Here is a 461,373-nt window from a genome sequence, read left to right as displayed (position 1 = left end):
TCGCAGCCACGGCCAATCGGGAAGGAGAAAGAATGACTGATACCAAGACCACACCCGGCAAGGTCGAAAAGAGCGAAGCCGAATGGCGTCGCGAACTGACCCCGATGCAGTATGCCGTACTGCGCGAAAAGGCGACGGAGCGACCGTTCACCGGCGAGTACGAACATGACCATACGCCGGGCACCTTCGTCTGCGCCGGCTGCGGTCAGACGCTATTCGAGTCCGACGCCAAGTTCGATTCCGGCTGCGGCTGGCCGAGCTTCACGCAGCCCTCACGAGAAAGTCATATCGACGAAGAACGCGATGTGACACACGGCATGATCCGCACGGAAGTGCTGTGCTCCAAGTGCAATGGTCATCTCGGACATGTGTTCGATGACGGCCCCGGACCCACGGGATTGCGATACTGCATCAACTCTGCGGCCTTGAAACTTCAGCCTAAATAAATACGTATCCTGTATCGAACTGTTTCAGTGCCCCGTGCGACTCATCGAAGTCTCGCGGGGCATTTCTGTCCAATACTTGTCCGTAAGCGGCTTCGCCTATTGCCTGTTACGTGAACATGCCTCAGCGGCATGCACGTTTGCGAAGAAGAATAAGAAAGTACCAAGATGTCTACCCGTTCAAACCGTTTGTTGCTCGGCATTGCCCTTGCGGGTCTCATTCTCGAAAGCTTGGTGTCCCACCCCGCACTGGCGACCGACAAGGTGTCGCTGTTCAAGGTGATCACGGCCAAGGACGAGATCATCATCGGCATTAACGATGATCAGCTCTCCACTTTCGAAGCCAAGAACGCTGGCGGTGTCGCCAAGCATCTGGTCCAGAAGGGTACGCTGACGGCCTGGCAGTACGCCGTGCGCAAGGCCGAGGCCGGGGCGCTGGAGCAGGCGCCTTTGCGGCAGGTGGGGCTTATGTCGACTGAGGCACTGCGGGTCGAGCCCTATACCACCCCCCTGAAAATCGTGCCGCTGCCGGACGTGACCGGACAATAGGCAAATATTGCGCCGCGCGCGCCGCTGCCCATGCCTTAAGCGCGCGCTAAGCTCTTTAAATCACAAAGCTATTACGGCAATACCGTCTGCGCACGGCGATTCATCATGCTGTATCGCAGGTGTCGCAATCGGCCAAAACGTGCTTATATTGGGGTCTGTCCTGAAATGATGTTCCGCGCGCCGCCGGATCGGCTGCATTGCGAATGAAGCGTCGTTTCGTTGCGTATTCAGATGAGGTCCCCGACCATGGCAGCTTTCAGCTACAACACCGCAGCCGAACTCTTCCCCGCCGCGATCCGCAAGAAAAAGCGTGCCGGTTTCGCCTATCGTCGTTTCGATACGGCCGCCGCCGCCGTCCAGTTCGCGATCGAGGAGCTGCCGGCTGACTCGCTGAACGGCGCCTATCTGCAGGTCGAGGAAGCGCGTTTCGACCAGAGCGGCATTCGCTCGCTCTATGAGAGCCAGGACTTCCCGCTCGAGCGCCGCGTGCGCGCCGAAGAGCCGGCGACCGACGACGCCGACGCTGCTTGAGCTTTACGAATTGAGACGATCGCAGCCCGGACTCTGAACTAGAGTCTGGGCTGTTTTTCGAGCCACTTGCGCAGCATTCTGACGTTGCGGACATTGGCCCGGAACATCACGTCGAACGCATCGCCGATAAACGGCACGATGCCGACAGCACCGTCCACCGCGACATTGCCCAGCATCCGCGCCGTGAGATGCCACGGCGCACCGAGCGCCCGCGCCTCACGCACCACCCATAGCGAGATCGCCGTGGTGATGATGTCGCCCACGATCGGAATCAAGCCGATCAGGCCATCGATGCCGTAGCGGATCTTCGTGCCCGGCACGATGAAGGCGACGTCGAGCAGTTTCGCCAGCGCATCCAGCCGCGCCAGCCGTTGCTCGCGCGTGAGATTGGCAAACGGATTGGCGCCCGCGCCGAAGTCGAACCGAAAGCCCTGCACATCCGGCCGAAGTTGCTCGGGCCGAACCTCAAAACCATCCTGATCGATGATCGGACCATGCGCGGACGCCGGTTTGCGCGGGCGGCCGGCGTCGTAAGTGGTTGATTGACCTGTGCTCATCATGGCCATGACATGGGGGACACGCGCCAACTCTGCAAGCGGCATCGCGTCACGCCTCATCGGGCGATCCACCGCGATCCCCATATTTGCTGCGCAGAAATTCTCCAACCACCGGTTGAATTGCAGGGAGCCCGCTATATTCTGGCCCCGCCGGGAACGGGTGGGGATGAGCGATGCGACGACCCTTGGGTGACGTGTGCCTCGATATTGCAAGCTTCGCCCGGGAGCGGAAGCACGAATTTCTCTCCTACATCCTGCGGCTCGCGGCAGCAGAGGCCTACCAGACCACGGCCGAGGACGACGCGTTCGAGATGCCGATGCCGCGCCGGCTCGCCGCCCGTGAACTGATCGCCGGTTTCTGGGACTGGGACATCAGCAACGACCGCAACTATCTTGATGCCGGGGCTGCCCGCTTCTTCAATGTCGATCCCGAAACGGCCGCGCGCGGTCTGCCGAACATGGCCTATCTCGCGGCGGTCCATCCTGATGACGTTGATCGGGTGCACGCGGCGGTCGCAGCCGCGATGCGATCAGGCGGCATCTTTGAGTGCGAGTGTCGGTTGATCAAGAACGACCGGATCAGCTGGGTTCTCGCGCGCGGCAGTTGCACGCTGGACGGACATGGCCGCCCCGTCCGCCTGCCCGGCGCGATCATCGACATCACCCACGACAAGACGATGAACTGAGGCGATCAGGCCAGCTTGCGGGCGCGGTCGATGGCTTCGTCCATGTTGAGAGCCGGCACCATCGACGGCGCTTCGAGATCGCACAGGGCGAAGCGGTTCTTGCCGTCGTTCTTGGCGGCATAGAGCGCCTGGTCCGCAGCCGCGATCAGTCGCTCCGGATATTGCCCGACCTGCGGCTGCCACTGCGCAACGCCGATGGATGCCGCGACTGAAATCTCGCCCGGCGCGCAGGCCGCCGCATCGGCACGGCACACATCCAGAATGCGGCGCGCGATGTTTGCCGCTTCATGCAGCGTCGTCGCCGGCAGGATGATGCTGAACTCGTCGCCGCCGGAACGCGCGAGCAGGTCGCCGGGGCGGAGCTTGCTCTGGGTCATCAGCGTGAAGTGACGCAGGCAGTCGTCGCCGGCGGCATGGCCGTGGCCGTCATTGATTTCCTTGAAGCCGTCGAGATCGATCGCCAGCAGCGCGAACGGCTTTTGCGTGCGGCGCGCCAGCGCGCATTCCTCGGTGAGACGCTGCACCAGGTGACGACGATTGGCGACACCGGTGAGATCGTCGACCAGTGCGAGTTCGGCGACTTCGCCGCGCAGCCGGTCGATGGCCATCAGGAGGAATCCGAAATTCCACGACATCGCCAGGAACACCAGCACCAGCACCATCATGGCCTGGAGATTGTTGAAATCGGCAAAGGTCATATTGCCGCCGATATTCGCCAGCGCCGCGGCCGAGCGCACGGCATGCGCAGCAACGAGCGTGATGGCGAGCCAGCCGGCGAGACGGGCGCCGGCATTGCCGCCGCCATCCTTGCGCGACCACAACAGCGGCACGGTCATGGCAACGGTGATCGACTGGCCAGCGGAATAGATCAGCACGCGCATCGTCATGTTGTCGTGCCACAGCGTGAACAGCAGCAGGCCGGCCAGGCTGGCGGCGATGATGACGGCTTGCGCGCGCCAGCCCGCCGGGCGGCCGTAAAACTGATTCATGCCGATGGCGGCGAGGCTGGTGGCCAGCAGCAGCAGGCCGTTGCCCAGCACGATGGCGATCAGCGGATCGACGCCGACGCCGCGCAGCACCGAGATGCTGTTGCCGAGCGCCGCGGCGAACGCGGCGGCTGTCCAGTAACGTGCGGCGTGCAGATTGGGATAGCTGGTGGCCACATAGGCCCAGACCACGCCGAGGGCCAAAAAGTTGACGGTGAACACCGTGAACAGCGTGCCGACGTTCAACATCGGCGGCATCCGCCACGTTGTGCGTCGCGCTTCTGCGCGCTGCTGTCGATCCCCGCCATCACTCTCACCACTCGTTCCCAGCAGGTGGTAAAATGCGTCGGCGACGCTTAACGGAATCTGACTCGCGGCGGATAATCCCCAGTGTGGTTTTGAAAGAGTGAAAGGGAATGAGTTAATCCGACTTTCACCATCGGGGTTCCCAAAGTTCGCCCGGCGGCCGCGCGGCTTAACAAAAGTTTAAAAGCGCGCGCCCTCGCCCTATCGTCCCCTCGCCCTATCGTCCCCTCGCCTATCGGCCAGCCGCGAGACGGTCGGCGAAATAGCCGATGGTCTTGCGATAGATCGTGGCCCTGTTCCATTCGCGCATCGCCTCGAAATTCGCCGTGCCCTCGCCATAAGGCTGGCCGCCTTTGAAGCCCGCGGTCTTCAAGAGGTTCGCGGTCGAGGCCAGCACGTCCGGCACCGAATGGCGCAGATCCACATGGCCGTTGCCGTCGAAATCGACGCCGTATTTGATGTAGCTCGACGGCAGGAATTGCGTCTGGCCGAGCTCGCCGGCATAGGCGCCGATCAGGTCCCGCTGCGGCAGGTCGCCGCGCTGCAGGATCTTCAGCGCCGCGATCAGCTCGCCCTGAAACAGCTCGGTGCGGCGGCAATCATGCGCCATGGTGGAGAGCGTGCGGATCACCGGCATCTTGCCGATATCGCCCTTGCCGAAATCCGACTCGAGGCCCCAGATCGCCACCACGATTTCAGGCGGCACGCCGAAGCGTTGCTCGATGCGCGACAGCAGCGAGGCGTGACGCTGCATCATCTGCAGGCCCATGGAGATGCGGCCCTGGCCGACGCGGGTCGAGACATATTGCTCGAAACTCTTGTTGAAGGTGCCGCGCTGGCGGCGATCGAACGACAGCACCGCGGGGTCCTGCGTCACGCCGGCAAAGGCCTGCGAGATCACGCCCTGCGACACGCCGGCGGCGGACGCCTCCTGCGACATGGCCGCGATGAAACCCTGGAAGTCGCCGCCGCATTTGGCGGCCTGCGAGGATGTGGCCGTCAGCGCAACCGAGACGAAGGACACAGCGGCAATGGCAATGGCGGTGATACGATTGGTCATGAAAAACCTGTTGGGTTGGCGATACCGGAGTGTGGCATGACCGGTGTGTCCGAACAACGGCGCGCCTTGTTCTCGTCATTCCGGGGCGCGCGCGACGCCGAAGGCGGCAAGCGTGAACCCGGAATCCCGACATGGCCTAGCGCTATCTGAGCCTCCCATGTCGGGATTCCGGGCTCGCGTCCGGCAAGCGCCGGCCGCGCCCCGGAATGACGTGCGTGGGATCTTCAGACATGCGTCATCACCCCCATTGTTTGCGGCGCGGGGGGCGCCGTCGTCGCTTGCATTCCCGCCCCCTGTGAGAGGGCGTGCGGAACGCCGGGTGCCCGTTGCACCCTTGGACCTGATGCGAATGCGGTCTTCCGCAATTGTGAGTGCATCAGGACTTTCGGAGGCGCCGAGCGATTGCCCGGCGTTCCGCCTGCGGTGTTTTTTCGGTTGCTTGCACATCTGCCATGGCGAACGGTCCCATCACCAAAATTAATGTCCCAGGGCGGAGGGACAGGGTAGCCGCAAAGCACTTGGCCGAACGCGTTTCGATTTGGTCGTCCGTCACACTGTCCAGGGATCTTTCCATCCGAAGGTCGGCCGTCTCCTTGCCAGTGGCAGTGCTGGCGCAGATCCGTCCTGCCCGAAGACAGACGTCACCCATGAACCGCGTAACGCCGCATCTCCGGCGTCCACCGCATCCCACCCCGCGAACGTGACGATCGCGATCGCCCCTCTCGGTGGGGCAGGACGGAGGGGATAATAATCCTTATTCCTGAAACGTCAAGAACAAATCATGAACTTTCGGTCGCGGGCTGGGCGGCGCGTCCCGCCGGTAACCAATGCCCGCTTTTGCCCACAGATGCATGCACGCTTTGCGCGCTAAGGCTTTGACTTCGCCTGCGCCATCCCCCACTTAACCGCCATGGCCAAGAAACCCGGTACCAATCCCAAAGGCGAATTCGCCTTCTTCAACGTCTTCTATGAAGACGGCTCGCAGCGCTCCAACCGCCGCGTCCCCTCCGAATTGTTGGGCGGACTCGACGGCGATGAGCCGGCCAAGGCCGCCATCGCCGAACAGGACCGCGAGATCGCCGAAAAGTCCGGCCGCCCGGCGCTGGAGATCAAGAGCGTCGAGCGCGTGGGCGCGAAGAAGAAGTAATTAGCTTCGCTGCATCTGAATTTGGAATGGCCGGGCTTGTCCCGGCCATTTGCGTTTAGGCAACAGCGCGACTCGGCACGAGACCAAGCGAACCAGGAAAGCGAATTGGTTGTCGCTACCACTGCAACTTATGTGTGTTCATTTTGCTGTGCTAACATTTATCCACCTGCGACCGAAACTATCGCGCAATTCGCCCCTCAAGAAACACGTTTCCGGATTCAGGACATGAACCGCAAAAAAGGCATTGCTGACTTTGTACGAATGCCGGCCACTGTTGAGATGCCATTGTCAGAAATAAGGTCCGAGAATCCGAATCCGACGGACCATAGATTTGTCGAGCTTTATACGAGGTACCTGACTGGGAAACTTGTAAGTGTGCACACACGGATAGATATTGGGACGATCACTCCAGGCTTTTTCCAAATCAAGGATGATGGCACTTATGAGCACGTCGGAAGAGCGTACGAAGATAAAGCTCTTGACGTTGTCACAAATGACATCAGGCGAGGTTTTCGACCGCCTCTTTTCCTATATAAAAATTTCGTGGGACCTGAAAAGAACAAGCTGCTTTCTTCTGATGATCTCGCCTCGTTTTACGCTTACTCCCGACTGGGCATTCGCCGCGTTCCGGTGGTTATCCTCGGAAATCACCCGGAATGCCTCCAAGAGTCCGGCATCGCAACACGCGGCATTCCGAAAACTCTGAGTAGCAAATTCGAGTCTTTAGTCACACATAAGCACTCTCACTACATATCAATTTGCGGCGATTACGAAGAGCTAACAAAACAAGCTCCAACTGACATTCTAGAAAAGCTATCCAAATATATTGAGCGAACAAAAGAGGCGACAACCTCTTTTCACTTACCCAGCATTCACTCGCCAATTCACTATCACCACACCCTATTCTCGGCGCTATGTAGTTTGCAGCAGATTTTGTTTGCAACGAAAATCCTCTTGGAAAATGATCTTGCCTACCAAATCCGCCCACTCGCGCGATCAGCTTATGACCTTTTCCTAAATTTCTACATTGACTGGCTCTACCCTGAGAAAATGGGCGCGCTATTACAAGCATTGGCGATACTGAGCCGCACTAATAAATCAAGCGCCGAACACAAATCTTTGGATCAAGCAGTTCGAAAAACGTTTGGAAGCCTAGTCGACACCCTTACGAACCAATCTGAAAAAGGAAGAATATCGCCTTTAGGAGTCCGAATACATCGAGGTATCTACTCTGATCTATCACCCGCCGTTCATCAGGACTTTGGTGTAACTCAAGACTTTGGAAGCTCACTTGAGTCTGGCCACATAGAATCGATGGCTACTAACGAACTTTACTCGACCCTTCAAGTTCTAGACATCGTGGTGAGCGCCACGGCTTTGAGGATCGCTGATGACGTCGGCCTTCAGCTTACTAACTAGCAGTTGGTCAAGCGACAATACTGAATCCGACCTTCAACCGATCCCAGCTATTCGATGGGTGAGCACAATAAACGTGAGATTGACCGCCTTTAATACGCTCCGCAATCGCATCGGTCATCTCAATGGAAATCGGCGCGGTTTCATAAGGAAGCTCGCAATAGACAGAGTGGACTAGATGTACACCAGCGACCGCGGAAGTCCGAATTCCTTCGAGCCGATAATGGCAAAGTTGGTAAGCACTATTTTAAATGCGTACGAAGTCGTAAAAAAGTTCACCCCGAATGAAAAATGTTGACGATCGAGGACCAGTAGGCGTGAGTTTGCATAGCACAGGATAGCCCATCAACCTTTAAGGGCGATGAGGGTTTTCAGCCGGTTGGTGACCGCAGCTTGCAGGGAGGCCAGACCTTCTTTGCTATCCTCGTAAAGCTGATAGCGACGGTGCCGCAAATCGAAGGGCACATGGTCTTCCTTTTGAACGATCGGAATAACAGTACGGCCCAAGGTGTGAGCGATACCAGCCTCGTAAAAGACGTTCGGGTTTTTCCCCGTGAAATCGCATATGACGTAGGTCGAGCGATACAGCAGCGAGAAAATATCGTCGATGATAGCGTCTTCTTGCCAGATGTTATCGACCCGTTCGAGAGTAATTCCGGCGTCCTTGCACGCTTGCTGGAGTGCGACGTGAACGTCCTTAAACTCCTTACCGAACGGCATCATCACTGATGCGAGCTTTGGGTCAGGATGGCCCGCTGGAATACGGAAAACTTCCGGCTTGATTTGAATAGCAGGGGGCCGTTCTTCGTTTGCCGCCTCGGCTGTGCGCCCTTTTTCCGTCTGCCTCTTCTCGACGATCTTCGCCGCTATCAAAACGGACAATAAGTTTACGTCTTTCACCGCGAAATGTGTCCGATAGATTTCGAGGCGCCCAAAATCTAAATCCCAGCTAAGCTCGGTCAACTTTTCGACTGGGACCGTGGGAAAATCCGGCTGCATCTCATAATGAATGCGGACGGTGCCCTGAAGCTGTTCGACTTTGGTGATCCAGCCGACTTGCGCCGGAGACGTGCTACCTTGCTCGTAGGCGAATAGCGTCGGGTTCTCAGTAAGGGCTTGTAGGTTGCCCTTGTATTTATCCTGAAGGGTGTTGGTGGTGTATTCGTGCGCGACCCTGCTGGCCTCGTAGTCATGAAAGCCTCGCGGCTTCTTCCAAGCGTTTTCATCGGCGGAGATGGCAAGGTTGTACATGAGTTTACCAATGGCAAGGAATCAAAACTACCGGGTCTTTCGGCGATGCTGCAATACGAAAGGCAAGCATACGACGGATTACGGCTTCAGCTAGTCCAACCTACACCCCTCACCCGGCCCCGCCCGCTATCTGCCTGTTCGTCATCACCTGCGCCGCGATGATGATCCACGGGATCACCAGCTCCGGCACGAGATAGGTGATCCACAATGCATGCGGTTCGGGCAGGCCGACCTTCGAGATCGACAGCACGCGGCCGAGGCCGCCGACAAACACCGTCGCCGCCATCAGGAAGACCAGCGTGTTGTGCTCGCGAATGGTCGATGCCGCCCACAGGCCCATGACGCCCGACATCAGATAGATGCCGCCCATGAAGCGATGCACGTTGTCGAGCCGCGGCGCGGTCTCGGGCTGGCCCATATACATCTGCAGCGAGCCGCCGAAGATGGCGATGGCGCCGACCAGAAAGAGACAGACCTGGGCAACGCGCTGGCTGAGCAGCATCGGCGCGAGCGACGTCATGGCAATGTCCTCGGGTGAAAATGTGCTTCAAGACAATTGATCGGGCAACGCCAGACGCTAGCGCGGGAACGGATACAATCAAAGGGTGTGTCGGAGTTATCAACGTAGGCCGCGTCGTATGCGGCGCCCCTCTCCCGCTCCCGCGCACAGCGAGCTGTGCCAATCGGGGTGAGGGACGGGGCACAAGTCCGGAGATGCGGACATTCTCCCGGTTCGAGACAGTGCGACCCGAAAGGCGGTGATTGCGGCTGCGCTGGTGACGGCCCCTCACCCGACCGGCTTCGCCGGTCGACCTCTCCCCGCATTGCGGGGAGAGGTTAAGAGCGCGGACGATAAAAAAGGCGGACCTTGCGGTCCGCTTGTTTATTCGGTCACCCCCTCGTCGCGGAGAAGTATCTCAGGCCCCGCGTCACGCCAGCCTGAGCGTGAGCTGCTGCTCGCGGCCGGCGTGGCGCTGGACGAAGTCGTCGAGCGACGAGGTGACGTCCTCGTAATTCCGGTCGGCGCGGCGGCGGATCTCGCGGGCGACGTCTTCCGACACGTCGTCGGCCCAGCGCTCCGCAGTGTTGAAGGCGATCACGCGCTGTGGATCGTTGTACTGGCCGGACATCAGATCGGCGATGACGGTTTCGAGATCGGTCGCCGCGACATCGGCCTCGCGCCAGGCGCAGCCGGCGCGGTCGAAACAATCCAGCACGAGATAGACGGTCTGCTCACCGGCATCCGGCACCAGCGACGGGGTCCAGGCGCGTGTCATCCCGCCCTCCTGCCCTTGGTCACCCCTTTGGCCACCGGCCGCGCCGCCTTCTTCGCCGGCGCGGGCTCCTTCTTGCCGGTGATCGGCAGCAGCATTTCCTTCTGGCCGGTGGCGCGCTTCGGCGCCTTCTTCGCCTTTGGCTTCGGCGCGGCGCCGCCGCCCTTGAGGCTCTGCTGCAGGGCGGTCATCAGATCGACCACATTGGTGCCGGGCCGCGCCTTGCCATGCGGCTTGACGGCGACACCGCTGCGCTTCTGGTTGACGAGATCGACCAGCGCGGACTCGTAGCGATCCTCGAATTTGCCGGGCTCGAATTCCGCGGCCTTCTGCTCCACGATATGCCGCGCCAGATCGAGCATGTCCTTGGTGACCTTGACGTCCTGAATGTCGTCGAAATACTCCGCCTCGTCGCGCACCTCATAGGGATAGCGCAGCAGCGTGCCCATCAGCCCGTTCTTCAGCGGCTCCAGCGCGATGATGTGCTCGCGATTGGTGAGCACGAGCCGGCCGATGGCCACCTTGCCCATGTCGCGGATGGTCTCGCGGATCACCGCATAGGCGTCATGGCCGATCTTGCCGTCGGGCACGAGGTAATAGGGACGGATGGCGTAGCGCGGGTCGATATCGGCCTTCGGCACGAATTCGTCGATCTCGATGGTCCGGGTGGAGTCCAGCGCAATGTTGTCGAGTTCGTCTTTCGACACCTCGACATAGGTATCGGTATCGACCTTGAAGCCCTTCATGATGTCGTCCGCCGCCACCTCCTCGCCGGTATCCGCGTCGACCTTCAGATATTTGATGCGATGGCCGGTGTTGCGGTTGATCTGGTTGAAGCTGATCTTCTCGGAATCCGACGTGGCGGGATATAGCGCGACCGGACAGCTCACGAGGGACAGGCGCAAGAAGCCCTTCCAATTGGCACGCGGGGCCATGGCAAATACTCCAACTCACACGACGCGACACAATCCCGACTCAAGCGGGACCTGCCCGATTTGTTCCCGGCGCCGGAACCAGTTCGGCAGGCCGACCTTCGCGATCGACAGCACGCGGCCGAGGCCGCCGACGCGCACCGCAGGCGCGCGCCCATCTCGATCAAGAGCCGACGAAGGAGCTGTCACTCACCAGATCCAGGCCGCGACTACAGCGCCCGTGTAAAGAACGCGACGATGTCGCGATCGAAGCGCTCATGAAATGCAGCGCGGTCGAACCCCGGTCTGCTGGTGCAGATCGCCGGCACGCGTGTTGCCAGTTGCGCGGAGCATGGCGTCAAAAAATCGTAGTGCCCGGCATTCGCCACGACATGCGCCTCGGGCGACGTCGGCAAAGCGAGGCGGACGGCCTCCGCATAATAGGGATGTGGCAGGACCTGGTCGTCCTCGGCCCGCCAAAGCTGGACCGGCTGACGGACCGCCGCCAGGCCCTTGCGACCGAAGGCAAAACCAAGGGCGGGCGCCGCGGAGACGACCGCCTTGATGCGCGGATCGTGGGCCCAGACGATAGCGGCATCCAGCGGAAGCGGGTGCCGTTCGACGATCTGGCAATCTTCGAAAGCGGGATGCGCCCTGCAGTGATCCCCGAGAGTCCGCAGGTCCGGCTCGCCACCGGCCACCGCGAGCACCGTGAAACCGCCAGCCGAGAAGCCGAACGCGCCGACGCGCGTCGCATCGATACGCCCATGGTCACCCCATGCGTCCAGCATATAATCAGTGACCAGCTTGAATTGGCGCGGCCGTTCCCAGATGGCGGTGGGGTTGCTCGAGTCGCGCCAGCTATCGCCGTTATGCGTGAGGGCGGCGACGACGAAACCTGCATTGGCCAGGGCCATGGCGGTGTCGAGATGCCCGGCATAGGAGCCCCCGTGACCATGGGATATGACCACCAGCGGCAGGCGGTCACCCGCGAGTGCCGCATCGCGGGCAACCATCTGTTGATCGGACTCAATCGCCTGCAGCTTCGGCGCAGCGCCGGTGGGATACCAAACGCCGACCTCGATGGGTGGCCCTTGTGGATCGCTGATGCTGAAATGCTGGAAGCCGACCGCGGCGTCGGCCTGGCTGGCGGCGGCGATAGCGATGAATGCGACGAAAACCTGTGCGATAATGCTGCGCATGGAACCTCCTGCGGATCGGGATGACACGCGAGTTCTGCAAGCGGCGCCAACCTGCGCCAGCCGTTGTTCGCCAATGGGCGAACGGGTTCGCCGGTGGGCGAACCGCTGCGATGAGACGTCATGAGCAACGCTTGGCAACGTGATTTTCTGCGGGATTGGGCCATCGACCTGGCGATCGCGACCGTCTGCGCCATCTTCCTCGGCGTGATCGGACCATTCGGCAGCTATCTGAATGGACCGGCATGGCAGCGCGTGGCGTTTCAGCTTGCCTGCTTCTGGTCGGGAATCCTGCTGTATGGGTCGCTGATCCGCGTGGTGCTGCGATTCCAGTTGAGGCCGTGGATGACGTGGACGGCGATCGTCCTCGGCGCCGCCATCCTGACCGTCCCATTTCAGATCTGGACCGCGTGGATCGGCGTATCGATATGGCCATTCCTGAGAAGGCTCGGCCCGCTCGACTGGTATGTGCAAGGACTGATCACCGCCTTGCCTGTCGTGCTCGGCTTCACCCTGTTGCTTCAGGCGCGACGACACAAGCGGCACCAGGCCAAGGAAGCCGACGACGCGCCGCCAACGGCTTTCGGCCTGCTCGGTGCGCCGCCCTTCGCGGTGCTTTGCCTGCAGATGGAAGATCACTACGTCCGCGTCCACCATATCGCCGGCCACTCCCGGTTGGTGCTGGCAACGTTCAATCAGGCCATGACGGCTCTCGGCACCGCTGACGGCCTGCAGGTGCACCGGTCATGGTGGGTCGCGCGGAAGGCCGTTGTGCGCGTCGTGACCGAGGGCCGCAATCTGCGCCTGCAACTCGTCAACGGGATCACCGCCCCTGTCTCCCGCTCGGCCGTGGCCATGGTGCGCGAGGCCGGCTGGCTCACGACAGAGACCGCGCCGGACAACCGCGGCGCCGAACCAGCGCGCGCAGGACCGATTGGCGACACGTAGTCCGCCATCCGCTCCGCGGCGGGTGACACGCGCGACACAAAGCCTCTTGACGAAAAGAACAAATCATGAACATATTTGCAGCCACGTACCCCGGCAACGAGCGCGTGAAAGCACGGCACGCACACACGAAAATGCCCGGCGCGAGGCCGGGCATCATCAGAAGGATCGAGTGATCGACAGCGACCGTTAGTTATCCAGGAAGCTTCGCAGCTTCCGCGACCGCGACGGGTGCTTGAGCTTGCGCAGCGCCTTGGCTTCGATCTGGCGAATACGTTCGCGGGTCACCGAGAACTGCTGGCCGACTTCTTCCAGCGTGTGGTCGGTGTTCATGCCGATGCCGAAGCGCATGCGCAGCACGCGCTCTTCGCGAGGCGTCAGCGAGGCCAGCACGCGCGTGGTGGTTTCGCGCAGGTTGGACTGGATCGCCGCATCGATCGGCAGGATCGCGTTCTTGTCCTCGATGAAATCGCCGAGATGCGAGTCTTCCTCGTCACCCACGGGGGTTTCGAGCGACAGCGGCTCCTTGGCGATCTTGAGAACTTTTCGAACTTTCTCCAGCGGCATGCCGAGCTTTTCGGCGAGCTCTTCCGGGGTCGGCTCGCGGCCGATCTCGTTCAGCATCTGACGCGAGGTGCGCACGATCTTGTTGATCGTCTCGATCATGTGCACGGGAATGCGGATGGTGCGGGCCTGGTCGGCGATCGAACGCGTGATCGCCTGCCGGATCCACCAGGTCGCATAGGTCGAGAACTTGTAGCCGCGGCGATATTCGAATTTGTCGACGGCCTTCATCAGGCCGATATTGCCTTCCTGGATCAGATCCAGGAACTGCAGGCCGCGGTTGGTATACTTCTTGGCGATCGAGATCACGAGACGGAGGTTGGCTTCCACCATCTCCTTCTTGGCCTGGCGGGCTTCGCGCTCGCCCTTCTGCACGCCGTGCACGATCTTGCGGAATTCGCCGATCTCAAGACCCGTGAGGGCCGCGAGCTGCTGGATTTCGCCGCGCAGTTCCTTGATGCGGTCCTTCTCAATGGCGACGAAGTTCTTCCAGCCCTTGGCCGAGAGTTTCGAGACGCGGTTGAGCCAGCGCGGATCGAGCTCCGAGCCCTGATAGTTGCGCAGGAAGTCCTCGCGCGCGACGCCGTGGCTGTCGCCAAGGCGCAGCAGGCGGCCTTCGAACGACACGAGGCGCTTGTTGATATCGTAGAGCTGCTCGACGAGTGAATCGATACGCGCCTGGTTGAGGCGCAGCGACTTCACCTCGACGATGATCTCGTCCTTGAGCTTCTTGTACTTGCGCTCCTGCGACGGCGACAGCGAGGGGCCCTGCGAGGCGCTCTCGAGCTGGTTCGCGATGTCCTGTTCCTGCAGCTTGCGCAGCTTCTTGTAAGAGTCGGCAATCTTGTCGAAGGTCTCGACCACCTTCGGCTTCAGCTCGGCCTCGATGGCGGCGAGCGACATCTGGTTCTCGAACTCGTCGTCGTCCATGTCGCCGTCGGCAGCGCCTTCCGACGTGCTTTCGCCGGCGGGAGCTGCAGCAGGTGCCGAACGCGGCGGCGCCGGACGGAACGGCGTGGCGGACGGCGGGGCCGCAGGCGGCGCAGCCACGGCTTCGGCGCCTTCGGCCACAGCTTCGCCATCGCCCGTGGGCGGGGCGATCAGCGCCGGGTTCATGTTGTTCTTGGCGTCGGGGCCAGCGTAAGTCGCTTCGAGATCGATGATGTCGCGGAGGAAGATCTTTCCTTCGTTGAGTTCATCGCGCCAGATGATGATGGCCTGGAAGGTCAGCGGGCTCTCGCAGAGGCCTGCGATCATCGCCTCGCGGCCGGCCTCGATGCGCTTCGCAATGGCGATTTCGCCTTCGCGTGACAGCAGCTCGACGGTGCCCATCTCGCGCAGATACATGCGAACGGGATCGTCGGTGCGCTCGCCGGGCTCCGACTTCTTGACTTCGGTGACGGCCTTCTGCGTGACTTCGACGAGTTCGTTGTCGGTATCGTCGTCCTCGTCCTTGCTCTCTTCCTCGCCGTCGCTGTCTTCGTTTTCGGAAACGTTGATGCCCATGTCGGAGAGCATCGACATGATGTCTTCGATCTGTTCAGGAGAGGTGGTATCGGATGGCAAGACGTCGTTGAGCTGATCGAAGGTCACGAAGCCGCGCTTCTTGGCCTGCTTGATCATCTTCTTGACGGCAGCGTCGGACAGGTCGAGCAAAGGTGACGGCGCGTCTGCGGAGTCCTTCTCCGGCGTGTCAGCTGCCTTGTCGTCTTTTTCCTTGTCCTTGGTCTGCAGCGTCTTTGCCTTGGTGGCCATTCAATGCTCCTGAAACGCGCTCACGCCGGGGGCGTCACCGCCCCGCTATCAATCCAGGGGGCGCAGGCGCCCCGATCCAATCATCGTCACCGCTTGACGCACAAAGGGCGGCGCATATCCATCGCCACCCCCGACGTCGTCTTCGCGGTTTTCACTACTTAAGCCCAGACCCTTAACGTGGAGAGCCTTAAGCCCGGATTAACCCTGTTTTTGCAGCCAAACCATGGGTTTGGCGAGTCTTTTCGCGGTTTGCCCGGGCACCATCCGCAGCAAAGTTGTCTTACGAACTGCGCTGGAACCGCCCCGAGGATTCTCCGAACCCCTCGATCAGCGCCTCGATCCCGTCGACCTCAGCCAACCGGGCCTTCACATCGCGCAACCAGCCGTAGTTCGTTTCGCTCGCTTCTGCGCCCAGAGCAAGCTCCGCGTCTTTAAGCTCCCTAAGTAATGAGTGCCACTGGCGATGCAAGGCAACGAGCTGCGTCCAGGTGGAAAGAACATCCTCGCGGGCCGCACCAGGCCGCGCCGCCCACACCGCCTGGGTGGTAACTGCCTGCTCAACATGCTGTAATTGCTCTGAATATCCGGCTTTAACCAGATCTGAACGCATTTGTTCACTTTGCTCGGCCTCATCGCCGTGATGATGCTCATGGGCAAAGGCCGCGATGATCCCGGCGCGCAACCGGTGCATCTCGGGATGGGCGAGTTCCAACGCCGCCACCTCCTCCAGCCGGTCATGCAGCAGCCAGGGATGGTTGATCAGCGACTGCACGATCAGCGCCTCGCGCCTCGAAATGGCGCTGCGCTGGCCGCGCATGATCGACGACGTCGCAAGCTGTGGACTGACCACCTGATAGGGCCCGCGCTGGATGGTCTGGGGCCCGGCATTGGCCCCGCCCCGCCCGCCGCCACTGATTCGCCCGGCTGGACCGGGGGTAAACGGACGCGGACTGCGCGCAAAACCGCCGCCTCCGCCACCCTGCTGAAAGCCACCGCGGCCGCCGTTGTTGCCGCCATAGTTTCGCGGGCCGGTGCCGAAGGCGCGCTGCAGCCGCTCGGTCATGTCCTGGCGGTAGTATTTCTTCACGACATCGTCGCGGATGCCGTTCGACAATTCGTTGATGCGCGCCTCCAGCGCCGCACGGCGCTCCGGCGTCGCGAATGTGCCGCCGGCGATCTCCCGCGCCCAGATCAGATCCGACAGCGTGCCCGCCGCCGCCATCACGTCCTCGATCGCCGCGCGGCCGCCGGAGCGCGCGAGGTCGTCGGGGTCCTGCCCCTCGGGCAGCAGCGCAAAGCGCAAACTCTTGCCGGGCTTGAGATGCGGCAGCGCCAGCTCCGCCGCGCGCCATGCCGCTTTCTGCCCGGCCTTGTCGCCGTCGAAACACAGGATGGGCTCGTCGGCCATCCGCCACAGCAATTGCAACTGGTTCTCGGTCAGCGCCGTGCCGAGCGGCGCGACCGCGCCGGGAAAGCCGACCCCCACCATGGCGATGACGTCGACATAGCCTTCGACTACGACGAGCGGCGCGCCGTCATGCGCGGCCTTCCGCGCCATCGGCAGGTTGTAGAGATTGTCGCCCTTGTGAAACAGCGGGGTTTCCGGCGAGTTCAGATATTTTGCCGGCGCATCCTTCTTCAGCGCGCGGCCACCAAAGGCGATGATGCGTCCGCGCACGTCCGAAATCGGAAACATCACGCGGTCGCGGAAGCGATCATAGGGCACCGGGATGTCTTCGCCGCCGATCAGCAATCCGGCCTCGACCATGTCGGGCACGGGCACGCCGGCGGCGCCGAGATATTCCTTCAGCGCGAACCGATCTTCGGATGCGAAGCCCATGCGGAACTGGAGCTGCACCGCGGGCGTGATACCGCGATCGGCGAGATAGCCGCGCGCGCGGGCGCCCTCGCGCCCCACCAGCGTGTCGGCGAAGAATTTTGCGGCGAGATCCATCACGTCATACAGCGTCTTGCGGCGCTGCTCATGCCGCGCCGCATCCGGCGTCGCCGCCGGCAGCGCCACGCCGGCCATCTGCGCCAGCCGCTCGACCGCCTCGACGAAACTGGCGCCGTCGGTCTCCATCACGAAATTGATGATGTCGCCGTGCTTGCCCGACGAGAAATCGTGGTAAAATCCCTTCTCGTCATTGACGAAAAACGACGGCGACTTCTCCTGCTGGAACGGCGACAGGCCCTTCCACTCCCGCCCTGCCTTCTTCAACTTGACGCGCTTGCTCACGACTTCCGAAACCGGAAGCCGGGCGCGCAGATCGTCGAGGAATTGGGGCGTGAAGCGCATGGGGCCGTTATCGTGCGATCGGGTTAGGTAAGTGTTGCGGGCTCGGATGTGAGCCTTTTGGGCTTAGCCCATGAGCCTTGGCCCAGCCGACCATGGATATAGGTTTTCCGGGAGCAGATTTGAACCTGCGGTTCTTGCGCCCGCTATTCACAGGCGAAAATAAAGCTCGTCATTCCGGGGCGCACGCGCAACTTCGCGCGGGCGAACCCGGAATCCCGGTGTGTTCATCGCGACTGGACACCGGGAAGCGAGCGACGATGAACATCTCGGGATAATTGGAATGGCTGAGGTTCGCGTGCGGCTGTCGCCGCGCGCGCCCCGGAATGACGAGTTTGTGTCAATTTGCTTGAACTCGCACCGGTTCCACGATCACATATCCCATGTTCACGACATTCCGCGGCGGAAATACCGGTGCATGGCAGGTGATCTCGATCTCGCCCGTCAAGGGCGAGGCGCTGAAACCCGTTGCGGCGCTGTCCATCACCCATGCCGATGCCATCTCACTGCCGCTGCTGCCCTCGCAGACATCATGGCGTCTCGCCGGCGTAGCCAGTCATGTCCGCTATGTCGAACGTACCGAGAAGATCGCACTGGTCGCCGCGCAGGCCGGGCTCGGCCGCGCCGAGGCAACCCATGGCGCACTGATCCCCATCAGGAAGAACGCAGCCTGGTGGGACATGACCCAGAACGAGCGGCGCCGGATTTTCGAGGACAAATCCCGCCACATTGCCGACAGCCTGAAATACCTACCCGCCATCGCGCGGCAGCTCTACCATTCCCGCGATCTCGGCGAGCCCTTCGATTTCCTCACCTGGTTCGAATATGCGCCGGAGCACGCGCAGGAATTCGAGGATCTCGTCGGCGGCCTGCGCGAGACGGAAGAGTGGAGCTATGTGGAACGCGAGGTCGATGTGCGGGTGGTGCGATGAAATACCTCAAAGTGAAGTGGGAGCACTCCTTCGAGGATCAGCCGGTATTGCTCTATAGCGAACTCGATCACGAGTTGCGGGAAATTCGCAAGGTCGAGTATTACGCCGACGGGCGCATGGACTTTGCCGATCGAGAGGGAAGCTCTGGTCACACACGTCTCAGTGTCGAGCCGTTGCCTTCGCTCGAAGCGATCGCTGCTCAGGCCGAATTCGAGCCGATGATTATTCCTGCCGCAGAGTTCGAGACCGTGTGGGCGCAGGCGAAGGTAACATAGGCAAAGCGCATCAAAACGCGCCTGATCGCCTCCATCTTTGGCAACAAACATCCAACCTGCATGGCTCCCATTCAAGACGCCGCACTTCTGGCATGGCATCACATGCGCCATATCTCTCCCACCGCCCCGCCCGCCTGAAAGCCTCCATGTCCTCATCGTCCGAACATCTCGCCCGCGACTCCGGTCCCGGCGGCTGGCTGATTTTTTCCTTTGCCGTCGCCTGCGGCGTCACCGTCGCCAATATCTATTACGCGCAGCCGCTGGTGGGGCCGATCAGCGAGAGCTTCGGCCTCGACCTGTCATCGGCCGGCATCATGCTCACCATGGTGATGTTCGGCTATGTGCTGGGCCTGCTGTTCCTGGTGCCGCTCGGCGATCTCGTCGAGAACAAACGGCTGATCCTGATCACACTGGGCAGCCTGATCGTGAGCTTGCTGATCGCCGCAGCCGCCCCCACTGCAGCGATCTTCATCGCCTCGACCTTGCTGCTGGGTATCGCCGCCGTGGGCACACAGATGATCCTGCCGGTCGTGGCGCATCTGGCGCCCGAGCAACGGCGCGGGCAGATCGTCGGCACCGTGATGAGCGGGCTACTGTTCGGCATCCTGCTGTCGCGGCCACTGGCCACCATGGTGGCCGGTTCGTTCGGCTGGCGCGCGGTGTTCGTGATGTCCGCGGCGCTGATGTGCGGCGTATTCGCACTGATGGTGATCGCGCTGCCACGCCGGCAACCGAAGCATGAACTGACCTATGCGACGCTGATCCACTCGCTGTGGGACCTGATGCTGACCACGCGGGTGCTGCAGCAGCGCTCGGCCTATCAATGCCTGCTCTATGGATCCTTCAGCCTGTTCTGGACGGCGATGCCGCTGGTGCTGGAGCAGCCGCCATTTTCGTTCGGCCATATCGCCATGTCGGCCTTCCTGCTGTCCGGCGCAGGCGGCGCACTGGTGGCGCCGCTTGCGGGACGCCTCGCCGATAGCGGCCGCGGCGATCTCGTCACCGTCACGGCCATGCTGCTGGTGCTGGTGAGCTTTGTGCTGACCTGGATCGGCGGCCACACCGGCGGCGCGACTGCCGTGACGCTGTTCGTGATCGCGGGCATCCTGATCGATGCCGGCACGCAGGGTAATGTCGTTGCCGGACAACGCGCGATCTATGCCCTCGCCGGCCATATCCGCAGCCGGCTCAACGCGCTGTTTCTCGCTTGCGCGTTTTTCGGCGGCGCGATCGGTTCGGGCTTCAGCGGATTTGCAGTGGCATCAGGCGGCACGTCGATGATCGCACTGATCGGCATCGGTGCATCGCTGATTGCGCTGGCTTTGTTCGGGCTGGAAGTGGCGAGCCGGAAGAAGGTTGCCTAAGGCGCCAGGAAGCGGCCCGACATGATGCGCGTCGTCTCATCGACTGGCTTGTTGTAGATATAGGTCCAGGCTTCGCTCACGCTGCCATCGGCGAGCGTCACAGCGATCCGTTCACGCAGATACAGCGCCGGCTGCGGATGATCCGGGCCGACGCTCTCATAGTCATCGAGCGCCGCCATCAACTCGTTCGGCTTGCGCAGCCGGAACAGCTCGCCGAACACGATGTCCCCGGGATCGTCGGAGTGCAGCAGGCCGGGATAATGCGCGATCATATAGAGCCTGCCACGGCACGAGGCCTCGCCGAGGAAATCCGCGCCGGACGAGAGCAGCTTCGACATCGGATGATCGAAACCGCGCATCAATGTGCCGTAGACGAAAACGCGATCGGGCATGACGGGAGCTAGACTTTCTCGGCCAGCGCCGCGGCGACATCGTCGCCCGCGGACACCACATTGATACTCACATCCATGCCGAGAAATGCATCGGCCGAGCCCATATAGGTGCCGTGCAGCGGCACCGCCTGGCGCGGATCGCGCGCCACCGCGACGCGAATGAGATCCTTGCTGCCGATGATGCCATTGGTCGGGTCGAATTCGATCCAGCCTGCGGCCGGCAGATAGACCTGCACCCAGGCATGGGTCGAGCCACCGCCCACATAATTGTGCTCGCGGTCGCCATGGATGAACAGATAGCCCGACACGAAACGCGCGGCGATACCGAGCCGGCGCAGCGCCTCGATCATGAACAGCGCGAAATCGCGGCAGGTGCCGGATTTGGTCTGCAGCGTATCGAGCGGATGCTGGGTGCCGTGCTCGTAGCGCTTGCGATAGGCGAACTGCTTGCGGATGCCGAGCGTCATGCCGGTCAGAATATTGACGCTCGGCGTGCGGCCCTGCGGATCGAGAAATCCGCGCGCCCATGCGGCGAGTTCGCCATCGGGATCGCCATATTGCGGCCGGATGAATTCCTGCAGATCGGGCAGCTCCTCGGCGTCATAGAGGAACGGATAGAAATAGGCCTTGTCATCAGCGGTCAGCGCGAACTCATCCGATGGCAGATGTTCGATGGTTGCGGTGGAGACGAAGGTGAGTTTGCGCGCGTGCTCATCGAAAGTGGCGATAGCTACCGAATTGCCGAACACGTCATGGATCCAGCGCAGCGACGCCGGCTCGGGCGTGATCTCGAGCTTGCCATTGAGCATGCGCAGATCATGGCCATCGCGCGGCCGCAGCATGATCCGGTGTTCGCCGAATGCGACGGGATGCGCATAGCGATATTCGGTCTTGTGATGAATCGTGAGCAAGGGCATCAATGGTTCGTTCATGCGTGATTTGTCCCGTGTAATTTATACGGAAGCCTGCAGAATCACAGGCCGGGATGCCGCATCGTTAGGCAATATCGGGAAAAAGCCTTGGACAGAATTTTGGACAGAGCCTTGGATAGCAATCAAGACACATCCCTACGTCTCGGCCCCCAGGAGGTTCCGCCCGTTCTGGAACTCAATACCGCCGGACACTCTCCTTTTCTGCTGACCTGCGATCACTACGGCCGGCTGATTCCCGAGATGCTCGGCGATCTCGGCCTGCCAGAAAGCGAGCTCGTCCGCCACATCGCCTGGGATGTCGGCATCGCCGGCGTGGCCGAGCAGATGGCTCGGGCGCTCGATGCGCATCTCGTGGCCCAGCGCTATTCGCGGCTCGTCATCGACTGCAACCGCCCGCCGGACGCCGTGAGCGCGATTCCGCTGATCAGCGAGGCGACCACCGTGCCCGGCAATGACGGTCTCACGTCCGATGCGAAGGCGCGCCGGCGCGAGCTGATCTTCGATCCGTATCACCGGCGCATCGACGAGGTGATCGATGCAAGGCTGGCAAAGGGCCAGCCGACAGTGCTGGTGTCGCTGCACAGTTTCACGCCTATCTATGCCGGCATTCCCCGCCCCTGGCATATCGGCACGCTCTATCAGCACGACAGCAAACTGCCACCGTTGCTGCTGCAGCTGTTGCGCGCCGAAGCCGATCTGGTAGCGGGCGACAACGAACCCTATGCGGTGTCCGATGCCACCGACTACACAATTCCCGTGCATGGCGAGAAGCGCGGACTGATGAATACGGGCATCGAGATCCGGCAGGATCTGATCACCGACCCAAGCGGCCAGACCGAGTGGGCGGAGCGGCTGACGCGCATTTTTACGGAGATCGAGGCGACGCTGATCACGCCGCGCGCGTCGCATCTGTAGCCTTTGATGCCGGCGTAGCTGCCAATGCGCCTGCGCGGCGTGAGGTGCCTAGCCGTGCGTCCCGATGAAATAAGCCACCACCACAAATCCCGCCGCAACCGCCCACAGGAAATACGCCGCGCGGCCACCAGGGCTCAGCGTCGAGTCAGACGGATTGTCCGGATTGACGAAGACCTTCACCGCGTCACCGTTCTTGTAGTCCATCCCGAACAGCCGCAACTGCCATTGCGGCGGGTTCGGGTTGCTCGTGCTCAAGCTGCCGGCGGATCCGATATAGGCGACGTGCTTGAAGCGATAGTTGTATTGCACGTTCCGGGTCTGCATCACCGGCCCACTACGACCGGTGTCGCTGTCACGGCTCACATAGGTCTCGGGCGCGCCCAGTTTGACGATGCCGGGCACCACCGGCCACTTCTTGGCCAGAGATCCCTGCCGGTGTAGCGCCAGGCCGAACAAGGCAACGAGGAAGCCGAACCCGCAGAGCGCCGTCACAATCGGCGATCGCTTCGGATCGGCAAGATGCTCTGCGATGAATTCGTTGATGCGGACGCCGCCAAAGATGCCGCCGACCACGATCGCCAGCACGATGACGGCGGCGATGCCCAGGCAGCCGCCAATGCCCTTCGGCATCTCGCGATCGAGCACGGCGTCGCGCGGGTGTCGCGGATTGTAATACACCATCACCGCGGTGCCGACCGGATAGCGCGCGATTGTCTCGGCGACTTCAAAATTGCCGCGGTCCTCGCCGATACTGACGCGGTTGTTGGTGAGCTTCTGTCCGCTAACGGTGTATTCGTAGACGATATTCGCAAAGTTGCGCTGCTCGGTGCGCTTGCGCTCCTCGCGGGTGTCGTCGAGCACCTTGACGTCGCGCACTTCGGACGTCGAGACGATCACCTTGCCGAAGGTGGACGGCCAGTCGCTGGCAGCGCGGACCTGCAGATATTTAGTGCCGGCGGCGACCAGGATCAGGCCAAACGGCGCCAGCAGCATGGCATAGACGAACCAGGGAATGTCGGGCACGGCGAAACCTCATGGCACGGCGCGGCGCGCCCCGAAGTTTGACGTGACGATGCGGCGAAAGGTTCAGCGCGACAAAAGATTCACCGCGCTCGGGTCAGCGCCAGCCAGACCCCGCCGCCGATCATGAAGCCGCCGGAGATCCGCGACAGCAACCGCGTCCGCCGTGCCGAGAAGAATTGTCGCGCACGGCCCGCGGCCACCGCATAGACGATATCGGTGAGCGCGGCCGTCACCATGAAAGTCGCACCAAGGATTCCGACCTGCAGGATGTGGTTCTTCTCCATATCAACGAATTGCGGAATGAAGGCGCCGAAGAACACCAGCACTTTCGGATTGCTGAGCAGCACCATCATGCCCTGCAGGAAGAAGCCGCCACGCGGCGGCGCCGGCGGCGTATCCGCATCGATACCCTCGACCGGCGCGCGGACCATCTTGATGCCGAGCCACACCAGATAGGCGGCGCCGGCAAAGCGTACCCAGTCGAACCAGTAGCCCATGGTGGCCATCAGCGTCGCCAGCCCAAGCGCGACGATGCCGATGACCACGGCAAGCCCTGCTTGCGTGCCTGCGATGCTGATCATCGCCGCGCGCGTGCCGTAGCGCAGCCCATTGGCGATCACCAGCGTGACGTTCGGCCCGGGGAGCAGCGCCAGCGCAATGCAGGCGACGACGAAAGCGAGATAGACTTGCAGCGACATCGGCACGCTCCTATTCCGATTTTATCTACGTCATGGCCGGGCTTGTCCCGGCCATCCACGCCCTTATTGCAGGCCAAGACGTGGATGCCCGGCACAAGGCCGGGCATGACGACGGTGTGTTGTCTTAACACTAGCACTCGTATTGCTCGCAGCAAAACACACTTGCCCGGCAGGGCGCCATCTGGTTGCCTGTCACTGCACGCATGGAGCAACGGCCATGATCGATATCAACAGGTTCCGGCCCGCGATCGTCTACACGATCTATATCGCCGCCACGCCCGAAAAAGTGTGGCAGGCGCTGACCTCCGCGGAGTTCAGCCGGCAGTATTTCTCCGGCTTCGCGGTCGAGCTCGAACAGAAGATCGGCGGCGCGTTCAAGGTGCTCGCGCCGGATGGATCGCTGCATGTTTCGGGCGAGGTGATAGAACACGATCCGCCGCGCAAACTGACGATCACATGGGACGTGAACTGGCCCGGACTTGTCGAAGCGCTCGGCTCGACACTCGTCACCTATGATCTCGCGCCATCAGGCGAGACGGTGAAGCTGACCATGACGCAGGCGCATGACCGCGAACTCAGCGACGACATACTGTCCGGCGGACGCGCAGGCTGGCCGGCGATCCTGTCGAGCCTGAAGAGTTTGCTGGAAACGGGCGAGGTCCCCGCAATCCAGATGGAGCCGCCGCTGAAGTTGCTGGCAGCGCTGAAGGAGATGGGGATCAAGGTGCCTGGGATGTGAGCGGCAAGGCGATGGCCGTGCGCTCCCTCTCCCCGCATTTGCGGGGAGAGGGGTGGGGTGAGGGGCTGGGGTACGTCGCCCTCACGAAGCTTCACTCTCGGGTCGGTGAGATTCGAGAGTGGCGTGGTTGGTACGAACTGTGTGCCCTGCCCCTCACCCGCCGCGAAGACGCGGCGACCTCTCCCCGCGAAGGGCGGGGAGAGGTTAAGAGCTACCCCAGCGCCCGCAATTCCCGCCTGAGCACCTTGCCCGTCGCCGTCATCGGCAGCGACTCCGCGAACTGCACATGGCGCGGATATTCATGCGCCGCGAGTTGCGATTTGACGAAATCCTGCAGCTCGCGCGCCAGCTTGTCACTCGGTTCAAAGCCCGGACGCAGCACGATCCACGCTTTCACTGCCTCGGTGCGGATCGGGTCGGGAATGCCGACCACCGCCGACAGTGCGACCGCGGGATGCTTCAGCAGCGTGTGCTCGATCTCCGACGGGCCGATGCGATAGCCGGCTGATGTGATCACGTCGTCCTCGCGTGACACATACCAGAAGTAACCATCATCATCCTGGATGCCCAGATCGCCGGTCAGCAGAAATTCGCCGGCGAATTTCTTCGCGGTGCCTTCGGGGTTCTGCCAATAGCCGAGCATGGTGCAGGGATTGGGCTGTCTGATACCAACAATGCCGCGCTCGCCGCGCGGCAGTTCTTCGCCCTGCTCATTGACGATACGCACATCGAAGCCCGGCGTCGGCTTACCCATGGAGCCCGGCCGGATCGAAAACAGATCGGCATTGTTGCCAACCACGAGATTGCATTCGGTCTGGCCGTAGATCTCATGCGCGTCGATGCCGAATGTATTGCGCACCCAGTCGAGCAATTCCGAACCGAGCGACTCGCCGCCGGTGAGCATGCTGCGCAGCTTCACGCCATCATGTTTGACGTTTGCCTGCCGCATCAGCTTCAGCGCCGTCGGCGGCAGGAACACATTGCGTATCTTGTGGTCGGCCATCAGCTGCATCGCGGCGTCAGGTTCGAATTTCCTGGCGCGATAGCCGACGATCGGCACGCCGTGATACCAGGCAGGAAACAATGCATCGAACAGCCCGCCGATCCACGCCCAGTCGGCCGGCGTCCAGTAGACGTCGCCGGGCTTGGGGAAGAAACCGTGCACCATCTCCACATTGGGCAGATGGCCAAGCAGCACGCGATGCGCATGCAGCGCGCCCTTGGGATTTCCCGTCGTGCCCGAGGTGTAGATGATGATCGCGGGATCGTCGCAGGACGTATCGACCGTGGTGAAGTCTTCGGACGCCGCCTCGATCGCCGACCAGAACGGTTTGGCGCCGGCATGCGGCGCACTGTCCGTGACATAGATATCTTGTAAATGAGGCAGCCGCTCGCGGATTTTCGACAACTTGTCCCAGCCCCCCGCGTCGGTGACGATGGCCTTGGCTCCGGAATTGGCAAGGCGGAATTCCAGCGCGTCCTCGCCGAACAGCGTGAACAGCGGCACCGACACCAGCCCGGACCGGAACGCCGCGAGATGCGCCACCGGCAATTCCACCGATTGGGACAAAAACACCGCAATGCGGTCGCCGCGCTGCAGGCCGTCCGCCTTCAGCACATTGGCGAAGCTGCGCGAGAAAGCCTGCATCTCGTCGAAGGAGAAACGATGCGTGCCGCGGTCCTCGTCTACATAGATCAGCGCCAGCCGCCCGCTACCGTCGGCATGACGGTCGCAGGCCACCGTCGCGATATTGAATCGCTCCGGCACGTCCCAGCGGAAATTGCGGGCGAGCGTCTCATAATCCGTGGTTTCGACCAGCATCGGCACTCCCTGCCCTCATGGAGAGGAGCGCGCTCTTGCGCGCGTCTCGAACCATGATTGTTTTGCACATCCTTCGAGACGCGGTCGAAGAGACCGCTCCTCAGGATGAGGGATCGCTTGTGGATCCATTATGAAGTTCAAGGCAAAAGAACTCTAAACGATAGCCGCCGTCCGCCAAAGTGCCTTGAAATTCCCGGCCCGGCATGGTCTCAAGCACCCTATTCGGAACCCGGCGCTATCGGCGCCTTCGCAAGCTCAATCCGGCAGAAATTCCCCATGGCACGCAGGTTTTCGGCCGCCTACCAGTCGGAGCCAGTATCCAGCCTGGCGCTGTGGGCGCGGCGCCTCGCGGTTTTCGCCGCCATTGCCGCCATCACCTCGATCATCATCGTTCGCTTCGGGTTCCTCGAAGTGAAACCGGCGCTGATGACCTTCTTCGGGGCGTTGGGCTTTGCCGGCCTGTCGATCCTGGTGGCCCTCGCCGGCTTTGCCGCGATCTGGCAGAACGGCTCGCGCGGCATGAGCGTGATCATGGTGGCGCTGATGCTCGACGTCGTGATCCTGGCGTATCCCGGCTACCTTGCGTACCAGTATCGCAAGCTGCCGAAGATCCACGACATCACCACCGACCCCGTCGACCCGCCGCGCTTCGAGGCGCTGGCGCGGCTGCGGACCGGCAACGGCACCAATTCAGCGGTCTATTCCGGCCTCTACTCCGCGGAGCAGCAGCGCACGGCCTATCCGGATATCGAGCCGGTGGAGCTGGAGGTGCCTGTACAACGCGCCTATGACGTGACGCGCGCCTTGGTCGAAAAGCGCAAGTGGATCGTCATCGACGAGCGTCCGCCGCAGCCCCCGCGCCGCATTGGCCGCATCGAGGCGGTGGCGCGCACCCCTATCATGGGTTTTCGCGAGGACGTCTCGATCCGGTTCACACCCGACGGCGAAGGCTCACGCGTCGATATCCGCTCGTCGTCGCGCTATTTCGAAGGCGACCTCGGCAGCAACGCCGCGCGCATCACCAAGCTGATCGACGACATCAACACCGCTGTCGACAGCGCGCCGGCGCCCAAGAAGGCCGCGACGCCGGCGAAGGCTGCGGCAAAGGGCGCGAAGAAATAGGCCGCTGCCCTCCTCAACGAGAATTCACCCCCGCGCACGTTTCTCCACATTCGCGATCCGCTCTGGCACACCGAACTCCTGCCGGCAGACATCAGCGAGAACCGCGATCCCTTCGCGGATTTCGTCATGCGTGGGGCTGGCAAAGCAGATGCGAATGTGGCTGTGCGCATAGGCCTTGTCGACAGACCACTCCGGGCCGGGATTTATCGACACGCCGGCCTTGAGCGCGGCCTGATAGAGCTTCATCGCATCGACATTGGCGGGCAGTTTCACCCACAGGAAGATGCCGCCTTTGGGTTCGTCGAATTCCGCCGCCGTGCCGAACTGTTCGTTGAGCGCATCCATCAGCGTCTCCAGCTTGGCGCGCAACCCGCGTGTTGCCTTCAGCACATGATTAGCGAAATGCGGCACGCAATATTCGGCGAGGACCATCTGCTCCAGGGCGCCGGAGCCGGCATCGGTCTTCAGCGCCAGCATGCGTGACATGATCTCCCAGGGCGCGACGATGTAGCCGACACGGAGAGCAGGCGCGATCGACTTGGAGAACGAGCCGATATGGATCACGCTGCCGGTCTTATCCATCGCGTGAATCGCCGGCGGACGCTCGCCGTTCCAGATCAGGTCGGCATAGCAATCGTCCTCAAAGATGGGGACGCCATATCTGGCCGACAGCGCCAGCAGCTCACGGCGACGGCTTTCCGGCATGATGGTGGCGGTCGGGTTCTGCACGGTCGGGATCGTATAGATATATTTCGGCCGGATGCCCTTCGCCTTCAGATCTTCCAACGCCGTGGCCAGCGCGTCCATCCGCATGCCGTCGTCATCTAAGGGGATACCGACGATATTGACGCCGAGACGGGTGAGCCGGTTGATGGAGCCTTGATAGCAATCGCGCTCGATGATGACGGTGTCGCCCTTGGCCAGCAGGCTGTGATTGACGAGGTCGAGCGCCTGCAGCGAACCGGAGACGACCAGGATGTCATCAGCCGTACAATCGATGCTTGCGTCGCGCTTCAGCTTGCCGGCGATGAAATCCCGCAGCGGCAGATAGCCCTGCGGACCGCTCGCCAGACCGTAGGTTGCCAGCATGTGTCCCTCGCGCAGCATGACGGCATTGGCGGCGGCAGTCAGACCCTCCACCGGCACCTGGTCCATATCGTTGTTCCCGCCGACGAAGCTGTATTTGGCGAGACCGGTCCATTTTGCCGCAGCCGCGGGCAGGCCCGGAGGCAGCAATGGCGCGTAGTCGAACCGTGCAGTGGTCATGAACGTCGTCTCCCTGAAGCTTTTTATGATGAAGGCTGCCTCGTTGGACCGCCCCCCGCGTGTATCGCGCGCCGAATGCCGGATATTACCCCTTTGCCCTCACGCGGCGCACCATTAGAGTGCCGCCGAAATGTAAGGCTTTTCCGGCAGGGGCATGCACGACTTAATCCGCGATATCACGCTGTGTATCCTGTTTGCGTGGGGCATCGGGCTTATTGCGCATTTCACCCGTCAGCCGTTGATTCTTGCTTATTTGATTGCCGGCTTCATCATTGGGCCATTCGGCATCGGCTGGGTCAAGTCGGACGAATCCATCAGCACGATCTCCGAACTCGGCCTGATCTTCATGCTGTTCATGATCGGTCTCGAGATCGATCTGAAGAAGATCATCCGCGCCGGCAAGGTCATCCTGTTCGCCGCGGGCGGCCAGTTGATCGCAGGCTGCGTGCTCGGCGCCGCCTTCTTCATGGCGCTCGGGCTCAAGCTCGGCGGCGGCGGGTTCGACGCGCTGTATCTCAGCGTCGCCTGTGCGCTCTCCTCCACGGTGGTCATCGTCAAGGTGCTCTACGAGAAGCGCGAGCTCGACACCCTGCCCGGCCGCATCACGCTCGGCATCCTGGTGCTGCAGGACATTTTCGCGATCCTGTTTCTGGCCGTGCAGCCGAGCCTCGCCGATCTGCAGGTCAGCGTTGTCGCGCTGTCGATCGCCCGCGTCGGCGTGCTGGTCGCCACCGCGCTGATCCTGAGCCGCTATGTGCTGCCGGCGCTGTTCCACCAGATCGCGCGGCGGCCGGAGCTGGTGCTGCTGGGTGCGCTGGCCTGGTGCTTCCTGATCGGCGAAATCGCCGAACGGCTGCATCTGTCGCGCGAGATGGGATCGCTGGTGGCCGGCGTATCGCTATCGACCTTCCCCTACGCGCTGGACGTCACTGCCAAGGTGACGACGCTGCGGGATTTCTTCATCACGCTGTTCTTCGTCGCCGTCGGCATGACGATCCCGATCCCGAACGGCGCCACTATCGGCCTTGCACTGATCATCGCCGTGTTCACCGTGATCAGCCGTATGCTCACGACCTTCACGCCGCTGTATCTGATGAAGCAGGGCCTGCGCGCCAGCCTGCTGCCGGCGCTCAATCTGGCGCAGATCAGCGAATTCTCGCTGGTGGTGCTGCAAACGGGAATTGCCGCCGGCCATATCACAACGCAGACCTCCAGCGCGGCGTCCTTTGCCTTCGTGATCCTGGCGGTCCTCTCCACCTTCGCGATGATGCGCAGCGACCAGATCACGCGCCTCTTGATCGGCCCGATGAAGCGCATCGGGCTGCGCGACCTCGATCACGGCCAGGGCCGCGAGGGCGATCATGCCGAGGGCCATGGCGACGCTCGCCGCATCGTCATTCTCGGCTTCTTCCGCACAGCCTCTGCCCTGCTCGCCGAGATCGAGCGCCAGAACACGTCGCTGCTCGACCAGATCAGCGTCGTCGACTTCAATCCGAACGTCTTCCGCACTTTGGTCGGGCGCGGCCAGCACGTGATCTATGGCGACATCAGCAATGTCGACACGCTGGTCCATGCCGGCGTCGGCAAGGCCGAGATCATCATTCTCAGCGTGCCGGACTCGCTCCTGAAGGGCGCGAATAACGAGAAGCTGGTCCGCCATGTCCGCTCGATCAACCCGAACGCCAAGATCATCTCGACGGCGGACGTGCTCGGCGACGTGAGCGATATTTACGCGGCCGGCGCCGACTACGTCACCGTGCCCCGGCTCAGCGACGCCCATGCGCTGTATGAGGTGATCGAGGCCGCCGATCAGGGCCTGCTCGACGCCAAACGCGCCGAAATGGACGCGCAACTGGCGGAGCGAAGGGAAGTGCTGCCCTAACCTCCCCCCGCTTGCGGGGAGAGGTCGCCGCGTCTTCGCGGCGGGTGAGGGGGACTTTCCATCCACTCATCAGTTCGTGGAACGTCCCCCTCATCCGACCCGATCATGCTTCGCAAGCGGGGAGAAGGCAAACTCCCCATTCCGCACTGCGAACCCGCATACCGCCCCCCATTTCCGCGGGTTGCACCGCCCCCCGCTCTGCGCCATATGGACTTCACACAGAGCAAGAGTGCATCCGAGGCGAATTTTATGGCCGACCCGATTTCAGACGTTCTGCAAGCCTTTGCCGCCGGCGAAATGGTCGTGGTGACCGACGATGACGACCGCGAGGGCGAAGGCGACCTCATCGTCGCCGCGTCGTTCTGTACCGCCGAAAAGATGGCCTTCATCATTCGGCACACCTCCGGCATCGTCTGCGCGCCGATCACCACCGAGGATGCGCGCCGGTTGCGGCTCGATCCGATGGTCGTCAACAACGATAGCAACCACACCACCGCCTTTACCGTCTCCATCGACTACAAGCCCGATGGCGGTACCGGTATTTCAGCCGATGAGCGCGCCTCCTGCTGCCGCGCACTGGCCAATCCGAATGCCGGCGCCAATGACTTCGCCCGTCCCGGTCATATCTTCCCGCTGATCGCTAGGGAGGGCGGCGTGCTGATGCGCTCCGGCCATACCGAAGCCGCCGTCGATCTCTGCAAGCTGGCCAATCTCGCGCCCGTCGGCGTCATCAGCGAATTGATGAACGACGATGGTTCGGTGATGAAGGGCCAGCAGGTCGTCGACTTCGCAGCCAAGCACAAGCTCAAGCATGTCACGATCGCTGACATGATCGCCTATCGTCAGGCCCGCGAGAAGCTGATCGAGCGCGTCTCGACCTTCACCACCGACAGTCCGATCGGCCCGCTGCACGGCTATTCCTATCGCTCGCCGTTCGATCCGATCCACCACGTCGCCTTCGTCTATGGCAGCGTCGGCGACGGCAAGAATGTGCTGACGCGCTTCCACAAGCCGAACATCGTCCGCGACGTATTCTTCGGGCCGGCGAAGATGCAGACCGTGCTGGAACGCTTCAAGAAGAACGGCAGCGGCGTGCTGGTCTATCTGCGCGACGGCGCCGCGGGTGTGCCCGTCGAGCCGCTCGATGCGCCGAAGTCGGCGGAAGCCGACCGCAACCGGCAGTGGCGTGAAATCGGCGTCGGCGCGCAGATCCTGCGCGATCTCGGCGTCACCTCGATCCGCCACCTGACCTCGTCGACCCATGACTACAAGGGCCTGTCGGGTTTCGGTATCGAGATCGCCTGCAACGAACAGCTTGAAGGCTAAAGGTCGAAGACCTAAAATGCTGCATTCCACATGGGCCAGAGCCGCTTCCGGCAGCAATGGCCTTTGTGAGACGTAGATGCGCAGGCAAGGAAACCAAAAAGCCTGCGCCAAATCAGCCACGATATGAAAGGGATTTCGATGAGCGTTGCCCCCAAGGGTAAGGACAAGCCTGCTGCGAATTTTCAGTGGGACGATGCATTCCTGCTCGATAGCCAGCTCACCGAAGACGAGCGCATGATCCGCGACACCGCGCGCGCTTACGCCCAGGACAAGCTGCTGCCGCGCGTCAACGACGCTTATCTCAATGAGCATACCGACCGCGAAATCTTCAACGAGATGGGCGAGCTCGGCCTGATCGGCATCACGCTGCCGGAAGACTATGGCTGCGCCAATGCCAGCTATGTCGCGTACGGCCTCGTGGCCCGCGAAATCGAGCGCGTCGACTCGGGCTACCGCTCGATGAACTCGGTGCAGTCGTCGCTGGTGATGTATCCGATCTACGCTTACGGCGACGAGAACCAGCGCAAGAAGTACCTGCCCAAGCTCGCCACCGGCGAGTGGGTCGGCTGCTTCGGCCTGACCGAGCCCGATGCCGGCTCCGATCCCGGCGGCATGAAGACCCGCGCCGAAAAGGTGTCGGACGGCTACAAGCTCTCCGGCTCCAAGATGTGGATCTCGAATGCGCCGATCGCCGACGTGTTCGTGGTCTGGGCGAAGTCCGCCGCGCATGACAACCAGATCCGCGGCTTCATCCTCGAGAAGGGCATGAAGGGTCTCACGGCGCCGAAGATTGGCGGCAAGCTCTCGCTGCGCGCTTCGATCACCGGCGAAATCGTCATGGACGGCGTGATCGTGCCGGAAGAGAATCTGCTGCCCAACGTGTCGGGCCTGAAGGGTCCGTTCGGCTGCCTCAACCGCGCCCGCTACGGCATCTCCTGGGGCGTGCTCGGCGCCGCCGAGGACTGCATGGCCCGCGCCCGCCAGTACACGCTGGACCGCAAGCAGTTCAACCGCCCGCTCGCGGCCACCCAATTGGTGCAGAAGAAGCTTGCCGACATGCTGACCGAAATCTCGCTCGGCCTGCAGGGCTCGCTCCGCGTCGGCCGCCTGATGGACGAAGGCAATTTCCATCCGGACATGATCTCGGTGGTCAAGCGCAACAATTGCGGCAAGTCGCTGGATATCGCCCGCATGGCCCGCGACATGCACGGCGGCAACGGCATCCAGGCCGAATACCATGTGATGCGCCATGCGCAGAACCTGGAGACCGTGAACACCTATGAAGGCACCCACGACGTGCACGCGCTGATCCTCGGCCGCGCCATCACGGGCATCCAGGCCTTCGGTTAAGCCGCTCGCGCTTTAAATCAACCGCTTCGAAATGCCCGGCCTCGCGCCGGGCATTTTTTATTTGGCCATACTTCCGTCATTCCGGGGCGTGGCCGGCTCTTGCCGGACGCGAACCTGGAATCCCGGAGTGTTTGGCTACGGAGACTCCCATGTCGAGATTCCGGGCTCGGTCCCGCCCCGGAATGACAGAGGGTTGACGCCCGCTCTATCATGTATCATCATAAGTTACATGAGACGAGACAACCGCCTCTCGGCCACGCTGCATGCGCTGCTGCACATGGCCGAGCAGAACCGCCCGATGACCTCCGCCGAACTGGCCATGTGCATGACCACCAATGCAGTGGTCGTCCGCCGCACCATGGCGGGACTGCGCGAAGCGGGCCTCGTGCGTTCCGAAAAGGGCCATGGCGGCGGCTGGGAGATCGCGCGCGACCTCGCAACCGTGACGCTGAAGGACATCTATGACGCGCTGGGCAAGCCCAGCCTGATGGCCATGGGTATTCATCTGGAAAGCCCGACCTGCCTCGTCGAGCAGGCCGTCAATCACTCGCTCACATCGGCCTTCGCGGAAGCGGAAGCCGTGCTGATCGGCCGCCTTGCGGATGTCACGCTGGCGCAGCTCGCCGCGGATTTTCACGCGCGGGCGGAGGATCATCGCAGCAAAATTCAGAGCAAGATTTCAAGGAAGACAAAATGAGTTTCGATGCCATTGTCATCGGCGGCAGCTATGCCGGCCTCTCCGCAGCGCTGCAATTGGCGCGTGCGCGCCGCACGGTCCTGGTGATGGATTCCGGCCAGCGCCGTAATCGCTTCGCTGAACACTCGCATGGCTTTCTCGGCCAAGATGGCCGCGCGCCCGGCGCAATCGCAGCAGACGCCCGCGCGCAATTGATGAAATATCCCACTGTCGAATGGGTCGATGCGAAAGCCTCGACGGGTGAAGGCAAAGCTGACAATTTCACGATCAACGCCGAGAGCGGCGCGCGCTATCAAGCCAGGCGTATCATTCTCGCCGCCGGCGTCGTCGATGCACTGCCGGATGTCCCCGGCCTCGCCGAGCGCTGGGGCAAGCACGTGTTTCACTGCCCGTATTGCCACGGCTACGAACTCGACCAGGGCCGTATCGGCGTGCTGGCGTCATCGGAGATGTCGATGCATCACGCCTTGATGCTGCCGGACTGGGGATCGACGACGCTGTTCCTCAATGGCGCGTTCACGCCGGACGCGGACCAGCTCATGCAACTGATGCAGCGCGGTGTCACCGTCGAGCGTGAACCGATCAGACAATTGTCAGGCGCATCCATCGATGTCGAACTCACGGATGGCCGCATCATTCCGCTCGATGGCATGTTCACGCTAACGCGCACCAGTCCGGCGTCGCCGCTCGGCGCACAGCTTGGCTGTGCCCTGGAAGAAGGGCCGATGGGACCGTTCCTGCAGACCGACATGTTCAAGGAAACCACGGTGCCCGGCGTGTTCGCCTGCGGTGACATGGCGCGCGCGACGGGCTCCGTGGCGCTTGCGGTGGGCGATGGCGCGATGGCCGGGGTCGGCGCGCATCGGTCGCTGATGTTCGGGACAGGGCACGCGTAGCTTCCAGATCTGTGCTTCCAGAGTTCGTCATGCCCGGGCTCGTTCCGGGCATCCACGCCTCGACGGCGCATACGGCAGGACGTGGATGGCCGGGACAAGCCCGGCCATGACGGTGTTTAAGCATGCATGGCAGGCGCGTCTCCGCGCTGTTTGATTTCCCTGATCATGTTGCTAGTCATCACAGGCCAAGAACACCCCGGGAAGGACCGACCATGAGCGACAAGGATAACGGCGCCAACGACGACGTTCCGTTCAATCGCGATTATCCGCTCAAGCCCGGCGTCGTCGACCAAGTCCGCCCCGGCGTGCGCCGGGTTCTCTGCAACAACCCCTCGCCTTTCACCTTTACCGGCACCAACAGCTATATCGTCGGCACCGGGAAGGTCGCGATCATCGATCCCGGCCCGGCCAATGATGCGCATCTGCAGGCGCTGCTCGATGCCGTGAAGGGCGAGACCGTGACGCATATTTTCGTCACCCATACCCATAGCGACCATTCGCCGAATACTGCGGCACTCAAGGCCGCCACATCAGCCACGGTCTATGCCGAAGGCCCGCACCGCGCCTCGCGGCCGCGCTTCGAGAGCGAGAAACATTCGCCGGAATCCGGCGCCGACCGCGACTTCAAGCCGGACGTGCTGGTGGCCGATGGCGACCTGATCGAAGGCGACGGCTGGGCGCTGGAAGGCGTGGCGACGCCGGGCCACACCGCCAACCACATGGCCTTCGCCTGGCGCGAGAAGAAGTATCTCTTTGTCGCCGATCACGTCATGGGCTGGTCGACCTCCATCGTGGCGCCGCCCGATGGCTCGATGATCGACTACATGGCCTCATTGGACAAACTCGCGGCGCGCGATGAGGACCTGTATTTCTCCGGCCACGGCCCCGATATTCCCGATGCGCAGCGCTATGTCCGCTTTCTCATTCGCCACCGCCGCGCCCGCGAAGCCTCTATCCTGCATCGCCTTGGCAAGGGCGAAGCGGATATCCCGACCATCGTGCGCGCGATCTATATCGGCCTCGACCCGCGCCTGACGGGTGCCGCCGGCTATTCCGTGCTGGCGCATCTGGAAGATCTCGTCGCCCGCGGCCTGGTGCTGACAGACGGCGATCCGGTCATCGGCGGAAGCTATCGGATGGCTGCTTAACCTCTCCCCGCATTGCGGGGAGAGGGAGCGAGAGGCCGGTGCGTCGGCTCGAAGTGAGACAGTCCTTACGGCAGGTTCACGATCTCGACCCAGTTCGGATTCTTGCCCACGGGTGTTTCACCCAGCTTGGTCAGGCTGCCCGTTGCCTTATCGATGGAGTAGGTCGTCATGCTGTTCGACAATTGCCCGACCGCCAGTAGATAGCGACCTGATGGATCGATGTTGAATCCGCGCGGCTGCTTTTCCGTGGCCGTGGAGCCAAGCGATGTCAGCGCGCCGGTTTTGGGATCGACACGAAACGCGGCGATCGTGTTGCTGGTGCGCTCCGACGCATAGAGAAACTTGCCGTCCGGCGTCAGATGGATATCCGCCGCCCAGGGCTTGCCGTCGAATCCCTTCGGCAAGGCAGAGGCGACCTGCGTTTCCTTCTTCAATGTGCCGGTGGCAGCGTCCCACGGAAACACATAGATCGCGGCATCGAGTTCGTTGAGCAGATAGACGAACTTCTTGTCCGGCGAGAACACCAGATGGCGCGGGCCACCTTTGGCCTTCACACTCACGGTCGGCGGATCGTTCGGCGTCAGCTTTCCGGCCTTGGCATCGAATTTCTGCTGATAGATCACATCGCCGCCGAGGCTCGTATGCAGCACATAGCGATTGGTGGGATCGACGATGATGCAGTGCGCGTTCGGTTCGGTGGCGACGACCTGCTGTGCCGGCGCGATCACGCCATTCGGCCCGATCGCATTCACCGTCACCTTGTTGCCGCCATAGGACGCGCTGAGCAGAAATCGCCCGGTGCGATCGACGGCGATATAGGCCATGGAATCGGCCAGCGGGCCGGGGCCGACCAGTTTCAGTTTTCCAGTTTTGGCATCGATATCGAAGGTCACCGCCGTGTAGGGCTCGTTGCGGAGGCCGGCATAGAGCCGGTGCTTCTCGGGACTGATGGCCAGCGGCAGCGAGCCGCCCGGCTTCGCCGGTCCCGGCACCGCGACGGTGTCGATCGCAGCGAGACTGCCATTCGCCTTCAGTTCGAGAATGCTGATGTTCTGGCTGTCGGCATTGCCGACATAGACATAGGTGGCGGCACTGGCCGATGACATGATGAGCCCTGTTGCTAACGGGAGCGAGACGATCGCCAGCAGCGCCTTCAAACCGGCGCTGGCACGCGTGAACGGCCAACGGCACGAAACGGAACGAACCCGTGCGAGCATCAACACCTCCCTGCCTCTTTTCATTGGGAGGGATGATGCTACCGCCTTCTGGAATAGGCAAGCTGCGCTGCGGCAAAGTCAGAACCGCGAGATCAGAACCGGCCGGCCACCGTCACCCGCAAGGCCAGCGGTTCGACCGGATGCAGCACGCGGTCCATGATGCCGGTCTGGCACACGGCAGCAGGCGCCGTCGGTGCGCCGCCGCCCGCCGGGAAACACATGGCGAATAGCGAATCCGTCTTCAACAGCGAACCATAGGCATAGGTGATCTGGTCAGACTTGCTGTCGAGAATGTTGAACGCGTCGAGCTGGATCCGCCAGCCATTATCGAAGCGGTAACCAACCTGGCCGTTCAGCAAACCCGTGGCTGGCGAGATGAAGGCAGCGTCCTCCGTCAGCGGACGCGGACCGAAATAGCGATAGCGCAAGGCGCCAAACCACCCAGTGGCCTCGCCAAGCCTGATGCCAGCCGAGGCGATCATGTTAGGCGCTCCGGGAATGAAATTACCGGGTGCATTCCCGATCTGCGAGGCCGGATAGCCATCCAGCTCCGCATAGGCCGCCACCTGATCGGCATTGCCTCCGCGAAAGCGCGCGCGCGTCATTGCGAGGTCGGCTTCAAGGCTCAGCCATGACGTGGGCTTGTAGTCGTTGGTCCATTCGAAGCCGACGCGGCGGCTGGGACGACTGGCTTCAGTATCGCCGGCGTCACCGACGAACAGGATTTCGGAGGCCGAATCCAGCATGAAGAGCGCGATCGAGCTGGTCAGACCCGACACAAGTTTGGTGCGCAATCCGATCTCCGCGCCCTTTGTCTTCACCAGGAACGGCGAGCTATCGACCGGCGAACCGTCGCTCGGCGCTTCCCTGATGGTGACGCCGCGCGCATCATTGCTGTGGAACCCCTCGCCGGCATTGAGGAACAGCTCGGTCTTCGCAAAAGGACCAATCACCAGACCTGCCTTGGGGCTGCCAATGGTCGCCGTGGCGCTGCCGGAGTTCACCGGATTGAAGAACGAATTGACCGTCGTGTCGTAATAGTCGCCGCGCCAGCCGATATTCGTGCGCAGCCAGTCGGTCCAGAATGTGGTGTTCTGCACGAACAGGCCGACGCTACCCTCCTTCACGCCATCGCTGCGCGTGGTGGAGAGATATTGCCGCTTGATGGTGTTGCCGAGGCTGACATTGATATCGTCGTAGCGGCTCTGGATGCCGACTTCGGTTTCGTTGCGGAAGCCCGCGATATTGTACTTGAATGTATGCGAGGCGTTGATGCCGCCGAGCACGCGGTCGTCATATTGGTGAAACTGATCGCCATTGACCGGATCGCTCAGGACAAACGTGAAGTTGTTCCACAGATTGAGCTTGCTCTTGACGACGTAGAAATCGAGTTTGGTTGCGCTGTCGAGATCGGTTTGCCGGAGACGGCCGGACAGCGAGAAACGCTCCGAATTGCCACCATCGCTGGGATCGAGCGCGCCATAGCGGCCGATCGCGCCGGAAGTGATCGCCCGCAGCGGCACCTGATCGGTGGAATTCCACTTGTTGCCATAGGCCATGCCGGTCAGCGACAAACCGTTGTCGGCCGTCCCCTGGCTGTAGCGGATCACGCCATTCAGCTTCTGGAGCTTGTCGGGATTGTCCCACGGGCCATTATAGATATTGGCCTCGGCGGCCACCAGCAGCGTGCCTTCGCCGACTTTGCCCGACGTCACGCCAAAGGCCCGATTGTAACCGAAACTTCCTGATGTGATCGACGCCATGGTGCGCGCGACGCTGTCGATCAGACTGACATGGATCGCACCCACGGACGAGAAGTCGCCTTCATCGGCGAAATACGGTCCCTTGCGGACGTTGACTGAATTGATCAGCTCGGGGATCAGAAAATTTGTATCGGCATAGCCCTGGCCGTGACCATGGGTGCGCATGTTCACCGGCATGCCGTCGATGGAGATGGCGAGATCGGTGCCGTGATCCAGATTCACGCCGCGCAGGAAATACTGGTTGGCTTTGCCCTCGCCGGAATGCTGAGTGACGATCAGGCCTGGCGCGACTTCGAGCGCTTCGGCCGGGCGCGACAACGGCCGCGCATTGACCTCGGCGCCGCTGATATTCTTCTCACTGGCGGAGGCGACCGGCGCCTGCGCTGCACGGGCGCCGGGCGTGACACTCATGCCGCCGGCCCCCAACGTCGGTGCGGCAACATGGCGTGCCTCCGGGCGGCCTGCCTCATTCCCGCTGCGCGGTACACGTGGTTTGGCCGCAGGCCGCGGCGGCGCCTCGACTTCGACCGGCGACAGCACTATCGCCGGCTGCGCAGCCGACGGCGTGACGGCTGCGAGCGAAGCCAGGGCGATTCCGGCCGATGAAAAGAGAGAGCGATGCATCGGTCAGTCGGCCGGGCTATGCTGGGTTCAACCGGAACACACTGACATGCCAAGTATGACAAAGTCAAAGATTCGTCATACTTTTTGAGAGGACCGATGCAGCGCATTACGATCACGCTCGACGACGACCTGATGGAAGAGCTGGACGCGATGATCGCCGAACACGGCTATCAGAACCGCTCCGAAGCGATCCGCGATTTCGCCCGCGCCGGCATGCAGCAGGTGGCGCAGGAGAAGGGCAAGACCGGCGAATGCGTCGCCGCGCTGGTCTATGTCTATGATCACGCCCAGCGCGATCTGTCACGCCGTCTGGTCGACACCTATCATCATCACCACGATCTCTCGCTGGCGACGCTGCATGTCCATCTCGACGGCGACAACTGCATGGAAGTCACCGCGCTGCGCGGCTCCGGCAGCGAAGTACAGCATTTCGCCGATCACATCATTGCGGAGCGCGGCGTGAAATATGGGCGGGTGGTGATGATGCCGACGGGGAAGAAGGCGGAGGGGAAGAAGAAGGGGCACAGTCACGGGTGATGTGGAGTTGCGCGACAAGCTGCGGGAATCCCTCCCCCTTGCGGGGAGGGTCGGCCGAGCGAGGCGATGCGCAAGCATCGACGAAGTGGAGGCCGGGGTGGGGGTAGCCCCACACTCAGGCCGGAGTTTGTGGCACCCCCACCCGACCGCGCTACGCGCGGCCACCCTCCCCGCAAGGGGGAGGGAGAAGCCAGATCAATCCCAATCCGGCGCGAAACCCGGATTGACCAGCCGCTGCGCCTTCGGCAGTGCTGCGATCGCCTTGCGGTCGTCGTCGTCCAGCGTGACCTTCAGCGCATCGAGATTGGCCTGCTGACTTTCCTTGCGCGACGCCTTGGGGATCGCCGCGACGCCATCCTGATCGAGCAGCCATTTCAATGCGACCTGCGCCGCCGACACGCCGTGTTTGGCAGCGATGGTCTTCATCACATCGTTGTCGGCCAGCCGACCCTGACCGAGCGGGCAATAGGCCACCAGCGGGATCGACTTCGACCGCAGATAGGTCACCAGCTTCGTCTGGTCGAGCAGCGCATGATATTCGACCTGATTGCAGGCGACCGGCGCGCCGATCTCCTCCACCGCCTGCTTCATCAGCTTGACCGGGAAATTCGCGACGCCGATGGCGCGAACGCGGCCCTCATCCTTCAGCTTCAGCAACGTCTCGAAGATCGCCGGGAGATTCATGCCCTTCGAGGGCCAGTGCACCAGATAGAGATCGATGACATCGAGACCGAGTTTCTTCATGCTGGTGTCGAAGGCGCGCCTGATGGCATCCGGCGCGAGATTCTCGTGCCAGACCTTGGTGGTGACATGCAGATCTTTCCGCGCGATACCCGAAGCCTTGATGCCGGCGCCGACTTCCGCCTCGTTGCCATACATTTCGGCGGTGTCGATGTGGCGATAACCGAGGCCGATGGCGCTTTCCACGCCGGCGACGCAGCCGTCGCCCGTGAGCTTGAACGTGCCCAGGCCGAGCTTCGGCACCTTGATGCCCTGGGTATTCAGATTGTCCATGTCACTTCCTCAAGCATGTCAATTCTTCAATATGGCGAAATCGTCCGAGACGACGGCGCCTGAAGTGTTTGATACGGTGCCAGCCTGCAACGATAAACTCAAATCACCGGGAGAGTTTCAGCACCATGGAAAAGGCATTACGCGGATGGCTCGACTCCCACGGCCTGCTGGCCATCACTGCGGCCGTGCTCGGGGTCATCAGCCTGCTGGCCATGATCCTGGTGGTGGGCGGCTTCTGGCTGGCGCGCTAAACGGCATCATCTCACGATGTCGCTGATGGGCTTCTGAATGTCGCGCCTGGACTGGTGCCGCTTCCCGAAATACGCGACACTCCGGGCCTGATCGCCACCCGGATTCTCCATGCGCTATTCGCTGACGTCGCTGCTCAGGCAAACCCTCACCGGCCACCGAGGCTGGACGCCGCAATGGCGCGATGCTGCGCCGAAACCCGAATACGACATCGTCATTGTCGGCGGCGGCGGGCATGGGCTGGCGACGGCCTATTATCTGGCGAAGGAGTACGGCCTCACAAATATCGCCGTGCTGGAGAAGAGCTGGATCGGGTCAGGCAATATCGGCCGCAACACCACCATTATCCGGTCCAACTATCTGCTCTCGGAAAACATCTCGCTCTATGAGTTGTCGCTGAAGCTGTGGGAAGGCCTCGAGCAGGACTTCAACTACAACGCCATGGTCAGCCAGCGCGGCGTACTGAACCTCTATCACTCCGACGGCCAGCGCGACGCCTATGCCCGGCGCGGCAACATGATGCGGCTGAACGGCGCCGACAGCGAGTTGCTGGACCGCGAGGGCGTGCGCAAACTCTATCCGTTCCTGAATTTCGACAATGCACGCTTCCCGATCCAGGGCGGCTTGTTGCAGAAGCGCGGCGGCACCGTGCGCCATGATGCCGTCGCCTGGGGCTACGCCCGCGGCGCCAGCGACCGCGGCGTCGATGTGATCCAGAATTGCGAAGTGACAGGGATCGACATCGTCGACGGTCGCGCGGTGGGCGTGCAGACCTCGCGCGGCGCAATCAAGGCCAAGAAGATCGGCATTGCCGTCGCCGGCTCGTCGTCGCGCGTCGCGGCGATGGCCGGGATGCGGCTGCCGATCGAGAGCCATGTGCTGCAGGCCTTCGTCTCCGAAGGGCTGAAGCCTGTCATCCCCGGCGTCATCACCTTCGGCGCCGGACATTTCTATATCAGCCAGTCCGACAAGGGCGGGCTGGTGTTCGGCGGCGATATCGACGGCTACAACTCCTATGCCCAGCGCGGCAACCTGCCCGTGGTCGAAGATGTCTGCGAAGGCGGCATGGCGCTGATGCCGGCGATCGGCCGTGCGCGGATGCTGCGCAACTGGGGTGGCCTCGTCGACATGTCGATGGACGGTTCGCCGATCATCGACCGCACCCACGTCAAAGGGCTCTATCTCAATGCCGGCTGGTGCTATGGCGGCTTCAAGGCGACGCCCGGCTCGGGCTTCGTCTTCGCGCATCTGCTGGCGAAAGACGAGCCGCATCCCGCCGCCAATCGTCTGCTGCTGGGTCGCTTCCGTAGCGGCCACATCGTCGACGAAAAGGGCCAGGGCGCCCAACCGAATCTGCACTGAGGCCCCATGCGCATCCCCTGCCCTTATTGCGGATCCCGTGACGCGTCGGAATTTTCCTATTCCGGAGACGCCACGCTGACGCGGCCCGCGCCCGACAATGCCGATGCGATGTTCGACTATGTCTATCTGCGTGACAATCCAGTCGGCGTTCACAGGGAATATTGGTATCACGCCGCCGGCTGCCATGCCTGGCTGACGGTGACACGCAACGTCTCGACGCATGAGGTGATCGACGCCGTGCTGGCCCATGATGAGGCTGCATCATGAGCATCTCGCGTCGTCTCGCATCCGGTGGTCTGATCGACCGGTCCAAGCCGGTCAGCTTCAGTTTCGACGGCAAGACCTATGGCGGCTATGCCGGCGATACGCTGGCCTCAGCGCTGCTGGCCAATGACACGATGCTGGTCGGCCGTTCGTTCAAATATCACCGGCCACGTGGCATCTTTTCGGCCGGGCCGGAAGAACCGAATGCGCTGGTGACGCTGCGCTCGGGCGCGCGCGCCGAGCCGAACACCAAGGCCACCACGGTCGAGCTGTTCGACGGGCTGGACGCGTCGAGCCAGAATTGCTGGCCGTCGCCGCATTTCGATCTGCGCGCCGTGCATCAGCTCGCCGGCCCGCTGCTGAATGCCGGCTTCTACTACAAGACTTTCATGTGGCCGGCGGCGTTCTGGGAGAAATTCTACGAGCCCGCCATCCGTGCCTCGGCAGGCCTCGGCGCGCTCAGCGGTCTCGACGATCCCGATACATATGAAAAATCGCATGCCTTCTGCGATCTGCTGGTGATCGGCGCCGGCCCGGCGGGCTTTGCCGCAGCGCTCGCCGCCGGACGCGCCGGCGCGCGCGTGATCGTGGCAGAGGAAGACTTTGTGCTCGGCGGTCGGCTGCTCAGCGACACCGCGCAGATCGATGGCGTCACAGCAGCCTCATGGGCGGCGCTGGCGGAGGCCGAACTCGGCACCCTGCCGAATGTCCGCATCCTCCAGCGCACCGCCGTGTTCGGTGCCTATGACGGCGAATATGGCGCCATCGAGCGCGTCAGCGATCACCTGCCGGTGCCGCCGCCATTCATGCCGCGGCAGCGGCTGTGGAAGATCGTCGCCAAACAGTGCGTGCTCGCCGCTGGCGCGCAGGAACGACCGCTTGTATTTCCCGGCAATGACAGGCCCGGCATCTTGCTGGCGTCGGCATTGCGGACTTATGCCAACCGCTTCGGCGTGGTGCCGGGCCAACGCGTTGCGATCTTCACGTCATCGGACGATGGCTGGCGCAGTGCGTTCGAACTGCAGAAGGCCGGTGCTGAAATCGCGGTTGTGGTCGATGCACGGACAGACGTTTCGCCTGAGGTGCGCAAACTCGCAGGCAACGCACCTCAATTCCTCGGCGCGCATGTCTCGGACACATCGGGCTATCGCCGGCTGACGACGATCGAGATCACCGACAGTGCGGGCAAGACCCGCAGCGTGGCTGTGGACACGCTTGGCGTTTCCGGCGGCTGGTCGCCGAGCATCGGCATCGCCACGCATCTGGGCGGCAAGGGCAAGTGGTCGGAGGAGAAATCCGCATTTCTCTGCAGCGACACGCCACCGGGCATGCAAATCGCGGGAGCCGCAGCGGCGCAATGGACGCTGACGCGGGCATTGGAGAGCGGTGCACTGGCCGGCGCGAAGGCGGCCTCGTATGTCGGCCTCGGCCTGCAGACGCAGAAGCCCATCACCGCCAGCGACGAGGCATCCGGCACCAATCCGGTCTGGCTGTTCGCGGGATCGCGCCGCAAGGCCTTCGTCGATCTGCAGAACGATGTCACCGCGACCGATATTGCTCTCGCTGCGCAGGAGGGCTTCCGCTCGGTCGAGCAGCTCAAGCGCTACACGACTTTGGGCATGGCGACGGATCAAGGCAAGACGTCCAATATCAACGGGCTCGCGATCCTCGCCGGCGAAATCAGGAAGACCATTGCCGAGACCGGCGCCACGCGGGCGCGCCCACCGCATGTGCCGGTTGCCATCGGCGCCTTTGCGGGCCTGCACAGTGGCAAGCATTTCAAGCCGACGCGGCTGACGGCGAGCCACGCCGCCTCCGCCGCGTTGAACGCCACCTTCGTCGAAGCCGGCCAATGGATGCGCGCGCAATGGTTCAATGCGCCAAGCGAGAATGACTGGCTGCAGAGCGTCACCCGCGAGGTGAAGGCTGTGCGTTCCAGCGTCGGCATCTGCGATGTCTCGACCCTCGGCAAGATCGCGCTGTGCGGCTCCGATGTCGGCACGTTCCTCGACCACGTCTACATCAACACCTTCTCGACGCTGCCCGTCGGCAAGGTGCGCTACGGCGTGATGCTGCGCGAGGACGGTTTCGTGATGGACGACGGCACCACCGCGCGGCTCTCCGCCGATCACTATGTGATGACCACCACGACCGTGAATGCCGGCAAGGTGATGCAGCATCTCGAATACTGCCATCAGGTGCTATGGCCCGAACTCGACGTGCAAATGGTCTCAGTCACCGAGCAATGGGCACAGTATGCGGTCGCGGGGCCGAAGTCGCGCGAGCTGCTACAGGCCCTGCTTGGCGATGCCTGCGATGTCTCCAACGAGGCCTTCCCGTATCTGGCCTGTGCTGAATTCCATGTCGGCAATTTCCCGCTCCGACTGTTCCGCGTCTCGTTCTCCGGCGAACTCGCTTACGAGATTGCGGCTCCGGCGGGCTATGGCGAGGCGCTGTTCAATGCGCTGATGCGGGCCGGCAAGGCACTCGGCGTTACGCCCTATGGCACCGAGGCGCTCTCGGTGATGCGCATCGAAAAGGGCCATGTCGCCGGTTCCGAACTCAACGGCCAGACCGTGGCGCGTGATCTCGGGCTTGGACGCATGATGTCGGTGAAGAAGGACTATATCGGCCGCACCATGGCGGCGCGCGAGGCGCTGATCGATCCGGATCGGCCGACGCTGATCGGCCTGCGGCCGGTCGATCGCAGCCAGCGCTTGCGCAACGGCGCGCTGCTGTTCGCGCGCGGCGTCACGCCTGCGCCGGACAACAATGCCGGCTTCATCACCTCGACAGCCTTCAGCCCAAGCGCCAATCACTGGATCGGGCTCGGCCTGTTGGCGCGGGGGCCGGAGCGGCATGGCGAGATCATCCGTGCCTGGGACCCGGTCCGGTCAGGTGACTATGAGCTCGAAGTCGTCGATCCCGTCTTCGTCGATACAGAAGGAGCGCGGCTGCGTGCTTGATCTCGCTCATATCTCGGCCTTCGCTAAGTTGCGCTCCATCGGCGATGGCCGCGGCGTCATCGCACGGGAACGTCGCGGCATCGCCATTGCTACCGTCATGGCCCGCAAGGGCCAGAGTGCCGCGCTCGCTGCTGCCGTGAAGGAACAGTTCGATATCAACCTGCCACTGGGACCCCACGGCTCCGGCAGCGACGCGACATCGTTTCTCGGCACCGGTCCCAGCCGCTGGCTGGTGACTCACGATGCGGGCACATCGCGTTTCGTCGATAGCCTTGCGCAGCAGCTTGAAGGCCTCGCCTCTGTGGTCGATCAGTCTGACGGTGTGGGCTTGCTACGGCTGTCCGGCCCGGCCCTGCTCGATGTGCTGGCCAAGGGCGTCGCCATCGATCTCAGCGCAACGGCGTTTCCAGCCGGCAGCGTTGCGGTCACGCAGGTCGCGCATATGGGCGTGACGCTGTGGAAGGTCGACGAGGCGCCAACGATTCACATCGCCGCTGCGCGCAGCATGGCTGGGAGTTTCCTGCATTGGCTGGAAGCGTCGGCGGCAGTGAGAGGACTGGTGGCGGAGTAGTCGCTTTCTTAACCTCGCCCCGCTTGCGGGGAGAGGTCGGAGCCGAGCGGCTAGCGAGGCTTCGGGTGAGGGGGAGCTAGTGTTCTACTCGCTAGCTCCCCCTCACCCGTCGCGACAAGCTTCGCTTGTCACGCCACCCTCTCCCCGCTTAGCGAAGCTTCGCTTCGCCGGGCGGGGCGAGGGAAGCAAGCCGCTCCGTCCAACTAATATCCCCGTCCGCGATCCACCGAATCCTTCGGCTGCACACCGGCCTGCACGGCTTCTGCCGTGGCAAGGATGGTGTCACCAATGGCGGTCATGGTGACCTCGCAGGCGTCATGCGGCGTCAGCACGATCTGCGGATGCGACCAGAACGGATGGTCCTTGGGCAGCGGTTCGGTGTGGAAGACATCGAGCGTCGCGCCGGAGAGCTGCCCGCTGGCGAGCGCATCGAGAATATCCTGCTCAACGGAGTGCTCGCCGCGACCGACCTGAATGAGATAGCTACCGCGCGGTATCCTGGCGAACAGCTCCGCATTGAGAATGCCGCGGGTTTCCTCGGTGAGCGGCAACAGATTGACCAGCACCTCCGAGCCCGCGAGCATGGCATCGAGCCCGTCGCTGCCGTGGAAGCCGGTCACACCCGGCGTCGTCGGCTTGGCCGAACGGCTCCACACCCGGACGGGAAAGCCCAGCATCGCCAGATCGGACGCGACGCGCGCACCGATAGCGCCGTAGCCGAGAATGCCGATCGGAACCTCGGACGGGCGGCGTCCGCCGCCGAGGCGCTTCCACACGTGATCGCGCTGGTTCTGCAGATACGTCCCGAACTGGCGCTGGTGATAGATCACGTTCCAGATCACGAAGCCCGACATCATCTGCGCCTGTGCCGGCTCGACCACGCGCACCACGTCGATGCCATCGCGCAGGCTCGGACAGTTCAGGATGCTGTCGGCGCCGGCGCCGATAGAACACGCTGCCTTCAGGTTCGGATAGTGATCGAACCCGTCGGCATGCGGATGCCAGCTCACCGCCATGTCGATTTTAGCGGGATCGGTGCCGTCGAGATGGTCGACAAAATTCACCTTGCCGCCGAGCCGGGCGATTTCGTTGGTCAGGTATTTGCGCAGGTTGATGGTCCTGCTCAGGAAAACGCAAGTCACGGGAGACGTCGGCATAAGGTCAGGCGGCCTGGGATGGCGAACTCTGGCCGGGGACGGCGCCGAGCAATTCGCGGGTGTAGGGATGTTCCGGCGCCGCAAACAATTGCGCCGTCGGCTTCAGCTCGACGATCACGCCGCGCTGCATTACGGCGATGCGGTCGCAGATCTGCGCAGCCACACGAAGGTCATGGGTGATGAAGAGCATCGACAGACCAAGGCGGGCCTTGAGGTCTTCCAGCAGCTTCAGCACCTGCGCCTGCACCGAGACGTCGAGCGCGGAGACGGCTTCGTCGGCGACGATGATCTCCGGATCCATCGCAAGCGCGCGGGCGATGCCGAGACGCTGGCGCTGGCCACCGGAAAATTCGTGCGGATAGCGGTCGAGCGAACCGGCATCGAGGCCGACCATGCCAAGCAGATCACGCGCACGCTGCATCGCGACTTTGGGATCGGTGCCGCGAGCGATCGGGCCATCGGTGATGATCTGGCCGACCCGACGGCGCGGATTGAGCGAGGCGAACGGGTCCTGAAAGATCATCTGGATGCGATGGCGCTGCGCGCGCAGCGCCTTGCCTTCGAGGGCCGTGAGATCGATATCCCCGATGCGCACGGTCCCCCGGTCGGCCTCGATCAGACGCATCACCAGACGCGCCACTGACGATTTGCCCGAACCGGACTCGCCGACCAGGCCGACGGTCTCACCCTGCATGATCGAGAACGTGACTTCGTTCGCAGCCTGCACGCGGCGATCCGGCTTGAACCAGCCGCCCGAGGTCACATAGGTCTTGTCGAGGCCGATGACCTCGACAGCCTTCGCATTTTCATCCAGCGACGCGCGCACCGGCGGGTGCATCGACGGCACAGCAGCGAGAAGCGCCTTGGTGTAATCGTGCTGCGGATTCCTGAAGACAGCGTCGATCGAGCCCTCTTCCACGATCTTGCCATGGCGCAACACCACGACGCGGTCGGCGATATCGGCGACGACGCCGAAATCGTGGGTGATGAACATCACGGCCATGTTGCGGCTGCGCTGCAGATTGCGGATCAGCTTGAGGATCTGCGCCTGCGTGGTGACGTCGAGCGCAGTGGTCGGCTCGTCGGCGACGAGCACCGACGGCTCAAGCGCAAGCGCCATGGCAATCATCGCGCGCTGGCGCTGGCCGCCGGAGAGCTGGTGCGGATAGGCGCGGATGATACGCTCTGGATCGGGCAGACCGACTTCCTTGGCGAGGCTGAGGGCCTTGGCGCGGCGCTCCTTCGGCGTCAAAAGATTATGCGCCTCGAACATTTCCATCATCTGCTCGCCAATCCGCATCAGAGGATTGAGCGCGGTCATCGGCTCCTGGAACACCATGGCAATGCCGCGGCCGCGCACTTCGCGCCAGCCGCTCTCGTCGAGCTTCAGGAGATTCCGGCCCTCGAACAGAACTTCGCCGGTCTCGGTCTTCACCGTATCCGGCAACAGTCCCATCAGCGCATGCGCGCACATGGACTTGCCGGAACCGGATTCGCCGACGACGCAGACGATCTCGCCGGGAATGAGATCGATGGACACGCCATCGACCGCATAGGGACGTTCGGCGCTCTTCGGCAGAGCAATCTTCAGGTTCTTGATGGAAACGGCGGGGGCTTTGGACAGCACTTGGGTCATCAGCGGCTATCCTTCGCCAGGCGCGGATTGAGCGCGTCGTTGAGGCCTTCGCCGATCAGGTTCATGCCGAGCACCGAAATCAGGATGGCGACCCCGGGGAAGACTGTGATCCACCAGGCCTGCCGGATCACCGTCCGGCCAGCACCGACCATGTAGCCCCAGGACATCAGGTTGGGATCGCCAAGGCCGAGGAACGACAGCGAGGACTCCAGCAGGATCGCATTGGCGACCATCAGCGACGCCAGCACGATCACCGGTGACAGCGCATTCGGCAGGATCTCGCGCGAGATGATCCAGGTATTACTCTGGCCGGTCACGATGGCGGCCTGGACATATTCGCGGGTACGCAGCGACAGCACCTCACCGCGCACCAGACGCGCCACCGGCGGCCACGAGACGATGGCGATGGAACCGACGATGGAATAGATCGACGGCTGCAGGATCGCCACCAGCACAATGGCCAGCGGGAAGCTGGGAATGGTCTGGAAGAACTCGGTGAAGCGCATCAGGGCGTCGTCGACCTTGCCGCCGAAATAACCGGCGATGGCGCCGAGCGGCACGCCGATCGTCAGCGCCACGGTGGTCGAAACGAGACCGACCAGCAGCGACACGCGAGCGCCATAGATCAGGCCGGCAAACACGTCGCGGCCCAGCGCATCGGTGCCGAGGGTCACCATGGGATTGGTGAAGGGCGGCAGGAACGGCCGCTGCACCATCCGCCAGGGCGAGGTCGGGAAGATCATTTGCCCGAACAGCGCGACGAAAATCGCAAGCGTGATGATGACCAGACCGATAACGCCGCCGGGATTGCGCAGCATCAATTTCCAGAACTTCTTCATGATGCAAACTCGATGCGTGGATCGACCAGCCGATAGACGAGGTCGGTGACGAGGTTGAAGATCAGGACCATCGCCGAGCAGACCACGAAGACGCCGAGCAGAAGGTTATAATCGCGTTGCAAGAGCGCCTCATAGAGCAACCTGCCAATGCCGGGCCATGCAAACACCGTCTCGGTGAGCACGGCACCGCCGACCAACGTACCGGAATGGACGCCGGCCAGCGTCACCACCGGCAGCAGCGCGTTGCGCAGCACGTGGCGGCGCTGGATGATGTTGTCGCGCAGGCCCTTGGCGCGGGCCGTCTTGACGAAATCGAGTCGCTTGACCTCAAGCATCGAGGCGCGCGTCATGCGCGTATAGGTCGCCATGAAGAACAGGCCGATGGTCATGGCCGGCATCACCAGATGCAGAGCCACGTCTTTCACATGTGCCCATCCGGTAAAGTTTCCACCGACGGTCTCGTAGCCGAAGCTCGGCAGCCAGCCGAGATAGACCGAGAACAGCAGGATCGACATCAGCGCGACCCAGAAGATCGGCGTGGCATAGAACAGCAGCGCGGAGACAGTGATGGCGGTGTCCGCCCATGTCCCCGCAAATCTCGCGGCCAGCGTACCGAATGTGATGCCCAGTAACAGCGATATGCCGAACGCCGTCAGCGTCAGCAGCAGCGTCGCCGGCAGACGCTCGGCGATCAGCTTCGCGACCGGCATCTGCTGGCGGAACGAGAAACCGAGGTCGAGGGTGACGACACCCTTCACGTAAATGAACAGCTGCTCCGGCAGCGGTTTGTCCAGTGAGAACTTTTCGCGCAGCTGCTGGACGAATTGCTCATCGCTGGCGCCGGCCTCACCGGCCATCACCGCTGCGGGATCGCCGGGCGCAAGGCGGATCAGGAAGAAGTTCATCACGATGATCGCAAGCAGGACGAACACGCCCTTCACGATCCTCTGGGCAACGAATGACAGCATCAGAGGTCCATCGCATTCAGGTCAGAGTACACAAAGAAAACCCGTGACGATCACAGAGATCGTCACGGGCATCAGGCTGAAAGCTTACTTGTCGATCCAGGCGTCGCGGAAGCCGTCATTGACGCCGATACCGGTGGTGATCAGGTTCTTGATCTTGCAGTTCGTGATGGTCGGGAACTGCAGTTCAAGCTGCCAGGCAACAGGCACATCCTCGACGAGAATCTTCTGGACCTTCTCGTAGATTTCCTTGCGCTTCGAATCCGGCGTGGCGACGGCGCCCTCTTCGAACAGCTTGTCGACCTCAGGATTGGAATAGCCCTCAAGGTTGTTGAACAGCTGGCCCTTCTGGATCGCGCTCGTCACGTAGTTACGGCCAACGCCGAGCGCCGGATCGCCGTACTGATAGAGATAGGTGAAGGAGATATCGTAATCCCACTCCATGTTCTTCTGGTTCGAACCAGGCACGTCGGTGGCGATGGTCTCGATATTCATGCCGACGTCGACGAGATTCTGCTTCACAGCTTCACCCCAGCGCGACCAGGTCTCGCCATAGGGCAGCGGCATCAGGCGGATCTTCTCGCCCTTGTAGCCGGCTTCCTTCAGCAGCGCCTTGGCCTTAGCCGGATCGTAGGGGTATTTCGGCACGTTGTCGGTGTAGAACTTGATCGCCGACGACGATGGGCCGGTGGCCACCTTGCCGAGACCGTTCCAGATCACGTCCTTGGCGAATTCGCGGTCCACCGCATACATGATCGCCTGACGAACCTTCTTGTTGGCGAGCACGGGGGTGCGGTTGTTGAGCCACATCCAGGCCATTGGCGAGAAGAACTCCCAGCCGTCGCCGGTGACGCAGGTATTCGGCAGCTTGCTGACGCGCGGCACGTCGAAGTTCTCGATCGAACCGCCGGGCAGCACATCGACCTTACCGGTCTCGTAGGCCACCGAACGCGCAGCGGCGTCCGGAATGATCTGCCAGTAGATGCCGTCGATATAGGGCTTGCCCTGGACGTGGTAGTTGGGGTTCTTCACCAGCTGGATGAACGAGCCCTTCTTCCATTCTTTGAACATGAACGGGCCGGTACCGATCGGCGTGTTGTTCGCCGGATTGGTCTTGACGTCGGAGCCTTCATAGATGTGCTTCGGGATGATCGGCATCGAGCCGACTTCGAAGATGCCGATGAAGGGGCCAAAGGGCTGCTTCAGCGTGAAGACGACGGTGTAATCGTCGGGCGCTTCGACCTTGTCGAGCTGCACGAGGTTGTTGCGCGCGCGGGCATGGGTGACCTTGAGCGTCTCGATGGAGAACAGCACGTCTGCAGCGGTGAACGGCTTGCCGTCGTGCCAGGTCACGCCCTGCTTGAGCTTGAACGTGTAGGTCTTGGCATCCGGGCTGATGGTCCAGCTCTCGGCGAGACCGGGCTGCGGCTCCAGTGTTTTGCTGTAGCGCAGCAGGCCTTCATAGATATTGCCCGAGACCATCTGGGTCGGGCCGTTCTGGACGAGTGCCAGCATCAGGCCCGGCGGCTCTGGCTGGATCACCGCATTGATGGTGCCGCCCATCTTCGGCTCCTGCGCGAGCGCCATTGTACTCACGGTGCTCAGTGCCAAAGCCAATACAAATTTCTTCAACATATCTTTCCCCTTAGTGCCGGTTGGCACGTAACCCAGATCAGTTGACGATGTGTAGCGGAAGTCGGATCAATTCTTGTAATCGGCGTCCGTGCGATCGAGCATGCGCTTGAACGCTTCCCACTCGCTGTCCGGCTTGCCGCCTTCGGTGCCATGCACCTTGTCGTAACCGCGGTCATACTGGCCGGCGGTGTGTGCGGCAATGGCGTGGGACGGGCGAATGACTTCTGCGCCGGTTGAAAGAATCGCGAGCTGCGCGCGGCAGGAGCGCTCCATGTTGAACATCAGCTTGAAGGCCTCACCAACCGAGCGGCCGCAGGTGAGCAGGCCGTGGTTGCGCAGGATGAGAACCATCTTGTCACCGAGATCGGCGACCAGGCGTTCGCGCTCGGACAGGTCCAGCGCGATGCCTTCGAAATCATGATAGGCGATGCGGTCGGTGAACTGCATCGACCACTGGTTCAGCGGCTGCAGACCGTCCTTGAGGCACGACACGGCGACACCGGCAACGGTATGCGTGTGCAGCACGCACTGCGCGTCGTGGCGAGCGGCGTGAACGGCGCTGTGAATGGTGAAGCCGGCCGGATTGATACCGAGGCCGAGCGGATCGTCGACAACTTTACCGTCGACGTCGACGGTGACGAGGTTCCCGGCCGTCACTTCCTCGAAGCGCATGCCATAGGGATTGATCAGGAAGCGGTCCTGGGTGCCGGGGACGCGCACCGAAATATGCGTGTAAATGCTGTCATCGAGGCCGAGGCGATGGATCAGGCGATAGGCCGCAGCAAGATCGATACGGACCTGCTTGGCGGCATCGAGGGTCGGCGTAAGGTTTGCATGCATATTCACAGGCGCGGTTCCCGGCTTTTTTTTAAGGTGCGGGCAGGAAACACAATCGCATGGCAGCTCGCAAGATTAAACTGTCGACAATCGACGATTAATTCTTGTACAGGGGAAGAAACGGGTCCCCGCATGCGTTTGATGTCTCCTCCAGTTGGTCTGACTGCCCTCGCCGACACCGATCTTGTCGGGCAGGTCGCACGCATCCTGACCCAGGCCATCATCAAGGGGCAGCTGCTGCCTGGCGCCAAAGTCGTCGAAGCCGGCATCGCCCGCGAACTCGGCGTCAGCCGCGCTCCTGTCCGTGAAGCTGCACGGCTGCTCGAGCAACAGGGCCTGCTGGTCTCGCATCCGCGCCGCGGCTTCTTCGTCCGCAAGCTTGAAGCAACGGATATCGACGAGGTCTACGACCTGCGCATCTGCGTCGAATGTCACGCCGGCGTGCTCGCCTCGAAGAACATGACGCCTGCCAATCGCGACATGCTGCGCCGGCAGATCGACGTCATGCATGAGACCGCCGGCATCGATGATCATGCCCGGCAGATCGAGGAAGACTACAAATTTCACCGCATGATCTGCGAAATCGCCGGCAGCAAACGCCTGTTGCGATTGTTCGATGACCTCGCTTCGGAACTGCGGATGACGATCGGCCTGATCGGCCGGCTCTATGACGATCCGCACCGTATTGCGCAGACCCATGAAGCGCTGCTCGAAGTCCTCGAACAGGGGCATCCCGATATCATCACCGCGCGGATCGACTATCACATCGGCGCTGCATGGCGCGAAGTCGGCAAGCTCGTCCGCGAACTTCCCTCCTCAACGAATGGAGCCGCCACGTGAAGGCAGTGTATTCCGACAAGCACAAGAGCCATGATCCGCAGTTCTTTCTTGTACGCGGTCAGGTCCGTAAAACCACCGAGCAGCCGGAGCGCGCCGAGCGCCTGCTGAAGGGCCTCGCCGACGGCAAGCACACGATCGTCGCGCCGACCGAATTCGGCCAGGGCCCACGCGCCCGCGTGCACTCGCCGGAATATCTGCGCTTCCTCGAAGGCGCCTGGGAGGAATGGATCAAGCTGCCGGACTACGGCCCGGAGATGATCGCCAATATCCACCCGAACCGCGTGGCGGGCAGCTATCCCACCCACATCACCGGCAAGCTCGGCTGGCACACCGCCGATACCGCAGCACCGATCGGTCCTGGCACATGGCTTGGTGCCTGCGCCTCCACCGACGTCGCCGTCACCGCGGCGCAGATGGTGATAGACGGCGAGGACGCCGTCTATGCCCTGTGCCGCCCGCCCGGCCACCACGCCTATCGCGACATGGCCGGCGGCTTCTGCTTCATGAACAATTCGGCCATCGCTGCCGAGCATCTGCGCACCAAGCATGAGCGCGTCGCGATCCTCGATGTCGACGTGCATCACGGCAACGGCACACAGGGCATCTTCTATGCGCGTCCAGACGTGCTGACGGTGTCGATCCATGCCGATCCCGTCGGTTACTACCCCTTCGTCTGGGGCTATGCCCATGAGAAGGGCGAAGGCAACGGTCTCGGCACCAATCTCAATATTCCGCTCGCGCTTGGCACCGGCGATGACGGTTTCATCGACGCGCTTGCTGTCGCCGAGAAAACCATCAAGTCATTCGCGCCGACGGCTCTGGTTCTCGCTCTCGGCCTCGACGCGTCCGAGCACGATCCGCTGGCCGCGCTCAAGGTCACCACCCCGGGCTTCAAGCGCATCGGCGAAGCCGTTGCACGCATGGGCCTGCCCACGGTGCTCGTTCAGGAAGGCGGATATCTCTCCGACATCCTCGGCGCCAACCTCACCTCGACCCTCGCCGGTTTCGAAGCCGCGCGGTGATTGGACTTATCGAGTGAACACCAGCACGCCGCGCTCTCTTAACCTCTCCCCGCTCTGCGCGGGGAGAGGTCGCCGCGTCTTCGCGGCGGGTGAGGGGCGTGGCACGGCGCTCATCGCACGTACTGCACTTGCGGATCGTAAGAGCCCCTCACCCCACCCCTCTCCCCGCAAGAGCGGGGCGAGGGAGCCTACAGCGCCCGGCGCAGCAGCCTGCTCCGTCCACTGATCCACACCCAACAACATCCAAAAAACTGAAGGACAAACTCGCATGCCAACCAATGCAGAAATCTTTGCACGCCGCGAAGCCGCTGTGCCCCGCGGCATCGGCCATTCCACTCCGATCTCGGCGCAGCGCGCGCTGAATGCGGAAGTCTGGGACGTCGAAGGCAAGCGCTATGTCGACTTCGCCGGCGGCATCGCCGTGCTCAACACCGGCCACTGCCACCCGACCATCATGGCCGCCGTGCGTGCGCAGATGGAGAACTTCACCCACACCTGCTTCCAGGTGCTGCTGTATGAATCCTACGTGACCCTCGCCGAGCGCCTGAACAAGCTGGCGCCGATCGACGGCGCCACCAAGACCGCATTCTTCACCACCGGCGCCGAAGCGACCGAGAACGCCATCAAGATGGCCCGCGCCGCCACCGGCCGCGCCGGTGTGATCGCCTTCACCGGCGGCTTCCATGGCCGCACCCACATGACCATGACCATGACCGGCAAGGTGTTCCCGTACAAGAAGGGCTTTGGCGGCGCCATGCCGGAAGTCTGGCACGTGCCGTTCCCGGCCGCGCCGCTCGACGTCACCGTTGAGGAATCGCTCAAGTATCTCAGCTTCCTGTTCAAGGCCGACATTGATCCGGCCCGCGTCGCCGCGATCATCATCGAGCCGGTGCAGGGCGAAGGCGGCTTCCACCAGGCGCCGCCGGAGCTGATGCGCGCGCTGCGCAAGATCTGCGACGAGAATGGCATCGTCTTCATCGCCGACGAAGTGCAGACCGGTTACGGCCGCACCGGCAAGATGTTCGCGATGGAACATTACGACGTGAAGCCCGACCTCATCACCGTGGCGAAGAGCCTCGCCGGCGGCTTCCCGCTGTCGGGCGTGATCGGCAAGGCCAAGATCATGGACGCAGCCGATCCGGGCGGCCTCGGCGGCACCTATGCCGGCAACCCGCTGGCGATTGCCGCAGCGATGGCCGTGCTCGACGTGTTCGAGAAAGAGAAGCTGGTGGAGCGCGCCAACAACATCGGCGAGCGCATCACCACGCGCCTGAAGAAGATGCAGCAGCGAAACGACCTCGTGCCGATCGCCAGCATCCGCAATGTCGGCGCCATGATCGCCTTCGACATCGTCAAGGAGCGCGGCTCTGATACGCCGGACGCCGAAGTGACCAAGAAGGTGACGCAGAAGGCCACCGAGGAAGGCCTGATCCTGCTGTCCTGCGGCGTTAACTTCAACACCATCCGCGTGCTCGTTCCGCTGACCGCCCAGGACGAAATCCTCGACGAAGGCATGGACAAGCTCGAACGCGCGCTGACTGCCTGAGCCCTCTCACAAGAAAAGGAAAAACAACATGGCTCTCGATCCCGCCCTCCGCGACAAGATCATCGCTGCCGTTGACAAGGGCTTCGATGCCCAGGTGAAGTTCACCCAGGACATGGTGCGCCACGTCTCGACCCGCGGCAACGAACATACGATGCAGGACTTCATGTTCCGCGCCATGAAGGCGCGCGGCTACAAGATGGAGCGCTTCGAGATGGACCGCGCAGCGCTTGGGCACCATCCCGGCGCCGGCGCCTGGGACGACCTGCATTCGACCGCGCCAATCGTGGTCGGCACGCATTATCCGCGCGAGGAGAAAGGCCGCTCGCTGATCATGCAGGGCCATGTGGACGTGGTGCCGGAAGGCCCGCACGACATGTGGACCACGCCGCCCTATGACCCCGTTATCCAGGGCGACTGGATGCAGGGCCGCGGCGCCGGCGACATGAAGGCCGGCTGCGCCTCCAATATCTTCGCGCTCGATGCACTCAAGAGCCTCGGCCTGCAGCCGGCGGCGACGGTCTACCTGCAGTCTGTCGTGGAAGAAGAATCCACCGGCGACGGCGCGCTGATGACACATCTGCGCGGCTACAAGGCCGACGCCGTTGTCGTGTCGGAGCCGTCGCATGAGACGATCACGCGCGCCAATATCGGCGTGGTCTGGTTCCAGGTCGAAGTCCGCGGCGTGCCGGTGCATGTGCAGCGCATGGGCACCGGGGCCAACGCCATCGACGGCGCCTATCGGATCATCGGCGAATTGCGCAAGCTGGAAGCCAAGTGGAATGCGACCAAGGACCAGCACGAGCACTTCAAGAACATCGAGAAGCCGGTCAACCTGAACATCGGCAAGATCGCCGGCGGCGACTGGGCGTCATCGGTCCCGGCCTGGTGCAAGGTGGACTTCCGCATCTCGTTGCTGCCCGGCAAGACAGCCGAAGCTGCGAAGAAGGAGATCACCGACTGCGTCGCCGCCTTCGCACATCAGGATCCGTTCCTGTCGAACATCCCGCCGACCGTGACCTTCAACGGCTTCCAGGCCGAAGGCTACGAACTCAAGCCGGGATCTGATGCAGAAGCCACGCTGGCCGCGGCGCATGAAGCGGTGTTCGGCCAGAAGCCGAAGCCGGAAATCTCGCTCGCCTATCTCGACAGCCGCGTCTACGCACTGTTCGACAATGTGCCGACGCTGAACTACGGCTGCATCTCGCGCGGCGTCCACGGCTTCGACGAAGGCGTCAACCTGCCGTCATTGAAGAAGACGACGACCGCGCTGGCGTTGTTCATCGCCGAATGGTGCGGCGTGGAAGAGATCAAGACGTAATCAATCAGGCTTTGGCCTGAAGATGGAGGCGGCGGAGCAATCCGCCGCCTTTTCATTTCTGCCAACTGCAGATGCCGCCTGTGCGGCACGGCCAGACCTGCACCCGCGTGTCCGCCGCATTGGAATCCAGCGGATTGCCGCGGCGAGCGACCTTCTTCTGCGCAGCAGCGCGCTGCGCCACCCGCTTCGCAGACTGCGCGCGCACAAGACGCGGTGCTGCCTTCGCCGGGTCGGCCTTCACATTCGCCTTCGCATCGGCCTTGGCCTGGATCTGCACCTGCTCGAATGACGCGGGCGGACCCAGCAGTTTCGGCGACAGCACAGCCTTCTGCAGGTCGAGCAGCAGGTATTCGCCGGGCTTGTAGGTGTCAGCCTGTGCCGCACCAAAGCCGGCCAGCAGAGCAATACTCGCCGAGGCCGCTATCAGATGTCTCAAACGCATTTACGCCTCCTGAGGCCGGTTCCCGGCTTCTGGACTGACAATGTCTCTAAGCTAAGCACGGATAACGTTGAATCTAGCCCCGAGTTTCCCCGGAAAGTGCCTGCGGCGCAGGCATTTCTGGCGGTAAGACTAACCGTCCATGGCGCACCCGCCGATTGATCCAGCGCAATGCGACTCCGCGCTGCTGCGCCGACCCTCCGCTCAATCACTTCAGCAGCGGAGACCGCCATGACATCCGTCCAGCCCTATCCCGTTGTCAGCAATCTCATCGAACGCATTGGCGACTGGTTGATCCAGCGCCGCCAGCTCAATGAACTCGGTGCGCTCGACAGCGGCGAGTTCAAACGCATGGCCCATGAGCTTGGCCTTGCGCCAAGCGATCTCGATACGATCGTGCGCAGAGGCGTGAACGGTGCGGAGGAATTGCCGCAGATGCTCCGCGCGCTCGGTTTTGACGAGGCCGCCATTGCCAAGATCCGGCCGCCTGACATGATGGAAATGCGCCACGCCTGCGCCAGTTGCGCACACAAGCGGGCCTGCGGCGCCGACCTCGCAGCCAAGACGGCGGCCGCGAACTACGAGAACTATTGCGCCAATGCCAACGACATCACGCTGCTGGCCCGGGCTGCGGAGTAGATTATTCTCCAACTTTACTAAAAATGCTCGAAAAGCCGGCCAGGTAAGCCTAATCGGTTAGGTTAAGATTTGGTTTAAGTTGCGACAAAACCCGGCTGGGATAGCGTCGATCGCGTCGCGCAGTGGGGTGCGGAAGTCGCTTTCCAACCCCGAATTTCAATGCACGGCACGGGACCGCCGTTATTACCTGCGTCGGCGGTCCCACCCCTTGGCCGACAATCCTGACCACCCAAACACGCAGCCGTTACCCGTCACGCGACCTGCGTCATGCTGTGGCTGCGTGCGTCCGATCACGTGCAGAGCATCGGTGGCACCTGGATATCAGCGAACACCTCCAGCAAATTCCCGTCGGGATCGCGAAAGAACAGCGTGCGATGTCCAAAGACCTGATCGGTCGGCGGTGACACGAGGCTGATACCTTTTCGCACTAATTCCTCGGCACACGCATCGACCTCCGCCACGGAAACCTTGAAGGCGAGCTGAAGTGCTGCACTGCCAACCGGGATCGGATGATCCGACGCGGTGCGGCTTGGTATCGCCAGAGCTAACGTGTTGCCGCCGATGCGAAATTCTATCCAGCCGGACAACAGCACGCGCTGCAGCGAAAAGCCGAGCACCGTCTCGTAGAAGTGCCGCATCGCGTCCATGTCGCGGACGAAGATGACCGTGTAGTCGATGGCGCTAATGGCTTGAAAGGCTGACTTGGTGCCTGCGCCCTGTTCATCCATTCCGGCCTCTCCATGTTCATCCCGCGAGATGATCCATCAGCGTCAAGCCTCGCACAGCCGGCTGCGCGCCTACAACTGCAAGGCACATTGCGCCTGCGCGTCATCGCAACGCAACAGAAGTACACGTTGTGAATGCTCGCAATTTAATCCGCGACACAGTGTTGCTGCGCGCAATCTTCCTTGACTTGCTCTCGCCGCACTTGGCAGTCTGTGATCACACAAAAAAGCATCGGGCAACGACCCAGATGCCTCTAGGGAGAGACACCATGGACTCATTTCTGAGGCCGCTTGCGGCTGCGAGTATGATTGTTGCTGGCGCCCTTGCTTCCGCTGCTCCAGCATCTGCCCAGCAAGCGCCGATCAAGATCGGCATTCCGACGTCGGTCCAGTTGCAGGTCGGCCGCGATACGCAGAACGCCGCCAAGCTGGCCATCGAAGAGATCAACGCAAAGGGCGGATTGCTCGGCCGCAAGCTCGAAATGGTTGTCGCCGACGAGACCGAGAATCCCGAACAGGGCATCGCTGCAATCAAGAAGCTCACCGCCGATGACAAGGTCAACGTGCTGATCGGCGGCTATACGTCAGGTGTGACGCTGGCTCAATTGCCGCATATTTCCAACGCCAAGACGATCTATATCGGCGTTGGCGCGGCCTCCCCGGCCATCACCGCAAAGGTGAAAACAGACTATGAGAACTACAAATATATCTTCCGCGCCTTCCCCATCAACGCGGCGCATCAGGCGCGCGCGCTGGTCGACTTCATCAACGGCAAGCTGAAAGGCGAGATGGGCCTGAAGAAGATTGCCATCGTCGGCGAGAACGCGAAATGGGTGCAGGATCTCGTGCCGATCCTTAAAAAGGGCGCCACCGACGGCGGCACCGACGTGACGCTGGCCGAATTCTTCGACACCTCGACTTCTGATTTCTCGCCGCTGTTCGCCAAGGTGAAGAATTCAGGCGCGCAGTATCTGATCGTCGTGCTCTCGCATGCCTCGTCGGACATCTTCGTCAAGCAGTGGCATGACGCGCAGGTGCCGATCCCGATCGGCGGCATCGACGTGAAGAGCCAGGACGCCGACTTCTTCACCCGCGTCAGCGGCAAGGCCAATGCCGAAACCGTCGGCATGTTCGCCATTCGCGCGCCGCTTACGCCAAAGACCATTCCGTTCTGGGATGAATTCGTGAAGCGCTTCGGCACCGCGCCTGTCTATACCGGCATCGGTGCTTACGACTCGGTCTACGTCTATGCAGACGCCGTCAAGCGCGCCAACTCCATCGAACCGGATGCGGTCATCAAGGAGCTTGAAAAGACCGATCATGTCGGCATCGCCGGCAAGCTGGTGTTCGACGAAGTACATGACGTGAAGACCGGCCCGGGACTGCAGAACCTGCTGTTCGTGCAGTGGCAGAAGGACGGCGCCCGCGTTGTGGTCTGGCCGAAGGAAGCCGCAACCGGCCCGATGATCGCGCCGCCCTGGATGAGCAACTAAAGCGTCGGACCAAGCCGTCCCCTAACGGCCGTCATTGCGAGCCAGAGGAGGCCGTCCTTCGCGGCCTCCTCTGAGCGAAGCAATCCAGAAGCCACAAGCGAGAACTGGATTGCTTCGTCGCCAAGTGGCTCCTCGCAATGACGAGGAGTTGTCCGGTCTTCAACAGCGGGTTCTCATGCTTCAGATTCTGATCTACGGCGCGGTCTCCAGCGCCATCTATGCGATGCTGGCCGTTGGTTTCACCCTGATCTTCGGCGTCGCCCGCATCCTCAATCTCGCCCATGGCTCGTTCTACGCACTCGGCGCCTATGCGGCCTATGTCCTCACCTCGCTGCTCGGCGTTCCGCTCTTCATCGCAGCCCCGCTGGCGGTATTGATCGTCGCGGGCTTCGGCGTGGTGATGGAGCGCTTTCTGGTGCGCCCGCTGCGCTCGTCGCAGCTCGCGGTGCTGATGATTACCCTCGCCGTTTCGCTCGCGGTGGAACAGGCGCTGTTTATCACCTTCGGCTCCGAATATCGCAACGTCCCCTCATTTGTCGCTGACAAGCTCTCGATCGGCGGGGTCGATATCTCCGGCCAGCGCCTGCTCGCCCTTGTCGCCGGTGTCCTCGTGCTGCTCGGCCTCTGGCTGTTCATCCAGCGCACCCGGCTCGGCGCCGCCATCCTCGCGGTATCGCAGGATCCGGAAGCCGCGCAATATATGGGCATCCCGACCAACCGCATTTTCTCCATCGTGATGGCGATTTCCGCCGGCACCGCGGCGCTCGCTGGCGTGCTGGTGTCGCCGTTCCTCACGGTACAGCCGACCATGGGCCTGCTGCCGATGGTGAAGGCCTTTGCCATCGTCATCGTCGGCGGGCTTGGCTCGATCCCCGGCAGCATCATCGCGTCGCTGATCCTCGGCTATTCCGAGACCATCGTTGCCTATCTGATTTCGACGTCATGGACGGAGCTGGTGTCGCTGGTCGCGGTCGTCGTCACGCTGATGATACGTCCGTCGGGACTCCTCGGGCGACGGGCGGCATTCTGATATGAAACGCATCGCCCCCATCGACATCGCAGGCGGCATCCTCGTCGTCGCCTTTCTCGCGCTGCTGCCGATGTTCGCCGCCAGCAACTACCTCACCGGCGTGCTCACTGTCTGCGTGATCTACGGCATCTGGGCCTCGAGCTGGGACTTCATGTCCGGCCTCACCGGGCGCGAGAACTTCGGCCATTCCCTGTTCATCGGCGCCGGCGCCTATACCGCCGGCTTCCTGTCTTCGATCTGGTCGACAAACCCGTGGGTCAGCCTGCCGCTCGGCGTGGTGATCGCCATCGCCTTCAGCCTGCTGGTCGGCTTCCCGACGCTGCGGCTGCGCGGACCTTACTTCGCATTGGCAATGCTGTCGGCCTCGGCGATCCTGCAGCGGCTGTGTCTGATTTTCTGGGAATATACCGGCGGCGAGGAAGGCATCTACGGCCTCGATCCCTTGATGAAGAATCCGCTGCATTACTACTGGTTCGTGCTGGCGATTCTCGTAGCCGCAGTGATCACGCTAACGTTGCTGGCGCAGTCGCATTGGGGCCTGCTGCTGCGCGCGATCCGCGGCGACGAGGCGACCTGTCAGGCTGCCGGCATCAATGTCACGTTCTACAAGATCGTGTCGCTGATGATCTCGGCCGGCTTCGCCGGGCTCGGCGGCGCGCTCTATGCGCATTACCAGCTGCAGGTATCGCCGCCGCTGTTCTCGGTGGTCGTGTCGATCACGGTGATCATCATGGTCTATGTCGGCGGCATCGGCTCGATCTATGGCGCCGCCATCGCCGCGATCCTGCTGACGTTGCTCACCGAGATGCTGCGCGGCTTCGGCGAATACCGGCTGTGGATCTATACGCTGACTTTGATGCTGATCCTGTTCTTCCTGCCCAATGGACTGATCGCGCCGCTCTGGCGCCGGCTGACGGAGCGCCTGCGATGACCGACCTGCTCGAAGTCAACGGCGTGACCAAACGCTTCGGCGGCCTCACCGCCGTGAAGAATGCGAGTTTTACGCTGAAGAAAGGCGAGTTCACCGGCATTCTCGGCCCCAACGGCGCCGGCAAGACCACACTGTTCAACATCCTCACCGGCTTCATGCAGCCGACAACCGGCACCATTCACTTCAACGGCGAACTGGTGCGCGAGCTTGCCCCCTACAAGGTGGTCAATCGCGGCATGGCGCGCACCTTCCAGCTCACCCGGCCTTTCGTCGGCATGAACCTGCTGGAGAACGTGCTGGTCGCCTGCATGTCGCCCCGCGCCAGCGAAGACAAGGACAAGGAAGCGCGCGCCAGCTATCTGCTCGCCCAGGTCGGCCTCGGCGGACGCGACAAGGAGCCAGTCGAAACGCTGCCTTACGGCGACCTCCGGCGATTGGAGATAGCCCGCGCACTGGCGACGCGACCGGACCTGCTGCTGCTGGACGAGCCCTTCGCAGGTTTGGGGAGCAGCGAGATCGAACAACTGGCGCAACTGATCCGCAGGCTGCATCGCGAGGAGAACCTCACTATTTTGCTGATCGAGCACAAGCTGCGCGAGTTCATGGCATTGGTATCGCGCGTGATCGCGATGAATTTCGGCGAGATCATCGCCGTCGGCCCACCGGAAGAAATCGTGAAGAACGAGAAGGTGATCGAAGCCTATATCGGCAAGACGGAGGAAGCCCATGCCTCTGCTTGAAGTCGCCGATCTCAAGGTCAGTTATGGCAAGGCGCTGGCCATCGAATCCGTCTCGATCAGGGTCGAGAAGGGCGAACTCATCGGCGTGCTCGGCCCCAACGGCGCCGGCAAGACCACGCTGTTGAAAGCGATCTCGCGCTCGATCGCATCGCAAGGCACGCTGAATTTCAAGGATGCGTCCTTGCATCCGATCGAGCCATACAATGTCGTCGCCAAGGGCATCTGCCACTGTCCGGAGGGCCGAAAACTGTTCTCGGAATTGTCGGTGCTGAAGAACCTGCAGCTCGGCGCTTACCTGCGCAAGAACAATGCCGACGTCGAGAAGGACCTGGAGCGCGTCTTCACGCTATTCCCGGTGCTGCGCGAACGGCAATGGCAGCAGTCCAGCACATTGTCCGGCGGCGAACAGCAGATGGTGGCCATCGGCCGCGCGCTGATGGGCAGGCCGGAGCTACTGCTTCTGGATGAGCCGTCCGTCGGCATCGCGCCGCGGCTGAAGGGGCTGATTTTCGACTCGATCCAGCAAATCCGGAGAGACGGCACCGCGATCCTGATCGTCGAACAGGACGCGACATCGACGCTGCGGATTGCGGATCGGGTCTATGTGCTGGAACATGGGCGGACGATCCGCGAGGGGACGTCGGCGGAGATCGCTGGCGACAAGTATATCCAGCAGATTTATCTGGGGGTGTGACGTTCACGTGCCGCCACCTTCTTACCTCGCCCCGCTTGCGGGGAGAGGTCGGAGCCGAGCGCCAGCGAGGCTTCGGGTGAGGGGGAGCCAGCGAGTAAAACACCGGCTCCCCCTCACCCGACTTCCACGCGCTTTGCGCGTTACAGTCGACCTCTCCCCGCAAGCGGGGAGAGGTAAAGACAGCAACGCCTACGCCTTCCGCGTATACAGATGAAACCCGCCATAAATGCCCGAACGATCCGCGGCCAGACCTTCGGCACTGCGTGCCTCATCGCGCTGCCACGTCTCACGCAGCGATGCATGTTCCGGATCGTCCAGCGGCGACTCGGCGCCGGCGGTGCGGAAGATGACCCGGATGCCGTCCTTGCCGGCGCGGTCGATCGCGTCCCACAGCGCACGGATTTCATCCGGCGCCATCCAGTCCTGCGAATCCAAGAGCACAACCGCGTCGATCTGGCGGGCCGGAAGGCTCTCCAGGAACACGCGCAGATTGGCATGCACCGGCGTGACCAGAGCGGCGCGGCTGGCGGTGTCCGCGTAACGGCTCTGCTGCAGATAGAGCGGCAAGCACTTGTCACCGGGGCCGACATAGCTGCGGCTCAGCGCCTGCCAGGCAAAATAGTTGTTGGCGTTCGGATGCACGTCGATCAGAGCGAGCAGACGCTGATGCAGCACTTCGTTGAGCGGCTGGTTGCCGCCCAGCAGCGTGCGCTGCTGCGGCGGGATGCCGAGGCTGAACAACAGCGCCGGCGTCTTCGTCATCATACGAGCGAGCCGCGAATGAAACAGCCAGTGCAGTCGTTCCAGCGCGCGCTTGCGCGCCGGGGACTGCTTGTCCTCGTGCAACAACGCCTTGAGATCGATGCGGGCGAGCTTCGCCAGCGTATGCGCGAAGCCGATGAAGCGGCCGAGCGCGCCATGACGATAGAAGCCGTCACTGAAGTAACCGTAGCGCGGGCGGCCCTGGATATCGCGCTCGTCCCAATAGCCGCGCGCTTCGGCATCGAGCAGCGGCCGCAGCCGCTCGCGATAGAGGCCCACATTGGTATCAGATGCGCCTTCGCCGAAGAATTTCCAGAAGTCCTGATAGTTCGGCAGCGCGCGCAGGCCGGCGAGCTTCAGCTTCAGCAGCGACAGATGCGCCTCGTTGAGATCGACTGCGTAGACATGCTCGGGCTTCGCCGACAGATAGGACAGCGCGTTGCAGCCGCCGCTGGAGATAGTGACAATCGTCGAACCGGGCGCCAGTTTCAGCGCCGCCATGTCCGCCTCGGGATCTTCCCAGATCTGGGTATAGACCAGCCGGCGGAACCAGAAGGCGAACAGCCTGTCCCAGATCGTCGTTTCCTCGCGACCACGGCTATTGCGAACGGCGTCGGCGATCAGATGCGTATTCATCGGCTTCTTGGACCCTTCGAATCGACAATCTGAAATTTTTATCAAGCGCAGACTGCGGTTTTGCGACAGTCATTCTAAATTTCGCCCGCTTTCCGCGACGAAACCACTGTCACACCGCTGTCGTGTTGCGATGAAATGGATCACTCATCCGGATGCGATGAGGTGCGCCATGACGATTGTCTCCGAATACGAAGACGGCGGTCAGCCCGCATGGTCGAACGAAGCTACCCATCGCATGAACCGGATGTATCGCTGGCAGCGCTTCATCTATGACGCGACGCGCCGGTACTATCTGCTCGGCCGCGACCAGCTCATTGCAAATTTGGCGCCTGCACCGGGCGCGACGGTGCTGGAGATCGGCTGCGGTACCGGCCGCAATCTCGTTCAGGCTGCCCGGAAATATCCACAAGCGGTATTCTACGGCATCGATATTTCGACCGAGATGCTGACCACAGCGATTGCCTCGATCGCCCGCAACGACCTTACGGATACCGTCCGCGTCGCCCATGGCGATGCAACGAATTTCGACCCGGCACGCATCTTCGCTGTTCCCTCATTCGATCACGTCATGATTTCCTACAGCCTCTCGATGATCCCGAGCTGGCAGGATGTGCTCGATCACGCCGTCTCGCAGCTCAAGCCCGGCGGGCAACTGCACATCGTCGATTTCGGTCATCAGGAGCGGTTGCCAAAGATCGCGAGCAAGCTGCTGTTGCGCTGGCTGACGCTGTTCGACGTGACGCCGCGCCGCGAGCTTCTCGATGTGCTGAAGGCGCTCGCCGAGCGTCATCACGCCAATCTCGATTTCAATCGCCCGTTCCGCGGCTATGCGCAATCGGCGTTGCTGACGTTGCCGAAGTAACTCAGCCGAGCTTGCGCCTGTTCACATTCCGATAGGCTTCAACGGCGCCGAACAGCGTCAGCGACAGCACGAACGGGATCAGGTGATAGAACAGCCGGAACAGCAGCAGCACAGCCAGCAGCTGTTCGGTATGTTCGCCGCCAAGCCCGACAAGGATCGTGGCGTCGAAGACTCCGATGCCCGCCGGTGCGTGGCTGGCGAATCCCAACAGCGTGGCGGCGATGAAGACGACGATCACCTGCGCAACGCCGACATCCATCGTCTCCGGGATCAGCACATACATCGCCAGCGCCGCCGCCCCGAGATCGACGAGCCCGATGCCGATCTGGAAGAACACGTTGCGCCCGCTCGGCACTGGCACCGACCAGTTGCGACCGCCAAGCGTGCGGATACCGTTCCACGTCCAGGCGACATAAGCGACGATGCCGACGAGAATTGCCATCGCTATGAAGCGGTTGATCTCGGGCGAGAGCTGATCGATCCGGCTGATGGCACCGGGTTCATGCAGAGTGCTGAGCGCCAGTGCGGTGAGATTGCCGAGCCAGAAGGTGAGCCCGGTGAGGAAGCAGATGCGGGCGACGCCGGCGGGGCCGATGCCGTGCGGTGCATAAATCCGGTAGCGTACCGCCGATGACACCAGCAGCACGGCGCCGGTTCCGTGCGAAATGGGGTAGCTGGTGAAATTGGCCAGCGCTGCAATCCTGAAGGGAATGTCCCGCCGCCCGATCATCTGCAGGGCCAGCCAGTCATACAACGTCAGGCTGCCATAGGAGATCGCCACCAGCACCAGCGAGAGCGCGATGCTGCCTGGCGGTACCATGTGCATGGCAGACAGCACGTGGGCGAAATCCACGCCCTTGAGCGCCTTGGACAGCGCCATAAACGCAATCGTAGCAATTGCTATGCTAAGGAGCGCGCCAAGCCACCTCCAGCTGAGGCGCGTACGCATCAGCTGCATGATATTTTTCAATGCGGGTGGCACATTGTTCTACTTTTCATTAGGTCTGAGCACGCCGTGATTCGCGCATGTGTTCGCGCGTTCTGTTGCACGTCCATGTGACAGCTGCGCAAAAGCAGCGTTTTGGCGTCATCCAACAATCCGGTGATTTCCAGATTTCGCCCCCGCGATGTCGCATCAAGGTCATGCGGGTTCCGTAAGCCATGCGCATTGAATGCACTGATTCATCCAAGCAGGACACCATGTCGACCGAGACCGAATATCAGCTCACCGAAAACCAGTGGGACACATTGCGGATGCTTCGCCCCGCGATCCTGCCACCGGCCAAGCTGAACCGTTACGTGCTCGATCAGCTGGTTGCGATGGGACTGGTTGCGCTATCGGACACTCACCCGGCGCTCACGCCGATGGGCCGCGCCGTGGTTCTGCGCGGCTGTCCGCGACTGTGGGATCTGGCAGCCTGAGCCGAGGCATGCCGTTTTACGGCGCGTCCGCTCGCTGAAGCAGGAACGCGAGCGCGTCCTCGCAGCGATCTTCGACCTTGAAGCTGAGAAACTCGTCAGCGCGCGTGCGGCCAAGATTGACCGCGGCGATGGGAATCTCCGCCCGCATAGCTGCCTGAACGAAGCGAAACCCGGAATAGACCATCAAAGACGAACCGGCGATCAGCATGGCGTCGGCTTTCTGCAGATGACCAAGCGCGGCATCGACGAAGTCGCGCGGCACGTTCTCGCCGAAGAACACGACATCCGGCTTGAGGATGCCGCCGCAGATCTCGCAGGCCGGCACGACAAAGGACGCGAAATCGACGCCCTCCAGATCGGCATCGCCATCGGGCGCAACGGCCGCATCGAGGTCCAGCCAACCTGCGTTCAAGCGACCCATCTCGTGCTGAAACTCGTCGCGCTGGATCCGGCGTTCACATCCCATGCAGCGCACGAGATCAAGCCGGCCGTGAAGGTCGATGACATCCTTGCTGCCAGCGGCCTGATGCAACCGGTCGACATTCTGCGTGAGCAGCACCTCGCATTTACCGATCTGTTCGAGCCGCGCCAGCGCATGATGCGCATCGTTCGGCCGCGCCTGACCGAACCGACGCCAGCCGATGAGGCTACGCGCCCAATAACGCTGCCGCGTCAGTTCCTCGCCCATGAAGGCCTGAAAGGTCACAGGCTGCGTCCGCTTCCAGTTGCCGTCAGTGTCGCGATAGTCGGGAATGCCTGAATTGGTGCTGCAGCCAGCGCCGGTCAGGACAAACAGGCGTTGATGGCGATCGACGAAGTCGCGAAGGACATTGGGTGGGGTCATAGAGGAACGATTATCTCTCGGCTGGAAACAATGCCAGCCGCGCGCGGACGCGGCATATCCAGCCGGATATATGGGGGCAAATTTCTGAAATTCCACTGCGCTCGATCCCGAGTGCTTATTCGATCAACCGGTCGCACGCTGAAGAACCTTCTGAGATCGATCTTCGATCCCCCACGGAGAAGACCGCATCACGGCCCTCGTTTCAGTTCGCTCACGCTGTTGCTGGGTATCTCGGCGAAGGTCGCAGCGGCAACTGGCAGTGCACACCCGCGCAACGATGACTGTTACGTCTTCCCGGCCCTGATCATCAGACCGGGCGCCTTGCTGTCTCTCAGCCGCAGCCGGTCGATATCGATCGGCTGGCACTCTATCTTGCGATGAACGCCGAGAATCTCGCGCGCCACTGGATCCAGTCGGGCGCTGACCGCGTGGTATTCCTCGCACAGACAGGCCTGCACCCCGGCGGCCGCTGCCATCACGCTCTGCTGGGTCACACGCGTGGTACGGCCATCAACGACGACCGGTTCGCCCGCGACGAGGACCGCGTCGATGGCGCGCGGCGTACCGGCATATACCAATTGGCGGACCGCACTGTTCAGCGGTACGAAAGAGGGATCATCGAGACTGATGAGCACGAGATCAGCCTTCGCGCCCGGCCTGATCGCTCCAAGATCGGCCTCGCATCCGAGCGCCTTGGCGCCACCTGTCGTCGCAGCTCGAAACGCGGCCCGTGCGGCGCCAGCTTCGCCGGCTTCCCCTTGCAGCGCCCAATACAGAGCGAACGCCTTCATCGATTCAAAGATATTCTGGGAGTCGCTGCCGCTGCAGTTGTCGCATCCAAGTGCGACGTTCACCCCGGCCTCGGCATAACGCCGGATCGGTGCGATGCCATTCAGCAATTTCAAATTACTGACGGGGTTGAACGCGAGATTTACACCTGCCGCGCCCAACTGCACGATCTCATGATCGGAAATCCACACGCCGTGCGCAATGGTCAGGCGATCGCTAAGCAGACCCAGACGATCGAGAAAAGACACCAGTGAGCGATGATCTCCTTGATATGCGAGGCGGGCGAGCAATGCCTGCGAGCGCGTCTCGTAGAGATGTGTAAACACGCGCAGAGCCCGGTTCGCGGCCATTTGCGCCGTCCATTGCAACAACTGCTCCGAGCAGCGCTGTGGTGCGGATGGCGCGAGCGCCCAGCTCACACGTTCGGGTCGCGGCGCATCCAGCAGCGAAGCGACGAAATGTTGCATCGGACGGGGATCGAGGCTTCCGCCAAGCTCCCGAAGCGCATCAGCAGAGAGTTCTTCACGCCAGAACGGTACCGTATCAGCCGCAGCCTTGTCGCCAAGCTGAAGCGCCAAGACGGCGCGAATGCCCGACTCCTGATAAGCGGACAGCACCGCGTTCATGTGGCGCTGATCCGGCCCCACGATGGACACCATGTCCTGCACGGTGGTCACGCCGCAGCGCAGATTCTCCACGGCGCCAAGCAACGTCCTGACACGGACCTCTTCGTCGCTGCGACGGGGATAGTTCGACGGAAAGCTGTAGAGCCCCCAGACCTCAAGCGGCATCTGCTCGAACATCCCGCGCAGCAGGACATCATGGGAATGGTAATGCGCATTGATGAAGCCAGGCGTCACCAACTTGCCGCGCGCGTCGATGACACGGGCATCCTCGCCTGCATCGAGCTTCCCCTCGGGACCGATCGCCGCAATTCGCCCATCGATGATCAGAACGTCGGCGACGGGAGGCCGGTCGAGTTCGCCATCCGGATCGAGTATCCGGCCACCTGTAATGAGGGTTCTCTGCACCTGGCTCATACAGACTGCCCGTGCGGGCTGCGCAAGAATGCCGCGTGCAGTTCGCCCTTCATCGACACGTCGTCGAGACAGCGGCCATCGCCGGCGGCGAAGCGCCGCGTCGCGCCCCGCGGCATGGAGCGGCTGATCTCATGCTGAACGTGATGTCGGGAGAGCGTGGTCATGATCTCATGCCGAGCGCTGGCCGGCGTCCAACTCGTGCATCTGATAATGCGCCGCGATTGCCGCGCCATTCGCGATCCACAGATCGGGACAGGATTTCGCGTAAGTCAGAAACTCGCGCAGCAGGCGCAGCCGCATCGGCCGGCCGCTGCATTGCGGATGCAGCACGGTGGTGACCATGGCGCCCCAGTCGCGAATCTCGTCTAGTTCGTCCTTCCAGATCGACAGCACATGTTCCTTGGGAAAGATCGAGCGCGGGCTGAAGCGATTCGACAGCCCGTGCATCCAGTCGTCATAACTTGCCGTCACCGGCAGTTCGATCGTGCCCGCCTGGCCATTGGCGAGGCGGTGGCGATATGGCCGGACATCGTCGCGGAACGACGAGCTGTAGATGAAACCACGTTGCGTCAGCGCCACGCGCAGCGCTTCGGAAAATTCGCCGACCGGCGCGCGGTATCCCTTCGGTATCACGCCGAGACGGCGCTTCAGGGCGTCGAGACCCCGTTCCAGCTCCTCCTCGACGGGGTCGCCCGGCTCCACGACCAGATGATGATAGCCATGATAGCCGATCTCGTGGCCGGCCTTCAGGATCGATTCCGCCATCGCCGGATGCGCGTCCACGGTCCAGCCGGTCACGAAGAACGTCGCCTTCAGATCGAGCTGGTCGAGCAGTTGCAGCAGCTTCGGCACGCCGACGCGCGCTTCGTAACCGCCATAGCTCAAGGTCACCAGGCGCTGCGCATGCGCGGCATCCTTGCCCGTCCAGGCGCTTTCCGCGTCAACGTCGAAGGCCAGGAACATGGCGGACGTATAGGACTTCGGCCACGGAAATTCAGGTGCCGGCGCGGCGCTGTTGGCGGGAACCAGGGGAATACTGTTGAGCGCTTTACTGTCCTGCATCGGTCATCACCTTTTTCAGGTCGTCGTTTCCCAGCATCATCGGATCACTGCCGAGAGAAAGAGTTGCGTTCGCGCTTCACGCGGCGCGCCGAGGACTTCGGCCGCCGTTCCGGCTTCCACGATCACGCCCCGATCCATGTAGACCACCTTGTCGGCGACCTCGCGCGCAAATCCGAACTCGTGCGTCACCACCATCATGGTCATGCCGCTGCGCGCGAGCTCCTTCATGACCGCGAGTACCTCTCCGACCAGTTCCGGGTCCAGCGCGCTGGTTGGCTCGTCGAACAGCATCAGCATCGGCTTCATCGCCAGCGCGCGCGCAATCGCTACGCGCTGCTGCTGGCCACCGGACAGTTGCGAGGGATAGGACCCGGCCTTTTCCGCCAGCCCGACACGGCGCAGCAATTCCATCGCCTCGGCCATGACCTCCGCGGCATTGCGCGACTGCACCTGCGTCGGCCCCTCGATGATATTCTCAAGCGCTGTCTTGTGCGGGAACAGGTTGAAGCGCTGGAACACCATGCCGGTTTTCAGCCGCTGCTTCGCAATTTGCTTCTCATTCAGGCGATGCAGTCGCCTGCCCTCCTCGCGTACGCCGAGCAGTTCGCCATCGAGCCAGATGGCGCCGCTGTCGATCTCCGTAAGCTGGTTGACACAGCGCAGCAGCGTCGTCTTGCCCGAGCCGGACGCGCCGACCAGACACATCACTTCGCCGGCATGCACATCCAGCGAGACCTGCTTCAGCGCCTGAAAGTCGCCAAAGGTCTTGCTGACCGAGCGGATCGCAACGAGGGGTCTGTTCATCGCAGCGTCTGTACTGAACCGCGGGCGAAGCGCTTCTCGATCAACATCTGTAGCGGAGTTAGAATCGACACCACCAGCAGGTACCAGAGCCCGGCCACGATCAGGAGTTCGATGACGCGCGAATTGGCGTAATAGATATTTTCGGCGTTATGAAGCACTTCCGGATACTGGATCACGCTGGCCAGCGATGTTGCCTTGACCATGCCGATGAACTCGTTGCTGAGCGGTGGCGTCACGACGCGCATCGCCTGCGGAAAGATGATCCGGCGCAGCGCCTGCAGCCGGCTCATGCCGATCGCCTGCGCGGCCTCATATTGCCCTGTATCCACCGACAGAATCCCGGCGCGCATGACCTCGGAGGTGTAGGCGCCCTGATTGATGCCGAGGCCAAGCAGCGCCGACAGGAACGGCGTCATGACGTCGACCGCCCGCGCCGACCAAAGACCGGGAATGCCGATAGTCGGAAACACCAGCGCGATGTTGAACCAGAGCAGCAACTGCAAGATCAAAGGCGTGCCACGGAACAGCCAGGTGTAGCCGGCTGCCACCGTCTTCAGCACCGGATTGGACGACAGCCGCATGATGGCGATGACGACCCCGAGCACGATACCGAGCGACATCGCAAGCACCGCCATGATCATGGTGTTGGCGATGCCCTGCAAAATTACCGGTACGGTCAGGAAGCGGCCGACATAGGACCACTCAATCTGACCGTTGGCGAAAGCACGGCCGATGGCCGCCAGCAGCAAAAGGATCGCGGCCGCAGTGATCCAGCGTTGCCAGTGCAGCTGCCGCGCGCTCGGCATCCCCGACAGATCGGGGAAATCGCCAGCAAGTCGTTCCGCTGCGTTCATTGCGCGGCCGCGTTGATCATAGGCTTTTCGATCGCGTTGCCCGGGATTCCCCATTTGGTGAGGATGGTCTTGTAGATGCCGTCGGTGATCATCGCACCCAGCGCCTCGAACACGGCGTCGCGCAGCACGGTGTCTTCCTTGCGGAACATGATGCCCTGATAACCGCTGCCGATCGGCTCGCCAACGACGCGGTATTTGCCCGGCTCCTGCTGCTGGGCGTAAGGCAGTGTCTCGCTGCCCTGCACCGCAGCATCGATGCGGCCCTGCTTCAGCTGATTGCGGACATCGACCGCATTCTCGCCGGGGGTGAACTGCACCGCGGGCTTGCCGGCGGTCTCGCAATTGGCCTTGCTCCAGCGCTCGATGTCCTGGGGATAGATCGTGCTGCGGGTAGTTCCGACCTTCTTGCCGCAGAGGTCGATGGCGGCCTGAACGGGGCTCTCAGCCAGAAGGAAGAATTGCGGGCCGGTCTTCAGATAATCAACGAAGTCGGCGGTCTCGCGGCGCGACAGCCGATCCGAAATGCCACTGATGACGAAATCGGCGCGCTTGGTCTGCAGCGCCGGGATGATCTCGGCGAATTTGGTCTCACTCCAGACCACCTTGAGTCCGAGCCGCTTGCCGATCTCAGTGCCGAGATCGATGTCCAGCCCGACAAGTTCATTGGTGGCGGGATCGCGATATTCCATCGGCGCGTAAGTCGAGCTGACAGTCAGCTTCAACTCGCCGGCCTTCTTGATCGCCTCCGGCAACTCCGCCCCCTGCACACCGGTGGCGGCCAGAAGTACGCCGACGACAGCGGCGATCGAGGTAGACCTCATGTCAGTTCCTTGGTTGGCAATTCCGATAGTGGTTCAACGTCGATTGTCGCGAAGAGGCAGGCAGGCTCGTGAGGTCAATCTGATATTCCGTAAGCGCCCACGGCCCGTACTCACAGATGCAATCGTCGTGCCGCACGCTGCGCACCGATCAGACGACCGGCGACGGCCAGATGCGCTTGTAGGTGGTCAGCATCTCTTCACCGACGCTGAAGGTCGGCGCCTCGGGCTCATTCTCCGACCCCAGCGGCTTCACCACGGCGTCGACATCCGGCGTCATGAAGAACGGGATCGAAAAGCGCGGCGCACCGCTGCCGCGGTTGGCGACACGATGATTGGTCGAGGAAAACCTGCCCTTGGTCCAGAACTGCAGCGTGTTGCCGATATTGATGATGTAAGAGCCCTTTAACGGAGGCGCCGCGATCCAGTCGCCGCTCTTGTTCTGCACTTCCAGGCCGCCGGTCTGGTCCTGCGAGAGGATGGTGATGACGCCGGTGTCGCAATGCGCGCGTGCCAACAGCTCGACGGTCGGATCTTCGATCTGCGCATAGCGCAGCAACCGCAACTGCGACACGTCATGGGCATAGTATTTCGTGAACTTGTCGGTGGGTTCGCCGAGACCCTCCGCGAGCAATTCGAGCAGCGTGGTCCCCACCTGGTAGGTCCGCACATAATATGAGTAGACGATGTCGCGGAAACCGTCCGGCCCGGACGGCCACAGGTTTGGACCTCGCAGCGGCAAGTTGGCTTTGACATCAGGGTGACTTTCGTCGAGTTCCGCCGCGCAATGAAACGCTTCCAGATTATTGCCCTTGAAGCTCGGGTCGGTGTCGCCCTTCTCGCGAAGGCCGAGATAGCCACGATAGTGACGCGACTTGGAGATGTGAATCTTGCGCTTCTCGGCATCCGGCAGGTCGAAGAATTGCCGGCTCATGTCGAACACGCCGTCCAGGATATCGTCGCCGATGCCGTGGCCGACGATGTACATGAACCCGACCTGCTCGGCTACCGCGACCACCTCGCGGGCCAGAGCCGCCCGCTTGGACGGATCATTTGCACCTGAGATATCGACGATCGGAATTTCATCGAAAGCCGCGAGGTTGCTCTGGATCGGCTGGCCTAGCATTGATGTCTCCTGTCGCAGCTTGCAGGTTCGAATGACGTCTCGACCGGGATTTACTGGATCGGCGACCGGCCTGACGACGAGCCTGCCCGCAATCCCCCATTTCGACGCGATCAAAATTGTTGGGCCACAGATCAAAAGTCAACAAAAATATCAAAATTGAGACAGTCCGCCGAACACGTCAACGAACCGCTTTCGCACTGCATAGGTTCGCGGCAAATACCTCACGAAATGACGCGAATAACGCCACCATCTGCATAACGAATAGATTCGACTGGAAATCCGCGCTGTCTCAAAATTTATCCGCCGCGACTGCCGACTCGCACAGCTAGGCCAGCGTGCGCTTCATCAGCTTTCGCAACAGCATTGCGCCAGCTGCCCCCCGGACGGACCCGTTCCATAATTTCTTGAACATCGCTTCATGCAAGTGGACGGCCTCCGCAGCGGCCGTGACAATGGCAACGCCCGTCAGGATATTCGGCAATTCGCCCAGACGATACGGACTGACCGACACCAGCGAGCCCTCGCTGCGTCGAAATATCTGGAATGTCTGACTTGGCATGACGCACTCGACCAGGCCGATCTGGATTCCAACCGGCTCCTGTTCCATCAACTGCGCGATCCGTTCCACTTCGACCGCAGCAGCCAGCCGCCGCTTCTTCTGCACGGCGGCAGGAAGATCCAGGCGTCCCACCAGTCCAAGACGCAGAAACCGTTCGATCTCCAATACGCCGATGATGCTGGCCACATTCGGTTGCTTCTGACGTAGTAGCGATTTCCGTTCCGACAGAATTCGGATCACATCGTCAATCTGTCGCTTGAGATCGGCCTTCGCTCCGTTCGCCGGCAGCGTCTCGATGAGCATCTGGCGCAGATGATCGTTGTAGTCTTCGGATGCCAGAATGAACGAGATCGGCTCATAGTGCGCCAATACGCGCTCCGAGGTCAGCTCGATCTGGCGCATGCGCTCGAAGAAACTAACAGCGTTGCTGTGATATTCGACGCCCGCGTCCAGCAGCGAAGCCAGTGAGACGCCGAGCAATTCGGAAATCCGCTCCAGTATCTCAAGCTTGATCAATCCGCCTTTTTCCAGCCGGTAGACCGCCGCTCTGGAAATTCCGAGTTGGGCCGCCATCTCCTCCGTGGAGAGGCCCCTCCCGATGCGATATGCCCGCAGTCTTTCGGCAATTTGCTCGTATTGCACAGCCATAAATAAAGATGCCCATGAGAGCGACGCGGGAACGACACCAGTGCCGGATTCGAACCACTCGACAATATCGCCTATGACTAAGCGCGATGATCACTTGCGACAAGCGCTACATGTCCCCCGATGTCTTGGAGACTGGAGTCCCCGGCGCAGTATTACCGAGGCTGATACGGCGTTTTTGCGTGCCCTCGGTGCAGGAACATCTAACCAGCTGCAGCCGCGGAGAAATTCCTGCCGGCGTTGAGCGCCCCCCAACAAGAAGTGGAATCTGCAGGTGCCTAACCGGGTAAAGCCCGATTACGTGAAGGACGGGTAAAATGCAGCTGCGTGCAAAACGGCCTTTCAAGAACCTCCAATCGCACACTAAGCCTCTGAAATCATGACTGAAGTGGCAGACATCGAACCTGTGCACCGCGTCCCGTACGCAGAGCACCTTCGTCGAACTATTGATACCCTGGCTTCCCTATGGCGACGAAATCTGAGCGGACGATCCGATCAAAATGGTCGCGGCCGCGCGCCAACTTGGAGGAAGCGCGCGACCGTGGCGCCGCGAGAGCTACGACAGCCTCGTGGCGGACTACTTGCGGCAACCACTATCGTGTTTCGCGGGCGAAGCCGGCTTCGCTACCCAATGATCGCTTTGACCTCCAGATATTCTTCAAAGCCGAAAACCCCGAACTCGCGCCTATTGCCGGACTGTTTGTATCCTCCGAACGGAAGGCTGCGGTCGAATGCAGCGCCGTTGAGGTAAACACGTCCTGCGCGGATGCGGTTGGCGACGGTAGGCGCCTTCCGATAATCGTGGCGCCGATCCGACAAAATGAGGCGCGAGTAGACTCGACAATCAACACCGCATCAGCCGCGCGCAGCACCAGATTGAATCCGTCATACTGGCAATATCTATGTCGGCGGCTAACACGCGCGGTCGCTTGCCAAAACGAAATCAATGGATGCTCCGCTTGGCCCAACCATAGGCAACCATTGCATCGTGAAGTGCATTCCTAGCGTCAACAGTGCTGACCGGATCTTCGCTCGCAGCAGCTAGCCTGCTGACGACGTCAACCCATTGAGGGGACGCGCGGGTTTCAGCTCCAACGTAGCGCTGAATCCATCTCAGCGCTGAAACCACCGACAACAGCTTCCGATCACCAGTCGGAGTCTGACCAGGCGCATCAGCGGTCAAAGTGATCGGCGCGAAGATGATCTGCACCGTTACCCCGTCGTTTGATGGATGAAGTTCCAATCCGGTGTGGCGCAAAGTACAACGTATCCGCAAAGTCACGAAATTCAATTTGGAAACAGGGGCTCGTAGGACCGTGCCGATGCCCATGAACCAATATGCGAACGAGAACTCAACCGGCTGCTCGTCATCGGACTGTTCAACGTTCCATTACATCTGCACGCCTCGATCGGCCGGTTCAAGATCGCGACAAAAGTCGATGCCAGTTACTAGGTCCAACTCCATGCTTCGGCAGGTGGTTCCTGTCCGCCTTGCGCCATGAGCCAACCCTGGCGATGACTAGGCACGCGCAGCCTCAAACATGAATTTACTTGTCGAGCTTGAACACCATCTGTGTCGGGCGCACGAACCGCAATGCGATGAGAAGCAGCGTCATGACCATCACCATGTAGATCACGGCCATGGCATCGATGGAATAGACGGGGCGAACACCACCGGCAAACATATTGTAGAATAACGCGACGACGAGCGTCTGCGATCCACCGCCGCCGAGGAGAAATGCGAGCTCGAAATTCGATATCGTATTGACCAGCACAAGGACGCCGGCGGTCAGTATTCCCGGTACCATCAGGGGAAACAGAATCCGCCTGAAAATCTGAGCCCGGCTTGCGCCAAGCATTGACCCGCTCCATTCCAGATTGACGCTGATCTGCTCGAAAAATGGCATCAACACGAAGACGGCCAACGGGACCATCGGCACCAGGACCGCCAGAATCACGCCGACGACGGATCCCCCGACCCCGTATCGGTAAAGAGTAGTCGCCAGCGGAATCCCGTAAGTCATTTGTGGGATTACCAGCGGCAGAAAATACAGCAGCAGAATGACCGATTTGAATCGGAAATTTCGTCGCGCAAGAATGTAAGCGGCCGGAAATCCAATGGCCAATGCAAGGAAGACGACAACGACTACGATTAGCAGCGTGACACCTAACACCTGCCCCAGATCGAAATTCTTCCACGCATAAGCGAACCAGTCCGTCGTATAGGCCGGCGGCAGCAGGCCGCCGAACCAACGCTTGGCAAACGAGCTCACGACAACATGCGACACGATCCCAAGCATGTTGAGGATGAAACCCACAATGAACAGATAGAGCGAGAGCTTCCACATTCTGCTTCGCATTGTGCGGCCCTATCTCTTTCCGACGCCCATGGTCGCTGCCGGCGACAACCGGCGACGGAACAGGATGATGACCAGCAGCGCTGCCAGCTGACACAGGCCCATAACCACCGCGATCGCGGAAGCAGCCGACATGTCATATTGTTCGAAGGCCTTCTGATAGGCCGCAATAGAGATCGTGCGCGTGGTACCCGCCGGCTGCCCGAGCATGATGGCGGACGGAAAGACCGCGAAGCTCATGACGAACACCAGTGCGAATGCGATGGCAAGACCGGGCGCGATGAGCGGCAACATCACGCGTCGGAAGACAATCGAAGGTGTCGCACCAAGCATCCGCGCCGAGCGTTCAAGGCTGGGATCGATGCCGGATATGTATCCCAGCAGCATCAGGAAGCAGAACGGAAACTGCTGCATGAACAACGCCAGCATAACGCCAGCGTAGTTATGGGTCAGAATGAACGGCTCTTTGATAAGCCCTAATCCGAGAAGGACCTGATTGAACCAACCCTGCGAACCATAGAAACCCAAGATACCTTCCGACAGCAGGATCACGCCAAGCGAAATAGGCATGATCAAGATCGTCGTCACGGTCCGTTCCATGAAAATGCCCCGGCGCATGCCGTAAGCCAGCCAAAGAGCGAGCAGAAGGACAACGATCGTAGTGGGAATCGCCAGACTGAAGGTGATCCAGATCGTACCATACTGATAGGGATCGCTGAAGAACGTGAGATAGTTCGTGAGGCTGAAGCCGCCAACCTTTTGCGGCTGAAGGCTGAGATAGACACCATACAGAAACGGATAGACGAACATGCAGAGAACGTAGAGCAAGGACGGCAGCAAACAGAAGAATGCCAGCGCATCGAATTCGCTCTTCTCATCGTTGGCTACGGCGCGCATTATTTTCTCGCCTATTCCGCAGGAAGCAAGACGACCTTGTCGATCGGAAACTGAAGGCCAATCGTGTCGGCGGTTCGTATCGCCTCGGCGGTGCGTAACCAGACTCGCGTGTTGTCATTGATGCGTATGGCGGCTTCCTGTTCCCGACCGAGATACTCGACCACTTCGACACGGCCACTAACATCTTCGGCACCGGAAACCACCTCACCGCCCGCCCGGATATCGTCCGGACGTATCGCCATCACCATGTCGGTATCCGCTCGCACATCGGCCCCTGCCCGCGCCCGAATGCGAATTCCGTCGCCGACGCCTTCGGCGATCCCATTGGACACTGACGCGATCCTGACCTTGAAGAAATTCCGGAAGCCCATGAAATCCGCCACGAAGACATTCTTGGGCCGGTCGTGAATTTCCTGTGGGGTACCCGACTGCATCAGGACGCCATTGCGCAACACCACAATCCTGTCCGACAGCGACAGTGCTTCGGCCTGGTCGTGAGTCACGTAGATCGACGTCAACCCCAGCGCAGCATGTATCTGCTTGATCTCCGCCCGCATCTCGACTCTCAGCTTGGCATCGAGATTTGATAGCGGCTCGTCGAACAGCATCAGGCGCGGATGCAACACGAGGGCCCGCGCAATCGCAACGCGCTGCTGCTGGCCACCGGAGAGCTGGCCCGGATAGCGCTCCTCATAACCGGTCAATTGGACCAGTTTGAGCATCGCATCGGTGCGCTTCTTGATCTCCTCCTTGGACAATGGCTTCAAGGTGAGCCCGAACGAGACGTTGTCGAAGACCGTCATGTGAGGAAACAGCGCGTAATTCTGGAACACCATTCCGAACGCACGCTTCTCGGGCGGCAGATGATCGACCCGCGCCCCATTGAGCCTGATCTCACCCTCGGTCGCTGCAATCAGGCCAGCGACGATCGACAAAGCCGTCGACTTTCCGCATCCGCTCGGTCCCAGGAAGGTGACGAACTCGCCCTTTCGGATATCGAGCTCGAGGTTGTCCAGCACGGTCTTGTTGCCATAGCGCTTGGTGATTCCAAGCTTCAGCGAGTCCAACCTATCTCCCGGCCCGTTCATGTCGTCCCGTTTCTGAGTAAGAAGCAACAAGGTCACCGGCGGGCCCGCACATACGGACCCGCACGCTCATCGAATGGATTACTTCTTGACCTGGTTTGCGCCCACTTCCCGGTCCCAACGATCCATCGCGTAGCTCAATTCCTTCACGCCGAGCGGCGGGGATACTTTCCATTTGGTGCCGACCTCGTCGTATTCGGGCCGCCAGAACTCCTTCACCAGTTCCTGAATCTCCTTGGGTGCCTTTTCCATGGTGGCCGCGGTGATCGTCGGCCCAATGAAGCCCGGCCAGGAAAGCACCTGCTGCTCTGGACGGCGCATGAACTTCATGAGATCGAGAATGACGTCGACCTGTTCTTTCGGCACGCCTGTGGGGATGCACCAGTAATGTCCGTCGACCACGAAGGTCGTGTTCTGAAGAATGGTGATCTTGGAGTCCGGCGGGATGACGCTCTGGGCACGGGGCTTCATGTCCCATTCCATGATGCCGGCGATGATCCAGCGTTGCCCCTGGGCGAATTCCTTCAACGTGATCGCGGTGCCCGTCGGATAGTATTCGACGTATTGCCCAAGCTCCTTCAGATAGGCCCAGGTCTTGTCCCACCCCTTGTCGGGATCAAGTGGCTTTGAGTCATTTAGAATGTGCGCCATGCCCAGCACGATCGACCGGCCCGGTCCGCTATTCGCCGGCCGCGCATACATCAGCCGACCCGGATTTGCCTTTGCCCAGGCCAGCAATTCTTCGGCGGTTTTCGGCGGGTTGGGCACCTTGCTGGGATTGTAGACGAACACCGGCCCGCCGGCGTTGCCCACCGACGGCACCATGTAGTCGCGGCCCTCGTCGTACAGCGCCTTGCCGGCAGGCGTCATCTCATCGCGCGGAAACTGTTTCTCGAAGTCAGGGATCTTGATCAGCTGGTTGTTGGCAGCGAGAAACGCGCCACCGTCCTGTCCGGTCAGCACAAGGTTGATGTCCAGCCGTCCGGCATCCTGCTGAGCTTTGATCTTGGCCGGCAGCTCCGGCGCCGGCGCGCGCTGAATCCTGATCTCCTTGATCTTGTCGGGATTGGCCTTTTTGTAGTTCTCGATGATGACCTGGGTAGATGCGAGATCGCCACCAGTATCGATGATCGAGAGAACGATCGGCTCGGCGGCCCTCAGGGGCTCGCCTGCGACAGCCGTCACGGCGAGGACGGCGCCGGCAAACGGGCGCAATAATGCATTCGGACAGATCCGCATTTCCGATTCCTCCCTGGCATATGCACCCGCGTCGCGCGCGGTTGTCATTTATTTGTAAACATAGCATCGACGAGTTAGGCGACATCTGTCAAGCATTGGGGGATCGCAATCGGCCGATCATGAGCAGGACTTGCTGATGTCGCGATGTCGCACCTTGCCCGTCTTGCTCGTTCGCATATCAATCTGTGACGTCATAGCCGACCCCAAGAGCCGACAAGTCGGCGCCTTGAGAAGGTCGGCCATCGGGAGAGACGCATGCCAATTGGAGTCGGCCTGATTGGGCTGGGAATGGCGGTGAAGCCGCATATTCTTTCGTTGCTTGAATTGCAGACCCAGGGACGGATCACAATCGTCGGCGGGTTTGCGCCGTCAGCGGACCGTCGGTCAGCGTTTTCACAGCAGTGGGGCGTTCCGGTTTTCGATAGCCAAGAGGATTTGCTGTCGCGCTCCGATCTCGATCTCGTCCTGATACTGACGCCCCCTGGAACGCATCTGGCGACCGTGCAGGCTGCAACCGCAGCAGGGAAGCACATTCTGGTCGAGAAGCCCGTCGAGATATCGGTTGCCAGGGGTGAGGAACTCGCGGCCGTCACGGAGGCTGCCGGCGTGCGGTGCGGCGTGTGCCTGCAACATCGCTTTCGTCCCGCAGCACGACGCCTGAAGGCGGTGCTGGATCAGGGAGATCTGGGCGATATCCTGTCGGCGAGTGCATCGATCCGCTGGTGGCGTGATGACGCCTATTTCTGTCAACCGGGCCGCGGCATGAAGGCTCGCGATGGCGGCGGCGTATTGCTCACACAGGCCATCCATACTCTCGATCTGCTTCTGCATTTCGTGGGACCGCACAAGGACGTCGCCGGTTTTGCATCGACCTCACCGCTCCGAACGATCGATACTGAAGACGTGACCGCGGCCGCGGTCCGTTTCCAAAGCGGTGCCATCGGCGTGCTCGATGCCACCAGTGTTGCGCGGCCCGGCTATCCGGAGCGTATCGAAATCGCGGGCACGCGCGGTTCGGCCTATCTCGAGACTTTTCAATTGGTCATCCATCGTCACGAAGGTCCGCCAGAGACCGTCGGGACTGCGCAATCCGGCGGCGGAGGTGCCGATCCAATGGCATTTGATCACGGGCCACATCGGGGCGTGATCACCGAGATGCTGGATGCGATCGAACAACGACGCGAGCCATCCAATGGCGTGCGCTCCGCCCTTCACGTGCAGCGGCTGATCGAAGCCTGGCTGTCAGACGCCGCCGCCCACGCTTGACCGACGCCCTCACGGCCGCTCGCGCCTCAGCAGTTTGGCCAGCGCTGCAATCCCGGATTGTCAGCGGCAGTGCACCGACTTGTCAAAAAGATGTAATGTTGCCAAAGACTGGAGCATGTTCGGAGCAAGGACGGGGTGAACATGGGCTCAACGGTCAAACGGGACGACATTTCGGAGCGCCTGGCTGTGACGGGAAAGCTTAGCGACCGCGTCTACGATCATGTCCTCAGCCAGATCACGGTCGGAATCTACCCGGTCAATTCGCGGCTCCCTCCTGAGACACGCCTGGCAGATCAGCTTGGCGTTTCGCGCCCGGTCGTCCGTGAAGCGCTGATGCGGCTGCGCGATGACGGCGTCGTCGCATCGCGGCAGGGCGCCGGTTCGTTCGTGATGCGACGTCCCGCGGCAGACGTTTACAACTACGCTCCCGTGGGAAGCATTGCTGATATACAGCGCTGTTTCGTATTTCGCATCGGCATCGAAGGAGAAGCCGCTGCGCTTGCCGCGCGCGATCATGACCCGGAAGGCCTGCGGCGGATCCTCGACGCAATCGCAGCACTTGATCAAGTGATCGCAGATGCCGCGCTCGGCGTAGAGGAAGACATTGCGTTCCACCGTTCGGTCGCAGAGGCCACAGGCAATCGCTTCTTCGCCGCGACTCTCGCCGCGATCCAGTCTCAGGTGAGCGTGGGTATCACGCTCAATCGAAACCTTTCCTTGATCCAGCCTCGCGATCGACTTCTGCGTGGGCAAGAGGAGCACCGGGCCGTGCTCGATGCGATCGCCTCCAGAGATGAAGCCGGAGCTCGCGAAGCTATGCGGTCGCATATCGAGAATGCCCGCAAGCGCGTTTTTGAGGGCGGATAGCGGCGCGCAGCAGCGGCTCGCGTGCCCGGTGGTTGCACTCAGATGAAAATCAGGAGATTCTTGACAGATGGCGACGCCGCAAAATGACGCTAAGTCATTGAAATCATGGTCGGAGTGGCAGGATTCGAACCTGCGACCCCTGCGTCCCGAACGCAGTGCTCTACCGGGCTGAGCCACACTCCGACTAAGAGCGCGGCTTATAGCCTTGGGTTTCGCATCCTGCAAGAACCCCGGTAAAGAAGCCTGACCAATTTTGAAGACAAGGATCTGCCCTGCATGGCCGTAGGCCTGACGACCCGGATGAGCCCCGCCGATGCCACCCATATTGCGGAGGCAGCGGGCTGCTTGCGCGCGGGCGGGCTGCTGGCGTTCCCGACAGAGACGGTCTATGGGCTCGGCGCCGATGCGGCCAATCCGCGGGCCGTGGCGGGGATCTATGAAGCCAAGGGCCGGCCGTCCTTCAATCCCCTGATCGCCCATGTGGCCGATCTCGCCGCCGCCCGGCGCATTGCCCGATTCGATGCGCGCGCGCTGGCGCTTGCCGAGGCGTTCTGGCCGGGGCCGCTGACTCTGGTGCTGCCCAAAGCGGTGGACTGCCCGGTGGCCGATCTGGCCACCGCCGGCCTCGACACCATTGCCATTCGTGTGCCGGCGCATCCCGTGGCCCACGCGCTCCTGCAGGCCTTTGGCGGTGCCGTGGTGGCTCCATCGGCCAATATCTCCGGGCATGTCTCGCCGACCACCGCAGCCCATGTGCTGAGCGATCTGGATGGCCGGATCGACATGATTCTCGATGGCGGGCCGGTTGAAGTGGGCGTTGAATCCACCATCGTCGGTTGTTTCGACACGCCGATGCTGCTCCGCCCCGGTGGCCTGCCGCGCGAGGCGATCGAACGGGTGTTGGGCCAGCCGCTGGCGAGCCCACCGGACGAACCCGCGAGCGATACCAACCAGCCGCTGGCGCCGGGCATGCTGGCCTCGCATTACGCGCCGCGGACACGGGTGCGGCTGCTGGCCGAGGCCGTGAATCCCGGCGAGGCCCTACTGGCCTTCGGATCGGCCCCGCTGCCGGGCATCGAGGCGGCCGCCGCTGTCCTGAATTTGTCCGAACAGGGCGATCTCGGGGAAGCCGCCACCAATCTTTTCGGCTATCTTCGCGCGCTCGACGCCGCTGCGATAGCTTCGGGCGCGAGCGGCATCGCGGTGATGCCGGTGCCGAACCACGGGCTCGGCGAAGCCATCAATGACCGGCTGCGCCGCGCGGCCGTGTAACGCGAACACGAGACCAAGAAACGCGCCAAGAAAATATCCAAGGGAATAGTTATGAATATCGTCCAGCCGAAGCCGCCCACGCTTTCTCCCGAAACCATCGCGCGCTTCCGGGCCATCGTCGGCGACAAATACGCCATCACCGATCAGGCCGACGTGCACCAATACGTCACCGAGGATCGCAACCTGTTTTTCGGCACCTCGCCGCTGGTGCTGCGCCCGGGCTCGACCGCCGAAGTCGCCGCCATCTGCAAGCTCGCCACCGAGACGCGCACCGCGCTGGTGCCGCAAGGCGGCAATACTGGGCTCGTCGGCGGCCAGACGCCTTATGGCGGCGAGGTCGTGCTGTCGATGCGCCGGATGGACAGAGTGCGCGATCTGGACACCTCATCCAACACCATGACGGTGGAAGCCGGCCTCGTGCTGCAGGTCGCGCAGCAGCGCGCCGCCGAAGCCGACCGGCTGTTTCCGCTGTCACTGGGCTCCGAAGGTAGCTGCACCATCGGCGGCAATCTCTCCAGCAATGCCGGCGGCACCACCGCCCTCGCCTATGGCGTCGCGCGCGAAATGGCCCTCGGCCTCGAAGTCGTGCTGGCCGACGGCCGCATTCTCAATGGCCTGTCCAAGCTGAAGAAGGACAATACCGGCTACGATCTGCGCAATATCTTTATCGGCGCCGAAGGCTCGCTCGGCATCATCACCGCGGCGACGCTGAAGCTGTTTCCGAAGCCGCGCGCGGTCGAGACCGCCTTTGTCGGCCTGAAATCGCCGGACGATGCGCTGAAGCTGCTCGGCATCTCGCGTTCTGAGGCCGCCGGCAGTCTCACGAGCTTCGAACTGATCGCCGATATCGCGGTGGATTTCAGCGTCCGCCATGGTATCGGCATTCGCGACCCGCTCTCCAGCAAACACGCCTGGTATGTCTTGATGGAATTGTCGTCGGGACGCGACGATGCCCGCGCGACATTGGAGGCGATCCTCGAACGCGGCTTTGAAGACGGCATCGTGGATGACGCCGTGATCGCCGAGAATATCGCCCACCGTCAGGCGTTCTGGAAACTGCGCGAGGAAATCTCGCCGGCGCAGAAGCCGGAAGGCGGATCGATCAAGCACGATATCTCGGTGCCGGTTGCTTCCGTGCCCGCCTTCATCGCCGAAGCCAATGCTGCCGTCGTGAAGCTGATGCCCGGCGCACGTCCGGTGCCGTTCGGCCATCTCGGCGACGGCAACATCCACTACAATGTCACGCAGCCCAAGGAGACGCTCGGCGACAGCGACGGCCGCGAGAAATTCCTGGCGCGCTGGCACGACGTCAACGAAGTCGTCTTCGACGTCGTACTGCGCATGGGCGGTTCGATCTCCGCCGAACACGGCATCGGCCAGATGAAGGCGGCCGAGCTGCCCTCGGTGAAGGACCCCGTCGCCATCGAGCTGATGCGCAGCCTGAAGGCGATGCTGGATCCGCTGAACATCCTCAATCCCGGCAAGGTGCTGCTGCCGGTGCAACATTGAAAGTTGCCCGGCTCGTCGACACCGACATTCAAGCGGTCGTCCAGCTCTGGCTGCGCTGCGGACTGGTGCGGCCCTGGAACGATCCGGAGGCCGATATCAGGCTGGCGCGCGCAGGCACCAATGCCGACGTCCTGGTCGGTCGCAAGGGAAGGACCATCGTCGCCTCCGTGTTGGTCGGCCATGATGGCCATCGCGGCTGGGTCTATTACGTCTCGGTCGATCCCGACCACCAGCGCCAGGATTTCGGCCGCGGCATCATGAGTGCAGCCGAAGACTGGCTGCGCGAGCGCGGTATCGAGAAGATGCAGCTCATGGTGCGCTCGGATAACACCAAGGTGCAGGCGTTCTACGAGTCGCTCGGCTACGGCGAACAGAAGCGCGTGATCTATGCCAAGTGGCTCGATGGCCGGCCGCTGACGCCGTGAGCTAGAATAACGAGCCCTGCCCGTCGTCCTCGCTCGCCACAACCTTGCGCGGCGCCCTCGTTGGCTTCACCTGCTCTACAGCGGCCTCTTCCGCCGAGATCGGCAGGATCAGTTGCGCATCGTCATTGGCCACCTTGTTGACGGCCATCGCCACCGGATGCCAGGCGAAGGTGCCGTCTGCGGGCGCAGCGAGCATCGTCATCACGTCGGATGCACTATCCGAACTGCAATCGAGCCACTGACCGAAATGATCGGGTGCGATCGTCACCGGTACGCGATGGTGCAGTACCGACATGCCCGTGCTGGCTTCTGCAGTAATGATCGCAACCGTGTCGACTTCTTCGCCGTTCGGTCCCATCCAGGTCTCGGCCAGGCCCGCAAAGCCCATCGGCCCGCCTGCGCTTGGGTGGATAAAATACGGCTGTTTGCGTTCACCGCGATTTTGCCATTCGTAATAACCATCAGCCGGAATCAGACAGCGGCGGCGGCGAATCGCGTTTTTGAAGGCCGGCTTTTCTTGCACCGTGTCGGCACGTGCATTAATCAGAAGCGTAAACTTCCGCGGGTCCTTGACCCAGGGGGGCAAAAGGCCCCATCGCATTAGACGGAAATGCCGGGATCCGTTTTCAACGATGACAACAGGAACCGGCTGCGTCGGCGCAATATTGTACCTCGCAGGAAAATTCGGTTGCTCGATATAACTGAATACCTGCCGTAACGCTTCCGGCGCTGATGTAATGACAAACCGCCCGCACATTCTCGATCCGCAATCCTGCCTCTTCAGGCGGTTTTAACCCAAAACACCAACAGTGCGACATATGACCCTGACGGCCATACAACCGGCGCAGCATGACCATCGCGATCTGGCCAGTGCCGGTGCCGGCCCGGTCGCGTCCGCTGCCGAGCTGATGGCCGCCAATATCAATCCACGCACGGGTCTGGCGACCGACTATCTCAATCACTTCAATGAAGCCATCATGTTGCTCGAGCTGATCCCGGACATGCCGGACTGCTATGAGCTGTTCCTGGAATGGCAGCCGCTCAGCTATGCCGAGCACTTCATCAAATCCAACTTCAAGGCACGCGATCTCGCCATCGCATCCTATGAGGCTGCACGCCCGGCCATCCGTGCAGAATTCGATGCGCTGGTCGCGAACATGACGCAAATCCTGACAACTGTCGGCGAAGCCATGCGCACCGTGCAGCAGGACCGGACCCGCGCCATGCTGGCCGAACAGGCTGCCGGCTGGGTCAAGCCCATGGTCGGAACGGCCGGCGGCATTATCAACGGCCGCGATCAGGAATCCGACATCGATAGCATTATGGCGCAATGACCTCGTGACCGACACGCCTCCTACCCATCCGCAGCTCGCTACCAGCGCCGCCATCTTCCGGGATGGCAAGGTACTGCTGGTCCGCCGCGCCCGCTCGCCGGGCAAGGGCTTCTATTCGCTCCCCGGCGGACGCGTGGAATTCGGCGAATCCCTCGCCGTCGCGCTCGCCCGCGAGGTGATGGAAGAAACCGGACTGACCATCGACATTGTCGGCCTGTCCGGCTTTCGCGAAGTGCTGCCGAACGACAAGGTGGCCGGGCACTACCTAATCATGTCCTTTGCCGCGCGCTGGGTGGCTGGCGAGCCCGAGCTGAATGACGAACTTGACGATTTCCAGTGGGTCGCGCCGGACGATCTCGGCGCCTTCAAAACCACCGATGGCCTCGGTCCGATCCTCGCCATGGCGGAAGATCTGGTCGGACCATAGATAGCTCCTTGCCGCACCAGAAGCGTTGCCTTGCTTCAGGCGCCTTGAAAAGGCATATCAGCCGGGTTCCGGGACCATTCATGTTGAAGCATCTGCTCATTATTCTGACGGTCGTGACGTTTTGCGCAGGCCCTGCACGGGCGCAGGACGCGGCCGCGCCGTTCGACAATGACCTGCAGCGGATGTCAGAAATTCTCGGCGCGCTGCATTACCTGCGCGGCATCTGCGGCAATAACGAAGGCAACAAGTGGCGCAACGAGATGCAGGCGCTGGTCGATGCCGAAACGCCGTCCGGCGAGCGCCGCGCCCGCATGATCGCCGGCTTCAACCGTGGCTATAACGGCTTCCAGCAGACCTACCGGACCTGTACGCCTGCTGCCAGTATCGCGATCCGCCGCTATATCGACGAAGGCTCGCGGATCTCGCGCGACCTCACCGCAAGGTATGCGAACTAGATGAAATCACCTGCGATCGACACGGTCTTCTTCGACCTCGACGGGACGCTGACCGATCCCAAGATCGGCATCACGGGCTCGATCCAATATGCGCTCGGCAAGCTCGGGCTTCCCGTCCCGACACAGGACGAACTGACCTGGTGCATCGGCCCGCCGCTGCGTGCCAGCTTCGTGGCACTGCTTGGCGGCGAGAAAGATGCCGATCGCGGCGTTGAGCTCTATCGCGAACGCTTCGGCACGATCGGCCTGTTCGAGAACACGCTTTATGATGGCGTCATCGCGACGCTCGATACGTTGCACGCAACAGGCCGCCGGCTGTTTGTCGCCACCAGCAAGCCACACGTGTTCGCCGATCGCATCGTCGATCACTTCGGCCTGCGCAAGTATTTCACGCGTGTGTTCGGCTCGGAACTCGACGGCACCCGCGTCGACAAGAGCGATCTGCTGCGCTACGCGCTCGATGAAACCTCGACCGATCCCGCACGTGCGATCATGATCGGCGACCGCAAGCACGATATCATCGGCGCCGCGAATAACGGCATTCCGGCGATCGGCGTGCTCTATGGCTATGGCGGCCGCGAGGAGCTGACGAGCGCTGGGGCGCGCCATCTGGTGGCTTCGCCTGCGGAGATCCCGGGGTTTATCGACTGAGCTATCAACGTCATTGCGAGCGAAGCGAAGCAATCCAGTCTTCGCTTGTGACCTCTGGATTGCCACGTCGCTTCGCTCCTCGCAATGACGGCGGAAAGGGCGGCGTGTCGAAACTAGTTCAATGCTTCCCCGCGCCCATATAGCCGAACAGGAACCCCGCGACCTTGCGCTTCTGGATTTCCTCGCTGCCTTCGGTGATGCGGTAGCGGCGGTGATGGCGATAGATGTGCTCGAACGGCTTGTGGCGTGAATAACCCATGCCACCATGCACCTGCATCGCGCGGTCGGCGGATTCACAGCACAGCCGGTTGGCCCAGTAGTTACACATGGACACCTTGTCCGACAGCGTATGCTCGACCTGGGCCTGGGTAAGCTGGTCCATCTCCCACGCGGTCTTGCGGATCAGGAGCCGCAACATCTCCGCCTGCGTAGCAAGCTCGACCAGCGGAAACTGGATACCCTGATTGCGCGCCAGTTCCTCGCCGAACGGTTTGCGCTCGCGCGCATATTTCACACTCTCATTGATGCAATAGACCGCGGCGCCGAGCGAACTCGCTGCCTGACGGATGCGGTTCTCATGCACGAAGCACTGCGCCAGCGACAGACCACGACCGATCTCGCCGAACAGCGCATCATCCGGCACGAATACATCGGTGAAGGACACGCGCGGATGGTCCGTGGGCATGTTGAAGGTCCACATATACTCTTCGATCTTTACGCCTGCGGCCTTGGCCGGCACCAGGAAACAGGTGATGCCGCGCGCATCGCCGTCGTCCCCCGACGTGCGCGCGAATAGCGCGCAATGCGTGGCCACATGCATGCCCGTGGTCCACATCTTCTCGCCGTTGATGACCCAGCCCTTAACGCCATCACGCGTCGCCTCGACGGCCGTCGTCTCCATATGCGTGGCATCAGAACCATGCTCGGGTTCGGTGAGGCCGAAGGTGATGCGATATTTTCCGGTGATTGATCCTTCGATCATTTCCTTCTGGTCATCGCGACCATAGCGATCCAGCATCGTCACCAGCGGCAGATTGCCGACAATGGAATGTTCGTTCTGCAGATCGTTGTGCAGGCCGAGGCCTTTGGCGGCGAAATGTTCGCGGATGACAGCCATCCAGAGATTGCTGCCATCTTTGCCGCCATAGCGCTTCGGGATTGCAAAGCGCAGATGGCCGGCGCCGTCGGCGAGATTCTTCGCCTGACGCAGCAACTGCTCCCATTCATGTCGCGGCAGCCCGCCATTGTCGAAATCGGTGCGCGCCCATTCGCGGCGATGATCGAAGAAGCGGATATTGTCATCCCGCTCTTCGAGCGGCTTGATCTCGCGCAGGATGAATGAATCGAGTTCAGCGAGATAGGCGACCAGGTCGGCCGGCAGGGAAAAATCCAAGGCGCTCTCCCGATTGTTTTCCGAGCTTTGTTGCTCTTGTTAATCGAGCGATTAAGATGGCATCGTCCGATCAAGTCAAGCGCGGCAAGTCAAGTACGCTTTGGCGTCATAAATTCTGCGTAACGAAAAACAAAAGGGAGGCCGCGATGGCTCTGCAATTCTCAACCGTGACCCGCAAGGGACCGATCACCATCGTGACGCTGTCGCGTCCGGAAGTTTACAACGCACTGCACACCGATGCACATAACGAGCTGCACGAGGTGTTCAACGACTTCGCCAGTGATCCCGACCAATGGGTTGCGATCGTCACCGGCGCCGGCGACAAAGCGTTCTGCGCTGGTAATGACCTCAAATGGCAGGCCGCCGGCGGCAAGCGCGGCTGGAACACGTCGGGCTTCGCTGGCCTCACCGCGCGCTTCGATTGTGACAAGCCGATCATCGCTGCGGTGAACGGCGTCGCCATGGGCGGAGGCTTCGAGATCGCGCTGGCCTGCGACCTGATCATCGCTGCGGAAAATGCGACCTTTGCCCTGCCCGAGCCCCGCGTCGGCCTTGCCGCGCTCGCCGGCGGCCTGCAGCGGCTGCCGCGCCAGATCGGCATGAAGCGCGCGATGGGGATGATCCTTACCGCGCGCCATGTGAAGCCGCAGGAAGGTTATGAGCTTGGCTTCGTCAATGAAGTGGTGCCGCAGGGCGAGGCCCTGAACGCCGCGCTGCGCTGGGCCGAAACGATCTGCCAGAACTCACCGATGTCCATCCGCGCCTCCAAGCAGGCGATCCAGAAGGGCATGGCGGTGTCGCTGGAACAGGCCATCACCGAGCAGCGCGAATATCCCGCCGTGAAAGCGATGGCGGCGTCGGAGGATTATGTGGAAGGGCCGAAGGCGTTTTCGGAGAAGCGCAAGCCGAACTGGAAGGGGAAGTAGCGCCGCGGCGCTTACTTCGGTTCCAGCTCGCGTTTGTACGCCGCGTAATTCGGCTGATCGACGGCGAGCTTCGCCAGTGACGTCTGCCACAGATGCTCTTTCACACCGGGCGTCGTGAGATCGATGTCGCCTTGCGCGATGCGGTCGGCAAGATCCTGGTTCAACCCGTCGAGCGTGCCATGCACGCCGAGCAGCATCGTCAATCCATGCAGCTCGGCGGCATCGCTGTCGCCGGCAAGCGTGAGCTGCCGGGTCACCAGATCGAGCGCGTTGATCGCGACACGCAGCTTGAACGCGGCATGACCTGAGATTTGAGGTGCAATGTCGTTGCGGAGAAAATCCGCGACGGCCTTCACCAGTTCGTCGGGTCTCGGTTCGTCCTGCATGTCTTCACCTTGTTTTTGCGCATGATCTGATCCGAAAACCGGTCGCCACTTTTCGGGATCATGCGCGCGGCGCCAATAGCCGTAACAGATCGATCTCCGTCTCCGACGAGCGCCGTCCGATCATCGCGCGCTCCATCGAATGATCCGGGCCGAGACGAAACCGCTGCATCATGCCGACGCACATCACGCCCCAACGTAGCGTACCCATCACTTCCCAGAATTTCACGCGTGCCACATCGACGGCGATGCCGCTGGCCGCTTCGTAGCCAGTGAACAATTCTTCATAGGTACCAAAACCGCCGACCGGCTTGTCGATCGCTCCGAAGCGCCAGGAATTGACGCAGATCCAGCCGAGATCCTCCATGGGATCGCCGAGATGCGCCAGCTCCCAATCCAGCACCGCGCGGATGCCGTCAGGATCGATCATCAGATTGCCATGCCGGAAATCGCCATGCACCAAAGTGACGCGCTCTGACGGGCCGGGATCGTTGTCGCGGAGCCAGCGCAAAGCCAGCTGGAACACCGGGCGCGGCCAGCCAAAACCGTCGATCTCCCGCTGTAATTCAGCGATTTCTGCTGCGGCAGTCATGCGGCGCAGTTGCGGCAGGCTTGCTGCAGACAGCCCGTGAATGCCGGCAAGAATCTCGCCGCATTGCCGCGCGAGCTTTGGCCGCGCGTCGGCGAATTCATCGTCACGCAAGATCTTGCGCGGGATGGTTTCGCCAGCGACTCGCTGCATGATGAAGCCGGTGCCGAGATCGTCATCGGGTTTGAGCACATGCAGCACCTTCGGCGACGGCACGCCGGCATCATGCGCGAGTTGCATGAGTACCGCTTCCGCATCGAGACCCGCGGCACGGCCGGGCGCAGCGCCATAACCCGACGGTGCGCGGCGCAGGATGGCGCCGATGGCACCATCGGGATGCGTGATATCGAACGACCACGTCTCCTGACTGGCGCCGCCAGACAGCCGTATTGCGGATGTCACGCCCGCCGCACCGGGACACCACGCCGCCGCACTGCGCGCCAAAAGCTCCGCGACGGACGCCGTGCTCAAGGCTTACTGGCCCGTGAACTTGGCCGGACGTTTTTCCAGGAACGCCGCCACGCCTTCCTTGAAGTCCGGTGAAGCGCCGGCGGCGCGCTGCGATTTGACTTCGAGATTGATCTGGTCCTCGAAGGAATTCTCCGGGCTTTCCCAGTAGAGCTTGCGGATCAGCGACAGTGCGATGGTCGGGCCGTTGGCGAGTTCATGGGCGAGCTTCATGGCTTCATCCATCAGCGCCGCATCGTCATAGACGCGGTTGACGAGGCCCCATTCCAGCGCCTTCTCGGCCGGCAGCTTTTCGCCAAGCAATGACAGTTCGACCGAACGTGCCTTGCCGATCAGGCGGGGCAAGATCCAGGTCGAGCCGCAATCCGGCACCAGGCCGATACGGCGGAACGCCTGCAGGAAATAGGACGAGCGTGCACACAAAATGAGATCGCCCATCAGCGCGAAGCTCATGCCCGCGCCGGCTGCCGGGCCGTTCACTGCGGTGACGATCGGGCAATGCAGATTCTGCAGCCGGCGCAGGAACGGATGGAAGGCGGTCTCCAGCGTGGCGCCGGCGTTGCTGCGCGCCTTTGTGAGCTGATTGTTGCGCCCCTGAAGATTGGCGCCCGTGCAGAAGGCACGGCCGGCACCGGTGAGGACCACGCAGCGCACGTCGGCCTTGCGATCATCGATCTCGTCCAGCGCCTCGCTGAGGCCGCCGAGCATGTCGACCGACACCGCGTTCATCACCTCCTGATGATCGAGCTTCAGGATGGCGACATTGCCGTCGAAATCGAGCGTGACGTGTTTGAACTGCATGGTTTCCTCACGAGATGATCCGCGTGTTTATTCCGCGGTGTGGAAGCTTTGTCTGGGCATGATCTGATCCGAAAACCGGCATCCACTTTTCGGGATCATGCGATTGTATGTCAGGCGGCATATTTGATTTTTCGGACGCGCTTGTCCATGCTTCCTGGGGAACACCAGCCCACCGACGGACGCACGGCATAACGCGCGCCAAACATGGAAACGCTGACATGGCAACGTCTACACAGATATTCGACCTCAGCGGCCGCGTGGCCGTCATCACCGGCGGCAATGGCGGTATCGGCCTCGGCATCGCACAGGCACTGGCCACCGCCGGTTGCAGCGTCTCGATCTGGGGCCGCAACGCCGAGAAGAACAAGGCCGCGGCTGCCACCATGGCGGACTGCACCGGCAAGGTCGATACGCTGGTCTGCGACGTGACCGACACCGCCTCGGTGAAGGCGGCGATGGATGCCACGCTCAAGACATTCGGCCGTGTCGATGGCTGCTTCGCCAATGCCGGCATCGGCGGCGGCGGCCGGCACAATTTCATTGACCGCACCGAAGAGCAGTGGCGCACCATGTTCGCGACCAATCTGGACGGTGTCTTCCATGCCTTCCAGGTGGCCGCACGGCATATGACCGAACGCGCGGAGGCTGGCGACAAATTCGGCCGCCTGGTTGCGACATCGAGTCTTGCCTCGATCTTCGGCACCGCGCGCAACGAGCACTATGCCGCGACCAAAGCGGCGATCAATGCGCTGGTGCGCGCGCTGGCCGTCGAACTGGCCCGTCAGGGCGTGACAGCCAATGCGATCCTGCCCGGCTGGATCAAGAGCGACATGACCGCCGGGATCATGGGCAACGAGAAATTCGTCGCCAATGTCATGCCGCGTATTCCGGTGCGCCGTTTCGGCGAGCCCTCGGATTTCGGCGGCATCGCGGTTTATCTGATGAGCAAGGCATCGTCGTATCACACCGCAGATACGTTCGTGATCGACGGCGGCTATACGGCGTTTTGATTTCTTTCTTCCCCTCTCCCCTTGCGGGAGAGGGGTGCTGGACTCGGAGCTTGCGGCTGCCCCTCTCCCGTCTCGAACGCGCTTTGCGCGTTCGATCCACCCTCTCCCGCGGCGCGCAGCTTCGCTGCGCTGGGGGAGAGGGCAAGAAAGTCGCCGTTTGCTACGACGCCACCGCCTCCTTTGGCCGCGCGCCCACCGTCATCGCGAATCCCTCATAGTCCTTTGTTGCGACATCATTGCAGATCTGCCGGTAGACACCGACGCCGCCGATATAGGGCATGAATATCTGCGGCTTGCCGGGAATATTCGCGCCCATGTACCAGGAATTGGCTTGCGGATAGAGCGTGCCGGCCGCCACCTCATTGACATGCGCGACCCACTTGTCCTCCGCGGAACGCGTTGCCTCGATCACCTCGGCGCCACGGTCACGCATGTAAGCGATGCAGTCGGTGATCCAGTCGACATGCTGCTCGATGGACACGATCATGTTTGACAGCACCGAGGGTGAGCCGGGACCGGTGACGATAAAGAGGTTCGGGAAGCCGGCGCTCATCAAGCCGAGATAGGTTCGCGGGCCTTCCGCCCATTTGTCATTCAGCGTCTGGCCGCTGCGGCCGCGAATGTCGATCTTGGCGACCGAGCCGGTCATCGCGTCGAAACCGGTGGCAAGCACCAGCGCGTCGACCTCGTAATCCTTGCCGCCGGTGCGCACGGCATTCGGCAGAATCTGCTCGATCGGATGGGCCTTGATATCGACCAGCGTCACATTAGAACGATTGAAGGTCGCATAGTAATCTGTGTCGACGCAGATACGCTTTGAACCAACCGGATGATCGGTAGGCTGCAGCAGCCTTGCCGTTTCGGGATCGCTGACGATCTCCGAAATTCTCTCGCGGATAAAATCGGCGGCGGTATCGTTGGCGCGCTGATCCAGGACCAGGTTATTGTAGACGCCCATGAAGGTAAGTCCGCCCGATGTCCATCGCGCATGATACTTCTCACGCCTTTCATGCTCCGGGTCGTCGAGCGCGCCGCGATCCGGAATCGGCTGCACGATGCCGTTCTTGAAATCCTCGCGCGCCTGCCTGCGAATCTCCGGATAGTTGTCGCGAAACGATTTGCGCTCATCATCGGTGAGCGGCGCATTGCGCGCCGGCACGCTGAAATTCGCGGTGCGCTGGAACACAGTGAGCTGGCTCGCCTGTTCGGCGATCAGCGGGATCGACTGGATCGCCGACGAGCCGGTGCCGATAACGCCGACGCGCAGGCCGGTGAAATCGACTGTCTCATGCGGCCAGTTGCCGGTGTGATAGACCTTGCCCTTGAAGTCCTTCATGCCCCTGAATTCGGGCGTACGGGCGTTCGACAGGCAACCCGTCGCGAGCACGACATGCTGCGCGGTGGTGGCCTGACCATCGGAAGTCGTTACCGTCCATCGATTGGCGCGCTCATCGAAGACCGCGGATTTCACCGTCGTGTTGAACTGGATGTCCTTCCGCAGATCGTAGCGATCGGCGACATGGCCGGCATAGCGCAGGATTTCCGGTTGCGGCGCATAGCGCTCGCTCCAGTTCCATTCCTGCTGCAATTTGTCATCGAACGAAAACGAATACTGCATACTCTCGACATCGCAGCGCGCGCCGGGATAGCGGTTCCAGTACCATGTGCCGCCGACATCGCCGCCCTGTTCGAAGACTTTCACATGGAGACCGAGGCCGCGCAGCTTGTGCAGCAGATAAAGCCCCGCGAACCCGGCACCGACGACCACGACATCGATACGCGCGTTTTGATGTGAGACAGATTGCGGCTGTGCAGCGGCCATGCGTTCACTCCCGTAGTTTTTGCTTTGCTTGTTACACGCAGCATTTCCCGCATAACGCGAAAGCGCAAGCAGGAAATCGGGCAGCGTTGCCGCGGTATTTTGCCAGGCGGAATGCCGCTCGTCCGCTTGGCATCGCCCTTCCCCATACGCTAGCGTTCATCACGAACTCGCCACATGAAGCGGGTCACAAGAGATTCAGGGAGACACGCCGATGAAGTCGCCGATCTGCGAGATGCTGGGCATCGCGTTTCCGCTACTCGCTTTCAGCCATTGCCGCGACGTGGTTGCCGCCGTCAGCCGCGCCGGCGGCTTCGGTGTGCTCGGCGCCACCGCGCATTCGCCGGAAACGCTGGAGCAGGAACTGAGGTGGATCGACGATCACGTCGACGGCAAGCCCTACGGCATCGACGTGCTGATCCCGGAGAACATCTCCACCGCAGGCGAGAAGGATGTCACCTGGAAGTCGCTGGAGCGCCGCATCACGCCGGAACATCGCGCTTTCACCAGGAGCCTGCTGAAGAAATACGGCGTCGATCTCAAGATCACCGAAGTCTCCTCCGATCAGCCGCAGCCATTCGATGGCGAGACTGCACTGCGGCTGCTCGACGTCTCCTTCAACCATCCGATCCGGCTGATCGCCAATGCACTCGGCGTGCCGCCGAAGGCGATGATCGAGATGGGCAAGGCGCATGGCGTGCCGGTGGCGGCACTGGTCGGCGCCAAGGAACATGCGATCCGCCAGGTTGCGGCCGGCGTCGATATTCTCGTGGCGCAGGGCACCGAGGCCGGCGGCCATTGCGGCGAGGTCTCGACCATGGTGCTGGTACCGGAGGTGATCAAGGCCATCAAGCCGATGCGCGAGGTCCCGGTGCTCGCCGCCGGCGGCATCATGACCGGGCGGCAGATGGCCGGCTGTATGGCGATGGGCGCGGCAGGCGTCTGGACCGGTTCGGTGTGGCTCGCGACCACGGAATCCGAAACCTCCGAAATCTTTCGCGAGAAGATGATTGCCGCCTCGTCGCGCGATGCGATCCGCTCCAGGGGCCGTACCGGCAAGCCCGCGCGGCAGTTGCGCTCGGTCTGGACCGATGCCTGGGATCGCGGCGAAGACAGCCCCGGCGCGCTGCCGATGCCACTGCAGAGCCTGATCAGCCGCGACGCTTTCGCCTCCATCGATCGGTCAGCCGCAGCCGGCAATGCGCAGGCACGGGATCTGGTCAGCTATTTCGTGGGCCAAGGCGTCGGCCTGATTGACAGCGTCAAGTCGGCAGGCGCAGTTGTGCAGGAATTCAAGGAGGACTTTGCCGAAGCGGCGGAGCACCTCGCCATGCTGGTTTCCGAATAGAGGCAAGAGCAAGAACAATGGCAGTGTCGAACCAAGCTGAAGAGCGCATCCCCGTTATCGTCGGCGTCGGCGAATTCTCCGATCATCCGAAGGAACTCACGGAGGGTCTCGAGCCGCTCGCGCTGATGATTGAGGCGTTGAAGCGCGCGGAACAGGATTCAGGCGGCAAGCTGCTTGGCGATATCGACTCGCTCGACATCGTGAACTTCCTGAGCTGGCGCTACACGGCTCCGGAGAAGCAGCTCAGCGAGAAGCTCGGCATCGCGCCGAAGCACGCCTATTACGGCCCGGTCGGCGGCGAGAGCCCGATCCGCTACATTCATGAAGCAGCCAAGCGTATCGCGCGCGGCGAATCGCAGGTCGCGGCGATCACGGGCGCGGAATCGCAGGGCACCGCGACCAAGGCTGAACGCGCCAAGGTGGATCTGCCCTGGACGCCATTCGCCAAGGATGCGCCGGAGCCGCTGCGCGGTGCCAACTATCAGAAGCCGATGGCGACCAAGCTCGGCGTGGCCAAACCGGTCACGGTCTATCCGTTCTATGAAGCCGCCTCCGCTGCACATTGGGGCCAGACGCCGCGGGAGGCGCATCGAGAGTCTGGAGAATTGTGGTCGCGCTATGCAGGTGTCGCGGCGACCAATCCGGAAGCGTGGAACAAGAAGGCCTTCACGCCCGACGAGATCACAACGCCGACGCCTGACAATCGGCTGATCGCCTGGCCCTATACCAAGCTGATGGTCGCCAATCCGATGGTGAACCAGTCGGCCGCCATCCTCGTCACCAGCCTTGCCAAGGCGCGCGCTGCCGGCGTGCCCGAGGATCGCATCGTGCATATCTGGGGCGGCGCTTCGGCCGAGGAGCCGCGCGACTATCTCGACCGCGACCAGTATGTGGAGAGCCACGCGCAGAATGCCGTGCTGAAAGTCGCGATGGATCTGGTCGGCGGCTCTGGTAAGAATTTCGGCGCCATCGAGCTCTATAGCTGCTTCCCCTGCGTGCCGAAGATGGCCCGCCGCACATTGGGATTGGGTGCCGACGTGCAACCGACGGTGACCGGTGGTCTGACATTCTTCGGCGCGCCACTCAACGACTACATGGCGCATGCCGCCTGCGCGATGGTGCGCAAAATCCGCGCCGGCACCAGGACGGGACTGCTCTATGCACAAGGCGGCTTCGTCACCAAGCACCACGCATTGGTGGTGTCGAAGGACGCGCCGAAACAGCCGCTCGCGCAGGATACCAATGTGCAGGCGGACGCCGACCGTAACCGCAAGCCCATTCCGACATATGTCACCGAGGCCTCGGGCAACGGCACTGTCGAAAGCTTCACGGTGATCTACGGCCGCGGTGGCGAGATCGAACACGGCGTGGTGATCCTGCGCACTGCTGCCAATGAACGCGCGCTGGCGCGTGTGCCGGTGCAGGACCAGGCGACGCTGGCGTTTCTGATGGATCAGGACAAGACGCCGGTGGGAGCGTCGGGGCCGATCAGCACGGCGGATGATGGCGTGCTGGAGTGGCGAAAGGCGCAGTAAAGCGAGATGACCAAATTCATTCCAAAGGATGCAAACTTCGAGGCCCGTGTGCAGGCGAGCTTCGCCCGCCAAACGGCGATGGCGACACTGGGTATCGAAGTTGCGCGTCAGGCCGCCGGCGAAGTCGAACTCAAAATGCCGTACAACACCGCCTTTACGCAGCAGCACGGGTTCATTCATGCCGGCATCATCACAACAGCGCTGGATACAGCCTGCGGGTATGCCGCCTTCTCGCTGATGCCCGACAATGCCGCAGTACTTACCGTCGAATTCAAGACCAATTTTCTGGCCCCGGCCCGCGGCGAGCATTTCCTGTTTCGGGCCCACGTTCTCAAGCCCGGCAGAACCATAACGGTTTGCGAGGGCCAGGCCTTTGCGGTGGAGCGAGGCGAGGAGAAACTGATCGCAACAATGAGCTGCACCTTGATGGCGCTGTTCGATCGCGAAGGCATCACGCACTAGACGATCGTAAACGCAGGGGTCACTTTGTCGGGCATATGGGCCCGGCATAGCGCGGCGTCAACGCCCTACCCCTTCACTTCCTTCTTGTCCGTCTCCGCCGTCGGCTTACCGCTCTTCGGCGCGCTGCCGCCTGTAATGCGGACCTTGTCGCCGTCGTTGAGGCCGTCCGGCGGGGCAATAACGATGCGGTCGTCCGCGGTGATGCCGGACGCGAGCTCGATGTCGCGGCCGAGATCCCTGGCAATAGTCACGGTCTTGAACAGGATCTTGTCGTCCGGGCCAACGGTCGCGACGCGCAGGCCACTCTTGTTGAAGATCAGCGCCGAGGCCGGCACATGCAGCGGCGCGGAATCACGCGCGAGGCTCATCTTCACATTGGCATAGCCACCCGGCAGCAATTCGCCATTGGGGTTGTCGAGCACGAGCTGCATGCGCGTGGTGCCCGACGCCACATCGACCGATTGCGACGAGGCCTCCACCGTGGCCGGGAACGTCTTGTTCGGATGATCGGGCACGCTGATGATCGCCTTGGCACCTAACCTGATCGCCGGCACATAGCTCTGCGGCACGTCAACATAAACGCGCAGCTTCTTGATATCAGATACCACGAACATCGCGGCGCCGGTTCCGGTGCCACCCGAGATCAGCGCGCCGACGTCGGTGTTGCGCTGGGTGACGACGCCGTCGAACGGCGCGGTGATCTTCTTGTAACCGGCCAGCGCTTCCAGCCGCTCAACATTGGCCTGACCGGAATTCACGGCGGCGCGTTTGTTGTTGAGGTCGGCGGTGCGTTCGTCGATTTCCTGCGCCGAGACGAAGTTCGACGCCACCAGCGTCTTGCGGCGGTTCAGCGTTGCTTCCGACAGTTTGGCGCTGGACTGCTGGCTGACAAGGTCAGCACGGGCCTGCAGCAACTGCTGATCGAGGTCCGGGGCTTCGATCTCGGCGATCACCTGGCCGGATTTGACCTGTGCACCGATATCGGCGCTCCAGCTCTTCAGATAGCCCGAGACGCGGGCAAAAATCGGCGCGCGGTAATAGGCTTCGAGCCGGCCGGGCAGATCGAGCGACGCGTTGAGGACGCGGGCATCCGGGGGAGCCACAGCGACGGTCGGGATCGCCTGATCGTCGGTCCAGGCCTTTAAATCGCTCTCGGTCTTGGCGCGGGCCATGATGCCGGTGACGACGATGGCGCCTGCGGCGCACAGGCCAATCACTCCGACCAGGCCGAGCTTGCGGCGCGATACCGGGGGGGTCTGCTCAGTGGGCATGCAAAGTCTCCGAGGTGGCCGCGTCCGGCGCAGGCTGCTGTTTCTTGTGAACCATGCTGAAAACCACCGGCACGAACATCAACGTGGCGATGGTAGCAAAAATCAGGCCGCCGATGACAGCGCGGCCAAGTGGCGCATTCTGCTCGCCGCCTTCGCCCAGCCCCAGCGCCATCGGCGCCATGCCGATGATCATGGCCAGGGCCGTCATCAACACCGGGCGGAAGCGGACGAAACCGGCTTCAGACGCAGCCTTGATGGGATCGCCGAGGATCGCGTAGCGCTCGCGGGCAAAGGAAATCACCAGCACAGAATTGGCTGTTGCGACGCCCATACACATGATGGCGCCGGTCAATGCCGGAACCGACAGCGTCGTCTGCGTCGTGAACAGCATCCAGACGATGCCGGCCAATGCCGCCGGCAGCGCGGTGATGATCACGAACGGATCGGACCAGGACTGGAAGTTCACGACGATCAAGAGATAGATCAAAACGATGGCGCCGAGCAGACCGAACAGCAGGCCGGCAAAGGCGCTGTTCATGGTCTGCACCTGACCGAGCAGCGCCACATTGCTGCCCTTCGGCACATCCGCCTTGGTTTCTTCCAACACCTTGTAGATGTCGTTGGACACGGAACCGAGATCGCGCCCCTGCGTGGTGGCATAGATCTGCACCATCGACTGGATGTCATATTGCGACACCACGGCATTCGAGGTCGAGCGATTGATGCTGGCAATGCCGCCGAGCATCGGGGAGTTGTTGCTGGCATTCACGGCCGTGATCGGCAGCGTCTCCAGCGCACCCAGCGAATCCAGTTTGTATTGCGGCGTCTGCATCACGATGGAATAGGACACGCCGTTATCAGGACTGAGATAATAGGTCGGCGCGACTTGCGACGAACCTGCGAGGTTGACCACGAGGCTGTTGGTGACATCGCGCTCGGTCAGGCCGACATATTGCGCACGGGTGCGGTCGACATCGATGTTGAAGCCGGGATTGTTCGGCGACTGCTGGAGCCGTGCATCGGCAATGCCGGGAATGCGACGGATCTTGCCGAGCAGCTTGTTGGCATATTCGAAGTTCGCCGCGAGATTCGCACCGCGGATCTGCAGGTCGATCGGGGCCGGAGCGCCGAAGTTCAGGATCTGGCTGACGATGTCGGCGGGCAGGAAGGCAAAGCTGACGCCCGGGAACTGCCGCGGCAGTTGCTCGCGCAATAGCCGCACATATTCCTCGGTCGGCCTGTGGCCTTCCTTCAGCTTGATCTGGAAGTCACCATCCTGCGGGCCGATCACGCCGGTGTTGTTATAGGTGAGATTGATGCCGGAGACGGGCATGCCGATATTGTCGGTCATGGTCTCGATCTGATCCGGCGGAATGATCTTGCGCACCGCCTTGGTGATATCGGCGAACTGGTTGGCAGTTTCCTCGATACGGGTGCCCACCTGGGCGCGGACATGCATCAGGATGGCACCGCCATCGACCGACGGGAAGAAGTTGCGGCCAAGGAACGGCACCAGCAGAAACGACACGCCGACGACGCCGAGGAAGCCAATCACAAAAACGGGGCGCCGCGCCAGCGCCATGTCCAGCAGGCCGTGATAGCCGCCGCGGATCCGCTCGAAGCCGGCTTCGAAGCCCCGCTGGAAACGCACCAGCGGATTGCGGGTCGGCGGCTTCTCGCCCTCATGATGGACATGCGGCTGCAGTAGATATTTGGCCATGGTCGGCACCAGCGTGCGCGACAGCAGGAACGACCAGACCATCGCGAACATCACCGCTTCGGCCATCGGCACGAACAGGAAGCGCGCAATGCCGTTGAGGAAGAACATCGGCACGAAGACGATACAGATACAGAGAAGCGATACGAAAGCCGGCGTCACAATCTGCGCCGCACCATCCATGATCGAGGTCTCGACGTCCTTGCCCTGCTCCAGATGGTAATTGATGTTCTCGATGGTCACCGTGGCGTCGTCGACGAGGATGCCGACTGCGAGCGCCAAACCGCCCAGCGTCATGATGTTCAGCGTTTCGCCGATCATCGACAGCATAATGATGGCGCCGAGCACCGCGAGCGGGATCGACACCGCGATGATGACGGTGGAACGCCAACTGCCGAGGAACAACAGGATCATCACCGACGTCAGCAAGGCCGCGATGACGCCTTCCACGGCCACGCCCTCGATGGCGCCGCGCACGAAGCCTGACTGGTCGCCAATATAGCTGATCTTCAACGCGTCCGGCAGCGCCGCGCGATAGTCGATCACCTTCTGCTTGATGCCGGAGATGATATCGAGCGTGGAAACCGAGCCCGCCTTCAGCACCTGCATCAGCACCGAACGATTGCCATCCACATGCACGATATTGGTCTGCGGCGGATTGCCGTCGCGCACGGTGGCGACGTCATCCACATAGACCATGGCGCCGTTGACGCTCTTGATCGGCAGCCGGCCGAGTTCTTCGATCTTCAGCGGCGAATTGTTGAGGTTGATCGTGTATTCGAACTCGCCGATCTTCTGCGTGCCGACCGGCGTGATCAGGTTCTGCGCCGCCAATGCATTGGCGACGTCCTGACCCGAGAGACCACGCGCCTGTAGCGCGCCCGGATTGAGATCGATCTGAATCTGACGCTGTTTGCCGCCAAACGGATACGGGATCGCGGCACCTGGCACGGTGACCAACGGCGTGCGGAGCTGGTTGATGCCGATATCGGCGAGGTTCTGTTCGGTAAGACCGTCACCCGACAATGCGACGTTGATGATCGGCACCGTCGAGGCCGAATAGTTCAGGATCAGCGGGGGCGTGGCGCCGGGCGGCAACTGCTTGATCAGCGTCTGCGAGATCGCGGTGACCTGCGCATTGGCGGTGCGGATGTCGACATTGGGCTGGAAGAAGATCTTGATGATGCCGAAGCCGGCATAGGAATTCGCCGTGATGTGCTCGATGTCATTGACCGTGGTGGTCAGTGCGCGCTGGAACGGCGTGGTGATACGGCCGGACATCTGGTCCGGCGGGAGGCCGGTATATTGCCAGACCACGCCGATGACGGGGATGCGAATATCAGGGAAAATATCGGTCGGCGTGCGAAGCGCGGCCAGCGGCCCGACAATCAGCAACAGCAGGGCCAGCACCACAAAGGTGTAAGGCCGGGTCAGGGCGATGCGCACCAACGAGATCATGAACGGGCAGTCCTCGATATATTGACGAGAGGGGCACTGCGGGAACCCGCCTGCCCACGATCGAATTCACCTGTTTAGAGAGATCATCCGCATCCGATTAGTGAGCCGGGCCGGCATAAGCCTATCGGCTCGGTTCATGAATGAACGGGCAATCCTCTTTGCATGAAGGGCTGCGAACGAGCGGTTTCCCGGCCTGTCCACGCCAGCAGATTTACCCGACCTGCGACAAAATAGCTAACGCGCGAAGCCTCACGGCAATTCACTTCAGCGGTATTGTTAATTGTTTCCGGGCCGCCGTGGCGTCCGCACAACAGTTTTAGGCTTAAATAGACGCGGCTGCGGCTCGCGACACCCAAGGTGTCATGGGCCGGTCAAGATGAACTATCTGTAATGCGCGCGGCGCAAGCAGCGCCCTGCCTATTCGGGCAGCCTGTCGCCCCGGGATTGGGCGACATCCATCAGGTCATCAGGCCAAGCGCATCTTCAAAAAAAGCCGGTCCACCGAAATTACCGGACTTCAGCGCCAGCAACATCTGGCGCTCCGCCGCACCGACCGCGCGCAACACCGGCACACCGGCGGCGATTTCGGCACCGACCAGAAAACCCGGAATGTCCAGCCGATCCACAACAGCGCCGGATGTTTCGCCGCCAGCCACGACGAGCCGTTGTACGCCGGCGCGGACGAGACCTTCAGCGAGATCGGCCATCGCCTGCTCGATGGCATGCCCCGCGGCATCGCGGCCATGGCGCTTTTGCAGCGCCGTCACCTGATCCGGCGTCGAACTGCTGGCGATCAGAATCGGGCCTTTGCCGAGCCGCTCCTTCGCCCAGCCGAGCGCGCGCTGAACTTCCGCGCCGCCGGCAATCACCTGTTCGGGATCGAGATGCAACACCGGCATCACCAGTTCGGCGCGTGCGATCTGCTGCAGCGTCGCCTGCGAACAACTCCCAGCCAGACAGGCTGCAGCGCCACCCACAGGCGTATCTTTGATCGAGGTGGCCGCATTCGCCTTGACGCGGCCGGACGCGACCAGTGCGCGCGCGAGACCAAGCCCCATGCCGGATGCACCGACCGAGACGCGATGACCCAGGGCAACCGCACCGATGGTTTCCAGATCGCTGGCAAACACGGCGTCGATGATCGCTGCGCCAAAACCATTCTCCGACAGTCCATCGAGATGCGTCCGCACCACGTCGGCACCGCAGGCGACAACTCCGAGATCGACCAGCCCGATATTTGTAGCGCTCTGCCGCGCCAGCACACGGACGAGATTGGAGTCGTGCATCGGATTGAGCGGGTGATCCTTCAGCGGGCTCTCGTTCAGCGGCACGGAGCCAACGAACAGATTGCCCTGATAGACCGTGCGGCCGGTCTCGGGGAATGCCGGCGTCACCAGCACGATATTGTCACCGGAATCGAGCCGCAACGCGTCCATCACAGGGCCGATATTGCCGGCGTCGGTGGAGTCGAATGTCGAACAGATCTTGAACAGCACATGATCCGCGCCGCGGCTGCGCATCCATTTTTCGGCGGCGCGCGATTTCTCGACCGCCCTGCTGGCCGCGATCGAGCGACTCTTCAGCGATACTACAACGGCATCGACGTCCGGCAGCTGCAGATCATCAGCAGGAATGCCGATGGTCTGCACCGTGCGCAGACCGCAGCGGGTCAGCGTGTTGGCCAGGTCGGACGCACCCGTGTAGTCGTCAGCGATGCAGCCCAGTGCCAGCGTCATGCTTTCACTCCGGCATAGGGCTTGAACCAGCCAAGTCCTGCGACCGTGTCGCCGGCCGGGCGATATTCGCAACCGACATAATTGTCGTAGCCGATCCGGTCGAGTTCATCGAACAGGAAAGGATAGTTCAGTTCCTCGCCGGACGGCTCGTTGCGCGATGGCACGCTCGCGATCTGGATATGCCCGATCCACGGCAGCATCTCGCGCAGCCGCATGGTGACGTCACCGTGCATGATCTGGCAGTGATAGATATCGAACTGCAGCCCGAGATTCGGAATCTTCATGTCGGCGATGATGTCGCGCGCGAACATGAAGTCGTTGAGAAAATAGCCGGGCACGTCGCGCGGGTTGATCGGCTCAATCACCACGTCGACGCCATGTTCGCCGAGAAAATTCGCGGCCCATTCAACGGATTTGCGGAAGGCCGCGACGGCCTTCGGATCCTTGCGATCGGCGAGACCCGCCATCATGTGCAGGCGGCGGACATTGGTGGCCAGGGCATAAGGCAGTGCCGTGTGAATGCTCTGCCGGAGCTCATCGAACTTGTCGGGACGTGCGGCAAAACCCTTTTCGCCGGCATTCCAATCGCCCGGTGGCAGATTGAACAGCACCTGCTTGAGCCCGTTGCGTTCCAGTCGTTCGGCGATCGCTTCCGGCGGATGCTCGTAGGGGAACAGGAACTCCACCGCAGTAAAGCCTGCCTTGGCCGCGGCATCGAAGCGATCGAGGAATGCGTGTTCGTTGAACATCATGCTGAGATTGGCGGCGAAGCGGGGCATCGATCGTCCTCGTGTTCTTAATTCGGCTCGCCCGGCAGCTTGGTGCCGGTGACCTTGGCATACATCCGCGCCACCGACGCATCGTCATCGCGGCCCATGCCGGAGGCCGAGGTCATCAGAAACATCTGCAGTGCCGCAGCGGAGACCGGCACGGGGAATTTCGCCGTACGCGCCATGTCCTGGATGATGCCAAGATCCTTGACGAAGATATCGACCGCGCTGCGCGGCGTGTAATCGCCATCGAGCACATGCGGCATGCGGTTCTCGAACATCCAGGAGTTGCCGGCGGAGGCGGTGATCACCTCGTAGACCTTGCGGATATCGAGACCCTGCTTGGCGGCAAACGCGATGGCTTCCGAGGCGGCGGCGATATGTATGCCTGCGAGGAGCTGGTTGATCATCTTGAAAGCGGCGCCCTGCCCGGCGGCATCGCCGAGTTCGTAGAGCTTGGCGGCCATCGCATCGAGCGCCGGCCGCGCCTTGGCAAAGGCAGCCTCGCTGCCGGATGCAAGAATGGTGAGTTCGCCCTGCGCCGCACGCTGTGCACCGCCGGAGATCGGGGCATCGAGGTAATGTCGGCCGGTGGCTTCGAGATCCCCGGCGAGGCGGCGGGCGACATCGGGATCCATCGTCGCGGACGATACGAATACCGCACCTTTCGGCAGCGTTTCGGCAACGCCGTCCGTCCCGAACAGGATGGTCTCCGTCTGCGCGGCATTGACGACGACACTGATGACGATATCCGCGCCCTGCGCGGCACCGGCCGGGGTATCAGCGCCCTGCCCTCCGTCGGCCACGAAGCGCTTCACCGCATCCGCCGAGACGTCGCAGCCAGTCACCGTGAAGCCGGCCTTCTTGAGCGACAGGGCCATGCCATAACCCATCGACCCCAGACCAATAACGGCGACGCGTGGTTTCTCAGATGCAGGTGACATGCGGCAATTCCCTAGGGGTCCTCGATGGCCAGCTTGAGGCGGCCTTGCCTCTCGGTAACACGGCTTGGCCATCATGCCAAAGCGTGGGAAAAAGCATCACGAGGAAATGCCTAGAAAAGACCGAGGACATCCGGTGACTGACACAAAGCTCCGTGAAGAGATCTGCCGGCTCGGCCGCTCGCTGTTCGACCGTGGGCTGACGCCGGGCTCATCGGGCAATATCAGTGTGCGCTGCGATGATGGCGGCTGGCTCGTGAGCCCGACCAATGCGTCACTGGGCTCACTCGATCCGGCCCGGCTATCGCGCCTCGACAGCAACGGCCGCCTCATGTCTGGCGATGCGCCGACCAAAGAGGTTCCGCTGCATACGGCGCTGTATGAGACCCGCAGCGCCGCCCGCGCCGTGGTGCATCTGCATTCGACCCATTCGGTCGCGGTCTCGATGCTGCCGGAGATCGACCCACGCGCGGTGCTGCCGCCGATGACGCCCTATTACCTGATGAAATGCGGCGCGACGGCCCTGGTGCCGTATTATCGGCCGGGCGATCCGGCGGTCGCCGATGCCATCAAGGGCCTCGCCGGCAAATATTCATCGGTGCTGCTGGCCAATCACGGCCCGGTGGTGTCCGGCGACACGCTGGAAGCAGCGGTCTATGCTATCGAGGAACTCGAAGAAACCGCGAAACTCTATCTGCTGCTGCGCGGGCTCAACCCTCGGTACCTGACGCCGGCGCAAGTGAAGGACCTGGTGGCGACGTTTGGGCTGGTTCTGCCGGATCATGATGGACATGGGCACTAGTCGCCCACGTCCCGCGACAACTTACAGCCCCAGATACGCCTTGCGCACATCCGGATTGGTCGCGATCTCCGACGCCTTGCCCTGCATCTGGACGCGGCCGGTCTGCAGGATATAGGCGCGGTCGGCGATCTCCAGCACTTCGGCCATGCGCTGCTCGACGATCAGCACAGTCATGCCCGCGTCGCGGATCTTGATGACCGCCTGAAAGATCTCGTCCACCAGCTTCGGCATGATGCCCTGCGACGGCTCGTCGAGCATCAACAGGCGCGGACGGGTCATCAGTGCGCGGCTGATGGCCAGCATCTGCTGCTCGCCGCCGGACAGGGTTTCGGCGCGTTGCTCGAGACGTTCGGAAAGGCGCGGGAACAGGTCGAACACCAGCTTCAACGGCTCGTCGCGATCGGGCTTGCCGCGATACATGTAGCTGCCGAGGCGGAGGTTGTCTTCCACCGACAACCGCGGAAACAGCCGGCGGTTCTCCGGCACATAGGCGATGCCGCGCGCGGTGATGAGATGCTGCGGCACGCCGTTGATCTGCTCGCCATCGAAGGTGACGGTGCCCGAACGCGGACGCTCGGCGCCGGCGATGGTCTTGATCAGCGTGGACTTGCCGGCACCATTGGAGCCGCAGACGGCGACGATCTCGCCCTTGGCGACGTCGATGGTGACGTCCGAAATGGCGACCAGCCCCTGATAGGCGGTGGTGGCCTCACGCACCGACAGCATGGCGATCCCCGAGATATGCACTGATGACTTCAGGATGCCGCACGACATCCGCGGGTTTGCCCTCGACAAGCTTCTTGCCGAGATTGAGCACGATGGCACGGTCGACCAGCGGCATGACGATTTCCATGACGTGTTCAACCATCAGCACGGTGACGCCGGTCTCGCGGACCTTGCGGACCAGGGCCACGCCCGACTGCGCCTCGAGCGGCGTCAGGCCGGTGAGACATTCGTCGAGCATCAGGAGCTTCGGTTCGGTGGCCAGCGCACGCGCCACTTCGAGGCGGCGCTTCTCCGACGGAATGAGATCCCTAGCAAGCTTGTCGGCGCGCGGGGCAAGACCGCAGAACTCGAGCACCTCATGTGCCTTGCGCCGCGCATCGCGCATCTTTTCGTTGCGGATCAGCGCGCCGACGATGACGTTGTCGATCACGGTCATGGTCTCGAAGCTCTTCACCACCTGGAAGGTGCGCGCGATACCGCGCTGGCAGCGTTCCGCCGCCGGCATCTGCGTGACGTTCTCGCCGTTGAACCAGATCGTGCCCTGCGTCGGCGGCAGCACGCCGGCGATCAGGTTGAACAGTGTCGACTTGCCGGCGCCGTTAGGCCCGATCAGGCCGACGATTTCGCCAGCGCCGACGGAGATCGAGACGTCGCTATTGGCGATCAGGCCGCCGAAGCGCTGCCAGACGCCACGGGTTTCGAGAAGAGGTGTCGTCATTGCGGCACTCCTTTCGAAGCCGGACGTCGCGAGAACAGGCCGATCAAACCATCGGGCCGCGCCAGCGAGATCACGACGATCACTGCGCCATAGAGGATGAGATCGACGCCGCGGCCGGAGCCGCCGATGAAGGAGCGTGTCAGTTCGGTCATCGGGATCAGGATGACCGCGCCGAGCACGGGTCCCCATAGCGTACCGATACCGCCCAGCACCGCCGGCAGTGCCATCAGCAGCGAGAACTGGAAGGTCATGACGCTTTCGGGGTCGATATAGGAAACGAACTGGGCGTAGAACGCACCGCCGATCGCGGTGAGGAAGGCCGAGACGGCGGCCGCGCCCATCTTGGAATTGAACACCACGACGCCGAGGCTTTCGGCCGCATCGGGATTATCCTTCACCGCGCGCCACCAGAAGCCCCATTTGGAGTCTTCCAGCCACCAGGTGATGAACCAGGCGACGCAGCAGAACACGAGGGCGAAGTAGTAGAAGGGCAGCTTGCTACGCGTGAACTGGAACTTGGCCCAGCTATCGCCGCGGACCGGGATGTCGATGCCGAGCGCCGCACCGGCATAGTCCCAGTTGTGGAACAGCAGGAAGCCAATTTCGGCGATGACGATGGTGGCGATGACGAAATAATGGCCGCGCAGGCGGAAGGTCGGATAGCCCAAGGCGAGCGCGATCAGCGCGGAGATGATACCACCGCCGAGCATGCCGAACCACGGCAGCACGCCGAATTTGGTGAACAGCAGCGCCGTCGTATAGGCGCCGAGGCCGAAATAGAGCGCATGCCCGAGCGAAATCTGGCCGCAATAGCCGCCGAGGATATTCCAGGCCTGCGACAGCGCCGCATACATCAGAGTCAGCACCATGATGTTCTGGACATAGACGTCCTTGACGAAGAACGGCACGCAGGCGGCGATGGCCGCAAGCGCGGCGGCGAGGATGAGGTCGCGGCGGCGACGTTGGGTGAAGCTGTCCATCAGATCGATCCGAACAGGCCGCGCGGCCGGACAAAGACGACGAGAAGATAGACGGCATAGATGCCGACCGATTTGAGCGACGGCGGCAGGATCATCGCCGTGGTCGCCTCGACCAGACCGACGATGATGCCGCCCGCGAACGCGCCGAACACGCTGCCAAAGCCGCCGAGCGCCACGGTGACGTAAGCGATCAGCGCAAAGGACGCGCCAACGTCGGGATAGATGTAGAAGAAGATCGCCATCACGCCGCCGGCGAGACCGATCAGCGCCGAGCCAAGGCCCCAGCCGAGGGCGAACACCTTGTTCTTGTCGATGCCGACCAGCGCCACGGCACCGGCATCCTCACGGGTCGCTTCGAGCGCGCGACCGAAGTCGGTCTTCTTCATGAAGAAGTAGAGCGCGCCGAAGGCAGCAATGGAAATCAGCGCGCCGACCAGCTGTGGCACCGGCAGAAATACGCCGAAGATCGAGATCGTCTTGCCGCCGAGCATCGAGGCCGGGATGCTGCGATAATCCGGGGTGAAGAAGAACTGCGCGAGGCCGCGCATCAGAATGGCGAGGCCGAAGGTTGCGAAGATCTGCACCATGCCGATATTGGCCTTGGCCCGCATCGCGAAGCGTATGATCACGAGATAGATCACCGCGCCGAACACGAACATGCCGGCCGCCACCAGCGGGATCGACAGCAGTGGGTCGACCGCCCAGAACATGAACAGGAAGAAGGTGAGATACATCGCCAACATCAGGAATTCGCCATGGGCGAAGTTGGTGACGTCCATCAGCCCGAAGATCAGCGCGAGGCCGACCGCGAGCAGGCCGTAGAGCAGCCCCATCAGCAATCCGCTGGCAAGGCTCTGGATGATGGTCGCGGCGGTCACGAAGTAATCCTCTCTGTCTGTCGTCCCCGCGAAAGCGGGGACCCATAACCACCGACATCACAACTGGGCGATGCCGGTCAGACCAGGTGTAAACCAATCCTTCGGAGGATATGGATCCCCGCTTTCGCGGTGATGACACCGGAGTGTGTGGTGACGTCGTCGAGTCCGACGACGACGCCACATGCGTTTAGAGAACGCGCCTTACGGCATCGGCCAGATCGCATCCGCCACGGCGGCCTGCGGCGGGAAGATGGTAACGAACTTGCCACCATTATACTGCAGCAGTACCGGATCGGCGTTGTTGTTCTGGCCCAACTCGTCGAACTTGACCTTGGCCCACGGCATGATTGTGCTTTCGCCCGGCATGTCGGTGGCGACCAGCGCTTCGCGGATTTTCTCACCATCGGTGGACTTGGCACGATTTATGGCGTCGGCCATCACGATCAGGCCCATGAACTGGCGCGAGGAGTAGTCGTTGAAGTCCTTGCCGGACTTCTCCTTGAACATGTCGTTGATCTTGCCGACCATCGGACGCTTGGCGGCGAGATCGAGCGAGAAAGAACCGCGCGAGATCACGCCCGGAATCTTGTCACCGACCGCGTCATACAGCGCCTTCTCGGAGAAGCCGGCGTCCTGTGCGACGATGTTCTTGGCCTTGTAGCCGAGTTCGCCCATGGTCTTGATGAGCAGGATGCCATCAGTGGTGTAGCTCGACGGCATCAGCACGTCGGCATTGGCAGCTTTGAGCTGCTGCACTTCGGCAGTGAGCGACGGCGAATTGGCGCGATACTTGATGTCCGCGACGATCTTGTAACCGCGGTCGGCAGCGAGCTTGAGCTGCGCATTCGCCGAGTCCGTACCGAAAATCGTATCTTCATGGAACAGCGCCAGCGTCTCGATCTTCTGCCCCTTTTTCTTCAGCGCATCGAAGAAATCGAACATCGCCGTCGAGAACATTTCGTCATGCGGAGCGGCGCGGAAGTAATATTTCAAACCGCGGCGATGCAAGCTTGGCGACGAGTTGTCGGCCGACAGGAACGGGATCTGGTAGCGCTCGCAGATCTGGCTGACGGTGACGGCTACGGCGCTCTGGTAGGTGCCGACGATGGCCGAGACCTTTTCCTGGGTGATGAGGCGTTCGGCTTCAGCGCGGCCCTTCTGCGGATCGGCCTGGTGATCGGCAAATACGAGACGCACCTTGGCGCCGCCGAGACCGGGGAAGCCTTCACCCTTCGCCATCGGCAACGCGAAATCGTAATCCTTGTTGATGATATCGGCAGCCGTTTCGAAAGCCTTCTGCGCATCGACACCGATTTGCGCGCTGGCGCCAGACAGCGGATAAATCACGCCGATCACGACTTCCTTGACCTGCGCGCGCGCAGGCTTGGCGAGAGGCAGCAGCGCGGCGGAAGCGGCGCCTCCAAGCAATACGTTTCGGCGAGAAATCGTCATGTCTTTGTCCTTTGTGACCGGCGGCTATCGATGAAACTAATCAAGGTTACGGTAAAGCTCGAAAGATCGGCAAGCTGCTTCTTATAAAACAGCCAAATGCTTATTCTTCAGGTCCGTGACGAGCATGACACCCGGCGCATGCGTAATCGCGAACGCCACGCGCGCTGCAGCAATGACGGCTTGCGGCGTCACGCCACAGGCCCAGAACACCGGGATTTCATCGTCGTTGATGTGCACCGCATCGCCGTAATCAGGCTTATTGATATCCTTGATGCCGATCGACTGCGGCAGACCGAGATGTACCGGCGCACCATGCACTGCGGGAAAACGCGAGGTGATCTGGACGGCGCGGATAGCATCAGCCGGCTTCAGCGGCCGCATCGACACCACCATCGGCCCGGCGAACGGGCCTGCGGATTTACAGGCGATGTTGGTGCGATACATCGGCACCAGCACATCCTGCTCGATATGACGGATCGGCAGATCGTCGGCCATCATGGCTTCCTCGAACGAATACGAACATCCGATGACGAAAGACACGAGATCGTCGCGCCAGTACTTCGTCACCTCGTAAGGGCGATCAATCGCCTCGCCATCCTTCCAGACGACATATTGCGGAATGTCAGTCCGGATATCGAGATCAAGACCGAGCGCGGGAATGCTTGGATTGCCGACATCCGACATGCCGATGATCGGGCACGGCTTCGGATTGAGCTGGCAGAAGCGATGAAAGGCTGCGGCCTGGGCTTCCGGCAAAATCACGAGATTGCCCTGGACATAACCCGGGGCTACTCCGGCGGTGCTGCCATATTTGCCCGCGCGATATTCGCGGCGAGCAACCGCGCTGGGCAAATCCGAGGATCGATCGTCGCTTTGCTGCGCTGCCGAAGAAATAGCCATCTTAGTGTCCTGCCTAATTCTGCCTCGACACGCACTGAAACTCAGGGCTAGTATAATGTCTAATCGTTGTTTTTAATCGACATCCATAAATCCTACTTATCGATAGCCGGATCGCATCCATGGCGGACTTCAAGGCGCTGGAGACTTTTCTCTGGGTGGTCAATCTCGGCAGCTTCCGCGGCGCGGCCCAGAAGCTCAACACGACCCAGCCGGCAATCTCCCAGCGTATCGCGCAACTGGAACAAGAGATGGGCGTGCGGCTTCTGCAGCGTGACCGCCGTATGGCCTCGCCGACGACGGCCGGACGGCAGATGCTGGTCTATGCCGAAAAGCTGATCGGCCTGCGCTCAGAGATGATGGCGGCGGTTGGCGATCGCTCGGCAATGCGCGGCGTGCTGCGGCTCGGCGTCGCCGAGACCATCGTCCACACTTTGCTGACGCGGCTGATCAAGCACGTCAACATCTCGTATCCGAACCTGTCCCTCGAAATCGAGGTTGATATCACGCCGAACCTGAATGCGCGGCTGCAGGCACAGGAGATCGATCTCGCTTTCGTGCTCGGGCCGCTTTCGACATCCAACATTCGCAACCGTGTGCTGTGCGACTACCCCGTCGGCTTTCTCGCCAGCCCTTCGCTCGGGCTCGGCAATGATCTGCTCTCGATCCATGACCTCGCGAAATTTCCCATCATCACCTTCTCGCGCAAGACCCGGCCCTACGAGATCGCGCGCTCGCTGTTCAACCGGCCCGACCTGCCACCGATCCGGCTGCACGCCAGCGCGTCGCTGTCTACCGTAATGCACATGGCGATTGAGGGCTTAGGCATAGCACTGATCCCGACAGCCATCATCGAGAACGAACTCGCGGACGGACGCCTACAATTGCTCAATACCAACCTGCAGCTCCAGCCGCTGACATTTTCGGCAAGCTGGCTCGCGTCACCCGACACGGCCGCGATCGAACTCGTCGCAGGCATTGCTGCGCAACTGGCGCAGAACAGCCCATTGGTTGACGAGCCGGCATCGCCGGGTCATTGAAAAGCAGGCCTCTTCAACACAAACTTCTCGGGACAGACCGCATGACCAAGCTTGGCGACAACCTCAAAATCGATTCCGCGCGGCTCTGGGACACCATCAACGAGACAGCGAAATTCGGCGGCACCCCAAAAGGCGGTGTGCGACGCCTGACGCTCGGGCCCGAAGACAAACTGGTCCGCAACTGGTTTCGCAAGGCCTGTGAAGACGCCGGCCTGGAGGTGCATGTCGATGCCCTCGGCTCGATGTTCGCGCTGCGTAAGGGCCGCGACATGTCGAAGGCCCCGATCGGCGTCGGCTCGCATCTCGATACCCAGCCGACCGGTGGCAAGTTCGACGGCATTCTCGGCGTGCTCGGCGCGCTCGAAGTCGTCCGCACGCTGAACGATGCCGGCATCGAAACCGAGATGCCGATCTGCATCGCCAACTGGACCAATGAAGAAGGCTCACGCTTTGCGCCGGCGATGATGGCCTCCGCCGCCTATGTCGGCGACTTCACCACCGACGACATTCTGTCGCGCAAGGACATTGCAGGTGTCACCGTTGGCGAAGCGCTCGACGAGATTGGTTATCGCGGCGACGTTGCGGTCGGCACGCAGAAATTCTCGGGCTTCGTCGAACTGCATATCGAGCAGGGCCCGATCCTGGAGGCCGAAAGCAAGACCATCGGCGTAGTCGATTCCGGCCAGGGTGTGCTGTGGTTCGACGGCAAGATCACCGGCTTCGAGAGCCATGCCGGCTCGACCCCGATGCCGCTGCGCAAGGATGCGCTGGCGACATTGTCGGAGATCGTGCTCGCCACCGAGCGTGTGGTCAGCAATATCGGCGCGCTCGGCACCATCGGCGAAGCCGTGATCGCAAATCCGTCACGCAATGTGATCCCCGGCGAGATCGCCTTCACCATGGATCTGCGCAGCGCCGACGCCGGCAAGCTGGACGCCATCGAGAAGGGCGTCCGCGACGCCATCAAGGAGATCGCTGCGCATCGCAAGGTCGACGTCGCCTTCGACAAGGTCTGGCACAAGCCGCCGACGCACTTCAACAAGGACTTCGTCAATGCGGTCGAGACCGCTGCGACCTCGCTCGGCTACTCGCATCGCCGTATCACCTCTGGCGCCGGCCACGACGCCTGCAACCTCAACAACATCATGCCGACAGCGATGGTGTTCATTCCGAGCAAGGATGGTATCAGCCACAACGAGCTCGAAAGCTCGACGCAGGAAGATTGCGCCGCCGGCGCCAATGTATTGATGCATACGGTGCTGGCGCTTGCCGGCGTCGCATCGAAGTAACGAAGACAGACAGGGGATAGTGATGCGGGGTGTATTCGTCGATGCCAGCGAAGAGCTGGCGAAGATTCTGGAACGGCTGACGCAGCCGGGCGACATCGCAATCAAGATCAATCGGGATGAGGACATCAAGTCGGCCGATTTGCCTGAGGTGCTGGACGGCGCCGAGATCGCCATCGTCGATCACACCTATCTGCCGACCGATGTGGCCAAGCAGTGCGCCGGCCTGAAGCATGTGGTGTTTCTCGGCACCGGTGCGCGCAGCTATATGCATATCGAGGAGCTCGCCGAGCTGGGGATCGAAGTCCACCTGATCCGCGGCTATGGCGATACGGCCGTTGCCGAATGCGCCATCGCGCATATGTGGGCTGCTGCGCGCGGCCTTGCCCAGCAAGACCGTGAAATGCGGGCCGGCAACTGGCTGCGCGATGAAGGCATGGAGCTGACTGGCAAAACGGTTGGTCTGATCGGCTTCGGCGGCATCGCTGCGGAAGTCGCGCGTATTGCGCTCGGTTCGGGCATGAAGGTGATTGCCTGGAACCGGTCGCCGAAGACCCATCCCGGTGTCGAGTTCACTGACATGGAAACCGTGCTGTCGCAGAGCGACGTCGTGTCAATTCATCTTCTGCTGAACGACGAAACCCGCGGCATGATCACCCGCGAACGTATCGGCCAGATGAAAAAGAGAGCCGTTCTCGTCAACACAGCGCGCGGAGCCGTGGTCGATGAAGCGGCGATGATCGATGCGCTCCGGTCCGGTCATCTGCGCCATGCCGGCCTCGACGTGTTCGACATCGAGCCGCTGCCGGCTGGCCATGTGCTGACAACACTGCCAAACGTGACGCTATCGGCGCATTCGGCTTTCCGCACGCCGGAAGCGAGCGTGAATTTGATCGCGGCGGCGTGGAAGCATTGCCGGCGGATCGCCGCCTAACCTTCGAGCTATCCTGAAACGAAAATGCCCGGCATGAAGCCGGGCATTTTTTGCGCATCAGTAGCAGGAGATTACTCGATCATCTCAGCGACGGCCTTGCCGCAAGCGCCGGTATCGGCCTGACCGCCGAGATCGCGCGTCCGCAGTGTACGCTCTTCGAGTGTGCGTTCGATAGCCTTGACGATGGAATCCGCAGCAGCCTTCTCGCCGAGATGCTCCAGCATCATCGCGCCGGACCAGATCATACCGATCGGATTCGCGATGCCCTGCCCGGCAATATCCGGCGCCGAGCCATGCACCGGCTCGAACACCGACGGGAAATCGCCGGTCGGATTGATGTTGCCGGATGGCGCGATGCCGATGGTGCCAGTGCAGGCCGGGCCCAAATCGGACAGGATGTCGCCAAACAAGTTGGATGCAACCACGACGTCGAACCAGTCCGGATGCATCACGAAATTCGCGGTGAGAATGTCGATGTGATACTGGTCCCACTTCACCTCGGGATAGTTGGCGCCCATCGCTTTCACGCGCTCGTCCCAATAGGGCATCGTGATCGCGATGCCGTTGGACTTGGTCGCCGAGGTCAGGTGCTTCTTCGGCCGCGACTGGGCGAGATCGAACGCAAATTTCAGGATGCGGTCGACACCGGTGCGGGTCATCACCGTCTGCTGGGTAACGAATTCACGATCGGTGTCCGGGAACATGCGACCGCCGACGGAGGAGTATTCACCCTCGGTATTCTCGCGCACCACCCAGAAGTCGATGTCCCCGGGCTTGCGGCCGACCAGCGGACAGGGCACGCCGGGCATCAGGCGCACCGGGCGCAGATTGACGTATTGGTCGAATTCGCGCCGGAACTTGATCAGCGAGCCCCACAACGAAATGTGATCCGGAATCTTTGCCGGCAGGCCGACGGCGCCGAAATAGATCGCATCGTGCTTGCCGATCTGCGCCTTCCAGTCGTCCGGCATCATCTGGCCATGCTTCTCGTAATAGTCATAGGACGAGAAGTCGTAATGATCGAAATGCACCTTCACGCGATGCTTTTTCGCTGCCGCTTCAAGGACACGCAAGCCTTCCGGCATCACTTCCTTGCCGATGCCGTCGCCGGGGATGACCGCGATCCGATATTCTTTTTGTGCGCTCACGTGGGGTTCCTTCGCCAGTAATTCTGCCTGCAGATGTGGACCAAAGCCGGCCTGCGATCAACGCTGCACTGCAATGTTGACCGGTTTTGCCGCAGGGGCCTAACTCTGTCGCAGACAATCCCTTCTGCAATCCAGAGGCATTCCATGGATCTTCATTTGCGCGGCAAGCGCGTCCTGATCACGGGCGCATCCAAGGGTATCGGCGCGGCGGCCGCGGAAGCGTTTGCCGAAGAAGGCTGCGATCTCCGCCTCGCGGCCCGCAATGTGGAGCAGATGCAAGCGCTGGCGGACCGGCTGCGATCCAACCACCAGATCGACGTCGCCGTGCATGGCGTCGATCTGCGCAAGCCGGACGATCTGGCCGAGCTGGCGGTCGCAACTGGCGATATCGACATCCTCGTCAACAATGCCGGCGATATTCCCGGCGGATCGCTCGACAGGATCGACGAGCCGACCTGGCGCCATGCCTGGGACCTCAAAGTGTTCGGCTTCATCAATCTGACGCGCCTCGTCTATGCGCAGATGAAGGCGCGCGGTCATGGCGTGATCGTCAACGACATCGGCGCTGCCGGCGAGAAGTTCGACGCCAATTACATCTGCGGCAGCGCCGGCAATGCCGCGTTGATGGCGTTCACGCGGGCGCTGGGCGGCAAGAGCCTGAAGGACAATATCCGCGTCGTCGGCATCAACCCGGGCCCGGTGGAGACCGAGCGCCACATCACGCTGATGAAGACCCGCGCCAAGGCGCAGTTCGGGGACGAGAACCGTTTCCGGGAATTGCAGCAGGGCTTGCCGCTCGGCCGCGCTGCGAAACCGCGCGAGATCGCCGACATGATGACGTTTCTGGCGTCAGATCGCGCGGGCTATACGACCGGCGTGATCTACACGGTGGATGGCGGCTATAGCGCTGGATGGGGCAGTTAGCGCCACGGGTGGCGCGCTAGCTCAGCGCGCCGGCATGCACCCACCACAGCGGGTGGGCGAGTTGAATGGCACCGGCCGCGCGCTGCGCATCGGTGTCGTTGCCGAACAGCGCAAAACAGGTCGCGCCCGAACCCGACATGCGAGCCAGGCGAACGCCTTCGGCACCGCGTAAGGCCGACAGCACGGTGTCAATCGCGGGCTCGACCTTCAGCGCAGGCGCTTCGAGATCGTTGGTTCCGGCATTGAGCGCATCGATCCAGGCATCGAGTGAGCCGCCTTCATTCGGCCAGGTGGCCCGTTTCAACACGTCCTTGACCCCGACACGCAGCTCGCCATTCTTCAGACCGAGCTCCTTGAACACATCCTTGGTCGCTACCGGCACGCGCGGATTGACCATCACGCAGGGTAAACGCGGAATGCTGAGCGGCAGCAGGTTTTCGCCCACACCCGTCATCACGCAGGCGTGCGACGGCACGCAAACCGGCACATCGGCGCCGGTCAGGCGCGCCACTTCGAGCACGCGGGGATCGTCCATTTCGAGATTGTTGGCGCGCACCAGGAGGCGGAGCGCTGCGGCAGCATCCGCCGACCCGCCGCCAATGCCGGCGGCAACCGGCAAGTGCTTGTCGAGTGCAAAGCGCCCGAATGTAAGATCCTCAACCCGCTCGCCGAGCAAGCGCGCGGCCTTGATAACGAGATTATCGGCGGTGTCGCCACATTCCTGCGCGCGCGGACCGGTGGCCGTGAGCGACAGATCGCCGCCAGCTTCCAGCGTCAATCTGTCGGCGCAATCGGCAAAGGCCACGACGCTTTCGAGATCATGATAGCCGTCAACTCGACGGCCGATGACGCGCAGGGTCAGATTGACCTTGGCGCGCGCATCTTCTTCGAGAACCGGGCTCGTTGAACCGGTCGTGCCCCCAACCATGGAATTAGCCGCCTTTGCCGTCTTCTTTTTTCTTGTCGTTGGATGCGGCCGAAGACGAAGGTTCGTCCGACAGACCGTTTTCCATCTTGGCTTCGATCTTCGGAATCTCTTCGGCTTCAGGCTTCAGGTCCTTGGCGTGCTGCCACTGGAACTTGGCTTCCAGCTTGCGACCGACGCGCCAATAGGCATCGCCGAGATGGTCGTTGATGGTCGGATCTTCCGGCTTCAGGTCGATGGCGCGCTCGAGCTGTTTCACAGCGTCGTCGAAATTACCGATGCGGTAATAGGCCCAGCCGAGCGAGTCGACGATGTAGCCATCGTCCGGACGCTGGTCGACGGCGCGCTTGATCATCTTCATGGCGTCGTCGAGGTTGATGCCCTGATCGATCCAGGAATAGCCGAGATAGTTCAGCACGTGCGGCTGCTCGGGCTGCAATTCGAGAGCCTTGCGCATATCGACTTCAGCCTTGGCCCACTGCTTCGAACGCTCAAGGCAGATGCCGCGGAAGTAGAAATACACCCAGTTCGGCTTGTCCTGGTTGGCGGCGATGACATCGATGCCCTTGGTGTAGGTTTCGGAGCAGTCCGCAAACTTCTTGCGCCCGCGTTCGATATTGCCGAGCGCCATGATGGCTTCGAGATCCCGGGGATCGTCGGCGACAACACCCTTGAGAATCTTGATGCCTTCATCGCTGCGATCAGCCGCATCGAGATCGGTGGCCTGCTGGATCTGCGCATTGCGCTTCAGCGCCGAATTGGCGGGCACGCGCTCATAGACCTTGATGGCCATCTGCGGCTTCTTCACCGACTCATAGAGGTCGGCGAGCGACAGCAGCGCCAGCGAGTGGTCCGGCTTGAGATAAAGCGAGAGCTGCAGATAGACCAGCGCGAGGTCTTCACCGCCGCGGCGGGTCAGCGATGCGCCAATGCCATAAAGTGCTTCAGCAGCGCCGGCCTGCGGGCTGTCGACCAGCGGCGCCAGCTTCTTGCCGGCCTTGGTCTCGCGGATGCCTTCCAGCACTAGGGGATGACGGGCGAGCTTCTTGTTGAAAGTCTCGTAGATGCCGAGCGCTGCGGCATCGTCCTTGTTACGCGACGTCCAGCGGCCATAGGCATCGACCACGCGCAGCGCGGAATCGTCGAGCTTGTAGGCGCGCTCGAAACGGGCGCCCGCATCCTTCTGCTTGTTGGCAAGATCAAGGATCAGGCCAGCATGCAGATCCTTGAAGATCGGATACCATTCCGGACCGGCCAGCTTGTCGATATTGGCAATCGCTGTCTTGCTCTCACCGGCGCCGTAGCCGGCCCAGGCCGACAGCAGCGTCGCAACGAGGTCGGTGATCGGGCCGCGGACCGACTGGTTGATATTGGTCTGCGCGGCAGCGTATTTCTTCAGCTTGAGATCGCGCACACCCACAACGAGACGGGCGACGCGGTTCGACTTGTCGATGGTCAGGATGCGATCGGCGAGCTTGACGGCCTCTTCGATATCGCCGTCAGCGAGCGAGGAGATGAACGCGCGATCGAGCAGCTCGTTGTTCTTCGGATCGGTGCGCAGAGCAGAGCGGTAAAACGCCGCAGCCGAGGTGGCGTCGCGCTCGACGCTGGCGTGGCGGGCGGCTAGATAGCTGCCGGCGGTGGTGAGCGACTTCAGGTCACGGGAGGTGGGAAACTGGGCAGCCGAGCTATCGCCGGTATGATCCGGGGTTTGCGCCAGCAGCTGACCGGGCATCGCGAGAACGGCGACCGTGGCGGCAGCGAGCGTCAAACGATTGAAACGGATGGACAACATAGGGTTCGCCTAGCTCCAGGATTTACGGGCAGGATATCGAGCAAAATGCGAGCAAGACTGCAAGACAGGCTCGGATGCGCAGCCGACCCGGCAATAGTGCGCATGCCAACAATGCCGCGTTTGGCGGTCAATCGCAAGGATTGGAGGCGCGATCGCACCAGTGGCACCTTGAAGCCTGTCAGCAATTGGGCCGCCGGATTGCGCCACTGCCCCTGAGAACGCTCGCACTGTGGCGTTATCGTGACATCCGGCCGGTGTAGCGGCCCGCCTACGGGCGCCGCCGCTCACACAATCGTAATCAGCGAACCGGTTACATCGCCTCGTAGTTCGGGCCGCCGCCACCTTCCGGCGGAACCCAGGTGATGTTCCCGTTGGGATCCTTCACGTCGCAGGTTTTGCAGTGGACGCAATTCTGCGCATTGATCTGGAATCGCGCACCGCTCGACTCTTCCACCCACTCATAGACGCCTGCCGGGCAATAGCGATTCGATGGACCGGCAAAGACGTCGTGCTCCGATGACTTTTGCAGCGCCATGTCGGCAACCTTGAGATGGATCGGCTGGTCTTCTTCGTGATTGGTATTCGACAGAAACACCGAAGACAGACGATCGAAGGTGATTTTGCCGTCCGGCTTCGGATAGACGATCGGCTGATACTGCTTGGCGGGCTTGAGCGCCTTGCGGTCAGGCTTCTCATGCTTCTGAGTGCCGAACAGCGAGAAGCCGAGCGTGTTGCACCACATGTCGAAGCCACCGAGCGCGTTGCCGAGGAGGGTCCCGAACTTGGACCACAGCGGCTTGGCGTTGCGGACCGGATAGAGATCCTTGCCGATCGAGGACGACCGCCAGCCGGCCTCGTATTCCATCAACTCGTCATTGGCGCGACCTGCAGCCAGCGCAGCGGAGACGTGCTCGGCAGCCTGCATGCCTGATGCCATGGCGTTGTGAACGCCCTTGATGCGCGGCACGTTGACAAAGCCTGCGGCGCAGCCGATCAGCGCCCCGCCTGGGAAGACCAGCTTCGGCACAGACTGATAGCCGCCCTCGGTGATCGCACGGGAACCGTAGGCTAGGCGCTTGCCGCCTTCGAAGGTGTCGCGGATCAGCGGATGGGTCTTGAAGCGCTGGAATTCCTCGAACGGATAGAGATAGGGATTTTCGTAGTTCAGGTGCAGCACGAAGCCGACCGCGACGAGGTTATCATCGTAGTGATACAGGAACGTGCCACCGCCCACGTCATTGTCGAGCGGCCAGCCGAACGAGTGCTTTACCGTGCCCTTTTTGTGCTTGGCCGGATCGATCTGCCAGACTTCCTTGATGCCGATGCCGAACTTGCCGGGCTCGCAATCCTTGTCGAGGGCGAATTTGGCGATGATCTGCTTGGTCAGCGAGCCACGTGCGCCTTCAGCGAACAGCGTGTATTTGCCGAGCAGTTCCATGCCGCGGGTGAAGGAGTCCTTCGGCTTGCCGTCGCGGCCGATGCCCATGTCGCCGGTGGCGATGCCGCGCACGGCGCCATTGTCGTCATACAGCGTCTCCGCAGCCGCAAAGCCGGGATAGATTTCGACGCCGAGAGCTTCCGCCTTCGCACCCAGCCAGCGGCACACCATGCCGAGCGAGGTGATGTAGCAGTGATGATTGTTCATCAACGGCGGCATCAGGAAGTTCGGCAGCTTGAAACCGCCGGTCTTGGTCATGAAATAGAACTGGTCGTCCTTGACCTGGGTCTTGAGCGGGCAGTCTGCATCTTCGCGCCAATCCGGGATCAGCTTGTTGAGATTGACGGGATCGATTACCGCGCCGGACAGGATGTGCGCACCGACCTCGGAACCCTTTTCCACCACGACGATGGACAGGTCCGCATTGAGCTGTTTCAGCCGGATCGCGGCCGACAGACCGGAGGGCCCGGCACCGACGATGACTACGTCGAATTCCATGGACTCGCGCGGCGGAAGTTCTTCAGTGCTCATAATCTCGTCTCAGACCCGTTTCCAACCCGTTCAGAACGCTTCTAAGGGCTGTTGTTTCCGATTTTTGACGGAAGAACAACCACCTAAATGCACAGGGGGCGTTTCGCTGGGCGGCGATCCGGCCTAGATTGCTGGCATGCCTGTGACCCCCCTCTCATGACGCCTGAACCCCACCCCAGCGTTGCGCAACTGCTCGCCTTTTATCTGGAGGCTGGGGTCGATTGCGCATTGATGGATGAGCCGGTGAACCGGCTGTCGGACGACCTCCCGCCGCCTGCCCGGGAGCTGTCCGACAGCGCGCCGAAGCGACCACCGCTCAATGGCATGCCGCCGCCCCCAGCACGCCCACCCGCCCGTGTCGAGGTCGCCCCAGACATTGCCATCGCTGCCGCCCGGGACGCCGCACGCACCGCGCCCTCGCTTGAGGTGCTGCGTGGCATGCTGGATACATTCGACGGCTGCGCCCTGAAATCGACTGCGACCCAACTGGTGTTTGCCGATGGCAATCCGCAGGCGCGGATCATGTTCGTCGGCGAGGCACCCGGCCGCGACGAGGACATCGAAGGCCTGCCCTTTGTCGGCCGCTCCGGCAAATTGCTCGACCTGATGATGAGCGCGATCGGGCTGAAGCGCACCGACGTCTATATCGCCAATGTGATTCCGTGGCGGCCGCCGGGCAACCGCACGCCGACGCCGCAGGAGACACAGATCTGCCTGCCGTTCATCCAGCGCCAGATCGAGCTGGTGAATCCGGACATTCTCGTCACGCTCGGCAACCCATCGACGCAGACGCTGCTGCAGACCCGCGACGGCATCATGAAGTCCAGGGGACGCTGGGTCGACTACGACACCGGGACGCGCAAGATCAAAGCACTGGCGACGTTCCACCCCGCCTATCTGCTACGCTCGCCATCCTACAAGCGGATGACCTGGATGGATCTGCGCGCGATCGCAAAGGCGCTGGAAGCACCGTCGGGCAGGACGAGCTAGGGCGCCTTCGGTCGCACGATCGCCCAGCCGATCCGCAGCAAGGGTTGCCGGCCATTCACCAGACGCTCGAAGGCGCGGGGGACTTCCGGCACGAGGTTGGGGAAGCGCTGCGTAATGTCTGCTGGCGGTGTACCAACTGTATCCGCTGCGCGCCACACCACGACGCCGCCGGTCTCGGCGAACTTCGCTGGCGTGATCCATGGCGTGCGCGAAGGCGCCGCATCGTTCAGCAGATGCGGCCGTGACGCGCTCATGCCGATCAATGCTGCGAGTTGCGCATCGCCGGCCACCGCCGGCAATGGCTTATTGGTCCGGCGCTCGAAGCTCTCGCCGAAGAAACGCCCGATCTCGCGTGCAGGCAGCGCCGTCACATCTTCGGGGCCGTCGACCCAAGGCAGAATCACAAGACTGGCGAAGGCTGCGAGGGCCGGAGCGATGATGGCGAAGGCCCAGACCTTGCGCAGCACGCGCTGGCGCCGCAGCGCGATCAGATCGCCCGACACCACGACGACGGCCAGACCCGACATGACCAGAGCAATGCCGGCGCCGCCGACAACACGATCGAGGCCGTAAAGCGCGGCGAACAGGCTGCCGAGCAATCCCGGCGCGAGTGCAAAGAAAAACACATAGCCCCGCGCCAGCGGATCGACCGGCGGGCGGAAGATAATCGGAGCTTCCTCGGTTTTTGGAACGATGCGGCCCCAGTTCATCACCGTCAGCACGATCACGCCGGTAATTGACGCAAGCAGCCAGGCCATCATCACGCCCCACTGCCGCGCCTGGCCGGCGATATCGGTCAGTTGCGGCGGTACCGGCACAATCGACGCACCGGCCCGGATCACCCACATGGCCCATGGCAATGTCAGCACCGCGATGACCAGCAAGGCATAAAGCGGGTCGAACGACGTCAGGTTACTGCGGCCACGCGAGGTCGCGAGACCGAAGACGAGCGGCAGCGGCAACAACCACATGGCCTGAGGCGTGGTCAGCAGCAGCAGTCCGGCCTCGATCGACAGTGCGAACCAGGCATTGCGACGCCCCTGCCCGATCGCCAGCCAGGCATGCAGCAGGAACATCGCCCAGAGCGGACGCGCCAGGATCAGCGGGCCGAATTCGATGCCGGGCGTGCTAAAGGCCGTAACCGTCATGGTGAGCAGCACGGCGATGACAGCCTGCGGGCCGCCGACGATGGCACTGCCCAGCTGATAGACCGCGCGGAAGGTGAGGACGGCGCAGATCTGCGCCAGCAGATAGACACCGAAAACATGATTGCCGGCGGCCCGAAAGGCGATGTCCGCCAGCCAGAACGCCAGCGGCGGTCCCATATGGGTACCGACTTGATATTCCCGGCCATAGGCCAACACGGTGGCGAGATCGCCCGGCGGCCCGCGATACAGCAGCAGGGGGACGACGAGCCAGATCGCGGCCTGACACAGCACGACGATCCAGAACACCAGCCGTGGCCGGGCGCGGATCAGTTCGACGATCAGGGAGGTGAAACGCATTGAACGTCTGAACCGGCCAGCAGGGAATGAAGCGTGCTCAGGTGATACGGCGCAGAGCCGGGAGAGGCAACCGCCTGAGCGCTCAGGCGGATATCTCGATATCGATGGTGGTGTGGACTTCGATCAGACCCGCCGCACGGATGCCAGTCTGATGACGCGCACGCGCCGCAGCAACCGGCGCGAACAGGCTGCGATGATGAATGCTGGGCCCTAATTCATTCAGCGCGGCCATATGCTGCGGCACGCCATAGCCCTTATGGACCTCGAAACCGTAGCCCGGGCAATCCTCGGCCAGCCGGCACATCAGCCGGTCGCGCGACACCTTGGCGATGATCGAGGCTGCTGCGATGGAGAGCACCAACGCGTCGCCGCCAATGACGGCCTCGCAATCGGCCGTCGTATCGATCTTGTCGCGGCCGTCGACAAACACATGTTTCGGCGCGTCCGGGAGCGACGCGACCGCACGCGCCAGCGCCCAGAGCGACGCCCGCAGAATATTGTCGCGGTCGATCCGGGTGGGTGATGCGTAGGCGACGGCAAAGGACGACGTAGCGCAGATTTCCTCGAACAGCGCCTCGCGCTTGCTCTCTGTCAGCTTCTTGGAATCGTCGAGGCCTTTTGGAATGTTGCTCGGGTCCAACACAACCGCGGCGGCAACCACCGGTCCTGCCAGCGGACCACGCCCGGCCTCGTCGCAACCAGCCACCGGCCAGATGCCTCTCTCCAGCAGCGCGAATTCGCGCGTAAAGCATGGCGCGACAACGATCTTGCTCTTGCGCGACTTGGCGGGGGGCTTCTTTTTCGCATCTCGAATCATCCGGCGATCCTGCTGAAGCAGGCCAACACGCGCAACCGGGAACTCGGGATCGTGCCCGCTATTCAGATTGCCGCTTTAATCGTCCAGATGCACCCGCCGGTCGTCACCGACCTCGATCCCCGGTGCCGTCACCACGTCCCAAGCGTGCCCGTCCGGGTCCGCAAAGTAGCCGGAATAGCCACCGTAATCGGTCTTTCGCGCTGGCTTCAAAAGCGATCCACCACAATCGACAGCGAAAGCGAGGACCGCATCGACCTCGCCTTCGGAGCGGCAATTCCACGCCAGCGTGCTGCCGCGAAACGCCTGCGGCCTTGGATGGTCAGGCAATGTCGCGTCCTGCGCCAGTTGATCCCATGGAAACAGCGCGAGGACGCTGGCGCCGGTGTCAAAAAAGGCGATGGCCTCGCCAGAGGCACGGGCCTTTCGCGTAAAGCCCAGCGCTTCGTAGAACGCAATGCTCCTGCGCATATCCGCCACGCCCAGCGTGATTACCGTCATGCGCGCGATCGGCGCCGGTGGTTTCGTCATCGTCATGCGTGTCACTCCTGTACTCACTCTATAGATCGAAAAGAGGGACGTTGGCAGGCTCTGGTTTCCTGCCAACGTCCCCTCTCCACCACTCCGTACGCTGCGAGACCTGCGGAGTTAGAACAGATTCAGTTGCTGACCGGCACCGGCCGGCTTCTCGAAATGATCGAGGGTGAGTTTCGAACGACGCTTGTTGAGGCCAAGCTTCGTGCAGGCGATCTCGAAGCGGCGACCGATCATCCAGGCCATGGGTCCGGTGCCCTTCATGCGCGTGCCCCATTGCGAGTCGTAATCGCGGCCACCGCGCATTTCGCGGATCAGCGTGAAAACATGCCGATAGCGATCCGGATAATTCGCGATCAGCCACTCGCGAAACAGATCGCGTACTTCCATCGGCAGCCGCAACAAAACGTAACTGGCTTCCTTGACGCCGGCATGCGCGGCGGCATCGAGAATCCGTTCGATCTCGCTGTCATTCAGCGCAGGGATCACGGGCGCCACCATCACCGTGGTCGGAATGCCGGCCTCGGATAGCTGCCGCAAAGCTTCCAGCCGCTTCGACGGCGTCGACGCGCGCGGCTCCATGGTGCGCGCGAGCTTCGGATCGAGCGACGTCACCGACAACGCCACTTTGACCAGATTGCGCTTCGCCATCCGCGCCAGGATATCGATATCGCGCGTCACCAAAGCCGACTTGGTGACGATGCCGACGGGATGACCGGTCTTCTCCAGCACTTCGAGAATGCCGCGCATCACCTGACGCTCGCGCTCGATCGGCTGATACGGATCGGTATTGGTACCGATCGCGATCATCTTCGGCTCGTACTCGGCGGCGGCCAGCTCCTTCTCAAGCAGCGCCGGCGCATCGGGCTTCACGAACAGTTTGGATTCGAAATCGAGCCCGGGCGAGAGACCGAGATAGGCGTGGGTCGGCCGCGCGAAACAATAGATGCAGCCATGCTCGCAGCCGCGATAGGGATTGATCGAACGGTCGAAGCCGATATCCGGCGATTCATTGCGCGTGATGACCTTGCGCGCGGTGTCCGTCGCAACAGTCGTCTTGAACGGCGGCAATTCATCGAGGCTCTGCCAGCCGTCATCAAAGGCGACCCGGGCCTCGGCCTCGTAGCGCCCGCTGTCGTTGGACTGGGCACCGCGGCCGCGTCGCCGCTGCTGGTCGATCGCCACCGCGATCTCGGGAAAAGGGGAAAGCGCACCCGCCGGCTTATCGGAGGGCGCCGGGACCGGCGGGTGCTTGAGGGCAGCGATCTGGCGACTCATGAAGCCACGATAGCGCACAAACGGAACAAATCAAGAACATAAATAGGGTGGCACACGGCCGGGGCACTGTGCATTCTCCCGCCGCCTTGCAGGGGCGGCCGAAAGTCGAACCGCCCCGAAATTGCAGCAGCCGCCGGTGCCGCATAGACTATGACGAAACGATAACGCGGCCACCCCGTTGTTGAGAGGTATTATCCGACACCCATGCTGAGCGTGATCATCCCCACCGAAGGCGTCGAACAGCCCGCTGTTGCCACACTGGCAGCGCTGGTGCCGGGCGCTGCTGCCGGTGTGATCCGCGAAGTGCTGCTGGTCGATCGCGCTGGCACCGATGTCATCGAACGTGTCGCCGATGTCGCGGGCTGCGGCTTCCTGACCTCGCAGGGATCGCGCGCCGCGGCGATGGCCGCCGGCGCCAAGCAGGCGCGCTCGCCCTGGCTAATGTTTCTCCATGCCGGCGCCGTGCTCGATGCCGGCTGGATCGAGGAGACCCAGCAATTCATCCAGCGCGTCTCGACCAGCAACCGCCCCCGCGCGGGCATTTTCCGCTATGCGCGCTCGCCCTATGACGAGACCAATTTTCGCGATGGCCTGAAGCACCTGGTCCGGATGATCACGGGACCCAAGGCCGATCAGGGCCTGCTGATCGCCCGCGAACACTATGATCGTCTCGGCGGCTACGCGCCCGATGCCCGGCGCTCGGAAGCGCGGTTGCTGCGCCAGCTCGGCCGCTCCTCACGCACATTGCTGCGCAGCCGGATCATCGTCGCCTGATCATGGCCGCCCAAGCCCCCGATGCCGTTCAGCCTGCAGTGCTACGCGATCTCCAGCCTGGCGATATCGACTGGGTCATCCGCAGTCACGGCGAGCTCTATGCGGCCGAATACGGGTTCGATGCATCCTTTAAGGCGCTGGTAGCCGACATCGCTGCAGAATTCGTCGCATCATGCGATGCCACGCGCGAACGCTGCTGGATCGCCGAGATGGATGGCGCACCCGTCGGCTCGCTGTTTCTCGTGAAAGAATCCAACGACGTCGCCAAATTTCGGCTCTTGCTGATCGATCCCAAGGCGCGCGGACAAAAGCTCGGCCAGCGCATGGTGACGGAATCCATCGCCTTTGCGCGGCAATGCGGTTATCGCAGGATCACGCTGTGGACCCAGAGCAATCTCGGCGCAGCGCGAAAAATCTATCAGGATGCCGGCTTCGCGCTGGTCGCCACCGAGCCGCATCGCAGTTTCGGTCAGGATTTGATCGGCGAGACCTGGGAGCTCGTGCTCTAGACCGACGCGCCCTTCGCTTTCGGACGTCGCAGATGCTCATCGAGCCGCGGCATGATCTCCACGAAATTGCAGGGCTTTGTGCGGTAATCCAGTTGCGCGGCAAGGATGCCGTCCCAGCCATCGCGGCAGGCGCCGGGCGAACCCGGCAGGCAGAAGATAAATGTCGCGCCGGCGGTGCCAGCAGTCGCGCGGCTCTGGATCGTCGAGGTACCGATCTTGGCGTGGCTCAGCATGTGAAACGCAATCGAGAAACCATCCATCCGCTTCTCGAACAGAGGCTCGATGGCTTCCGGCGTGACATCGCGGCCGGTGAACCCCGTGCCGCCGGTCGTCATGATCGCGTCGACACCAGGATCGGCGATCCATGCACGCACGATCGTCCGGATCGCCTCGACATCGTCCGTGACGATCTCTCGCTTCGCCAGCATGTGACCGGCCGATGTCAGCCGATCCGCCAGCGTCGCGCCGGACTTGTCGTCGTCAAGCGAGCGCGTATCGGAGATCGTCAGTACCGCGATGTTGAGCGGCACGAAGGCCTTGGTCGCATCAGGCTCCATCGTCGTTACAGTCTATCCGTCGCGAATGTATTGCAGGCCTGCACGGTGCCTTGCTGATAGCCGGTCATGAACCAGCGCTTGCGCTGTTCGGCAGAACCGTGCGTGAACGAGTCCGGCACGACGCGGCCCTGTGCCTGACGTTGCAACGTATCGTCGCCGATGGCGGACGCGGTCTGCAGCGCAGCATCGATGTCACCGGCTTCGAGGAAACCGGGGCGCTTCTTCGATTCGCGATTGACCCAGACGCCCGACAGACAATCGGCCTGCAACTCGACGCGGACCTGCAGCAGATTGGCCTCAGCCTTGCTGCCGGCCTGCTGCTGCAGCCGTGTCACGCGCGGAATGATCCCGAGCAGGTTCTGAATGTGATGGCCGGCTTCATGCGCAATGATATATGCCGCGGTAAATTTGCAGGCATTGCCCGAGCAACCGCGGAATTTGGTTTCGACCTGACGGAAGAAGCCGGTGTCGAGATAGATCTTCTTGTCGGGCGGACAGTAGAACGGCCCCATCGCCGACTGCGCATTGCCGCAGCGCCCGCCATTGGTGGCATTACGAAAAAGCACGATCTGCGGCCCGATATATTTCTGCCCGCTCTCCTTGAAGATTTCGTCCCAGCGATCGTCGATCTCGCCGAGCACGCCAGAGATCATGCTGCCCATCTCGTCAGTGGGTGCGCCTGATTTCGTCGGCGTCGAGCGACGGTCGGTCTGATAGGTCGGCGCCTGCTGGCCGCCGGTGAGAATTTCTGCACCGCCGATAAGAATGCGCGGATCGATGCCGAATGCCCAGCCAACGAGGCCAAGCACAATCACCGTGCCGATGCCGAGACCACCGCCACCGCCACCGCCAGGAATTCCGAAACCACCGCCACCTCCGCCGCCGTATCCCCCGCCGCTATCGTCACGACGGTCGTCGATATTGTCGCTGCGACGGAAGTCATCGTAACGCATGAGGTAATTCCTTCATTTCAAGTCGCAGCATTTTAGACCGGTTTGACGCGATCCGAACACCATAACGCAATTGCAGCGTAAAATTTCCATTCCATTAAGCATTAACCTGCCCGGCAAAACTTGCCTAGTTCGAACTCGTTACCAATTAAGTCGATTTTTACTTTGCCCGGTCAATGTCTGCCCGTCGGTTGTTTAGTCCCGCGTCGCCGACAGCGTCGCCTGAGTCAGAGTAATTGAGTCATGGTTGTTTCGCGTCGCGGGGCGTCTGCAAGGGCGCCCCGCTCTCACTTCGAAACCTCTCCGAGCAGCAGCATCGTCATTGGTGATTGCGTCGCAGAGATGTCAAAACTCCCGGCAGGGTCGGTCGATCTGGTGTTCGCAGATCCGCCGTACAATCTGCAGCTGAAGGGCGACCTCAAGCGCCCCGATGAATCCCATGTCGATGCGGTGAATAATGACTGGGACAAGTTCTCGTCATTCGCCGCATATGACGACTTCACGCGCGCGTGGCTCCTGGCCGCACGCCGTATCATGAAGCCGTCGGCGACCTTGTGGGTCATTGGCTCCTACCACAACATTTTCCGCGTCGGCGCGATCATGCAGGACCTCGGCTTCTGGGTCCTGAACGATATCGTGTGGCGCAAATCCAACCCGATGCCGAATTTCCGCGGCCGTCGTTTCACCAATGCGCATGAGACCATGATCTGGGCTGCGCGCGATGAAAACGCCAAGGGCTATACGTTCAATTACGAAGCTCTCAAGGCCGCCAATGAAGACGTGCAGGCGCGTTCCGACTGGCTGATCCCGCTCTGCACCGGTGACGAACGCCTGAAGGGCTCGGACGGCAAGAAGGTTCATCCGACTCAGAAGCCGGAAGGTCTGCTGGCCCGCGTGCTGCTGTCCTCGTCGAAACCCGGCGATCTCGTCATCGATCCGTTCAACGGCACCGGTACCACCGGCGCCGTCGCCAAGCGCCTCGGCCGCAATTACATCGGCTTCGAACGCGATCGCGACTACGCCGCCGCCGCCGAAGCACGCATCGCCGCGATCGAACCCCTGCCCGAGGCAACACTTGCACCGTTTATGACCGCCCGCAGCGCGCCCCGCGTGGCATTCTCCGAACTGGTTGAGCGGGGCATGATCTCGCCCGGTACCAAGCTGGTCGATCTCAAGAAGCGTCATGGCGCATTGGTGCGCGCCGACGGCGCCATCATGTTCGGCGACAAGGTCGGCTCGATCCATCGCATGGGCGCGATGGCCCAGGGCTCGGCCTCCTGCAACGGTTGGACGTTCTGGCACGTCGAGACCAAGAAGGGCCTGCGCCTGATCGACGAACTCCGCGCTGAAATCCGCAGCGAGATGGGCGCGGTCTAAAGTCCCCGCCCATGCCACCGGCCGGACGCATGCGCCCGACCTTCGTCAAAACATCGCTTGCACTCCCCCTGAATTCCAAGCACGAGACAACGGTCCGCATCAGCGGCCCGCCTCGTGCTTTGACCTACAAAATCCAGGGAGATTTGAGATGCTGAAGTTTTACTTCAACGGGTCGCCAAACCCGACCAAGGTTGCGCTGTTTCTGGAAGAAGCCGGCCTGGCCTATGAGCCGATCGCCATCGACACCCGCACAGGCGCGCAGTTCCATCAGGACTTCCTGAAGGTCAATCCGAACGGCAAGGTGCCGGCGATCGACGACGATGGCGTCAAGGTGTTCGACAGCAACGCCATCCTGCTCTACCTCGCCGAGAAGACCGGCAAATTCCTGCCCGCCAACACCCCGGCCAATCGCGGCGAGATGCTGTCCTGGCTGATGTTCGTCGCCACCGGCGTCGGTCCGTTTTTCGGCCAGGCCGTGCACTTCAAGCATTTCGCGCCGGAGAAGATCGACTACGCGCATAACCGCTATCAGTTCGAGGCAAAACGCCATCTCGGCGTGCTCAATGAACGCCTGGCCGGACGGCAATATATGGTCGGCGACAGCTACACGATCGTCGACATGGATGTCTGGGGCTGGGTGCGGATGACCAACTTCATTCTCGGCGACGAGGGCTTTGCCCAATTCCCCAACGTAAAGCGCCTGCATGACGAGATCTCGGCACGCCCGGCCGCAGCGAAGGCTGTCGCCCTGAAGGACACATTCAAGTTCAAGGCCGAGATGGACGACGAAGCCCGCGCCGCCATGTTCAAACATCTCGCCACCAGCGCAGCCTGATCACGAGCCATCGAACGAATGCCGGGCGCAGCACTGCGCCCGGCATCTTTGTGTCAGGCAGGAACGCGCGCCATCTCCTCCGGGAAAGGACCCAACACCCGCTCCACAAGCGCAGTGTCGCAATATTCCTTGATCATGGTGATCTTGCCGTTCTCGACACGCCACACCATGCAATAATCGTTGTCGTAACGATCGCCGGTCTTGGTGACATTGTCGCCCTTGGCCTCGACCACCACCAGATTGCCTTCCGCAATGAAATTGGACGCGACCGTGCGCGGCCGGATGTCAAATAGCGACCGGAAATGCCCCATGAGGCCGTTGAGGATCGCATCCTTCCCCTTGAAGGTGCGCCCCCAGGAATACTGACCGACCACGATCCAGCATGCATCATCGGCGAGATGATCGGCGAAGGTCGTGCCGCTGCGGTTGGCTGAATCGCTATAGACCTGCTGAATAAGCTTCTTGTTGTCTGCCGTGCTCATTGTTCTGCTCCATCGCTTGAACCATGACGCAGTATGGGTTGGACAATCCCCATTCTTCCAATCGATAGTCTGTATGATATATATTCGACCTATGAATTTAGCCGCGCTCGATCTCAATCTGCTGGTCGCGCTCGATGCATTGCTGCGCGAGAGCAATGTCGGCCGCGCCGCGATGCGGATTGGCCTGTCGCAGCCGGCGACCAGTCATGCATTGCGCCGGCTGCGCGACATTCTCGGCGATCCGCTGCTGGTGCGTGTCGGCGCCCGCATGGAGCTGACGCCGCGCGCACAGGCTCTGCGCGGTCCACTTGCCCAGACACTGGAGCAAGTCCGCGGACTGTTCATCCCGGATGTCTTCGATGCCCGCCAAAGCGACCGGCACTTTCGGCTGATGATGCCGGATCTGGCTGTCGAACTGCTGATGCCACCATTGATGAAGAAGCTCGACAGCGTCGCGCCGGGCGTCCAGATCAACGTCGTGCCATGGCGCGGCCCGGCGATCATGACGGCGGAATTCGCCCGCAGCCTCGACATGGTGATCAGCATCGGCAATGCTTTCAACGGCTTCCATCGCCAGTTGCTCTATGTCGATTCCGATGCCCTCGCCGTCCGCAGGGGTCATCCGGCGGCATCGCGCCTGAAAACGACCGACGGGTTTCTCAAAGCCCGTCATATCGCCGTGGTGCTCCGCGGCCAGAGCGAAGATCTGATCGACGACTGGCTGCGCAGCAAGAAACTGGAGCGGCAGATCGCCCTCGTCGTGCCGAGCTATATCGAGGCGCTGCACGTTGTGGCGCGCACCGATCTCGTGGCCTTTGTGCCGCGACGCCTGATCGCCGCATTGGCTCAGCCGCTATCGCTCACAATCATTGCCCCACCGCTCGATCCCGGCATCGACGAACAATTCATGTTCACGCCGACACGCGCGCAATTCGATTCCGGATCGATCTGGCTCCGCAAGATCATGCTTGAGACCGGCCGCGAACTCGACCCGCCGAAGCGCCGCACGGCCTGACGCAGCGCGCCTCGGTCAATTTTGCCGGCAAAGCTTGCCGGCAGGCAACGCCTGATAGCAACTACAAATACCTAACCGCTTATGATTTCTGAATATTTCTGATGGCCTGATTTTTGCGTAGTGGGTCGCAAATATCTCACAGCAAGAGAAATTCAGATGTCGAACTCCATTATCTCCAGCATGCAGTCCTTCAAGCTTCCGACCAGACTGCAGCCATCCGACAAGGCCGAGAGCGGCCTCGGCAATGCAACAGCGATAGCAAAATCGCCGGAAGAGAAATTCCTCGACTACGCGAAAAAGACGCCAGCAGAAAAAATGCGCGATGCGCTGCTGTCGAGCATCGGCGTAACGGAAGAAGAATTGAACAACATGTCGCCGGAGCAACGCCGGGAGGTCGAGCAGAAGATTGCCGACAAGATCAAGGAAGCCGTGAACAAGAAGACCGAGAATGGCGGCAGCGCCAGTGGTTTCTTTACGGATATCAGCGCCTAGCAGTCGCGCGCTTCACCGCCAAAGAAATTGGCGCCGCAGCGGCGCCAATTCCGGATCAATCGAAATAAGCGGACGCGATCAGCGCGCGGCGGCCTGGCGTACCAGATTTTGCCGGGCCTCGCCGAGATAGCCGCGGATTTCCTTGGTCAGCAATCCCGACTGCGACGACAGATCGCCCGATGCCACCATGGTCGATGTGGCGAGTTGTTCGGTGTCCTTGGCCGTCGTTGCCAGCGACTGGATGTTGGTCGAGATCTCACGCACGACAGCGAAGGCCTCGTCGATATTGCGCGCGATATCGGCCGTTGCCGCCGACTGCGCTTCGGAGGCGCTCGCGACCTTGCCGGTGATCTCGTTCACTTCCGCGATCACGGTGCCGATCTCGGTGATCGACGAGGAGACCTTGTCGGTCGCCGACTGAACCTGGCCGATTTCCTTTTCGATCTCGGCGGTGAAGTTGGCGGTCTGGGTCGCCAGCGCCTTCACTTCATGCGCCACCACGGCGAAACCGCGACCGGCATCGCCTGCGCGGGCCGCTTCGATCGTTGCGTTCAGCGCCAGCAGATTGGTCTGGCTGGCGATCACGTTGATCGAGGTCACGACTTCACTGATGCGCACGGCGACAGCGCGAAGCACGTCGACATTGCTGGCTGCATCGGCGACACGTTCGACCGCGCGGCCGGCAATCGCCGCCGAGCGATTGACGTCGGCGCCCACTTCGCTGGCGCTGGACGACAGCCGCGCTGTGGCCGAAGCCACTGACTGCATGTTGGCGGACGCCTGTTCGGATGCCGCCGCCACCGATGTGACGCGGGTCAATGTCGAGGATGCGCCCGTCCGCAGATTGCCTGCGGTGCTGCTCATCTCGACCGCGCCGCTGTCGAGTGCGGATACGATGCCACCCACTGTAGATTCGAGCTGGCTGGTCTGGCGCTCGAAATTCCTGATGCGGTCGGCAATATTGTCGGTCGCCGCATTCATCGCTTTCGCACCGTGCAGCAGGCCGCCATGCAATCCGCCCGGCAGAATGCGCCGGTAATATTTGTTGTCGTTGAGCGCCGCCATCGCCGCGGTGGATTCACGCACGAAGGCGTCACAGCCATCGATCATGTCATTGACGCTATGCAGCAACTCGCCGGTCACGCCGCGCACCGGGATGCCAAGGATACGGGCCTCGAAATCACCCTGCGCGATGCGCTGACAGGCGATACGTGCCTTCTCGATCAGCCGCGCCGTCTTGCCCATCAGGACAAGCGCGGCAACAGCCGCCGCGATCGCAACAGCCTGGCAGACCATGGCTGCAACCGGGAGACCGAAGAACTGAAGCACCAGAGCAAGCGCAGAGCCGGCAATGACGACGAGCGTGCTAAGCTGCGCTCTTGAGAGAAAACATAAGTTCGTCATAGCTGACTTTCTGGGATGCAACGAAATCGGTAAGGGCCTTGTAGCCGGCGGCGAGGGATTCCTTGCCGTTCACGTGTCGCTTCTCGATTGCCAGCACATCGGCATATACAGGCGCGATCGTCTTCTTGATGAGATCCGGCGGCGGGACACGGCGGTTGGAATGATAGCCGGCGATCTTGCCATCGAGGCCATAGGACGGCGTGACATGGGCGAAGACCCAGTAGTGATCGCCATTGCTCGCCATGTTTTTCACAAAGGCGAAAATCTCGCGGCGTTCCTCGACCGTGTCCCAGAGCAGCTTGAAGACACTGCGCGGCATATCGGGATGACGGATCAGGTTGTGCGGCTGGCCGAGCAACTCGGCTTCGGTATAACCGGCCATCTTGCAGAACAGACGGTTCACATAGGTCATGCGCCCCTTGAGATCCGTCTTTGATACGATGAGCTCCGACGCCGGAAAGAAAGTCTCGCGGCCGCTCGGCTTAATCTGGTTGGACATCATTGACCTGTCGGTGACCGATTCACCCAAAAAGTAGTGCCACCGGTATTAGGGAACGCGGCTGAATTTTGCGTTAAGGTTCCGTCCACCATGAATTCGCTGCCGGCGGACGATCCGGACGCGTTTTTCCGTCGCGATCGTCCCAGTTGCCGCGATCGCCTTTCCCGTGCCATGACCTCGATCAAATCGAGGGGGAGGCAACAAAAATGACCGTTCTCATTGCAGGCGGCGGAATTGGCGGACTGACGCTTGCGCTCAGCCTGCATCAGATCGGCGTGCCATGCCGCGTGTTCGAAAGCGTGCCGGCGCTCAGGCCGCTCGGCGTCGGCATCAATGTGCTGCCGCATGCGGTGCGCGAGCTGATCGAGCTCGGCCTGCACGACCAGCTCGACGCATCGGGCGTGCGCACCCGCGAACTCGCCTTCTTCTCCAAACACGGCAAGCCGATCTGGAGCGAACCGCGCGGCATCGAGGCCGGCTACAAATGGCCGCAGTTCTCGATCCACCGCGGCAGGCTGCAGCAGATCCTGCTCGACACCGCCATCGAACGCCTCGGCGCCGAGAACATCCTCACCAGCCATCATTTGACCGGCTGGACGGAAACGCCGGAGGGCATTCGCGCCGACTTCATCGACAAGGCCACCGGCAAATCCGCCGGCAGCTATGACGGCACGCTGTTGATCGCCGCCGATGGCATCCATTCGGCCATCCGGCAGAAGCTCTATCCGCAGGAAGGCGCGCCGCTCTGGAACGGCCGCATTCTGTGGCGCGGTATCACCAAGGGCGATGCGTTCCTGACTGGCCGCACCATGATCATGGCCGGCCACGAGATCCTGAAATTCGTCTGCTACCCGATCTCGCAGGAGCCGGATGCCAACGGAAAGTACGACATCAACTGGGTGGCCGAACGGCACATGCCGCCGACCTATGAGTGGCGCCGTGAGGATTACAACCGCGCGGCACGGCTCGACGAGTTTCTGCCGTGGTTCAAGGACTGGAGATTCGACTGGCTCGACGTGCCAGGCCTGATTAGCAACTGCCCGCACGCCTATGAATATCCGCTGGTCGATCGCGATCCAGTCGACCGCTGGACCTTCGGCCGCGTCACGCTGATGGGCGACGCTGCGCATCCGATGTATCCGATCGGCTCCAACGGCGCATCGCAGGCCATCCTCGATGCGCGCGTACTGACGCGGGAGATTCTTGCGCTTGGTGAAGTGCCGGCCGCGCTCAAAGCCTATGAGGCCGAACGACGTCCCGCAACCACCGACCTCGTGATGCTGAACCGTCGCAACGGACCGGAACAGGTGATGCAGATCGTCGAGGAGCGTGCGCCTGAGGGCTTCAACGTCGTCACCGACGTGCTGTCGCAGCAGGAACTCGAAGACATCGCCGCCAACTACAAGCGCGTCGCCGGTTTTCAGGTTGAAGGGCTCAACGCGAAGCCGCCGATCGTGACGCTGCCGCAATCGTCGCAACTTTCCAGCGCGGGCTGATACAGTTCGCGCTACTGTCGCGGATTCAAGCGTCTGGATTCAAACTTCAATCCAGCCCGTGCGCGATGACCTTGCGCATGACGTTCGGCAAGGCTTCGTCATCCAATGTTGCGATCGGGACCCAGCGCATGCCCTCCGGGGGGCGGGTGCGGGGCGGCACATGCGCCGTATAGACGGCGAGCTCCAGCGGGAAGTGTGTGAAGATATGGGTGACCGCGCCGGTTTTGCGATGCCATGCCGTGAGATTTTTTAAGGTCGGCGCCTGTTTCAGGGCATCCTTGTCATCGTGACCGGCCAGCCACTCCGATGACGGCACTTCGGTCATGTTTCCGAGCAAGCCCTTTTCCGGACGGGTACGCACCAGCAGTTCGTTGCCCCGCGTGACCACGAACGCCGCGCCGCGCCGCAGCGTGCCGGCCTTCTTCGGCGCCTTTCGCGGAAACGTCTCCTGATCGCCGCGGGTCTTGGCCGCGCAATCGTCGTTGATCGGGCACAGCGCGCAGGCCGGCTTCTTGGGCGTGCAGATGGTGGAGCCGAGATCCATCAGAGCCTGGGCACTGTCGCCCGCCCGCGAGGGACCGAGCAGCGTCGCGGCCAGCGCCACGATCACGGGCTTGGATTTCGGCAGCGGTTCTTCCACCGCATAGAGCCGCGATGTCACGCGCTCGATATTGCCATCCACTGGCATGCATTGGCGGCCGAAGGCAATCGCGGCAATGGCCGACGCCGTATAGGGCCCGATGCCCGGCAACGCGCGCAGGCCGTCCTCGGTATCCGGGAAGGCCCCGCCGTAGTCGCGCAGCACGGTGACGGCGCAGGCATGCAGATTGCGCGCGCGGGAGTAATAGCCAAGCCCGGCCCACATCCGCAGCACATCGTCCTGCGAGGCGCTGCCGAGATCGCTCACGGTGGGCCAGCGCGCCAGGAACTTGGCGAAATACGGCCCGACCGCCTGAACCGTGGTCTGCTGCAGCATGATTTCCGACAGCCAGACCCGGTAGGGATCGATGCCCTCGCCGGGCAATGGCCGCCACGGCAATCTGCGGCGATGCTTGTCATACCAGGCGAGCAATTGGGCCGGACGCTTTGCGGCGGCGCTTTCCCCGCTATCCTGCGTAGGAGGTTTCTTTCGTCTGGCGGCGGCGGCTGATAGACTCATGCCGACATGTATCCAAAAGCCTCGTTCATGAACAAGCCCGGCCCGATCTCCGCCAAGCCGCTCTCCGTCCTGCTCGGCGGGGTGTTTGCCGATGCCTATGCCAAACAGGGCTTTGCTTCGCGCGAGCTGGTGACACGCTGGGCGGAAATCGCCGGCCAGCAGGTGGCGAATTTTTCGGAGCCGTTGAAGATCCAGTGGCCGCGCCCTGTGGAAGGCCAGCCGCAGGAGCCGGCGACATTGATCCTGCGCGTCGAGGGGCCGATGGCGCTGGAGATCCAGCATTCGTCGGATGCGATCCTGCAGCGGGTGAACCGCTTTTTCGGCTGGAACGCAGTCGGCAAGATCGCGCTGCGCCAGGCGCCGCTGTCACGGCCGCAGCCTCGCCGCACCGTGAAGCCGCCAGACGCCAAAGCCATCGCCCAGGTCGCGGAAACGCTGCCCGAGGTCGAGGACGACGCCTTGCGCGAGGCGCTGGCAAGGCTCGGCGCCTCGATCAAGCGAAGTTGAGGCTTTCCAGCCCGCCCGGAACCGGCGCGTGCTTGCCACATTTGTGGTTTCAAGTTAGCGAAGCGAACCTTGTCCCGGCGTCCGCCGCCGCTTTGGAGCATTCCTTTGATCATCACGCGCCGTGACTTCACCGCCGCCCTTGCCCTGACCGGCGCCGTAGCAGCCATCGGCCTGTCGCCGCTGCAGCTGATCTCCGAGGCTTTCGCGCAGAACGCCGTCGACGTCGCCAAGCCGGTGTCGCTGCCCGACATGGCGCTCGGCCCGAAGGATGCCGCCGTCACCGTCACCGAATATGCCTCGATGACCTGCCCGCATTGCGCGGCCTTCACCGAGCAGGTGTTTCCGAAGATCAAGGAAGCCTTTATCGACACCAACAAGATCCGCTTCGTGTTCCGCGAATTCCCGCTCGACATCAAGGCCGCCGCCGGCTCGATGCTGGCGCGCTGCATCGCCAAGGAAGACTCGGGCAAGTACTTCGCCGTCATCGACATGCTGTTCAAGCAGCAGAACGACTGGGTGATGAAGGACACTGCCGCGACCCTGACCCGCATCGGCAAGCAGGCCGGCCTCAGCCAGCAGGCCGTGGAAGAATGCCTGAAGGACCAGGCGCTGCTCGACAAGATCGCCGCTGACCAGAAATACGCCAATGAAGTGCTGAAGGTGAACTCGACACCGACCTTCTTCATCAATGGCGAAATGCTGAAGGGCGAGCAGTCGTTCGAGGAATTCTCCAAGAAGATCACCCCGCTGCTGAAGAGCTGAGGTTTTCTTGTCCCTCCCCCGTTTTCGCGCGGGGAGGGATTCCTGAACGCCCGAGCCCTTTCATGACCCCGACCTTCCTCAACTACGCCGCCCTCGGCTGCGCCATCGTGCTGGAGACCATCGGCACGGCGCTGCTGGCGCAGTCGCAGCAGTTCACGAAGCTCTGGCCGACGTTCGGCATGGCCGTCTGCTACATCCTGTCGCTCTATTTCCTGTCGCACGCGCTGAAGGTGATGCCGGTCGGGATCGCCTATGCGATCTGGAGCGGGCTCGGCATCGTGCTGATTTCGGCGGTGAGCTATTTCGCGTTCCGGCAGGCGCTCGATCTCGCCGCCATCATCGGCATCGGCTTCATCCTGACCGGCGTGGTCATCGTCAACGCATTCTCGGCCAGCGCATCGCATTAGCGCGCTGCCGCGCCATCGTGTTCTCTGATTCTTCGCTTCAAACAGCCAAGCTCCCGCAGTCTCGCGGCGCTTACGCGTCCGAGGTGTGAGCAGTCCCCCTCCTGAAACATGAGGGGCGGCGGCGCGCCATCAGGCGCAAAGGGTGGTGTGTGTCGCGATCCGCTCCACCGGAACGCCGGCAAGCTGCAACCGCGCAACGCCTTGAGGGCGCGCCACCGCGACGTCTTTTTAGCTGAGGGACCGTTCTTCCGGGTAAAGGGCAGAGCTCCGCACTCCGCTGATCCCGACGATTTCTCGCCGTTCACCAATACCACGTCCAGCCAGCATGAGTGGCAGAGCCCCGTAGTGGGCCCGGACGGTGACCCCAAGCCTCCCGAGTGTGCGGGGTACGTCACCCCACACCCGCAGGCGCCGCATCCTGTCCCACCTCAAGACGCCTCATGAAGCGCCCCTCGCGAACCGGATAAGATTTGATTATAATCTTATAGGAAAACTGTCAAGTGCCCGCCAGGCATTTTTTCGATGCCGGATGCAACTGAAGCCGCGCTCATGCGTTCACGTAGTTCACCCAAAAGAATAGTACAGTTCCCCTCGTCCAACCCGATGAGACTTGCCCCATGCCGACACGCGCCAGCCACCTGCCGCATTATGTCGAGCGCACCGCGCTTCAGAAACTGCGCGATACGCCGGGCCTGCTTGCGCCGCATTTGATGCCTGCCGGGCCGAAGACCCTGTCCAAGATGGTCGAAAAGACCTGGATCGCGCTCCCGGCCGGCTCGCTGGTGCGTTATTGCATCACGCCCGAAGGCGAAGCCGCGCTGAAGGCCAAAATCCCGATGCCGCGCAACGCACAGACTCCGCCCGCTGACACCCTGCGATAGCAGCCCTGCGCTAGCAGACCGGCGACAGCCGCGCCACGCGCCTCCCGGATCTTAACGGATGACGCGCCCCCCGGATTAACCCTGATTCCAGGTGTAAACGCGCATTAAGGAACGCTTAAGCGCCATCTCCGCATTCTCATCCCATTGGCGTGAGGGGCGTATCATGTTTGAAAATTTCATCTGCGAGATCATCGGCCTGGCATTTCTCGGCCTCTGCATCGCCGTGCTCGGCGCGCCGCAGCAGCGTCGTCCGGATGGATATGCGCGGGACGTGTAACGACCGCATACCCGAGCCCTGCCTGAAGAACTGCGCTGAACTCTAACTCATAAATTACGCACTCGAGTACGCTGACTGAGTCGTCGGTGGCCGTCTACGTGCGGCCTCCAAGCCTCGTTCCGCAATTGTACGCCAAACCGTGCCCGACAAATCACTGCCGATTCATTTGCCTGCAATCAAAGGTTGCTGAATAATGCATCAAAGGGCAGGATTCGCAGACATGACTAAAAGATGGCTTGGCGTCATCGTTTCAGGTGATCGCGTCACGATGGTAGACGCCGAAGTACCGGAGAGCGGGCAAATCACGATTTTGATGGATCGTCACATCCGCCTTCAACAAGGTGACAAAGCTGATGCGTACCATGTCATGCATCAGACCCTGCGCAACTACGTGAAGGAAAACAAAATCGATCAATCGGTCGTAAAGGGAAGTGCAGTCAGCCGACAAGGCGGAGGGAAACTAGCTAATTTGCATTCAGCAGAATTGCGAGGGATTGCAATTTGTGCACTTCGAGAAGGCGGTGCACCTGTCGTTATCGAAACGAAGGCGCACATCAGTAAGACATTCGGAGAGCGTAAGACGGACGACTATCTCGACGACGACGATTTTTGGAAAGATAATACTACGGGCAAAGACTTACGCGGCGGCAGCAGAGAAGCTGCACTCTTATTGCTAGCTGTGCGCAAAGATGACTGATTTTAGTTCCGCCCTAAAAAAGGGTACAGAAATCAGCTCCGGCTTCTTCGGTAAAGTGTTCAACGCGGTTGATCCGGTCCACGGCGACGTGGCCGTAAAAGTCCTTCATCAACACATTGGCGAGGCCGACGACGATTGGGCACTCCGCAAAGAAACGCTGCTGAACGAAGCTCAAAGCTTATCGCAAGCAGACCATCCAAATGTGGTGCGCGTCCACCATCTCGTAAAACACGCATCTGACGACACACTTCACTTAGTTATGGAGCTCTGCAACGGATCACTACTTGATGCGTTTAAGACTGGTCCAATGCAGTTGTCTGCCGTTAGAAGGGCCGCCACAGAAACGGCGCTAGGCCTTGATGCTTTGCACGCTCGTGGAATGATCCACCGCGACATCAAACCCGGAAATCTCTTGGTAAGCAAAAACGGAGTGATCAAAATCGGTGATTTTGGACTTGTGACTGACGATCTAATTCTCGGGTACGGATCGAGTGTCGGCTACATTGACCATTTTGCTCCAGAGATTTTTACGGGCGGGGGGACTAGCGTCAAATCGGATATTTGGGCGCTAGGCATGACCCTTTATAGACTACTTCACGGCCGTTATTGGTACTCGCAGCTTCCCGACCCCCGCGAAGAAATAAAGAAGGGGGGTTACGCATCGAAGCTTCCTTGGTTGCCTCATATTCCGGATAGCTGGAGACGTCTCATTCGTAGAGCGATGCACGACGATAAAACTCAGCGCTATCAGAATGCACTACAGTTCTTGGATGCGCTTTCCAACGTTGTCTGCGAACCCGAATGGCGCTGCGAATTGAAGCCCGGCAAAATTATTTGGACAAGATCGACAGAAACGAGAAACTTCCTCGTTGAATGGACAGAGCATTCATCGAGAAAACACGAATGGTCCGCCAACAGCTTCCCAAGAAAGAAGGGCAACAAGCGTGCAATAGGTGCCGCGATCTCTAGTAAGGAGGATTGCGTTCGAGCATTGAATAAATTCTTTGCTTCCTAGGAAATGGAGCGTCTTCTTCGCTTCCATGCGTCAGGAATAATGTATTTGCCAGTAACGTCGCCGGGAGAAAAAGCCCTCAAGCGATGCTTTTGTGTCGCAATGAGTCTACGATCGTCGCTGCACTCGCCGCAGTAACTGATGCTAGCTGAAACCCCCTGCTCAGGACGCCACGATCTTCCGCAGTGGCGACATTTCGGTAGCTTGAACATCGCAGCCATCCAATGAGAAGATTTTCTTAAAGAACATACCAAGAACATCTGATTCGGTCAATTGCTGCGTAATTTTGTGGTTGATCGATTAATAAAATCGCCTCGCGGCGTCTTAAATCTGAAACGTACCCTCGCAAACCCTTCTCGGAGGGCTCCGTTCCACGGCTTTCTGGTGCCGGTTTCATCTTGGTCTGAGCTGACGAGAACCGCAGATCCTCCCACCAGAGAGTTCTGATTGAAGAGATCAGAGAAAGCAGACGACTGCTTTTTGCGTTGCTGTCGCAGCGTGCAGCTGCCTTCATCCCTTTAAAACAAGCTCTTTTTCTCACCCTCCCCCACCTATCCCCCGCAAAACCCTTGGGAAAAGCGGGGTTCCGCGGTTGCGCCGCTGCCCTCGTCTCGCCATTGTCCGGGCCAATGAGAGCCGCGACCAGCGAGTCTCCGTCCGCGCGGCAGCTGCATTTATGCTATTGTTCGTGCTGGGGGATTCGCGCTCTGCCGGGGCTTTTTGAATAAAGTGGCCTGTCGGCTAACCAGAGTACCGTATCCATGAAACTCACGCGCCTGCGCCTGCACGGATTCAAGTCGTTCGTCGAACCGACCGACTTCATGATCGAGCCCGGTCTGACCGGCGTTGTCGGCCCGAACGGCTGCGGCAAGTCCAATCTGGTGGAAGCGCTGCGCTGGGCGATGGGCGAAACCTCGCACAAGTCGCTGCGCGCCGCCGACATGGACGCGGTGATCTTCGCCGGCTCCGGCAATCGCGCCTCGCGCAACCATGCCGAAGTGGTGATGACGATCGACAATACCGATCGCACAGCGCCGGCCATGGTCAATGACGCCGAAATTCTCGAAATCTCCCGCCGCATCGAGCGCGAAGCCGGGTCGCAATACCGCATCAACGGCCGCGACGTGCGCGCCCGCGACGTGCAGATCCTGTTTGCGGACGCTGCCACCGGCGCGCGTTCGCCCGCCCTCGTCCACCAGGGCAAGATCGGCGAAATCATTCAGGCGAAGCCCGAGCAGCGCCGCCGCGTGCTGGAAGACGCCGCCGGCGTCGCCGGCCTGCATGCGCGCCGCCACGAGGCCGAGCTGCGCCTGAAGGCCGCTGAAACCAACCTCACCCGCGTCGAGGACGTGATCGGCCAGCTCTCCGGCCAGATGGAAGGCCTGAAGAAGCAGGCCCGCCAGGCGATCCGCTACCGCGAAGTCGCCGGCAAGGTGCGCAAGGCCGAGGCCATGCTGTTCCACCTGCGCTGGCTGCAGGCGCATCAGGACAATGCCGAAGCGGCAACGCTGCACGACCAGTATGTCCGCGATCTCGCCGAACGTACGCGTGAGCAGGGCGAAGCCGCGCGTATCCAGGCGATCCGCGCCAGTGAATTGCCCGCGCTGCGCGAGGCGGAAGCCGCCGCTGCCGCCGGTCTGCAGCGCCTGACCAATGCTCGCGACATGCTCGACCGCGAGGAAGAGCGCGCCAAGGAGCGCGCCGCCGAGCTCGACCGTCGCCTGACGCAGTTCGAGAGCGACGTCGCGCGCGAGATGAAGCAGTCGGAAGACGCCGAATTCGCGCTGCTCCGTCTCGACGAAGAAGACGCGATGCTCAAGGAAGAGATCATGCAGCGCGTCGAGCTGCGTGGCGGCGTCGATGACCGCGTCTCCGAGGCCGAGGCTGTGCTGGCCGCCGCCGAGCGCACCTTCACCGAACTCACCACCGCCCATGCGGACATGACCGCCAAGCGCAACCAGCTGCAGTCCAACGTGCGCAGCCAGGCCGATCGCCTCGCGCGTCTCGGCCAGGAAATCGCCAGCGTCGAGGCCGAGATCGAGGCGCTGACGGCGCAAACGTCAGGCTTCGGCGACCTGGATGAGCTTGCAGCCCTGATGGAGACCTCGCAGGAAATCCTGCTGCAGGCCGAAGGCAGCGTGGCCGACAACGAGGCCGCCCATATCGCGGCCCGGCAGACGCTGGAAGCCTCGCGCGCGCCGCTGAACGACGCCGACCGCAAGGTGCAGCGGCTCGAGACCGAAGCCCGCACGATTTCGAAGATCCTGAACGGCGAAACCAAGAATCTGTGGCCGCCGATCATCGACGGCGTCAGCGTCACCAAGGGCTATGAAAAGGCGCTCGGTGCCGTGCTGGGCGACGATCTCGACGCGCCGGTCGATCCCTCGGCGCCGATGCGCTGGACCAATGCCGGCGATCACGCCAACGATCCCGCGCTGCCGGCGGGCGTCGAGTCGCTGGCGTCGCATGTCAATGCGCCGGCCGAACTCGCCCGCCGCCTGAAACAGATCGGCGTCGTCTCCAAGGATCAGGGCGCAGCGCTGGTCTCGCAGTTACAGACCGGCCAGCGGCTGGTGTCGCTGGAAGGCGACGTCTGGCGCTGGGACGGTTTCGTCGCCGGCGCGCATGCACCGACCGGCGCCGCCCGTCGTCTCGCCGAGCGCGCACGTCTCACCGAGATCGAAGCCGATCTGGAAAACGCCAAGATCGACGCCATTGCCAAGCGCGAAGCGCTGGAAAGCGCCGAGCAGGCGCTGAAGGCTGCGGCCTCGGCCGAAGGCGCATCGCGCGATGCCCTGCGCAATGCCCGCCGCGACGTCGACCAGGCCCGCGAGCGCCATGCCAATGCCGAACGCGAGATCAACCGTCATGCGGCGCGCCGCGCGACGCTGACCGAAGCGCGGTCGCGCCTCTCCAACGATCGCATGGAAGCGGAAGCGGCGCATGAGAGCGCGCATGCCGCGCTGGAATATCTGCCGGAGAGCTCCGACGCCGAAGCGCAGCTCGCGACCGTGCGCGGCGAGATCGAAGGCCATCGCCGCGGTGCCGCCCAGGTGCGCGCCGAAGCGCAGGCGCTGGCCCGCGAGGCTGAGCTGGCCGACCGCCGCCTGCAGGCGATCATCGCCGAGCGCACCGACTGGGCGAACCGCAAGACCTCCGCCGCCTCGCAGATCGAGACGGTTGCTGCGCGCGTGGCCGAAGTGACCCGCGAACGCGCCGAACTCGAAGACGCCCCGGCGCTCTATCTGCAGAAGCGCCGCGCGCTGATCTCGGAAGTCGAGAGCGCCGAACAAGCCCGTCAGCTCGCCGCCAACGCGCTGGCCTCGGCCGAGAACGCCATGCGCGAGACCGACCGCGATGCCCGCGGCTCGCTGGAAGCCCTCTCCGCCGCCCGCGAAGCCTGCGCCCGCACCGAGGAGCGCATGGAAAGCGGCAAGCGCCGCTTAGAGGATATCGAGCGCGAAATCCGCGACATGCTCGAAGTCGAGCCGGAAGGCGTCGCGGCGCTGGCCGAAGTCCGCCAGGACGACACGCTGCCGCCGTTGGCCGACATCGAAGCCGATCTGGAAAAGCTGCGCCGCGACCGCGAGCGTCTCGGCGCCGTCAACCTGCGCGCCGAGGAAGAGCTCAACGAGGTCGAAGGCACGCATAACGGCCTCGCCACTGAGCGCGACGACCTCGTCGAAGCCATCAAGAAGCTGCGCACCGGCATCCAGAGCCTGAACAAGGAAGCCCGCGAACGGTTGATGACCTCGTTCGACATCGTCAACGGCCACTTCAAGCGCATGTTCGTCGAACTGTTCGGCGGCGGCGAAGCCGAGCTGAAGCTGATCGAGAGTGACGATCCGCTCGAAGCCGGTCTCGAAATCGTCGCCAAGCCGCCCGGCAAGAAGCCGCAGACCCTGTCGCTGCTGTCAGGTGGTGAGCAGGCGCTGACCGCGCTGGCGCTGATCTTCGCGGTGTTCCTCACCAACCCGTCGCCGATCTGCGTGCTGGACGAAGTCGACGCGCCGCTCGACGACCACAACGTGGAACGCTTCTGCAGCCTGCTGCATGAAATGTGCGCCTCGACCGAAACGCGCTTCATCACCATCACGCACAACCCGATCACCATGGCGCGCATGCACCGCCTGTACGGCGTCACCATGGCAGAGCGCGGCGTGTCGCAGCTGGTCTCGGTGGATCTCGAAAACGCGGTGAAGATCCTCGATCAGGAAGTGGCGTAACTCCTCCTTGCCCTCCCCTGCGCGAAGCGAAGCTTCGCCAGGTGGGGGAGGGCAAGACAAACAAAGCTCGCCTCCCCTACGCGTCGATGCGCACCGCGACGCCACGCGCCTTTAACGCGGCGATCAAAGCCGGATCGCGGATGCCGGTTTCCGGGAATGTCAGCTTCTTCAGCGCAGGGAGCTCGAGCAGACGCCCGGGATTGTCGCACACCGACGGCAGTTGCAACGTTTCGAGCTTGCCGAGACCGACGAGATCCGCCGCATCCAGCCGCTCGATCATCGCGATGCAGGTGAGCTGCCGCAGGTTCTGGCACAGGCCGATCCCGGCCGTACTGGAAATGTCGAACTCTTCGCTCTCGCCGTCCCAGAAATAATAGCAATAGGGATAGATCTCGCTGCCGCCATCGAAGGTAATGGCCTCGACCTTCGCCAGGTCCGCCTCGGTCAGGGGATAGCGCACCAGATAATCGTAGGCATCGCTGATCAGATCGTAACCGTCCTCCTCGAGATCGACCGCGCGTTTCAGCACGAACGCGGCGAGATCCCCGGGCTCGGCCAGATCGAGCGCGCCGCTCTCCAGCAATGACGACATCACGGCGAGTTTGAAGTTGGGAGCGCCGGACGCACCGGCGGCCACCGGATACGCCATCGGCTGCTTGTCCGGATAGACGGCCGCTGGATTGCGCAACGAGATCGCGTAAAGCTCCTGCCAGCGAAACTCCAGCGCAAGCTTCGTCGCATGCGAGACGTCGGCGACAAAATACATGGAATCGTAGACCGGCGCGCGATGCGACAGCGCGAGCTGCGGCAGCGCCGCCAGGGCGTCCGCGACCGGCATACCGATCCGCAGACCGAGAACACCTGGCGCGGCGGGGAACGGCTCGCGATAACGAATAGCGCCGATCCGTCCCGCTGTATCGATCTGCGCTTCAAAGCCGTGCTGCTTCGACAAGGCGGTGACACGGCCCTGCTGATGCGGCGCAGGTTCGCACCAGCGCGCACCAAGCGCGCGGCTGAGATCTTCGCGCGCGTCGCCGGGCCGAAGCGCCGCAAGTGCGGTGAAATTGACCGGGTGATCCATCGTCGATATTCCTGTCTTGGCGTCACCGACGCCATCTGGTGAGAAGGCCTGTTGGTGTCGCAGCCGCGGCCTCGGGTTCAATACGAAGGTCGCGGCGCACCGCGACAACATGACGGACCACCGATGTCACCCGACCTCCCGGCCGAACTCACCGCCGCCCTCAACGCCCGCCTGCACGGCTTCTCGCGCAATGACGCCGCGGAGCGCTCCGACGCAATCTCGCAGACCTATCGCTCGGGCGGCGGCTCCACGACCATCCGCAACGAGAGTGACGCGCTGGCCTATGCGCTCGCCCGCATGCCCGCGACCTATGCGGCGGTCATCGCCAGTCTCAATGCGCTGCAGGAGACACGACCGGACTTCGCACCGACCACGCTGCTCGATTGCGGCGCCGGGCCGGGAACAGCGACATGGGCCTGCGCGGAGACATTTCCGTCGCTCAATGCATTCACGCTGCTCGATGCCAATCCCGCTCTGCGCACGCTGGCGCTCGGTTTGGCGCAGGACAGCCACCGCATCCCCGCGATGAACTACACGCTCGGCGACGCTGCCGCGACAATCGCCAATGCCCCATCCGCCGATCTCGTCATTGCGAGCTATGTCATTAATGAGCTCAACGATGCCGCACGGACAAAACTCGTCGCGGCGATGTGGACGAAGACCAGTGATACGCTTATTATCGTCGAGCCGGGCACACCGTCGGGCACTCAACGCATTCTCGATGCGCGTGCACAGCTCATCAAGAACGGCGCGCATGTGATCGCGCCCTGCCCACATGACGATGCATGTCCGCTGGTGAAGCCGGACTGGTGCCACTTCAGCCAGCGGCTGCAGCGCTCCCGTGTGCATAAACAACTCAAATCTGCAGAACTTCCCTATGAGGATGAGAAATTTATTTACGTCGCGCTGTCGCGTACGCCTGTCACACAGCGGCCGTCGCGCGTGCTCGCGCAGCCGCTCACCACCAAGATCGCGATCACAGCAAAACTCTGCACAAATGCAGGCGTTATCGCCGCAAACGCACCACGCCGCGACAAGGCGAAGTATGCAAAGTTCCGCAAGCTCGACTGGGGCGATGCGGTTTTCGATTCACCGACATCATCCGCGGAATAATTCTCTACGGCGGGCGTTTGTTCTCCTGACGCGACTGCGTCGCAATTCATCAGGAGTAACGCTGCAATGACCAAATCATTCGCCGCTCTCGCGGCTCTGACTCTCATGCTCGCCTCAAGCGCCGCCTCGGCGCAGATGCTGAAGACCGCCGACACCGCCAAGGGAAAGACCTTCGTCGATGCCAAGGGCATGACGCTCTACACCTTCGACAAGGACGCCGGTGGCAAGTCAGCCTGCAACGGCCCCTGCGCCGAAAACTGGCCACCGCTGTTCGCGGTGGACGATGCCAAGCCGAGTGCCGACATGACCATCGTCGTGCGCGACGACGGCAAGAAGATGTGGGCCTATAAAGGCAAGCCGCTCTACACCTTCAAGAAGGACACGGCCGCCGGCGACACCAATGGCGACGGCTTCCTGAACGGCGCCTGGCATATGGCGAAGCCGTAAAGCCTTCCCCTCTCCCCAAGCGGAGCGAAGCTCCGCGCAGTGGGAGAGGGTGCCTGAGCGCAGCGAAGGCGGGAGAGGGCTTTTGCAAAGCAAGCAAGAGCCCCCTCTCCCGTCTCGAACCGCTTCGCGGTTCGATCCACCCTCTCCCGCCAACGCAGCTTCGCTGCGTCGTGGGAGAGGGGGAAGGAAGCATCGCTCTTGATTGAGCCCGCTCTCAGAACGAATGCCGGATGCGGCCCATCACCTGATGCGCGACGGCGTCATTGCTGCCGACGATCGCATCATAGTTCACTGACAGTACCGTGAGCGGTGCCAGTCTGCCGGACAGGCCGGCACCGATCACGCCGCGATCGCGCAGTGCGCTGCCCGTCGCGGTGATGAACGAGCCCGGCAGTGTCGTATCGGCGAAGCTTGCATTGATGCCGCGCACGCCGTCGCTGAATTCATGTAGCCAGGCCAGCCGCAATTCCGGCGTCAGCACGCCGCCACTCAGCGCGTAGTCATAGGCGAAGCGAGCGCCGACGCTGGAGCGCAGCGATTCCGAACTGTCAGCGCCGACGACCAGTGCCGCAGCGCCACCGCGCTCGGCAAAGCCATCGGTCATCACCCGCGTGTATTGCAGGCCGATCTCCGGGGTGACGACCCAGCCGCTGACGCGCAGGTCGGTGCCCACCGTGCCGCGAATCGCATAGTGATCGCCGCTGAACGCCGCGGTGTTCGTCGTGCCGACCGCCACGCGTGTGGTGTCGTAATCGCTGAAGCCATAGAGGCCCATGGCGGTCGCGAACCAGCCCGGAGCCTGATAGGTGCCATAGCCGCCGATCGTGCCGGTCGAAATCCTGGTGTGGCTGCCGACATTGTCGATATCGCCGCGGGTCAGCGCGTAGCCACCGAACACGCCGGCGACGATGCTGTCCGTGATGCGCCGGTCGTAGCCGGCGAGCACGTTGACCGTGTTCGACTTGAAGCCCGGCGCGTCAGTGCGTGCGCCTTCGCGGGCGAAGCTCGCGCCCGACGTGATGAACAGGCCCTGTTCCGCAGCGACAGCAACCGGGCGCAAACCCGGCAGAGCCTTGGTCACCGGCGCATAGGCCATCGCGTCGGCGGCACTAACGCCCCAGCCGGCATCCGCCAGCGCTGAACTTGCGCTGCCGGGGAATGCAGTCACCGCGGCCAGCGCACGATCCGCACTGAAATTCTTGTCGAACATGCCGCCGTCGAACATCGCCAGCGCATTGCCGACACCGGACATGTCGGTGCCGAGACCGCCGAGGCGGTTCTGCGTCAGGTGTTGGCCGACCAGCGAGGTCGTCTGGAATGCGTCGTTCATGGTCATGCGGCCGAGGCCCTGATAGGCCGCGGGCGTGAGCTGCGCCAGCGCCGCGCCGACATCTGCCGAGCTGGCAACGCTGTCGAGCAGATTGACCACCGCACTGCTGGTGGCGGTGGCCGGCAGATTATCGAACAGCGAGGCGACGCCCAACGAGCCCGCGCTGGCAAAGGACGCGAACGAAGACGACGTTCCGGTGATCACCTCGAACGACGTATAGAGCGTACCGCCGATATTCACGGTCTGACCGGCCTGCAGCGCGGCGCGCTTGGCGTCGGTGAGGCCCGCCTTGTTGTAGTTCAGCGTATCCGTACCGACGCCGCCATCGACGAGGCCGACAATGCGCGAGCCCTTCATGATGTTGACGGTGTCGTTGCCGCCTTCCATGTTCACGGCGCGGCCGGTGTTTCCGATGATGGTGCCGTAATTGGTCAGCACGTCGGCGCCTTCGCCCATCTGGATCGCGGAGCCGTCGCCGCGGATGAAGCGGGCGGAGCCAGTGCCGGTATAGGTGACGCCGTTGAGGGTGCCGACGGAATTGGGATCTGCCACGCCCGTATTCATCAACACGATCGCGTTCGGATCGGGGATCGCACCGTTGCCGATGATCGTGCCGTGATTGACGATCACGTCGTTATTGATGGCGGGAGTCGCCGTGCTCTTGTTTTCGAGACGGATCGCGTAGCCATTCTGGCCAATAATGGTGCCGCTCTCGTAGTTGATAATCGTGGTCGCTGCGACGCCGCTGCGATCCACATTCGTGTCCTTATTGACGACGATCGCGGTATTTGCACCGCTTATGGTGCCGTAATTGGTGATCGTACCGCCGCCGATGGAAATGCCTTCGCTGGCGTTGGCGCGGCCGCCACTATCGAAACCGCCGGCGCCGGTGCCTTCGATGATGCCGTAGTTAAGGATCTTACCCTCATTGTCGATATCGACGCCGTCACCATCGCCGTTGATCTGCGCCACACCGTCCGAGTTGAAGATGCTCCCGACGCCAGCATAGGCACCTGTGATGCGGCCGTAATTGTTGACGGTGCCGTCGCCATCGGAACCGACGCCCGAGCCGTTGCGGCCGAGGATCGTGCCACCGGCCGCGTTGTTGACCGTGACGTTATTGTCCGCAGTGATGCCGTGGCGCGCGCCGGAAATCAGACCACCGGCCTGATTGTTGACGACAACACCGAGATTGCCACCGGTGTCGATGCCATCCGACGTGCCGTTGGCTCCGCCGGATGTGTTCGCGCCGAAGCTGCGGATGATACCGAAATTATTGATCACCGCGTTGGCGCCGGGCCGGACCGCATCGTCGGTCATCGCCTCGATCACGCCGGTCGCACGGTTGATGATGGTCATCGATGCCGCGCCTGTCATGCCGCGGAAATCGAGCGCCTGCCCGAGCGCAGCATAGCCGGTACCGCCGGCCTGGATCAGCCCGGCGTTGTCGATCACGATCGTGCCAGATGTCATCGCCAGATTGAACCGGAACACGTCGTTCTGGATCGATCGCACGATGGCGCCAATATTGTTGAGGAAGGTGAAGGTCCGGCCCGCCGTTGCGCCGGTGGCGTCGATGACGCGCCCCGTGCTGGTGTTTTCGATCACGCCGGAATTGGTAACGACGACGCCAGTCGATGCGCCGTTCCACCCGATGGTCGCCGTGCCGCTGGTGGATCGCAGCGTACCGGAGGCATCGACCGTTCCGGTCTGCGTACCGCTAAGTGTCTTCGTCGTGGTATCCGTGGTGCCGGCTGGCACCGTGAATGTCTGCGCCTCCGCTGCCATCGGCGCGAACAGCGCCGCCACAACAACGCCCATCGCAAGCCGGCTCGCGCCGTTACGCCATTCCAACATCACAGTTCATTCCCCAGCCCAAAGGTTAGGATTTCATTAGGTTTTGCGCATGACGGCTGGATGACGAATGGCGCACCGGCGCTAACCCGCAGGCATTGAGCGCAAAAGTCTCGAAGACCGATGCAATGATGCAACGTTGCAATACTTCCGGCTTGCACGCATGCCATGCAGGTTCTGCGGCGACCTCTTCGCGTTGCCCTTGAACGTATTTCATCCCCGCTGCGACCAATCCGTGCCGCGACATGCCTGCGGCCCCTGCTCTGTGGCCGCATGATCGGCTAGGCTTTGGGTTTGATGGTTTCTTTTGGGGGTTCTTACATGTCGACCGGCTGGATCGTTCTTGGCGTCATTGTTGTCCTGATCTTCCTGGCATTTGCTGCCTATAACCGGCTGGTGGCGCTGAGCCAGCGGGTCAACCAGTCCTTTGCCGATATCGACGTGCAGCTCAAGCAGCGCCACGACCTGATCCCGAACCTGATCGAGACCGTGAAGGGCTATGCGGCGCATGAGCGCGGCACCCTCGACGACGTCATCAAGGCGCGCAATTCGGCGATGAATGCACAAGGCCCGGCGCAGGTCGGCGCCGCGGAAAACCAGCTCTCCGGCGCGCTCGGCCGGCTGATCGCATTGTCCGAGGCCTATCCGGACCTCAAGGCCAATGCGAACTTCCAGCAGCTGCAGACCGAGCTCTCGGACATCGAGAACAAGATCGCCGCGTCGCGCCGGTTCTTCAACAATGCCGTGTCCGAATACAACACCGGCATCCAGCAGATGCCCGCGGCTCTGTTCGCCGGCACCTTCGGCTTCCACCCGAAGGAGTTCTTCGATCTCGGCGAGACCCGCAAGGAGGTCGAAGCCGTGCCGCAGGTCAAGTTCTGATCGCAGCCTGAACCGAGCAGCGCATCATGGCCGCCTATGGTCTCTATACGCATATCGCCTCGAACAAGACGCGTTCGATGCTGCTGCTCGCAGGGCTGTTCCTGCTGATCTACGTCATGGTGTTCGCCGGCGCCCTGATCGGCGAGGTGGCCGTTAACAGCAACGGCTCGGTTGCGTATTATATCAACGCGGCAACGCGCGACCTGATCAAGGCGCTTCCCTTCGCCACCATCGGCGCGGTGTTGTGGATCGTCATCGCCTATTTCGGTCATCAAAAGATGATCGACAGCATCACCGGCAGCGAAAGCGTGACGCGGCAGGAGCAGCCGCGGCTCTATAACCTCCTTGAAAACCTCTGCATCTCGCGCGGCATTCCGATGCCGAAGCTGAAGGTGATGGACTCTGATGCGCTGAACGCCTTCGCCACCGGCCTCAACCCGCGGCAATATTCCGTCACGGTCACGACGGGCCTCCTGCGCGCGCTCAACGATGACGAGATGGAAGCAGTGCTCGGCCACGAGCTGACGCATATCCGCAACGGCGACGTGCAGCTGATGGTGGTCGCCGTGATTATCGCCGGCGTGGTCGGCTTTGCGGCTGAACTGTTCTTCCGGATATTCATCAATTCCGGTTTCCGCTTCGGCGGCAGCCGATCGTCGCGATCGTCTTCCTCGTCTGACAGCGACAGCAAAGGCTCCGGCGGCGGTGCAATCATTGTCATTATCATCGCCGTGGCACTGATCGCGCTGGCCTGGGCGCTGTCGCTGGTGGTGCGCTTTGCGCTGTCGCGCTCGCGCGAACTACTGGCCGATGCGGGGTCGGTGGAACTGACCAAGAATCCGGATGCCATGATCTCGGCACTGCGCAAGATCGAGAATCGCGGCGAACTGCCCGGCGCGACTTCGGCCGTCATGGAGATGTGCATCGACAATCCCCGCGAGGGTTTTGCCGACCTGTTCGCCACACATCCGTCAGTGGATTCGCGGGTGGCTGCATTGGTGAAATTCGCCGGCGGACACGATCCCGGCCGGATGGCACTGCCATCCGATACGGACGCGCCTGAAGAGGCCGACGACACGCCGCCGCTGCCGCCGCGCTCCGGCCCATGGAAGGGCGACACGACGCCCACAGGCAGCGCAAGGGACCCGCTACGGGGACCCTGGGGTCGCCACGCCTGACGTCTGTCTTAGTTGGTGGATTTGCGCAGTTCGAGCGCTTCGGTCTTTTCCGGCTCCGGCGTCTTGGCAATTTCCTTGGCCGGCTCGGACTTGATCGATCCGACGGCGTCGATCTTGCTGCTCTCGACGCGCGGGGTCGAGACGCGGGTCACGGTGTTGTCGGCGCCAGCGGAAGCATCGGCCGAACGGGTGGTGGACGGCGCGCGCAGCGAACGCGGGGCCGACAGCGAACGCGCCATCAGCATCTGGCCGCGGCCGCCCTGGTGGCGGAAATCGCAATAGGCGAAGCCCATACCGGAAACCGAGCCACGGAAGCTGCGCTCGTCATTCTTGTTGAGATTGAAGCACGGCTCGAACGGGATGCCCTTGATCGAGGCGCAAATGGCTTCGCCGCGGACCTGCAGTGTATTGCCCGGCAGGCGCATGTTGCGCGCCGGACCCGAGCCCGAGAACTGGACAGCGCCCGCCGCACCGCCATCGTCGAACACGCGGCCTGCGCCGCGGGTGCCGTCGAAACAGGTAAAGGCAAAGACCTTGCCGGCGACAAACTTGCGGGCCTCTTCGGCCGTCATCGACCCAGCCAGCGCGGGGGTCGCCACCGTGGCGGCAAGCACCGCTCCCAACACATAACGCGCAACCATAGGATACTCCGAACAACCGAGCGCGGATGACCGCCTGATGTCTTTACCCGCTGCTTACCATACCAACCGTGGCAACAATGGAGCAGGTTGGTTGGTAAAGTCTGAACGTCGTTAGCCGATCTTTACCACGATTCGCCCGCGGACCTGCCCGGCCAGCACTTTGGCGCCGGCTTCAATCACCTGGTCCAGCGGAATTTCCTGAGTAATTTCAGAGAGTTTTGTGTGATCCAGATCCGTTGCCAGCCGTGCCCAAGCCTGCTGCCGCAGCTCGATCGGGCACATGACAGAATCGATGCCGAGAAGACACACGCCGCGTAAAATGAAGGGTGCAACCGAAGATGGCAGGTCCATGCCGGCTGCGAGACCGCAGGCGGCGATAGCGCCGCGATACTTGGTCATCGACAGGAGATTCGCCAGGGTGGTCGAACCGACGCTGTCGATGCCGCCCGCCCAGCGCTCCTTGGCCAGCGGTTTGGCCGGGCCTGAGAGCTCGTTGCGGTCGATGATCTCGCTGGCGCCGAGGCCCTTGAGATAACCCTCCTCCGAGGTCCGGCCGGTCGAGGCAATGACCTGGTAGCCGAGCTTCGACAGCACGGCGATCGCCACCGAGCCGACGCCGCCAGCGGCCCCCGTCACGACGATCGGCCCATCGGCCGGCTTCAGCCCGTGATTCTCCAGCGCCAGCACGCTGAGCATTGCGGTGTAACCGGCCGTGCCGACCGCCATGGCGTCGCGAGTGGTCATGCCGTCCGGCAGCCGCACCAGCCAGTCGCCTTTCACGCGGGTCTTTTCGGCATAGGCGCCGAGATGGGTCTCGCCCATGCCCCAGCCATTGCCGATCACCTTGTCGCCGGGCTTCCAGTTCGGATTCTCCGAGGATTCCACCGTGCCTGCGAAATCGATGCCGGCGATCATCGGAAAGCGGCGTACCACCGGCGCCTTGCCGGTGACGGCGAGGCCGTCCTTGTAATTCACGGTGGACCATTCGACCCGCACGGTGACGTCGCCGTCCATCAATTCGGATTCGTCGAACTGCGTCAGCGCAACCGTGGTGCCTTTGTCAGCCTTGTCGATGCGGACAGCCTTGAACGTTCCCAACACGCGTCTCCCGAATTTTGCTTATGATTTCTGCTGCCGAATTATGCCGTGCCGTGGCGGGAAACGCCACCCGCACCAGCCGGTCAGGAGCCTTGCAGCCCTGCCCGGCCGTACGGCATAACGCGGTGTTGCGGCGATCAGGCGGCCAGTTGCCGGGTCGCCGCGATATTGGCGATGGTCGCTGCACAGGCCGTCGCCGCCTCGGTGCCCTTCACGACGAAATGCTCGCGGAAGAAGCGCAAGTGCTCGGCGTGCTCGTGGAAATGCTGCGGCGTCAGCACCGCCGAGATCACCGGCACATCGCTGTCGAGCTGCACCCGCATCAAGCCGTTGATCACGGCCTCAGAGACGAATTCATGGCGATAGATGCCACCGTCCACAATGAGACCGGTTGCGACGATCGCGACATAGCGCCCGGTGCGCGCCAGCAATTTGGCCTGCAACGGAATTTCGAAAGCGCCGGGCACTTCGAAGACATCGATCTGGCTGTCCGGCACGCCGCGCCGCGCGAGTTCGGCGACAAAACCGACACGGCATTGATCGACGATATCTTTGTGCCAGCACGACTGGATGAAGGCGATCCGCCCGGTCGATGGTGCAAGATTTACGGAAGTGGAAGTTTTGAAGTTCATCACAGGCTGATTCATGGATGCTCTCGCGGTTTGAGACCAGAATCAGGACGTACGGTCACACGCCGAGCATCCGCCAAGGCGGACTCCCTGCGCATACCCGTTCTCTTTCATCCGGACTATGACCGTCGGCTCCGGCATCGCACCGGATCTGCTGACCCTGACGGGATGACCCGTCAGGCGCTCGCGGGCTCCCGAGCTTGCGCCCGATTACCGCCGGTGGGGATTTTCACCCCGCCCTGAGAACGAAGGCCGCACCGACTGGGACGGCCAAGATCAATTTTTATCGCTGGAGATCAGCGAGTCAACAACAGGCTCATGCCGGCTGTGCAATCGGACGCTTCACCGGCTCTTCCACGATCGGCAGGTTGATCAGCGCCGACAGCACGCCGAACAGCACCGATAGCCACCACACCGGCGTGTAGGAGCCGAACTTGTCGAACACGACACCGCCCAGCCACGCGCCGAGGAAGCCACCGACCTGATGGCTGAAGAAGGCAAAGCCATACAGCGTTGCCAGCCAGCGCGTGCCGAACATCAGCGACACCAGGCTCGATGTCGGTGGCACGGTGGAGAGCCAGGCAAGCCCGCTGATGGCGCCGAACACCAGCGCCGAGGTGGTGGTCAGCGGCAGCATGATGAAGGCCACCGTCGCCAGCGCGCGGGTGAAGTAGATGAAGGAGAGGATGTAGCGCTTCGGCAGCTTGCCCTGCACATAACCGACCGTCAGCGAGCCGATGATGTTGAACAGGCCGATGATGGCAATCACCCAGCCGCCCACAGCCGCCGGCAAGCCGCGATCGACCAGATAGGCCGGCAGATGCATGGTGATGAAAGCGAGCTGGAAGCCGCAGGTGAAGAAGCCCAGCACCAGCAGCACATAGGAGCGATGGCCGAAGGCTTCCGTGAGTGCGCTCTTGAACGACTGCTTCTGCGCCACCGGGGCGTCGGCGGGCGCGGCACTCGCGGTCGGCGTCGCCAACGCGAGCGACAACGGGATCACCAGCAACATCAGCACCGCGAACACGGTGAGCGTCGCCTGCCACCCGGTGTTGTCGATCATCGCCACTGTGAAAGGCGCAAAGATGAACTGGCCGAACGAGCCTGCGGCGGTGCCGGCGCCGAGCGCGATGCCGCGCCATTCCGGCGGCACCAGTTTGCCGAAGGCGGACAGCACCAGATTGAACGAGCAACCCGACAGGCCAAAACCGATCAGCAGTCCAGCGCTGATATTCAGCTCGAGCGGTGTCGAGGAATAGCGCATCATCAGCAAACCAGCCGCATAGAGGAAGGCGCCGATGCAGATCACGCGCACGCTGCCGAACTTGTCGGCGACGGCGCCGGCGAAAGGCTGGCCGATGCCCCAGAGCAGGTTTTGCACGGCGAAGGCGAGCGCGAAAACGTCACGACCCCAGCCGAACTCCTGGCTGAAAGGCTGCATGAAGAAGCCGACGCTGGAACGCGGCCCGAAGGTCAGCATGCCGATCAGCGATCCGCAGATGATGATCACCAGCGGGGTACGCCAGCCAAAACCAGATGCCGGGCGCGTCGCGCCGTCAATTGCCGCCATGTCGTTTCCCCGGATCAAATTCGGATTGAAAATTCACCCGGCCCAAGAGCGCAAGCCCGGTCCGGATTGGACGGAAGATTAATGCATTCGCATGGAAATCCCAATGGCGATGATGGGGATTTCGGGAGATGCATTGCTGGGATGCAGGGCCACGCAGACGTCATCACAGCCCAGGGCGGGACAACATTCTGCGAAATCCGGAATGGAAAGAGCGATGCCGGGCATGGCATCGCTCTTGGCAGGCTCGGAGGTAAAGTCGTGGCTGCTACGGCTTGATTTCGGAGAGCTTGGCGGAGATTTCCGCCGTCTGCGCCGCCGTGCCCCAGCTTGGCGCTTCGCTGCCGTCGCCCCAGTTACGTGGGCGATAGAAGGAGTGCACGCCGGTCTTGTACATCTTCTTCATCTCGCGGACCCAGGACGGGTGCACCCAATAGGCATGGTAATGCGTGGACTTCGCGACTTCCGGCAGCCAGATCCGGCCGTCCAGCGTCGCCTTCGCGATCTTGCGGGCGCGCTCCCACATATCCGGCTCTTTCACGACATCCGGAATGCCGTCGCAGGCGAAGGTGAATTGGCAGGCCAGGCGGCGATGTTTGTTCTGATAGACGACGCCGCAGACGGTTGTCGGATAGAAGCCGGAGAACACGCGGTTCATCACCACCTGCGCCACCGCCATCTGGCCGCGTACCGCTTCGCCGCGGGCCTCGAAATAGATGGCTTCCGTCAGACATTTTTCCTGCTTGCCGCGGGTCTGCTCGGTAAGGCCCATACGTTCGGCCGGCGTCTTCGCACGCTGATTGGCGCTGTTGACTTCGCCCTTGCCGGCAACGCTTTCGCCGCCGTCGGTCGGGTTGATCGCGGCATTCGGCACCACCGCCGTAGCCTTCATGTCAGGATCAAGCGTCGTGCCTGGCATTACGATGGTCGGCTCTTCGCCGGGCTGCCAGCGTTCCATTGTCTCGACCGACGCACCAAGCGACGAACTTCCGAAAAACAGGCTCGCGGTCTTCACAGAGAAGCCGTCCTTGGCCGGCGCCGGCTCAACGGGGATCACCGCTGCATCGGTCTTGGCGTCCTCGGTGGGCTGCACGGGATGCGATGTGTCGTATTGAGCGAGCGGCGGGGCACGCAGCGCTTCATCGAGTTCGGGATCGAGCGGGGCATGCTGCGCGGATGGCAGTGCATCGACGGTCTTCGCGCCCATCACCGATCTGTTGTCGTCGAATGAATCCTGTCTGGCCGGCTCATCAGGCGCTACGGTCTCCGGCGCGCGGATGGCGAGGCGATCGCCCTTCAGCGAGCGATCCACTTTCGGAAAATCGGCGGCTTCATAGCGGCGGGGCGGCTGCGCCAGCGGATTGCGGGTCAGTGCACCGGTGATGTCCGTCAGCGCTCCGCTAGCGGCGATGCCGGAATTGTCGAGGCTGGCGAGCTGCAAAGTCGGATTGCGCGAGCCCGTGCCCATCGGGCGGCCGAACGAGAATGTCGCAACCTGGATGGAGGAGACGGCGGGCGCGAACACGCGCTTCTGCCAGCGTTCGGTCACGCCCGGCTGGCGAGCCAGCAGCGAGGCGATGTCCTGATAGCCAGATTCTGTCGGGGCCAATGCGAAAACGCAGAGACCGAAGCCGAAGAACGCGCCACGCGCGCCCTTCGGCCGGTTACGCAGTACTAACATCGATACGCTCACGCAACGCTTACACCAGCATCGCCCTGCACGGCACTAATCTGCACATCCGTACATTTCGATCTATTTCGTTAGTACGGAATCAAAGTTGCCGCGGAGTTAATCGGCGATGCAACGACGCCACACGCAAGCTGTACGAGCGCAGCGCAAAATCATTCGAAAGCCTTGGTAAACCGCGGCTCCACAAAAGTAGTAAACATCGCGTTGACAAAGATGATGAAGAGAAATTCGCGGATGCGTGAAAATGTTTGCGAGTTCCATTCCGACGCACGAACAAACACGACATGAGGCACGCAATAAAAATGGCCGGGGAACTCCCCGGCCATTTTTCAGATCACGAGATCAGCGAAGCACTTACGCCTGGCTGGAAATTTCCTTGCCGAGCGCAGCCTGTGCGGCAGCGAGACGCGCGATCGGCACGCGATAGGGCGAGCACGATACGTAGTCGAGGCCGATCTCATGGCAGAAGGCTACCGATGCCGGATCACCGCCGTGCTCACCGCAGATACCAACCTTGATATCGGGTCGAGTTTTGCGGCCACGCGCGACGCCGATCTTCACCAGCTCGCCGACGCCGCTGCGGTCGACCGTGATGAACGGATCGACGGGCAGAATGCCCTTGGCGATATAAGTACCGAGGAAGCTCGCGGCGTCGTCACGGCTGATGCCGAAGGTCGTCTGCGTGAGATCGTTGGTACCGAACGAGAAGAATTCGGCGGTCTCGGCAATCTCGCCGGCCAGCAGACAGGCACGCGGCAGTTCGATCATGGTACCGACCGAATAGTTCAGCTTGCCGCCGGTCTCCTTCATCACCGACACCGCAGTGGCATCGATGCGCGCCTTGATGAGATCGAACTCCATCTTGGTGACGATCAGCGGCACCATGACTTCGAGGCCGACCTGTTCGCCAGTGCGCTTGCCTGCTTCGATCGCGGCTTCGAACAGCGCGCGCGCCTGCATCTCGGCGATTTCCGGATAGGCGATCGCAATGCGTACGCCGCGGAAGCCGAGCATCGGATTGAACTCGGCGAGATCACGCGCACGGTCCGCAAGCTTGCGCGGATCGGTGCCCATGACACGCGCCACTTCCTCGACTTCACCCTGGGTGTGCGGCAGGAATTCGTGCAGCGGCGGATCGAGCAGACGGATCGTGACGGGCAGGCCCTTCATGATCTCGAACAGCTCGACGAAGTCGGCGCGTTGCATCGGCAGCAGCTTGGCGAGCGCGGCGCGGCGGGCCTGCTCGTCTTCGGCGAGGATCATCTCGCGCACGGTGCGGATGCGGGTCTCTTCGAAGAACATGTGCTCGGTGCGGCACAGGCCGATGCCTTCAGCGCCGTACTTGATGGCGGTGCGGGCATCTTCCGGCGTGTCGCCATTGACGCGGACCTTGAGCTTGCGGACCTTGTCGGCCCAGCCCATCAGCGTTGCGAATTCGCCCGACAATTCCGGCTCGATCATCGGCATGCGGCCGGACAGCACATGGCCAACCGAACCGTCGATGGTGATGACGTCGCCAGCCTTGAACACACGACCGCCGATCGACATGGTGCCGCGGCCGTAGTCGACGCGGACGGTGCCGCAGCCGGAGACGCAAGGCTTGCCCATGCCGCGCGCGACCACCGCAGCATGCGAGGTCATGCCGCCGCGGGTGGTGAGGATGCCTTCAGCGGCGTGCATGCCGTGAATGTCTTCCGGCGAGGTTTCGACGCGAACAAGAATAACCTTCTTGCCGTCGGCCTGCAGCTTGGCGGCTTCGTCCGACGAGAACACGATCTCGCCCGATGCGGCGCCCGGCGATGCCGGAAGGCCGGTGGCGATGACATCGCGATTGGCCGATGGATCGATGGTCGGATGCAGGAGCTGATCCAGCGAGGCCGGATCGATGCGCGATACGGCGTCCTTCTGCGAGATCACGCCTTCATTGGCGAGTTCGACCGCGATGCGGATCGACGCCTTGGCAGTACGCTTGCCGTTGCGGGTCTGCAGCATCCAGAGCCGGCCCTGCTCGACCGTGAACTCCATGTCCTGCATGTCGCGGTAGTGCTTCTCGAGCTGGGTGTAGATGCGCGTCAATTCCTTGAACGCCTCCGGCATCGCCGCTTCCATCGACGCCTTGTCCGAACCGCTCTCGATCCGCGCGTCTTCGGTGATGTCCTGCGGCGTACGGATGCCCGCCACCACGTCCTCGCCCTGCGCGTTGATCAGGAACTCGCCATACAGCTTGCTCTCGCCGGTCGACGGGTTGCGCGTGAACGCAACGCCGGTGGCCGAGGTCTCGCCCATATTGCCGAACACCATGGCCTGCACGCTGACGGCGGTGCCCCACGACTCCGGGATATCGTGCAGGCGGCGATAGGTCACCGCGCGGGTATTCATCCAGGATGAGAACACGGCGCCGACGGCGCCCCAGAGCTGCTCGTGCGGATCCTGCGGGAAGTCCTTCCCCGTTTCGCGCGCGACGGCTTCCTTGTACTGGCCGACAAGCTTGACCCAGTCGTCACCATCGAGATCGGTGTCGAGTGTGTAGCCCTTGTTGTCCTTGTAGGTGTCGAGAATGTCTTCGAAGTGATGATGCTCGAAGCCGAGCACCACGTCGGAATACATGGTGATGAAGCGGCGATAGCTGTCATAGGCGAAACGCTTGTCGCCCGACAGTTCGGCCAGCGCTTCCACGGTGGTGTCATTGAGACCGAGATTGAGGACCGTATCCATCATGCCCGGCATCGAGGCGCGGGCGCCGGAGCGCACCGAAACCAGCAGCGGGTTTTTCTCGTCGCCGAAGCCCTTGCCGGTGATCTTGCCGACAGCCTCGAGCGCCTTCTCCACCTGCGACTGCAATTCCTTCGGATAGGATTTGCCGTTCGCGTAGAAATAGGTGCAGACCGAGGTCGGAATGGTGAAGCCGGGAGGCACCGGCAGGCCCAGATTGGCCATTTCGGCGAGGTTCGCGCCCTTGCCGCCGAGCAGGTCGCGCAGGCCAGCCTTGCCCTCGGCCTTGCCGCCGCCGAACGAATAAACCCACTTGCCAGCCTTGATGACGTCAGTCACCGGCTTGCTGGTGGCCTTCTTGACGGCCTTGGTCGCCGAAGTCTTGGCTGTAGAAGATTTGGCTACAACCGCCTTCTTGGATGCGGGAGCCTTTGCAACAGGCTTCGGAGCAACCTTTGCTTTCACAGCCGTTTTGGCCTTCGCCGCGGATTTTGCTGCAGGTTTTGCAGCTGACTTCTTAAGCGCCTTGCGGGCCACCGAAGCTACTTTGGGCGCAGCCTTGGACAACTTTGACTTCGCAGGGGCTTTCTTGGACTTCGAGGCGGTTTTGGCCATGGTTCTCAATCAATCCGCGAGAGGAAACGACAGGGAAATGTGCCGCGTTACACCACGTTTCAGGGACGTGGCGCAAGCAGCCCGGAGGTACCGCTGTAGGTAACGGCCGTGTCGAAATTTAGCCGATTTTCAACATCCTGAAGACGCCGAGTCCGGCCAGTCCGACGAAGATCAGATAGATCGCCACCACCAGATTGAGAAACCGCGGCATGATCAAAATCAGAACGCCAGCGATAAGCGCGACAATCGGCTGGATGTGAGCTGCCGTGATGACCATGGGGTGTCTCCGTGAGGGAATCGATTCGGGTGCGATGCGCCGCGGGGATTTAGCAGCATAAAGACGCCCTGCCCATCAATGGGTTCCCGCATACCTGCATGCAGTGCATCAAAAACCAGCAATTGCGCGTGGAAAATTCCGGAACGATCGCTGGCGGCATGCATTGGCCGACGGTGAATAAACCAAACCAGGCTGGATGGCACAGACCGGCGCGGCAAGCCGGACATCGTTCACGAAGGAGACGATCATGCGAAACAAACTTATTGCAGCAGCGGCCCTTGTCGGCGCGCTCGGCGCACCGCTGGCGGTGCAGGCTCAGGGCGTCACCGTCGGTGTATCCGGGGGCGATCGCGTCATCGTCGACAACAACGATCCCGATGGCATCACCGTGCAGGAGCGTCCGGCATTCCGTGAATATGTAGTGCGCGAACGCGTGCCGACCTTCACCGTGCCCGATCGCATCGTCGTCGGCACCACGCTGCCTGAAGCCGGCGTGACCTATTACGACGTGCCGCAGACGGTTGCGACGACGCCGTATCGCTACACGGTGGTGAATGGTCAGACGGTGCTGGTGGAGCCGCGCTCACGCCGCATCGTGCAGGTCGTCGACTAGCACGTCACGTTGAAAGAAGATTCGTTCGGGCGCCGCGAATGGCGACCGGGCGAAGAAGCCCCGCCCCGGTCATCCCCCACCGGGCGGGGCTTTTTTTGTTTGCGCATGACGCCACAAGCTCCGCCTCATGGTGAGGAGCGCGACTTCGCGCGTCTCGAACCATGAATGGGTGAGCGCCGGCGTTTGCAGCCATCCTTCGAGACGCGGCGAAGATGCCGCTCCTCAGGATGAGGACGGAGTGTTGCAGCACCTTCCTGTATCGACGCTTATCCGCTCTTCAGCAGCGACAGGATGTGATTGGTCGACTTGTAGCTCGCCACTGCATTGTCGCGGAAACTCGGCGTCCAGTTGGAGGCGGTCCGCTCCTCATCGCTCATCGCCGAATAGGTATTGAGAATGCCGAGGCTGAACTGGCTGGGATCGCCGCTCTTCTGGCTTGCCTGCAACGCCTCGAGAATGCTGGTGCGATTACGTGAATCGAGCACCTGCTTGGCGGCGAAACTCTCTTCCTTCGAGAACAGACCATCCTGATTGAGGGAGATCGCTGACAGCGAACGGTTGTCGACGGCGGAGAAATCCGCGAGCTGGCCGGTCTTGCGGCGGCTGTCATAAACGAGTTCGCCCTTGCCCGCCTCTTTCGCCGCCTTGGCCTGCGCATCCAGCGCCGCACGCACGCTCTTCGCAACGGTGGCGATGTCCTGCACGGGCGTCGTTGTATCGGGCTGCGCGAGATAGGCTGCTACGGGATCGTTGGCGATGCCTGATGGCGCCTTGGTCGGTGTCTGCTCGGTCGCCTGAATGCCCTTCAGCACGGCCTCGCGCTGCGCGGACCAGGCCGCCGAGGCTTTCTCTTCGCTGCCCGCGGCATCGAGATAATCCAGCGCCGCCTTGTAGATGCCGCTGAAATCGCCGGTCAGCTTGGCCGTCCCCGCGGCAGGCGCGAGCGCCCCATTGAAGCGATTGCCCAGTTCGGCCTGGGCGACCTTCTGCTCGTCGGCGGTGAAGGTGCCGCCATTGTTGGTGGCCATGGCGTAGAGCGAACGGCGATCCAGCGTCGAGAGATCGATGGTCAGCTTGCCGTCCTTGTCCAGCGGCCCCGTCGCTTTCGCGGCCACATATTGGGCCGCCAGCTTCGCCCTGAGATCCGTGACGACGGTCGCGATATCCTTGTCGGAGCCGGAGCTCGCCAGCTTCGCCCGCGCCGCCTCCGACAGCGTCAGATTGGTCGCCGCATCAGACGAAGACGATGCGCTCTCATTACTGTTGAGCGCATTGGCCAGCGACGGCTGGGCAGTGGCGGCGGCGCGCGCATAGGCGGAGCCGTAATTGGCATAGGGATTGAGGCCGGTATTGACCGAAGTCATGGGCGATCCTTGGGCAGTCCTGCCCGCGCTGGGAAGCGACGGTTAAGAAACCGTTACGGAACCGGACCATTTCAAGGGATGGTTAATGTAAGGTAAATGTTTCGGGAGATTGCTGGAAAATATCGCGTCAGCCGACGACTGCCGCGCCCTCGGTTCAATCTCCGTCATGCCCGGCCTCGTGCCGGGTATCCACGCCTCGGCGACAGAGAAAGACGTGGATGGCCGGGTCAAGCCCGGCCATGACGTGGGGAGAGGCCCGTGTGTAAGCCTTAGTCCTGGATCTTCGAGAAATCCGCCACCGCACGCGTCGCCGCACGGATCTCGTTCAGCAGCTTCAGACGATTTTCGCGGACCGCCGCGTCGTCGTCATTGACCTTCACCTTGTCGAAGAACGCATCCACCGCCGGCCGCAGCTTCGCCATAGCGGTCATCGCGCCGGCGAAGTCTTCCTTGGCCACGGCATCGCTCGCTTCCGGACCGACTTCGGCAATCGCTCTGGCCAATGCCTTTTCTTCATCGAGCTTGAACAACGCAGCATCCGGCGCGCCGTCGAACTTGCGCTTGTCCTTCTTCTCCTCGATCGCGAGAATGTTGTTGGCGCGCTTGGTGCCGGCCAGCAGGTTCTTGCCATCGTCGCTGTCGAGAAACTTGCCGAGCGCTTCGACGCGGCGGACCACCATCAGAAGATCGTCCTGACCGCCGAGCGCGAACACCGCATCCACGAGATCGTGACGCGCACCTTGGTCACGGAGCTGGCCTTTGAGGCGGTCGGCGAAGAAGGCGAGCAGGTCGGCCGGTTTGCTCTCGTCATAGCCGGTCATCGTCGATGCATGAGACAACGCGACAGACTTCAGCTTGAGGCGCAGATTGTTTTCGATGATCAGACGGATCACACCGAGCGCCGCACGACGCAATGCGAACGGGTCCTTCGATCCCGTCGGCTTTTCGTCGATCGCCCAGAAACCCACCAGCGTATCGAATTTGTCGGCCAGCGCCACGGCGACACTGACAAGATCACTCGGCACGCGATCGGTCGGTCCCTGCGGCTTGTAGTGATCCTCGGAAGCGGCAGCGACAGCGGCGTCTTCGCCTTGCGCCAGCGCGTAATACTTGCCCATCAGGCCCTGCAACTCTGGAAACTCGCCGACCACTTCGGTGAGCAGATCGGTCTTTGCGAGTTGCGCCGCGCGCTTGGTCTTCGTGGCATCGGCGCCGACCAGCGGGGCGATCTCGGCAGCGAGCTTTTCAATGCGCGCGATACGCGCGGCCTGTGTGCCGAGCTTCTCGTGAAACACAATCTGCTCGAACTTCGGCAGTCGCGATTCCAGCTTCGTCTTCAGGTCCGTCTCGTAGAAGAACTTCGCATCCGACAGGCGCGCGCGGATGACGCGCTCGTTGCCGGCGATGATCGCGGTGCCACCGTCACTGGCTTCGATATTGGCTGTTATGACGAACTTGTTGGTCAGCTTGCCCGTCTTGGGATCCCGGACCACAAAACATTTCTGATTGGCGCGAATGGTGGCGCGGATCACCTCGTCCGGGATCGACAGGAAGTCCTTGTCGAACGAGCCCATCAGCACGACCGGCCATTCGACCAGGCCCGCGACTTCGTCGAGCAGCGCGGGATCTTCGACCAGCTCAAAGCCCTGCGCGAACGTCAGCTGCCGCGCATCGGCCAGAATGATCTCCTTGCGACGCTCGGGATCGAGCACGACCTTGGCGGCCTGCAGCTTCGACACGTAGTCGTCGAAACGGCGCACCTGGATGGCATCGGGCGCGAGGAAGCGATGGCCGTAGGTGGTCTGACCGACGCTGACGCCGCTGAGGTCGAACTGCACCACTTCCGGTTCTTCGGTCTCGATTCCGAAGGTCGCGACGATGGAATGCAGCGGACGCACCCAGGTCAGCGCGCTGGATTTCGCGGAAGCCGCACCCCAGCGCATCTGCTTCGGCCACGGGAAGGTGCGGATGATAATCGGGAGGATCTCGGCCAGCACATCGACCGTCGGCTTGCCCGGCTTCTCGGTGAGCGCGATGTAGAAATCGCCCTTCGGATCGCGCTGGATCTTGGCCTCATCCAACGAGGCAAGGCCGGTCGCTTTCAGAAAACCCTGGATCGCAGCTTCGGCACCGCCGACGCGTGGTCCCTTGCGTTCCTGCTTGAGGTCGGATTGGCGCGCGGGAATGCCATGCACCGTGAGCGTCAGACGACGCGGCGTCGCGAAGGCCTTGGCGCCTTCATAGACGAGACCTTCGGCAACCAGTCGGTCGGTCACCATGCGGCGCAGGTCTTCCGCCGCCTTGGCCTGCATGCGAGCGGGGATTTCTTCGGAGAACAATTCGAGGAGCAAATCAGGCATCAGGCAGCACTTCCGGCTTCGGTATGCACCCACGCTTCGCCGCAGGCCTTGGCCAACTCGCGGACGCGCATGATGTAGCTCTGGCGTTCTGTGACCGAGATCACGCCGCGCGCATCGAGCAGATTGAAAACATGGCTGGCCTTGATGCACTGGTCATAGGCCGGCAGCGCCATCAGATGTTCTTCGCGCTTGTCGCCCTTCCAGCCGGCGTCGAGATACTTTTTGCAGGCGGCTTCGGCCATCTTGAACTGCTCGAACAGCATCACGGTGTCGGCATGTTCGAAATTGTGCCGGGAATATTCCTGCTCGGCCTGCAGGAAGACGTCGCCATAGGTCACCTTGTCGGCGCCGTCGCGGCCGTTGAAGTTGAGATCGTAGACGCGGTCGACGCCCTGCACATACATCGCGAGGCGTTCGAGACCGTAAGTGAGTTCGCCCGCCACCGGCGCGCATTCGACGCCCGCGACCTGCTGGAAGTAAGTGAACTGGCTGACTTCCATGCCATCGCACCAGCATTCCCAGCCGAGACCCCAGGCACCCAGTGTCGGGCTCTCCCAGTCGTCCTCGACGAAGCGCACGTCATGCAAGGCGGTGTCGATACCGATGGCCTTGAGGGACTGGAGATACAGATCCTGCAGGTTCGCCGGCGACGGCTTCATGATCACCTGGAACTGATAATAATGCTGCAGCCGGTTCGGGTTCTCACCGTAACGGCCATCCTTCGGCCGGCGCGACGGCTGCACATAGGCGGCCTTCCAGGGCTTCGGCCCCAGCGCGCGCAAGGTCGTCGCGGGATGGAAGGTGCCGGCGCCCATTTCCATGTCGTAGGGCTGCAGGATCACGCAGCCCTGCTCGGCCCAAAACCGCTGCAGAGCGAGAATGAAGCCCTGGAACGAACGTTCCGGGCGCATGTGCGGAGGCAGGGAGTCCATGGTGGTTTCTGGGCCGTTTTTCCGGGGATTCGCCAAGGGGATCAAGGCGGATCAAAGCGCGCGGACCGTATCGGCGCGGCCTTGCGGAATCAAGGCAATGCGGCCCGATTTGGCGGTAACCGACGGGTAACCGCGCCGGCACATCGCCTGATCAGCAGGGTTAGTCGTTAAGTCCGGCGCACTATCCTGAATGGCATCGGTGGGAACGAACCCGGTCGTCGGGACTTGCCCCATTGAACGGTCCGGCAACGACGGTTGCACGGACCGGAGACCTCCAAGTCTTAAGTTGTCCAAATGTCCAGGGCCGAGGGACCTCCAAGCCTGAAAGCCCAACTTTGTCGCCGGTCTCGAGGACGTGCCCCGTCCTCAGGCCGGCGCAAATGTTTTGGGGGCCTGTTTGCGGCTCCTAGCCCGGCCGATACGCGCCCGTGACGGGATCGCGGCGCAGGGTTGGGACTTCCGTGGTCCCGCTGCGTTCGGCCACCCGCGCCTGGCGGGCTTCTTCCAGTTCATGATTGATCCGCTTGGCGGTTCTGTAGGCCCAGCGGACAACGGCTGCGCTCCCGAGCGCGCCTGCAAGTGCGACCAGCGGCGGCATCTGTCGATTCCTGTCGTTCATCTCAAGCCCCCTGCAATAGTCTCGCGCAACCGCCGGATTCCTGCAATTAGCTTTTAAGCCACCAAATGCCGCGCAATACCGTCCTGCTAAAAGCCGTATTTGGACCACAGCGCGCGAGTCTCCAGCGCCGAGATCAGCTGCTCCGGTAATCCCGAAAATCCGTCGAGCGAGAGCTGCGAGCCCGCGCCGGATTTGCGGCCGAGCAGACCCGACAACATGCCGGATGGCTGCGCGATCACCGGCATCTGCACCTTGTCGCCATAGCGCGCACGCAGCACCGAGCGCAGATCGCCGATGGCATCGCTGAGGCCGAGCGCGATGGATTTTTCACCGGCCCAGTATTCTCCGGAGAACAGCACATCCTCGGCGCCCTTCAGCCGGGCACCGCGGCTCTCCTTCACGAGATTGATGAAGATGGCGTGGATTTCGCGCTGAAGCGATTTCAGCCGCGCCACATCATCGGCATCTTCCGGCAGGAACGGATCGAGCATCGCCTTGTGCTCACCCGCCGTATAGAGACGCCGCTCGACACCGATCTTCTTGATCAATTCCTGAAAACCGAAGGTGCCGCCGACCACACCGATCGAGCCGACGATCGACGACGGATCGACAAAGATTTCATCGCCCGCACAGGCGATCATGTAACCGCCGGATGCGGCGACATCCTCGACGAACACGAACACCGGTAGTTTCTTCTCCGCCGCGAGCTGGCGGATGCGCAGATAGATCTGCCGCGACTGCACCGGCGAGCCGCCCGGCGAATTGATCACCAGCGCAACAGCCTTCGCATTCTTGATCGCAAATGCCTTGTCCAGCAGCCTTGCCACGCCTGCGAGCGACAATCCCGGACGCAGCGGCGTGACGGCGCCGATCGTGCCGGACAGACGCACCACCGGCACGACTGCAGATGCGCGACGGAAACGCGCAGGCAGCAGCCTTGTGATCGCCGTTTTTAAATTGGATTCGCTCATTCAAATTTCCTCGACATTAACCAACTCTTATCACGCTGCTGTCATTGAACCGAGAGACGCTTTCAGCGTTTGAAAACCATAACAGGCCTTTACGCCGCAGCGGGAGAAGACATGAAAATCTATCTGCTCATGCTGATCATCGGTACGCTGCTTACGGCGATCCACTTCACGTCGGCGCCGCAGAAACGTTCCGAAACAGCTCCTCAATAAACAACACGCTGACTGCGGCATCGCCTAGAGCGATGCCCGAAGCGACGACCACGGCAGAACCGCCTGCCCGGCCAGCACGCGCTGGATATGGAGATCAGGCGCGCCATCCGCATCCCGCAGCGAGATGCCGGGCTCAATTGCCGCAGGCGCGCGGCCACCCTTCACAGCACGCACCAACACCCTGATCGCCGGCGCCTCCGCATCGCCATGCACCGGCATGATGGCGACGCTGCCGAAGCCGCGACCCAGCGCCGCCAGCACACCGGCCAATCCGTCCGCCCGCCAGATCAATGTCAGCACGCCGCCGGATTTCAGCACGCGGCGCGCCGCGTGAATCCATGTCTGCAGCGTGTCCTCCGTCGCGACATGGGCGATCTCGCGCGATTTGTTCGGCGAGGCGCGATGGCGCGCGGGATCGTTGAAGGGCGGATTCATCAGTACCGCGTCGGCGCTGTCTTGCGGCAGACCTGCGGCAGCGAACAGCTCCGCGCTCGCGGCGATATCGAGCGTCACGACATCCGCCGCAATACAGTTTGCCGCAGCGTTTTCCCTCGCCAGTTCAGCCAGTTGCGGGTCGATCTCAACCAGTGTCAGGGATAGGCCGGGCACCCGCTTGGCGAGTGCCAGACCGGCCGTCCCCACGCCCGATCCGAAATCGACGACCTTGTGACCGGCTTGCGCCGAGGTTGCAGCAGCCAGCAGGATCGCGTCATGGCCGGCGCGATGGCCGGATTTCGGCTGCCGCAGCCGCAATTGGCCACCCAGGAAGCCGTCCTCCGTGGTCACGATCGCGTCAGCCATAGGCTTAATCCTGCACCCGCAGCTCGTGGGCCAGCCCGGCATCCGTCAGCACACGGCGCGCCTGCAGGTCATCGTCCTCATGCACCAGGATCCGGCGCGGAATGATGCCCAGCGATCCCTCGATCACGCTCATATTCTGGTCCAGCACCAGATGGTGGATATTCGCGCCGTCGAGCAGCGCGCCCACCGCCGAGACCAGCACCACATCGTTCGTCCGCATGATTTCGCGCAATTGGAGGTCGCTCCCTGCCAGTAACCGGGTGTGTATCTATGGGGAAGTCAAGGTTCCGATGCCCTTGCCGCGCCGCTGCGCAGTTTCTATTGTGCGGCCCGATATCGGTCGACGGCAATTCAGCAGATGGGGACACCTGTTTTCAACGTGAATTCGCCCTATTTGAATATAAGCGCTGCCAGTGCCTGCCTTTTTCATGGCCCGACGAAGCGCCCTTGTAATTCGGAGAGCCCAGCGTGGCGGTGATTGTTCCCTTCGAGAGTCACGCGACAGCGTCGATCGACCAGTTGGTCAGCCTTGTCGCCTCTGACATGGAGCGCGTCAATGCGACGATCCTGTCGCGGACCGGCTCGGAAGTCACCATGATCCCCGAGGTCGCCAACCACCTGATCTCGTCGGGCGGCAAGCGGCTGCGCCCGATGCTGACGCTCGCGATGGCCAATCTCACCGGCTACGCCGGCGACGGCCATATCAAGCTCGCGGCCTCCGTCGAATTCATGCACACAGCGACGCTGTTGCATGACGACGTGGTCGACCAGAGCGAACTGCGCCGTGGCAAACTGTCCGCGCGTATGCTGTGGGGCAACGAAGCCAGCGTTCTCGTCGGCGACTTCCTGCTCGGCCAGGCCTTCCGCATGATGGTTGAAGTCGGCTCGCTGCGCGCGCTCGATATTCTTTCCTCGGCAGCCGCCACCATTGCGGAGGGCGAAGTGATGCAGCTCGCCGCCGCCAAGAACACCGCCACCACCGAAGACGAATATCTCGCCGTCATCCGCGGCAAGACGGCCGAACTGTTTGCCGCCGCCTGCGAAGTCGGCCCGGTGATCGCCAACCGCCCGAAGGCCGAACAGACCGCGTGCCGTTCGGTCGGCATGAATCTCGGCATCGCCTTCCAGCTCATCGATGACGTGCTCGATTACGGCGGCAAGGCTGCCAAGCTCGGCAAGAATGTCGGCGACGATTTCCGTGAGGGCAAGATCACCCTGCCCGTGGTGCTCGCCTTCCGCCGCGGCAACGACGCCGAGCGCGAATTCTGGATCAAGGCGCTGGAGCGCGGCGAGATCGGCGAAGGCGACCTCGATCACGCCATCGGCCTGATGACCAAGCACCGCGCGCTGGAAGACACGATCAACCGCGCCCAGCATTACGGCGCCATGGCCGTCGATGCGCTGGCGCTGTTTCCGTCGTCACCGATGAAGACCGCACTGGAGCAGGTCGTGGCGTTCTGTCTGGCACGGACGCACTAAGGCCAGACCTCACTGCACCGCGATGACCACCTTGCCCTTCGCGCGGCCGGTCTCGACATAGGCCAGTGCATCCCCGGTGTTCTCGAACGGGAACACCTTATCGACGACCGGCCGGATCACGCCGGCTTCGATCAGGGACGTAATCTCGCTCAACTGCTGCCCCTGCGCGCGCATAAACAGGAATGAATAGCGTACACCGAGGCCCTTAGTCTTTTTTCGGACCCCTCGGCTCAGCAGGCGCATGACCAGTTTCAGGAACAGGTTCAGACCGGATTCCTTGGCGAAAGCCGGATCGGGCGGACCGGAAATGGAAATGAGCTGGCCGCCCGGCTTGAGCACACCCAGAGATTTATCGAGCGTCTTTGGATCCTGACTATTCAGCACAAGATCGTAGCCCGAGAGGACCTTCTCGAAGTCCTGCGTGTTGTAGTCGATGACCACATCCGCCCCGAGACTTTTGACCAGTTCGGCATTCTTTACACTGGTTGTCGTCGCAACTGTAGCGCCGAGATGCTTGGCGAGCTGGATTGCAAAAGTCCCGACACCACCGGAGCCGGCCTGAATGAAGACCTTCTGGCCGGGCTTCACCTTGCCCACTTCGACCAGCGCCTGCCACGCCGTTAGCCCCACCAGCGGGATGGATGCCGCTTCCGTCATGCTGAGATTTTTCGGCTTCAGCGCCACGTCAGCTTCATTGATGGCGATGAATTCGGCGAATGTACCGACCCGATGATCGCGCGGCCGCGCATAGACTTCGTCGCCCACCTTGAACCGGCTGGCCCTGGATCCTGTCCTGACAACCGTTCCGGCGACGTCGTGACCCAGGATAAAAGGCGGACGATAGGGAAGAATAAGCTTGAACTCTCCATCCCGGAGCTTGGAATCCAGCAGGTTCACAGCTGTGGCGTGAACCCGGACCAGAACATCAGTGTCCTGCACTTCCGGTTCGGGCACGTTGGCCAGGCGCAGAGCGCCCTTCTTTTTGTACTTATCAACGACGAATGCCTTCATGGGCTTTCTCCAATCTCAAGTTAGCAGCGGCGCCAATCGCTCAGGAAGGAAAGAGCCTTCGGCACGAAATCAGCGTGGTACTGGAATATCCCGCCATGCCCGGCGTCTTCGTAGATCACCAGTTGCGCTCCGGGGATGCGTTCGGCCAAGTCGGTGCTGTTCACAGTCGGGACCATGATATCGTTGTCGCCATTCGCGATCAGGACGGGGATCTTGATACGGCCGAGATCCTGAGGCGCCTGTCGGCCCCAGGCTTTGATTGCCTTGAGTTGCCGCAGGAAGGCGCCAGGAGTGGGGCCCTTGTCCCTGTCCGCCTTGCGTTCCTTCAACCGCTTCAGAAAGGCCTTCGCGGCCTGGCGACCATTGGCCGTAGATGTGAAAAACAGATACAATTTCGGGTCGCGTAGCGTCAGCAGACCCTTGATCATGAGCGGCCAGGACACCGCTCCGACCTTATCGATACCTTTGCCGCCCGCAGGACCGGTGCCAGTCAGGATGAGCTTTCGCACAAGACCGGGAGCCTTGAGCGCAACATCCTGCGCCACAAATCCGCCGAGGGAAAAACCGAGCAGATCGACCTTCTCGAAACCCAGCGCCCGGATCAGCGCAATCGCGTCGCGCGCCATTTCGTCGATAGTCACAGGTGCTGTTCCGCCCGACGCACCGATGCCGCGATAGTTGGTCGCGATCACGCGGTGTTTGCTGGCGAGGCCGTCAACGATCCGCGGGTCGAAATTGTCCAGCACCGCTCCCCAATGATTGAGGAGAACGAGCGGCACGCCGCCCCGGGGGCCTAGATCTCGATAGGCGAAGGCAGTTCCTCCGACGTTGATGGAGAGATTGGGCGCCTCAACGTAGCGCACACCAGATCCGACGTTGCCAGGAGCACTCGTCATTGTTTGCTCCATTGCCGCAGCACCTGTGCTGTCGCCAACCCGACACGGCTGCGCTCTCCTGTACTCATCGCTTCTGCCTTCATTTTATCGTGGAACATCCTTGGAGACGGTGTTACTATCGAATTAATAGTAAGTCACTACTAAAAAGATATCGACATGAAGAATCTTTCGGACCAGCCGTGCCTGATTGCCCGAAGCCTTGCGGTAGTGGGGGACGCATGGAGCATGCTGATCATGCGCGACGCCCATGCGGGGCTGACCCGCTTCGATGATTTCCGCAAAGGCCTCGGTATCGCGCCAACGATGCTGACGGGGCGTCTTTCAGCCCTGACCGACGAAGGGCTGCTGGAGAAACGTCGCTATTCCGAGCGTCCGCCACGGGACGAATATGTGCTGACGGAAGCTGGCCGCGACTTTCTGCCGGTGCTGTTTGCGATCGGCGCGTGGGGACGCAAGCATCGCGGCGGGGGCGAGGTCACCCGGTTCTTCGACGCCGAGACCGGAACGGAGATCGATCCCGTTACCATCGACCGCGAGACCGGCGCTCCGGTCGGAACACGTCCCATTCGCGTCGCCGCAATCGAATGAGCGGCGCGGCATTCCGGCGCCATGGCCGTCAATGCGCTCGCGCTGTTTCCGTCGCCGATGAAGACCCCGCTGGAGCAGGTCGTCGCTTTCTGTTTGGCGCGTACGCACTAGAAAATCGTGACGCTCCCGATCACGCGACGGCGCGTGCTTTCTCCCGCGCCGATTCGATGTCGCGCACCGGCGGTGCACCGAACATGCGACCATATTCCCGGGTGAATTGCGGCACGCTCTCATAACCGACGGCGAAGGCCGCAGTGCTGGCACTCGCGCCTTCCCACAGCATCAGCCGCCGCGCCTCGATCAGGCGCAACTGCTTCTGGAACTGCAGCGGCGTGAGTGAGGTCACCGTGCGAAAATGCTGGTGGAATGACGACGGGCTCATGCCCGCAACATCTGCAAGACGCTCGACTAGCACCGGCCGTGCGAAATCGGCGCGCAACACCGCGACCGCGCGCGCGACACGCTGCGCGTGGCTGTCCGGCCAGCCAAGCCGTCGGATCGCCGGCCCGTGGCGACCGGCCAGCAGCCAGTAATGCATCTCCCGCACCAGCTGAGCGCGCAGCACCGGCAATGACGCCGGACGATCGAGCAAGCGCATCAGCCGCAACGCCGCGTCCGCAACTTCGGCATCGGTGGGCTCGACCCGGACACGCGCGAGATCGGCGCTTGGCTCCGCTTTCATCTCGACAACCAGTTCGGCGATCACGGCCAGATCAAGTTCGAACACCAGCGAGAGATAGGGCGCGGCAATGCTCGCCCGTGTGATTTGACTGACGATCGGAACATCGGCCGTGATGATCAGCGAATCCCCGGCGGCGAAGACAAAACTCTCCGTGCCCATGGTGACATGCTTGGTGCCCTGCACGACGAGGCAGACGAGCGGCTGGAAGATCGCGTGAACAATGTCGCTGGGCGTGGTCGCGCGCACGGCAGCAAGGCCGAGGATCGGCGTGGTCGCGATGCCGGCACTATCAGCATGGGTCTCTGTGTAACGGCGAACGGCATTGAGAAGCGTGGTCATGAGGCTCAGCCTACATCATCGTAAATGCGCCAGCACATGATTTTGGAGGATTAGGCAAGGAACGTCGAGCTTCGGGCAACTAGCCCTGGTTCGTCGGGGCGATATCGGAATGGTCACACCACAGGAGCTGACCATGACCAAGATTACCCTCGTTACCGGCGCCAGCCGCGGTCTCGGCCGCAATACCGCTCTCAACATCGCCCGTTACGGCGGCGATGTCGTCCTCACCTATCAAAGCCGCAGCGAAGACGCACAGGCTGTCGTCTCCGAAATCCAGCGCATGGGCCGCAAGGCGGTGGCGCTGCAACTCGACACCGGCAAGATTGCCGGCTTCGCCGACTTTGCTGGTCGTCTGCGAACAGCACTGCGCGAAACCTGGTCGCGCGAAACGTTCGACCATCTCGTGAACAATGCCGGACACGGGGATTATGCACTGATCGCCGATACCACCGAGGCGCAGTTCGATGGGCTGGTGAATGTCCATTTCAAAGGCGTGTTCTTCCTGACGCAGACACTGCTGCCACTGATCGCGGACGGCGGTCGCATCGTGAACCTGTCGTCCGGACTGACCCGCATGTGCCTCCCGGGCTACGCCGCTTATGCCGCCATGAAAGGCGCCGTCGAGGTGATGACCATGTATATGGCGAAGGAACTGGGCAGCCGCCGGATCACCGTGAACACGGTCGCGCCCGGCGCAATCGAAACCGATTTCGGCGGCGGTGCCGTGCGTGACAATCCAGACATCAACAAGACGATCGCCGGCATGACCGCCCTTGGCCGCGTCGGCCTGCCCGACGATATCGGACCGATGATCGCGAGCCTGCTGTCGGAGGATAATCGCTGGGTGAACGCACAGCGGATCGAGGTATCGGGCGGACAGGGGCTGTAGACAAAACAATCCCGGCGCTGACGAGCGGCGCCGGGATGCGTCTCACATATTCAAATTGCTGGTCTGATTCTAGATCCGCGCGACCAATTCCTTGATCAGCGTCGTGATCCGCCCCGTCGGCGATTCCAGTTCTTTCATGATCGAGAAGTGATCTGCGCCCGGGATCTCCTCATAGCTCACCGGCAGACCGTGCTTTGCCCGGTGCACGGCGAGGTCCGCGGTCTGCTGGCGTAGGATCGGCAATTCGCCGCCGCCGACCACCAGCGCGAGAGGCTTGTTCGGGCCGCCATCCTGCAGCAGCGGCGACTGGCGCTTCGACATCGCTTCGTCGAGCTTGAGCTTCTCGTTGAGATAGGACGCGCGGATCGGCTCGAGATCGTAGATGCCGGAAATGGCGACACCGCCCTTCACCTTCGGATGCGACAATGTCGTCGAGGTGAGATGACCGCCGGCGGACCAGCCGGACACCACGATGCGGTTCGGATCGCCGCCGAGCGCCGGAAGCTTCTCAACCAGCGCATCGACGCCGGCATGCATCTCGGCCACGATCTCCTCCAGCGTCGCGTCCGGCGCCAGCGTGTAACCAATCGCAGCGACGTTGATACCGTGGGCGATGGGACCTGCAGCGAAGCAGGTGAAGAAGTCCTTCGAGCGCATCTGCCAGTAGCCGCCATGGATCAGCAGCAGTGTCGGCCCGCCGTCGGCGGCCTTGATGAAATCGAACCTGTTGCGCTCGCGTGGACCGTAGGCAACGTCGAGATGCGCAGGGTACTTCGCCTTCATCGCGTCAGAGCGCTGGCCCCATCCGGCGGCGATGTCGGCGCTGCCCGCAACGGCGGTCGAGTTGTTCAGACCGGCATCGAGCTGCTCGCGCGTCATCGCGCGCCAGTTGGAATCGCCGAAAGGCTTACTCATGGTTGCATCCCTGCATTGTGTGAGGCGACTTGGGTTAAGGAGATTTGGCCTGCGAGTCCCATTTATCCAGAAAATGGTCTACACGGCTACGTCGGGATCGACATCCCAAGCATACGAATTGCTCTGCATCCGAAATTGGAGACGTGCGTGGCCTCTCAGCAAGATCTCATCAAAGCAACGGCCTGCGCCGTGGTCGATCAACTCAATGCCGGAACGGTAACGCCGCTCGACCTGCTGGACGCGCTGGAAGCCCGCATCAAGGACGTCGATGGCCAGGTCAACGCGCTGCCGATCCTGTGTTTCGATCGCGCCCGCGATCACGCGAAGGAATTGATGAAGAAGCCACTCGGCGAACGCGGCATCCTTGCCGGCCTGCCGGTGCCGATCAAGGATCTCACCGCCGTCGCCGGCGTGCGCACCACACAGGGATCGCCGATCTACAAGGACGTTGTGCCAACCAAGTCCAACGTGCTGGTCGAACGCCTCGAAGAAAACGGCGGCGTGATCTATGCGAAATCCAACACGCCTGAATTCGGCGCGGGCGCCAATACGTTCAACGAAGTGTTCGGCGCGACGCTGAATCCGTGGGACCTGTCGAAGTCGGCCGCCGGCTCGTCCGGCGGCGCCGCGGCAGCACTTGCCAGCGGCACGGCGTGGATTGCCCATGGCTCCGACATGGGTGGCTCGTTGCGTAATCCCGCCAGCTTCTGCGGCATCGTCGGCCTGCGTCCGAGCGTTGGTCGCGTGGCCTCCACACCTTCCGTGGCCCTCGCCCGGATGGTGAGCGTGCAGGGCCCGATGGCCCGCACCGTGGAAGACCTCGCGCTGATGCTCGACGCCATGAGCGGCGAACATCCTGCCGATCTGATCTCGCTGCCGAAACTGCCGACCTCGTTCCGCTCCGCCGTGCGCGCCGGCACCGAGCCGAAGCGGATCGCCTATTCGCCGGATCTCGGCATCACCCCGGTCGATCCCGAAGTGGTCGCCATCACCCGCAAGGCAGCGATGGCATTCGCCGACGCCGGCGTGATCGTCGAGGAAGCACATCCCGACCTGCGCGAAGCCCACGAATGCTTCCACGTGCTGCGCGCCTATGACTTCGCGATCTCGAAGCTCCAGCTGCTCCGCGACAAGCGCGATCAGCTGAAGCCGGAAGTAATCTGGAATATCGAGCAAGGCCTAAAGCTCACGGTCGATGACCTGGCGAAGGCGGAAGCGCAGCGTGTCACGCTGGCGGCGCGCGCCTACGAGTTCTTCCAGACCTACGACCTGCTGCTATGCCCGGCGACCATCACGCCGCCGTTCCCCATCGAGCAGCGCTATCTCGCCGAATGCAACGGCACCAAATTCGATAACTACGTGCAGTGGCTCGGCATCGTCTATGCGATCACCCTGACCTGCTGCCCGGCGCTGTCGATGCCTTGCGGCTTCACCTCAAAGGGTCTGCCGGTCGGTCTGCAGGTCGTCGGCCCGCCGCGCGGCGAAGCCTCACTGCTCGCCGGCGCACGCGTGCTGGAAGATATTTTGGGCCTGCGCGACTCCACGCCGATCGATCCGCGCCCGGCGAAGTAACGAAACTCCGCCCTCATACTCGCTCGTCCTGGCTGGCCCTGTGCCGGCCAGGACGAAGCCTTTGGGCAGGGCCGCCCGGAGTACCGCTACCCTTCATAGACTTTTGTCTAAGCCACATTGTCGCATGTCGAGGCTAGTCATGTGCGGCCGCAGCCGGGATGCGGGCATCGCCTGACAGAACGATCCTGCCAGCAGCAATGCATTCCGCGGCATTGGCTTTTCGTGCCGAGCGTGGCAACGGGACATTTCATTTCACGGAATACGAGGGTTCTACGTGGCAGATTCATTCGCACCGCCGGCGGACGGCAAACTCCATTTCGACGACGCCAAGAAACGCATCAAGGCGATCTTCATCGGCTCGATGGGCAATCTCGTCGAATGGTACGACTTCTACGCCTACACCGCCTTCGCCCTGTATTTCGCGCCGGCCTTCTTCCCGAACTCCGACCCCGTCGTTCAGCAGCTCAATGCGGCCGTGCTGTTTGCCGCCACCTTCCTGATGCGGCCACTCGGCGGCTGGCTGTTCGGCTATCTCGCCGACACCTATGGCCGTCGTATATCGCTGACGATCTCGGTCCTGTGCATGTGCTTCGGCTCGCTGATCATCGCCTGCACGCCTACCTATGCCACCATCGGCATCGCGGCACCGATCCTGCTTGCGCTCGCCCGCATCATCGAAGGCCTCAGCCTCGGCGGCGAATACGGCGCCAGCGCCACCTATCTCTCGGAAGTTGCCGATCCCAAGCATCGCGGTTTCTATTCGAGCTTCCAGTACGTCACCCTGATCGGCGGCCAGCTGACCGCGATCATCGTTCTCCTGCTGCTGCAGAAGGTATTCCTCACCGAGCAGGAGCTAAAGGACTGGGGCTGGCGCATTCCGTTCGTGATCGGCGCAGGCCTTGCGGTCTTCACCGCCGTGATGCGTCGCGACATGCACGAGACTGACCAGTTCGTTGAAGCGAAGAAGCAGGCCAAGCCAATGGGTTCGCTGCGCGCGCTGATGGCCTATCCGCGCGAATTGCTGCTGGTTGTCGGCCTCACCGCCGGCGGCACCGCAGCGTTCTATACCTTCACCACCTACATGCAGACCTTCGTCAAGCTCTCGGTCGGCCTCACCGCGGACCAGACCACCACGGTGATCTTCGGCACGCTGATATTCGCCTGCCTGCTGCAGCCGATCTATGGCGCGATCTCCGACCGCATCGGCCGCAAGCCGCTGCTGATTTTCTTCGGCGTTGCTGGCACGCTGGCGACTGTTCCGATCCTGACAGCGTTGCAGGCCACCAAGTCGCCATTCATGGCGTTCCTGCTGATCTGCGGCGCCTGGGTGTTCGTGGCCGGCTATACCTCGATCAACGCGGTGGTGAAGGCCGAACTGTTCCCGACCAATATCCGTGCGCTGGGCGTCGGCGTGCCCTATGCGCTGACGGTGTCAATCTTCGGCGGTACGGCGCCTGCGATCGCGCTGTACTTCAAGCAGATCGGTCATGAACAGTGGTTCTACTATTATCTGTCGGGCATGATCTTCCTGTCGCTGCTGATTTACGCCACCATGCGCGACACCAAGCACAAGTCGGCGATGCACCGTCACGAGTGACGGTCAACGTCTAGCCAAGGAGCGTCAGCCATGATCGAGGATCACACCCCGCCGGAATCCAAGCTGACGCAGACCAAACAGCGCTGGGCGCGCGAAGGCCGGTTTCTCACCGGCAAGATTGCGCGCCCGGACGACCAGCGGCTCCCGCCCGGCCAGCATCTGACCCAGGATTGGCCGGTACTGGATCTGGGCATCACGCCAAACATCCCTCGCGAGCGCTGGCGGCTCGATGTCTACGGCGCCGTCGAGACGCCGCTGTTCTGGGATTTCGGCCAGTTCAGCGCGCAGCCGCAATCGACCTTCATCTCAGACATCCATTGCGTCACCACCTGGTCGCGTTACGACAACCAGTGGGAAGGTCTTTCGACCCGTGCGCTGCTGGATGCGTGCCAGCCGAAGCCCGAGGCGCGCTTTGTGGTGCTGGAATCCCATGACGGCTACACCACCAACCTGTCGCTGGAAGATTTCGCTGCCGAAGACGCACTGCTGGCGCATTCGTGGCAGGGCTCCCCGATCGAGCGCGATCATGGCGGCCCGGTGCGGGTGATCGTGCCGCATCTATATTTTTGGAAGAGCGCCAAGTGGCTGCAGCGCATCCAGTTCGTCGGCGACGACAAGCCCGGCTATTGGGAAGTCCGCGGTTATCACAACCGCGGCGATCCGTGGCAGGAGCAGCGATATTCGGACGATTGATAGAGACGCGTTGATGGAATTCTATTTCAGCACTTCGCAAACGCTGCGATGGTCCTGACGTATCAGTCCCTCGGTGCGGCAAGAGACTTTTGCCCACCAGCCATCGAGCGACTCGCGATCGCAATGCAGCTTCACGCTCATGCCATCGGCAAATGCAATCCATTCGGCAAAGCGATGCGACGGCACGGCGATCACCACGGGGATATCGCTAGAGAGCGCGCGCTCGATCAGATAAGCGAGCCCCTTGCCCTCGCGCTCCTGCTTGCCGAACCGGTTGATGATGACGAGATCGGCGCCCTCGTCGATGGCGTCGGCGACCTGCGTGCCGGCATCGAGCAATTGTCCGACATCGAGCTTGCAGCCCTTGGCGCCGGGACCGAGATCCTGAAACAAGCGCACGTGCGCACCGGTGTGCAGCATGACCGCAGTCAGCTTCGGCACGTCGAATTCGCGATGCCCGAGTTGCACCAATCCGACGGCGCGAACGCCCTGCTTGCTCAAATCCGCCGCGAAGGTGTGCAACACTGCGTCGGGATCCTGATCCTTGTCATAGACAAGTGCAGCCAGATCGCATTGGGCGTCGAACATTGCGAAGTTCCAGTTTAAACCACGGCGCGCCACGAGCGACCAAGGCGGATCAATCCTATTCCAGAATAGAGCCATTCGAAAGCGCGATCGGGCTGACCGTCACGATATATTTATCCGGATACAACGGTGATACCGCCGGCTGGATCGGTTAGAACCTGCGCTTCTTGCCGATATCGCCCTTCAGCGCCAGCAGCTCCTTGCGCGCGGCGGTGGCCGCAGCGCTTTCGATGCCACGATAGCGCTTGATGAGCGTCAAGCCGAATGGCGTGAGGAGAGCTCCGCCCCCATTCTTACCACCCGTCTGGCGCTCGACGGCAGGCTGCCCGCAAATCCGATTGAGTTCATCGACCAGATCCCAGGCGCGCTTGTAGGACATCGCCATGGCGCGGCCAGCAGCCGAAATCGAACCGGTGGCATGAATATGTTCGAGAAGCTGAATCTTGCCCGGTCCGATCCGTCCCTCGGGATCGAGGTCGATGCGGATACTGAGGGCTGGCGCGGGCGGGCTGGCTGGCTTGGACATCGCCGAAGTCTACGTCCCCAAACGCAACCTTGCCAGTCCAACAATCAAGGAACGTTTCAGTGTTGGCGGCATTCGGGGCAAACCACTTCGCCCCTGGTCACATGCGCGATGCCGCGGCAAACCCACCGCCTAGCCATCGCATGTAGCGGCCGCCGTGCCAGCTGATAAATGAAATACACGTCGAGCATGATGAAATCGAATCCGTTTGTTCCAGCATAGATAAGGCGGCGCTCTGCAATCAGAACGCCGCCTTTCTCTTGTCAGCCATCTCTTTTTAGTTAGCCACGCAGCTTAGCCGTGAAGTTTCTTGGCCGTCTCGGCGATGACCTTGCCCTGATAACGGGCACCGGCCAGTTCGTTGGCCGAAGGCTGGCGGCTGCCGTCGCCACCGGTCAGGGTGGTGGCACCATAGGGCGAGCCGCCGGTGACTTCATCGAGCTTCATCTGGCCCTGGAAGCCGTAATTGAGGCCGACGATGGTCATGCCGAAATGCAGCAGGTTGGTGATGATCGAGAACAGCGTGGTTTCCTGGCCACCGTGCTGGGTCGCGGTCGCGGTGAAGGCACCGCCGACCTTGCCATGCAGCGCGCCCTTCATCCACAGGCCACCGGCCTGATCGAGGAAGTTGGCCATCTGCGAGGACATGCGGCCGAAGCGGGTGCCGGTGCCGACGATGATCGCGTCGTAATTGGCGAGATCGTCGATGATCGCGATCGGGGCAGCCTGGTCCATCTTGTAGTAGGACGCCTTGGCGACCTCGGCAGGCACCAGTTCAGGCACGCGCTTGATATCGACAGTGGCGCCGGCTTCGCGGGCGCCTTCGGCAACGGCATTGGCCATCGCTTCGATATGGCCGTAAGCGGAATAATACAGAACGAGTACTTTGGTCATGGTCAGTCTCCGTTGGATTGGGATGAATAGGTCGGGTTGATGATTGGTGGGCGCCGTCAGGCCGCGTCCACCAGAACGAGTTCGGAATCTTCCAGCGCGGTGATCGTGACGTTGGCTTCATCACGGATGGCGACGCCGTCGCGGGCATTGACGCGAATGCCATTGATCTCAATCGCGCCGGCTGCCGGCACGAGGTAGCCATTGCGCGAGCTACCCAGCGGATATTGCGCGGTCTCACCGGCCTTCAGCGTCGTTGCCAGCACGCGGGCGTCAGCCCGGATAGGCAGTGCCCCGGCGTCGTCCTTGAAGCCGCTGGCAATGGTGACGAACTGGCCGGAGCGATCGGCCTTCGGGAACGGCTTGGCGCCCCAGCAAGGCTGGCCGCCCGTTTGTGTGGGCTCGATCCAGATCTGGAAGATCCGCGTGGTCGATGCCTCCAGATTGTATTCGGAGTGCCGGATGCCCGAGCCCGCACTCATCACCTGAACGTCGCCGGCCTCGGTGCGGCCCGTGTTGCCCAGACTGTCCTGATGCGTGATCGCGCCCTCGCGGACATAGGTGATGATTTCCATGTTGGAATGCGGATGCGCGGGGAAGCCGGTGTTCGGCGCGATCTCGTCGTCGTTCCAGACACGCAAGCTGCCGTGGCCCATATTCTCGGGGTCGTAGTGGCTGCCGAATGAGAAGTGATGCTTAGCCTTGAGCCAGCCGTGGTCGGCACCGCCGAGTTTGTCGAAAGGTCTGAGGTCGATCATGACGAAATCTCCGTCGTTTGATGCATTTGCATCCTGGGCATCTGGATATGCCCGCGCAGATGGCGCATAAATAGAAATGATGGAAACTCATCGTTTCGGATTTTGAGATGCCAAAACTTCCCGACTTCGAGGCGCTGGCGATTTTCGCCAAGGTGGTCGAACTGCGGTCCTTTGCGGCGGCGGCGACCGAGCTGACCCTGTCCAAGGCCACCGTCTCCAAGGCGGTCGGTCGGCTCGAGGATCGCTTGGGCGCACGGCTGTTCAACCGGACCTCACGGCGGCTGGCGCTGACCGACTCCGGCAAGACGCTGGCGGTGAAGGCCGCGCAATTGCTGGCGGACGGCGAAGCGCTCGAGAACGAGGCGCTGGCGCAGTCGGCGACACCGCGCGGGCTGGTACGGCTGGCCGTGCCGATGACCTACGGCACCAATACGGTGGCGCATCTGCTGCCGGAGTTCCTCGCCAAATATCCGGAAGTCTCCATCGACCTCAGCCTCAGCGACGCCACCGTCGATCTGATCGGCGAAGGTTTCGATGCTGCAATCCGCATCGCCACGCTGCCGGACTCATCGCTGATCGCGCGGCGGCTCTGCCCGGTGAAGCGCCACATCGTGGCGGCACCGTCCTATTTTGCGAAATACGGCCGGCCGACGCACCCCATGCATCTCGCCGACCACAAATGCTTTGGCTACACCTATCTCTCGACCCCCGGCGTCTGGCACTTCACCAATGCGGCCGGCGAACAGGCCAGCGTTCGGCCGGCGGGGCCGCTCCGCGTCAACAATGGCGAGGCGCTGCTGCCTGCGCTGATCGCCGGATTGGGGATCAGCGACTTGCCGGATTTCATCGTCGGTGATGCATTGGCGAGCGGCGCGCTGGAAGCCGTGTTGCAGGACTGGTCGCAATCGTCGAGCGGTGTCTACCTCGTCACGCCACCGGGCGGTCCCCGCCCTGCCCGTGTCGAAGTGCTGCTGGAATTTCTTGCTGACAAACTCGCTGCCACCGGCAAGCGCGCACGCAAGACATCAGGCTAGCTCGCCTTCATCATCAGCCCATAGATGCCGAAATACTGGTCGCGCATATTGGCGATATCGAATTCGGTGACGAAATCCTTCGCCGTCCTTGCGATCTTCGCAGCAAGCTCAGGCTGCGCCGCAAGCGCCGCGATCTTGTCGGCGAGATCCTCGGCGGATCCGACCTTGAATTTGATACCGTTCGAGCCATCCACCAGCAGTTCGGCCGGGCCATCGACATCCGCGGCGATGACAGGCAGGCCGACCGCCATGGCTTCGAGCAGCACCAGTCCGAAACCTTCGAAACGCGATGGCAGGACGAAGATATCGGCCTCGTCCAGCGGACGGCACACATCGGTGCGCCCACACAGAAAGCGAATACGATCGGCGACATTTTCGGCGATCGCCTGTGCCTTCAAACTCAGGAGGGTCGACTCGTCGCCCGCTGGCGGGCTGCCGACAAAATCGCAGCGAATGTCGAGCCCGCGTGCCGCGCAGAGACTGACCGCCTTGATCAGGATGTCCTGCCCCTTCTGCTTGGGATAGATGCGGGCGACATTGATCAGCCGCAGCGGCGAGCCGAAGCGACGTTGCCGCGCCACTCTATCGAATGTCGCGAGCGGGATGCCGTTATGCACCTTGAACAGGCGCTTCAGTTTGACAGCTTCACATTCACGCTCGACCGCAGCAGAGATCGCGATGTTCCAATCGACGAACCGCTGATGCAGCCGAAGCTTCACGCGGTCCCACCCGTTGACGAGGCCGGTATTGTGAATCGTGTAGCCGACGCTCATCGGACGATACAGTTTACTCAACATGGCGAAGTGCTTGGCGCCGCTGTCATGCGCATGGATGATACGAATATCGTGACGGCGGATGATGTTGAGTAAACTTAGAATGACACGTGGATTGCGGTTCCCGGGTGGACGCTTGAGGAAGTAGACCGGATGACCTGTCGCTGAGAGCTCGGCAGCAAGGTCGGGATGGAAAAAGTCGTTGATGACAACGAAAACCTGCGGAATGTCCTCTCCCGGCGTGCAACTGGCAGCGAAATTGATCAGCAGTCGCTCGGACCCGCCCACGGTCAGCGACGAAATCAATTGAAGCACACAACCCACTTTGAAATGCTCCCGGCCCGAATGCCGGGCGACTTCCAAATCCGTCGCGCTCCAAACGGCCCGATTGCGAAATAGCGCCAGGGTTTTTGTCTGTTCGGAGTAATCCATTCCCTATTTCGGCTGACGCTCGTGGCTATTCTGCGGCGCACCAAATGCGCCGCGGAAGGGAATTCTGGCGGAAAGGCGGCAGAGTTGGGCGGGAATACGCACGCAGGTTGACGGTGGGCCCAAACACATCAGATTTTCTGAAAGCGCAAAACTTCCACGCCATTTCCAGCAACGCTACATTCGTTGCTTTCGCTCGATGATATTCAGTCAGCCATTTCATTGACTGAATCCGTGTCGGACGTAGCTTTGATGCTCGCCATTGCATCAGAGAAAGTGACCATGACCACCGCCTCCCCTACACGCCGTTTGCTATCAACGCTCATCGCCACAGCCTTCAGCGCAACGCTCGCCACCTCCGCTTTCGCGGCAGACCAGATCACGCTGCGCGTCGGCGACCAGAAGGGCGGCAACCGCTCGCTGCTGGAGATCTCCGGCTTGGCGAAGGACTTGCCCTACAAGATCCAGTGGTCGGAATTCCCTGCGGCGGCGCCGATCCTCGAAGCCATCAATGCCGGCGCACTCGATGTCGGTTACACCGGCGACCTCTCGTTCCTCACGGTCTATGCCAACGGCGCACCGATCAAGGCGATCGGCGGCACACGCTCCAATGCGGACACACAGGCGATCCTGGTGCGCAACGATTCACCGATCAAGACCGCTGCCGACCTCAAGGGCAAGCGCCTCGCAGGCACACGCGGCGGCTGGGGCCAGTTCCTGATTGAGGCGACGCTGGAGAAAGCCGGTTACAAGACCAGCGACGCAACTTTCGCGCCGCTCGGTCCCGTCGATGCCAAGATTGCACTTCTCGCCGGTTCGATCGACGGCTGGGCCGTGTGGGAGCCGTACATCTCCTATGCCGTGCTCAAGGACAATGCGCGGGTGGTTGCCGATGGCACGGGCCTGACCCCGACCCTGACCTTTATCGTCGCTTCCGAACAGGCGATTGCCACCAAGCGCGAGGCCGTCGCCGACCTGTTGCAGCGGCTCAACAAGGCCCGCACCTGGTCGCGCGAGCATGTCAATGAATATGCCAAAAACACCGCCGAATTGACAAAGCTGCCGGAAGACGTGCTGGCGCGCGCCTACAAGGCGCAGGACACACGGCCGATCGCCATTGACGATGGCGTGGTGAAGGAGTTCCAGGAAGCCTCCGACCGCGCCACGCGCTACGGAATCCTGTCGAAGCAGGTCGATGCCAGCAAGGCCGTCGACCGCAGCTTCACGCAGGCTGCGCCGGCGTCGAACTAGCGGGCGGTTGCGCAGCGAGAATGCGCATCGTGGCGATCGCCGCGATCAGCGACAACACTGTAGCGACGCTGAACAGCGTCCCATAGCCGAGCAGATCGGCAATGCGGCCCGACAGCATCGAGCCGATGAAATAGATGATCAGTTGGGCACAGGCCAGAATCGTGAAGTCGGTGCCCGGCTGATCCTTCGATGCCGCCGCCATAAACAGGCTGTAGAGCGCAACGATCTCCATGTAGCGGATCAAGGTCTGGAATCCGGCCGCGCCGAAAATCGGCCAGATGCCGGTCACGACACCCAGCGCATGCGCCGTGAACAGCGCAAAGCAGATGGTGCGGAGAATGCCCAGCAGACCCAGCGTCCAGCCGGTGCCGCAGCGTTGCAACAGCCATGCTGCGCCAGCGGCACCCGCGAGGCCCGCCGTCGTCGCGGCGCCGCCGGAAAGATAACCGATCTGTTTGAGCGGCACCCCGGCATCGACGAGGTAGCTGCCCTCCATCGCCTTCACGAGGCCTTCGCTCATCCGGTAGATCAGCGCGATCCAGAGAATGTTGCGCACCTCGCGGCGGCGCAGGAAGGCCATCACCGAAGGCCGCGGCTTCGACGGATCGATCTGGTCGGCTTCGTCCTCGCGCATGGCGAAGGCGGCAAACAGCGGGATCAGCGAGAAGCCGGCGATGGTCAGCAGCATACCGGTCCAGCCGATCTGCGCATACAGCACCAGCCCGAGCGTGCCTCCGATCACGACACCAAACGCGACCGAGCCGCCCTGGATAGCATTGCCGATGGCGCGATCCTCCGGCGCGAGATATTTCGCGGCGTAGCCATCGGTGGCGATGTCCTGTGTCGAGATCAGCAATGAGCCGAACAGGCCCACCGTGATGATGCCCCAGATATTGGTTGCGCCAAGCGGGATCAGACACAGCAGGCTAATAATCACGCCGGTCTGGGTCACGATCACCCAGCCGGCACGATGCGCGCGCGCGAAGGGACGGATGCGATCGACGATGGGCGCCCAGAAGAACTTCAGCAACAGCGGCAGGAACCAGAGACTGAGATAGCCGATCTCGCTGCGCGACACGCCGGCCTCGCGCATGATCGGTGGCAAAGCCGCTGCGAACAGATAAGACGGGATCGCCTGTGCCAGATACAGCCCGCCCAGCACGACGAACAGCCGCTTGCGTCCCATGACGGTGACCGGCGCAGATGCGTTAAGCTCCGCGGTGCTCATGCGAGGCCGCGATGTTCGGCGAGAAAGGCGCGCGCGGCGATCTCGTCCTCGAGCGCCACCAGCGGCATCGGCCAGAGCTTCCGAAACGTCTCTTCCATCTTCTTGTTGGCGCCCGGGCGTACAATCGCCACGGCACGGCAGCGCGCGGAGATATGGCCGCGCGTCGCCTTGAACCACAGCGCCTGCTCCCGCTCGCCGGCGACGGACAGTTTCCCGCCGCCCCCGAACACGGTCAGAAGTTCGAATGGCGCATCATGCTCGCCGACCCGGGCCAACGCGGCCAGATAATCGCGCTCGTCCGTCTCCGCGTAAGGCGGCAGGAACCGTAGCGTCAGCAGGCTCCCATCAATCTCCAGATCCACCATGATGGCAATTAAAACTCCCTGGGAAGTGGCCTTGGAAGGTTTGTCTCGTTTGAGCGTGATCTGATCCGAAAACCGGCGACCACTTTTCGGGATCACGCCCTAGAATGTCTTGCGATAGCCGACCGTCACGGTGCGGCCCCAGGAATAGACCGGCAGGTTGCGCACCGAGGTTGCTGTCGGGTTCTGCAGCTCCGTATCGAACAGGTTGTTGACGGCTGCATAGGCCTCGCCGCCATAGACCGGCCCGCTCAGCGCGGCATTCATCGTGAAACCACCCTCGATGGGATAGACCGTATTGGTCAGGTTGATGCCGCGGTTGCGGCTGGCATAGCCCTCGCCTTCAATGCGCAGCTTGATGCCGTTGTCGAAGCGATAGTCGCCGAAGATCAGACCGCGCACCGGACTGCCGATCCGGTTGTTGGGCAGCCACGAGTCGAGCACGCCATCCTTGTTGGTGTCGTAGCGGCCTTCCTTGTAGCCGATCGTGGTACCCAGCGTGAAATTCCGGCTGATCGCCATCTCGCCGATATATTCGACGCCGTAGATCATTTCCTTCTGCTGCGAGATCAGGTTGGTGACCGGATCGAACGTCACGCCCTTCTCGGAGGTGCTGACAAAACCGGTGATGCTGCCCTTGTAGGGGCCGTCGCCGCCGCGGACGCCGATTTCATAGTTATTGACGATCTGGGCTTCCGGCGCGATCGAGGTGAAGGAGATGGTCTGGCGCGCCAGCGGCAGGCAGTTCGGCGTCGCCACCGGACAGGCAAAGGCCGTGGATGACAGGCCGGCGCGGCGCGTATAGGCGCCGACATCGGGCAGCGCATAGCCCTGCGAGAAACCGCCGAACAGATCGATCTTGTTGTTGAGCTTGAAGGTCGCGCCGAGATTGTAGGTCGGCGAGGCATATTCGTACTGGCCGCCGATAACATTGAGCGCCGGCAGAACGAAGCGCGTCACGGGCGAGATCGCGGCATAGGCGGCCGGACGCAGGAAATCGTCGACGCTGAGATCGAAATGCTCGTAGCGAACGCCGCCCCGCGCGGTCAGCCGATCGGTGATCGGGACTTGTACCAATGCAAATCCGGCGGTCGTCACCTGGGTCAACGGCGTGAACACATCGCGGCCATCGGTCAGCGTCTGCCATGTCTTGTCATGAACGACGTCGGTGCCCCAGGTCACCTTGGCCCCGTTCCAGATGCGGTCGAGCGGCGTATCGATCGTCAGATTGACGCCACCGCGCTCGGAATACAGCGTGGTCTGGTTGGCCGGGCTGGTCGGGCTCAGCGGGTTGCCGGAATAATAGACCAGCGAGTTATAGGGATAGGAAAATTCCGAATAGTTGAAGCGCTTCTTGATATCATTGTAGAAGCCGACCACGCTGAGATTGCCAAGCACGAAGTCGGTATCGCTGTAGCGCAATTGGAACGAGCGCGAATCTTCCAGCACGCTCTGCCCGGTATAGGGCTTGGTGAAATCCGGCTTCGCATAGGCGCCGGAATAGTCGGTGAGGTATTTCGGCGTCTGGTCGAGATAGAACTGGCTGATCGAGGCTTCGATGCGCTTGCCGCCATCGAAATCGTAACCGATCTTGCCCAGGAAATTGCCGCTGGCGAGACGATCACCACCTCCCTGCCCGAGCATGGCGTCCGATGGCAGCTCGCGGCCCGCGCCGTCATAGGTCTTCTGCGCGCCGCGGCCGCTGCCGACGAATACATAGTCGATGCCATTCGTGCCCTTGCCACTGACCGTCGCCGACAGCTCCGGTGCCAGCGAACCGCCGGGATCGGCAGTGAAGGTGCGCAGCGCCGTATTGACGCTGACGCGCGGACCGCCCGGCTGCGCTTTCTTGGTAACGAAATTCACCGTACCGCCCGTCGCGCCGGCGCCATACAGGCTCGATGCACCGGCGACCAGTTCGATGCGCTCGACGGAATTCAGATCGATCAGCGACAGGACGCGCGAGACGTCGCGGAGCGGCGTCGTCAGCGGCACGCCGTCCATCAGCACCAGAAGGTCGCGGCCGCGATAGCTTTCGGAAGCGCCGGAGATGGTCTGGTTCGACACCGAGAAGCCCGGCAGCAATTTTGCCAGCAGCGCCGATGCGCTGCCGCTCTGCTTGAGCTGCTCGTCAATCTCCTTCTGATCGACCACCTGCACGGTCTGCGGAATATCCGAAATCGAGCGCTGGGCACGCGCGGCGGTCACCGTGATCTCGTCAAGCGTGACGCCCGCGCTCTGCTGCGCAACGGCCTGCGACGACATGAGCCCGACGGCGGGGATGAGGAGGAACTGGCTGTAACGCATGAGCTCGGAGTCTTCCGTATGTTCGTGGCGACGAAGCACTGGAGAGGTCGAGCCGGTCAATTCGACCGAGGCCGCAGCAGTTTGGAATCAATGTAAATTCCGGCCGCGGCTTTACTCTTCTTACGCCTGTGCATTCCGTCTATCGTCACAGCGATACGGCACAGCCCATGGCATGACTTGGACTCGGTGAATTGATAGTCGGACTGGAGCGAACGAAGCGGTTTGGATTCGATGCTGTGGCAAACGCGCATCAGTCGCGGTCTCCATCCTGCGTCGATGCCGCTCCCGATTGCCCTCTCGTCCCGCTCTGGCTGGTTGCCGACGATATCGATGACACCCTGCGCAAGCCGCTTGAGAGCCGCCTGCCGTGGAAGACCGTGCAGCGCAATTCGCTGGGATCGTTTCGCGCAGCGCCGTTCCAGTCAAAGGCGATCCTGCGGATGCAGCCGCATCTCGGACTGATGTCGTGTTTCGATCCCGCGCCGCTCTGGACCATGCCCGACGACGATAGCGCCACGACCGGCAACGACTCGCCGCAGGACATCCTGGTGCTGCGGCCGTCCGACGGCGTGGTGATCGTCCAGCAGGATGGCCAGCGCCAGACATGCATGCCGCGCGAGGCGATCATTCTCGATCCCGGCCGCGCCACCACCTTCATCATGAATGATGTGAGCCGCGTCGACTGCCTGCTACTCCCCAGCAATGGCCATACCGGATTGCGCCACATCGCCCATGACAATGGCGGGCTGATCGCGCTTGGCCATTACGCCGCCGCGGTGATGCGCGGCTTGCTGCCGATGAATTCGGCGGCGCTGACCGGTCTTGCCATCGATTATATGAACGGCCTCGTCGCCACCATGATCGATGAAGCCGATGCGCCGGAGCGACGCGCAGCATTGCGGCCGGACCGGCCAACCATCAGTCTCTTGTCCCTCAAGGCCGATATCGAGGCCAGCCTCAGCCAGCCGACGCTGTCGCTGGAACGGCTTGCGACGACGCATGGCGTCACCGCGCGCTACTTCCAGAAACTGTTCGAGGCCGAAGGCCGCACATTCTCGGATTATCTGCTGGAGCGTCGGCTCGAGCGCGCCTTCCATATGCTGCGCGACGGCAACCGCGGGGATCGCGCCGTCAGCACCATCGCTTTCGAGGTCGGCTTCGGCGACCTGTCTTATTTCAACCGCACCTTCAAAAAGCGCTTCGGCGCCACGCCCCGCGAGATCCGTGCGCGATTTGAGACGATGCTGCTGGATACGATGCCGGATACGGACGCCTGAAGCGTCAGTTCACCTTCGCAATCGTCGTCCCGTTGCCCGGCAAAATCTCCACGGTCGCCGTGCGGCCCGCGACCAGCGTCGCACCTGCCGGAACAGCGTCGAGCGCGATGCGCACCGGCACGCGCTGGGCGAGACGGACCCAACTGAAAGTCGGCGTCACATTGGCCAGCAAATTGCTGCCCTCCGCACGGTCACGATCCTCGATGCCGGCGGCGACGCTCTCCACATGGCCGGTAAGCCTGGCGGCATCGCCCATCAAGTGAATATGGACGGGATCGCCTACGTGAATGCGCGAGAGCTTGGTTTCCTCGAAATAGCCGTCCACATGCAGGCTCGACGTATCGACCAATGCCATCACGCCCTTGCCGGCAGTGACATAGGTGCCGGGGCGCAGGTCCATATTGGAGATCACGCCCGAGACCGGCGCGTGAACCTCGCTGCGATCGAGATTGAGCTGCGCCACCGCCTGATCGGCGACGGCCTGATCCAGTGACGCCTTGGCGAGGAGTTGCGTCGCCAGCACCTGTTCCTGCTTCTGCTGCGAGACAGCAGCCGTTGTCAGCTCCTTGTAACGCTTGAGATCGAGTTCGGCCTGCTCCAGGCTGGCCCTGCGGCCGGCGACGACGGCTTCGGCCTGCTGCAGCGCCAGCGCGAAACGCGCGCGGTCAATCCGCATGATGACATCGCCGCTCGTCACCTTCTGATTATCACGCACCAGAATCTCGGTAACGAAACCGGACACATCCGGCGCCACGGTGACCACATCGGCGCGGACGCGGCCGTCACGTGTCCATGGTGCATCCATATAATAGACCCAGAGATAGCGCCCCACGGCAAGCGCGGCGATGACAGCCAAAGCGGTGACGGCGAAACGACGAACGAAACTCACAGCATTTTTCATGACAGCAATCCGGAAGACAGATAGACCACGCCGCCCAGGAGGCAGACATACAGAGCAAGATCGAACAGCGCGCGGTGCCAGACATAGCGATAGAGGCCGGAGCGTTCGATCAAGGGGCGCAGCAGTGCGCCGATGGCGTAAGTGATGACCAGCCACAGCATCAGCGATGGCAACAGCACACCGAACAGATCGATTTCATATCTCATGCCGCCACACTCCCGGCGAGAAGGCCCTGTTCGGGCAGATAGGCGGGTGCTGTCGGAAACAGACCGCGGCGAATGCCGACGAGGCCGATCAGAGCATCCGCGCGCCCAGCCCCGCGCTCGCTTATGGCTTCCGCCAGCGCGTGATCGACCTTGGCCAGCAGCGGCTCAGGCATCTCGTCGCCTTTATAGCTGCGGAAACTCACGGCAAGCTCATCCAGCATCGCGTCCATCGCTCTGAGCGTCGGCAGCGACAGATGATGGCGGGCGCGACGCAGATCGACGATGTTTAACCCGACCCGCAGCTCGCGCAGATTATCGACCATGCGCAGTTCTGAGTCTTTCAGCGCCGTCAGCCGCGGCGCCAGCAGACCGATGCGATTCAGCATCAACCCGGCAAAGGCGGCGCGATCACGGTTGCCGCGCTGTTCGGCAGCCTGCGCGATGGCGATCCAGCCGCGCCGCATCAGCCGCTTCACGCTCCATTCGGAGCCGACCGAGCGGATCAACTGGATCGAAATGACGGACAGTTCGGTGCCGACGAAGAAGGCCACGCTGGAATTAGCGAAACTCGCGAAGTCGGCATTGTAGGTCGTCTGCAACGCCATCAGCGTCGCGGTATTCGCCGCCAGCAGCATGCCGATGAAGAAGGTGGCGGGGCGTGCGATCAGGTAACCGAACAGCAGGAACGGCGGCGCCAGCACGGCGACCAGCACTTCGACATCGGTGATGGCCGGCAGGATCGCGAACAGATAGAGCGCGATGATCACCATCGCGGCCAGCGTCCATTTGGCAAAGCCGCGCAACCCCACCGCGGGATCATCCATGCTGGCGAAGAACGAGCAGCCGACGGCCGCCATAGTCGGTGCTGTCGCGCCATCGGTCCAGCCGGTGGCGATCCAGAACGCGCAGCAGACGAGGATGGTCACGAATACGCCTGCTGCGGACCATAGCGCCATGCCGTGATCCACATGCCGCACCGGGGCCACACCGGCTTCGGCCTGAAAGGCGAGTTTCGCGCCCGGCGGACGGCCGCCCTCGGCAATCGCCTGATTGAGGACCCGGCAATCCGCTGAGATATCGACGAGCTCGCGCATCCGCATCAGCAGACTGGCGATCATGATTTCGGTCCATGACGACGACGCGCTCAGCTTCGGCTGCTGCGCGGCGATCATGCTGCGCAGCCGCTCGGCGGGTTCACGGTCGGTGCTGTTGTCAGCAATCCAGGCGGAGACGTCGACGATCAGCGCCATCAATTGCGGTGAGGTCGTCCGCGCGTCTTCGCCCAGCGCGTCGATGCGATCGCCCATGGATGACAGCAGCGGCAGGAATGTCAGCATGCGCGTGCGCAGGGCACGCATCCAGTGCGCGGTCTCGCGTCCGCCGAGCCGATCATAGGCCAGATGATCGGCGAGCGTATCGATATCGACGGCATCGGCGGCGAGCTTGAGGCGCAGATCGCGCGTGGCCGGATCGGCACTGCGGCCGGCCAGCATGTCCTGCGTCAGCTTGCGCGCTCCGGCAAGCCAGCTATCGACCCGCGCTGCAACCGCGGGGCCGACGCTGCGCGGCAGCAGGATCGTGGATACCAGCGTCGCGCAGAGAATGCCGACAATGATCTCCTCGCTGCGCGCCACCGCCGTATCGAAGATGGCTGCGGGTTCGTTGACCGAGGGAAAGCTGATCAGCGCGCAGGTATAGCCTGCCAGCATGAACATGTAGCCGCGCGGCGTCCTGTCCAGCAGCGACACATAAAGACAGAGACCGACCCACAGCGCGATGGCGAGACTCAGCAGTTCCGGCGAATTGACCAAGTTCGGCACCAGCACCACGCTGGCCGAAGCCCCAACCAGCGTGCCGATGACGCGAAACAGCGCCTTCGAACGCGTCGCGCCGGCCAGCGGCTGCGAGGCGATATAGACCGTGGCCAGCGCCCAGTAGGGCCGCGGCAGATCCATCGCGAAGCCGATCAGCAGCGCCATCATGCCGGCGATGAAGGTTTTCACGGAGAAGATAATATCGGCGTGACGGACAAGAAACGGCGGTTGGGCAGCAGCGGAGATCATGGCAACGCGTCCGCCTCCTCGGCGGCCTCATACAGGCGATTGGCCGATTGCTCGATCCGTCCGAGCACATCGAAGGCAATAGCGAGTTCATCCGGCGCGATGCCCTTCATCAGGTCACCGCGCAGCCGGCGCATGACGCGCCTGATCTCTTCGGCCTTGGCTTCGCCAAGCGGGGTCAGGTGCAAAACCTTGGCGCGGCGGTCGGTTGGGTCCTCGCGGCGCTCGACGAGCCCTTCGGCAGCCAGCAGATCGATCAGCCGGACCACCGATGGACCTTCGAGCCCCATTTCGTCGGCGAGCACGCCCTGACGCACATTCTCCCGTCCGGGCCGCGACAGGATCAGCAGCGGATGGGCCGTGGCTTCGGACAGGCCATGCGCCGACAGGGTCTGGTCAGCCTTGCGGCGCCAGACCCGTGCCAGTCGCGCAACCAGCAGGCCCAGTTCGGCCTGGATATGCGCTTGGGAGTGGGGCATGGAAATTAGATAGGACCCTATCGATTAGGCTGCAATCTATTTTGTGCGTCGCATCAATCACGGTGTGGTGAGCGCCGCCGGGGACCCCGGCACCTGCAGGCCCGGTCGGGTGGCCGTAACGCGGGAAACAACGCCGGCAGCCAAATATTGAGAATTTCCCAATGATTTCCGTGGGCCATATCTTTCAGCGATTGAAATCCCCCTTGTTTCTGCCATGTTCGCGCCCAAAGCAGGCATCGGGTAGTGTTCTCCGGCGCGCGAATCTCCATCGCGCGGATGCTCCAGTTGAAAGCGGCAAAGGAATTCCATGGCGAAGCCAGCAGTGATTGTCGTCGGCGCGGACAAGGGTGGGGTCGGCAAGACCACGGTTTCGCGGACGGTTCTGGACTATTTCAGCGCCAACAACGTCCCGACGCGCGCTTTCGACACCGAAGCGCCGCGCGGCACGCTGAAGCGGTTCCATTCGGACATCACCGAAATCGTCGACATGACGACCACGTCCGACCAGATGAAGATCTTCGATACGCTCAACAGCGCATCCCCCTCGGTGACCGTGATCGACGTCCGCGCAGGCCTGCTGTCCCGGGCGCTGGCCGATCTGCGTGACATCGGCTTCCTCGATGCCGCCAAGTCCGGCCAGATTACCTTTGCCGTTTTCCATATACTCGGCCCGTCGATCGCCTCCCTGGACGAGATCGCCGAGACCGCCGGCTTCATGGACGGCGCCAAGTATTTCCTGGTGAAGAACTTCATCAACAACACCAGCTTCTTCGAATGGGACCAGGCGACCTACAACTCCTATTTCCACCGCATCAAGGGCGCCACCGAGATCACCATCCCGAAGCTGAACGAAATGGCCTATGAGCAGGTCGAAGTCTCCAGCGTGCCGTTCCTGAAATTCGTCGCCAACAAGGGACCGCATGACGAGACCGCGAACTATTCGTTCGTGCTGCGCGGCTATGTCCGGCACTGGCTGGCCAACGTCTGGAGCGAATTCGACCGCATCAAGCTGACCGACATCGTCCACGACAAGCCCGGCGCCCGCAGCCCCGGCGAGAAGTAAGTCCATTTAACGATTGGAGCGGCGTCGGATTCGCCTGATATTGCGCCGATGCGACGCACGCCCGTTTATATCATCTGCTCGACGCGACCGATGGTCGGCAAGACCCTCGTCGCGCGCCTGTTGTGCGAATTCCTGAAGCTGCAGCGCGGCGACGTCACCGCCTTCGATGTCAGCCTGAAAGAACCGTCGCTGCTGGATTTCCTGCCGAAACTGACCGAGACCGCCGACGTCAATGACACGTTCGGCAAGATGTCGCTGATGGACCGGCTCATCATCAATGACGACATCGCCAAGGTGATCGACCTCGGCTATTTCGCCTTCGATGAATTCTTCAAAATGACCGGCGAGATCGGTTTCGCCAAGGAAGCCGCACGCCGCGGCGTGGCGCCCATCGTGTTCTTCATGGGCGACAGCGACCGCGCCTCATTGCGCGGCTACGAGATGCTGCAGCAGCAGTTGACCCGCAATTCGCTCTATGTGATCGACAACGAACACGTGCTGCGCGGCGAAATCCCGGTGGCGCTGGCGCAGGGCCGCATGCTGCGCATCGCGGCGCTGCCGGTGTTCCTCAAGACCTATATCGACCGGCTGAATTTCTCCTTCACCGGCTATTTGCGCTCGGAGCAGGATTCATCGACCGAGCTACATCAGTGGATCAGGAAGAATTATTTCAGCTTTCGGGAAATCGAGCTGGGACTTTTGCTGCAGGGGTCGTGACGGGCAATCAATGTCCGTCGAACGTCATCAACGTCCGCACCGGCACATTCATCGCCCGCAGCTTGGCCGCGCCGCCGAGATCCGGCAGGTCGACGATGAAACAGGCGGCCATCACCTCAGCACCGATCTGGCGCATCAGTTTGACCGCACCTTCAGCCGTGCCGCCGGTGGCGATCAGATCATCCACCAGGATCACGCGCTCGCCGGGCTTGATGGCATCGGCATGCACTTCCATCTCGTCGATACCGTATTCAAGGGAGTAAGCGATGCGCACGGTGGTGTGCGGGAGCTTGCCCTTCTTGCGGATCGGCACGAAACCGGCCGACAACTGATGCGCCACTGCGCCGCCGATGATGAAGCCGCGCGCTTCCATGCCGGCAACCTTGTCGATCTTCAGCCCCGCCCATGGCTGTACCAGCTCATCCACCGCGCGGCGGAACGAGCGCGCATCACCCAGCAATGTGGTGATGTCGCGAAACAGGATACCCGGCTTCGGATAATCCACAATGGTGCGGACGGAGGCTTTGAGATCGTGCGCGAGTTCGGGTGTCATCAGGGTCTTTCGATTCTTCAGATGGAGATCAGTTGGGGCGCTGCCCCAACCGAAATGCGTTTTCGACGATACGTAAGCCGACCTCGCCGCCAAGCGACATCAGCGATTCCGGATGAAATTGCACGCCGCCGACCGGCAGCGTCTTGTGTTCGATGGCCATGGCGACACCGTCCTCGGTCGAGGCCGTCACGGTGAGCACATCGGGCATGCTGTCCTGCTCGACGAACAGCGAGTGATAGCGGCCGATGACGATCTCATTGGGCAGACCGTTCATTAACCGCCCGCCCCGCACCTGCACACGCGACGGGCGGCCATGGGCCGGCTGCGCCAATTGGCCGAGCACGCCGCCGAAATATTCGCCGATCGCCTGCACGCCCAGGCAGACGCCAAACACCGGCAGCTTCTTTTCCATTGCTGTATCCAGCGTCTTGCCGATGCCGAAATCGGCCGGACGTCCCGGCCCCGGCGACAGCACCAGCAGATCGAAACTCTCGCGGTTCAGGACGGTCTGTGCATGGACATGACGAACCACGCTGACGGTCGCGCCGACCTGACGGAAATAATCCGCCAGCATATGCACGAAACTGTCGTCATGATCGATCAGCAGCACCTTCTTGCCCGAACCGGTTGCATCCGGCGCGAAGGCCGACAGCCGCTTCGGCGGATCGCCGCGCAGCGCCTGGAACAGGGCTGCAGCCTTGGTCTGACATTCTTTCTCTTCGGCGACGGGATCTGAATCGAACAGCAGCGTCGCGCCGACGCGCACTTCGGCGAGGCCATCCTTCATGCGGATGGTACGGATGGTAATGCCGGTATTGATGCCGCCATCGAATGACACGGCACCAATCGCGCCGGCATACCAACGCCGCGACGAGCGCTCGTTATCTTCTACGAACTGCATCGCCCATAGTTTCGGCGCACCGGTCACCGTCACCGCCCAGGCATGGGTCAGGAACGCATCGAGCGCGTCAAATCCGGGACGCAGCATGCCTTCCACATGATCGACAGTGTGGAACAGTTTTGAGTAGGTCTCGATCTGCCGCCGCGCCAGCACCTTGATCGTGCCAGGCACGCAGACACGCGCCTTATCGTTACGATCGACGTCGGTGCACATGTTGAGTTCGAATTCGTCTTTCTCCGAATTCAGCAACTGTCGGATCTGCTCGGCATCGCCGATGGCATCGACGCCGCGCGCGATGGTGCCGGAGATCGGACAGGTCTCGACGCGGCGACCGTCGGAGCGCACGAACATCTCGGGCGAGGCAGCGACGAGAAACTCGCCATCGCCGAGATTCATCAGTGCGCCGTAAGGCGACGGATTGATGACGCAGAGCCGCTGGAACACTTCCGCCGGCGAACGCTCGCAGGGCTCGGCGAACAACTGACCGGGCACCGCCTCGAACAGATCGCCACGCGCAAAAGCGGCACGGGCATTCTCCACCGTGCGCTGATATTCACCGGGTGCGTGATCGGCAAAGCCCTGACGCGGTGCCTTGTTGTAGCCGCTGTCGGGCGTATCACGCGGCAAGCCTTCGGTCGTGCGATCCTTCCAGGTGAAATCATAGGACATCAGCACGCCGCGGCCGGTGGCGCGGTCATAGGCCAGCAGCGTGTCGGGCAGATACAGCACGATGTCGCGCTGGTCGGCCTCGCGCATGCGCTTCTGCTTCAGGTCTTCCATCTGGAACACGAGGTCATAGGCGAAGGCGCCATAGAGCCCGAGCATGGAATCGTCTGAGGAGAACAATTGCGCGACCATGTCGCGCACCAGCGACATCACGCTGGCGCGGCGGGTGCGCTGGTCTTCCTCGACCGGCGCCTCGCCGCGGATGATGTGGCCCTTGAGCTTCGACATCGTCCGCCCGTCGAGCGCGATACAGGGATCCTGCAGCGTGTCGGCGAGGAAGGCGATCAACACCTGGCCACGCTTGTTCAGCGCCGTTAGCGTGAAATCCGTCCCGGTGGTTTCCAGCAGCAACGGCGGATCGGCAAAACCGAGATCGAAGCTCTCATAGCGACCGGGCACCGTGGTACCCGACGACAGCACCACGCCGCGGCGCTGGTCGAGCCGGACGATCAGATCGTCCAGCGCGGTGCCGCCGGTGAAATAATCGACATGACGCGCCACGGAGAGACCCGCGCGGGTCTTGTAAGCGCTGTCAGCGGGGAGCGAAAACACAGTCCTGTTCATGGTGTCCTCTTAGGAAACATGCCGGAGGGGGCGCCACACAGAACAAACAAGCAAAGGCCGTCGCACTGCGATGGCGGCCTTCGACGATTGAAAATAAGCAAATCGCACCGACCACCTCTTCAGGAGGTGCGCCACCAACGACGGCTGTTGCGGACAGGGGTGCTCATGGCGGGCAAATCACCATGGCCGGCCCGGAAGGTCAAGGGACTAAACGGCCTCCGGCCGCTCCCGGACGAATACCGTCAGTTTGAGCACCCCGACGCCGTCCTCGATCGGGGTCCAGCCGATGCTCTCGTACCAGGCCCGACGGGGCGGGGCAGCGCAGAGATAGACCCGGGCATGCCCCCGGGAGAAGGCCTCCAGGCAGGCCCGCTCGATCAGCGCCGGGGCGATGCCCTGTTTGCGGACATCTGGCTCGGTCCAGACCGCCGCCACCCAGGGCGTATATTGCGGGCGCTCGTCGAGATCGGACACCAGCAGCGACGCCATGCCCAGAAAGTTGGATTTGCGATGGGCCACCAGCGCGACCGGCAGGTCGGTCCCCTGCATGTTCTCGCGCAGCCGCTCGACGATATAGGCCTCGGGCACGCCATGGCGCTTCCACCACGCCTGCCAGATCCGATCGGCGACGATGTCGAAGAAGTCGGCCTGCTGGCGCAAATCGGAAATGGTGTAGTCGGATGTCATTGGCCTCGACCTACAGGGTCAGGCCTGTCGCATCAAGCTGCCACGCGGCTATGCGTCACGATGTGTGAGATTCACCGGTGAGCCGCTTCAGCATGGGAAAGGATGACGTCGTGCCGAATTTTCCCTGTGGCACTCCGCAGTCTTCATAGCCGGCAGACAGATACAGGCGATGGGCTGTCTCGGTACTGATCAGATGGCAGACATCGTTCCCATGGTCCCGTGCGGTCACCTCAAGCTGTGCCAGCATCGCCTTGCTGACGCCGCGGAACCGGGCATCCGGCGAGACGTAGTTGCACGTAATCTCGCCATCGTGTCTGACGATGCCGACGGCGAGCACTGTTTCTTCCTCGACCGCAACGAGAACGAAATTGTCCGGATGGGCGATCCAGCCCTCCACTATTTTAGGATTCTTGTTGGCGAGCCAACGTCTCAGGATCGCCGGATCGTCATGATGATCGGCGCCGCAGAGCTCGGCGATGGAGCGGCGCAAGACATCGCATATCTCGGCCGCTTCATCGGGGGGCGCTCTGCGGATCAGCATCCGATCGTAGGACCTCAGCCCAGGTGCTTCTTGAAGAACGCGGTCGCGCGGCCCCAGGCGAGTTCGGCGGCTTCACGGTCATGTACGCTGACGCGTTGTTCGTTGACGAAAGCGTGGTCGGCATCATAGCGGAAGAATTCGGCGGACTTGCCGGCAGCCTTCAGGCCGCTCTCGAACGCATCGACCACCGCAGGCGTGCACCAGTCGTCGCGATTGGCGAAATGGCCCTGCAGCGGTACCTGCACATCGGCGGGCTTGGCGGCCTGCTCCGGCGGAATGCCATAGAACGCCACGGCGGCCTTCAATTCGGGGATCTTGCACGAACCGATGATGGTCACCGCGCCGCCGAGGCAGAAGCCGGTAAGGCCGACCTTGGCGCCGTTGCGCGACAGGTACTGTGCAGCGCCGCGCACGGTCTGGGTGGTAGCATCCATGAAATCGAGCGAGTTCATCTCTTTGCCGGCAGCGTCCGTGTCGTGATAGGGCACGACCACGCCGTTATAGAGATCAGGCGCCAGCGCATCGAAGCCGGCCAGCGCAAGACGATCGGCCAGGCCCTTGATCTGCTCTTGAAGACCCCACCATTCCTGGATGACGACGACGCCCGGCGCGTTGCCGGCCTGGGCATTGGCGAGATAGCCCTTGGCTTCCTTGCCGTCGGGGCGCTTGAAGCTGATCGATGTTCCCATGATGTCCTCCGCTGGAATGGTTCGGGGCAACTTATAGACCCCTCACGTGTCAACTCAACCGGGCCAGCGCGCGCTGCAGGTCTCGCTTGTAGGTCAGAAAATCGACAAACAGTCCGTGTTCGCCGCCGTCCCGCCGTGGCGGTTGCGCGAACCATTGCGTGATCTCCTGCCGCAGCGCTGCTGCCGCATCCGGCCGCGCGGCCTTGGCCGCGAGATAGGCTGCGATCACGCGGGCCTGCAATGCACGCCCTTCCCAGCCCACGCCCGCGCCTTCCAGCAGCCCGGCCACATACAGGCCGTTATCCTCCGACGGAAACATGTTCATGAACAGCCTGGGCGCACCGATCGCGTCCTGCCAATCGAGTGCACGGAGATCGCCGAGGAACGGAAACGTGATCCGGTAGCCGGTCGCAAGCAACACCAGATCGACCTCGTCGCAGCGGCCATCGGCGAACACGACCGACTTGCCGTTGAATTCGCGGACAGGCTTGCGCAGAGCGACATCGCCCTGGCCGAGATGCTGCAGCACCAGCGAATTGACGATCGGTGTGCGGTCATAAAGCCGATGCTGCGGCTTCGGCAGACCGAAACGGTCCGGCGCGCCGACGATGAAGCGGAGGATCGGCTCGTGCAGCCTTGAGCGCAGGTTCTTCGGGATGATGAAGCGCTTCGGCTTGTGATTGCCTTCATCCGCCGGCTTGCCAGCGAGAAACTTCGGCACGAAATGATTGCCGCCGCGCACGCTCCACAACACCTTATCCGCGCGATGGATTGCATCCACGACAATGTCGCAGCCGGTATTGCCCATGCCCACCACCAGCACGCGCTGGCCGGCGAAGATATCGGCGGTCTTGTAGTCCTTGGCATGCATCAGTGGGCCATCAAAGGTGCCTGACGTTTTGGGGATCAGGGGATCGCTGAGATGGCCATTGGCGATGATGACGCCGGCATAGTCTGCCGACGTGCCGTCGCTGAAAGCAGCGTGCCATCCACTTTCCTGCCGCGTCAGGCTGCGCAGGCCGGTGTTGAAGCGGATCAGCGGATAGAGATCGAAATGCCGGGCATAGCTCTGCAGATAATCCAGCACCTGACGATGGCCGGGATAGGCCGGCCAGTCCTCCGGCATCGGGAAATCCGCAAAGGCCGTGGTGCGCTTCGACGAGATCAGATGCGTCGAGGCATAGACCGCACTCGGCGCCGCGCCATACAGCCACTGCCCGCCAATATCGGCATTCTGCTCGACGGCTTCCACAGCATGGCCAGCGGCCTTCAGGCTCTGGATTGCGGCAAGACCTGCGGGACCGGCGCCGATGACGAGGAAAGTCATGACATCAGCTCCGGGCGTTCGTCGCGATAGCGTTCGAACACGGCGCGCGCATCAAGCTTGGGCGAATAACCGAATTCGGATTTGAGCCGGGTGTTGTCGAGCACCGGACGATACTGGATGAATTTGACATTCTGCGGCGTCAGTTTGGTCAGCCCGAGCGCATGGAGCAACCACAGCGCGCCCTTCATCACCGCGGGCGGAATTGGAATGAACGGCTTGCCATTCAGCTGCGCGATCTCGCGCAGACTGAGCGTACCATCGCCGGCGAGATTATAGATGCCGCCCTTGCCGGTGCGCACGGCCTGCGCCAGCACCGCAACCACATCGGAATCAGCGATCAGCGAGAACGGCGTTGCAGTGCCGCTCAGACCGGTCACGACGGGGCGCTCGAACAATGCAGTGATCTGGTTGTTCGTGGTCGGCCCCAGCACCGTGCAGGGGCGAAACACGGTCTGCCGCAATTGTGGATGATCGCTACGCCAGCGCGCCAGCATCTCCTCGACCTCACGCTTGTTGCGCGCATAGGGAAAGTCCTCGTTGCCGCGCAGCGGATCGGTCTCGCGCAGCGGCACGGGATTGTCGGCGTGATAGCCATAGGCCGCGCCACTCGAGGTCACGATGAGGTGGTCGACACCAGCCGCAAGACAGGCTTCCAGCACATTGCGCGTGCCCAGCACGTCGATCTCGTAGTCACGCTGCGGATCGCCGCCGACGGCGACGACCGAGGCGAGATGCACCACAGCACGTGGCTTCACGCGGGCGATGATCTCTTTCAAGCCGGGATCGCGAATGTCGCCGTGCTCATAGGCAACGCCGTCGAGGCGCTTTTGCAACGGTACCTCGCGCAGATCGAGCGCTGTCACCGGCCCGTCGCCGCCGGCCGCGAATGCGCGCAGCAAAGCACTACCAATGAAGCCTGCCGCGCCGGTGATCAGCACGCCGCTATTCGCCATCGCGTCGCTCATGCCGCACCTTCAATGCGTGCCGGATGCGGGTCGCGCCGTTTCCACCAGGCCGCCAGCGCCCAGCCGGAGACGAGGTGCCAGACTCCCCAGCCAGCGGCGACCAGCGCTGCGCCGCCAAGGCCGTCGAATTGCGTGAGGATCAGCGCCAATCCCAATCCGGAATTATGCATGCTGACTTCAATGGTGAGCGCGCGGGTGTCGTAGTCGCTGAGCCCAAGGATCTTCGCTACGCCCCAGCCGAGTGCGACGGCGATCGCGTTATGCAGCACGACGAAGGGCAGCACCGAGGTCGAGAACACCGAGATGTAGCGCCAGTTGGTGACGGTTGCGGCGACGATGAAGCCGATCAGGAACACGAAAGACAATATCTGCAGCGGCCGGCGCAGACGGTCGGCCACCCCCGGCAGATGACGCACCGTGAGCAGACCGGCAACCATCGGCACGCCGAGCAGCAGCACGGTCGATCCGATAAACGAGACGGGATCGACGCTCACCTGGCGCAGCAGGGCGGCGGTTTGCGGATTGAGCCCGGCCCAGAACAGGATGTTCAGCGGCGTCGTGACGGACGCGAGCAAGCTGGAGATGCCAGTCATCGACACCGACAGCGCGGTGTTGCCGCGCGCCATATGGGTGATGAGATTGGAGATGTTCCCGCCAGGACAGGCCGCCACCACCATCATGCCAAGCGCGATGGAGGGCTGCGGCTTCAACACCATGGTGATCGCCCATGTGACCGCCGGCAGGAGGATCAGTTGCGCGGCGAGCCCCGCGAGCGGCGCCGCCGGACGTCGGAACACATCGACGAAATCGGCGACGCGAAGATCGAGCGCGACGCCATACATGATCAGCGCCAGCACGATGCCGAGCGCCATCTGGCCACCCGGACTGATGTTCAACAGAATATCGTCGATCGCCGCGCCCGCCATCCATCCCCCGATGAGCGTGGATATCCGTGACGCTCACCGAGCCCGCGTCTCCCGCCTTTGCGCAAAGCTTAATCAACGGTTCCCCGAGAATCCATGGTCCGGGCGCGCACAGGCTGAAAACGAAAAAGGGCCCCATCAGGGGCCCTTTTGAAAGAATGGTTGCGATGCTCAGTGAGCGTTCGCCCAGACCTTCTTCTTCGTGAAATACATCAGGAACGCGAAGATGATCAGGAACACCATCACCTGCAAGCCGATACGCTTCCGGGCCTCGAGATGCGGTTCTGCGGTCCACATCAGGAAAGTCGCGACGTCCTTGGCGTAGTTCTCGACCTTCTGCGGGGTGCCGTCATCGTAGGTCACCTGATCGTCGGAGATCGGCTTCGGCATCTTGATGGCGTGGCCGGGGAAGTACTTGTTGTAATACGCGCCCGGCGGCAGCGCGAAATCCTTCGGCGCCGGATCGACATAGCCCTGCAGCAGGGCGTCGATATAGTTCGGGCCCTTCTCCTGAAACTGGGTGAAGAAGTCGAACACGAATTGCGGGAAGCCGCGGTCGTAGTTGCGGGCCTTGGCCATCAGCGACAGATCCGGCGGATAGGCACCGCCATTGGCTGCGCGCGCCGCGTTCTCGTTCGGGAACGGCTTGGGGAATGGATCCGCGAGACGACCAGGACGTTCGAACATATCGCCGGCGTCGTTCGGACCGTCCTGCACCTTGATCTCGGATGCCACTGCCAGCGCCTGAGCCGCAGAGAAGCCCGGGCCGCCCACGTCCGCGAGGTTGCGGAAGTGGATCAGGCTCATCGAGTGACAGGTCGAGCAGACTTCCTTGTAGACCTTGTAACCGCGCTGCAGGGCACCGCGGTCAAACTTGCCGAAAGGGCCGGCAAATGACCAGCTCAGAGACGGCGGCGTCGGGCCGCCATGCTCGTCGGCAGCCTTGGCGCTCTGCGTGCCGCCGGCCATCAGACCACCGGCGAGAACCAGCGCGACGATCGCGGAGACTGCCTTCTTGCCGTATTTGGCCAGCACATCGTCAGCGATCGAGTTCGGCACTGCGCGCGGCGTTTCGATACGGCTGAGGATCGGCAGCACGATCAGGAAGTAGGCGAAGTAGCAGAAGGTCAGGACACGGCCGGCGATGATGTAGATGCCTTCCGCGGGCTTGCCGCCGAGCCAGCCGAGCAGGACAGCCACCACGACGAACATCCAGAAGAACTGCTTGGCCAGCGGACGATACTTCGACGACTTGGTCTTGGCGGTATCGAGCCACGGCAGGAAGGCCAGCACGATGATCGCCGAGAACATCGCGATGACGCCGCCGAGCTTGCTCGGGATCGAACGCAGGATGGCGTAGAACGGCAGGTAGTACCATTCCGGCACGATATGCGCGGGCGTCACACCCGGATTGGCCGGGATGTAGTTATCGGGATCGCCGAGATAGTTCGGGATGTAGAACACGAACCAGGCGTAGAAGATCATGAAGCAGACCATGCCGAAACCATCCTTGATGGTCGCGTAGGGCGTGAACGGCACGGTATCCTTCTCGGTCTTCGGCTCGACGCCGGCCGGATTGTTCTGACCGGCGACATGCAGCGCCCAGACGTGCAGCACGACGACGCCGGCGATGACGAAGGGCAGCAGGTAATGCAGCGAGAAGAAGCGGTTCAGCGTCGGATTGCCGACCGAATAGCCGCCCCACAGCAACGTCACGATGCTCTCGCCCACATAGGGAATCGCGGAGAACAGGTTGGTGATGACGGTGGCGCCCCAGAAGCTCATCTGGCCCCACGGCAGCACGTAGCCCATGAAACCAGTCGCCATCATCAGAAGGTAGATGATCACGCCAAGGATCCAGAGGATTTCGCGCGGCGCCTTGTACGACCCGTAATACAGGCCACGCAGCATATGGATGTAGACGGCGATGAAGAACATCGATGCGCCGTTGGAGTGCAGATAACGCAACAGCCAGCCGTAATTCACATCGCGGACAATGCTCTCGACCGAATTGAACGCCATATCCACATGCGGCGTGTAGTGCATCGCCAGGATCACGCCGGTGACGATCTGCACGCCGAGCATGAAGGAGAGGATGCCGCCGAACGTCCACCAGTAATTCAGGTTACGCGGTGTCGGATAGGCAACGAAGGAGGAATGGACGAGGCCGATAATTGGCAGACGCTTTTCAATCCACTGCAAAGCGGGATTGGTCGGCTGGTAGGTCGATGGTCCGCTCATGATGCGATCCTGAGAAGAGAAAAACACTATCGGCGCGAGATCGGATGGGATCCGACAGCTCAGCCGATCTTGATCTTGGTGTCAGAGACGAAGGCGTAAGGCGGGATCGGCAGGTTGAGCGGCGCCGGACCCTGACGGATGCGGCCCGAAGTGTCGTAGACCGAACCGTGGCAGGGGCAGAAAAAGCCGTCGTAAGCGCCTTCGTGAGCAATCGGGATGCAGCCCAGATGGGTGCAGATGCCGATGACGACCAACCACTGGTCGTGGCCTTCCTTGACGCGGGCCTGATCGGTCTGCGGATCGGGCAGGCTCGACACCGGAACGGCGCGCGCCTCTTCGACCTGCTTCTTGGTCCGGTTCATGATGTAGATCGGCTTGCCGCGCCAGAACACCTTGATGTCCTGCCCCTCGGCGATGGGGGCCAGATCGACCTCGATCGGCGCACCCGCCGCGATGGTCGAAGCATCTGGATTCATTTGAGAAATCAGCGGCCAGACGGCGGCTGCGGCGCCCACTGCAGCCACTGCCCCAGTGGCCACGAACAAGAAATCACGGCGCGTGTGTTCCGCCGAAGACGTTGTCGTCACGATCCCAACCCTTTCTTATCTGCAGCCGGCTTAGACACCCCCGGTCACGCCTTTGCGTTGACCTGAAGCAAAAAACCGACGCCCGCGATTCTCCCCACGGCGGCAGAGGCCTACTAGTCCTTGCCTAACAGGCAGAACACGCAGTCCAGAATCGTTCTATTGGCACCCTTGGTGCGGCAGTGCAAGCCTACGATCGGCGAAGCAAGATGCGATGCACCACAGAATCAACGCCTTTCCGCGCGGCGGATAATTCGGCACGTCGTGACTATAGGAAACAGCCATCAGGCTTTTGGCGGGACAAGGGATCGCGATTCGCAGTCGATCGCGCTCCGCCGATTTTCCGGACACCTCTCGCGCACTACGATTCGCGCGACCGCCAGGCAAAAACGGCAACAATTCATGATCGTGAATAATTCTGCGTCGTTTCAGCAACAAATCGCGCTCAAGTAGCGCGTTTGAAGACGTTCTAAATCGCTAATTCTGTTCTCATTCTTCGCCTGCGCTAAAGCGAAAGCATCCAAATTTTACCGGTAGAGCCGGCCTAACTGGGGCATCGCAGCGTCATGACAACATCCCACTTCATCGAATCGGCAACTCGGCTGCATGTGCTTCGGGCTCTATGTCTTTGCGCCGTCAGCGGTCTCGCTTTGTCGATTCCGACAGGTACTGCCGACGCTCAGTCTGCCCTGCCGCCAGTGACGGTGGATGCGCCGCAGCAGCGTACGCGTCCGGCGACGGCCAGGCCGACCCAGCGCACATCGACCAGCCGCGCCGCCCGCACCAATCGCACGGCCCGTGCGCCGCAGGCGGCACCGGTGGCACCAGCCAATCCCAACGCCGGTGAGCGCGCCGGCGGCCCCGTGATCGGCTTCGTCGCCAATCGCAGCGGCTCCGCCACCAAGACCGACACCCCGATCATGGAAACTCCGCAATCGATTTCGGTGATCACCTCCGACCAGATCAAGACCCAGGATGCGCAGACGCTCACCCAGGCCCTGCGCTACACCGCGGGCGCCAATGGCGACGTCAATGGCGGTTCCGACACCCGCAATGGCGGCATCCAGATCCGCGGCTTCGACATGACGCAGCAGGGGCTGTATCTCGATGGCCTGCGGCTGCCCAGCACGCCCTATATCCATTTCGACAGCCTCGATCCCTTCGGCGCGTCTCGTCTCGAAGTGCTGAAAGGGCCGTCCTCGGTGATGTATGGTGGCAGCGGACCGGGCGGCATTCTCAACTATGTCAGCAAGCTGCCGACCGCCCGTCAGTTCGGCGAAATCTCGGTGTCAGGCGGCAGTTTCGACCGCTATCAGGGCGAGTTCGATTTTGGCGGCCCCGCCAACAAGGAAGGCACGGTACTCTATCGCCTGACCGGCCTGGTCCGTGACGGCGGCACGCAGGTCGATGACGCCAGGGACAGCCGCGTCTTCATCGCGCCGGCCGTCACCTTCAAGCCGAACGAAGACACCACACTCACAGTGCTGGCGAATTATCAGAAGGAGAAGAACGGCTGGGGTCTGCAGTTCCTGCCGGCATCCGGCACGATCTATCCGAATGCGGGCCGTATCATCCCTATCAACCGCAACACTGGCGAACCCGGCTTCAACAGATACGACAACGAGATCGCTTCGGTTGGCTACCTGTTCGCGCATAACATCAACGACAACCTGACCTTCCGGCAGAACCTGCGCTACTCGTGGATGCACAACGAATCCGACAGCATCAATGCCGGCGGTTACCTCGACGAAGCCGCCGGGCTGCTCTACCGCTACGGCGGATCATCGGCCTCGACGATCAACTCCATCGCCGTCGACAACCAGCTGGAGGGCCACTTCACCACCGGCATCCTGAGCCACACCACGCTGTTCGGCATAGACTATCGAAACACGACATCGACCGACGTCAACACGAGCTACAGCGCCGATCCCCTCAACGTCTTCAACCCCGTCTACACCAACACCTGGACCAAGGGCGCCCTCTACGAAGACTATCGCGTGAAGCAATCGCAGGTCGGCATCTATGCCCAGGACCAGATCAAGCTCGGCCGGCTCTCGGTCCAGCTCGGCGGCCGGCAGGATTTCGCCAAGACGACCTACGACAACTACATGGACGGTTCATCGACCTCCACCGACGCCTCGGCCTTCACCGGTCGTGCGGGCGTGATCTACAATTTCGACAGCGGCGTGGCGCCCTATTACAGCTACTCGGAGTCGTTCCTGCCGGTGCTGAACATCGCCAATGGCAGTCTGCTGGCGCCGGAAACAGCGCATCAGCATGAGGTCGGCATCAAGTATCAGCCGGTCGGCATCAATGCGATGATCACGCTTGCCGCCTTCGACCTGACCCGGCAAAATGTCGTTCGCTTCCTGCCTGTTGCGCCATTCACGGCGATTCAAACCGGCGAGGTCAATTCTCGCGGCATCGAACTGGAAGCCACCGCCACCCTCGCCGCCGGCTTCAATGTCCGCGCCGCCTATTCCTACATCGACATCGAAGTCACCAAGGATCCGGTGAATGTTGGCAAGGCTCTGACCACCGTGCCGATGAATCGCTTAGGCATCTGGAGCGACTACACGATGCAAGGCGGCCTGTTCGAGGGCGTCCAGGTCGGCGGCGGCATTCGCTATATCGGCGATAGCTGGGCCGACGATGCCAACACAAGCAAGGTGCCGGGAGCCACCGTGGTCGACGCGCTACTGGCCTATAATCAGAAGAACTACCGGCTCGCGCTCAACGTCACCAACATTGCGGACACCCGCTATGTTTCATCCTGCTACAGCCCCGTTTATGGTTGCTTCTACGGTGACTCGCGCAAAGTCGTCGCCAAGCTGACCTATCGCTGGTGAACATTAGAATCACCCTAAAACGCGACAATACGCCACCGCCGGTCTCTCGACCGGCAGTGGCGACACTTGGTAGTAAACGCGACGACAACAACACGGGCGGAACGCCATGAGATCGATCTTCGGGCGCCTGCATCGCTGGGCTGGACTCCTCACCGCCGCCTTCCTGTTCTTCTCGGGCGTCACCGGCGCGGTTATCTCGTGGGATCACGAGCTTGACGATCTTCTCAACAGCAAGCTGAAGGATGTCACCACCGCAGGCCCCGCCAAACCGTCGATCGAACTCGCGGGCTTGATCGAGCAGCGCGATCCGCGCGCGCGCGTGATCCACATGTACATGACGCCGGAAAAGAATGAGTCGCTCTCGTTCTTTGTTCTGCCGCGGATCGATCCCACGACAAGCAAGCGTTACACACTCGATTACAATCAGATCTTCCTCGATCCCAACACCGGCGAGGAACTCGGCCGCCGCTATTGGGGCGCCGTCTGGCCCGTGACCCGCGAGAACTTCGTCTCGTTCCTCTACAAGCTGCATTACACAATGCACATCCCGGAATTCTGGGGCAGCGACCGCTGGGGCATGCGCATCCTCGGCGTCATCGCCATCATCTGGACCATCGATTGCTTCATCGGATTCTATCTGACACTGCCATCGCGCAAACGCGTCAAGGCGGGAGCCGCTCCCGCCGTCGCGCGCGAACTCGGCAAGGGGTTCTGGGCGCGCTGGAAGCCGGCCTGGATGATCAAGACCTCGGGCAGCGCCTACCGGATCAATTTCGACATCCACCGCGCCTTCAGCCTGTGGACCTGGGCCCTGCTCTTCATCATCGCGTTCACGGCGTTCTCGCTGAACCTGTATTTCGAAGTCTTTTCGCCGCTGATGAAGAAGTTCTCGGACTACACGCCGACGCCTTACGAGCAGCGTGAGTATCGTCACCTCGATAATCCGATCGAACCCAAGATGACCTGGGCCCAGATCCTCGAGCGCGCCACCGCCGACGGCAAGGCGCGCGGCTGGACCACACCGATCGGCTCGCTGTTCTACGGCCCGGCACACGGCGTGTATCAGGTGTTCTTCTTCGAGCCTGGCGACGATCACGGCGCCGCAGGCGTCGGCCCGCCGTCGCTTTTTTACGACAGCGAGGACGGCCGTCCGCTCGGCGCAAAGCTGCCCTGGGTCGGCACCGCCGCCGACATCTTCGTGCAGATGCAGTTCCCGATGCATTCGGGACGAATCCTGGGTTTGCCCGGCCGCATCCTGATTTCGGCGATGGGCCTGGTCGTGGCGGCGCTCTCAGTGACCGGCGTGGTGATCTGGTGGCGCAAGCGCCGCGCACGCGTGAAGGTACGCGAGACAACGGAAACACGTTCGAATACGCGACTCGCGCCGGCTGAGTAGAGCCGCCGGCCTTGTCCGACTGCATGTCAGGCGCTATCGCCTGACATGGGTCGCGTCGATCAAGATGCGGCCGGAGAAAGTCCGCCGTGCGCCTCGCCCTCTACCAGCCTGACATTCCGCAGAACACCGGCACCATCCTGCGGCTCTGTGCCTGTCTCGATGTCGAAGCTCATATTATCGAACCGGCGGGCTTTCCGACCTCCGACCGGCATTTTCGCCGTGCCGGCATGGACTATCTCGATCAGGTATCCATCGTCCGGCACGATTCATGGCGGCATTTCGAGGACTGGCGGCGCGAGGCCGGTCATCGTCTCGCGCTGTTCACCACCAAGGGCGCGGAGCCCTATCTCGATCATCGCTATTCTGACGATGAGATTCTGCTGTTCGGCCGCGAGAGTGCCGGTGTGCCGGAGGATGTCGCGGCTGCTGCAGACAGCCGCGTTGTCATTCCCATGCGTGAGAGCCTGCGGTCGATCAATCTGGCGATGACGGTGGCCATGGCATTGGGAGAGGCCCTGCGGCAGGTGCGCGGCTGACTACCGCCCGCTCGGGACACGCGTAGCGATGTAGTCCTTGCCCCTGGCCGTGAAGGTTTCGCGGATGATGAAGCCATCCGCCGGCGACATCGGGCCGATCGGCACTGGCCCCGTGGGCATGATCAGCGTGGCATTGCCGCCGACGAAGATCAGCAGGTGGCGACGTTCTGCCAGCAGCTTCTCCGACCAGGCGATCAGGCCGGAATGGATCGGCTCCTTCTGCCAGGCGAAAGGCGAGCCGGGATCGACCTGGCCATAGATGAAGCCCGTCGTCGGATAGACCGAGAACACGATTTTGGAGTTTTCCGGCTTCCAGGACTCCGGCATCTCGTCGTCCTGAATCCAGACGCAATCGAAGGCGCGGCATTGCTGCGGCCGGGTGTCATAGATCTTGCACCCGTGCGCGATCGCGCAGTGCTTGCACCACTTGCCGGCCGGCTTGGCGAGGTCGTCGATGCGATAGACCTTGCAGCACATGGTGCAGGTCCCGCACGTACGCGTGGCGGCGGCAGAACTGCCGGATGTGACGAGCGACGGCTGCATGGTATCCAGGTGCGACAATTTGACGTGATGTCATCGACCTTTGGCGGCCCGCGCCGGACATCGCAATTGACATGTCGGTGATCGGCCGGGACATCCACGGCCCAGCCGTGCTAAGAGCCGCCGCTTACCCCATATGGAACCGAGACGTGGCCCGAGCCGGATCGGACATGCCGGTTTTAGAGAGCTGAAACAGTGAGTTATGCGGTCAAAGAAATCTTCCTGACGCTGCAGGGCGAAGGTGCCCATGCCGGCCGCGCGTCCGTCTTCTGCCGGTTCTCGGGCTGCAACCTCTGGACCGGCCGGGAGCAGGACCGCGCCGACGCCACCTGCCAGTTCTGCGACACCGACTTCGTCGGCATGGACGGCACTTTGGGCGGTCGTTACCCCACCGCCGACCAGCTCGCCGACACCATCGCCGCGCAATGGGTTGGACCGTCCGGCAATCGCTATGTGGTGTTGACCGGCGGCGAGCCGTTGCTGCAGGTGGACGCCGAACTGATCGACGCGCTGCATGCGCGCGGCTTCGAGATCGGCGTCGAGACCAACGGCACCGTCGCGCCGCCCGAAGGCATCGACTGGATCTGCGTCAGCCCCAAGGCCGGCGCTGAACTGGTGGTGCGCAGCGGACACGAATTGAAGCTGGTCTATCCGCAGGCGCAAGCGATGCCGGAAAAGTTTGAAGGCCTCTCCTTCGAGCGTTTCTCATTGCAGCCGATGGACGGACCGGACGCCATCAGCAATACCGCTGACGCGGTGGACTACTGCCTGCGCCACCCGCAATGGCGGCTGAGCGTGCAGACACACAAGACACTTGGGATCCGCTAAGGACCCGGACTTCTAAGGACGACGACTTCCTATGTGGGAACTGACCAAATCGTTTCGCTTCGAGGCGGCGCATGCGCTGTCTCACACCACGCTCGGTGAAGTGAGCCAGGAAATCCATGGCCACTCCTTCCGTGCCGAAGTCACCATCCGCGGCGTACCGGATCCCGTGACCGGCATGGTGATGGATCTCGGCTTGCTCGACCGCAGCCTCGATGAGCTGCGCAAGACGCTCGACCACAAGTTTCTCAACAAGATCGAAGCGATCGGCATTCCGACGCTGGAAAATCTCTCGCGCTTCATCTGGGACCGCGTCGCCGACAAGGCTCCGGTTGTCCGCGTCGGCGTGTTTCGCGACAGCTGCAATGAGAGCTGCGTGTATTTCGGGCCGAAGGGTTAGAGTCTCTATTGGAGCATGATCGCTCGACAAACGAATTCGTTTGTCGGCGAAAACCGGTATCCAGTTTTCGGGATCATGCTCTAGTCTTTTCCCGTGATCATGCAGGTCGCGGTGGCATGCGCGCAAAGCCTGCCATCCTTGTCGGTCAGCGTCCCCTCCGTCGCGGCCATCCTGCGTCCCATGTGAATGATACGGCCCTCGGCGCGGATCGGCCCTGATGCAGCGGTCATCGCGCGAATGTAGGTGACCTTGAGATCGAGCGTCGCGTAACCGGTCCCTGCTGGCAGCGCTGTCTGTACCGCCAACGCGATGGCGCCATCCAGCATCGTGGCCGCGTAACCGCCATGCACCGTTCCGAGCGGATTGTAGTGATCCTCGTTCGGCGAGCCGACCAGCACAACCTTGCCCTGCTCTGCGGACTCGCCCTTGATGCCGAGTGTGCGGCCGATGCCGCGCGCAAATCCGCCTGCAGCGAAGGCCTGCTGCACAAGCTTCAGGCCGCTGCTCGCGTCACCAATCTCAGTTGTCATGTTTGCCTCCGTCGTCCCGTGAACATCCTTGTTATGGGACCGGATGGCAGAGCTTGCCTTTCAAGTCAATATTGTTGACCTCAAGACTTGAACTTGGCTAGTCGCGCGCCGCCTCCGCCATCACCGCCGACCATGCGGCCTGACTGCCTGCCCCCGCCTTCTTGAAGGCGCGCGCCATGATCTTACGTTCATGGCCCGATGCGATGCGCTCGACGGCACGGCCGGCCGGCGTCAATTCCAGAAGCTTGAAACGATGCCGCGCCGGATCGCGCTTGACAGCCACATAGCCCTCATCGAGCAGCTGCTTCATCGGGCGATGCAGCGCCTGTTTCGAAATCTGCAGGATCGCCAGCAGATCCGACATCGTGATGCCATCGCCGCGCAGCACGGCATAGAGAATGCGATGGTGGACCCGCGACAGGCCGACCGTTGCCAGATATTCGTCAGCCGCGCGCGTCATCCCGCGCCATCCGAAATACATCAGCGCCAGCGCATCATCGAGCGGATCGAGTTTCTTCAGGTCAATAACATTGACTTGATTGCGGGCGGTGTTAGGCTTCATAGAAGATGGGCTCATCGAAGGCTCACGACAGGGAGACGGGACGCATGTTGACGCGGCAGGACGCGATGGCATTCGCGCAGCAATGGGCTGCAAACTGGAATCGGCTCGCGATCGATACGATCGTTGATCATTTTGCTCCCGAAGGTGAGATGCGCAGCCCGCTGGCAACGAAACTGGCGGGATCATCCACCATAAAGGGACGCGACGCCATTCGCACCTACTGGCACGCCGCTTATGGCGGGCTATCCGAGCCACATCTCACCCTGGAGAGCGCCGCCTGGGACGGCGCGTTACAGCGCCTGACGGTCTGGTGGAGCGCGCCGCTGCCCAGTGGACCGACCAGGGCGTGCGAGATGATGGATTTCGATGCCGATCACCAGATCGTCCGCAGCGAAGCCTATTACGGCGCCGGCAGCTAGGATGGCGCGGGCGGCACGTCTCATGCCCGCGTGCGTTTCGATGATCGCCGTGCATTTCCCGCACTGGCGCCTATAGTGGACGGACTCATCGAGAGCCCATCCCTGTGCGCATTCTGTTGATCAATCCCAACACCACCGAGAGCGTCACCACGCTCGTAAAACGGCATGTCGAGGCCGTAGCCGGCGATGCCGCGACCTTTGTGCCGGCGACCGGCCGGTTCGGCGCCCGCTATATTTCGACGCGCGCCTCGGCCGCCATCGCAGGCCATGCGGCGCTCGACGCCTATGCTTCTTATGGCGCCGGCTGCGATGCGGTCTACCTCGCCTGCTTCGGCGACCCTGGCCTGCTGGCGCTGCGCGAAATTGCAGACGTTCCCGTGGTCGGCATGGCCGAAGCGTCCTGCATCGAGGCCTCCAGACGCGGGCGTTTCGCCATCGTCACCGGCGGCGCACTGTGGGGGCCGATGCTCCGGGAGTTCGTCGGGAGCATTGGCTTGGCCGACAAGCTCGCCAAGGTGCGCACCATCGCACCGACCGGCGGCGATATCGCGCGGAATCCCGATGCAGCACTGGCTGCGCTCGCCAGCGCCTGCACGGCCTGTGCCACGGACGACGGGGCCGAGGTCGTGATCCTTGGCGGCGCTGCGCTCGCCGGCCTTGCGTCTCGCATCCAAGCTGACGTGCCGGTACCCGTCTTGTGTTCCGTCGAAACCGGCACGCGTGCCGTGATCGCCGCAGCAGCGAAAGGTCTCGACAGCAGCCCGCCGCCTGCGCTTGAGAGCGTCGGCCTCGGCGCGGAACTCGCAAAACTGCTTCAGCAAAAATAGCTGACAGAAACATCCCCGTGTTCGGCCTGTCATGACGCGGAGCTAGACTCAGTGCGCGTCAAACACATTTCGGGAGCCGACCATGGAATTGAAATCAGGCGATGTCGTCATGCTGAAGTCGGGCGGTTGCCCGCTGACCGTGGCCGACGTTGACGGCGACAACATCGAATGCATCTGGCTGGGCGAGGAAGGCGATCTGTTCCGCGAGACCCTTCCGCGTGCCGTGCTCGAACTCGCCCTCGTCATCCCGCATGACGACGAAGACGAGAGCGAAGAGGACGAAGCTGAAGAACACGACGACGAAGAAGAAGAGCACAAGAGCAAGGTGGCCTGATCAGGCCGTCCGCCGCCGGGCGCAAATGTCCGGCGGCGGCTTGTTGCTCATCTTTGCAGACCGAGTTTGAACGCGTCCGCCTCGATATTGCTTGCAGCACCGTCGGTCGCGAAGACCGCAACGGTTGCTTGCGCATATTCGGGACAATGATAGACGGCGATGCCACTGCCCGGACCTCCGCCGGTATGCCCGACGACGCGTAAATTACTGGTTGTCGTTCCAGCCATAACGCCAAGGCCGTAAGCCGCGTGTTGCCACGGACGTCCTGCACCGGGATCACCCACTGCGATTCCGTGGCACATCTCGTCGCGCAGCCCCACAGGCAGCAAGTCCGTCGTCATCAAGCGGTGCAATAGCATTGCGGCATCGCGCAATGTCCCGACCGCCAGCCCGTGATAGACCCAGCGCGGATCGTAAGAATGAACATCTCCCATCCGGACATCGGCGAGATCGCTGCGTTGATTGGCGATGCGCGGCCCGACCACACCGAAGGGTTCGAGCAACCGGTGTCGTATCAAGGCATCGAGCCCCAACCCGCTCACGCGTTCGAGATGTTCCCGGACCAGCAAATAGCCGACATTCGAATAGGCGAAATGGCCCGGCTCAATTCCGGCATGCAGAGCAGAAACTGAGTGCAGCAGCTGGTCCACCGGCCAGGCGTCTTCACCGGCAGCGACAGCCGCATGGTAGGCCGTAACAGAACCGTAGTCGGCCAGACCGGCGCGATGCTGCAACAACTGGCGGAGCGTAAAGGACTCGCCCGGCAACGCATCATCCAGACGCAACTGTCCATCACGCACCATGGTCAGTGCCGTGGCGGCAATCAGCGTCTTGGTAAAACTCCACCACGGCACAACGACGTCGGCATCATCGCTGATATCGGCAGAACCGGGGCGAATGACATGCTTCATGGTGCCGTCGAAACTTAGAGCTGATGGTCGTGCTTGAATCGCGCAATCGTTTGGTCGGCGATAACAGTCAGCACATCGACCTCCATCGGAAAGTCCAGCGCCAGCCAGGCATCTTCCGCCAGCGCCAGCACATGGCCGAGCGCCGGGCCCTTGGCGATGCCGCGCGCCATGAAGTCGGCGGCCCTGAGCGGAAACACCGGCGGTGTCCATCGTTCCGGCAAGGTTACGAGCGTTTTCCACGCCTCTACATCGGCATCGCGGCCGGCGCGGGCCCAGGCGAGCATCATGCGGTTGCGATAACGGGTTTCGCCCAAGCGATAGAGCCGCCGCCGGGCATGGGATTCATCCATGCCCTTCAGCCGCCACCAGCGATGGCCCATCGAATCCAAGGCCTTGGTTTCGTCATTGGAGAGCCGCAGCTTTTGCGCAAGCCGGCGCGCATCTTCCGTAACTGCGACGCCGAGCGCACCAAGCCTCAGAACCGCATCGGGTTTTAGCCCCAACGCCTGCTCGATGGCGATCATTGCGGCGAACGGCCCCTTGTAGGTGACACCGCCCACGATCCGCAGCATCAGGCCGGCATCGACCATCGCATCCACCGCCGCGAAGGCGCCATCGGCCACCAGCAGCTTGAGCAACTCCATCCTGATACGCTCGGCCGATATTCCCGCCAGTCCATCGCGGCCGCGAATGCTGGCGAGATAACCTTCGCGATCCGGCGCGCCGGCGCCATAGGCGGCATGAATGCGGAAGAACCTGAGAATGCGCAGATAGTCTTCGGCGATGCGCCTGTCGGGATCGCCGATGAAGCGCACCCGCCGGGCATCGAGATCGGACAGGCCGCCGACATGATCATGCACCACGCCGTCGATGGATGCCGAAAGGCCGTTCATCGTGAAATCACGTCGTTCGGCATCGCGCTTCCAGTCGCGCCCGAATGCCACCTTGGCCTTGCGGCCAAAGGTCTCGACGTCTTCGCGCAATGTCGTGATCTCGAACGGTGCGCCATCGACAACCAGCGTCACCGTGCCGTGCTCGATGCCCGTCGGCACGCTCTTGATATGGGCCGCCTTGGCGCGGCGGATCACTTCATCGGGCATGGCCGTCGTGGCTATATCGATTTCGCCCACTGGCAATTTCATCAGAGCGTTGCGCACAGCGCCGCCGACCGCGCGGGCTTCCTCGCCATTGCCGTTGAGCAGCGCCAGCACCTGCCCGGACGGTCCTGACGTGAGCCACGGCGCGTCGGGCAGTTTGCGCACGCTCATTTTTCGACCCCGGGAACGAGCCTGCCGTTTTCGATATGCGCCGGGACATAGGTCGATCCCGGCGGCGCGCCGGAAAACTGCGCCAGCAGCACGAGGCTCACGATCACCAGCACGGCGGCGGCGATGGCGAGCCTGATCATCACCGGCATCGGCCATGACGATTTCAGTGTCACACCATTCTTGGTCGCGATCAGGAAAATGGCATAGAGCGCAAACGGGATGAGGAAAATGCCGACTTCGGTCAGAACCGGACGGATCATGTGAGCACGATCCGTTCGTACAGCACGCGCAGGATGCCTGCGGTAGCGCCCCAGATATAACGTTCGGCGAACGGCATCGCGTAATAGGACCGCTCCATGCCGCGGAATTCCTTGCTGTGCAGCTGATGATTGGCAGGGTCCATCAGAAACGCCAGCGGCACCTCGAAGGCGCTTTCGACCTCGTTCTCGTTGATCTTCAGATTGAAGCCTGGTTTCACACGCGCCAGCGTCGGCAGGATTCGAAAGCCGAAGCCGGTCGCATAGAGATCGAGATAGCCGATCGGCTCGACGAAGGAGCGATCAAGACCGATTTCCTCCTCGGCCTCGCGCAACGCGGCGTCCAGCGGCGAGACATCGGTCGGATCGATCTTGCCACCGGGAAACGAGATCTGTCCGGCATGATCGTTGAGATGCGCGGAGCGCTGGGTAAGCAGCACGGTTGGTTGTTCGTGTTCGACGATGCCGATCAGGACCGCGGCCGGGCGGATCGGCCGCTCCTGCGCCACGATCTGGATCATGCGGTCGTTGCCGGCATCGCCGGTGACGGGAACGATGCTGGCGTCGGTGAGCCCCTCGGGCACATCGAAATTCAGGCGTGCCTTCGCCCGCTTGAAAAACTCGACTGAACCGATATCCGCGGCATCCGCGTCGGTCTTCAGCATCGGCTCATTCGCCCGGCTCACTTCAATCGGCTCACTTATGTAGCTTCCCTGACCTGCTCCGCATCGGCCATGGCGAAAAACGCGCCCGCGGAGGCGATGCCGAACATCGCAGTACCATCGACCATCCGCTCCTCGCCCATGTCAACCAGATCGTAATAGACCGCCCGCGTCACCTTGGCCCACAGGTCACTGCGGACATGCAGATAGGGCGTCAACCCGCCGTCCTCAGCCATCTCGAATCGCAGCCGGTGTTCGCTGTCACACGCTACCCAATCGTCCACATTGGTGCGAAACTTCAACACCGTGCCGCGCGTGTCCTGCTCCTTGAGCATCTCGACGGCGAGAAATGGGGCATCGTCCACGGTGATGCCGACCTTCTCCACGGGGGTCACGAGAAAGTGCTTGCCGTCCTCACGCTTCAGGATCGTTGAGAACAACCGCACCAATGCGGGCCGGCCGATCGGCGTTCCCAAATAGAACCACGTACCATCGCCAGCGATTCGCATGTCGAGATCGCCGCAGAATGGCGGATTCCACAGATGCACCGGCGGCAGGCCCTTGCCGGCTTTACCGTTGGCCGCCGCATCCCTCGCCGCTGTCGTCAGGCCGTCCAGCCCCTGATTTGCGATCTGCCCTTGCTTCGCCATTGTTTGCCCTGACCTTACCGCTGCCATTTGGCACGATTGGTGCACGTATTGAAACGTGTGATGTCACAATCCAACTCGCCACAACGTGATGCAGTTCATAGCCGCATCCCGATATTGTGGGGATAGTTTAATTCAACAAATACATGGCCTTCGCTTAAGTTTAGCATCAGGTCCATGGAATACTAAGATGGCGTGACGACAAATGCGGCGGCGTATTTCAGGCGCCGTTCACCCGAAGGAGCAATGGATGGCTGGCGCTGACAGTGTCGAGAAACTCGAAGACGTGATTGTCCGCTCCGCGGAACAGGTGGCTGGCCAGATGCGCGCCGCCAAGGACGCGATCTCCACTGTCATCTTCGGCCAGGAACGCGTCGTCGAAAACACGCTGGTGACCATCCTGTCCGGCGGCCATGCGCTGCTGATCGGTGTTCCGGGCCTCGCCAAAACCAAGCTGGTGGAAACGCTGGGCGTCACGCTCGGCCTTGATGCCAAGCGCATCCAGTTCACCCCCGACCTAATGCCTTCAGACATTCTCGGCGCCGAAGTGCTAGACGAGAGCGTCGCCGGCAAGCGCTCGTTCCGCTTCATCTCGGGACCTGTCTTCGCACAGCTTCTGATGGCCGACGAAATCAACCGCGCCTCGCCGCGCACGCAATCCGCATTGCTGCAGGCGATGCAGGAACAGCACATCACCGTCGCCGGCGCCCGGCACGATCTGCCGAAGCCGTTCCATGTGCTGGCCACGCAGAATCCGCTGGAACAGGAAGGCACCTATCCGCTGCCGGAAGCGCAGCTCGATCGCTTCCTGATGGAGATCGACGTCGATTATCCGGATCGCGATGCCGAACGCCGCATCCTGTTCGAAACCACCGGCGCCGACGAAACCATCGCCAAGGCTGCCGTGACTGCCGACACGCTGATCACAGCGCAGCGCCTGGTGCGCCGCCTGCCGGTCGGCGACAGCGTGGTCGAAGCGATTCTTACATTGGTGCGCTCGGCACGTCCGGGACCGGACGCCGGCGATGCCAGCAAGCTGATCGCCTGGGGCCCAGGTCCTCGCGCGTCACAGTCGCTGATGCTGGCGGTGCGCGCACGCGCGCTGCTCGATGGTCGTCTTGCGCCCTCGATCGACGACGTGCTCTATCTCGCCGAGCCGATCCTGAAGCATCGTATGGCGCTGACCTTCTCGGCGCGTGCCGAAGGCCGCACAGTCCCCGACGTCATCCGTCAGCTCAAGACGCGGATCGGTTAATGGCCGCAGCGCCGGATCACGCCACGCAGGAGATCATCGCAGTCCGCCGCGCCGATGGCGAAAGCCGTACGCTTGCTGCATCGCTGCCGCGTCTGGTGCTGGAGGCCCGGCGCATCGCCGCGACGGTGATCCATGGCCTGCATGGCCGGCGCCGCGCCGGCCATGGCGAAAGTTTCTGGCAATATCGTCGCTTCGTCTCCGGCGAACCGTCGCAGAATGTCGACTGGCGCCGTTCGGCGCGCGACGATCATTTGTATGTCCGCGAGCAGGAATGGGAAGCCGCGCACACAGTTTGGCTGTGGCCGGACCGGTCGCTGTCGATGGCCTTTGCCTCCAAGGGCGCGCGCGACAGCAAGCTCGAACGCGCGCTGATCGTCACCTTCGCACTGGCTGAATTGCTGGTGGCCGGCGGTGAGCGCGTCGGCGTGCCCGGTCTGATGAATCCGACTTCCAGCCGCAGCGTCATCGACAAGATGGCGCAGGCGATGCTGCACGACACGACGAACCGCGCCAGCCTGCCACCTTCGTTTGTACCCTCAGCACTGGCCGAGATCGTGGTGCTCGGCGACTTCTGGTCGCCGATGCCGGAGATCAAGGAGATGCTGGCCGGTCTGTCGTCATCGGGCGCGCATGGCGCACTGGTGCAGGTCGTCGATCCCGCCGAGGAGAGTTTCCCTTATTCCGGCCGCGTCGAATTCGTCGAGCCCGAAAGCGGCAATGTCATCACCGCCGGCCGTGCACAGACCTGGGCCGAGGATTACGTCGCCCGCGTCGCCGCGCATCGCGAGGAAATCCGCGCCGAAACCGCCAAGCTCGGCTGGCTGTTCTCGACACACACCACCAGCCGCTCGGCGGCTGAGCTGCTGTTGTTCCTGCATGGCGGCATGATGGTCAGCAAATCTGCGGGCGGCGGCATGGTCAAGGCAGGACGTTCAGCATGATCGGTGGCTTCCCGCTCGCCTTCGCCCAACCGCTGCTGCTGCTCGGCCTGATCAGTCTCCCGGTGCTGTGGTGGCTGCTGCGCGTAATGCCACCGCGCCCGCAGCGCATCGCGTTTCCGCCGACACGTCTGCTGTTCGATATCACGCCGAAGGAAGAAACCCCCTCGCGCTCGCCCTGGTGGCTGACGCTGCTGCGCCTGCTGGCTGCGGCGCTCATCATCTTCGCTGCCGCCGGCCCGATCTGGAATCCGCAGACCGGCACGGCCGGCAGCAATGCACCGCTTGCGATTTTGCTGGACGATGGCTGGAGCGCCGCGGCGAGCTGGGACGCTCGCGTCAAGGCGGCGGATGAGCTGATTGCCAATGCCGACAGCAATCGCCGCGGCGTGGCCCTTGTTCCGCTGTCGGAGCCGAACCGCGACATCACGCTGCTGCCCGGCGGCACCGCCCGCGTCGCGCTGCGTCAGCTCTCGCCGAAGCCCTATGCGATCGACCGCGTCGATACACTGCCGGCGCTGGAGCGCTTTTTGAAAGCCACCGGCGACAGCGAGATTGTCTGGCTCTCGGATGGTGTCGATACCAGCCGTGGCGTTGACTTCACGCAAGGCCTTGCGAAGACCATCGGCGACCGCACACTGACCATCTATGACGGCGGAGCCACGCCGGCCCATGCGCTGGTCGCAGCGGAAAATGCCGCGGCGAAGATGACCGTGAAGGTGCTGCGCGCCAATAGCGGCGGCCCTGACGGCGGCGTGGTGCGCGGTCTCGACCAGAAGGGATCGCCGGTCGGCGAGGCCAAGTTCCTGTTCACGCCGAACGACCGCGAGACCGAAGCGTCGTTCGACCTACCTGTCGAATTGCGCAACGACATCGCACGGCTTGAAATCACCGGCGAACGCTCCGCCGGCGCCGTGCAACTGCTCGACAAGCGCTGGCGCCGTCGCGCCATCGGCATCGTCTCGGGCGCCACCAACGATACCGCGCAGCCGCTGCTAGCCTCGACCTTCTATCTCACCCGCGCATTGGCGCCATTCGCTGACGTCCGCCTCGGCGATCGCGGCGCGCCGCAGCAGGCGATCACGCAATTTTTGGACCAGAAACTTCCGATGATCGTGCTGGCCGATGTCGGCACCCTGTCGCCGGAAATCCGAGAGCGCCTCAATACCTGGATCGATGCGGGCGGCGTGCTGGTGCGCTTTGCCGGCCCGCGCCTCGCGCAAGGCGACGACGATCTCGTCCCGGTGAAACTGCGCCGCGGCGACCGCAGCCTCGGCGGCAGCCTGACCTGGGAGAAGCCGCAACATCTCGCGTCCTTCGCCGCCGATGGGCCGTTCGCCGGTCTCCCTGTCCCAAAAGACATCACCGTGAATCGTCAGGTGCTCGCCGAGCCGAACGCTGCGCTGGCCTCGAAGAGCTGGGCGTCGCTGGTGGATGGCACGCCGCTGGTCACCGGTGAACGTCGTGGCAAGGGTCTCGTGACCCTGTTCCATGTCAGCGCCGATATGCGCTGGTCGGACCTGCCATTGTCTGGCACCTTCGTAGAGATGCTGCGCAGGGTCGTCGATATCTCCGGTTACACGTCCACGCCCGGTGCAGGTGTCGCCGGCGAGACCGGCGCAGAGACTGTGGCGCCGCTGCGCACGCTGGATGGTTTCGGCGCATTCACGCCGCCGCCCTCCACGGCCAAGCCGCTCGCCGCCGACTATCGCGACCGCGCCACGCTCGATCACCCGCCGGGCTTCTATGGCCCTGCCGATGGCCCGCTCGCGGTGAATGCACTGGCATCGGCCGATCGCATTGAGCCTATCGATTTCTCAGGCCTGAAGGCCAACCGCGCCAGCTACACCAATGCCGAACCTCGCGACCTTCGCGGCATCCTGCTCTCCACGGCGCTGGCGCTGTTTTTGGTGGACGCGATCATCGTCGCGCTGCTCGGCGGTGCCATCGCCGCGATGTTTCGCCGCCGTGCTGTCTCGACGGCCCTCGCTGTGGCACTCGCGCTCGGCACCGTCATGGGATCACCGGTGCCATCGCGGGCCGATCCAGCCAGTGACGATTTCGCCGTCAAGGCCGTGTCGCAGACACGTCTCGCCTACGTCGTCACTGGGAATGCCGATGTCGACTCGATCGTGAAGTCGGGCATGACCGGACTGACGCTGTTTCTCGCGCAGCGCACCGCGCTGGAAGCCGGCGAGCCCGTTGGCGTCGATCCTTCTCGCGACGAACTCTCCTTCTTCCCGCTGATCTACTGGCCGATCATTCCCGGTGCCGCCAAGCCGCCGCAGGAGGCCATCAACCGCATCGACGCTTACATGAAGCAAGGTGGCACGGTGCTGTTCGACACCCGCGATGCCGTCGAAGCCCCGCCCGGACCGAATGGCGAGTCGCAGACGCCAGGCATGCTGACGCTGCGCAACATCCTGTCCTCGCTGGATGTGCCCGAGCTTGAGCCGGTGCCGCGCGAACACGTCCTGACCAAGACCTTCTATCTGCTGCGCGACTTCCCCGGCCGCTTCAATTCCGGACCGACCTGGGTCGAGACCCTGCCGCGCGACGATGGCGATGACGCTGCCTCGCGTCCGGCTCGCGGCGGTGACGGCGTGTCGCCGATCATCATCACCTCGAACGATCTTGCCGGCGCCTGGGCGATGCGCCCCGATGGCCAGCCGATGCTGCCACTGACGCCCGGCGAACCGCGGCAGCGCGAATTTGCGTTCCGCGCCGGCGTCAACATCGTGATGTATACGCTGACCGGCAACTACAAGGCCGATCAGGTGCACGCGCCCGCACTCATCGAACGTCTCGGACAGTAGGAGCGCGACATGCAGTACGGCATCGCGTTTACGCCTCTCGTCCCGACCATCGTGCTGTGGATCGGCCTCGCCGCCATCGTGGCGATATCAGCATTGCTATTGCTCGGCCGTGCACGCGGTGCCGCCGTGCGTGTGGCCGCATTGGCGCTGATCCTGCTGGCGCTGGCCAATCCATCGTTTACGCGCGAGGAGCGCGAGCCGCTCACATCGGTCGCCGCCGTCGTCATCGACAAGAGCCCGAGCCAGAATTTCGGCGAGCGCACCAAGGAAACCGAGGAAGCGCAGAAGCAGCTGGTCGACCGGCTGAAGCAGGTCAAGGGCCTCGAGGTCCGCGTTGTCGAAGCCGGACAGGCTGATGGCGAAACCGACGGCACCAAATTGTTCGGCGCACTGTCCTCCGCTCTCTCCGACGTGCCGACAGACCGTGTCGCGGGCGCATTCCTGATCACCGACGGCCGTGTCCATGACATCCCGGCCAATGTCGCGGGTCTCGGCTTCAATGCGCCGGTGCATGCGCTGATCACCGGCCGCAAGGACGAACGCGATCGCCGCATCGCCATCACCGCTGCTCCCAGATTTGGCATCGTCGGCCAATCGCAGCGCGTCACGTTCCGGCTCGACGATCAGGGCGTCACCGGCGAACGCGCCCGCGTCGCCATTCGCCGCGACGGCGATACGTTGAGCGAGCGCACGGTGCTGTCGGGTCAGACTGTCTCAGTTGACATCGACATCAAACATGCCGGCCCGAACATCGTCGAGATCGAAGCATCGCCGCTCGATAATGAACTGACACTGGTCAACAACCGCGCCGTGGTCGCCATCGACGGCGTGCGCGACAAACTCCGCGTGCTGCTGGTGTCGGGCGAGCCGCATTCCGGCGAACGCACCTGGCGCAACCTGCTGAAGTCCGATGCGTCGATCGATCTCGTCCACTTCACGATTTTGCGCCCGCCGGAGAAGCAGGACGGCACGCCGATCAACGAACTGTCGTTGATCGCCTTCCCGACCCGCGAGCTGTTCCAGCAAAAGATTCACGAATTCCAGCTGATCATCTTCGATCGCTATGCCCGCCAGGGCGTGCTGCCAATCGCCTATTTCGACAATATCGCGCGCTATGTCCGCGCCGGTGGCGCCGTGCTGGTCTCGGCCGGGCCTGATTACGCGTCGAACACCTCGATCTGGCGCACGCCGCTGGATTCGGTACTGCCCGCCGAACCCGTCGGGGTCAGCGAGAAGCCGTTCTATGCGCATCTCAGCGATATCGGCAAACGTCACCCGGTGACGCGCGGCCTCGAAGGCTCCAATTCCGAGCCACCGAAATGGAGCCGCTTCTTCCGCACCGTCGAGACCCGCAACACCACCACTCCCCCTGTGATGACCGGCGCCGACGGTCAGCCACTGCTGCTGCTGTCGCGTTCTGGCGAGGGCCGCGTCGCGCTGCTGCTGTCGGATCACATCTGGCTGTGGGCGCGCGGCTATGAAGGCGGCGGCCCGCATCTCGATCTGCTTCGTCGCACGTCGCACTGGCTGATGAAGCAGCCGGATCTCGACGAGGAAGCACTCAAGCTGCAGAGTCAGGGCAAGGACCTCGTCGTGGTCAGGCAGACCATGGGCGACGCCGTGCAGCCCGTGACGGTGACCTCACCATCAGGCAAGACCCGCGAACTGACGCTGTCAGCCGGCGAGCCCGGTCTGTGGCGCGCGACCACGCCGGCCGATGAACTCGGCCTGTGGCAGGCCACCGACGGCACGCTGAAGGCGCTGATCAATGTCGGCCCGATCAACCCGAAGGAATTCTCCGAGGTCACCTCGACCACCGAGATGCTGAAGCCGCTGTCGCAGGCCAGTGGCGGCGACGCCCGACGGATCAATGAAGGCTCGGGCATCGAGCTGCCGCGCATCGTGCCGGTGCGCTCCTCGACCGTATTCCGCGGCGACGGCTGGATGGGCGTGCATATGCGCGATGCCAGCGTGGTCCGCGGCGTTGGCGTGCTGCCGATGTTTGCCGGCCTGATCGGGCTGCTGCTGCTGCTCGGCGCATTCGCGGCGACGTGGCTAAGAGAGAGCCGGTAGCTTCTTCCCTCGCCCCGCTTGCGGGGAGAGGGTGGCGCGGACGAAGTCCGCGACGGGTGAGGGGAAGCCAGCGAGTGAAACACTGGCTCCCCCTCACCCGTCATCCACTCTGACGCGTGAATGACGACCTCTCCCCGCAAGCGGGGCGAGGTAAGAAGGCAGCGTGGCGATAATCACACAGCAGGTCGGGTTTCTGTGTCCGGAGATGACTGGCCGTTGACACCCGGCCGCCCGTTGCGCGATGTTACATTATAACATCGGTGCTGGCAGACCTCTCCGCCGACCGATGCCGGGGCAGCCTGTCGGCATGAAGTGGTTTCGCGCGAATATCAGACATGGGGCAAAGCTGGCGCTGTTCGCGCTGGCGGTGCAGCTCGTTCTGTCGTTCGGCCATGTCCATGGCGGGACGGTGCACGCGGCCCCTCTCGACTCCACCATCGCGGTTTCAGCCGGTGATGCGGCCCAGACACCGGCCGCTCCAGAGACGGACCACCATCACCGCGCCGCAGATCCCTGCGCCATCTGCGCCGTCATGGCGATGGCCGGTACAGCGCTGTTCGCCGCGCCGCCGGTCCTGCTGTTGCCGCAGGCTGCCGTCCTGCTGCAGCGGATCACCGAGGCTGAGTTCGACCATCTCGACGCCATCAGCGGCGCATCGCAGCCGCGCGGCCCTCCTGTATCCTGACACGACCTTTGACGATCGCTGCCGCGAATTCCTCGCGAACGGCGTAACCGAAGTCAGATTCGCATCACCGCGAGTCCCGGCGCAAGCACCCGAGCGCGCGGCCGGTGAAGTCAGGACAAACCTATGTCGATTCAATTCAAGCGCGCCCTCCTGCTCGGCACATCTGCCGTGGTGGGACTGAGCTGCCTCCCGCAATCCGCGCTGGCGCAGACGCAGCTTCCCGCCGTGGAAGTCACCGCGCCAAGCCCGATCGTGCGCCGCAAGCCGGTGCCGTCACGCACCGCGCATACCCATGTCACGCGCCCCGCGCCGAACCGCAATGCCGCGCCGGTGCCCGTCGAGGCAGAGCCGGCCGTTCAAGCCCAGCAGGGCGAACTCCCGATCGTTTCCGATCAGTTCGCCACCGTCACCGTGGTGCCGAATGACGAGATCCGCCGTTCCGGTGCCTCGACGCTCGGCGACCTCCTCGCCAACAAGCCCGGCATCACCGGCTCCGGCTACGCACCGGGCGCATCGAGCCGGCCGATCATCAGGGGTCTCGACGTCAACCGCGTCGGCATCGTCGAGAACGGCATCGGCAGCAATGGCGCATCCGATCTCGGCGAAGATCATTTCGTGCCTGTCGATCCGTTCGCCGCCAATCAGGTCGAAGTCATTCGCGGCCCGGCGACGCTGCGTTATGGCTCGCAGTCGATCGGCGGCGTGGTCAGCGCCTCCAACAATCGCATTCCCGACGCGCTGCCGAACTGCGCCGTGGCGGCGCCGTTCCAGAGCTATGGCATGCCGGTGAAGGCGCCAGCCGCCGGTCTCGCGGCGCTGGGCTGCATGAATGCCGAAGTCCGCACCTCGTTCAGTTCGGTGGATCGCGGTGTTGATGGCGGCATCCTGCTCGATGCCGGCGGCGGCAATGTCGCGGTTCATGCCGATGTCTATGGCCGCAAGGCCGGCGACTACAATGTGCCGAGCTATCCTTATGCCGCGCCCGGCCTCGCCTTCAACGGGCGTCAGCCGAACTCGGCTAACCAGTCGGCCGGCGCATCGGTCGGCGGCTCCTACTTCTTCACCGGCGGCTATATCGGCGCGGCGATCACACAGAACAACACGACCTATCGCATTCCGGGCGTTGAAGGCGCGCAGGTCGGCACCCGTATCGCCGGCCAGCAGACCAAGTTCACGGCGAAGGGCGAATATCGCCCGGACGCCGCGGCGGTCGAAGCGATCCGCTTCTGGGTCGGCGCGACGAACTACAAGCACAACGAGATCGGCCTTGCCGACGCCAGCGATCTCTTGTCTGACGGCGTGCGCCAGACCTTCACCAACAAGGAACAGGAAGGCCGGCTCGAAGTGCAGATGATGCCCTTCAACGCGCGCTTCGCCACGATTACTTCGGCCTTTGGCCTGCAGGTCAATCATCAGGAGCTGACTGCACCGAGCCCCGATGACATCGGCAGCCCGCTCAATGGTCTGTGGGATCCGAATAAGAACACAAGGATTGCCGGCTACAGCTTCAACGAGTTCAAATTCACCGAAACCACGAAGGCGCAGATCGCCGGCCGCATCGAGCATGTCGAACTGTCAGGCACGACGCCATCTTCGATCCCGAACGAGTTCGATCTCAATGCAGATCCGGGCGCGATCGGGCCGGCGGTCGGGCGTAACCTCACCTTCACGCCGAAGAGCGGCAGTATCGGGTTGATCCAGGATCTGCCCTGGTATGGGCTCTCCGCCAGCATCACCGCGCAATATACCGAACGCGCACCGAAGCCGGCCGAACTGTTCTCGCGCGGCGGACATGATGCGACCGAGACCTTCGATATCGGCAATCCGAATCTCGGCATCGAGACGGCGAAGTCGGTCGAACTCGGCCTGCGCCGTGCCGCCGGTCCGTTCCGCTTCGAGCTCACCGGCTACTACACGCAGTATGACGGCTTCATCTATCGCCGCCTGACCGGCAACACCTGCGGAGACGGGGTCTGCCAGGCGGGGCTTGGCCTCGAACTGAACCAGGCGATCTATTCGCAGCGTGACGCCACCTTCCGGGGCGGCGAATTCCAGAGCCAGCTCGACGTTGCGCAGATCTATGGCGGCACATGGGGTATCGAGACCCAGGCCGACATCGTGCGCGCGACCTTCAGCGACGGCACCAATGTGCCGCGCATTCCGCCGGTGCGTGCCGGCGGCGGTCTGTTCTGGCGCGATACCAACTGGTTTGCCCGCGTGAATCTGCTGCATGCCTTCGCACAGAACGACATCGCTGAGATCGCCGAGACGCCCACATCGGGCTACAATCTCCTGAAGGCAGAAGTGAGCTACAAGACGCTGCTCGACCCGCGCATCTACGGCGCCAAGGAGATGACCGTCGGCGTGGTCGGCAACAACCTGTTGAACGAGAACATTCGCAATGCGGTGTCCTATAACAAGGACAACGTGCTGCAACCCGGACTGAACGTGCGGGCGTTTGCGAGTGTGAAGTTCTGATTTCCATACACTCGTCATTCCGGGATGCGCCTCTTTGGCGCAGACCCGGAATGACAGCTTGTGGCTTTTACTTCGCCGCGTCCCAATCCGGCCGAACGGCGCCGGCGAGACCCGTAGCGGCGCCCTCCACCAGCTCAAGCACAAGCAACCGGTTTTGATCGACCGGACCCGGCATGGTCACGTTACCCTTCGGGATCGCCTTGAAGCCGACCCGGCGATAATAGGGCTCGTCGCCGACCAGCAGGATGAGCTTGTGGCCCTTTGTGCGCGCATCGGCGATGGCGCGGTCCAGCAGCTTGCGGCCGACGCCGCGGCTGCGGAATGGCGGCTCGACGGTCAGCGGCCCGAGCAGCAGTGCCGGCGTATCACCCACACAGATCGGCAATTGCCGGACCGAGCCGACCAGCAGCGTGCCGATCCGTGCCGTGAAAGACAGGTCGAGCAGATGACCGACGTGTTCACGCAGCCGGTAGGCTGATAGCACGTAACGGCCCGGGCCGAAGGTGCGGGCATGCAGCCGTTCGATGATCTGGGCGTCGTTGGCGGTTTCCGCCAGGATGGTCAGAGAAAGGTCATTCATGTCGGGAGGCGGGATAGCATTTGGCGGGCGCGCGGTCCATTGCCCGGGCGGACGGGATCAGACCCGCCAGGTAGCACTGATCGGCTTGCCGTCGAAGATCTCGGCCAGCCGCAGCCGGGTGCCCTCGGTGGTGTCGTGAGGCAGGGCATCGAGGGCGAAGAAACCGGTTTCGGCGATTTCGCGATTGGGCTCGGGCAACCAGTCCTGCCGGAACTGCCTGACCACATAGACCGCCACATGATCGCGGATCGAGACGTGACTGTTGAGAAAGACACCATGCAGAACCGGCTCTCCCGTGAGTTCGATGCGCCCCTCTTCCCGCAGCTCCATGTCTAGCGCCTCGCGAAAGGTCTGGCCGACTTCGACGCCGCCGCCGGGTAGATACCAGCCGGTGACATAAGTGTGCCGGACTAGAAACACGCGATTGTCAGCGTCCAGCACCACGGCGCGGACGCCCAAGGTCATGCCGCGGGCGAAGCGGAAATACAGATGCACGAATTTGCGCAGGGTCGGCTCCAGCCGCTGCCGCAACGTCGGTGAGGTCATCGCGGCAAATTCCTGGCTGGCGACACGGTGGGTGCTTGCGTCATATGCCCCACCTTGCCAAAACATGCAGGGATTTCACAGGCATGAGGGCGCATTGAGCCGGCTTGTTCACATACGCGCAGGGGCAGATCGCTTCTCATGACCGCTTTCACTCTCGCCCATCTGTCCGATCCGCATGTTCCGCCGATGCCAGAGCCGCAATGGCGCGAGCTCCTGGGGCAGCGCGTGCTCGGCTATCTGAACTGGCGGCGTAACCGGCATCTGATCCACCGCCGCGATATGCTGGATGTCATCGTCAGCGACATGCAGGCGCAGCAGCCGGACCATATTGCCGTCACCGGCGATCTCGTGAATCTCGCCCTGGATGCCGAATTCCCGCGCGCGCGCCGCTGGATCGAGAGCGTCGGCACACCGGACAAGGTCTCCCTGGTCCCCGGCAATCACGACGCCTATGTGCGCGGGGCACCGGAGCGCTTTGCGGCAACCTTCGGCGACTATATGCGCAGTGACGGCACCCCCGATACGCGCTTTCCATTTCTGCGTATCCGCGGCCCGCTGGCTCTGATCGGCGTGTCGTCGAGTGTGCCAACCGCGCCGTTCATGGCGACGGGCTCGCTCGGCGACGCACAGCTTAGGGCGCTCAACATTATGCTTGGCGGCCTCGCCGACGCTCATCTGTTTCGCGTATTGCTGATTCATCATCCGCTACGCTCAAAGCAGAAAATGAAGCGACTGACGGATTCCGAAGCGCTGCAAGCTGTGCTCAAGCGCCACGGCGTCGAACTGATCCTGCACGGCCACGACCACATTCATTCGACCATGTGGTTCGACGGCCCACAGCGGCGCATTCCCGCAATCGGCGTGCCATCGGCATCATCGGTCGCACACGGCCACAAGCCGGCAGCGGCCTACAATCTGTTCGCCATCGAACGCGACGGCGAACGCTGGCGCTGCCAGCAGACGGTACGAGGATTCGGGGGCAGCAATATGGTGCACGAGCTGACGCGGACGATGCTGGTGTAGCGTGACTAATGTCCGCGCACGGACACGAACAGCGCGAGCGCAAATAGTCCCACGACGCCGACAATCACACCGAACACGAACGGCCAGAATCTGCTGCGCGGCTTCTTCACCGCCGTCGCTACCTCCGGCGCCGGTATTGTCACCAGCGCGTGCTCGCGCTCAATCATGCGGCGCGCGATATAGTCGGTGACCGCCTTTACGATGGTCGGAACGTCATGCGCCTCGGCCAGCACCACGCGACCGTGGCGGGTGTCCTGCACGAAGCGATACATGCGCTTGTCGCGACCCATCGCGACATGGGCGACCATGTCGATCCACAGCCGCGGCGTGTCGCCCTGGCTGATGCCCCGGTCGAACATCTCGATGCCAACAGGGATCTCGGCGAACAGCGGGTCGAGCGCTTCATTGAGGATCTCCAGCCGCGCCACTTCGGCATCGCGCAGCTCGACGACGACACCGGTGCGATCGGCCGCCTCGATGCGGGCCTGACGCAACGCGTCGCGCAGCCGCTGCGGCCTGACTTCCTCGACAGGCTTCGTCCCGTTACTCGCCACGCTGGACCCCTTTCTGGCTGCCTGAGCGCGCCATCCACCGGGCAGTAACCTATCAGTAACCACGAGTGCCGGAAAGGCCGTTTGTTTCCAGAGGCTTGGCCGCTAAACGCATCAACGGCCCCACCCGGTTTTCCGGATGAGGCCGCTGATATCCTTGGACGTCTTCTTATGGGCAAATCAGCGACAGGCTTGAGGCGATCCAGCGGCACTGACGCCGCTCGGGATCTCAGCTTCAGGCGACCCGTCGGTCCTAAGCGACCTGACGGCTCGGCTCTTCGACGATGGAGAAGCGGACGCCGGCGCGGTGGCGGTTCTCTTCCGACACGGTCTTCCAGGCTTCTTCGGCCTGCTTGCGCGTCTTGAACGGGCCCTGCACCTGGGCCGAGCCTTCAACCAGCTTGTGGAAGTTCATCGAACCGAACTCGCCGCCGATGACCCAGAAATTGCTACCGTGTGACATGTCGTGCTCCTGTTCATTCCTTAAATCGACATTCGTGACATGCGATGCATTCACCGTGTGAACAGATAACGCCATGTCAGACAAAACCACCAGATGCCTTGTGTTTGAATGGTGATGTGATGTAACATCACGACTTGTAATAAATGTCATTTTGTCAATTTTGTCACAACCAACGACCGAGTGGCGACTCGGGGAACCAGGAATTGGCTCGGATGGCGGGCGAGTCTGGCAAGAAGCTGTTCGTGGGGCCGCGCTTCCGGCGGATCCGGCAGCAACAGGGCCTGTCCCAGACCCAGATGGCAGAGGGCCTCGGCATTTCGCCGAGCTACATCAATCTGATTGAGCGCAACCAGCGGCCGGTCACCGCGCAGTTGCTGCTGCGCCTCGCCGAGACCTATGACCTCGATCTCCGCGATCTCGCGACGGCGGATGAAGATCGCTTCTTCGCGGAGCTGAACGAGATCTTTTCCGATCCGCTGTTTCGCCAGATCGATTTGCCGAAACAGGAATTGCGCGACCTTGCCGAACTCTGTCCCGGCGTCACGCATGCGCTGCAGCGGCTCTATGCGGCTTATACCGAAGCGCGGCGCGGCGAGACCATGGTGGCGGCGCAGATGGCCGATCGGCATGAAGGCGCGCCATTCGAGGCCAATCCGATCGAGCGCGTGCGTGATTTGATCGAAGCCAACCGCAACTACTTCCCCGAACTCGAAGCGGCCGCCGAAAGCCTGCGCGACGAGATCAACGTGCCGTCGCAGGATCTGTTTGCGGCGCTGAGCACGCGACTGCGCGACAAATATTCGATCGTCACTCGCATTATGCCGGTGGATGTGATGCGCGAGACGCTCAGACGTTTCGACCGACATCGCCGGCAGCTGCTGATCTCGGAAATGGTCGATGCGCCCGGCCGCGCCTTTCAGGTCGCATTCCAGATCGGCCTCGTCGAGTGCTCATCGCATTTCGAGACCATCATCGGCCGCGCCGGGCCGCTCGACGACACCACACGGCGGCTCTATCGCATCACGCTGGCCAACTATTTCGCAGCCGCCGCGCTAATGCCCTATGCGGCGTTCCATGCCGCCGCGGAAGCGCTGAGCTACGACGTGCAGGTGCTCGGCCAGCGCTTCAATGTCGGCTTCGAGCAGATCTGCCATCGCCTGACAACGCTGCAGCGCCCGAACGCGCGCGGCGTGCCGTTCTTCATGCTGCGCGTCGACAATGCCGGCAACGTGTCGAAGCGGTTTTCATCCGGCACCTTCCCGTTCTCGAAATTCGGCGGCACCTGTCCATTGTGGAACGTGCATTCGACATTCGACACACCGGACCGCCTGCTGAGCCAGGTGATCGAACTGCCCGATGGCAGCCGCTATTTCTCCATCGCACAGACGCTACGTCGGCCCGCAGCGCCGCATCCGCAGCCACAACCGCGCTTCGCCATCGGCCTCGGCTGCGAGATCCGCCACGCCGGCAAGCTAGTCTATTCAGCAGGCCTCGATCTGGAAAAGACCGAAGGCACGCCGATCGGCGTCAATTGCCGCCTCTGCGAGCGCGAGAATTGCAGCCAGCGCGCCGAGCCGCCGATCACGCGGAGTCTGATTCTGGACGAAAACACGCGGCGGGTGTCGAGCTTTGCGTTCAGCAATGCGCGGGAGTTGTGAGGCGCCCCGAGCCTTTGCGGTAGAAAAAGCCGTGCTATACAGATCGCATGGGATTTGGGGTTTTCATTCACCGCACAGATTCGATCTACGACGACAGCCCGGCCGAGCAGTATCAATTTCCGAGTCAGTACCTCAGCCGGGCACAGACCTTCGTTGGCGACTGGATCATCTATTACGAACCGCGCAAAGTCGAAGCGACACGTGGCTACTTTGCCATTGCCAAGGTTGAGCGGATTATCCCAGACCCTTCAGCAGGAGGCATGTATCTCGCACTAATCGAACCATCGAGCTACCTCGATTTCGCGACACCTGTCCCCTTCAACGATGCTAGCGGCGTCATGGAACGTGGCGTCCTAAACGAACAAGGTCGGATTTCGGGTCGAGCCCAGTCTGCCGTGCGGCCGGTTAGTCCAACAGATTTTGAACGTATTGTAGCGCTGGGGCTCGATGAGAGCGTTCAAATACTGCCAAGAATTGGTGACATCTCAGCGACCCCACAATTCGACGAGGTGCAAGCGCCCTTCGTCTTCGAAGAAACGCGGGATCGGCTGAACTACCTCACCTCGAGAATCGTCCGAAACCGCGCCTTTCGTCGCGTCATTCTGGATGCTTACGACCGACGCTGTGCTGTGACGGGACTCAAGCTTATTAACGGTGGCGGCCGCGCCGAAGTAGACGCGGCCCATATTAAGCCAGTGGAAGCGAATGGCCCCGACATCATCAACAACGGGATCGCTCTTTCAGGCACAGCTCATTGGATGTTCGACCGTGGATTGATTAGCCTCTCCGACGAACTTGAAATCCTCATTTCTCGTCACGTGAATGATTTTGAGAGCGTCCGCGCTCTAGTCAACAAGAATGGCCATGCGCTTCCGCCTCAACGAACGTCACAGCGGCCGCATCCACATTTCTTAAGTTGGCATCGCGACAATTGCTTCAAACAATAACTGTCCATAAGGATGCCCGGGACAGGCCCGGGCATGACGACCGAAAGGGCCTTCATGCTGCGAATATTTATGTCGATTCGATTTGCAATCCTGCTCGCAACATCAGCCCTGATCGCCCTCGCCTCCCCCGCCTCCGCCCAGCGCGCCGCATCCTGCCATGGCGGCCAGAGCTTCGATCAATTCCTTGCCGGGCTGAAACAGCAGGCTGTCGCTAGCGGGGTATCGCAGCGCGCGATGGCGGAAGCGGCGCCCTATCTCGTCTACGATCAGGGCATCGTCAATCGCGACCGCGGGCAGCGGGTGTTCGGGCAGTTGTTCACGCAATTCGCCGGCCGCATGGCGGCGGATTACCGGATGCAGAACGGGCAGCTCAAGATCAAGCAGAACGCCGCAGCCTTTGCGCGTGCAGAGAAGGAGTATGGCGTGCCGCCCGCCGTCATCGCAGCGTTCTGGGCGCTGGAGAGCGACTTCGGCGTGCAGATGGGCAATCTGCAGACGCTGCGCTCGCTGGTGTCGCTGGCCTATGACTGCCGGCGCTCGAAAATGTTTCAGGACGAGACCATCGCCGCGCTGAAGATCATCGATCGCGGTGATCTGTCGCCGGCGGAGATGATCGGCTCATGGGCCGGCGAACTCGGCCAGACGCAATTCCTGCCGACGCATTACTTCAACTATGCCGTCGACTATGACGGCGACGGCCATCGCAATTTGCTGCGCAGCCCCGCCGACGTGATCGGCTCGACGGCGCATTACATTTCCACCGGTTTGAAATGGCGGCGCGGCGAGCCATGGCTGCAGGAGGTGCGGGTCACCGACAACGTACCGTGGGATCAGGCCGATCTCACCATCCAACTGCCCCGCGCCAAATGGGCGTCATTCGGCGTCAGCTATCCCGACGGACGGCCACTGCCGAACGACAGCATGCCGGCATCGCTGCTGCTGCCGATGGGCCGGCACGGCCCCGCCTTCCTCGCTTACGCGAATTTCGCCGCCTATACCGAATGGAATAATTCGCTGATCTATTCGACGACAGCAGCCTATCTCGCCACCCGCATCAATGGCGCCTCCAAGATGCGGCAGCCCTCCGCCCCTGTCGCGCAGCTGTCACATCCCGAACTTCGCGAGCTGCAACAATTGCTGGCGAAGCGCGGCTTCAATGTCGGCAAGATCGACGGCATCCTCGGCCAGCAGAGTCGCACAGCGGTGAAGGCCATGCAGGTCAAGTTCGGCCTTCCCGCGGACTCCTGGCCGACGGCTGAATTGTTGGCGGCGCTGAAATCCGGGCGGTAAATTTCTTCTCTTTTGTGAGGCCGGGGCGGTTGAAATCAGCCAAGCGCGCCCCAACTCCATGCAACAGCATCTTTCTCGACCTGCCGCGCTGTGCCTCGAAACGCATCACAAAAGAGCATCCTCATGCCGTTCTATGATTCCGTCGTGCCCGCCTATCTGCAGATGCTGGGCAGTCTGTCCGCTGGACTGAAAAAGGCCGAAACCTATGCTGCCGCAAAGAAGATCGAGCCCGCCGTCCTGCTCGGCACGCGACTTTTCCCGGACATGCTGCCGCTGAGCCGGCAGGTCCAGCTCTCCTGCGATTTCGCCACCAAGGGCAGCGCGCGCCTGTCCGGCAGCGAAGTGCCGGCGGTGCCGGATACCGAAACGACCTTCGATGAATTGCAGCAGCGAATCGGCAGGACCGTCGATTACCTGAAGAACTACAAGCCCGCCCAATTCGACGGCGGCGAGACCCGGGAGATCACCTTCCCCACCGGCCCCGGCAAGACCACCACCATGTCCGGCCAGCAATTCCTCACCAGCTTCTCGCTACCGAGCTTCTATTTCCACATCACCACTGCCCACGGCATCCTGCGGATGTGCGGCATCGATGTCGGCAAGCGCGACTTCCTCGGCGCGCAGTAAGCCGCGCCATCACCGCAGGATATTCGGCTGCTGGCCGACCGATAGAGAGATCATGATCATTCAATCCGTCATCGCCACGATCGTTTTATCCTGAACCAACGACATGCAGCGCAGCGGTATTGCCAATGCGCTGCATGATGCCCAATTCGATTTCACCTTTCATCGACTGGATCATTCATCATGAGCACGTCCAAACTCTTCGACCCCTACAAGCTTGGTGCAAACACGCTGACCAATCGCACGGTGATGGCGCCGCTGACGCGCAATCGCGCATTGCCGGGCAACGTGCCGAACCCGCTGGCGATCGAATATTATAGCCAGCGTGCCAGCGCCGGCCTTCTGGTAACCGAAGGCACACCCGTCTCGCAGCAGGGCCAGGGCTATCAGGACGTCCCGGGCGTCTACACCAAGGAGCAGATCGCCGGCTGGAAGAAGGTGACCGAGGCCGTGCATGCCAAGGGCGGTCATATCTATATGCAAATTTGGCACGTTGGCCGCATCTCGCATGTCAGCCTGCAGCCGAATGGCGGCGCGCCGGTGGCCCCTTCGGCGATCCGCGCCAACACCAAGACCTTCGTCAACAACACCTTCACCGACGTCTCGGAACCCCGCGCGCTGGAGCTGGGTGAAATTCAAGGCGTCATCGACAGTTTCGCACGCGGCGCTGCCAATGCGGTCGAGGCTGGTTTCGACGGCGTGGAGATCCATGGCGCCAACGGTTATCTGCTTGAGCAATTCGCGCGTGACAGCACCAACAAGCGCACCGACGCCTATGGCGGTTCGCTCGAGAACCGCGCCAAGCTGATGCTGGAAGTGGCCGCGGCAGTTGCCAAGGAAATCGGCGGCGACAGAACCGGCATTCGCATCTCGCCGGTGACGCCGGCCAACGATGCCGCCGCCGACACGCAGGCGCAAGAGCTGTTCGACTACATCACTGACGGGCTCAGCGCCGAGAAGCTGGTCTATCTACATGTCGTCGAAGGCGCGACCGGCGGTCCGCGCGACGTCGCACCGTTCGACTATGCCAGCCTGCGCAAGCGTTTCAGTGGAACGTATATCGCCAACAACGGCTTCGATCTCGCGCTGGCCAACAAGGTACTCGCGGCCGATGCCGCCGACCTGATCGCGTTCGGCAAGCCGTTCATCTCGAATCCGGATCTGGTCGAGCGGCTGAAGACCGGCGCGCCGCTCAACGATGCCGACAAGGCGACGTTCTATGGCGGCGGCGCCAAGGGCTACACGGATTATCCGGTGCTGGGCGCGAAGCAGGCAGCGGAGTAAGTACGCCGTCATTCCGGGGCGCACACGCATCTTTGCGGGTGCGAACCCGGAATGACAGCAAGAGAAAAGGCCGGGATCGCTCCCGGCCTTTTTTGTTTGTTCAGAAAGCTCGTCTTAGTTCGACGCGCGCTTCTGCGGCGGAGTCGCGGGCCACGACTTGATCAGCGTGTCGTAGTCCACCGTCTCGCCCTTCGGCTTCTCGTTGGCCAGCTTGCGCTGGGGCGCGATGTTGCCGTCCTTGGCGGACTTCGCATACCAGAACTCGGCCGTTTCCTTCTTGTTCAGCTTCGGTCCGCATTCGCCCTGAACCTTGGATCGTTCAAGACGTTCGAGCACCGAATCCTGAGCTGCGGCCAGTGAGTCCATCGCCTGCTGCGGGGTCTTCGCACCGGACGACGCATCGCCGATGTTCTGCCACCACAACTGCGCCAGCTTCGGATAGTCCGGGATGTTGTTGCCGGTCGGCGACCACTGCACGCGGGCCGGCGAGCGATAGAACTCGACCAGACCGCCGAGCTTCGGCGCACGTTCGGTGAACGACTTGTCCCAGATATCGCTCTCACGAATGAAGGTGAGACCGACATGGCTCTTCTTCAGTGACACCGTCTTCGAGGTGATGAACTGCAGATAGAGCCAGGCTGCCTTGCGGCGATCGGCCGGGGTCGACTTGAGCAGCGTGCCCGAACCGACGTCCTGATAGCCGAGCTTCATGCCTTCCTTCCAGTACGAGCCATGCGGCGACGGGGCCATGCGCCACTTCGGCGTACCGTCGGCATTCATGACCGCAAGACCCGGCTTCACCATGTCGGCGGTGAAGGCGGTGTACCAGAACATCTGCTGGGCGATATTGCCCTGCGCCGGCACCGGCCCCGACTCCGAGAAGGTCATGCCTTGCGCCTGCGGCGGAGCATACTTCTTCATCCAGTCGAGGTATTTCGCGATCGAGTAGACCGCTGCCGGACCGTTGGTATCGCCGCCGCGCTCGACGGAGGAGCCGACAGGACGACAGCCTTCCATGCGAATGCCCCACTCATCGACGGGCAGACCGTTCGGAAGACCCCTGTCGCCATTGCCGGCCATCGATAGCCAGGCGTCGGTGAAACGCCAGCCGAGCGACGGATCCTTCTTGCCGTAGTCCATGTGGCCATAGACCTTGACGCCGTTGATCTCCTTGATGTCGTTGGTGAAGAACTCGGCAATATCTTCATAGGCCGACCAGTTCACGGGCACGCCGAGATCGTAGCCATACTTGGCCTTGAACTTGGCCTTGTAGTCGGGATTGGTGAACCAGTCGTACCGGAACCAGTAAAGGTTGGCGAACTGCTGGTCGGGCAGTTGATACATCTTCTTGTCCGGCGCGGTGGTGAAGGACGTCCCAATGAAGTCCTTGACGTCGAGCGTCGGGCTGGTGACGTCCTTGCCTTCTGCGGTCATGTAGTCCGACAGCGCGATGGTCTGGCCGTAGCGGAAATGCGTGCCGATCAGGTCGGAGTCGTTGATCCAGCCGTCATAGACGTTCTTGCCGGACTGCATCTGGGTCTGCAGCTTCTCGACCACGTCGCCTTCCTGGATCAGGTCGTGCTTCAGCTTGATGCCGGTGATTTCGGAGAACGCCTTGGCCAGCGTGCGCGATTCGTATTCGTGCGTGGTGATGGTTTCGGAGACGATATTGATCTCCATGCCCTTGAACGGCTGCGCGGCCTTCTCGTACCACTGCAGTTCTTTCAGCTGCTCTGCCTTCGACAGCGTGGATGGCTGGAATTCGCTGTCGATCCACTTCTGAATGGTGGCGTCGTCGGCCTTGGCCGGCGCGGCGAGCAACGCAGTCGCCGTGATCAACGCAGCAGCGCTGGTCATCATGATATGGCGCGTCGGGCGACGTGCCTGTGTCGTCAGGTGCCTCATAGCTTCCTCCCTCACTTCTGTTTCAGGCCCGGGTTCATCCCGGGACTGCAGTCCATGCCGGTCAGACGGTGCGAAAAATTGCCACCGCCGAGACCAGCGAAATCAATGTCGCGAACCACAGATTCGAGATTTCAACTCCCTCCTCGCCGATCGGCAGCGTCGCGATCGGGTCGGAACCGACGAAGCCGATCCACAACAGGTGGATGACGGCCGCCGCGATCAGCGACAGGAACAGCCGGTCGCCGCGCGTGGTAGGAATGCGCAGGATGCCGATGCGTTCGGCTTCGGGATAGGCGACTGCGAGCCAAGTCATGGTGCCCAGCGTCAATGCCAGCAGCCCAAAGAAGATCGCCGTCGGCGGGGTCCAGGCCATCCATGCGATGTTTTCCATGACGGCCTCCTAGACCCGGCCAAGCGCGAAACCGCGCGCGATGTAATTGCGGACGAACCAGATGACGAGGGCACCGGGGATGATGGTCAGCACGCCGGCAGCGGCGAGCAGGCCCCAATCCATGCCGGAGGCCGACACGGTGCGTGTCATAACCGCCGAAATCGGCTTGGCATTCACCGAGGTCAGCGTGCGCGCCAGCAGCAGTTCGACCCAGGAAAACATGAAGCAGAAGAACGCAGCGACGCCGATGCCCGATGCGATCAGCGGCACGAGAATCTTCACGAAGAATTTCGGGAACGAGTAGCCGTCGAGAAACGCCGTCTCGTCGATCTCGCGCGGCACGCCGGACACGAAGCCTTCGAGGATCCATACTGCGAGCGGCACGTTGAACAGGCAATGCGCCAGCGCCACGGCCCATGGCGTGTCGAACAGGCCGATGGCCGAATAGAGATTGAAGAATGGCAGCGCGAATACGGCGGGCGGCGCCATCCGGTTCGACAGCAGCCAGAAGAACAGGTGCTTGTCGCCGAGGAAACGATAGCGCGAGAACGCGTAAGCTGCCGGCAGCGCGAAAGAGATCGACAGGATGGTGTTGATGATGACGTATTTCAGCGAATTGATGTAACCGGAATACCAGCTCTCGTCGGTGAAGATGCGGGTATAGTTCTCCAGCGTCGGCTGGTGCGGCCACAGCGTCATGGTCGAGACGATCTCGCCATTGGTCTTGAAGCTCATATTGACGAGCCAGTAGATCGGCAGCAGCAAGAACACCAAAAATAGTAACAGGATAATGCGACGCCCAGGGATCGTATGCATCAGACCGCTCCCTCGCGCTTGGTGTGATCGACGCCGGCATTGGTCATCACGGTGTAGAATATCCAGCACACGATCAGCACGATGATGTTGTAGACCAGCGACAGCGCTGCGGCCTTGCCGAGATCGAACTGGCCGAGCGCGATCTTGACAAGCTCGATGGAGACGAAGGTGGTCGAATTGCCGGGGCCGCCGCCGGTGACCACGAAGGGCTCGGTATAGATCATGAAACTGTCCATGAAGCGCAGCAGCACACCGATCAGCAGCACGCGATTGAGCTTGGGTAGCTGGATCGCGCGAAACACCGCCCAGCGCGACGCGCCGTCGATCTGTGCCGCCTGATAATAAGCATCGGGGATCGATTTCAGGCCTGCGTAACACAGCAGCGCGACGAGGCTGGTCCAGTGCCAGACATCCATCACGATGACGGTGGCCCAGGCATCAAACTCGTTCGACACGTAATTATAGTCGATACCCATGTGGTTGAGTGTATAGCCGAGCAGGCCAATGTCGGGACGGCCGAAGATCTGCCAGATGGTGCCGACCACGTTCCATGGAATCAGCAGCGGCAGCGCGAGGATCACGAGGCAGACTGCGACGCGCCAGCCGTCACGCGGCATCGACAGCGCGACAAGAATGCCGAGCGGCACTTCGATGGCGAGGATGATCGCGGAGAAAGCCAGATTGCGCAGCAGGGACGCGTAGAAGCGCCCGCCGAGATCGCTGGACGGATCAAGCAGCTCCTTGAACCAGCCGACGCCGTTCCAGAAGAACTGGTTGTTGCCGAAGGTGTCCTGCACCGAATAGTTCACGACCGTCATCAGCGGCAGCACCGCGGAGAACGCCACGATGAGGAACACCGGCAGGACGAGGAACCAGGCTTTTTGATTGACGGTCTTGTCCATCATGCAACCCCTTCAACAAGGCGGCTGTCGGCGTAAACGTGCACCCGGCTGGGATCGAACACCAGCCCGACATCGCTCCCCACAACAGAAAATCCCTGAGGTACGCGCGCGGCGAACTTGACGCCGCCGATGCGGACGCGCGCGAAACTGATACGGCCGAGATCGTCGACCCGCTCGACCTGCGCCAACAGCAAGCCCGGTGCGGGCGTCGCAACATGGACAAATTCGGGGCGAACGCCGATTTCGATTGTCGCGCCCGCTGGCAACTTGTCGTAACTGCGCTGCAGCGCGATCACGTGCCCGCCGATACGCGCCTCGCGGCCGCTGACTTCGGCGGGTACGATATTCATGCCAGGCGAGCCGATGAAATAGCCGACGAATGTATGTGCGGGCTTGTCAAACAATTCCTGCGGCGTGCCGGACTGTACGACACGGCCGTCATGCATCACCACCACCGTATCGGCAAAGGTCAACGCTTCGGTTTGGTCGTGAGTTACATAGATCATCGTCAGATCCAGCGCGCGGTGCAGCGCCTTCAGCTTCGACCGCAATTCCCATTTCAGGGCGGGATCGATCACCGTCAGTGGTTCATCGAACAGCACGGCGGCGACATCGGAGCGCACCAGGCCGCGGCCCAGCGAGATCTTCTGCTTGGCATCGGGCGTTAGCCGCGTCGCCTTGCGATTCAGATAGGGTGTGAGATCGAGGAGCTCGCCGATCTCGGCAACGCGCGCGTCGATCTGCGCTTTCGGCACCCCGCGATTCTTCAACGGGAAAGCAAGATTTTCGCCCACGGTCATGGTGTCGTAGATGACCGGAAACTGGAACACCTGCGCGATGTTGCGTTTCTGCGTCGACAGCGGCGTGATATCCTTGCCGTCGAACAGGATCTGCCCGCGCGTCGGCGTCACAATGCCGGAGATCAAATTGAGCAGCGTGGTCTTGCCGCAACCAGATGGGCCGAGCAGCGCATAGGCACCGCCTTGCCGCCAGGTCATGGAGATCGGCTTCAGCGCGAATGATTCCGGGTCGGCATCATTGCCGCTATAGGACTGCGCGAGATCGACGAGATCGATGCGGGCCATGTTACGCTCCCTGCGTGCTGTTGGGAGCGGCAACCAGACGGTCGCTGCCATCGAAGACGAACAGATTGGCGGGATCGAGCACGGCGTCGAGCATGTGGCCGGGCAGGAATTCATGGACGCCCTGCAGCACTGCAACCCAATTCGACGCGTCGCGCTTCAGATGGACGAAGCTTTCCGACCCGGTGATTTCGGTCACGGTCACTTCCGCAGGAAATGCATGCCGTCCGGCGAGACCACTGGCGACTTCGAGCTGATGCGCGCGGAAGCCAACGCGATAGCTGCCGTCGGCGAGGTTTGCGTAGAGCCCGCTGGCGGGCGCCGTCGCGCCGCCGGCATAGTGCACGTGGCCGTTCTTCTTCTCGATCACCACCAGATTGAGCGGCGGATCTGAGAACACTTCGGCGGCCTTGAGAGTCTCGGGATGGCGATAGACCCTGGAGGTCTGGCCGACCTGCAAAACCTGACCTTCCCACAGGCACACGGTGCTGCCGCCCAACAAAAGCGCTTCGGAGGGCTCCGTCGTCGCATAGACAAAGATCGCGCCGGAGGCCTCGAATATCTTCGGCAGTTCGGTGCGCAATTCCTCGCGGAGCTTGTAGTCGAGATTGGCGAGCGGCTCGTCGAGCAGCACGAGATCGGCACCCTTGACCAGCGCGCGGGCAATGGCGGTGCGCTGCTGCTGGCCACCGGAGAGTTGCAGCGGCGTACGCTTCAGATAGGGCTCAAGCTTGAGCAAGGCCGCGGCTTCGTGCACGCGGGTTTCAATCTCGGCTTTCGGCTTGCCCTGCACGCGCAGCGGCGAGGCGATATTCTCATAGACCGACAGCGAGGGGTAGTTGATGAACTGCTGATAGACCATCGCCACCGAACGCTTGCGGATATCGACGCCGGTGACGTCCTTGCCATCGACCAACACGCGGCCTTGCGTTGGCTTGTCGAGCCCGGCCAGCAGCCGCATGATCGAGGTCTTGCCGGCCAATGTCGGCCCGAGCAGCACGTTCAGTGTGCCCCTTTCCAGCGTCAGCGACACGTCACGGATTGTCGTGACGCCATCGACCATCTGCGAGACGTGATCGAGTGCGACGCTCATGACCGCGCTCCCGCTTCACGCATTGGATTGGCGGGCTGAGCGCGATTAGCCTGCAGCCATTGATCGAGAGCCGCGATCTCTTCCTTCGACAGGCGCAGACCGAGTTTGGAACGGCGCCACACGATATCCTCGGCACTGACGGCCCATTCATTGGCCATGAGATAGCGCACTTCGCGCTCGGTCAGCGTTGCGCCGAAGGCCTGACCGAGATCGGCCGGCGATTTCGCGGTGCCCAGCATCTTTGCGGCGCGCGTGCCATAGGCATGTGCCAGCCGGTTGGCATGGGCCGGTGTCAGGAACGGATAGTCGCGCAACAGCTCTGCGACGAGCGCATCGACGGCAGAGACGTCGAAATCACCGCCAGGCAGCGTGGCATGGGCCGTCCAGCCTTCCTTGGCCTTGGTGCCCTTCAGATACGGCGCAAGCTTCTGCAAGGCTTCTTCGGCAAGGCGGCGATAGGTCGTGATCTTGCCGCCATAGATCGACAGCAGCGGCAGGCCACCGGGCAGATCGAGCTCGAACACATAGTCGCGCGTCGCCGCCTTGGCCTCGTTGGCGCCGTCGTCATAGAGCGGGCGCACGCCGGAATAGGTCCATACCACGTCTTCGGCCAGCACGGGCCTTGCGAGATATTCGCTGACCGACTTGCAGAGATAATTGATCTCGTCGGTAGAGATTTTCACATCGGCGGGATCGCCGTCATAATCGATATCGGTGGTACCGATCAGGGTGAAATCGTCCTGATAGGGAATCGCAAATACGATACGACCATCGGCATTCTGGAAGATGTAGGCGCGGTCGTGGCTGTAAAGTTTCGGCACCACGATATGCGAGCCCTGCACGAGGCGGACTTTCGCCTTCGCATTGACGCCGGCGCCGACCGCCAGAACATTCTCGACCCACGGACCACCGGCATTGACCAGCGTGCGCGCACTGATGGTCGAGCGGTCGCCCGTCGCCGTATCCTGCACCGTGACCTGCCACATCCCGTCGGCCTGCCTAATCTCGGTTGCGCGCGTGCGCGTGCGGATATCAGCGCCCCGGTCGGCGGCATCACGCGCGGTGAGCACGACAAGGCGCGCATCATCTACCGAGCAGTCGGAATATTCAAAGCCACGCTTGAACCGGCCGGGCGCCAGCGGCTTGCCGGTCTCGTCGCGGGTGAGGTCGAGCGTGCGCGTCGGCGGCAGAAGTTTACGGCCGCCGATATAGTCGTAGAGGAACAAGCCCAAGCGCAGCAGCCAGGCGGGCCGCAGACCGGCGTGATGCGGCAGCACGAAACGCAAGGGGCGGATGATATGCGGCGCGATCTGCCAGAGAACTTCGCGCTCCAGCAGCGCGTGGCGCACCAATTTGAAGTCGTAATATTCGAGGTAGCGCAACCCGCCATGGATCAGCTTGGTCGACCAGGACGAGGTGCCGCTGGCCAGATCGTTCATCTCGCAAAGGAACACGGAATTGCCGCGGCCGACGGCGTCGCGGGCGATGCCGCAGCCGTTCACACCACCACCAATGATTGCGAGGTCGTAGATCTGACCCACCCCGTTTCCCCTCCTGCGCCAATTATCTGGCGCCTTCCTTCGGACGCGCCATCTTCGCTTTCAGCGATTTGGCTTTCGCTTTCGATTAAACCACAACCTAAAACGAAAGCAACTGGCGTTTTCGGGGTCTGAACAGGGTCTAGAGTGGGGTCGGCTCGGGTTCCAGGTCGTCCGCATCGTCGGCGGAGCCCGGCAAGGCGGCGATGACCTGCACGCCCCGGCTTCGGCAGATCTCCTGCAAGGAGGGCGGCAGCGGGACGTCGGTCACGAAGGTCTGGATCTGGCTGATATGGGCGATGCGAACGGCCGCCGAGCGCCGCAGCTTGGTCGAGTCGCAGACCAGCATGACGCTGCGGGCATTGGCGATGATCGCCTGCGCCGCCTGCACCTCGCGATAGTCGAAATCGAGCAGCGCGCCCTCCTCGTCAATCGCTGAGGCGCCAATGATGGCGTAATCGACCTTGAATTGGCCGATCAGCTTGATCGCTGTGGAGCCGATAACCGCACCATCGGAGCGACGCACGGTGCCACCGGCGACAATCACCTCGATATGCGGGTGACGATAGAGCATCATCGCCACATTGAGGTTGTTGGTGATGACCAGCAGGTTTTCGTGATTGATCAGCGCGCTGGCGACTTCTTCCGTAGTGGTCCCGATATTGATGAACAGCGACGAGCCATTGGGAATCTGCGCCGCGGCAGCGACGCCGATGGCTTTCTTCTCTTCGGCGGCTACGAATCGCCGCGCTTCATAAGCAAGGTTTTCCACGCCGGAGGCGACGATGGCGCCGCCGTGGATACGCGTGAGCAGGCGCTGGTCGCAGAGATCGTTGAGATCCTTGCGGATGGTCTGTGCGGACACCTCGAAGCGGCGCACCAAGTCGTCGACCATCACGCGGCCAAAGGCCCGCGCGTGATTCAGGATTTCGGATTGGCGATGGGTCAGGCCAGCAGTCACGACAACACCTCGGATGGAGTGTTTCCATCGTGCGGGTGTTGGCGGCGATGGTCAACGCATCACCGGCGCAGGCGCTTCGGCGCCGCGATGTCGTCAGAGAACCGCCTTCTAAGGCGTCACAGCGGCTTGGATACCCTGCGCGAACTGGAAAGCCGCGCGTTCAGCTTCGCGCGCATTGCGAAACAGCTGGCCTTCCATGGGGTTGAAACGGTGAGACGCGGCGAAGAACCTGTACCCACCGGGATCGCGAACCACGATGCCGGCAGCCTGCGATGAGACTTCGATGATGTAAGTGTCTGACATGGCGGCCCCCTACGCGATAGGCGATGCATATTCCGGGCCACTAACCCGAATGGGGGTATTTCGTTCCAGCCGGTGTTTAGAATCGCTCAGGTCGAGATCGTCGCATCCGGTCGTTTGATCACCTGCGGGCGACCATTCTCGTCAATGGACACAAAGGTGAAATTGCCGTCGGTCACCAGGATCGGGGCATTTTCATTGCGGCGAAGCACCCAGGCCTCGATATGCACGGTGAGTGACGTGCGGCCCGTCCGCACCAGTTCCGCATGCACGGACACGACGTCACCGACATGAACGGCCTTGCGGAAGGTCATCGCCTCGATGGCGACGGTGACCGTGCGCGTCTTCGCCACCTTGGCCGCAAAGATGCCGCCGCCGAGATCCATCTGGCTGAGCAGCCAGCCGCCAAAAATATCGCCATTGGCATTGGTATCCGCCGGCATCGCTACCGTGCGGATGGTGAGATCGCCGGTCGGTTCCGCATCCAGCCCCGTCACTGGCTGCGTCGTTGATTCAGTCATAAGCAGCCTGCCGCAAATTGAGTCATCATTTAAAGGTTTCCCAGCCGGCATCCGGCGAGAAGCGATCGCCGAACCGGGCCGCCAGCGTGCGCAGCGTGGCGGTGATATTCTCGGTTCCACGCGTCCGCGCATAGTTCAGCGGGCCGCCGCGGAATGGCGCGTAACCTGTTCCGAAAATCATTGCGCCATCGACCACATCGGCATTGTCGACGATGCCTTCGCGCAGACAGGCGACGCAGACATTCGACATCGGCAGCACCAAGCGATCGATCATCTCCTGCGTCGGCCGCGCGGTGGCGACCGCGCTGGAACTCTTCTCGGCCTTGCCGTCACGCCATGTATAGAAGCCCTTGCCGGTCTTCTTGCCGAGCTCGCCCTTGTTGACCTTCTCGCGCAGCCAGGCCGGCGTCGGCGGCAGCAGGTCACCAAATTTCGAGCGCAGCATGTCGCCGACGGCCAGGCAGATATCGAGCCCGACCTGATCGGCCAGTTCGATCGGACCCATCGGCATGCCGAATTGCTCGGCGGCGGCGTCGATGGTTTCCTTGTCGACCTTCTCTTCCATCAGCATCATCGCCTCGAGCATGTAAGGCGTCAGCGCGCGATTAACGAGAAAGCCCGGCGAGCTCTTCACCGGAAGCGGCAGGCGATCAATTGCGCCGACAAAAGCCGTGGCCTTCTTCAGCATATCCTGATCCACACCGTCATGGCTGACGACTTCGATCAGCTGCAGGCGGGACACCGGGTTGAAGAAATGCAACCCCAGTAGCCGCTCCGGCCGCGCCAGTGTGCTGCGCAGATCCTGCAACGGGATGCTCGATGTGTTGGTGGCAAGGATCGCGTCCGCCTTCATGCGCGGCTCGATGCCGGCATAGACCTTCTGCTTCAGTTCGAGCTTCTCCGACACCGCCTCGATGATGAGGTCGGCATTGCGTACGCCCTCGCCGTCCATATCGGGGATCAGGCGATCCAGCGTGTCGCGCTGCTCGGTGCGCTTGCGGATGATCTTGCTATAGAGATCGGCGGCGCGCTTCATGGCGCCCGCGATCGGCTCGGGCTTCATGTCGGCCAGCGTGACGCAGATGTCCTGATGTGCGCACCACGCCGCGATGTCGCCGCCCATGGCGCCGGCGCCGATGACATGAACATGTTTGATGGTGTTGCCGTCACCGGCCAGCTTCTTCATCGCCTCGCGCAGGAAGAAGACGCGGATCAGGTTCTGCGCCGTCGGCGTCACCATCAGCCGGGCGAAAGACGCCTTCTCGGCATTGAGCATCGCCGCACGGTCGCCGCCATGTTTCTCCCAGAGCTCGATCAGCGCATAGGGCGCGGGATAATGTTCGCGCGGCGCAGCCTTCGAGGCTTCAGCGACCATGCGCGAGGCGAGAATGCCGCGCACCGGCGAGAAGTTCATGATCGGGATCAGCGCACTCGGCTTGGCGCGCTTGAGCTTGCCGAACACCGCATCGCGCACGGCGTTACGGACATGGCGTTCCTCAGTCACCGCATCGACAAGGCCGATCGCTTTCGCCTTGCGCGCGTCGATGGTCTTGCCGGTCAGCATCAGCGGCATCGCCTGCATTGGATTAACCAGATGCGTGAAGCGCGCGGTGCCGCCCAAACCTGGATGCAGGCCGAGCATCACTTCAGGGAAACCGAAACGCGCACCATCGATGGCGATGCGCATCTGGCAGGCCAGCGCCACTTCGAGGCCGCCGCCCAGGCAGAAACCGTGAATGACGGCCACCGTCGGGATCTTCAGCGCCTCGAAGCGGTCGATCACCGCGTGAGCACGGCTGATCTGCGTTTCCACTTCCAATGGATCGCTGGCGCCACGAAATTCATTAACGTCGGCGCCGGCGATGAAACCGGACGTCTTGGCCGAACGAACCACGATGCCAGTCGGGCGCTGGGCTTCCAGCGCATTCAGCACCTGATCGAATTCTTCCAGCACCACAGCCGAAAGCGTATTGGCGCTCGCATCGGCGCGGTCAAACAACAGCCACGCGATGCCATCGGCGTCGCGCGTCAGCTTGAAGTGGCGATAAGCGCCTGATGTGTCGGGACCCGGCCCGAGTTCGAGCACGCGATCCCCAAGAACGTCCATGATCTTGCTGTCCATGACGCCCTCACACCGTCTCGATCAACATCGCGCCACCGAGGCCGCCGCCGATACATTCGGTCGCGATACCCCGTTTGGTGCCGAGCCGCTTCATCGCGTTGACGAGATGCAGCACAATGCGGTTACCGGACGTGCCGACGGGATGGCCGAGGCTGATCGCACCGCCATCGACATTGAGCCTGGCGCGATCGATCGCGCCGGCGGCGCCATCGAGGCCGAGCACCTCACGGCAGAATTTCTCGTCCTTCCAGGCGGCGAGACAGCCGAGCACCTGCGTGGCGAAGGCTTCGTTCAACTCCCAGGTCTCGATGTCCTGAATCGTCATGTTGTTGCGCTTCAACAGATCGTTCGACGACAACACCGGACCGAGCCCCATGATCGACGGATCGAGTGCAGACCACTGGCTGTCGACGATCATAGCCTTCGGCTTGAGACCGTGTTTCACCACCGCGTCTTCGGACGCAAGGATCGTCCATGATGCGCCATCGGTGATCTGCGAGGAATTGCCGGCGGTGACCTGCCCCCACGGACGTTCGAATACCGGCTTCAGTGTCGCGAGCTTGTCTACCGACGAATCCGCGCGTACGCCGTCATCGTGGTCGTAGAAATTGCCCTTGCGATCGAAGGCGGTCTCGACCTCACCCTTCAGCCAGCCCTGTTCCTGCGCATGCGCAAGGCGCTTGTGGCTTTCGACGGCATAGGCATCTGCCTGCGCGCGGGTGATGCCGAATAGGTGCCCGACCTTCTCGGCGGTCTGGCCCATATTGAGGTCGGTGATCGGATCGGTGAGACCGCGCTCAAGGCCGATGATCGGCTTGAAATAAGCCGGCCGCGCCTTGGCGAAGGCGGTGACTTTCGCGAGCGCACCCTTGGCCATCGCGAGGCCGGCGAACCAGCGCACGCCGTTCTGCGGCCAGACCAGCGGCGCATGGCTGAGCGCTTCGGCGCCGCCAGCGAGGATCAGATCGGCATTGCCTTCGCGGATGTAGCGATAGCCGGTGTCGATCGACTGCATGCCGGAGCCGCAATTGATCTGCACGGTGAAGGCTACCATCGCCTCGCCCATACCGAGCCGAAGTGCTGCGACGCGCGCGGGATTCATCTCATCGGCAATGACATTGACGCAGCCGAGGATCACCTGATCGAAGGCATCGGGTGCAAATGGCTGCCGCGCCAGTAGCGGGCGTCCGCATTGCACGGCGAGATCGACAGGGGTGAATGGGCCGGGGCCGCTGCGCGCCTTCAGGAACGGCGTGCGGCTGCCGTCGACGATATAGACTGGTCTTGTCATGAAAGTCTTGCCATCAGCTTGCTGCCCGCTGCTCACCAAGTTCCTGGAAGAACTGATGCACGTTATCGGACTTCTTATAGCCGGGCGACAGCTCTTCCGGCGCGAAGTGATCGACCTCGATCACCAGCTTGACGGCTTCCTGCGCAGCGGCGAGCTTCTCGCCTTCCGCCTGAGTGATGACGCCCTGTGCCACTGCATCCTTCCAGTTCTTGAGCTTTGCGGTGCGGATGCGCTTGGCAATATCGTCACTCGATGTCACCAGTTTGAACGCCTTCTCCAGCCGCGCCAGGCCGCGATCGTCGTCAACATGCGAAAGGTCCGGCGTCAGGCGATCGCGCGTCGCCGAGGGCTCCAAGATCATCTGCGCGCAGCGATGCACCACGCGGTCCGAAGGCCCGAGCACCGATGCACCATATGGCTGCACGATGAATTTGAGGATGCCGGCGACAAAGCGGTTCGGCAGGTTGGCCAGAATCTCCGCAAAGCGGTTCTCGATGGTCTTGAATCCGGACGCCATACACCATTCAAGCGCCGGCAAGTCGTCCTGCTGGCGGCCTTCGTCCTCCCAGCGCTTCAACGCAGCCGAGAGCAGATAAAGCTCGGAGAGAATATCGCCGAACCGGGCCGACAGCATTTCCTTGCGCTTCAACGCTCCGCCCAGCGTCAGCAACGCCATGTCGGCGCACAATGCGAAGGCCGAGGAATAACGCGAGAGCTGGCGATAAAACTGTGTGGCATCGCCGGCATCCGGCGCAGGCGCGAATACGCCACCGGTCCAGCAGCGGCCCCAGGCGCGGAACAGCGTGGTGACGCTATGGCCGATATGTTTCCAGAACGCGGTGTCGAAGGCCTCTAAGCCCTTCGCCTTGTCGGGATCGCCGAGCGCATTCATTTCCTGCAACAAATAGGGATGCGCGCGGATGGCGCCCTGCCCGAACACAATGAGATTACGCGTCAGGATGTTGGCTCCCTCAACCGTGATGCCCACCGGCACCGCGCGATAGAGATTGCCCATATAGTTCTGCGGGCCGTCGATGACGGCCTTGCCGCCATGGATGTCCATGGCATCGTCGATGGCGATGCGCATGCGCTCGGTGGCATGCAGCTTCATGATGCCGGAGATAACCGCGGGATGATGGCCCAGATTGAGCGCCGCCGAGGTCAGGCGTCGCGCGGCATCGAGCAGATAGGCCGTGCCGGCGATGCGGGCGAGCGGCTCCTCGATCCCCTCGAACTTGCTGATCGAAATGTTGAACTGTTCGCGGATGCGGGCATAGGCACCAGTGGTGCGCGCGGCATAGGCGGCACCGGCCGCAGACAGGGACGGCAATGAGATGCCACGACCGGCGGCGAGCGCCGACATCAGCATCTTCCAGCCCTGGCCCAGACGCTGCTGCCCGCCGATGATGTAGTCGAGCGGGATGAAAACATCGCGGCCCCAGTTCGGGCCGTTCTGGAACACCTGCATCGACGGTAGATGGCGCTGGCCGATCTCGACGCCTGGAAGATCATGCGGGATCAGCGCAACCGTGATGCCAAGCTCATCCTGTGAGCCCACGAGGTGATCGGGGTCATAGGCCTTGAAGGCGAGACCGATCAGCGTCGCGACCGGGCCGAGCGTGATGTAGCGCTTGTGCCAGTTGAGGCGCAGGCCCAGAACCTCCTGGCCTTCGAACGTGCCCTTGCAGATGATGCCGCTGTCGATCATCGAGGCCGCGTCCGAGCCCGCTTCCGGGCTGGTGAGGCCGAAACAGGGAATGTCGCGTCCATCGGCAAGGCGCGGCAGCCAGCGCTGGCGCTGCGCGTCGGTGCCGAACTTCATCAGCAGTTCGCCGGGACCGAGCGAGTTGGGCACCATCACGGTGACGGCGGCGACCACCGACCGCGACGAAATCTTGCGCACCACTTCCGAATGCGCATAAGGCGAGAAGCCGAGACCTCCGAATTCCTTCGGAATGATCATGCCGAAGAGCTTTTCGCGCTTGATGAACTCCCAGACGTCGGGCGGCAGATCGCGCAATTCCCAATTGATCTTCCAGTCGTCGATCATCTCGCAGAGGCGATCCACCGGCCCGGTCATGAAGGCCTGTTCTTCATCCGTCAGTGTGGCCGGCTTGACGGCGAGCAGCTTGGCCCAGTCCGGATTGCCGGTGAACAGATCTGCATCCCACCAGACGTCGCCGGCTTCCAGCGCCTCGCGCTCGGTGTCCGACATCTTCGGCAGCACGCCCTTGGCCCAGCCAAAGATCGGCTTGGTGAGATGGTCGCGGCGCAGACTGGACGAGCTCATGGAGGCTTCCTCTCGATCGAGACGACCAGCAGTCCGGGCGGACCGCGGGCGCCCAAAGGCAGACGCTCTTAGCGGGACGGTGTCACCTTAGCTTTCGCATTGATATTCAAACGAAATTTGACAGCATCGAGCCATCATTAACGACAGGATACCGCAACGGTTCCCGAAAGGCGATTTCCCGCCGCGTGACCAGTGGTCGCGCGACCGAAATGCCGGAAGAATAGCCGGCCTCAGTCCGGCCGGTTCATCTCGAACATGGCGTCCTGCTTGATGTGGAAATAGTCGCCGCGGCGGCCGGCGCGCAGGATCGGGCCAGCCAATGCGGTCTGGTACACGCCATCCACGATCAGGGTCTTGTCGATATGTACGGCGACGACTTCCCCCATGGTGAGGAAGGCGTTGGCCGAAGCGCCGTTCGCGCCCTTGAGTTCGATGATCTGAGTCACCTTGCACTCGAAAGCGACCCGGCTCTCGCCGACACGAGGTACGTTCACCAGCTTGCTCGGCACCGGCGTCAGGCCGGCGATCTCGAATTCATCGACTTCCGGGCCGACATGCGCCGCCGTGGCGTTCATCTGCTTGGCCAGATCCATGGTGGCCAAATTCCAGACGAATTCCTTCGTCGCCTGCATGTTGCGGGCGGAGTCCTTGATCCCGATGCTGGAAAAGCCGATCAGCGGCGGCGTGTAGTTGAAGGCGTTGAAGAAGCTGTATGGCGCCAGATTAACGTGGCCATTGGCATCCCGGGAGGAGACCCACCCGATCGGACGCGGACCGATGATGGCATTGAAGGGATCGTGCTTGAGGCCGTGGCCGTTGACGGGCTCGTAGGAATGCAGATCGAATGCGGTCACGCGGAAGATCCCCTGAATTGACGTCAGAGAGATCGTCTAGCCCCGCGGGGCCAACCCGGCAAGAACGAAGTCGATCATCTGGTCCAGGGTCGGGCCAGGTTTCGTCGCACATTGCGCGATCATCTGCGGGTGAAAGAAGCGCATCATGGCGGTGCAGGCGCACATGGCTGCCAATTCGACGTCCGGAGCCTGAAACTCACCCTTGGCAGCACCGTCCGCGATGACACCGCCGATGGTAACGGTGATGCGCTCCATATGAGCAGTGCAGACATCCCAACTCTCTTCCATGGCGATGGCGACCATCTCATGCAGCTTGGCATCGCCGACATAACGTTCGGCATTCATCTCATGGATCGACGTCAGCAGTTCGCGGAGCCGCGCGGCGGCCGGCTGCGGATTTTCAGCAATCGCTCCAGCGGCCTCTTCAACTTCCCCCATCAATCGCTGCGCCACGGCCGCGATGATCGACTTCTTCGAATCGAAGAAGCGATAGACGTTCGCCGGGCTCATTCGCAGCACCTTCGCGATGTCGGCGACCGTGGTCTTCTGGTAGCCGATTTCACGAAACAGCTTTTCCGCGACCACAACGATGCGGCCTCGCATATCGGCTTCGACGTGTTCAGAAATCAGAGTCATCTCGGATAACAGTCTTTAGCTATTCGGCAGCAAGCGGAAAGGCCTGTTGCTTGTCGTGATGGTGCGGTGCGTGATGATCCACATCCTCACCCGATCCGCGTTCATCCAGGCTCTTGCGAAACCATAGCGCATAGAGACCCGGGAGATACAACAACGTCAAGAACGTCGCCACAAACAATCCACCCATGATGGTGACCGCCATCGGCCCCCAGAAGGCCGAGCGCGACAGCGGGATCATCGCCAAAATGGCCGCCAGCGCCGTCAGGATGACCGGACGCGCACGGCGCACGGTCGCCTCGACGATGGCTTCGCGGCGGGTCAGGCCGTGCCGCACGTCGGTTTCGATCTGATCCACCAGAATAACGGCGTTGCGCATGATCATACCCGCCAGCGCGATCAGGCCGAGCAGTGCCACGAAGCCGAACGGCTTGTTGGCGACGTTCAGCGCCAACGAGGCGCCGACGATGCCGAGCGGCGCCGTCAGGAACACCAGGATCAGGCGCGAGAAGCTCTGCAACTGCACCATCAGCAGCGTCAGCATGATGATCATCATCAGCGGAAACAGCACGGCGATCGAGGCATTGCCCTTGCTGGATTCCTCCACTGCGCCGCCGATCTCGATGCGATAGGCCGGCTGCAGGCTGTCGCGAATCTGCTGCAACTGCGGCCAGATCTGGTTGGTGACGTCCGGCGGCTGCACGCCATCGACGACGTCGCCGCGCACGGTGATCGCCATGTCGCGGTTACGGCGCCAGAGGATCGGCTCCTCATGGGCGTATTCGATCTTCGCCACCTGCGACAGCGGCACCGGAACGCCGTTGCGCGAGATGATGGTGAGATCGCCCACACGGCCGAGATCGAGGCGTTCCGACGGAACGGCACGGGCAACGACACCCACTTTCTCGATACCGTCACGCACGGTCGTGACCGACGCGCCGGAGATCAGCATCGCCAGGGATTGTGACAACTCCTGCGGCGTCAGGCCGAGCGCACGGGCGCGATCCTGGTCGACCACCAGCCTGAGGGAAGGCGTCTGTTCGTTCCAGTCGAGCTGCGGATCGACCATATTCTTGTTAGCGCGCATTACTTCGCGCACCCTGTAGGCTATATCCCGCACGGTCGCGGTATCCGGCCCGATGACGCGGAACTGGACGGGGAAACCGACCGGCGGACCGAAATTGAAGCGATCGACGCGCACGCGTGCTTCCGGCAGCTGGCCATCGGCGACGGCCTTCTCGATCTTGGACTTGATGCGCTCACGTGCCTCGACATCCTTGGACACAATCACGATCTCGGCGAAGGCCTCGTTCGGGAGCTGCGGATTGAGGCCGAGCCAGAAGCGCGGCGAGCCGCGGCCGACATAGGCCGTATAGGTAGCGATGTCCTTGTCGTCCTTGAGCAGCTTCTCGGCGTCCTTGACCGCCTTTTCGGTAACGCCAAAGGCCGTGCCTTCCGGCAGGCGCAGCTGCAGGAACAGTTCGGGGCGCTCAGACAGCGGGAAGAACTGCTGCTGGACATGGCCGAAACCGACGATGGCGGCGATGAAGATGCCGACGGTGGCAGCCACCACCTTGATGCGGTGCGTGACGCACCACTGCACGACGCTACGCAACCCGCGATAGATGCGCGTCTCATAGACCGCATGCGGATCGTGATTGGCCTTTCCGTGGGCAGCAAAGTTCGGCAGCAGCTTGACGCCGATATAGGGTGTGAAGATCACCGCGACGAACCAAGAGGCGATCAGCGATATCGCCACAACCCAGAAAATGCCGCCGGCATATTCGCCCACTGCGGAATTCGCAAAGCCGATCGGCAGGAAGCCGACGGCCGTGATCAGCGTGCCGGTGAGCATCGGAAATGCCGTGGACTCCCAGGCGAAGGACGCCGCGCGCACACGATCCCAGCCCTGCTCCATTTTCACCACCATCATCTCGACCGCGATGATGGCGTCGTCGACCAGGAGGCCGAGCGCGATGATCAGCGCGCCGAGCGTGATGCGATGCAGGTCCATACCCATCGCATTCATGACCATGAAGACGATACCAAGCACCAGCGGCACCGAGAGCGCCACCACAATGCCGGTGCGCCAGCCGAGTGCCAGGAAGCTGACGAACAGCACGATGCCCAACGCCTCGATGAACGAGTGCGTGAATTCCCCAACGGCATGTTCGACCACCAGCGGCTGATCGGCGATCTGTTCGACATTGATGCCCTGCGGGACGGCGACCATGAACTCGTTCTTGGCCTTTTCGACGTCCTTGCCGAGTTCGAGAATGTTGGCGCCGTTGGCCGTGACCACGCCGATGCCGAGCGCGTATTGACCTTTCTGCCGGACCTTGAAATCCGGCGGATCGACGAAGCCATGGCTGACCGTCGCGATATCGCCGAGGCGGAACGTGCGCCCGTTGCTCTCGACGGGCGTCTCCGCCACCGTCTTCACGCCATCGAGCGCGCCGGTAACGCGCAGCGGCACGCGCTGCGACGAGGTTTCCACCGTGCCCGCCGGCTGGATCGCGTTCTGCTTGGCAAGTGAGTCGAACAGCGTCTGCGGCGTAATGCCGAGTGTCGCCAGCTTGGCGTGAGAAAATTCGACGAAAATGCGCTCGTCCTGGGTGCCGTAGAGATTGACCTTGGTGACACCCTTCACCTTCAGCAGGCGCTGGCGCAGGCCTTCAGCGACCACCTTCAACTGTTTGAAATCGGCGCCGTCCCCGGTCATCATGTAAAGAATGGAATCGACGTCGCTGAATTCGTCATTGACCGTCGGCCCGATCAGATTGGCGGGCAGGCTGCCCTGCACGTCCGCGAGCTTCTTGCGCAGCAGATAGAACAGGAACGGTACTTCCTTGGCGGGCGCGTTATCCCTGAACGTGACCTGCAGCGCCGTGAAGTTCGGCTTCGAATAGGTCTGCACCTTTTCGAAGTAAGGCAGTTCCTGCATCTTCTTCTCGATGGGATCTGCAACCTGCTCCTGCATTTCCTTGGCGGTCGCCCCCGGCCAGATCGCCGTGACGTTAACGACCTTCACCGTGAAAGATGGATCTTCGGCACGGCCGAGCTTCTCGTAAGAGAAGAAGCCGCCGACACCGAGCGCGATGATCAGAAACAAAATCAGTGCCGGATGAGCGACGGCCCAGGCGGAGAGGTTGAAGCGATGCATCGGCTTCGTCCTTTGAATGCGAGCGTCTTAAAACGACAATGCGGAGACGACGTGAACCTTCAGCGCCGGGTCGAGCTTCTGCACGCCCAGCGTCACGATCTTGGCACCTTCATCGACGCCACCTGAGATGATGACGTCGTTGCTCTCATAGGACTTCACCTTGACCGGCTGCAGCGCGACGTCGCCCGATGCGCTCACGACGTAGAGCGAAGGGTTGTTGCCCTGGCTGAACAGCGCCGAGAGCGGCACGCGCGCAACGCGTTCGGTGGCGGGATCGGACAGCGTCAGCGTCGCCGTCATGCCGAGCGACACCTTGTCGTCGGCCTCGGGCAGCGAGAACTTGGCGAGATAAGTGCGCGTCGCGGTGTCGGCATTGGGCGCAAGTTCACGCAGCTTGGCGGCATATTGCTTGCCGGGCTCGGACCACAGCGTCACGCTGGCTTTGCCTTCCTTGGCGCGGCCAACCAGCGTTTCCGGAATGGAAACCACCGCCTCCTTCTCGCCGAAACGCGCGACACGGATGGCGGCCTGCCCTGCGGCGACGACCTGCCCGGCATCGATCAGCGTCGCGGTGACAACGCCGCGGGTGTCGGCGATCAGCGTCGCATAAGAGAGGCTGTTCTTGGTGAGTTCGACCGAGCGTTCGGCGCGATTGAGACGCGCGCGGGCTTCGTCGCCCGTGGCCTTGGCCTGATCGAGCTGTGCCTGAGTGGACCAGCCCTTGGCGCGCAATTCGGTGGCGCGGCCCTCGGCTGCAGTGGCATTGGCCAGCACGCCCGTGGATGCGTTGAGTTCGGCGACGGCCTGCTCAGCCTGCAGCTTCAGATCGACCTCGTCGAGCGTAGCCAGCGGCTGGCCGATCTCGACGTTCTGGCCGACCTCCACGAGGCGCTTGGCGACCTTGCCGGTCACCCGGAAGCCCATATCGGTCTCGATCCGCGGGCGGATGGTGCCGACGAAACTGCGCTGCGGCGATTCCGGCTCGTAATGCACGGTCGCGACCAGCACGGGGCGGGTTGGCTTGGCTTCCGCCTCGGTCTTCTTGCCGCAGCCGGCCAGAGCAAGGGCCGGGATCAGCAGGAGCGCAGCGGCGAATGGCTTGCGGAAAGCGCTGACTTTGGTGTGGCCGGGCATCGCGAGGCGTCCTTCGAATGAATGTTCGAAGGGAACTTAGGCGTGACCACTGACGAATGTCAATATTCGTCAGTGGTCACAATTTCGGCAGATTGCCGCACCCCATCCCGGCCTTATTTCACCCGCGCCGGTTTGCCGGTAGCTGCGAACTCCGTTTCTGTCCCGTGATTGCCGACCAGCACAAGGATTCCGGCCACCAGCGGCATGGCCGCCAGGACCAGAAGCCCGGTCGAGGTGCTGCCGGTCAGCTCCTTGACCCAGCCGATCAGATAGGGACCGCCGAAGCCGGCGAGATTGCCGATCGAATTGATCAGCGCGATGGCGCCGGCCGCCGCCGTGCCGCTCAGCCACGCCGTCGGCAGCGTCCAGAACAGTGCGAAGGTGCAGAACACGCCGATCGCAGCGACCGTCAGCGCGACCATGGTCAGGGTCGGATTGGTGGAGATGCCGGACAGCGCGAGCGCCACGGCGGTCAGCAGCAGCGGCAGGCCGACATGCCAGACGCGTTCGCGGGTCTTGTCGGAATGCTGAGCCCACAGCACCATGGCAATGGAGCCGAACAGATAGGGGATCGCGGTGACGAAACCGGTCTGCAGGTTGGTGAACCCGAACGCCTTCACGATCTGCGGCAGCCAGAACTGCATGCCATAGAGCGCGCCGACAAAGCCGAAATAGATCACACTCAGCATCAGCACCTTCGGCGACGACAGCGCCTGCCCCAGCGTCATGCCATGGGCGCTCTCCTTAGCGAGACGCTCGCCTTCGAGCTTGTCGGAGAGCCACATCTTCTGGTCAGGCGTCAGCCATTCGGCCTTTTCAGGCTTGTCGGTGAGGTAGAACCAGGTGACGACGCCGAGAATGACCGAAGGAATCCCTTCGATGATGAACAACCACTGCCAGCCCTTCAGGCCCATGACACCGTCGAGCCCCAGCAGCATGCCGGAGATCGGCGCGCCAATCACCGTGGATACGGGCACCGCGATCGCGAAGGCGGCGAGGAAACGCGCGCGATATTCGGCCGGAAACCAGTAAGTGAGATAGAGGATAATGCCGGGGAAGAAGCCGGCCTCGGCGACACCGAGCAGAAAGCGCAGCGTGTAGAAGCTCCACGGGCCACTGACGATCGCCATCAGCGCGGAGATGATGCCCCAGCTCACCATAATGCGCGCGATCCAGCGGCTGGCGCCGAATTTCTCCAGCGCGATATTGCTGGGAACTTCAAAAATGAAATAGCCGATGAAGAAGATGCCGGCGCCCCACGCAAAAACGGTGGGCGAGAAATTCAGCTCGGCATTCATGGTGAGCGCGGCGAAGCCAAGATTGACGCGGTCGAGATAGGCCAGGAAATAAGCCAGCACCAGAAACGGGATCAGCCGCCAGGAAATGGCGCGGATGGTCGAGGTTTCGATATCGGATTTTGCGCTGCGCGTGGCGCGCGCGCCGACGGCGGTCTGGCTCATGGTTCACTCCCGGTCGCTTGTTGTCGGCGACGGCCTCTGCGGGCCGCGCTGTCATGTCGCACGGTTTAGCGAAAGACCCGGGGAGCGGCAATGTCTGTGCAGAGCAGCAATCAGCTCAGCGCAGCACCTGTGTGAACAGCACCTGCGCGAAGCGCTCAATCGGTGCCGGGCTGCGTTCGGCTTTCGACAGCAGGTTGGCGCCCTGCAGCGAGGAGACGATGAAACCCGCAACCTCCGCGCATTTGAAGTCGGCCGGCAGCTCGCCGGCTTTCACCGCGGAGGTCAGGCATTCGGCAATACTCTGCTGAACATCGGCGAAGATCGTCAGCAGCCGATCGCGAATGAGGTCGCTGTGGTCGCTGGCTTCTGCCGTGAAGTTGCCGAACAGGCAACCGTTGCACATCTGGTCTTCGCTGAGCCGGGCCACGTTGGCATCGATATAGGCGCGCAACCGCGCCAGCGGCGACAGGCCTTCATTGCGCAGCGTCTGCGCCATCAGCTCGCGGCCCTTCGCGAAATAGAGATCGATGATCTCGAGGCCGAATTCTTCCTTGGAGGTAAAGTGGTTGGTGAAGGTGCCCTGCGGCACGCCGGCGGCATGCACGATGTCGCGAACACTGGCCCCCGCATAGCCGCGCGCATGCACGACCGCGAGGCCTGCGGTGAGAATCCTGTCGCGATTCGAGAGCTTCGCCATGGACTTAATATGGCTGTGCCGGGCGCCGGATCAAGCGACCGCCGCGCATAACCACAAGGCGTTCAGCCCCCTTTTACTGCCCTGGCCTTTGGGTCTAGCCGTGCCCGTAGCGGCGGGCCGCCTCGACAGTCAAACCCTTGCCGACGGCCCCGAACGTGTCGCCATCGATAGCGCGGGCGGCCGGCAGCGCCGCCGTGATCGCCTTGCGGACATGGGCGAGCTGCACCGAACCGCCGGTCAGGAACACCGCATCGATCGCTTCGGGCTTCAATCCGGCCTGGTTCAGGCAGATATTGATCCGCGCGGTGATCCGATCGGCGAGCAACTGGGTGTGGCTGACGAGTTCCTTGCGGGCGACGCCGGCGGCAAGGCCAGGCTCGATCCAGTCCAGCGCGATGCTCGATTTCGGCTTGTCGGACAGGCCAATCTTGGCGCCCTCGACTTCCATGGCCAGTGTGTGGCCGCGCTGCTCGTCCAGTACGCGCACGAGACGGTCCAGCAGCTCCGGCTGCTGTGCCTCATAGCGCACCTGTTTCACCTCATTCATGACCTTGGAATCGTACATCCGGTTGATGCTCGACCAGGTCGCCAGATCGTGGAAATAGCCTGACGGCACATCGAGCCCGGCGCGCTTCATCGCCGAACGATAGCCGAGCAGCGGCATGATCACACCGAGACTGAGATGTCTGTCGAAATCGGTGCCCCCGATGCGAACGCCGTCATTGGCGAGAATGTCGTCCTTGCGATCGGCATGACGGTGCCGTTCGGGCGAAAGACGCACGATGGAGAAATCCGACGTGCCGCCGCCGATATCGGCGATCAGCGCGATCTCCTCCGAATTGATCTGGCGCTCGTAATCCAGCGCCGCGGCAATCGGCTCGAACTGGAACGTGACGTCCTCGAAGCCGACGTCTTTCGCGATGGCGCGCAGCGTAGCTTCGGCCTTGGCATCGCCCGCCGGATTGTCATCGACGAAATGGACGGGACGGCCATGGACGACCTGGCGGAGTTCAAGCCCTGTGGCCTGTTCCGCACGCCGCTTCACCGCACCGAGATAATAGGCGATGACATTGCGGAAGCTGACGCGCTCGCGGCCCACGCGTGTCGTCTCGTCGATCAGCGACGTGCCGAGCACGGATTTGAGGCTGCGCATCAAGCGGCCAGGCGCGCCCTCGACATAGGCTTCGATCGCCTTGCGGCCGATGAAGGCGCCGGTATCGGCCTTGTAAAAGATCGCACTCGGAATTGTGACATGATAGTCTTCGAGCGCCGCCAGCACCGGAACATCATTGATGACCGTGCCTAGCGTCGTGTTCGACGTCCCAAAATCCAGACCACAAACCGACATTGCCGCTCCCGAAAGGAACGTCCGTCTACACAGTTCGCCGGCCGCGATCTAGCATTATATTTTTGCACAGCCGCGCTGTCATGAAGCGCATCGAACACTGCAATTTTCGAAGCAAAACAACGCGATCCACAGAACAATCGACTGCATCCGCCGGGGTTGATGAATCGTGCGGCATCGGTCCATAAGCGTTTTGCGACGGCGGTATGACCCGCCACGGAATTTCGAAGGAATCTCTACGCGTGGCAAACATCAATCAGAAGATCGCAGACGAACTTGGCGTGCGCGAACAGCAGGTCGCGGCGACGGTAGAACTGCTCAACGGCGGCGCGACGGTGCCCTTCGTTGCGCGTTACCGCAAGGAGATCACCGGCGGTCTCGATGACGCGCAACTGCGCACGTTGGAAGAACGACTGACCTATCTGCGCGAACTCGAAGAACGTCGCCTCGTAATTTTGGAATCAGTGCGCGAACAGGGCAAGCTCGATGCCGCGCTCGAAACGGCGATCATGACCGCCGACACCAAGGGCCGTCTCGAAGACATCTATCTGCCGTTCAAACCGAAGCGCCGCACCAAGGCCGAGATCGCCAAGGAAGCCGGCCTTGAACCGCTGTCGGAACTGCTGCTCACCGACCCGCAGAACGATCCGAAGAAAGTTGCCGAAGCTTTCGTCAATGCCGAGAAGAACGTCGCCGATGTAGCCGCTGCACTCGACGGCGCGCGCGCCATTCTTGTCGAGCGCTTCGCCGAAGATGCCGATCTGATCGGCGCGCTGCGCGAACAGATGTGGTCGAACGGTCTGATGGCCTCGACCGTGCGCACCGGCAAGAAGACCGAAGGCGAGAAGTTCAAGGATTACTTCGATTTCAGCGAGCCGCTGCACAAGCTGCCGTCGCATCGCATTCTCGCGCTGTTCCGCGGCGAGAAAGAAGAGATTCTCGACCTCGCTATGCAGCCCGAACCGGCCACGCCTGCTCCAACAACCACACCCAGCTCCTATGAGCTGAAGATCATGAACCGCTTCGGCGTCTCCGATCAGGGCCGCCCCGGCGACAAGTGGCTGACCGAAACCACGCGCTGGGCCTGGCGCACCAAGATCCAGGTGCATCTCAACATCGACCTGCGCATGCGGCTGTGGACTGCGGCCGAAGAAGAAGGCGTCCGCGTGTTCGCCTCCAATTTGCGCGATCTCCTGCTCGCAGCGCCTGCCGGCGCGCGCGTCACCATGGGTCTCGATCCCGGTTTCCGTTCGGGTGTGAAGACCGCGATTATCGACGCCACCGGCAAGGTGGTAGCAACGACCACGATCTATCCGCATGAGCCGCAGCGCCAGTGGGATGCGTCGCTCGCCATGCTCGGCAAACTCGCCGTCCAGCACAAGGTCGATCTGATCGCCATCGGCAACGGGACGGCCTCGCGCGAGACCGACAAGCTGGCGATGGAGCTGGTCAAGCTGCTGCCGGACCTCAAGATGTCGAAGATCGTGGTGTCGGAAGCCGGCGCCTCGGTCTATTCGGCCTCGGCCTTTGCCTCCGAAGAATTGCCCGAACTCGACGTCACGTTGCGCGGCGCCGTGTCGATCGCACGCCGCCTGCAGGATCCGCTGGCCGAACTGGTGAAGATCGATCCCAAGGCAATCGGCGTCGGCCAGTATCAGCACGACCTCGGCGAGAGCAAACTGGCGCGGTCGCTCGATGCCGTCGTGGAAGACTGCGTGAACGGCGTCGGCGTCGACGTGAATACCGCATCGGCGCCCCTGCTGGCGCGCGTGTCGGGCATCGGAACTGGATTGGCACAGAGCATCGTGCAGCACCGCGATGCCAACGGCCCGTTCAAGTCACGCAAGGCGCTCAAGGAAGTGCCGCGGCTTGGCCCGAAGGCGTTCGAACAATGCGCCGGCTTCCTGCGCATCAATGATAGCGAGGATCCGCTCGACAAGTCCGGCGTGCATCCGGAAGCCTATCCGCTGGTGCGCAAGATTCTCGAAGCTACCAAGAGCGACATCAAGGCGCTGATCGGCAATGCCGAGATTCTGCGCAAGGTGCAACCGAAGAGCTTCGTCGATGACACCTTCGGCCTGCCGACCGTCACCGACATTCTGAAAGAACTCGAAAAGCCCGGCCGCGACCCCCGCCCCGCCTTCAAGGCTGCGGTGTTCATGGAAGGCGTCGAGAAGCTGAGCGACCTCAAACCCGGCATGGTACTCGAAGGCACTGTGACCAACGTCGCTGCCTTCGGCGCCTTCGTCGATATCGGCGTGCATCAGGATGGTCTGGTGCACATCTCGGCGATGTCCAAGACCTTCATCAAGGATCCGCGCGAGGTCGTGAAGTCAGGCGACATCGTCAAGGTGAAGGTGCTGGAAGTCGAAGTCGCTCGCAAGCGCATCGCCCTGACGCTGCGCATGGATGACCCCGTCGGTGCCAAGGCCGACCGCCCGCAAGCCGATCGCGGCCCGCGCTTCAACGAGCGCCAGATGACATCGCGTGCTCCGGCGAAGCAGGAGAGCAGTGGCGGTGGTGCATTTGCAGAGGCACTGCGCCGCGCGGCCGAGAAGGGCGCGGGGAAGGCGAAATAACTCTCCCCGTCATTGCGAGCGAAGCGAAGCAATCCAGAAGCCAAAAGCGAAGTCTGGATTGCTTCGTCGCAAATGCTCCTCGCAATGACGGCTGTTAGGCCTGCGCCCTCCCCAACTCCACAGCCAACTGCAGAATATCTTCATCGCAGTCCCGCGCGCCCATGATCGACAACCCGATCGGGCAATCATCGAGCCTGGCGACAGGCAGTGAGACCTGCGGCGTGCCGGCATGGCCGGACACACAGAGCAGTTCGATCGCGCGGGCACGAAATACGTCGAGCGTCACATCCGGTGTGTTGCGCAGCGGCGCAATCCCCGGCGCGGTCGGCAGCAGCAACACCGTATCGGTCGGCAGCAGCGACAGCACGCGTTCAATGATGACTTTTCGCATGGCCCGCGCAGCGGCGATCTCGGCGGGATCGAGAACCGCGGCAGCCGCGAAACGCTCCTTCACGCCGGGGCCGAGCTTCGGCTGGGTCGCCTTGATCCATTCGCCCTGTGCGGCCCAAGCCTCCTCCGACTGCACCACGCGGAACGTATTGCGCCAGGCGTTGAGTTCGCCGCCCGCGACATCCACCTCCTCGCTCGCGCCAACCAGCGACTTGATGCGATCGACCGACGGCTGCAGCAGGTTGCGAACCTTTTCATCGACGGCGCCAAACAGGTCGCTTGCGATCAGAACCTTCTTCACCCGGCGCGGGGCACGCGCCTTGTCGAGCAACACCTTGCCGACCTCGGCCATCAATTCGGGCGTGCGCGCGAACCAGCCGACAGTGTCGTAGCTCGGCGCCAGCGGCACCGCGCCATCGAGCGGAATGCGACCATGCGTGGTGCGAACGCCGTAGACACCGCAATAGCTGGCGGGCAAACGCACCGAACCACCGGTGTCGGAGCCGATGGCGAAATCGACCAGCGCACCGGCGGTCGCTGCAGCGGAACCACTGGACGAGCCACCGGGAATGCGGCCGGGCGCAGCCGGATTAATCGGCGTGCCGTAATGCGCGTTCTCGCCATTCAGGCTCCAGGCCAGTTCATCGGTGTGCGTCTTGCCGACCAACTTCGCTCCGGCATTGAGCAGGCGATTGACGACCGGCGACGATTTTGTCGGCACCGGATGTGTCGCCAGCCATTCCGGGCTGCCGGCGCCGGTCGGCACATTGGCGAGATCGAAGAAATCCTTCAGCGCAAAGGTGAGACCCGCGAGAGGCCCCTCTGTCGTGGTCTGCACTTCGATGTGGCCATGATCCACAAAGGCGTTGAGCGTGTCATTGATCGGCATCGAAGTCTCCGTACGACGAAAGGACGCCCGTTTCAGTGGGGCTTGAGCAGACTCGCAGCCGGCCTGATGAAGGTCCTGATGCCATTCTTGAAACCGAACAGCGGCTGCGCGATCTCGCATACCGCCTCTGCCTTGGTCCCGCAATCGAGCACCACGAGATCGGCGGGATTGCCGACGGCAATGCCGTAGTGCTTCAGGTTGAGCAGCTTGGCGGATGCCGATGTCACCAGATCAAGACATCCGGCGAGATCGTCGAGAGCGCCGACCTGCATCACATTGGCATAGAGATTGATCATGCGGATCAGCGAGACATCGCCGAACGGCGTGAAAGGATTGAGCACGTTGTTGGTGGAGATATTGGCGTTGACGCCAAGCGCACGGAGCTTGTGCGCCGAGGTGACGCCGCGCGGCACGTTGTGATCACTGTCGCGGCCAGTGAGGAACAGGTCAGTCGCCGGCAACACCGTGACCGCGACGCCGGCATCGGAGAGCCGTTTCGCCGCCGCCTCGAAATCCGCTGGCGGCATCGCCGACAGCTTTGTGGCATGGCCGATGGCCACGCGACCGCCCCAGCCGGTCGCCTCGGTCATGCGGCAGACCTCTTCGTAGTCCGACCGCGTTGGATCGAGATCGAAATCGAGGTGGAAATCGATATCGACGCCGAACTCCTGCGCCATGCCGAAGATTTTCGCGATCTGGCCGTTCGAATCCTTGTCGATATAGGGCACGCCGCCGATCAGATCGGCGCCTTCCTTCATCGCTTGCAACAGGATCTCCTCGCAGCCGGGATCATCCAGCAGACCCTCCTGCGGAAACACGCAGAGCTGCAGATCGATCGCCCAGGCGTAATCCTGCTTCAACTTCTTCAGCGCGCGAAAGCTGGTCAACCCGATACGCGGATCGACCTCCACATGCGTGCGCATGCGATTGGTGCCGTGCTTGATCGCTTTCTCCAGCGTCTGCGATGCGCGTGCATAGACGTTCTCTTCGGTGAAGTCGCGTTTGGCCCGGGAGACTTCGCTGATCACCTCCGCGAGCGTACCCTTCGCGCAATTGCAGCGGCCGAGGAGACAGGATTTGTCGAGATGGATATGCGTCTCCACGAAGCCCGGCACGAGCAGCCGGCCGCCGACATCCTGATCCGGCGCCACGCCGCGCGGCAGGCCGATCTCGATGGCCTCGAACCGCCCGCCGCGAATGCCGATATCCACCGGGCCATCGGGCCGGTCGGCAATGCGCGCGTTGCGCAGGATGAGATCGAAGGTCATGGGAGGACTCCTGAAGAGGCCACGCCACCGATCGGGACGTAGCGAAAGCATATGCGCAGGCAAGCAAGGCATGTGCCAAGGCGCATGCGATTCAACCTCTGATTAACTATCTGAAAATAAGACAATATCTTCAAATCTTGCTTCAAGAAACGCCCAATAATGAGGCGCGCCAAATAAGAATTGTATACGATCTGCTACATCTACCGAATACAATTCTGGCACCGGTTTTGCTATGATGGCGCCAGCATCTGCCCGCAGGAGAAACCCGATGTCCCAATCCCCCACCGCGCTTGCGCCCGTCACCGATGAAACCGCCCAGGCTGCCGACCTCGTCGAGCGGTTTCTCGTCGCCTCCATGGTGCCGGACCCGGAAACCGCCGGCACCTTCATGTCGGCCGACGTCGCGATCACCTTCACCGGCGGTCGCAAGTTCAAGCATCCGCGCGATGCCACCGCGTTCAACGCCATGCGCTACAAATGGGTGAAGAAGAAGATGGAGCGCACCGACGTGTCGCCGGGGAATGGCGAGACCATCGTCTACAATACCGGTACGCTCTATGGCGAATGGCATGACGGCACGCCATTCGAAGGCAATCGCTATGTCGATCGCTTCGTCGTGCGCGACGGCAAGATCGTGAAAATGGATGTCTGGAACGACAGCGCCGAACGCATTCTCGTGCGCATGGACATCGAAGCGTAGTCAGCTTCGTCTCACTGCAAGAGCTCCCCGCAATGACGAGGAGCCCTTGTCGCCTTATTTCACATCCTTCAGCAGCGCGATGTTTGCGGCGACTTCCTTTGCCACGAGGTCGTCCATCGCCTTCGGCTGCATCGGCACGGTCTCGACGCCGATCTTCTTCAGCCCCGCCTGCATCTCCGGCTTGGCCAGCACCTTGACGCCAGCATCATGCATCTTGTCGACGATCTCGGGCGACGTCTTTGAGGGCACGAATACGCCGATCCAGCTCTCGCTGACGCCGTCCTTGAGGCCGACTTCGGTCATCGACGGCACGTCGGGCAGTTCATTGCTGCGCTTGTCCGTGGAGACGACCAGCGCGCGTACTTGTCCCTCACGAATCAACGGCAAAGCGGTCGCCGCCGGGCAGAAGTAGAAATCGATACGGCCACCGAGAATATCGGCAATCACTTCCGGACCGCCGCGATACGGCACGTGGGTCGCTTCGAATTTGGCAGCAAGGCGGAATTTCTCGGCGCTGATATGCACGGCGCTGCCGACGCCCACCGAACCGAAATTGATCTGCGATCCCTTGGCTTTCGCATCCTTCAGGAAGTCGTCCACGGTCTTCCACGGACGTTCTTTCGGAATGATCATGATTAGCGGGCTGGAGCCGATCATGATGACTGACGACAGGTCTTTCGACGTGTCATAGGGCAGGTTCGGAAAGATTGCCGGCGTGATCGCCAGCGCCGAAGAATGCGCCAGGATGCTGTAGCCGTCCGGCTCCGCCTTGGCCACCGCATTGGTGCCGATCGAACCGCCACCACCGACCCGGTTCTCGACAACGATGGTCTGGCCGAGTTCGGGGCCGAGACGCTCAAAGAATATCCGCGGCACCACGTCGGTGGCGCTGCCAGGGCCGAACGGGATGGTGGCCTTGATCAAACGGGTCGGCCAGTTGCTTTCGGCCTGCGCCGCGACAGACGACAGCAGCACACCGGCGAAAACACACGACCACCGCATAAGCTTATTCATTACTTGCTCCAATAATACCATCCACAGGGAATGGCGGCTCAGTGATGGGGCCAATCGGCGACAACGAAGCAAGTTTCGGACCGTTTGAAGTCTAAAACAACGCCCGAACGCGCGGTGATCCAGCCCGGACAAAGGACAATGCCGGCCTCACCTGTACTGACAAGGCCCGCAGTCCGCCTACTTGGCCGCGACCTCGCTTTTGAGCAGCACCTTGTTGTCGGCGATTTCCTTGACCAGCAGCGCATCCATCTCGGATGACTTCATCGGCATCGGCTCGACACCAATCTTCTTCAGCGAAGCCTGCATGTCAGCCGTGTTCAGCACCTTGGTGCCAGTCACATAGAGCTTCTCGACGATCTCCGGCGGCGTTTTCGATGGCACGAACACGCCGAACCAGATTGAGCTGTCCGCATCCTTGAGCCCGGCGTCGATCGGCGTCGGCACATCCGGCAGATCACGCACGCGGGTCGGCGTCGACACCACCAGCGCGCGGACCTGGCCTTCGCGAATCAATGGCAGCGCCGTGGCCAGCGGGCAGAAGTAGAAATCGATGCGACCGCCGATGATATCGGTGATCACCTCGGAGCCGCCGCGATAGGGGATATGCGTGGCCTCGAAACCGGCAGCGGCGCGGAATTTTTCCGAACTGATATGCACGGCGCTGCCAACGCCCACCGAGCCGTAATTGATCACAGTGCCCTTGGTCTTCGCGGAAGCCAGGAAATCCTGAATCGTTTTCCATGGCCGTTCGTTGGGCACGATCATCACATTGGCCGCATAGCCAATCATCAGCACCGAGGACAGCTCCCTGGTGGTGTCGTAGTTGAGGTTGGGGAAGATCGCGGGCGCAATGGAGATGGCGTTGGTCTGCGACAGCAAGGTGTAGCCATCCGGATCGCTCTTCGCGACCGCGCCCGTGCCCACCGAGCCGCCCGCACCCACGCGATTTTCAATCACGATCGGCTGCCCGAGCTCCGTGCTCAGTCTTTCGAAAAAGAGGCGCGGGACCACGTCACCTGCGCTGCCGGCACCGAACGGATTGACGGCCTTGATCGGCTTCGTCGGCCAGTTGGTGTCGGCCAGCGCAGCGCCGGACATCAACACAGCGGCCAATACGCACGACAATCGCCAGGACTTGTTCATCGCTCGCTCCAGTTGCGCCATTCAATGGAATGGCAGCTCACGGAATAGAGCAAAAGCAAGAACCGGACCGGCGAGGGTCTAGAACGAGGTCCCGGCCCGCGGCTTTTTCTCCGGCACTTCCGGCTCGGTCGGCACCGGCCCGATACGCAGCGCGGTGATGCGGTTGCGCTCACGGCGCAGCACGCGGAAGCGGAAGTTGTAGAACGTGAAGCTTTGCCCGCGCTCTGGGATGGAGCGCGCCTCGTGAATGACGAGACCGGCCACTGTGGTCGCTTCATCATCCGGCAGATGCCAGTCCATGGCGCGATTGAGGTCGCGGATCGGCACCGAACCATCGACCACCACCGAGCCATCGGCCTGCGCGCGCACGCCCGCGACGACCACGTCATGCTCGTCAGCGATGTCGCCGACGATTTCTTCCAGCACGTCTTCCAGTGTCACCATGCCTTCGACTTCGCCATATTCGTCGACCACGAGCGCAAAGTGAGTCTTGCGGCGACGGAAGGCTTTCAACTGATCCGACAGTGGACGCATCTCCGGGACGAACCACGGCGGCAGCGCGATCGAAGCTACGTCGATCTTTGCGGTATCGCCATCGACGGCGCGGATCGCGCGCAGCAGGTCCTTGGCGTGGAGCACGCCGATGATGTTTTCCGGCTTCTCACGCCAGAGGGGAATGCGGGTGTATTCAGTGGCCAGCACTTCGCGCACCAGCTCTTCGGACGGCAGGTCCGCATTCAGCGTTACCATCGCCGTGCGATGGACCATGACATCGGACACCGCGAGATCGCCGAAGCGAAACACGTTCTGGATATACTCGGCCTCGCCCGATGCGATGCCGCCATGTTCGGCAGACTCACCGACAAGGCCCTCAATCTCAATGCCGGTGAGAATTTCATGCGGCGAGGCCTCCTGCACACCGAGCAGTGCCAGCGTGCCCCGTGACGCCGCGTTGAGCAGCCAGTTCAGCGGATAAAACAGGATGTAGGATGCATAGAGCGGATAGGCGATCCATTGCGACACCGGCTCCGGCTGCCGGATCGCCAGCGTCTTCGGCACCTGTTCGCCGATCACGATATGCAGCGAGGAGAAGACGAGGAAGCCGGTAATGAAGGACGTAAAGTGAAGCGCGGATTCCGACAGGCCGAGCGGATCGAGCACCGGTTTCAGCAGTGCGGCCACCGTGGGCTCACCAACCCAGCCGAGTCCCAGCGATGCCATGGTGATGCCGAGCTGGCAGCAGGCCAGATAGGCTTCGATATTGCCCATCATGTTCTGCAGCAGGCGCGCGCCGAAGCGGTTCTGCTCGACCATGCTCTTGACGCGGAAGCCTCGGCTTTTGACCAGCGCAAACTCCGCCGCCACGTAAAACGCGTTGGCAGCGAGCAGGAAGATCGCGATCAGCAGATTGACGGTAATCGAATTCATGAAAGTCCTGCGACGGCGCCGGCTTTGGTAGTTCCCAAACCGGACACGGTCAGTTCTATCCCGTCAGCTTCTGATGCAGAAAGGCGCGAACAGTCGCGGGATCGACATCGCCAGCGATGACGGCCTGGCCGACGGCCTCCAGCAGAATGAAGGTGAGCTTGCCGCGCTTCACCTTCTTGTCCTGCGCCATCAGCGCCATCAGCGTATCCGCATCCGCAAGGCCTTCCTGCGCGAAGCCGGCAATGTCCTGCAGCTTCGTGGGTAGACCCACATCGGCGAGATGATGCTGCACGCGGGTCGCATCGCTCTCCGCGATCATGCCAAGCTGCGCCGACAGTTGCGCAGCCAGCACCATGCCGACCGACACGCCCTCGCCATGGAACAACCGGTCCGAGAAGCCGGTCACCGCTTCCAGCGCATGCCCGAAGGTATGACCGAGATTGAGCAGTGCGCGTTCGCCATTCTCACGCTCGTCGCGCGACACGACACCCGCCTTGGCACGGCACGAGGTGGCGATCGCATGTTCACGAGCACTACCGCCACGCATGATGTCGGCATGATTGGCTTCAAGCCATGTGAAGAACTGGTGATCGCCAAGCACGCCATATTTGGCGACTTCCGCATAGCCGGCGCGGAACTGCCGGGGCGACAGCGTATCGAGGACCGCCGTGTCGGCCACCACGAGTACCGGCTGGTGGAAGGCACCGAGCAGGTTCTTGCCCTGCGGCGAGTTGATTCCGGTCTTGCCGCCGACGGAGGAGTCGACCTGCGCCAGCAGCGATGTCGGTACCTGCACGAAATCGACACCACGGCGCACGATCGCCGCGGCAAAGCCGGCGAGATCGCCGACTACGCCGCCGCCGAGCGCGATGACGAGATCGTTGCGTTCGATTTTCGCTGCGATCAGCGCTTCGGAGACCTTCTCAAGACCCGAATAGCTCTTCGAACCCTCGCCTTCCTCAACAATGATATGCGAGGTCGGAATGCCGGCTTCCGCCAGCGAGGCTTCCGTTGCAGTCAGCCAATGCTTGGCAACGGTCCTGTCGGTGACGATCGCCGTGCGCACACCCGGCCGCAGTCTGGCGATACGCGCACCAAGTGACGGCAGTACATTGCGGCCGATGACGATGTCATAGGCGCGCTCAGCCAGCGCGACGTCCACGATGATCGGATCGGAATGCTTCAAGGGCGCGGTCATAGTTGAGAACTCAAGGGATCGCCTGTCGGTTCGGAAATGGCGGAAGCTGCGTGCGGGCGGAACAGATGCTCGTGCAGCGCGATGATGCCTTCCTCGACGATCTTCTCATGCGGCACGTCACGCGAGTCGATCGTGATGTCGGTCTGCTCATAGAACGGATGGCGCGCCTCAATCAGCCGCGCAATGGTCGCCGCGGGATCGGCGGTCTTCAGCAGCGGGCGGTTTTCCCGGCGCCGCACCCGGCGCAGGATCACATCCGCATCGGCCTTCAGCCACAGCGAGATCGCCTTGTCGCGGATGCGCTGACGGGTCTCCTCGCGCAGGAAGGCACCACCGCCGGTCGCCAGCAGGATCGGTCCACTGTCCAGTAGCCGGGCAATCACCCGCGCCTCACCGTCGCGGAAATGCGGTTCGCCGTGGACTTCAAAAATGTCCGGGATCGACATCCCGGCCGCCGCCTCGATCTCGTTGTCGGCGTCGACGAAAGGCAGCCGCAGCCGCGTCGCCATGCGCCGGCCGATGGTCGATTTGCCCGCCCCCATCATGCCCACCAGCACGACCGAGCGCTTTCCCAGCGCCGCGACGATGGCGGCCTCCTGGGGTGCGCTGGCAATGGCCGGCAAGATGGTCTCGGACATCAAAAACACCTGCAAAATCAGTGAGCGACAAGGGATCGCAGAGGTTTGCCGCATTCCGGTCACCTATACTACCCCCAGCGCCAGCGTTGCCAGCACCTCTTGCAGTCTGTATCCGGACAGGGTGACCGCCACCGGCGGAACGAATCGCCCATTTCGCCGCCGAGTTCCCTGATCATGCCCAGCCTGTTCCGCTTTTTGACGGTCGTCGCGGTGATCGTCGGCGTGGTCTATGGCGTCATCTTCGCGCTGGCCAATTTCGTCAATCCGAAGCCACGGGACATGACGGTCACTATCCAGCCGGACAAGTTTCTCAAGAAATAGCTGCGCGCAGCAAGCGCATGAAGAGCTGCATGTCCTCCGCGAATTTCGGACCGGCTCCCTCCGCGTGCTTGATGCCATCGATCGCGGCGACAATGACTCCCGCAACGTCGGCGGGTCTGGCTTGCAACGAGCCGAGATTGACCATGCCCGCGGTCTCGGCATCGCTCAGCGCCTGCGCCAGCAGAGCGACCAGCCGGGCCCGCGCGGCGAGCGTGATATCCTTGGCCAGAACCATATTAACGTCGAACAGTTTAATGGCGTCGGCGCTGCCCGCAAAAGGGGCGATCAGTTGGCGCTGAAACACGGCCATCGCCGTCTCGATGCGGCCGAACACGTCCCCATCGCCTGAGAGTGCCGCCTCGACATCGCGCATGGTCCGCGCATGGGCGCGCGTCGAGCCCGCCCGAAACAGATCTTCCTTGCTGTTGAAGCTCAGATAGAGCGACGCCCGCGAAATTCCTGCCGCACGCGCGATGTCGGCCATGGACGCCTTGCGAAAACCATGGCGGACGAACACCGGCAGCGCAGCATCCAGAATGTGATCGGATTTGGCATCTCGTTCGCTCATTCAGACAGATTGACAGTTCGTGTCCAAAGGGTCAAAAGACAATTAGACAACAATAGTCCAATTGTCCAATTCGCAAATTCCACAGGGGACAGGAGCGAACATGCATTCGGGATCGGTCGGCAATCGAGAGACCATTGTTCTTGTCACGGGCATCGGCGGCTTTCTGGGCGGACATATCGCCCGGCAGTTGCTGGCCAAGGGCTACGCTGTCCGCGGTAGCGTTCGTCGCATGAGCGACTGCGACGGGATCGCGAAGCAGATCTGTGGGGCGCCAACCGACTCGCACTCGCTCAGTTTCGTCGAAGCCGACCTCTGCTCCGACATCGGATGGGATGCCGCCGCCACAGGCTGCAGCTATGTGATCCACACGGCATCGCCGTTTCCGGCAGGCCTTCCCAAGGATGAAAATGAACTGATCCAACCCGCGCGGGACGGCGCGTTACGGGTGCTACGTGCCGCGCATCGCGCAGGCGTGACGCGGGTTGTGCTGACGTCCTCAATCGCGGCCACCAATCACGGGAGCGGCAAGGCGCCGTATACCGAAGATAACTGGACCGATCCGACGGGCGAGCGGGCAACGCCCTACTATAAATCCAAGACGCTGGCCGAACGGGTGGCATGGGCCTTTGCTGCGGAAACCGGACTGGATCTCGCCGTCATCAATCCCGGCATCATTTTCGGACCTCTGCTAGGTCCGAATTACGGCACGTCAATCGGGCTGGTTCAGCAGATGATGAGCGGCAAGCTCAAACGTGTGCCGCGCTTCGGCATCGCGGTGGTCGATGTCCGCGATGTGGCTGATGCACATATCAAGGCGATGACCCATCCGGATGCGTCAGGTCAGCGCTTCATCGCTGCCGGGCAGTTTCTATGGATGCGCGACATGGCTGCCGTACTGGCGCAGTCATTTCCGAATTATGCGCCGGTTCTGCCCTCGGGCGAAGTGCCTAACTGGATGATCAAGGCAATGGCGCCGTTCAACGCACGGTCGCGCATGATCGTCCATGAACTCGACGTAGATCTGAGTGTCAGTGCCGCGAAGGCACGGCGAATGCTGGATTGGCAACCAAGGTCCGCCGACGAGGCCATTCGCGCCAGTGCACAAAGCCTGATCGACCACGGCCTGCTCGCGGCCTCCTGAATTCCCACAATGCACAACAACGGAACCAACCTATGACCTCATCCATCGTCGCCCCGAAAGAGCACCCGGACGCTGAAGATATCCGGGGCATCGAACGCGCGCGGCTTCGTGCGCTTGTGAGCGCCGACATGGCAGCGGCCGAGCCGCTGCACGCCGCAGACTTCCAGCTTATCACGCCGATCGGCGCGGCATTGTCAAAAGCCGAATATCTTGGTGCCGTTGCAGGTGGCCACATCAAGTACCTAACATGGATGCCCGGTGACATCGCCGTACGGCTGTATGGCACGAGTGCCGTGATCCGATATCGCGCCCGCATTGAGGTGGTTTTCGGGGGCCACAAGGTCCCGCCAGGCGACTATTGGCACACCGATGCTTATGAAATGCGTGACCGGCAGTGGATGGTGATCTGGTCGCAGGCCACATCGATCACACAGCTTGTCTGATCTTTGTGGATCTGCATTCGCTCCGGGTTGCTGCAGCCAGTGAAAACCGCTGCTGCTGCCCGGATCATGGGTTATGATGGCACATGACCACTTCCTCAGACGCCAAGCTCTCCAATCTGTTCCTCGACATGCTCGCCGCCGAACAAGGTGCTGGCGTCAATACACTGGACGCCTATCGCCGCGACCTCGAAGATTTCTCCGAATTCGCCACCGGAGCGAAATCCAGCTTCATGGCAGCCGACACCCAGCTGCTGCGCGACTACCTGGAAGACCTCGACGAGCGCAGCTTCAAATCGACCACCGTGGCGCGGCGGCTGTCCGCCATACGGCATCTGTTTCGCTTTCTGCTCAGCGAAAAAATCCGTAGCGACGACCCGGCCGCCATCCTGACGGGCCCGAAGCGCGGCCGCAGCCTGCCCAAGGTACTGTCGATCGCAGACGTCGACCGCATGCTTGTGCAGGCGCGGGCGCAGGCACAGAATACCGAAGCCTCAGCGCAGCAGCGGCTGCGCGATGCCCGGCTCTATTGTCTGCTCGAAGTGCTCTACGCCACCGGGCTTCGCGTCTCCGAGCTGGTCTCGCTACCGCTCACCGCGGCGCGCCGCGATGCCCGCATGATCGTGGTGCGCGGCAAGGGCAACAAGGAGCGGCTGGTGCCGCTCAACGAAACTGCCAAACAGGCGATGGCCGAATATCTCGCCGCGATGGCCGAGTTGCAGAAGGCTCAACCAAAAAAGAGTGCAGCCTCGAAGTGGCTGTTTCCGTCTTTTGGCGAGAGCGGCCATCTCACCCGACAGCATTTCGCGCGCGACCTGAAAGAACTCGCGGCTGCATCCGGCATCGCGCCGCGGCTGGTCTCGCCGCACGTGCTGCGCCACGCCTTCGCCAGCCATTTGCTGCATAACGGCGCCGATCTTCGCATCGTGCAGACGCTGCTCGGTCATACCGATATTTCGACGACGCAGATCTACACCCATGTGGTGGAAGAGCGGCTCAAGAGCCTGGTCCGCGACCTGCATCCGCTCGCGGAAAAATAGCGCTCAGCGTGAGTGCGGCTCGGCCTCGCCAAGATGATCCGTCTCATCGTCGCGCCGCATCCCGGAGGTCGGCACCAGCACCGGCTGCAACGCCGGAATCAGCCGCGTGCGTTCGCGCTTGGCGGGGATCGCGCGATAGACCTGTTTGGTGGCCTCGACGATATGCACGCCGGCAAACGGCATCGACAGCGCCGCGCCGATTCGCTCCCAGGCCATTGCCGAGCGCAGAAACCAGCCCATGCCCACCGGCGGCATGAATAGCGCCTCACTCCACGCCGTCGGCGTAAACCAAGTCTGTCGTAGCAACTGCGTGATTTGCGAGCGCGAATAGGGGCGGCCGTGACCGAACGGCGTCGAGTCGGTGCGGGTCCAGACGCCCCGGCGATTCGGAATCACCGCCATCAACCGACCGGACGGCGCGAGCACGCGCCAAACCTCGCGGAGCAAACCTTCGGGATCGTCGGACATTTCCAGGGCGTGCACCAGGATGATGCGATCGACGGCGGCATCCGGCAGCGGCAGCGAGAATTCGTCGACCAGTGTGGCCAGCGCGGGCTTTGCCGTCGGCCATTTCAGCACCCCCTGCGCCGCCGGCATGAAGGCGATGCACCGTTCGGAATTCTCCCGGAAAAGGCCGAGATACGGTGTGGGGTACCCCAGACCGAGCACACGCTGACCCTCCGCGTCGGGCCAATGCGCCTGAATACCGCGATTGATCAACCGCCGCGCCACGATACCGAGGCGGCGCGAATAGAAATCCCGGAGATCGATCACATCGATGGTCATGATGACTTTCTAACACGTTGCGGCCGCCCACGATCCCCCGAATCGCGCATTGCCGGGGCAGCGTTAACGCCAGATATCCAGGCCATCGCGGGCGGTGAGTTGCACCAATTGACAAGGCCGGCCCGGCTGCGGCCTATTCGAAGAAACAGGCGCCGCGACGTCGTTGCAGGAGAGACAAAAATGCTGTCACGCCGAGGTCAAACGATCACAAGGACGGCGGCGACGGCTGCGGGTCTGGCCGTGGCAGCACTCGCGCCACTCTCCGCCGAGGCCAATCCGGCGACGGTTCTATCCCAATGGCGAAACGCTCCGCATGCCGATCCAGAGATCCGGCTCGGGCTTCCGCTACGGCGAAGGCAATGTCGGGATTGCCGGCAAGGGCCAGACCACCATCACGCTGCAGATTGCCGGACAGCCCGCGCGCCAATGTGTGACACCGCGCTGACCGTCATGCATCGCCCATATTCATCCCCATCAATTTGCCGCACGTACGTGCGAGCGCATCACGACGCGATCCAACGGAGTTATCATGGCTGCTGAAATTCGTGTGTTCCCCTGCCTGTCCGACAATTTCGGCTACCTGATTCATGATCCGCAGAGCCTGAAGACCGCCGCGATCGACGCGCCGGAGGCCGGCCCGATCATGAAGGTGCTGCAGCGCGAAGGCTGGAAGCTCACGGATATTCTGGTGACGCATCACCATGCCGACCACGTCGGCGGCATCGCCGAGCTGAAGAAGACCTACGGCTGCAAGGTCACAGCGCCGCACGATCAGGGCACGGCAATTCCTGAAGTCGACGTCCGCGTCGCCGAAGGCGATACCGTGCAGGTCGGCGCGCTAACCGCACGGGTGTTCGAGACCCCCGGCCATACGCTCGACCATATCTGTTACGTGTTCGACAGCGAGCTGGCGCTGTTCTCGGCCGATACGCTGTTTTCCGGCGGCTGCGGCCGGGTGTTCGAGGGCACCTATCCGATGATGTGGCAATCGCTGAAGAAGCTGCGCACGTTGCCGGACGACTACCGTGTCTATTGCGGTCACGAATACACCGCGGCCAACGTCAAGTTCTGCCTCGGCATCGATGCCAACAACGAAGCGTTGAAGGCCCGCGCCGACGAAGTGACGCAGCTACGTGCCGTCGGCAAGCCGACCATCCCCGTTCTGCTCGGGCTTGAGAAGAAGACCAACGTGTTTCTGCGCGCCGACGATCCGGCCATCGCCGCCGCCGTCCGCCTCAAGGGATTCAGCGAGGACGACGTGTTCGGCGAACTCCGTGAACGCAAGAACAAGTCCTGATGACAGGCAAGACGTCAACTGCAGCCGAGATCATCGCGACGCTCGGCCTGCAGCCGCATCCCGAAGGCGGCCACTATCGCGAGACGTTTCGCGACAGTCGCGTAGACGTAAACGGGCGGGCGGCTTCGACGGCAATCTATTTTCTGCTGGCGCGTGGCGAACGCTCGCACTGGCATCGCATCGATGCCGTCGAGATCTGGCACTATCATGCGGGTGCTCCGCTCACGCTGGAAATCGCCAACGACACTGGCCAGCGGACGATCACGCTCGGGCCGGACGTCACCGCTGGACAAGAGCCGCAAGGCATTGTCCCACCGCATGCCTGGCAGGCCGCCTCCACCACTGGCGACTGGACGCTGGTCGGCTGCACCGTGGCACCGGGTTTCGATTTCGCGACGTTTGAGTTGGCACCGAAGGGCTGGAAGCCCGACTAGCCCGGCTTCCAGATCATATCCTTCGCTGCGATCAATGCTGCCGCGGAAGCAATATTCGCGCTCGCCTGCGCGAAGCCGGCCAGAATCAGGAGCGCCGTTGATAGCAGCGGCGTCGCATAGGAGGCGGCACCGAGCACGATGATCGCCGCCCATACCAGCGGACTCGATGGCCATACGGCGTCTCCGTAAAGCGATGTACGGCGAAGGCCAGAAACGCGGCGGCGCATGTCGCACATCCTTCGAGACGCCCGCAAGGGCGTGTTCCTCAGGATGAGGTCCGAGCTTCGAGGCCCGTTACGCGTGATATTGCCCGCCATTGATGGTCATGGTCGAGCCAGTGAAGAAGCCGGACTCGTCGGCCGCCAGGAACACGACGGCGCGCGCAATTTCTTCGGGCTCGCCGAGGCGATTGACCGGGATCTGCGGCAGGATGCTCTTCTCAAGCACGGCGAGTGGCACGGCCTGCACCATCTCGGTGTTGATGTAGCCCGGGCAGATCACGTTCACGGTGATACCGAGCTTGGCATTCTCCAGCGCCAGCGCCTTGGTGAAGCCGATGTCGCCGGCCTTGGCGGCAGAATAGTTGACCTGGCCGAATTGGCCCTTCTGCCCGTTGATCGATGAAATGTTGATGACACGGCCGAACTTACGTTCGCGCATACCCTCGATCACCTGACGAGTCATGTTGAACAGCGAACCGAGATTGGTGTTAACCACCTTGTTCCACTGTTCCGGTGTCATCTTGTGGAATGCGCCATCCATGGTGATACCGGCATTGTTGACCAGCACTTCCACCGGCCCCAGATCGGCCTCGACCTTTTTCACGCCGGCGGCGCATTCATCGAACGAACCGACATCCCACTTGTAGGTGCCTATACCCGTCTCGCTTTTGAATTTCTCGGCGGCGGCATCATTGCCGGCATAGCTTGCCGCGACGCTGTATCCCGCAATCTTCAAAGCCTTGCTGATTGCAGCGCCGATCCCTCGTGTTCCCCCGGTCACCAATGCAACGCGCGCCATGATCGATCCCTCCACCAATCTCTTTTGTAGTTATAGCTTCGAATTAATCTCGCGATACGCTGAACATCAAGCAGAATTGGACCATCAAGCGAAAATGCCCGACGCAAAGCGCCGGGCATTTTGTTGTAGCAGTGTGTGCAGTGCACGCGCGAGCCGATGTTTTCGGCACGCGACGCGTAAGGATTAGTCGCGTGCGATGCACATCGCGATGCCCATGCCGCCGCCGATGCACAGCGTGGCGAGGCCTTTCTTCGCGTCGCGCTTTTCCATCTCGTGCAACAGCGTAACGAGAACACGCGCACCGGATGCACCCACCGGATGACCGATCGCGATCGCGCCACCGTTGACGTTAACCTTCGACGTATCCCAGCCGAGGTCCTTGTTCACGGCGCAAGCCTGCGCAGCAAAAGCTTCATTGGCTTCGATCAGGTCGAGATCGTTAATGGTCCAGCCGGCCTTCTTCAGCGCAGCGCGCGATGCCGGGATCGGGCCAGTGCCCATGATCTTCGGATCGACACCGGCCTGCCCCCACGACACGATGCGGGCAAGCGGCTTGAGGCCTTCCTTGGCAGCCTGCTTGGCGGTCATCAGCACCACGGCAGCAGCGCCGTCATTGATGCCCGATGCCGAGCCGGCAGTGACGGTACCGTCCTTCTCGAAGGCCGGGCGCAACTTGGCCATCGCCTCGATGGTGGCGCCGTGGCGCGGATATTCGTCATCGCTGACGATGACGTCGCCCTTGCGGCCCTTGATTGTGACCGGAACGATCTCGTCCTTGAACTTGCCAGCCTTCTGCGCAGCTTCCGCTTTCTGCTGCGATGCAACAGCGAACTCGTCCTGCTGCTGGCGCGTGATCTGGTACTGCTTTGCCACGTTCTCGGCGGTGTTACCCATGTGATAGCCGTTGAAGGCATCCCACAGACCGTCCTTGATCATGGTGTCGACGAATTCCACCGGACCCATCTTCACGCCACCGCGCAGATATTGCGCATGCGGGGCCATGCTCATGGATTCCTGACCGCCGGCAACGACGATTTCCGAATCACCATTGAGCAACGCCTGATAGCCGAGCGCGACCGTGCGCAGGCCGGAGCCGCACAGCATGTTGACGCCCCAGGCCGAAGTTTCCACCGGCAGGCCGGCAGCAATCGAGGCCTGACGCGCGGGGTTCTGGCCCTGCGCAGCAGTGAGGATCTGTCCCATGATGACTTCGGAGACGCGGGCCGGATCGATCTTGCCGCGCTCTAGCGCCGCCTTGATGGCAATGGCGCCGAGATCATGCGCCGGCATGGTCGCGAAAGCGCCGTTGAAGCTGCCGACGGGTGTGCGGGCAGCGCTGACGATGACGACATCGTCTGACATGGACATCTCCTGTTGTTGAGGTTTTTTCGACGGTCAGAGCCAGGATGGCGGGGGCCGCGTTGCAAACTATCCTGTTAACTGAGGGTTGGACTGTCAATTGGTCAGAAGCCAAATTACGGCCGCAACGCACGCAAAATGGCACGGATGTCGCTTTGCATAGCACAAGACTGCTGCCATTTTAACCGTGACGCACAAAACGGTAGCCGAGCCCCTTTGAAAGTGCTTACTTTATTGCATTGCGTTGTTCGACAACCTTATGGCGCGCTGCCGTAAGGTTCCCTGTCCTCGGTCCGTATGTGTGAGCCCCATGGCGAAATCAGATCAACCCACGACAATCAAAAAATATGCGAACCGCCGGCTTTATAATACCGGAACAAGCACTTACGTGACGCTTGAAGATCTCGCTGCGATGGTAAAGGACGGCGAGGATTTTCTCGTCTATGACGCCAAGACCGGCGACGATATTACCCGCTCAGTGCTGGCCCAGATCATCTTCGAACAGGAAAACAAGGCTGGCCAGAATCTCCTGCCAACCACTTTCCTGCGCCAGTTGATCCGCTTCTATGGCGACAGCATGCAGATGGTGGTGCCGAAGTATCTCGAGCAGTCCATCGACAGCCTGACGCGCGAGCAGGAGAAATTCCGCAAGCAGATGACGAACACGTTCAGCATGACGCCGTTCGCGCCACTTGAGGAAACCGTTCGTCGCAACATGGAATTGTTTCAGCAGACCTTCGCGATGTTCAAGCCGTTCGTGCCGCCGCGCGGCGGCGCTGCGTCGCCGGAGCCGGAAAAGGCGCCGGAGCCGACCGCTGAGCCTGCCGACACTATGGATGACCTGCGTCGCCAGATGAAGGAAATGCAGGAACGCCTCGAGCGCATGTCGCACGAGCCGAAGCCGGAATAATTCGCGGCTCACTTGTCGGAAATCGGAATGACGCCGACCGTGGCTACACCTACGGTCGGCGTTTCCATTTGATGAGCGCAACATCGCCATGGCGAAGCAGCCCACCCCACTCACTCTCGACCGGCTCGACACCCCGATCGGCATCGCGCTGCTGGTGACGAACCACGGTGGCGCACTCTGCGCACTCGACTGGATCGATTACGAAGAGCGCTTGCTGACTTTGCTGCGTCGTTACTATGGGACGGTCGAACTGACCGAGAACTCGGCACCATCCGAGATCCGCAGTGCACTCTCACGCTATTTCGACGGCGACCTCGACCAGCTCGATGGCATCACCTGCCACATCCCCGGCACGCCGTTTCAGAACCGCATCTGGACGGCACTACGAAAAATCCCTGCAGGCAGCACACTCAGCTACGGCACGCTGGCCGCGCAACTCGGCGTGCCCAATGCGATGCGCGCGGTCGGCCATGCCAATGGCGCCAATCCCCTGAGTGTCGTCGTGCCCTGCCACCGCCTGATCGGCGCCAACGGTTCGCTCACCGGCTATGGCGGCGGCATCGCGCGCAAACGCTGGCTGCTGGAGCATGAGGGTGTCGTGGTGGCGTCCTAAGCCGCCGGCTTCTCCGCGATATCGCCGTTTGCCAGCAGATGGATCAACGCGCGCTTGATCGCAGCCTGACGCGTCGGGGCATTGATCTGCGCTCCAAGCAAATCGGTGACGTAGAACACGTCTCGCGCGCGCTCGCCGAAGGTCGCGACATGCGCCGAAGCGATGTTGAGGTTGAGCTTCGATATCGCCGTGGTCAGTTGATACAACAGACCCGGCCTGTCGAGGCCGGAGACCTCGATCACCGTGTAGCGATCTGACCACTGGTTATTGACGATAACTTCCGGCTCCACCGTGAAGGCCCTGATCTTGCCCTTGGTCGAGGCGCGCTTGGCCACGGTTTCCGGCAGCCGCACCTTGCCTTCGAGCACGTCCTCGATCATGTCGCCGATCCGTGTTGCACGGCGGCCTTCGTCGTCATCGCGATCGTATTCCCGGGAGATCGCGATGGTGTCCAGCGCGCGGCCATCGGTCGTGGTGTAGATCTGCGCGTCGACGATGTTGGCGCCGGCTGCGGCGCATGCGCCGGCGATAATCGACAGCAGCCAAGGGTGGTCGACGGCCAGAATCGTGAGCTCGGTGACGCCGCGGGCTTCATCGAACCCGACATTGATCGCGAGCTTGTGCCCGGCCTCTTCCGATGCGCGCAGGAAACGAGCATGGCGAATCTTGCGGTCGAGCTCGACCTTGAGCCAGTAGGCCGGATAGTGCCGCAGAATATACGCGTTGAGATCCTGCTCGGGCCACTCGGTGAAGGCACGGCGGAATTCCGCCTGCGCCGACGCGATGCGCTGTGCGCGATTGACCTCGGAGAAACCACCGGTCAGCACCGGCTCGGTTTCGTAATACAGCGTCCGGATCAGCTGCGCCTTCCAGCCGTTCCAGACGCCGGGACCGACGCCGCGGATATCCGCGGTGGTGAGGATCGTGAGCAGCTTCATCTGCTCCACCGACTGCACCACGGCGGCGAAATTCTCGATGGTCTTGCTATCCGACAGGTCGCGCGACTGCGCCACCGTGGACATCGTCAGATGCTCTTCGATGAGCCACGCAACGAGATCGGTGTCGGCAGCGTTGAATCCGAGCCGCGGGCACAGTCGCCGCGCGACCTTGGCGCCGGCGATGGAGTGATCCTCCGGGCGCCCCTTGGCGATGTCGTGCAGCAACACCGTGATATAGATCACCGCCCGATGTTCCGGGCGGATCTTACGCATCAGATCGCTGGCGACAACGAACTCGTCATTCCCGCCGCGCTCGATCTCCTGAAGGATGCCGACACACCGCAGCAGATGCTCATCCACCGTATAGTGATGATACATGTTGAACTGCATCATCGACACGATGCGGCCGAAGGCACGAATGAAATGACCGAGCACGCCGGTCTCGTTCATCCGCCGCAGCACGATCTCGGCATTATCCGAGGTCAGGATCTCCATGAACAGCGCGTTGGCTTCGGCGTTCTCGCGGATCTCGGGCGTGATCAGCCGGAGCGAGCGCGTCGCGGTCCGCATCGCATCAGGATGGAACGCCAGATTGTGCTTCTGTGCCAACCGGAAGAACCGGATCAGGTTGATCGGGTCTTCCTTGAACACGTCAGGCGCAGCAAGGTTGATGCGGTTGTTGTCGATGATGAACGCATCGCTGTCCGGCAGCCGGCGGCGATGCATCTCGGGCCGCAGCTTGGCCATCATGCGCGTCAGCGCCGGCGCCGGCTTGGCCTGCTGGTCTTCGAGCTTGGCGCACAGGATCGCGGTGAGATCGCCGACTTCCTTGGCAATCAGGAAGTAATGCTTCATGAAGCGCTCGACGTCCTGCATGCCGGGATGTGAAGTATAGCCGAGGCGGACCGCAATCTCGCGCTGCAGGTCGAAGGACAGCCGCTCTTCCGGCCGTTTGGTCAGGAAGTGGATATTGCAGCGGACTGACCACAGGAAGTCTTCGCAACGCTTGAAGGTGCGGTATTCCTGCGGATCGAACACACCGCGCGCGACCAGCTCCTTGCTATCGCGCACCCGATAGACGTATTTCGCGATCCAGAACACGGTGTGCAAATCGCGTAGACCGCCCTTGCCGTCCTTGACGTTGGGCTCGACCAGATAGCGCGACTGGCCGCCACGGCGATGGCGCTCCTCGCGTTCGGCGAGCTTGGCAGTGACAAATTCCGCGGCGGTGCCCTGCACCACTTCGGCATCGAAGCGCGTGACCAGTTCGTCGTAGAGAGCCTGATCGCCGGTGAGGAAGCGCGTTTCCAGGATCGCGGTGCGGATCGTCATGTCGCCGCGCGCCTGGCGGATCGATTCATCCACCGAACGCGTAGCGTGGCCGACCTTCAGGCCCATGTCCCACAGGCAATACAGAATGACTTCGGCGACCTGCTCGCCCCAGGCGGTCTGCTTGTAGGGCAGGATGAACAACAGATCGATGTCGGATTCCGGCGCCATCAGCCCACGGCCATAGCCACCGGTGGAGACCACCGCCATCCGTTCGGCACCAGACGGGATTGGCGAATGATAGAGATGCTTCGTCGCCGCGGCGAACAGCATGCGGATGATTTCATCCTGCACGTGGCAGAGCTGCTCGGCACAGCGTCGGCCGTGGCGGTCCTTCAGCAACACGGCCTCGGCGGCTTCACTGGCCTTGAGCAGTTCGGCCTTCAGCAGCTTGGCGACCGCGGCGCGAAACAAATCGTTCTTGCCGCGATGCTGCACTGCAAGCGCATCGATCTCGGCGGTAATCCGCGTCGTGTCGAAGTCTGTTTCGGTCGTCGGTCTGTCTTGTGTAGCAACGCTGTCCATGAACAACCCGGATATCGGACGGCGCAAGCGCTGTCACGGTGATTGTAGCCCCACAGCTAGTCCATGCTGCCTTTTGCGCAATCCGGGCAACAACGTTCTCGCGGCGGTGTCCTTGGCGCATCATATCTTCTCGTTGACGGAACGCCATAACTAATTGAAATTAAAGCACGTTTTCGCACAGAGAGCGACCCCAGCATGGTGCCATGACGCCCGCAGGATGCAAGTCGCCTTCGAACCTCACGTTTCGACAGTTCATCAGGGAGAGACCAGAATGTTCACGATGTCACGGCGCGCTGTCGCCGGTCTGATTGCTGCGGCTGCACTGCTGCCCGGAGCTAGCTTCGCCGCCGAACCGCTCAAGGAAATCCGGCTCGACTGGGCGACCTACAATCCGGTCTCGATCATCCTCAAGCAGAACGGCCTGCTGGAGAAGGAATTCGCCAAGGACGGCGTGAAGATCACCTGGGTACAGTCGGCCGGCTCCAACAAGGCGCTCGAATTCCTCAATGCGGGGTCCATCGATTTCGGCTCGACCGCCGGCTCCGCTGCGCTGGTGGCGAAGATCAACGGCAACCCTATCAAGTCGGTCTACGTCTATTCGCGTCCAGAATGGACGGCGCTGGTAACCGGCAAAGATTCCAAGATCGCCTCCGTCGCCGATCTCAAGGGCAAGCGCGTCGCGGTGACCCGCGGCACGGATCCCCACATCTTCCTGGTCCGCGCTTTGCTCGGCGCCGGCCTCACCGACAAGGACATCACGCCAGTTCTGCTGCAGCATGCCGACGGCAAGGCCGCGCTGATCCGCGGCGACGTCGATGCATGGGCCGGACTCGACCCGATGATGGCGCAGGCCGAGGTCGAGGACGGCGCCAAGCTGTTCTTCCGCAAGCCGGACGCCAACACCTGGGGCATCCTCAATGTGCGCGAGCAATTTCTGAAGGACTATCCGGATGCCGCGCGCCGCGTGCTCGCCGTCTATGAAGACGCCCGCAAATATTCGCTGGAGAATTATCCCGAGCTGAAGAAGGCCTTTATCGGCGTCACCAAACTGCCCGATGCCGTGGTCGACAAGCAGCTCAAGGAACGCACCGAACTGACCCATAGCCGCATTGGCGCACCGCAGCGCGAGTCAATCCTTGCCGCAGGCCTCGCTTTGCAGCAGGCCGGCGTGATCGACGCCAAGGTCGATGTGAAGGCGACGGTGGATGCACTGATCGACGATCAGGTCCCGCTGCCCAAGAGCTGACGCTCCCGCATCTGCGAAGCCACCCTTCCCCCTCCCCGCAAAGGGAGGGTGAAGCTTTTGAGTATCTTGCAAACCAAATCGAGACGCGCTTCAGCTATGGCCATGACGCTCGACACCACCGCACCCGACGTAGCGGAGACGCGTGAAAAATCCGCATCCAACAAGCGCTGGCAGCGTTTCGCGCGGCCGGCGCTCGGCGTTGTGCTCCCGCTCACACTGGCGCTGGCATGGGAGCTCGCCGTCTGGTCCGGCTGGTCGAACGGCCGATTGGTGCCGCCGCCATCGCGCGTCTTTGCCACCATCATGGAGCTCGCCCGAAGCGGCGAACTCTGGCGCCATATCGCCACGACGCTGTCGCGCGTTGCCGCCGGCTTCGGTCTTGGCGTCGTCGCCGGCACGCTGCTTGGCGCTATCTCAGGTTATTGGGGCATCGCGCGGCGGCTGCTCGATCCCACCGTGCAGGCGCTGCGCGCCATCCCGTCGATCGCCTGGGTGCCGCTGTTCATCCTGTGGCTCGGCATTTTCGAGACCTCGAAGGTCGCGCTGATTGCCGTCGGCGTGTTCTTTCCGGTCTATCTCGGCGTGATGGGCGCGATCCTCTCGGTCGATCGCAAGATCGTCGAGGTCGGTCGTACCTTCCGCCTCTCTGGCCCCGCCATGATCCGCCGCATCCTGCTGCCTGCGGTGCTGCCGGCCTATGTTGTTGCACTTCGCGTCGGCCTCGGGCTCGGCTGGATGTTCGTGGTCGCGGCCGAATTCATGGGCGCTTCCGAAGGACTCGGCTATCTCCTGATCGACGGCCAGCAGCTCGGCAAGCCCGCGCAAATCCTCGCCGCAATCACCATCTTCGCGCTGCTCGGCAAGACCACCGACTGGTTGATCGAATTGATCACGACGCCACTGCTGCGCTGGCAGGATGCGTTCCGTCCGGGCGTAGAGACCTGATGCTCGCCCTCGACAAGGTCGGCAAGACCTATCCCAACGGCGTCCATGCGCTGGAGCGCTTCACCGCGCAAATCCCGCAGGGCGAGATCGTCGCCATCATTGGTGGCTCCGGCTGCGGAAAATCGACACTGTTGCGCGCCGTTGCCGGGCTCGATCGCGCCTCGACCGGCAGCATCCGCATCGACAATATCGATATCAGCGCGCCGCATGAGAAAATCGGCATCATCTTCCAGGAACCGCGACTGCTGCCGTGGCTGACCGTCGCCGACAACATCGGCTTCGGACTGTCCGAGCTTCCTGTCGCCGCACGCCGCGAGAAAGTCGCACAGGCCCTGGCGCGCGTCGGCCTGTCGGATAAAGCACAGGCATGGCCGCGCGAACTATCCGGCGGGCAGGCGCAACGCGTGGCCATTGCCCGCGCATTGGTACCGCAGCCGGAGGTGCTGTTGCTGGATGAACCGTTCTCCGCGCTCGACGCCTTCACGCGCCGCGATCTGCAGGATCATCTGCTCGATCTCTGGGCCGACACACGCCCGACGCTGATCCTTGTCACGCATGATGTCGACGAAGCCGTGGTGCTGGCAGACCGCGTGCTGGTGATGCGTCCGCGGCCCGGTCGGCTGTTCGCCGAGATCGATGTCGGCCTTGCGCGTCCGCGCGACCGTGCCTCGCCGCTGTTCGAAGCCGTGAAGCGCCGCGTGCTCACCGCGCTGGATCGATCTCTCGATCGCAACGTGCCCGATAACGCGCCTGCCGAGGCGGTCGGCGCGTGGTGGTGACAACAGCACCGCGAGCTAATAAAAGCTGCAACTAACAAAATCTGAGGGAGAGATATCATGGACGCCGCCGCGCTTCGCGCCACCCAGGCCCCCATTAAAGAGCTCTACAAGACCGATCCCAAGGCTGCCTTCATTACGCTGAAGGCCAAGGGCTCGATCGACAATGACGGCATCGCCTGCAAGGTCGAGACCGGCCGGCAGATCGCAGCCGCCGGCCTGCACCCGGCCACGGGCGGCTCCGGCCTCGAACTCTGTTCGGGCGACATGCTGCTGGAAGCATTGGTGGCTTGCGCCGGCGTGACGCTGAAGTCGGTGGCCACCGCCGTCGAAATTCCGCTGAAGTCCGGCAATGTGACAGCCGAGGGCGATCTCGATTTCCGCGGCACGCTCGGCGTCGACAAGGAAGCGCCGGTCGGCTTTGCCGAAATCCGCCTGCGCTTCGATGTCGACACCGACGCGCCGCAGGACAAGCTCGATCTGCTGCTCAAGCTGACCGAGCGTTATTGCGTGGTCTACCAGACCATCAAGCATGGCCCGAAGGTTTCGGTGTCTCTCAACAGGGTGTAAGCAGGCCGGACGATCCACCAAGAAAGAGGAGGCCAAGCACCTCCTCTCGTCAGGCTGCCATGTCCCCCGAACTTGCCTTCCTCCTGACGCTCACTTTGCGCATGGCGATCACCGCCGCCTTCGTGATCACGGCCTCCATCATCACCGAACGATCCGGCCCGGTGATCGGCGCGTTGGTAGCGACGCTGCCGATCTCGGCGGGACCGTCCTACGTCTTTCTCGCGCTCGATCATGACGCTGCCTTCATCGCGCAAGGTGCATTGGCCAGCCTGCCGATCAATGGCGCGACGATGTTTCTCGGATTGACTTACGTGCTGCTGGCGCAACGCCACAACGTGATCGTCAGCCTCGGCGCCGCTGTGCTGGTGTGGTTCGCCCTCGCCCTGCTGGTGCGGCAGTTCGAATGGACTTTGCTTGGCGGCATCGCGGCCAATGTCGTGACCTTCGGCATCTGCCTGCCGCTGATGGCGCGGTTTCGCCATGCGAGGATGCCGCTCATCACCCGGCGCTGGTACGACATCCCGCTGCGTGCCGCTCTCGTCGCAACGCTGGTCGCCACCGTGGTGACGCTGTCCTCGACCATCGGCCCGACCGGCAGCGGCATTCTCGCACTTTATCCCGTGGTCTTCACCAGCCTGATGCTGATCCTGCATCCGCGGATCGGTGGCCCGCCCACCGCCGCCGTGATCGCCAATGGTGGCTGGGGCCTGATGGGTTTCGGTATCGCGGTGGCCGTGATGCATGTCACCGCCACGCGCTTCGGCTCGGTGGTCGCCCTGAGCCTCGCGCTGGCGACTTGCGTGGTGTGGAATCTCGGCCTGTGGGCGTGGGGCCGCAGGCGGGTGCGCTACGTGTAAAACGCCGTCATGGCCGGGCTCGTCCCGGCCATCCACGTCTTTGGCGCAGAGAAACAAGGCGTGGATGCCCGGCACAAGGCCAGGCATGACGATAGAGAATGTTACTTCGGCAGTTTCGCCTTCAGCGCATAGAGCGCATCCAGCGCCTCCCTTGGCGACATCTCGTCGGGATGCAGCGCCTTCACGGCGTCCATCAGCAATTCCGCCTCCGACGGAGGAGCCGCCTCGGCCGGTGCGCGCGCGGTGATCGCGAACAGCGGCAGGTCATCCATCAGCGCCTTGGCGCTCTGGCCGCGATCCTGCGCTTCAAGCTTGGCCAGCACCGACTTCGCGCGCGCGATTACCGCCGGCGGCAGGCCCGCGAGCTTGGCCACCTGAATGCCATAGGAGCGATCCGCCGAGCCCGGCAGCACCTCGTGCAGGAACACCACGTCGCCGTGCCATTCCTTGACCCGCACCGTGGCATTGAACAGCCGCGGCAGCTTGGCGGAGAGCGCCGTGAGCTCGTGATAATGCGTCGCGAACAGTGCGCGGCAGCGATTGCTCTCATGCAGATGCTCGATCGCGGCCCAGGCGATCGATAGACCGTCGAAGGTCGCAGTGCCGCGGCCGATTTCATCCAGGATCACCAACGCACGTTCGGTCGCTTGATTGAGAATGACGGCGGTCTCGACCATTTCGACCATGAAGGTCGAACGGCCGCGCGCCAGATCGTCGGCCGCGCCGACGCGCGAGAACAGCCGGTCGACGATGCCGATGCGCGCGCGCGAGGCCGGCACGAAACTGCCGATCTGCGCCAGCAGTGCGATCAACGCATTCTGGCGCAGGAAGGTCGACTTACCGGCCATGTTCGGACCAGTGATCAGCCAGATCTGGCCGGACTTCTGCCCCGGCCCGGGCGACAGATCGCTGGCATTGGCGATGAACGGCTGGCCGTCGCGGCGCAGCGCCTGTTCGACGACGGGATGCCGGCCGCCCTCGATGGCGAATAACAGCGAGTTGTCTACTTCGGGGCGGACGTAGTTGTCATCGACCGCCAGCTTCGCCAGAGCCGTTGCGACATCGAGCAGCGCGAAAGCATGCGCCGCAGCGCGCAGATCTTCCGACGCCTCGGCGACCATCGCCGACAGCCGTTCGAAGATTTCGAGCTCGAGCCCGAGCGCGCGGTCGCCGGCATTGGCGATCTTGGCTTCGATCTCGCCGAGTTCGGAGGTGGTGAAACGCACCTGCCCTGCCAGCGTCTGGCGATGGATGAAGGTCGCGTTCAGCGGCGCCTGCATCAACTTGTCGCCATGCTGCGCGGTGACTTCGACGAAATAGCCGAGCACATTGTTGTGACGGATCTTGAGGCCCTTCACGCCGGTGTCATCGGCATAGCGCGCCTGCATCGCGGCAACCACGAGGCGCGAGGCATCGCGCAGATTGCGGGTCTCGTCGAGCACCGGCTCGAAGCCTTCGCGCACGAAGCCGCCGTCGCGCTTTAGCAGCGGAAGATCGTCGGCCAGTGCGCGGGCGAAGGTCGCCGCGAGTTCGCGCGATGGCCGGCGCAGGCCGGTCATGGCGGCGGTGATATCGGCCGGCAGGTTGTCGATGGCGCCGAGGCGCGTCAGCACCTGATCGGCGGCAAGCACACCATCGCGCAGGCAGGCGAGATCGCGCGGACCGCCGCGGCCGACCGAAAGCCGCGCCAGTGCGCGCGACATATCAGGCGCAGACTTCAGGGCCGAACGCAGATCGTCGCGCAGCCCGCTGTCGGATACGAAACTCGTGACCGCATCGAGCCGGCGGCCGATCGCCACTTCATCGGTAAGCGGCGCGGCGAGGCGCTGCGCCAGCAGGCGCGAACCGGCGGCGGTGACTGTGCAGTCGATCGCATCCAGCAGCGAGCCCTTGCGCTCGCCTGATAGCGTGCGCGTCAGTTCGAGATTGGCGCGGGTCGCCGGATCGATGGCCATGGTGGTGCCGACCGCTTCGTGGGTCGGCGGCGACAGCGGCACGCGTTTGCCGACTTGCGTGCGCTCGACATAGGTGACGCACGCCGCCGCAGCGGTCGCTTCCAGCCGCGACATGGCGCTGAGGCCGTCCATGGTGGCGACGGCAAAGTAATCGCACAGCCGGCGCTCGGCGGTGGCACCATCGAACACGTCACGGGTCAGCGGCGTCACCGCCGGCAATTCGCGCAGCAACTGGCTGAGATCAGGATCGCTGTAGAGCGCATCCGTAACCAGCACCTCGTTCGGATTGATCCGCGCCAGCGTCGCGCCGAGTTCGCCTGTCGCACATTCGGTGACAATGAATTCGGCAGTCGAAATATCGATCCAGGCCAGACCGATGCGATCCGCACCGCTTGAGCCCTTGCTGCGCGCAATCGCCAGCAGATAATTATTGGCCCGGGCATCGAGCAGGTTTTCTTCGGTCAGCGTGCCCGGCGTAACCACGCGCACGACGTCGCGGCGAACCACGCTCTTGCCGCCGCGCTTCTTCGCCTCGGCCGGATCCTCCATCTGTTCGCAGACGGCGACACGGATGCCGAGCGAGATCAGGCGGTGCAGATAATCATCGGCGCGAACCACCGGCACGCCGCACATCGGGATATCCATGCCCTGATGCTTGCCGCGTTTGGTCAGCACGATGCCCAGGGCGCGCGAGGCAACCTCCGCATCCTCGAAGAAGATCTCGTAGAAATCGCCCATCCGGTAGAACAGCAAGAGGCCGGGATTGGCGGCCTTTATCTCAAGGTACTGTTCCATCATGGGAGACACTTTTGCGGTGTCTTCCACGCGGGGAGCGGGTTCTGGGGCGGTAATGGGCTGCTGGATCGTCATGGCGCCGGACGCTAGCAAATTTTGCTCCGCCGATCCCACCCGCGCCTGTCGCAAACTATAGTTTTCCCCACCGTGGCGAGGTAGTTGACAAGTCAACTGCGATTTCATATCCGCAGTTCTCAAGGGAATTCTTTGAATTCCCAGGGACAACGCTGCCATCCAGCAGCGGCATTTGACCGGGTCAGCGGGGGTTCTTAAAACCACCGCGAAAATCCGGCAATCGAGCGCGGATGCAGTCTCCAGGGAGAGAATTGATGAGCGATGTCTTCATTTGCGACGCCGTCCGCACCCCCATCGGCCGTTTCGGCGGCTCCCTTGCCAAAGTTCGCGCCGACGACCTCGCCGCCGCCCCCATTAAAGCCCTGATGGACCGCAATCCCGGTGTGGATTGGGCTGCCGTCGAGGAAGTCTATTTCGGTTGCGCCAACCAGGCCGGTGAAGACAACCGCAACGTCGCCCGCATGGCGGCGCTGCTGGCCGGCCTCCCCGATTCCGTTCCCGGCGCCACGCTGAACCGCCTTTGCGCCTCCGGCCTCGACGCCGTCGGCGCCGGCGCCCGCGCCATCCGCGCCGGTGAAATCGATTTCGCCATTGCCGGCGGCGTCGAATCCATGACCCGTGCGCCGTTCGTTCAGGGCAAGGCCACCGAAGCCTTCTCCCGTTCGGCGGAAATCTTCGACACCACCATCGGCTGGCGCTTCATCAACCCGCTGATGAAGGAAAAATACGGCGTCGACGCCATGCCTGAGACCGGCGAAAACGTCGCGCAGGATTTCCAGATCTCGCGCGCCGACCAGGATGCCTTTGCGATCCGCTCGCAGCAGAACGCCGGCAAGGCGATCGCTTCGGGCTATTTCGCCGAAGAAATCATCCCGGTGATGGTGCCCGGCGGCAAGGCCGGCCCCATCGCCGTCGACAAGGACGAGCATCCGCGCCCCGAAACCACGCTGGAAGGCCTCGCCAAGCTGCGCCCGATCGTCCGCAAGGACGGCACGGTCACCGCCGGCAACGCCTCGGGCGTCAATGATGGCGCCTGCGCCATGATCCTCGCCTCGGGCGCCGCTGTGGAGAAGCACGGCCTCAAGGCCCGCGCCCGCATTCTCGGCCTCGCCTCGGGCGGCGTCGCGCCGCGCATCATGGGCATCGGCCCCGTGCCGGCGACCAAGAAGCTGATGGAACGCCTTGGTCTGAAGATCAGCGATTTCGATCTGATCGAGCTCAACGAAGCCTTCGCGTCGCAGGGTATCGCCGTGCTGCGCCAGCTCGGCGTCAAGGAAGACGCTGACTTCGTCAATCCGCATGGCGGCGCAATCGCGCTCGGTCATCCGCTCGGCATGAGCGGCGCGCGCCTGGCGATGACGGCCGTGCACGGCATGGAGAAGCGCGGCGGCAAGCTGGCGCTGGCCACCATGTGCGTCGGCGTCGGTCAGGGCGTCGCCATGGCGATCGAGAAGCTGAACTAAAAAACTACGTCCACAAGCAAGCCGCCGCGGGATCCGCGGCGGCCAAAGGGGAAACCAGCATGACGCTAATCTATCCCGTCGAGAGCAATGCGGCGCACGCGCCGCGCCTCTCACCCGGCTACAAGAGCACCATCAAGCGTGCCCCGCAGAAGCAGCGCATCCTGATGCCGCACACGCTGTCGGAAACGACAGGACCGGTCTATGGCCACGAGACCGTGCGCCCCGGCGATCATGACCTCACTACCATGCATGCGGGCGAGCCGCTCGGCGAACGCATCATCGTGCACGGCACGGTGATGGACGAGGACGGCCGCGGCGTGCCGAACACGCTGGTCGAACTGTGGCAGGCCAATGCCTGCGGCCGCTACGTGCATGTCTGGGACCAGCATCCTGCGCCGCTCGATCCGAACTTCACCGGCGCCGGCCGTACCGTCACCGACGCCGCGGGCAACTACAAGTTCGTCACCATCAAGCCAGGCGCCTATCCGTGGGGCAATCACCATAATGCCTGGCGCCCTGCGCACATCCACTTCTCGGTGTTCGGCCACTCCTTCGTCTCGCGCCTCGTGACGCAGATGTATTTCCCGAACGATCCGCTGTTCCCGTTCGACCCGATCTTCAACTCGGTCACAGACGAAAAGGCGCGCCTGCGCATGGTGTCGGATTTCGACCTCGACGTCACCGAGCCCGGCTGGGCGCTGGCCTATCGTTTCAACATCGTGCTGCGCGGCCGCAACGCCACCCCGACGGAGAATCACTGATGCCCGGAATTACCCCGTCGCAGACCGTCGGTCCGTTCTATGCCTACGGCCTGACACCTAACGGCAAATACGCCTGGAACGACGCCTTCACCAGCAACCTGCTGACACCCGACGTCACCGGCGACAAGATCCGCATCGAAGGCGTGATCTATGACGGCGACGGCAAGGTGGTGCCCGACGCCGTACTGGAAATCTGGCAGGCCGATGCGCAGGGCCGTTTCGCCGATCCGCAAGATACCCGCGGGCTGCCGAATTCGAGCTTCAAGGGTTTCGGTCGCTCCGGCACCACCGATGCCGGCGAATATTCGTTCGACACCATCAAGCCAGGCGCCGTGCCAGGCATCGATGGCAAAGAACAGGCGCCGCATATCGTGATGGCCGTGTTTGGCCGCGGCATGACGATGCAGTCGATGACGCGTATCTATTTCGAGGACGAAGCCGCGACGGCTGATGATGCGGTGATGAACCTCGTCCCGGCCGACCGCCGCGCGACGATCATCGCGAAGAAGACGGCGCCGGGCGTGTATCGGTTTGATATCCACCTGCAAGGCGACAACGAGACGGTGTTCTTCGACGTGTGAGTGCCCTTCTCCCTCCCCCTAGCGTGGCGCAGCCGCGCGACGTGGGGAGGGTGGATCGACCGCGCCGCGGTCGAGACGGGTGGGGCGCCTAGTCCACCGAACTGGATCAGCAGGTGCAGACGCTCAGGCGCCAGTTGGAAAAATTCACCGAGCGCCAGGGCGATCGCCTGTCGCCCGAGCGGCGCGAGCTCTACGCACGGCTGCTCGACGCGGCGCTGCGCCTGCAGGCGCGCTACCGTTCCCACTCCAACATGACGATCGTCCAGGGCGACTCCCATGTCTGGAACATCTTTCTGCCGAAAGATGAGAACAGCGATGAAGCGCTACAATTCGATTGGGATAGCTGGCGCGTTGACACGGCATCGGACGATCTCGCTTATATGATGGCGATGCACTGGTATCCCGACCTACGGCGGCGCTTTGAGCAACCGTTGCTCGACCACTACCACGCCGAACTGGTGGCACGGGGCGTGCGCGGCTACGACCGGCGTGCGCTGGATGACGACTACCGCCTGTCCGTGTTGTGGCAGATCACCACCCCGGTATGGCAGGAGGCCAATAACATCCCGCCGGTGATCTGGTGGAACAACCTTGAACGCATCATGCTGGCAGTCGACGATCTCGACTGTCGCGAGTTGCTCGGCTGACGGCCGGCTTTATTCCATCACCGCCGGATGCTCATCCGCACCCGGCTTCGCCGCTTGCGCGCGCAGGGTCGCCTTGGACGAGCCGATGATCAGCGCCATCGGAATCGCGCAGAGCGTCACCAGCATCACCATCTGATAATCCAGCCCGAAGGCGATGATCGTGGCCTGCAGCGTGACGATGGCGTCCATCATGGCGCGGCCGCTATCGGTGGCGAGGTTAATCGCGCCGGTGACATTGGGCATCTGCAGCGCGTTGTTGAACGGCGTGACGTGCTCCACCAGCACCGCATGGGCCATGCGAGTGCCGGAAGTGAGTTGCGCGATTACGATGGAAATGCCGATCGAACTCGCGACATTGCGCAGCAGCGTGAGCATCGAGGTGCCGTCGGTGCGCAGATGATTTGGCAGCGTCAGGAACGCCACCGTGGACAGCGGCACGAAGACGAGACCAAGGCCGAATCCCTGCGCGATGGAGACGACGACGATCTCCGGCACGCCGGTCTGATCGGTCCACATCGACGTAAAGAACAGCGACACCGACATCAGCGCCATTCCCACCATGATCAGTGTCCGCGCCTCGACATATTTCATGATGCGCCCGACCAGCATCATCGCCACGAAGGTGCCGGAGCCACGCGTCGCCAGCAGCAGACCTGCCGTGAGGATCGGATAGCCAATCACGTTCTGCAGATAGGGCGACGACAGTGCCATGGTCGAATACAGCACCAGCCCCATGACGGCCATGAACACGCAGCCGCCGACAAAATTCTTGTCCTTGAAGATCGCGAACTGGATGAACGGCTTCGAGGTCGTGAAGGAATGCGCGAAGAAATAATAGAAGCCGATGATCGAGACGATCGCTTCGATGACGATTTCGTTGGATTCGAGCCAGCCGAGCTGCTCGCCGCGATCAAGCGCAAGCTGCATCGATCCTATGCCGATGGCCAGCGCGCCGAAACCGAACCAGTCGAATTTCAGTTCGGCATTGGTCTTGGTCTCGTCCATGAAGGCCAGCAGGCCAAACACCGTGACGATGCCGAAGGGCAGATTGACGAAGAACACCCAGTGCCAGGAATAGGTCTCGGTCAGCCACGCGCCGAGGGACGGGCCCATGATCGGGCCGAGCATCACGCCCATGCCCCAGATCGACATCGCCTTGGCGCGTTCATGCAGCGCGTAACTGTCGAGCATTACCGCCTGCGACAGCGGCACGAGTGCCGCGCCAAACACGCCCTGCAACAGGCGAAAGCCGACCATCTGGTTGATGTCCTGTGCGAGGCCGCACAGCACCGAGGCGACCGTGAAGCCCGCCGAACAGACGATGAAGATCTTCTTGCGGCCGAACCGGTTGGCGATCCAGCCGACGGGCGCGGTCATGATAGCCGCGGCGACGATATAGGAGGTCAGCACCCAGTTGACCTGATCCTGCGACGCCGACAACGTGCCCTGCATGTAGGGCAGGGCCACATTGGCGATGGTGGTGTCGAGCGCCTGCATGATGGTCGCGGTCATGGCGCAGATCGTCACCATATTCCGGCGAAAGCCGGGGACCGCACTGGGAGATGGCGCCGACGTACTCATGGGATCAGTCCTGAGCAGCCTTGGCCGATGACAGGCCGAGCAGGCCCGCCAGCGAGCGATGATGCTTGGTATCGATGGTCGTGTAAGTGCTCATGCCGGCCTTCAGTCGCTTCACGAAGGGATCTGCATAATCGAGATAGATCCGCACCGGCACGCGCTGCACCACCTTGACGAAGTTGCCGGTGGCGTTTTGCGGCGGCAGGATCGCGAATTGCGCGCCGGTGCCAGGGCTCAGCGAACCGACAGTGCCCTTGAAGGCGTGGTTCGGGAACGCATCGACGTCGATCTCCACAGTCTGTCCGACGGCGATGTAAGTGAAATCGGATTCCTTCAGGTTGGCATCGACCCACGGCCTGTTGTCGTCGATCACCGTGAGGATCGGCGTGCCGGCCATGGCGAAGCGGCCGAGCTGGATGTTATCGACCTGCGTCGCGACACCGGAGATCGGCGCCTTCAGTACGGTGTGGTCGAGATTGCGCTGCGCCTGATCGAGCGCCGACTGCGCCTGCGCGTAAGGCGGGAACTGGGCCAGCGGCAGATCGGGATTGCCGAGCAACTGGTTCATCGAGGTCGCGAGCTGCTGCCTCAGGAGTTCGAGCTGTGCTTTCGCGGTCACCGCCGCGGTCGCCGCATTATCGAGATCGAGCTGCGAGCCGAAGTTGCTCTTCACCAGTGTCGACTTGCGTTCGACGTCGCGCTGCTTGAAGTCGACGCCCTGCTGCGCCAGATCCTGCATCTGGCCGTAGATCTTCACGTTGCTGACGAGGTTGTCATAGGTGGTCTTTGCCTGCGCCAGCTTGGCCCTGGCATCGTCAAGCGCCAGCCGGAACGGCACCGGGTCAATCTCGAACAGCACATCGCCTTCTTTGACATGCTGGCCTTCGCGCACCACGACCTTGTCGACCTTGCCGGAGATGTCCGGCGTGATCAGCACCTTCTGCGCGCCGACATAGGCATCGTCAGTGCCGACATAGCGACCGCCCGACAGATAGAAGGCGACGCCGCCAACAAGAACGATGGCCGGCAGTACGACCAGCAGCAACGTTCGCCGGTAGCGCTTCAGAAATCCTGTCACACCCTGACGCTGCGTCGTCGCGGCGCCATCGGATCCGCCCTCGGGCGTATCCTTGTCGGGAAATTTCAGCACGGGCTCAGCCATAAACTTGTTCCTTGGTCTTTGTGGCTGCGGGGTTCAGCGCAGCGCGAATATTGTCTTTGATGGTTTCGAGATGCGCGACCAGCTGGTGCATGTCTGCCTCGCTCACGCCGTCGAACGCGACCTTCATCAGGTTGCCGCGCAGCACCGCTAGCTTTGCCGTCAGCGGGCGCGCGGCCTCGGTGAGATAGAGGCGCTTGATGCGGCGGTCGGTATCGTCATTGCGGCGTTCGATCAGGCCGCTGTCGCAGAGCTTGTCGATCAGCCGCGTCAGGCTGATCGGCGCCATTTCCATGGCGTCGGCGAGATCGGTCTGTTTTTGCCCCTCATTGCGCTCGACCTTGGCGAGCACCGCCCATTGGGCGCGGGTCATGCCGAACTGGCGCGCTTCCTTGTCGGCCAGCAGCCGCAACATGCGCTGGGTCTCGAACAAAGCGGATAGGAAATCGGTGCCGGTGTCAGGCTGGCAGGACATGGTGGCGCTCCGTAAACTTAGCTTATTATAAGCAAGCTTATGAATAGCGCATCGGTGGACGATACGACGCAGCCCCGCGACTAGCGCATGGCTAGATCTCCGAACCTCCCACAAATGGGCGACACAGCAAAAAGCCCGGCACGAGGCCGGGCTTGAGGTCGTCAGGAGGATCGAAAGGATCAGTATTTGGCGACGACCGCGGGGCTGAAGGCGTAATTGATGCCGGCGCGGAAGACGTGGTCGTGGAAGCCGACCGAGGTCTGGTTGGCTGTCCCCCCGAAATAGGTCGCCGAACCCAGATCGAGATAGAGATATTCGAGCTTGGCCGACCAGTTGGTGCCGAACTTCTTTTCCAGACCGGCGCCGAGCGTCCAGCCGACACGAGTCTGCGATTCCGACAGCAGCGTGCCGGGAATCGTCACGGCGGCGCTGGCCGGTGTCGTGCCAGCAGAGCCTGGCCCGAAGATCTGACCCGTTACTGTCGTCTGGGTGGAATATTTGACCTCACCGACAACCAGACCGCCAGTACCGTAAAGCAGCAGGTCCGGTGTCGCCAGCAGGCCGACCCGGCCGCGGAATGTGGCGAACCACGGGAAGCTCCATGAGCTGTTTGCCGAGGTCAGTGCGAGCAGATTGAAGTCACCGCCGGGCAAGGTGGTCCGCAGCGAACTCACTGGAGAGTTCGCGCTGCCACGTTCACCAGTCCCCTGGATATCGGCTTCGAGACCGACGACCCATGTGCGGTCGAGCTGCCAGTTGTAGCCGATCTGGCCGCCGCCGAGGCCGCCATTGACGTCCTGCTTAACCGGCGATGCAAAGGCGGTGCCCGGCAGGAAAGTGGCGTCGCCCTTGCCCCAGCTGTAGCCGCCGTTAAGGCCGACATAAAATCCGGTCCAGTTGATGCCGGGGTCCACCAGAACCGGCGCCTTGGCGTACATGCGGGGCGACAGATCCGCAGCGCCAGCGGTCGACGAAAACGCCACGATGGCGAGGCCTGCAGCGGCCAATACGGTGCGTTTCACCATCAGTCTCCTCAACAACAGATCAACAAAGGCAGGCCGAAGGCCCTGCTTCGATGATGTGTAGTTGAATGAGACATCAGCGACTTGGAACGGACGCGACGCGGCAGGACTGGGCGAGACTGGCACCGCAATTCGTTCTGCTTGTTGCGTTCAGGCCACATGGCGCATCGCGAACTATCAAAGACAGAAATACCCAAAAGCGCGCTAACGGCGATCATTATGAACGTGATCCGGCGCTGGCACGACCAAGATGTAGTTCAATGCTTGCAGGACTGATCCTCGTGACTTCAGGGCCCGGTCCCGAAACGCCCGATTCATTAATCGCGGCTGCTTCCGAAAATCTGCCGACACCGCAGCTCCAATTCGGGCGCCTGACATTCAACGTCGAATCCCCTCTTCCGACGGACACCCCGTTTTCAACCGATACTGCATTGCACAGGTTGCCCGGCGCGATTGTTTTTATCGGCACGGGATTTCCGGCGAACGACCGCGTGTCGGATGCTGCGACTGCGTCATCGCCTGACGATGTTGTGTTTGCAGTCGTTCTGAAAGGTCGGGCTCGCGCATCGCAGCATGGCCGCGAAGAGATCATCGAGCAAAACCATGCGGTCTTGATGACAACCAGGGACGCTGGTTGGCATACGTCATCTTGTGAGACGCAGCATCTGATCGTTCAGATCGACCGTGCTGCGCTGTCGATCAAGGTGCCGAATCTCGGCGCTTGGCTCATGCGACCTGTTCTCCTGGAGGCTCAGACGTTGCGGCTGTTGATGGCGCATTGTCAGGAAGCAATCGACCTCGACGGGACCGCCCCCACCCATCTTCAACACCACGTCGTGGCCGATCTATGTAGCCTGATCGCACTTCTGACGATCGGTTGCGAGAACCACTCCGAGACATCTCCACCTTCCAGCACCCGCATGCTGCGCTTGCAGGCGATCAAGGCAGCCATCGAAGCAAGTCTCGGAAATCACGACCTCTCGGCCGAAACACTGGCGGCGACTCAGAAAATCTCGCCTGATTATGTCCGCAAGCTGTTTCGCGAACACGGCCTCAGCCTGTCGGAATATTTGCTCGAACGGCGTTTGGCCCTTGCTCATGCACTGCTACTCGACCCACTGCGGACCGATGAGCGGATCGGGAAGATCGCGGACGAGGCCGGCTTCAACGATTTGTCGTATTTCAACCGGACATTCCGGCGCCGATATGCCACCTCGCCATCGGATCTGCGCAGAAGCGCGACTTGATCCGGTACGGTATACTCGTTCAACCTTTGCAATCGACCGGTCGGCGCCCCATCTGCAGGGAACGTTCGTCGTTTACCGCTGGATTTGGTGTAAGACTGGGGCCCAACGCCAAAAAGACGGGCACAATCACACCCAACGGGTTAAGCTACCTCCATATGGCAGTTCCGAAACCAACTTTCCCGGCTCCTGGCCACGATCACGACCGCTGTACGGCGGACGCGATGCATCATGCCGAGCATGTCTGTGCGGCCCGATCGCAAAAGCTGACCCCGATCCGCCGGCAGGTGCTTGAAGCGCTGCTCGCGAGCCATCGGCCGCTTGGGGCCTACGAGATCATCGATGAGCTTGCCAAGACCACTTCGCGTCCGGCACCCATCACCGTGTATCGCGCACTTGATTTCCTGATGGAGAACGGCCTCGTTCACCGCATCGAGAGCCGCAACGCCTTTCTGGCCTGCGCGCACGACCACGGCACAGCCTCGATGGTCGCGTTTCTGATCTGTGACCAGTGCGGGTCGGTCGGCGAAGTGCCCGCAACGAAGGTCGCGCAGAGCCTGAATGATGCCGCACGGACGACTGGCTTCGTCCCGAAACTGTCTGTTGTCGAAATCACCGGAACCTGCGCGCACTGTCAGGCGTGACGATCCCATAACAACACGGCGACAAGCCGGGCCCGAGGCTTCATGTCTGCAGAAGTGATCATCAGTCCACCCGGCGGACGCGCACTCACCGCCGGCGCCATCGCCCTCGTGCTGATGCTGTGCCTGACCTGGGGCTTCAACCAGATCGCCATCAAGCTGGTGCTGCACGATATCCCGCCTTACACGCAGGCGATGCTGCGCTCGGCCGGCGCACTGCTGGTCATCCTGGCCATTGCGCGCATGCGCGGCGTCAAGTTGTTCGAACGCGACGGCACGCTGAAAGCGGGCCTGTTTGCCGGCGTGCTGTTCGGCATCGAATTCGTGCTGATCTTTCACGGCCTGCAATTCACGACGGCCTCGCGCGCCGCGGTTTTCCTCTACACGATGCCGTTCTTCGTGGCCTTCGGCTCCTATCAATTCCTGGGCGAACGCCTGCGCCCGGTGCAATGGGCCGGACTCGCGGTGAGTTTTGCCGGTGTCGCCGTGGCGATCGGCGTCCCGCAGCCCGACGTCACCGCTGATGTGCTGATCGGGGATCTGATGATTGTCGCCGGTGCGGGGCTGTGGGCCGCGACCACGCTGGTGGTCAAAACGACCCCGTTGCTCTACGTCGCGCCTGAAAAGGCATTGGGATACCAGGTCGGGCTGTCTGTCCCGATTCTGGGCCTGGCGGCGCTGCTGGCGGGCGAGACCGTGACCCGGGTTCCCGGTCCGCTGGCGCTGTCCCTGCTCTCGTTTCAGGCCTTCTGGGTGGTCGGCTTCACGTTTTTGCTCTGGTTCGGGCTGATCAAGACCTATTCCGCCAGCAAATTGTCGGCTTTTACCTTCATTACCCCTTTGTTTGGCGTCGCGGCAGGCTATCTCATTATGGGCGACCACCTGACCCCCGCCTTCGGCCTCGCTGCGTTATTGGTCGTCGCCGGGCTGGTCCTCGTTAACCGACCGGTCAGGGCCTAGGCCACTAACGCATTGCTGGATGTCATCTAAATCTGATATTCGAGACCCCATGAACAAGATTGAAATTCCGTCTGATATCGCCGGTCCGGCGCCCCGGCACCTCACCACACAGGTCATGGTTGGCAACGTCGCTGTCGGCGGCGGCGCCCCGATCGTCGTGCAGTCGATGACCAACACCGACACGGCCGACATCCAGGGCACCATCGACCAGGTCGCAGCGCTGTCGCGCGCGGGCTCGGAAATGGTCCGCATCACCGTCGACCGCGACGAGGCCGCAGCTGCCGTTCCGCATATCCGCGAAGCACTCGACAAGCAGGGCATCACCACGCCGCTGGTCGGCGACTTCCATTACATCGGCCACAAGCTGCTCGCCGAATATCCGGCCTGCGCCGCGGCACTCGACAAATACCGCATCAATCCCGGCAATGTCGGCTTCAAGAGTAAGCGTGACAGCCAGTTCGCCGACATCATCGAGATCGCCAACAAGAACAACAAGGCCGTCCGCATCGGCGCGAACTGGGGTTCGCTCGATCAGGAACTGCTCACCAAGCTGATGGACGAGAACGCGCTGTCCGCGAATCCAAAGGACGTCCGCGCGGTGACGCGTGAAGCGATGGTGCAGTCGGCATTGCTGTCGGCGGCCCGCGCCGAAGAACTCGGCATGCCGAAGAACAAGATGATCCTCTCCGCTAAGGTCTCGGCGGTGCAGGACCTCATCGCGGTGTATCAGACGCTCGCCTCGCGCTCCGACTATGCGATTCATCTTGGCCTGACCGAAGCCGGCATGGGCTCGAAGGGCATCGTCGCCTCCTCGGCCGCGCTGGGCATTCTGCTGCAGCAGGGCATCGGCGACACCATCCGCATTTCGCTCACCCCCGAGCCCGGCGGCGACCGCACGGTGGAAGTTCAGGTCGCGCAGGAGCTGCTGCAGACCATGGGCTTTCGCACCTTCGTGCCGCTGGTTGCAGCCTGCCCCGGTTGCGGACGCACCACCTCGACCACGTTCCAGGAACTGGCGCGCTCGATCCAGGATTTCATCCGCGACTCGATGCCAGGCTGGAAGACGCAGTATCCGGGCGTCGAAAACCTCAACGTTGCGGTCATGGGCTGCATCGTCAACGGCCCCGGCGAATCCAAGCATGCCAATATCGGCATTTCACTGCCCGGCACCGGCGAAAGCCCCGCCGCGCCAGTGTTCGTCGACGGCGAGAAATTCCGCACCCTGCGGGGCCCAAGCATTGCGGCCGACTTCAAGGCGCTGGTGATCGACTATATCGATCAGCGCTACGGCGCCAACGCCAAGGCGCCGGAAGTCGTCACCGCGGCCGAGTAATTCAAGCAGCTGCTCCAAAATCAGCCGGCGACCGGATCATCCGTCGCCGGCTTTTTTCGTGCCGTATGACGGACATGAAGGATCACGACTTCATCCAAGCCTTCGTCAACTGCATAGAAGATCGAAAACGGATAGCGCACGATCGGCAGCAGACGGGCGTCGTCTTCGCTCGTAGCCACACCTGTGAACGGGAATTGTTCGAGTTGTGCGCAAACCCGCTCGATACGAGCCACAACGGCACGTGCAGCCGCCTCATTGCGCTCGGATATATAAAGGAAAATCTCTTCGAGTTCGATCAGGGCGGTCTTAGACCACCTGACTTTCATCAGCGAAAGCGATTGAAGAGAGCCCCAATTTCTTCTTCGCTAGCCAACTGGCCAGCTCGCATTTCAGCAAGACCGCGGAGCACGGCAGCCCGCTCTTCGTCATTCAATTGGTAGACACCGACGTGCTTTGCCTCGATCTCGTTGAACGACGTCAAAAACTCTTCCTGCGCCTCTTCCGGCCAGGTGGCGACTTGTTCAAGGATGAGTTCGATATCCGGACGGGTCATCGATTATGTTTAGCACATTTTTGCTGCCATGGCGACAATTTCAATCTATAGTTTTATTTTAGGATACAGCACGTGAAGAGGCGATCTTGCGTCTCGGCAATCGCTTATTCGGATTGGCACCCAGGCCGAACGCTACGGTCGCCGGCGCCTTTTTCATTCTTGTCTCCTCAGCCTCTTGCAACGCTCAGATGTTTGGCCTGCCTGGCCGCTTCACGCGGCCTGACATCGCGCCATCACAGCAGACGCCGCCGGCAGCGCCCCCTCAGGTGCCGAAGCGGACCGGCAACGCTGCAGCTCACTGGGGACCGCTCTTCAAAGCCCAGGTGGAGCGATGCTGGAAAAAGCCCAGTGGTGGCGGCAAGGAGCCGATCGAGGCGATCTTTGTGATCAAGCTGAATCGCGATGGCATGATCGATGAGGCGCGCCCGATATCGATCACCTCGACCACGCCCTATAGCAAGGCGTATCAGATGAGTTGCATGCGTGCCCTCGAGAACTGCCAGCCCTACAGGCTTCCCGATGCCTCTTACGACGAATGGCGCTTCTTCGAGCCGGTCTTCACCGAGCGCATCCGCTGAGCAACACTACAGCGGAATCCGCCGGAATTCCCGGTTGCTCAGCCCGGCTTCTTCCAGATCCAGGTCGCGCTCGATGCGGCGGCGGCTTTCGTCGGTGATCTTGCCGTCGCGCAGTTGCGCGTGGATGAATTTGCGCTCGGCCTTGATGAGTTCGCGCACCAGATCGATCCCCACCGCCGAGACGTCGACGTCGGGATCGAGTTCGCCCGGTAACTGGTTCGAGCGGCTTTCATGGCGCGCGCGCAGCAGCTTCACGACTTCGTCGGACAGCTCCCGATCATCGGTCATGGCATCGAGCCGCGCCAGGGCTGTGGCCAGCGCCTCGCGGCGCGTAGCGAGCTCGGCCTCGTGCTCGGCGATATATTCCTCGCGGCCGATTTTGGTCACGCCGAGCCACTTCACCACGATGGGCAGGCACAGGCCGAAGCCAACCAGCGTGATGAGAATGATGTTGAACGACACGAACAGGATCAGGTCGCGCGACGGAAAGCCTTCGTTCGAGACCAGCGTGAATGGCAGCGCCAGCGCTGCGGCGAGCGATACGGCACCGCGCACGCCGGTAAAGGCGACGACGAAGGTCCATTGCCAGTTCGGCGCGGGATCGCGCTTGCGCAGGTCTGCGCTGAGCCAGCGCGGCACATAAATCGCCGCATAGACCCAGACAAAACGCGCCACGATGATCACGACGGTGACAAGCACCGTGGCCAGCATGATCTCGGCAAACGGAAACGCTTTCGATTTCTCGATCAGCGCCCGCATCTGAAAGCCGGTCAGCAGGAACAGCAGGCCTTCGACCAGATAGATCACCAAGTCCCAGAAGAAGATGCCCTGCAGGCGCGTCGCCGCCGAGATCAGCAGCGGGCCGTTCCATGAGATGTAGAGACCGCAGGCGACGGTGGCGATGATGCCGGAGCCGCCGAAATGTTCGGGAATGAGATAGGCGACATAGGGTGTCAGCAGCGACAGCGTAATCTCGACTTGCGGATCGCGCGCGCGGTGACGCATGCGCAGGCTGATCCAGCCGATGGCGAGGCCGAAAACGAGTTCGCAGGCGAGGATGGCGACGAAGGTACCGGCCGCCTTCGGCAGCGAGAACGCCCCGGTGGTGATCGCCACCACTGCAAAGCGATACAGGATCAGCGTCGTCGCATCATTGGCGAGACCCTCGCCTTCCAGCACGACCAGAATCCGGCGCGGCAGGCCGATTTTGCGCGCAATCGCCAGCGGCGCCACCACGTCGGGCGGCGCGACGATGGCGCCGAGCAGGAAGCCGACCGACCACGGCAGCCCGATCAGATAATGTGTCGCGGTGGCGACCAGGCACGCCGTGAAGATCACGCAGCCGACCGCGAGTAGCGTGATGATGCGCAGATTGGCGCGGAATTCGCGCCAGCTCATGGCGACGGAGGCCGAATAGATCAGTGGCGGCAGCACGCCCAGCAGCACCACATCCGGCGGCAATTGGATCGAGGGCATGCCCGGCACGAAGGCCAGTGCAATGCCGGCCAGCAGCAGCAGGATCGCGGGGGCGATGCTGACGCGCTTGGCCAGCCACGCCGTACCTGCGAGCGCAGCGATCAAAACCAGGAAAATCTGAAATTTGGCTTCCACGCGGGCGGCATCCTTTGCGTGCCTAATTTGCCCGGATGAGAAGTGAGGTCAATGCGATCGTCATTGCGAGGAGCCCTTGCGACGAAGCAATCCAGTCTTACTTCGCTTGTGGCCTTCTGGATTGCCGCGTCGCTTCGCTCCTCGCAATGACGGCGGAGAGGTCGAAGCTCAGATCGCGCTTGCCGCGATATTGACCATCAGCGCGACCAGCGCGGTGTTGAAGATGAAGGAGACGATGCCATGGGCCGTGGCGGTGCCGCGGATGCTCTTCACGGTGATGCCGACGTCGGAGACCTGCGCAGTCATGCCGATGACGAAAGAGAAATACACGAAGTCCCAATAATCGGGCTGTTCCTTCGTGTCGTCATCGCCAGACGGAAATGCCAACCCGCCGGGTTTGGCGCCGCGATAGAATTGATGGGCATAATGCAGCGAGAAAGTCGTGTGCACGGCAGCCCAGGACGAGGCGATGGTGACGATCGCCAGCGTCAACTCCCAGCCCGTGCGATGGCCCTCGCCAAGTTCGAAGACAATGGCCGCGATGCTGGCGAAGGCACCCAGCGCCGCCACCAGCAGGATGATGAAACTGCCATCGTCCTGCAAGGCGGCGTTGCGGCGGATGTGTTTCTGACCGCCGCTTGACAGCATCATGCCGTAGACCAACATGAGATAGAACGCGATGAACACGTCCCAGCCGATCAGCAGACGCGTCACCAGCCGCAGCGACGACGGCAGGACGAAGAAGGCGACGATGCCGATCAGAAGTGCCAGAAACGTGCGCGGTCGCCCGTAGACGACGCGGAGCGGCGCCGGCATCTTGCGAAAACGGACAAGGAGCTCATCGAGATCCTTGCCCGTCTCCGACATGATCAGGTCTTCCTTAGTTCTTGCGCTCGGCCACGAAGCGGGCGGCAGCGCGGAGCACGTCGCCCTTGGCACCGAAGATCGACAACGATGCGTCGGCGGTGGCGATCAGATCGGCGACACGCTTCTTGGCGCCTTCGACGCCAAGCTGCGTCACGAAGGTGGTCTTGTTGAGCGCGGCATCGGCGCCCGCGGGCTTGCCGAGTGCGGCAGCGTCGCCTTCGACGTCGAGCAAATCATCGGCGATCTGGAAGGCTTCGCCGAGCGCGCGGCCGTAATCGTCGAGCGCCTTGTATTCCTTCTGCGTGGCCTGGCCGAGCAGCGCACCGGCGATGACGCCGTAACGCAGCAGCGCACCGGTCTTCATCTGCTGAACACGCGCGACGTCCACCGGACCTTTGTCCCCGAAGCGCCCTTCACCGGCGAGATCGAGCATCTGGCCACCGACCATGCCGCCTAAACCAGCACAGCGCGCCAGCGCGCGGGTCAGCAGCAGGCGCACGGTGGCGTCTTCGTGGATCTCGTCGCGGGTGACGATGTCGAAGGCCAGCGTCAGCAGCGCGTCACCGGCGAGGATTGCGGTGGCGTCGTCGGTAGCCTTGTGCAGGGTCGGACGTCCGCGGCGCAGGTCGCTATTATCCATGGCCGGCAGGTCGTCATGGATCAGCGAATAGCAGTGGATGCATTCGAGGGCGGCGCCAACCAGCAGCGCCTGCTCGCGATGCACGCCGAATACCGCCGCGCTCTCCACCACCAGGAACGGACGCAGCCGCTTGCCGCCGCCGAGCGAGGAGTAACGCATCGCATCCATCAGCCGCTTCGGCCGGGCGATTTCATCGGGTAGCACGCCATCGGCGAGCACTTTGGTCAGTACGGCTTCGGTATCGTCCGCGGTCTGGTCCAGGCGCGAGGCAAAATCTTTGGTGGAAGCACCGGTCGACATTAAGAATAGCTCCAGAACAATTTGGCCGGACAATCCTCTATGGCAAAGGCCACGTCAATTGCGCCTGCGGCGTCCCGCCGCGATTGGTCGCGGCAAGCTTAACCGGCTTGAAAAGAGCGGGGAAAGCCCGCTTTATCAGCGGCATAGCTCCGACCGGGAACGCCCCTCTTGCGCCTCATCCGCCGCCTCATCCTGATCGGGATCCTGCTCCTCGCGCTGCCCTATCTGCTGACGCCGCTTTATGCCGTCGGCCGGCCGATTTCGGCGCTTATGGCCTGGCGCTGGATCACCGGTTCCCCCGTGGAGCGGACCTGGGTTGACCTCAAGGCCATGTCGCCGGCCCTGCCGCGCAGCGTGGTCGCGTCCGAAGACGCCAAATTCTGCAGCCATCGCGGCATCGACTGGGATTCCCTGCAAAACGCCATCGAGGACGCCCAGGACGGCGAAGTCTCCGGCGGCGGTTCCACCATCACCCAGCAGGTGGCGAAAAACCTGTTCCTGTGGTCGGGCCGCAGCGTGATCCGCAAGGGTCTCGAAATCCCGCTGGCCATGTGGGTCGATCTGATGCTGTCCAAGCAGCGGATCCTGGAAATCTACCTGAATATCGCCGAAATGGGCCCATCCGGGCAGTTTGGCGCCCAGGCGGGCGCCGAATATGCCTTCAATCGGCCGGCCTCGAGCCTGTCGGCCCGGGAAGCCGCGCTCCTGGCCGCGATCCTGCCCAATCCGGTCACCCGCAGCGCCCGGACGCCGGGGCCGGGGGTGCGGCGTCTGGCAGGAACCTATATGGCGCGGGCGCAGGCGGCGGAGCTGCAGAGGTGCTGGAACTTGGCTGTCATTCCGGGGTGGGCGCAGCGTCAGCTGTGAACGAGCCCGGAATCCCGATATGTTCAAAACACTTCGAGGTTCCGGGCCCATGCCCGTCGGCTTTGCCGCCGGTCCTGTCCCGGAACGACGAGTTCGGGGCCCCATTTGCCGTAAAATTCCCGCGGCCCCGCCCTAGCCATCGCGTCGTCATTCCGTTATAAGCCCGGCCTTATCAGCGATTTTGCCCGCGCGTTCTGTGCTGGCCGCCTGTCACCGGGCGCCGATCGAAACCATCTGCCAAGAACCTGCAAGGACTTTTCCTATGGCCGTTCCGAGAAGAAAAACATCGCCGTCGCGGCGTGGCATGCGTCGTTCGGCTGACGCGCTCAAGACCCCGACCTATGTCGAGGACAAGGACTCCGGCGAACTGCGCCGCCCGCACCACCTCGATCTGAAGACCGGCATGTATAAGGGTCGTCAGGTTCTGAAGGTGAAGAAAGAATCCTGACCACTGGATGGAGGGCAGCGCCGCGTCAGGTGGCGCCGCCTTCGATCATCCACGTAAGGTCCGGGTTAGGCGGGTCGAAGCGCCAGCGGGCAAGTCGAGAAAGCTGTTCAGACTATAATTCTGAACTGGTCTTCCGCCCGAATTCGCTCCAACTCTGGAGCTAATGCGTTGTCCCGGTGATGCGCGCGCGTCACCTCGGTGATGTCCTCACCTTGGTGATGTCTGGCATCGCCCACATACGTTCTGGTTCTCTCGCTCGCAAAGAAGGCCTTCGATGGCGTCGATCGGTTTCCCGCTGCTGCTGATTCCGGTGGCGATCTGCAACATCATCGCCTTCCTGATGCCCGACCTCGCGCTGTCGGGCCCGATCCCCCTCTTCCCGATCACGCTGATGTCCAAGGACATCTGGATGGTGACGCTCAACGACCTGCTCGTTGCGCTCAGCATTCTCTTGCTGTGGCTCGAAGTGATGCGCGCCGCGCGCCCGGCGCCGAAATATTTCACCGATCATTTCCTGTCGCTGCTGGTGTTCGGCGCGGCAGCTACTGAATTCGTGATGCTGCCGAAATTCGGCAATGCGACCTTCTTCCTGATCACCCTGACGGCGATGGTGGATTTCCTCGCCGGCATCTCGCTTCGCGCCCGCCGTCCGCGCCGCGTCGCCGCGCCGGTCTATGCACCGGAGCCGGCACCGCGTTATGAGCCCGCGCCAGCGCCGGTCGCTCCGACGCATCCGCCCGCCCCCGTTCCGGCCGCAACGTCAGTTGCCGAAGCCGTGCTGACCGACCGTCCGGAGCCGAAGGTCGAGAAGATCGAACGGATCGAGCCGAAACTTGAACCGACCCCGGTCCCGCCGGAAGTCGTGGCGCATACGTCGCCGCAAATCACGTCACCGGATTTGCAGCCGGGTGGCGTCGCGTCGCCTGACGACAAGCCGAAGACGTAAGCGACGAACCTCTCCACTTGTCATCCCCGCCTAGCACGCCGAAGGCGTGCACGGGGCGGGGATCCATACACGCGGAAGAATTGTTGAAAGCGCCATGGATGTGGCTCTGCCGCCGTTTCAGTTTTGAAATTGGAGGCTATGGGTCCCCGCATTCGCGAGGACGACAGCGGAGAGTGCCGAGTCAGGCCATACGCTGCGTGCGGTTGATCGCCGATCCCGCAACATACATATTTGCCACCGACCGGTAGGCCGCCTCGACATCGGCCACATCCGCGCGGCGCAGCACCCGCGTTTGCGGCGCCTGCTCGGCGGTCGCGATCAGATGTGCGATGAAAGATGCATCGGGCCGCGCCACGCGCGACGACACCGGGTTGGTATGCTGCACCGGCTCAAGCCGCGTCAGCGCGACGGCCTCCACGATGACGGACTCTTTCTCGACCACGAAATCGCCGGCGCGCCGCATGGGCTGCGGCGTCGTGGCGTAAGCGCGGGTCGCGGAAATCGACATCGTTAACAGTGCTCGCGTCTCAATTCGGGACGAGGGTTGCCCCTCCACCCTCTGCGTCGCAAGGGTCGTGCCGCGGCCCTCCACAGATCAGATCGGGGCCTCATCAGGTTTGCGAAGGCCTGCCCGGCTACACTTTCTTAAGTCTTTAGGAACTTTGACTAACGATTGTAGCGATCTGAGCCGTATTGTCGGGGGGCGAATCACCCGATGACGTCCCAAAACGAGGCGACTTTGACATCCGCTGTTTCCCAGAGTGCCGATTCTTCCTTGCAGGCAGGTCGCACTTCCGAGCCGCAGGCAGCAGAGATTCTGGCCGCACTCGGCCAGGCCGCCTTCATCTGGGACATCGCCAGCGACCGGATCACCTGGACCGACCAGGCCGCCGCCATCTTCACCGACATTTCCCCGGCCACTATCGCCAGCGGCGCCGAGCTGGCGACTCTCATTGAGCCGCAGCGCGGCATTCGCACCGAGGCACTGGCCAAGGCACTCGCTTCCGGCGGCGGCACCTACCGGATCGAATATGGACTACGCGCCTCGACCGCTGCCGCCGTGCTGTGGATCGAGGAGAGCGGCAATTGCCGCGCCGATGCCGCGGGCAAGGCCGTACGCGTCGAGGGCGTCGTCCGCATCAACAGCGAACGCCATGCCCGCGACGAACAATTGCTGAAACTGGCGCAGCACGATCCCGTCACCGGCGAACTCAATCGTGCGCATCTTCTGGCGTCGCTCGCCGAAGCGATCGAGGAAGCCACCCGCTTCCGCTCGTCCTTTGCCTTCATGCTGATCGGCATCGATCATCTGGCCCGGATCAACGACGCCTTCGGCTTCGATATCGCGGATGAAGTGATCGTCGAGATCGCCAGGCGGATTCGCGCGCGGCTACGCGGCGGCGACGTGATGGGCCGCTTCTCCGGCAACAAGTTCGGGCTGATCCTGAAGAACTGCACTGTTGACGATGCCACCATCGCCGCCGAGCGCTTTCTGGTCGGCATCCGCGACGACGTCATCCCGACCCAGTCCGGCCCGGTCTCGGTGACCGCCACCATCGGCGCCGTCAGCGTTCCCCGCTATGCGCAGAACGTCAACGAAGCCGTCAACCGCGCGCAGGAAACCCTGAACGGCGCCAAGCGCCGCCGCCACGGCAGCTTTGCCCTGTGGCGGCCGAACGTGGAGCGCGATGCGCAGCGCCGCGTCAATATCCGCGTCACCGACGAGATCGTGACTGCGCTGAACGAGCGCCGCATCGTCACGGCCTTCGAACCCGTGATGCATGCCGACAGCCGCACCCCCGCTTTCTATGAAGCGCTGGTGCGCATGAAGCAGGATGACGGGCAGTTGCTGCTGGCGCCGGATATTGTGCCGGTGGCCGAGAAACTGGGTCTGATCCGGCTGGTCGATCACCGCGTGCTCGAACTTGTCGTCGCCGAGCTGGCCGCCGCGCCGGATGTGCAGCTCTCGCTGAACATCTCGCCGGATACGACAATGGATCCGGACTGGTGGACCTCCATCGAGTCCATGATGGCGGCGCATCCCGGCGTCGCGCAGCGGCTGATCGTCGAGATCACCGAGACCGTGGCCATCCAGGACCTCGACGACGTCCGCGGCTTCGTCACGCGGCTGAAGAATTTCGGCAGCCGCATCGCCATCGACGATTTCGGCGCCGGCTACACCTCGTTCCGCAACCTGCGCAAGCTCGGCGTCGATATCGTCAAGATCGACGGCGCCTTCGTGCAGAACATCGCGCATTCCGCCGACGACCGCGCTTTCGTGCAGACCCTGATCGATCTCTGCCACCGGCTCGGCATCAAGACCGTCGCCGAATGGGTGCAGGACGAGGAGTCCGGCCTGATGCTGCGCGACTGGGGCTGCGACTACATTCAGGGTCGCCTCACCGGCCTCGCGTCATCCGCGCGTCCGTGGCTGGACCCGGCATCGCTGCCGAAGCCGGCGGTGGGATAGTTCACGCGTCATTCCGGGGCGAACGCAGCGTTAGCTGCGGGCGAACCTCAGCCACTCCAATGGGAGTGGTGGGGAATCCCGATATAGTATGAACACATCGAGATTCCGGGTTCGGTCCCGTCGCCTTCGGCGCCGGCCCGCCCCGGAATGACAGCTTTTTTATGGGGCCTCATCATGAACTTCATCGGTAATCTTCTGACCGCGCTGGTCGCGGCGCTGCACATCTATTTTCTCGTGCTAGAAATGTTTCTCTGGCAGAAGCCGCAGGGCCTGAAGACCTTCAGGAACACGCCGGAGAAGGCCGAGATCACCGCGGTGCTCGCGGCCAATCAGGGCCTCTATAACGGCTTCCTCGCTGCCGGTCTGATCTGGGGCCTGCTGCATTCCGCGCCCGCCTTCGCATTCCAGATCAAGGCGTTCTTCCTGCTCTGCGTGATCGTCGCCGGTGCTTACGGCGCAGCGACGGTGAGCAAGCGCATTCTCTACGTGCAGGCTGCACCGGCCGCGCTGGCGCTGATCGTGCTGTGGCTGGCAAGTTAGCCCGGAGCGCCGCGCGGCTCCTTCTCCCCGCTTGCGGGGAGAAGGGTGGGATGAGGGGCAAGGCACGCGGCCGGCGACAAACGCACGCCCTCGGATCGCACTGATCGTCCGAACCACGCCTACCGAACTTGCATCAAGATCGGCGCTCCGCCCCTCACCCGCCGCGAAGACGCGGCGACCTCTCCCCGCCTAGCGAAGCTTCGCTTCGCCGGGAGCGGGGAGAGGTTAGGGAAAGTGCCCATCTCCTCGCCTTGCCAACTCAAAATCCTTGCCTCACACTCCCCGATAACGACGGCGCCCGCACGGGAACGACTGTCGAGTGACATATCATCAGGGAGGCAACGACATGAGAACTTCGCTTCTTCATCGCTTCGCCACGACGGCTAAATTTGTCGGGATGGCGGCCATTGCGCTGACAGCCACATCACTGCTGGCCACATCGGCACTCGCGCAGAAGAAATACGATCCCGGCGCCACCGATACCGAGATCAAGATCGGCCAGACCGTGCCGTTCTCGGGTCCCGCCTCGGCCTATTCGTCGATCGCCAAGACGCAGCTCGCTTATTTCAAGATGGTCAACGACCAGGGCGGCGTCAACGGCCGCAAGATCAACCTGATCCAGTATGACGACGCCTATTCGCCGCCCAAGGCCGTGGAACAGGTGCGCAAACTGGTGGAGTCCGATGAAGTCCTGCTGACCTTCCAGATCATCGGCACGCCGTCCAATGCAGGCGTGCAGAAATATCTCAACCAGAAGCAGGTGCCACAACTATTCGCCGCCACCGGCGCCACGCGCTTCACCGATCCGAAGAACTTCCCCTGGACCATGGGCTACAATCCCAACTACCAGACCGAAGGCCGGATCTACGCCAAATACATCCTGAAGAACCATCCGACCGCCAAGATCGCCATCCTCTGGCAGAACGACGATCTCGGCCGCGACTATCTCACCGGCATGAAGGCCGGGCTCGGCGACAAGGCCGCGTCGATGATCGTTTCGGAAGCGTCCTATGAACTGGCCGACCCGACCATCGACTCGCAGATCGTCAAACTGAAGTCCTCCGGCGCCGACCTCTTGTTCAACGCCTCAACGCCGAAATTCGCCGCGCAGGCGATCAAGAAGGTGGCGGATCTCGGCTGGAAGCCGATCCACATCGTCGACATCAATGCGACATCGGTCGGCGCGGTGCTGGTGCCTGCGGGGCTCGACAATTCCAAGGGTCTCATTTCGACCAATTACGGCAAGGACCCGCTGGACCCGCAGTGGAAGGATGACGAGGGCATGAAGCGCTACATGGCCTTCATGGACAAATATTATCCCGACGGCGACAAGAACTCGAACTTCAACACCTATGGCTACGGCAATGCCCAGCTCATGGTGGAAGTGCTGAAGCGCTGCGGCGACGACCTCACCCGCGCCAATGTGATGAAGCAGGCCAGCAGCATTTCGGGCTTCAAGACCGATCTCGGCCTGCCCGGCATGAGTCTCTCCACCTCACCCACCGACTACCGCGTCAACAAGCAGCTACAGATGCAGCGCTTCAACGGCGAGCGCTGGGAACTGTTCGGCCCGATCATCGAGGATGACTCGGCGGGTTAGCACACGCCGTCATCAGTATCAGAAACGCCGTCATGCCCGGCCTTGTGCCGGGCATCCGCGTTTAGGGTACGCACATAAGACGTGGATGGCCGGGTAATCTAGCGAAGCTCGCTTCGCGCTGCCCGGCCATGCCAGAGTGTGATGCTCGCAATTAAGCCATCTTCGCAAACATCGTCAGCACGCCGTCGGCGATATTGATCGCCACCACCTGCGCCGAACTCATGCCCTTTTCCTTGAGTGCATTGGCGGCCGCCGGCGAGGCGTCGATCGAGGCGCGCAGCGCCTTCAAGTCGTCCTCGCTGGATTTCGATACGACCTCCTCGACCTGCGCCTTCACCGCATCCGGCAATTGCTTGATGTCCACCACCTGGATGCTGGAGATCTTGGCGCTGGTCTGCCCGCCGGATTTGGCCGGAGCCTTCTCAGCCTGGTTCGCAGCTCCCTGTGCGAGCACGAAACCCGGCGTGCCGAGCGAGAGAACTGCCGCGAGGGCCGTCGCTGTCATAATGCGCATGGTCGTTCCTTTCACGGTTGGGAAGGAGCGAAGCAATAGCGGAGAAGTGTGCGGAAGGTCTGGAGTGGATGTGGTGGTTTGGTGAGGTCAATGCGGCGGCTTCATGGAGCGCATGATATGCGACCGCCAATATCGTCTTCAAGACCCCCCATCGCTCTCGAAAAATCAAGCACACAAGTACATGAAGGTCGCGGGTGAGATGATGGCAAAGAAAGTGTCCCGAACAGATCTCATTTTCTGGTTACTAGTGTAAATCCCATTATTCTATGTATCACTTCGTCACCGAATTTTCTTCTCAACGCTTCAAAGAAACTTGGCTCAACGGAGACAGCGTAAGACAGATATCCTCGGAGGTAGGAAGCGTCCGAATTCGTTAGCTTATGAGTTGCAAATAGGTGGCACATCGTCTTCATCTGCCGCTTCTTAGAACGTCCAATCGATATTTTTTTATCCGACGTCAGCACTAAGCCAGTCACCATACGCAGACGCTTCCTTGAGGTGAAGACCGTCTTATTCTCGTTAATCTTCAACTGGGGCGATTGCTGCTCATGCAAAGCCTGCCGCACGAAATCAAGGACCCCCTCCAACACATCCGTATCCTTCGTTGAAAAGGTCAGATCATCCGCATATCTAGTATAGCGAACTGAACGACCTGCACATTCGCTTGCGACCAACTGGTCGAATTCAAAGAGAATAGCGTTAGAAATAGCGGGGGAGCTAGGCGCACCAATCGTTAGACGCCCATTGCGACACACGATGTCTGCAATCACCTCAACATCTTCAGCGCTCAAAACGCCAAAGCTGTGCAGCCCTGAGTTCTTTGAAAGAAGCATCGACACGTCTTGTCGCTCGATCGAAGGAAAAAAATTCTGAAAATCGATCTTGAGAAGATAGTCGCCGTCAACGTGCATCTCGGCATTCTTAGATATGCCAACTCCATCTTTATACGACGTGACACAATCATGAACTGGTAAATGCGAAATTAGATTTCTGACAACCCATCGTTGTAGGAATTTCACAGCTGGTGAAGGCTGATTTATCTCTCTGAAGCCATCCGACCGCTTCCTAATTTTATACGTTTTATATCTAGCGCTCGCTGTCCGCGCGATAGCTTCGATTGCTTGCGAGTTAACGCCCGTCTCTTGAGAGATTCGCTCAATGATCATTTGCTAGCTCCCCTACTGCCTTGGCGAGATCGGGGAAATGCTCGTTGTAGAAATCAACAAGTTCGAGATGAAATGCGTCAGTATCAAAACCATCAAATTCCATAAACGACTTTGACGATCGGTTTATGCAGAAAAGCTGAGGATCATCTCCTTTTCGCCTAACCAAATCGGCTGCGACCAGAATTGATAGCAATTGCTTGACGTGAGATGAGTTGACGTTTGTAAAAATACTCCTGAAAGCAAAAATTATCGCGTCCAGCGTCAAAACTTCAAACAATCGTATGATCTCAAAAATGGCAAAAAATGTCTGACGGAAATCTAGCTTTGCGAAGCTCTCAAACTTAAACTTTTGCCTCTTTTTCCCAGTTATGCGTTTTTCAATTCGCTGCTTGATTGGACCGAAATCCGGAGCCGGACCATAGTTCAATTGAACGGTTGGCTCGAATTGTGAGTTCTTGTCAATAAGCTTAATCGGACCACGAAGCATGAAGCTGTCGTCGCCTTGCATATCGGCCCGATGGGCAACAAGAATTTTCTTAGTGAGCTCTTCGTTCTTCGAAAAATATCCAAGCTCGGCAAACGATCCGGGGCTTTCCGGAAAGATGATCAAACAGTCCGATACATGGGCGATAATTTCCTCGAACTCGGCGATGTTGTGAAATTCTGGCTCATCATGAGTGACGTAGTCTTTCTCGGCGTTCTCTGCCAAGAATGTCCTGAGATGGACCAATTCTTTTGCCGCGTATTCGCAGAACAGAGATCTCATCGAAGGTCCGTTCATCGGACCTCCGCAAACGAAAACAATATTGCTATCTCGAAGAATATACGTTTGCTCTGAACGAAATAGATTAGCCATCCGTTTTAAAAGCACCTTGCCTTGAGGGTGCAAAAACGGATGGCTCATCTTTCCTCTTACTTTAAGCGCGCCGGAATTCGGAGAAATTCCGAACCGAGCGTCTTTCTTTCTCGCCGGTTCGGAATTTCTCCGAATTCCGGCGGCGAATATCACGCAATACAGTTCAGCCTGGCTATGCACCCGGCATTGAGCGAAATGACAGAGCTTGCCATATCGACTCAGCTAAGAGGAACTTTGAGAATAAAGGGCTAGCGCTAGCCGTGCAATGGCAAGGTTCAAAACTTTAAGTTTGACATCAACGCAAATTGGATTATATTCCCCTTCGTCCTACTCACGAGGGGCGCTTCTCGAGGGCGCTTTCGAAGTGGAGTTTGGATGCGGCGCCCGCGGACGTGCCTCGCAAGCACGGACTCGGGAGGTCGGGGGTCACCGTCCGGGCCCACTACGGGGCTCTGCCGGAAACGGCTGGACGGGTGCGGGTGAAGGCAGGCGAAAGCCTGTCCGGAACGAAGGACTTTCATTAGTCCTGCCCAGTACCCGGAAGCGCGGTCCCTCGAACAGAAAAGCCGCGATGGCGCGCCGAAAGGCGATGCGCGGATCGCAAGGGCCTTCGCAAGGCCGGCGCGACACGCGAGAACGACCCAATTGCGCCTTTCGGCGCGTCATCCCCCTCATTCACGAGGGGGAAAACCGGTCCACCCGCTTTGCGCTGAGGGCGCGATACGGACGGCGCATGGGCGGTGAGATTTTTCCAGGGAATGGCGTGGCTGTTTGACAAGTGAAGCGGTGAGCGAGAGTGCGAAGCACAGCGCGTGTGTTGCGTAGTGCGGCCACACAATACTCAGCTGTCATCCCCGCCTAGTGCGCCGAAGGCGCACGCGGGGCAGGGATCCATAGACACGTGTAGAGATAGTCAGGGCGAGAACGTCGCAGCCTTCATCGCGCACCACAAACTCGGAGGTTATGGGTCCCCGCCTTCGCGGGGACGACGACGGTGTTTGCGGGGGCTTCGCGCATAAGACCACGTGCGCGCAGCGCTCCTCAGATGGAACCGCGTTTCCCTTACGTTAACTTCTGCGTAACCGCCCCTTAAACCGCGCCCGCTAGGCTCGCGGTATCGGGTGGCGTGGTGTTTGCGTATGGCGTGGGGCAAGAAAAAGAGCGGGCGCAAGGAGCCGACCTTTGGGCTCGGCGCGGCGCTGTCCGATCTGCGCCTCACGGCGGATGATCGCGTGCCCGGCGGCGGCGATGACCGGCCCAAGAAAACGCCCAAGCAGGCGCCGAAGCGCGAGTCCAATAGTGGCGGCGGCGACAAGCCGCGGAAATCCAGGACATCCAGCAAGGCGCGCAGCGGCGGCTTCGGCAAGGGCATCAAGCGGCTGTTCTACTGGGGCGCGGTGCTCGGCCTGTGGGCGGCGATCGCCATTGTCGGCGTCGTGATCTATGTCGGCGCGCATCTGCCGCCGATCCAGTCGCTGGAAATTCCCAAGCGCCCGCCGACCATCCAGATCGTCGGCATGGACGGCACGGTGCTGGCAACGCGCGGCGAACAGGCCGGCGCCAATGTGTCGCTGAAGGATCTGCCGCCCTATCTGCCGAAGGCGTTCATCGCGATTGAAGACCGGCGGTTCTATTCGCATTACGGCGTCGACCCCATCGGCATCGCGCGCGCCGCGGCCACCAACCTGATGCATCGCGGCGTGTCGCAGGGCGGCTCGACGCTGACGCAGCAGCTCGCCAAGAACCTGTTCCTGACGCAGGAGCGCACCATGGCGCGCAAGCTGCAGGAAGTGGAGCTGGCGTTCTGGCTGGAGCGCAAGCATTCCAAGGCCGAGATCCTGGAACTCTATCTCAACCGCGTCTATTTCGGCTCCGGCGCTTACGGCGTGGAAGCTGCGGCACAGAAATATTTCGGCAAGCCGGCCAAGAACGTCACGGTGGCGGAAGCGGCGATGCTGGCGGGCCTCGTGAAGTCGCCGTCGCGGCTGGCACCGAACCGCAATCCGGAAGGCGCGGAGGCCCGCGCCAAGGTGGTGCTGGCGGCGATGCAGGATGCGGAGTTCATCACCGCTGCCCAGGCCAAGGGCGCGACCGGCGTGCCGCAATACAACGTCAAGCCGGTCGGCGCCGGCACGGTGAATTATGTCGCCGACTGGATCGGCGAAGTGCTGGACGATCTCGTCGGCCAGGTCGACGAGAGCATCATTGTCGAGACCACCATCGATCCGAAGCTACAGAGCGTCGCCGAAGCCGCCATCATCGACGAGCTGGCGGCCAAGAGCGTGAAGTTCAACGTCACGCAGGGCGCGCTGGTGGCGATGACGCCGGACGGCTCGGTCCGCGCCATGGTGGGCGGCCGGAACTACTCCGAGAGCCAGTTCAACCGCGCGGTGACCGCGAAGCGCCAGCCGGGATCGAGCTTCAAGCCGTTCGTCTATCTCACCGCCATCGAGGCAGGGCTCACGCCGGAAACCATCCGCACCGACGCGCCGATCGACATCAAGGGCTGGAAGCCCGAGAACTACACCCACGAATATTTCGGTTCGGTGACCCTGACCCAGGCGCTGTCGATGTCGCTGAACACGGTGGCCGTGCGGCTCGGCATCGAGGTCGGCCCGGCCAGCGTGGTGCGCACCGCGCATCGGCTGGGCATCGCCTCGAAGCTGGAAGCCAATGCCTCGATCGCGCTCGGCACCTCCGAAGTGTCGATGACCGAACTGGTCGGCGCCTATGCGCCCTTCGCCAATGGCGGCCTCGCCGTGTCGCCCCATGTGGTGAACCGGATCCGCACGGTGGAAGGCAAGAAGACGCTCTATACGCGGCCGGCGGAGACCGCGAGCCAGGTGATCGACGGCCGCGCCGTGGCGATGATGAACACCATGATGCAGCAGACGATTTTATCCGGCAGCGCCAAGAAGGCCGAACTGCCGGGCTGGCAGGCCGCGGGCAAGACCGGCACCAGCCAGGATTTCCGCGACGCCTGGTTCATCGGCTACACCTCGCAGCTCGTCACCGGCGTCTGGCTCGGCAATGACGACAACTCACCGACCAAGAAGGCCACCGGCGGCGGGTTGCCGGTAGAGATCTGGTCGCGCTTCATGAAGACGGCGCATCAGGGCCTGCAGCCGCAGCCAGTGCCTGGATTGGCGCCGTCGAATTCGTTCAGCACCAATCCGATTGGCCAGGCGCTGTCGAGCCTGCTGCCCGGATCGCCCGCACCGTCGCCATCAGCCCCACCGGAACGCGGCTACGTGCCAAGCGCCCCCGTCTATAACGGCTATCGCCCGCAGCCGCCGGCACCGACCCAGACCAACTACCCCGCCGCGCGCCAGCAGCCACAGCAAAACGTGCGGCCGGAAGCCGCGAGCGGGCTCGATGGCTGGCTGACGGAGCGTTTGTTCGGGAGATAGAGCCGATGTCCCGGACACGCGATGCGCAACATCGCGGCCGGGACAGGAAGCTCAATCCTGCACGCCGAAACGATGCAGGTCGTTGCCATGGGTATCGAGCCAGGCCTTGGCGCGTTCGGTCGCCGGGCAGATCCGCCCGACCACGCGCCAGAACTTCACCGAGTGGTTCATCTCGACGAGATGCCCGACTTCATGGGCCGCGAGATAATCCAGCACGAAGGGCGGCGCGAGGATCAGACGCCACGAGAACGACAGCGAGCCCTCGGTGGTGCAGGACCCCCAGCGGCTCGACTGATCGCGGATCGAGATCCGCTTCACCTTGACGTTCAGCTGCGCCGCATAGCGGTTCGATGCCTTAACGAGATCGGCCTTGGCTTCGCGCTTGAGGAAATCGTGGATACGTCGGTCGATATGCTCGACATCGCCGGCGACGCAGATGATCTTCTCGCCGCTCTCGCGGGTCTCGGTCCATACCGTCCCCCGCCCCGCACGGTGCACGATTCTATGCGGAGTTCCCCGCAGCGGAACCGTTGTGCCGTGTTCGAATGGTGCAGCCTTCGGCAAACGACCAAGACGCGCGGCGATCCAGGCGCCATGACGTTGTGCAAAGTCCTTTGCATCGGCCAATGACCCACGCGGCGGCATGGTCAGGATGGCTTCGCGCTCGCTCGGATGAATGCGCAGCGTATAACGCGTCGCACGGCGGTGCCTGCGCAGGCGTATGGCGAAGATCTGGGAGCCGTGTTTGACGGCAAGCGTGTCTGGTTCGGTGGGGCGGCGGTAGAGAAGTGCGCGGAAGGCCATGTCAGTAGTCCCGGTCGTCAGTAGATCGACCGGATTCTGCCATAACCGCCGCCACGGGAATTGCTCGGCGCAAAAACAAATCATTTGCCCAATATACGGGGTCAAAAGGCGATTTGTCCCCTACCGGATGGGGTCCGGAACAGGAATCTGGATTCAAAAGAACGTTGAATTTCGGAATCTAAGAGTGAATCGCGCACCGCTGCTAGAAATAGGCGGAAAATCCGGTTTCCATGCCTATTTTCAAGGGCTTAGAAAGCTCCGACGCCACAACTCACAGGCGATGATTGCGCATTTCAACGATGTTGTTTTCGATTCATCGATGGTGATCGCGCACATGCGATGACGATGCATCGTCACCGCATGTGCGCGTGTTGAATCACTCAGCAGCAGCGGCGCGATGGCGCGCGCTTGCTGCGCTCAGCATGAAGTCAGACACGCGCGGCACGATTTCAGATTTGAATCGCGATCCATTGAACACGCCGTAGTGTCCAACGCCCTTCTGAACGTAATGCACACGACGCTCATCGGGGATCGAACTGCACAACATATGCGTCGCTTCGGTCTGACCGAGGCCGGAAATATCGTCGTTCTCGCCTTCGACGGTCATCAGCGCAACGTTGACGACCTTCGACGGATCAACAGGCTTGCCGCGATGGGTCATCTCGCCCTTCGGCAGCGCATGTTTGACGAACACGGTATCGACGGTCTGCAGGTAATACTCTGCAGTCAGATCCATCACCGCCAGATATTCGTCGTAGAATTCGCGATGCTTGTCCACGAGATCGCCATCGCCCTTCACCAGGTTCTCGAACAGCTTCTTGTGTGCTTCCACGTGGCGGTCGCGATTCATGCTGATGAAGCCGCTGAGCTGCAAAAAGCCTGGATAGACGTCGCGCATGATACCTGGATGCGGAAACGGCACCTTGGTGATCACGTTGTTGCGGAACCAATCCATGCCTTTTTCGGCAGCGAGATTGTTCACAGCGGTCGGATTGCGGCGCGTATCGATCGGGCCGCCCATCAGCGTCATCGACAGGGGCACATAGGGATCGTTCTCGGCTTCCATCACCGACACCGCAGCAAGCACCGGCACGGCGGGCTGACAGACGGCGAGAACATGGACGTTGCCGCCGAGCACGTGGAACATCTCGATCACATAGTCGATGTAGTCTTCGAGATCGAAGCGGCCCGCGGCCAGAGGTACCTGACGCGCATCCGACCAGTCGGTGATGTAGACCTCATGGGTCGGCAGGAAGGCCTCGACGGTACCACGCAGCAATGTCGCGTAGTGGCCGGACATCGGCGCCACGATCAACACGCGCGGCTGCGGTGCGCGCAGCGGACGCGGATGTTTGCGATCGAAATAGAGAAGACGGCAGAACGGCTTTTCCCACACCGAACGGATTTCGATCGGCGTTCGCACACCGTTCACGTCGGTATCGTGCAGGCCCCATTCCGGCTTGCCGTAGCGGCGCGTGGTGCGTTCGAACAATTCGCAGCCCGCCGTCACCGACTTGCCGAACTCGGTCTGCGAGAACGGATTCAGCGGATTCTGAAACAGCATCCTGGTAGCGTCTGTCATCGCGCGCGCCGGATTGAGCGACGCGTAGGCCATCTCATACATCCAGTACATCGGGGTGGTCAGAGCCGGGCTCGTCTCGGACGGCAGGGCTGGCGGCCTGCCAAATTCACCTATCGGCATCTGTCCTCACTCGTTGAGCGTCTGCTTTTGCGCTGCAGTATATACTGGTGTCTGCGTAAGAAAGCGTCAATGCGCCGCACGCATGGCTTTCAGGCCATTGGCGGTAAAAACGGCGGTTATCCCTTGCTAAATGGTCTTATTCGCCGCCGGAGATCAGCGTTCCGGCGCGCCTGGCGCTGTTCAAAAGCCCAAGAAATATCGCGAATGAAACAATAAACAGCACGACGTTGATGGCCAGCGCAGTCAACATCAGGTCGGCGCGGAAGGTGTGATCGAACAGCAGCGCCCGCATGCCCTCGAACACATAGGTCGGCGGCAAGGCCCAGGCGACATATTGCAGCCACGTCGGCAGCACCGAGACTGGATAGTAGACGCAGGCCAGCGGCATCAGCCCGAACATCAGCGTCCAGACAATGCTCTCGGCGCCGAGGCCGTTGCGCAGCACCAGACCCGACACGAAGATACCGAGCGACCAGCTGGTGAAGATCAGGTTGCAGAAGAACGCGATCAGCGGCAGGCCGAGCGCGAACAGGTTGAATTTGAAGAACATTGCCAGAATCACCATCGGGATGATGCCGATGGCGAGGCGGATCAGGCTCATGATCATCAGCGAGATCAGAAACTCGATCGGCTTCAGCGGGCTCATCATCAGGTTACCGAGATTGCGCGCCCACATTTCCTCGAGGAAGGAGATGGAGAAACCAAGCTGGCCGCGAAACAGGATGTCCCACAGGATGACCGCGCCGATCAGCGTGCCGCCGGCCTGGGCGAAGAACCCGGCATTCTGCGAGATGTAATTCTGCAGGAAGCCCCAGGTGATGATCTGCAGCGCCGGCCAATAGACCAGCTCCAGCATGCGGGGCCACGACGACACCAGCAGATACCAGTAGCGCAGCACCATCGCATTGATGCGATGCATGGCGATGCCGTGTGACCGCTCTACGAGGCTCATGGCGCCTGCTCCCGGTCGCGACCGCGTGCGACGTCGAGGAACACGTCTTCCAGCGTCGTGCGGTTATAGCGCAGCAGAATCTGCTCGGGGCTGTCGTCGTCCTCGATCCGGCCCTTCTTCATGATGATGACACGGTCGCACAGCCGCTCGACTTCCAGCATGTTGTGCGACGCTAGGAGGATCGTGGCGTTATGGCCCCTGCGATAGGTCTCGATATGTCGCCTGATCCAGTCGGCGGTATCCGGGTCGAGCGAGGCCGTTGGCTCATCGAGCAGCAACAGCTCCGGCGCGTTGATCAGCGCCTTGGCCAGCGCGACACGGGTTTTCTGGCCTGCCGACAGCTTGCCGCTGGCGCGGTCGAGAAAATCGGTGAGGTCGAGATCTTCAGCCAGTTGCGCGATGCGGCCCTTGAGGTCCGGCACGGCATAGAGCTTTCCGAACACGGTGAGGTTTTGCCGGACCGTGAGCCGCATCGGCATATCGACGTAAGGGCTTTCAAAATTCATCCGACCGAGTACTTCGGCTGATTGCGCCGGCATTGCACAGCCGAGCACCGACACCTTTCCCGAGGTCGGCAGCGTCAGCCCCATGATCATGGCGATGGTGGTGGTCTTGCCCGCGCCATTGCCGCCCAGAAGACCGGTGATGCTGCCGCGCGCGATCTTGAACGAGATGTCATCCACGGCGCAGTTGGTCTTGTAGAATTTGACGAGATGAGCGACGTCGATCGCCGCCGCAGCATTGCGATCAACCGTCGCCGCATGACCTGACTTGGTGTCTTCAATCGTCATTGCTGCCGTTCCATGCGGCATTGTGGCGGCGAAGGCAAGCTTGGGCGCTTCAAGTGGCCGCAGCCCGCATGGGTTTGTAGTCATCGCCCGGGGCGTCTAATGTCCTGATATGACCGATATTTCCGCCTCCGACTTTCGCCAGCCGCGCCGTTATGTTCGTCTCGACACGATTCTGCGTTTGCGCTGGCTCGCTGCGCTCGGCCAGTTGGCGGCGATCTTCGTCGTGGTGCAGGGGCTCGAATACGACGTCGCCATCATTCCCTGCGTGACGATCATCGGCCTGTCGGCGACCCTCAATCTCGTGCTGCAGACGCTGTTCAATCCGGTCCACCGGTTGGAACCGCTCTTCGCTGCGGCCCTGCTCGCCCTCAATATCATCGAGCTCGCAGGATTGCTCTACTGCACCGGCGGATTGCAAAATCCGTTCTCGTTCCTGTTTCTGGCACCGGTGCTGATCTCGGCGACGGCACTGCCGACGCGTTTCACCATCGCGCTCGGCGTTCTCGCGGCAGCCTCTGCCACCGTGCTGGCCTTCTTTCATCTGCCGCTACCGTGGGACTCCGCAGAACCGCTGGTGCTGCCACAGATCTATCTGCTTGGTGTCTGGTTCTCGATCCTGACCGCCATCGGCGTGACCAGCCTCTATGCGTTTCAGGTCACCGAGGAAGCCCGCAAGCTTTCGGATGCGCTTGCCGCCACCGAACTGGTGCTGACGCGCGAGCAGCATTTGACCCAGATCGACGGTCTCGCCGCTGCTGCCGCGCATGAATTGGGAACGCCGCTCTCGACCATCTTCCTGATCTCCCGCGAGCTCGAGAAGAACATCCACAACAATCCGGAACTCGCCGACGACCTGAAGACCGTCCGCGAACAGGCGCAGCGCTGCCGCGAGATTCTGTCCAAGATCACGCAGCTGAATTCGAGCGGCGCGCCATTCGACCGCATGCCGCTCTCGCAGCTGATCGAGGAGGCCGTGGCGCCGCATCGCGATTTCGGCATTGCCATCAAGATACGTATCGCCGTCGCCAACGCGCCCGAACCGGCCGGCATGCGCAATCCGGCGATCCTCTACGGCGTCGGCAACATTCTGGAGAATGCGGTCGATTTCGCGCGGGAGCAGGTCGAGGTGAACGCCTGGTGGAATGCGGAAAGTATCGTGATCTCGATCTCGGACGATGGCCCGGGCATTCCGCCAGACCTGCTGAAGCGGATCGGCGAGCCCTATCTGTCGCGTCGGCGCCCCGCCGAGGAGGGCGAACACCGCGGCCTCGGCCTCGGCGTGTTCATCGCGCGCACGCTGCTCGAGCGTACCGGCGCCAGGGTAACGTTCAGCAATCGTGTCTTTCCCGATCACGGCGCGGTGGTGCAAATCTCATGGCCGCGCGATGCGTTCGAGACCGCGGACCAATTGGCCGATGTCGACTGATACAAGTCTCACTGTCGCGTGAACGCAGCCGACAGTTGCACCTCATTGACAGCTAGGCGCGTTTGAGCCAATTTTACCTTGGTTGATACGACCTGCCGGTTGCGCCCTGAACGGGACGGTGAACGTATCGCTTCCTTTGCCGACACCCTTTGTCCGAGCGACCGGGTCAGCAACGCAACCACCTGATGCCTCCTGGTTCGCTCATGCAAAGGACGAAACAGATGCGCGATTTTCGCGATGCAAAAGCTATGGCACAGACCCTGCGCGAAAACCTCACCACCAAAGCCGTCACGATCAGTCACAGCGAAAGCCTGGAGCTGATATCGAGAGTATTGGGTGTCGCTGACTGGAATACCTTGTCCGCGATGTTGCAAGTCGGTCGAACGTCTCCGGAAACGGCAACCGTCAAGCTTCAAACCGGAATATCAAGCTACCCGGCCATTCCACTGAGAGATCTCGTTCCATTCCCGACAACGACCTACCCGCTTTTTGTCGGGCGGGAGAAAACAATACTCGCTCTGAAAGATGCCTTCGCGCGGCAGCGGGAGGTCGTGCTTGCTATTCAAAAGAACGAAACTGTTGACGAACCTGGCTTCGAGGACATCTACGACATTGGCGTTCTCGCCCAGTTGCTTGAAATTCAAAGGCTTGATGACGGCACGCTCAGAGTTCTGGCACAGGGGCGTCAACGCGTCGTGATTCAGCGTTTCGTAGGCGAGACTGGCTCGTATAGAGCCGATGTTACAGGCGTGAGTGAGGGTCCGATTCCTGATGAGCCCGAACTGATCCAGCAGGCAGTCAAGCGGTTCGAGAGCTACGTTTCGGCTCACGACATTCGCGTGCCACCGATTTGGCCACCGCTGGAGAGAACCCTCGACCCCGGACGGGTTGCCGACGTCATCGCCTCGCATATCGTCTTGCCGATCAGCGAAAAGCAGAAGCTGCTGGCGACTCTCGACCCTGTAAAGAGGCTGAAAAGCGCCGATGCCCTTATCGACCTGTCGACGCTGCCGCTTTCGTCCGCGCTTCACGCGACACGGCGACGCGCTATCGAATATGCCGACCAGAGAGGCCATCAATATGCAACGTTGGAGCACCTGTTACTTGCACTGGTCGATGACACCGATGCCGCCGCGGTGCTGCGGGAATGCAATGCCGATTTCGGCACGTTGAAAGCCGACCTGATCCGCTACCTCGATAAGGAACTGAAAAATCTGATGATCGAGACCGGCAAGAATGGCCAGCCGACGGCAGCATTTGTGCGTGTGTCTCAGCGTGCTGCGATTCACGCGCAGGAGCTTGGCTGGTCTGAAGTGAAAGGGTCAAACACCCTGCTGGCCATCTTTCCCGAAACAAGAAGTCCGGCTGTCCGCCTGCTGAGCGGACAAGGCATCACCCAGAAACTGGTGGCTGCCTCGATCACTGGAAACACAGGAACGGCCTGACGACGTCCGGACGTCCCAGAGTGTCGTTCACAAATGCCAGCTTGGGCGATGGTGATCGCCCGGCCGGCAAGTGTGTGATGCGCCTTGGTTAGATAGCCGGATCGGGAAACGCCGCGGCCTGCTGCGACGCCCGGCGCTTGACGAAGCCGGCCATGATCAGCGCGACCAGGCCGAGAATGACCGGCGGGAAGACCACGGCATTCACGGTGGGCCAGCCATAATTCGCCAGCAGCTGGCCGGACGAGAACGAACCGATCGCCATCAGGCCGAATACCAGGAAGTCGTTGAAGGCCTGCACCTTGTTGCGCTCCTGCGCCCGATGGGTTTCGAGCACCAGCGCGGATGCGCCGATGAAGCCGAAATTCCAGCCTAGGCCAAGCACCACGAGACAGACCCAGAAATGCATCGCGCTGATGCCGGCGATGCCGATCACCGCGGCGATCGCCTCCAGCGCCAAACCTGCGGCCACAACCTTCGACGCGCCGAAGCGTGCGATCAACGATCCCGTGAAGAAGCTCGGCCCATACATCGCCACGATGTGCCACTGCAGGCCGAAATTGGAATCGCTCAGCGTCAGCCCGCAAAGCTTCATCGCCAGCGGCGCCGAGGTCATCACCAGGTTCATCATGGAATAGGACACCACGCCGCAAATCGCGGCCGCGACGAAGCGCGGTTGCCGCACGATCTCCAGCAGCGGCCTGCCGCCATGCATGTCCGCGGGCGCGGGCCTCGGCGCATCCACCGTGGAGAGCAAGGCCATCGCGATCAGGGCAACCATCGCCTGCGCCGCGAAGCTCGCAGCAAACAGGTAGGGCGACCAGATATCCATGGTCCATTGCACGAGCTGCGGGCCAAGCACGCCGGCGAATACGCCACCAGCCATCACCCAGGAGACGGCTTTCGGACGATAGGACGGGCTGGCGCCATCGGCGGCGGCGAAGCGATAGGATTGCGCGACAGCACCGTAGAAGCCGCCGAAGAATGTCGCGCAGCAGAACAGTGCGAATGATGCTTTCAGGATCGCGATGGCGCCGAGCAGGCCGCAGATCGCACCGGCGCCACTGCCGATGATGAAGGCGACGCGGCGGCCATAGGCGCGGGAGATCATGCCGACCGGCAGCGTCCCGCAGGCAAGTCCGACGACATAGACCGAGATCGGCACCGTCGCGAGCGACACGCTCGGCGCCAGCGTCGCCCCGACAATGGCGCCGGTGGCGAAGATGACAGCCGAATTGGCGCCGCCAAGCGCCTGCGCTGCCGCCAGCCTGATCACGTTGGAGCGTGCGCGCGCGTCATCGTGAATCTCTGGGGTAGCCGCGTCGATCATGGGGAAGTCCGCCCGGATGTGGCCCGGTTCGTCCCGGGGCCTTTGTTCAGCGCGACTATGACGACCGCCCTGCGGCAGATCAACACACGCCAGCGCGCACGCACCATGCGCCGATCATCCGGGCAACCGGGCAAATACAAGCATCAGATTGTTGGCGGGCATCTCGATGACCTCAGCCAGCCGAAGGCCGCCGCCCTGCGCGACGTGCTCCAGATCCTCGACATCGCGCACGCCCCAGTCAGGATTACCGTCGCGCAGGCTGGTGTCGAACACGGCATTGCTCACGGCCGTATGTTTGCCGCCGCGCTTGAACGGGCCGTAGATAAAGAGACGTCCATCCGGCCGCAGATATTTTGCAGCGCCCGCGATCAAACCTTCGGCGACGGGCCAAGGCGCGATGTGGACGACATTGGCGCAGAACACCGCGAGCAGCGCCCCCGGGCCGCTGCCGTTCTCCATCTCCGGGCACCACGCCGGATCCAAGAGATCGATCCGCAGCGGCGGCCTGACATTGGTCAATTGCGCATGGGTGCGCCAGGCGGCAATGCTTTTGAGATGGGCATCGTTGAGGTCGCTCGGCCACCAGGTGATGTCGGGCGTTTGTCCAGCGAAGTGAATGACATGCTGGCCGGTGCCGCTGCCGACTTCCACAACATCGCCGCAAGCCTGCTGCAGGAAAGTCGCAAGAACCCGCCAGATCGCCTCGTGGTTGCGATGGAAAGCTGCGGCATCGAGCCGGCCATCATCTTCCACGCGCCGGCCATCCCGACCGAACTCGACCACATATTCCGCCATCAGGCCCTCACTGCTGCGGGCAGTATCTCGAACTTGCGTTCACGAACAAGAGAAGAAAGATGTCGTCCAAACGCATCAAAATGGGTTAATATTCTGACGAATACACGATCTGAAGAAGGATCGACCACGCAGAATTGGTGCGCCCATGATCTTCCGCCAGCTGTTTGACAGTGTGTCCGGCACATATAGCTACCTGCTTGCCAGCCGCCACGGCGGCGAGGCGCTGATCCTCGATCCTGTCCTGGAAAAGGTCGATCGCTACTGTCAGTTGCTGCGCGAGCTCGACCTGAAGCTTGTGAAGGCGATCGATACGCATCTCCATGCGGACCACGTCACCGGCCTTGCCGAACTGCGCGATCGCACCCATTGCGTCACCCTCATGGGCGATCAGAGCAAGGCCGACGTCGTCGCCATGCGTGTCAGCGACGGCGACAAGGTGACGATCGAAGGCGTCGAGCTCGATGTGATGTATACGCCCGGCCACACCGATGACTCCTACAGCTATCTGATGGGCGACCGCGTCTTCACCGGCGACACGCTGCTGATCCGCGGCACCGGCCGTACCGATTTCCAGAACGGCAGCGCGCGGGCGCAATATGATTCACTGTTCAATCGCCTGCTCAAGCTGCCCGACGAGACGATGGTATTCCCGGCGCACGACTACAAGGGCGACACCGTGAGCACCATCGGCGAAGAGAAGCGCTACAATCCGCGGCTGCAGGTGAAGTCCGTGGAGGACTACATCGAGCTAATGGGCAAGCTCAACCTGCCGAACCCGAAGCTGATGGATGTGGTGATCCCGGCCAATATGAAGGTCGGACTGAAGCCGGACGCACTGAAGAAGCAAGGCCTTGCGCTGTCTCCGCGGGAGGCCATTGCTCATCTCGGCGATCCCGCCATCCTGCTGGTCGATCTGCGCGAGAGCAGCGAACGCGCCAAGCACGGCGTGCTCGCTGGCGCGCTGCATGCGCCCTACCCGTCGATATCGGACAGCCTCAAGCCCGGCGGCATGTTGCGGGAGGTCGCCACTGCCACCAAGCGCCGCATCGTGTTCTTCTGCGCCTTCGGCGAACGCTCGGCCATGGCCGTCACTGCCGCGAAGGATGCAGGGATCGACAATGCCGCACATCTGGACGGCGGCATCGATGCGTGGAAGAAAGCTGGCGGCCCGGTGTTGGCCGCATGATATAGCGAGCAAGGCGGACCAACCCGCCACTCGACAGGGGGAGACTATAATGGCGTCGACACGATCGGCTGCGCCAATGCTGCTGGCAATGGTGTTCGCACTTTCCCTGCAACCGGCCTCCGCACAAACCGCAGCACAGCCCCCAGCACCAACATCTGCCGGCCCCGTCGATCCAGCGTTGATGCAAGACCTCGTGGTGGCGAACCGCGTCCTCACCGATCTCAATGTGATCGACGGTTTCGGCCATGTCAGTATGCGCCATCCGACCGACCCCAACCGTTACCTGATGGGGCGCTCCGTGGCCCCGGCGCTCGTTACCGCCGACGACATCATGGAATACGACCTCGATTCCAATCCGGTCGATGCAAAGGGACGCGCCAGCTTCCTCGAACGCTTCATCCATGGCGAAATCTACAAGGCCAGGCCCGACGTCAAAGCCATCGTCCATACACATTCGCCGGGGATCATCCCCTTCAGCGTCAGCAGCACGCCGCTGCGGCCGGTGTTCCACCTCGGCGCCTTCCTGTTTCCCGACGTGCCGGTGTTCGAGATCCGCGATAGCGCCGGCATGAGCAACATGCTGGTCAGCAACACGCAACTGGGCAAGGTGCTGGCCAGTACGCTCGGCGACCGCAGCGTCGCGCTGATGCGAGGCCATGGCAGTGTCGTCGTGGCAGCCACCCTTCCAATGGCGGTATTTCGCGCTCATTACAGCAACGTGAATGCACAGTTGCAGTCACAGGCGCTCGCGCTCGGCGGATCGGTGAGCTATTTGCTGGGCGAGGAAAGCCAGAAAACGCTGGCTGTGATCGACCAGATCCATGGCCGGGCCTGGGATCTGTGGAAGCGCGCAGCGCTGGAAAAGATGACGCCCAAATAGCGACGCCGCATCAGGCCTCGTGAACCCGTACCTCGATGTCGTCATAGCCTTTGACGCGATAGACGATCACCGAGATCATCCAGCTCAGGATGAAAATCGCGATGATGAGATAGCCGAGCGCACCGAAATTCTCGTTCAGCGCCTCGATGCCGTCCCAGAAGCTGCCTGACAGATCGAGCTTGCGGCCAATCAGGCCGAGCGCCTCGACGCCGCCGATCACCAGCGCCACGATCACCGACACCAGCGTGATGATCATGTTGTAATACAGCTTGCGGATCGGCTTCACGAAAGCCCAGCCATAGGCGCGCACCATCAAGACCGAGTCCGTCGCATCGACCAGCGACATTCCCGCCGTGAACAGTGCGGGAAACACGAGAATCGACCACATCGACATGCCATCGGCGCTTTGCGAGGCGGAGATACCCAGCAGCGCGATTTCGGTCGCGGTGTCGAAGCCGAGGCCGAACAGGATGCCGAGCGGATACATGTGCCAGCTCTTCGAGATCACGGCGAAGACCGAACGCAGCATGCGGCCGATGACGCCGCGCTGCGAAAGCAAAACATTGAGATCTTCATCGATGAATCGCTCGCCGCGCTTCACTGCCTTGAACAGCCGATACACCGATACGAGAATGAATATATTGGCCACTGCCACGATCAGCAGGAAGAAAGCCGAGACGCTCGTACCAATCAGGCCGCCGATTTCCTTGAAGTCCGCGAATTTCTCCTGCAGTGCCGACACTGCCAGCGCCACGAAGATGGATGCCACGACGACCACAGTGGAGTGACCGAGCGAGAAAAACAGGCCTACGGACAGCGGCCGCTTGCCGGACTGCATGAGCTTGCGCGTTACATTATCGATGGCTGCAATGTGGTCGGCGTCAACGGCGTGGCGCAGGCCGAAGGTGTAGGCGAGCAGCGCGGTACCCAGCAGAACCGGCTGGTCGCGGAAGGCGATCAGGGCCCATATCCAGGCCAGCACATTGGCCGGGATCAGAATGGCGTAGATGGCGATGATGCGGCCGCGCAGGTTGTCGGGGCCATCGTTGAACAGTGTGCGGATCATGGAGATTCTTGCAGTCCGGATTACCACCGGATTGTCTCAGGAAGGCCTGACGGACGCAACCTGGCCTCATTCGCGTCGAATTCGCCGCATTTCCGGCACAAAGCGATTAACTGCAGCGGCCAGTTAGGTGGCAGCAGGGGTGCCGCTTCCTATATCTACGTGATAAGAATGACACAGAGTTCGCTGCGCGCCGATCGCGCGGCCTAACCCGAGGCGTTGATGGACACCGAACAGGAACAGAAGACACCCGCAGAACTGAAGGAAATCCGGCTCGCCCGCAAGGCGGCGCAGGAAGCCGAAGGCGTGAAGGCGATGGCCGACATTGCGGCCGCCGATGTCGCCATCCGCAAGCGGACCGAGGAACTACGCGCGCTTCGCCTTGCCAGGGAAGCCGAAGAACTGGCCAACCCGCCCGAACCCAAACCGAAAGCTACCAGAAAAAAGAAAACGAGCTGATGCCAACTGACGACAAAGCGACGAAATCCGAACGCGACGCCGCGGCCAAAGCGGTACTCGACAACATGGCCCGACTGAAGGCCATGCGCCTTGCCCGCGAAGCGGTATCGCCCCCCGCGCCGGCCAAGAAGAAGACCGCAACGAAATCGGGCAAGACGTCTTCGAGCAAGACATCTTCAAGCAAATCGACGGAAAAAGCACAGGCCCTGGCAGCGTGGCTCGCCGATCAGCGCAGCGGCGGCCGCAGGACCTGACTATCGCAGGACCTGCTTTCGCAGGGTCTGATCTATCTCAGGCCGCGCTCGGCGCAGGCCATTCGATCATGGTACGGGTCTTGGTCGCAGAATCGTAGACTTGGATCTGAAGCATCTGAAACTCGTTCTTCAGCTTCATGCCGGCTTCTTCCGCGGCTTCGACCGTATCGTGATGGGATTTGAAATGGCCATCCACCACCAGTGAATAACCTTCGGTCGGCGCCCTGTCGGCGCGAATGAATTTGCGCGCCTGCGGTTCGTCGAGCTCTAACTTCGGTTTTTTCATCGTCACTCCAGAACAAGATTCGCCCGATTTCAAAGCGGGCAGGATTCGCCCCCGTTTACACGGTCATGCGGAAAAACACAGGGCAATTGCGGGATTACGGCAATATCTGCTTCAATCACGGTCAGAATGAGGTCAACACAAGCAATCCGGCGGGGAAAATGATGAGCGGACGAGTGGGCGGAGCCCGCGACGACAAACCGGCCAAGGACGACAAGCAAAAACCCGTCCCCACGCCGCCGCGGCCTGACGACGACGAGGAAGACGGCGATATCGCCACACCGAAACGCGATCGCGACGACGAAGATGTCTAGCTGTGCGAAGGCATCGCTATATAAGACATCGGCGCGCCACGACTGACGCGCCGATAAATTTCAGATAGCGACGAGTCGTTAAGCTGCCTTGAGGCCGACATCCGGCAGCATCGGACGGTGACGCAGCGCCTTGGTCATGATCCCTTCCACTTCCGCCTTTTCATGCGGCAGCAGCGCCAGACGTGGCGGCCGGGTCAGTGCGGTACCGCGGCCCATGATGTTTTCGCACAGCTTGATGCACTGGACGAGATCCGGGCGCGCATCGAGATGCAACAGCGGCATGAACCACTCATAGATCGCCATCGCCTCTTGGAGCCGTCCGGCCTTGGCCAGACGGAACAGCGTCTCGCCCTCGCGCGGGAAGGCATTGGACATGCCAGACACCCAGCCGACCGCGCCCATCGCTACGCTCTCGACGATCACGTCGTCGAGGCCGGCGAACAACACGAAGCGGTCGCCGACCATGTTGCGCGTGTCGATGAAGCGGCGTGTATCGCCCGACGAATCCTTGAAGCAGACGACCGTGTCGACATCGGCCAGCGTGGCGAGAATGTCGGGGGTGACATCGTTCTTGTAGATCGGTGGGTTGTTGTAGAGCATCACCGGCAGATCGGTGGCGGTGGCGACCGAACGGAAGTGCGCGGCAGTCTCGTGCGGCTTGGACGAATAGACCAAAGCGGGCATCACCATGATGCCATCGATGCCGACGCGCGCGGCTTCCTTGGCGGTATCCACGGCAAAGGCCGTGGTGAATTCGGCGATACCGCAGAGCACGGGCACGCGGCCCTTCGCGACCGACTTGGCCGCTTCCATGATCGCGATCTTTTCCTTGCGCTCGAGCGAGGTGTTCTCGCCGACTGAGCCGCAGATGATCAGGCCGGACACACCGTCACAGATCAGGCCGTCCATGACCTTCGCGGTGGCGTCGATGTCGAGCGACAGATCGTCATGAAATTGCGTAGTGACAGCCGGGAAGACGCCTTCCCAGGAAATGCGGGGACTCATGGCAAAACTCCGTGTGATGCCGGCGCGCATAGCGCGCCGGCTGATGAGGACGATGGGTTGGAATTGAAGATCAGATCGTCGCGCCGACCTTGCGCAGCTCGGCGAGCACAGGCGCTTTGGGCAGCCAGATCTTGTCGAATTCAGCGATGACGGCTTCGGTATCCTTGACGGCCACCTGACGCACCGGCACCGACGTGCCCTTGAAATTCTCGATCAGTGCCGGCTCGCCAGCAGCCAATTCGTCGATCTGCGCATCGAGCGTCGACTTCACCGCCTTGGTGATCAGCTCCTTGTCGGCGGCGGGCAGCGACTGCCAGACGCGGCCGGACACGACGGCGGCCATCGGCATAAAGACGGCATTCATCTGCAGGATCGACTTCGACACCTTGTCGAAGCGCTGGTTCCAGGAGAATTCCAGATCGGCTTCCAGACCATCGACCTGGCCATTCGACATGGCGTCGAACACCTGCGGCGTCGGAATCGGCGTCGGTGCGGCGCCGAGCGATGAGTAGAAGTCGCGATAGACCGGCGTCGGATTGATACGCAGCTTCATGCCCTTGATGTCAGCGAGCGTGTTGAGATCCCTGACCGCGAAGACCGCGCGCATGCCGGTGATGCCCCAGCCGAGGCCAATGGTGCCGGTTTCCGCAGGCAGCACGTCGAACAGTTTGACGGCCGCCGGATGACGCACGAATTTCGCCACGGCTGGCGTGGAGCGCACGATATAGGGCGCGTTGATCGCCGCGATATGCGGCACGCGCGAACCGAGTTCGGCAGCCTGGATGAAGCCCATATCGAGCGCGCCGGTCTGCAACTGCTGCATCATCGCCGCCTCGTTGCCGAGCTGGCCGGAGTGAAACACCGTCATGGTTAGACGGCCCTTGGTCTCTTCCTTGAGCTGATCAGCGAGCTTCAGCGCAGCCTTGTTCCAGGAATGGCCGTTCGGCGTGATCAGGCCGAGACGCAGCTCCTTGGCCTGCGCCAATGCGAGCGACGGCGCGAACACCGAAGCAGCAGCCGATGCGGCGAGGAAGCGACGACGTGAGATGGTCATGACGGAGGCTCCTTGATGGGTATGGGGGCTTACTTGATGAGGGCGAGAGACAGATACGGATAGAGCGAGAGCAGCACCAACAGGATGCATGAGATGAAGAAGAACGGCAGCGTCACCATGAACATCTTGCCGGGCTTGGCGCCTGTGACGGCGGCGGCGACGAAGAAACAGAGTCCGACCGGCGGCGACAGCAATCCGAGCACGAGATTGATCACGACGACTACGCCGAAGTGACGTGGGTCGATGTGGTAGATCTCGGTCGCCACCGGCAGCAGGATCGGCACGGTCATGATCAGGCCGGGCACGCCGTCGATCACCGTGCCGATGACCAGCAGGATGACATTGCAGATCAGCATGAAGCTGATCGGATCCTTGGCAACTGTCTGGATCCAGGCGGCGGTCTCCTGCGGCACCTTGCCGAAGATCAGAACCCAGGAAAACACGGCGGCAGCGGCAACGAGAAACAGCACGATCGCCGAATAGATGCCCGAGCGCAGCATCATTTGCGGCAGTTGCGACCATTCGAATTCCTTGGTCCAGTATTTGCCTACGACCGCAGCGGCGACAGCGCCGACGGCAGCCGATTCCGTTGCGTTCGCCAGACCGCCGAGGATGGAGCCGACGATGACGATGGGAATCAAAAGCGTCGGCGAGGTGCGCAGGATGGTCATCACACGCTGTTTCGGCGTCTGATAGTCCGCACGCGGATAGTTGTAGACGTAGCCCATCAGCGCGATGACGACACAAAACATCACCGTGAGGATGACACCGGGAATGATGCCCGCGATCAACATGTCGCTGACCGACACCTGCGCCAGCACGCTGTAGACCACGAACATTACCGACGGCGGAATGATCGGGCCGAGCATGCCGCCGTAGGCGGTGAGACCGGCAGCGAAGGTCTTGTCGTAGCCTTTCTTTTCCATTTCCGGGACCATGATCTGCGCCATGATCGCGACCTGTGCGGTCGCCGAGCCGAGAATGGAGGAGATGAACATATTGGCGAGAATGTTGACGTAAGCCAGTCCGCCCTTCAGTGAGCCGACAAAGGCCATCGCCATGTCGACGATGCGCTTGGTGATGCCACCGCCATTCATGATCTCGCCGATCAGGATGAACAGCGGAATCGCGATCAGGCCATAGCTGTCGACACCGCCGAACAGCTGCAGCGGATAGGACTGGAACAGCACCGGATTGCCGGACGCCATGATGTAGACGAAGCCGGCGAGGCAAAGGCAAAGACCGATCGGCACGCCGACCAGCATGATCACCGTGAATGCGGCGAAGGTGATCATATTAGTTCACCCCGTCGAGTTCGGAGAGCTGGAAGCCTTTCGGCGGCACCTTGGCGACGAGGCCGAGGTCCTCGAGCAGATTCGCAATGCCATGGATGGTGATCGACACCGCGAAAATGGGCAGTGTCAGATAGAGGACCCATGTCGGCCAGTTCAGCGTCTGGGTGCGCTCGGTGTAGAGAAAATTGAAGGTCTGGCCCGCGAACTTCTTCGCGTTGAAGCCTGCTTGCGCAAGGCCGATCGGGTCCATCCAGAGCATGCAGGTGACGATCAGGCCGACACCGAACACGATCACCGTGCTCGTGGCGATAATCTTGAAGATCTGCTGGCTTCTGGCCGACAGACGTTCGGTCATCATGGTGACCGCAAAGTCGAGCCGCAGGCGGGTCATCGCGGAGGCGCCGATGAAGGTCAGCCAGACCACCGAATACACCGCCGACTCATCGATCCAGTAGATCGGGAAGTGCGAATAGCGGGTGACGACATTCACCAGGATCAGCGCCGTCAGCAGATACATCAGGCCCATCAGAGCCAGCCGCTCGAAGGCCAGCAGCCCGGCGGACGCCACCAGGATGACCCGGCGGGCCCCGATGGCCGGGGCCGTCGACATCGTCTGGTCACTCATAAACTGCCCCCGCTGTCACGATTGTGATATGATTTTTGGATCGTATAATTTATACAATTTCGCTGTCAAACGCTGATTTGCACAAATTCGCGCCTTGAGGAGTTTTTGTGCGGCAGCGAAGACGGGACGAGATCTGAGATCAATCCGGCCGAAATCCAGAGAAAAGGCTCGATAAATCAATGAGCGCGCCGCTAAAGCACCGCACCCTGTCGGCCATGATCGCGGATCAACTCCGGCAGGCCATCCTCGACGGCACCCACCCGGCCGGCGCGCAGTTGCGCCAGGACGCCTTGGGCGAGGCCTATGGCGTCAGCCGGATTCCGGTGCGGGAAGCCCTGTTTCAGCTTGAGGCCGAAGGGCTGGTGAAGATCGTCCCGCAGAAGGGCGCCATCGTCTCGGAACTGTCGCTCGACGAAATCAACGACGTGTTCGATCTCCGGGCCATCCTCGAGCCACGGATGCTGGCGCAGTCCGCGCCGCATTTCGTCGACGACGACTTCGCTGCACTCAACGACATCCAGCACCGCTTCGAGAAGGCGATTGCCGCCGGCAATATCAGCGAATGGGGACAGCTCAACGCCGATTTCCACATGGCGATGTATGTCCGGGCGCGGCAGCCGCGCACACAGACGATCGTGATGGCGCTGCTGCAAACCAGCGACCGCTACACGCGCATGCAACTCTCGACCACCACCGCGATGGGCATCGCCGAGAAAGAACACGCCGAACTCATCGCGCTGTGCCGCAGCCAGAAGATCGATGACGCCTGCCGTTTCCTTGAACGTCACATCGAGTCGGTGCGCGCAGACCTTTTGCGCGTCATCGGCCGCACCATTCCGAAGAGCGGCGCGGCGTAGACACGCCGCTCAGATCGCGTTGATCGCAGTCTATGCGAGCTCTTGCTCCACCAGCCCGGCGAGATAGCTCGCGCCGATCGGTAGGAGATCGTCGTTGAAATCGTAGCCGGGATTGTGAACGGGCACGCCGCCCTTGTCGGCGGTGCGCTGCCCGAACATCAGATAGGCACCACGGTTGCGTTCGAGCATGAACGCGAAATCTTCACCGGCAAGAATTGGATTGCCTTCGCGCAGCACCTCGGTAACGCCCGGCACCGCCGCCGCCGCTTCTGCCGCGCGCACCGTCTCGTCGGCCGTATTGATCGTGGCCGGATAGGCGTGGCGATACTCGATCTCCGCCGTGCCGCCGCAGGCCTGCGCGGTCAGCGTCACCGTGCGCATGAACAACTCCTCGACGCGCTCGCGCACCTCGGGCTTCAGCGTACGTACCGAGCCGCGCAACTCCACCGTCTCGGGCAGAACGATGTCCGAGGTACCGCCGTGGATCTGGCCGATGCTGATGATGGCGGATTCCAGCGCATCGACCTGACGGGACGGAATCGCGTTCAGCGCATTCACCACTTGCGCGGCCATCGCCACCGTATCGATGCCCTGATGCGGATGCGCGCCATGCGACGAGCGCCCACGCAGCGTTACCTTGAAATAATCGATCGCCGCTAGCGCCGTGCCGGTCAGCGCCTTGACGCTGCCGAGCGGCATGTCCGGGCTGTTGTGGATCGCATAGATGGAATCGCACGGGAAACGCTCGAACAACCCGTCGTCCATCATCGCCTTGGCGCCAGCGAGGCCTTCCTCGGCCGGCTGAAAGATCAGATGCACCGTGCCGGCGAAATTGCGCGTCTCGGCAAGATATTTCGCAGCACCAAGCAACATCGTGGTGTGACCGTCATGGCCGCAGGCATGCATACGGCCGGCATTCTGCGAGCGATGGGCAAAACCATTGCCCTCCTCCATCGGCAGCGCGTCCATATCAGCGCGCAAGCCAATGGCCCGGTTGCTGCCGGCAGCCTGATGACGGCCGCGGATTACGCCGACGACGCCGGTACCGCCGAAACCGCGATGCACCTCGATGCCCCACTCCGACAACCGCTCCGCGACCAGCGCGCTGGTGCGCTCCTCCTCGAAGCCAATCTCCGGATGCGCATGGAAATCCCTGCGCCATGCGGTCATTTCCGGGTGCAATTGGTCGAGACGTTCGCGCGGGGTCATATGTTCTCACCTTTGGGCTTGTCCTGCCCATAGGCTAGCCCGGTGATCATGCCCTCGCAACCAACCGGCCGCACACGCTGCGCGCGCCACACACTTCAGCGCTCCGTGGTGACACCAAGCAGTTGGGATTAGCGGCTGCGAGATGCGCGCCACCACATGATCGACATCGTGATCGATCAGCCTCTCTGTGAATGCTGTGCGTTCTGGAAAATGGCATGCCATTCAGAATAAAACTGCGAACTCCTATGCTTTTGAAATAGATATATAATTTCGATTGAATACCTCACGCGATCCTCGCATGCACTCAAATGGACAGCAGCCCCCCTTTGGGGAAGAGAAGAAGTGTCGCGGCGCTCGCGCACTCACCATCGACAGCGCGGGGGCCTGACTATCTCGCGAGAGAGTTGGTCATCGATAACGAATTGCAGCTGTCGGATGGGAGGCCTATGCTGAGCCTATAACCACGCAGCCGCCCATCGCACGGCGAGAGTCTGCAGACAAAGACCTTACGATGGATGGCTTGCATTTTGCCCCGGAGGTCACGCCATGACCATTGCTCCCACACTCCAGAAATACCTGGCCGCTGAAAACATCCAATACGAGGTGATCCCGCACGAACTTCGTATGACGTCCTCTGGCACGGCTGAGGCATGTCATATCTCGGGCGATCGCCTCGCCAAGGGCATCGTGTTGCGGCGTGACGGAGAATATATACTGGCCGTCTTGCCCGCATCGCATCACCTCCGCCTGTCGGACCTGAGGACATCACTCGGCGACAATGTCCACATGGCCGATGAAACCGAGATCCATCAGCTGTTCCGCGACTGCGCACACGGTGCAGTTCCTGCCGTCGGTAAGTGCTACGGGCTGGATATCATCGTTGACGACAGCATCCAGGCGCAGCCGGAGGTCTATCTGGAAGCTGGCGATCACGAGACGCTGCTTCATATGGGTCACGCGCAGTTTGCTCGCCTGATGGCCAACGCGCAGCACGGGCGCTTTAGCGCGCATGACTGAGAATTAGTCGGACGATCCGCGGCGACCGTCGCGGTCCCGAATGGGAAGATTATGCCGCTGCTAAACTGTAGCTGCAGCGGTGCAACGCCTCTTTACGTCTCATGCCCTGCATCGAAATCGTCTTCGAAACGCAAATGCTTGACGCTGCGGCCGCGGCGCCGCACAAGCTTCAGGGCCTCCACCCCGATCCTGATATGCCTTTCGACATAGTTCGCGGTCACCTCCTGATCCGACGCTTCGGTCTTCACACCCTCGGGAATCATTGGCTGATCGGACACGAGAAGCAGTGCGCCAGTCGAAATGTGATTGGCAAATCCCGCAGCAAAGATTGTTGCGGTCTCCATGTCGATCGCCATGCTCCGTGTACGACGCAATATATCCCTGAAGCGATCATCATGTTCCCAGACACGACGATTGGTCGTGTACACGGTGCCGGTCCAATAGTCGTGACCGAGATCGCGGATCATGGTCGACACCGCGCGTTGCAACTGGAACGCGGGCAGCGCAGGAACCTCCGGGGGCAAGTAATCATTTGAGGTGCCTTCGCCCCGAATAGCCGCAATCGGTAGAACCAAATCGCCAATTTTATTTTTGCGTTTCAACCCACCGCATTTGCCGAGAAACAACACGGCTTTCGGCGCGATGGCACTTAACAGATCCATCACGGTTGCAGCATTCGGGCTTCCCATGCCGAAGTTAATCAGAGTGATACCATCGGCAGTCGCATTGGGCATCGGTCGATCTGCGCCCTTTACCAAACTGCCATACGCCGTGGCGAACCATTCGACGTAGTTGTCGAAGTTGGTCAAGAGAACATACTCACCGAACTCAGCAAGCGGCGTGCCGGTGTAACGCGGCAACCAGTTTTCTACGATATCCTTTTTCTCTTTCATTCCCAACGATCTCGTCCGGAGGTGTGCAACACCGCCGCCTGCCAAACTAGTGGATAGGACCGCTCCCTGTCCAATGAGACACGTTTGGATTATTTGGGTTCCATTAATCCACTTGCAACCGTGGATGGTCCGGGCCTTGCGTCGAATGCGCGCTGTTCAGGAGGGTGGATTGCAACAGCGGCCGCGTTTGTCCGGTCTGATCGCGCAGGAATGATGTTTTCTTCTGCGACCTCGCACGTAATTGATTGTATAGTTGGAGGACATGGAGGGAGGCGAGACATACTGCATTGCATCAATTCACCTGAACTCTAGGAACGGAGGTTCGCCATGAAAGTCAAAGAGGTGATGCACAAAGGTGTCGACTGGGTCAGCCCCGACACTCCTGTCACCGAACTCGCGAAATTGATGCGGGGGCATGACATTGGCTGCGTTCCGGTTGGCGAGGACGACCGCCTGATTGGGATGGTGACCGACCGCGACATTGTCTGCAAAGGGCTCGCGAGGAACAGCTTCGATGCCGGCCGCGCGACGGCACGCGATGTGATGACCGAAGGTATCCATTGTTGCCGGGAGGACGATGACCTCGCAAAGGCAATACATCACATGGAGAAACTGCGGGTTCGCAGGCTACCGGTGATCAACAAGAGTAAACGGATGGTCGGTATCGTCAGTCTGGGCGACGTCAGCCATTCTGCGTCAGGTGATTTGTTGTCCGAATGCGTCAAGAGCGTTTCGGCCCATCACTGAAACACGGCCAGCGCTCCTCTTGCGATCCGGCGGAGGGGCGCGGCCAGTCGGCACGATCGTCGAACAGTTCGATGACAGAACTTTGCTCATCGAGCCGCGATGAAGAAGGCCGTGCCTACGCGGTCACGCCATTGTTCGGAGGCGAAGCGAGGGCGTGGATCGAAACTGCGAACTTCTTATGCCATTGAGACTGCCTGATAATATCGACGATTCTTCTCGTCTTGCGCAGCCCTCACATTCGTTTCGACAACGAGCGATGGCTCGCCAATCCCGGTCGTATTGAGATTCTGCCAGGACCCCCCACATCATCTTGATAAGGGAGTCCAGGCTGTGCAGACCGTACAGGCTACTCTTGCGGCGACAATTGCGATTGTCGCTCTGGCTGTCTCCCCCACCACGTCTGTCTCGGCGGAGGGGAGTGGAAAACTCGTGCTGACGATCGCAATCGACGGAGCGATCGGACCGGCAACCGCCAGTTATGTGAAAGACGCTCTCGCCAAGGCGAACGAACGGCGCGCCGAAGCTGTCATTCTGCGTCTGAATACGCCGGGCGGTCTCGTCACCAGCATGCGCGAGACCATCGCCGACGTGCTGGCATCGCCCGTTCCTGTCATAGGTTATGTCGCCCCGTCGGGAGCCCATGCTGCCAGCGCCGGCACCTATATTCTCTATGCAACGCATATCGCCGCAATGGCGCCGGGCACCAATATCGGCGCGGCGACGCCAGTGCAAATCGGCAGTCCGGTGCCGGGCCTGCCGGGCATCACCCCTGACAAAGACGGCAAGGACAAGAAGGACAGCACCCAGCAAACGGAGCCGAGGGATGCGATGATGGCGAAGACGACGAACGACGCCGTCGCCTTTATCCGCAGCCTTGCCGAGTTACGCGGACGTAACGCCGATTGGGCAGAGAAGGCTGTCCGCGAGGCAGCCAGTCTTTCCGCCAGTGCTGCGTTGCAAGCGAATGTCATCGATCTCATTGCGCGCGACCCGGTCGAACTGCTCAGGCAAGTCGATGGTCGCGTCGTGGAGCTTCCCGGTGGCGACAGACGGCATCTGGCGACGAAGGATGCGATGATCGAGACGATCGATTCCGGATGGATCGCGCAATTTCTGTCTGTGATCACCAACCCCAACGTCGCCTTCATTCTTCTGCTGGTTGGCATCTACGGCCTGATTTTTGAATTCATGTCTCCTGGCGCCGTCGCGCCCGGCGTGGTCGGTACGATCTGTCTGCTGCTGGGCCTCTATGCCTTCAACCTGCTGCCGATCAGCTATGCCGGCCTTGGGCTGATGATGTTGGGGATCGCGCTTCTAATTATAGAGGCCTTCAACCCGACCGTGGTTCTTGGCCTCAGCGGAGCCATCGCCCTCGTCCTTGGTGGGTTGATGTTGTTCAGGATCGACGCGCCCGGATACCGGCTGTCATGGACACTCGTCGGCATCGTGACGGCGATGTTCATCGGACTGCTGCTCATTGTGCTCGGCTCGCTTCAGCGCGCGCGCAAAGCTCCGGCACGAGTCGGCGGGCAGGCCATGCGCGGCCTGCCCGCCGAAGTTCTCGACTGGAATGACATCGAAGGTCACGTCTTCACGCAGGGTGAGCGCTGGCGAGCCCGCGGCATGGAAACATTCAAGCCCGGAGAGACGGTCGAGATCGCCAGCATCACGGATCTGACGCTGATGGTGCGTCGCCCGCCGGCACTCAGCGCCGGTGAAGGAGGTGTGCGATGATGCTCGATTACATAGCCTATTCGCTGCTCGCGATCATCGTGATCGCCTTTCTCTCCTCCGCCGTTCGCATCCTGCGGGAATACGAGCGCGGCATCGTCTTCACGCTCGGACGGTTCACCGGCGTGAAAGGTCCGGGGCTCATCATCCTTATTCCGTTCGTGCAGCAGATGGTGAAGGCCGATCTCAGGGTGATGGTGCAGGATGTGCCGCCGCAGGACGTCATTTCCCGCGATAATGTTTCCGTCAAGGTGAACGCCGTTCTCTATTTCCGCATCGTCGACCCGGAACGTGCGATCATCAAGGTCGGGAATTTCATGGCCGCGACCAGCCAGTTGGCACAGACCACGCTGCGCTCGGTGCTCGGCAAGCATGAGCTGGATGAAATGCTCGCAGAGCGCGACAAACTCAACGCCGACATTCAGGAGATCCTCGATCAGCAAACTGACGCGTGGGGCATCAAGGTCACCAACATCGAGATCAAGGATATCGACCTCAATGAGAACATGGTGCGTGCCATCGCCAAGCAGGCCGAGGCGGAGCGGCTGCGGCGGGCGAAAGTGATCAATGCGATAGGCGAGCAGCAAGCCGCCGAGAAGCTCGTCGAGGCTGGCCGGATCCTCGCTCAGGAGCCGCAGGCGATGCAGCTGCGCTATTTTGCGGCGTTGCACGACATTGCAGGCGAGCGATCATCGACTGTGGTCTTTCCGTTGCCGATGGATCTGCTCAGCCATATGACACCGCGGCCGGGCGGAGTACCGTGAATCTACTTCTTGTGCTTCAGCGCCAGCTGAAGTCTGTCATGGCCCGAACGAACCATGACTTGCACCGGCTTGCTCATCCCCCAATTTACCATCAATGAGTATCCTCGGCGCGCTCGTCGACAGGCACATGTGACGGGTGTCGTGCGTCGCCGCGCCGGTTTTGTGGACGCACGTACATCGTCATCGCTTCCGGGAGCTCCGCCTTGACTTTCAGAGCGGCGACAAGCGCGTCCTCGGCGTCCACGACGACATGGCCCGCCTTGCCCTTCAGCTTGAATCCAACGGTAAATTGCATCTGCGCACCACCTCATCTTCACTAATTGTCTCGCCCGCCTACTTTCCGCCAGCGGGCGCCATCTCGGCCTTCTTTCCTGTCGACATGACATTTGGCCGGCGCGTGGCACCTCGCGGACGTGCCTCCGGTCCGCAATCAGCCCAGCGACTTGATGATCTCCCGGTAAGCTGTTTCGGGAAACGCTTTCAATGTGTGCGTTCGAATGTTTCCCAGCATGCCCAGCTGCAAATTGAATCGCGCGGCGACGGTATCGTCCGGCGCTTCGTAAACCGCGACGATGTCATAGTCGCCCATGGTCAGAAAGAACGATTTGAACTCGCCGTCCATATCCTTGAGAGCTTTCTTCGCCAAGTCGAGACGACGCGGCGAGTCCTTGACGTGTTGGATACCTTGATCAGTCCAGTTTGCAAGCATGATATATGTAGTCATGGAAGTCCTCCTTGCGCACGAGACCCCCGCTCATCTTCACGCCCCAGTCTTGAAGAAAATGATCCGGCTCAACAACGTGTAGTCCGATTCAAACACCATGATCCCCACAAAAACCAACAACACCAACGGTGGGAGCAGGATGGCATAGGCCAAAGCCAGACGCTCCCACGCCATGTGCATGAAGACCGCAACAATCAAGCCCGCCTTCAACATCATGAACAGCACGATGAGAGACCACCTCAGATATCCCTGCAGGTTGAAGTAGTCGACGAGGTAAGAGCATGTACTCAAGACAAACAGCCATCCCCAGACCACGAGATAAAGCTTGATCGGGTGCTGGTGTCCCTCGGCATGTGCCGCGGGAGTTTCATGAGGTGTTGCATGTAGCGTGACTTCAGCCATGTTTTTCCCTCACCAAAGATAGAAAAAGGCAAAGATAAACACCCATACCAAATCGACGAAATGCCAATACAGGCCGGTGATTTCGACAATCTCGTAGTTCCCCTTCCTGCTTGTGAAAAATCCCCGACGTTCAGTCTCGAAATCTCCGCGCCAAACCTTTCGCGCAATGATGATCAGGAAAATAACGCCAATCGTTACGTGCGTTCCGTGGAATCCTGTAATCATGAAAAAGCATGAGCCGAATTGCTCTGCCCCCCACGGATTTTCCCAGGGCCTCACCCCCTCCATGATCAGCTTGGTCCATTCGAAAGCCTGCATTCCGACAAATGTCGCACCGAACGCGGCGGTCACCAGCATCAGAATCGCCGTTTTGCGGCGATCGTGGCGGTAGCCGAAATTGACGGCCATCGCCATGGTCCCGCTGCTGCTGATCAGCACGAAGGTCATGATGGCAATCAGAATGAGCGGGATGTGTTGTCCTGCAATCGTCAGAGCGAAGACTTCACTCGGGTTTGGCCAGGGCACCGTCGTGGACATGCGCGCCGTCATGTACGACAGCAGGAAGCAACCGAAGATAAAGGTATCGCTGAGGAGAAAGATCCACATCATGGCCTTTCCCCAGGATACATTCTTGAATGCCCGTTGATCCGAGGACCAGTCAGCGACAATACCTTGCCAGCCTGCGGTCGTCGTTCGGCGCTTTTCGATGTTTGTCAGCACAGTCTCTGTCATCGCATCGATGCCTTCCCTATGTCAGCAACTGGCGACAGATGGTGACGAAGTCATCCGCCCAGCCTGTCAGCAGAGCGAGCAGGATCAACCAGACCAAAAGCAGGAAATGCCAATACATCGTGCACAGTTCCACACTCAAACGCAGGCGCGGGATTTCAACACCACGCCATGCCTTGACGATGGTTCTGCCCAGAGCGACGAGACCGCCGAGCAGGTGCAGTCCATGGACTGCGGTGATCAGATAGAAGAAGGCGTTGGCAGGATTGGCCGCCAGAAAGTAGCCCCCGGTGTTGAGCTGCTGCCACACCAGCAACTGACCTATCAGGAAAACAACGGCGGAAAGGCCGCTTGCAAGCAGGCCGATCAGCACATTTTCGCTGTCGTCGCGATGTGCGGAAACCTGCGCCCATTGCAGTGCGCCGCTGCTCACGATCAGAACACCGGTGTTGAACCACAGCAACCCGGGCACGGGCAGCGACCGCCAGTCGATCAGTTGCATGCGCATGGAGTAAGCGCTGACGAAGAGCGCAAACAACGACCCGACGACCGCGAGAAACACACCCAAACCTATTTTCGCCGCCGGCAACGACATCGAACTTCCGCCGGGAAAATCGCCGACCGCCCCCTCCTCCAGCCAGGGCTTGGCCGCAAGCCGTTGCTGCGAGAGCCACCATCCCGCAATGGCCGCTATTCCAGCCATGAACAGGACGACGGCCGTCATGGATGCGCTCCCTTCGGCGTCGAGCTGGCCGGCGGTTCATTCTGGGGGATGAAATCCCGTGCTGCGCCGGGCACGCTATAATCATAAGCCCAGCGATAGACGACCGGGAGTTCCTTGCCCCAGTTGCCATGTGCCGGCGGCGTCTGCGGCGTTTGCCACTCGAGCGTGGTCGCGTTCCACGGATTGCCGCCGGCGTCCTCGCCCTTGGACAGGCTCCGGATCATGTTGAACACAAATACGAGCTGGGCAAAGCCGACGATGAGCGCAGCGATACTCATGAATGCATTCAGGTCATGGGCCGACGCCGGGACGAATGCCGTCCCGCCGATGTCGTGATAGCGGCGCGGCACACCCAGCAGCCCGAGATAATGCATGGGGAAGAAGATCGCGTAAGCTCCAAGGAACGTGACCCAAAAATGGAAGCGCCCCAGCGTCTCGTTCAGCATCCGTCCCGTCACTTTCGGATACCAGTGATAGATCGCACCAAACACGACCATGATCGGCGCAACCCCCATGACCATGTGAAAATGGGCGACCACGAACATGGTATCAGACAACGGAACGTCCACGACGACGTTGCCAAGGAACAGGCCAGTCAGACCGCCATTGACGAACGTGATGATGAATGCGAGCGCGAACAGCATCGGAACGGTGAGATGAATGTCGCCACGCCACAGGGTCAGGATCCAGTTGTATACCTTGATCGCCGTGGGGATCGCGATGATGAGGGTCGTTGTTGCGAAGAAAAATCCGAACTTCGGATTCATACCACTGACATACATGTGGTGCGCCCACACCACGAAGCTCATCGCTCCGATTCCAACAATCGCCCACACCATCATGCGATAGCCGAAAATATTCTTTCGCGCATGAGTACTGATGAGGTCAGAGACAATGCCAAAAGCAGGTAACGCAACGATATAGACTTCGGGGTGGCCGAAAAACCAGAACAGGTGCTGGAACAGCAGCGGACTGCCACCGCCGTACTTCCCCAGCTGACCCATCTCCACGAGCGTTGGCATGAAGAAGCTGGTGCCAAGAAGCCGATCGAACAGCATCATCACCGAGGCGACGAACAAGGCTGGAAATGCGAGCAACGCCATCACGGTCGCTGTAAAAATGCCCCACACCGTCAAAGGCAGCCGCATCAGCGTCATTCCGCGCGTGCGACCCTGCAGCACCGTCACGACGTAATTCAAGCCGCCCATGGTGAAGCCGATAATGAACAGGATCAGCGACACCAGCATCATGATGATGCCTGCTTCCTGTCCGGGGCTTCCGGAAAGAATGGCCTGCGGCGGATACAGCGTCCAGCCAGCGCCGGTCGGCCCACCCGGTACAAAGAAGGTCGCAACCAGCACCAGCACGGCAAGCAGATAGATCCAGTAGCTCAGCATGTTCGCATAGGGGAACACCATGTCGCGAGCACCGACCATCAGCGGGATGAGATAATTCCCGAAGCCTCCGAGAAACAGCGCCGTGAGAAGGTAGATCACCATGATCATGCCATGCATGGTGATGAACTGAAGATACTGGCTCGGATCGATAAACGAAAACGTTCCGGGGAAACCAAGTTGCAGCCGCATCAGCCATGACAGCACCAGCGCAACCATACCGATGGCCATTGCCGTCATCGCATACTGGACCGCAATGATCTTGGCATCTTGCGAGAAGACATATCGCGTCCACCAACTTCTTGGGTGATAGAGATCGACCTCACCCACTTCGGCCGGCGGAATTCCTGCGAGTACGTCAGACGGGACATCAACCATTAAAATGTCCTCCCGGATTTATCCTCTGATCGTCGCTCATCGTAAGTGTTACAACGTGCAACGCCGCCGCGCCGGTCCTGCTATTTGCCGCGGGTCTTGTAAGTTGCCTTCGTGATGGGTCGGTGGCTGGATAACGCTGCGAATGTCTGCTGCTTCTCCAGCCATGCATGATATTCGCTCTCTTCCTGGACGATGACGTTGCTCCGCATTTGCGCATGCGCGATGCCGCACAATTCCGCGCAAAGAACCTCGAATGTTCCTGTGCGCGTGGGAGTGAACCAAAAGTATGTGACCGAGCCCGGCACCATATCCATCTTCGCCCGGAACTCAGGCACGTAGAAATCGTGCAGAACGTCGATTGAACGGAGCAATACCTTGACCGGCTTTCCGATCGGGAGATGCAAATCGTCGTTCTCAACCACGACGTCGTCCTGACCATTGGGATCGTTCGGATTCAAGCCCAGTGGATTCTCGGCACTGACGTTGCGGGCATCGACCGTCCCGAGCCGGCCGTCCTTTCCTGGCAGCCGGTAGCTCCAGCGCCATTGCTGGCCCATGACCTCGATCTCTGTTGCATCGGACGGCACCGTCACAAACTGATGCCAGACAACCAAACCAGGCGCCAACATCGCTCCGACACCGATCGCGGTCCCTATGGTGAGCCACCATTCGAGCCTTTTGTTTTCGGGCTCATAGGCCGCTTGTCTTCCTTCTTTGTGATGAAAACGGAAGATGCAATAGGCGATGAATGCGACGATCGCGAAGAAGACCGCTCCGGTGATCCAGAACGTCATGGTGATCGTGTCGTCGATGTAACTCCAGTTCGATGCGATCGGCGTCCACCACCATGGGCTAAGGAGGTGAAACAGCACCGAAGCGACTGCGACCAACAGCAGTATGAATGCTACAGCCATCCCTTGTTCATCCTTGCCTCTAGAGGCTGCGGACAAGACTTAGAAAAGGGCGCAGTTCACGTCTGCATCGATGGCTGATTTCGAGCTCGCCATCACAATGCTGGCCGCCTTGCCCTCTAACCGGTCGCAACATCAAATTCGAAAAGTTGCGATCGCTGGTGTCGTCGAACTACGGGCACTTGCCACTACAGGATGTTCCCCGGCAGGCTTGATTGTCAATAGACCGGCTTATTCCTCACGACGACGATAGCACCACGATCGAACCGTTGAGCAATGGCACGCGCAATGGATTCCCATATCGCATTGCAATACACGACACCGTGCGTCCGCATGGCAGACAAGGTGACGCGTCAATTGCCATCAGCCACGCGGTGAAACGTAAACCTTACAAAGGAAGAATTCACCGAACAGTGCGTGCTATTCTTTCCGGATTGCGCTAAACTTGCTGCACAGGTTGCGACAGGTTTTGCTCGGCAAAGCTCTCTTCGTTGAACTTGGCCGTCTTCCAAAACCAGTCGCGATTTCTGCGCACGAAGGCGAAGACTCGTCATTTGAAAGTGACCCGATCTCGCCGGTGCGAACGCATGGGAGATCGCGACCATGGCTACTCCGTATTCTGACAAGATCTCGCAGACAGTACCAGGCGCTTCCGATAGCGTCGCCGCGCCCGTCATTCGCAAGATCGGCTTGTCCGATCTGCATGATGCGTTGCGGCTGGGCTGGGAGGACTTCAAGGCGGTTCCGAGTCACGCCATTATTCTGTGCATTATCTATCCTGTTCTCGGGCTTGTGCTGGCCAGAATGACCCTTGGCTATTCGGTGTTACCGCTGCTTTTCCCACTAGCCGCCGGTTTTGCGTTGATTGGTCCTTTTGCAGCCCTCGGTCTCTATGAACTCAGCCGCCGCCGCGAACGCGGCGAAGAGGCGTCGGCATGGCATGCACTCGGCGTGCTGCGCTCGCCGTCCTTCGGGGCCATGCTTGGCCTCGGCACGCTCCTGCTCATTTTGTTCGTGGTCTGGGTGACCACAGCGAATGCGATTTACGTCTCCAAGTTCGGCAATGCCCCTGCGGCCAGCATTCCCGATTTCGCATCGCGCATCTTCACAACCACAGAGGGGCACCAACTGATCGTCCAGGGCTGCGGCGTCGGACTATTGTTCGCTATCATGGCCCTGTGCGTTAGCGTCGTGGCGTTTCCGCTGATGCTCGACCGACATGCGAGCGTGACAGACGCAGTTCAGACCTCGCTGCGGGTCGTGATGAAAAATCCTGTGACGATGGCGGCATGGGGTCTGATTGTGGCCGCGCTGCTGGTGGCCGGTTCGCTGCCGTTATTCGTCGGTCTCGCCGTTGTTCTGCCCCTACTCGGTCATGCCACCTGGCATCTTTATCGCAAGGTGCTGGAGCCGGACCCGAATCCTCGGCAGGACCCTCCCCGTCCACCGAAAGGGCGGCGCTATGCGGCCGATTTTCCGGTCTCTCTCTTCCCGTGGGGTCGCGATAAGCCGTAGGTCGAAACAAACGACCGGAGACGCACGTATCGGCTTCAGAATACGTCGAGCCACCCCGCGCGGATGAAATCCGCCCGAATGAGGGGCGATCGGCATATCCTGCCGGAAGCGGACTCCGCTCCCGGCAGGGTGTCCGCCCACGATCTATTAGGAGAACCCAAACAGCTTTGCTGGATTTGTGACCAGTATCTTTTCCAGCAAGGCATCGTCCGGCGCGTAGCGATAGAGCAATTCAAGCAGGTCGGCGTCGTTCGGCGGCTGGACAACCGATACAGGGTGCGGCCAGTCGCTTGCCCAGACGCAGCGATCGGGCGCGGCTTCGAGATAGGCTTGCGCGATGGGAACGACGTCGTCCCACGGCGGACCTTTCCTGGACGTCTTTTCGCCGAGCGAGAGCATCACCCAGAAATTGCCCTTCGACAGCAGATCGAGAACCGCACGCAAGTTCGGATCGTTCTTGCCGAGGGTTGGATCCGGGCGGCCCATGTGATCGATGAGGACCGGCACCTTGAGAGACGCGATCTTGTCGAGATTGGCGACGATGCCGTCCTTCTCCGGCTGGAATTTAGCGTACCAGCCGAGTTCGGAAATACGTGCGATCGCGCGCTCGTAGTCGCTGTCCGAAAGCACGGCGCCGAGCTCCTTGCGGAAGCTGAACCGCGCCCCGCCGACGCCGGCGTCATTCAGCTTGGCGAGATATGCATCGTCGCGTTCGGCGAAAACCAGCGCATTCGCGCAGGCCTTGTAGTTCGGCCCCATCGCCGCCAGCCCATCCAGAACCACCGAATGATCGGCACCATATGTCGTCGTCTGCACGATGATGCCACGCTCGATACCAAGCGCCTTGTGTACCCGGAGCGCAGCCTCCCAAGTCGCCGTCGGCATCTGATAGGCCGCGCCGGGCCGGACGGGATAGCGTTCCACGGGACCAAGCACATGGAACTGACTGTCGATGCTCTTCGGCGGCGGCTTGCGGGATGGCGTGCGCGGGTTTGGATCAAATGGAAGATAGTCGGGCATCTGTCGCTCCTTTAATCGATCACCGCAGTGAAATCGCATTGCACCAGGGCGCCGCCCTCCATCTCCATGGAGAGCGCATGACGGGCTGGGCGCGAATGCTCGTCGGGAAACATCTTGAGCCACTCGACATTGACCGGCCCGCGATTGCTGCGATCCTTGAGCCAGACCGTCATCTTGATGATGTCGTCAGTACTGCCGCCGCCGGCTTCCACGATCGCCTTCATATGCGCGAACATGTTGGCGCACTGGCTTTCGAGATCGGGTGGCATCTCGCTCGTCTTGGGATCGCGGCCGAGGATGACGCCGGACATCAGCAGATTGTTGATGCGGCAGGCATTGGGAATCGGATTTGCGTGCTTAAACTCGCCGATATGAACGCTGCGGCGGCGCCTGGAAGATGTCATGGCTGCAGTCTCCGGATAACGGTCAGACGAATTGGCACGACACCGAGCCATACGGCCCGTAATCGGCATGTATCGTATCGCCGCGGCTGACCTCGATCGGACGCGTGAAGGATCCGGCGAGCACCACCTCGCCTGCGGCGAGGTATTCGTCGTGCGGCGCGAGGCGATTGGCGAGCCACGCGATGCCGTTTGCCGGATGGTTCAGCACGCCGGCGGCGACGCCGGTCTCCTCGATCTGGCCATTCCGGAACAGCAACGCGCTGACCCAGCGCAAATCGACATCCAGCGGACGGAATGGACGACCTCCGACCACAAGCGCGGCATTCGCTGCGTTGTCGGAGATCGTGTCCACCACCGTGCGGGGCTTCTTGGTTTGCGGATGCACGCGGTGCATGCGCGTTTCCAGGATTTCGAGCGCCGGAGTGACGTAGGCTGTCGCGTTCAGCACGTCGAAGATCGTACAATCCGGCCCGCGCAGATCGGTCTTGAGCACGAAGGCCAGTTCGACCTCGATGCGCGGCGCGAAAAACCGTTCATAAGGGATGCTGCCGGCATCCTGATAGAACATGTCGGCGAACAGCACGCCGTAATCCGGCTCGGAGATGCTGACCGCGTTCTGCATTGCCTTCGAGGTCAGGCCGATCTTGTGGCCTTTGATCACTCGCCCGCGTTCAAGCTGCAGCGCCGTCCAGGTCCGCTGGATCGCATAGGCATCCTCGATGGTGAGATCGGGATAGTCGGCGGTGAACATGGTGATGAGCGTCTTGGTCCGCTCCGCCTCGTCGAGGCGACGCGCCAGCGTATCGGTGACCGTCTGATCAAGCACCGTTATTTCTCCTCTGCGACGACGTTGCGAAGAATGCCGATCTGCCTAGACTCAACCTCGACGACATCGCCTGGCTTGAGCCAACGCGGCGGCGTGAAGCGGGCGCCGGCGCCGGTCGGCGTTCCGGTCGCGATCATGTCGCCGGGCTTCAAGGTGGCGAATGTCGACAGATAGGAAATCAGATAGTCGAAGGTGAACATCAGCCGCTCGGTCGAGTCGTTCTGACGCTCCTCCCCGTTCACCCGCGTGACGATATCGTGCGTCCCTTGCGGATCGCATTCGTCCGCCGTGACGATCCACGGCCCGACGCTGCCGGACCGATCGAAATTCTTGCCCTGGGTGACGTTGAACTTGCCGTGGTGCAGCCAGTCCCGCACCGAGCCTTCGTTGCAGAGAGTCATGCCGAAGATGTGCGACCACGCATTCTCGCGCGCGATATGACGACCTTCCTTGCCGATGACGATCACGAGCTCGCCTTCGTAGTCGAGCTGCTCGGAGATCTTCGGCTTTTCGATCGGCTGATCGGAGCCGACCACCGACGACGGGTTGCGGACGAACAGGCTCGGATATTTCGGCAAATCCGAGCTGTCTTTGTATTCAGCATTGCGGTCCTTATAGTTGACCCCGATGCACCAGAGCTTCTCCGGCGCCGGGATCGGCGGCAGCAAGATCAGATCCGACAGTCGATGATCGGGCTTGCGGCCGGCGCTCACCTGTTTCGCCTTCGCCAGCCCGTTGCCGGCGATCAAGCTGCGCAGATCGGGAAACTCCGATCCAAGCAATGCACTGAGATCGATAACGCCGTCATCGGCCACCACGCCGTAGCGGCTGTTTCCGCCGGTCGAATAGCTGCATAGTTTCATGAAGGCTCCTGAATAATTCACTGGATCGATTGCCGCCGGATCGCGGTGCCGGACCGGCTGCTCGAGCTGCGCCCCCGGCGTTCTTCCAATTACTTCGATGTCTGGAATACGGACTTCAACGTGAAGATCTCGCCTAGCCGCGCGTAACGCGGACCGGCAATGCGGGCGATCGGATCGAGGCTCTCGGTTTCAATCTTGCCGTTGGCGAGCAGATCATCCTTGATGTGAAATGCGACCACTTCGCCGACGATCAACCGGCTGCGGGTATCGCCGAATTCGAGGCATTGCCGAAATCGGCATTCCATCGCAATAGGCGCCGCCGTCAGCCGCGGCACCCCGATATGGTCGCTGGGAGTCGTCTCGAGACCGAGGACTTCGACCTCACTCACCTCCGGCGGATGTTCCGCGGAGCTTTCGTGAACCGCCGACATCAACGGCGAATCCGCGATGTGAATGACGTATTCTTCGCGATCCAGGATGTTGCGCGCCGTGTCTTTGTAGACGCCTGATTTGCGGCCGACGCTGATTGCCAGCATCGGCGGCTTGGGCGAGACGAAGGTGAAGGCACTGAACGGCGCAAGGTTGACGGTACCTGCCTGCGACAGGCTGGTCACCCATGCGATCGGTCGCGGGACGACGATGCCGGTGAGCAGACGATAAGCCTTTTCGGCACCAAGTTCAGCGGGATCGATCTTCATTCGTCAATCCGCCTTTACGTTGGCCTTGCGCACGACCGGAATCCACTTGGCGTCCTCACGATCGAGATAGGCTCTGAACTCACCCGCCGTCATCGGGAGCGCTTCGGCGCCAAGCTTTTCGAACTTGTCGACCACGCCTGGCTCCTTGAGAATCTCAGTCAGCGCTTTGTTCAATTTATCGGCGACCGGAGTGGGGGTGTTCGCCGGAGCAAACAGCCCTGTGAAGGTCTGGCCGTCAAAATCCGGATAGCCGAGCTCGGCGAAAGTGGGCACGTCCGGAAGCGTCTTCAGTCGATGTGGGCTCGTGACCGCCAAGGCGCGCAACATTCCACTCTTGATATATTGAAGGCTGACCGACAGTTGATCGAATGCGAACTGAACCTGGCCGCCGAGCAGGTCATTGGTCGCGGGCGCGTTGCCGCGATAATGCGCCGTCACCCAACGAATCTCGAGCTTGGACTGCATGAGTTCGCTGAGCAGGTGATTGGTGGTGCCCGGCCCCGGAGAGGCCATCGTCAGCTTGCCCGGATCGCGCTTCGCGAGTTCGAGCAATTCGGCGAACGACGTAGCCTTCACGGAAGGATGAACCTCGAGCACCAGCGGCGTCATCGAGATGCTCGAGATCGGCAGGAAGTCGCGCTTCCAGTTGTAGGCGTCGCGCTTGTTGATTTCGGGAGCGAAGAGAACCGGACCGTTGGCGCCGACCATGAGCGTGTAGCCATCATTCGGCGCTTTCGCCAGCGCTTCCCCGGCGATCATGCCGCCAGCGCCCGACTTGTTTTCGATCACGAAGGGCTGGCCCAATTTCTCTTGCAGCCGATCCGCGACGATGCGCGCCGCGCTATCGACATTGCCGCCGGCCGGATAGGGCACGATCAGTTTGACAATGCGCGTGGGCCATTCCTGAGCCGTCGCCGCGCCATTAACCAGCGTCGCAACAATGGCTGCAGCGATCCATAGCGACCTCATCATTTCCTCCCGCCAGATGCGGCTTTCACGCCGCTAACCGTATGTTCGACGCCGATTGGGACCAGCGCTCTTACGACGGACCATTGGTTTCAACCGCTTTACTTGTCGATGCCAATGTGCGGTTATTGTCCACATTATGGACAACGGATTGCCAACAACACTCGACCCGGAGCCGCGACAAGGCGCACAGGCGATCCGGCGCGCGCTCTTCCTTCTTCGCGTGCTTGCAGCGGGCGGTGAGAGCGGATTGCCGTTGAAAGAAGTCGTCCAAGCGACACGTCTATCGCGCCCGACCGTACACCGGATCGTCCATGTCCTGATGGAGGAGGGACTGGTCGAGCGTCACGAGCGCTCGGGTCGCTATGCCATCGGCACGCAGGTCCCTGAATTGGCACTCGCTCGCCCATCGCGCTCGCCATTGCTCGCAGCGGCGGACGACATTTTGCGCGAAACGTCGCAACGGGTCGGCGATACACTGTTTCTGACGGTACGCACCGGCAACGACACTTTATGCGTGGATAGGAGAATTGGCTCATATCCGATCCAGGTACTCTCGATCGCCGTCGGTGCGCGGCGGCCGCTCGGCGTCAGCAGCGCAGGGGTCGCCATCCTGGCCGCGTTACCGGCTCAAGAGTCACGCAGGATCGCTACGACGAATGAACCTCGATTCGCGGGATATCGGACCGACCGGCAGACCGTGTTGTCAGAAATCGCCGACGCCCGGCGCAGGGGTTATGGCGTGCGCGAAGTCGGATTGGTCCAGGGCACGAAATCGATTTCGACCTGGATCAAGACAGCCGACGGCGACCCGGCGGCGGCCCTCACCATATCGGCCGTCCGAACACGGCTCGGCCCGCGACGCGAGCAGGAAGTTGTCGAAACGCTTCTGAAGGCAGCTTACGAGGTCGAGCAGAAAATCCGATAAGCAAGCACGCGTCGCCCAATCCGAGGCAAAGGTCCGCTTGCGACATAAGCAGCGATTGAGCAGCCAATCGACGGCTGGCTGTTCTAATTTGAACGGAAAAGTCTGGCGCGCCATTCGGAATACAGCCACGAACTTATACATGATTGAAATTGCTCGTGATTTCATAAGACGCCCCATGGTATGAGGCTCGTCGCATCGATTCCGGCCTCAAGACACACCTCACAACTCCGCGCGCCACGGCGGCTCCGGGGTGCTAACATAGTCAAGACCGCACGACCGAAGATTTCACCTGTGCGATTGAAACGCGGTCGGGAAACGATGGCGCACGAAGAGATGCACTCCAAAAACAACGGCCGACCGTAATTGCGGTGAGTTGGCTGGGACGTGGAGGACGCTATGGCGTGGCGTGACGACAAGGCCCGCGCAACTCTGATCCGCGACGCGGCGGGAAGCGTGCAGCCGGGCAAGGCTCCCCGAACCTTTGCCGAGCTTATGTTCGGCTACACCAATGCCGAGGACCTCGCCAGTTACGATGCCTCCTCGCTTGCCTTCCTGGCGGAGCAAGCCTGGGAGCATGTACAGCGACGCACGGCGGGTCATGCCGATATCCGCGTCGTCAATCCGATGATGCCGGACGGGCGCGAGATGTCCGTGCTCGAAATTCTCAACGACGATATGCCTTTCCTGTTCGATTCCATCATGGCGGAGCTCGCCGAGCAGGGCATCGAAGTCACCCTCGTCGCTCACCCCATCATCGCGGTGGAGCGCGATGACCAAGGCAAGCTCCTGCTCTTCCACGGTGAAGCACTGCCGGAAGGGGCAAAGGGCGCGCGCGAGAGCCTGATTCACCTCCACATCACCCGCCTCGACGCCGACGCTGACCGCGAGAGGCTGATTGACGGCCTCACCAGGACGTTAAGCGACGTGCGCGCCAGCGTCGCGGACTGGCGCGTCATGCGCGACCGCGTCGAGAACGCGATCAAGACTTTCTCTTCCAATCCACCGCCGCTGCCGATCGACGAGGTCGCCGAGGCCAACCAGTTCCTGCAATGGCTGTGCGCGGACAATTTCACCTTTCTCGGCGTGCGCGAGTATCGCTTCTCGCCCGACAGCGATGCGTCGGACGACATCACGACCGCTGAGGGCCTCGGCATCCTCCGCGACCCCGATGTAAAGGTCCTGCGCCGCGGCAACGAAATGGTGGTGATGACGTCGGAAATTCGCGAGTTCATGCGCGAGCCGACCCTACTCATCGTCATCAAGGCCAATGTGAGTAGCCGCGTTCATCGCCGCATCCGGATGGATTATATCGGCATCAAGCTCTATGCGCCCGACGGCCGGCTCGAGGGTGAACTACGAGTCGTCGGCCTGTTCACCTCAGGCGCCTATACGCGCTCGGCACGACAGATCCCCTATGTTCGCCACAAGGTATCGCGGGTACTCCAGCGCGCCGGCTTCGATCCGAACAGCCATTCGGGCAAGGCGCTGATGCATATCCTCGAGGAATATCCGCGAGACGAACTATTCCAGGTCGACATCGACACCCTCTTCAATTTCGTCATGGAGATCCTGATCCTCTATGAGCGCCCCCGCGTCCGGGCGCTCGCTCGGGTCGACAAGTTCGATCGCTTCGTCTCCATCCTCGTCTTCATTCCGCGCGACAAATACGACACTGATGTGCGCATGCGCGTCGGCGCCTTCCTGTCACAGATCTACAAGGGGATGCAGGCCGCCTCCTACGTGTCTTTCCCCGAAGGAGCATTGACGCGCGTTCACTACATCATCGGACGCTATGAAGGTAAGACTCCTGCCGTCGAGCGCGCCACGCTGGAAGCCGGGATCAGCGCCATTGCCGCGACCTGGGCCGACAAGCTGAAGGCCGCGCTGACTGCGTCTACCGATGGCATGCGGGCGCGCATGCTCGCCAATCGCTATGCCCAGGCCTTTACCGGCGGCTATACCGAGGTTTCCACGGCGGAACAGGCAATAGCCGATATCGCCACCATCGAAAGGCTCACGCCAACCCGCCCGGTGACGATTTCGGTTCATCGCTTCGAGGGCGAGGACGATCCCAGACGCTTCGGCCTGAAGGTGTTCTCGGATGCCGCGCCACTGTCGCTGTCCTATCGCGTGCCGGTGATCGAAAATCACGGCCTGCGCGTGGTCGATGAACGTACCTATCAGATCGTGCCCGGTGCCAGGCCTGAGCCGGTGTGGCTGCACGACATGACGATAGAGACCAGCGACGGCCAGCCGATCGAGATCAACCGGGAATTCAGCCATCGGCTCGAAGCCTCGATCATGGCGGTGGTCGGTGATCGAGCCGAATCCGACGGATATAACGGGCTGATCCTGCGTACGGCCCTGGGCTGGCGCGAAGTCTCGACCATCCGGGCGCTGTCCCGCTATTTGCACCAGATCCGCGCGCCGTTCAGCCAGGATTATATGTGGGAGACTCTGCGCAAGAACGCAGCGATCACCGCCAACCTCGTCGCGCTATTCCAGGCCCGCCTCGATCCACGCCTCACCCTTACTGATGCCGAGCGCTCGGCCCGGGAGACCGCCCTCCTTGCTGATATCGAGGAGCAGCTCAAATCCGTCGCATCGCTCGACGAAGACCGCATCCTCCGCCGTTTCACCAATCTGGTGCAGTCCACCATCCGCACCAATTTGTGGCAGGTCGGCGAGGACGGACATCCGCGTCCGGTGATCTCATTCAAGTTCGACGCGCGCGGAATCGAGGACCTGCCGGCTCCACGACCGCTCTACGAGATTTTCGTCTATTCTCCCCGCGTCGAAGGCATTCACCTGCGCTTCGGCAAGGTTGCGCGCGGCGGACTGCGGTGGTCCGATCGGCCGCAGGATTTCCGCACCGAGATTCTCGGCCTGGTCAAAGCCCAGCAGGTCAAGAACGCGGTGATCGTGCCGGTCGGCGCCAAAGGCGGCTTCGTGCCCAAGCGCCTGCCGCCGCTCTCCAGCCGCGATGCGTGGCTCGCGGAAGGCACCGAAGCCTATCGCATCTTCGTTCGCTCGCTGCTCGAACTCACCGACAATCTCGACGGCGACGACCTCCTCCCGCCCGACTCGACCTTGCGGCATGATGGCGACGATCCTTATCTGGTCGTCGCCGCCGACAAGGGCACCGCCACCTTCTCCGACATCGCCAACGCGATTTCGGCCGAGAAGAACCATTGGCTCGGCGATGCCTTCGCCTCCGGCGGCAGCCAGGGCTACGACCACAAGAAGATGGGGATTACGGCGCGAGGCGCCTGGGAGGCGGTCAAACGCCACTTCCGCGAGCTCGGCACCGACATTCAGACCATGCCTTTCACTGTAGTTGGCGTCGGCGACATGTCCGGCGACGTCTTCGGCAATGGCATGCTGCTCTCGCCCGCGACGAAATTGGTTGCGGCGTTCGATCACCGCGACATCTTCATCGATCCCTCTCCCGATCCGGCGATCAGCTACGCCGAACGCAAGCGCATGTTCGACATGCCGCGATCGAGCTGGCAGGACTACAACAAATCGCTGATCTCGCAAGGCGGCGGCGTATTCTCGCGCTCCCTCAAGGCGATTCCGCTCGCACCGGAAGTGCGCACCTTGCTCGATCTCGACAAGCCGCAGGCGACGCCCTTCGAGGTGATGACGGCGATCCTGAAGACGCGCGCAGACCTACTGTGGTTTGGCGGCATCGGCACCTATATCCGGGCGTCGGTGGAGAGCGACGATCAGGCCGGCGACCGCGCCAATGATCCGATCCGCATCACCGGGACCGACGTTCGCGCCAGGGTGATCGGCGAAGGCGCCAATCTCGGCGTCACTCAGCGCGGCCGCATCGAAGCGGCGCAGACGGGCGTCAAGCTCAACACCGACGCGATCGACAATTCGGCCGGTGTGAATACGTCCGACGTCGAGGTCAATATCAAGATCGCATTGGCCCGCCCCGAGCGCGAGGGACGCCTCAGCCCGGCTGACCGTAACACCCTGCTTGCCGCGATGACCGACGATGTCGGTGCGCTGGTCCTGCGCAACAACTATCTGCAGACGCTCGCGCTCTCGCTCGCCGAACGCAAGGGCGTGGCCGAAACCGGCTTTCTCACTCGCCTGATGCAGTCGCTCGAGCAGCGCCGCCTGCTCAGCCGCGCAGTCGAATTCCTGCCCGACGACGCCGCGATCACCGAGCGCACACGACGCGGGCAGTCCCTGACGCGGCCTGAACTTGCCGTGTTGCTCGCCTACGCCAAACTGACGCTCTACGACGACCTGCTCGGCACCAGCGTGCCGGACGATCCTTATCTCGCCCGCGAGCTCTCCGGGTATTTTCCGGGCCAGGTTCAGGACAGGTTCCCGACAGCGGTAGAGTGCCATCGCCTCCGACGCGAAATCATCGCGACCAGCCTCGTCAATACGGTCATCAACCGCGGCGGCCCGGCGTGTATCGTGCGCCTGATCGACGAAACCGATGCCGATATCCCCACCATCGTCATGGCCTATGTGGCGGTGGATGAATCCTACGGGCTCAAGTGGCTAAATGATGCGATCGATACGCTCGACGCCTGCATCGAAGGGCAGTTGCAATTGTCCCTCTATGAGGCGGTCCAGGACCTTCTGCTTTCCCGCATGGTCTGGTACGTGCGCAATATTGATTTCAAGGATGGCCTCGAGGCGGTGGTCGCACGTTTCGGCCCGGGTATCCGCGAGATCAGCGCCTCTCTCGACAATACCCTGCCACCGGACTTGCAGGCCGCGCGTGGCAAGCGCCGGCAGGAGCTGACCGATGCCGGCGTCCCGTATGGCCTCGCCGGCGAACTGGCCGATCTCGACACCCTGGTCTCGGCGCCGGACATCGTGACGGTCGCCGAGCGCACCAGCCGCAGCATCGGCGATGCCGCCGCGACGTTCTTTGCCGCCGAGGCCAATTTCCGTCTCGATCGCATCATCGTCGCCGCGCGCAGCGTGCCGGCCAGCGATCGTTTCGAACGCCTCGCCATCGACCGCGCCGTCGACCTGATCGCGGCTGCCGAAAGAGGCCTCGCTGCGGATATGTTGGCAACCGGCCAATCCGGCCAGCAGGCTGCGGAGACCTGGCTTGCAGCTCATCCCGAGGCGACGCGCATCCGCCGCGCAGTCGAGGAGATTGCTGCTGGCGGCCTGACGCTCGCCAAGCTGATGGTGGCGGCAAACCTGCTGGGGGACTTGGTCAAAGGCTGAGGCGTGCGGGGCAGCGATGTGAAACTCTAAAGAGCAATGCTAGCGCAGGTTGTTAGCCAGCGAACGGAGGACCCCAATGATCCACGCTACTTGCCATACCGCTGATAATGTCCGCTGCATCGAGTTCGATGCCACACCCTGGTTCAGCGAGGCTAACGCTCCGAGCATTATCGATTTGGCCGAACGCGGATGGGCCAGCACAGCGATTGCAGATTCCCTCGAGAGCCGACGAGGATACGAACGCTTGCACGACCTCGTTGAGTATGCAGCGAAGCGACTGCAACCGGAATCCCTGGAGGACCCCACCTGGGAAACCTTCGAGTGCGTCGTCGATGGACCCGAGGCCGTAGCCTGGCTCGAGAAAAACCGGCCCGACGTTGTGGCAAGGATCCCGTAAGCTACGAGAAGCGCAGCAATGGCGACGATGATTGGCGCATCACAATGATATCGGGCCAAGTTAGCAGCGAGTCTTTACAGTGCCCGAAAATGGGCATTTTCAAACCGCCCTGAGTCGGATTTTGGAATAACGGTGAGTCGGAATCCCCAGTTTACAGAATAACCGCGAGTCTACATTTCCACTCGTTAGATAATTGACTGTAATTATTGAACTATTCTGCGTTCCTGCTCTGACCTATCGGTCTCCCCCGTGGATCGAGTAACGCTGCTGGACCGCCATTTATTCCATGCTCTATCTGGATAGCAGTCGGCAACTTCGCTGATATCGCGAGAACACGCTCCGAAAATGCTTCAAATTGTTCGAGTTTGGACTATATTCATATTCGCCAAAGGAGTGGCCCATGTCGAATAACCGGGAAGCGACGCCAGCTGAGACGGTAAGCGGCCCTCAACGTCTTGATAGTTCACGATTTGCTCCCGCCAATCGAAGGCCACGCAGCGCTCCAGCTTTACGAACCTTCCTCGCTATTGCGGCTCTGTGGGGATTGACGGAAGAGCAGCGCCTTCTCGTCCTCGGGTATCCATCTCGGTCCACTTATTATAACTGGTGCAAGCGGGCGCGTGAGCACGGCGCTTTCACGCTCGATGTGGACACTCTCACGCGCATTTCGGCGGTATTCGGTATTCACCAAGCGCTCGGGATTCTCTTTCCCCAAGAACGGCTCGGCGTTGACTGGTTGCGAAGTCCAAATAACGAGGTCATCTTCGGTGGACATCCGCCGCTCGACCTCGTCACCAATGGCTCTCAAGATGGGTTGCTCTCGGTGCGTCGTTTTCTCGACGGCACGCGTGGCGGCCTCTACATGCAGCCTAACGCGATAGACGAGGCCTTCACGCCGTACGACGACACGGAGATCGTCTTCCGGTGAAGGACGCTTTCGCACCCTCGCCGTGGCCTGTCCATCGCCTGGCCCCCCTCAACCCGAAGCAAGATGTTCGCCCGCCGCCCCGGAGGCTCCGTGGATCTGCATTACGGTAACAAGCGTCCTCCACCAGGGTTCAAACGGCTACTAAGGTGCGGGTCAACGAATTGAGCGAGTGGCTTCAGTCCGAGTTGGGGCGGCCGTCACGGTCGTCATTCGTGGATAATCCTGGCTCAAGACTTAGTGGCTGCAGCAACGTGGTAGCTGATCACGCTTTGGCGGAAGCCGTCAGTTCGGACACGGTTGCCCGGCAGCTCCCCACAGGGCCATGTCTTTGACATGATCCTCGAACGTCCCCGGAGGGATCGAGCGGCCCGCTCCGGGTGCCCACCCGCGAGGGATGAAGCCGTTTAACGATGCGTCGTGCCGCAGGTGCCCGACGAGGCCAGCGGCGTCGCGACCACCATTGCGTTTGGGATCTTTCAGTTGCGCACAAATCTCTGCGCCACTCTTCCCGAACCAGATGAAGGCCACCGGGGCAAGCTGCCAGTCGATGCCGGCGCGCGGTGGCGAGGGTGCCGGCTCGTTCGGCTGGGTGGAGGTCATGTGACAGGTCGAGCAGGCGAGTTTCTCAGTCCCGATGCGGCTCTCTCCGCCATGGATGTTCATCCCATGCACGCGGGGTTTGCTTTCGCCTGCCGGCGTCCATATGGGAATCGCCTTGGCATCGACATGGCAGTTGGCGCAACGCGGATGCGTCACCACCGCCTCAATCCGCTTCCACGCCTCCAGCCCCTCGGTGCGGCTCACGCTACCAAGCCGCAACACGTCCTTGGCAGCCTCGTCCTTGGCCGCGACAATTCCCGTGAAGGCCGAAATTACTGAGACCGCAAAGACGACCGCAATCAGAGATGCCTTCATGTCTCGCCCTCACACGAAATCAATGAACTTGTCGAAGGGCATTTCGCGGATCCGCTTTCCGGTCGCCGCGAATATCGCGTTGGCGAGCGCGGGAGCGGCAGGAGGAACAGGCGGCTCTCCGACCCCTCTCACTTTGGGATCATTCTCGAGCCCGCGAACTTCGATCACCGGACATTGGTAAATCCGCATGGCTTCGTGGTGATTGTAGTTCGTCTGCTGCGCCCCGCCCTTCGCGTAAGTGAGTTCGCAGTTGATGGCGTGGCCGAGTCCCCAGACGACTCCGCCCTGTACCTGGTTCTCGAAATTGACGGGATCGACAACCTTGCCGACATCGACCGCAACCCAGACCTTGTCGATCCTGATACCTCTGTCAGTCACGCTTATTTCGACGACTTCGGCCGTTGGGGTTCCAAACGACTCGACGAACGCGACGCCACGCCCCTTGCCGTTACCGAGTGGCCCCTTCCAATTCGACATCTCTGCGACCGTTTCAAGAACCTTACGGTAGGTCGGCACAGCGCACATTTCGATGCGCGCCTTCAATGGATCGAGGCCGGCCGCATGGATCAGTTCGTCGATGAAACTTTCGGTGAAGAAGCCGGCTGTAGAGGCTCCCACCGACCGCCATGTGGTGCACGGCGATAATCCCTGCGCCTCAAAGCTCGTGGCCCTGAAATGCGGAATGTCGTAATAGACATTCCACATGCCGGCCGCCAATTGGGGATCGGGGTCTTTCGAAGGCGCTCCCATACGCTCGAGCAGCCCCTTGAACGGAGCGGTCGCTGCCAGTTGCAGGTCGGCCGCGACGATCTTCCCTTTGTCGACGCTCCCTCTGTGTCGGGCGATCGAAATCTGTCGTGGAATATCCTGGAGAAAATCCTCTTCGCGCGAGAACACGAGCTTGACCGGCGTTCCGCGCATCTGATTTGCAATCTCGGCCAGGACGCGGACGTTCTCGAATTCAAGGCGGTGCCCGAAACTTCCACCTGTCCATTGATTATGGAAGATAACTTGTTCCGGCTTGAGGCCGATCGCTGTCGCCGCGACGTACTGCACGGCCTGAGGACTCTGATGGCCGACCCAAATCTCCATCCCTGCGTCGGAGACAACCCCGATCCCATTGAGAGGCTCAAGCGGTTGATGCGCGACATAAGGCGCGCGATACTCCGCCTGGACCAGCGTTCCGACCTTCAACCCGGTCTCGACATCGCCGATTTTCCGCCACTCCTTGCCGAGGAATTCCGGCTTGAATGACGCCTCCAGAACCTTCCAATGGTCGGCTTGCTCTGCGGGATATATCGAAGGTGCCCACGCGCAATCGATCATGTCGACCGCCTTCATCGCGTACCAGCTGTTCGTCGCGATCACCGCGACGCCATTTTTTATTTCGAGGATCTTTTTGACCCCCGGCATCGACCGCGCCTTGCTCGCGTCATATGATTTCAGCGGCTGACCCTTGTGGGGATTCAGCTTGACGGCAGCGTACACCATGCCGTCGATCTTCAGATCGATGCCGAACTTCAACTCGCCCATGACCTTCGAACGAACGTCGAGGCGCATCATCGGCTTGCCCAGTATTCGCCATTTTGACGGGTCGCGTGGCTTTGCATCGAGCACAGGCGGAATTTTTGCGGCCTCCGCCGCGAGTTCAATGTAAGGAATTTTCCTTCCGTCTGGCAGAATCACATGGCCGGATTGGGTGCGGATATCGGCAACAGGGACGCCTGAACGCTTGGCCGCCGCGGCTTTGAGTGTTTCGCGTGCGACCGCGCCGGCAACTCGCAACTTTTCGTAGGTGTCGGGAATCGTACTTGACCCGCCTGTCATCTGCAGGCCCGACGTCCTGAGGCTTTCGAGCGCCGCGGCACGTGCCGCTTCAGCGGCTGGGCTTTGATCCGCTGCCAGGAACGGGGCCAACTCATCCGCGAACCCGGTATTGAAATAAGCGGGGCTTGGCCCCGCGAACCGAATTTCGAATTGGCCGGGATCGAGGTCCATCTCTTCGGCAATCATGATCGGCTGCACGGAGCCGACGCCTTGGCCGATGTCGGCGTGTTGCGCGATGAGCGTGATTTTTTCCGGACTGATCTCCACCCATGGATTGAAGGTCGCGGAGTTGGGTCCGAGGCCGACGGCCAACGGATTGCCATTGGCGGTCGCGGCGGCCTGTGCAGCATTGTCAAAGGAGCCGAAAGCGATGCCGCCAACCACGGCTGCGGAGCCGAAAACGAAAGCCCGACGGGAAAGTCTCTGCATAGGGCCCATCTCACTTCCCCGTCATCTTTTTTGCAGCAGCCGTATGGATCGCGGCGCGAATGCGCGGATAAGTCCCGCAACGGCAAAGATTGCCGGACATGACTTCGTTGATCTCCTCGTCTGTCGGCCGGGGGATCGATTCGAGAAGCGAGATAGCCTGCATGATCTGACCGGTCTGGCAGTAGCCGCATTGCGGGACCTGATGTTCGATCCAGGCCTGCAGGACCGGATGGTCATTCCTGTTGTCCACCCCTTCGATCGTGACGACCGACTTACCCGCGACCTCGCCTATATGTGACTGACAGGATCGGACAGCCCTTCCGTTGATCTGGACGGTGCAGGCGCCACATTGAGCGACCCCGCAGCCGTATTTGGGACTTGTGATGCCGAGCTCGTCGCGCAATACCCAAAGCAAAGGCATCTCGGGAACGACGTCGACCTGCCGCTTGATCCCGTTGACCGTGAGTTCGATCATATCGATATGTTCCTGGCGGGTTTGACTGGTGCAACAGCACTGACTCACAGGAGCTGAGCAGTATTTCCGAATCCTGCGGGATCATGTGCAATCCCTGCGGAATCCTCAGCGTCGCGATCAGCTTTCACGTCGATCTGGCCACAGCACAACTCGCGATACTGCCCTGGGGTGAGTCTCGTGGCCTTTCGAAACACCCGCGTAAAATTGGCTTGAGAGCCGAAGCCGAATTCCAGGGCAATTTCCGCCAGGGATAGATTTCTGCGCGCCAGTTCTTGCCGTGCGGCCTGGACGCGGCGATCGATCACATAGCGGTGCGGTGACAATCCGGTTGCTTCGCGAAAAAGGCGGGAGAAATGAAACGGGCTGAGGCAGGCCTGGGCCGCGAGTTCCTCGAGCCTGATCTCGCGATTAAGGGAAGCGTAGATATAGCCTAACACGCGCTGGAGCCTTCGCGGATCGAGCGACGGTGACTTTTCGGGCGGATGCCAGCGGTCAATCGTATAGTGTCCAAGAAGATGCGCTGCGAGCGCGATCTGAATGCCCTCCACGAACAACGCGTCAGTCGGTTGGCGAGGACGATGAAGCAGGTCACGAAGCGGCGAGCAGATGTGGAAGAGCACCTGGTCCGCCAGACCGTGGGCATAGGCGATCTGCACCTCTGCGGGATCGACATCAAAACCTGCGAGGGTACTTTGGTCCAGCAGCGTCGGAGGGAGATAGACGTGAAGACATTCCATCCGGTCCCAAAGCTCGAGATGACTCTCCTGCGTTCCCGCGGGTACGAGATAGCTCATTCCCGGCCGGGCAAGGCTCTTCTGAACTTCGCCGTTGCCGGCCCGATAGACCATTCCGCCGCCTGACAGCAGCATCATGATCTCCGTGCAAATCGGAACGGGCGTATCCTGCCGCCCCGCCTCGAACCTTCGATGTTCGATGCTCAGTGCAGGCCAATCGGCGGTCTCCGCGAGCTTCTCGCTGTTCTTATATTTTTGATCTCCATGCGTGACGAGCGTCATTGTGACTCCCCTTAGCTGCAGCGAGTCCCAGCCCCGTATCGCAAGCGAGCGCTGATTCCCCGTCCCCGTGTGCGACTGGAATCATGAACACTGTCGGCCACGGAAAAATCTCACAACGCGCCGCACCGGAGCGCTGTGCCGATCCATCCGAAGTTGTTGGATAAGCTTACTGCCAAGTCGAGAGATGGAGCGGTTAAAAGAAGTAAAAGGCAGGCAAAGCAAGAGCTTAATCACGCGGCCTGATTGCGCATCACAATCAGGGGGGACCTCGCCCGGGATGAGCAGGATTCGACCCTCATCGCGCAGGAATCGGAAATACCGGAATGCACGCGTGATCTAGTGATGGCGCTCATCGAACAGAAATTGCCGCCCATCGAGGAGTGGAGCCTGTTATGAAGCCGATTATCTCCGCGCTTGCCGCGATATCGATCGTCGCCGCTCAAGCCGTCCCTGCGGCCTCGGCCGAGAGAACCGTTTCCATTGTCCTTGTCCATGGCGCCTTCGTCGATGGGTCGGGCTGGAAGAGCACCTACGACATACTTTCGAGTGCCGGCTATGAGGTACTCGTCGTCCAGCAGCCAACGATCTCGCTTCGCGACGATGTCGCCGAAACCGAGCGTGTGATTGCCAAGGCCCGACACCCGGTTGTTCTCGTCGGGCACTCCTATGGAGGAATGGTCATCACGGAAGCAGGCGATAATCCAAAGGTCCGCAGCCTCGTCTATCTCGCGGCATTTGCTCCCGAGGCTGGGGAGTCGGTGAGTACACTTGCAGAAGCGCCTGTGCCAGCCGGCGAGCACAAGGCTCCGCTCGTCGCTGAGGGGAACTATCTCTTCGTCGAAGCCGATAAATTCCCTTCGTCATTCGCGGCCGATGTTGATACCGCCACAACCCGCTTCATGAGTGCCGCGCAACTGCCGTGGGGATTGCAGGCGGTGCAGACCAAAGTCGGTCGTGTGGCCTGGAAGGCGAAGCCGACCTACTACATGGTGACAAGTGAGGATCATATGATCCCCCCGACCGCGCAACGAAATATGGCCCGACGGTCGGGCGCGAAAGTGGCTGAGCTGAAAAGCAGCCACGCGGTGATGCTGTCGCATCCGCGCGAGGTCGCAGCGTTCATAAAGAGCGCGGACACATCCGCTTCTGACTGAAGTTGACGCGGCCGAGCGTCGATGGCCGAGGTCGATGTTCTCACGATTATCTCTCGACGGATGGCTTGGTCTGCCCGAAACAGAGGACATGCCATATGACACTCAAGGATGTACTGCCCGGCAAGCTGGGTTTCGGTGCGGCGCCACTCGGCAACATGTTTCGCGACATCCCGCAGCAGGAAGCACTCGCGACGGTGAATGCAGCGTGGGACGACGGCATCCGATACTTCGATAACGCACCGTTTTACGGCGCGGGGCTCGCGGAGATCCGTATGGGCGCCGCCCTCGCCGGCAGGCTGCGTGACGATTATGTTATCAGTACCAAGGTCGGACGCGTGATCCTGGATGAGATCGAGGATGTCGATGCCCGTGACCTCGGCGAGAAAGGCAACGTGTTCAAACACGGGCGCCCGAACAAGATCGTCAACGACTATTCGAAAGATGCGACGTTGCGCTCTATCGAGGACAGCCTGAGGCGGCTGAACACCGACCGCATCGATATCGCCTTCGTGCACGACGTGGCGCAGGATTTTTATGGCGACGAGTGGCTGGCGGTGTTCGAAAGTGCGCGCAAGGGTGCGTTCAAGGCGCTTGACCAGCTACGCGATCAGGGCGTGATCAAGGCTTGGGGACTTGGCGTCAACCGGGTCGAACCGATCGAACTCCTGCTTGCGCTCGACGACCCGCGCCCCGACGGATTCCTGCTCGCGGGCCGTTACACACTTCTCGACCATCCCCGCGCGCTCCAGCGGGTGATACCGATGGTCGCCGAGCATGAGCTCGCCATCGTTGTCGGCGGCCCCTACAGCTCGGGAGCGCTCGTCGGCGGTCCGAACTTCGAGTATGCACCGGCGCCTCCGGAGATCATCGACAAGGTGACGCGGATCAAGACGATTGCCGACCGCTATGGCGTCAGCATGAAGGCTGCAGGCCTGCAGTTTGCGCTCGCAAATCCGGTAGTTGCGGCCGTCATTCCGGGTGCGAGCCGTCCGAGCCGCATCGCCGAGGATCGCGCCGCGCTCGAGGAATCCATACCCGCCGATTTCTGGCGCGAACTCCGTTCGGCGGGCCTCGTCAGTCCCGCAGCCCCTCTTATCGGAGTCGATTGAGCTGCCCGGGATCCCAGCAAGTTCATTCCAATCGGGCGTCGCTCCAACGCGGGATGGTGCAGGCAAATTCAACCGAACGACCAAGGAGACGGAAATGACAGATGAACCACAGGACGCCCCTGAAATAAGCCGCCGGGCCGCGCTTCGAACAGCCGGCGTAGCCATGATCGCAGGCCTGGCGATCGGCGGCACACCGACAGCCGCACCGGCCGCTGCACCGGACACCGGCGGAATGTCGGCGGCCGAGCGCAACGAGGCAGCGCTCGGCGCGCGGCTCCAGGGCGTTCAGCATTTCGGGCTGACCGTCCAGAATATGGAGCGGGCTTATCAGTTCTACACCGAGGTACTGGGCGGCGCCGAAGTTTTCCGCCACGGCGACTTCCAAGGCGATGGGGTGCAGAACACGCTGCTGGCCGACCAGGAAATCGAGGCGAACGCACGCGGGGTCAATCCTCGGACAATCGGTGTTCCCGACCTGCGCGGTGGAGCGCAGCGGCTCGATGTTCGCTTCATCCAGTTCGACAATGTGGTGATCGAGTTGCTCCAGTATCGAGACGCGGATCAGCCCATGGGCAGCTCCAGGAGCTTTGCTGAGCCGGTGCAGCACATGAGCCCCGCTTTTCCGCGTATGATGCACATCTGTTTCTATGTTCGCGACGATGTCGACTTCAACAAGTTCATCGCCGACCTCGAGGCAGAATCCGCGCGCCGCGGCATGACGCAAGTGAGAGCGAACCGCACTGTCCGGGTCATGACCGAAGCGGACCGCAAGGCAGCTCCCCGCAGCGCCAACACGAACCGGGTGACCCAGGCCCCGTCAGATGGCTGGGAACTGATCTATTGCAAGGGTCCGGAGGGCGAGCAGCTCGAATTCGTAAAAGCACTGGGGCCCGTCAAGCAACGTTTTGCCGAAGCCTTGGCGAAACGGCAGCAGACTATCACACGCTGATGGACAAGATCCGGCGGACGAACGGCCGCCTGTCGCACCGGCGAGATGTTCGTGACAACGATGTGAAGGCGCCCATGATGCAAACTATCCGTCGCAATTTGCTCGCCACGGCGCTGTTGGCCCTATCGCTGTCCCTTCCGGCGTCGGCGGCAGTCGCTCAGCAGGCCCCGCATATGCGTTATCAGGATATTCGCGAAGGTGCCTATTCAGTAGTCGCCCAGGTGCGAGCCAAGCCTGGAAAGGAAGATGCTCTCCGGGCAGCTACCTTGCCTCTCATCGACCTGGTTCGCGCCGATCCCAAAAACCTAGTTTACTTTCTCCAGGAAGATCGCGCCAAACCGGGGCATTTCATCTTTTACGAGATTTTTGCCAGTCAAGCCGATTTCGACGCACATAACGCCATGCCCTATGTGCAGGAGTGGTTCGCCAAGCTTCCAGAGCTTGCCGAAGGTGGCGTCGAGGTGATGCGCATGGCGATCCATAGTATGCCCAAAAAATAGCCGAAATCGTCGAGAAATAATCCGCAGCCTGGAGACAGCCAACCGCCGCTCACCGCCCGCGTGAAATTCCACGCGAGGCCTGTGCTGCGGCGAAATGTCCGCTGTAGTCGGGCCCCGTGCACTTTAGCCCTTCTGCGTGTAGACTCCTGGTTAAAGTCTTGTTCGAATAGCTCTTGCCAATTTTCGCTCACGGATTGGTCGAACTATGCGATGTCGTCATTCAGAGGCACTGGCTGATAAGGCAAATCTACAGAGCGCCCCCTTCTGCGCTTCGCCTCTGATGCAAACCGGGTTACCCCGGTGAAGGTGGCGTCTCGATCAATCGCTCCAACGAGCTCAACGAGTGGTAAAAACACCAACCAGCCTCTTGGGCATAGACCCGACGCAGAGATTTTTTTCGGACCATATCGGTTCGATCGAGATCGGCGAATGTTGTGGCAAGGGGATATCTTATTACGAGTTGGGGCCCGGGCGCAGGCAATTCTGAGCGTGCTCACCGAGACCCCCGGACGTCTTGTAGGGAAACGTGAACTCCTAGAGAGGGTATGGCCTGATGGCCATGTAGACGATGCAAATCTTAAAGTACAAATTTCCACTTTGCGAAAAGCACTTCACCGCTGCGAGGGATTGATCAGGACCGAATCCTCGCTGGGCTATCGCTTTCTCGGAGAAACGGTGCCGAATGATTCGTATCGCAGCACCCAGCGGCGGTGCTTCTTGGCGCCAAGACATCTTACCGAGCCTATTGGTCGTGACGGCGTGGTTGCGGATATAGTCAGCCTTCTCAAAGAAAGCCGCCTGGTAACGATCCTTGGTCCCGGCGGCATCGGGAAGACAACAGTCGCGCTCGCAATCGCACATCAACTAGCCGATACATTTGCGGATGAAACCTGCTTTGTCGATCTTAACAGAATTGCGCGCGACGATCAGATTTGCGAGGCCCTGGCGCGCTCACTCGACCTCCCCGTCGGAGAGGCGCCTGCTCTTGAGCAGATAAAGGTGGCACTGCGGGGCAAACGCCTTCTACTGGTCATTGACTCCTGCGAACACCTTACCGATGCGGTAGCGTTACTGGTCGAGCAGATTCTGAGCTTCTCCAATGAAGTCTGGATCCTCGCAACGTCCCGAGAGACCTTAAGAGTTGGAGCTGAATTCGTCTGGCAGCTCGAACCGCTCGACGTGCCGCCGCCCTCTCCGAGTAATACCGCGGTGAATGCCGCACGCTACTCTGCAGTTCAGCTCTTCATAAGGATCGCGACCGAAGTTTCTGGCGACTTTAGGTTCAACGACGACACCGCACCGACCGTCGTCGAGGTCTGCCGACGTCTGGACGGAATTCCACTAGCCATCGAAATGGCGGCCTCGATGGTCGGCCCCCTCGACATTGGTGAAATCCTCCGCAATCTGGATCAACGCTCGTCCGTTTTGGAGTCCGATCGCCAAGCCGCCAACCCTATGCAGCATTCTCTGTTCTCAACCCTACACTGGAGCAGCAATCTTCTTCCAGTCAACGAACGAGCGGTACTACGTCATTTGACATTTTTTACTGGTGCTTTCACCCTCGATGATGCGGTTGCGGTCGCCGCTGATGACATCACGGACGCATCCATCGTTCGCGAGGCGGTTATCGCGCTCGCCAATAAGTCCTTCTTGATCGTAAATCATGAGATCAGTCCCCCAGAGTACCGCCTTTTCCGGTTTCTTGAGAATTTACGGGCCTAACCGTGGATACTTCGCCAAGCGTCATTGGCCTCGCATGACCTGCTTCCGCATGAACATACATCAAGCAGAGATGTCAGCTCTCGGTCATGACCTTTTGCCGGCTGATAGCTGAAGAACAACCTCAAAATTCCTGAACGCCTGTCTCGCCGAGTGATCGCAGTTCGCAAGCGTCAGGATATGTTGATCCCGGCGAGGATAGTTTGAGCGCGAGAGAGAAACGGTACGCGTGATCTGTCCTGTAAATTGGACAGGACATCGACAAGTGCATTGCGAGCCGCCCACGGTCTCCCCACGTTTAGCTCAAGCTCGGCGAGGCCGACAGCAGCTTCGCACTCATAGAGATAGAAATCGTGCAGCTTGCTTAGCTCGATTGCTTGTCTGAATAGTTCACGTGCCGTATCGACGTTCCCGGGCCGGTTACGAGCAATGAGCACCTTGGCGAGGATTGGGTGGTGTTTACCGATGAGACGAACATCGGACGGGCCCAGGCACTGGCTCATCGCCTTCAAGAGTGCAGATTCTGCGCCGTCCAGATCACCAACAATTCGTCGTGCATCGGCCAGTTCGACCCACAAAATCGGATGAAGAGAACCTGTTTTAATTATGAACTCATCCTCCAAACACGAAGTCAGGATGCGTTCGGAGGATCCAGCATCTCCATCAGCATATCTGAGAAGAAGTGCTCGAAATGCCTCGGCAACCGCATGCCAGGGTCGGTAGTGCCGCGATACTTCCTCCAATTTTTGCAGGCAGCTGCGTGCACGGTGAAATTCCCCCGAGGATATGTTGACCCATGTTGCACCCTGGGCAAGAACGAAATAGGTGGTTGTCAGATGTCCTTTTGCCTCGGCCTCATCAACCGCTGTGTTCGCAAGCGACAATGCCTGTTCGCAGTATCCCATGTAGTGTTTGGCAAGCGCCAACCCGATCTTGCAGGAGATGAACGAGTCGATTCCTCCGAAATACAAGTAGGCGCTTCTGGAAATCGACGGGCAGTCCTGCAGGAACATCTCGAACCTCTCATGGGCCGATCGTATGGCAGAGGTTTCAAAATCGTTGAATGCGGTTATTCGTTGAAGAAGATAGTGCACATCAGGGGCATTGGATCGCTCCGCTGCCTTGGCAAAGGCGTCGAGATGACGCGTCGCCTGGCGGCGAGTGAGAAGCATATTCTGAATGATACCGTAGAGAGCCCGCAGCTCCAGGAAATCATCTCCTGCAGCTTGCGCCGCGTGCCAGGCACGCTCATACAAGCTCGCTCCCTCGAATCCCGCCAGGTATACCTGCGCGGATGCAAGTGACACCAGCAAGCGAGGCCGCACGGCGGAATCAAATGCTGAGCTATCATCGACGAGATGAAACGCCCTGGTTAGATAAGGGACTCCTTGAACCAACGAGGTGAGCGCAAGCCAAAGCCGTTCCGCGACGATAACAAGTTTTACACCGAGTTCAGGATCTGACGAAAACGCCCAATCAAGAGCCACCCGGAGCTCGTCCAGGTAGCCCCGCATTTTCGTGTTCTCAGATGTCTCGTCGTAAAGGTCCCAGTCGATGCCGTCGAGCAGTTGGAGGAAGTATTCCGCGTGGCGTCTTTGCGCTATGTCGCTGGCAGGAAAGTCCAACTGAGCTATGTATGCTCTTGTCGTATCCAGCAGACGATACTCCGCATGTATCGAGTCCGGGTCGGAGGAGAGAAGTGAGCGGTGAGACAGTCCAATAATGGCGTCGCGCGCAGCGGATGCGCAGAGTTGGTCGCTGCTTGCCACGGCGATGCCGGCGTCAAGCGAGAAGGTCCCAGCAAAGCAAGCGATGTGTCGCAGAGCGGATTGTTCTGCCTCGGACAGCAGATTATAGCTCCAGTCAATCGTCGAGAACAACGACCGTTGACGGGGAACAGTACTTCTTCGGTCGACATTGATCACTGACGATTTTTCGCTCAGGCTGCGGAGTGTTTCCACGAAGCCGAGCACAGCGGCAATCGAAGCGGCAATTTCAATTGCCAGTGGGATCCCATCGAGGCGCCGGCAAATCTCCGCGACAGCAGCAGCTTGGCGATCATCAAAATGCAGCTTCGCCGCCCGCTGATGCAGGCACTTCAAGAATAGTTGGACTGACGAATAGGTCTTGATGTCGTCCGCATGCGTTTCGGCAGCCTTCGGGGGAACTGTCAGGGGGGCGAGTCGCCAAATGGCCTCATCATCAAGCTGCAGTGGCTCTCGCGTCGTAACAAGAATATCCACGTAGCTCGTGTTAACGAGGAAGCTGTCAACGAGTTTGGCCACTGGACCCAGCACATGCTCACAACAGTCCAGGATCAGAAGCATCCGCCTGTCGCGGAGCGCCAACACGATTTGTTCGATGCCGGGCCAGTCCGTTACTCGCAACCCGATCGCATTCGCCAATGCGGTGTAGACAAGATCAATTGAGGATATTCTACCAAGATCGATAAAGTAGGCGCCGTCGGCGTAGTTTGCGGCCCGGTCGTTCGCGACCTGCAACGCAATCGTTGTTTTCCCGATGCCACCCGATCCAAGGATCGTCACAAGTCGTCGGCTATTTAGAAGCTCATGAATTCCATCCGCTGCCGCCTCGCGGCCGATCGGCTTTACAACAAGCCCAGGAATGCCGAACCGCGGCTGGTTTTCAGAGCGACGGACGCCCCGCTCTTTCACAACATCGGCGTCGAAACGGTAGCCTTGAGATGGATCAACTTGAATTGCCGCGCCGTAATCACGCAGAGCTTTTCTCAGCCCAGAGATTTGGACCCGCAAATTGCTTTGATCAACGTGCAAGCTTGGCCATGCGCTCCTGATCAAGGCGCTACGACTGACGGTTGCGCCAGGTGCTTCAAGAAGGACTTGCAGAATGGCTAACGCCCGAGCGCCAAGCCGAACTGGGACGCCTCCGTCCCACAGTGTGCGGGTAGCTGCGTCGAAGCGGAACGGTCCGAAGAATATCTCTCGGCTCACCATTGCACCTGCTTGGAAACCATATCTCGCGGCGCACCATAGAAGCATTGCCTCAGGTTTTACCAGATTTTCCACAGGGTTTCGAAGAGCTGCCATCACCTTCAGCAAAACGGCCACTCACGCTGCACTGCCAGGCGTCCGCGACGTGAGGGCTAAGATGCGAGACAAGGGCGCTATCGAGGACCGCCGCCGGCTCTGAAAGCTAGGGTTTTAACCGATGCCGGTCGACAGAAGGCTTTTCTAAACTGCCGCGATAGCCGATGGCCTACACTGAGGGAGGTATGGATGACTGAAATCCCTGACCGCCGGTCATTCCTTCGTTTAGCGGGCAACGTGATGGCGCTCGCCGCGGTCGGTGCCGTAGGCGTTCGCTTCTTTAATATTGCAGAGGCGATGCCTGTCGCACCCGCCATGGGAGCCACTGAAAAGCGAGTTGGTCTTGTTACGCCGGTGCAATGGGGACCGCCGCACGGACCCGGCTGGCGAAGACGTTCCCGGCGCGGGCGCCGCTGGGTCTGTTGGTGGCACCGGGGGCGTCGTCGTTGCGGATGGCGATGGTAGCTTGCGTTCGCCCGTCTTTTCGATTGGGCTCCGAGAAAACATGGAGGTTTAGAATGAACAGACTAGCTGCATTCGCTCTCTGTGGCTCGGTGTTGATGGGCGCCGTCACCATGACGCGCGCTGACCAGCCTGGGCCAGACTGGATGCCAATGGAGCAAGTGATAGTGAAGGTCCTGCAGTCCGGCTACTCACGGCTTTCCAAGCTCGAAGCCGACGATGGCCGATGGGAAGGTGAAGGCATCAAGAACGGCAAGAAGATGGACTTTCACGCCGACCCTAAGACTGGCGTGATCATTGCCGAGAAGCCCGCCGACTAGATCACATACTCGCCACCAATCCCGAGTTCAGACCTACTGAATGGTTACCTTCGCGACCGCCCATGCCGATTGCATTGGCCGTCGCTCGAGACGAGACCGATGCGCGTCGCCCCTTGAGCCTGGCCTCAGGCCCTCCTCCACGGAGATGAAAAGCGTCACTGAACGTCGTCAGGGCACCACCCATGCCCCGGATGCTTGGAACTACTCTCGGGCGGTTTGTTGCTGTCGTAGCCGTTAGTTTGCAAGAGCCTCACAAATTCACTCATGAGGTGCTCATTGTGTTCGTCGGCTTCCGGTCGGGCGCGGCCGAATGCCTCGCGCAGGATTGCAAAGAAATCCATACAAGCCTCCTTCGACGGAGAAGTGCGCATTGGGCACGTAGTTGTCGACCAAGTTCAGGTCGGGGGCAAATCAATTCGCGCAACGGTATTAGCGGGCGCTGCGATCGGCCGAGCACCTAGAGGTCGCCAGCCTCACCTACCAGCACAGCGCAGAAAGTCATCGTCGCAGTACACGCCGTGAGCACGTGGCAACTCTCGGTAATACGCACGATGAGTGAGTTGGAACACGACACCGGAACTTAGGTTTTATCGTCATGTCTGACGAAGATGATGATCCAGTCGCCGAAATCACGTCTCCGCCCGTTCAGGTGCGAGAGACCAATCGTTTATGGCGGCTGACACCCGCGATGAACCTGCTTGAGAAGAGCAGGCAGATCGCGATTGTCCCCGCCGAGACGGAGGACGAGGCTCGCGCCATAGCGGCAATGGCTGATCCCATGGGACGAGACTGGCGAGATCAGCACGCATTTGCCGCTGATAGCATTGCCACGCCGGAATGGGACGTCGTTGGCGACGTCATCTTCCGCTCGACGCCCGCGCCAACTACTCCGAAGTCGAAGCGATCTAGGAAGGTCTGACCATGCCTAAGAGGATAACTGAGAGCCCACTAGAAATGTGGCCGCCGATTTACTGATGGAAGCCCACGCAATCGAACCATGCCACGAAGGACCGGATCGCCGCCGTCGAGAGCGTGCTCGACGGCCTGAGCGATGATGTCCCGCGTGCTGAGGCCCGGTTCGTAAGATCAGCAGTCGTTTGCTTGAGCCTTCGCACCTTCCGCCTGCTGAGCCGCAGTAGGCTTCGCCTGCATTTGCTTCTGAGCATCCTCGGACGAAACGGGACTATTTCCGGCCTGCTGGTTCATGGCGCTCGTCGGCGGGTGCTGACTTGGATTAGTATTTGCACCAACGGTCGAACCGGTATTTCCGGGAGTCGGCCCGGAACCCGCGTCGCGCAGTTCTGCCGTCTTGTCTGTGTTACACGGCCCCGCTTGCGCGGTTGCGCTACCGAGTCCCAGCACGGTTGCACAAATGAGGACAAGTTGGCGTGTCATTTTCATCTGTCTCTCCCTGGGTAGGGCCTGCAGCCACGCAGATGCGAGGAGACGGGCCGCTTCTTTAACCGAGGCGATGACGCCAAGTTCCGATGGTTAAATAGAGAGCTCCCCATTCCAGCGCGAGCTAAGATTCACCTTATCATGATGGTCCCAGACACGAAGACCCACAATCAGCGCCGCATGAAAGCCGCACGAAACTGAGCCGACCGATCGGTCACGCCCTTCCCCTCCGCCCCCGGATATCGAAGCCTATCGTCCGCTACCGACCAGCAGGGAACCACTCTCAGCGCTCAGCCGGGGCGTTCAAGTCTGCAAGGCCCAGTCCGCCGCCTGCCACCGCAGTTGCCCGCGATCCGAGACGATGCGACCGAGACCCGGAAAGGGCATGTGCGTCGCTGCGATCAGCGCCCCTTCAGCAGCAGCCTGCGCAAAGAACTTGTCGCGCATTGCCTGTGCCGCCGGTCGATCCTGTTCAAACAGGAAGCCCACATCGGTCGCGCTCGGATGGATCACGGGGAAGACCATGTCGGACACCATGATGAGGCTCTGACCGGCATCGGCGATCCGCACGCCGATATGGCCCGGCGTATGACCGGTCAGATCGACGATGGAGATGCCCCGCGCAATATCGCGTTCGCCATCGGTCTTCTGCAGTTTGGGGTACAAGCGAACGACCTCGTTCGACATTTTGAAGCTCGGTTGCAGATAGTCTGGCGCGCCGGCTTGCTTTGCAGGATCGGTCCAATGGGCGACGTCTCGCCGGTCAATATAGAGCTCGGCCCTGGGATAATTCCTCTTCCCGCCAACGATCAGCCCGCCCATGTGGTCCTGATGCATATGCGTCACGATCACCGCATCGATTTGATCGCGGCTGATGCCGAATGCGGCAAGCGCCTGCGGCAGCGCACCTGTCTGCCCAATGGAGCCCGCCGGCCCGGTATCGATCAGGATTCGGCGCTGGCCGTCCTCGATCAGATACTGGTTGAAAACGAAACGCACGCCACTTGGCCGTGCCGTGAACTGGGCCGCCGCAGCCTGCTCGACCTGTTCAGCCGTGCGACCGGGAAAATAGGTGTAAGGCATGTCCGCGTAGCCATCGGTCAGCGCGGTCACGGTGAAGCGTCCGATCCGGATCTGTGCCAAAGGCGTAAGGGTACCCTTCGCAGGCGCCGCTGCGCTCTTGGCCGAGGCAATCTCGGGAAGAAGGCCGCCACCAACTATTCCGACACCCAGTCCGCCTATCAGCGCGCGACGAGAGAGATTGGTCATGGCTGGCCTTCCTGATCATTGACGCGAGCCTTGGTGCACGCGTCCTCTGCCTGAGGGCACCCGTCTCGCGACGCCCCGATTCCGCGGAAACTAGAGTCGCCATCTGAAAAACGGTATCCTAAGACTGCAAGAGGGTTCCTCCCAAACTGCGGAAGGTATGATGGACCGGTTCGAGGCTATGTCGGTGCTGTTGGCTGTTGTCGAGGCTGGCAGCCTGTCCGCTGGTGCGCGACAGTTGCGTGCGCCGCTCGCCACAGTCAGCCGTAAGGTGGCGGAACTCGAGCAACATCTCGGCACCCGATTGGTCATCCGCACCAGCCGCAGGCTCACGCTCACAGATGCTGGCCGCGCCTATGTCGCTGCCTCTCGACGGATCCTCGAACAGTTGGAGGAGGCTGAGCGAGAGGCAGCTGGAGAATACAATGCGCCACGCGGGGTACTCCATGTCACGGCCCCTATTGCATTCGGGGAGCGCCACCTGTTGCCCATCGCACTTGGTTTCCTGGCGGAGCAGCCTGATATCTCGTTGCGGCTCATGCTTGCCGACAAGCAGATCGATCTCGTGAGTGAGCATGTCGATCTAGCCTTGCGCATCGGCCATCTGGAGGACAATGCACTGATCGCGACGCGCGTGGGCGTGGTGCACCGTGTGATCTGCGCCAGTCCTGCTTATCTGGCCCGGCTTGGCGTACCACGCGTGCCGGAAGACCTGGTCCGGCATGACGGAATTGCTTTCAATGGTTTTGCGACATCGCCCGAATGGCGCTATCGGCGCGACACCGCAGCCTTTGCGGTGGAGCCGCGCGCGAGGCTAACCGTGAATACGACGGACGCGGCCATACAGGCCGCGCTTGCCGGCATCGGAATCATCCGGGTGCTCTGCTATCAGGTGGCGGATGAGTTGAAATCCGGCCGGCTGCAGATTCTGTTACCGGATTTCGCGCCGGAGCCACTGCCGGTCAGCCTTGTCTATCCGGATGCCGGACTGCAGCCGTTGAAGGTCCGATGTTTCCTGGACTGGGCCGTGCCGCGTCTGCGGGCCGATATGGCGCAGCTTCAGGCGGATTGGCTTCTCAGGGAAACGGCATCAAGCGCCGGAGTTTCCTGATTGTTCGATGCGCAGATCGATGATGATCGGAGTTTTATCGCCGCTTTCTCAGTTCGCACTGCCTGTCAGGTTTCGGGCAAGCGTTCAACGGCTCGATTGTCGCCTTTGCGCCAGGAGCGGTCGTACAGAATATCCCGGTTTCTTGAATTCATGCGGGCAAGCACACGGACCCATTCAACAAAGGCCTCGATTGATTTTTTCTTAGGGTTGGACGCCCAGAAAGTGGCATATAACGCATACCCGGGAAGTGTAATTTCCGATATCGGCCGCAATGAGCCCTGTGTGAGCTCCGGCTGCACAAGAACATTGCTACAGATCGCAATCCCCTGCCCGTCGATCGCGGCCTGAATAGCGTGCAATTCTTCTTGAAACCTTAGCTCGGTCATCGATGCTAAATCTGGCATCGAGCCGTAACTACTGCCGGCAAACCGTTTGCCAGCGGCGCCAGGTCGGCGCCATTTTGTCTGTTACCGGTCAGTCGGTATCAATCGGCGGAAGCTCCGCCAGTTCTGCCAAGCGTAATGGCAATCTCTTCGCCCTGATAAGTTTAGGGCTGGCAACGACAAAGAAAACATCTCGAACCAGTTCGACCGAAGCCAGCGCGACGGGTGGCGTTCTCGCATAGCGAATTGCTAAATCGGCTTCTCCAGCCGCGAGACGAAGCCGACGTCTCGCGTCCGCCATACTTCGTTGCTTGCAGAAGTTGATCTCTACCTCCCTTGCCGCGGGCGCTGTACCTCCGCGAGACGACCGATCTCTTCCTGCGATAGATCACCAACTGCAAGCACTTGAACGCGGCTAGTCGGGTCTTGATCGTGCTTATCGCTGCGGCGACGGCGGGCCTCGTCCTCCTCGTATTTGCGTCGCTCGGTATCGCCATCTGAACCGCCGCCATAGCCCAGAACCTCGACGATGATGACCGACGGGCGGTCGTTGCCGGGCTGCTGGGTTGTGTCCTTCACGGCATCGGCCGCCGCCTTGTCCTTGGTCTCGGCCGTCAGGTTCACGACTGGCGCCTGCGGCTTCGGCACGCCCTTGCTCTCACCGCCGACCTTGATGTTGTCGGCGTTCAGCACGATGAGTGCCGCGACATTGAAGTTGCCGGCGACCCGAATGCCGGCATCGCCCGCGTCCACCGTGCCCGACGGCGCGATGAGGTCTAGATCGCCGGGCTCGACACCGGCATAGCCGACCACGGTACCAATGCCGGCGCCGCTGATGCCCGATTTTTCGACAAGCCGGGTGACCGTCACGTCATTGGTGATGATCGCCGGCGGCGTATCGACGCGGGTGGTCTTGGCGCCGCGGCCGGCATCGATATCGCCCACTGTCGACCAGATGGTGACGTCGCCTCCGCTGAAGGTCAGCGCGCGGGAGCGGTTCACCACGACATTCTTCTTCGCAAAGATGTCGATCTTTCCGTAGCCCAAGGTGATCAGTCCATAGCCCGCCGGAACACTCTGGTTCAGCGCGGCGACCTGCAATCCACCACCGGGTGTCATGATCTCGATATTGCGGCCCGCCATGGTGCGGAACAACGCGTTGCCGCTCTGCACATCGCCCTTCCAGCCATCACCGGGGAATAACGTTGCGATGGCCGCATAGCCGCGCTTGTAACCACCTGTCGCGCCGCCGTTGTTGTGGTCGCGACCGGCTTCACGCAATTCCTGCATATAGACTTGACGCAGGAAGCGCTGCTGCGTCAGTACAGGCAACGTCTGGAACGCCGCCCAGGCATCGCGTGGCGACAACGTGCGGCCGGTCATGTCACGCATGAACGAGACCAAGCCGGAGCGGGTCTGCTTGACGCCGTCAGCCGTGGGGCGGCTATCGTCCGTCAGATATAGCGGCAGCAGTTGGCCATCGACCATCTTGGTCAGATGCGCCGGCATGCTGCCGACCTGAGTCGGATCGAGATAGAGCCTGGCCATTGCTGCATAGTCCGGCTGCTTGCCCTGGAGACCGGCGATCATCTCGATGGAGGCACCGGAATCCGGCAAGCCCTTGACCGTCGTGTTCGGACGCACTTCGTTGGTTGTGGCATCGTAGAGCTTGTTGCCGTTGCTTCTGACAATCAGCGCATCGCCATAGATGTCGCGACCAGCCGTCACCACGATCGCGCCAGGTCCCTGAATGACCACTGCGGGAGCAAGCTGCGGATCCTGCGTAATCCTCGTATTGTAGTGGATGAAATCGTTGCCGGCATTGAACGTCGACACGTCGGTGGCATGCAGATGGCGCAGGTCCAGATTGAGATCGCGAATATCCTTGCCGGCCGACATCCACATCTGTTCGTTGGTGAAGATCGTATTTTCCGTTTTCGCGAGCGTGGCTGCCCCCAACTGGACCAATCCGACACCACGAAGGATGCTGCCGTTCAGCGCGTAGAACCGGCTTGGCTCCATATCGCCGGCATTGAGCAGAACATCCGGATTGTTGACGCTGCGGAAGTAGGGATTGTTCGCGCCAAAATCGACGATGGGATCGATCGGATTGCGCAACAGATCCAAAAAACGCTGCTCGACAAAGCGCGTGTTGGCCAGGAACGACACCGCCGGACCGCCGAACGGACGCAGATAGGACGGCAGCATCGCCGGCGTGGCGCGCGCCATCACGATGGTGCCGGCGGTGATATTCTGCGCAGCCAGCAATGTCAGGTCGGATGTCGCACCGGGCAGCGTGGCAATCCTGCCGAGATTGCTGATCGACCCGCTCAGCGACACGATCCTGGTCTGCGCGGGATAAAGATTACCCGCGAACTGGTTCAGATAGGCCGTCGGCGACGTCGGCAGGCTTGCGGTTGTATAGGTCAGGTCCTGTGTCAGGAACGACGCCTGATTGAGCAGCGTCACATCGCCGCCGATAGATGTCAGGTTCAGGCGGCTCGCGCCGGTCTCGCCGACGATCAAGGTTTGCGCCTGTGCGACCTTTGCGGGATCGTACGCCATCAAGGGGTCGAGCACCGTCTGCACGCGAAGCTCGCCGTTCGTGCGAACGTCGAGCCGGGCATCGCCAAGCGACAGAACCGGGGCGATGTCGTAAACCGTGACCACGCGCGCCGCGCTTATCGTCACCTGGCGTCCGGTCGCGAACGACCCTGCGTCGATGCTGCCAGCCCCGCGGGCGACGTAGTAATACCCCGCCTTCACGGCGCCACCGGCAGCAACGTTCATTGCACCGCCATTGTCCATGTGGACCACACCGTCGTCGGCGGTGATGCCGCCGCTGACCCGACCCGTGGTGGCGAGCGCGACCATCAAGTTTTCGAGATTGCCGCCGGCCTTCACGTTGACATTGCCGCCGCCCAGCGTGCCGACACCCTGATTAAAGCGGCTGTGATCGACCCACCAGGTCGTCTGCTTCGTAAATCGCAGGTCGGTGCCGACCACGCCTTCCTTCTTCAGCCAGTCGGTGAACAGCATGCTGTTGGCCTTCACGGCGGGCAGCGCGGAGATGATGCTGCCATTCGCATCGATCTGGAGATTGCCGCCAAGGATGCCATAAACGGCCGCGGCCGGAGCCGTGAAGCCGGCATAGCCGATGGTGTCCTTGCGGCCCGCGGTATAGATGACGGATTGATAGTGCGCGAGATTGATGTCGCGGCCGGCACGCACGGCGAGATCGCCAGTGCCGGTGCGAACCACATAGCCGGTCGCAGCATTGCCGATCGTGACCGAGCCGCTGTTGGCCGCGAGGCTGCCGAGCGACTTCACTGTCAATGCATCGGCGGCCGCCAGATCCGCGCCGCCGACAAGCCGGATGTCCCAAGAGGCCTGATCCAGCAAGGCGCCGGTCCGGGTGGCATTGCTGAAGCCGTCGCTGATATTTCCGGTGACGTTGAGATTGCCGGCGGCGCGCAGCGTCAGAGTGCCTTCATGAGCAGAGAACGTATTGGCGAGATCGATATCGGCGGTCAGCGACAGATCGCCCGCGCTGCGGATTTCGATTCCGGCCATGACGTCGATGCCATTGGCGATCCTCGATCTGATGCCAGGTGTCGCTGCCGTGAAGGTGCCGGCATTCGTCACCGCGGCCGGAAGCTGCGATCCGACGGTGCCGTCAGTGCTCACATAGACGGCGACGCCCTCGAGAATCGAGGATCGCGAACCGCGGATATCGACCTGCAGATTGCTGACGGCAACGTCGTTATGCGCGCCGTTCTGCAATGCGCGGAAACGCACACTGCCTTTCTGACCGCCGGAGACGTCAATCATGCCACCGCTGATACCGAGTGCGCCGCCGCTGGCGTCGAGCACCACACGGCCGCTGCCCAACGCAGTCGTCGAACGTGCCGCAAGATTTGCGGTACCGGTCATGGCGATGCCGTTGCCGGCAGAGATCAGGATATTGCCGCCATAGGCAGCGCTGGCATCGACCGCGCCGGTGATGGTCACCTTGCCGGCATCGGCGCTCAGCGCGAAGCTTTCCGCTTTGCTGACACCATCGAGCACCACATCGCCGGTGCGGATACGGAACGTCTGCGCGCGCGAGAAGCCAAAGCCTTCCAACTGCCGCGCAAGGCCGGCAAAATCAGCAAGTGCGCTGATGTCGATTGCGAAAGAGCCGCCTTTGCCTGCTTCCGACCGCGCGTCGATGGTCCCACCGAGCACGACGGCGCCACTGGAAGTCACCGCCAGCGTGCCAGCATCGCCGCCACCGACCGCTGCCGCCAGATTGAGGAGCGAACCGGCGCCGGCAATCACGCCGCCTCCGACTGCCGTCAGGTTGATGGTGCCTGCATTGACGTTGGCACTGACATCGTTGAAAGCCTTGGTGAAGCCGCCGACGTCGATTATCGCGTTGCTTCGCATGATGAGATTGCCCGACGTTGCCGTGAGCGACACGCCACCGGCGATAGCATCGATGCGTCCGTCGAAATCAACGCTCCCGCCATTGAATGCCCAGCGCGAGCCGAGGCTGTCCAGATCACGGGCCGCGGTTCTGTCTGCACCGACAACGGCCAGCCCGCCGCTCGTCACGATCGACTGGTTGCTGCCATTCTGTCCCGTCACAACGGGTGCGACGAGACTAACAGCGGCCTGGCCGACATTGAGGCTGCCCTCGCCCTGCCCGCTCACGCTGCGCTGGCCAGTCAGCGCCACGGCGCCGAATCCACGCAGATTCTTCGCGCCACTGCCAAGGACAAGCTGATTGGCACTCAACGCCAGCGTTCCCTGATCGGCAACGAGTGGATCGACGAAGGTGCCGCTGGTATTGCGCAACACGACGGTGTCGCCATTGATGACGATCGCACCGGGATTGCGGCCGACGATGCCCGCCGTATCCAGCGTGACGGATTTGAGGCCGGCGGCACCGAAATCGGCGCCGGTGTAGAAATCGATGCTGGAATAGCTGCGCAATGTTAGATTCTGCGAGCGATTGAACTGCGCCAAGGCATTGGCACTGAACACCAGACCGGAGTTGCCGCCACCGAAGCCGATGCTGCTGCCGGACAGCGTGATGTCCCTGGCCGAAACGATGGCCGAACCGGACAGCGTGGTATTGCGGGTGGCGTCAATCAACAGCGCATTGCCACCGTCGATTGCTGCTCCGGCGCCGATCGCAACGGTGCCGGTCGCGGTCTTGTCGATATTGGTCCGCAATACGTTGACCGCGCTTCCGTTGGACAGCCGGATCAGTGCACCATAGTCGCGGGCCGGCGTGGCGACCTGCGGCGTGATCGTCAGGTCGCTATCGTTGCTGCTGGCGACACCTTGCGCTCGCAGGACACTGCCGTCTGCGATTGTGATCGTGTCGGTTGCACCAAGAATGATTTCAGGCCCGGTCAGCGCGCTGCCCGCATCATTGCGGATCACGATACTGCCGGCGCCCACAGTCAACGTAACGCCGCTGATGGAGCTGGTGCGGGTGCCGCCCAGCAGCAGGCTCCCAGCACCGAAGCTGCTGAGCCGTGCCGAATCGATGATCAGATAACCGGTCAGGCCGGTGCGGTCCTGCCCGGCGCCGACCACTGCAATATTGGTCGCAGAAATATCGAGAAGACCACCGCGCGCCCCGTCGGCGGCCTGCGACTTGAGCTGCCCTTCCAGCATCAGATCCCTGCTGGCCTTGAAAACCACCGAACCGCCGTCCATCGGACGCCCCGGTATCGCGGGGTCGCGTCCCGACAGACGATACTGCGTCGTGCGGAAGGTCTCCGACGAAAAGAACGTGTTGGCATTCGCTTCGTTGTATTCGGAATAGGCACGGACAACGCCGCCGCTCATCACGCGCCAGTTCGACGCCTGGGCGTCAGTCGCACCATTGATGCTGTTGCCGAGCCGGCCGGACATCAGGACGGCGCCATCGGTCAGCGGTGTCGCCATCGCGACCGAATAGCCGGTGCTGCCCGCGACCATCTGAATGGCGAAGGCACCTGGCATCAACGCGTATTTCGCCGGCATCAGATTGTACCAGCCTGCCGCCAGTCCATTTCCGCCGGCCAGCCAGATGCGGCTGCCGACGTCACTTCCGGGAGTCGTTGCCGACGCGAAAGCCGGCATAATGGCGTAGGTGTTCGGCATGGCCAGAATGTCGTGCGAGCCGCCACTGCCCAGCACGAATTCGGATGCATGAATATTGCCGCCGCCGTGAATATCGATGGTCGATCCCGCCGCGACATTTACCGACGGCGCATCGATCAATATCTTCTTGTCCGGCGGCGCCGTGATGACGGTTGGAAGCGTATCCGTCTTCTTGACCTGAACCGCCCAGCTCTCGCGATTCACCAACAGGCCGTAAGGCACGTCGAGCCCGTCGCCGGACACTGAAATGATCGCTCCGGCGCCCAGCGTGATCGAATTTGTTGCTGACAGGGTGAGGGAGCCGAACGGCACCCGAATGCTGCCGCTGATGTCGATGTCGGGCGCCCTGAGCGTCAGATTGCCGCCCGCCGACAACGGCACGGTCGCTGCTCCATTGGCGCGGACAAATATCCTGTTGGTGGCCGTGATGGTCGCCGTGGCCTGGGTCGACGGATAGATCTGCGCGGCCTGCAACGTCAGCATACCGTCCGCATCCAGCGAGGCGCCCCGCCCGGTCGTAATAGTGCCACCCCTGATGTCGAATTCCGGCGTAAGCAAACGAAGATCGCCGGCAACCAGCGTCGTCGAGGCATAGCCACGGAACGCCGCAGTCGATACATCGATGACGCCCGCTTTCAGCAGCAGCGTGCCCGTGCCGGCTGCCGCACCAGCGCCCGTGACATCGTCCTTAAGCGACAGATGGCCGGCGCGAATCTCTGCGCTCGCACCTGGCCTGGGTGCGATGATCGCACCGAAGATCGAAACTGCCGCGGTCGGCGCGTCGAGAACGGCGCCATTGCCGATCCTCAGACCATATAGCGCGGACAGGCTGATCGCGGAGAAGCCTCCCCCATTGATGGCGTCCAGCGATGCCGTCATGTCAGCGCCGTTTGCGCCGATCAGACTGACGTGACCGAACAGGTCCGATGACGCGAAATTGCCGGCGCTTCCGACGAAAGACGGGTTGGAGATGACAAGCCGCCCGCTTGCCGCACCTTGGCCACCACTCGTCGCAAGCAACCGCGCGTCGATGGACGATGACGCCGACTGGCCGCCTTTCAGCGCGATCGTTCCTCCATTGCTGGCAAGCGCAATCGTCGCCCCATTGCCGCGGCGACGGAGCGGATCGTCGATCACGCCGCTCGTCCCGGACACATCGATCAGCACGCCGGATCCCAGAGTCATCGCGCCGTTCAGACTGACCGTCCCGCCGTCGAGAACCTTGCCGCTAAGCACGCCAGTTCTTGGATCAGCAACAATTGCAGCCACGCCGCGGGCCGTGAACCGTGCGTCGGACGACACGCGAAGAGTCGTGGCCGAGATCGAAATGCTGCCCGCAGGTGCATCGATGTTGCCGGCAATCACCGCAGTGCCGTTGGCGGTTGGATTCGCTCGTGTTGACGTCTCAAGGAAACTGATGCTGCCCTTGACGTCGGTGCTCAACGTCGTCCCCACTCCCACGGTAATCGTTTTCGGCGAGGAGACGGTCAGCGACGTGGGTTTACGCGAAATACGCTCCGGCAAATCGAGTACGCGCACGCGCCCGAAATCTGTCAACTTCGCTCCGGAGGGAGCCGACGTCAGTTCCGCGCCTGCCAGATCGATACTGACCGGGGTTTGGCTGATCGTAACACCGTCGGCAAAGGTGACATTCTCCAGCTTCGCGTCGATCTGCACCGATCGGAAGCCGCGCTCGGCCAACAGCGTCGCGGGCAGATAGATGATCGCGGGATCGGCCGGGATGGCTCCCCCGACCTGAACGGTACCGACAGTGCTGATCTTGAACGAGCCGCCGGATCCGGCGGCAAACGCGCGCAGGTCGATATCCGCCACGCTGGTGGCGAGATTGGCCAGCGTCACGGCGCCCGCGTCGCCGAGCTGCAGCTTCTGTTTGTTGTTGCGGTTACTGAGCCAGCCGCCACCGGACACATCCAGCAATGCGGTCCTGGCAATGTTCACCTTGCCGCCGAAGCCGGAGATTGTCGCGTTCGAGTCGATCTCGATCTTGATCTCGCCGCCGTTCACCTTGACTGCGCCCGCCGGCGTGCCGCTTTCGTATTCGTTCAGCCACTGACCGGACGTGTCCAACTTCACGTGATCGCCGATCACAATTCCATCGTCGGCAAGAAGATAGATCTTGCCGCCCGCGATCCGGACATTGCCGTTCATGGCAATGCTTCCGAGGAAGCCTATCGATGGACTTCCAATCTTCTGGATATTCAGCGTGGCACCCGCCGACAGATCGAGGTTTGCCCCCTCTTCCTGAATGAACGACTTGTTGAAGAAGAGGTTGAACGTGCCCATGCCCGATTTGTTGAGCATGCCGGAATCGAGCCATGTGGTCTTCGCGCGCGAAGCCGGCTGCGACGTTCCCACGGGGTTGAAGTATGCCGCGGGCAATGCCGATCCCACATTGAAGCTGTCAGCCAGCCGCGTCGGCGCGCTGGACAGGATCAGACTCGATGTAAGCCACGGAGAGTCCGAGACCGGATCATCGCCGCCGATCTGCAGAACGCCGCCGACAGCAACCTCGCCCCCCGCGACCTGCCGTTCGCCGGCAATCACGCGGCCATCGACTTCACCGTCCATCGCCAAGCCCGCACCGTGATAGATATAGATGCCGCCGGCGCCGCGACCTTCCGTGTAGCCCTGTTCAAACCGGGTGCCATTGTGGCGATCGAGCGGGCTGGTCCAGGTTTCGGTGACGTCGATCCGCGCATGGTAGCGAGAGAAGCCACCCGCGAGGCCGATATATTGCTGGTCCGGCAAGGCATTGCCGATATCATAGATGCGGCCATCCACGCCGCGCAGTTTCGTGGTCGTGATATAGCCGTCGGCATAACGCACCGAACCGCCCGAGACATCCAGCACCGCATTGGTGCGAACGATGATGTCTCCACCGGATTTGAGATTGATCGTTCCACCTTTCGTGGAAAGCTCCGCAAGCGTGGTCAAACCGGTGCCGATCCATCCGCTGACATCGGCGAGCGGCGTACCCGCCCATTTGCCGAGCAGATAGTTGCCCTGGCTATCCTTCAACCACTGAACGCCAGCCATCGGGCCGTCGGCAAAGGTGCCGCCGTTGCGTTTGTCGACATAGACGGTCGCGCCGCGCAGCCAGGAGTCGATGTAGAGGACGCTGTCGCGCAGTTCGTTGATGCGCAATTCGGCCTTCACCGAATTGCTCTCCATGGTCAGCAGCACATCGCGCAAACCGGCAACGCTTAGCAATGCGCCTTCGCCGATATAGAGCCGGCTGCCATCGGCCACGGACTTCTCGCCGTCCGGCGGCTCGTTGAGAAGAATAGGCTGCTTGCTGGCCACCGCCGCGATGCTGCCCGACGGCGCCACCAGGGCGGCGCCGGCCTGGATATCGATCAAATTGCCGCGCAGATCGATGCTGCCGGCGCGGTAACGCGTCGCGACCGCACTCTGTTCGAGCGTGCCGGTATCGGTCAGATCGGGCATCACCGTGGTGAGACTGCCGCCGCCAAGGCTCAGTGTGCCAGCCCTGAAGGAGTACAGGAAGTTTCCGATATTGGCGTCATAGGCGGTGACGCCCTGGGACCAGGCCCGCAGAACGATTGAGCCATCCTGATTGTTGAGAGCTGTGGACGCGAGCATGACGCCGTTCTGCGCAACGCTGCGCCCGACGACCGTGATATTGCCCCGCGCGGCCTCGACCATGCCGGTATTGCCGACACTGTAGCCAATGCTGGCGGCGCGCGCTTCCATTCCATCCATCGCGGCAGCATAGGCGGCCTTGACCTGGGGCTGCGCGCCGTCCCACGTCCAGGAATCGTAAGACATCATGAACGGCATGGGCGCGGACGCCGCAACTTCGATGCCGCGCAAGGCGGTGCTGGTTGTCGAGGTGGGCGAAGCAAACAGCCAGACGTTTTCACCGGCCGCCATGAGCGTCTGCCCGCCCGGTGTCCTGATCGTCCCGGCATTGACGACGCGCGGCGCAAACAGCATCGCCTTGCCGCCGACATGACTCTCGATCAGCGCCCCGGCCTCCACCAGAACGCTCCCGGGAGTCGTGCCGTAGACGGCGGGAGTCAGAGTCGGATTGCGTTCCGTGGCCGCATCGCCAAAGGTCGGGAGCGGGCTGAGGACATTGGGGTCAGTGAGCAGTGTCTTCATGACGCCAGCCGTGAACTGCGCATTGCTCAGACCCAACGACGACGCCACCAAGGTGTGGACGTTGACCTGGCTGGAGCCGCCGAAAATGATGCCGTTCCTGTTGACGACATACACCTGGCCTTCAGCCTTGATGGTGCCGAGTATCTGACTCGGCGCAAGCGACGGATCGATCACCCGGTTGAGCGCCACCCAGTTCGCGACATCGGCGCCGCCTGCCGTCTGGTTGAAATACAGATCCGTGTCACGGCCGATGTTGAACTTCTCCCAGGTCAGAATCGCCTTGGAGTCGGTTTGTCTGATTTCCACCTGCGTGCGACCGCCCGACGTCGTCTGCGTCGGCAGCCTGGCGCCTCGCCACAGGGTCGGATCGGCCTGAACATTCGGTGCAACGACGAGGCCGCCCGGCGTCAAGCCATTCGGGACGGTGGTCGCCGCCGTCATCGCAGCGGCGCGCGCCGCGCTCTGCATATTACGCATGTTCTGCAGGGCGTTCGATGCGCGGACCATCGCCTGCGATGCGGTTTGCGCCGCCTGCTGCGCGGCCGCCTGTGCAGCAGTGGCCGCCATCGCGGTCGCCGCCGTCGGGGAGGCCCCGCTCCCGCCCTGGAGACTCCGCGCCTGCGCGCTACCCGCTGCGATCGACAGTGTCACGATACTGACACCGACCAGCAGTGCGGCACGTCGGCCATCAAAATGAGAGCGGGGCGAACGAGCGCCGCAGGACACAGTCGGAAGCACGGACATAGGATGCACTCTCAAGAACAGCTTGATACCGGATCGTCGCGATGGTCCGCGATCCCTAGTGCATGTGATGCCTTTCGGCCGTGATGACCGAAACGAAAACTGAAAAAAATTTAAGAGTCCAAAATGCGCTGCAGGTTCAGCCGAGCAACACAATCCTGCCGGGTAGCGCCGTGGCATGCGCGCCGAAAGCCTGCACGAGCTGATCGATCACACGATCGACATTCTCGACGCGAAGCCGGGCGCTAAAGCGCTCGCGGCCGAGCGCCGCGTTTGTCAGGATGATTTTGCCGCGACGATATCGATTGAGCTCTGCCACCACATCGGCAACCGGCGTGGACTGGAACACGAGATATCCCCCCTGCCACGCCGCCACAACCGCGCCGTCGACGGCTTTAACAGCGCCGAGACGTTCGCCGGAATAGGTCAATTGGGAGCCAGCCGGCAGTTTGGCGTTCGCGCCGCCGAGCTCTACCCGGACTTCACCGGCAAGACAGGTAACGCAGACGGCGTCTGCGGCATGGCGAATGTTGAAACGCGCTTCGCGCGCCACAATCTGCCCGTCGCCGGCGACCACCGTGACATCCGCAGCCACGGACGGCGATGTCGCAACCATTGCCTCACCGGACAGAAGTTCGATCCGATCCGGCGCTTGTGAGGTGGTCCGCATCGCGATGCTGGTGCGTGTGTTCATATCGATCGCCACATCGCCGAACAGCTTGAGCTGGCGCCGCTCGCCGACATCGGTGCGAAAATCCGCGCCCAATTCCGACAGCGTCGGCCACAGCTCCAACGGCGGCCGCGCAACCATCACCGCTGCCCCCGCAGCCGATGCGGCCAGCGCACCGCCGAGAAAAACGCGTCGCCCGACTCTGGGTGGCGCCGCGCGCGAGATGTCCGCTGTGCCGCCAAATGCCTCCGCCGGCACCTGGCCGATCGCCTGCCAGGACCGGCTCACGCGGTCGAAAGCTGCCGCATGATCAGGACTTTTCGCCATCCACCGTTTCAATCCGTCGAGATCCAGCCCATTGGCCTCGCCGGAGGCGAAACGCACCACCCAGTCATAGGCTTGCTCCTCCAGCGCGCTGGAGTCGATTGGGCTCTGATCGGCAGCAGTGATCACCCCGCGTCCTCGTCACTCATGGCAGCAGTCTTCATTGTCCGATGACTTCAAGGCCTTCGGACCGAAACGCTGAACGATCTTTTTTTCCAGGCGGCGCCCACAATGCAGCACGGCCGCCTTCAATTCCAGTTCGACCATGCGCTGCGACAGGCCCAGTTGCTCGGCGATGTTGCGCAGCATGCGGCCTTCCACGCGGGCGGCGAGAAGGATGTGACGGCGCCGGGGCGACAGCTCGGCCAACGCCCCGCGCACGGCCTCTATGTCCGACCGCGCCATGGCTACACGTTCCGGATCGGGCGCATCGTCAGCCAATGACAGCGCCGTGCGGACGTCGTCAAGCGTCACCCGTTCGCGCTCTTTGAGCCGACGCTTCAGCGCCAGGCGATAGGCCGTACGCAGCAGATACAGGAACGGACTGCGGACAGGCTCAGCCGGCGCCGCATTGTCCAGCCGTAGCCACGCATCATGCAAGGCGTCATCGGCGCGATCCACGGAGCCAAGTCGGCGGGCAAGCTGGACCTTCAACGCCTCATAGTCGAGCAGCAGATGCTGGCGCAGGTTCTGTGCCTTCATCGCGCCATCTCGAGCGCGGGCCCCGTGCGGTCACGGCCGACAGGCTCGTCGGCGGAGAAACGACATTCCCTGGACATCGGCGACGGCGGAAAAACAGCCAGGATCACCGGCTGCGGCATCCCGACCGGCGGCAGGCCGACATTGGTCCGCCCGAGCAACGCGACAATCCGAGCGCCTTGCTGCGCGGCCTTGTCCAGAACTTCGGCCCGCGAAATCGCACCATCCGCTGCCAGCCAGAGGCGAAGAAGGATGTCCTCGTCGCTCGGCGCGCGATCGGGCGCGGCACAGAGCGCAGCGCTGATCCGCGCTTGCACTGCGGCGAGGTATCCCTCATAACGCCGACGTTGGGCCACAACATCGGACACCGAGCGACCCGTCACCTGTTCCGGACCAATAGTGACTGTCCCATCCGCAGTGACTTGCGGCACATAGCCGGTGCCATCCAGCAACCTTTGCAGGGCGACGGCGCGCGTGAAGGCGCCCGCGACGACACGAGACGAACGGCGATCGACGAGCGCGGCATTATAGAAAACCTCGAGCCCCGTCACGACACTGTAAGCCCTCAATGCTGCATCCAGCGACTGCGCCGGAATATCGAATTGTATGAGTTCATCCGGCGAAACAGGGATGGCAGAACCATCGGCGCCGGACGGACGAACCGACGCGCCGACGAAAAATGCGACCATCCACCCCAGCAGAACAAGCTGAGTGCAGCGACGTGCCTGGCCGACGATCGTCACCCCACCTGCCCTCAAACGCACAACGCTTCCGGAACGGATCGACGGACTGGCTAATGCCGCTTCAACAGCTATTGGGTATCCTATCGCCCGCCACGGGGCTCAATCGAATAACCAAGCGAACCTAGCAGCTCGCCGGCAGGAAAGTTGTTAGCGTCGCAATACTACAGTATCATGACTATAAAGATCATGCACCGAGCCACCGTCGCGCTCCTTGCGCGTTCTCGAAAATCTTGACACCTCCAGCGTAGTCAAGACAATCTGCGGGCGCCGCTCGGCGTTTAGAGGCGGATCAGTCGCTATATGTTTCCATTACTAGCCAATACCGCGATAGCCATGGCGTCCGTCACGGCGCTAACGATGAGATGGTCAGCGCTCTGTCAAAAGCCGATGTCCGCTTTGCGCCAACTGCTGTCACTCATCTGCACGTCGACGCATGACGCGCCTATTGCGCTGCCCCATCCGGATCGCGCGAATCGCCCGATTTGATATTGGGCCCACCTGGCCGATGCTTTCCAGATCATACCATGCTCACCCTGGCCTGAGACATAGCTCCCGACATTGCCATGATCGCGCAATTGGATAGATTGCTTCGTCCGCCGGAAAGAGTGAAAGGTGGCATCCAAAGAAGGGGACAACCCATTGGACGATTCCGCGAACCAATGCGCGTATTGCGGGTTCACGATGCAATTGGATGCACGCTTTTGCGGTGGCTGCGGGCGGCCAAGGGCTGCTCCAACTGCGCTTGGCGTTCATGCACTCTCATTCCTGCAATCGCAAATCCCGCCAGAACTCGCTGAGCGTATCATGCGGTCCGGCACATCCATGCTGGGCGAGCGCAAACGTGTCACCGTCCTGTTTGCCGACATCCAGCGGTCGACCGAACTCATCGACCAGTTGGACCCAGAAGAAGCGCTGGAAGTTATTGGCCCAGTGCTCAAGCGGCTGATGGACGCCGTGCATGAGCACGATGGATTGGTCAACCAGACGCGCGGTGACGGCATTATGGCGCTCTTCGGCGCCCCCATTGCGAGCGAAGACCACGCCGTCCAGGCCTGCCGCGCAGCACTGGCTGCGAGAAATGCGATCATCGAATTCAATCGTCTGCATCAGCGCTCGATCAGTATCAGAATTGGCCTGAATTCCGGACAGGTCATCATTCATTCGATCGGCAACAATCTGGCGATGAACTATGACGCCGTTGGAAAAACGGTTCACCTCGCCGCCCGAATGGAAGCGCTTGCCTCCCCTGGCTCGATCAAATTGTCGTCCGACACCTTCCAACTCGCGAAGGGCTTCATCAGCGCATTGCAGCTCGGGCCCGAACAAGCCAAAGGGGTCGCCGAGCCGGTGGAGACCTATGAACTGGTGTCGATGCGGCCGCGCACGCGCTGGCAGGCTCGCTCATCCGGCGGCCTCAGTCCGCTGATCGGACGTCGGACAGAATTAGATTTCCTCAAGAAACTGCTGGATAACGCCGCTGCGGGACGCGGACGCGCGGTGACCATTGTCGGCCCTGCCGGGATCGGCAAATCGCGTCTGGTCCATGAGTTCATCGCCAGCGTTCCTGAAGAATGGCTCGTCCTACAGACGACCTGCGCTTCTCAACGCGCGAACTCCAGCTACTATCCCGTCAGCACGTTGATACGTGAGCTCTTCGGCGTACGCGCCGAGGATAGCCCCGCCTCGGCTGCCAGCCGGACCAGCACCCGTGTTACCCGCCTCAATCCAAATCTGCCCCCACATCTTCCGGCCATCCTCTCGCTCCTGGATCTCAACAGCGAGGACGAAGACTGGAAAAAGCTTGAGCCATCCGAAAGACGCAACAAGGTCATCGACGCCATGAAGACGCTCGTCTTCTCGCAGGAACGGTTGACGCCCTTGCTCATCCTGATCGAGGACATCCACTGGATCGATGCCGAAACACAGCTCATTCTGAACAGCATCATGGGGATGCTCGATAACGCCCGGGTCCTCGTGGTCGTCACGCAACGCCCGGGACGCATCTGGTCCGGCCGAGCGGTTGAACGCCTGGACATCGCGCCGCTCAGCGAGCCGGACGGTGATCAACTGCTTGTATCGCTGTTGGGCAATGACGGAAGTCTGGGCTACATCAGACGACGTGTCCTCGCGAAAGCGCAAGGCAATCCACTCTTCGTGGAGGAATTGGCCCAGGCACTCAAAGATACGAAGGTGCTAGTCGGCGATCCGGGCCGCTACAAAGTCAGCGATGGGTCGTCTAATATCAAAATCCCCGAGACCATTCATTCCGTTCTGGCATCGCGTATCGACTTACTCGATCAAGCGACCAAATCGCTTTTGCAAATGTCCGCCGTGATCGGCAAAGACATCTCATTGATCCTGCTGTCCGGTATGGTTGGAACTGATCCCGACGAACTGGCTCCTCGTCTTCTGGCGCTGGAGTCGGGCGATTTTCTCAGAAAGGTCACTGCCTCCGGCACCCTCGAATATTCGTTCAAACATGAGCTCACGAGAGAAGTGGCCTACGGCATGATGCTACTCAGCGTCCGTCGCTATCTCCACGCCAAGGCGATCGAAATTATCGAGCTTCGATTCGCCGACCGTCTCGACGAGTATATCGACCGACTTGCCGACCACGCGTTTCTCGCTGAGCTATGGCAAAAGGCAGTTCCGTATCAGTTGCGGAGCTGCCGTCGAGCAATCAAGCGTGGCGCCAATCAGGATGCGATCGCCATTTACGAGCGTGGCCGCGAAACGCTGGCGCATTGGCCGCCGTCATCGAAGAAAACCATCTCTGAAATAGATCTGCATCTGACGGTGATTACGGCGCTCGAACCAATCGGCATGCATCAACGTATTGCCGACGTCTTGCGTGAGGCGCGCCGGCTGGCCGAAGAATCCCGGGAACCATGGCGGATTGCGGCGGTGAATTGTCAGTTGACAGTCGCACTCTGGAGACTTGGCTATCACGTCGAAGCCATGACCGCTGCCCAAACGGCACAGTCGATCGCAGAGAAGATCGGCCAACCCGTCCTAACCTTTGCCGCTCTCCACAATGTGGGCATCATCCACCATGAAACCGGCGACTTCACGCAATCGCTTGCGTATCACGAAGAATGTCTCGCGATCGAAACGCCAGAGATCGACGAGAAGCGCGCTGGATGGGCCGCGCTTCCCAGCGTGATGCTTCGGACCTTCATGGCCGATTCACTGATCGATCTCGGTGACTTCTCTCGCGCAGAGGCTCTTGCAAAAGAGGCAAGGCTGTTGGCGGTGGCGGCGAACCACTCGTATTCACGCGCCAACATTAATCATGTTTTTGGTCGGCTCCGGATCGCGCAAGGGCGCCCTGTCGAAGCGCTCGCGCTGCTGAATGAGAGCTGGCAGACATGCCTCGATCTTGAGATGAAACAGATGTACCCGGTCTTCGCGTCCCGGATGGGCGAAGCCTATCTCGCATTGGGCGATGTCGAATCTGCACTCAACATCCTCGCAGTGCCTGAAAAGCTGGATATTCCGCTCGCTGAACACGCATTCGGCTGGCGCTTTCTGTTCATCGCTCAAGGTCGTGCTTTCCTTGCCGCCGGCCGCAGCAAGGAAGCCAAAGCCGTAGCTGAAAGAGCGCTAGCACTGGCGGAAGAGCGCGGAGAATTGCCGCAGCAAGTCTACGCCAAGAAGCTTCTGGGCGACATTGCCCATATTCTCGATACGAGCAACACGACCACCGCAGAACGATACTATCGCGAAGCGCTCGGTCTCGCCGAACAGTGCTCCATGCAGCCTTACACGACGCTCTGCAACGATGCGCTTGCCACCTTGGTTGCCTGAATCAGATCCTGGCTGCGAGCTCAATCGGCCAGGGCGCGGATGGCATTGATACCCGGCAGAAAAAAGTACGCCCCACCGCGCACCGTGACAAAGGGGCGAGGTTTTTCGATATGGAGATTGAACGGTCTCTGCTGAATGACGAGTTCATCTCCGTCATGGGCAACATGGCTAATCGGATCGGTCCCGACGGGCAGTCCCCCGAACTGAGGATTGTTCAGCCACGAATGCTGGATCATCTCGAACTGGCCAGCGATATCGGCGTTCAACGCGATGAACGCCGTCCCGCGCCGAGAACCGTTGCCGGTTGTCTCGTCCTGCTCGCCGCGCCTGGCTCCATAGGGCCGGCCGCGCCTGATAATGCGATGCATCTTGGACAGCTTCAGTGCGACATCCGGGTCGGAGCCAATGGCATCGCGCGGATTGGCACGGCGAATATGCGCGCCAATCGGACAGGCCATCCCTGACTCGTCTTCGTAGGCGTAAAGAAAATCATTGCGTTCGGGTGCCGACGGTGAATCGGCGCCGGCACGCACCAGCGGCGCACCGTTGCGGTACCGGCCGATCAGCCGTGCCGCAACCTCCTCTGCCGCCTCGACATCGGCTTTGCCATGCATTCGGGTAGCGATGCTGGCAACAAATTTCTCGAAGGCGTCCACGTCCTGCTCCAGTTGCCGGAACACCAGGTAGGTTCCGTTACGCAGCAGATCGCGCAGATTGGAGCCGGGCTTCACGGATTGGCTGCTGATGCGCTCCCGACGTTCATTGCGATAGCCGAGCACAAATTCGCCTGGCTTGACCAGGGAGATGCGGCGGTCTTTTGCGCTCAGGACCTTGTCTCCTTCGCCACTGCCCGCGGGGGTGTGACAGGACTTGGCTTTTTTCTCGTTCTTGGCGTTTTCCTCGCTTCGGATAGCTAGGGGCGACCCCTCGATGATCGGCTGCGAGATGCCGTCGACGAAGCCGAAATGCTCCTTGGCATCGTCATAGAGGCGGCCATGGACGATGACGGGCCGGCCGTTGCCTTGGTTACCAGTCACAACAACGTCAGCAACGCCGTTCATCGCGCGCTGCTCCGCCTGGACTAGGGCCTGCAACACATGTTCTTCGGATGCATAAAGCAACAGCATGCCGTGCACCTCGGCGGACGGCCCCCATCCACCCCACTCCCATCGGCACGGTGAGCTTTCTCCCGCGTCGCCGAGAAGGCCGGAGCGTCGGGGCATCCGTCTGCCAGACGTCGGCTTCGGCGCCATGCCTTCGAGAAATTCCACGGAGAAGTCCGACAGCTGATGCTCGTCGAGATCTAGCTCCTGGAGGCCGCTGGCAGTGATGGCCAGATTGATCGCCGTCCGATCGCCAACACGCATGGCCTTAAGTGCCCGGATGTTCGTCGGCGGTAACTGCAGATCCGTCGCGCCGTCATCTTCCCCCTCAATCCTGTCCGCGCGCATCAATCGCTCGGCCAGATCGCGCAGCCAGCGCTTGGCAGCATCCCGCTGGCCTGGAAGAAAGTGCCAGGCCACATAGGCGGAGTACGGCAATTGCGGATAGCCGCTTAACAGCAGCCCCTGCACATCATGCCATTCGATTTTTTCCGTGTTCATGGTTTTTCAAAGACGTTGGAGGAATCGATCGATAGCCGGCGAACTCAACGGAGCGAACAGATCTTGTCTGGTATCGGTGTTCGCATTGATGCCGACAACACCGAGCATAGGATAGGCGCCGTACCAGACGATGGTTTCCACCTGGCTCTGCCGCACATAGGCCTTGAACGGCCTCGCATCCTGCGCGCCTTGCCAGAACAGAAAACGCGTGGGCGGAAAACCGTAGCGTTTCCCTGCCGCGTTCACGAACGTATTGGTCCAGATCGCATTCAGCCCCTTCACGGCGGCCAGATCGATGAACTCGTTGAGGTAGCTCTCCCAGGCACCGCCGAAATTGTCGAGAAATAGCAGACGCCGGCCACCATCGATCAGCACCCAGCGCGCCGAGAGGATGGTTGGGATGCCGCCAAGCTCACCCTTGTTGAACCAGAATTTCGCGAGAACATTGACGGCGAACAGGACCAGTCGAAGGATCCAGTATCGAAGGACACCCGGCTTTACACAGGTGATGCTGGCCAGATGGTTCTGGTACCGGTTAATTCCGGCTTCCTCGCGCGCATATTTGCGCGCGTTGTCGCGAGCCCGGATCAAAAGACCTGCGGGATGTTCAAACGTCGTCCTGTCGCGATACTCGAGTGCCCCAACCACGCACAGAGCCAGCAGTCCGACGAGATAGCCGGCCATCACGCCGCTCCATCCCAACAGAACCATCAGAAGCCAGCCGTAAGTGAGCGATCTGGCCATTCCAGCCACGTTGCTGATGACCGTTTCCGGCAGCAGCGCTGCAACGAGCAGGACGCCGACCGAGACCAGAAGGAACATGGCGAACTGGATGACATCCAATGCCATACGCCGCAGATTCTCGCGCGTCTTGCTGAGAGGCTGAAGCTCGACCATCAACTGCAGCGATGTCGTGCAATACCAGCCGACGAGCAACAGCCCCCCAATACAGACAAGCTGGAACATGACCACCAGCACCGCACCCAGCGACATCAGGATTCCACTCGGACCATCCACCAATATCCCGGCCCATGTCGGTGATCTGTCAACGCCGGAGATGACCGCGAGCGTGACAACACCGATGAGCACACCGAGCAGCGCGTATCGTGTAACGACCGCCAATTGCAGCGGAAAGCGCCAGAACAGATGCTGGTCGCGGGTATTTTTGCTCGCACTCCGGAGAAGAAGTTCTGCCGCCCGGACCACCAGCCACATCACGCTCAATAGCATCAAGCCGGTCAGCGTTGCCGGCTGTATGACTTCGGTGAGCTGGGAGACCCACGGCAATGCCGATACCTTTGTATCGAGATGCTGCGTTGCGTGACCGACCGTCTCAAGCCATAGCGGCAACACCGCGTAGAGCGCTGATGGTCGATAGCCCAAAGCCCAGCCCACGAGTGCGCCCAGAGCGCATGCCAGCAGCGCAACGACGATACCAGCCGCAACGGCGATCTGGGTTCGAAGCGTCATCTGCCATGGCAATTGCGCCGGCTGCTCTGCCCAGCGATTGTCGGCACTGCCGCGAATGCACTCTCGTGTCACGAGATCGAGCAACCCCGCCGGGCGACCGGGCAAGATCGCATCGACGAGAAATCGCGCCGAAAGAAACGACACGATTCCCTTCCGAACGCTGTTCTCGCCTTTGACCTGCACCACCGTGCGGCCGGGACTGCCACTAAAGAACGTATTCGCGCCGACGTCATGGCGCTCCCAATACTCCCGGACCAGATTTGGGGTCGTTGTTCCTGACAAGGGATAGCCGACACACCAGCGGTAGACCTCGTCGAAACCAATTGGTGCATACTTTAACAGCTCATCCAGAAAACCCGCTCTCGGGCCATCGAACGTTGCCTCGAATACGAGACAAGGCCCGACCCCGTCGGCAGCGTCCAGGATGACAAAACTACAAAAATGCAGACCTGCAATCTTGTCGAATGGAAACAATGGGCGGCACTCAAGAAACGCTGCCTCACCGCCAAACTGCGGGTCGGCATTGTCGCGAAGATAGCCCCTGCACCATTCCACTTTGGACGGTTCGATCGGCGTGATGATCGTTGTGAAATTCGGATTCAATGGACGGGCTCCGATCCATTCGCATTGAACGTCACGCGCAGCGAGCAAGGTGCTGGCCCGTCATAGCCGACCTGACCGCCCTGTCCGGGCGCGCGCGCCAGACCCGGCAGGCGCATCAGCGCGCGGACGATCTCCAGCATGACCACGTCAGCAATGTATTTGCCGAAACAGTGGCGCGGCCCGAAACCGAAATGAAAGTAACTCTCGATGGGACGATCGCGAAATGTGAGCGGGTCTGGAAATGCTTCGGAATCGAACATGGCCGCCAGCGGCGGTGCCAAGACAAGCGTCCCGGCAGGCACCCGCCGGGCCCGCGGGGTGCCGTTGGCGATGATCGTATCACGCGGGCATGTTCGCACCAGTAAAGGTAGCATCGGACGAAACCGCATGGCTTCATAGATGCAGCCACGCAACGCTGCCCGCGCCGCTGCGATCTGGCCATTGGGCGCATCAGCAGTGATCGGCTCCTGATCAGAGTGGATCGCACGCTCGAGTGTAGCGGACAGTGCCTGGGCATGCGCCAACGCCCCGGTCTGCTCCAGCAACTGATCCACGGCATGGGTGACACCGCGGATGATGGTGGCGCCCCCCGTCGCAACCAGCCCGGTCAGATAGCAGCGAATCCACTCCTCATCAAACCAGGCCGGGTTGCCCGACTGACCATGGTGGCGCTGCAACCGTGCCAGCAGGCTGTGAGCGGGAATGGCTGGGTGCGATGCAGCGGCAGTAGTGGGGCCGGCGGATCCAAGCTGCTGCGTCAGTTGACAGGTCAGATCTGCGATATCGGCACGAGACCGGCTCCAAGGAAGCGAACCAACTGGCGGGTTGACCATAATGATGCCGGCCAGATTCCGCATGACGCCTGCCATCCGCTGCCGGTCTCCATTCAGTGGAGGGACGCCAAAGTATTCGGCCAGGACGGCAACCATCACCGACTCCGCCAGATCGGCGACAACGTCGATCTGGCCCGAGTCCTTCAATGCCTCGATGCAGGACTGGCAATTTTCGGAAGCGATCGTCCGGATGAGCTGGGCATCAGTCTTCTCGACCACGCTCTGCAGCATTTCCCTCTCGCGGCCATGCTGCTCTCGCCCATCGACCGTCATCAGAAACGGTCCCCAGGGCATTCCGGGCTCGATGGTGTCGCCCAGTTCAAAGTCGTCGAAGCGTTCGAGCACCTCGCGTACATCGCTGGCTTTTGTCGCCATAAGGACGTTACCGACGATCGTGATGGGCCGCACGACGCGCAGCACCGCGAAGACCGCCTTGAACAACCGAAGATGGGAGAGAACATGGCAGGAAAGCCGATATTTGACGAGCTCGCCCCACATACGCATGCGCCATCCGAAGCGATCCACAGCGCTGGTGCCACCTGGATCAAGTCCATTGAGATCAGCCAGCTTCGAGCCGGATACGCCGGTTGCCGGCTGATCCGGCGTATCGCCGCCGGTCACCTGATCCCGGAATAGTTTCAATGAATGTTGATCCCGGCCGTTTGCCGGCAACACCAGATCCTTGGTCTCGCGAATCCCATGCATCGGTGCGCCTATTCGGCTCGGGTTGGAGTGCTCAGCAATAGAACAAGAGCGTTTGTAGTTGTAGATCTATCTATATTCCACCGAAGAAAGCTCGCCAAAACTAGGATTGTTGTCAGACTTGCAAGCCCCAACAACCAGCCGCTGGCCAGCGCCAACATGGCCGACACATTAGCTGCCGCATTCCCCGCGTCAGTGAACTAGATCACAGACAGCCGTCCATTCATTCGCATAGTAGCCTCATGGAGGCCAAATGCGACCAACGACAACGCAACAACTTGCCATCGAAGCCATGCTCAACAGTCTGCTGGGGCCGCGTGTTTACGACCGCTTGTGCCTGGGTATGAAAGTCGGAGGAATGGACGAAGACGTCCTCTACGTCTTTGTCTCGAACGAAGCCTGCGCAGCGGAGATCGAAGCAGTTCACACAGATGACTTCGCTCTGGCCGCCGAACACGTGCTGAATCAGCCCGTGCGCTGCGTGAACGTCATCCCTTACGATTTCTCGGATCTATCGAGCCCATAGCGGGCACCCCTCACCTTTAAGGGGAGCCAACCCTTCGCGTTAGCGAGCTCACTGTCGCCACACGCGGACGAGCCGCCCATTCGAGATGAGGGCTCCCACCGGTCCGGCGTTTAGAAGCCTTTCATCGGGTTGCCGACCAGCACCGTAACAGCCAGCACTACAACAACGCCATAGAGGGCAAACAGCCCGAGCGTGAGGCGCCGGTAAATGCGGCGGTAGGTTTGCTCCAATTCGTCGACGGGTGTCATGCCGAATGCCTCCTGATACCCGGCCACTAATGGACCACGCATCAGCGAAGTCATGTGAACCACATCACATCTTGAGCGGGCTCCCCGGCTCATCGAGGGTTGCGGGTTCGGCTTCGGCAACAGCCGCTAGCGCTTTCGGCTTGAGAACGGCGATACTGCCCGGCTCAAGACGGATCCACCCTTTCAAGGACCAGGCACGAAGTTGCTTGTTGATGCTTTCTCTGGTCACTCCGACCATCTCGCCGATCTCTTGTTGAGTCACGACAAACGGGCGACCGACGTCAGCAGGCTCGTGTTTCGCGGCCAAGCCGATCAGCAGGTTCGCCAGCCGCGCAGGTAGATCCTGTAAAATGACATGCTCGACTTGCTCACTTGTCCAACGCAGACGGGCGCAAAGCAAGCGAATGAACTTCACGGCCAGCGCCGGTTGGGATTCGATAAATGGAAAGAAGTCGCGCCGATCGATCACAATAAGCTCGCAATTGGTGTGAGCGATCGCATCGGCCGTTCGCGAAAGCCCATCGAGCAACGCGATCTCCCCGAATATCTCACCTTTCGTCACAAGATTAAGGATAGCGCTGCGTCCCTCAGATGAGGCGACGCTCATCTTGACAGCGCCGCTCACCACGACGAAGAGACTATTGCCGGGATCTCCTCTCACAAAGACGGTCGCCCCGCGTTTGAACTTTCGGCAGCTCGCATACTGGCATAGTTGATCCAATGCCTTGGCGTCGAGATCATTAAAAAATGGATGACTGCGTAGTATCGACAATCGGGGATTGATCTGAGAAACGCCTCGCGCCGTCACAAGTGCTGCTCCAAGCCAGAAATATTCAAAACAAGGCTAGACACACCGGTAGTGTGACGAAGCCCCCTCTCAAGAGTCATAGCCTGCCATGAAGACTTTAAGAAGTAACGCAGCATTTTATCGCGAGTAATGGCAGAAAACGACGAGAAGTTTTGCACTGATACCAATGACTTCTTTGCGCCATAAGCCGTCATCTAGTTGCGAGGTGAGCCTAGCTTTATTGCCAGGAACTCGCTCAACACTTCGATTCGAGCCGGCCTTACGCGCGAGGTGGGCGTGATGAAATACAGCCCGCCCCCCGGCAGTTGCCAGTCCGGCAGAAGTACTTCGAGACGACCGTCGGCCACATAGGGATCGGCGACGAAGGACGGCAGTTCGGCGATGCCGATGCCGTCGAGTAGGGTTGGCAGCAGCGCATCGATATTCGTCACCGAAAACGGCCCGGTCGGCGTCACCGAGACCTGCTCGCCATCTTTGTGCGTAAAGTGCCAACTGTTGGTCCGCGCGCGATAGGCATAGCCGAGACAGTGATGTGCATTGAGCTCCGACGGCGACTGCGGCCGCCCATAGCGCGCGATGTAACCCGGCGATGCCACGACGAAGCGGCTCATGGCGCGCAGGCGGCGCGCGATCAGCGATGAGTCCGGCAGCGCCGCGATCCTGATCGCCGCGTCGAAGCCGTCGCCGATCAGGTCGACCGTGGCGTCGCTCAGATGCAGGTTGAGCGTGATCTCCGGATAGTGGCGCAGGAAGGCCGGCACGATCGGCGCGATCTCGCGCAGGCCGAACGACATCGGCACCGCGAGATTGATGGTGCCGCGCGGCCGGCTCGATTGTTCGCGCGCTGCGCTCTCCGCGGCCTCCGCTTCCGCCAGCACGCGCGCGGCGCGTTCGGCCAGCCGATGGCCGAAGTCGGTCAGCGCCACCTTGCGCGAGGTGCGGTTGAACACCTGCGCGCCGAGCCGGTCCTCCAGCCGGGTGATGGCGCGGGAGACTGTCGCCACCGAGAGGTTCAGCGCCCGGGCCGCGCCGGCGAAGGAACGCTCTTCCGCAACCTTGGCCAGCAATGCCAGGCCCTCGAAATCGGGGAGTTTAGAAATCGACATCGACAATCCTGCAACGATGAATTTCAATCGTTGCTATATCGGAGTGATCGAGCCGGCGCCATGGTCTGTTTGTCAACGAAACAGGAGTGACCACCATGTCCCAGAAGCTCACCGGAAAAATCGCAGTCGTCACCGGCGGCACCAGCGGCATCGGCCTCGCCACCGCCAAGCGCTTTGTCGCCGACGGCGCGCAGGTCTTCATCACCGGCCGCCGCAAACCCGAACTCGACGCTGCCGTCGCGGAGATCGGCCGCGGCGCCACCGGCGTCCAGGCCGATGCCAGCAAGCTGACCGACCTCGATCTGCTCTATCAGAAGGTCAAGGCGGAGGCCGGCCGGATCGACGTGCTATTCGTCAATGCCGGCGGCGGATCGATGCTGCCGCTCGGCCAGATCACCGAGCAGCAATATGTCGACACCTTCGACCGCAACGTGAAGGGCGTGCTGTTCACCGTGCAGAAGGCGCTGCCGCTGCTGCAGGACGGCGCCTCGGTGATCCTCACCGGCTCCACCGCCGGCACCGAAGGCACCGCGGCCTTCAGCGTCTATGCCGCGTCGAAGGCTGCCGTGCGCTCCTTCGCCCGCAACTGGATCCTCGACCTCAAGGATCGCCGCATCCGCGTCAACACGCTGAGCCCCGGCGCCACCCGCACGCCGGGCCTGGTCGAACTCGCCGGCCCCGACGCCGCCCAGCAGCAGGGCCTGCTCGACTATCTCGCCTCGCGCATCCCGATGGGCCGCGTCGGCGAACCCGAAGAGATCGCCAAGGCGGCGGTCTTCCTCGCCTCCGACGATGCCTCCTTCGTCAACGGCATCGAACTCTTCGTCGATGGCGGCCAGGCCCAGATCTGAGCCCGCCGCCACCGACAATGCGCCACTGACTCACCTTCACTATCCCATTGAAAGCAACGACCATGACCGAGAACGAACGCATCATCCGCAAGCTGTACGACGTCGCCGAAGTACAGGACTCCAGGGCCTTCACCGAACTGTTCACGCCGGACGGTTATTTCTGGGACGTCTCCGCCGGCCAGAAATATTACGGCGCCGATATCGGCAATGTCGTCGACATCTATGCCAAGGCCTTCCCCGACATGCATCGTGCGCTCGAACTGATCTATGTCACCGGAGACATCGTCGTCGTCGAACTGTCACTCAACGGCACGCATAAGGGACCGCTGGCGCTCTCGGCCGGCGCCATCCCGGCCACCGGCATGGTTATGCACACGCCGTGCTGCGACGTCTTCCACCTCGAAAACGGCAAGGTGAAATCGTTCCACTGCTACACGGCGGCAACTATCCTGATGGCCCAGCTCGGCGTGTTGGGAAATCTCCAGGCCGCCATCGCGGGCTAACCCTGTAAATCGCCTGGCCGATGTGCTCCTGCATTTCGGCCAGGCATCCCTTCGTATCTTTGTTCGCACATCTTGCGACACCGAACACCGCAAAGGACCACGTCATGTCAACTCACGAACCCGACTACGATCATCTCCTGCGCACGAACATCGAGCGCGTCTTCAGCGAACGCGATCCAGCACAGCGCGCCAAGGTCATCGCTGAGATCTACACCGCCGAGCCGGTGCTTCTCGAGCCGAACGACATCGTGCGCGGCCGGGACAACATCTCGCAGACCGTCGACAAGCTGCTCGAACGGTTCGGGCCCGACTTCGCCTTCGTGCCGGTCGGACAAGCCAACGGCCATCACGGCCTGGCCCATCTCACATGGCATGCCGGTCCGAAGAACGGACCTGTAGTGGTCACGGGCGCCGATGTGGCAGAGATCGTCGACGGCCGGATCGCACGGCTGTGGGTGCTGCTGGATACTGCGAGCTGAGCAACGCATCGGATCGGATCGGATCGGATCGGATCGAGGATTGTGCTTAGAACGTCGGCTTGCGCCATGAGCGGACATCGATGCCCGTAGTTTTTGCGGCGGATAGCCAAAAACAGTCGTTTGGACGCTGCCGCGAAACAGTGCAAGCGATGAGGAATCTTCGCGCACCTGGTTATCTAGTTAACTGGTAGACTAGTTGCAGCGGTTTCTCTTTGGAGCATGTCGATGCCGGTATTCTCTCGAAGCGTTTTGATTGCCCTTTGCGTGACTTTGCTGTCGCAGGCGGCCCACGCCCAAACCAAAATTCGATACCTGCTCACGTCTCCAAGTCCCGGCATCGCCGAGGCGACGCATTCGTCGGTGCCGGAGGCAATGGGTTTCTGGAAGGACGCCGGGCTCGACGTAACGGTCACGCCTTTCAATGGCTCGACCGGTGCGACGCAGGTGGTGATCTCAGGGTCGGCCGAATTCACCATGGCCAGCCCCGAAGGCCTGCTGGTGGCGAAACAGGAAGGCGCCGATGTCACGGCCATCTATAACCATGCCCGCGCGGCCATCTATACGATCGCGGTGGTCAAAGAGAGCCCGGTCCAGAAGCTCGAAGACCTGAAAGGCAAGACCATCGGCGTCGTGGGGCTTGCGAGCGGGGCGACGGCTGTAGCAAAGGCCATGCTGCGCGGCGTGGGCCTCGATCCGGAAAAGGATGTGCGATGGCTGCAGGTCGGCCTCGGCCCGCAATCCGCTGCGGCGCTTAAGGCCAAGCAGGTGGACGCGATTGCGATGTGGGACTGGGCCTATGCGATTCTCGAGAATTCCGGCTTCCAGTTCCGGCATTTCGAGACCGAGGGCACGTCGAAGCTCCTCAGCATCATGCTTATCGGCAACGGATCCTTCATCAAGGAGAAGCCGGACGCCACGACGAAATTCGCCGAAGGCATCGCCAAGGGGGTCGTGTTCACGCTGGCCAACCCCGAGGCTGCGGTGCGCATTCACTGGGCGCGTTATCCCGCGTCCAAGCCCGCCAATGTCCCTGAAGACCAGGCCCTGCGCGAAGGCATCCACGTTCTCGAAGCTCGAATCGCGAAATATCGGCTCGAAGGCCGCGCCGATCCCCGCTTCGGTGCCTTCACCGCGGACGAATGGAAGACCACGCAATCGTTCTTCTTCGACGTCGGCATGATCAACAAGAAGCCTAACGTCAGCACCTACTTCACCAATGCGTTCGTCGACAAGATCAACGGCTTCGACAAGGAAGCGATCATGCGCAAGGCCGAGGCCTATCGATGACCTCGCCCGCGAGGCCGTTGATCGAAGTCCGGGATGTCCAGAAGCAGTTCCGCTCGCGCTCCGGCGCGTCCCTCGAGGCGCTGCTCGGTACATCGCTCAATATCGAAGCCAATCAGTTCATCTGCATCGTCGGCCCCTCAGGCTGCGGCAAGAGCACCCTGTTGCGCATGATCGCCGGATTGGAGACGGCTTCGGCGGGCGCGATCGGGATCGACGGCGCCGCCGTCAAGGGACCGCGCCGCGACATCGGGCTCGTCTTCCAGAGTCCGGTCATGCTGCCCTGGCGGACGATCCTGCAGAACATCATGGTGCCCGCCGAGGTTCTGAAGCTGAACAAGAAGGCGGCACGTGCGCGCGCCGACGAGTTGCTGACGCTGGTCGGCCTCGATGGCTTCGGCGACCGCTATCCCGACGAATTGTCGGGCGGGATGCGCCAGCGTGCCGCGATCGCGCGCGCGCTGATGCACGATCCGCGCATCCTCCTCATGGACGAGCCTTTCGGCGCGCTCGATGCGCTGACTCGCGAGGCAATGAACCTCGAGCTGCTGCGAATCTGGGAGGCAAGCCGCAAGACGGTCATCCTCGTCACCCATTCGATCGAGGAAGCGCTCCTGTTGTCCGACCGGGTCGCGGTATTTGCGCCAAGACCCGGCTTCGTGCGCGAAATGATCGATGTTCCGATCGCACGGCCGCGCTCGGCAGCGACGCGCTCAGATCCGGATTTCGTCCATCTCGCCGAGCGCCTGCGGGCGCATTTCACCTCGGCGCCAGCGCATTGAGCGCGGCAAGGATTCGCCCATGAAGGATCGCCTCTCCACCATGTCGGAGCGATACGGGCCACCCGTCGCCGCCGGCCTCATCATATTGCTGGTCTGGGAATACGTCCCGGCCGCACTTGGCGTGTCGAAACTGCTGTTGCCGACTCCGAGCTCCGTCATGCGCGCGCTGTGGCAGCTTCAGGTGCGCGGTTTGCTGCTGGAGAATTTTTTGATCACCCTCTACGAGGCGCTCGGCGGCTTCGTGCTGGGCGCAGCCAGCGCGATCTTCTTCGCCTTCCTCGTTACCCGGTCGGTGCTGATCGAGCGCGCCTTGATGCCATATCTGGTCGGCCTGCAGGCGCTGCCGAAGGTGGCGGTGGCGCCGCTGATCGTGATCTGGATCGGCATCGGCATCGAATCCAAGATCCTGATCGCCGCGGTGATCTCGTTCTTCCCGGTTCTCATCAATGCGATTGTCGGCTTCTCCACGGTCGAGGCCGACAGGCTGGACCTGATGCGGTCGCTGGTGGCGTCGCCCTGGCAGCAATTCCGCATCGTCGTGTTCCCGAATTCCCTGCCTTTCATCTTCGCCGGGCTCAATGTTGGCATCGTTCTCAGCATTACCGGCGCGCTGGTCGGCGAATTTATCGGCGCCGATCGCGGCCTCGGCAATCTCCTGCTGCAGCTCAACTACAATATGGACATTTCGGGCATGTTCGCCGTGCTGCTGGTCCTGGCACTGCTGGGCATCGTTCTCTACTCGCTGATCCGCTATCTGCACCTGCGTTTCGTGTTCTGGGCCAAACCGGACATCCGATCCGATTCCAACTGACATAAGCGACACTGCCATGATCCCGTCATTCACCAATGCCGACAACCGCGCCAACCTCATTCACCGCGAAATCAAGCGGCGCATTACCGAGCTCGTCTACAAGCCGGGCGACAAGCTATCCGAGGTGCGGATCGCGGAAGAACTCGGCTGCGGCCGTTCGCCGGTGCGCACAGCCTTCACGCGGCTGCAGAGCGAAGGCTGGATCGAAATATCGCCGCAAAGCGGCACATTCGTGCGCGGTTTGACCGACGTCGAGATCACCGAAATTCTCGAAGCGCGGATGTTGCTCGAGGCTCATCTCGCTGGGCGTGCCGCCACGCGCATGAGCGAGGCGAAGATGGCGCATTTCCGCCGCGCCTTCGCCGGTTTCGGCAAGCGGATATCCGCCGAACGCATGGATGACTATCTCGAACTCGATCTGCAATTCCATCTGGCGATCTACGAAGCCGCCGGAAACAAGGTGCTGTCGAACGTCTTGCTGAACCTCGTCGACAAGGTCCGATGGATCAGAACCGCGAGCAAGAGCTCGCCGACACGCGTCAACAGCGCATTCACCGAAATCCGCCAGGTGCTCGATGCCCTGGAGGCGCGCAACGAAAAGGCGGCATCAACCGCCATGCGCGCGCACATCGAGAATACGATGGATTTCCGACGGCTGCGCAAGCCCGCGAAGGAAAGCCCTGCGCCGACAGCGCCGCCGCAGAAATTGGGACAAAGCCTGAAACGCCGTGGCCGGGGATGACGCGCGCGCCATCTCGAGATGCTGCCTGAACTCTACCGTCCGGATCGGATGCTACATGACTGCGCAGAACCACCATGACGCCGACTATCTCATCGAACGCGACCGCGTTCTGTATCCGCGCCGCATTGCTCGCCTGTCGACGACCATCCTGCTCGCCGCCTATCTCTTCGCGGCACTGACGGTGTTCGCGTGACCTGCTGTCCCTTGCCATCCCAAAAATCCCCTCCAACTCAGAGGACCATTCGACATGAAGGACGCAAACAGTCTGCCGGAGTTTCAAGCCGGCGCCGAGGAATACAAGAGCAATCCGATCGGGTATCTCGAGGACTTGTCCAGACAATGCCCCTACGCAAAATCTGACCGCGGCTATGTCATCCTGCGTCGCAAGGAGGCCCGCCCGGCGCTGCAACTCGATATCCCGATCTCGGTCTACCATATTCCCGCGGAGACAAGCCCCTATCTCGCGGAACGCACGAAAGAGCCGCTGCTGACCCGGCACGGGCCGGAGCACGTCAAGCTGCGCATGATGCTGACCAAGGTGCTGCGCGAGCGCGTCATCGACGCCCTTCGCCCGCGGATCAGGGAGCTGTTTCTCGGCTTGCTGCAGCCTTTGCTCGAACGTGGTGAGGGCGACCTGGTCGCCGATCTGTTCCACCCGTTTCCGGCGCGTGTGCTCGCGCCGATGTTGGGCTTGCCGCTCGCGGATATAGAGATGGTGTCCGGCTGGGTGAGCAGCAGTTCGCGCTGGACCAACATCTACAATCCGCCCGACACGCTCGCCGAGATCGAGCAGGCCTGGCGGTCGCTGGAAGCCTACCTGCTCGAACTGCTGCGCGAACGTCGCAACAATCTCGGAACCGATATCTTCAGCGAGCTGATTCGCGAGATGGAGGGGCACCGGGAGTTGGAGGTTGTCGGCATCGCCATGGAGCTCACCCGCGCCGGCATGGACACGACCCGCCGCCAGCTTGCCAACACCATGCATGCGCTCATCACGCATCCGTCGGAATGGGAAAAGCTCAAGGCCAATCCCGGCATCGCGCATCGCGTTGTCGAGGAGGGCATGCGTTTTGCCGGCATTACCCATAACCTCGCACGCGCGATGATCGACGACACCGCGCTGGACGGCCTGACCGTGAAGAAGGGTGAAACGCTCACCGTCATGGCGATGGCCGTCAATCGCGACCCCGAGGTCTTCGCCGATTCTGGCACCTTTAATGCCGAACGAAGCCCCTGTCCGCATATGAGCTTCGGCTTTGGTTCACATTCCTGCGTCGGAGCGCCGCTCGCCCGGATGGAAATGACGGAAGCATTTACCCTTCTGGCCGAGCGTGTGGATCGCTTCGAGCTCGCAGGTGACGTTCCGCGCAGCGACGTATCCACCGGCCTCGTGCCGACCAGCCTTCCAGTACGCATTTTCCTCAAGCCATGAGGAAGTCCGCAGCAGGCCGAATCGGAGACCGCTGCCTCGCTTGGGCGGCGGTCTGCTCCTCACCGTCCTGACGGTGGTCCAATCGCCAGGCTCGATGTTGGCAGCCACCAGGCATTCAAAGGATAAATGAATCTGGAGCCTATCGCATCGGATAGCGCCGACAAGACAGAGTTTGGGCGTGAGCCGAACCGAGGGTGAGGTTCGCTCACACGATCGGCTGCGATCAGAGCCGAATTATCCTGAGTTTAAGCAAGCAGCATTTTCGTCGCTACTGAAAGCCGATTGGACCCAACGTCTTATGTTGACTGGTGATACAATGGACCAATTGGTGCCCATTGTAAGCCGGCCAAACAGGTCGCGAACCTGTTGTCGAGCTCGCGGGTCAATCAGTGACTTCTGCTTCCAGGACGTCCTCTTGCCTTCGGTCGCCGTCAGAGCGCAACGTTGCTCGGTAACGACCAGGCGATAGGCCGTGATGTCGATGGAAGAGCTTTGAAAACGCGGCAGTGGTCTCATAGCCGACAGAGGTCGCGATCCGTGCGATCGCCTCGTCGCTTGTTTCAAGCAAGAATGCGGCCTCCGACATCCGGCGCGCGATTAGATAGCGGTACATGGACTGGCCGACGAGCTTGGTGAAGCGCGCCGAAAACGCCGAGCGACCTAACCCCACGCGTTGCCCGAGGTCATCGAGGGTCCAGGGCCGATCCGGTCGTTCGTGGATCAACCGAAGTGCCGGTCCGATGTGCGGGTCCGCCATCGCGCCCAGCCACCCGCCTTCTCCGGGACCAAGCGACTTGATCCAGTTTCGCAGAACCTCGACGAAGAGCACTTCTGTTAGTCGTGACAACGCGACGCCCTGGCCGGGACGCTCACATGCCGACTCGCTCACCATGCGTCGCAGAATCGCCTCGAGCCACGCGCCATCCTCCGTGGGCTTCAGGAGAAGCACGGGCGGGAGTAAGTCCAGCACGCTGCCGCGTGAGGGCCGCGCCACGGTGAACTTGCCGCAGATCATCGTCGCATGCGGCTGCGCGTTGCCGCCGTGACGAACGACGCCACGATCCGCGGCCGATCGATCGAAGTCGAGAACCGAAAATGGCGTCGTTCGGCGATCCGAATAAATCACATGGGGCTCGCCCCGCGAGATGACAACACAGTCGCCCGCGTTCATGCGGAGTTCTGATCCCTGTTCGAGCGCGAGGGTCGCTGAGCCACGACTGATATAATGAAACATGGCGTACGGGCGTTGTGGCAACGCCAGATTCCAGGGATGGCCGAGCTCGAAGTGGAACAGCAAAGTCCCCCCGAGGCGCACGCGGTCGAGTACTTCGGCGAGGATGTCCATGGCGGCGATGCTAATCTCGCGGACGATCCGACGCAATACTTGGACGATTGGGCTCTACCGTCCGACACATCTTCATATTAGGTCCTGCCGAAGCGCGCGGACGCATCGTGCAGTCATCCATTTCCGAAGCGGCAGATGGATGATCCGCGACTTTGCTGAATCGCCTGCCATCCCCGACCTCGCGTCGTTCGTCATCCAACAGGAGCCATTCATGCGAAATCTTCTGCTTTCAACCGCCGCCGTCCTCTTGGCCGGAGCGGCATTTGCCGCCTCCGCCCAGTCGGCCGAACTGCCCAAGGGGGCCGCTCACAACATCGTGCTCGTCCATGGCGCTTTCGTCGACCAGACGAGTTGGCAGCCTGTTGCCGACATCCTCACCAAGAAGGGCTACAACGTCACGCTCGTCGAAAATCCGCTCACCTCCCTTGCCGCTGACGTCGATGCCACCAAACAGGCCTTGGCGAAGCAGAACGGTAAGACCGTTCTCGTCGGCCATTCCTGGGGCGGCGTGGTGATCACGCAAGCCGGCAACGACCCCAAGATCTCGGCGCTCGTCTACGTCTCCGCATTCGCGCCCGACGTGGGACAATCTCTGGCGGATCTCGCCAAGAGCGGTCCTGCGACCGAAGGTGGTGCGGCGATTCATCCGGACGACAAGGGCAACCTCTACATCGATACGAAGGTGTTTCCGTCAGCCGTTGCGGCCGACCTTCCTCCGGAGATCGCCGCGCACCTGGCTAACTCGCAGCTTCCGTTGAATCACGTTGCATTCGAGGCGCCCGTCAACATTGCAGCCTGGCGCGACAAGCCGACATTCTATGTCATCAGCACGAAGGACAAGGTGATCGCACCCGAGGCCCAGAAGTTTTTCGCCGGCAAGATGAAGGCTCAGACGACGGAAGTCGCCGGCAGCCATGCTTCGCTCGTTGTTCATGCGAAGGAAGTCGCGGCGGTGATTGAAAAGGCCGCGCTGGTGAAGTGACAAGACCGCTCCCGGCGCATGTGTGCCGGGAGCGCTGCACTGGTCCCCCACTTGTTACTTTATGCCAAGCATCCGGAGGATGACATGACTGCACTCGACATCACGAGCGAGGACGCCACGCTTGAAACGGCACCCACCCGCTACATCGAAGGCAGCGGAATCCGCTTCGCCTATCGCCGCCTCGGCCCATCGACCGGAACGCCGCTGGTGCTTCTGCAGCATTTCTCGGGCAACATCGATGCGTGGGATCCCGCCGTCGTCAACGTCCTCGCCGCCGATCGCCCTGTGATCGCCTTCGACAACGCCGGAGTCGGTCGCTCGACCGGTCAGACGCCCGACAATGTCGCGGCGATGGCACGCGACGCGGTCGCCTTCATCAACGCGCTTGGCATCTCCGAAGTCGACCTGCTGGGCTTTTCTCTCGGCGGATGCGTCGCCCAGCAGATCGCTGCCGAGCACGGACGTCTGGTCCGCAAGCTCATCCTCGTCGGGACCTCGCCCAAAGGCGGAGAGGAACACCTGTTAGCGGTTCTACAAGACGCGTTTTCCCAAACCGATGCACCGGACCCCCGCCTGCCGCTGTTCTTCACGACGTCGTCCGCCAGCCGCTCGTCCGGCATGGCGTTCCTGAAGCGGACGCAGGTGCGCAAGGACAATAGGGACACCGACAACGGCAGCGCGGTCACCGATCCGCAGACCGAGGCGCTGATCACTTGGTGCGCCACACCTGATCCCGAGCACGCCATTCTGCACGCGATTCGTCAGCCCACTCTTGTGGTCAGCGGTAGCCACGACACCATGCTTCCAGCAAACAATGCCTATGCAATGTTCAAAGAACTCAGCAACGCGCAGTTGGTCCTCTATCCCGATTCAGGCCACGGCGCTCTGTTTCAGCACAACGAGATCTTCGTCAGTCACGTCCGGACTTTCCTGAACGCGTAACGGGCGACCGCATGATCCCCGGCGAGAGGTCGACGCGATCATACGCACTTTATCCATGAGAGTTATTTCGGAGGATAAAATGAAAATAGAGAAAGTCGAGGTCGAACGTTTCAGTCTTACGAGCTCAAAGCCATTCGATGCCGTTGTGGCCGCGCTCAAGTCGGCTGTCGGGCAGCCCGACATCGTCGAATTTTTCAAGGCGTCGAGGGCGGCAAATTCCTTCCCGGAGTTGGAGCGCGTTGTGCAAAGCGGGCTCGGCCGCACGGGCTTTATGCTTTTCGCTGAATTCGACTTGGGCGCGGTTCTGCGTCGTGAAACCGGTTCAAAGATGCCTAACAGCATGCGATTTTTGGTGGGAAATCCACTCATCATGAAAGAAATGGTCAAACACGTATCCGATGCCGGATCTTACGCTCCAGTTACAATCCTCATTGATGAACGTTCCGATGGCGTGCATCTCTCCTATGACAGAATGGAGAGCTACCTCTTGCCATATGGCAACGCAGAAGCACTCGCCGTCGCCCGCAACCTCGATGCGAAAATCACGACCTTGCTGCGCGAATGTGCAAGCTAAAACTTCCCGATGACGTTTCGGTCGGCGGAAGTGAGCGTCTCAAAGCGGCAATCGCGCAACGCGAGAACGCAACTTCGTGACGCGAGCGAGACGAATGGCCATTAAACCTGGAAGAGCATTCCGACATGTACAAGAAACGTCTTGCCCTCCTCATCGCGACGGCTCTTTCGACAATGGCCGTCACGGCTGCTCCCGCCGTCAGTGCTGAGCCACTGGATGCCGCGACCCTTAACACAATCAAATCGCAGTTTGGCAGGCTCATGGAATTGGCCAACAACCACGATTTCAAGGCTCTGCATGAGATGTTTTGGCAATCGCCCTCCACCCTGTTGGTGGCGAAGAGCGCGATCCCGTCCGAGGGGAACTGGGCCGGCTTTTGGGGCAACCAAGCGATTGATCAAAAGCTGCATGACATCGGTAGCTCCGGTCCCGTCGTGCTAGAGCCAGATTATTCGAAGCTCAAGATTGTCGGCCTAACGCGCGACGTAGCAGAATCCTATGTGCCGATGAACATTACGGTCTCATATGCGGGACAGGATGGAACAGCCAGGCCATTTCTGATGATCATTAATTGGCTTCGCGTCGGGAATGACTGGAAGGTCGCCTCTGAGATTATTCTGCCGGTGCCGCCGACACCCGCTGCGAAGGGCTAGGACCCCAGGCACCTGCTAAGCGATCTCGTCGAGGAGCTCAGGTCGGCTATGACCCAGTCTTCTCACATTTGCGGCAGACGCTCTAGAGATTCAGCGTCCGCTTTGCGCCAGTACCGGACATTGTTCGCTGTGAATCAGGCAGCCGCCGCGGTTCAGACGCAAGGTGGGAACTTTCGTCCAGTGGCTGAAGGGCCAGATCGGAGCTTCCATCACCTTAACGGTCGAGAAAATCCGAAGGCAAACAAGCATCTTTCCTGACCAAATAGGAATCGGGGCGTCGGTCGCGTTTTGATGATAGCCGTTGCCATTATCCTTCGGGCGCGAAACGCCCAGATAATATGCACCTTATCCCGATCGCGATTGCTCGCGAAACTGCCGCGGCGTCACACCGGAAATTCGGCGGAAGGCGCGGCTGAAATGTGCCGGATCCGAGTAACCGGACGAAAATGCGATATCGATAATCTTGGAATTACTGTCACGCAAAAGCTTGCTCGCATTCTCATATCTGACGGTGTCGAGCAGATCAGAATAGCTCAGGCCGACATGCGCGAGCTTGCGCTGAAAGCTGCGTGTGCTGACGCCCGCCATTTCAGCGACTTCAGCAAGAGCCGGAATTCCGTCGTCCAGATAGGACGGCAGCATCAGTTTCAGCAGCTCAACGATGTCGTAGCCGGAAGGGCCGTCCTCGTGAGCTTGCGGCGTTGGGCTCACGTCTTTCCGATGGTTGGCGAGGCTGAGATACGAGATCGGCACGTCGATCCACGCCGCATGCTGGCCTGACAGGAACCGCACATTGGGCCACAAGGATTGCGTTGCGGGCCGCGGCGTGTAGCGCGCCTCAAACGCGATCGTCGCCGGCATCCAGTCCGGCCCCGCGAATTGCCGGACGATGTGTATCGAGAAAATGTTCTGGATCCATTGCAGATGCTCCATATGCAGGAGCCCGTTTGTCCCGGCGAGCCTGGTGCAAATCCGCGCGTGATCGTCATCGTGCTCGATCCACATGCTCAGAATCGTATCTTCCCGCGGCGCCCATGTGCAGGCATGCCGCAGCGCAACGAGCAATGTCGGAGAGTGCGCGATCAGGGCCCGCGTTTTCTCGCGCATATGGGAGAAATGCAGCCGCTGGCTGGCCAAGAAGCCGAATTCTTCAATTCCCTGGCTTCTCCGGGCGGTTTCCATGAAACGGATGGCCGGCATCAGCGGGACATAGAGATCGCTCTTGTCGACCAGAGACGACGGAAGCCGAAACTTGGTCAGAAGCGAACTCGTCGGCGCACCGGTCTCATCGAGAATACCGACGAAGGGCAGAAGAAACTGGCAGCGCGTCAAAGGGATGTTGGCCATTGGGTCTCGTTGCGATCATCAGTAGGTACTTTGCATCAGCCACAATTTCATTCGAATCGCTACTGGTGAGCCCGGAGAATGTCACCGTTCTCTTGCCGGCACCTGTCGGCCTCGAATTGCAACGGTCGCCGCGTCGTGTGCATGCGGCAAGAATTCACCTGCAAATGACATGATCGGCCGCGATTGGCGCGAAGTGGCAAGACGGCCGGCCCTCGTCTGCACGAAATGACCCGGACAGGGTGCACCTGTCGATCGGAAGGCAACCGGGCCGGGCGCAGGCCCCGGCTCCCCCAAGATTCCGCCCACGGAACGTCGGCACCGGCCCGGCTTTGCTTCCACCTTCACAATGAATCCGGCAAGTAAACTGGAACCACCATATTGAGAACGCTGACCTGCGCAGAAACGGCTCAGACGGATTTGCGATCGGAGCGTGTACGAGACGGCATGATCTTCGTGAGTGCCGGAACGTTCTGGATGGGTTCGGATCGGCACTACCCCGAAGAGAGGCCGGCTCACCCCGTCAGTGTCGATGGGTTCTTCATTGACGAGACTCCTGTCACCAATACTCAGTTTGCCGAGTTCGTGGCCGCAACCGGATATCCCACGGTTGCCGAATCCGTGCCCGATCCAAAAGATTATCCCGGCATAATGCCGGAGATGTTGTATGCGGGCTCGCTGGTTTTTCGCGAGCCGACCGGGCGTGTCGGTCTTGATGACTGGTCGCAGTGGTGGTCGTTTCTCGAGGGCGCCAACTGGCGTCGTCCCTATGGTCCGGTTAGCAGCATCGAAGGACGAGATGATCATCCCGTCGTCCACGTCACCCACCAGGACGCGCTGGCCTATGCACGATGGAAGGGCAAGGATCTTCCTACAGAAGCCGAGTGGGAGTTCGCCGCCAGAGGCGGTCTCGAACAGGCCGAATTCGCATGGGGATCGGAGTTAATCCCCGCTGGCCGACATATGGCCAATACCTGGCAAGGATCGTTTCCGACGGTCAATCATAACCAGGACGGATACGCCCGCACGTCACCTGTGAAAGCCTTTCCGCCCAACGGATACGGTCTCTACGACATGATCGGAAACGTCTGGGAGTGGACATCTGACTGGTACTCTTCGCAGCACGAAGTAGACATGACGAAGGCCTGCTGTGTACCCAGGAATCCCCGTGGGGGGCTTGAGTCTGCCAGCTACGATCCATGTCTCCCCGAAATAAGAATACCGCGGAAGGTCCTCAAAGGCGGCTCGCATCTGTGCGCCCCGAATTATTGCCGCCGCTATCGGCCTGCAGCTCGCCATCCGGAAGCAATCGATACTTCGACAAGTCATGTCGGGTTCCGATGCATTGTTCGAGACGGAGAATCGAATGAATAAGCCTATTAACAATCATCTCAGGACACGCTGGTTGGGCGTGAGCACGACTCTCCTGTTGTTGGGAACGCCCGCTGTCGCCCAGGAATCGCTGCCGTTCCCGCCCACGCCATCAGGAAGCAAGGCTGGTCCGACGATCGCGCGGTCGACCTACAACCCGGTGCCGCCGCAATCGCGCCTTCCAGCCAATGCACCGAACATCGTCGTCATCATGCTCGACGACGTTGGTCCGGCACTCCCCAGCACCTATGGCGGCGTGATCAAGACAGACACGTTGAGCCGTGTTGCCGAAGGCGGCGTGTCGTACAATCGCTTCCACAATGCGGCGATGTGCTCCCCAACGCGCGCAGCGTTGCTGACCGGGCGTAATCATCACCGCGTGGGGTTTGGCCAGATCGCCGAACTGGCAAATGATTGGGATGGCTACTCCGGCCACATCCCGGCGACATCCGCGGCCGCGCCGAAAGTGCTTGGCTATTACGGCTATGCGACGGGTGCATTCGGGAAGTGGCACAACACGCCGGCGAACGAGACCACGGCCGTCGGTCCCTATACGAACTGGCCAGCGGGGCGCGGCGTTGGTTTCGACTACTTCTACGGCTTCCTTGCCGGGGAATCCTCCCAATGGGAGCCCGCGGTCGTTGAAAACACGGTTCGCCTGGATCCATCCGCGGGCAAGAAAGAATATCACTTCACCGAGGACATGACCGACAAGGCTGTCTCATGGATCAAGCAGGTCCATGCGCTGACGCCGGATCGTCCGTTCTTCATGTACTGGACCCCTGGCGCCTCCCATGGTCCGCATCACATTTTCAAGAACTGGGCGGACAAATATAAGGGCAAGTTCGACGACGGCTGGGATGTCATGCGCGAGCGCGTCTTCGCCCGTCAGAAAGAACTCGGATGGATACCGAAAGACACCGAGCTGACGCCGCGGCCAAAAACGCTTGCGGCATGGGCCGATATCCCCGACGAGGAAAAGCCATTTCAGCGTCGGCTCATGGAAGTGTTCGCCGGATACACCGAGCATGCGGACGCCCAGGCCGGTCGACTGATCGATACGCTCGACGAACTCGGCATTCGTGACAACACCCTCATCTTCTACGTCTGGGGCGACAACGGGTCGAGCGCCGAAGGTCAGAACGGGACCATCAGCGAACTTCTGGCACAGAATGGCATTGCTTCCGAGATGAAGGATCACCTCCGCACCCTGAAGGAGCTGGGCGGCCTGGATGTGCTCGGATCGCCCAAGGTCGATAACATGTACCATGCCGGCTGGGCTTGGGCTGGCTCTACGCCTTATCAGTCCACCAAACTGATCGCCGCGCATTTCGGCGGGACGCGCTCGCCGATGGCGGTTTCCTGGCCAAGCAAGATCAAGCCGAACAAGACACCGCATCCGCAGTTTCATCATGTCAACGATATCGTGCCGACGATTTACGACATCCTGAAAATCACTCCGCCGAATCTTGTCGATGGCGTCACCCAGGATCCGCTCGACGGCATCAGCATGGTCTACTCCTTCGGGGCGCCAACCGCGCCCGGACAGAAGAAAGAACAGTATTTCGAGGTGATGGGCAGCCGCGCGATCTATAAGGACGAGTGGATTTCTTCCGTGTTTGGACCGCGCATCCCCTGGAAGGCAGGTCTCGATCCGGCGATCGCGCAATGGACGCCTGAGAACGACGTGTGGGAACTCTACGATCTTCGAAAGGACTTTTCGCAGGCGAAGGATATCGCGTCTGCCAATCCCAAAAAAGTCGAGGAGATGAAGAAGACGTTCGATGCAAACGCGAAGGCCAACAAGGTCTATCCTGTCGGCGGCGGCCTGTGGTCCGTTGTCTTCCATCCCGAAGACGCGCCATCCAATCCGGCCAAGGTGTTCGACTATACGCAGGAAGTCGTTGCCGTTCCGGAGTTCACCGCACCGAAACTCGGGTCACGAAGCAGCCTTGTCAGCATCGACGCAGAACTGAAGCCGGACTCGAAGGGCGTGCTTTATGCACTGGGTGCGATCTCGGGAGGGATTTCGCTGTGGGTCGAAGACGGCAAGCTCAGCTTTGAGTACAATCTGTTCGAGATAGAACGGACAAGGCTCGATACGACCGCTCCGCTCCCGACCGGAACGGTCAAGATCGAAGTCGAAACACACGTGGCCAGCAGCGTACACGCAGGTCCTCTCGACATCGTCATCCGCGTCAACGGCAAGGAAGTGGCCAAGGGCCGCGTGCCTCGCTCAACCTCGCTCGGGTTTACTGCCAATGACGCTTTTGACGTCGGCCGTGACAGCTATTCGCCAGTCTCGTTCGCATATTTTGACCGCAAACCATTTGCGTTCAACGGAAAGATCAACCGTCTACGGGTTGAGTATCTGAACTGAGTGGCTTGATCCCATCAAGTCATCGTCGGCCAGGAGCGGAGATCGAAGGTGTTCGCCGCTCCTGGTCGAGAACGAACGTCACCACCCCTGCAGATAACGCCTCCTGAATCACGAGGGAAAACTCAATGATGAAGAAACTTGCTTTTGCTCTTGCTGTTGCGTGCGCAGCACCGCTGGGCTCGGCTCAAGCCCAAACCGAATTGAAGGCCTATGCCGATGCGGATGGCTACATCAACGTGCAGAAGCTGACTTGCGCGCAGCTCGCCGGAACGTATCAGGAAGACGCGAACTTTCTCGGCGTTTGGTACAGCGGTTGGTACAATGGCCTCGGAAAGAAGTCTTCCATCAACTTGCCTAGAGTTCGAGAAGGCATTCACGAATTGATCGTCTACTGCAAGGCCAATCAAGGCACGACGATCATCAAGGCCATCGATGTTCTTCTGAAGGCTGAAAAGGTCCGCACTGCCAAATGAATGTTGGTCCCCCCATCATTCCGACTTGTCGGCCCAGCTAACTAACAATTGACAGGAATCATCTCTTGAAAAGCCAATCCAGAACGCCCTTGAATGCGGCGCGCCGTTCGATCCGCTCTGTTGCCGCACTCCTGATCGCGTCGGGTTTATCTGCGACATGCATCGGAGCTGGCGCTGCCCACGCGGATGATGCTGCATCGATCCTGCGCGCAATGTCCGACTACATCGCGAATCAAAAGAATGTTTCGATATCGTATGATTCCGATATCGAGATCATGACCCCGGACATGCAGAAGATTCAGTTTGCCAGTTCCGGGCAACTCACCCTCCATCGGCCGGACAAGCTCCGCGTGACACGGACCGGCGGCTACGCCGACGTTGAGCTCGTGTACGATGGCGCCAATTTCACCGTTTCTGATCGTGCCCGCAAAGTCTACGGGCAGATGCCTGCCCCCGGTACGATTGATCAACTCGTCGACAGCATTCGTGACAAGTCCGGCATCGAGGCGCCGGGTGCCGATCTTCTTCTCGCCAATTCCTATGCAGCCTTGATCGATGGAGTCTATGACGCCAAGCATATCGGCAGGGGCGTCATCGATGGCCATGAGTGTGAACACTTGGCTTTCCGTACGCCGGATGCCGACTGGCAGATCTGGATAGAACCAGGCGCGACGCCGATTCCGCGCAAATACATCATCACCACCAAAAAGGTGACGGGCGCGCCTCAGTACACGCTCCGAATTAGCAGCTGGAAAACCAGCCCCGACACCACTGCCGATACATTCGCTTTCAAGCCGAGCGCAGACATGAAGAAGCGCGAGATTCAGAATCTCGGCCATATCGATGAGATTCCCCCAGGAATCAGCCCCAGCGGAGAGAAAAAATGACTGGATTGAAAAGCAAGCTGCTGAAGATCGCCCTCGGAACGAGCGTGGCCATCCTGTGTCTGTCGGTCAGCGAACAGGCGTCGCTCACGCGTGGCGGTACCTTCATGACCTCGGCTGAGGCACTCATCGGAGCTCCGCTCACACCCCTGAGTTACGCCGGCGTAGCACGGCGAACGACGCGCCGAGCCATCGTGGGCGGAGCAGTCGCGGGTGCAGCCGTCGTAGCCGTGCCACCCTCTTGCGTTCAGGCGGTCGACGTCTACGGCCGAATTTATAACCGATGCTACTGATCGCACTCTGACCGAGAGCTATTTCAGCAGGCCGTTGTTGTCGATCCACGTCGAACAGTGACTACTACGGTGTTCTCAACGTTCCTGAAAATGCTGGAGCGCGCTCCCATCGGAAAGCGCTCCAGCTTTTTTTGACGCATCCCGTCTCAGAGCGAATGCGTTTGTGCTGGAATGGCCCGATTCAAGATCGGGTCCCTTAGCGTGGTGTAGCTTTTCGATGTAAACGCAACACCCTGCGAATAATGTAAGTAGCGCGGGAATTCGGTGTGACGAATATCGATTTGCGCGTATGTCGATCCAGTTTTGATTTGTGCTGTTTTGCCACGCGGAGTTTGTTGATGCGCTTCTCTTTGACGATGACGGTCGCTGCCAGCGCCATGCTGTGCTGGTCACAAACGCCAGTCATAGCAGCTGAAGGCGGCGTAAGTGTCTCCCTCCTCGGGTCACACGCAACCGGCGCAGGCATTACGCCGCCGCCTGGCGTCTTCTTTCAGAACGACTTCTATTATTACGACGGCAAACTCAGCGGCGGTCGAACTCTGCCGACCGGTGGTCTTCTCGTTGCAGACGTCTCGGCCCAGAGCTGGATCGAATTGCCAACAACACTCTGGGTTACACCTGCCAAGATTCTCGGCGGCAATCTCGCATTCTCGTTGACGGTGCCCGTTGGTGAGCCGCGCGTGAATGCAAATCTGCTGGTGAACTCGCCGCGCTTCGGGCCGATCGGTGTCGGCGTGACGGACAAGAATGCTAACCTCAGCGACTTCTTTCTCCAGTCCTTTGTCGGGTGGCAGTCGGGCAATTTTCACTGGCAGCTCGGCGTCGGTGGTGTGATCCCGTCCGGAACGTACGTAGCCGGTCAACTGTCGAACGCCTCGCTGAACAGACCCGCGCTCGACGTCTTCGGCACTTTCACATGGCTAGATTCTGCCATTGGCTGGGATCTCTCCGTCGCGGCGGGCGTCACCTTCAACCAGACCAACACGGCGACCGACTACAAGAGTGGCGATGAATTCCACCTCGAATGGGCAGCAACAAAATACATCACCAAGGAATTCACGCTCGGGCTCGTCGGTTACTATTACCAGCAACTGACGGCGGACTCCGGAACAGGCGCGAGGCTGGGCGCCTTTGAAGGTCGTGTCATCGCACTCGGCGGCTCGATTGGATACACGTTCGAGGTCGGGAAGCTCCCGATTTCAACGCGCCTGAAAATCTATCGTGAATTCGATGCCGTGAACCGCATGGAAGGCACTGCCGGATACTTTACCGTGTCTGTGCCCGTCGCGTTGGATACCAATGTAATGGCGCTCGCCGATGGGCGCTCGATAAAAACCAAATTCTAGCTCCTTCAACTGGGAAGCCTCCAGGCTTGTTCTTTGTCGATGTTCTGAGGAACGATGGATAGGATTGATGACGGGCATATCAGTCAGGACACACCGGCTCACAAATTTCGAAGAACTCAATGCCGCCGTTTATGGAGCACACATCAGCGGGAGGTAGAGATCGCTAAATGGCTTGACCGGTCGCGATTGGCGCGAAGTGGCAAGACGGTTGGCCTTCGTCTGCACGAAATGACCGGATAGGATTCGCCTGTCGATCAGAGGCAATCGGGCCGGACGCTGGCATCGGCATCCGCGAACAATCCGCTCCACGGAACGTCGGCACCGGCCCGGCTTTGCTTCTGCCTTCCCAAGGATTCCGACAATTAAACTGGAACCACAATCTTTACCGCCTCCGCTTCGATTGCTTTTTCACGGGGCAACTGGTTGTGCCGAAAAAGTCAGGTGGCAACCATGTTCAGAGCACTGATCATTGTAGCAACCTACCGCTTTTGATCGGCGGCTCTGACTCACCTTCTAAGGGGCGGCTCGGTCAGATGACGGGAACCCGCATTCGAGGAAACTCAGTCGCCTGATGATCCCGGCACTCTTGAAATAAATAGGGACTATCCATGACCGCAAATCTGGTTCGATCCGCAGGCGCATCCATCTTCGTGCTGCTTATGATTTGCGGGCAGGCCGTCGCGCAATCGAACGAAGCCCAATCGAAGGTCACCGATCCCCATTTCAAGATAGCGCCCGGTTATCTGAAGCCGGCCGACCTGCCGAACAGCCTGGTCCTGCTCGATCCGCCCCCCGAGAAGGATTCGGCCGCGCTCGCCAGGGACGAAGAAGCACGCAAGGTAACGCTCCCCCTGCGCGGCACCGACCGCTGGAAGCAGGCCTCCACCGACGCCGATCTTGCCTTCCCGCAGGCCGCCGATAATTTTTCCTGCGCGATGGGGATCAAGATCGACAAGGAACAGACCCCGCGCCTCTATGCCATGATGCAGAAGATGCTGTCCGACTTCGGCCTGTCGACCTATGGCGTGAAGAACAAGTACAACCGCACCCGCCCCTTCGTCGTTCACAACGAAGCCACATGCCGGACGGATCAGGAAGCGATCCTGCGGACGGACGGCTCCTATCCGTCAGGCCATACGGCTGCGGGATGGGGATGGGCCCTCGTCTTCGCGCAGATCAATCCCGAGCGTTCCAATGAGTTGTTCACGCGCGGCATCGCTTTCGGCCAGAGCCGCGTGATCTGCGATGCGCATTGGCAGAGCGATGTCGATGCGGGCCGCATCATGGGGGCAGCGACCGTCTCGCGCTTGCAGACCAACGCGGCCTTCCTTGCGGACCTCAAAGCTGCGAAGGTGGAGGTAAAGGCAGCGAAGGCGAGGCGCGCTGCGCCGGTTTGTGCGGCCGAAACAACAGCCTTGTCCACGCAATAAGCGGGCCTCGACCTTGAGCAGCAGACGTCTTCGACCGATCTATGGATGGCTTCTGGTTTGCGCCGTTTGCATCGGTGTGACCGATGCTGCCTTCGGCCAGGACGACAACGATCAAGCGGTTCAATTCACCCCGCCAAGCGTCTATCTGGATCTCCGAACCACCTACGCGACAGCCCCCGGCGGTGCGATCGGAATAGGCTTCGGCAACACGTCGCTGTTTTCGGTTCTGGGGGCGATCGCGCTTGCGGCCGGCCACACGCCATCGACCGTGCCGCCCCATAAAAAACTGCCGGCGGTGCACGCGGTCACAGTCGATATCCCGCTCACGGTCGACCTGAACGATCGGGTGTCGGTCTATGGCGGTGTTTCAGTGAACGCCAACACGATGCCGCTCGGCGGCTGGACGGATATCGACATCGCGAGCTGGAATGTCGGATTTCAGGCCGATCTCTATAAGCAAAACGGTGGCATGCTCCCCACCATCACCGTGCAATCGACCATCACGCAATCACTGCCGAGCGGGCCGTTCGCGACGACGAATTTCAACAACGTTATCGAGTTCGACTATGCATTGGACGAGGATCAGACGAGGGGGCTTCTCCTTGGCTTCCAAGACACCCGCGTCGCGATCCAAAGCGCATCAGCGGAGGTCCGTCCGAGTATGATCGGATATGCCGGTGGCTACTACCAGTGGCCAAGCAACTGGAAAATTTCCGCGCGCGTCGGCGTGCAATCATTCGGCGGCGTTGAACTCCTGAACCGTACGCTGATCCAGCCCTTTACCCAGCCCGTCCTACGCCTTGACCTCGACCGAATGGACGACAACGACAATCGCTTGTTCGGTTTGATGGTGCAGATCCAATGGATCCCGCTGCCGTCTTATCAATTGACGTTCAGGACGCCGCTTTATCTGACGCAGAACTAGCCAGCGCCCCCCACGCGGTGTCGGATGTCCATTGGCGCGAAATGGCAAGACAAGTGATCCGAGATGCTCGAAACGCTCGGAGGCAGTGCCTACCGATTACGCGTTGATCGCTTGGATGGCATTTAAGCTTCAAGGTGCCGCGCCTGTGGAATGCCCCTGCGTCGCCAGTCAGATTGAATGAAGAGGTATGTCGATGTTTCGCTCGGTTGGGATTGGTTTCGCATTGGCTTCGGTCGCACTGGCCGGAGGAGCGTTCGCCCAGGCTCTGGACGGCAAACTGCCTGTCACCGTCGATAATTTTGCCCGCGCCGAGACCGACCGCTACCTCGCGGTGAATGCAACGGCCATCGGCGGGCTCGGCAAATTCCAGCACTCGCGGGAGCCCGTATCCATCGACAAACAAGCGGTGATCCGAATGAACCGGGATACGCTGTACTCATTTGCGGTGTTTGATCTTGCTGGCGGGCCCGTAACGCTCTCGCTGCCCGACACGGGCAAGCGCTATATGTCGATGATGGTGGTCGATCAGGACCACTACCTGCCAATCGTCGCCTATGGCACGAAGCCGGTGACGCTGACGCAGAAATCAGTTGGTACGCGATACGCCTTTGTCGCTGTCCGAACGCTGGTTGATCCCAACGATCCAAAGGATCTCGCCGAGGTACACAAACTTCAGGATGCCATCAAGGTCAGCCAGAAGAAGACAGGCACGCTGGACCTTCCAAACTGGGATCAGGAGAAGCTAACCGACATCCGCAATGCGCTGCTCGCGCTCGCAAAATATCAGACGTCGTATCACGGTGCATTTGGAGCCCATGGCCAGGTCGATCCGATCCAGCACTTGATTGGCACGGCCTCCGGTTGGGGTGGCATTCCGGAAAAGGACGCCATGTATCCGAGTTTCACTCCCGCGAAGAACGACGGCAAAACGGTCTACACCCTCGATGTGCCGAAGACCGTGCCGGTGAAGGCTTTCTGGTCGATCAGCGTCTACAACGCAAAAGGCTTCTTCGAGAAAAACGCCTACAATGCCTATTCGATCAACAACATCACCGCGAAGAAAAATGCGGACGGCTCGGTCAAAGTCCAGTTCGGCGGCTGTGACGGCAAGATCCCGAACTGCCTGCCGATCGTTGAGGGCTGGAACTACACCATACGGCTTTATCGCCCTGAACAGCCCATCGTCAGCGGCAAGTGGAAACTTCCGGAAGCCCAGCCTTTAAACTGAGACTTATCGGGCATGCGGCGACCTGACGAGGGCGCGCGCAGACAAAGCGATAGACAAAATCCGACTGCAACGGGACAATCGATCCGTCTTAGTGAACTGGTTCGCTACATCCAGACTGACGGGGCGCCTCGCGCGGCGACTTTTCCCCGCACGCACACCACGCCGTTATGAATTGAATCGGTTCGGACGCGTCCGCACCTTGACGGAACGACGTCCGCTTTGCGCCAAAAGCTGTCATGCGTGGCACTCTGGATCAGTATTCAATCGTGCGGCGGCGGGCGTGCGTCCGAACATATCTGATCAACGCACAGAGTACGATACCGGCGGCAATGCTGCTATGACCGCTGAACATTACGAGGCCTAGGCCCCACCCATGCGCGGTGGCAAGAACGCCGAGTGCGAAAAGCAGAGCGCAGGTGCCGACGACGCGAAGCACTCGCGTCGTCGTTAAGGGTAGCGACCCACCGATGATATCGCGCTGGCCGTTGCTGGCGGCATCATCATAGACCGGTCCCGCCATTGCGATTCAGGGCGCTCGGAAGACCCGGTCGGTTCCGAACGCGACCCGATGTCCTGGTGTGAAGTATGTCACAGAACGGTAGAGCGTCTTCCTGTACCGGTAACCAGCCGAAATTAGCCATCTGCAAGATCGCCTCCCGGTCAGGCGACGTGGCTCTAAAAGTGCACTCTACGGTGAACTGGTGGGGGCTTTCATGGGTAGCAGCGATCCTATCTATTCTGTTCGCCAACTAGCTGACGATCAATTTGCGATCGAAGCCAAGTGGTCCACGGGTAAAACAAAATTGCTGACTGGATATTTTGCGTGTCACGCGGCCGCATCCCGCTTTGCGAGTCGATTGCACGTTAAACCGTCGGCTTCAGCCCGCGAAGAGGTTGCGGAGACAGCCTCTGACTCCGGATACACCGTCGACTTCTTGGCCTTCAAGCACGGTCTCGCGCTAGAGCAGGCGAGCCAACTAATTCGCGAGGTCGGAAACTCTCGTAAAACGCTGGATGCAGCAGTCACGGCATTACAGCAAAACCGTGCTCGGGCTTTGCAGCCATAGGCTCATGCCGTGCAGTACCTAGGGACAGGTTTCTCGCACAGCGAGCCAACGCAATCGGTTTGGGCGGAATCGCGCGGGTCACCGTCAAGATGCGTGTGGCGTCGGGCCGCGTCTGCTTTACCTAGCGCCATTCTATCGATCGCCGCGATCATTTCCGCTTGCTCGTGCGAGCTGCGCATGGCCACGCGCTGATGCGCAGCCAAACGAGGTCCCATTATCGGCGGCTTTTAGTCACGATGAAATGCTCGTTGAACGCACTAGCGACACGGTCCGCCTGCTCCGGCTCACTGCCAGGCTTCAATAGTTCAGCCATCCGCCAACATGAATACGCGCCAATGGAACGTTCTACGAAGTATTACCGAAGTTCCCTATTTCCTGAGTGCAAGCGAGAGGGCCGATCCTGAACTTTATGCTTTGATCCTGAACGGCTTGGCCTCCTGCCGCTCGTCCGTACCAAACGGACAATCGCTGCTGAGTTTGATCGCAACGGGGGCCGGGACGACCCTGGTCAAACGTTACGAGAAAGAATTGATGAGTAGGCTCAAACTACAAAGGGCGGCGATGTCAGCGTAGCGCTTTGGGCCTTACGTTCGCAGGGCCGCCGCAGCCCGAAGTCACTCCACGTCTTCACGCCGTCGGCACGGTTACCAACCTTCGTAGGTAGGACCAGACTTAGCAGGCTGAGTGCATGTACCCCTCAGAATAAAGGGTCCTTTCCCGGGATGGGGGTACATGCGATGCCGCCGCAGCCCGAGTTCATCCAGCTAGTCACGCAATAGGGCACGGTTAACACCCTTCATAGGTTCAAGACCGAACTTAACAGGCCCTGCATATATGCCTCAGAGTGAAGGGTACTTCCAAGGGCGGAATACTTGCGCAGCCGCCGTAGCCCGGCTGCTTTTCCAATTACGCAGAGCGCAAGACACGGTTGACCGAGTTGGTGAGGGATAATTCGGTTGACGGTTATTACTCATCTGAAAGCCTAATATCTACTTCGCGCAGGAACGATAATCGCAAGATTACGCGGCTGAGTTGTACTATATTCGAACACGCCCTCACGGCATCAGCTTGATTAATACAAATTTGGTGCTGTATTATAATATAGGGAATTTTTCACTGGTCACACGGCCTTTCGGAAGCGATAGCGAACGTCAGCAGACTACGAGCACGTTAGTACGACCGATGAATTTGGGGAATGCGGGCTTACTGGTGATGTTCGCCATGGGCCGATACGGGCCAGCAGCGATCTATTCTGTTAACCGTCGGTCACGAGACCGTTGATTTGAGCAACGCATGCGCAAGACGGTAATGACCTCGAACGAGATTATTCAAACGATTGCATCAGAAGTCGTGTGCCGGTTCGGACCATGGCCCACTGACCTCGACATTTTCGTTTTTCGAATCGCATGCGGGTGGGAGTGCTTGATTACTCAAACCGACGATCCCGTCGCGAGTGGGTACCGCGCTGCGGCGCTCAAGATCGGAAAAGCTTTGGAAGTTGTCATCACCCTCAAAGAGTGATGAGCATCCGCCCAAGCTCCTGCGCGCTCCATTCCGGCACTCAAGACCGGCCTCCTGCCCCGATCGCCTGGACCAATCGGCGGCGTCAGCCCTGCATCTGCTGTTCAAAATTCCGGATCATCACATTGTGCCGCTCGATCAGTTCGAGAAGAGCAGGCCCGTGCGTTTCTGTGATGATCGCAAGGACCGCCTCCATGCCTTCGCATCGATCTTGCACCCGCAGCAGCAGTTCGGATCGCGCCCGATCGGAAACGGCTGCCAATGGTGGCCACTCCCGCGGGCTTCGGCTCGCAATTTCCGGATCGGGCGGCCACATTTGCGCAACGTCGTACGCCGCGGCCGTGCCGGAGGGTGCCGCAACCAGCCACCGCACTCCCGCGCGCTCCACAATGCGATCGAGCTCGATCGGCTCTTCATCCGCCGAAGTTACGTGCAAGAATCCGTTGAACTCGTCCGCGAGCCGCCGCAAACCTGCAGAAAATACGACTTCCAGATAGCGTAGATGTGTAGTCAAAACCCGCTGATGTGCGATCTCTCTGATATCGCCGGGCGGGGGCGGCGATTGGGCGAGGGCCTTGAGCACAAATGCGTCATCGTGGAGCGCCTGAATGCCGAACAGCGCGTCGAGGATGCCCGCCAGACCTTCGCTGACTTCGACGACTGCGGCCCTGAGATGCTGGGGTATGTAAACCGCGTCGCGCGCCACCATGCCACGGACATAGACGTCCGCACTGCACGCCAGTCGCTCCAACAGCGAAGCGACGTTGTCTTGCATTCCCAGACCTGACACCAGGATGTCACTCGTTCCGGAGCCCAAATTGGGTGCGCCGAACGGCATGCCCAGTCAGGTCGACCTGGAGCCTCACCCTGACCGCAATATGTTAGCATAATCGGCTCACCCAACCAGTCGAATTTGCGTCTCCATCACGGCGCCGATCCACGGCGATGGCCAAGACGGCTCGAGCCCGCCTCGATCGCCACGCCCCTCGTCCACCTTCCTCAAGAATGATGCTGCAGATCGGTGAACGTCCCCTCCGCGCGTGCGCGCACCATGGCCACGTCGGACGTCAGCAGAATGGGCAGATGCATCTCCGGATTGCGCAATGGCAACGCGAACTGATCTTCCGGAATGGTTGCGGATGGCTGGATCGGCCGCTTCTGACCGAGGGCAGCGAGATAAACGTCGGATGTTCTCGTTGCGATGTCATTCCAGTCGTAGCGTCGAACATTTTCACGGCGCACGGCCTCACGTTCCGCCGCGCCCTGGGCAGTGGCCGTCAGTGCCGTGATCTTGGCACCGAGTTCCTGACAATTACCCACCTCGAAAATGCGCGATTGATCCGACACCACCTCGCAATTGGACGGGATATCGCTCACCAGAACCGGCAGTCCATAGCTGAGCGCTTCGAGCAGGACGATGGGCAGTCCTTCATGTGATGACGGCAGCACAAACAGTGCCGCATGGGCATAGAGCTGCCGCAGCGTCTCACCGCTCTGATAGCCTGCCATCACGACATCCGGCTGCTCCTTGGCTTCAGACGCTAGGCGATCCGCATAATCATTCTTGTGATCGATGCGCCCGACAATCGCCAGCTTCAGCCCGCTGCCATTCAGCTCTCGAAAGGCATGCAGCAGATCCAGTTGCCGCTTCTCCGGCACGAGGCGCCCGACGGTCAGGACGTAGCGCCCCGGCTCCAGCCCGAGCTCCCGGATCTTGTCAGTATCGAGCGGCAACTCCGAGAAGACGACGCCATTGGGGATGACGTCGCATGATTTACCGTACTTCGCCTCGATCAACTTTCCGATGCTGTGGCTGACGGCGATTCGCTTGTGTGAGAAATACATCCCCACCGCTTCGCCGGCACGCAGAATGTTGCGGGCCACCCATCCCCATTTCTCCCGATTGTAGTCTTCTCCATGATGGGTCACGACGACACGAAGCCCGAAAAGGCGCAGCAGCGGCGTCACGATCGCGGGACCGATACCATGGATATGAACGATGTGCGGCCGCCGCGTCGCAGCCACGACCGCGCAGATCATCGAATGCAGCAACGTCTCGAGACGCACGTTACGCACTGTCCACAGCCGCAGAATCCTGACGCCTGCAAACTTGCCCTTCTTCTTTTCCATATATGGGGACCGCACACATGCGGTGACGTCGTGACCAAGCCTGACGAGGCGCGGAGCGAGATTCTCGACATGGTTCTCGATGCCGCCCTGCACCTCCGGAAACCCGCGAAAACCGAACGTGTAGATCTTGCTTCTACTCACAGCAATCCCTCCTCGCACCTAGTCATTGATGAATGATTTTAGCGGGTAGTGTTCGTCCGCCGTCACTCGTCCCTTGACGAGCTTCGCCTTGACGGTCTGATTCAGAAATGACGGTCGATTGATCATCGGCGACGGCTTTGCGTCGCTATAATCGATGTAGCTGTCGAAGCAGATCTTCTTGCCCATCGAGACCTTCGCCTTGTTCTTCAGGACCCACATCAACGGTTCCTGCTTCGGCATTTGCGGCACGATGCGCGAGCGCATCGCCGTGCGCGCCGTGGTCACCATCCAGCAATTTTGCGAGCAGCTCGCGACTTTGCGCATTGTCTGACGGGCTTGTTCGCTGTTCATGATCTCGTCCCATGATTGCCGCGCCAGATTGCCGAGCGGCAGATCCGACCGGACATTACATGCCCAGACATCGGACCACGGATCAATGAAGGCGAAGTCCTTGCCTGCGCTGCAGGGAATCAAGCGGTCGTGCCCGAGGATTTTCTCGATCAGACCGAGATTCAGATAGGCGCGGAACCAGTTCTTCGGCTTCGAGCTCTTCAGCAGGGCCTCGACCAGACCTTCGACCTTGCGGGCGACCGCGCGGCGATCATAGAAGTAATTGTCGTTCTTGTAGAACTGCCACGCATTGTGCAGCGTGGAGGTCGCCAGCTCGTAGCCCTCCCTGCGGGCAAACTCATACACGTCCACCAGCTGATCGACATTTTCGTCCTGAATGACCATGGCGAAGCCGAGATCGGTTCCGCCCGCCTCTTTCAGCATGCGCAGCCCGGCGACCTTGGTGTCGTATCCCCCTTTCTCGCCGCGGATGGCATCGCTCGTTTTCTGATCGCCTTCGACCGAGAAACGCACCTTGATGTTAGGGTATTTCTTGATGATCGGGACGAGACGCTCGGGATGTAGCCCGTTCGATGAGATCTCGAGCACCCGCGCCTTTGGATACAGTAGATCAGCCAGCTCACCCAGATCCTTCCGGAGCGTCGGCTCGCCGCCAGAGACGTTGAGATTGTCGAAGCCGGACGGCAGCCTCGACAGCGTCTCGAGGGAAACCTCTTCGCGCGGGTCCGTTGGATTCTGCCAGATATAGCACATCTGGCATTTCGAATTGCAGCGAAAGGTCGAGATGATTGTGAGATCCATTTTACAGTCCAGCCTTACTCTGTCTGCCGAATTGGGATGCAACGGATTGATACAGCGTCAGCAAAGCTGCGCCGTGCGCTTCCAGGGAATGGTACTTTTCGACCATCCGCCGGGCTTCCGCGCCGAGGCGTGCGCGACGCTCGGCATTGGTCAACAGCGCGCGTATGGTGATACCCAGCTGCGCGTGATCCTTGGGGGTGAACAGCAATCCGGTTTGGCCGTGCCGGACCAGTTCAGGAATCCCGCCGATGCGTGAAGCGACGACCGGCTTGCCGTAAGCCATCGCCTCAAGGATCGAAACCGGGCTGTTCTCGTTCCACTCCGACGGCACGACCACCATCGATGCCTTGCGGATAACATCCGCCAGATCGGCTCCGCTGAGATGCCCCGGAAATTCGGCGGCCGGATAGCCCGCCTGTAATTCGGTCAGCAGCGGTCCCGTTCCCGCCACGATCAGTCGCCACGCCCCTCCTTCGGCGGCGTGCGCTTTCAACAGCGTCGAGACACCCTTTTCTGCGGACAGCCGGCCAAGATAGAGAACATATCCGCCGTCCTGCTTTGACGGTTCGATCAGGGATGCATCTATTCCATTGGGGATATGAACTACTTTGTCGTCACCGAAGCGGCGGGCGACTGCGTCGCGCATAAAGCAGCTCGGCGCGATGAATTTGCTGACATTGTGATAGCTTCCCGCCAGGGAATGATAACGCGCTTCCGCCCATAGCAGCGCGCTCTTGCCCAGCGATCCATCTGCGCATCGCTTCTGCAACAGCGCTTCGAATTTTCCATCATTGCAGCTGCTGCAGACTGCGCCGTTGGAGAGTTGGGTATAGACGGGGCAGATCGGCTTATAGTCATGCAACGTCAGAACGACTGGTGTCCGAAGCTTGACAGCGGTGTTGATGATGGACGGCGTCAGTTGGTGATAGATATTGTGGCAATGGAGAATATCCGGTCTCTCGTCGCGAATGAGCCTTGCGATGCTGTCGACAGCCTCCTTTGAGCGTATCAACGAGGCCACCGACTTGAGCTTGCTGATGCGCGATCCCGCGCGGTAGTTCTTCCCGGAGACGAAATATGGATCGAAACGCGACGGAAGATTGCGCGGATCGCGCATCGAAAAGTCGACGATGTCCAGATCGCGCTGCTTGAGCCACGCCATCTCATCGAACATCACCGCTTCGGAGCCACCGTTCCGAAACATGAATTTGTTCGCAAACAGAACCTTTCTGACCGCATCGGTCGACCGGCCTGATCTGATCGCGCCGATGCTGGCAGATAGATCTGATGTGAAATCTTGCGCACGCATGACGGACAGCCGGCGCTGTGCCGCGTCCGACCGCGCTGCGTCCGCACTGCGGTCGAGCGACGACGTGATCATTGCCCGCGCTCCCGCTCAAGATCTCGCTTCCGTGACGTGGAGATCCTTGTGATGGCGGCAATTGGCGCTCGATTGAACAGCATTCACTTACCCGCCTTCTCGCATTGTCCGACGTCGAGATGCATCGACACCTCATGGACTGTAGGCGGAGGTCCACGCGTGATATTGACGGCGGTCAAATCCCGATCACGTCATGGTTTATGCTGCGGATCAGTCGATCCCTCGGCGATTGTCGGGATCGCCCGTCCATCTCTGTCACTCGCAGGACACGATCGTCACGAGCGACAGAAAATTGTTCAGCATCGTCAGCCTGACGGGCGTTTTGCAACAACGAGTGAACGATGCGTGAAGGCATCCAATCCGACACGCCACTCGATGAGGGACTAATTGCCCTTGTCATGATGCTTCGGTTTCAGGGGTTGAGCATTGACCCGGAGCGCATTCGCCATCAGTTCGGAAAAAAATCGATCGGCGTGGTCGAAATGCTACGCTGTGCGAAGGAGCTGGGCCTGAAGGCACGTGTCATTCGCAGTAACTGGACGCGTCTTTCGAAAATCCCGATGCCGGCAATCGCTGTCTTGAAGAACGGCAAGTTCATGCTTTTCGGCAAAGCCGAGGGCGTGCAGCTTATTGTGCTCGAGCCGGGCAGCACCCAACCGAGGGTGATGTCCCGCGCTGAACTATCCGATATATGGGAAGGCTCGCTCGTACTGATGACGAAGCGCGCATCGCTGTCGGACCTATCCCGGCGATTTGATATCGCCTGGTTCATCGCTGCGATCTACAAGTATCGGAGTATGCTCGGCGAAGTGCTGTTGGCGTCCTTCTTTCTGCAGGTCTTCGCGCTGGTCTCGCCGCTGTTTTTCCAGGTTGTCGTCGATAAGGTGCTGGTTCAGCGCGGAATGAGCACGCTCGACGTTCTCGTCGTCGGCCTCCTGGCGATTGCGTTGTTTGAGACGATCCTTGCGATCCTGCGCACCTATCTTCTGTCTCACACGGCAAATCGCATCGATGTGGAGCTCGGCGCCCGCCTGTTCCGTCACCTGCTTGCGCTCCCCATCGGCTACTTCCAGGCCAGGCGGGTCGGCGACTCGGTCGCGCGGGTCAGGGAGCTAGAAACAATCCGAACCTTCCTGACCAGCTCGTCATTGGCGATCGCGATCGATCTCTTTTTCACCCTGATCTTCATCGCAGTCCTTTTTGCCTATTCATCACTCCTGGCCTGGATCGTGATCGCTGCTTTTCCGGTCTATATCGCGATATCTGCCATCGCTACGCCGCTTTTCCAGCAACGACTGGACGAGAAATTTCAGCGAGGCGCCGAAAATCAGGCTTTTCTAGTCGAAAGCGTGACCGCGATCGAGATGCTGAAGTCCATGGCCGTTGAGCCGCAGATGCAGCGTCGCTGGGAAGAGCAGCTCGCCGGCTACGTGGCGTCCAGCTTCCGCGTCCTGACTCTCGGCAATTACGCCAGTCAGTCGGTCCAGTTCGTCAGCAAGGTCGTCAGCGCCATGGTCCTTTATTTCGGTGCGAAATTGGTGATCGACGGCTCATTGACTGTTGGTGAGCTCGTGGCGTTCAACCTCCTGGCCGGCCGCGTCAACGCTCCGATTCTGCGCCTTGCCCAGGTCTGGCAGGACTTCCAGCAAACCCGGCTGTCGATCTCGCGGCTGGGCGATATCCTGAATGCGGTGCCCGAACCGACCTTCGGCTCGAACAGAATGTCGCTGGCGACTATCAGGGGCGACGTGGCGTTCGAGCACGTCTCGTTCCGTTATCGGATCGATGGCCCCGGCATTCTCTTCGATGTGTCCTTCAGCTGTCCTGCGGGGCAGGTAGTCGGCATCGTTGGGCCCTCGGGATCCGGCAAGAGCACCCTGGCTAAACTGGTGCAGCGCCTCTACGTCCCCGAGGCCGGACGCGTGCTCGTCGACGGTATCGATATAGCGCAAATCGACCCCGCTTGGCTGCGCCGCCAGATCGGTGTCGTCCCACAGGACAGCATCCTACTCGGCGGCTCCATTCGGGACAATATCGCCCTGGTCGATCCCGCAACGCCGCCAGACAAAGTAATCGAAGCCGCTTCACTCGCTGGCGCCCACGACTTCATTCTGCAGCTGCCGGGCGGCTATGACACCACGGTCGGCGAACGCGGCAGTACCCTGTCAGGCGGACAGCGCCAACGCATTGCAATTGCGCGGGCTTTGGTTACCGACCCCCGCATTCTGATCTTTGACGAAGCCACCAGCGCGCTTGACTATGAAAGCGAACGGGTCGTGCAAAATCACATGGCCCAGATCGCCCGCGGCCGTACCGTCATCATCATTGCTCACCGCCTGTCCTCGCTGAGAATGGCGGATCGCATCCTCACGGTCGAGAATGGCCGCATCGTCGAAGATGGATCACATGACGAACTCATCAAAGCCAATGGACGCTACGCCAAACTGCATCATCTGCAGGCCGGCTTCCAGCGAAGCCCATAACATCCGACAGCTAGCTCAAGTGGAGCCTTCCAGATGACAGGCCATATCGCGTGATCGAAGCAAGGGCCAGCGCGCTCCGCATCGCCAGCGATCCGGGGCTATTTGCCTTGCGTATGGTGTTCCGTCTGCGCGGCGCGGAGCAGGTCGCGATGAATGTACCGGCGACCGTTAGCGGCGGCCCGGTCGATGTCGATGGTATCCTGCAATACGCCAGGCACGCCGGCTTCTCCGCCCGTTGTATCCGGGCGACCTGGTCAGACCTCGCCGAATATCACCTCCCGGCCATTGCTCCGCTCCGACGTGGCGGCTTTGCGATTCTCGGCGGGGTCGAGGGCGACAAGGCCGTCGTTCTCCACACCGAGCAATCGCGACCAACCGTGATAGGCCGCGCCGAATTCAACGAGATGTGGGACAACCGCATCGTCCTTATCGGCGCCCCTGACACGCTGCCGGCCCCTACGCAGCCATCCCGCTTTGAATGGTTGTTCGCCGCCCTAGGCCACAATCGTCAACAATTCATGGCATGGCTGCGCACGTTGCGTTCGCGGGCGGCGGCGCGCGAACCGGGCGAGCCGACAGGCATGAACCGGGGCGTCCTCGCGCTGTCCGGACGTGCGCAGAAAGTCGGCGGCGCCATCAGCCGCCTCGCGCAGCGGGACAAGTCCTTGACGACCGACGAACTCAGCTTTCTGCCGGCGGCACTGGAGATCGTCGAAACGCCGCCCTCTCCCATCGGCCGCACTATCCTGTTCTCCATCGTCGGCGTTTTTACCTTCGGGGTCATATGGGCTTCGATCGGCACCATCGACATCGTCGCCACTGCACCCGGCAAGTTCATCCCGAATGGTCGAACCAAATCGATCCAGCCGCTCGAGGCCGGGGTGGTTCGGGCGATCAACGTCACCGACGGGCAGGCGGTCAAAAGCGGCGACGTGCTTGTCTCGCTCGATGCGACCATGAGCGGCGCCGAGCTCGAGCGCCTAAAGAGTGACCTGCTGGGCTCCCGGCTTGATGTCGCCAGACTGACGGCCGCTCTCAGCCGGAAGCCGGACATCCTGGCTGCCTTCTCGCCACCCGACAATGCGCCGCAGTCCCTTATCGAGATGCATCGCCGTTATCTGACCAGCCAGATCGCCGAGCAGGGCGCCAAGCTCGCCTCCATCAACAGCCAGATCACCCAGAAGGAGGCCGAGCGAACGACATCGAAAGCGCTCAGCGAGAAGCTGAGGTCCGTGATCGGCCCGCTGCAGCAGCGGGTCGAAATCCGCGAGCAGCTATTCCAGAAGGGCCTCGGCTCCAAGCTATCCTACTTGACCGAGTTGCAGGATCTGGTCGGCCAGCAAAAGGAGCTCTCAGTGCTCGACAGCCGCCATGCGGAGGCGGAAGCGGCAATTACAGTCCTTGTCGAGATGCGCACGAGAACCGTCGCGGAGCACGAGAGGGCCTTGTTCGAGGATCTCGCGAAAGCCGAGCAGAAAGTGGCCGGCTTGTCGCAGGATGTCATCAAGGCGGAACGCCGAACGTCGTTGCAGACATTGACCGCGCCTATCGACGGAACGGTCCAGCAACTTGCGATCCATACCGTTGGCGGCGTGGTCACGCCGGCCCAGTCATTGATGCTGATCGTACCAGCAGATAGCCGGCTCGAGATCGAGGCGACGATCTCAAACCGGGACATCGGCTTCATCGCGCCGGGACAAGAGGCCACCATCAAAGTCGATACGTTCACCTATTCAAGGTATGGGCTTTTGAACGGCCATATCCTCAGCATCTCGAAAGATGCCATCCCGCGCAGCAAGCCACCGGCTCAGGGAAGCGAGCCGTCGTTGTCGACCACAGCGTCCAGCAGTGAGCCGGCCGGACAAGAACTGGTGTATTCCGCACGTGTATCCATCGACCGAACGGAGATGCAGATCGACAACAAGGCCATTCCGCTGTCGGCGGGCATGGCTGTCACGGTGGAGATCAAGACAGGATCGCGGAGCATGATCAGCTACATCCTGTCACCGCTGGTACGTTATCAGCATGAGAGCCTGCGCGAGCGATAGCGACAGACAATGTATCAAACGCCTAATCGGGTCGGCGATCGGGATATCTCGGATTGAGATATTTTGCGGGGCGAGTTGCCCTATTGTCGCATCAGCAGATCTGCCGATGTCAGCGCCACCGCAGCCTGCTTGAGAATATCCCATGGCAGGCCCGATCGCTCGGCAATGTCGAGCAGCGATGCAGTGCCATCGGACATATTGAGCAGCCAAAGCAGTGCCATCTGGTAATCGTCGGCGGATGTTCCGCCGATCCCGCTATACAGCCCATAGTCGCCGAGTTTCGGCTCTCCCATTGGCTTCTGATTGACGTAAGTGACGTTGTTCTCGATCACGTCAATAGTCGCAATTGCCCTGTCCAACGAGTCCCGCAAGGCTGCGGGCTTCACGAACGACACGTTGTCGGCGGACGTATGGTATTCCGGAAACTTTCCGTGCGGGGTCCGCATGAAGCAACCAACAGAAAGATTGATCCCGGGCGAACAATACTGCCGCTCGTCATAACCGAATGGCGAGAATGGCACGACGGTGAACGGATCCCCACTCTGCTGCAGTGTATAGACCCAGGCGCGATCGATCTCGGCTTCGCCGCGGCGGCTGCGCTTATAGGTCGGCGCACCGGCATCGCCCACGCAAGTCAGCACAAATCCATGCTTGATACTGCCAATCGCGGCCTGATTCAGGGCCAGCCAGGCGATCGAGCCGATCGTGCCCGGCACGAACAGAAACCGGTAGGAATAGCGCAGGTCCCGGTTTCGCAGATACTGCGCCAGTGCCGCCGCGACTGCGATTCCCGAAAGATTGTCGTTGGCGAGCGACGGATGGCAGATGTGACACGAGATGAGCACCTCATCTGCGGAATTGCCTGCCAGACGCAATTGACCATAGGTCAGATGGCCCGGTTCCAGAACGGAGTCGATGCAAACTTCGTATTCGTCCTCTTGCAGCGAAACCAACTGGTTATGAGCGACGCAGAATCCCCAAGTGGGCGAATAATAAGATGTCCTGTACGGCACACAATCCGGATGATCGGGATCGCTGAAGAGATATTTCTTCAGTTCAGCGAGACTGAGCCTGACGTGAACCGGCACGCTGTAACTGACCACATGCAGATTGCTTGCGCGGAGGTCGACGATACGATCTCCCGCGCTACTCTTGATATAGGCATCGCGGATATTCCATTCCGCAGGTATCGTCCAGTCGAACACCTTCAGACCGGACGGCACCTCGCAAGTTGTCAGCGGGATATAGTCTTGAATTTTCCGCAAAGTCTGCCGGAGGCCGTTACCCGTGATGCTCCTGCAGATCGGAAACAACTCCGAAACCAGATGATGCATCGCACGGCCGCTGAGATCGGAAGACAGGTCATCCGCCTCGAACATATTCTCAAGCCTGCCGGAGACGACCTTGCGAACCACATCGTGCATTTGACCCACCTCTTCCAAGAATCCGAAGTCGTCGCGGCCTAGGCGATCACGACCGGATGCGGGATGGGCACAATGAACTTTGCGCCCCAGCTGCGCGCGAAATCCAGTTGATCCACGACCTCCTTCTGAAGATTCCAGGGCAAAATAAGGATGTAATCCGGCTTCGTCACTCCGATCCGCTCGGGCTCGTAGATCGGAATATGCGTTCCGGGAAGAAGGTGACCTTGCTTGTGCGGGTTACGATCCACGGTATATTCGATCAACCCCGACGTGACGTTGCAGTAGTTCAGAAGCGTATTACCCTTGGCGGGCGCACCATATCCGACGACAATTTTTCCATCCCGCTTGGCAGCGACCAGGAACTCGGTCAGCTGGTGCTTGGTTTCGAGCGCGCGCTCCTCGAAAGACATATAGTGCTTCAAATCCCCGAAGCCGGCTTCTGTCTCCTTCGCGCGCAGGGCGGCGACCCGGTCGGAGACGGGGTGAATACCGCATTCGTCGTGCTGCGCATAAATGCGCAACGATCCGCCATGCGTCGGGATCTCTTCGACGTCGAACAGGGTCAGGCCATGCGCGGCGAACACCTTCTGGACAGTCAAAAACGAGAAGTATGAGAAGTGCTCGTGATAGATCGTATCAATCTGGCACTCGTCGAACAGGCGCATCAGGTGTGGAAATTCAAGGGTCGCAACGCCCTCGTCGTCCAGAAGAATACTAATTCCGCCGACGAAATCGTTCAGGTTGGGCACGTGGGCCAGAACGTTATTGGCCACCATGTGGCTGGCACGCAGCCCCTCTCGCCGCATCGTTCGAGCGGTCTTTTCCCCGAAGAAATCTACCCGGGTCGGAATGCCGCGTGCGCGAGCCACAGCCGCCACATTCTGGGCCGGCTCGACACCAAGGACCGGTATTTCATGCTCGGCGAAATACTGCAGGAGATAGCCATCATTGCTGGCGATCTCGACGACGTTCTTGTCGGCGTTTAGGTCGAAGCGCGCAATCATGGCTTCGACATAGCCTTTCGCATGCAGCAGCCAGGAATCGCTGTAGGACGAAAAATAGGCATAGTCACCGAAGATATTCTCCGGCGTTTCCCATTCCTCCAATTGCACGAGAAGGCATTCGCTACAGACGAACGCTCGCAACGGAAAGAATTTTTCATCGGCTCTGGCAGCGTCGTTTTTCAAATACGAGTTGGCGAGCGGCGACATTCCGAGATCGAGAAACGTATGTTCGAGCGGCGCGCTGCAGAACCTACAGCAGGAATCGCTTGCATGCGCCCCACTGGCGACAGCACCGATCGATGTCGAGATCACTTCGTGGTTCAGCATGGACAACTCCTAATGCGCAAATGCGTCGATTGAGATGCATTCCAGAATTAGGGAGCCTCGCGCTAGCTCACTTGACACCGGTCAAGTTTCCGCTCCGCAACTTTTAGCGACGTTCTCGGGACGTCTGACAGACGCGGGTGTTTAACGAGATCTGGTCCGAAGGGAAGCGACTAGGACAACACATCGACAGAAGATGTCATGCGCGAGCGGAGCTCTTCCGACGTTTCGGAGAGGCTTCGCCACATCGTGTCTCTCTCAGAGAGCACCTGCACGGGTGGCCATGCGATGGCCAGCGCGGGATCATCGAACCTCAGACCGCCTTCGGCACCTGTCGTGTGAGCTCCTCCCATAAAGTATAGAAGCTCTGTGTGATCGGTGAGGGTGACGAAACCATGGGCAAATCGCTTTGGCACATAGAGGCCACGACCGTTCTCGGCTGACAGCTCAATGCCGACATGCTTCAACCATGTCGGCGATTCCGGTCTCAGGTCGACGATCACGTCGAATACCGATCCTCGAATGCATCGAACATATTTATCCTCTGCAGCCGGAGGATACTGAAAGTGCATTCCACGCAGGGTGCCCTGCTTACGATTGTAGCTGACATTTGCTTGGATGGTGGCCAGATCAATACCTTGACGGGAGAATGCCTGCACGCAGAGAATCCGCGAGAAATAGCCTCGGTGATCCGCAAACCTATCGACATCGACGATAAAGGCGCCGGCCAGAGCTGTCTCGGAGACGATCATCTGCGCGCACCATATCGCTTACGGCGCACCATACGTTTACATAAGCGCATCGCAGCGGGCCAATTGGCACGCAGCCGCATCTCCGTGCGCGGCATTGCGCTATGGCAGGCGTAGGCGAACCTACGAGACTGCAAACTGCAAGATCTGGGCGGCGGTCCGGAATAACGCAAAAGTCCAGACGATCGTCGAGACTGCAGCCAGCGCAACGACAATCGCGGGCCAGCCAATCCCACGTTTGGTGTTTGAGACACCAGTTGCTTCGCTGAGAAAAGACGGCGCATTTGAATTGTCCATATCATGTCATCCATGAACGACCAGGAATCCAATGCATCCTAGTGTCGGCCGTGCTCAAGACATGACGACGCTCAATAACGCAACGCCTCAGCGTAAGAGATTTGATGTATCACGCGCGGACGCCGATTCCTTCTCACCAGATCGGTTGCCACGCCCGTCCGTCACACAACGTCACCAGCAGCATGAAATTTGACGAATCTCATATTTCGCGTGCGCCGACAGCGTCAGTCTAAGGGCTTAACTTGATGCCTTTTTAGGTTTTTTTAATTCTCTCCCTCGGGGGCGTTCAAATGACGTATATTTCTTGTCCAGATGGCATAGCTGAAAGCGGGGCCGATGCTCCCGCTTCACTACGGTCCAGAGCACATGCGCTAATCCCGGGCGGAGCGCATACTTACGCAAAGGGCGACGATCAATTCCCGGCATCTGCGCCAGGCTTCATTACGCATGGCCAAGGTTGCCACGTGTGGGGCATCGATGGACGTGAGTACATCGAATACGGCATGGGATTACGTGCGGTTGGACTTGGCCACGCTTATCCTTCAGTCGTCGCGGCCGCTGCGCGCGAGCTCGGGCGGGGCTCAAATTTCACCCGACCTTCCCCTCTCGAAGTCGAATGTGCCGAGAGCTTCCTGGGGTTCGTCGCGAGCGCCGACATGGTCAAGTTCACCAAGGACGGCTCGACAGCCACGTCCGCTGCCATTCGGCTGGCACGCGCGTTCACCGGTCGCGACACCATCGCGCTCTGTTCGGACCATCCATTCTTCTCGTATGACGATTGGGCAATCGGGAAGACGACGATGGATGCTGGCATCCCGAACAACACGAAGTCGCTGACACAGACGTTCAAATATAACGATCTCGCCTCGGCAAAACGGCTGTTTGCATCCCGGCCAAATCGCATCGCCGCGCTTATTCTCGAGCCAGAGAAGAATGAACCTCCCGCCCCCGGATTCCTGACGGGCCTTCGCGATCTGTGCACGCGCAATGGCGCACTGCTGATCTTCGACGAGATGATCACCGGCTTTCGATGGCCGACCTGCTCCGCACAACGGCATTTTGGTGTGACGCCGGATCTCTCCACATTTGGCAAAGCGCTCGGAAACGGCTTTGCGATCTCCGCTTTGGCAGGAAAACGCGATATCATGACGCTTGGCAGCCGCAACCATGGTGCCCGGCGCGTATTCCTGCTCTCGACGACTCACGGGGCCGAGACCCACGCTCTCGCTGCCGCCATTGCGGTTATGAAGATCTATCGTGACGAGCCGGTTATAGAAGAGTTGGAAAGGCTGGGCGACCGCCTGAAGACGGGAGTGCAGTCTGCAGCGGCCCGGCACGGCCTCAGCAGCCACTTCAAGCTGGAGGGCCGCTCGTCCAACCTGGTCTATTTGAGCCTCGACGCCAATGGCTCCCCGTCACAGCCCTTCCGTACATTACTCATGCAGGAGGTCGCCCGAGCCGGCATCCTCGCGCCCTCTTTGGTGACATCCTACTCCCACACCAACGACGACATCAATCGGACGATCGACGCTATCGATCGTGCATTGGCGGTCTATCGGAACGCGCTTGAGAACGGCATCGACCACTATCTCGAAGGGCCGTCGGTGCGCCCGGTCTTCACCCGAAACGGAGATCGAGCAAGCAAGGCCGTTATGGCGCCGATCATCCACACCAACGCCAAGAGTGGGCGAGCCCCGCGCAAGTCCCTTGTGACCCGTCAGGGAGCCCAGCTGCGCAGCTTACCCGTCTGACAACCCGGCCTGGCGAGATATCGACCTCGAGCGTCTGTTGCCACGCAAGGACACGGCCGCCCGGCCGGGCTGTCTTGGCACCAGCCCGCGCAGATATGCTCCCGCAATGACATCGAAAGGCGCTCCTGTCGGGGATACGAGCCACGCTGATAATCACGAGGCTCGACGTTCAGGCATAGCCCGTACAGATCACTGTATCGCCGCGATACACTCATCCACTGATAGCCGAGACGCTAACGCGTGGCACTCTGGCGCCGGCGTGCCCTGACAGGCACGCCGAAACACGTCACGTGGAGATGATGCTGACTAGTAGACGTTATCGGTCTTCAAGACCCTGATCACAGTCAACGCCAGAATCCGGATGTCGAGCCAGATCGACCAAGACTCGATATACCAGAGATCACTCTCGACACGCTGCTGCATCATTTCGATCTGGGGAGTCTCGCCTCGGAACCCGTTAACCTGGGCCCAACCCGTGATACCGGGCTTGATCTTGTGCCGCATAGCATACGTCGAAATCAGTTTGGCATATTCGCTATCATGTGCGAGCGCGTGCGGGCGCGGCCCGACCAACGACATTTCGCCGCGTAGCACATTGATAAGTTGCGGCACCTCATCAATGCTGAGCTTGCGCAATAGAGCCCCAATCTGGGTAACTCGTCGGTCGTTCTTTGTAGCCTGGACAACGACCGGACCATCGTCGCTCCCCCGCATTGTCCTGAACTTGTAGATGCTAAACGGCCTGCCGTTGAACCCCATACGCTTCTGCAGAAACAGAGGCTCTCCAGGCGTTTCCCACCAGATCGCGATACCAACGATTACGAAAACGGGAAACAACACGACGAGCGCCATCGCGGCAAGCACCTGATCCATGAGTTGTTTGAGGATGAGCTGTGCCTTGGTCAGCGGTGCGCGCTGCAACTGCACCGCCTTGGCCATGCCGAATTCCACGACGGGGCTGTCAATCAGACGAACAAACTTGCTGTCAGCCACGAGCCTGATCGGGATCGGCAACACCCTCAGTTCTTGTTCAATCTGAGCGACGGCCTCAAGTAGATCCCAAGGCATCGCAATGATGACTTCCTCGACGTCAGATTGACGAACAATGCGGATCAGATCCCGCATACTTTCCTTGAGGGATACAT

424 protein-coding genes, 1 tRNA gene, 3 pseudogenes and 1 riboswitch (1 of these 429 running past the window's edge) are annotated in these 461,373 nt (G+C 61.5%); of the genes and pseudogenes, 193 read left to right on the top strand and 235 right to left on the bottom strand.

The features are described 5' to 3' along the window. Nucleotides 1–32 precede the first annotated feature (32 nt). The 3 genes from msrB (at nt 33) to AB7783_RS28700 (ending at nt 1,523) form a co-directional block, all read left to right on the top strand. Entirely contained in the window at nt 33–446 is a 414-nt protein-coding gene (msrB, locus tag AB7783_RS28710; protein ID WP_120288504.1) for a peptide-methionine (R)-S-oxide reductase MsrB, read from the top strand. Between the two features lie 165 nt (nt 447–611). After that, nucleotides 612–992, top strand: coding sequence for a hypothetical protein (locus AB7783_RS28705; protein WP_139285870.1), 381 nt, complete (start codon nt 612–614; stop codon nt 990–992). A 246-nt stretch (nt 993–1,238) separates the two neighbouring features. Next, the gene (locus AB7783_RS28700) at nt 1,239–1,523 is read left to right on the top strand and encodes a hypothetical protein (protein ID WP_068733430.1); all 285 of its coding nucleotides are present in this window, start codon (nt 1,239–1,241) and stop codon (nt 1,521–1,523) included. 38 nt (nt 1,524–1,561) lie between these two features. Here the strand turns inward: AB7783_RS28700 and AB7783_RS28695 are convergent, their stop codons facing one another. Then, complete coding sequence (locus AB7783_RS28695; RefSeq protein ID WP_414716915.1) at nt 1,562–2,080, bottom strand: DUF4112 domain-containing protein; 519 nt, start codon at nt 2,078–2,080, stop codon at nt 1,562–1,564. 173 nt (nt 2,081–2,253) lie between these two features. Between AB7783_RS28695 and AB7783_RS28690 the strand changes: the two genes are divergently transcribed. Continuing rightward, nucleotides 2,254–2,766 (top strand): PAS domain-containing protein, encoded by a 513-nt coding sequence (locus AB7783_RS28690; protein WP_089262075.1) that lies wholly within the window; start codon nt 2,254–2,256, stop codon nt 2,764–2,766. A gap of 5 nt (nt 2,767–2,771) precedes the next feature. Here the strand turns inward: AB7783_RS28690 and AB7783_RS28685 are convergent, their stop codons facing one another. Beyond that, nucleotides 2,772–4,001, bottom strand: a complete 1,230-nt coding sequence (locus AB7783_RS28685) for a GGDEF domain-containing protein (protein WP_441279507.1) — start codon at nt 3,999–4,001, stop codon at nt 2,772–2,774. Between the two features lie 289 nt (nt 4,002–4,290). Then, nucleotides 4,291–5,118, bottom strand: a complete 828-nt coding sequence (locus AB7783_RS28680; RefSeq protein WP_441279506.1) for a lytic murein transglycosylase — start codon at nt 5,116–5,118, stop codon at nt 4,291–4,293. A 910-nt stretch (nt 5,119–6,028) separates the two neighbouring features. Between AB7783_RS28680 and AB7783_RS28675 the strand changes: the two genes are divergently transcribed. Further along, a complete protein-coding gene (locus AB7783_RS28675; RefSeq protein WP_068733419.1) occupies nt 6,029–6,265 on the top strand; it encodes a hypothetical protein in 237 nt (78 codons plus the stop codon). Nucleotides 6,266–6,490: 225 nt separating this feature from the next. Beyond that, complete coding sequence (locus tag AB7783_RS28670) at nt 6,491–7,684, top strand: hypothetical protein (RefSeq protein ID WP_441279505.1); 1,194 nt, start codon at nt 6,491–6,493, stop codon at nt 7,682–7,684. Nucleotides 7,685–8,026: 342 nt separating this feature from the next. Here AB7783_RS28670 and AB7783_RS28665 read toward each other — a convergent pair whose 3' ends face one another. The 6 genes from AB7783_RS28665 to AB7783_RS28640 all read right to left on the bottom strand — a co-directional run bounded on the left by AB7783_RS28665 (nt 8,027) and on the right by AB7783_RS28640 (nt 12,319). Next, nucleotides 8,027–8,932 (bottom strand): hypothetical protein, encoded by a 906-nt coding sequence (locus tag AB7783_RS28665; protein ID WP_441279504.1) that lies wholly within the window; start codon nt 8,930–8,932, stop codon nt 8,027–8,029. 109 nt (nt 8,933–9,041) lie between these two features. Next, nucleotides 9,042–9,452: a DUF4345 domain-containing protein gene (locus AB7783_RS28660; protein ID WP_441279503.1), complete on the bottom strand. Its 411-nt coding sequence runs from the start codon at nt 9,450–9,452 to the stop codon at nt 9,042–9,044. Nucleotides 9,453–9,861: 409 nt separating this feature from the next. Further along, on the bottom strand, nt 9,862–10,209 hold the full coding sequence (locus AB7783_RS28655) for a hypothetical protein (protein ID WP_089262085.1): 348 nt from the start codon (nt 10,207–10,209) through the stop codon (nt 9,862–9,864). Then, nucleotides 10,206–11,141, bottom strand: coding sequence for a non-homologous end joining protein Ku (ku, locus tag AB7783_RS28650; protein ID WP_441279502.1), 936 nt, complete (start codon nt 11,139–11,141; stop codon nt 10,206–10,208). Before ku ends, AB7783_RS28655 begins: the two co-directional genes overlap by 4 nt. 15 nt (nt 11,142–11,156) lie before the next feature. Continuing rightward, nucleotides 11,157–11,327, bottom strand: coding sequence for a hypothetical protein (locus tag AB7783_RS28645; RefSeq protein WP_441279501.1), 171 nt, complete (start codon nt 11,325–11,327; stop codon nt 11,157–11,159). Nucleotides 11,328–11,347: 20 nt separating this feature from the next. After that, a complete protein-coding gene (locus AB7783_RS28640; RefSeq protein ID WP_441279500.1) occupies nt 11,348–12,319 on the bottom strand; it encodes an alpha/beta hydrolase family protein in 972 nt (323 codons plus the stop codon). A gap of 120 nt (nt 12,320–12,439) precedes the next feature. On the opposite strand from AB7783_RS28640, the gene AB7783_RS28635 reads away from it, so the two are divergent. After that, on the top strand, nt 12,440–13,264 hold the full coding sequence (locus AB7783_RS28635) for a LytTR family transcriptional regulator DNA-binding domain-containing protein (RefSeq protein ID WP_441279499.1): 825 nt from the start codon (nt 12,440–12,442) through the stop codon (nt 13,262–13,264). Between the two features lie 186 nt (nt 13,265–13,450). Here the strand turns inward: AB7783_RS28635 and rpoD are convergent, their stop codons facing one another. Together rpoD and dnaG are read right to left on the bottom strand one after the other, a co-directional pair. Next, nucleotides 13,451–15,580, bottom strand: coding sequence for an RNA polymerase sigma factor RpoD (gene rpoD, locus AB7783_RS28630; RefSeq protein ID WP_089262093.1), 2,130 nt, complete (start codon nt 15,578–15,580; stop codon nt 13,451–13,453). Nucleotides 15,581–15,860: 280 nt separating this feature from the next. Continuing rightward, nucleotides 15,861–17,879, bottom strand: coding sequence for a DNA primase (dnaG, locus tag AB7783_RS28625; RefSeq protein WP_441279498.1), 2,019 nt, complete (start codon nt 17,877–17,879; stop codon nt 15,861–15,863). A gap of 380 nt (nt 17,880–18,259) precedes the next feature. On the opposite strand from dnaG, the gene AB7783_RS28620 reads away from it, so the two are divergent. From AB7783_RS28620 to AB7783_RS28610, 3 genes are all read left to right on the top strand, one after another. Then, on the top strand, nt 18,260–18,808 hold the full coding sequence (locus tag AB7783_RS28620) for a chlorite dismutase family protein (protein ID WP_441279497.1): 549 nt from the start codon (nt 18,260–18,262) through the stop codon (nt 18,806–18,808). Further along, nucleotides 18,805–19,083, top strand: coding sequence for a DUF6881 domain-containing protein (locus tag AB7783_RS28615; protein ID WP_441279496.1), 279 nt, complete (start codon nt 18,805–18,807; stop codon nt 19,081–19,083). The genes AB7783_RS28620 and AB7783_RS28615 overlap by 4 nt, the downstream gene beginning before the upstream one ends. A gap of 146 nt (nt 19,084–19,229) precedes the next feature. Continuing rightward, on the top strand, nt 19,230–20,447 hold the full coding sequence (locus AB7783_RS28610) for an MFS transporter (RefSeq protein ID WP_441279495.1): 1,218 nt from the start codon (nt 19,230–19,232) through the stop codon (nt 20,445–20,447). Here the strand turns inward: AB7783_RS28610 and AB7783_RS28605 are convergent. Both AB7783_RS28605 and AB7783_RS28600 read right to left on the bottom strand, forming a co-directional pair. Next, on the bottom strand, nt 20,444–20,839 hold the full coding sequence (locus AB7783_RS28605) for a gamma-glutamylcyclotransferase family protein (protein WP_441279494.1): 396 nt from the start codon (nt 20,837–20,839) through the stop codon (nt 20,444–20,446). The genes AB7783_RS28610 and AB7783_RS28605 overlap by 4 nt on opposite strands. Nucleotides 20,840–20,847: 8 nt before the next feature. Then, a complete protein-coding gene (locus tag AB7783_RS28600) occupies nt 20,848–21,756 on the bottom strand; it encodes a transglutaminase family protein (protein ID WP_320447733.1) in 909 nt (302 codons plus the stop codon). A gap of 126 nt (nt 21,757–21,882) precedes the next feature. Between AB7783_RS28600 and AB7783_RS28595 the strand changes: the two genes are divergently transcribed. Then, a complete protein-coding gene (locus AB7783_RS28595) occupies nt 21,883–22,686 on the top strand; it encodes an N-formylglutamate amidohydrolase (protein ID WP_441279493.1) in 804 nt (267 codons plus the stop codon). A 48-nt stretch (nt 22,687–22,734) separates the two neighbouring features. On the opposite strand, the gene AB7783_RS28590 is transcribed toward AB7783_RS28595, so the two are convergent. Both AB7783_RS28590 and AB7783_RS28585 read right to left on the bottom strand, forming a co-directional pair. After that, nucleotides 22,735–23,709 carry a DUF3592 domain-containing protein gene (locus AB7783_RS28590; protein WP_441279492.1) on the bottom strand — a complete coding sequence of 325 codons (975 nt, stop codon included), beginning with the start codon at nt 23,707–23,709 and terminating at the stop codon, nt 22,735–22,737. An 80-nt stretch (nt 23,710–23,789) separates the two neighbouring features. Beyond that, on the bottom strand, nt 23,790–24,407 hold the full coding sequence (locus tag AB7783_RS28585) for a LysE family translocator (protein ID WP_175368816.1): 618 nt from the start codon (nt 24,405–24,407) through the stop codon (nt 23,790–23,792). A 217-nt stretch (nt 24,408–24,624) separates the two neighbouring features. Here AB7783_RS28585 and AB7783_RS28580 point away from each other — a divergent pair, with 217 nt between their 5' ends. Then, complete coding sequence (locus AB7783_RS28580; RefSeq protein ID WP_441279491.1) at nt 24,625–25,146, top strand: SRPBCC family protein; 522 nt, start codon at nt 24,625–24,627, stop codon at nt 25,144–25,146. 211 nt (nt 25,147–25,357) lie between these two features. On the opposite strand, the gene AB7783_RS28575 is transcribed toward AB7783_RS28580, so the two are convergent. Continuing rightward, the gene (locus AB7783_RS28575; protein ID WP_441279490.1) at nt 25,358–26,968 is read right to left on the bottom strand and encodes an acyl-CoA synthetase; all 1,611 of its coding nucleotides are present in this window, start codon (nt 26,966–26,968) and stop codon (nt 25,358–25,360) included. A gap of 276 nt (nt 26,969–27,244) precedes the next feature. On the opposite strand from AB7783_RS28575, the gene AB7783_RS28570 reads away from it, so the two are divergent. Further along, a complete protein-coding gene (locus AB7783_RS28570; RefSeq protein ID WP_441279489.1) occupies nt 27,245–28,090 on the top strand; it encodes a DUF1499 domain-containing protein in 846 nt (281 codons plus the stop codon). Nucleotides 28,091–28,114: 24 nt separating this feature from the next. On the opposite strand, the gene AB7783_RS28565 is transcribed toward AB7783_RS28570, so the two are convergent. Next, nucleotides 28,115–29,356 (bottom strand): PLP-dependent aminotransferase family protein, encoded by a 1,242-nt coding sequence (locus tag AB7783_RS28565; RefSeq protein ID WP_441279488.1) that lies wholly within the window; start codon nt 29,354–29,356, stop codon nt 28,115–28,117. Between the two features lie 154 nt (nt 29,357–29,510). Between AB7783_RS28565 and AB7783_RS28560 the strand changes: the two genes are divergently transcribed. The 6 genes from AB7783_RS28560 to AB7783_RS28535 all read left to right on the top strand — a co-directional run bounded on the left by AB7783_RS28560 (nt 29,511) and on the right by AB7783_RS28535 (nt 36,655). Then, on the top strand, nt 29,511–31,238 hold the full coding sequence (locus AB7783_RS28560; protein ID WP_441279487.1) for a cation:proton antiporter: 1,728 nt from the start codon (nt 29,511–29,513) through the stop codon (nt 31,236–31,238). 249 nt (nt 31,239–31,487) lie between these two features. Then, on the top strand, nt 31,488–32,564 hold the full coding sequence (gene ribB, locus AB7783_RS28555) for a 3,4-dihydroxy-2-butanone-4-phosphate synthase (protein ID WP_441279486.1): 1,077 nt from the start codon (nt 31,488–31,490) through the stop codon (nt 32,562–32,564). 138 nt (nt 32,565–32,702) lie between these two features. Continuing rightward, nucleotides 32,703–33,914, top strand: a complete 1,212-nt coding sequence (locus AB7783_RS28550) for an acyl-CoA dehydrogenase (protein ID WP_441279485.1) — start codon at nt 32,703–32,705, stop codon at nt 33,912–33,914. Nucleotides 33,915–34,143: 229 nt separating this feature from the next. Next, nucleotides 34,144–34,611: an RrF2 family transcriptional regulator gene (locus AB7783_RS28545; protein ID WP_093759472.1), complete on the top strand. Its 468-nt coding sequence runs from the start codon at nt 34,144–34,146 to the stop codon at nt 34,609–34,611. After that, a complete protein-coding gene (locus AB7783_RS28540) occupies nt 34,608–35,507 on the top strand; it encodes an NAD(P)/FAD-dependent oxidoreductase (protein WP_441279484.1) in 900 nt (299 codons plus the stop codon). The genes AB7783_RS28545 and AB7783_RS28540 overlap by 4 nt, the downstream gene beginning before the upstream one ends. 212 nt (nt 35,508–35,719) lie before the next feature. Further along, on the top strand, nt 35,720–36,655 hold the full coding sequence (locus tag AB7783_RS28535; protein WP_441279483.1) for an MBL fold metallo-hydrolase: 936 nt from the start codon (nt 35,720–35,722) through the stop codon (nt 36,653–36,655). A gap of 65 nt (nt 36,656–36,720) precedes the next feature. Here AB7783_RS28535 and AB7783_RS28530 read toward each other — a convergent pair whose 3' ends face one another. Together AB7783_RS28530 and AB7783_RS28525 are read right to left on the bottom strand one after the other, a co-directional pair. Further along, on the bottom strand, nt 36,721–37,872 hold the full coding sequence (locus AB7783_RS28530) for a lactonase family protein (protein WP_441279482.1): 1,152 nt from the start codon (nt 37,870–37,872) through the stop codon (nt 36,721–36,723). Between the two features lie 92 nt (nt 37,873–37,964). Continuing rightward, nucleotides 37,965–40,259: a TonB-dependent receptor domain-containing protein gene (locus AB7783_RS28525; protein WP_441279481.1), complete on the bottom strand. Its 2,295-nt coding sequence runs from the start codon at nt 40,257–40,259 to the stop codon at nt 37,965–37,967. A gap of 96 nt (nt 40,260–40,355) precedes the next feature. Here AB7783_RS28525 and nikR point away from each other — a divergent pair, with 96 nt between their 5' ends. Next, nucleotides 40,356–40,796 (top strand): nickel-responsive transcriptional regulator NikR, encoded by a 441-nt coding sequence (nikR, locus tag AB7783_RS28520; protein WP_184513576.1) that lies wholly within the window; start codon nt 40,356–40,358, stop codon nt 40,794–40,796. 195 nt (nt 40,797–40,991) lie between these two features. On the opposite strand, the gene AB7783_RS28515 is transcribed toward nikR, so the two are convergent. Then, the gene (locus tag AB7783_RS28515; protein WP_441279480.1) at nt 40,992–41,810 is read right to left on the bottom strand and encodes an aldo/keto reductase; all 819 of its coding nucleotides are present in this window, start codon (nt 41,808–41,810) and stop codon (nt 40,992–40,994) included. Between the two features lie 125 nt (nt 41,811–41,935). On the opposite strand from AB7783_RS28515, the gene AB7783_RS28510 reads away from it, so the two are divergent. The 5 genes from AB7783_RS28510 (at nt 41,936) to AB7783_RS28490 (ending at nt 47,222) form a co-directional block, all read left to right on the top strand. Then, a complete protein-coding gene (locus AB7783_RS28510; protein WP_256461202.1) occupies nt 41,936–42,061 on the top strand; it encodes a hypothetical protein in 126 nt (41 codons plus the stop codon). 109 nt (nt 42,062–42,170) lie between these two features. Beyond that, nucleotides 42,171–43,421 carry a sarcosine oxidase subunit beta family protein gene (locus AB7783_RS28505; protein WP_441279479.1) on the top strand — a complete coding sequence of 417 codons (1,251 nt, stop codon included), beginning with the start codon at nt 42,171–42,173 and terminating at the stop codon, nt 43,419–43,421. A 6-nt stretch (nt 43,422–43,427) separates the two neighbouring features. Further along, complete coding sequence (locus tag AB7783_RS28500) at nt 43,428–43,688, top strand: sarcosine oxidase subunit delta (protein WP_320446856.1); 261 nt, start codon at nt 43,428–43,430, stop codon at nt 43,686–43,688. Beyond that, nucleotides 43,685–46,651 carry a sarcosine oxidase subunit alpha family protein gene (locus tag AB7783_RS28495; RefSeq protein ID WP_441279478.1) on the top strand — a complete coding sequence of 989 codons (2,967 nt, stop codon included), beginning with the start codon at nt 43,685–43,687 and terminating at the stop codon, nt 46,649–46,651. The genes AB7783_RS28500 and AB7783_RS28495 overlap by 4 nt, the downstream gene beginning before the upstream one ends. After that, nucleotides 46,644–47,222, top strand: a complete 579-nt coding sequence (locus AB7783_RS28490; protein ID WP_441279477.1) for a sarcosine oxidase subunit gamma — start codon at nt 46,644–46,646, stop codon at nt 47,220–47,222. Before AB7783_RS28495 ends, AB7783_RS28490 begins: the two co-directional genes overlap by 8 nt. Before the next feature lie 203 nt (nt 47,223–47,425). Here AB7783_RS28490 and AB7783_RS28485 read toward each other — a convergent pair whose 3' ends face one another. The 6 genes from AB7783_RS28485 to AB7783_RS28460 form a co-directional block, all read right to left on the bottom strand. Then, nucleotides 47,426–48,364, bottom strand: a complete 939-nt coding sequence (locus AB7783_RS28485; RefSeq protein WP_441279476.1) for a 2-hydroxyacid dehydrogenase — start codon at nt 48,362–48,364, stop codon at nt 47,426–47,428. A 19-nt stretch (nt 48,365–48,383) separates the two neighbouring features. After that, nucleotides 48,384–50,015 carry an ABC transporter ATP-binding protein gene (locus AB7783_RS28480; RefSeq protein WP_441279475.1) on the bottom strand — a complete coding sequence of 544 codons (1,632 nt, stop codon included), beginning with the start codon at nt 50,013–50,015 and terminating at the stop codon, nt 48,384–48,386. Continuing rightward, complete coding sequence (locus AB7783_RS28475; RefSeq protein ID WP_093759485.1) at nt 50,015–50,854, bottom strand: ABC transporter permease; 840 nt, start codon at nt 50,852–50,854, stop codon at nt 50,015–50,017. The genes AB7783_RS28480 and AB7783_RS28475 overlap by 1 nt, the downstream gene beginning before the upstream one ends. Beyond that, on the bottom strand, nt 50,851–51,822 hold the full coding sequence (locus tag AB7783_RS28470) for an ABC transporter permease (RefSeq protein ID WP_120288470.1): 972 nt from the start codon (nt 51,820–51,822) through the stop codon (nt 50,851–50,853). The genes AB7783_RS28475 and AB7783_RS28470 overlap by 4 nt, the downstream gene beginning before the upstream one ends. Nucleotides 51,823–51,906: 84 nt before the next feature. After that, nucleotides 51,907–53,454, bottom strand: a complete 1,548-nt coding sequence (locus tag AB7783_RS28465) for an ABC transporter substrate-binding protein (RefSeq protein ID WP_175368800.1) — start codon at nt 53,452–53,454, stop codon at nt 51,907–51,909. Nucleotides 53,455–53,520: 66 nt separating this feature from the next. Next, nucleotides 53,521–54,294: a class II aldolase/adducin family protein gene (locus AB7783_RS28460; protein ID WP_093759488.1), complete on the bottom strand. Its 774-nt coding sequence runs from the start codon at nt 54,292–54,294 to the stop codon at nt 53,521–53,523. Between the two features lie 138 nt (nt 54,295–54,432). Between AB7783_RS28460 and AB7783_RS28455 the strand changes: the two genes are divergently transcribed. The 4 genes from AB7783_RS28455 to AB7783_RS28440 all read left to right on the top strand — a co-directional run bounded on the left by AB7783_RS28455 (nt 54,433) and on the right by AB7783_RS28440 (nt 59,017). Further along, the gene (locus AB7783_RS28455) at nt 54,433–55,131 is read left to right on the top strand and encodes a GntR family transcriptional regulator (RefSeq protein WP_439079418.1); all 699 of its coding nucleotides are present in this window, start codon (nt 54,433–54,435) and stop codon (nt 55,129–55,131) included. Further along, nucleotides 55,128–56,153, top strand: coding sequence for a histone deacetylase family protein (locus AB7783_RS28450; RefSeq protein ID WP_441279474.1), 1,026 nt, complete (start codon nt 55,128–55,130; stop codon nt 56,151–56,153). Before AB7783_RS28455 ends, AB7783_RS28450 begins: the two co-directional genes overlap by 4 nt. 268 nt (nt 56,154–56,421) lie before the next feature. Then, entirely contained in the window at nt 56,422–57,699 is a 1,278-nt protein-coding gene (gabT, locus tag AB7783_RS28445) for a 4-aminobutyrate--2-oxoglutarate transaminase (protein WP_441279473.1), read from the top strand. A 28-nt stretch (nt 57,700–57,727) separates the two neighbouring features. Continuing rightward, nucleotides 57,728–59,017, top strand: a complete 1,290-nt coding sequence (locus AB7783_RS28440; RefSeq protein ID WP_441279472.1) for an ArgE/DapE family deacylase — start codon at nt 57,728–57,730, stop codon at nt 59,015–59,017. Between the two features lie 52 nt (nt 59,018–59,069). Here AB7783_RS28440 and AB7783_RS28435 read toward each other — a convergent pair whose 3' ends face one another. Then, nucleotides 59,070–59,459, bottom strand: a complete 390-nt coding sequence (locus AB7783_RS28435) for a hypothetical protein (protein WP_441279471.1) — start codon at nt 59,457–59,459, stop codon at nt 59,070–59,072. A gap of 228 nt (nt 59,460–59,687) precedes the next feature. Here AB7783_RS28435 and AB7783_RS28430 point away from each other — a divergent pair, with 228 nt between their 5' ends. Next, nucleotides 59,688–60,095, top strand: coding sequence for a hypothetical protein (locus AB7783_RS28430; protein WP_089262161.1), 408 nt, complete (start codon nt 59,688–59,690; stop codon nt 60,093–60,095). Between the two features lie 290 nt (nt 60,096–60,385). On the opposite strand, the gene AB7783_RS28425 is transcribed toward AB7783_RS28430, so the two are convergent. Further along, nucleotides 60,386–60,823: a VOC family protein gene (locus AB7783_RS28425; RefSeq protein WP_441279470.1), complete on the bottom strand. Its 438-nt coding sequence runs from the start codon at nt 60,821–60,823 to the stop codon at nt 60,386–60,388. 266 nt (nt 60,824–61,089) lie between these two features. Here AB7783_RS28425 and AB7783_RS28420 point away from each other — a divergent pair, with 266 nt between their 5' ends. The 5 genes from AB7783_RS28420 to AB7783_RS28400 all read left to right on the top strand — a co-directional run bounded on the left by AB7783_RS28420 (nt 61,090) and on the right by AB7783_RS28400 (nt 65,708). Next, entirely contained in the window at nt 61,090–62,313 is a 1,224-nt protein-coding gene (locus AB7783_RS28420) for an ABC transporter substrate-binding protein (RefSeq protein ID WP_175368796.1), read from the top strand. 175 nt (nt 62,314–62,488) lie between these two features. Then, entirely contained in the window at nt 62,489–63,343 is an 855-nt protein-coding gene (locus AB7783_RS28415; protein WP_068733337.1) for a branched-chain amino acid ABC transporter permease, read from the top strand. Nucleotide 63,344: 1 nt separating this feature from the next. Continuing rightward, a complete protein-coding gene (locus AB7783_RS28410; RefSeq protein ID WP_441279469.1) occupies nt 63,345–64,274 on the top strand; it encodes a branched-chain amino acid ABC transporter permease in 930 nt (309 codons plus the stop codon). Continuing rightward, nucleotides 64,271–65,014: an ABC transporter ATP-binding protein gene (locus tag AB7783_RS28405; RefSeq protein ID WP_068733334.1), complete on the top strand. Its 744-nt coding sequence runs from the start codon at nt 64,271–64,273 to the stop codon at nt 65,012–65,014. Before AB7783_RS28410 ends, AB7783_RS28405 begins: the two co-directional genes overlap by 4 nt. After that, the gene (locus AB7783_RS28400; RefSeq protein ID WP_089262171.1) at nt 65,001–65,708 is read left to right on the top strand and encodes an ABC transporter ATP-binding protein; all 708 of its coding nucleotides are present in this window, start codon (nt 65,001–65,003) and stop codon (nt 65,706–65,708) included. The genes AB7783_RS28405 and AB7783_RS28400 overlap by 14 nt, the downstream gene beginning before the upstream one ends. 189 nt (nt 65,709–65,897) lie before the next feature. On the opposite strand, the gene AB7783_RS28395 is transcribed toward AB7783_RS28400, so the two are convergent. Further along, nucleotides 65,898–67,106, bottom strand: coding sequence for a DUF3419 family protein (locus AB7783_RS28395; protein ID WP_089262173.1), 1,209 nt, complete (start codon nt 67,104–67,106; stop codon nt 65,898–65,900). A gap of 169 nt (nt 67,107–67,275) precedes the next feature. On the opposite strand from AB7783_RS28395, the gene AB7783_RS28390 reads away from it, so the two are divergent. After that, entirely contained in the window at nt 67,276–67,968 is a 693-nt protein-coding gene (locus AB7783_RS28390) for a class I SAM-dependent methyltransferase (RefSeq protein ID WP_441279468.1), read from the top strand. Nucleotide 67,969: 1 nt separating this feature from the next. Here AB7783_RS28390 and AB7783_RS28385 read toward each other — a convergent pair whose 3' ends face one another. Beyond that, nucleotides 67,970–68,848, bottom strand: a complete 879-nt coding sequence (locus tag AB7783_RS28385) for a lysylphosphatidylglycerol synthase transmembrane domain-containing protein (protein WP_441279467.1) — start codon at nt 68,846–68,848, stop codon at nt 67,970–67,972. Between the two features lie 320 nt (nt 68,849–69,168). Between AB7783_RS28385 and AB7783_RS28380 the strand changes: the two genes are divergently transcribed. Then, entirely contained in the window at nt 69,169–69,390 is a 222-nt protein-coding gene (locus tag AB7783_RS28380) for a hypothetical protein (protein WP_139285875.1), read from the top strand. A 16-nt stretch (nt 69,391–69,406) separates the two neighbouring features. Here AB7783_RS28380 and AB7783_RS28375 read toward each other — a convergent pair whose 3' ends face one another. From AB7783_RS28375 to AB7783_RS28310, 14 genes are all read right to left on the bottom strand, one after another. Next, nucleotides 69,407–70,234 (bottom strand): NAD-dependent protein deacetylase, encoded by an 828-nt coding sequence (locus AB7783_RS28375; RefSeq protein ID WP_441279466.1) that lies wholly within the window; start codon nt 70,232–70,234, stop codon nt 69,407–69,409. A 284-nt stretch (nt 70,235–70,518) separates the two neighbouring features. Beyond that, nucleotides 70,519–72,063, bottom strand: coding sequence for an amidohydrolase family protein (locus AB7783_RS28370; protein WP_441279465.1), 1,545 nt, complete (start codon nt 72,061–72,063; stop codon nt 70,519–70,521). Then, nucleotides 72,060–72,227 (bottom strand): hypothetical protein, encoded by a 168-nt coding sequence (locus AB7783_RS28365; RefSeq protein WP_441279464.1) that lies wholly within the window; start codon nt 72,225–72,227, stop codon nt 72,060–72,062. Before AB7783_RS28365 ends, AB7783_RS28370 begins: the two co-directional genes overlap by 4 nt. Nucleotides 72,228–72,231: 4 nt before the next feature. Further along, complete coding sequence (locus AB7783_RS28360) at nt 72,232–73,125, bottom strand: polysaccharide deacetylase family protein (RefSeq protein ID WP_441279463.1); 894 nt, start codon at nt 73,123–73,125, stop codon at nt 72,232–72,234. A 36-nt stretch (nt 73,126–73,161) separates the two neighbouring features. Then, on the bottom strand, nt 73,162–73,929 hold the full coding sequence (locus AB7783_RS28355) for an amino acid ABC transporter ATP-binding protein (RefSeq protein WP_441279462.1): 768 nt from the start codon (nt 73,927–73,929) through the stop codon (nt 73,162–73,164). Beyond that, nucleotides 73,926–74,783 (bottom strand): amino acid ABC transporter permease, encoded by an 858-nt coding sequence (locus AB7783_RS28350; protein WP_441279461.1) that lies wholly within the window; start codon nt 74,781–74,783, stop codon nt 73,926–73,928. Before AB7783_RS28350 ends, AB7783_RS28355 begins: the two co-directional genes overlap by 4 nt. Beyond that, entirely contained in the window at nt 74,780–75,604 is an 825-nt protein-coding gene (locus AB7783_RS28345; RefSeq protein ID WP_441279460.1) for an ABC transporter substrate-binding protein, read from the bottom strand. Before AB7783_RS28345 ends, AB7783_RS28350 begins: the two co-directional genes overlap by 4 nt. A 148-nt stretch (nt 75,605–75,752) precedes the next feature. Then, nucleotides 75,753–76,727 carry an isopenicillin N synthase family dioxygenase gene (locus tag AB7783_RS28340; protein WP_441279459.1) on the bottom strand — a complete coding sequence of 325 codons (975 nt, stop codon included), beginning with the start codon at nt 76,725–76,727 and terminating at the stop codon, nt 75,753–75,755. A gap of 325 nt (nt 76,728–77,052) precedes the next feature. Further along, the gene (locus AB7783_RS28335; protein ID WP_441279458.1) at nt 77,053–77,934 is read right to left on the bottom strand and encodes a helix-turn-helix domain-containing protein; all 882 of its coding nucleotides are present in this window, start codon (nt 77,932–77,934) and stop codon (nt 77,053–77,055) included. A 621-nt stretch (nt 77,935–78,555) separates the two neighbouring features. Beyond that, on the bottom strand, nt 78,556–78,750 hold the full coding sequence (locus tag AB7783_RS28330) for an aldehyde dehydrogenase family protein (protein ID WP_441279457.1): 195 nt from the start codon (nt 78,748–78,750) through the stop codon (nt 78,556–78,558). A gap of 728 nt (nt 78,751–79,478) precedes the next feature. Next, nucleotides 79,479–80,279 (bottom strand): ABC transporter permease, encoded by an 801-nt coding sequence (locus tag AB7783_RS28325; RefSeq protein ID WP_244628390.1) that lies wholly within the window; start codon nt 80,277–80,279, stop codon nt 79,479–79,481. A 21-nt stretch (nt 80,280–80,300) separates the two neighbouring features. Then, nucleotides 80,301–81,185, bottom strand: coding sequence for an ABC transporter permease (locus tag AB7783_RS28320; RefSeq protein ID WP_441279456.1), 885 nt, complete (start codon nt 81,183–81,185; stop codon nt 80,301–80,303). Nucleotides 81,186–81,196: 11 nt separating this feature from the next. Beyond that, entirely contained in the window at nt 81,197–82,252 is a 1,056-nt protein-coding gene (locus AB7783_RS28315; protein WP_441279455.1) for an ABC transporter ATP-binding protein, read from the bottom strand. Nucleotides 82,253–82,351: 99 nt separating this feature from the next. Next, complete coding sequence (locus tag AB7783_RS28310) at nt 82,352–83,509, bottom strand: ABC transporter substrate-binding protein (protein ID WP_441279454.1); 1,158 nt, start codon at nt 83,507–83,509, stop codon at nt 82,352–82,354. 255 nt (nt 83,510–83,764) lie between these two features. Between AB7783_RS28310 and AB7783_RS28305 the strand changes: the two genes are divergently transcribed. Continuing rightward, complete coding sequence (locus tag AB7783_RS28305; RefSeq protein ID WP_441279453.1) at nt 83,765–84,775, top strand: Gfo/Idh/MocA family protein; 1,011 nt, start codon at nt 83,765–83,767, stop codon at nt 84,773–84,775. A gap of 141 nt (nt 84,776–84,916) precedes the next feature. Further along, nucleotides 84,917–85,642, top strand: coding sequence for a FadR/GntR family transcriptional regulator (locus AB7783_RS28300; RefSeq protein ID WP_441279452.1), 726 nt, complete (start codon nt 84,917–84,919; stop codon nt 85,640–85,642). A 106-nt stretch (nt 85,643–85,748) separates the two neighbouring features. Here AB7783_RS28300 and AB7783_RS28295 read toward each other — a convergent pair. Further along, nucleotides 85,749–85,825, bottom strand: a tRNA-Pro gene (locus tag AB7783_RS28295). A gap of 93 nt (nt 85,826–85,918) precedes the next feature. Between AB7783_RS28295 and AB7783_RS28290 the strand changes: the two genes are divergently transcribed. The 3 genes from AB7783_RS28290 to AB7783_RS28280 are packed head-to-tail and all read left to right on the top strand — an operon-like array spanning nt 85,919 to nt 88,848. Further along, nucleotides 85,919–86,914: an L-threonylcarbamoyladenylate synthase gene (locus tag AB7783_RS28290; protein ID WP_441279451.1), complete on the top strand. Its 996-nt coding sequence runs from the start codon at nt 85,919–85,921 to the stop codon at nt 86,912–86,914. Between the two features lie 51 nt (nt 86,915–86,965). Then, nucleotides 86,966–88,423, top strand: coding sequence for an FAD-binding oxidoreductase (locus tag AB7783_RS28285; protein WP_441279450.1), 1,458 nt, complete (start codon nt 86,966–86,968; stop codon nt 88,421–88,423). Beyond that, the gene (locus tag AB7783_RS28280; RefSeq protein ID WP_092139459.1) at nt 88,420–88,848 is read left to right on the top strand and encodes a GNAT family acetyltransferase; all 429 of its coding nucleotides are present in this window, start codon (nt 88,420–88,422) and stop codon (nt 88,846–88,848) included. Before AB7783_RS28285 ends, AB7783_RS28280 begins: the two co-directional genes overlap by 4 nt. A gap of 1 nt (nt 88,849) precedes the next feature. Here AB7783_RS28280 and AB7783_RS28275 read toward each other — a convergent pair whose 3' ends face one another. Continuing rightward, nucleotides 88,850–89,605: an SOS response-associated peptidase gene (locus AB7783_RS28275; protein WP_441279449.1), complete on the bottom strand. Its 756-nt coding sequence runs from the start codon at nt 89,603–89,605 to the stop codon at nt 88,850–88,852. Between the two features lie 61 nt (nt 89,606–89,666). On the opposite strand from AB7783_RS28275, the gene AB7783_RS28270 reads away from it, so the two are divergent. From AB7783_RS28270 to AB7783_RS28255, 4 genes are all read left to right on the top strand, one after another. Further along, nucleotides 89,667–90,182, top strand: coding sequence for a hypothetical protein (locus AB7783_RS28270; protein ID WP_175368781.1), 516 nt, complete (start codon nt 89,667–89,669; stop codon nt 90,180–90,182). A gap of 4 nt (nt 90,183–90,186) precedes the next feature. Further along, entirely contained in the window at nt 90,187–90,609 is a 423-nt protein-coding gene (locus AB7783_RS28265; protein WP_093759520.1) for an NUDIX hydrolase, read from the top strand. An 80-nt stretch (nt 90,610–90,689) separates the two neighbouring features. Continuing rightward, nucleotides 90,690–91,064 carry a TIGR02301 family protein gene (locus AB7783_RS28260; RefSeq protein WP_441279448.1) on the top strand — a complete coding sequence of 125 codons (375 nt, stop codon included), beginning with the start codon at nt 90,690–90,692 and terminating at the stop codon, nt 91,062–91,064. A 15-nt stretch (nt 91,065–91,079) separates the two neighbouring features. Then, nucleotides 91,080–91,715, top strand: a complete 636-nt coding sequence (locus AB7783_RS28255; protein ID WP_441279774.1) for an HAD family hydrolase — start codon at nt 91,080–91,082, stop codon at nt 91,713–91,715. A 118-nt stretch (nt 91,716–91,833) separates the two neighbouring features. Here AB7783_RS28255 and AB7783_RS28250 read toward each other — a convergent pair whose 3' ends face one another. Beyond that, entirely contained in the window at nt 91,834–93,108 is a 1,275-nt protein-coding gene (locus AB7783_RS28250; protein WP_441279447.1) for an acyl-CoA dehydrogenase family protein, read from the bottom strand. A 146-nt stretch (nt 93,109–93,254) separates the two neighbouring features. Here AB7783_RS28250 and AB7783_RS28245 point away from each other — a divergent pair, with 146 nt between their 5' ends. Continuing rightward, nucleotides 93,255–94,034, top strand: coding sequence for an enoyl-CoA hydratase-related protein (locus tag AB7783_RS28245; protein WP_320446737.1), 780 nt, complete (start codon nt 93,255–93,257; stop codon nt 94,032–94,034). 11 nt (nt 94,035–94,045) lie between these two features. Here the strand turns inward: AB7783_RS28245 and AB7783_RS28240 are convergent, their stop codons facing one another. From AB7783_RS28240 to AB7783_RS28230, 3 genes are read right to left on the bottom strand one after another with little or no spacing between them, the layout of a single operon-like run. Then, entirely contained in the window at nt 94,046–94,420 is a 375-nt protein-coding gene (locus AB7783_RS28240) for a DUF6285 domain-containing protein (protein ID WP_441279446.1), read from the bottom strand. Between the two features lie 58 nt (nt 94,421–94,478). Then, the gene (locus AB7783_RS28235; protein WP_441279445.1) at nt 94,479–95,477 is read right to left on the bottom strand and encodes a phosphotransferase family protein; all 999 of its coding nucleotides are present in this window, start codon (nt 95,475–95,477) and stop codon (nt 94,479–94,481) included. 3 nt (nt 95,478–95,480) lie between these two features. Then, on the bottom strand, nt 95,481–96,275 hold the full coding sequence (locus AB7783_RS28230) for an enoyl-CoA hydratase/isomerase (protein WP_441279444.1): 795 nt from the start codon (nt 96,273–96,275) through the stop codon (nt 95,481–95,483). 218 nt (nt 96,276–96,493) lie between these two features. Here AB7783_RS28230 and AB7783_RS28225 point away from each other — a divergent pair, with 218 nt between their 5' ends. Continuing rightward, nucleotides 96,494–97,285 (top strand): SDR family NAD(P)-dependent oxidoreductase, encoded by a 792-nt coding sequence (locus AB7783_RS28225; protein ID WP_441279443.1) that lies wholly within the window; start codon nt 96,494–96,496, stop codon nt 97,283–97,285. Nucleotides 97,286–97,445: 160 nt separating this feature from the next. Here the strand turns inward: AB7783_RS28225 and AB7783_RS28220 are convergent, their stop codons facing one another. Then, entirely contained in the window at nt 97,446–99,107 is a 1,662-nt protein-coding gene (locus AB7783_RS28220) for a flavin-containing monooxygenase (protein ID WP_441279442.1), read from the bottom strand. Nucleotides 99,108–99,318: 211 nt separating this feature from the next. On the opposite strand from AB7783_RS28220, the gene AB7783_RS28215 reads away from it, so the two are divergent. The 3 genes from AB7783_RS28215 to AB7783_RS28205 are packed head-to-tail and all read left to right on the top strand — an operon-like array spanning nt 99,319 to nt 102,449. Next, nucleotides 99,319–100,452, top strand: coding sequence for a nitronate monooxygenase (locus tag AB7783_RS28215; RefSeq protein ID WP_441279441.1), 1,134 nt, complete (start codon nt 99,319–99,321; stop codon nt 100,450–100,452). A gap of 17 nt (nt 100,453–100,469) precedes the next feature. After that, entirely contained in the window at nt 100,470–101,987 is a 1,518-nt protein-coding gene (locus AB7783_RS28210; protein WP_441279440.1) for an acetyl-CoA acetyltransferase, read from the top strand. 6 nt (nt 101,988–101,993) lie between these two features. Continuing rightward, a complete protein-coding gene (locus AB7783_RS28205; protein ID WP_439079396.1) occupies nt 101,994–102,449 on the top strand; it encodes a PaaI family thioesterase in 456 nt (151 codons plus the stop codon). Nucleotides 102,450–102,514: 65 nt separating this feature from the next. Here the strand turns inward: AB7783_RS28205 and AB7783_RS28200 are convergent, their stop codons facing one another. From AB7783_RS28200 to ltnD, 5 genes are all read right to left on the bottom strand, one after another. Then, on the bottom strand, nt 102,515–103,720 hold the full coding sequence (locus AB7783_RS28200) for an efflux RND transporter periplasmic adaptor subunit (RefSeq protein ID WP_092139487.1): 1,206 nt from the start codon (nt 103,718–103,720) through the stop codon (nt 102,515–102,517). Then, the gene (locus AB7783_RS28195) at nt 103,710–106,895 is read right to left on the bottom strand and encodes an efflux RND transporter permease subunit (protein ID WP_441279439.1); all 3,186 of its coding nucleotides are present in this window, start codon (nt 106,893–106,895) and stop codon (nt 103,710–103,712) included. The genes AB7783_RS28200 and AB7783_RS28195 overlap by 11 nt, the downstream gene beginning before the upstream one ends. Nucleotides 106,896–107,353: 458 nt before the next feature. Further along, on the bottom strand, nt 107,354–108,631 hold the full coding sequence (gene otnK, locus AB7783_RS28190) for a 3-oxo-tetronate kinase (protein WP_441279438.1): 1,278 nt from the start codon (nt 108,629–108,631) through the stop codon (nt 107,354–107,356). Further along, on the bottom strand, nt 108,628–109,410 hold the full coding sequence (otnI, locus tag AB7783_RS28185) for a 2-oxo-tetronate isomerase (protein WP_184513501.1): 783 nt from the start codon (nt 109,408–109,410) through the stop codon (nt 108,628–108,630). The genes otnK and otnI overlap by 4 nt, the downstream gene beginning before the upstream one ends. Nucleotides 109,411–109,427: 17 nt before the next feature. Beyond that, on the bottom strand, nt 109,428–110,345 hold the full coding sequence (ltnD, locus tag AB7783_RS28180) for an L-threonate dehydrogenase (protein WP_441279437.1): 918 nt from the start codon (nt 110,343–110,345) through the stop codon (nt 109,428–109,430). A 133-nt stretch (nt 110,346–110,478) separates the two neighbouring features. On the opposite strand from ltnD, the gene otnC reads away from it, so the two are divergent. Beyond that, nucleotides 110,479–111,144 carry a 3-oxo-tetronate 4-phosphate decarboxylase gene (gene otnC / locus AB7783_RS28175; protein ID WP_441279436.1) on the top strand — a complete coding sequence of 222 codons (666 nt, stop codon included), beginning with the start codon at nt 110,479–110,481 and terminating at the stop codon, nt 111,142–111,144. Between the two features lie 21 nt (nt 111,145–111,165). Here the strand turns inward: otnC and AB7783_RS28170 are convergent, their stop codons facing one another. From AB7783_RS28170 to AB7783_RS28145, 6 genes are all read right to left on the bottom strand, one after another. Continuing rightward, nucleotides 111,166–111,870 (bottom strand): ABC transporter ATP-binding protein, encoded by a 705-nt coding sequence (locus tag AB7783_RS28170; protein ID WP_068733264.1) that lies wholly within the window; start codon nt 111,868–111,870, stop codon nt 111,166–111,168. Beyond that, on the bottom strand, nt 111,854–112,588 hold the full coding sequence (locus AB7783_RS28165) for an ABC transporter ATP-binding protein (RefSeq protein WP_068733262.1): 735 nt from the start codon (nt 112,586–112,588) through the stop codon (nt 111,854–111,856). Before AB7783_RS28165 ends, AB7783_RS28170 begins: the two co-directional genes overlap by 17 nt. Further along, nucleotides 112,585–113,568, bottom strand: a complete 984-nt coding sequence (locus tag AB7783_RS28160; protein ID WP_170849756.1) for a branched-chain amino acid ABC transporter permease — start codon at nt 113,566–113,568, stop codon at nt 112,585–112,587. The genes AB7783_RS28165 and AB7783_RS28160 overlap by 4 nt, the downstream gene beginning before the upstream one ends. After that, the gene (locus tag AB7783_RS28155; protein WP_210269314.1) at nt 113,568–114,401 is read right to left on the bottom strand and encodes a branched-chain amino acid ABC transporter permease; all 834 of its coding nucleotides are present in this window, start codon (nt 114,399–114,401) and stop codon (nt 113,568–113,570) included. The genes AB7783_RS28160 and AB7783_RS28155 overlap by 1 nt, the downstream gene beginning before the upstream one ends. 246 nt (nt 114,402–114,647) lie before the next feature. After that, nucleotides 114,648–115,898 carry an ABC transporter substrate-binding protein gene (locus AB7783_RS28150; RefSeq protein WP_441279435.1) on the bottom strand — a complete coding sequence of 417 codons (1,251 nt, stop codon included), beginning with the start codon at nt 115,896–115,898 and terminating at the stop codon, nt 114,648–114,650. A gap of 81 nt (nt 115,899–115,979) precedes the next feature. Continuing rightward, complete coding sequence (locus AB7783_RS28145; protein WP_441279434.1) at nt 115,980–116,798, bottom strand: putative hydro-lyase; 819 nt, start codon at nt 116,796–116,798, stop codon at nt 115,980–115,982. A 119-nt stretch (nt 116,799–116,917) separates the two neighbouring features. On the opposite strand from AB7783_RS28145, the gene AB7783_RS28140 reads away from it, so the two are divergent. The 3 genes from AB7783_RS28140 to AB7783_RS28130 are packed head-to-tail and all read left to right on the top strand — an operon-like array spanning nt 116,918 to nt 120,055. Continuing rightward, nucleotides 116,918–117,835: a LysR family transcriptional regulator gene (locus tag AB7783_RS28140; RefSeq protein ID WP_441279433.1), complete on the top strand. Its 918-nt coding sequence runs from the start codon at nt 116,918–116,920 to the stop codon at nt 117,833–117,835. 41 nt (nt 117,836–117,876) lie between these two features. Next, nucleotides 117,877–119,124, top strand: coding sequence for a Zn-dependent hydrolase (locus AB7783_RS28135; protein WP_231078085.1), 1,248 nt, complete (start codon nt 117,877–117,879; stop codon nt 119,122–119,124). A 22-nt stretch (nt 119,125–119,146) separates the two neighbouring features. Further along, a complete protein-coding gene (locus tag AB7783_RS28130; protein WP_439057168.1) occupies nt 119,147–120,055 on the top strand; it encodes an NAD(P)-dependent oxidoreductase in 909 nt (302 codons plus the stop codon). A gap of 71 nt (nt 120,056–120,126) precedes the next feature. Here AB7783_RS28130 and AB7783_RS28125 read toward each other — a convergent pair whose 3' ends face one another. Further along, nucleotides 120,127–121,203, bottom strand: a complete 1,077-nt coding sequence (locus AB7783_RS28125; RefSeq protein WP_441279432.1) for a tartrate dehydrogenase — start codon at nt 121,201–121,203, stop codon at nt 120,127–120,129. A 144-nt stretch (nt 121,204–121,347) separates the two neighbouring features. Here AB7783_RS28125 and AB7783_RS28120 point away from each other — a divergent pair, with 144 nt between their 5' ends. Beyond that, complete coding sequence (locus tag AB7783_RS28120; protein ID WP_441279431.1) at nt 121,348–122,127, top strand: SDR family oxidoreductase; 780 nt, start codon at nt 121,348–121,350, stop codon at nt 122,125–122,127. Between the two features lie 16 nt (nt 122,128–122,143). Here AB7783_RS28120 and AB7783_RS28115 read toward each other — a convergent pair whose 3' ends face one another. The 3 genes from AB7783_RS28115 to AB7783_RS28105 form a co-directional block, all read right to left on the bottom strand. After that, a complete protein-coding gene (locus AB7783_RS28115; RefSeq protein WP_439062172.1) occupies nt 122,144–123,055 on the bottom strand; it encodes a 4-(cytidine 5'-diphospho)-2-C-methyl-D-erythritol kinase in 912 nt (303 codons plus the stop codon). 4 nt (nt 123,056–123,059) lie between these two features. Next, the gene (locus tag AB7783_RS28110; RefSeq protein ID WP_231078089.1) at nt 123,060–124,847 is read right to left on the bottom strand and encodes a tetratricopeptide repeat protein; all 1,788 of its coding nucleotides are present in this window, start codon (nt 124,845–124,847) and stop codon (nt 123,060–123,062) included. 310 nt (nt 124,848–125,157) lie between these two features. After that, the gene (locus AB7783_RS28105) at nt 125,158–126,816 is read right to left on the bottom strand and encodes an electron transfer flavoprotein-ubiquinone oxidoreductase (protein WP_441279430.1); all 1,659 of its coding nucleotides are present in this window, start codon (nt 126,814–126,816) and stop codon (nt 125,158–125,160) included. 156 nt (nt 126,817–126,972) lie between these two features. Between AB7783_RS28105 and AB7783_RS28100 the strand changes: the two genes are divergently transcribed. After that, nucleotides 126,973–127,806, top strand: coding sequence for a uracil-DNA glycosylase (locus AB7783_RS28100; protein WP_441279429.1), 834 nt, complete (start codon nt 126,973–126,975; stop codon nt 127,804–127,806). On the opposite strand, the gene AB7783_RS28095 is transcribed toward AB7783_RS28100, so the two are convergent. The 4 genes from AB7783_RS28095 to AB7783_RS28080 all read right to left on the bottom strand — a co-directional run bounded on the left by AB7783_RS28095 (nt 127,803) and on the right by AB7783_RS28080 (nt 131,937). Further along, entirely contained in the window at nt 127,803–129,311 is a 1,509-nt protein-coding gene (locus tag AB7783_RS28095) for a glycosyltransferase family 39 protein (protein ID WP_441279428.1), read from the bottom strand. The two genes, AB7783_RS28100 and AB7783_RS28095, sit on opposite strands and share 4 nt — an antisense overlap. An 82-nt stretch (nt 129,312–129,393) precedes the next feature. After that, the gene (locus tag AB7783_RS28090; protein WP_441279427.1) at nt 129,394–130,128 is read right to left on the bottom strand and encodes a ribonuclease HII; all 735 of its coding nucleotides are present in this window, start codon (nt 130,126–130,128) and stop codon (nt 129,394–129,396) included. Nucleotides 130,129–130,203: 75 nt separating this feature from the next. Further along, entirely contained in the window at nt 130,204–130,656 is a 453-nt protein-coding gene (locus tag AB7783_RS28085; protein WP_120289109.1) for a VOC family protein, read from the bottom strand. Between the two features lie 117 nt (nt 130,657–130,773). After that, nucleotides 130,774–131,937 (bottom strand): PA0069 family radical SAM protein, encoded by a 1,164-nt coding sequence (locus AB7783_RS28080; protein ID WP_441279426.1) that lies wholly within the window; start codon nt 131,935–131,937, stop codon nt 130,774–130,776. 204 nt (nt 131,938–132,141) lie between these two features. Here AB7783_RS28080 and AB7783_RS28075 point away from each other — a divergent pair, with 204 nt between their 5' ends. After that, on the top strand, nt 132,142–132,711 hold the full coding sequence (locus AB7783_RS28075) for a glycosyltransferase (protein WP_089262399.1): 570 nt from the start codon (nt 132,142–132,144) through the stop codon (nt 132,709–132,711). Nucleotides 132,712–132,740: 29 nt separating this feature from the next. After that, a pseudogene (locus tag AB7783_RS28070) lies at nt 132,741–133,220 on the top strand (GNAT family N-acetyltransferase); the annotation flags it as partial. On the opposite strand, the gene moaB reads toward AB7783_RS28070, so the two are convergent. Further along, a complete protein-coding gene (moaB, locus tag AB7783_RS28065) occupies nt 133,217–133,777 on the bottom strand; it encodes a molybdenum cofactor biosynthesis protein B (protein WP_441279425.1) in 561 nt (186 codons plus the stop codon). The pseudogene AB7783_RS28070 and the gene moaB sit on opposite strands and share 4 nt — an antisense overlap. A 5-nt stretch (nt 133,778–133,782) precedes the next feature. After that, nucleotides 133,783–134,730 (bottom strand): KPN_02809 family neutral zinc metallopeptidase, encoded by a 948-nt coding sequence (gene ypfJ, locus AB7783_RS28060; RefSeq protein ID WP_441279424.1) that lies wholly within the window; start codon nt 134,728–134,730, stop codon nt 133,783–133,785. A 240-nt stretch (nt 134,731–134,970) separates the two neighbouring features. On the opposite strand from ypfJ, the gene AB7783_RS28055 reads away from it, so the two are divergent. Continuing rightward, the gene (locus AB7783_RS28055) at nt 134,971–136,104 is read left to right on the top strand and encodes a site-specific DNA-methyltransferase (protein ID WP_093759553.1); all 1,134 of its coding nucleotides are present in this window, start codon (nt 134,971–134,973) and stop codon (nt 136,102–136,104) included. A 148-nt stretch (nt 136,105–136,252) separates the two neighbouring features. Then, on the top strand, nt 136,253–136,939 hold the full coding sequence (locus AB7783_RS28050) for a glutathione S-transferase family protein (RefSeq protein ID WP_441279423.1): 687 nt from the start codon (nt 136,253–136,255) through the stop codon (nt 136,937–136,939). 53 nt (nt 136,940–136,992) lie between these two features. Here AB7783_RS28050 and AB7783_RS28045 read toward each other — a convergent pair whose 3' ends face one another. Next, nucleotides 136,993–137,421 (bottom strand): nuclear transport factor 2 family protein, encoded by a 429-nt coding sequence (locus tag AB7783_RS28045; protein ID WP_089262411.1) that lies wholly within the window; start codon nt 137,419–137,421, stop codon nt 136,993–136,995. A 91-nt stretch (nt 137,422–137,512) separates the two neighbouring features. Between AB7783_RS28045 and AB7783_RS28040 the strand changes: the two genes are divergently transcribed. Then, the gene (locus AB7783_RS28040; protein WP_441279422.1) at nt 137,513–138,436 is read left to right on the top strand and encodes a LysR family transcriptional regulator; all 924 of its coding nucleotides are present in this window, start codon (nt 137,513–137,515) and stop codon (nt 138,434–138,436) included. 156 nt (nt 138,437–138,592) lie between these two features. Next, on the top strand, nt 138,593–138,928 hold the full coding sequence (locus AB7783_RS28035) for a hypothetical protein (protein WP_089262415.1): 336 nt from the start codon (nt 138,593–138,595) through the stop codon (nt 138,926–138,928). A gap of 78 nt (nt 138,929–139,006) precedes the next feature. On the opposite strand, the gene AB7783_RS28030 is transcribed toward AB7783_RS28035, so the two are convergent. Continuing rightward, nucleotides 139,007–140,332 carry a methyl-accepting chemotaxis protein gene (locus AB7783_RS28030; protein ID WP_441279421.1) on the bottom strand — a complete coding sequence of 442 codons (1,326 nt, stop codon included), beginning with the start codon at nt 140,330–140,332 and terminating at the stop codon, nt 139,007–139,009. Continuing rightward, on the bottom strand, nt 140,295–140,831 hold the full coding sequence (locus AB7783_RS28025) for a PAS domain-containing protein (RefSeq protein ID WP_441279420.1): 537 nt from the start codon (nt 140,829–140,831) through the stop codon (nt 140,295–140,297). Before AB7783_RS28025 ends, AB7783_RS28030 begins: the two co-directional genes overlap by 38 nt. 206 nt (nt 140,832–141,037) lie before the next feature. On the opposite strand from AB7783_RS28025, the gene AB7783_RS28020 reads away from it, so the two are divergent. Next, nucleotides 141,038–142,327: a flavin-dependent oxidoreductase gene (locus AB7783_RS28020; RefSeq protein ID WP_441279419.1), complete on the top strand. Its 1,290-nt coding sequence runs from the start codon at nt 141,038–141,040 to the stop codon at nt 142,325–142,327. A 46-nt stretch (nt 142,328–142,373) separates the two neighbouring features. Here AB7783_RS28020 and mutY read toward each other — a convergent pair whose 3' ends face one another. Continuing rightward, on the bottom strand, nt 142,374–143,486 hold the full coding sequence (gene mutY, locus AB7783_RS28015) for an A/G-specific adenine glycosylase (RefSeq protein ID WP_441279418.1): 1,113 nt from the start codon (nt 143,484–143,486) through the stop codon (nt 142,374–142,376). Nucleotides 143,487–143,513: 27 nt separating this feature from the next. Between mutY and AB7783_RS28010 the strand changes: the two genes are divergently transcribed. The 7 genes from AB7783_RS28010 to smc all read left to right on the top strand — a co-directional run bounded on the left by AB7783_RS28010 (nt 143,514) and on the right by smc (nt 152,255). Continuing rightward, nucleotides 143,514–143,993 (top strand): DUF721 domain-containing protein, encoded by a 480-nt coding sequence (locus AB7783_RS28010; RefSeq protein ID WP_231078102.1) that lies wholly within the window; start codon nt 143,514–143,516, stop codon nt 143,991–143,993. 105 nt (nt 143,994–144,098) lie between these two features. Further along, on the top strand, nt 144,099–144,755 hold the full coding sequence (locus AB7783_RS28005) for a DsbA family protein (RefSeq protein WP_441279417.1): 657 nt from the start codon (nt 144,099–144,101) through the stop codon (nt 144,753–144,755). 62 nt (nt 144,756–144,817) lie between these two features. Further along, complete coding sequence (locus tag AB7783_RS28000; protein ID WP_068733204.1) at nt 144,818–145,162, top strand: DMT family transporter; 345 nt, start codon at nt 144,818–144,820, stop codon at nt 145,160–145,162. Between the two features lie 617 nt (nt 145,163–145,779). Then, nucleotides 145,780–146,043 carry a hypothetical protein gene (locus AB7783_RS27995; RefSeq protein ID WP_441279416.1) on the top strand — a complete coding sequence of 88 codons (264 nt, stop codon included), beginning with the start codon at nt 145,780–145,782 and terminating at the stop codon, nt 146,041–146,043. 497 nt (nt 146,044–146,540) lie between these two features. Further along, on the top strand, nt 146,541–147,017 hold the full coding sequence (locus AB7783_RS27990; RefSeq protein WP_309947643.1) for a hypothetical protein: 477 nt from the start codon (nt 146,541–146,543) through the stop codon (nt 147,015–147,017). Continuing rightward, the gene (locus AB7783_RS27985; protein ID WP_309947645.1) at nt 147,010–148,032 is read left to right on the top strand and encodes a serine/threonine-protein kinase; all 1,023 of its coding nucleotides are present in this window, start codon (nt 147,010–147,012) and stop codon (nt 148,030–148,032) included. The genes AB7783_RS27990 and AB7783_RS27985 overlap by 8 nt, the downstream gene beginning before the upstream one ends. Before the next feature lie 758 nt (nt 148,033–148,790). Continuing rightward, nucleotides 148,791–152,255, top strand: coding sequence for a chromosome segregation protein SMC (smc, locus tag AB7783_RS27980; protein ID WP_441279415.1), 3,465 nt, complete (start codon nt 148,791–148,793; stop codon nt 152,253–152,255). A 76-nt stretch (nt 152,256–152,331) separates the two neighbouring features. Here smc and AB7783_RS27975 read toward each other — a convergent pair whose 3' ends face one another. Then, nucleotides 152,332–153,336: a DUF6892 domain-containing protein gene (locus AB7783_RS27975; RefSeq protein ID WP_441279414.1), complete on the bottom strand. Its 1,005-nt coding sequence runs from the start codon at nt 153,334–153,336 to the stop codon at nt 152,332–152,334. Between the two features lie 123 nt (nt 153,337–153,459). Between AB7783_RS27975 and AB7783_RS27970 the strand changes: the two genes are divergently transcribed. Next, on the top strand, nt 153,460–154,449 hold the full coding sequence (locus AB7783_RS27970; RefSeq protein ID WP_441279413.1) for a small ribosomal subunit Rsm22 family protein: 990 nt from the start codon (nt 153,460–153,462) through the stop codon (nt 154,447–154,449). Between the two features lie 66 nt (nt 154,450–154,515). Continuing rightward, nucleotides 154,516–154,896, top strand: coding sequence for a COG4315 family predicted lipoprotein (locus AB7783_RS27965; protein ID WP_089262437.1), 381 nt, complete (start codon nt 154,516–154,518; stop codon nt 154,894–154,896). Nucleotides 154,897–155,110: 214 nt separating this feature from the next. Here the strand turns inward: AB7783_RS27965 and AB7783_RS27960 are convergent, their stop codons facing one another. Next, entirely contained in the window at nt 155,111–158,083 is a 2,973-nt protein-coding gene (locus AB7783_RS27960) for an autotransporter domain-containing protein (RefSeq protein WP_441279412.1), read from the bottom strand. A 318-nt stretch (nt 158,084–158,401) separates the two neighbouring features. On the opposite strand from AB7783_RS27960, the gene AB7783_RS27955 reads away from it, so the two are divergent. Continuing rightward, nucleotides 158,402–158,962, top strand: coding sequence for a LemA family protein (locus AB7783_RS27955; protein ID WP_309947657.1), 561 nt, complete (start codon nt 158,402–158,404; stop codon nt 158,960–158,962). A gap of 26 nt (nt 158,963–158,988) precedes the next feature. Then, on the top strand, nt 158,989–160,140 hold the full coding sequence (locus AB7783_RS27950) for a M48 family metallopeptidase (protein WP_441279411.1): 1,152 nt from the start codon (nt 158,989–158,991) through the stop codon (nt 160,138–160,140). 8 nt (nt 160,141–160,148) lie between these two features. Here the strand turns inward: AB7783_RS27950 and AB7783_RS27945 are convergent, their stop codons facing one another. From AB7783_RS27945 to AB7783_RS27915, 7 genes are all read right to left on the bottom strand, one after another. Next, nucleotides 160,149–160,781 (bottom strand): hypothetical protein, encoded by a 633-nt coding sequence (locus AB7783_RS27945; protein ID WP_089262445.1) that lies wholly within the window; start codon nt 160,779–160,781, stop codon nt 160,149–160,151. Between the two features lie 111 nt (nt 160,782–160,892). After that, nucleotides 160,893–161,879: an acrylyl-CoA reductase (NADPH) gene (gene acuI / locus AB7783_RS27940; protein WP_441279410.1), complete on the bottom strand. Its 987-nt coding sequence runs from the start codon at nt 161,877–161,879 to the stop codon at nt 160,893–160,895. A gap of 137 nt (nt 161,880–162,016) precedes the next feature. Beyond that, complete coding sequence (locus tag AB7783_RS27935) at nt 162,017–162,526, bottom strand: 6,7-dimethyl-8-ribityllumazine synthase (RefSeq protein WP_184513439.1); 510 nt, start codon at nt 162,524–162,526, stop codon at nt 162,017–162,019. Between the two features lie 80 nt (nt 162,527–162,606). Then, nucleotides 162,607–162,759: riboswitch (FMN riboswitch) on the bottom strand. Nucleotides 162,760–162,824: 65 nt separating this feature from the next. Continuing rightward, the gene (locus AB7783_RS27930; protein WP_184513437.1) at nt 162,825–164,078 is read right to left on the bottom strand and encodes an MFS transporter; all 1,254 of its coding nucleotides are present in this window, start codon (nt 164,076–164,078) and stop codon (nt 162,825–162,827) included. Between the two features lie 265 nt (nt 164,079–164,343). Continuing rightward, entirely contained in the window at nt 164,344–165,756 is a 1,413-nt protein-coding gene (locus tag AB7783_RS27925) for a cell wall hydrolase (RefSeq protein WP_441279409.1), read from the bottom strand. 363 nt (nt 165,757–166,119) lie between these two features. Next, the gene (gene ppdK, locus AB7783_RS27920; RefSeq protein WP_170849757.1) at nt 166,120–169,092 is read right to left on the bottom strand and encodes a pyruvate, phosphate dikinase; all 2,973 of its coding nucleotides are present in this window, start codon (nt 169,090–169,092) and stop codon (nt 166,120–166,122) included. Nucleotides 169,093–169,210: 118 nt separating this feature from the next. Continuing rightward, on the bottom strand, nt 169,211–169,369 hold the full coding sequence (locus tag AB7783_RS27915; protein ID WP_089262456.1) for a DUF3096 domain-containing protein: 159 nt from the start codon (nt 169,367–169,369) through the stop codon (nt 169,211–169,213). A gap of 247 nt (nt 169,370–169,616) precedes the next feature. Here AB7783_RS27915 and AB7783_RS27910 point away from each other — a divergent pair, with 247 nt between their 5' ends. Beyond that, nucleotides 169,617–169,982, top strand: coding sequence for a DUF1236 domain-containing protein (locus AB7783_RS27910; RefSeq protein WP_231078116.1), 366 nt, complete (start codon nt 169,617–169,619; stop codon nt 169,980–169,982). Between the two features lie 266 nt (nt 169,983–170,248). On the opposite strand, the gene AB7783_RS27905 is transcribed toward AB7783_RS27910, so the two are convergent. The 7 genes from AB7783_RS27905 to AB7783_RS27875 form a co-directional block, all read right to left on the bottom strand. After that, nucleotides 170,249–171,346 carry a hypothetical protein gene (locus AB7783_RS27905; protein WP_441279408.1) on the bottom strand — a complete coding sequence of 366 codons (1,098 nt, stop codon included), beginning with the start codon at nt 171,344–171,346 and terminating at the stop codon, nt 170,249–170,251. Between the two features lie 269 nt (nt 171,347–171,615). Further along, the gene (gene glyS, locus AB7783_RS27900; protein WP_441279407.1) at nt 171,616–173,706 is read right to left on the bottom strand and encodes a glycine--tRNA ligase subunit beta; all 2,091 of its coding nucleotides are present in this window, start codon (nt 173,704–173,706) and stop codon (nt 171,616–171,618) included. After that, nucleotides 173,706–174,638, bottom strand: coding sequence for a glycine--tRNA ligase subunit alpha (locus tag AB7783_RS27895; protein ID WP_441279406.1), 933 nt, complete (start codon nt 174,636–174,638; stop codon nt 173,706–173,708). The genes glyS and AB7783_RS27895 overlap by 1 nt, the downstream gene beginning before the upstream one ends. A 406-nt stretch (nt 174,639–175,044) precedes the next feature. Next, on the bottom strand, nt 175,045–175,236 hold the full coding sequence (locus AB7783_RS27890) for a hypothetical protein (RefSeq protein WP_089262464.1): 192 nt from the start codon (nt 175,234–175,236) through the stop codon (nt 175,045–175,047). 107 nt (nt 175,237–175,343) lie between these two features. Further along, entirely contained in the window at nt 175,344–176,228 is an 885-nt protein-coding gene (locus AB7783_RS27885) for a S49 family peptidase (protein WP_441279405.1), read from the bottom strand. A gap of 234 nt (nt 176,229–176,462) precedes the next feature. Then, nucleotides 176,463–177,239, bottom strand: a complete 777-nt coding sequence (locus tag AB7783_RS27880) for a tRNA1(Val) (adenine(37)-N6)-methyltransferase (protein ID WP_441279404.1) — start codon at nt 177,237–177,239, stop codon at nt 176,463–176,465. 4 nt (nt 177,240–177,243) lie between these two features. Beyond that, complete coding sequence (locus AB7783_RS27875) at nt 177,244–177,471, bottom strand: putative signal transducing protein (RefSeq protein ID WP_116661319.1); 228 nt, start codon at nt 177,469–177,471, stop codon at nt 177,244–177,246. A 236-nt stretch (nt 177,472–177,707) separates the two neighbouring features. Here AB7783_RS27875 and AB7783_RS27870 point away from each other — a divergent pair, with 236 nt between their 5' ends. Further along, nucleotides 177,708–178,718, top strand: a complete 1,011-nt coding sequence (locus AB7783_RS27870; protein ID WP_441279403.1) for a polyprenyl synthetase family protein — start codon at nt 177,708–177,710, stop codon at nt 178,716–178,718. 9 nt (nt 178,719–178,727) lie between these two features. Here the strand turns inward: AB7783_RS27870 and AB7783_RS27865 are convergent, their stop codons facing one another. Together AB7783_RS27865 and AB7783_RS27860 are read right to left on the bottom strand one after the other, a co-directional pair. Next, on the bottom strand, nt 178,728–179,729 hold the full coding sequence (locus AB7783_RS27865) for an NADP-dependent oxidoreductase (RefSeq protein WP_441279402.1): 1,002 nt from the start codon (nt 179,727–179,729) through the stop codon (nt 178,728–178,730). Nucleotides 179,730–179,749: 20 nt separating this feature from the next. After that, nucleotides 179,750–180,625, bottom strand: coding sequence for an alpha/beta fold hydrolase (locus AB7783_RS27860; protein ID WP_231078122.1), 876 nt, complete (start codon nt 180,623–180,625; stop codon nt 179,750–179,752). A 156-nt stretch (nt 180,626–180,781) separates the two neighbouring features. On the opposite strand from AB7783_RS27860, the gene AB7783_RS27855 reads away from it, so the two are divergent. Together AB7783_RS27855 and AB7783_RS27850 are read left to right on the top strand one after the other, a co-directional pair. Next, nucleotides 180,782–181,213 carry a winged helix-turn-helix transcriptional regulator gene (locus AB7783_RS27855; protein WP_441279401.1) on the top strand — a complete coding sequence of 144 codons (432 nt, stop codon included), beginning with the start codon at nt 180,782–180,784 and terminating at the stop codon, nt 181,211–181,213. A 3-nt stretch (nt 181,214–181,216) separates the two neighbouring features. After that, nucleotides 181,217–181,324: pseudogene (locus tag AB7783_RS27850) on the top strand (polyprenyl synthetase family protein); the annotation flags it as partial. Between the two features lie 19 nt (nt 181,325–181,343). On the opposite strand, the gene AB7783_RS27845 reads toward AB7783_RS27850, so the two are convergent. Beyond that, nucleotides 181,344–182,234: an AraC family transcriptional regulator N-terminal domain-containing protein gene (locus tag AB7783_RS27845; RefSeq protein WP_441279400.1), complete on the bottom strand. Its 891-nt coding sequence runs from the start codon at nt 182,232–182,234 to the stop codon at nt 181,344–181,346. Nucleotides 182,235–182,367: 133 nt separating this feature from the next. On the opposite strand from AB7783_RS27845, the gene AB7783_RS27840 reads away from it, so the two are divergent. After that, nucleotides 182,368–183,123 (top strand): SDR family oxidoreductase, encoded by a 756-nt coding sequence (locus AB7783_RS27840; protein ID WP_441279399.1) that lies wholly within the window; start codon nt 182,368–182,370, stop codon nt 183,121–183,123. A gap of 69 nt (nt 183,124–183,192) precedes the next feature. On the opposite strand, the gene AB7783_RS27835 is transcribed toward AB7783_RS27840, so the two are convergent. Next, nucleotides 183,193–184,038, bottom strand: a complete 846-nt coding sequence (locus AB7783_RS27835) for an alpha/beta hydrolase (RefSeq protein ID WP_441279398.1) — start codon at nt 184,036–184,038, stop codon at nt 183,193–183,195. A 147-nt stretch (nt 184,039–184,185) separates the two neighbouring features. Here AB7783_RS27835 and AB7783_RS27830 point away from each other — a divergent pair, with 147 nt between their 5' ends. From AB7783_RS27830 to AB7783_RS27820, 3 genes are all read left to right on the top strand, one after another. After that, nucleotides 184,186–185,610, top strand: a complete 1,425-nt coding sequence (locus AB7783_RS27830) for an amidase (protein WP_441279397.1) — start codon at nt 184,186–184,188, stop codon at nt 185,608–185,610. A gap of 361 nt (nt 185,611–185,971) precedes the next feature. Continuing rightward, nucleotides 185,972–187,207, top strand: coding sequence for an MFS transporter (locus AB7783_RS27825; RefSeq protein WP_309948014.1), 1,236 nt, complete (start codon nt 185,972–185,974; stop codon nt 187,205–187,207). Nucleotides 187,208–187,237: 30 nt separating this feature from the next. Then, nucleotides 187,238–187,900 (top strand): sulfite oxidase-like oxidoreductase, encoded by a 663-nt coding sequence (locus AB7783_RS27820; protein ID WP_441279396.1) that lies wholly within the window; start codon nt 187,238–187,240, stop codon nt 187,898–187,900. A gap of 21 nt (nt 187,901–187,921) precedes the next feature. Here the strand turns inward: AB7783_RS27820 and AB7783_RS27815 are convergent, their stop codons facing one another. The 4 genes from AB7783_RS27815 to AB7783_RS27800 all read right to left on the bottom strand — a co-directional run bounded on the left by AB7783_RS27815 (nt 187,922) and on the right by AB7783_RS27800 (nt 190,657). After that, complete coding sequence (locus tag AB7783_RS27815; protein WP_175368711.1) at nt 187,922–188,488, bottom strand: DUF2478 domain-containing protein; 567 nt, start codon at nt 188,486–188,488, stop codon at nt 187,922–187,924. A 148-nt stretch (nt 188,489–188,636) separates the two neighbouring features. Continuing rightward, nucleotides 188,637–189,011 (bottom strand): winged helix-turn-helix domain-containing protein, encoded by a 375-nt coding sequence (locus tag AB7783_RS27810; RefSeq protein WP_441252181.1) that lies wholly within the window; start codon nt 189,009–189,011, stop codon nt 188,637–188,639. A 291-nt stretch (nt 189,012–189,302) separates the two neighbouring features. Beyond that, nucleotides 189,303–189,902: an NAD(P)H:quinone oxidoreductase gene (gene wrbA, locus AB7783_RS27805; protein ID WP_441252180.1), complete on the bottom strand. Its 600-nt coding sequence runs from the start codon at nt 189,900–189,902 to the stop codon at nt 189,303–189,305. Nucleotides 189,903–189,958: 56 nt separating this feature from the next. Next, nucleotides 189,959–190,657 carry a pirin family protein gene (locus tag AB7783_RS27800; RefSeq protein ID WP_184513408.1) on the bottom strand — a complete coding sequence of 233 codons (699 nt, stop codon included), beginning with the start codon at nt 190,655–190,657 and terminating at the stop codon, nt 189,959–189,961. A gap of 107 nt (nt 190,658–190,764) precedes the next feature. Here AB7783_RS27800 and AB7783_RS27795 point away from each other — a divergent pair, with 107 nt between their 5' ends. Continuing rightward, the gene (locus AB7783_RS27795) at nt 190,765–191,691 is read left to right on the top strand and encodes a LysR family transcriptional regulator (RefSeq protein WP_441252179.1); all 927 of its coding nucleotides are present in this window, start codon (nt 190,765–190,767) and stop codon (nt 191,689–191,691) included. Here the strand turns inward: AB7783_RS27795 and AB7783_RS27790 are convergent. Then, nucleotides 191,688–192,788: a glycosyltransferase family 4 protein gene (locus AB7783_RS27790; RefSeq protein WP_309947697.1), complete on the bottom strand. Its 1,101-nt coding sequence runs from the start codon at nt 192,786–192,788 to the stop codon at nt 191,688–191,690. The genes AB7783_RS27795 and AB7783_RS27790 overlap by 4 nt on opposite strands. A 387-nt stretch (nt 192,789–193,175) precedes the next feature. On the opposite strand from AB7783_RS27790, the gene AB7783_RS27785 reads away from it, so the two are divergent. After that, the gene (locus tag AB7783_RS27785; RefSeq protein WP_309947698.1) at nt 193,176–194,144 is read left to right on the top strand and encodes an ABC transporter substrate-binding protein; all 969 of its coding nucleotides are present in this window, start codon (nt 193,176–193,178) and stop codon (nt 194,142–194,144) included. Here AB7783_RS27785 and AB7783_RS27780 read toward each other — a convergent pair. The 3 genes from AB7783_RS27780 to AB7783_RS27770 form a co-directional block, all read right to left on the bottom strand. Beyond that, a complete protein-coding gene (locus AB7783_RS27780) occupies nt 194,116–195,372 on the bottom strand; it encodes an MFS transporter (RefSeq protein ID WP_441279395.1) in 1,257 nt (418 codons plus the stop codon). The genes AB7783_RS27785 and AB7783_RS27780 overlap by 29 nt on opposite strands. Next, nucleotides 195,369–195,737, bottom strand: a complete 369-nt coding sequence (locus AB7783_RS27775) for a hypothetical protein (RefSeq protein ID WP_231078134.1) — start codon at nt 195,735–195,737, stop codon at nt 195,369–195,371. Before AB7783_RS27775 ends, AB7783_RS27780 begins: the two co-directional genes overlap by 4 nt. A 99-nt stretch (nt 195,738–195,836) precedes the next feature. Further along, nucleotides 195,837–198,041, bottom strand: a complete 2,205-nt coding sequence (locus AB7783_RS27770; protein ID WP_441279394.1) for a TonB-dependent receptor — start codon at nt 198,039–198,041, stop codon at nt 195,837–195,839. Nucleotides 198,042–198,277: 236 nt separating this feature from the next. Here AB7783_RS27770 and AB7783_RS27765 point away from each other — a divergent pair, with 236 nt between their 5' ends. Then, entirely contained in the window at nt 198,278–199,318 is a 1,041-nt protein-coding gene (locus AB7783_RS27765; protein WP_231078136.1) for a helix-turn-helix transcriptional regulator, read from the top strand. A 4-nt stretch (nt 199,319–199,322) separates the two neighbouring features. Here AB7783_RS27765 and AB7783_RS27760 read toward each other — a convergent pair whose 3' ends face one another. Genes AB7783_RS27760 through AB7783_RS27745 form a run of 4 tightly spaced genes read right to left on the bottom strand, consistent with a single transcriptional unit; the run spans nt 199,323 to nt 202,964 of the window. After that, on the bottom strand, nt 199,323–200,219 hold the full coding sequence (locus tag AB7783_RS27760; RefSeq protein WP_441279393.1) for an efflux RND transporter periplasmic adaptor subunit: 897 nt from the start codon (nt 200,217–200,219) through the stop codon (nt 199,323–199,325). Next, entirely contained in the window at nt 200,216–200,425 is a 210-nt protein-coding gene (locus tag AB7783_RS27755) for a DUF1656 domain-containing protein (protein ID WP_068733131.1), read from the bottom strand. Before AB7783_RS27755 ends, AB7783_RS27760 begins: the two co-directional genes overlap by 4 nt. Continuing rightward, complete coding sequence (locus AB7783_RS27750; protein WP_441279392.1) at nt 200,422–202,488, bottom strand: FUSC family protein; 2,067 nt, start codon at nt 202,486–202,488, stop codon at nt 200,422–200,424. Before AB7783_RS27750 ends, AB7783_RS27755 begins: the two co-directional genes overlap by 4 nt. Further along, nucleotides 202,485–202,964, bottom strand: coding sequence for a MarR family winged helix-turn-helix transcriptional regulator (locus tag AB7783_RS27745; protein ID WP_441279391.1), 480 nt, complete (start codon nt 202,962–202,964; stop codon nt 202,485–202,487). The genes AB7783_RS27750 and AB7783_RS27745 overlap by 4 nt, the downstream gene beginning before the upstream one ends. 307 nt (nt 202,965–203,271) lie before the next feature. Between AB7783_RS27745 and AB7783_RS27740 the strand changes: the two genes are divergently transcribed. Both AB7783_RS27740 and AB7783_RS27735 read left to right on the top strand, forming a co-directional pair. After that, entirely contained in the window at nt 203,272–204,027 is a 756-nt protein-coding gene (locus tag AB7783_RS27740) for a hypothetical protein (protein WP_089262507.1), read from the top strand. Nucleotides 204,028–204,075: 48 nt separating this feature from the next. Continuing rightward, nucleotides 204,076–204,744 (top strand): hypothetical protein, encoded by a 669-nt coding sequence (locus AB7783_RS27735; RefSeq protein WP_441279390.1) that lies wholly within the window; start codon nt 204,076–204,078, stop codon nt 204,742–204,744. A 7-nt stretch (nt 204,745–204,751) separates the two neighbouring features. Here AB7783_RS27735 and AB7783_RS27730 read toward each other — a convergent pair whose 3' ends face one another. From AB7783_RS27730 to petA, 10 genes are all read right to left on the bottom strand, one after another. After that, nucleotides 204,752–205,297: an adenine phosphoribosyltransferase gene (locus AB7783_RS27730; RefSeq protein WP_441279389.1), complete on the bottom strand. Its 546-nt coding sequence runs from the start codon at nt 205,295–205,297 to the stop codon at nt 204,752–204,754. A 28-nt stretch (nt 205,298–205,325) separates the two neighbouring features. Beyond that, nucleotides 205,326–207,488, bottom strand: coding sequence for an anthranilate synthase component I (locus tag AB7783_RS27725; protein ID WP_441279388.1), 2,163 nt, complete (start codon nt 207,486–207,488; stop codon nt 205,326–205,328). Nucleotides 207,489–207,695: 207 nt separating this feature from the next. Then, a complete protein-coding gene (locus AB7783_RS27720) occupies nt 207,696–208,175 on the bottom strand; it encodes a GNAT family N-acetyltransferase (RefSeq protein WP_441279387.1) in 480 nt (159 codons plus the stop codon). Nucleotides 208,176–208,230: 55 nt separating this feature from the next. Next, complete coding sequence (locus tag AB7783_RS27715) at nt 208,231–208,665, bottom strand: GNAT family N-acetyltransferase (protein ID WP_441279386.1); 435 nt, start codon at nt 208,663–208,665, stop codon at nt 208,231–208,233. A 65-nt stretch (nt 208,666–208,730) separates the two neighbouring features. After that, nucleotides 208,731–209,405, bottom strand: a complete 675-nt coding sequence (locus AB7783_RS27710) for a dienelactone hydrolase family protein (protein WP_439062122.1) — start codon at nt 209,403–209,405, stop codon at nt 208,731–208,733. A gap of 49 nt (nt 209,406–209,454) precedes the next feature. Then, nucleotides 209,455–210,732 (bottom strand): flavin-containing monooxygenase, encoded by a 1,278-nt coding sequence (locus AB7783_RS27705; RefSeq protein WP_441279385.1) that lies wholly within the window; start codon nt 210,730–210,732, stop codon nt 209,455–209,457. Further along, the gene (locus AB7783_RS27700; protein ID WP_441279384.1) at nt 210,729–211,697 is read right to left on the bottom strand and encodes an SDR family oxidoreductase; all 969 of its coding nucleotides are present in this window, start codon (nt 211,695–211,697) and stop codon (nt 210,729–210,731) included. The genes AB7783_RS27705 and AB7783_RS27700 overlap by 4 nt, the downstream gene beginning before the upstream one ends. After that, complete coding sequence (locus AB7783_RS27695) at nt 211,694–212,593, bottom strand: bile acid:sodium symporter family protein (protein WP_441279383.1); 900 nt, start codon at nt 212,591–212,593, stop codon at nt 211,694–211,696. The genes AB7783_RS27700 and AB7783_RS27695 overlap by 4 nt, the downstream gene beginning before the upstream one ends. 198 nt (nt 212,594–212,791) lie before the next feature. After that, nucleotides 212,792–214,861, bottom strand: coding sequence for a cytochrome c1 (locus tag AB7783_RS27690; protein WP_441279382.1), 2,070 nt, complete (start codon nt 214,859–214,861; stop codon nt 212,792–212,794). A gap of 59 nt (nt 214,862–214,920) precedes the next feature. Beyond that, the gene (gene petA / locus AB7783_RS27685) at nt 214,921–215,448 is read right to left on the bottom strand and encodes a ubiquinol-cytochrome c reductase iron-sulfur subunit (protein ID WP_068733107.1); all 528 of its coding nucleotides are present in this window, start codon (nt 215,446–215,448) and stop codon (nt 214,921–214,923) included. Between the two features lie 647 nt (nt 215,449–216,095). Between petA and AB7783_RS27680 the strand changes: the two genes are divergently transcribed. The 3 genes from AB7783_RS27680 (at nt 216,096) to AB7783_RS27670 (ending at nt 220,226) form a co-directional block, all read left to right on the top strand. After that, nucleotides 216,096–218,294, top strand: a complete 2,199-nt coding sequence (locus AB7783_RS27680) for a TonB-dependent siderophore receptor (protein ID WP_441279381.1) — start codon at nt 216,096–216,098, stop codon at nt 218,292–218,294. A gap of 106 nt (nt 218,295–218,400) precedes the next feature. Next, complete coding sequence (fsrB, locus tag AB7783_RS27675; protein ID WP_309947729.1) at nt 218,401–219,690, top strand: siderophore utilization protein FsrB; 1,290 nt, start codon at nt 218,401–218,403, stop codon at nt 219,688–219,690. 86 nt (nt 219,691–219,776) lie between these two features. Beyond that, a complete protein-coding gene (locus AB7783_RS27670) occupies nt 219,777–220,226 on the top strand; it encodes a tRNA (cytidine(34)-2'-O)-methyltransferase (protein WP_441279380.1) in 450 nt (149 codons plus the stop codon). Here AB7783_RS27670 and AB7783_RS27665 read toward each other — a convergent pair whose 3' ends face one another. Further along, nucleotides 220,227–220,769: a hypothetical protein gene (locus AB7783_RS27665; protein ID WP_092139666.1), complete on the bottom strand. Its 543-nt coding sequence runs from the start codon at nt 220,767–220,769 to the stop codon at nt 220,227–220,229. A gap of 192 nt (nt 220,770–220,961) precedes the next feature. Between AB7783_RS27665 and queE the strand changes: the two genes are divergently transcribed. Further along, nucleotides 220,962–221,594 carry a 7-carboxy-7-deazaguanine synthase gene (gene queE, locus AB7783_RS27660; protein ID WP_441279379.1) on the top strand — a complete coding sequence of 211 codons (633 nt, stop codon included), beginning with the start codon at nt 220,962–220,964 and terminating at the stop codon, nt 221,592–221,594. A gap of 31 nt (nt 221,595–221,625) precedes the next feature. Next, a complete protein-coding gene (locus AB7783_RS27655) occupies nt 221,626–221,991 on the top strand; it encodes a 6-pyruvoyl trahydropterin synthase family protein (RefSeq protein WP_089262534.1) in 366 nt (121 codons plus the stop codon). Between the two features lie 80 nt (nt 221,992–222,071). On the opposite strand, the gene AB7783_RS27650 is transcribed toward AB7783_RS27655, so the two are convergent. Next, on the bottom strand, nt 222,072–222,521 hold the full coding sequence (locus AB7783_RS27650) for a PaaI family thioesterase (RefSeq protein WP_441279378.1): 450 nt from the start codon (nt 222,519–222,521) through the stop codon (nt 222,072–222,074). A gap of 97 nt (nt 222,522–222,618) precedes the next feature. Next, nucleotides 222,619–223,098 (bottom strand): MarR family winged helix-turn-helix transcriptional regulator, encoded by a 480-nt coding sequence (locus AB7783_RS27645; protein WP_441279377.1) that lies wholly within the window; start codon nt 223,096–223,098, stop codon nt 222,619–222,621. A 29-nt stretch (nt 223,099–223,127) separates the two neighbouring features. Here AB7783_RS27645 and AB7783_RS27640 point away from each other — a divergent pair, with 29 nt between their 5' ends. The 3 genes from AB7783_RS27640 to AB7783_RS27630 all read left to right on the top strand — a co-directional run bounded on the left by AB7783_RS27640 (nt 223,128) and on the right by AB7783_RS27630 (nt 224,663). Further along, entirely contained in the window at nt 223,128–223,502 is a 375-nt protein-coding gene (locus AB7783_RS27640; protein ID WP_441252168.1) for a nuclear transport factor 2 family protein, read from the top strand. Nucleotides 223,503–223,606: 104 nt separating this feature from the next. Continuing rightward, on the top strand, nt 223,607–224,329 hold the full coding sequence (locus AB7783_RS27635; RefSeq protein ID WP_441279376.1) for an aspartate/glutamate racemase family protein: 723 nt from the start codon (nt 223,607–223,609) through the stop codon (nt 224,327–224,329). A gap of 82 nt (nt 224,330–224,411) precedes the next feature. Then, entirely contained in the window at nt 224,412–224,663 is a 252-nt protein-coding gene (locus AB7783_RS27630; RefSeq protein WP_093759610.1) for a YodC family protein, read from the top strand. Nucleotides 224,664–224,710: 47 nt separating this feature from the next. Here AB7783_RS27630 and AB7783_RS27625 read toward each other — a convergent pair whose 3' ends face one another. Genes AB7783_RS27625 through AB7783_RS27605 form a run of 5 tightly spaced genes read right to left on the bottom strand, consistent with a single transcriptional unit; the run spans nt 224,711 to nt 228,411 of the window. Further along, the gene (locus tag AB7783_RS27625) at nt 224,711–225,574 is read right to left on the bottom strand and encodes a serine hydrolase domain-containing protein (RefSeq protein ID WP_441279375.1); all 864 of its coding nucleotides are present in this window, start codon (nt 225,572–225,574) and stop codon (nt 224,711–224,713) included. A gap of 14 nt (nt 225,575–225,588) precedes the next feature. Further along, the gene (locus AB7783_RS27620) at nt 225,589–226,842 is read right to left on the bottom strand and encodes a CCA tRNA nucleotidyltransferase (protein WP_441279374.1); all 1,254 of its coding nucleotides are present in this window, start codon (nt 226,840–226,842) and stop codon (nt 225,589–225,591) included. Then, nucleotides 226,839–227,102 carry a DUF6111 family protein gene (locus tag AB7783_RS27615; protein ID WP_089262546.1) on the bottom strand — a complete coding sequence of 88 codons (264 nt, stop codon included), beginning with the start codon at nt 227,100–227,102 and terminating at the stop codon, nt 226,839–226,841. Before AB7783_RS27615 ends, AB7783_RS27620 begins: the two co-directional genes overlap by 4 nt. Then, nucleotides 227,099–227,764 carry a CoA pyrophosphatase gene (locus AB7783_RS27610; RefSeq protein ID WP_441279373.1) on the bottom strand — a complete coding sequence of 222 codons (666 nt, stop codon included), beginning with the start codon at nt 227,762–227,764 and terminating at the stop codon, nt 227,099–227,101. The genes AB7783_RS27615 and AB7783_RS27610 overlap by 4 nt, the downstream gene beginning before the upstream one ends. Nucleotides 227,765–227,799: 35 nt before the next feature. Further along, nucleotides 227,800–228,411: a DUF1285 domain-containing protein gene (locus AB7783_RS27605; protein WP_441279372.1), complete on the bottom strand. Its 612-nt coding sequence runs from the start codon at nt 228,409–228,411 to the stop codon at nt 227,800–227,802. A gap of 247 nt (nt 228,412–228,658) precedes the next feature. On the opposite strand from AB7783_RS27605, the gene AB7783_RS27600 reads away from it, so the two are divergent. From AB7783_RS27600 to AB7783_RS27575, 6 genes are all read left to right on the top strand, one after another. Further along, nucleotides 228,659–229,663, top strand: coding sequence for an AAA family ATPase (locus tag AB7783_RS27600; protein WP_184513345.1), 1,005 nt, complete (start codon nt 228,659–228,661; stop codon nt 229,661–229,663). Beyond that, nucleotides 229,663–230,604, top strand: coding sequence for a DUF58 domain-containing protein (locus AB7783_RS27595; RefSeq protein ID WP_441279371.1), 942 nt, complete (start codon nt 229,663–229,665; stop codon nt 230,602–230,604). The genes AB7783_RS27600 and AB7783_RS27595 overlap by 1 nt, the downstream gene beginning before the upstream one ends. Continuing rightward, nucleotides 230,604–233,417, top strand: a complete 2,814-nt coding sequence (locus AB7783_RS27590) for a DUF4159 domain-containing protein (protein ID WP_441279773.1) — start codon at nt 230,604–230,606, stop codon at nt 233,415–233,417. Before AB7783_RS27595 ends, AB7783_RS27590 begins: the two co-directional genes overlap by 1 nt. A 9-nt stretch (nt 233,418–233,426) precedes the next feature. Next, nucleotides 233,427–235,490 carry a hypothetical protein gene (locus AB7783_RS27585; RefSeq protein WP_441279370.1) on the top strand — a complete coding sequence of 688 codons (2,064 nt, stop codon included), beginning with the start codon at nt 233,427–233,429 and terminating at the stop codon, nt 235,488–235,490. Nucleotides 235,491–235,797: 307 nt separating this feature from the next. After that, entirely contained in the window at nt 235,798–236,175 is a 378-nt protein-coding gene (locus tag AB7783_RS27580; RefSeq protein WP_441279369.1) for a DUF2946 family protein, read from the top strand. A 123-nt stretch (nt 236,176–236,298) separates the two neighbouring features. Beyond that, nucleotides 236,299–238,653, top strand: coding sequence for a TonB-dependent receptor (locus AB7783_RS27575; RefSeq protein WP_441279368.1), 2,355 nt, complete (start codon nt 236,299–236,301; stop codon nt 238,651–238,653). Between the two features lie 67 nt (nt 238,654–238,720). Here the strand turns inward: AB7783_RS27575 and AB7783_RS27570 are convergent, their stop codons facing one another. Both AB7783_RS27570 and AB7783_RS27565 read right to left on the bottom strand, forming a co-directional pair. Next, nucleotides 238,721–239,233: a GNAT family N-acetyltransferase gene (locus AB7783_RS27570; RefSeq protein ID WP_441279367.1), complete on the bottom strand. Its 513-nt coding sequence runs from the start codon at nt 239,231–239,233 to the stop codon at nt 238,721–238,723. Nucleotides 239,234–239,290: 57 nt separating this feature from the next. Then, nucleotides 239,291–239,779 carry an NUDIX domain-containing protein gene (locus tag AB7783_RS27565; RefSeq protein WP_093760065.1) on the bottom strand — a complete coding sequence of 163 codons (489 nt, stop codon included), beginning with the start codon at nt 239,777–239,779 and terminating at the stop codon, nt 239,291–239,293. Nucleotides 239,780–239,917: 138 nt separating this feature from the next. On the opposite strand from AB7783_RS27565, the gene AB7783_RS27560 reads away from it, so the two are divergent. Next, a complete protein-coding gene (locus tag AB7783_RS27560; protein ID WP_441279366.1) occupies nt 239,918–240,802 on the top strand; it encodes a metallophosphoesterase family protein in 885 nt (294 codons plus the stop codon). Nucleotides 240,803–240,807: 5 nt separating this feature from the next. Here the strand turns inward: AB7783_RS27560 and AB7783_RS27555 are convergent, their stop codons facing one another. Then, nucleotides 240,808–241,356, bottom strand: coding sequence for a hypothetical protein (locus AB7783_RS27555; RefSeq protein WP_441279365.1), 549 nt, complete (start codon nt 241,354–241,356; stop codon nt 240,808–240,810). A gap of 250 nt (nt 241,357–241,606) precedes the next feature. After that, nucleotides 241,607–241,816 carry a DUF4170 domain-containing protein gene (locus AB7783_RS27550; RefSeq protein WP_068733054.1) on the bottom strand — a complete coding sequence of 70 codons (210 nt, stop codon included), beginning with the start codon at nt 241,814–241,816 and terminating at the stop codon, nt 241,607–241,609. Nucleotides 241,817–242,028: 212 nt separating this feature from the next. Here AB7783_RS27550 and AB7783_RS27545 point away from each other — a divergent pair, with 212 nt between their 5' ends. From AB7783_RS27545 to AB7783_RS27525, 5 genes are all read left to right on the top strand, one after another. Beyond that, nucleotides 242,029–243,474, top strand: coding sequence for a helix-turn-helix domain-containing protein (locus tag AB7783_RS27545; RefSeq protein WP_441279364.1), 1,446 nt, complete (start codon nt 242,029–242,031; stop codon nt 243,472–243,474). A gap of 47 nt (nt 243,475–243,521) precedes the next feature. Continuing rightward, complete coding sequence (locus AB7783_RS27540) at nt 243,522–244,421, top strand: HNH endonuclease (RefSeq protein WP_441279363.1); 900 nt, start codon at nt 243,522–243,524, stop codon at nt 244,419–244,421. A 69-nt stretch (nt 244,422–244,490) separates the two neighbouring features. After that, nucleotides 244,491–245,711, top strand: coding sequence for a lytic murein transglycosylase (locus tag AB7783_RS27535; protein WP_441279362.1), 1,221 nt, complete (start codon nt 244,491–244,493; stop codon nt 245,709–245,711). A gap of 123 nt (nt 245,712–245,834) precedes the next feature. After that, entirely contained in the window at nt 245,835–246,338 is a 504-nt protein-coding gene (locus AB7783_RS27530) for a DUF1993 domain-containing protein (RefSeq protein ID WP_184513332.1), read from the top strand. Between the two features lie 180 nt (nt 246,339–246,518). Beyond that, entirely contained in the window at nt 246,519–247,619 is a 1,101-nt protein-coding gene (locus AB7783_RS27525) for an alkene reductase (RefSeq protein WP_441279361.1), read from the top strand. Nucleotides 247,620–247,733: 114 nt separating this feature from the next. Here the strand turns inward: AB7783_RS27525 and AB7783_RS27520 are convergent, their stop codons facing one another. From AB7783_RS27520 to AB7783_RS27425, 20 genes are all read right to left on the bottom strand, one after another. Continuing rightward, a complete protein-coding gene (locus AB7783_RS27520) occupies nt 247,734–249,524 on the bottom strand; it encodes an ABC transporter substrate-binding protein (RefSeq protein WP_089262580.1) in 1,791 nt (596 codons plus the stop codon). Nucleotides 249,525–249,585: 61 nt separating this feature from the next. Continuing rightward, nucleotides 249,586–249,915, bottom strand: coding sequence for a DUF2160 domain-containing protein (locus tag AB7783_RS27515; RefSeq protein ID WP_093759628.1), 330 nt, complete (start codon nt 249,913–249,915; stop codon nt 249,586–249,588). Between the two features lie 9 nt (nt 249,916–249,924). Next, on the bottom strand, nt 249,925–250,731 hold the full coding sequence (locus AB7783_RS27510) for a carbohydrate ABC transporter permease (protein ID WP_120288339.1): 807 nt from the start codon (nt 250,729–250,731) through the stop codon (nt 249,925–249,927). After that, the gene (locus AB7783_RS27505; protein WP_115033087.1) at nt 250,731–251,633 is read right to left on the bottom strand and encodes a carbohydrate ABC transporter permease; all 903 of its coding nucleotides are present in this window, start codon (nt 251,631–251,633) and stop codon (nt 250,731–250,733) included. The genes AB7783_RS27510 and AB7783_RS27505 overlap by 1 nt, the downstream gene beginning before the upstream one ends. Continuing rightward, on the bottom strand, nt 251,633–252,718 hold the full coding sequence (locus tag AB7783_RS27500) for an ABC transporter ATP-binding protein (RefSeq protein ID WP_441279360.1): 1,086 nt from the start codon (nt 252,716–252,718) through the stop codon (nt 251,633–251,635). Before AB7783_RS27500 ends, AB7783_RS27505 begins: the two co-directional genes overlap by 1 nt. A gap of 1 nt (nt 252,719) precedes the next feature. Continuing rightward, nucleotides 252,720–253,808, bottom strand: coding sequence for an ABC transporter ATP-binding protein (locus AB7783_RS27495; protein ID WP_441279359.1), 1,089 nt, complete (start codon nt 253,806–253,808; stop codon nt 252,720–252,722). Further along, nucleotides 253,805–255,349, bottom strand: a complete 1,545-nt coding sequence (gene glpD / locus AB7783_RS27490; protein ID WP_441279358.1) for a glycerol-3-phosphate dehydrogenase — start codon at nt 255,347–255,349, stop codon at nt 253,805–253,807. Before glpD ends, AB7783_RS27495 begins: the two co-directional genes overlap by 4 nt. A gap of 139 nt (nt 255,350–255,488) precedes the next feature. Next, nucleotides 255,489–256,307 (bottom strand): DeoR/GlpR family DNA-binding transcription regulator, encoded by an 819-nt coding sequence (locus tag AB7783_RS27485; protein WP_441279357.1) that lies wholly within the window; start codon nt 256,305–256,307, stop codon nt 255,489–255,491. A 108-nt stretch (nt 256,308–256,415) separates the two neighbouring features. Next, complete coding sequence (locus AB7783_RS27480) at nt 256,416–256,610, bottom strand: hypothetical protein (RefSeq protein WP_093759633.1); 195 nt, start codon at nt 256,608–256,610, stop codon at nt 256,416–256,418. 86 nt (nt 256,611–256,696) lie between these two features. Beyond that, nucleotides 256,697–257,128 (bottom strand): acyl-CoA thioesterase, encoded by a 432-nt coding sequence (locus tag AB7783_RS27475; RefSeq protein WP_184513321.1) that lies wholly within the window; start codon nt 257,126–257,128, stop codon nt 256,697–256,699. A gap of 25 nt (nt 257,129–257,153) precedes the next feature. Further along, entirely contained in the window at nt 257,154–259,250 is a 2,097-nt protein-coding gene (locus AB7783_RS27470) for a 3-hydroxyacyl-CoA dehydrogenase NAD-binding domain-containing protein (RefSeq protein WP_441279356.1), read from the bottom strand. 7 nt (nt 259,251–259,257) lie between these two features. Continuing rightward, nucleotides 259,258–260,541, bottom strand: a complete 1,284-nt coding sequence (locus AB7783_RS27465) for an acetyl-CoA C-acetyltransferase (protein WP_441279355.1) — start codon at nt 260,539–260,541, stop codon at nt 259,258–259,260. A 13-nt stretch (nt 260,542–260,554) separates the two neighbouring features. Continuing rightward, the gene (locus AB7783_RS27460; protein WP_441279354.1) at nt 260,555–262,831 is read right to left on the bottom strand and encodes an acyl-CoA dehydrogenase; all 2,277 of its coding nucleotides are present in this window, start codon (nt 262,829–262,831) and stop codon (nt 260,555–260,557) included. A 230-nt stretch (nt 262,832–263,061) separates the two neighbouring features. After that, nucleotides 263,062–263,685 (bottom strand): flavin reductase family protein, encoded by a 624-nt coding sequence (locus tag AB7783_RS27455; protein WP_439062100.1) that lies wholly within the window; start codon nt 263,683–263,685, stop codon nt 263,062–263,064. Between the two features lie 36 nt (nt 263,686–263,721). Then, nucleotides 263,722–264,321 carry a TetR/AcrR family transcriptional regulator gene (locus AB7783_RS27450; RefSeq protein WP_093759638.1) on the bottom strand — a complete coding sequence of 200 codons (600 nt, stop codon included), beginning with the start codon at nt 264,319–264,321 and terminating at the stop codon, nt 263,722–263,724. Between the two features lie 19 nt (nt 264,322–264,340). Next, a complete protein-coding gene (locus AB7783_RS27445) occupies nt 264,341–267,481 on the bottom strand; it encodes an efflux RND transporter permease subunit (RefSeq protein ID WP_441279353.1) in 3,141 nt (1,046 codons plus the stop codon). 27 nt (nt 267,482–267,508) lie between these two features. Beyond that, nucleotides 267,509–268,615 (bottom strand): efflux RND transporter periplasmic adaptor subunit, encoded by a 1,107-nt coding sequence (locus AB7783_RS27440; protein WP_439079271.1) that lies wholly within the window; start codon nt 268,613–268,615, stop codon nt 267,509–267,511. A gap of 113 nt (nt 268,616–268,728) precedes the next feature. Next, complete coding sequence (locus AB7783_RS27435; protein WP_441279352.1) at nt 268,729–270,075, bottom strand: MFS transporter; 1,347 nt, start codon at nt 270,073–270,075, stop codon at nt 268,729–268,731. Between the two features lie 115 nt (nt 270,076–270,190). After that, complete coding sequence (locus tag AB7783_RS27430; protein WP_184513309.1) at nt 270,191–270,772, bottom strand: TetR/AcrR family transcriptional regulator; 582 nt, start codon at nt 270,770–270,772, stop codon at nt 270,191–270,193. Nucleotides 270,773–270,866: 94 nt separating this feature from the next. Beyond that, nucleotides 270,867–272,120, bottom strand: coding sequence for an Hsp70 family protein (locus AB7783_RS27425; RefSeq protein WP_441279351.1), 1,254 nt, complete (start codon nt 272,118–272,120; stop codon nt 270,867–270,869). A 239-nt stretch (nt 272,121–272,359) separates the two neighbouring features. Between AB7783_RS27425 and AB7783_RS27420 the strand changes: the two genes are divergently transcribed. Further along, complete coding sequence (locus AB7783_RS27420; RefSeq protein WP_441279350.1) at nt 272,360–274,696, top strand: Tex family protein; 2,337 nt, start codon at nt 272,360–272,362, stop codon at nt 274,694–274,696. Nucleotides 274,697–274,790: 94 nt separating this feature from the next. Here AB7783_RS27420 and AB7783_RS27415 read toward each other — a convergent pair whose 3' ends face one another. Both AB7783_RS27415 and AB7783_RS27410 read right to left on the bottom strand, forming a co-directional pair. Beyond that, nucleotides 274,791–275,975, bottom strand: coding sequence for an amidase (locus AB7783_RS27415; protein WP_441279349.1), 1,185 nt, complete (start codon nt 275,973–275,975; stop codon nt 274,791–274,793). Between the two features lie 32 nt (nt 275,976–276,007). Beyond that, nucleotides 276,008–277,243 carry an amidohydrolase family protein gene (locus AB7783_RS27410; protein WP_441279348.1) on the bottom strand — a complete coding sequence of 412 codons (1,236 nt, stop codon included), beginning with the start codon at nt 277,241–277,243 and terminating at the stop codon, nt 276,008–276,010. Between the two features lie 268 nt (nt 277,244–277,511). Between AB7783_RS27410 and AB7783_RS27405 the strand changes: the two genes are divergently transcribed. Continuing rightward, nucleotides 277,512–277,943, top strand: coding sequence for a nuclear transport factor 2 family protein (locus AB7783_RS27405; protein WP_441279347.1), 432 nt, complete (start codon nt 277,512–277,514; stop codon nt 277,941–277,943). Nucleotides 277,944–277,997: 54 nt separating this feature from the next. On the opposite strand, the gene AB7783_RS27400 is transcribed toward AB7783_RS27405, so the two are convergent. The 5 genes from AB7783_RS27400 to AB7783_RS27380 form a co-directional block, all read right to left on the bottom strand. Next, on the bottom strand, nt 277,998–278,957 hold the full coding sequence (locus AB7783_RS27400; protein WP_441279346.1) for a Bug family tripartite tricarboxylate transporter substrate binding protein: 960 nt from the start codon (nt 278,955–278,957) through the stop codon (nt 277,998–278,000). 177 nt (nt 278,958–279,134) lie between these two features. Beyond that, nucleotides 279,135–280,100: a Bug family tripartite tricarboxylate transporter substrate binding protein gene (locus AB7783_RS27395; protein ID WP_441279345.1), complete on the bottom strand. Its 966-nt coding sequence runs from the start codon at nt 280,098–280,100 to the stop codon at nt 279,135–279,137. A gap of 78 nt (nt 280,101–280,178) precedes the next feature. Beyond that, nucleotides 280,179–281,528: a hemolysin family protein gene (locus AB7783_RS27390; protein ID WP_089262626.1), complete on the bottom strand. Its 1,350-nt coding sequence runs from the start codon at nt 281,526–281,528 to the stop codon at nt 280,179–280,181. A gap of 55 nt (nt 281,529–281,583) precedes the next feature. After that, on the bottom strand, nt 281,584–282,726 hold the full coding sequence (gene aroB, locus AB7783_RS27385) for a 3-dehydroquinate synthase (protein WP_441279344.1): 1,143 nt from the start codon (nt 282,724–282,726) through the stop codon (nt 281,584–281,586). After that, nucleotides 282,723–283,364: a shikimate kinase gene (locus AB7783_RS27380; RefSeq protein WP_089262630.1), complete on the bottom strand. Its 642-nt coding sequence runs from the start codon at nt 283,362–283,364 to the stop codon at nt 282,723–282,725. Before AB7783_RS27380 ends, aroB begins: the two co-directional genes overlap by 4 nt. 174 nt (nt 283,365–283,538) lie before the next feature. Here AB7783_RS27380 and AB7783_RS27375 point away from each other — a divergent pair, with 174 nt between their 5' ends. Beyond that, nucleotides 283,539–283,685, top strand: a complete 147-nt coding sequence (locus AB7783_RS27375; protein WP_089262632.1) for a histidine kinase — start codon at nt 283,539–283,541, stop codon at nt 283,683–283,685. Here AB7783_RS27375 and AB7783_RS27370 read toward each other — a convergent pair. Beyond that, a complete protein-coding gene (locus AB7783_RS27370) occupies nt 283,675–284,253 on the bottom strand; it encodes a TetR/AcrR family transcriptional regulator (RefSeq protein WP_441279343.1) in 579 nt (192 codons plus the stop codon). The two genes, AB7783_RS27375 and AB7783_RS27370, sit on opposite strands and share 11 nt — an antisense overlap. Nucleotides 284,254–284,353: 100 nt before the next feature. On the opposite strand from AB7783_RS27370, the gene AB7783_RS27365 reads away from it, so the two are divergent. The 3 genes from AB7783_RS27365 to xerD all read left to right on the top strand — a co-directional run bounded on the left by AB7783_RS27365 (nt 284,354) and on the right by xerD (nt 286,874). Then, a complete protein-coding gene (locus AB7783_RS27365; RefSeq protein ID WP_441279342.1) occupies nt 284,354–285,394 on the top strand; it encodes an SDR family oxidoreductase in 1,041 nt (346 codons plus the stop codon). Nucleotides 285,395–285,426: 32 nt separating this feature from the next. Further along, entirely contained in the window at nt 285,427–285,837 is a 411-nt protein-coding gene (locus AB7783_RS27360) for a nuclear transport factor 2 family protein (protein ID WP_441279341.1), read from the top strand. 83 nt (nt 285,838–285,920) lie between these two features. Then, entirely contained in the window at nt 285,921–286,874 is a 954-nt protein-coding gene (xerD, locus tag AB7783_RS27355; protein ID WP_441279340.1) for a site-specific tyrosine recombinase XerD, read from the top strand. 3 nt (nt 286,875–286,877) lie between these two features. Here xerD and AB7783_RS27350 read toward each other — a convergent pair whose 3' ends face one another. Then, nucleotides 286,878–287,660: a class I SAM-dependent methyltransferase gene (locus AB7783_RS27350; protein WP_089262642.1), complete on the bottom strand. Its 783-nt coding sequence runs from the start codon at nt 287,658–287,660 to the stop codon at nt 286,878–286,880. A 313-nt stretch (nt 287,661–287,973) separates the two neighbouring features. Here AB7783_RS27350 and AB7783_RS27345 point away from each other — a divergent pair, with 313 nt between their 5' ends. The 3 genes from AB7783_RS27345 to AB7783_RS27335 all read left to right on the top strand — a co-directional run bounded on the left by AB7783_RS27345 (nt 287,974) and on the right by AB7783_RS27335 (nt 289,391). Further along, the gene (locus AB7783_RS27345; RefSeq protein WP_441279339.1) at nt 287,974–288,105 is read left to right on the top strand and encodes a hypothetical protein; all 132 of its coding nucleotides are present in this window, start codon (nt 287,974–287,976) and stop codon (nt 288,103–288,105) included. An 84-nt stretch (nt 288,106–288,189) separates the two neighbouring features. After that, nucleotides 288,190–288,957 (top strand): hydroxyacylglutathione hydrolase, encoded by a 768-nt coding sequence (gene gloB, locus AB7783_RS27340; protein ID WP_439079255.1) that lies wholly within the window; start codon nt 288,190–288,192, stop codon nt 288,955–288,957. After that, on the top strand, nt 288,957–289,391 hold the full coding sequence (locus tag AB7783_RS27335) for a cupin domain-containing protein (RefSeq protein ID WP_439079254.1): 435 nt from the start codon (nt 288,957–288,959) through the stop codon (nt 289,389–289,391). Before gloB ends, AB7783_RS27335 begins: the two co-directional genes overlap by 1 nt. On the opposite strand, the pseudogene AB7783_RS27330 reads toward AB7783_RS27335, so the two are convergent. The 3 genes and pseudogenes from AB7783_RS27330 to AB7783_RS27320 all read right to left on the bottom strand — a co-directional run. Beyond that, nucleotides 289,388–289,614, bottom strand: a pseudogene (locus AB7783_RS27330) (EamA family transporter); the annotation flags it as partial. The gene AB7783_RS27335 and the pseudogene AB7783_RS27330 overlap by 4 nt on opposite strands. Before the next feature lie 71 nt (nt 289,615–289,685). Beyond that, nucleotides 289,686–290,411, bottom strand: a complete 726-nt coding sequence (phbB, locus tag AB7783_RS27325) for an acetoacetyl-CoA reductase (protein ID WP_068732968.1) — start codon at nt 290,409–290,411, stop codon at nt 289,686–289,688. A gap of 183 nt (nt 290,412–290,594) precedes the next feature. Further along, a complete protein-coding gene (locus tag AB7783_RS27320) occupies nt 290,595–291,773 on the bottom strand; it encodes an acetyl-CoA C-acetyltransferase (protein WP_089262650.1) in 1,179 nt (392 codons plus the stop codon). Nucleotides 291,774–292,080: 307 nt separating this feature from the next. Here AB7783_RS27320 and phaR point away from each other — a divergent pair, with 307 nt between their 5' ends. Continuing rightward, entirely contained in the window at nt 292,081–292,680 is a 600-nt protein-coding gene (gene phaR / locus AB7783_RS27315) for a polyhydroxyalkanoate synthesis repressor PhaR (protein WP_089262652.1), read from the top strand. Between the two features lie 88 nt (nt 292,681–292,768). Further along, nucleotides 292,769–293,293 carry a methylated-DNA--[protein]-cysteine S-methyltransferase gene (locus AB7783_RS27310; protein ID WP_439057075.1) on the top strand — a complete coding sequence of 175 codons (525 nt, stop codon included), beginning with the start codon at nt 292,769–292,771 and terminating at the stop codon, nt 293,291–293,293. Here AB7783_RS27310 and AB7783_RS27305 read toward each other — a convergent pair. Further along, the gene (locus AB7783_RS27305) at nt 293,290–296,085 is read right to left on the bottom strand and encodes a [protein-PII] uridylyltransferase (protein ID WP_093759686.1); all 2,796 of its coding nucleotides are present in this window, start codon (nt 296,083–296,085) and stop codon (nt 293,290–293,292) included. The genes AB7783_RS27310 and AB7783_RS27305 overlap by 4 nt on opposite strands. Nucleotides 296,086–296,356: 271 nt before the next feature. On the opposite strand from AB7783_RS27305, the gene AB7783_RS27300 reads away from it, so the two are divergent. The 5 genes from AB7783_RS27300 (at nt 296,357) to AB7783_RS27280 (ending at nt 300,479) form a co-directional block, all read left to right on the top strand. After that, nucleotides 296,357–297,331 carry an aliphatic sulfonate ABC transporter substrate-binding protein gene (locus AB7783_RS27300; protein WP_231078207.1) on the top strand — a complete coding sequence of 325 codons (975 nt, stop codon included), beginning with the start codon at nt 296,357–296,359 and terminating at the stop codon, nt 297,329–297,331. 96 nt (nt 297,332–297,427) lie between these two features. Beyond that, nucleotides 297,428–298,276 (top strand): ABC transporter permease, encoded by an 849-nt coding sequence (locus AB7783_RS27295; protein ID WP_441279338.1) that lies wholly within the window; start codon nt 297,428–297,430, stop codon nt 298,274–298,276. After that, nucleotides 298,276–299,055, top strand: coding sequence for an ABC transporter ATP-binding protein (locus AB7783_RS27290; RefSeq protein WP_441279337.1), 780 nt, complete (start codon nt 298,276–298,278; stop codon nt 299,053–299,055). The genes AB7783_RS27295 and AB7783_RS27290 overlap by 1 nt, the downstream gene beginning before the upstream one ends. Before the next feature lie 57 nt (nt 299,056–299,112). Next, a complete protein-coding gene (locus AB7783_RS27285; RefSeq protein WP_089262662.1) occupies nt 299,113–299,622 on the top strand; it encodes an OsmC family protein in 510 nt (169 codons plus the stop codon). Between the two features lie 59 nt (nt 299,623–299,681). Then, complete coding sequence (locus tag AB7783_RS27280) at nt 299,682–300,479, top strand: hypothetical protein (RefSeq protein ID WP_441279336.1); 798 nt, start codon at nt 299,682–299,684, stop codon at nt 300,477–300,479. A gap of 101 nt (nt 300,480–300,580) precedes the next feature. Here AB7783_RS27280 and mutS read toward each other — a convergent pair whose 3' ends face one another. Further along, nucleotides 300,581–303,304 carry a DNA mismatch repair protein MutS gene (mutS, locus tag AB7783_RS27275; protein WP_441279772.1) on the bottom strand — a complete coding sequence of 908 codons (2,724 nt, stop codon included), beginning with the start codon at nt 303,302–303,304 and terminating at the stop codon, nt 300,581–300,583. Between the two features lie 254 nt (nt 303,305–303,558). Here mutS and pcaF point away from each other — a divergent pair, with 254 nt between their 5' ends. From pcaF to AB7783_RS27255, 4 genes are all read left to right on the top strand, one after another. Beyond that, nucleotides 303,559–304,767: a 3-oxoadipyl-CoA thiolase gene (pcaF, locus tag AB7783_RS27270; RefSeq protein ID WP_116661429.1), complete on the top strand. Its 1,209-nt coding sequence runs from the start codon at nt 303,559–303,561 to the stop codon at nt 304,765–304,767. Between the two features lie 59 nt (nt 304,768–304,826). Continuing rightward, nucleotides 304,827–305,528 (top strand): protocatechuate 3,4-dioxygenase subunit beta, encoded by a 702-nt coding sequence (gene pcaH / locus AB7783_RS27265; protein WP_068732948.1) that lies wholly within the window; start codon nt 304,827–304,829, stop codon nt 305,526–305,528. Next, nucleotides 305,528–306,109 (top strand): protocatechuate 3,4-dioxygenase subunit alpha, encoded by a 582-nt coding sequence (gene pcaG / locus AB7783_RS27260; RefSeq protein ID WP_089262670.1) that lies wholly within the window; start codon nt 305,528–305,530, stop codon nt 306,107–306,109. Before pcaH ends, pcaG begins: the two co-directional genes overlap by 1 nt. A 113-nt stretch (nt 306,110–306,222) precedes the next feature. After that, complete coding sequence (locus AB7783_RS27255) at nt 306,223–306,756, top strand: hypothetical protein (protein WP_441279335.1); 534 nt, start codon at nt 306,223–306,225, stop codon at nt 306,754–306,756. Between the two features lie 9 nt (nt 306,757–306,765). On the opposite strand, the gene AB7783_RS27250 is transcribed toward AB7783_RS27255, so the two are convergent. The 4 genes from AB7783_RS27250 to AB7783_RS27235 form a co-directional block, all read right to left on the bottom strand. After that, the gene (locus AB7783_RS27250) at nt 306,766–308,337 is read right to left on the bottom strand and encodes a DHA2 family efflux MFS transporter permease subunit (RefSeq protein ID WP_441279334.1); all 1,572 of its coding nucleotides are present in this window, start codon (nt 308,335–308,337) and stop codon (nt 306,766–306,768) included. Between the two features lie 4 nt (nt 308,338–308,341). Further along, nucleotides 308,342–309,496, bottom strand: a complete 1,155-nt coding sequence (locus AB7783_RS27245; protein ID WP_441279333.1) for an HlyD family secretion protein — start codon at nt 309,494–309,496, stop codon at nt 308,342–308,344. Next, a complete protein-coding gene (locus AB7783_RS27240; protein WP_231078214.1) occupies nt 309,489–309,968 on the bottom strand; it encodes a MarR family winged helix-turn-helix transcriptional regulator in 480 nt (159 codons plus the stop codon). The genes AB7783_RS27245 and AB7783_RS27240 overlap by 8 nt, the downstream gene beginning before the upstream one ends. A gap of 179 nt (nt 309,969–310,147) precedes the next feature. After that, nucleotides 310,148–310,993, bottom strand: coding sequence for an outer membrane protein (locus AB7783_RS27235; protein WP_089262684.1), 846 nt, complete (start codon nt 310,991–310,993; stop codon nt 310,148–310,150). A gap of 65 nt (nt 310,994–311,058) precedes the next feature. Here AB7783_RS27235 and AB7783_RS27230 point away from each other — a divergent pair, with 65 nt between their 5' ends. The 4 genes from AB7783_RS27230 (at nt 311,059) to ispG (ending at nt 315,168) form a co-directional block, all read left to right on the top strand. Further along, nucleotides 311,059–312,237 (top strand): AraC family transcriptional regulator, encoded by a 1,179-nt coding sequence (locus tag AB7783_RS27230; protein WP_441279332.1) that lies wholly within the window; start codon nt 311,059–311,061, stop codon nt 312,235–312,237. A gap of 155 nt (nt 312,238–312,392) precedes the next feature. Continuing rightward, nucleotides 312,393–312,878: a Fur family transcriptional regulator gene (locus AB7783_RS27225; RefSeq protein WP_092139844.1), complete on the top strand. Its 486-nt coding sequence runs from the start codon at nt 312,393–312,395 to the stop codon at nt 312,876–312,878. A gap of 42 nt (nt 312,879–312,920) precedes the next feature. After that, nucleotides 312,921–313,835, top strand: a complete 915-nt coding sequence (locus tag AB7783_RS27220; RefSeq protein ID WP_089262690.1) for a DMT family transporter — start codon at nt 312,921–312,923, stop codon at nt 313,833–313,835. Nucleotides 313,836–313,884: 49 nt separating this feature from the next. Then, on the top strand, nt 313,885–315,168 hold the full coding sequence (ispG, locus tag AB7783_RS27215) for a flavodoxin-dependent (E)-4-hydroxy-3-methylbut-2-enyl-diphosphate synthase (protein ID WP_089262692.1): 1,284 nt from the start codon (nt 313,885–313,887) through the stop codon (nt 315,166–315,168). Between the two features lie 20 nt (nt 315,169–315,188). On the opposite strand, the gene AB7783_RS27210 is transcribed toward ispG, so the two are convergent. Further along, a complete protein-coding gene (locus tag AB7783_RS27210) occupies nt 315,189–315,494 on the bottom strand; it encodes a type II toxin-antitoxin system RelE/ParE family toxin (protein ID WP_441279331.1) in 306 nt (101 codons plus the stop codon). Further along, nucleotides 315,494–315,721: a hypothetical protein gene (locus AB7783_RS27205; protein WP_441279330.1), complete on the bottom strand. Its 228-nt coding sequence runs from the start codon at nt 315,719–315,721 to the stop codon at nt 315,494–315,496. The genes AB7783_RS27210 and AB7783_RS27205 overlap by 1 nt, the downstream gene beginning before the upstream one ends. Before the next feature lie 188 nt (nt 315,722–315,909). Here AB7783_RS27205 and AB7783_RS27200 point away from each other — a divergent pair, with 188 nt between their 5' ends. Further along, entirely contained in the window at nt 315,910–316,299 is a 390-nt protein-coding gene (locus AB7783_RS27200; protein WP_441279329.1) for a hypothetical protein, read from the top strand. Between the two features lie 6 nt (nt 316,300–316,305). On the opposite strand, the gene AB7783_RS27195 is transcribed toward AB7783_RS27200, so the two are convergent. From AB7783_RS27195 to AB7783_RS27185, 3 genes are all read right to left on the bottom strand, one after another. Next, nucleotides 316,306–317,910 carry a Na+/H+ antiporter gene (locus AB7783_RS27195; RefSeq protein ID WP_441279328.1) on the bottom strand — a complete coding sequence of 535 codons (1,605 nt, stop codon included), beginning with the start codon at nt 317,908–317,910 and terminating at the stop codon, nt 316,306–316,308. Between the two features lie 168 nt (nt 317,911–318,078). Next, nucleotides 318,079–318,777, bottom strand: coding sequence for a DUF1345 domain-containing protein (locus AB7783_RS27190; RefSeq protein ID WP_441279327.1), 699 nt, complete (start codon nt 318,775–318,777; stop codon nt 318,079–318,081). Nucleotides 318,778–318,790: 13 nt separating this feature from the next. Further along, a complete protein-coding gene (locus tag AB7783_RS27185; protein ID WP_320446596.1) occupies nt 318,791–319,717 on the bottom strand; it encodes a polyprenyl synthetase family protein in 927 nt (308 codons plus the stop codon). Between the two features lie 168 nt (nt 319,718–319,885). Between AB7783_RS27185 and mtgA the strand changes: the two genes are divergently transcribed. The 3 genes from mtgA to AB7783_RS27170 all read left to right on the top strand — a co-directional run bounded on the left by mtgA (nt 319,886) and on the right by AB7783_RS27170 (nt 321,978). After that, nucleotides 319,886–320,584, top strand: a complete 699-nt coding sequence (gene mtgA, locus AB7783_RS27180; protein WP_441279326.1) for a monofunctional biosynthetic peptidoglycan transglycosylase — start codon at nt 319,886–319,888, stop codon at nt 320,582–320,584. Between the two features lie 262 nt (nt 320,585–320,846). Continuing rightward, a complete protein-coding gene (gene rpmF / locus AB7783_RS27175; RefSeq protein WP_068732923.1) occupies nt 320,847–321,032 on the top strand; it encodes a 50S ribosomal protein L32 in 186 nt (61 codons plus the stop codon). Nucleotides 321,033–321,306: 274 nt separating this feature from the next. After that, nucleotides 321,307–321,978, top strand: a complete 672-nt coding sequence (locus AB7783_RS27170; RefSeq protein ID WP_441279325.1) for a hypothetical protein — start codon at nt 321,307–321,309, stop codon at nt 321,976–321,978. A gap of 181 nt (nt 321,979–322,159) precedes the next feature. On the opposite strand, the gene AB7783_RS27165 is transcribed toward AB7783_RS27170, so the two are convergent. Further along, entirely contained in the window at nt 322,160–322,486 is a 327-nt protein-coding gene (locus AB7783_RS27165; RefSeq protein WP_184520286.1) for a hypothetical protein, read from the bottom strand. A gap of 207 nt (nt 322,487–322,693) precedes the next feature. Between AB7783_RS27165 and AB7783_RS27160 the strand changes: the two genes are divergently transcribed. From AB7783_RS27160 to AB7783_RS27150, 3 genes are all read left to right on the top strand, one after another. Then, nucleotides 322,694–324,448: an EAL domain-containing protein gene (locus AB7783_RS27160; RefSeq protein ID WP_441279324.1), complete on the top strand. Its 1,755-nt coding sequence runs from the start codon at nt 322,694–322,696 to the stop codon at nt 324,446–324,448. Between the two features lie 174 nt (nt 324,449–324,622). Then, entirely contained in the window at nt 324,623–324,988 is a 366-nt protein-coding gene (locus AB7783_RS27155; RefSeq protein WP_089262707.1) for a DUF1304 domain-containing protein, read from the top strand. 346 nt (nt 324,989–325,334) lie between these two features. Then, on the top strand, nt 325,335–326,588 hold the full coding sequence (locus AB7783_RS27150) for an ABC transporter substrate-binding protein (RefSeq protein WP_315840475.1): 1,254 nt from the start codon (nt 325,335–325,337) through the stop codon (nt 326,586–326,588). Nucleotides 326,589–326,739: 151 nt separating this feature from the next. Here the strand turns inward: AB7783_RS27150 and AB7783_RS27145 are convergent, their stop codons facing one another. The 3 genes from AB7783_RS27145 to AB7783_RS27135 form a co-directional block, all read right to left on the bottom strand. Continuing rightward, nucleotides 326,740–327,102, bottom strand: coding sequence for a hypothetical protein (locus tag AB7783_RS27145; protein ID WP_441279323.1), 363 nt, complete (start codon nt 327,100–327,102; stop codon nt 326,740–326,742). 230 nt (nt 327,103–327,332) lie between these two features. Continuing rightward, the gene (locus AB7783_RS27140; RefSeq protein ID WP_441279322.1) at nt 327,333–328,268 is read right to left on the bottom strand and encodes a retron St85 family RNA-directed DNA polymerase; all 936 of its coding nucleotides are present in this window, start codon (nt 328,266–328,268) and stop codon (nt 327,333–327,335) included. Beyond that, a complete protein-coding gene (locus AB7783_RS27135; protein WP_441279321.1) occupies nt 328,258–329,172 on the bottom strand; it encodes a retron St85 family effector protein in 915 nt (304 codons plus the stop codon). The genes AB7783_RS27140 and AB7783_RS27135 overlap by 11 nt, the downstream gene beginning before the upstream one ends. 1,091 nt (nt 329,173–330,263) lie before the next feature. On the opposite strand from AB7783_RS27135, the gene AB7783_RS27130 reads away from it, so the two are divergent. Beyond that, nucleotides 330,264–332,534 (top strand): transglycosylase domain-containing protein, encoded by a 2,271-nt coding sequence (locus tag AB7783_RS27130; protein WP_441279320.1) that lies wholly within the window; start codon nt 330,264–330,266, stop codon nt 332,532–332,534. 51 nt (nt 332,535–332,585) lie between these two features. Here the strand turns inward: AB7783_RS27130 and AB7783_RS27125 are convergent, their stop codons facing one another. From AB7783_RS27125 to AB7783_RS27110, 4 genes are all read right to left on the bottom strand, one after another. Further along, nucleotides 332,586–333,422, bottom strand: coding sequence for a M48 family metallopeptidase (locus AB7783_RS27125; protein ID WP_441279771.1), 837 nt, complete (start codon nt 333,420–333,422; stop codon nt 332,586–332,588). A gap of 292 nt (nt 333,423–333,714) precedes the next feature. Next, complete coding sequence (locus tag AB7783_RS27120; protein WP_089262721.1) at nt 333,715–335,040, bottom strand: polyhydroxyalkanoate depolymerase; 1,326 nt, start codon at nt 335,038–335,040, stop codon at nt 333,715–333,717. Nucleotides 335,041–335,176: 136 nt separating this feature from the next. Continuing rightward, nucleotides 335,177–335,992, bottom strand: a complete 816-nt coding sequence (locus AB7783_RS27115) for an ABC transporter permease (protein ID WP_120288282.1) — start codon at nt 335,990–335,992, stop codon at nt 335,177–335,179. Further along, nucleotides 335,989–336,783: an ABC transporter ATP-binding protein gene (locus tag AB7783_RS27110; protein WP_089263642.1), complete on the bottom strand. Its 795-nt coding sequence runs from the start codon at nt 336,781–336,783 to the stop codon at nt 335,989–335,991. Before AB7783_RS27110 ends, AB7783_RS27115 begins: the two co-directional genes overlap by 4 nt. A gap of 109 nt (nt 336,784–336,892) precedes the next feature. On the opposite strand from AB7783_RS27110, the gene AB7783_RS27105 reads away from it, so the two are divergent. Continuing rightward, nucleotides 336,893–338,209, top strand: a complete 1,317-nt coding sequence (locus AB7783_RS27105; protein ID WP_089262725.1) for an ActS/PrrB/RegB family redox-sensitive histidine kinase — start codon at nt 336,893–336,895, stop codon at nt 338,207–338,209. Between the two features lie 221 nt (nt 338,210–338,430). Next, entirely contained in the window at nt 338,431–339,654 is a 1,224-nt protein-coding gene (locus tag AB7783_RS27100) for an LON peptidase substrate-binding domain-containing protein (protein ID WP_184513231.1), read from the top strand. An 88-nt stretch (nt 339,655–339,742) separates the two neighbouring features. On the opposite strand, the gene AB7783_RS27095 is transcribed toward AB7783_RS27100, so the two are convergent. Next, nucleotides 339,743–340,981, bottom strand: a complete 1,239-nt coding sequence (locus tag AB7783_RS27095) for an MFS transporter (protein ID WP_441279319.1) — start codon at nt 340,979–340,981, stop codon at nt 339,743–339,745. A gap of 114 nt (nt 340,982–341,095) precedes the next feature. Next, on the bottom strand, nt 341,096–341,776 hold the full coding sequence (locus AB7783_RS27090; RefSeq protein ID WP_441279318.1) for a DUF938 domain-containing protein: 681 nt from the start codon (nt 341,774–341,776) through the stop codon (nt 341,096–341,098). 145 nt (nt 341,777–341,921) lie between these two features. Here AB7783_RS27090 and AB7783_RS27085 point away from each other — a divergent pair, with 145 nt between their 5' ends. Together AB7783_RS27085 and AB7783_RS27080 are read left to right on the top strand one after the other, a co-directional pair. Continuing rightward, on the top strand, nt 341,922–342,962 hold the full coding sequence (locus tag AB7783_RS27085) for an MBL fold metallo-hydrolase (RefSeq protein WP_441279317.1): 1,041 nt from the start codon (nt 341,922–341,924) through the stop codon (nt 342,960–342,962). A gap of 49 nt (nt 342,963–343,011) precedes the next feature. After that, nucleotides 343,012–343,842 carry a class II aldolase/adducin family protein gene (locus tag AB7783_RS27080; protein ID WP_441279316.1) on the top strand — a complete coding sequence of 277 codons (831 nt, stop codon included), beginning with the start codon at nt 343,012–343,014 and terminating at the stop codon, nt 343,840–343,842. Between the two features lie 10 nt (nt 343,843–343,852). Here the strand turns inward: AB7783_RS27080 and AB7783_RS27075 are convergent, their stop codons facing one another. Next, nucleotides 343,853–344,908, bottom strand: a complete 1,056-nt coding sequence (locus AB7783_RS27075; RefSeq protein ID WP_441279315.1) for a HoxN/HupN/NixA family nickel/cobalt transporter — start codon at nt 344,906–344,908, stop codon at nt 343,853–343,855. Between the two features lie 219 nt (nt 344,909–345,127). On the opposite strand from AB7783_RS27075, the gene AB7783_RS27070 reads away from it, so the two are divergent. Together AB7783_RS27070 and AB7783_RS27065 are read left to right on the top strand one after the other, a co-directional pair. Then, nucleotides 345,128–345,364, top strand: coding sequence for a hypothetical protein (locus tag AB7783_RS27070; RefSeq protein ID WP_068732887.1), 237 nt, complete (start codon nt 345,128–345,130; stop codon nt 345,362–345,364). Next, nucleotides 345,364–345,618: a hypothetical protein gene (locus AB7783_RS27065; protein WP_315840460.1), complete on the top strand. Its 255-nt coding sequence runs from the start codon at nt 345,364–345,366 to the stop codon at nt 345,616–345,618. Before AB7783_RS27070 ends, AB7783_RS27065 begins: the two co-directional genes overlap by 1 nt. Nucleotides 345,619–345,655: 37 nt before the next feature. Here AB7783_RS27065 and AB7783_RS27060 read toward each other — a convergent pair whose 3' ends face one another. Next, complete coding sequence (locus AB7783_RS27060; RefSeq protein ID WP_441279314.1) at nt 345,656–345,904, bottom strand: hypothetical protein; 249 nt, start codon at nt 345,902–345,904, stop codon at nt 345,656–345,658. A gap of 161 nt (nt 345,905–346,065) precedes the next feature. Between AB7783_RS27060 and AB7783_RS27055 the strand changes: the two genes are divergently transcribed. Beyond that, complete coding sequence (locus tag AB7783_RS27055) at nt 346,066–346,215, top strand: hypothetical protein (RefSeq protein WP_441279313.1); 150 nt, start codon at nt 346,066–346,068, stop codon at nt 346,213–346,215. 78 nt (nt 346,216–346,293) lie between these two features. On the opposite strand, the gene AB7783_RS27050 is transcribed toward AB7783_RS27055, so the two are convergent. The 4 genes from AB7783_RS27050 to AB7783_RS27035 form a co-directional block, all read right to left on the bottom strand. Continuing rightward, complete coding sequence (locus AB7783_RS27050; RefSeq protein WP_231078242.1) at nt 346,294–347,220, bottom strand: dihydrodipicolinate synthase family protein; 927 nt, start codon at nt 347,218–347,220, stop codon at nt 346,294–346,296. A 70-nt stretch (nt 347,221–347,290) separates the two neighbouring features. Then, the gene (locus tag AB7783_RS27045) at nt 347,291–348,274 is read right to left on the bottom strand and encodes a TRAP transporter substrate-binding protein (protein WP_089262741.1); all 984 of its coding nucleotides are present in this window, start codon (nt 348,272–348,274) and stop codon (nt 347,291–347,293) included. Between the two features lie 29 nt (nt 348,275–348,303). Then, nucleotides 348,304–349,569 (bottom strand): TRAP transporter large permease, encoded by a 1,266-nt coding sequence (locus tag AB7783_RS27040; RefSeq protein ID WP_093759765.1) that lies wholly within the window; start codon nt 349,567–349,569, stop codon nt 348,304–348,306. A 1-nt stretch (nt 349,570) separates the two neighbouring features. Next, nucleotides 349,571–350,194, bottom strand: coding sequence for a TRAP transporter small permease (locus tag AB7783_RS27035; RefSeq protein ID WP_441279312.1), 624 nt, complete (start codon nt 350,192–350,194; stop codon nt 349,571–349,573). Between the two features lie 179 nt (nt 350,195–350,373). Between AB7783_RS27035 and AB7783_RS27030 the strand changes: the two genes are divergently transcribed. Then, entirely contained in the window at nt 350,374–351,051 is a 678-nt protein-coding gene (locus AB7783_RS27030; RefSeq protein WP_441279311.1) for a GntR family transcriptional regulator, read from the top strand. 30 nt (nt 351,052–351,081) lie between these two features. Here the strand turns inward: AB7783_RS27030 and AB7783_RS27025 are convergent, their stop codons facing one another. Then, a complete protein-coding gene (locus AB7783_RS27025; RefSeq protein ID WP_441279310.1) occupies nt 351,082–352,260 on the bottom strand; it encodes a M20 aminoacylase family protein in 1,179 nt (392 codons plus the stop codon). A gap of 546 nt (nt 352,261–352,806) precedes the next feature. On the opposite strand from AB7783_RS27025, the gene AB7783_RS27020 reads away from it, so the two are divergent. Then, nucleotides 352,807–353,277 carry an aminoacyl-tRNA deacylase gene (locus AB7783_RS27020; protein WP_089262750.1) on the top strand — a complete coding sequence of 157 codons (471 nt, stop codon included), beginning with the start codon at nt 352,807–352,809 and terminating at the stop codon, nt 353,275–353,277. A gap of 92 nt (nt 353,278–353,369) precedes the next feature. Here AB7783_RS27020 and AB7783_RS27015 read toward each other — a convergent pair whose 3' ends face one another. Continuing rightward, complete coding sequence (locus AB7783_RS27015; protein WP_089262752.1) at nt 353,370–354,170, bottom strand: AMP nucleosidase; 801 nt, start codon at nt 354,168–354,170, stop codon at nt 353,370–353,372. A 327-nt stretch (nt 354,171–354,497) separates the two neighbouring features. Between AB7783_RS27015 and AB7783_RS27010 the strand changes: the two genes are divergently transcribed. From AB7783_RS27010 to AB7783_RS27000, 3 genes are all read left to right on the top strand, one after another. Next, nucleotides 354,498–354,917: a CBS domain-containing protein gene (locus AB7783_RS27010; protein ID WP_120288271.1), complete on the top strand. Its 420-nt coding sequence runs from the start codon at nt 354,498–354,500 to the stop codon at nt 354,915–354,917. A gap of 330 nt (nt 354,918–355,247) precedes the next feature. Next, nucleotides 355,248–356,651 carry an NfeD family protein gene (locus AB7783_RS27005; RefSeq protein ID WP_441279309.1) on the top strand — a complete coding sequence of 468 codons (1,404 nt, stop codon included), beginning with the start codon at nt 355,248–355,250 and terminating at the stop codon, nt 356,649–356,651. After that, nucleotides 356,648–357,412, top strand: coding sequence for a slipin family protein (locus tag AB7783_RS27000; RefSeq protein WP_441279308.1), 765 nt, complete (start codon nt 356,648–356,650; stop codon nt 357,410–357,412). Before AB7783_RS27005 ends, AB7783_RS27000 begins: the two co-directional genes overlap by 4 nt. Before the next feature lie 91 nt (nt 357,413–357,503). On the opposite strand, the gene AB7783_RS26995 is transcribed toward AB7783_RS27000, so the two are convergent. The 7 genes from AB7783_RS26995 to coxB all read right to left on the bottom strand — a co-directional run bounded on the left by AB7783_RS26995 (nt 357,504) and on the right by coxB (nt 362,677). Further along, on the bottom strand, nt 357,504–357,707 hold the full coding sequence (locus tag AB7783_RS26995; protein WP_089262760.1) for a hypothetical protein: 204 nt from the start codon (nt 357,705–357,707) through the stop codon (nt 357,504–357,506). 135 nt (nt 357,708–357,842) lie between these two features. Beyond that, a complete protein-coding gene (locus AB7783_RS26990) occupies nt 357,843–358,136 on the bottom strand; it encodes a GYD domain-containing protein (protein WP_441279307.1) in 294 nt (97 codons plus the stop codon). Between the two features lie 36 nt (nt 358,137–358,172). Then, the gene (locus AB7783_RS26985) at nt 358,173–358,538 is read right to left on the bottom strand and encodes a cytochrome C oxidase subunit IV family protein (RefSeq protein WP_441279306.1); all 366 of its coding nucleotides are present in this window, start codon (nt 358,536–358,538) and stop codon (nt 358,173–358,175) included. A 9-nt stretch (nt 358,539–358,547) separates the two neighbouring features. After that, a complete protein-coding gene (locus AB7783_RS26980) occupies nt 358,548–359,270 on the bottom strand; it encodes a heme-copper oxidase subunit III family protein (RefSeq protein WP_093759781.1) in 723 nt (240 codons plus the stop codon). A gap of 16 nt (nt 359,271–359,286) precedes the next feature. Next, on the bottom strand, nt 359,287–359,991 hold the full coding sequence (locus AB7783_RS26975; RefSeq protein ID WP_231078250.1) for a cytochrome c oxidase subunit 3: 705 nt from the start codon (nt 359,989–359,991) through the stop codon (nt 359,287–359,289). After that, nucleotides 359,988–361,763, bottom strand: coding sequence for a cbb3-type cytochrome c oxidase subunit I (locus tag AB7783_RS26970; protein WP_093759785.1), 1,776 nt, complete (start codon nt 361,761–361,763; stop codon nt 359,988–359,990). Before AB7783_RS26970 ends, AB7783_RS26975 begins: the two co-directional genes overlap by 4 nt. Before the next feature lie 80 nt (nt 361,764–361,843). Beyond that, on the bottom strand, nt 361,844–362,677 hold the full coding sequence (gene coxB, locus AB7783_RS26965) for a cytochrome c oxidase subunit II (protein ID WP_441279305.1): 834 nt from the start codon (nt 362,675–362,677) through the stop codon (nt 361,844–361,846). A gap of 600 nt (nt 362,678–363,277) precedes the next feature. Here coxB and AB7783_RS26960 point away from each other — a divergent pair. Then, nucleotides 363,278–364,189, top strand: coding sequence for a DUF2189 domain-containing protein (locus AB7783_RS26960; protein WP_315840450.1), 912 nt, complete (start codon nt 363,278–363,280; stop codon nt 364,187–364,189). A 147-nt stretch (nt 364,190–364,336) separates the two neighbouring features. On the opposite strand, the gene AB7783_RS26955 is transcribed toward AB7783_RS26960, so the two are convergent. The 6 genes from AB7783_RS26955 to AB7783_RS26930 all read right to left on the bottom strand — a co-directional run bounded on the left by AB7783_RS26955 (nt 364,337) and on the right by AB7783_RS26930 (nt 368,969). Continuing rightward, nucleotides 364,337–365,209: an amidohydrolase family protein gene (locus tag AB7783_RS26955; RefSeq protein WP_068732846.1), complete on the bottom strand. Its 873-nt coding sequence runs from the start codon at nt 365,207–365,209 to the stop codon at nt 364,337–364,339. 11 nt (nt 365,210–365,220) lie between these two features. Beyond that, the gene (locus AB7783_RS26950; RefSeq protein WP_068732845.1) at nt 365,221–365,613 is read right to left on the bottom strand and encodes a RidA family protein; all 393 of its coding nucleotides are present in this window, start codon (nt 365,611–365,613) and stop codon (nt 365,221–365,223) included. A gap of 22 nt (nt 365,614–365,635) precedes the next feature. Further along, nucleotides 365,636–366,439 carry a 2-oxo-hept-4-ene-1,7-dioate hydratase gene (gene hpaH / locus AB7783_RS26945; RefSeq protein WP_441279304.1) on the bottom strand — a complete coding sequence of 268 codons (804 nt, stop codon included), beginning with the start codon at nt 366,437–366,439 and terminating at the stop codon, nt 365,636–365,638. A 2-nt stretch (nt 366,440–366,441) separates the two neighbouring features. Beyond that, the gene (locus tag AB7783_RS26940) at nt 366,442–367,302 is read right to left on the bottom strand and encodes a fumarylacetoacetate hydrolase family protein (protein WP_231078255.1); all 861 of its coding nucleotides are present in this window, start codon (nt 367,300–367,302) and stop codon (nt 366,442–366,444) included. A gap of 89 nt (nt 367,303–367,391) precedes the next feature. Then, nucleotides 367,392–368,000 (bottom strand): flavin reductase family protein, encoded by a 609-nt coding sequence (locus AB7783_RS26935; RefSeq protein ID WP_068732840.1) that lies wholly within the window; start codon nt 367,998–368,000, stop codon nt 367,392–367,394. 3 nt (nt 368,001–368,003) lie between these two features. After that, nucleotides 368,004–368,969, bottom strand: coding sequence for a Bug family tripartite tricarboxylate transporter substrate binding protein (locus AB7783_RS26930; protein ID WP_441279303.1), 966 nt, complete (start codon nt 368,967–368,969; stop codon nt 368,004–368,006). A gap of 136 nt (nt 368,970–369,105) precedes the next feature. Here AB7783_RS26930 and AB7783_RS26925 point away from each other — a divergent pair, with 136 nt between their 5' ends. The 3 genes from AB7783_RS26925 (at nt 369,106) to AB7783_RS26915 (ending at nt 376,430) form a co-directional block, all read left to right on the top strand. Then, nucleotides 369,106–369,894 carry an IclR family transcriptional regulator gene (locus tag AB7783_RS26925; protein WP_441279302.1) on the top strand — a complete coding sequence of 263 codons (789 nt, stop codon included), beginning with the start codon at nt 369,106–369,108 and terminating at the stop codon, nt 369,892–369,894. 384 nt (nt 369,895–370,278) lie between these two features. Continuing rightward, entirely contained in the window at nt 370,279–375,105 is a 4,827-nt protein-coding gene (locus AB7783_RS26920) for an NAD-glutamate dehydrogenase (protein ID WP_441279301.1), read from the top strand. A 797-nt stretch (nt 375,106–375,902) separates the two neighbouring features. After that, nucleotides 375,903–376,430, top strand: coding sequence for an MbcA/ParS/Xre antitoxin family protein (locus AB7783_RS26915; RefSeq protein ID WP_441279300.1), 528 nt, complete (start codon nt 375,903–375,905; stop codon nt 376,428–376,430). A gap of 282 nt (nt 376,431–376,712) precedes the next feature. Here the strand turns inward: AB7783_RS26915 and AB7783_RS26910 are convergent, their stop codons facing one another. The 4 genes from AB7783_RS26910 to AB7783_RS26895 are packed head-to-tail and all read right to left on the bottom strand — an operon-like array spanning nt 376,713 to nt 381,092. Next, nucleotides 376,713–377,345, bottom strand: coding sequence for a hypothetical protein (locus tag AB7783_RS26910; RefSeq protein ID WP_441279299.1), 633 nt, complete (start codon nt 377,343–377,345; stop codon nt 376,713–376,715). Between the two features lie 9 nt (nt 377,346–377,354). Continuing rightward, nucleotides 377,355–379,601, bottom strand: a complete 2,247-nt coding sequence (locus AB7783_RS26905; protein WP_441279298.1) for a molybdopterin cofactor-binding domain-containing protein — start codon at nt 379,599–379,601, stop codon at nt 377,355–377,357. 10 nt (nt 379,602–379,611) lie between these two features. Continuing rightward, nucleotides 379,612–380,076 carry a (2Fe-2S)-binding protein gene (locus tag AB7783_RS26900; protein WP_175365858.1) on the bottom strand — a complete coding sequence of 155 codons (465 nt, stop codon included), beginning with the start codon at nt 380,074–380,076 and terminating at the stop codon, nt 379,612–379,614. Between the two features lie 44 nt (nt 380,077–380,120). Continuing rightward, nucleotides 380,121–381,092, bottom strand: a complete 972-nt coding sequence (locus tag AB7783_RS26895; RefSeq protein WP_175365857.1) for a helix-turn-helix transcriptional regulator — start codon at nt 381,090–381,092, stop codon at nt 380,121–380,123. Between the two features lie 392 nt (nt 381,093–381,484). On the opposite strand from AB7783_RS26895, the gene AB7783_RS26890 reads away from it, so the two are divergent. The 5 genes from AB7783_RS26890 to AB7783_RS26870 all read left to right on the top strand — a co-directional run bounded on the left by AB7783_RS26890 (nt 381,485) and on the right by AB7783_RS26870 (nt 386,526). After that, nucleotides 381,485–382,246 (top strand): alpha/beta hydrolase, encoded by a 762-nt coding sequence (locus AB7783_RS26890; RefSeq protein ID WP_441279297.1) that lies wholly within the window; start codon nt 381,485–381,487, stop codon nt 382,244–382,246. 95 nt (nt 382,247–382,341) lie between these two features. Continuing rightward, complete coding sequence (locus AB7783_RS26885) at nt 382,342–383,355, top strand: aldo/keto reductase (RefSeq protein WP_441279296.1); 1,014 nt, start codon at nt 382,342–382,344, stop codon at nt 383,353–383,355. A gap of 94 nt (nt 383,356–383,449) precedes the next feature. Next, the gene (locus AB7783_RS26880) at nt 383,450–384,304 is read left to right on the top strand and encodes a VOC family protein (RefSeq protein ID WP_441279295.1); all 855 of its coding nucleotides are present in this window, start codon (nt 383,450–383,452) and stop codon (nt 384,302–384,304) included. After that, nucleotides 384,304–384,804: a putative quinol monooxygenase gene (locus AB7783_RS26875; RefSeq protein WP_441279294.1), complete on the top strand. Its 501-nt coding sequence runs from the start codon at nt 384,304–384,306 to the stop codon at nt 384,802–384,804. The genes AB7783_RS26880 and AB7783_RS26875 overlap by 1 nt, the downstream gene beginning before the upstream one ends. Before the next feature lie 429 nt (nt 384,805–385,233). Then, nucleotides 385,234–386,526, top strand: a complete 1,293-nt coding sequence (locus AB7783_RS26870) for an ATP-binding protein (protein ID WP_441279293.1) — start codon at nt 385,234–385,236, stop codon at nt 386,524–386,526. Between the two features lie 170 nt (nt 386,527–386,696). On the opposite strand, the gene AB7783_RS26865 is transcribed toward AB7783_RS26870, so the two are convergent. Continuing rightward, on the bottom strand, nt 386,697–389,612 hold the full coding sequence (locus AB7783_RS26865; protein ID WP_441279292.1) for an ATP-binding protein: 2,916 nt from the start codon (nt 389,610–389,612) through the stop codon (nt 386,697–386,699). A 497-nt stretch (nt 389,613–390,109) separates the two neighbouring features. Between AB7783_RS26865 and AB7783_RS26860 the strand changes: the two genes are divergently transcribed. After that, complete coding sequence (locus AB7783_RS26860; protein WP_441279291.1) at nt 390,110–390,373, top strand: PepSY domain-containing protein; 264 nt, start codon at nt 390,110–390,112, stop codon at nt 390,371–390,373. A gap of 155 nt (nt 390,374–390,528) precedes the next feature. Here AB7783_RS26860 and AB7783_RS26855 read toward each other — a convergent pair whose 3' ends face one another. After that, nucleotides 390,529–390,714, bottom strand: a complete 186-nt coding sequence (locus tag AB7783_RS26855) for a hypothetical protein (protein WP_441279290.1) — start codon at nt 390,712–390,714, stop codon at nt 390,529–390,531. A gap of 254 nt (nt 390,715–390,968) precedes the next feature. Between AB7783_RS26855 and AB7783_RS26850 the strand changes: the two genes are divergently transcribed. Next, entirely contained in the window at nt 390,969–391,292 is a 324-nt protein-coding gene (locus tag AB7783_RS26850; protein WP_441279289.1) for a hypothetical protein, read from the top strand. A gap of 167 nt (nt 391,293–391,459) precedes the next feature. Here AB7783_RS26850 and AB7783_RS26845 read toward each other — a convergent pair whose 3' ends face one another. Both AB7783_RS26845 and AB7783_RS26840 read right to left on the bottom strand, forming a co-directional pair. Continuing rightward, nucleotides 391,460–391,774: a hypothetical protein gene (locus AB7783_RS26845; protein ID WP_441279288.1), complete on the bottom strand. Its 315-nt coding sequence runs from the start codon at nt 391,772–391,774 to the stop codon at nt 391,460–391,462. 300 nt (nt 391,775–392,074) lie between these two features. Further along, complete coding sequence (locus tag AB7783_RS26840; protein WP_441279287.1) at nt 392,075–393,040, bottom strand: MBL fold metallo-hydrolase; 966 nt, start codon at nt 393,038–393,040, stop codon at nt 392,075–392,077. 160 nt (nt 393,041–393,200) lie between these two features. Between AB7783_RS26840 and AB7783_RS26835 the strand changes: the two genes are divergently transcribed. Then, nucleotides 393,201–394,148, top strand: a complete 948-nt coding sequence (locus AB7783_RS26835) for a LysR family transcriptional regulator (protein ID WP_441279286.1) — start codon at nt 393,201–393,203, stop codon at nt 394,146–394,148. Between the two features lie 65 nt (nt 394,149–394,213). Here the strand turns inward: AB7783_RS26835 and AB7783_RS26830 are convergent, their stop codons facing one another. The 6 genes from AB7783_RS26830 to AB7783_RS26805 all read right to left on the bottom strand — a co-directional run bounded on the left by AB7783_RS26830 (nt 394,214) and on the right by AB7783_RS26805 (nt 407,995). Then, entirely contained in the window at nt 394,214–394,534 is a 321-nt protein-coding gene (locus AB7783_RS26830) for a hypothetical protein (protein ID WP_441279285.1), read from the bottom strand. An 88-nt stretch (nt 394,535–394,622) separates the two neighbouring features. Beyond that, a complete protein-coding gene (locus tag AB7783_RS26825) occupies nt 394,623–394,832 on the bottom strand; it encodes a LysR substrate-binding domain-containing protein (RefSeq protein WP_441279284.1) in 210 nt (69 codons plus the stop codon). Nucleotides 394,833–394,858: 26 nt separating this feature from the next. Beyond that, entirely contained in the window at nt 394,859–405,562 is a 10,704-nt protein-coding gene (locus tag AB7783_RS26820) for a filamentous haemagglutinin family protein (protein ID WP_441279283.1), read from the bottom strand. A gap of 136 nt (nt 405,563–405,698) precedes the next feature. Beyond that, the gene (locus AB7783_RS26815; RefSeq protein WP_441279282.1) at nt 405,699–406,682 is read right to left on the bottom strand and encodes a FecR family protein; all 984 of its coding nucleotides are present in this window, start codon (nt 406,680–406,682) and stop codon (nt 405,699–405,701) included. A 12-nt stretch (nt 406,683–406,694) separates the two neighbouring features. Then, a complete protein-coding gene (locus AB7783_RS26810; protein ID WP_441279281.1) occupies nt 406,695–407,255 on the bottom strand; it encodes an RNA polymerase sigma factor in 561 nt (186 codons plus the stop codon). Continuing rightward, nucleotides 407,252–407,995 carry an STN domain-containing protein gene (locus AB7783_RS26805; protein WP_441279280.1) on the bottom strand — a complete coding sequence of 248 codons (744 nt, stop codon included), beginning with the start codon at nt 407,993–407,995 and terminating at the stop codon, nt 407,252–407,254. The genes AB7783_RS26810 and AB7783_RS26805 overlap by 4 nt, the downstream gene beginning before the upstream one ends. 612 nt (nt 407,996–408,607) lie before the next feature. On the opposite strand from AB7783_RS26805, the gene AB7783_RS26800 reads away from it, so the two are divergent. Then, nucleotides 408,608–411,802 carry an ATP-binding protein gene (locus AB7783_RS26800; protein WP_441279279.1) on the top strand — a complete coding sequence of 1,065 codons (3,195 nt, stop codon included), beginning with the start codon at nt 408,608–408,610 and terminating at the stop codon, nt 411,800–411,802. Nucleotides 411,803–411,822: 20 nt separating this feature from the next. Here AB7783_RS26800 and AB7783_RS26795 read toward each other — a convergent pair whose 3' ends face one another. Genes AB7783_RS26795 through AB7783_RS26785 form a run of 3 tightly spaced genes read right to left on the bottom strand, consistent with a single transcriptional unit; the run spans nt 411,823 to nt 416,984 of the window. Further along, on the bottom strand, nt 411,823–413,406 hold the full coding sequence (locus AB7783_RS26795) for a Dyp-type peroxidase (protein WP_441279278.1): 1,584 nt from the start codon (nt 413,404–413,406) through the stop codon (nt 411,823–411,825). 6 nt (nt 413,407–413,412) lie between these two features. Next, the gene (locus tag AB7783_RS26790; protein WP_441279277.1) at nt 413,413–415,479 is read right to left on the bottom strand and encodes a hypothetical protein; all 2,067 of its coding nucleotides are present in this window, start codon (nt 415,477–415,479) and stop codon (nt 413,413–413,415) included. Then, nucleotides 415,476–416,984 (bottom strand): cytochrome P450, encoded by a 1,509-nt coding sequence (locus AB7783_RS26785; RefSeq protein ID WP_441279276.1) that lies wholly within the window; start codon nt 416,982–416,984, stop codon nt 415,476–415,478. The genes AB7783_RS26790 and AB7783_RS26785 overlap by 4 nt, the downstream gene beginning before the upstream one ends. A 283-nt stretch (nt 416,985–417,267) precedes the next feature. Between AB7783_RS26785 and AB7783_RS26780 the strand changes: the two genes are divergently transcribed. Next, nucleotides 417,268–417,540, top strand: a complete 273-nt coding sequence (locus AB7783_RS26780; RefSeq protein ID WP_147421613.1) for a hypothetical protein — start codon at nt 417,268–417,270, stop codon at nt 417,538–417,540. 110 nt (nt 417,541–417,650) lie between these two features. Here the strand turns inward: AB7783_RS26780 and AB7783_RS26775 are convergent, their stop codons facing one another. The 3 genes from AB7783_RS26775 to AB7783_RS26765 all read right to left on the bottom strand — a co-directional run bounded on the left by AB7783_RS26775 (nt 417,651) and on the right by AB7783_RS26765 (nt 419,702). Beyond that, complete coding sequence (locus AB7783_RS26775) at nt 417,651–417,842, bottom strand: hypothetical protein (RefSeq protein WP_441279275.1); 192 nt, start codon at nt 417,840–417,842, stop codon at nt 417,651–417,653. A gap of 10 nt (nt 417,843–417,852) precedes the next feature. After that, nucleotides 417,853–418,596, bottom strand: coding sequence for a Crp/Fnr family transcriptional regulator (locus AB7783_RS26770; protein WP_441279274.1), 744 nt, complete (start codon nt 418,594–418,596; stop codon nt 417,853–417,855). A gap of 194 nt (nt 418,597–418,790) precedes the next feature. Beyond that, nucleotides 418,791–419,702 (bottom strand): LysR family transcriptional regulator, encoded by a 912-nt coding sequence (locus tag AB7783_RS26765; protein ID WP_441279273.1) that lies wholly within the window; start codon nt 419,700–419,702, stop codon nt 418,791–418,793. Nucleotides 419,703–419,797: 95 nt separating this feature from the next. Here AB7783_RS26765 and AB7783_RS26760 point away from each other — a divergent pair, with 95 nt between their 5' ends. From AB7783_RS26760 to AB7783_RS26720, 9 genes are all read left to right on the top strand, one after another. Then, nucleotides 419,798–420,553 carry an SDR family NAD(P)-dependent oxidoreductase gene (locus AB7783_RS26760; protein ID WP_441279272.1) on the top strand — a complete coding sequence of 252 codons (756 nt, stop codon included), beginning with the start codon at nt 419,798–419,800 and terminating at the stop codon, nt 420,551–420,553. Nucleotides 420,554–420,615: 62 nt separating this feature from the next. Continuing rightward, nucleotides 420,616–421,056, top strand: a complete 441-nt coding sequence (locus tag AB7783_RS26755) for a nuclear transport factor 2 family protein (RefSeq protein ID WP_441279271.1) — start codon at nt 420,616–420,618, stop codon at nt 421,054–421,056. A gap of 104 nt (nt 421,057–421,160) precedes the next feature. Further along, complete coding sequence (locus AB7783_RS26750) at nt 421,161–421,535, top strand: nuclear transport factor 2 family protein (protein WP_441279270.1); 375 nt, start codon at nt 421,161–421,163, stop codon at nt 421,533–421,535. A gap of 225 nt (nt 421,536–421,760) precedes the next feature. Continuing rightward, entirely contained in the window at nt 421,761–422,822 is a 1,062-nt protein-coding gene (locus AB7783_RS26745) for an ABC transporter substrate-binding protein (RefSeq protein WP_441279269.1), read from the top strand. Continuing rightward, nucleotides 422,819–423,601, top strand: a complete 783-nt coding sequence (locus AB7783_RS26740; RefSeq protein ID WP_441279268.1) for an ABC transporter ATP-binding protein — start codon at nt 422,819–422,821, stop codon at nt 423,599–423,601. The genes AB7783_RS26745 and AB7783_RS26740 overlap by 4 nt, the downstream gene beginning before the upstream one ends. A gap of 19 nt (nt 423,602–423,620) precedes the next feature. Beyond that, nucleotides 423,621–424,412 (top strand): ABC transporter permease, encoded by a 792-nt coding sequence (locus AB7783_RS26735; RefSeq protein ID WP_441279267.1) that lies wholly within the window; start codon nt 423,621–423,623, stop codon nt 424,410–424,412. A gap of 16 nt (nt 424,413–424,428) precedes the next feature. Continuing rightward, nucleotides 424,429–425,154 (top strand): GntR family transcriptional regulator, encoded by a 726-nt coding sequence (locus AB7783_RS26730; protein ID WP_441279266.1) that lies wholly within the window; start codon nt 424,429–424,431, stop codon nt 425,152–425,154. 55 nt (nt 425,155–425,209) lie between these two features. Continuing rightward, entirely contained in the window at nt 425,210–425,347 is a 138-nt protein-coding gene (locus AB7783_RS26725; protein ID WP_441279265.1) for a hypothetical protein, read from the top strand. Nucleotides 425,348–425,401: 54 nt separating this feature from the next. Further along, complete coding sequence (locus tag AB7783_RS26720) at nt 425,402–426,586, top strand: cytochrome P450 (protein ID WP_441279264.1); 1,185 nt, start codon at nt 425,402–425,404, stop codon at nt 426,584–426,586. Nucleotides 426,587–426,968: 382 nt separating this feature from the next. On the opposite strand, the gene AB7783_RS26715 is transcribed toward AB7783_RS26720, so the two are convergent. Continuing rightward, nucleotides 426,969–427,931, bottom strand: a complete 963-nt coding sequence (locus AB7783_RS26715; protein WP_441279263.1) for a cupin domain-containing protein — start codon at nt 427,929–427,931, stop codon at nt 426,969–426,971. A 211-nt stretch (nt 427,932–428,142) separates the two neighbouring features. Between AB7783_RS26715 and AB7783_RS26710 the strand changes: the two genes are divergently transcribed. The 4 genes from AB7783_RS26710 to AB7783_RS26695 all read left to right on the top strand — a co-directional run bounded on the left by AB7783_RS26710 (nt 428,143) and on the right by AB7783_RS26695 (nt 431,082). Beyond that, a complete protein-coding gene (locus tag AB7783_RS26710; protein ID WP_441279770.1) occupies nt 428,143–428,913 on the top strand; it encodes an alpha/beta hydrolase in 771 nt (256 codons plus the stop codon). An 84-nt stretch (nt 428,914–428,997) separates the two neighbouring features. Next, complete coding sequence (locus AB7783_RS26705) at nt 428,998–429,855, top strand: alpha/beta fold hydrolase (protein ID WP_441279262.1); 858 nt, start codon at nt 428,998–429,000, stop codon at nt 429,853–429,855. A 79-nt stretch (nt 429,856–429,934) separates the two neighbouring features. Continuing rightward, nucleotides 429,935–430,429 (top strand): DUF302 domain-containing protein, encoded by a 495-nt coding sequence (locus AB7783_RS26700; protein WP_441279261.1) that lies wholly within the window; start codon nt 429,935–429,937, stop codon nt 430,427–430,429. A gap of 125 nt (nt 430,430–430,554) precedes the next feature. Next, entirely contained in the window at nt 430,555–431,082 is a 528-nt protein-coding gene (locus AB7783_RS26695; RefSeq protein WP_309942693.1) for a hypothetical protein, read from the top strand. A 345-nt stretch (nt 431,083–431,427) separates the two neighbouring features. On the opposite strand, the gene AB7783_RS26690 is transcribed toward AB7783_RS26695, so the two are convergent. Then, nucleotides 431,428–432,429, bottom strand: a complete 1,002-nt coding sequence (locus AB7783_RS26690) for a helix-turn-helix domain-containing protein (RefSeq protein WP_441279260.1) — start codon at nt 432,427–432,429, stop codon at nt 431,428–431,430. A 444-nt stretch (nt 432,430–432,873) separates the two neighbouring features. On the opposite strand from AB7783_RS26690, the gene AB7783_RS26685 reads away from it, so the two are divergent. From AB7783_RS26685 to AB7783_RS26645, 9 genes are all read left to right on the top strand, one after another. After that, nucleotides 432,874–433,800 (top strand): formylglycine-generating enzyme family protein, encoded by a 927-nt coding sequence (locus AB7783_RS26685; protein ID WP_441279259.1) that lies wholly within the window; start codon nt 432,874–432,876, stop codon nt 433,798–433,800. Further along, complete coding sequence (locus tag AB7783_RS26680; protein ID WP_175365849.1) at nt 433,793–436,177, top strand: arylsulfatase; 2,385 nt, start codon at nt 433,793–433,795, stop codon at nt 436,175–436,177. The genes AB7783_RS26685 and AB7783_RS26680 overlap by 8 nt, the downstream gene beginning before the upstream one ends. A gap of 125 nt (nt 436,178–436,302) precedes the next feature. Continuing rightward, the gene (locus tag AB7783_RS26675; protein WP_089267559.1) at nt 436,303–436,650 is read left to right on the top strand and encodes an HdeA/HdeB family chaperone; all 348 of its coding nucleotides are present in this window, start codon (nt 436,303–436,305) and stop codon (nt 436,648–436,650) included. Nucleotides 436,651–436,715: 65 nt separating this feature from the next. After that, a complete protein-coding gene (locus AB7783_RS26670; RefSeq protein ID WP_441279258.1) occupies nt 436,716–437,537 on the top strand; it encodes a DUF2092 domain-containing protein in 822 nt (273 codons plus the stop codon). Further along, nucleotides 437,534–437,827 carry a hypothetical protein gene (locus AB7783_RS26665; protein WP_441279257.1) on the top strand — a complete coding sequence of 98 codons (294 nt, stop codon included), beginning with the start codon at nt 437,534–437,536 and terminating at the stop codon, nt 437,825–437,827. Before AB7783_RS26670 ends, AB7783_RS26665 begins: the two co-directional genes overlap by 4 nt. 266 nt (nt 437,828–438,093) lie before the next feature. Beyond that, nucleotides 438,094–439,173, top strand: coding sequence for a SphA family protein (locus AB7783_RS26660; RefSeq protein ID WP_441279256.1), 1,080 nt, complete (start codon nt 438,094–438,096; stop codon nt 439,171–439,173). Between the two features lie 608 nt (nt 439,174–439,781). Further along, nucleotides 439,782–440,603 (top strand): acid phosphatase, encoded by an 822-nt coding sequence (locus AB7783_RS26655; protein ID WP_441279255.1) that lies wholly within the window; start codon nt 439,782–439,784, stop codon nt 440,601–440,603. Between the two features lie 76 nt (nt 440,604–440,679). Next, the gene (locus AB7783_RS26650; protein WP_441279254.1) at nt 440,680–441,528 is read left to right on the top strand and encodes a hypothetical protein; all 849 of its coding nucleotides are present in this window, start codon (nt 440,680–440,682) and stop codon (nt 441,526–441,528) included. A gap of 187 nt (nt 441,529–441,715) precedes the next feature. Then, entirely contained in the window at nt 441,716–442,756 is a 1,041-nt protein-coding gene (locus tag AB7783_RS26645) for a DUF1254 domain-containing protein (RefSeq protein WP_441279253.1), read from the top strand. Nucleotides 442,757–443,009: 253 nt separating this feature from the next. Here AB7783_RS26645 and AB7783_RS26640 read toward each other — a convergent pair whose 3' ends face one another. Next, a complete protein-coding gene (locus AB7783_RS26640; RefSeq protein WP_441279252.1) occupies nt 443,010–443,276 on the bottom strand; it encodes a DUF3325 family protein in 267 nt (88 codons plus the stop codon). A gap of 193 nt (nt 443,277–443,469) precedes the next feature. On the opposite strand from AB7783_RS26640, the gene AB7783_RS26635 reads away from it, so the two are divergent. Both AB7783_RS26635 and AB7783_RS26630 read left to right on the top strand, forming a co-directional pair. After that, nucleotides 443,470–443,823, top strand: a complete 354-nt coding sequence (locus AB7783_RS26635) for a hypothetical protein (protein WP_441279251.1) — start codon at nt 443,470–443,472, stop codon at nt 443,821–443,823. Between the two features lie 1,293 nt (nt 443,824–445,116). Further along, on the top strand, nt 445,117–445,344 hold the full coding sequence (locus AB7783_RS26630; RefSeq protein WP_441279250.1) for a hypothetical protein: 228 nt from the start codon (nt 445,117–445,119) through the stop codon (nt 445,342–445,344). A gap of 85 nt (nt 445,345–445,429) precedes the next feature. On the opposite strand, the gene AB7783_RS26625 is transcribed toward AB7783_RS26630, so the two are convergent. The 4 genes from AB7783_RS26625 to AB7783_RS26610 all read right to left on the bottom strand — a co-directional run bounded on the left by AB7783_RS26625 (nt 445,430) and on the right by AB7783_RS26610 (nt 449,971). Next, complete coding sequence (locus AB7783_RS26625; protein ID WP_441279249.1) at nt 445,430–446,119, bottom strand: hypothetical protein; 690 nt, start codon at nt 446,117–446,119, stop codon at nt 445,430–445,432. Between the two features lie 224 nt (nt 446,120–446,343). Further along, nucleotides 446,344–447,615, bottom strand: a complete 1,272-nt coding sequence (locus tag AB7783_RS26620) for a glycosyltransferase family 4 protein (protein WP_441279248.1) — start codon at nt 447,613–447,615, stop codon at nt 446,344–446,346. An 18-nt stretch (nt 447,616–447,633) separates the two neighbouring features. Then, the gene (locus tag AB7783_RS26615; protein WP_441279247.1) at nt 447,634–448,767 is read right to left on the bottom strand and encodes a radical SAM protein; all 1,134 of its coding nucleotides are present in this window, start codon (nt 448,765–448,767) and stop codon (nt 447,634–447,636) included. Nucleotide 448,768: 1 nt separating this feature from the next. Beyond that, nucleotides 448,769–449,971 carry a glycosyltransferase family 4 protein gene (locus AB7783_RS26610; protein WP_441279769.1) on the bottom strand — a complete coding sequence of 401 codons (1,203 nt, stop codon included), beginning with the start codon at nt 449,969–449,971 and terminating at the stop codon, nt 448,769–448,771. A gap of 518 nt (nt 449,972–450,489) precedes the next feature. Here AB7783_RS26610 and AB7783_RS26605 point away from each other — a divergent pair. Together AB7783_RS26605 and AB7783_RS26600 are read left to right on the top strand one after the other, a co-directional pair. Beyond that, the gene (locus tag AB7783_RS26605) at nt 450,490–452,631 is read left to right on the top strand and encodes a type I secretion system permease/ATPase (RefSeq protein ID WP_441279246.1); all 2,142 of its coding nucleotides are present in this window, start codon (nt 450,490–450,492) and stop codon (nt 452,629–452,631) included. Between the two features lie 113 nt (nt 452,632–452,744). After that, on the top strand, nt 452,745–454,679 hold the full coding sequence (locus AB7783_RS26600; protein ID WP_441279768.1) for an HlyD family type I secretion periplasmic adaptor subunit: 1,935 nt from the start codon (nt 452,745–452,747) through the stop codon (nt 454,677–454,679). 80 nt (nt 454,680–454,759) lie between these two features. On the opposite strand, the gene AB7783_RS26595 is transcribed toward AB7783_RS26600, so the two are convergent. From AB7783_RS26595 to rfbC, 3 genes are all read right to left on the bottom strand, one after another. After that, the gene (locus AB7783_RS26595; RefSeq protein ID WP_441279767.1) at nt 454,760–456,058 is read right to left on the bottom strand and encodes a DUF4910 domain-containing protein; all 1,299 of its coding nucleotides are present in this window, start codon (nt 456,056–456,058) and stop codon (nt 454,760–454,762) included. An 83-nt stretch (nt 456,059–456,141) separates the two neighbouring features. Continuing rightward, nucleotides 456,142–457,431 carry a methyltransferase domain-containing protein gene (locus AB7783_RS26590; RefSeq protein ID WP_441279766.1) on the bottom strand — a complete coding sequence of 430 codons (1,290 nt, stop codon included), beginning with the start codon at nt 457,429–457,431 and terminating at the stop codon, nt 456,142–456,144. 173 nt (nt 457,432–457,604) lie between these two features. After that, the gene (gene rfbC, locus AB7783_RS26585) at nt 457,605–458,183 is read right to left on the bottom strand and encodes a dTDP-4-dehydrorhamnose 3,5-epimerase (protein WP_441279245.1); all 579 of its coding nucleotides are present in this window, start codon (nt 458,181–458,183) and stop codon (nt 457,605–457,607) included. 584 nt (nt 458,184–458,767) lie between these two features. Between rfbC and AB7783_RS26580 the strand changes: the two genes are divergently transcribed. Then, nucleotides 458,768–460,228 (top strand): glutamate-1-semialdehyde 2,1-aminomutase, encoded by a 1,461-nt coding sequence (locus AB7783_RS26580; RefSeq protein ID WP_441279244.1) that lies wholly within the window; start codon nt 458,768–458,770, stop codon nt 460,226–460,228. A 306-nt stretch (nt 460,229–460,534) separates the two neighbouring features. On the opposite strand, the gene AB7783_RS26575 is transcribed toward AB7783_RS26580, so the two are convergent. After that, a protein-coding gene (locus AB7783_RS26575) for an undecaprenyl-phosphate glucose phosphotransferase (RefSeq protein WP_441279243.1) crosses the window boundary here: on the bottom strand, nt 460,535–461,373 show its 3' portion. It continues 622 nt past the right edge of the window; the window shows 839 of its 1,461 coding nt (coding positions 623–1,461); its start codon lies beyond the right edge, outside the window — the gene reads right to left on this strand; its stop codon occupies nt 460,535–460,537.

It is taken from the genome of Tardiphaga sp. 172_B4_N1_3, from assembly GCF_052076035.1.
GTDB classification, from domain to species: Bacteria; Pseudomonadota; Alphaproteobacteria; order Rhizobiales; family Xanthobacteraceae; genus Tardiphaga; species Tardiphaga robiniae.
Note: the sequence above shows the minus strand (reverse complement) of the source record. Positions and strands in the feature narration are given on the sequence as shown.

Excerpts from the sequence above, each read along its gene's own strand:
- msrB (WP_120288504.1), top strand. The coding sequence starts at position 33 with ATGACTGATACCAAGACCACACCCGGCAAGGTCGAAAAGAGCGAAGCC.
- AB7783_RS28705 (WP_139285870.1), top strand. The coding sequence starts at position 612 with ATGTCTACCCGTTCAAACCGTTTGTTGCTCGGCATTGCCCTTGCGGGT.
- AB7783_RS28700 (WP_068733430.1), top strand. The coding sequence starts at position 1,239 with ATGGCAGCTTTCAGCTACAACACCGCAGCCGAACTCTTCCCCGCCGCG.
- AB7783_RS28695 (WP_414716915.1), bottom strand. The coding sequence starts at position 2,080 with ATGAGCACAGGTCAATCAACCACTTACGACGCCGGCCGCCCGCGCAAA.
- AB7783_RS28690 (WP_089262075.1), top strand. The coding sequence starts at position 2,254 with ATGCGACGACCCTTGGGTGACGTGTGCCTCGATATTGCAAGCTTCGCC.
- AB7783_RS28685 (WP_441279507.1), bottom strand. The coding sequence starts at position 4,001 with ATGTTGAACGTCGGCACGCTGTTCACGGTGTTCACCGTCAACTTTTTG.
- AB7783_RS28680 (WP_441279506.1), bottom strand. The coding sequence starts at position 5,118 with ATGACCAATCGTATCACCGCCATTGCCATTGCCGCTGTGTCCTTCGTC.
- AB7783_RS28675 (WP_068733419.1), top strand. The coding sequence starts at position 6,029 with ATGGCCAAGAAACCCGGTACCAATCCCAAAGGCGAATTCGCCTTCTTC.
- AB7783_RS28670 (WP_441279505.1), top strand. The coding sequence starts at position 6,491 with ATGAACCGCAAAAAAGGCATTGCTGACTTTGTACGAATGCCGGCCACT.
- AB7783_RS28665 (WP_441279504.1), bottom strand. The coding sequence starts at position 8,932 with ATGTACAACCTTGCCATCTCCGCCGATGAAAACGCTTGGAAGAAGCCG.
- AB7783_RS28660 (WP_441279503.1), bottom strand. The coding sequence starts at position 9,452 with ATGACGTCGCTCGCGCCGATGCTGCTCAGCCAGCGCGTTGCCCAGGTC.
- AB7783_RS28655 (WP_089262085.1), bottom strand. The coding sequence starts at position 10,209 with ATGACACGCGCCTGGACCCCGTCGCTGGTGCCGGATGCCGGTGAGCAG.
- ku (WP_441279502.1), bottom strand. The coding sequence starts at position 11,141 with ATGGCCCCGCGTGCCAATTGGAAGGGCTTCTTGCGCCTGTCCCTCGTG.
- AB7783_RS28640 (WP_441279500.1), bottom strand. The coding sequence starts at position 12,319 with ATGCGCAGCATTATCGCACAGGTTTTCGTCGCATTCATCGCTATCGCC.
- AB7783_RS28635 (WP_441279499.1), top strand. The coding sequence starts at position 12,440 with ATGAGCAACGCTTGGCAACGTGATTTTCTGCGGGATTGGGCCATCGAC.
- rpoD (WP_089262093.1), bottom strand. The coding sequence starts at position 15,580 with ATGGCCACCAAGGCAAAGACGCTGCAGACCAAGGACAAGGAAAAAGAC.
- dnaG (WP_441279498.1), bottom strand. The coding sequence starts at position 17,879 with ATGCGCTTCACGCCCCAATTCCTCGACGATCTGCGCGCCCGGCTTCCG.
- AB7783_RS28620 (WP_441279497.1), top strand. The coding sequence starts at position 18,260 with ATGTTCACGACATTCCGCGGCGGAAATACCGGTGCATGGCAGGTGATC.
- AB7783_RS28615 (WP_441279496.1), top strand. The coding sequence starts at position 18,805 with ATGAAATACCTCAAAGTGAAGTGGGAGCACTCCTTCGAGGATCAGCCG.
- AB7783_RS28610 (WP_441279495.1), top strand. The coding sequence starts at position 19,230 with ATGTCCTCATCGTCCGAACATCTCGCCCGCGACTCCGGTCCCGGCGGC.
- AB7783_RS28605 (WP_441279494.1), bottom strand. The coding sequence starts at position 20,839 with ATGCCCGATCGCGTTTTCGTCTACGGCACATTGATGCGCGGTTTCGAT.
- AB7783_RS28600 (WP_320447733.1), bottom strand. The coding sequence starts at position 21,756 with ATGCCCTTGCTCACGATTCATCACAAGACCGAATATCGCTATGCGCAT.
- AB7783_RS28585 (WP_175368816.1), bottom strand. The coding sequence starts at position 24,407 with ATGTCGCTGCAAGTCTATCTCGCTTTCGTCGTCGCCTGCATTGCGCTG.
- AB7783_RS28580 (WP_441279491.1), top strand. The coding sequence starts at position 24,625 with ATGATCGATATCAACAGGTTCCGGCCCGCGATCGTCTACACGATCTAT.
- AB7783_RS28575 (WP_441279490.1), bottom strand. The coding sequence starts at position 26,968 with ATGCTGGTCGAAACCACGGATTATGAGACGCTCGCCCGCAATTTCCGC.
- AB7783_RS28570 (WP_441279489.1), top strand. The coding sequence starts at position 27,245 with ATGGCACGCAGGTTTTCGGCCGCCTACCAGTCGGAGCCAGTATCCAGC.
- AB7783_RS28565 (WP_441279488.1), bottom strand. The coding sequence starts at position 29,356 with ATGACCACTGCACGGTTCGACTACGCGCCATTGCTGCCTCCGGGCCTG.
- AB7783_RS28560 (WP_441279487.1), top strand. The coding sequence starts at position 29,511 with ATGCACGACTTAATCCGCGATATCACGCTGTGTATCCTGTTTGCGTGG.
- ribB (WP_441279486.1), top strand. The coding sequence starts at position 31,488 with ATGGCCGACCCGATTTCAGACGTTCTGCAAGCCTTTGCCGCCGGCGAA.
- AB7783_RS28550 (WP_441279485.1), top strand. The coding sequence starts at position 32,703 with ATGAGCGTTGCCCCCAAGGGTAAGGACAAGCCTGCTGCGAATTTTCAG.
- AB7783_RS28545 (WP_093759472.1), top strand. The coding sequence starts at position 34,144 with ATGAGACGAGACAACCGCCTCTCGGCCACGCTGCATGCGCTGCTGCAC.
- AB7783_RS28540 (WP_441279484.1), top strand. The coding sequence starts at position 34,608 with ATGAGTTTCGATGCCATTGTCATCGGCGGCAGCTATGCCGGCCTCTCC.
- AB7783_RS28535 (WP_441279483.1), top strand. The coding sequence starts at position 35,720 with ATGAGCGACAAGGATAACGGCGCCAACGACGACGTTCCGTTCAATCGC.
- AB7783_RS28530 (WP_441279482.1), bottom strand. The coding sequence starts at position 37,872 with ATGCTCGCACGGGTTCGTTCCGTTTCGTGCCGTTGGCCGTTCACGCGT.
- AB7783_RS28525 (WP_441279481.1), bottom strand. The coding sequence starts at position 40,259 with ATGCATCGCTCTCTCTTTTCATCGGCCGGAATCGCCCTGGCTTCGCTC.
- nikR (WP_184513576.1), top strand. The coding sequence starts at position 40,356 with ATGCAGCGCATTACGATCACGCTCGACGACGACCTGATGGAAGAGCTG.
- AB7783_RS28515 (WP_441279480.1), bottom strand. The coding sequence starts at position 41,810 with ATGGACAATCTGAATACCCAGGGCATCAAGGTGCCGAAGCTCGGCCTG.
- AB7783_RS28510 (WP_256461202.1), top strand. The coding sequence starts at position 41,936 with ATGGAAAAGGCATTACGCGGATGGCTCGACTCCCACGGCCTGCTGGCC.
- AB7783_RS28505 (WP_441279479.1), top strand. The coding sequence starts at position 42,171 with ATGCGCTATTCGCTGACGTCGCTGCTCAGGCAAACCCTCACCGGCCAC.
- AB7783_RS28500 (WP_320446856.1), top strand. The coding sequence starts at position 43,428 with ATGCGCATCCCCTGCCCTTATTGCGGATCCCGTGACGCGTCGGAATTT.
- AB7783_RS28495 (WP_441279478.1), top strand. The coding sequence starts at position 43,685 with ATGAGCATCTCGCGTCGTCTCGCATCCGGTGGTCTGATCGACCGGTCC.
- AB7783_RS28480 (WP_441279475.1), bottom strand. The coding sequence starts at position 50,015 with ATGACCCAAGTGCTGTCCAAAGCCCCCGCCGTTTCCATCAAGAACCTG.
- AB7783_RS28475 (WP_093759485.1), bottom strand. The coding sequence starts at position 50,854 with ATGAAGAAGTTCTGGAAATTGATGCTGCGCAATCCCGGCGGCGTTATC.
- AB7783_RS28470 (WP_120288470.1), bottom strand. The coding sequence starts at position 51,822 with ATGCTGTCATTCGTTGCCCAGAGGATCGTGAAGGGCGTGTTCGTCCTG.
- AB7783_RS28465 (WP_175368800.1), bottom strand. The coding sequence starts at position 53,454 with ATGTTGAAGAAATTTGTATTGGCTTTGGCACTGAGCACCGTGAGTACA.
- AB7783_RS28460 (WP_093759488.1), bottom strand. The coding sequence starts at position 54,294 with ATGCATGCAAACCTTACGCCGACCCTCGATGCCGCCAAGCAGGTCCGT.
- AB7783_RS28455 (WP_439079418.1), top strand. The coding sequence starts at position 54,433 with ATGTCTCCTCCAGTTGGTCTGACTGCCCTCGCCGACACCGATCTTGTC.
- gabT (WP_441279473.1), top strand. The coding sequence starts at position 56,422 with ATGCCAACCAATGCAGAAATCTTTGCACGCCGCGAAGCCGCTGTGCCC.
- AB7783_RS28440 (WP_441279472.1), top strand. The coding sequence starts at position 57,728 with ATGGCTCTCGATCCCGCCCTCCGCGACAAGATCATCGCTGCCGTTGAC.
- AB7783_RS28435 (WP_441279471.1), bottom strand. The coding sequence starts at position 59,459 with ATGCGTTTGAGACATCTGATAGCGGCCTCGGCGAGTATTGCTCTGCTG.
- AB7783_RS28430 (WP_089262161.1), top strand. The coding sequence starts at position 59,688 with ATGACATCCGTCCAGCCCTATCCCGTTGTCAGCAATCTCATCGAACGC.
- AB7783_RS28425 (WP_441279470.1), bottom strand. The coding sequence starts at position 60,823 with ATGGATGAACAGGGCGCAGGCACCAAGTCAGCCTTTCAAGCCATTAGC.
- AB7783_RS28420 (WP_175368796.1), top strand. The coding sequence starts at position 61,090 with ATGGACTCATTTCTGAGGCCGCTTGCGGCTGCGAGTATGATTGTTGCT.
- AB7783_RS28415 (WP_068733337.1), top strand. The coding sequence starts at position 62,489 with ATGCTTCAGATTCTGATCTACGGCGCGGTCTCCAGCGCCATCTATGCG.
- AB7783_RS28410 (WP_441279469.1), top strand. The coding sequence starts at position 63,345 with ATGAAACGCATCGCCCCCATCGACATCGCAGGCGGCATCCTCGTCGTC.
- AB7783_RS28405 (WP_068733334.1), top strand. The coding sequence starts at position 64,271 with ATGACCGACCTGCTCGAAGTCAACGGCGTGACCAAACGCTTCGGCGGC.
- AB7783_RS28400 (WP_089262171.1), top strand. The coding sequence starts at position 65,001 with ATGCCTCTGCTTGAAGTCGCCGATCTCAAGGTCAGTTATGGCAAGGCG.
- AB7783_RS28395 (WP_089262173.1), bottom strand. The coding sequence starts at position 67,106 with ATGAATACGCATCTGATCGCCGACGCCGTTCGCAATAGCCGTGGTCGC.
- AB7783_RS28390 (WP_441279468.1), top strand. The coding sequence starts at position 67,276 with ATGACGATTGTCTCCGAATACGAAGACGGCGGTCAGCCCGCATGGTCG.
- AB7783_RS28385 (WP_441279467.1), bottom strand. The coding sequence starts at position 68,848 with ATGGCGCTGTCCAAGGCGCTCAAGGGCGTGGATTTCGCCCACGTGCTG.
- AB7783_RS28380 (WP_139285875.1), top strand. The coding sequence starts at position 69,169 with ATGTCGACCGAGACCGAATATCAGCTCACCGAAAACCAGTGGGACACA.
- AB7783_RS28375 (WP_441279466.1), bottom strand. The coding sequence starts at position 70,234 with ATGACCCCACCCAATGTCCTTCGCGACTTCGTCGATCGCCATCAACGC.
- AB7783_RS28370 (WP_441279465.1), bottom strand. The coding sequence starts at position 72,063 with ATGAGCCAGGTGCAGAGAACCCTCATTACAGGTGGCCGGATACTCGAT.
- AB7783_RS28365 (WP_441279464.1), bottom strand. The coding sequence starts at position 72,227 with ATGACCACGCTCTCCCGACATCACGTTCAGCATGAGATCAGCCGCTCC.
- AB7783_RS28360 (WP_441279463.1), bottom strand. The coding sequence starts at position 73,125 with ATGCAGGACAGTAAAGCGCTCAACAGTATTCCCCTGGTTCCCGCCAAC.
- AB7783_RS28355 (WP_441279462.1), bottom strand. The coding sequence starts at position 73,929 with ATGAACAGACCCCTCGTTGCGATCCGCTCGGTCAGCAAGACCTTTGGC.
- AB7783_RS28350 (WP_441279461.1), bottom strand. The coding sequence starts at position 74,783 with ATGAACGCAGCGGAACGACTTGCTGGCGATTTCCCCGATCTGTCGGGG.
- AB7783_RS28345 (WP_441279460.1), bottom strand. The coding sequence starts at position 75,604 with ATGAGGTCTACCTCGATCGCCGCTGTCGTCGGCGTACTTCTGGCCGCC.
- AB7783_RS28340 (WP_441279459.1), bottom strand. The coding sequence starts at position 76,727 with ATGCTAGGCCAGCCGATCCAGAGCAACCTCGCGGCTTTCGATGAAATT.
- AB7783_RS28335 (WP_441279458.1), bottom strand. The coding sequence starts at position 77,934 with ATGGCTGTGCAATACGAGCAAATTGCCGAAAGACTGCGGGCATATCGC.
- AB7783_RS28325 (WP_244628390.1), bottom strand. The coding sequence starts at position 80,279 with ATGTGGAAGCTCTCGCTCTATCTGTTCATTGTGGGTTTCATCCTCAAC.
- AB7783_RS28320 (WP_441279456.1), bottom strand. The coding sequence starts at position 81,185 with ATGCGCGCCGTAGCCAACGATGAGAAGAGCGAATTCGATGCGCTGGCA.
- AB7783_RS28310 (WP_441279454.1), bottom strand. The coding sequence starts at position 83,509 with ATGCGGATCTGTCCGAATGCATTATTGCGCCCGTTTGCCGGCGCCGTC.
- AB7783_RS28305 (WP_441279453.1), top strand. The coding sequence starts at position 83,765 with ATGCCAATTGGAGTCGGCCTGATTGGGCTGGGAATGGCGGTGAAGCCG.
- AB7783_RS28300 (WP_441279452.1), top strand. The coding sequence starts at position 84,917 with ATGGGCTCAACGGTCAAACGGGACGACATTTCGGAGCGCCTGGCTGTG.
- AB7783_RS28290 (WP_441279451.1), top strand. The coding sequence starts at position 85,919 with ATGGCCGTAGGCCTGACGACCCGGATGAGCCCCGCCGATGCCACCCAT.
- AB7783_RS28285 (WP_441279450.1), top strand. The coding sequence starts at position 86,966 with ATGAATATCGTCCAGCCGAAGCCGCCCACGCTTTCTCCCGAAACCATC.
- AB7783_RS28275 (WP_441279449.1), bottom strand. The coding sequence starts at position 89,605 with ATGTGCGGGCGGTTTGTCATTACATCAGCGCCGGAAGCGTTACGGCAG.
- AB7783_RS28270 (WP_175368781.1), top strand. The coding sequence starts at position 89,667 with ATGACCCTGACGGCCATACAACCGGCGCAGCATGACCATCGCGATCTG.
- AB7783_RS28260 (WP_441279448.1), top strand. The coding sequence starts at position 90,690 with ATGTTGAAGCATCTGCTCATTATTCTGACGGTCGTGACGTTTTGCGCA.
- AB7783_RS28245 (WP_320446737.1), top strand. The coding sequence starts at position 93,255 with ATGGCTCTGCAATTCTCAACCGTGACCCGCAAGGGACCGATCACCATC.
- AB7783_RS28240 (WP_441279446.1), bottom strand. The coding sequence starts at position 94,420 with ATGCAGGACGAACCGAGACCCGACGAACTGGTGAAGGCCGTCGCGGAT.
- AB7783_RS28230 (WP_441279444.1), bottom strand. The coding sequence starts at position 96,275 with ATGCAGTTCAAACACGTCACGCTCGATTTCGACGGCAATGTCGCCATC.
- AB7783_RS28225 (WP_441279443.1), top strand. The coding sequence starts at position 96,494 with ATGGCAACGTCTACACAGATATTCGACCTCAGCGGCCGCGTGGCCGTC.
- AB7783_RS28220 (WP_441279442.1), bottom strand. The coding sequence starts at position 99,107 with ATGGCCGCTGCACAGCCGCAATCTGTCTCACATCAAAACGCGCGTATC.
- AB7783_RS28215 (WP_441279441.1), top strand. The coding sequence starts at position 99,319 with ATGAAGTCGCCGATCTGCGAGATGCTGGGCATCGCGTTTCCGCTACTC.
- AB7783_RS28210 (WP_441279440.1), top strand. The coding sequence starts at position 100,470 with ATGGCAGTGTCGAACCAAGCTGAAGAGCGCATCCCCGTTATCGTCGGC.
- AB7783_RS28205 (WP_439079396.1), top strand. The coding sequence starts at position 101,994 with ATGACCAAATTCATTCCAAAGGATGCAAACTTCGAGGCCCGTGTGCAG.
- AB7783_RS28200 (WP_092139487.1), bottom strand. The coding sequence starts at position 103,720 with ATGCCCACTGAGCAGACCCCCCCGGTATCGCGCCGCAAGCTCGGCCTG.
- AB7783_RS28195 (WP_441279439.1), bottom strand. The coding sequence starts at position 106,895 with ATGATCTCGTTGGTGCGCATCGCCCTGACCCGGCCTTACACCTTTGTG.
- otnK (WP_441279438.1), bottom strand. The coding sequence starts at position 108,631 with ATGACGCTGGCACTGGGCTGCATCGCTGACGACTACACGGGTGCGTCC.
- otnI (WP_184513501.1), bottom strand. The coding sequence starts at position 109,410 with ATGCCCCGCTTCGCCGCCAATCTCAGCATGATGTTCAACGAACACGCA.
- ltnD (WP_441279437.1), bottom strand. The coding sequence starts at position 110,345 with ATGTCACCTGCATCTGAGAAACCACGCGTCGCCGTTATTGGTCTGGGG.
- AB7783_RS28170 (WP_068733264.1), bottom strand. The coding sequence starts at position 111,870 with ATGCTGTCGGTGCGTGAGGCCACCACCGCCTATCAGGGGCTGGTCGCC.
- AB7783_RS28165 (WP_068733262.1), bottom strand. The coding sequence starts at position 112,588 with ATGACGACACCTCTTCTCGAAACCCGTGGCGTCTGGCAGCGCTTCGGC.
- AB7783_RS28160 (WP_170849756.1), bottom strand. The coding sequence starts at position 113,568 with ATGGACAGCTTCACCCAACGTCGCCGCCGCGACCTCATCCTCGCCGCC.
- AB7783_RS28155 (WP_210269314.1), bottom strand. The coding sequence starts at position 114,401 with ATGGGGCTGCTCTACGGCCTGCTCGCGGTCGGCCTCGCGCTGATCTTC.
- AB7783_RS28150 (WP_441279435.1), bottom strand. The coding sequence starts at position 115,898 with ATGACGATTTCTCGCCGAAACGTATTGCTTGGAGGCGCCGCTTCCGCC.
- AB7783_RS28145 (WP_441279434.1), bottom strand. The coding sequence starts at position 116,798 with ATGGCTATTTCTTCGGCAGCGCAGCAAAGCGACGATCGATCCTCGGAT.
- AB7783_RS28140 (WP_441279433.1), top strand. The coding sequence starts at position 116,918 with ATGGCGGACTTCAAGGCGCTGGAGACTTTTCTCTGGGTGGTCAATCTC.
- AB7783_RS28135 (WP_231078085.1), top strand. The coding sequence starts at position 117,877 with ATGACCAAGCTTGGCGACAACCTCAAAATCGATTCCGCGCGGCTCTGG.
- AB7783_RS28130 (WP_439057168.1), top strand. The coding sequence starts at position 119,147 with ATGCGGGGTGTATTCGTCGATGCCAGCGAAGAGCTGGCGAAGATTCTG.
- AB7783_RS28120 (WP_441279431.1), top strand. The coding sequence starts at position 121,348 with ATGGATCTTCATTTGCGCGGCAAGCGCGTCCTGATCACGGGCGCATCC.
- AB7783_RS28115 (WP_439062172.1), bottom strand. The coding sequence starts at position 123,055 with ATGGTTGGGGGCACGACCGGTTCAACGAGCCCGGTTCTCGAAGAAGAT.
- AB7783_RS28110 (WP_231078089.1), bottom strand. The coding sequence starts at position 124,847 with ATGTTGTCCATCCGTTTCAATCGTTTGACGCTCGCTGCCGCCACGGTC.
- AB7783_RS28105 (WP_441279430.1), bottom strand. The coding sequence starts at position 126,816 with ATGAGCACTGAAGAACTTCCGCCGCGCGAGTCCATGGAATTCGACGTA.
- AB7783_RS28100 (WP_441279429.1), top strand. The coding sequence starts at position 126,973 with ATGACGCCTGAACCCCACCCCAGCGTTGCGCAACTGCTCGCCTTTTAT.
- AB7783_RS28095 (WP_441279428.1), bottom strand. The coding sequence starts at position 129,311 with ATGCGTTTCACCTCCCTGATCGTCGAACTGATCCGCGCCCGGCCACGG.
- AB7783_RS28090 (WP_441279427.1), bottom strand. The coding sequence starts at position 130,128 with ATGATTCGAGATGCGAAAAAGAAGCCCCCCGCCAAGTCGCGCAAGAGC.
- AB7783_RS28085 (WP_120289109.1), bottom strand. The coding sequence starts at position 130,656 with ATGACGAAACCACCGGCGCCGATCGCGCGCATGACGGTAATCACGCTG.
- AB7783_RS28080 (WP_441279426.1), bottom strand. The coding sequence starts at position 131,937 with ATGAGTCGCCAGATCGCTGCCCTCAAGCACCCGCCGGTCCCGGCGCCC.
- AB7783_RS28075 (WP_089262399.1), top strand. The coding sequence starts at position 132,142 with ATGCTGAGCGTGATCATCCCCACCGAAGGCGTCGAACAGCCCGCTGTT.
- moaB (WP_441279425.1), bottom strand. The coding sequence starts at position 133,777 with ATGGAGCCTGATGCGACCAAGGCCTTCGTGCCGCTCAACATCGCGGTA.
- ypfJ (WP_441279424.1), bottom strand. The coding sequence starts at position 134,730 with ATGCGTTACGATGACTTCCGTCGCAGCGACAATATCGACGACCGTCGT.
- AB7783_RS28055 (WP_093759553.1), top strand. The coding sequence starts at position 134,971 with ATGGTTGTTTCGCGTCGCGGGGCGTCTGCAAGGGCGCCCCGCTCTCAC.
- AB7783_RS28050 (WP_441279423.1), top strand. The coding sequence starts at position 136,253 with ATGCTGAAGTTTTACTTCAACGGGTCGCCAAACCCGACCAAGGTTGCG.
- AB7783_RS28045 (WP_089262411.1), bottom strand. The coding sequence starts at position 137,421 with ATGAGCACGGCAGACAACAAGAAGCTTATTCAGCAGGTCTATAGCGAT.
- AB7783_RS28040 (WP_441279422.1), top strand. The coding sequence starts at position 137,513 with ATGAATTTAGCCGCGCTCGATCTCAATCTGCTGGTCGCGCTCGATGCA.
- AB7783_RS28035 (WP_089262415.1), top strand. The coding sequence starts at position 138,593 with ATGTCGAACTCCATTATCTCCAGCATGCAGTCCTTCAAGCTTCCGACC.
- AB7783_RS28030 (WP_441279421.1), bottom strand. The coding sequence starts at position 140,332 with ATGACGAACTTATGTTTTCTCTCAAGAGCGCAGCTTAGCACGCTCGTC.
- AB7783_RS28025 (WP_441279420.1), bottom strand. The coding sequence starts at position 140,831 with ATGTCCAACCAGATTAAGCCGAGCGGCCGCGAGACTTTCTTTCCGGCG.
- AB7783_RS28020 (WP_441279419.1), top strand. The coding sequence starts at position 141,038 with ATGACCGTTCTCATTGCAGGCGGCGGAATTGGCGGACTGACGCTTGCG.
- mutY (WP_441279418.1), bottom strand. The coding sequence starts at position 143,486 with ATGAGTCTATCAGCCGCCGCCGCCAGACGAAAGAAACCTCCTACGCAG.
- AB7783_RS28010 (WP_231078102.1), top strand. The coding sequence starts at position 143,514 with ATGAACAAGCCCGGCCCGATCTCCGCCAAGCCGCTCTCCGTCCTGCTC.
- AB7783_RS28000 (WP_068733204.1), top strand. The coding sequence starts at position 144,818 with ATGACCCCGACCTTCCTCAACTACGCCGCCCTCGGCTGCGCCATCGTG.
- AB7783_RS27995 (WP_441279416.1), top strand. The coding sequence starts at position 145,780 with ATGCCGACACGCGCCAGCCACCTGCCGCATTATGTCGAGCGCACCGCG.
- AB7783_RS27990 (WP_309947643.1), top strand. The coding sequence starts at position 146,541 with ATGACTAAAAGATGGCTTGGCGTCATCGTTTCAGGTGATCGCGTCACG.
- AB7783_RS27985 (WP_309947645.1), top strand. The coding sequence starts at position 147,010 with ATGACTGATTTTAGTTCCGCCCTAAAAAAGGGTACAGAAATCAGCTCC.
- smc (WP_441279415.1), top strand. The coding sequence starts at position 148,791 with ATGAAACTCACGCGCCTGCGCCTGCACGGATTCAAGTCGTTCGTCGAA.
- AB7783_RS27975 (WP_441279414.1), bottom strand. The coding sequence starts at position 153,336 with ATGGATCACCCGGTCAATTTCACCGCACTTGCGGCGCTTCGGCCCGGC.
- AB7783_RS27970 (WP_441279413.1), top strand. The coding sequence starts at position 153,460 with ATGTCACCCGACCTCCCGGCCGAACTCACCGCCGCCCTCAACGCCCGC.
- AB7783_RS27965 (WP_089262437.1), top strand. The coding sequence starts at position 154,516 with ATGACCAAATCATTCGCCGCTCTCGCGGCTCTGACTCTCATGCTCGCC.
- AB7783_RS27960 (WP_441279412.1), bottom strand. The coding sequence starts at position 158,083 with ATGTTGGAATGGCGTAACGGCGCGAGCCGGCTTGCGATGGGCGTTGTT.
- AB7783_RS27955 (WP_309947657.1), top strand. The coding sequence starts at position 158,402 with ATGTCGACCGGCTGGATCGTTCTTGGCGTCATTGTTGTCCTGATCTTC.
- AB7783_RS27950 (WP_441279411.1), top strand. The coding sequence starts at position 158,989 with ATGGCCGCCTATGGTCTCTATACGCATATCGCCTCGAACAAGACGCGT.
- AB7783_RS27945 (WP_089262445.1), bottom strand. The coding sequence starts at position 160,781 with ATGGTTGCGCGTTATGTGTTGGGAGCGGTGCTTGCCGCCACGGTGGCG.
- AB7783_RS27935 (WP_184513439.1), bottom strand. The coding sequence starts at position 162,526 with ATGAATCAGCCTGTGATGAACTTCAAAACTTCCACTTCCGTAAATCTT.
- AB7783_RS27930 (WP_184513437.1), bottom strand. The coding sequence starts at position 164,078 with ATGGCGGCAATTGACGGCGCGACGCGCCCGGCATCTGGTTTTGGCTGG.
- AB7783_RS27925 (WP_441279409.1), bottom strand. The coding sequence starts at position 165,756 with ATGTTAGTACTGCGTAACCGGCCGAAGGGCGCGCGTGGCGCGTTCTTC.
- ppdK (WP_170849757.1), bottom strand. The coding sequence starts at position 169,092 with ATGGCCAAAACCGCCTCGAAGTCCAAGAAAGCCCCTGCGAAGTCAAAG.
- AB7783_RS27915 (WP_089262456.1), bottom strand. The coding sequence starts at position 169,369 with ATGGTCATCACGGCAGCTCACATCCAGCCGATTGTCGCGCTTATCGCT.
- AB7783_RS27910 (WP_231078116.1), top strand. The coding sequence starts at position 169,617 with ATGCGAAACAAACTTATTGCAGCAGCGGCCCTTGTCGGCGCGCTCGGC.
- AB7783_RS27905 (WP_441279408.1), bottom strand. The coding sequence starts at position 171,346 with ATGACTTCGGTCAATACCGGCCTCAATCCCTATGCCAATTACGGCTCC.
- glyS (WP_441279407.1), bottom strand. The coding sequence starts at position 173,706 with ATGCCTGATTTGCTCCTCGAATTGTTCTCCGAAGAAATCCCCGCTCGC.
- AB7783_RS27895 (WP_441279406.1), bottom strand. The coding sequence starts at position 174,638 with ATGGACTCCCTGCCTCCGCACATGCGCCCGGAACGTTCGTTCCAGGGC.
- AB7783_RS27890 (WP_089262464.1), bottom strand. The coding sequence starts at position 175,236 with ATGCCGCCGCTGGTCGCACTTGCAGGCGCGCTCGGGAGCGCAGCCGTT.
- AB7783_RS27885 (WP_441279405.1), bottom strand. The coding sequence starts at position 176,228 with ATGAGCGAATCCAATTTAAAAACGGCGATCACAAGGCTGCTGCCTGCG.
- AB7783_RS27880 (WP_441279404.1), bottom strand. The coding sequence starts at position 177,239 with ATGGCTGACGCGATCGTGACCACGGAGGACGGCTTCCTGGGTGGCCAA.
- AB7783_RS27865 (WP_441279402.1), bottom strand. The coding sequence starts at position 179,729 with ATGAAGGCATTCGTCGTTGATAAGTACAAAAAGAAGGGCGCTCTGCGC.
- AB7783_RS27860 (WP_231078122.1), bottom strand. The coding sequence starts at position 180,625 with ATGACGAGTGCTCCTGGCAACGTCGGATCTGGTGTGCGCTACGTTGAG.
- AB7783_RS27855 (WP_441279401.1), top strand. The coding sequence starts at position 180,782 with ATGAAGAATCTTTCGGACCAGCCGTGCCTGATTGCCCGAAGCCTTGCG.
- AB7783_RS27845 (WP_441279400.1), bottom strand. The coding sequence starts at position 182,234 with ATGACCACGCTTCTCAATGCCGTTCGCCGTTACACAGAGACCCATGCT.
- AB7783_RS27840 (WP_441279399.1), top strand. The coding sequence starts at position 182,368 with ATGACCAAGATTACCCTCGTTACCGGCGCCAGCCGCGGTCTCGGCCGC.
- AB7783_RS27835 (WP_441279398.1), bottom strand. The coding sequence starts at position 184,038 with ATGAGTAAGCCTTTCGGCGATTCCAACTGGCGCGCGATGACGCGCGAG.
- AB7783_RS27825 (WP_309948014.1), top strand. The coding sequence starts at position 185,972 with ATGGGCAATCTCGTCGAATGGTACGACTTCTACGCCTACACCGCCTTC.
- AB7783_RS27820 (WP_441279396.1), top strand. The coding sequence starts at position 187,238 with ATGATCGAGGATCACACCCCGCCGGAATCCAAGCTGACGCAGACCAAA.
- AB7783_RS27815 (WP_175368711.1), bottom strand. The coding sequence starts at position 188,488 with ATGTTCGACGCCCAATGCGATCTGGCTGCACTTGTCTATGACAAGGAT.
- AB7783_RS27810 (WP_441252181.1), bottom strand. The coding sequence starts at position 189,011 with ATGTCCAAGCCAGCCAGCCCGCCCGCGCCAGCCCTCAGTATCCGCATC.
- wrbA (WP_441252180.1), bottom strand. The coding sequence starts at position 189,902 with ATGACCAAAGTACTCGTTCTGTATTATTCCGCTTACGGCCATATCGAA.
- AB7783_RS27800 (WP_184513408.1), bottom strand. The coding sequence starts at position 190,657 with ATGATCGACCTCAGACCTTTCGACAAACTCGGCGGTGCCGACCACGGC.
- AB7783_RS27795 (WP_441252179.1), top strand. The coding sequence starts at position 190,765 with ATGCCAAAACTTCCCGACTTCGAGGCGCTGGCGATTTTCGCCAAGGTG.
- AB7783_RS27785 (WP_309947698.1), top strand. The coding sequence starts at position 193,176 with ATGACCACCGCCTCCCCTACACGCCGTTTGCTATCAACGCTCATCGCC.
- AB7783_RS27780 (WP_441279395.1), bottom strand. The coding sequence starts at position 195,372 with ATGAGCACCGCGGAGCTTAACGCATCTGCGCCGGTCACCGTCATGGGA.
- AB7783_RS27775 (WP_231078134.1), bottom strand. The coding sequence starts at position 195,737 with ATGGTGGATCTGGAGATTGATGGGAGCCTGCTGACGCTACGGTTCCTG.
- AB7783_RS27770 (WP_441279394.1), bottom strand. The coding sequence starts at position 198,041 with ATGCGTTACAGCCAGTTCCTCCTCATCCCCGCCGTCGGGCTCATGTCG.
- AB7783_RS27760 (WP_441279393.1), bottom strand. The coding sequence starts at position 200,219 with ATGAAAAATGCTGTGAGTTTCGTTCGTCGTTTCGCCGTCACCGCTTTG.
- AB7783_RS27755 (WP_068733131.1), bottom strand. The coding sequence starts at position 200,425 with ATGAGATATGAAATCGATCTGTTCGGTGTGCTGTTGCCATCGCTGATG.
- AB7783_RS27750 (WP_441279392.1), bottom strand. The coding sequence starts at position 202,488 with ATGATCTCCGCTGCTGCCCAACCGCCGTTTCTTGTCCGTCACGCCGAT.
- AB7783_RS27745 (WP_441279391.1), bottom strand. The coding sequence starts at position 202,964 with ATGCCCCACTCCCAAGCGCATATCCAGGCCGAACTGGGCCTGCTGGTT.
- AB7783_RS27740 (WP_089262507.1), top strand. The coding sequence starts at position 203,272 with ATGGCGAAGCCAGCAGTGATTGTCGTCGGCGCGGACAAGGGTGGGGTC.
- AB7783_RS27735 (WP_441279390.1), top strand. The coding sequence starts at position 204,076 with ATGCGACGCACGCCCGTTTATATCATCTGCTCGACGCGACCGATGGTC.
- AB7783_RS27730 (WP_441279389.1), bottom strand. The coding sequence starts at position 205,297 with ATGACACCCGAACTCGCGCACGATCTCAAAGCCTCCGTCCGCACCATT.
- AB7783_RS27725 (WP_441279388.1), bottom strand. The coding sequence starts at position 207,488 with ATGAACAGGACTGTGTTTTCGCTCCCCGCTGACAGCGCTTACAAGACC.
- AB7783_RS27720 (WP_441279387.1), bottom strand. The coding sequence starts at position 208,175 with ATGACATCCGACTACACCATTTCCGATTTGCGCCAGCAGGCCGACTTC.
- AB7783_RS27710 (WP_439062122.1), bottom strand. The coding sequence starts at position 209,405 with ATGGGAACATCGATCAGCTTCAAGCGCCCCGACGGCAAGGAAGCCAAG.
- AB7783_RS27705 (WP_441279385.1), bottom strand. The coding sequence starts at position 210,732 with ATGACTTTCCTCGTCATCGGCGCCGGTCCCGCAGGTCTTGCCGCAATC.
- AB7783_RS27700 (WP_441279384.1), bottom strand. The coding sequence starts at position 211,697 with ATGAGCGACGCGATGGCGAATAGCGGCGTGCTGATCACCGGCGCGGCA.
- AB7783_RS27690 (WP_441279382.1), bottom strand. The coding sequence starts at position 214,861 with ATGAGCGGACCATCGACCTACCAGCCGACCAATCCCGCTTTGCAGTGG.
- fsrB (WP_309947729.1), top strand. The coding sequence starts at position 218,401 with ATGAGATCGATCTTCGGGCGCCTGCATCGCTGGGCTGGACTCCTCACC.
- AB7783_RS27665 (WP_092139666.1), bottom strand. The coding sequence starts at position 220,769 with ATGCAGCCGTCGCTCGTCACATCCGGCAGTTCTGCCGCCGCCACGCGT.
- AB7783_RS27655 (WP_089262534.1), top strand. The coding sequence starts at position 221,626 with ATGTGGGAACTGACCAAATCGTTTCGCTTCGAGGCGGCGCATGCGCTG.
- AB7783_RS27650 (WP_441279378.1), bottom strand. The coding sequence starts at position 222,521 with ATGACAACTGAGATTGGTGACGCGAGCAGCGGCCTGAAGCTTGTGCAG.
- AB7783_RS27645 (WP_441279377.1), bottom strand. The coding sequence starts at position 223,098 with ATGAGCCCATCTTCTATGAAGCCTAACACCGCCCGCAATCAAGTCAAT.
- AB7783_RS27640 (WP_441252168.1), top strand. The coding sequence starts at position 223,128 with ATGTTGACGCGGCAGGACGCGATGGCATTCGCGCAGCAATGGGCTGCA.
- AB7783_RS27630 (WP_093759610.1), top strand. The coding sequence starts at position 224,412 with ATGGAATTGAAATCAGGCGATGTCGTCATGCTGAAGTCGGGCGGTTGC.
- AB7783_RS27625 (WP_441279375.1), bottom strand. The coding sequence starts at position 225,574 with ATGAAGCATGTCATTCGCCCCGGTTCTGCCGATATCAGCGATGATGCC.
- AB7783_RS27620 (WP_441279374.1), bottom strand. The coding sequence starts at position 226,842 with ATGAGCGTGCGCAAACTGCCCGACGCGCCGTGGCTCACGTCAGGACCG.
- AB7783_RS27615 (WP_089262546.1), bottom strand. The coding sequence starts at position 227,102 with ATGATCCGTCCGGTTCTGACCGAAGTCGGCATTTTCCTCATCCCGTTT.
- AB7783_RS27610 (WP_441279373.1), bottom strand. The coding sequence starts at position 227,764 with ATGCTGAAGACCGACGCGGATGCCGCGGATATCGGTTCAGTCGAGTTT.
- AB7783_RS27605 (WP_441279372.1), bottom strand. The coding sequence starts at position 228,411 with ATGGCGAAGCAAGGGCAGATCGCAAATCAGGGGCTGGACGGCCTGACG.
- AB7783_RS27600 (WP_184513345.1), top strand. The coding sequence starts at position 228,659 with ATGGCTGGCGCTGACAGTGTCGAGAAACTCGAAGACGTGATTGTCCGC.
- AB7783_RS27595 (WP_441279371.1), top strand. The coding sequence starts at position 229,663 with ATGGCCGCAGCGCCGGATCACGCCACGCAGGAGATCATCGCAGTCCGC.
- AB7783_RS27585 (WP_441279370.1), top strand. The coding sequence starts at position 233,427 with ATGCAGTACGGCATCGCGTTTACGCCTCTCGTCCCGACCATCGTGCTG.
- AB7783_RS27580 (WP_441279369.1), top strand. The coding sequence starts at position 235,798 with ATGAAGTGGTTTCGCGCGAATATCAGACATGGGGCAAAGCTGGCGCTG.
- AB7783_RS27575 (WP_441279368.1), top strand. The coding sequence starts at position 236,299 with ATGTCGATTCAATTCAAGCGCGCCCTCCTGCTCGGCACATCTGCCGTG.
- AB7783_RS27570 (WP_441279367.1), bottom strand. The coding sequence starts at position 239,233 with ATGAATGACCTTTCTCTGACCATCCTGGCGGAAACCGCCAACGACGCC.
- AB7783_RS27565 (WP_093760065.1), bottom strand. The coding sequence starts at position 239,779 with ATGACCTCACCGACGTTGCGGCAGCGGCTGGAGCCGACCCTGCGCAAA.
- AB7783_RS27560 (WP_441279366.1), top strand. The coding sequence starts at position 239,918 with ATGACCGCTTTCACTCTCGCCCATCTGTCCGATCCGCATGTTCCGCCG.
- AB7783_RS27550 (WP_068733054.1), bottom strand. The coding sequence starts at position 241,816 with ATGTCACACGGTAGCAATTTCTGGGTCATCGGCGGCGAGTTCGGTTCG.
- AB7783_RS27545 (WP_441279364.1), top strand. The coding sequence starts at position 242,029 with ATGGCGGGCGAGTCTGGCAAGAAGCTGTTCGTGGGGCCGCGCTTCCGG.
- AB7783_RS27540 (WP_441279363.1), top strand. The coding sequence starts at position 243,522 with ATGGGATTTGGGGTTTTCATTCACCGCACAGATTCGATCTACGACGAC.
- AB7783_RS27535 (WP_441279362.1), top strand. The coding sequence starts at position 244,491 with ATGTCGATTCGATTTGCAATCCTGCTCGCAACATCAGCCCTGATCGCC.
- AB7783_RS27530 (WP_184513332.1), top strand. The coding sequence starts at position 245,835 with ATGCCGTTCTATGATTCCGTCGTGCCCGCCTATCTGCAGATGCTGGGC.
- AB7783_RS27525 (WP_441279361.1), top strand. The coding sequence starts at position 246,519 with ATGAGCACGTCCAAACTCTTCGACCCCTACAAGCTTGGTGCAAACACG.
- AB7783_RS27520 (WP_089262580.1), bottom strand. The coding sequence starts at position 249,524 with ATGAGGCACCTGACGACACAGGCACGTCGCCCGACGCGCCATATCATG.
- AB7783_RS27515 (WP_093759628.1), bottom strand. The coding sequence starts at position 249,915 with ATGGAAAACATCGCATGGATGGCCTGGACCCCGCCGACGGCGATCTTC.
- AB7783_RS27510 (WP_120288339.1), bottom strand. The coding sequence starts at position 250,731 with ATGCATACGATCCCTGGGCGTCGCATTATCCTGTTACTATTTTTGGTG.
- AB7783_RS27505 (WP_115033087.1), bottom strand. The coding sequence starts at position 251,633 with ATGGACAAGACCGTCAATCAAAAAGCCTGGTTCCTCGTCCTGCCGGTG.
- AB7783_RS27500 (WP_441279360.1), bottom strand. The coding sequence starts at position 252,718 with ATGGCCCGCATCGATCTCGTCGATCTCGCGCAGTCCTATAGCGGCAAT.
- AB7783_RS27495 (WP_441279359.1), bottom strand. The coding sequence starts at position 253,808 with ATGAGCGTCGCACTCGATCACGTCTCGCAGATGGTCGATGGCGTCACG.
- AB7783_RS27480 (WP_093759633.1), bottom strand. The coding sequence starts at position 256,610 with ATGTCAGACACTTACATCATCGAAGTCTCATCGCAGGCTGCCGGCATC.
- AB7783_RS27475 (WP_184513321.1), bottom strand. The coding sequence starts at position 257,128 with ATGACTGAATCAACGACGCAGCCAGTGACGGGGCTGGATGCGGAACCG.
- AB7783_RS27470 (WP_441279356.1), bottom strand. The coding sequence starts at position 259,250 with ATGGACAGCAAGATCATGGACGTTCTTGGGGATCGCGTGCTCGAACTC.
- AB7783_RS27465 (WP_441279355.1), bottom strand. The coding sequence starts at position 260,541 with ATGACAAGACCAGTCTATATCGTCGACGGCAGCCGCACGCCGTTCCTG.
- AB7783_RS27460 (WP_441279354.1), bottom strand. The coding sequence starts at position 262,831 with ATGAGCTCGTCCAGTCTGCGCCGCGACCATCTCACCAAGCCGATCTTT.
- AB7783_RS27450 (WP_093759638.1), bottom strand. The coding sequence starts at position 264,321 with ATGACTCTGATTTCTGAACACGTCGAAGCCGATATGCGAGGCCGCATC.
- AB7783_RS27445 (WP_441279353.1), bottom strand. The coding sequence starts at position 267,481 with ATGCATCGCTTCAACCTCTCCGCCTGGGCCGTCGCTCATCCGGCACTG.
- AB7783_RS27440 (WP_439079271.1), bottom strand. The coding sequence starts at position 268,615 with ATGCCCGGCCACACCAAAGTCAGCGCTTTCCGCAAGCCATTCGCCGCT.
- AB7783_RS27435 (WP_441279352.1), bottom strand. The coding sequence starts at position 270,075 with ATGAGCCAGACCGCCGTCGGCGCGCGCGCCACGCGCAGCGCAAAATCC.
- AB7783_RS27430 (WP_184513309.1), bottom strand. The coding sequence starts at position 270,772 with ATGGCGAAGCTCTCGAATCGCGACAGGATTCTCACCGCAGGCCTCGCG.
- AB7783_RS27425 (WP_441279351.1), bottom strand. The coding sequence starts at position 272,120 with ATGTCGGTTTGTGGTCTGGATTTTGGGACGTCGAACACGACGCTAGGC.
- AB7783_RS27415 (WP_441279349.1), bottom strand. The coding sequence starts at position 275,975 with ATGCCGATCAATGACACGCTCAACGCCTTTGTGGATCATGGCCACATC.
- AB7783_RS27410 (WP_441279348.1), bottom strand. The coding sequence starts at position 277,243 with ATGACCTTCGATCTCATCCTGCGCAACGCGCGCATTGCCGACCGGCCC.
- AB7783_RS27405 (WP_441279347.1), top strand. The coding sequence starts at position 277,512 with ATGTCCCAATCCCCCACCGCGCTTGCGCCCGTCACCGATGAAACCGCC.
- AB7783_RS27400 (WP_441279346.1), bottom strand. The coding sequence starts at position 278,957 with ATGAATAAGCTTATGCGGTGGTCGTGTGTTTTCGCCGGTGTGCTGCTG.
- AB7783_RS27395 (WP_441279345.1), bottom strand. The coding sequence starts at position 280,100 with ATGAACAAGTCCTGGCGATTGTCGTGCGTATTGGCCGCTGTGTTGATG.
- AB7783_RS27390 (WP_089262626.1), bottom strand. The coding sequence starts at position 281,528 with ATGAATTCGATTACCGTCAATCTGCTGATCGCGATCTTCCTGCTCGCT.
- aroB (WP_441279344.1), bottom strand. The coding sequence starts at position 282,726 with ATGACCGCGCCCTTGAAGCATTCCGATCCGATCATCGTGGACGTCGCG.
- AB7783_RS27380 (WP_089262630.1), bottom strand. The coding sequence starts at position 283,364 with ATGTCCGAGACCATCTTGCCGGCCATTGCCAGCGCACCCCAGGAGGCC.
- AB7783_RS27375 (WP_089262632.1), top strand. The coding sequence starts at position 283,539 with ATGCCCAGCCTGTTCCGCTTTTTGACGGTCGTCGCGGTGATCGTCGGC.
- AB7783_RS27370 (WP_441279343.1), bottom strand. The coding sequence starts at position 284,253 with ATGAGCGAACGAGATGCCAAATCCGATCACATTCTGGATGCTGCGCTG.
- AB7783_RS27365 (WP_441279342.1), top strand. The coding sequence starts at position 284,354 with ATGCATTCGGGATCGGTCGGCAATCGAGAGACCATTGTTCTTGTCACG.
- AB7783_RS27360 (WP_441279341.1), top strand. The coding sequence starts at position 285,427 with ATGACCTCATCCATCGTCGCCCCGAAAGAGCACCCGGACGCTGAAGAT.
- xerD (WP_441279340.1), top strand. The coding sequence starts at position 285,921 with ATGACCACTTCCTCAGACGCCAAGCTCTCCAATCTGTTCCTCGACATG.
- AB7783_RS27350 (WP_089262642.1), bottom strand. The coding sequence starts at position 287,660 with ATGACCATCGATGTGATCGATCTCCGGGATTTCTATTCGCGCCGCCTC.
- AB7783_RS27345 (WP_441279339.1), top strand. The coding sequence starts at position 287,974 with ATGCCGATCCAGAGATCCGGCTCGGGCTTCCGCTACGGCGAAGGCAAT.
- gloB (WP_439079255.1), top strand. The coding sequence starts at position 288,190 with ATGGCTGCTGAAATTCGTGTGTTCCCCTGCCTGTCCGACAATTTCGGC.
- AB7783_RS27335 (WP_439079254.1), top strand. The coding sequence starts at position 288,957 with ATGACAGGCAAGACGTCAACTGCAGCCGAGATCATCGCGACGCTCGGC.
- phbB (WP_068732968.1), bottom strand. The coding sequence starts at position 290,411 with ATGGCGCGCGTTGCATTGGTGACCGGGGGAACACGAGGGATCGGCGCT.
- AB7783_RS27320 (WP_089262650.1), bottom strand. The coding sequence starts at position 291,773 with ATGTCAGACGATGTCGTCATCGTCAGCGCTGCCCGCACACCCGTCGGC.
- phaR (WP_089262652.1), top strand. The coding sequence starts at position 292,081 with ATGGCGAAATCAGATCAACCCACGACAATCAAAAAATATGCGAACCGC.
- AB7783_RS27310 (WP_439057075.1), top strand. The coding sequence starts at position 292,769 with ATGGCGAAGCAGCCCACCCCACTCACTCTCGACCGGCTCGACACCCCG.
- AB7783_RS27305 (WP_093759686.1), bottom strand. The coding sequence starts at position 296,085 with ATGGACAGCGTTGCTACACAAGACAGACCGACGACCGAAACAGACTTC.
- AB7783_RS27300 (WP_231078207.1), top strand. The coding sequence starts at position 296,357 with ATGTTCACGATGTCACGGCGCGCTGTCGCCGGTCTGATTGCTGCGGCT.
- AB7783_RS27295 (WP_441279338.1), top strand. The coding sequence starts at position 297,428 with ATGGCCATGACGCTCGACACCACCGCACCCGACGTAGCGGAGACGCGT.
- AB7783_RS27290 (WP_441279337.1), top strand. The coding sequence starts at position 298,276 with ATGCTCGCCCTCGACAAGGTCGGCAAGACCTATCCCAACGGCGTCCAT.
- AB7783_RS27285 (WP_089262662.1), top strand. The coding sequence starts at position 299,113 with ATGGACGCCGCCGCGCTTCGCGCCACCCAGGCCCCCATTAAAGAGCTC.
- AB7783_RS27280 (WP_441279336.1), top strand. The coding sequence starts at position 299,682 with ATGTCCCCCGAACTTGCCTTCCTCCTGACGCTCACTTTGCGCATGGCG.
- mutS (WP_441279772.1), bottom strand. The coding sequence starts at position 303,304 with ATGACGATCCAGCAGCCCATTACCGCCCCAGAACCCGCTCCCCGCGTG.
- pcaF (WP_116661429.1), top strand. The coding sequence starts at position 303,559 with ATGAGCGATGTCTTCATTTGCGACGCCGTCCGCACCCCCATCGGCCGT.
- pcaH (WP_068732948.1), top strand. The coding sequence starts at position 304,827 with ATGACGCTAATCTATCCCGTCGAGAGCAATGCGGCGCACGCGCCGCGC.
- pcaG (WP_089262670.1), top strand. The coding sequence starts at position 305,528 with ATGCCCGGAATTACCCCGTCGCAGACCGTCGGTCCGTTCTATGCCTAC.
- AB7783_RS27250 (WP_441279334.1), bottom strand. The coding sequence starts at position 308,337 with ATGAGTACGTCGGCGCCATCTCCCAGTGCGGTCCCCGGCTTTCGCCGG.
- AB7783_RS27245 (WP_441279333.1), bottom strand. The coding sequence starts at position 309,496 with ATGGCTGAGCCCGTGCTGAAATTTCCCGACAAGGATACGCCCGAGGGC.
- AB7783_RS27240 (WP_231078214.1), bottom strand. The coding sequence starts at position 309,968 with ATGTCCTGCCAGCCTGACACCGGCACCGATTTCCTATCCGCTTTGTTC.
- AB7783_RS27235 (WP_089262684.1), bottom strand. The coding sequence starts at position 310,993 with ATGGTGAAACGCACCGTATTGGCCGCTGCAGGCCTCGCCATCGTGGCG.
- AB7783_RS27230 (WP_441279332.1), top strand. The coding sequence starts at position 311,059 with ATGAGACATCAGCGACTTGGAACGGACGCGACGCGGCAGGACTGGGCG.
- AB7783_RS27225 (WP_092139844.1), top strand. The coding sequence starts at position 312,393 with ATGGCAGTTCCGAAACCAACTTTCCCGGCTCCTGGCCACGATCACGAC.
- AB7783_RS27220 (WP_089262690.1), top strand. The coding sequence starts at position 312,921 with ATGTCTGCAGAAGTGATCATCAGTCCACCCGGCGGACGCGCACTCACC.
- ispG (WP_089262692.1), top strand. The coding sequence starts at position 313,885 with ATGAACAAGATTGAAATTCCGTCTGATATCGCCGGTCCGGCGCCCCGG.
- AB7783_RS27210 (WP_441279331.1), bottom strand. The coding sequence starts at position 315,494 with ATGAAAGTCAGGTGGTCTAAGACCGCCCTGATCGAACTCGAAGAGATT.
- AB7783_RS27205 (WP_441279330.1), bottom strand. The coding sequence starts at position 315,721 with ATGACCCGTCCGGATATCGAACTCATCCTTGAACAAGTCGCCACCTGG.
- AB7783_RS27200 (WP_441279329.1), top strand. The coding sequence starts at position 315,910 with ATGTTTGGCCTGCCTGGCCGCTTCACGCGGCCTGACATCGCGCCATCA.
- AB7783_RS27190 (WP_441279327.1), bottom strand. The coding sequence starts at position 318,777 with ATGTCGGAGACGGGCAAGGATCTCGATGAGCTCCTTGTCCGTTTTCGC.
- AB7783_RS27185 (WP_320446596.1), bottom strand. The coding sequence starts at position 319,717 with ATGTCGACCGGTGCTTCCACCAAAGATTTTGCCTCGCGCCTGGACCAG.
- rpmF (WP_068732923.1), top strand. The coding sequence starts at position 320,847 with ATGGCCGTTCCGAGAAGAAAAACATCGCCGTCGCGGCGTGGCATGCGT.
- AB7783_RS27170 (WP_441279325.1), top strand. The coding sequence starts at position 321,307 with ATGGCGTCGATCGGTTTCCCGCTGCTGCTGATTCCGGTGGCGATCTGC.
- AB7783_RS27165 (WP_184520286.1), bottom strand. The coding sequence starts at position 322,486 with ATGTCGATTTCCGCGACCCGCGCTTACGCCACGACGCCGCAGCCCATG.
- AB7783_RS27160 (WP_441279324.1), top strand. The coding sequence starts at position 322,694 with ATGACGTCCCAAAACGAGGCGACTTTGACATCCGCTGTTTCCCAGAGT.
- AB7783_RS27155 (WP_089262707.1), top strand. The coding sequence starts at position 324,623 with ATGAACTTCATCGGTAATCTTCTGACCGCGCTGGTCGCGGCGCTGCAC.
- AB7783_RS27150 (WP_315840475.1), top strand. The coding sequence starts at position 325,335 with ATGAGAACTTCGCTTCTTCATCGCTTCGCCACGACGGCTAAATTTGTC.
- AB7783_RS27145 (WP_441279323.1), bottom strand. The coding sequence starts at position 327,102 with ATGCGCATTATGACAGCGACGGCCCTCGCGGCAGTTCTCTCGCTCGGC.
- AB7783_RS27140 (WP_441279322.1), bottom strand. The coding sequence starts at position 328,268 with ATGATCATTGAGCGAATCTCTCAAGAGACGGGCGTTAACTCGCAAGCA.
- AB7783_RS27135 (WP_441279321.1), bottom strand. The coding sequence starts at position 329,172 with ATGAGCCATCCGTTTTTGCACCCTCAAGGCAAGGTGCTTTTAAAACGG.
- AB7783_RS27130 (WP_441279320.1), top strand. The coding sequence starts at position 330,264 with ATGGCGTGGGGCAAGAAAAAGAGCGGGCGCAAGGAGCCGACCTTTGGG.
- AB7783_RS27125 (WP_441279771.1), bottom strand. The coding sequence starts at position 333,422 with ATGATTTGTTTTTGCGCCGAGCAATTCCCGTGGCGGCGGTTATGGCAG.
- AB7783_RS27120 (WP_089262721.1), bottom strand. The coding sequence starts at position 335,040 with ATGCCGATAGGTGAATTTGGCAGGCCGCCAGCCCTGCCGTCCGAGACG.
- AB7783_RS27115 (WP_120288282.1), bottom strand. The coding sequence starts at position 335,992 with ATGAGCCTCGTAGAGCGGTCACACGGCATCGCCATGCATCGCATCAAT.
- AB7783_RS27110 (WP_089263642.1), bottom strand. The coding sequence starts at position 336,783 with ATGACGATTGAAGACACCAAGTCAGGTCATGCGGCGACGGTTGATCGC.
- AB7783_RS27105 (WP_089262725.1), top strand. The coding sequence starts at position 336,893 with ATGACCGATATTTCCGCCTCCGACTTTCGCCAGCCGCGCCGTTATGTT.
- AB7783_RS27100 (WP_184513231.1), top strand. The coding sequence starts at position 338,431 with ATGCGCGATTTTCGCGATGCAAAAGCTATGGCACAGACCCTGCGCGAA.
- AB7783_RS27095 (WP_441279319.1), bottom strand. The coding sequence starts at position 340,981 with ATGATCGACGCGGCTACCCCAGAGATTCACGATGACGCGCGCGCACGC.
- AB7783_RS27090 (WP_441279318.1), bottom strand. The coding sequence starts at position 341,776 with ATGGCGGAATATGTGGTCGAGTTCGGTCGGGATGGCCGGCGCGTGGAA.
- AB7783_RS27085 (WP_441279317.1), top strand. The coding sequence starts at position 341,922 with ATGATCTTCCGCCAGCTGTTTGACAGTGTGTCCGGCACATATAGCTAC.
- AB7783_RS27080 (WP_441279316.1), top strand. The coding sequence starts at position 343,012 with ATGGCGTCGACACGATCGGCTGCGCCAATGCTGCTGGCAATGGTGTTC.
- AB7783_RS27075 (WP_441279315.1), bottom strand. The coding sequence starts at position 344,908 with ATGATCCGCACACTGTTCAACGATGGCCCCGACAACCTGCGCGGCCGC.
- AB7783_RS27070 (WP_068732887.1), top strand. The coding sequence starts at position 345,128 with ATGGACACCGAACAGGAACAGAAGACACCCGCAGAACTGAAGGAAATC.
- AB7783_RS27065 (WP_315840460.1), top strand. The coding sequence starts at position 345,364 with ATGCCAACTGACGACAAAGCGACGAAATCCGAACGCGACGCCGCGGCC.
- AB7783_RS27060 (WP_441279314.1), bottom strand. The coding sequence starts at position 345,904 with ATGAAAAAACCGAAGTTAGAGCTCGACGAACCGCAGGCGCGCAAATTC.
- AB7783_RS27055 (WP_441279313.1), top strand. The coding sequence starts at position 346,066 with ATGAGCGGACGAGTGGGCGGAGCCCGCGACGACAAACCGGCCAAGGAC.
- AB7783_RS27050 (WP_231078242.1), bottom strand. The coding sequence starts at position 347,220 with ATGAGTCCCCGCATTTCCTGGGAAGGCGTCTTCCCGGCTGTCACTACG.
- AB7783_RS27045 (WP_089262741.1), bottom strand. The coding sequence starts at position 348,274 with ATGACCATCTCACGTCGTCGCTTCCTCGCCGCATCGGCTGCTGCTTCG.
- AB7783_RS27040 (WP_093759765.1), bottom strand. The coding sequence starts at position 349,569 with ATGATCACCTTCGCCGCATTCACGGTGATCATGCTGGTCGGCGTGCCG.
- AB7783_RS27035 (WP_441279312.1), bottom strand. The coding sequence starts at position 350,194 with ATGAGTGACCAGACGATGTCGACGGCCCCGGCCATCGGGGCCCGCCGG.
- AB7783_RS27030 (WP_441279311.1), top strand. The coding sequence starts at position 350,374 with ATGAGCGCGCCGCTAAAGCACCGCACCCTGTCGGCCATGATCGCGGAT.
- AB7783_RS27025 (WP_441279310.1), bottom strand. The coding sequence starts at position 352,260 with ATGACCCCGCGCGAACGTCTCGACCAATTGCACCCGGAAATGACCGCA.
- AB7783_RS27020 (WP_089262750.1), top strand. The coding sequence starts at position 352,807 with ATGACCATTGCTCCCACACTCCAGAAATACCTGGCCGCTGAAAACATC.
- AB7783_RS27015 (WP_089262752.1), bottom strand. The coding sequence starts at position 354,170 with ATGAAAGAGAAAAAGGATATCGTAGAAAACTGGTTGCCGCGTTACACC.
- AB7783_RS27010 (WP_120288271.1), top strand. The coding sequence starts at position 354,498 with ATGAAAGTCAAAGAGGTGATGCACAAAGGTGTCGACTGGGTCAGCCCC.
- AB7783_RS27000 (WP_441279308.1), top strand. The coding sequence starts at position 356,648 with ATGATGCTCGATTACATAGCCTATTCGCTGCTCGCGATCATCGTGATC.
- AB7783_RS26995 (WP_089262760.1), bottom strand. The coding sequence starts at position 357,707 with ATGCAATTTACCGTTGGATTCAAGCTGAAGGGCAAGGCGGGCCATGTC.
- AB7783_RS26990 (WP_441279307.1), bottom strand. The coding sequence starts at position 358,136 with ATGACTACATATATCATGCTTGCAAACTGGACTGATCAAGGTATCCAA.
- AB7783_RS26985 (WP_441279306.1), bottom strand. The coding sequence starts at position 358,538 with ATGGCTGAAGTCACGCTACATGCAACACCTCATGAAACTCCCGCGGCA.
- AB7783_RS26980 (WP_093759781.1), bottom strand. The coding sequence starts at position 359,270 with ATGACAGAGACTGTGCTGACAAACATCGAAAAGCGCCGAACGACGACC.
- AB7783_RS26975 (WP_231078250.1), bottom strand. The coding sequence starts at position 359,991 with ATGACGGCCGTCGTCCTGTTCATGGCTGGAATAGCGGCCATTGCGGGA.
- AB7783_RS26970 (WP_093759785.1), bottom strand. The coding sequence starts at position 361,763 with ATGGTTGATGTCCCGTCTGACGTACTCGCAGGAATTCCGCCGGCCGAA.
- coxB (WP_441279305.1), bottom strand. The coding sequence starts at position 362,677 with ATGGCTGTAGCATTCATACTGCTGTTGGTCGCAGTCGCTTCGGTGCTG.
- AB7783_RS26960 (WP_315840450.1), top strand. The coding sequence starts at position 363,278 with ATGGCTACTCCGTATTCTGACAAGATCTCGCAGACAGTACCAGGCGCT.
- AB7783_RS26955 (WP_068732846.1), bottom strand. The coding sequence starts at position 365,209 with ATGCCCGACTATCTTCCATTTGATCCAAACCCGCGCACGCCATCCCGC.
- AB7783_RS26950 (WP_068732845.1), bottom strand. The coding sequence starts at position 365,613 with ATGACATCTTCCAGGCGCCGCCGCAGCGTTCATATCGGCGAGTTTAAG.
- AB7783_RS26940 (WP_231078255.1), bottom strand. The coding sequence starts at position 367,302 with ATGAAACTATGCAGCTATTCGACCGGCGGAAACAGCCGCTACGGCGTG.
- AB7783_RS26935 (WP_068732840.1), bottom strand. The coding sequence starts at position 368,000 with ATGAAGATCGATCCCGCTGAACTTGGTGCCGAAAAGGCTTATCGTCTG.
- AB7783_RS26930 (WP_441279303.1), bottom strand. The coding sequence starts at position 368,969 with ATGAGGTCGCTATGGATCGCTGCAGCCATTGTTGCGACGCTGGTTAAT.
- AB7783_RS26925 (WP_441279302.1), top strand. The coding sequence starts at position 369,106 with ATGGACAACGGATTGCCAACAACACTCGACCCGGAGCCGCGACAAGGC.
- AB7783_RS26915 (WP_441279300.1), top strand. The coding sequence starts at position 375,903 with ATGTCGAATAACCGGGAAGCGACGCCAGCTGAGACGGTAAGCGGCCCT.
- AB7783_RS26910 (WP_441279299.1), bottom strand. The coding sequence starts at position 377,345 with ATGAAGGCATCTCTGATTGCGGTCGTCTTTGCGGTCTCAGTAATTTCG.
- AB7783_RS26905 (WP_441279298.1), bottom strand. The coding sequence starts at position 379,601 with ATGCAGAGACTTTCCCGTCGGGCTTTCGTTTTCGGCTCCGCAGCCGTG.
- AB7783_RS26900 (WP_175365858.1), bottom strand. The coding sequence starts at position 380,076 with ATGATCGAACTCACGGTCAACGGGATCAAGCGGCAGGTCGACGTCGTT.
- AB7783_RS26895 (WP_175365857.1), bottom strand. The coding sequence starts at position 381,092 with ATGACGCTCGTCACGCATGGAGATCAAAAATATAAGAACAGCGAGAAG.
- AB7783_RS26890 (WP_441279297.1), top strand. The coding sequence starts at position 381,485 with ATGAAGCCGATTATCTCCGCGCTTGCCGCGATATCGATCGTCGCCGCT.
- AB7783_RS26885 (WP_441279296.1), top strand. The coding sequence starts at position 382,342 with ATGACACTCAAGGATGTACTGCCCGGCAAGCTGGGTTTCGGTGCGGCG.
- AB7783_RS26880 (WP_441279295.1), top strand. The coding sequence starts at position 383,450 with ATGACAGATGAACCACAGGACGCCCCTGAAATAAGCCGCCGGGCCGCG.
- AB7783_RS26875 (WP_441279294.1), top strand. The coding sequence starts at position 384,304 with ATGGACAAGATCCGGCGGACGAACGGCCGCCTGTCGCACCGGCGAGAT.
- AB7783_RS26870 (WP_441279293.1), top strand. The coding sequence starts at position 385,234 with ATGTTGTGGCAAGGGGATATCTTATTACGAGTTGGGGCCCGGGCGCAG.
- AB7783_RS26860 (WP_441279291.1), top strand. The coding sequence starts at position 390,110 with ATGAACAGACTAGCTGCATTCGCTCTCTGTGGCTCGGTGTTGATGGGC.
- AB7783_RS26855 (WP_441279290.1), bottom strand. The coding sequence starts at position 390,714 with ATGGATTTCTTTGCAATCCTGCGCGAGGCATTCGGCCGCGCCCGACCG.
- AB7783_RS26850 (WP_441279289.1), top strand. The coding sequence starts at position 390,969 with ATGTCTGACGAAGATGATGATCCAGTCGCCGAAATCACGTCTCCGCCC.
- AB7783_RS26845 (WP_441279288.1), bottom strand. The coding sequence starts at position 391,774 with ATGAAAATGACACGCCAACTTGTCCTCATTTGTGCAACCGTGCTGGGA.
- AB7783_RS26840 (WP_441279287.1), bottom strand. The coding sequence starts at position 393,040 with ATGACCAATCTCTCTCGTCGCGCGCTGATAGGCGGACTGGGTGTCGGA.
- AB7783_RS26835 (WP_441279286.1), top strand. The coding sequence starts at position 393,201 with ATGGACCGGTTCGAGGCTATGTCGGTGCTGTTGGCTGTTGTCGAGGCT.
- AB7783_RS26830 (WP_441279285.1), bottom strand. The coding sequence starts at position 394,534 with ATGACCGAGCTAAGGTTTCAAGAAGAATTGCACGCTATTCAGGCCGCG.
- AB7783_RS26825 (WP_441279284.1), bottom strand. The coding sequence starts at position 394,832 with ATGGCGGACGCGAGACGTCGGCTTCGTCTCGCGGCTGGAGAAGCCGAT.
- AB7783_RS26820 (WP_441279283.1), bottom strand. The coding sequence starts at position 405,562 with ATGTCCGTGCTTCCGACTGTGTCCTGCGGCGCTCGTTCGCCCCGCTCT.
- AB7783_RS26810 (WP_441279281.1), bottom strand. The coding sequence starts at position 407,255 with ATGAAGGCACAGAACCTGCGCCAGCATCTGCTGCTCGACTATGAGGCG.
- AB7783_RS26795 (WP_441279278.1), bottom strand. The coding sequence starts at position 413,406 with ATGAACACGGAAAAAATCGAATGGCATGATGTGCAGGGGCTGCTGTTA.
- AB7783_RS26780 (WP_147421613.1), top strand. The coding sequence starts at position 417,268 with ATGCGACCAACGACAACGCAACAACTTGCCATCGAAGCCATGCTCAAC.
- AB7783_RS26775 (WP_441279275.1), bottom strand. The coding sequence starts at position 417,842 with ATGACTTCGCTGATGCGTGGTCCATTAGTGGCCGGGTATCAGGAGGCA.
- AB7783_RS26765 (WP_441279273.1), bottom strand. The coding sequence starts at position 419,702 with ATGTCGATTTCTAAACTCCCCGATTTCGAGGGCCTGGCATTGCTGGCC.
- AB7783_RS26760 (WP_441279272.1), top strand. The coding sequence starts at position 419,798 with ATGTCCCAGAAGCTCACCGGAAAAATCGCAGTCGTCACCGGCGGCACC.
- AB7783_RS26755 (WP_441279271.1), top strand. The coding sequence starts at position 420,616 with ATGACCGAGAACGAACGCATCATCCGCAAGCTGTACGACGTCGCCGAA.
- AB7783_RS26750 (WP_441279270.1), top strand. The coding sequence starts at position 421,161 with ATGTCAACTCACGAACCCGACTACGATCATCTCCTGCGCACGAACATC.
- AB7783_RS26745 (WP_441279269.1), top strand. The coding sequence starts at position 421,761 with ATGCCGGTATTCTCTCGAAGCGTTTTGATTGCCCTTTGCGTGACTTTG.
- AB7783_RS26740 (WP_441279268.1), top strand. The coding sequence starts at position 422,819 with ATGACCTCGCCCGCGAGGCCGTTGATCGAAGTCCGGGATGTCCAGAAG.
- AB7783_RS26735 (WP_441279267.1), top strand. The coding sequence starts at position 423,621 with ATGAAGGATCGCCTCTCCACCATGTCGGAGCGATACGGGCCACCCGTC.
- AB7783_RS26730 (WP_441279266.1), top strand. The coding sequence starts at position 424,429 with ATGATCCCGTCATTCACCAATGCCGACAACCGCGCCAACCTCATTCAC.
- AB7783_RS26725 (WP_441279265.1), top strand. The coding sequence starts at position 425,210 with ATGACTGCGCAGAACCACCATGACGCCGACTATCTCATCGAACGCGAC.
- AB7783_RS26720 (WP_441279264.1), top strand. The coding sequence starts at position 425,402 with ATGAAGGACGCAAACAGTCTGCCGGAGTTTCAAGCCGGCGCCGAGGAA.
- AB7783_RS26715 (WP_441279263.1), bottom strand. The coding sequence starts at position 427,931 with ATGGACATCCTCGCCGAAGTACTCGACCGCGTGCGCCTCGGGGGGACT.
- AB7783_RS26710 (WP_441279770.1), top strand. The coding sequence starts at position 428,143 with ATGCGAAATCTTCTGCTTTCAACCGCCGCCGTCCTCTTGGCCGGAGCG.
- AB7783_RS26705 (WP_441279262.1), top strand. The coding sequence starts at position 428,998 with ATGACTGCACTCGACATCACGAGCGAGGACGCCACGCTTGAAACGGCA.
- AB7783_RS26700 (WP_441279261.1), top strand. The coding sequence starts at position 429,935 with ATGAAAATAGAGAAAGTCGAGGTCGAACGTTTCAGTCTTACGAGCTCA.
- AB7783_RS26695 (WP_309942693.1), top strand. The coding sequence starts at position 430,555 with ATGTACAAGAAACGTCTTGCCCTCCTCATCGCGACGGCTCTTTCGACA.
- AB7783_RS26690 (WP_441279260.1), bottom strand. The coding sequence starts at position 432,429 with ATGGCCAACATCCCTTTGACGCGCTGCCAGTTTCTTCTGCCCTTCGTC.
- AB7783_RS26685 (WP_441279259.1), top strand. The coding sequence starts at position 432,874 with ATGATCTTCGTGAGTGCCGGAACGTTCTGGATGGGTTCGGATCGGCAC.
- AB7783_RS26680 (WP_175365849.1), top strand. The coding sequence starts at position 433,793 with ATGAATAAGCCTATTAACAATCATCTCAGGACACGCTGGTTGGGCGTG.
- AB7783_RS26675 (WP_089267559.1), top strand. The coding sequence starts at position 436,303 with ATGATGAAGAAACTTGCTTTTGCTCTTGCTGTTGCGTGCGCAGCACCG.
- AB7783_RS26665 (WP_441279257.1), top strand. The coding sequence starts at position 437,534 with ATGACTGGATTGAAAAGCAAGCTGCTGAAGATCGCCCTCGGAACGAGC.
- AB7783_RS26655 (WP_441279255.1), top strand. The coding sequence starts at position 439,782 with ATGACCGCAAATCTGGTTCGATCCGCAGGCGCATCCATCTTCGTGCTG.
- AB7783_RS26645 (WP_441279253.1), top strand. The coding sequence starts at position 441,716 with ATGTCGATGTTTCGCTCGGTTGGGATTGGTTTCGCATTGGCTTCGGTC.
- AB7783_RS26640 (WP_441279252.1), bottom strand. The coding sequence starts at position 443,276 with ATGGCGGGACCGGTCTATGATGATGCCGCCAGCAACGGCCAGCGCGAT.
- AB7783_RS26635 (WP_441279251.1), top strand. The coding sequence starts at position 443,470 with ATGGGTAGCAGCGATCCTATCTATTCTGTTCGCCAACTAGCTGACGAT.
- AB7783_RS26630 (WP_441279250.1), top strand. The coding sequence starts at position 445,117 with ATGCGCAAGACGGTAATGACCTCGAACGAGATTATTCAAACGATTGCA.
- AB7783_RS26625 (WP_441279249.1), bottom strand. The coding sequence starts at position 446,119 with ATGCAAGACAACGTCGCTTCGCTGTTGGAGCGACTGGCGTGCAGTGCG.
- AB7783_RS26615 (WP_441279247.1), bottom strand. The coding sequence starts at position 448,767 with ATGGATCTCACAATCATCTCGACCTTTCGCTGCAATTCGAAATGCCAG.
- AB7783_RS26610 (WP_441279769.1), bottom strand. The coding sequence starts at position 449,971 with ATGTTTCGGAACGGTGGCTCCGAAGCGGTGATGTTCGATGAGATGGCG.
- AB7783_RS26605 (WP_441279246.1), top strand. The coding sequence starts at position 450,490 with ATGCGTGAAGGCATCCAATCCGACACGCCACTCGATGAGGGACTAATT.
- AB7783_RS26600 (WP_441279768.1), top strand. The coding sequence starts at position 452,745 with ATGGTGTTCCGTCTGCGCGGCGCGGAGCAGGTCGCGATGAATGTACCG.
- AB7783_RS26595 (WP_441279767.1), bottom strand. The coding sequence starts at position 456,058 with ATGTTCGAGGCGGATGACCTGTCTTCCGATCTCAGCGGCCGTGCGATG.
- rfbC (WP_441279245.1), bottom strand. The coding sequence starts at position 458,183 with ATGATCGTCTCCGAGACAGCTCTGGCCGGCGCCTTTATCGTCGATGTC.
- AB7783_RS26580 (WP_441279244.1), top strand. The coding sequence starts at position 458,768 with ATGACGTATATTTCTTGTCCAGATGGCATAGCTGAAAGCGGGGCCGAT.